Origin of the sequence: Lysobacter sp. CA199 (genome assembly GCF_052078715.1) — a bacterium.
In the GTDB taxonomy this organism is placed as follows: Bacteria; Pseudomonadota; Gammaproteobacteria; order Xanthomonadales; family Xanthomonadaceae; genus Lysobacter.
Map to the genome: position 1 here is coordinate 115,343 of NZ_JBQJIL010000003.1, position 408,038 is coordinate 523,380.

Annotated in this window: 370 protein-coding genes, 12 tRNA genes and 1 pseudogene (1 of these 383 cut by a window edge); 187 read left to right on the plus strand and 196 right to left on the minus strand. The window is 65.5% G+C overall.

The features are described from left to right. A protein-coding gene (locus ACTOWJ_RS05150) for an Ig-like domain-containing protein (RefSeq protein ID WP_441333530.1) crosses the window boundary here: on the minus strand, nucleotides 1-22,426 show its 5' portion. Its footprint begins 15,383 nt before the window's first position; only the first 22,426 of its 37,809 coding nucleotides appear in the window; the start codon lies at nucleotides 22,424-22,426; its stop codon lies beyond the left edge, outside the window. A 105-nt stretch (nucleotides 22,427-22,531) separates the two neighbouring features. Continuing rightward, nucleotides 22,532-23,422, minus strand: coding sequence for an efflux RND transporter periplasmic adaptor subunit (locus ACTOWJ_RS05155; RefSeq protein WP_441333531.1), 891 nt, complete (start codon nucleotides 23,420-23,422; stop codon nucleotides 22,532-22,534). Between the two features lie 497 nt (nucleotides 23,423-23,919). Between ACTOWJ_RS05155 and ACTOWJ_RS05160 the strand changes: the two genes are divergently transcribed. The 6 genes from ACTOWJ_RS05160 (at nucleotide 23,920) to ACTOWJ_RS05185 (ending at nucleotide 31,482) form a co-directional block, all read left to right on the plus strand. Continuing rightward, the gene (locus ACTOWJ_RS05160) at nucleotides 23,920-25,434 is read left to right on the plus strand and encodes a TlpA family protein disulfide reductase (RefSeq protein WP_441333532.1); all 1,515 of its coding nucleotides are present in this window, start codon (nucleotides 23,920-23,922) and stop codon (nucleotides 25,432-25,434) included. A gap of 438 nt (nucleotides 25,435-25,872) precedes the next feature. Continuing rightward, nucleotides 25,873-26,925 carry a dTDP-glucose 4,6-dehydratase gene (rfbB, locus tag ACTOWJ_RS05165; RefSeq protein ID WP_441333533.1) on the plus strand — a complete coding sequence of 351 codons (1,053 nt, stop codon included), beginning with the start codon at nucleotides 25,873-25,875 and terminating at the stop codon, nucleotides 26,923-26,925. A gap of 22 nt (nucleotides 26,926-26,947) precedes the next feature. Further along, nucleotides 26,948-27,832, plus strand: coding sequence for a glucose-1-phosphate thymidylyltransferase RfbA (gene rfbA / locus ACTOWJ_RS05170; protein WP_441333534.1), 885 nt, complete (start codon nucleotides 26,948-26,950; stop codon nucleotides 27,830-27,832). A gap of 10 nt (nucleotides 27,833-27,842) precedes the next feature. Then, nucleotides 27,843-28,400, plus strand: a complete 558-nt coding sequence (gene rfbC, locus ACTOWJ_RS05175) for a dTDP-4-dehydrorhamnose 3,5-epimerase (RefSeq protein WP_441333535.1) — start codon at nucleotides 27,843-27,845, stop codon at nucleotides 28,398-28,400. Further along, complete coding sequence (rfbD, locus tag ACTOWJ_RS05180; RefSeq protein ID WP_441333536.1) at nucleotides 28,397-29,290, plus strand: dTDP-4-dehydrorhamnose reductase; 894 nt, start codon at nucleotides 28,397-28,399, stop codon at nucleotides 29,288-29,290. Before rfbC ends, rfbD begins: the two co-directional genes overlap by 4 nt. Before the next feature lie 152 nt (nucleotides 29,291-29,442). Next, complete coding sequence (locus ACTOWJ_RS05185; protein ID WP_441333537.1) at nucleotides 29,443-31,482, plus strand: alpha/beta hydrolase family protein; 2,040 nt, start codon at nucleotides 29,443-29,445, stop codon at nucleotides 31,480-31,482. Nucleotides 31,483-31,667: 185 nt separating this feature from the next. On the opposite strand, the gene ACTOWJ_RS05190 is transcribed toward ACTOWJ_RS05185, so the two are convergent. Then, nucleotides 31,668-33,452: a peptide MFS transporter gene (locus ACTOWJ_RS05190; RefSeq protein WP_441333538.1), complete on the minus strand. Its 1,785-nt coding sequence runs from the start codon at nucleotides 33,450-33,452 to the stop codon at nucleotides 31,668-31,670. A gap of 461 nt (nucleotides 33,453-33,913) precedes the next feature. On the opposite strand from ACTOWJ_RS05190, the gene ACTOWJ_RS05195 reads away from it, so the two are divergent. The 4 genes from ACTOWJ_RS05195 to ACTOWJ_RS05210 all read left to right on the plus strand — a co-directional run bounded on the left by ACTOWJ_RS05195 (nucleotide 33,914) and on the right by ACTOWJ_RS05210 (nucleotide 40,397). Further along, nucleotides 33,914-35,860 (plus strand): OPT family oligopeptide transporter, encoded by a 1,947-nt coding sequence (locus tag ACTOWJ_RS05195; RefSeq protein WP_441333539.1) that lies wholly within the window; start codon nucleotides 33,914-33,916, stop codon nucleotides 35,858-35,860. A 107-nt stretch (nucleotides 35,861-35,967) separates the two neighbouring features. Next, the gene (locus ACTOWJ_RS05200) at nucleotides 35,968-38,049 is read left to right on the plus strand and encodes a prolyl oligopeptidase family serine peptidase (RefSeq protein ID WP_441333540.1); all 2,082 of its coding nucleotides are present in this window, start codon (nucleotides 35,968-35,970) and stop codon (nucleotides 38,047-38,049) included. A 285-nt stretch (nucleotides 38,050-38,334) separates the two neighbouring features. After that, nucleotides 38,335-39,594 (plus strand): DUF819 family protein, encoded by a 1,260-nt coding sequence (locus tag ACTOWJ_RS05205; protein WP_441333541.1) that lies wholly within the window; start codon nucleotides 38,335-38,337, stop codon nucleotides 39,592-39,594. Nucleotides 39,595-39,725: 131 nt separating this feature from the next. Continuing rightward, nucleotides 39,726-40,397: a hypothetical protein gene (locus tag ACTOWJ_RS05210; RefSeq protein WP_441333542.1), complete on the plus strand. Its 672-nt coding sequence runs from the start codon at nucleotides 39,726-39,728 to the stop codon at nucleotides 40,395-40,397. Nucleotides 40,398-40,547: 150 nt separating this feature from the next. Here ACTOWJ_RS05210 and ACTOWJ_RS05215 read toward each other — a convergent pair whose 3' ends face one another. The 6 genes from ACTOWJ_RS05215 to ACTOWJ_RS05240 all read right to left on the minus strand — a co-directional run bounded on the left by ACTOWJ_RS05215 (nucleotide 40,548) and on the right by ACTOWJ_RS05240 (nucleotide 47,204). Continuing rightward, on the minus strand, nucleotides 40,548-40,769 hold the full coding sequence (locus ACTOWJ_RS05215) for a YbdD/YjiX family protein (protein ID WP_056116819.1): 222 nt from the start codon (nucleotides 40,767-40,769) through the stop codon (nucleotides 40,548-40,550). Further along, a complete protein-coding gene (locus tag ACTOWJ_RS05220; RefSeq protein ID WP_441333543.1) occupies nucleotides 40,769-42,841 on the minus strand; it encodes a carbon starvation CstA family protein in 2,073 nt (690 codons plus the stop codon). Before ACTOWJ_RS05220 ends, ACTOWJ_RS05215 begins: the two co-directional genes overlap by 1 nt. A gap of 267 nt (nucleotides 42,842-43,108) precedes the next feature. Further along, complete coding sequence (corA, locus tag ACTOWJ_RS05225) at nucleotides 43,109-44,101, minus strand: magnesium/cobalt transporter CorA (RefSeq protein WP_441333544.1); 993 nt, start codon at nucleotides 44,099-44,101, stop codon at nucleotides 43,109-43,111. Between the two features lie 39 nt (nucleotides 44,102-44,140). After that, nucleotides 44,141-45,418: a lipoprotein N-acyltransferase Lnb domain-containing protein gene (locus tag ACTOWJ_RS05230; RefSeq protein ID WP_441333545.1), complete on the minus strand. Its 1,278-nt coding sequence runs from the start codon at nucleotides 45,416-45,418 to the stop codon at nucleotides 44,141-44,143. Between the two features lie 230 nt (nucleotides 45,419-45,648). After that, on the minus strand, nucleotides 45,649-46,515 hold the full coding sequence (locus tag ACTOWJ_RS05235; RefSeq protein ID WP_441333546.1) for an HlyC/CorC family transporter: 867 nt from the start codon (nucleotides 46,513-46,515) through the stop codon (nucleotides 45,649-45,651). Between the two features lie 155 nt (nucleotides 46,516-46,670). Continuing rightward, nucleotides 46,671-47,204 carry a GspH/FimT family protein gene (locus ACTOWJ_RS05240; RefSeq protein ID WP_441333547.1) on the minus strand — a complete coding sequence of 178 codons (534 nt, stop codon included), beginning with the start codon at nucleotides 47,202-47,204 and terminating at the stop codon, nucleotides 46,671-46,673. A gap of 370 nt (nucleotides 47,205-47,574) precedes the next feature. Here ACTOWJ_RS05240 and pilV (ACTOWJ_RS05245) point away from each other — a divergent pair, with 370 nt between their 5' ends. The 6 genes from pilV (ACTOWJ_RS05245) to ACTOWJ_RS05270 all read left to right on the plus strand — a co-directional run bounded on the left by pilV (ACTOWJ_RS05245) (nucleotide 47,575) and on the right by ACTOWJ_RS05270 (nucleotide 55,347). Beyond that, nucleotides 47,575-48,654 carry a type IV pilus modification protein PilV gene (pilV, locus tag ACTOWJ_RS05245; protein ID WP_441333548.1) on the plus strand — a complete coding sequence of 360 codons (1,080 nt, stop codon included), beginning with the start codon at nucleotides 47,575-47,577 and terminating at the stop codon, nucleotides 48,652-48,654. 8 nt (nucleotides 48,655-48,662) lie between these two features. Further along, on the plus strand, nucleotides 48,663-49,661 hold the full coding sequence (locus ACTOWJ_RS05250) for a PilW family protein (RefSeq protein ID WP_441333549.1): 999 nt from the start codon (nucleotides 48,663-48,665) through the stop codon (nucleotides 49,659-49,661). 28 nt (nucleotides 49,662-49,689) lie between these two features. After that, nucleotides 49,690-50,271, plus strand: a complete 582-nt coding sequence (locus ACTOWJ_RS05255) for a pilus assembly PilX family protein (protein ID WP_441333550.1) — start codon at nucleotides 49,690-49,692, stop codon at nucleotides 50,269-50,271. 80 nt (nucleotides 50,272-50,351) lie between these two features. After that, complete coding sequence (locus ACTOWJ_RS05260; RefSeq protein WP_441333551.1) at nucleotides 50,352-54,173, plus strand: pilus assembly protein; 3,822 nt, start codon at nucleotides 50,352-50,354, stop codon at nucleotides 54,171-54,173. A gap of 24 nt (nucleotides 54,174-54,197) precedes the next feature. Next, on the plus strand, nucleotides 54,198-54,635 hold the full coding sequence (locus tag ACTOWJ_RS05265) for a type IV pilin protein (RefSeq protein WP_441333552.1): 438 nt from the start codon (nucleotides 54,198-54,200) through the stop codon (nucleotides 54,633-54,635). Nucleotides 54,636-54,846: 211 nt separating this feature from the next. Further along, nucleotides 54,847-55,347, plus strand: a complete 501-nt coding sequence (locus tag ACTOWJ_RS05270) for a hypothetical protein (RefSeq protein ID WP_441333553.1) — start codon at nucleotides 54,847-54,849, stop codon at nucleotides 55,345-55,347. Between the two features lie 172 nt (nucleotides 55,348-55,519). Here ACTOWJ_RS05270 and ybeY read toward each other — a convergent pair whose 3' ends face one another. The 3 genes from ybeY to ACTOWJ_RS05285 all read right to left on the minus strand — a co-directional run bounded on the left by ybeY (nucleotide 55,520) and on the right by ACTOWJ_RS05285 (nucleotide 57,686). After that, nucleotides 55,520-56,002: an rRNA maturation RNase YbeY gene (gene ybeY, locus ACTOWJ_RS05275; protein WP_441333883.1), complete on the minus strand. Its 483-nt coding sequence runs from the start codon at nucleotides 56,000-56,002 to the stop codon at nucleotides 55,520-55,522. A 146-nt stretch (nucleotides 56,003-56,148) separates the two neighbouring features. Beyond that, on the minus strand, nucleotides 56,149-57,138 hold the full coding sequence (locus ACTOWJ_RS05280) for a PhoH family protein (RefSeq protein ID WP_441333554.1): 990 nt from the start codon (nucleotides 57,136-57,138) through the stop codon (nucleotides 56,149-56,151). Nucleotides 57,139-57,377: 239 nt separating this feature from the next. Beyond that, the gene (locus ACTOWJ_RS05285; protein ID WP_441333555.1) at nucleotides 57,378-57,686 is read right to left on the minus strand and encodes a hypothetical protein; all 309 of its coding nucleotides are present in this window, start codon (nucleotides 57,684-57,686) and stop codon (nucleotides 57,378-57,380) included. A 563-nt stretch (nucleotides 57,687-58,249) separates the two neighbouring features. Between ACTOWJ_RS05285 and ACTOWJ_RS05290 the strand changes: the two genes are divergently transcribed. The 12 genes from ACTOWJ_RS05290 (at nucleotide 58,250) to ACTOWJ_RS05345 (ending at nucleotide 71,651) form a co-directional block, all read left to right on the plus strand. After that, nucleotides 58,250-59,350, plus strand: coding sequence for a 3-oxoacyl-[acyl-carrier-protein] synthase III C-terminal domain-containing protein (locus ACTOWJ_RS05290; protein ID WP_441333556.1), 1,101 nt, complete (start codon nucleotides 58,250-58,252; stop codon nucleotides 59,348-59,350). Between the two features lie 13 nt (nucleotides 59,351-59,363). Continuing rightward, nucleotides 59,364-59,762, plus strand: coding sequence for a hypothetical protein (locus ACTOWJ_RS05295; RefSeq protein WP_441333557.1), 399 nt, complete (start codon nucleotides 59,364-59,366; stop codon nucleotides 59,760-59,762). Then, entirely contained in the window at nucleotides 59,759-60,775 is a 1,017-nt protein-coding gene (locus ACTOWJ_RS05300) for an NAD-dependent epimerase/dehydratase family protein (protein WP_441333558.1), read from the plus strand. The genes ACTOWJ_RS05295 and ACTOWJ_RS05300 overlap by 4 nt, the downstream gene beginning before the upstream one ends. Beyond that, a complete protein-coding gene (locus ACTOWJ_RS05305) occupies nucleotides 60,772-61,665 on the plus strand; it encodes an MBL fold metallo-hydrolase (protein WP_441333559.1) in 894 nt (297 codons plus the stop codon). Before ACTOWJ_RS05300 ends, ACTOWJ_RS05305 begins: the two co-directional genes overlap by 4 nt. A 337-nt stretch (nucleotides 61,666-62,002) precedes the next feature. Beyond that, nucleotides 62,003-62,686, plus strand: a complete 684-nt coding sequence (locus ACTOWJ_RS05310; protein WP_441333560.1) for a TetR/AcrR family transcriptional regulator — start codon at nucleotides 62,003-62,005, stop codon at nucleotides 62,684-62,686. Between the two features lie 185 nt (nucleotides 62,687-62,871). After that, nucleotides 62,872-63,894 (plus strand): HlyD family secretion protein, encoded by a 1,023-nt coding sequence (locus ACTOWJ_RS05315; RefSeq protein WP_441333561.1) that lies wholly within the window; start codon nucleotides 62,872-62,874, stop codon nucleotides 63,892-63,894. 92 nt (nucleotides 63,895-63,986) lie between these two features. Next, nucleotides 63,987-64,910, plus strand: a complete 924-nt coding sequence (locus ACTOWJ_RS05320) for an ABC transporter ATP-binding protein (protein WP_441333884.1) — start codon at nucleotides 63,987-63,989, stop codon at nucleotides 64,908-64,910. Beyond that, nucleotides 64,907-65,995: an ABC transporter permease gene (locus ACTOWJ_RS05325; protein WP_441333562.1), complete on the plus strand. Its 1,089-nt coding sequence runs from the start codon at nucleotides 64,907-64,909 to the stop codon at nucleotides 65,993-65,995. The genes ACTOWJ_RS05320 and ACTOWJ_RS05325 overlap by 4 nt, the downstream gene beginning before the upstream one ends. 124 nt (nucleotides 65,996-66,119) lie before the next feature. Beyond that, nucleotides 66,120-67,817, plus strand: a complete 1,698-nt coding sequence (locus tag ACTOWJ_RS05330) for an amidohydrolase (protein WP_441333563.1) — start codon at nucleotides 66,120-66,122, stop codon at nucleotides 67,815-67,817. 44 nt (nucleotides 67,818-67,861) lie between these two features. After that, nucleotides 67,862-68,242, plus strand: a complete 381-nt coding sequence (locus ACTOWJ_RS05335) for a hypothetical protein (protein ID WP_441333564.1) — start codon at nucleotides 67,862-67,864, stop codon at nucleotides 68,240-68,242. A gap of 164 nt (nucleotides 68,243-68,406) precedes the next feature. Then, nucleotides 68,407-70,230 carry a DUF1800 domain-containing protein gene (locus tag ACTOWJ_RS05340; protein WP_441333565.1) on the plus strand — a complete coding sequence of 608 codons (1,824 nt, stop codon included), beginning with the start codon at nucleotides 68,407-68,409 and terminating at the stop codon, nucleotides 70,228-70,230. Nucleotides 70,231-70,253: 23 nt separating this feature from the next. Next, complete coding sequence (locus ACTOWJ_RS05345; RefSeq protein WP_441333566.1) at nucleotides 70,254-71,651, plus strand: DUF1501 domain-containing protein; 1,398 nt, start codon at nucleotides 70,254-70,256, stop codon at nucleotides 71,649-71,651. Nucleotides 71,652-71,841: 190 nt separating this feature from the next. On the opposite strand, the gene ACTOWJ_RS05350 is transcribed toward ACTOWJ_RS05345, so the two are convergent. Both ACTOWJ_RS05350 and miaB read right to left on the minus strand, forming a co-directional pair. Next, nucleotides 71,842-72,339, minus strand: a complete 498-nt coding sequence (locus tag ACTOWJ_RS05350) for a GNAT family N-acetyltransferase (RefSeq protein WP_441333567.1) — start codon at nucleotides 72,337-72,339, stop codon at nucleotides 71,842-71,844. 22 nt (nucleotides 72,340-72,361) lie between these two features. Continuing rightward, nucleotides 72,362-73,819, minus strand: coding sequence for a tRNA (N6-isopentenyl adenosine(37)-C2)-methylthiotransferase MiaB (gene miaB, locus ACTOWJ_RS05355; RefSeq protein WP_441333568.1), 1,458 nt, complete (start codon nucleotides 73,817-73,819; stop codon nucleotides 72,362-72,364). Between the two features lie 187 nt (nucleotides 73,820-74,006). Here miaB and ACTOWJ_RS05360 point away from each other — a divergent pair, with 187 nt between their 5' ends. The 6 genes from ACTOWJ_RS05360 (at nucleotide 74,007) to ACTOWJ_RS05385 (ending at nucleotide 79,765) form a co-directional block, all read left to right on the plus strand. Beyond that, entirely contained in the window at nucleotides 74,007-75,011 is a 1,005-nt protein-coding gene (locus ACTOWJ_RS05360; RefSeq protein WP_441333569.1) for a lytic transglycosylase domain-containing protein, read from the plus strand. A gap of 377 nt (nucleotides 75,012-75,388) precedes the next feature. After that, nucleotides 75,389-76,000 carry a ubiquinol-cytochrome c reductase iron-sulfur subunit gene (petA, locus tag ACTOWJ_RS05365; protein ID WP_441333570.1) on the plus strand — a complete coding sequence of 204 codons (612 nt, stop codon included), beginning with the start codon at nucleotides 75,389-75,391 and terminating at the stop codon, nucleotides 75,998-76,000. A gap of 3 nt (nucleotides 76,001-76,003) precedes the next feature. Continuing rightward, the gene (locus ACTOWJ_RS05370) at nucleotides 76,004-77,263 is read left to right on the plus strand and encodes a cytochrome b (protein ID WP_441333571.1); all 1,260 of its coding nucleotides are present in this window, start codon (nucleotides 76,004-76,006) and stop codon (nucleotides 77,261-77,263) included. Then, complete coding sequence (locus ACTOWJ_RS05375) at nucleotides 77,256-78,029, plus strand: cytochrome c1 (RefSeq protein ID WP_441333572.1); 774 nt, start codon at nucleotides 77,256-77,258, stop codon at nucleotides 78,027-78,029. The genes ACTOWJ_RS05370 and ACTOWJ_RS05375 overlap by 8 nt, the downstream gene beginning before the upstream one ends. Before the next feature lie 178 nt (nucleotides 78,030-78,207). Next, nucleotides 78,208-78,843, plus strand: coding sequence for a glutathione S-transferase N-terminal domain-containing protein (locus tag ACTOWJ_RS05380; RefSeq protein WP_441333573.1), 636 nt, complete (start codon nucleotides 78,208-78,210; stop codon nucleotides 78,841-78,843). 424 nt (nucleotides 78,844-79,267) lie between these two features. Further along, nucleotides 79,268-79,765 carry a ClpXP protease specificity-enhancing factor gene (locus tag ACTOWJ_RS05385; protein ID WP_441333574.1) on the plus strand — a complete coding sequence of 166 codons (498 nt, stop codon included), beginning with the start codon at nucleotides 79,268-79,270 and terminating at the stop codon, nucleotides 79,763-79,765. A gap of 305 nt (nucleotides 79,766-80,070) precedes the next feature. Here the strand turns inward: ACTOWJ_RS05385 and ACTOWJ_RS05390 are convergent, their stop codons facing one another. The 3 genes from ACTOWJ_RS05390 to ACTOWJ_RS05400 are packed head-to-tail and all read right to left on the minus strand — an operon-like array spanning nucleotide 80,071 to nucleotide 81,593. Continuing rightward, nucleotides 80,071-80,394 carry a DUF3301 domain-containing protein gene (locus ACTOWJ_RS05390; RefSeq protein WP_441333575.1) on the minus strand — a complete coding sequence of 108 codons (324 nt, stop codon included), beginning with the start codon at nucleotides 80,392-80,394 and terminating at the stop codon, nucleotides 80,071-80,073. Nucleotides 80,395-80,433: 39 nt separating this feature from the next. Continuing rightward, a complete protein-coding gene (gene nadC / locus ACTOWJ_RS05395) occupies nucleotides 80,434-81,327 on the minus strand; it encodes a carboxylating nicotinate-nucleotide diphosphorylase (RefSeq protein ID WP_441333576.1) in 894 nt (297 codons plus the stop codon). After that, entirely contained in the window at nucleotides 81,324-81,593 is a 270-nt protein-coding gene (locus ACTOWJ_RS05400; RefSeq protein ID WP_441333577.1) for a Trm112 family protein, read from the minus strand. The genes nadC and ACTOWJ_RS05400 overlap by 4 nt, the downstream gene beginning before the upstream one ends. A 64-nt stretch (nucleotides 81,594-81,657) precedes the next feature. On the opposite strand from ACTOWJ_RS05400, the gene purE reads away from it, so the two are divergent. The 5 genes from purE to ACTOWJ_RS05425 are packed head-to-tail and all read left to right on the plus strand — an operon-like array spanning nucleotide 81,658 to nucleotide 84,626. After that, complete coding sequence (gene purE / locus ACTOWJ_RS05405; protein WP_441333578.1) at nucleotides 81,658-82,197, plus strand: 5-(carboxyamino)imidazole ribonucleotide mutase; 540 nt, start codon at nucleotides 81,658-81,660, stop codon at nucleotides 82,195-82,197. Then, nucleotides 82,194-83,363: a 5-(carboxyamino)imidazole ribonucleotide synthase gene (locus ACTOWJ_RS05410; protein ID WP_441333579.1), complete on the plus strand. Its 1,170-nt coding sequence runs from the start codon at nucleotides 82,194-82,196 to the stop codon at nucleotides 83,361-83,363. The genes purE and ACTOWJ_RS05410 overlap by 4 nt, the downstream gene beginning before the upstream one ends. Further along, nucleotides 83,344-83,946: a hypothetical protein gene (locus ACTOWJ_RS05415; RefSeq protein WP_441333580.1), complete on the plus strand. Its 603-nt coding sequence runs from the start codon at nucleotides 83,344-83,346 to the stop codon at nucleotides 83,944-83,946. The genes ACTOWJ_RS05410 and ACTOWJ_RS05415 overlap by 20 nt, the downstream gene beginning before the upstream one ends. Then, nucleotides 83,943-84,224, plus strand: coding sequence for a hypothetical protein (locus ACTOWJ_RS05420; protein WP_441333581.1), 282 nt, complete (start codon nucleotides 83,943-83,945; stop codon nucleotides 84,222-84,224). The genes ACTOWJ_RS05415 and ACTOWJ_RS05420 overlap by 4 nt, the downstream gene beginning before the upstream one ends. A 21-nt stretch (nucleotides 84,225-84,245) precedes the next feature. Continuing rightward, entirely contained in the window at nucleotides 84,246-84,626 is a 381-nt protein-coding gene (locus tag ACTOWJ_RS05425) for a hypothetical protein (RefSeq protein ID WP_441333582.1), read from the plus strand. A 71-nt stretch (nucleotides 84,627-84,697) separates the two neighbouring features. Here the strand turns inward: ACTOWJ_RS05425 and ACTOWJ_RS05430 are convergent, their stop codons facing one another. Beyond that, nucleotides 84,698-85,291, minus strand: a complete 594-nt coding sequence (locus ACTOWJ_RS05430; RefSeq protein ID WP_441333583.1) for a superoxide dismutase — start codon at nucleotides 85,289-85,291, stop codon at nucleotides 84,698-84,700. A 191-nt stretch (nucleotides 85,292-85,482) separates the two neighbouring features. Here ACTOWJ_RS05430 and grxD point away from each other — a divergent pair, with 191 nt between their 5' ends. From grxD to ACTOWJ_RS05460, 6 genes are all read left to right on the plus strand, one after another. Then, nucleotides 85,483-85,803 carry a Grx4 family monothiol glutaredoxin gene (gene grxD, locus ACTOWJ_RS05435; protein WP_441333584.1) on the plus strand — a complete coding sequence of 107 codons (321 nt, stop codon included), beginning with the start codon at nucleotides 85,483-85,485 and terminating at the stop codon, nucleotides 85,801-85,803. Nucleotides 85,804-85,850: 47 nt separating this feature from the next. Then, nucleotides 85,851-86,579: an SDR family NAD(P)-dependent oxidoreductase gene (locus tag ACTOWJ_RS05440; protein WP_441333585.1), complete on the plus strand. Its 729-nt coding sequence runs from the start codon at nucleotides 85,851-85,853 to the stop codon at nucleotides 86,577-86,579. A gap of 24 nt (nucleotides 86,580-86,603) precedes the next feature. Next, nucleotides 86,604-87,197 (plus strand): YhgN family NAAT transporter, encoded by a 594-nt coding sequence (locus tag ACTOWJ_RS05445; protein WP_096377262.1) that lies wholly within the window; start codon nucleotides 86,604-86,606, stop codon nucleotides 87,195-87,197. A gap of 409 nt (nucleotides 87,198-87,606) precedes the next feature. Beyond that, nucleotides 87,607-90,840: a TonB-dependent receptor gene (locus ACTOWJ_RS05450; RefSeq protein ID WP_441333586.1), complete on the plus strand. Its 3,234-nt coding sequence runs from the start codon at nucleotides 87,607-87,609 to the stop codon at nucleotides 90,838-90,840. A gap of 206 nt (nucleotides 90,841-91,046) precedes the next feature. After that, nucleotides 91,047-92,429, plus strand: coding sequence for a nucleotide 5'-monophosphate nucleosidase PpnN (gene ppnN / locus ACTOWJ_RS05455; protein WP_441333587.1), 1,383 nt, complete (start codon nucleotides 91,047-91,049; stop codon nucleotides 92,427-92,429). 99 nt (nucleotides 92,430-92,528) lie between these two features. Next, a tRNA-Asn gene (locus ACTOWJ_RS05460) sits at nucleotides 92,529-92,605 on the plus strand. Nucleotides 92,606-92,682: 77 nt separating this feature from the next. Here the strand turns inward: ACTOWJ_RS05460 and ACTOWJ_RS05465 are convergent. From ACTOWJ_RS05465 to ACTOWJ_RS05490, 6 genes are all read right to left on the minus strand, one after another. Then, nucleotides 92,683-93,906: an integrase gene (locus ACTOWJ_RS05465; RefSeq protein WP_441333588.1), complete on the minus strand. Its 1,224-nt coding sequence runs from the start codon at nucleotides 93,904-93,906 to the stop codon at nucleotides 92,683-92,685. After that, nucleotides 93,906-94,127, minus strand: coding sequence for a hypothetical protein (locus ACTOWJ_RS05470; protein ID WP_441333589.1), 222 nt, complete (start codon nucleotides 94,125-94,127; stop codon nucleotides 93,906-93,908). Before ACTOWJ_RS05470 ends, ACTOWJ_RS05465 begins: the two co-directional genes overlap by 1 nt. Before the next feature lie 705 nt (nucleotides 94,128-94,832). Next, nucleotides 94,833-95,456, minus strand: a complete 624-nt coding sequence (locus ACTOWJ_RS05475; RefSeq protein WP_441333590.1) for a hypothetical protein — start codon at nucleotides 95,454-95,456, stop codon at nucleotides 94,833-94,835. A gap of 67 nt (nucleotides 95,457-95,523) precedes the next feature. Continuing rightward, nucleotides 95,524-98,172, minus strand: a complete 2,649-nt coding sequence (locus ACTOWJ_RS05480; RefSeq protein WP_441333591.1) for a toprim domain-containing protein — start codon at nucleotides 98,170-98,172, stop codon at nucleotides 95,524-95,526. Nucleotides 98,173-98,279: 107 nt separating this feature from the next. Continuing rightward, the gene (locus tag ACTOWJ_RS05485; protein ID WP_441333592.1) at nucleotides 98,280-98,555 is read right to left on the minus strand and encodes an ogr/Delta-like zinc finger family protein; all 276 of its coding nucleotides are present in this window, start codon (nucleotides 98,553-98,555) and stop codon (nucleotides 98,280-98,282) included. A gap of 2 nt (nucleotides 98,556-98,557) precedes the next feature. Continuing rightward, a complete protein-coding gene (locus tag ACTOWJ_RS05490) occupies nucleotides 98,558-98,773 on the minus strand; it encodes a helix-turn-helix domain-containing protein (protein ID WP_441333593.1) in 216 nt (71 codons plus the stop codon). Nucleotides 98,774-98,853: 80 nt separating this feature from the next. Here ACTOWJ_RS05490 and ACTOWJ_RS05495 point away from each other — a divergent pair, with 80 nt between their 5' ends. Further along, nucleotides 98,854-99,300, plus strand: a complete 447-nt coding sequence (locus tag ACTOWJ_RS05495; protein WP_441333594.1) for a helix-turn-helix domain-containing protein — start codon at nucleotides 98,854-98,856, stop codon at nucleotides 99,298-99,300. A 588-nt stretch (nucleotides 99,301-99,888) separates the two neighbouring features. On the opposite strand, the gene ACTOWJ_RS05500 is transcribed toward ACTOWJ_RS05495, so the two are convergent. From ACTOWJ_RS05500 to ACTOWJ_RS05630, 27 genes are all read right to left on the minus strand, one after another. Continuing rightward, on the minus strand, nucleotides 99,889-100,881 hold the full coding sequence (locus ACTOWJ_RS05500; RefSeq protein WP_441333595.1) for a phage late control D family protein: 993 nt from the start codon (nucleotides 100,879-100,881) through the stop codon (nucleotides 99,889-99,891). Continuing rightward, the gene (locus ACTOWJ_RS05505; RefSeq protein ID WP_441333596.1) at nucleotides 100,878-101,285 is read right to left on the minus strand and encodes a phage tail protein; all 408 of its coding nucleotides are present in this window, start codon (nucleotides 101,283-101,285) and stop codon (nucleotides 100,878-100,880) included. The genes ACTOWJ_RS05500 and ACTOWJ_RS05505 overlap by 4 nt, the downstream gene beginning before the upstream one ends. A 3-nt stretch (nucleotides 101,286-101,288) precedes the next feature. Then, nucleotides 101,289-101,726, minus strand: coding sequence for a hypothetical protein (locus ACTOWJ_RS05510; RefSeq protein WP_441333597.1), 438 nt, complete (start codon nucleotides 101,724-101,726; stop codon nucleotides 101,289-101,291). Between the two features lie 5 nt (nucleotides 101,727-101,731). Then, the gene (locus tag ACTOWJ_RS05515; RefSeq protein ID WP_441333598.1) at nucleotides 101,732-104,698 is read right to left on the minus strand and encodes a phage tail tape measure protein; all 2,967 of its coding nucleotides are present in this window, start codon (nucleotides 104,696-104,698) and stop codon (nucleotides 101,732-101,734) included. Then, nucleotides 104,695-104,811 (minus strand): GpE family phage tail protein, encoded by a 117-nt coding sequence (locus tag ACTOWJ_RS05520; RefSeq protein ID WP_441333599.1) that lies wholly within the window; start codon nucleotides 104,809-104,811, stop codon nucleotides 104,695-104,697. The genes ACTOWJ_RS05515 and ACTOWJ_RS05520 overlap by 4 nt, the downstream gene beginning before the upstream one ends. Nucleotides 104,812-104,819: 8 nt before the next feature. Then, entirely contained in the window at nucleotides 104,820-105,155 is a 336-nt protein-coding gene (locus ACTOWJ_RS05525) for a phage tail assembly protein (protein ID WP_441333600.1), read from the minus strand. A gap of 53 nt (nucleotides 105,156-105,208) precedes the next feature. After that, on the minus strand, nucleotides 105,209-105,721 hold the full coding sequence (locus ACTOWJ_RS05530) for a phage major tail tube protein (protein ID WP_441333601.1): 513 nt from the start codon (nucleotides 105,719-105,721) through the stop codon (nucleotides 105,209-105,211). A 22-nt stretch (nucleotides 105,722-105,743) separates the two neighbouring features. Next, complete coding sequence (locus ACTOWJ_RS05535; protein WP_441333602.1) at nucleotides 105,744-106,910, minus strand: phage tail sheath protein; 1,167 nt, start codon at nucleotides 106,908-106,910, stop codon at nucleotides 105,744-105,746. A gap of 16 nt (nucleotides 106,911-106,926) precedes the next feature. Next, nucleotides 106,927-107,283: a GPW/gp25 family protein gene (locus ACTOWJ_RS05540; RefSeq protein WP_441333603.1), complete on the minus strand. Its 357-nt coding sequence runs from the start codon at nucleotides 107,281-107,283 to the stop codon at nucleotides 106,927-106,929. After that, nucleotides 107,280-107,852: a phage baseplate assembly protein V gene (locus tag ACTOWJ_RS05545; RefSeq protein ID WP_441333604.1), complete on the minus strand. Its 573-nt coding sequence runs from the start codon at nucleotides 107,850-107,852 to the stop codon at nucleotides 107,280-107,282. Before ACTOWJ_RS05545 ends, ACTOWJ_RS05540 begins: the two co-directional genes overlap by 4 nt. A 111-nt stretch (nucleotides 107,853-107,963) precedes the next feature. Then, nucleotides 107,964-108,584 (minus strand): hypothetical protein, encoded by a 621-nt coding sequence (locus ACTOWJ_RS05550; protein ID WP_441333605.1) that lies wholly within the window; start codon nucleotides 108,582-108,584, stop codon nucleotides 107,964-107,966. A 2-nt stretch (nucleotides 108,585-108,586) separates the two neighbouring features. Then, nucleotides 108,587-110,311, minus strand: a complete 1,725-nt coding sequence (locus tag ACTOWJ_RS05555) for a tail fiber domain-containing protein (RefSeq protein ID WP_441333606.1) — start codon at nucleotides 110,309-110,311, stop codon at nucleotides 108,587-108,589. Further along, on the minus strand, nucleotides 110,308-110,874 hold the full coding sequence (locus ACTOWJ_RS05560) for a phage tail protein I (protein WP_441333607.1): 567 nt from the start codon (nucleotides 110,872-110,874) through the stop codon (nucleotides 110,308-110,310). The genes ACTOWJ_RS05555 and ACTOWJ_RS05560 overlap by 4 nt, the downstream gene beginning before the upstream one ends. After that, a complete protein-coding gene (locus ACTOWJ_RS05565; RefSeq protein ID WP_441333608.1) occupies nucleotides 110,867-111,757 on the minus strand; it encodes a baseplate assembly protein in 891 nt (296 codons plus the stop codon). The genes ACTOWJ_RS05560 and ACTOWJ_RS05565 overlap by 8 nt, the downstream gene beginning before the upstream one ends. A gap of 204 nt (nucleotides 111,758-111,961) precedes the next feature. Beyond that, nucleotides 111,962-112,105 carry a hypothetical protein gene (locus tag ACTOWJ_RS05570; protein ID WP_441333609.1) on the minus strand — a complete coding sequence of 48 codons (144 nt, stop codon included), beginning with the start codon at nucleotides 112,103-112,105 and terminating at the stop codon, nucleotides 111,962-111,964. Nucleotides 112,106-112,183: 78 nt separating this feature from the next. Then, nucleotides 112,184-113,866 carry a diguanylate cyclase gene (locus ACTOWJ_RS05575; RefSeq protein WP_441333610.1) on the minus strand — a complete coding sequence of 561 codons (1,683 nt, stop codon included), beginning with the start codon at nucleotides 113,864-113,866 and terminating at the stop codon, nucleotides 112,184-112,186. A 104-nt stretch (nucleotides 113,867-113,970) separates the two neighbouring features. Then, nucleotides 113,971-114,426: a phage virion morphogenesis protein gene (locus tag ACTOWJ_RS05580; RefSeq protein WP_441333611.1), complete on the minus strand. Its 456-nt coding sequence runs from the start codon at nucleotides 114,424-114,426 to the stop codon at nucleotides 113,971-113,973. Next, entirely contained in the window at nucleotides 114,423-114,857 is a 435-nt protein-coding gene (locus ACTOWJ_RS05585) for a phage tail protein (protein WP_441333612.1), read from the minus strand. The genes ACTOWJ_RS05580 and ACTOWJ_RS05585 overlap by 4 nt, the downstream gene beginning before the upstream one ends. Beyond that, nucleotides 114,854-115,372: a hypothetical protein gene (locus tag ACTOWJ_RS05590; protein WP_441333613.1), complete on the minus strand. Its 519-nt coding sequence runs from the start codon at nucleotides 115,370-115,372 to the stop codon at nucleotides 114,854-114,856. Before ACTOWJ_RS05590 ends, ACTOWJ_RS05585 begins: the two co-directional genes overlap by 4 nt. Further along, nucleotides 115,369-116,007 carry a glycoside hydrolase family 19 protein gene (locus ACTOWJ_RS05595; protein ID WP_441333614.1) on the minus strand — a complete coding sequence of 213 codons (639 nt, stop codon included), beginning with the start codon at nucleotides 116,005-116,007 and terminating at the stop codon, nucleotides 115,369-115,371. Before ACTOWJ_RS05595 ends, ACTOWJ_RS05590 begins: the two co-directional genes overlap by 4 nt. Then, nucleotides 115,997-116,410, minus strand: coding sequence for a hypothetical protein (locus tag ACTOWJ_RS05600; protein ID WP_441333615.1), 414 nt, complete (start codon nucleotides 116,408-116,410; stop codon nucleotides 115,997-115,999). Before ACTOWJ_RS05600 ends, ACTOWJ_RS05595 begins: the two co-directional genes overlap by 11 nt. Beyond that, nucleotides 116,407-116,805 carry a hypothetical protein gene (locus ACTOWJ_RS05605; protein WP_057917029.1) on the minus strand — a complete coding sequence of 133 codons (399 nt, stop codon included), beginning with the start codon at nucleotides 116,803-116,805 and terminating at the stop codon, nucleotides 116,407-116,409. The genes ACTOWJ_RS05600 and ACTOWJ_RS05605 overlap by 4 nt, the downstream gene beginning before the upstream one ends. 8 nt (nucleotides 116,806-116,813) lie before the next feature. Then, a complete protein-coding gene (locus ACTOWJ_RS05610; protein ID WP_441333616.1) occupies nucleotides 116,814-117,023 on the minus strand; it encodes a tail protein X in 210 nt (69 codons plus the stop codon). Beyond that, a complete protein-coding gene (locus ACTOWJ_RS05615) occupies nucleotides 117,023-117,640 on the minus strand; it encodes a head completion/stabilization protein (protein WP_441333617.1) in 618 nt (205 codons plus the stop codon). Before ACTOWJ_RS05615 ends, ACTOWJ_RS05610 begins: the two co-directional genes overlap by 1 nt. A 25-nt stretch (nucleotides 117,641-117,665) precedes the next feature. After that, nucleotides 117,666-118,358, minus strand: a complete 693-nt coding sequence (gene gpM, locus ACTOWJ_RS05620; protein WP_441333618.1) for a phage terminase small subunit — start codon at nucleotides 118,356-118,358, stop codon at nucleotides 117,666-117,668. Between the two features lie 3 nt (nucleotides 118,359-118,361). Next, nucleotides 118,362-119,375, minus strand: a complete 1,014-nt coding sequence (locus ACTOWJ_RS05625; RefSeq protein ID WP_441333619.1) for a phage major capsid protein, P2 family — start codon at nucleotides 119,373-119,375, stop codon at nucleotides 118,362-118,364. Nucleotides 119,376-119,420: 45 nt separating this feature from the next. Next, complete coding sequence (locus tag ACTOWJ_RS05630; protein ID WP_441333620.1) at nucleotides 119,421-120,326, minus strand: GPO family capsid scaffolding protein; 906 nt, start codon at nucleotides 120,324-120,326, stop codon at nucleotides 119,421-119,423. A 77-nt stretch (nucleotides 120,327-120,403) separates the two neighbouring features. On the opposite strand from ACTOWJ_RS05630, the gene ACTOWJ_RS05635 reads away from it, so the two are divergent. Together ACTOWJ_RS05635 and ACTOWJ_RS05640 are read left to right on the plus strand one after the other, a co-directional pair. After that, complete coding sequence (locus ACTOWJ_RS05635; RefSeq protein ID WP_441333621.1) at nucleotides 120,404-122,164, plus strand: terminase ATPase subunit family protein; 1,761 nt, start codon at nucleotides 120,404-120,406, stop codon at nucleotides 122,162-122,164. Further along, a complete protein-coding gene (locus ACTOWJ_RS05640; protein ID WP_441333622.1) occupies nucleotides 122,161-123,171 on the plus strand; it encodes a phage portal protein in 1,011 nt (336 codons plus the stop codon). The genes ACTOWJ_RS05635 and ACTOWJ_RS05640 overlap by 4 nt, the downstream gene beginning before the upstream one ends. Nucleotides 123,172-123,588: 417 nt before the next feature. On the opposite strand, the gene ACTOWJ_RS05645 is transcribed toward ACTOWJ_RS05640, so the two are convergent. The 5 genes from ACTOWJ_RS05645 to ACTOWJ_RS05665 form a co-directional block, all read right to left on the minus strand. Next, nucleotides 123,589-124,551, minus strand: a complete 963-nt coding sequence (locus ACTOWJ_RS05645) for a hypothetical protein (RefSeq protein ID WP_441333623.1) — start codon at nucleotides 124,549-124,551, stop codon at nucleotides 123,589-123,591. A 31-nt stretch (nucleotides 124,552-124,582) separates the two neighbouring features. Beyond that, nucleotides 124,583-125,236 carry a hypothetical protein gene (locus tag ACTOWJ_RS05650; protein ID WP_441333624.1) on the minus strand — a complete coding sequence of 218 codons (654 nt, stop codon included), beginning with the start codon at nucleotides 125,234-125,236 and terminating at the stop codon, nucleotides 124,583-124,585. A 2,623-nt stretch (nucleotides 125,237-127,859) separates the two neighbouring features. Then, nucleotides 127,860-128,573 carry a DUF6988 family protein gene (locus ACTOWJ_RS05655; protein WP_441333625.1) on the minus strand — a complete coding sequence of 238 codons (714 nt, stop codon included), beginning with the start codon at nucleotides 128,571-128,573 and terminating at the stop codon, nucleotides 127,860-127,862. Further along, nucleotides 128,563-128,874 (minus strand): hypothetical protein, encoded by a 312-nt coding sequence (locus tag ACTOWJ_RS05660; protein ID WP_441333626.1) that lies wholly within the window; start codon nucleotides 128,872-128,874, stop codon nucleotides 128,563-128,565. The genes ACTOWJ_RS05655 and ACTOWJ_RS05660 overlap by 11 nt, the downstream gene beginning before the upstream one ends. A gap of 648 nt (nucleotides 128,875-129,522) precedes the next feature. Beyond that, nucleotides 129,523-130,053: a GspH/FimT family protein gene (locus ACTOWJ_RS05665; RefSeq protein WP_441333627.1), complete on the minus strand. Its 531-nt coding sequence runs from the start codon at nucleotides 130,051-130,053 to the stop codon at nucleotides 129,523-129,525. A gap of 226 nt (nucleotides 130,054-130,279) precedes the next feature. On the opposite strand from ACTOWJ_RS05665, the gene ACTOWJ_RS05670 reads away from it, so the two are divergent. The 8 genes from ACTOWJ_RS05670 to ACTOWJ_RS05705 all read left to right on the plus strand — a co-directional run bounded on the left by ACTOWJ_RS05670 (nucleotide 130,280) and on the right by ACTOWJ_RS05705 (nucleotide 139,916). Beyond that, the gene (locus tag ACTOWJ_RS05670; protein WP_441333628.1) at nucleotides 130,280-130,843 is read left to right on the plus strand and encodes a GspH/FimT family pseudopilin; all 564 of its coding nucleotides are present in this window, start codon (nucleotides 130,280-130,282) and stop codon (nucleotides 130,841-130,843) included. Next, a complete protein-coding gene (gene pilV, locus ACTOWJ_RS05675; protein WP_441333629.1) occupies nucleotides 130,840-131,337 on the plus strand; it encodes a type IV pilus modification protein PilV in 498 nt (165 codons plus the stop codon). Before ACTOWJ_RS05670 ends, pilV (ACTOWJ_RS05675) begins: the two co-directional genes overlap by 4 nt. Nucleotides 131,338-131,339: 2 nt before the next feature. Further along, nucleotides 131,340-132,596: a PilW family protein gene (locus ACTOWJ_RS05680; protein WP_441333630.1), complete on the plus strand. Its 1,257-nt coding sequence runs from the start codon at nucleotides 131,340-131,342 to the stop codon at nucleotides 132,594-132,596. Between the two features lie 10 nt (nucleotides 132,597-132,606). Then, complete coding sequence (locus ACTOWJ_RS05685) at nucleotides 132,607-133,134, plus strand: pilus assembly PilX family protein (protein WP_441333631.1); 528 nt, start codon at nucleotides 132,607-132,609, stop codon at nucleotides 133,132-133,134. A gap of 10 nt (nucleotides 133,135-133,144) precedes the next feature. Next, nucleotides 133,145-137,050, plus strand: a complete 3,906-nt coding sequence (locus tag ACTOWJ_RS05690; protein WP_441333632.1) for a pilus assembly protein — start codon at nucleotides 133,145-133,147, stop codon at nucleotides 137,048-137,050. Nucleotides 137,051-137,061: 11 nt separating this feature from the next. Further along, on the plus strand, nucleotides 137,062-137,505 hold the full coding sequence (locus ACTOWJ_RS05695) for a type IV pilin protein (RefSeq protein WP_441333633.1): 444 nt from the start codon (nucleotides 137,062-137,064) through the stop codon (nucleotides 137,503-137,505). Nucleotides 137,506-137,665: 160 nt separating this feature from the next. Further along, nucleotides 137,666-139,696 (plus strand): excinuclease ABC subunit UvrB, encoded by a 2,031-nt coding sequence (uvrB, locus tag ACTOWJ_RS05700; RefSeq protein WP_441333634.1) that lies wholly within the window; start codon nucleotides 137,666-137,668, stop codon nucleotides 139,694-139,696. Between the two features lie 145 nt (nucleotides 139,697-139,841). After that, a tRNA-Val gene (locus ACTOWJ_RS05705) sits at nucleotides 139,842-139,916 on the plus strand. Here the strand turns inward: ACTOWJ_RS05705 and ACTOWJ_RS05710 are convergent. Further along, entirely contained in the window at nucleotides 139,887-140,051 is a 165-nt protein-coding gene (locus tag ACTOWJ_RS05710; protein ID WP_441333635.1) for a hypothetical protein, read from the minus strand. The two genes, ACTOWJ_RS05705 and ACTOWJ_RS05710, sit on opposite strands and share 30 nt — an antisense overlap. A gap of 526 nt (nucleotides 140,052-140,577) precedes the next feature. Between ACTOWJ_RS05710 and ACTOWJ_RS05715 the strand changes: the two genes are divergently transcribed. Then, nucleotides 140,578-140,742 carry a hypothetical protein gene (locus ACTOWJ_RS05715; protein ID WP_441333636.1) on the plus strand — a complete coding sequence of 55 codons (165 nt, stop codon included), beginning with the start codon at nucleotides 140,578-140,580 and terminating at the stop codon, nucleotides 140,740-140,742. Nucleotides 140,743-140,917: 175 nt separating this feature from the next. Here the strand turns inward: ACTOWJ_RS05715 and ACTOWJ_RS05720 are convergent, their stop codons facing one another. Further along, a complete protein-coding gene (locus ACTOWJ_RS05720; protein WP_441333637.1) occupies nucleotides 140,918-142,057 on the minus strand; it encodes a hypothetical protein in 1,140 nt (379 codons plus the stop codon). Nucleotides 142,058-142,065: 8 nt separating this feature from the next. After that, nucleotides 142,066-143,949, minus strand: a complete 1,884-nt coding sequence (locus tag ACTOWJ_RS05725) for an ABCB family ABC transporter ATP-binding protein/permease (RefSeq protein WP_441333638.1) — start codon at nucleotides 143,947-143,949, stop codon at nucleotides 142,066-142,068. 571 nt (nucleotides 143,950-144,520) lie between these two features. Between ACTOWJ_RS05725 and thrS the strand changes: the two genes are divergently transcribed. The 10 genes from thrS to ACTOWJ_RS05775 all read left to right on the plus strand — a co-directional run bounded on the left by thrS (nucleotide 144,521) and on the right by ACTOWJ_RS05775 (nucleotide 152,953). Continuing rightward, the gene (thrS, locus tag ACTOWJ_RS05730) at nucleotides 144,521-146,422 is read left to right on the plus strand and encodes a threonine--tRNA ligase (protein ID WP_441333639.1); all 1,902 of its coding nucleotides are present in this window, start codon (nucleotides 144,521-144,523) and stop codon (nucleotides 146,420-146,422) included. Nucleotides 146,423-146,495: 73 nt separating this feature from the next. Next, nucleotides 146,496-147,020 (plus strand): translation initiation factor IF-3, encoded by a 525-nt coding sequence (infC, locus tag ACTOWJ_RS05735; protein WP_441333885.1) that lies wholly within the window; start codon nucleotides 146,496-146,498, stop codon nucleotides 147,018-147,020. 329 nt (nucleotides 147,021-147,349) lie between these two features. Beyond that, nucleotides 147,350-147,547, plus strand: coding sequence for a 50S ribosomal protein L35 (gene rpmI, locus ACTOWJ_RS05740; protein ID WP_027083463.1), 198 nt, complete (start codon nucleotides 147,350-147,352; stop codon nucleotides 147,545-147,547). A 12-nt stretch (nucleotides 147,548-147,559) separates the two neighbouring features. Further along, nucleotides 147,560-147,919: a 50S ribosomal protein L20 gene (gene rplT, locus ACTOWJ_RS05745; protein ID WP_441333640.1), complete on the plus strand. Its 360-nt coding sequence runs from the start codon at nucleotides 147,560-147,562 to the stop codon at nucleotides 147,917-147,919. 212 nt (nucleotides 147,920-148,131) lie between these two features. After that, entirely contained in the window at nucleotides 148,132-148,503 is a 372-nt protein-coding gene (locus tag ACTOWJ_RS05750) for a hypothetical protein (protein ID WP_441333641.1), read from the plus strand. 16 nt (nucleotides 148,504-148,519) lie between these two features. After that, nucleotides 148,520-149,530: a phenylalanine--tRNA ligase subunit alpha gene (gene pheS / locus ACTOWJ_RS05755; protein WP_441333642.1), complete on the plus strand. Its 1,011-nt coding sequence runs from the start codon at nucleotides 148,520-148,522 to the stop codon at nucleotides 149,528-149,530. Between the two features lie 112 nt (nucleotides 149,531-149,642). After that, entirely contained in the window at nucleotides 149,643-152,072 is a 2,430-nt protein-coding gene (gene pheT, locus ACTOWJ_RS05760) for a phenylalanine--tRNA ligase subunit beta (RefSeq protein WP_441333643.1), read from the plus strand. 44 nt (nucleotides 152,073-152,116) lie between these two features. Next, complete coding sequence (locus ACTOWJ_RS05765) at nucleotides 152,117-152,431, plus strand: integration host factor subunit alpha (RefSeq protein ID WP_036101930.1); 315 nt, start codon at nucleotides 152,117-152,119, stop codon at nucleotides 152,429-152,431. Then, nucleotides 152,412-152,768, plus strand: a complete 357-nt coding sequence (locus ACTOWJ_RS05770; RefSeq protein ID WP_057943702.1) for a MerR family transcriptional regulator — start codon at nucleotides 152,412-152,414, stop codon at nucleotides 152,766-152,768. Before ACTOWJ_RS05765 ends, ACTOWJ_RS05770 begins: the two co-directional genes overlap by 20 nt. Nucleotides 152,769-152,876: 108 nt before the next feature. Further along, nucleotides 152,877-152,953: transfer RNA gene (locus tag ACTOWJ_RS05775), tRNA-Pro, on the plus strand. Between the two features lie 73 nt (nucleotides 152,954-153,026). Here ACTOWJ_RS05775 and ACTOWJ_RS05780 read toward each other — a convergent pair. Further along, nucleotides 153,027-154,127 carry a tyrosine-type recombinase/integrase gene (locus ACTOWJ_RS05780; protein ID WP_441333644.1) on the minus strand — a complete coding sequence of 367 codons (1,101 nt, stop codon included), beginning with the start codon at nucleotides 154,125-154,127 and terminating at the stop codon, nucleotides 153,027-153,029. 6 nt (nucleotides 154,128-154,133) lie between these two features. Next, on the minus strand, nucleotides 154,134-154,331 hold the full coding sequence (locus ACTOWJ_RS05785) for an excisionase (RefSeq protein WP_441333645.1): 198 nt from the start codon (nucleotides 154,329-154,331) through the stop codon (nucleotides 154,134-154,136). Between the two features lie 60 nt (nucleotides 154,332-154,391). Between ACTOWJ_RS05785 and ACTOWJ_RS05790 the strand changes: the two genes are divergently transcribed. After that, entirely contained in the window at nucleotides 154,392-154,592 is a 201-nt protein-coding gene (locus ACTOWJ_RS05790; RefSeq protein WP_441333646.1) for a hypothetical protein, read from the plus strand. Nucleotides 154,593-154,614: 22 nt separating this feature from the next. On the opposite strand, the gene ACTOWJ_RS05795 is transcribed toward ACTOWJ_RS05790, so the two are convergent. From ACTOWJ_RS05795 to ACTOWJ_RS05865, 15 genes are all read right to left on the minus strand, one after another. Beyond that, nucleotides 154,615-154,890, minus strand: coding sequence for a hypothetical protein (locus ACTOWJ_RS05795; RefSeq protein WP_441333647.1), 276 nt, complete (start codon nucleotides 154,888-154,890; stop codon nucleotides 154,615-154,617). After that, complete coding sequence (locus ACTOWJ_RS05800) at nucleotides 154,887-155,819, minus strand: phage Gp37/Gp68 family protein (RefSeq protein ID WP_441333648.1); 933 nt, start codon at nucleotides 155,817-155,819, stop codon at nucleotides 154,887-154,889. Before ACTOWJ_RS05800 ends, ACTOWJ_RS05795 begins: the two co-directional genes overlap by 4 nt. Then, the gene (locus ACTOWJ_RS05805; RefSeq protein WP_441333649.1) at nucleotides 155,812-156,363 is read right to left on the minus strand and encodes a hypothetical protein; all 552 of its coding nucleotides are present in this window, start codon (nucleotides 156,361-156,363) and stop codon (nucleotides 155,812-155,814) included. Before ACTOWJ_RS05805 ends, ACTOWJ_RS05800 begins: the two co-directional genes overlap by 8 nt. Further along, nucleotides 156,356-156,631 carry a hypothetical protein gene (locus ACTOWJ_RS05810; RefSeq protein ID WP_441333650.1) on the minus strand — a complete coding sequence of 92 codons (276 nt, stop codon included), beginning with the start codon at nucleotides 156,629-156,631 and terminating at the stop codon, nucleotides 156,356-156,358. Before ACTOWJ_RS05810 ends, ACTOWJ_RS05805 begins: the two co-directional genes overlap by 8 nt. Next, nucleotides 156,628-157,611: a hypothetical protein gene (locus tag ACTOWJ_RS05815; protein ID WP_441333651.1), complete on the minus strand. Its 984-nt coding sequence runs from the start codon at nucleotides 157,609-157,611 to the stop codon at nucleotides 156,628-156,630. Before ACTOWJ_RS05815 ends, ACTOWJ_RS05810 begins: the two co-directional genes overlap by 4 nt. Nucleotides 157,612-157,768: 157 nt before the next feature. Beyond that, the gene (locus ACTOWJ_RS05820; protein WP_441333652.1) at nucleotides 157,769-158,380 is read right to left on the minus strand and encodes a 3'-5' exonuclease; all 612 of its coding nucleotides are present in this window, start codon (nucleotides 158,378-158,380) and stop codon (nucleotides 157,769-157,771) included. 111 nt (nucleotides 158,381-158,491) lie between these two features. Further along, nucleotides 158,492-159,022 carry a hypothetical protein gene (locus ACTOWJ_RS05825; protein ID WP_441333653.1) on the minus strand — a complete coding sequence of 177 codons (531 nt, stop codon included), beginning with the start codon at nucleotides 159,020-159,022 and terminating at the stop codon, nucleotides 158,492-158,494. 36 nt (nucleotides 159,023-159,058) lie between these two features. Then, nucleotides 159,059-160,048 carry a hypothetical protein gene (locus tag ACTOWJ_RS05830; RefSeq protein WP_441333654.1) on the minus strand — a complete coding sequence of 330 codons (990 nt, stop codon included), beginning with the start codon at nucleotides 160,046-160,048 and terminating at the stop codon, nucleotides 159,059-159,061. Between the two features lie 29 nt (nucleotides 160,049-160,077). Continuing rightward, nucleotides 160,078-161,028, minus strand: coding sequence for a PD-(D/E)XK nuclease-like domain-containing protein (locus ACTOWJ_RS05835; protein WP_441333655.1), 951 nt, complete (start codon nucleotides 161,026-161,028; stop codon nucleotides 160,078-160,080). After that, nucleotides 161,028-162,143, minus strand: coding sequence for a hypothetical protein (locus ACTOWJ_RS05840; RefSeq protein WP_441333656.1), 1,116 nt, complete (start codon nucleotides 162,141-162,143; stop codon nucleotides 161,028-161,030). Before ACTOWJ_RS05840 ends, ACTOWJ_RS05835 begins: the two co-directional genes overlap by 1 nt. After that, nucleotides 162,140-162,367 (minus strand): hypothetical protein, encoded by a 228-nt coding sequence (locus tag ACTOWJ_RS05845; protein ID WP_441333657.1) that lies wholly within the window; start codon nucleotides 162,365-162,367, stop codon nucleotides 162,140-162,142. Before ACTOWJ_RS05845 ends, ACTOWJ_RS05840 begins: the two co-directional genes overlap by 4 nt. Continuing rightward, the gene (locus tag ACTOWJ_RS05850) at nucleotides 162,354-162,530 is read right to left on the minus strand and encodes a hypothetical protein (RefSeq protein ID WP_441333658.1); all 177 of its coding nucleotides are present in this window, start codon (nucleotides 162,528-162,530) and stop codon (nucleotides 162,354-162,356) included. Before ACTOWJ_RS05850 ends, ACTOWJ_RS05845 begins: the two co-directional genes overlap by 14 nt. Beyond that, on the minus strand, nucleotides 162,530-162,799 hold the full coding sequence (locus ACTOWJ_RS05855; protein WP_441333659.1) for a hypothetical protein: 270 nt from the start codon (nucleotides 162,797-162,799) through the stop codon (nucleotides 162,530-162,532). Before ACTOWJ_RS05855 ends, ACTOWJ_RS05850 begins: the two co-directional genes overlap by 1 nt. Next, on the minus strand, nucleotides 162,799-163,095 hold the full coding sequence (locus ACTOWJ_RS05860; protein WP_441333660.1) for a hypothetical protein: 297 nt from the start codon (nucleotides 163,093-163,095) through the stop codon (nucleotides 162,799-162,801). The genes ACTOWJ_RS05855 and ACTOWJ_RS05860 overlap by 1 nt, the downstream gene beginning before the upstream one ends. Next, a complete protein-coding gene (locus tag ACTOWJ_RS05865; RefSeq protein WP_441333661.1) occupies nucleotides 163,092-163,451 on the minus strand; it encodes a hypothetical protein in 360 nt (119 codons plus the stop codon). Before ACTOWJ_RS05865 ends, ACTOWJ_RS05860 begins: the two co-directional genes overlap by 4 nt. Before the next feature lie 214 nt (nucleotides 163,452-163,665). On the opposite strand from ACTOWJ_RS05865, the gene ACTOWJ_RS05870 reads away from it, so the two are divergent. Then, complete coding sequence (locus ACTOWJ_RS05870) at nucleotides 163,666-164,088, plus strand: hypothetical protein (RefSeq protein WP_441333662.1); 423 nt, start codon at nucleotides 163,666-163,668, stop codon at nucleotides 164,086-164,088. Between the two features lie 43 nt (nucleotides 164,089-164,131). Here the strand turns inward: ACTOWJ_RS05870 and ACTOWJ_RS05875 are convergent, their stop codons facing one another. Both ACTOWJ_RS05875 and ACTOWJ_RS05880 read right to left on the minus strand, forming a co-directional pair. Next, complete coding sequence (locus ACTOWJ_RS05875) at nucleotides 164,132-165,658, minus strand: MASE1 domain-containing protein (RefSeq protein WP_441333663.1); 1,527 nt, start codon at nucleotides 165,656-165,658, stop codon at nucleotides 164,132-164,134. A 107-nt stretch (nucleotides 165,659-165,765) separates the two neighbouring features. Further along, nucleotides 165,766-166,254 carry a hypothetical protein gene (locus ACTOWJ_RS05880; protein ID WP_441333664.1) on the minus strand — a complete coding sequence of 163 codons (489 nt, stop codon included), beginning with the start codon at nucleotides 166,252-166,254 and terminating at the stop codon, nucleotides 165,766-165,768. Nucleotides 166,255-166,374: 120 nt separating this feature from the next. Between ACTOWJ_RS05880 and ACTOWJ_RS05885 the strand changes: the two genes are divergently transcribed. Next, nucleotides 166,375-166,581, plus strand: coding sequence for a hypothetical protein (locus ACTOWJ_RS05885; RefSeq protein WP_441333665.1), 207 nt, complete (start codon nucleotides 166,375-166,377; stop codon nucleotides 166,579-166,581). Nucleotides 166,582-166,693: 112 nt separating this feature from the next. Here the strand turns inward: ACTOWJ_RS05885 and ACTOWJ_RS05890 are convergent, their stop codons facing one another. Beyond that, a complete protein-coding gene (locus tag ACTOWJ_RS05890; RefSeq protein WP_441333666.1) occupies nucleotides 166,694-166,861 on the minus strand; it encodes a hypothetical protein in 168 nt (55 codons plus the stop codon). A gap of 119 nt (nucleotides 166,862-166,980) precedes the next feature. On the opposite strand from ACTOWJ_RS05890, the gene ACTOWJ_RS05895 reads away from it, so the two are divergent. The 30 genes from ACTOWJ_RS05895 to ACTOWJ_RS06040 all read left to right on the plus strand — a co-directional run bounded on the left by ACTOWJ_RS05895 (nucleotide 166,981) and on the right by ACTOWJ_RS06040 (nucleotide 195,748). Beyond that, nucleotides 166,981-167,379 (plus strand): hypothetical protein, encoded by a 399-nt coding sequence (locus tag ACTOWJ_RS05895; RefSeq protein WP_441333667.1) that lies wholly within the window; start codon nucleotides 166,981-166,983, stop codon nucleotides 167,377-167,379. Continuing rightward, complete coding sequence (locus ACTOWJ_RS05900) at nucleotides 167,376-168,065, plus strand: HNH endonuclease (protein WP_441333668.1); 690 nt, start codon at nucleotides 167,376-167,378, stop codon at nucleotides 168,063-168,065. Before ACTOWJ_RS05895 ends, ACTOWJ_RS05900 begins: the two co-directional genes overlap by 4 nt. After that, nucleotides 168,046-168,300: a hypothetical protein gene (locus tag ACTOWJ_RS05905; RefSeq protein WP_441333669.1), complete on the plus strand. Its 255-nt coding sequence runs from the start codon at nucleotides 168,046-168,048 to the stop codon at nucleotides 168,298-168,300. The genes ACTOWJ_RS05900 and ACTOWJ_RS05905 overlap by 20 nt, the downstream gene beginning before the upstream one ends. Before the next feature lie 53 nt (nucleotides 168,301-168,353). Beyond that, nucleotides 168,354-169,412 (plus strand): DUF1376 domain-containing protein, encoded by a 1,059-nt coding sequence (locus ACTOWJ_RS05910; protein ID WP_441333670.1) that lies wholly within the window; start codon nucleotides 168,354-168,356, stop codon nucleotides 169,410-169,412. A gap of 25 nt (nucleotides 169,413-169,437) precedes the next feature. Continuing rightward, entirely contained in the window at nucleotides 169,438-170,040 is a 603-nt protein-coding gene (locus tag ACTOWJ_RS05915; RefSeq protein ID WP_441333671.1) for a hypothetical protein, read from the plus strand. Nucleotides 170,041-170,239: 199 nt separating this feature from the next. Beyond that, a complete protein-coding gene (locus tag ACTOWJ_RS05920; RefSeq protein ID WP_441333672.1) occupies nucleotides 170,240-170,521 on the plus strand; it encodes a hypothetical protein in 282 nt (93 codons plus the stop codon). Then, a complete protein-coding gene (locus ACTOWJ_RS05925; RefSeq protein ID WP_441333673.1) occupies nucleotides 170,518-171,003 on the plus strand; it encodes a RusA family crossover junction endodeoxyribonuclease in 486 nt (161 codons plus the stop codon). The genes ACTOWJ_RS05920 and ACTOWJ_RS05925 overlap by 4 nt, the downstream gene beginning before the upstream one ends. Before the next feature lie 131 nt (nucleotides 171,004-171,134). Further along, complete coding sequence (locus ACTOWJ_RS05930; RefSeq protein WP_441333674.1) at nucleotides 171,135-171,410, plus strand: hypothetical protein; 276 nt, start codon at nucleotides 171,135-171,137, stop codon at nucleotides 171,408-171,410. Continuing rightward, nucleotides 171,403-171,954: a hypothetical protein gene (locus tag ACTOWJ_RS05935; RefSeq protein WP_441333675.1), complete on the plus strand. Its 552-nt coding sequence runs from the start codon at nucleotides 171,403-171,405 to the stop codon at nucleotides 171,952-171,954. Before ACTOWJ_RS05930 ends, ACTOWJ_RS05935 begins: the two co-directional genes overlap by 8 nt. Then, nucleotides 171,947-173,572 (plus strand): hypothetical protein, encoded by a 1,626-nt coding sequence (locus tag ACTOWJ_RS05940; protein ID WP_441333676.1) that lies wholly within the window; start codon nucleotides 171,947-171,949, stop codon nucleotides 173,570-173,572. Before ACTOWJ_RS05935 ends, ACTOWJ_RS05940 begins: the two co-directional genes overlap by 8 nt. Then, complete coding sequence (locus ACTOWJ_RS05945; protein ID WP_441333677.1) at nucleotides 173,559-175,529, plus strand: hypothetical protein; 1,971 nt, start codon at nucleotides 173,559-173,561, stop codon at nucleotides 175,527-175,529. The genes ACTOWJ_RS05940 and ACTOWJ_RS05945 overlap by 14 nt, the downstream gene beginning before the upstream one ends. A 24-nt stretch (nucleotides 175,530-175,553) precedes the next feature. Beyond that, nucleotides 175,554-176,699, plus strand: coding sequence for a hypothetical protein (locus ACTOWJ_RS05950; RefSeq protein WP_441333678.1), 1,146 nt, complete (start codon nucleotides 175,554-175,556; stop codon nucleotides 176,697-176,699). 165 nt (nucleotides 176,700-176,864) lie between these two features. Then, nucleotides 176,865-177,905 (plus strand): phage major capsid protein, encoded by a 1,041-nt coding sequence (locus ACTOWJ_RS05955; RefSeq protein ID WP_441333679.1) that lies wholly within the window; start codon nucleotides 176,865-176,867, stop codon nucleotides 177,903-177,905. A gap of 58 nt (nucleotides 177,906-177,963) precedes the next feature. Next, entirely contained in the window at nucleotides 177,964-178,308 is a 345-nt protein-coding gene (locus ACTOWJ_RS05960) for a hypothetical protein (protein ID WP_441333680.1), read from the plus strand. Between the two features lie 67 nt (nucleotides 178,309-178,375). Beyond that, the gene (locus ACTOWJ_RS05965; RefSeq protein ID WP_441333681.1) at nucleotides 178,376-178,765 is read left to right on the plus strand and encodes a hypothetical protein; all 390 of its coding nucleotides are present in this window, start codon (nucleotides 178,376-178,378) and stop codon (nucleotides 178,763-178,765) included. Between the two features lie 81 nt (nucleotides 178,766-178,846). After that, complete coding sequence (locus ACTOWJ_RS05970; RefSeq protein WP_441333682.1) at nucleotides 178,847-179,533, plus strand: phage adaptor protein; 687 nt, start codon at nucleotides 178,847-178,849, stop codon at nucleotides 179,531-179,533. Further along, nucleotides 179,530-180,318 (plus strand): hypothetical protein, encoded by a 789-nt coding sequence (locus ACTOWJ_RS05975; protein WP_441333683.1) that lies wholly within the window; start codon nucleotides 179,530-179,532, stop codon nucleotides 180,316-180,318. The genes ACTOWJ_RS05970 and ACTOWJ_RS05975 overlap by 4 nt, the downstream gene beginning before the upstream one ends. Before the next feature lie 9 nt (nucleotides 180,319-180,327). After that, nucleotides 180,328-182,151, plus strand: coding sequence for a hypothetical protein (locus tag ACTOWJ_RS05980; protein WP_441333684.1), 1,824 nt, complete (start codon nucleotides 180,328-180,330; stop codon nucleotides 182,149-182,151). Then, nucleotides 182,136-182,654: a hypothetical protein gene (locus ACTOWJ_RS05985; protein WP_441333685.1), complete on the plus strand. Its 519-nt coding sequence runs from the start codon at nucleotides 182,136-182,138 to the stop codon at nucleotides 182,652-182,654. The genes ACTOWJ_RS05980 and ACTOWJ_RS05985 overlap by 16 nt, the downstream gene beginning before the upstream one ends. Nucleotides 182,655-182,656: 2 nt before the next feature. Continuing rightward, nucleotides 182,657-183,271, plus strand: coding sequence for a hypothetical protein (locus ACTOWJ_RS05990; protein ID WP_441333686.1), 615 nt, complete (start codon nucleotides 182,657-182,659; stop codon nucleotides 183,269-183,271). Further along, nucleotides 183,271-183,921, plus strand: coding sequence for a hypothetical protein (locus tag ACTOWJ_RS05995; RefSeq protein WP_441333687.1), 651 nt, complete (start codon nucleotides 183,271-183,273; stop codon nucleotides 183,919-183,921). Before ACTOWJ_RS05990 ends, ACTOWJ_RS05995 begins: the two co-directional genes overlap by 1 nt. After that, complete coding sequence (locus ACTOWJ_RS06000) at nucleotides 183,921-184,814, plus strand: hypothetical protein (RefSeq protein WP_441333688.1); 894 nt, start codon at nucleotides 183,921-183,923, stop codon at nucleotides 184,812-184,814. Before ACTOWJ_RS05995 ends, ACTOWJ_RS06000 begins: the two co-directional genes overlap by 1 nt. Continuing rightward, complete coding sequence (locus ACTOWJ_RS06005; RefSeq protein ID WP_441333689.1) at nucleotides 184,814-191,116, plus strand: LPD38 domain-containing protein; 6,303 nt, start codon at nucleotides 184,814-184,816, stop codon at nucleotides 191,114-191,116. Before ACTOWJ_RS06000 ends, ACTOWJ_RS06005 begins: the two co-directional genes overlap by 1 nt. A gap of 204 nt (nucleotides 191,117-191,320) precedes the next feature. Beyond that, nucleotides 191,321-191,866, plus strand: coding sequence for a hypothetical protein (locus tag ACTOWJ_RS06010; RefSeq protein ID WP_441333690.1), 546 nt, complete (start codon nucleotides 191,321-191,323; stop codon nucleotides 191,864-191,866). Then, complete coding sequence (locus tag ACTOWJ_RS06015; protein ID WP_441333691.1) at nucleotides 191,863-192,369, plus strand: hypothetical protein; 507 nt, start codon at nucleotides 191,863-191,865, stop codon at nucleotides 192,367-192,369. Before ACTOWJ_RS06010 ends, ACTOWJ_RS06015 begins: the two co-directional genes overlap by 4 nt. Further along, nucleotides 192,366-192,848 carry a hypothetical protein gene (locus tag ACTOWJ_RS06020; RefSeq protein ID WP_441333692.1) on the plus strand — a complete coding sequence of 161 codons (483 nt, stop codon included), beginning with the start codon at nucleotides 192,366-192,368 and terminating at the stop codon, nucleotides 192,846-192,848. The genes ACTOWJ_RS06015 and ACTOWJ_RS06020 overlap by 4 nt, the downstream gene beginning before the upstream one ends. After that, the gene (locus tag ACTOWJ_RS06025; RefSeq protein ID WP_441333693.1) at nucleotides 192,848-193,126 is read left to right on the plus strand and encodes a hypothetical protein; all 279 of its coding nucleotides are present in this window, start codon (nucleotides 192,848-192,850) and stop codon (nucleotides 193,124-193,126) included. Before ACTOWJ_RS06020 ends, ACTOWJ_RS06025 begins: the two co-directional genes overlap by 1 nt. Nucleotides 193,127-193,129: 3 nt before the next feature. Continuing rightward, complete coding sequence (locus ACTOWJ_RS06030; RefSeq protein ID WP_441333694.1) at nucleotides 193,130-193,702, plus strand: hypothetical protein; 573 nt, start codon at nucleotides 193,130-193,132, stop codon at nucleotides 193,700-193,702. Continuing rightward, on the plus strand, nucleotides 193,699-195,237 hold the full coding sequence (locus tag ACTOWJ_RS06035) for a hypothetical protein (protein WP_441333695.1): 1,539 nt from the start codon (nucleotides 193,699-193,701) through the stop codon (nucleotides 195,235-195,237). Before ACTOWJ_RS06030 ends, ACTOWJ_RS06035 begins: the two co-directional genes overlap by 4 nt. A gap of 67 nt (nucleotides 195,238-195,304) precedes the next feature. Next, nucleotides 195,305-195,748, plus strand: coding sequence for a hypothetical protein (locus ACTOWJ_RS06040; RefSeq protein WP_441333696.1), 444 nt, complete (start codon nucleotides 195,305-195,307; stop codon nucleotides 195,746-195,748). A 487-nt stretch (nucleotides 195,749-196,235) separates the two neighbouring features. Here the strand turns inward: ACTOWJ_RS06040 and ACTOWJ_RS06045 are convergent, their stop codons facing one another. Continuing rightward, nucleotides 196,236-197,867: an FG-GAP repeat domain-containing protein gene (locus ACTOWJ_RS06045; RefSeq protein WP_441333697.1), complete on the minus strand. Its 1,632-nt coding sequence runs from the start codon at nucleotides 197,865-197,867 to the stop codon at nucleotides 196,236-196,238. Nucleotides 197,868-198,363: 496 nt separating this feature from the next. Here ACTOWJ_RS06045 and ACTOWJ_RS06050 point away from each other — a divergent pair, with 496 nt between their 5' ends. From ACTOWJ_RS06050 to ACTOWJ_RS06065, 4 genes are all read left to right on the plus strand, one after another. Beyond that, nucleotides 198,364-198,870: a hypothetical protein gene (locus tag ACTOWJ_RS06050; protein WP_441333698.1), complete on the plus strand. Its 507-nt coding sequence runs from the start codon at nucleotides 198,364-198,366 to the stop codon at nucleotides 198,868-198,870. Continuing rightward, entirely contained in the window at nucleotides 198,867-199,796 is a 930-nt protein-coding gene (locus ACTOWJ_RS06055) for a lysozyme inhibitor LprI family protein (RefSeq protein ID WP_441333699.1), read from the plus strand. The genes ACTOWJ_RS06050 and ACTOWJ_RS06055 overlap by 4 nt, the downstream gene beginning before the upstream one ends. Before the next feature lie 40 nt (nucleotides 199,797-199,836). Further along, a complete protein-coding gene (locus ACTOWJ_RS06060; RefSeq protein ID WP_441333700.1) occupies nucleotides 199,837-202,575 on the plus strand; it encodes a peptidoglycan-binding protein in 2,739 nt (912 codons plus the stop codon). A gap of 282 nt (nucleotides 202,576-202,857) precedes the next feature. Continuing rightward, complete coding sequence (locus ACTOWJ_RS06065; protein ID WP_441333701.1) at nucleotides 202,858-203,058, plus strand: hypothetical protein; 201 nt, start codon at nucleotides 202,858-202,860, stop codon at nucleotides 203,056-203,058. Between the two features lie 201 nt (nucleotides 203,059-203,259). Here the strand turns inward: ACTOWJ_RS06065 and ACTOWJ_RS06070 are convergent, their stop codons facing one another. Further along, on the minus strand, nucleotides 203,260-204,303 hold the full coding sequence (locus ACTOWJ_RS06070; protein ID WP_441333702.1) for a TraB/GumN family protein: 1,044 nt from the start codon (nucleotides 204,301-204,303) through the stop codon (nucleotides 203,260-203,262). Between the two features lie 283 nt (nucleotides 204,304-204,586). Between ACTOWJ_RS06070 and ACTOWJ_RS06075 the strand changes: the two genes are divergently transcribed. Genes ACTOWJ_RS06075 through ACTOWJ_RS06085 form a run of 3 tightly spaced genes read left to right on the plus strand, consistent with a single transcriptional unit; the run spans nucleotide 204,587 to nucleotide 206,913 of the window. Continuing rightward, nucleotides 204,587-204,991: a hypothetical protein gene (locus ACTOWJ_RS06075; RefSeq protein ID WP_441333703.1), complete on the plus strand. Its 405-nt coding sequence runs from the start codon at nucleotides 204,587-204,589 to the stop codon at nucleotides 204,989-204,991. A gap of 10 nt (nucleotides 204,992-205,001) precedes the next feature. Then, nucleotides 205,002-206,570, plus strand: a complete 1,569-nt coding sequence (locus ACTOWJ_RS06080) for a PepSY-associated TM helix domain-containing protein (RefSeq protein ID WP_441333704.1) — start codon at nucleotides 205,002-205,004, stop codon at nucleotides 206,568-206,570. A gap of 10 nt (nucleotides 206,571-206,580) precedes the next feature. Beyond that, nucleotides 206,581-206,913 (plus strand): DUF3325 domain-containing protein, encoded by a 333-nt coding sequence (locus ACTOWJ_RS06085; protein WP_441333705.1) that lies wholly within the window; start codon nucleotides 206,581-206,583, stop codon nucleotides 206,911-206,913. 241 nt (nucleotides 206,914-207,154) lie between these two features. Here ACTOWJ_RS06085 and dxs read toward each other — a convergent pair whose 3' ends face one another. The 11 genes from dxs to ACTOWJ_RS06140 all read right to left on the minus strand — a co-directional run bounded on the left by dxs (nucleotide 207,155) and on the right by ACTOWJ_RS06140 (nucleotide 221,442). Then, a complete protein-coding gene (gene dxs / locus ACTOWJ_RS06090) occupies nucleotides 207,155-209,062 on the minus strand; it encodes a 1-deoxy-D-xylulose-5-phosphate synthase (protein ID WP_441333706.1) in 1,908 nt (635 codons plus the stop codon). 237 nt (nucleotides 209,063-209,299) lie between these two features. Continuing rightward, entirely contained in the window at nucleotides 209,300-210,517 is a 1,218-nt protein-coding gene (locus ACTOWJ_RS06095) for a hypothetical protein (protein ID WP_441333707.1), read from the minus strand. Between the two features lie 140 nt (nucleotides 210,518-210,657). Then, entirely contained in the window at nucleotides 210,658-211,170 is a 513-nt protein-coding gene (locus tag ACTOWJ_RS06100) for an HNH endonuclease (protein ID WP_441333886.1), read from the minus strand. Nucleotides 211,171-211,357: 187 nt separating this feature from the next. Further along, entirely contained in the window at nucleotides 211,358-211,867 is a 510-nt protein-coding gene (locus ACTOWJ_RS06105; RefSeq protein ID WP_441333708.1) for a hypothetical protein, read from the minus strand. A 94-nt stretch (nucleotides 211,868-211,961) separates the two neighbouring features. Beyond that, nucleotides 211,962-213,752, minus strand: a complete 1,791-nt coding sequence (locus tag ACTOWJ_RS06110) for an acyl-CoA dehydrogenase C-terminal domain-containing protein (RefSeq protein ID WP_441333709.1) — start codon at nucleotides 213,750-213,752, stop codon at nucleotides 211,962-211,964. 118 nt (nucleotides 213,753-213,870) lie between these two features. Then, nucleotides 213,871-214,353: an LEA type 2 family protein gene (locus tag ACTOWJ_RS06115; RefSeq protein WP_441333710.1), complete on the minus strand. Its 483-nt coding sequence runs from the start codon at nucleotides 214,351-214,353 to the stop codon at nucleotides 213,871-213,873. Between the two features lie 284 nt (nucleotides 214,354-214,637). Further along, nucleotides 214,638-215,285, minus strand: coding sequence for a response regulator (locus ACTOWJ_RS06120; RefSeq protein ID WP_441333711.1), 648 nt, complete (start codon nucleotides 215,283-215,285; stop codon nucleotides 214,638-214,640). Between the two features lie 92 nt (nucleotides 215,286-215,377). Continuing rightward, nucleotides 215,378-216,100 (minus strand): sensor histidine kinase, encoded by a 723-nt coding sequence (locus tag ACTOWJ_RS06125; RefSeq protein WP_441333712.1) that lies wholly within the window; start codon nucleotides 216,098-216,100, stop codon nucleotides 215,378-215,380. Next, nucleotides 216,097-219,441 carry a protein kinase domain-containing protein gene (locus tag ACTOWJ_RS06130; protein ID WP_441333713.1) on the minus strand — a complete coding sequence of 1,115 codons (3,345 nt, stop codon included), beginning with the start codon at nucleotides 219,439-219,441 and terminating at the stop codon, nucleotides 216,097-216,099. The genes ACTOWJ_RS06125 and ACTOWJ_RS06130 overlap by 4 nt, the downstream gene beginning before the upstream one ends. Continuing rightward, nucleotides 219,438-220,439, minus strand: coding sequence for an FHA domain-containing protein (locus ACTOWJ_RS06135; RefSeq protein WP_441333714.1), 1,002 nt, complete (start codon nucleotides 220,437-220,439; stop codon nucleotides 219,438-219,440). Before ACTOWJ_RS06135 ends, ACTOWJ_RS06130 begins: the two co-directional genes overlap by 4 nt. 130 nt (nucleotides 220,440-220,569) lie before the next feature. Then, nucleotides 220,570-221,442, minus strand: coding sequence for a DUF6689 family protein (locus tag ACTOWJ_RS06140; RefSeq protein WP_441333715.1), 873 nt, complete (start codon nucleotides 221,440-221,442; stop codon nucleotides 220,570-220,572). Nucleotides 221,443-221,749: 307 nt separating this feature from the next. Here ACTOWJ_RS06140 and ACTOWJ_RS06145 point away from each other — a divergent pair, with 307 nt between their 5' ends. Beyond that, nucleotides 221,750-223,141 (plus strand): S8 family peptidase, encoded by a 1,392-nt coding sequence (locus ACTOWJ_RS06145; protein ID WP_441333716.1) that lies wholly within the window; start codon nucleotides 221,750-221,752, stop codon nucleotides 223,139-223,141. Nucleotides 223,142-224,455: 1,314 nt separating this feature from the next. Here the strand turns inward: ACTOWJ_RS06145 and ACTOWJ_RS06150 are convergent. Continuing rightward, nucleotides 224,456-224,914, minus strand: a complete 459-nt coding sequence (locus ACTOWJ_RS06150; RefSeq protein ID WP_441333717.1) for a DUF6491 family protein — start codon at nucleotides 224,912-224,914, stop codon at nucleotides 224,456-224,458. A gap of 171 nt (nucleotides 224,915-225,085) precedes the next feature. On the opposite strand from ACTOWJ_RS06150, the gene ACTOWJ_RS06155 reads away from it, so the two are divergent. Together ACTOWJ_RS06155 and ACTOWJ_RS06160 are read left to right on the plus strand one after the other, a co-directional pair. Next, a tRNA-Phe gene (locus ACTOWJ_RS06155) sits at nucleotides 225,086-225,161 on the plus strand. A gap of 197 nt (nucleotides 225,162-225,358) precedes the next feature. Then, nucleotides 225,359-225,691, plus strand: a complete 333-nt coding sequence (locus ACTOWJ_RS06160; protein WP_441333718.1) for a hypothetical protein — start codon at nucleotides 225,359-225,361, stop codon at nucleotides 225,689-225,691. A gap of 6 nt (nucleotides 225,692-225,697) precedes the next feature. Here the strand turns inward: ACTOWJ_RS06160 and ACTOWJ_RS06165 are convergent, their stop codons facing one another. Next, on the minus strand, nucleotides 225,698-225,940 hold the full coding sequence (locus ACTOWJ_RS06165; RefSeq protein WP_441333719.1) for a hypothetical protein: 243 nt from the start codon (nucleotides 225,938-225,940) through the stop codon (nucleotides 225,698-225,700). Between the two features lie 330 nt (nucleotides 225,941-226,270). Continuing rightward, complete coding sequence (locus tag ACTOWJ_RS06170) at nucleotides 226,271-227,860, minus strand: hypothetical protein (RefSeq protein WP_441333720.1); 1,590 nt, start codon at nucleotides 227,858-227,860, stop codon at nucleotides 226,271-226,273. A 729-nt stretch (nucleotides 227,861-228,589) separates the two neighbouring features. Here ACTOWJ_RS06170 and ACTOWJ_RS06175 point away from each other — a divergent pair. Both ACTOWJ_RS06175 and ACTOWJ_RS06180 read left to right on the plus strand, forming a co-directional pair. Next, nucleotides 228,590-228,850 (plus strand): YjhX family toxin, encoded by a 261-nt coding sequence (locus tag ACTOWJ_RS06175; protein WP_441333721.1) that lies wholly within the window; start codon nucleotides 228,590-228,592, stop codon nucleotides 228,848-228,850. Between the two features lie 71 nt (nucleotides 228,851-228,921). Beyond that, nucleotides 228,922-229,431: a GNAT family N-acetyltransferase gene (locus ACTOWJ_RS06180; protein ID WP_441333722.1), complete on the plus strand. Its 510-nt coding sequence runs from the start codon at nucleotides 228,922-228,924 to the stop codon at nucleotides 229,429-229,431. Between the two features lie 63 nt (nucleotides 229,432-229,494). Here ACTOWJ_RS06180 and ACTOWJ_RS06185 read toward each other — a convergent pair whose 3' ends face one another. The 6 genes from ACTOWJ_RS06185 to ftsY form a co-directional block, all read right to left on the minus strand. Beyond that, nucleotides 229,495-229,701, minus strand: coding sequence for a hypothetical protein (locus ACTOWJ_RS06185; RefSeq protein WP_441333723.1), 207 nt, complete (start codon nucleotides 229,699-229,701; stop codon nucleotides 229,495-229,497). Nucleotides 229,702-229,853: 152 nt separating this feature from the next. Continuing rightward, complete coding sequence (locus ACTOWJ_RS06190; RefSeq protein ID WP_441333724.1) at nucleotides 229,854-230,108, minus strand: hypothetical protein; 255 nt, start codon at nucleotides 230,106-230,108, stop codon at nucleotides 229,854-229,856. A 311-nt stretch (nucleotides 230,109-230,419) separates the two neighbouring features. After that, complete coding sequence (locus ACTOWJ_RS06195) at nucleotides 230,420-230,689, minus strand: oxidative damage protection protein (RefSeq protein ID WP_441333725.1); 270 nt, start codon at nucleotides 230,687-230,689, stop codon at nucleotides 230,420-230,422. A 77-nt stretch (nucleotides 230,690-230,766) separates the two neighbouring features. Then, nucleotides 230,767-231,906 (minus strand): A/G-specific adenine glycosylase, encoded by a 1,140-nt coding sequence (gene mutY, locus ACTOWJ_RS06200; RefSeq protein WP_441333726.1) that lies wholly within the window; start codon nucleotides 231,904-231,906, stop codon nucleotides 230,767-230,769. Nucleotides 231,907-231,912: 6 nt separating this feature from the next. Then, complete coding sequence (locus ACTOWJ_RS06205; protein ID WP_441333727.1) at nucleotides 231,913-233,241, minus strand: hypothetical protein; 1,329 nt, start codon at nucleotides 233,239-233,241, stop codon at nucleotides 231,913-231,915. 54 nt (nucleotides 233,242-233,295) lie between these two features. Beyond that, nucleotides 233,296-234,537 (minus strand): signal recognition particle-docking protein FtsY, encoded by a 1,242-nt coding sequence (ftsY, locus tag ACTOWJ_RS06210; protein ID WP_441333728.1) that lies wholly within the window; start codon nucleotides 234,535-234,537, stop codon nucleotides 233,296-233,298. 65 nt (nucleotides 234,538-234,602) lie between these two features. Between ftsY and rsmD the strand changes: the two genes are divergently transcribed. The 8 genes from rsmD to ACTOWJ_RS06250 all read left to right on the plus strand — a co-directional run bounded on the left by rsmD (nucleotide 234,603) and on the right by ACTOWJ_RS06250 (nucleotide 241,280). Then, the gene (gene rsmD / locus ACTOWJ_RS06215; protein ID WP_441333729.1) at nucleotides 234,603-235,271 is read left to right on the plus strand and encodes a 16S rRNA (guanine(966)-N(2))-methyltransferase RsmD; all 669 of its coding nucleotides are present in this window, start codon (nucleotides 234,603-234,605) and stop codon (nucleotides 235,269-235,271) included. 155 nt (nucleotides 235,272-235,426) lie between these two features. Next, on the plus strand, nucleotides 235,427-235,930 hold the full coding sequence (gene coaD / locus ACTOWJ_RS06220) for a pantetheine-phosphate adenylyltransferase (protein ID WP_441333730.1): 504 nt from the start codon (nucleotides 235,427-235,429) through the stop codon (nucleotides 235,928-235,930). Nucleotides 235,931-235,973: 43 nt separating this feature from the next. After that, the gene (locus ACTOWJ_RS06225; RefSeq protein WP_441333731.1) at nucleotides 235,974-236,468 is read left to right on the plus strand and encodes a hypothetical protein; all 495 of its coding nucleotides are present in this window, start codon (nucleotides 235,974-235,976) and stop codon (nucleotides 236,466-236,468) included. Between the two features lie 296 nt (nucleotides 236,469-236,764). Continuing rightward, a complete protein-coding gene (locus ACTOWJ_RS06230; protein ID WP_441333732.1) occupies nucleotides 236,765-237,013 on the plus strand; it encodes a YfhL family 4Fe-4S dicluster ferredoxin in 249 nt (82 codons plus the stop codon). A gap of 38 nt (nucleotides 237,014-237,051) precedes the next feature. Beyond that, nucleotides 237,052-238,767, plus strand: coding sequence for a gamma-glutamyltransferase (ggt, locus tag ACTOWJ_RS06235; protein WP_441333733.1), 1,716 nt, complete (start codon nucleotides 237,052-237,054; stop codon nucleotides 238,765-238,767). A 102-nt stretch (nucleotides 238,768-238,869) separates the two neighbouring features. Beyond that, nucleotides 238,870-239,457, plus strand: a complete 588-nt coding sequence (locus tag ACTOWJ_RS06240) for a hypothetical protein (RefSeq protein ID WP_441333734.1) — start codon at nucleotides 238,870-238,872, stop codon at nucleotides 239,455-239,457. Nucleotides 239,458-239,613: 156 nt separating this feature from the next. Further along, the gene (locus ACTOWJ_RS06245) at nucleotides 239,614-240,504 is read left to right on the plus strand and encodes an MBL fold metallo-hydrolase (protein ID WP_441333735.1); all 891 of its coding nucleotides are present in this window, start codon (nucleotides 239,614-239,616) and stop codon (nucleotides 240,502-240,504) included. Further along, the gene (locus ACTOWJ_RS06250; RefSeq protein ID WP_441333736.1) at nucleotides 240,501-241,280 is read left to right on the plus strand and encodes a TMEM43 family protein; all 780 of its coding nucleotides are present in this window, start codon (nucleotides 240,501-240,503) and stop codon (nucleotides 241,278-241,280) included. The genes ACTOWJ_RS06245 and ACTOWJ_RS06250 overlap by 4 nt, the downstream gene beginning before the upstream one ends. 199 nt (nucleotides 241,281-241,479) lie before the next feature. Here the strand turns inward: ACTOWJ_RS06250 and upp are convergent, their stop codons facing one another. The 4 genes from upp to ACTOWJ_RS06270 form a co-directional block, all read right to left on the minus strand. Continuing rightward, the gene (gene upp, locus ACTOWJ_RS06255; RefSeq protein WP_441333737.1) at nucleotides 241,480-242,115 is read right to left on the minus strand and encodes a uracil phosphoribosyltransferase; all 636 of its coding nucleotides are present in this window, start codon (nucleotides 242,113-242,115) and stop codon (nucleotides 241,480-241,482) included. Between the two features lie 318 nt (nucleotides 242,116-242,433). Next, entirely contained in the window at nucleotides 242,434-242,676 is a 243-nt protein-coding gene (locus tag ACTOWJ_RS06260; RefSeq protein ID WP_441333738.1) for a hypothetical protein, read from the minus strand. A gap of 92 nt (nucleotides 242,677-242,768) precedes the next feature. Next, nucleotides 242,769-244,268 carry an aminotransferase class III-fold pyridoxal phosphate-dependent enzyme gene (locus tag ACTOWJ_RS06265; protein ID WP_441333739.1) on the minus strand — a complete coding sequence of 500 codons (1,500 nt, stop codon included), beginning with the start codon at nucleotides 244,266-244,268 and terminating at the stop codon, nucleotides 242,769-242,771. 292 nt (nucleotides 244,269-244,560) lie between these two features. Beyond that, nucleotides 244,561-244,866, minus strand: coding sequence for a hypothetical protein (locus ACTOWJ_RS06270; protein WP_441333740.1), 306 nt, complete (start codon nucleotides 244,864-244,866; stop codon nucleotides 244,561-244,563). Nucleotides 244,867-244,943: 77 nt separating this feature from the next. Here ACTOWJ_RS06270 and ACTOWJ_RS06275 point away from each other — a divergent pair, with 77 nt between their 5' ends. The 10 genes from ACTOWJ_RS06275 to ACTOWJ_RS06320 all read left to right on the plus strand — a co-directional run bounded on the left by ACTOWJ_RS06275 (nucleotide 244,944) and on the right by ACTOWJ_RS06320 (nucleotide 255,433). Then, nucleotides 244,944-245,606 (plus strand): CIA30 family protein, encoded by a 663-nt coding sequence (locus ACTOWJ_RS06275; protein ID WP_441333741.1) that lies wholly within the window; start codon nucleotides 244,944-244,946, stop codon nucleotides 245,604-245,606. A 158-nt stretch (nucleotides 245,607-245,764) separates the two neighbouring features. Beyond that, nucleotides 245,765-246,949, plus strand: coding sequence for a sensor histidine kinase (locus tag ACTOWJ_RS06280; RefSeq protein ID WP_441333742.1), 1,185 nt, complete (start codon nucleotides 245,765-245,767; stop codon nucleotides 246,947-246,949). Further along, entirely contained in the window at nucleotides 246,946-247,548 is a 603-nt protein-coding gene (locus tag ACTOWJ_RS06285; RefSeq protein WP_336093968.1) for a response regulator transcription factor, read from the plus strand. Before ACTOWJ_RS06280 ends, ACTOWJ_RS06285 begins: the two co-directional genes overlap by 4 nt. 336 nt (nucleotides 247,549-247,884) lie before the next feature. After that, nucleotides 247,885-248,925, plus strand: coding sequence for a tRNA preQ1(34) S-adenosylmethionine ribosyltransferase-isomerase QueA (queA, locus tag ACTOWJ_RS06290; RefSeq protein ID WP_441333743.1), 1,041 nt, complete (start codon nucleotides 247,885-247,887; stop codon nucleotides 248,923-248,925). 160 nt (nucleotides 248,926-249,085) lie between these two features. Then, complete coding sequence (gene tgt / locus ACTOWJ_RS06295) at nucleotides 249,086-250,204, plus strand: tRNA guanosine(34) transglycosylase Tgt (protein ID WP_441333744.1); 1,119 nt, start codon at nucleotides 249,086-249,088, stop codon at nucleotides 250,202-250,204. A 249-nt stretch (nucleotides 250,205-250,453) separates the two neighbouring features. Beyond that, on the plus strand, nucleotides 250,454-250,810 hold the full coding sequence (gene yajC, locus ACTOWJ_RS06300) for a preprotein translocase subunit YajC (RefSeq protein WP_441333745.1): 357 nt from the start codon (nucleotides 250,454-250,456) through the stop codon (nucleotides 250,808-250,810). Nucleotides 250,811-250,868: 58 nt separating this feature from the next. Next, nucleotides 250,869-252,731 (plus strand): protein translocase subunit SecD, encoded by a 1,863-nt coding sequence (gene secD, locus ACTOWJ_RS06305; protein ID WP_441333746.1) that lies wholly within the window; start codon nucleotides 250,869-250,871, stop codon nucleotides 252,729-252,731. Between the two features lie 15 nt (nucleotides 252,732-252,746). Further along, on the plus strand, nucleotides 252,747-253,712 hold the full coding sequence (gene secF / locus ACTOWJ_RS06310; protein WP_441333747.1) for a protein translocase subunit SecF: 966 nt from the start codon (nucleotides 252,747-252,749) through the stop codon (nucleotides 253,710-253,712). A 352-nt stretch (nucleotides 253,713-254,064) separates the two neighbouring features. Further along, complete coding sequence (locus tag ACTOWJ_RS06315) at nucleotides 254,065-254,934, plus strand: class I SAM-dependent methyltransferase (protein ID WP_441333748.1); 870 nt, start codon at nucleotides 254,065-254,067, stop codon at nucleotides 254,932-254,934. A 70-nt stretch (nucleotides 254,935-255,004) separates the two neighbouring features. Then, on the plus strand, nucleotides 255,005-255,433 hold the full coding sequence (locus tag ACTOWJ_RS06320) for a hypothetical protein (protein ID WP_441333749.1): 429 nt from the start codon (nucleotides 255,005-255,007) through the stop codon (nucleotides 255,431-255,433). Between the two features lie 76 nt (nucleotides 255,434-255,509). On the opposite strand, the gene ACTOWJ_RS06325 is transcribed toward ACTOWJ_RS06320, so the two are convergent. After that, the gene (locus ACTOWJ_RS06325; protein ID WP_441333750.1) at nucleotides 255,510-255,701 is read right to left on the minus strand and encodes a hypothetical protein; all 192 of its coding nucleotides are present in this window, start codon (nucleotides 255,699-255,701) and stop codon (nucleotides 255,510-255,512) included. Nucleotides 255,702-255,816: 115 nt separating this feature from the next. Further along, nucleotides 255,817-257,562 carry an alpha/beta hydrolase gene (locus tag ACTOWJ_RS06330; protein WP_441333751.1) on the minus strand — a complete coding sequence of 582 codons (1,746 nt, stop codon included), beginning with the start codon at nucleotides 257,560-257,562 and terminating at the stop codon, nucleotides 255,817-255,819. 194 nt (nucleotides 257,563-257,756) lie between these two features. Between ACTOWJ_RS06330 and ACTOWJ_RS06335 the strand changes: the two genes are divergently transcribed. Together ACTOWJ_RS06335 and ACTOWJ_RS06340 are read left to right on the plus strand one after the other, a co-directional pair. Next, nucleotides 257,757-259,463 carry a histidine kinase gene (locus tag ACTOWJ_RS06335; protein WP_441333752.1) on the plus strand — a complete coding sequence of 569 codons (1,707 nt, stop codon included), beginning with the start codon at nucleotides 257,757-257,759 and terminating at the stop codon, nucleotides 259,461-259,463. Next, nucleotides 259,451-260,152 (plus strand): LytR/AlgR family response regulator transcription factor, encoded by a 702-nt coding sequence (locus tag ACTOWJ_RS06340; protein ID WP_441333753.1) that lies wholly within the window; start codon nucleotides 259,451-259,453, stop codon nucleotides 260,150-260,152. Before ACTOWJ_RS06335 ends, ACTOWJ_RS06340 begins: the two co-directional genes overlap by 13 nt. A 19-nt stretch (nucleotides 260,153-260,171) precedes the next feature. Here ACTOWJ_RS06340 and ACTOWJ_RS06345 read toward each other — a convergent pair whose 3' ends face one another. Further along, entirely contained in the window at nucleotides 260,172-261,080 is a 909-nt protein-coding gene (locus tag ACTOWJ_RS06345; RefSeq protein WP_441333754.1) for an alpha/beta fold hydrolase, read from the minus strand. A 345-nt stretch (nucleotides 261,081-261,425) separates the two neighbouring features. Next, nucleotides 261,426-262,244, minus strand: coding sequence for an inositol monophosphatase family protein (locus tag ACTOWJ_RS06350; protein WP_441333755.1), 819 nt, complete (start codon nucleotides 262,242-262,244; stop codon nucleotides 261,426-261,428). Between the two features lie 97 nt (nucleotides 262,245-262,341). Here ACTOWJ_RS06350 and ACTOWJ_RS06355 point away from each other — a divergent pair, with 97 nt between their 5' ends. The 3 genes from ACTOWJ_RS06355 (at nucleotide 262,342) to ACTOWJ_RS06365 (ending at nucleotide 266,412) form a co-directional block, all read left to right on the plus strand. After that, entirely contained in the window at nucleotides 262,342-263,193 is an 852-nt protein-coding gene (locus ACTOWJ_RS06355) for an RNA methyltransferase (protein ID WP_441333756.1), read from the plus strand. A gap of 196 nt (nucleotides 263,194-263,389) precedes the next feature. Continuing rightward, nucleotides 263,390-264,274 (plus strand): phosphate/phosphite/phosphonate ABC transporter substrate-binding protein, encoded by an 885-nt coding sequence (locus ACTOWJ_RS06360; RefSeq protein WP_441333757.1) that lies wholly within the window; start codon nucleotides 263,390-263,392, stop codon nucleotides 264,272-264,274. After that, entirely contained in the window at nucleotides 264,271-266,412 is a 2,142-nt protein-coding gene (locus tag ACTOWJ_RS06365) for a putative bifunctional diguanylate cyclase/phosphodiesterase (protein WP_441333758.1), read from the plus strand. The genes ACTOWJ_RS06360 and ACTOWJ_RS06365 overlap by 4 nt, the downstream gene beginning before the upstream one ends. 150 nt (nucleotides 266,413-266,562) lie before the next feature. Here ACTOWJ_RS06365 and ACTOWJ_RS06370 read toward each other — a convergent pair whose 3' ends face one another. Continuing rightward, nucleotides 266,563-267,252, minus strand: coding sequence for an exopolysaccharide biosynthesis protein (locus ACTOWJ_RS06370; RefSeq protein ID WP_441333759.1), 690 nt, complete (start codon nucleotides 267,250-267,252; stop codon nucleotides 266,563-266,565). Further along, the gene (locus tag ACTOWJ_RS06375; RefSeq protein WP_441333760.1) at nucleotides 267,236-268,582 is read right to left on the minus strand and encodes a hemolysin family protein; all 1,347 of its coding nucleotides are present in this window, start codon (nucleotides 268,580-268,582) and stop codon (nucleotides 267,236-267,238) included. The genes ACTOWJ_RS06370 and ACTOWJ_RS06375 overlap by 17 nt, the downstream gene beginning before the upstream one ends. A 439-nt stretch (nucleotides 268,583-269,021) precedes the next feature. Between ACTOWJ_RS06375 and ACTOWJ_RS06380 the strand changes: the two genes are divergently transcribed. After that, nucleotides 269,022-269,648, plus strand: a complete 627-nt coding sequence (locus ACTOWJ_RS06380) for a DUF47 domain-containing protein (RefSeq protein WP_441333761.1) — start codon at nucleotides 269,022-269,024, stop codon at nucleotides 269,646-269,648. A gap of 10 nt (nucleotides 269,649-269,658) precedes the next feature. Further along, entirely contained in the window at nucleotides 269,659-270,786 is a 1,128-nt protein-coding gene (locus ACTOWJ_RS06385) for an anion permease (RefSeq protein WP_441333762.1), read from the plus strand. A 148-nt stretch (nucleotides 270,787-270,934) separates the two neighbouring features. Here ACTOWJ_RS06385 and ACTOWJ_RS06390 read toward each other — a convergent pair whose 3' ends face one another. Continuing rightward, the gene (locus ACTOWJ_RS06390) at nucleotides 270,935-271,339 is read right to left on the minus strand and encodes a hypothetical protein (RefSeq protein WP_441333763.1); all 405 of its coding nucleotides are present in this window, start codon (nucleotides 271,337-271,339) and stop codon (nucleotides 270,935-270,937) included. A gap of 40 nt (nucleotides 271,340-271,379) precedes the next feature. Between ACTOWJ_RS06390 and ACTOWJ_RS06395 the strand changes: the two genes are divergently transcribed. Continuing rightward, nucleotides 271,380-271,718: an MGMT family protein gene (locus ACTOWJ_RS06395; RefSeq protein ID WP_441333764.1), complete on the plus strand. Its 339-nt coding sequence runs from the start codon at nucleotides 271,380-271,382 to the stop codon at nucleotides 271,716-271,718. Between the two features lie 92 nt (nucleotides 271,719-271,810). Then, nucleotides 271,811-272,536, plus strand: coding sequence for a rhomboid family intramembrane serine protease (locus tag ACTOWJ_RS06400; protein WP_441333765.1), 726 nt, complete (start codon nucleotides 271,811-271,813; stop codon nucleotides 272,534-272,536). A 185-nt stretch (nucleotides 272,537-272,721) separates the two neighbouring features. On the opposite strand, the gene ACTOWJ_RS06405 is transcribed toward ACTOWJ_RS06400, so the two are convergent. The 3 genes from ACTOWJ_RS06405 to ACTOWJ_RS06415 are packed head-to-tail and all read right to left on the minus strand — an operon-like array spanning nucleotide 272,722 to nucleotide 275,497. After that, nucleotides 272,722-273,654 carry a tetratricopeptide repeat protein gene (locus tag ACTOWJ_RS06405; protein ID WP_441333766.1) on the minus strand — a complete coding sequence of 311 codons (933 nt, stop codon included), beginning with the start codon at nucleotides 273,652-273,654 and terminating at the stop codon, nucleotides 272,722-272,724. Beyond that, complete coding sequence (locus ACTOWJ_RS06410; protein WP_441333767.1) at nucleotides 273,651-274,127, minus strand: hypothetical protein; 477 nt, start codon at nucleotides 274,125-274,127, stop codon at nucleotides 273,651-273,653. The genes ACTOWJ_RS06405 and ACTOWJ_RS06410 overlap by 4 nt, the downstream gene beginning before the upstream one ends. Next, entirely contained in the window at nucleotides 274,127-275,497 is a 1,371-nt protein-coding gene (locus tag ACTOWJ_RS06415; RefSeq protein WP_441333768.1) for an ATP-binding protein, read from the minus strand. Before ACTOWJ_RS06415 ends, ACTOWJ_RS06410 begins: the two co-directional genes overlap by 1 nt. A gap of 235 nt (nucleotides 275,498-275,732) precedes the next feature. On the opposite strand from ACTOWJ_RS06415, the gene ACTOWJ_RS06420 reads away from it, so the two are divergent. The 5 genes from ACTOWJ_RS06420 (at nucleotide 275,733) to ACTOWJ_RS06440 (ending at nucleotide 283,544) form a co-directional block, all read left to right on the plus strand. Next, complete coding sequence (locus ACTOWJ_RS06420) at nucleotides 275,733-276,869, plus strand: AAA family ATPase (RefSeq protein WP_441333769.1); 1,137 nt, start codon at nucleotides 275,733-275,735, stop codon at nucleotides 276,867-276,869. Between the two features lie 2 nt (nucleotides 276,870-276,871). Beyond that, on the plus strand, nucleotides 276,872-277,291 hold the full coding sequence (locus ACTOWJ_RS06425; protein ID WP_441333770.1) for a bpX5 domain-containing protein: 420 nt from the start codon (nucleotides 276,872-276,874) through the stop codon (nucleotides 277,289-277,291). A 3-nt stretch (nucleotides 277,292-277,294) separates the two neighbouring features. After that, a complete protein-coding gene (locus ACTOWJ_RS06430; protein WP_441333771.1) occupies nucleotides 277,295-279,142 on the plus strand; it encodes a hypothetical protein in 1,848 nt (615 codons plus the stop codon). A gap of 52 nt (nucleotides 279,143-279,194) precedes the next feature. Further along, the gene (locus ACTOWJ_RS06435; RefSeq protein WP_441333772.1) at nucleotides 279,195-281,909 is read left to right on the plus strand and encodes a bpX6 domain-containing protein; all 2,715 of its coding nucleotides are present in this window, start codon (nucleotides 279,195-279,197) and stop codon (nucleotides 281,907-281,909) included. Nucleotides 281,910-282,266: 357 nt separating this feature from the next. Next, the gene (locus tag ACTOWJ_RS06440) at nucleotides 282,267-283,544 is read left to right on the plus strand and encodes a DUF4189 domain-containing protein (protein WP_441333773.1); all 1,278 of its coding nucleotides are present in this window, start codon (nucleotides 282,267-282,269) and stop codon (nucleotides 283,542-283,544) included. A gap of 199 nt (nucleotides 283,545-283,743) precedes the next feature. Here the strand turns inward: ACTOWJ_RS06440 and ACTOWJ_RS06445 are convergent, their stop codons facing one another. Next, the gene (locus tag ACTOWJ_RS06445; protein ID WP_441333774.1) at nucleotides 283,744-285,759 is read right to left on the minus strand and encodes a M13 family metallopeptidase; all 2,016 of its coding nucleotides are present in this window, start codon (nucleotides 285,757-285,759) and stop codon (nucleotides 283,744-283,746) included. Between the two features lie 477 nt (nucleotides 285,760-286,236). On the opposite strand from ACTOWJ_RS06445, the gene ACTOWJ_RS06450 reads away from it, so the two are divergent. The 5 genes from ACTOWJ_RS06450 to ACTOWJ_RS06470 all read left to right on the plus strand — a co-directional run bounded on the left by ACTOWJ_RS06450 (nucleotide 286,237) and on the right by ACTOWJ_RS06470 (nucleotide 290,943). Continuing rightward, entirely contained in the window at nucleotides 286,237-286,827 is a 591-nt protein-coding gene (locus tag ACTOWJ_RS06450) for a hypothetical protein (RefSeq protein WP_441333775.1), read from the plus strand. Between the two features lie 83 nt (nucleotides 286,828-286,910). Further along, complete coding sequence (locus ACTOWJ_RS06455) at nucleotides 286,911-287,660, plus strand: iron-containing redox enzyme family protein (protein ID WP_441333776.1); 750 nt, start codon at nucleotides 286,911-286,913, stop codon at nucleotides 287,658-287,660. Nucleotides 287,661-287,702: 42 nt separating this feature from the next. Next, complete coding sequence (locus ACTOWJ_RS06460) at nucleotides 287,703-288,821, plus strand: DUF3419 family protein (RefSeq protein ID WP_441333777.1); 1,119 nt, start codon at nucleotides 287,703-287,705, stop codon at nucleotides 288,819-288,821. Further along, nucleotides 288,818-290,101, plus strand: a complete 1,284-nt coding sequence (locus tag ACTOWJ_RS06465; RefSeq protein WP_441333778.1) for a GNAT family N-acetyltransferase — start codon at nucleotides 288,818-288,820, stop codon at nucleotides 290,099-290,101. Before ACTOWJ_RS06460 ends, ACTOWJ_RS06465 begins: the two co-directional genes overlap by 4 nt. After that, on the plus strand, nucleotides 290,098-290,943 hold the full coding sequence (locus tag ACTOWJ_RS06470; RefSeq protein WP_441333779.1) for an FkbM family methyltransferase: 846 nt from the start codon (nucleotides 290,098-290,100) through the stop codon (nucleotides 290,941-290,943). Before ACTOWJ_RS06465 ends, ACTOWJ_RS06470 begins: the two co-directional genes overlap by 4 nt. Before the next feature lie 121 nt (nucleotides 290,944-291,064). On the opposite strand, the gene ACTOWJ_RS06475 is transcribed toward ACTOWJ_RS06470, so the two are convergent. Further along, complete coding sequence (locus ACTOWJ_RS06475) at nucleotides 291,065-291,955, minus strand: aspartyl/asparaginyl beta-hydroxylase domain-containing protein (RefSeq protein ID WP_441333780.1); 891 nt, start codon at nucleotides 291,953-291,955, stop codon at nucleotides 291,065-291,067. Nucleotides 291,956-292,012: 57 nt separating this feature from the next. Beyond that, nucleotides 292,013-293,251 (minus strand): ATP-grasp domain-containing protein, encoded by a 1,239-nt coding sequence (locus ACTOWJ_RS06480; protein WP_441333781.1) that lies wholly within the window; start codon nucleotides 293,249-293,251, stop codon nucleotides 292,013-292,015. A gap of 648 nt (nucleotides 293,252-293,899) precedes the next feature. Between ACTOWJ_RS06480 and ACTOWJ_RS06485 the strand changes: the two genes are divergently transcribed. Next, the gene (locus tag ACTOWJ_RS06485) at nucleotides 293,900-294,526 is read left to right on the plus strand and encodes an FMN-binding negative transcriptional regulator (RefSeq protein WP_441333782.1); all 627 of its coding nucleotides are present in this window, start codon (nucleotides 293,900-293,902) and stop codon (nucleotides 294,524-294,526) included. A gap of 237 nt (nucleotides 294,527-294,763) precedes the next feature. Here ACTOWJ_RS06485 and ACTOWJ_RS06490 read toward each other — a convergent pair. Both ACTOWJ_RS06490 and ACTOWJ_RS06495 read right to left on the minus strand, forming a co-directional pair. After that, a pseudogene (locus ACTOWJ_RS06490) lies at nucleotides 294,764-296,855 on the minus strand (M13 family metallopeptidase). Between the two features lie 374 nt (nucleotides 296,856-297,229). After that, on the minus strand, nucleotides 297,230-299,332 hold the full coding sequence (locus ACTOWJ_RS06495) for a M13 family metallopeptidase (RefSeq protein ID WP_441333783.1): 2,103 nt from the start codon (nucleotides 299,330-299,332) through the stop codon (nucleotides 297,230-297,232). Between the two features lie 443 nt (nucleotides 299,333-299,775). Here ACTOWJ_RS06495 and ACTOWJ_RS06500 point away from each other — a divergent pair, with 443 nt between their 5' ends. The 3 genes from ACTOWJ_RS06500 to ACTOWJ_RS06510 all read left to right on the plus strand — a co-directional run bounded on the left by ACTOWJ_RS06500 (nucleotide 299,776) and on the right by ACTOWJ_RS06510 (nucleotide 302,523). After that, nucleotides 299,776-301,149, plus strand: coding sequence for an MBL fold metallo-hydrolase (locus tag ACTOWJ_RS06500; protein ID WP_441333784.1), 1,374 nt, complete (start codon nucleotides 299,776-299,778; stop codon nucleotides 301,147-301,149). A gap of 9 nt (nucleotides 301,150-301,158) precedes the next feature. Next, the gene (locus ACTOWJ_RS06505) at nucleotides 301,159-301,617 is read left to right on the plus strand and encodes a type II secretion system protein GspG (RefSeq protein WP_441333785.1); all 459 of its coding nucleotides are present in this window, start codon (nucleotides 301,159-301,161) and stop codon (nucleotides 301,615-301,617) included. 87 nt (nucleotides 301,618-301,704) lie between these two features. Beyond that, nucleotides 301,705-302,523 (plus strand): helix-turn-helix domain-containing protein, encoded by an 819-nt coding sequence (locus tag ACTOWJ_RS06510; RefSeq protein ID WP_441333786.1) that lies wholly within the window; start codon nucleotides 301,705-301,707, stop codon nucleotides 302,521-302,523. Between the two features lie 4 nt (nucleotides 302,524-302,527). Here the strand turns inward: ACTOWJ_RS06510 and ACTOWJ_RS06515 are convergent, their stop codons facing one another. Continuing rightward, on the minus strand, nucleotides 302,528-303,121 hold the full coding sequence (locus ACTOWJ_RS06515) for a LysE family translocator (RefSeq protein ID WP_441333787.1): 594 nt from the start codon (nucleotides 303,119-303,121) through the stop codon (nucleotides 302,528-302,530). A gap of 490 nt (nucleotides 303,122-303,611) precedes the next feature. On the opposite strand from ACTOWJ_RS06515, the gene ACTOWJ_RS06520 reads away from it, so the two are divergent. Then, nucleotides 303,612-304,205 carry a hypothetical protein gene (locus ACTOWJ_RS06520; RefSeq protein WP_441333788.1) on the plus strand — a complete coding sequence of 198 codons (594 nt, stop codon included), beginning with the start codon at nucleotides 303,612-303,614 and terminating at the stop codon, nucleotides 304,203-304,205. Between the two features lie 37 nt (nucleotides 304,206-304,242). Here ACTOWJ_RS06520 and ACTOWJ_RS06525 read toward each other — a convergent pair whose 3' ends face one another. The 5 genes from ACTOWJ_RS06525 to ACTOWJ_RS06545 all read right to left on the minus strand — a co-directional run bounded on the left by ACTOWJ_RS06525 (nucleotide 304,243) and on the right by ACTOWJ_RS06545 (nucleotide 307,802). Continuing rightward, nucleotides 304,243-304,968 carry a class I SAM-dependent methyltransferase gene (locus ACTOWJ_RS06525; RefSeq protein WP_441333789.1) on the minus strand — a complete coding sequence of 242 codons (726 nt, stop codon included), beginning with the start codon at nucleotides 304,966-304,968 and terminating at the stop codon, nucleotides 304,243-304,245. A gap of 22 nt (nucleotides 304,969-304,990) precedes the next feature. Then, nucleotides 304,991-306,184: a low temperature requirement protein A gene (locus ACTOWJ_RS06530; protein ID WP_441333790.1), complete on the minus strand. Its 1,194-nt coding sequence runs from the start codon at nucleotides 306,182-306,184 to the stop codon at nucleotides 304,991-304,993. Between the two features lie 52 nt (nucleotides 306,185-306,236). After that, complete coding sequence (locus ACTOWJ_RS06535; protein ID WP_441333791.1) at nucleotides 306,237-306,509, minus strand: hypothetical protein; 273 nt, start codon at nucleotides 306,507-306,509, stop codon at nucleotides 306,237-306,239. A 126-nt stretch (nucleotides 306,510-306,635) separates the two neighbouring features. Then, nucleotides 306,636-306,911 (minus strand): aldehyde dehydrogenase family protein, encoded by a 276-nt coding sequence (locus ACTOWJ_RS06540; protein ID WP_441333887.1) that lies wholly within the window; start codon nucleotides 306,909-306,911, stop codon nucleotides 306,636-306,638. Between the two features lie 117 nt (nucleotides 306,912-307,028). Next, nucleotides 307,029-307,802 carry an SDR family oxidoreductase gene (locus tag ACTOWJ_RS06545; protein ID WP_441333792.1) on the minus strand — a complete coding sequence of 258 codons (774 nt, stop codon included), beginning with the start codon at nucleotides 307,800-307,802 and terminating at the stop codon, nucleotides 307,029-307,031. Nucleotides 307,803-308,084: 282 nt separating this feature from the next. On the opposite strand from ACTOWJ_RS06545, the gene ACTOWJ_RS06550 reads away from it, so the two are divergent. The 4 genes from ACTOWJ_RS06550 to ACTOWJ_RS06565 all read left to right on the plus strand — a co-directional run bounded on the left by ACTOWJ_RS06550 (nucleotide 308,085) and on the right by ACTOWJ_RS06565 (nucleotide 315,607). Beyond that, nucleotides 308,085-309,038 carry a helix-turn-helix domain-containing protein gene (locus ACTOWJ_RS06550; protein ID WP_441333793.1) on the plus strand — a complete coding sequence of 318 codons (954 nt, stop codon included), beginning with the start codon at nucleotides 308,085-308,087 and terminating at the stop codon, nucleotides 309,036-309,038. Between the two features lie 164 nt (nucleotides 309,039-309,202). After that, nucleotides 309,203-310,096: an ABC transporter ATP-binding protein gene (locus ACTOWJ_RS06555; protein WP_441333794.1), complete on the plus strand. Its 894-nt coding sequence runs from the start codon at nucleotides 309,203-309,205 to the stop codon at nucleotides 310,094-310,096. A 13-nt stretch (nucleotides 310,097-310,109) separates the two neighbouring features. Further along, a complete protein-coding gene (locus tag ACTOWJ_RS06560; RefSeq protein WP_441333795.1) occupies nucleotides 310,110-313,694 on the plus strand; it encodes an ABC transporter permease/M1 family aminopeptidase in 3,585 nt (1,194 codons plus the stop codon). A 563-nt stretch (nucleotides 313,695-314,257) separates the two neighbouring features. Continuing rightward, nucleotides 314,258-315,607 carry a DEAD/DEAH box helicase gene (locus ACTOWJ_RS06565; RefSeq protein ID WP_441333796.1) on the plus strand — a complete coding sequence of 450 codons (1,350 nt, stop codon included), beginning with the start codon at nucleotides 314,258-314,260 and terminating at the stop codon, nucleotides 315,605-315,607. A 509-nt stretch (nucleotides 315,608-316,116) separates the two neighbouring features. Here ACTOWJ_RS06565 and ACTOWJ_RS06570 read toward each other — a convergent pair. From ACTOWJ_RS06570 to trxA, 9 genes are all read right to left on the minus strand, one after another. Then, on the minus strand, nucleotides 316,117-317,775 hold the full coding sequence (locus ACTOWJ_RS06570) for a CHASE2 domain-containing protein (RefSeq protein WP_441333797.1): 1,659 nt from the start codon (nucleotides 317,773-317,775) through the stop codon (nucleotides 316,117-316,119). Beyond that, entirely contained in the window at nucleotides 317,772-319,418 is a 1,647-nt protein-coding gene (locus ACTOWJ_RS06575) for a FecR domain-containing protein (protein ID WP_441333798.1), read from the minus strand. The genes ACTOWJ_RS06570 and ACTOWJ_RS06575 overlap by 4 nt, the downstream gene beginning before the upstream one ends. 445 nt (nucleotides 319,419-319,863) lie before the next feature. Then, nucleotides 319,864-321,723: a DUF885 domain-containing protein gene (locus ACTOWJ_RS06580; protein ID WP_441333799.1), complete on the minus strand. Its 1,860-nt coding sequence runs from the start codon at nucleotides 321,721-321,723 to the stop codon at nucleotides 319,864-319,866. A 437-nt stretch (nucleotides 321,724-322,160) separates the two neighbouring features. Continuing rightward, nucleotides 322,161-322,973 (minus strand): queuosine precursor transporter, encoded by an 813-nt coding sequence (locus ACTOWJ_RS06585; RefSeq protein ID WP_441333800.1) that lies wholly within the window; start codon nucleotides 322,971-322,973, stop codon nucleotides 322,161-322,163. After that, nucleotides 322,970-324,154: a PQQ-dependent sugar dehydrogenase gene (locus ACTOWJ_RS06590; RefSeq protein WP_441333801.1), complete on the minus strand. Its 1,185-nt coding sequence runs from the start codon at nucleotides 324,152-324,154 to the stop codon at nucleotides 322,970-322,972. Before ACTOWJ_RS06590 ends, ACTOWJ_RS06585 begins: the two co-directional genes overlap by 4 nt. Beyond that, nucleotides 324,151-324,831 (minus strand): DUF502 domain-containing protein, encoded by a 681-nt coding sequence (locus tag ACTOWJ_RS06595; RefSeq protein WP_441333802.1) that lies wholly within the window; start codon nucleotides 324,829-324,831, stop codon nucleotides 324,151-324,153. The genes ACTOWJ_RS06590 and ACTOWJ_RS06595 overlap by 4 nt, the downstream gene beginning before the upstream one ends. A 223-nt stretch (nucleotides 324,832-325,054) precedes the next feature. Then, entirely contained in the window at nucleotides 325,055-327,070 is a 2,016-nt protein-coding gene (locus ACTOWJ_RS06600) for a bifunctional serine/threonine-protein kinase/formylglycine-generating enzyme family protein (RefSeq protein WP_441333803.1), read from the minus strand. Between the two features lie 205 nt (nucleotides 327,071-327,275). Continuing rightward, the gene (locus tag ACTOWJ_RS06605) at nucleotides 327,276-327,725 is read right to left on the minus strand and encodes a DUF4442 domain-containing protein (RefSeq protein WP_441333804.1); all 450 of its coding nucleotides are present in this window, start codon (nucleotides 327,723-327,725) and stop codon (nucleotides 327,276-327,278) included. A gap of 134 nt (nucleotides 327,726-327,859) precedes the next feature. After that, nucleotides 327,860-328,726 (minus strand): thioredoxin, encoded by an 867-nt coding sequence (trxA, locus tag ACTOWJ_RS06610; RefSeq protein WP_441333805.1) that lies wholly within the window; start codon nucleotides 328,724-328,726, stop codon nucleotides 327,860-327,862. A gap of 114 nt (nucleotides 328,727-328,840) precedes the next feature. Between trxA and ACTOWJ_RS06615 the strand changes: the two genes are divergently transcribed. After that, a complete protein-coding gene (locus ACTOWJ_RS06615) occupies nucleotides 328,841-329,506 on the plus strand; it encodes a DUF998 domain-containing protein (protein ID WP_441333806.1) in 666 nt (221 codons plus the stop codon). Between the two features lie 232 nt (nucleotides 329,507-329,738). Here ACTOWJ_RS06615 and ACTOWJ_RS06620 read toward each other — a convergent pair whose 3' ends face one another. Continuing rightward, on the minus strand, nucleotides 329,739-329,945 hold the full coding sequence (locus ACTOWJ_RS06620) for a hypothetical protein (protein WP_441333807.1): 207 nt from the start codon (nucleotides 329,943-329,945) through the stop codon (nucleotides 329,739-329,741). Between the two features lie 308 nt (nucleotides 329,946-330,253). After that, nucleotides 330,254-331,558 carry an amidohydrolase family protein gene (locus ACTOWJ_RS06625; protein WP_441333808.1) on the minus strand — a complete coding sequence of 435 codons (1,305 nt, stop codon included), beginning with the start codon at nucleotides 331,556-331,558 and terminating at the stop codon, nucleotides 330,254-330,256. 761 nt (nucleotides 331,559-332,319) lie between these two features. Between ACTOWJ_RS06625 and ACTOWJ_RS06630 the strand changes: the two genes are divergently transcribed. Continuing rightward, entirely contained in the window at nucleotides 332,320-332,526 is a 207-nt protein-coding gene (locus ACTOWJ_RS06630) for a hypothetical protein (protein WP_441333809.1), read from the plus strand. A gap of 222 nt (nucleotides 332,527-332,748) precedes the next feature. Here the strand turns inward: ACTOWJ_RS06630 and ACTOWJ_RS06635 are convergent, their stop codons facing one another. After that, on the minus strand, nucleotides 332,749-334,488 hold the full coding sequence (locus ACTOWJ_RS06635) for a diguanylate cyclase (RefSeq protein WP_441333810.1): 1,740 nt from the start codon (nucleotides 334,486-334,488) through the stop codon (nucleotides 332,749-332,751). Nucleotides 334,489-334,766: 278 nt separating this feature from the next. On the opposite strand from ACTOWJ_RS06635, the gene leuS reads away from it, so the two are divergent. From leuS to rsfS, 6 genes are all read left to right on the plus strand, one after another. Then, entirely contained in the window at nucleotides 334,767-337,490 is a 2,724-nt protein-coding gene (gene leuS / locus ACTOWJ_RS06640) for a leucine--tRNA ligase (protein ID WP_441333888.1), read from the plus strand. Nucleotides 337,491-337,713: 223 nt separating this feature from the next. Further along, nucleotides 337,714-338,385: a glutathione S-transferase family protein gene (locus ACTOWJ_RS06645; protein ID WP_441333811.1), complete on the plus strand. Its 672-nt coding sequence runs from the start codon at nucleotides 337,714-337,716 to the stop codon at nucleotides 338,383-338,385. A 75-nt stretch (nucleotides 338,386-338,460) separates the two neighbouring features. Further along, nucleotides 338,461-338,982, plus strand: a complete 522-nt coding sequence (locus ACTOWJ_RS06650) for an LPS-assembly lipoprotein LptE (RefSeq protein WP_441333812.1) — start codon at nucleotides 338,461-338,463, stop codon at nucleotides 338,980-338,982. Nucleotides 338,983-339,030: 48 nt separating this feature from the next. Next, nucleotides 339,031-340,077 (plus strand): DNA polymerase III subunit delta, encoded by a 1,047-nt coding sequence (holA, locus tag ACTOWJ_RS06655; protein WP_441333813.1) that lies wholly within the window; start codon nucleotides 339,031-339,033, stop codon nucleotides 340,075-340,077. A gap of 22 nt (nucleotides 340,078-340,099) precedes the next feature. Continuing rightward, a complete protein-coding gene (gene nadD, locus ACTOWJ_RS06660) occupies nucleotides 340,100-340,756 on the plus strand; it encodes a nicotinate-nucleotide adenylyltransferase (protein ID WP_441333814.1) in 657 nt (218 codons plus the stop codon). 110 nt (nucleotides 340,757-340,866) lie between these two features. Continuing rightward, nucleotides 340,867-341,301 (plus strand): ribosome silencing factor, encoded by a 435-nt coding sequence (gene rsfS, locus ACTOWJ_RS06665; RefSeq protein ID WP_441333815.1) that lies wholly within the window; start codon nucleotides 340,867-340,869, stop codon nucleotides 341,299-341,301. Nucleotides 341,302-341,515: 214 nt separating this feature from the next. On the opposite strand, the gene ACTOWJ_RS06670 is transcribed toward rsfS, so the two are convergent. Then, entirely contained in the window at nucleotides 341,516-342,274 is a 759-nt protein-coding gene (locus tag ACTOWJ_RS06670; protein ID WP_441333889.1) for a Bax inhibitor-1/YccA family protein, read from the minus strand. A 242-nt stretch (nucleotides 342,275-342,516) separates the two neighbouring features. Here ACTOWJ_RS06670 and ACTOWJ_RS06675 point away from each other — a divergent pair. From ACTOWJ_RS06675 to ACTOWJ_RS06695, 5 genes are all read left to right on the plus strand, one after another. Next, nucleotides 342,517-342,593: transfer RNA gene (locus ACTOWJ_RS06675), tRNA-Pro, on the plus strand. 41 nt (nucleotides 342,594-342,634) lie between these two features. Next, nucleotides 342,635-342,711, plus strand: a tRNA-Arg gene (locus tag ACTOWJ_RS06680). A 34-nt stretch (nucleotides 342,712-342,745) separates the two neighbouring features. After that, nucleotides 342,746-342,822: transfer RNA gene (locus tag ACTOWJ_RS06685), tRNA-His, on the plus strand. 55 nt (nucleotides 342,823-342,877) lie between these two features. Continuing rightward, nucleotides 342,878-342,953: transfer RNA gene (locus ACTOWJ_RS06690), tRNA-Lys, on the plus strand. A 188-nt stretch (nucleotides 342,954-343,141) separates the two neighbouring features. Beyond that, a complete protein-coding gene (locus ACTOWJ_RS06695) occupies nucleotides 343,142-343,783 on the plus strand; it encodes a cation transporter (protein ID WP_441333816.1) in 642 nt (213 codons plus the stop codon). Between the two features lie 146 nt (nucleotides 343,784-343,929). On the opposite strand, the gene ACTOWJ_RS06700 is transcribed toward ACTOWJ_RS06695, so the two are convergent. After that, complete coding sequence (locus ACTOWJ_RS06700) at nucleotides 343,930-344,703, minus strand: alpha/beta hydrolase (RefSeq protein ID WP_441333817.1); 774 nt, start codon at nucleotides 344,701-344,703, stop codon at nucleotides 343,930-343,932. 178 nt (nucleotides 344,704-344,881) lie between these two features. On the opposite strand from ACTOWJ_RS06700, the gene ACTOWJ_RS06705 reads away from it, so the two are divergent. Both ACTOWJ_RS06705 and ACTOWJ_RS06710 read left to right on the plus strand, forming a co-directional pair. Next, nucleotides 344,882-346,345, plus strand: coding sequence for an HD domain-containing phosphohydrolase (locus ACTOWJ_RS06705; RefSeq protein ID WP_441333818.1), 1,464 nt, complete (start codon nucleotides 344,882-344,884; stop codon nucleotides 346,343-346,345). A gap of 177 nt (nucleotides 346,346-346,522) precedes the next feature. Beyond that, nucleotides 346,523-347,374 (plus strand): DUF2268 domain-containing putative Zn-dependent protease, encoded by an 852-nt coding sequence (locus ACTOWJ_RS06710; RefSeq protein ID WP_441333819.1) that lies wholly within the window; start codon nucleotides 346,523-346,525, stop codon nucleotides 347,372-347,374. Between the two features lie 114 nt (nucleotides 347,375-347,488). Here the strand turns inward: ACTOWJ_RS06710 and ACTOWJ_RS06715 are convergent, their stop codons facing one another. Together ACTOWJ_RS06715 and ACTOWJ_RS06720 are read right to left on the minus strand one after the other, a co-directional pair. Further along, on the minus strand, nucleotides 347,489-348,217 hold the full coding sequence (locus ACTOWJ_RS06715; protein WP_441333820.1) for a GNAT family N-acetyltransferase: 729 nt from the start codon (nucleotides 348,215-348,217) through the stop codon (nucleotides 347,489-347,491). After that, nucleotides 348,210-348,893, minus strand: a complete 684-nt coding sequence (locus tag ACTOWJ_RS06720; protein ID WP_441333821.1) for a class I SAM-dependent methyltransferase — start codon at nucleotides 348,891-348,893, stop codon at nucleotides 348,210-348,212. The genes ACTOWJ_RS06715 and ACTOWJ_RS06720 overlap by 8 nt, the downstream gene beginning before the upstream one ends. A gap of 188 nt (nucleotides 348,894-349,081) precedes the next feature. Here ACTOWJ_RS06720 and ACTOWJ_RS06725 point away from each other — a divergent pair, with 188 nt between their 5' ends. Together ACTOWJ_RS06725 and ACTOWJ_RS06730 are read left to right on the plus strand one after the other, a co-directional pair. Next, complete coding sequence (locus ACTOWJ_RS06725) at nucleotides 349,082-349,357, plus strand: hypothetical protein (protein ID WP_441333822.1); 276 nt, start codon at nucleotides 349,082-349,084, stop codon at nucleotides 349,355-349,357. Nucleotides 349,358-349,838: 481 nt separating this feature from the next. Further along, nucleotides 349,839-350,066 (plus strand): hypothetical protein, encoded by a 228-nt coding sequence (locus ACTOWJ_RS06730; RefSeq protein WP_441333823.1) that lies wholly within the window; start codon nucleotides 349,839-349,841, stop codon nucleotides 350,064-350,066. Nucleotides 350,067-350,197: 131 nt separating this feature from the next. Here the strand turns inward: ACTOWJ_RS06730 and pip are convergent, their stop codons facing one another. Then, on the minus strand, nucleotides 350,198-351,157 hold the full coding sequence (pip, locus tag ACTOWJ_RS06735) for a prolyl aminopeptidase (RefSeq protein WP_441333824.1): 960 nt from the start codon (nucleotides 351,155-351,157) through the stop codon (nucleotides 350,198-350,200). A 235-nt stretch (nucleotides 351,158-351,392) separates the two neighbouring features. Between pip and ACTOWJ_RS06740 the strand changes: the two genes are divergently transcribed. Continuing rightward, nucleotides 351,393-351,478: transfer RNA gene (locus ACTOWJ_RS06740), tRNA-Leu, on the plus strand. Nucleotides 351,479-351,505: 27 nt separating this feature from the next. On the opposite strand, the gene ACTOWJ_RS06745 is transcribed toward ACTOWJ_RS06740, so the two are convergent. Together ACTOWJ_RS06745 and ACTOWJ_RS06750 are read right to left on the minus strand one after the other, a co-directional pair. Then, on the minus strand, nucleotides 351,506-352,795 hold the full coding sequence (locus tag ACTOWJ_RS06745; RefSeq protein ID WP_441333825.1) for a tyrosine-type recombinase/integrase: 1,290 nt from the start codon (nucleotides 352,793-352,795) through the stop codon (nucleotides 351,506-351,508). A gap of 18 nt (nucleotides 352,796-352,813) precedes the next feature. Next, a complete protein-coding gene (locus ACTOWJ_RS06750) occupies nucleotides 352,814-353,185 on the minus strand; it encodes a hypothetical protein (protein WP_441333826.1) in 372 nt (123 codons plus the stop codon). Nucleotides 353,186-353,950: 765 nt separating this feature from the next. Here ACTOWJ_RS06750 and ACTOWJ_RS06755 point away from each other — a divergent pair. Then, nucleotides 353,951-356,155, plus strand: coding sequence for an XVIPCD domain-containing protein (locus ACTOWJ_RS06755; protein ID WP_441333827.1), 2,205 nt, complete (start codon nucleotides 353,951-353,953; stop codon nucleotides 356,153-356,155). Then, nucleotides 356,155-357,075 (plus strand): hypothetical protein, encoded by a 921-nt coding sequence (locus ACTOWJ_RS06760; protein WP_441333828.1) that lies wholly within the window; start codon nucleotides 356,155-356,157, stop codon nucleotides 357,073-357,075. Before ACTOWJ_RS06755 ends, ACTOWJ_RS06760 begins: the two co-directional genes overlap by 1 nt. 217 nt (nucleotides 357,076-357,292) lie before the next feature. Here the strand turns inward: ACTOWJ_RS06760 and ACTOWJ_RS06765 are convergent, their stop codons facing one another. The 51 genes from ACTOWJ_RS06765 to ACTOWJ_RS07015 all read right to left on the minus strand — a co-directional run bounded on the left by ACTOWJ_RS06765 (nucleotide 357,293) and on the right by ACTOWJ_RS07015 (nucleotide 396,662). Then, complete coding sequence (locus ACTOWJ_RS06765) at nucleotides 357,293-357,784, minus strand: hypothetical protein (protein ID WP_441333829.1); 492 nt, start codon at nucleotides 357,782-357,784, stop codon at nucleotides 357,293-357,295. A gap of 9 nt (nucleotides 357,785-357,793) precedes the next feature. Next, nucleotides 357,794-357,991, minus strand: coding sequence for a hypothetical protein (locus ACTOWJ_RS06770; RefSeq protein ID WP_441333830.1), 198 nt, complete (start codon nucleotides 357,989-357,991; stop codon nucleotides 357,794-357,796). Next, nucleotides 357,988-358,236, minus strand: coding sequence for a hypothetical protein (locus tag ACTOWJ_RS06775; protein WP_441333831.1), 249 nt, complete (start codon nucleotides 358,234-358,236; stop codon nucleotides 357,988-357,990). The genes ACTOWJ_RS06770 and ACTOWJ_RS06775 overlap by 4 nt, the downstream gene beginning before the upstream one ends. Next, entirely contained in the window at nucleotides 358,233-358,766 is a 534-nt protein-coding gene (locus ACTOWJ_RS06780) for a hypothetical protein (protein ID WP_441333832.1), read from the minus strand. The genes ACTOWJ_RS06775 and ACTOWJ_RS06780 overlap by 4 nt, the downstream gene beginning before the upstream one ends. A 10-nt stretch (nucleotides 358,767-358,776) precedes the next feature. Then, nucleotides 358,777-359,394 (minus strand): antirestriction protein ArdA, encoded by a 618-nt coding sequence (locus tag ACTOWJ_RS06785; RefSeq protein WP_441333833.1) that lies wholly within the window; start codon nucleotides 359,392-359,394, stop codon nucleotides 358,777-358,779. After that, nucleotides 359,394-359,561 (minus strand): hypothetical protein, encoded by a 168-nt coding sequence (locus tag ACTOWJ_RS06790; protein ID WP_441333834.1) that lies wholly within the window; start codon nucleotides 359,559-359,561, stop codon nucleotides 359,394-359,396. Before ACTOWJ_RS06790 ends, ACTOWJ_RS06785 begins: the two co-directional genes overlap by 1 nt. A gap of 1,365 nt (nucleotides 359,562-360,926) precedes the next feature. Then, entirely contained in the window at nucleotides 360,927-361,172 is a 246-nt protein-coding gene (locus tag ACTOWJ_RS06795; protein WP_441333835.1) for a hypothetical protein, read from the minus strand. Nucleotides 361,173-361,369: 197 nt separating this feature from the next. Beyond that, entirely contained in the window at nucleotides 361,370-361,840 is a 471-nt protein-coding gene (locus ACTOWJ_RS06800; protein ID WP_441333836.1) for a hypothetical protein, read from the minus strand. 306 nt (nucleotides 361,841-362,146) lie between these two features. Then, nucleotides 362,147-362,590, minus strand: a complete 444-nt coding sequence (locus tag ACTOWJ_RS06805; RefSeq protein WP_441333837.1) for an N-acetylmuramoyl-L-alanine amidase — start codon at nucleotides 362,588-362,590, stop codon at nucleotides 362,147-362,149. Beyond that, complete coding sequence (locus ACTOWJ_RS06810) at nucleotides 362,587-362,709, minus strand: hypothetical protein (RefSeq protein ID WP_441333838.1); 123 nt, start codon at nucleotides 362,707-362,709, stop codon at nucleotides 362,587-362,589. The genes ACTOWJ_RS06805 and ACTOWJ_RS06810 overlap by 4 nt, the downstream gene beginning before the upstream one ends. Nucleotides 362,710-362,716: 7 nt before the next feature. After that, the gene (gene terL, locus ACTOWJ_RS06815) at nucleotides 362,717-364,459 is read right to left on the minus strand and encodes a phage terminase large subunit (RefSeq protein WP_441333839.1); all 1,743 of its coding nucleotides are present in this window, start codon (nucleotides 364,457-364,459) and stop codon (nucleotides 362,717-362,719) included. Then, entirely contained in the window at nucleotides 364,459-364,707 is a 249-nt protein-coding gene (locus ACTOWJ_RS06820) for a hypothetical protein (RefSeq protein ID WP_441333840.1), read from the minus strand. The genes terL and ACTOWJ_RS06820 overlap by 1 nt, the downstream gene beginning before the upstream one ends. Next, nucleotides 364,704-364,973: a hypothetical protein gene (locus ACTOWJ_RS06825; RefSeq protein WP_051547564.1), complete on the minus strand. Its 270-nt coding sequence runs from the start codon at nucleotides 364,971-364,973 to the stop codon at nucleotides 364,704-364,706. The genes ACTOWJ_RS06820 and ACTOWJ_RS06825 overlap by 4 nt, the downstream gene beginning before the upstream one ends. Continuing rightward, on the minus strand, nucleotides 364,974-365,435 hold the full coding sequence (locus ACTOWJ_RS06830; protein ID WP_441333841.1) for a hypothetical protein: 462 nt from the start codon (nucleotides 365,433-365,435) through the stop codon (nucleotides 364,974-364,976). It abuts the gene before it with no gap. Then, the gene (locus ACTOWJ_RS06835) at nucleotides 365,436-367,460 is read right to left on the minus strand and encodes a hypothetical protein (RefSeq protein WP_441333842.1); all 2,025 of its coding nucleotides are present in this window, start codon (nucleotides 367,458-367,460) and stop codon (nucleotides 365,436-365,438) included. It lies immediately after the preceding gene. Nucleotides 367,461-367,473: 13 nt separating this feature from the next. Beyond that, nucleotides 367,474-369,582: a phage tail fiber domain-containing protein gene (locus ACTOWJ_RS06840; protein ID WP_441333843.1), complete on the minus strand. Its 2,109-nt coding sequence runs from the start codon at nucleotides 369,580-369,582 to the stop codon at nucleotides 367,474-367,476. A gap of 9 nt (nucleotides 369,583-369,591) precedes the next feature. After that, entirely contained in the window at nucleotides 369,592-373,227 is a 3,636-nt protein-coding gene (locus ACTOWJ_RS06845; protein ID WP_441333844.1) for a hypothetical protein, read from the minus strand. Between the two features lie 5 nt (nucleotides 373,228-373,232). Then, nucleotides 373,233-375,419, minus strand: coding sequence for a hypothetical protein (locus ACTOWJ_RS06850; protein ID WP_441333845.1), 2,187 nt, complete (start codon nucleotides 375,417-375,419; stop codon nucleotides 373,233-373,235). 10 nt (nucleotides 375,420-375,429) lie between these two features. Further along, the gene (locus ACTOWJ_RS06855) at nucleotides 375,430-375,867 is read right to left on the minus strand and encodes a virion core protein, T7 gp14 family (RefSeq protein WP_441333846.1); all 438 of its coding nucleotides are present in this window, start codon (nucleotides 375,865-375,867) and stop codon (nucleotides 375,430-375,432) included. 28 nt (nucleotides 375,868-375,895) lie between these two features. Beyond that, nucleotides 375,896-376,360, minus strand: a complete 465-nt coding sequence (locus tag ACTOWJ_RS06860; protein ID WP_441333847.1) for a hypothetical protein — start codon at nucleotides 376,358-376,360, stop codon at nucleotides 375,896-375,898. Then, nucleotides 376,357-378,483, minus strand: a complete 2,127-nt coding sequence (locus ACTOWJ_RS06865) for a hypothetical protein (RefSeq protein ID WP_441333848.1) — start codon at nucleotides 378,481-378,483, stop codon at nucleotides 376,357-376,359. Before ACTOWJ_RS06865 ends, ACTOWJ_RS06860 begins: the two co-directional genes overlap by 4 nt. A 3-nt stretch (nucleotides 378,484-378,486) precedes the next feature. Further along, complete coding sequence (locus ACTOWJ_RS06870; RefSeq protein WP_441333849.1) at nucleotides 378,487-379,086, minus strand: hypothetical protein; 600 nt, start codon at nucleotides 379,084-379,086, stop codon at nucleotides 378,487-378,489. 80 nt (nucleotides 379,087-379,166) lie between these two features. Next, nucleotides 379,167-380,120, minus strand: a complete 954-nt coding sequence (locus ACTOWJ_RS06875; RefSeq protein WP_441333850.1) for a hypothetical protein — start codon at nucleotides 380,118-380,120, stop codon at nucleotides 379,167-379,169. A gap of 107 nt (nucleotides 380,121-380,227) precedes the next feature. Next, entirely contained in the window at nucleotides 380,228-380,938 is a 711-nt protein-coding gene (locus ACTOWJ_RS06880; protein ID WP_441333851.1) for a capsid assembly protein, read from the minus strand. Further along, complete coding sequence (locus ACTOWJ_RS06885; protein WP_441333852.1) at nucleotides 380,938-381,093, minus strand: hypothetical protein; 156 nt, start codon at nucleotides 381,091-381,093, stop codon at nucleotides 380,938-380,940. Before ACTOWJ_RS06885 ends, ACTOWJ_RS06880 begins: the two co-directional genes overlap by 1 nt. Next, complete coding sequence (locus ACTOWJ_RS06890; RefSeq protein ID WP_441333853.1) at nucleotides 381,090-382,658, minus strand: portal protein; 1,569 nt, start codon at nucleotides 382,656-382,658, stop codon at nucleotides 381,090-381,092. The genes ACTOWJ_RS06885 and ACTOWJ_RS06890 overlap by 4 nt, the downstream gene beginning before the upstream one ends. Beyond that, nucleotides 382,651-382,818 carry a hypothetical protein gene (locus ACTOWJ_RS06895; protein WP_408953183.1) on the minus strand — a complete coding sequence of 56 codons (168 nt, stop codon included), beginning with the start codon at nucleotides 382,816-382,818 and terminating at the stop codon, nucleotides 382,651-382,653. Before ACTOWJ_RS06895 ends, ACTOWJ_RS06890 begins: the two co-directional genes overlap by 8 nt. Beyond that, complete coding sequence (locus ACTOWJ_RS06900) at nucleotides 382,818-383,006, minus strand: hypothetical protein (RefSeq protein WP_441333854.1); 189 nt, start codon at nucleotides 383,004-383,006, stop codon at nucleotides 382,818-382,820. Before ACTOWJ_RS06900 ends, ACTOWJ_RS06895 begins: the two co-directional genes overlap by 1 nt. A gap of 172 nt (nucleotides 383,007-383,178) precedes the next feature. Then, nucleotides 383,179-383,712, minus strand: coding sequence for an adenylate kinase (locus ACTOWJ_RS06905; protein ID WP_441333890.1), 534 nt, complete (start codon nucleotides 383,710-383,712; stop codon nucleotides 383,179-383,181). A gap of 16 nt (nucleotides 383,713-383,728) precedes the next feature. Further along, complete coding sequence (locus ACTOWJ_RS06910; RefSeq protein ID WP_441333855.1) at nucleotides 383,729-383,920, minus strand: hypothetical protein; 192 nt, start codon at nucleotides 383,918-383,920, stop codon at nucleotides 383,729-383,731. Beyond that, on the minus strand, nucleotides 383,899-384,717 hold the full coding sequence (locus ACTOWJ_RS06915) for a phage exonuclease (RefSeq protein WP_441333856.1): 819 nt from the start codon (nucleotides 384,715-384,717) through the stop codon (nucleotides 383,899-383,901). Before ACTOWJ_RS06915 ends, ACTOWJ_RS06910 begins: the two co-directional genes overlap by 22 nt. After that, entirely contained in the window at nucleotides 384,714-384,929 is a 216-nt protein-coding gene (locus tag ACTOWJ_RS06920; protein WP_441333857.1) for a hypothetical protein, read from the minus strand. The genes ACTOWJ_RS06915 and ACTOWJ_RS06920 overlap by 4 nt, the downstream gene beginning before the upstream one ends. An 8-nt stretch (nucleotides 384,930-384,937) precedes the next feature. Continuing rightward, nucleotides 384,938-385,165 carry a hypothetical protein gene (locus ACTOWJ_RS06925; RefSeq protein WP_441333858.1) on the minus strand — a complete coding sequence of 76 codons (228 nt, stop codon included), beginning with the start codon at nucleotides 385,163-385,165 and terminating at the stop codon, nucleotides 384,938-384,940. Next, a complete protein-coding gene (locus ACTOWJ_RS06930) occupies nucleotides 385,162-385,413 on the minus strand; it encodes a hypothetical protein (protein ID WP_441333859.1) in 252 nt (83 codons plus the stop codon). Before ACTOWJ_RS06930 ends, ACTOWJ_RS06925 begins: the two co-directional genes overlap by 4 nt. Further along, a complete protein-coding gene (locus ACTOWJ_RS06935; protein ID WP_441333860.1) occupies nucleotides 385,340-385,672 on the minus strand; it encodes a hypothetical protein in 333 nt (110 codons plus the stop codon). Before ACTOWJ_RS06935 ends, ACTOWJ_RS06930 begins: the two co-directional genes overlap by 74 nt. After that, complete coding sequence (locus tag ACTOWJ_RS06940) at nucleotides 385,669-385,899, minus strand: hypothetical protein (RefSeq protein WP_441333861.1); 231 nt, start codon at nucleotides 385,897-385,899, stop codon at nucleotides 385,669-385,671. Before ACTOWJ_RS06940 ends, ACTOWJ_RS06935 begins: the two co-directional genes overlap by 4 nt. After that, nucleotides 385,896-386,588 (minus strand): hypothetical protein, encoded by a 693-nt coding sequence (locus tag ACTOWJ_RS06945; RefSeq protein WP_441333862.1) that lies wholly within the window; start codon nucleotides 386,586-386,588, stop codon nucleotides 385,896-385,898. The genes ACTOWJ_RS06940 and ACTOWJ_RS06945 overlap by 4 nt, the downstream gene beginning before the upstream one ends. Next, complete coding sequence (locus ACTOWJ_RS06950; protein WP_153018928.1) at nucleotides 386,585-386,872, minus strand: hypothetical protein; 288 nt, start codon at nucleotides 386,870-386,872, stop codon at nucleotides 386,585-386,587. The genes ACTOWJ_RS06945 and ACTOWJ_RS06950 overlap by 4 nt, the downstream gene beginning before the upstream one ends. A 35-nt stretch (nucleotides 386,873-386,907) precedes the next feature. Further along, the gene (locus tag ACTOWJ_RS06955; protein WP_441333863.1) at nucleotides 386,908-388,830 is read right to left on the minus strand and encodes a DNA polymerase; all 1,923 of its coding nucleotides are present in this window, start codon (nucleotides 388,828-388,830) and stop codon (nucleotides 386,908-386,910) included. Further along, complete coding sequence (locus ACTOWJ_RS06960) at nucleotides 388,831-389,424, minus strand: hypothetical protein (RefSeq protein WP_441333864.1); 594 nt, start codon at nucleotides 389,422-389,424, stop codon at nucleotides 388,831-388,833. Beyond that, a complete protein-coding gene (locus ACTOWJ_RS06965; protein WP_441333865.1) occupies nucleotides 389,421-389,687 on the minus strand; it encodes a hypothetical protein in 267 nt (88 codons plus the stop codon). The genes ACTOWJ_RS06960 and ACTOWJ_RS06965 overlap by 4 nt, the downstream gene beginning before the upstream one ends. Nucleotides 389,688-389,849: 162 nt before the next feature. Beyond that, nucleotides 389,850-391,313, minus strand: coding sequence for a toprim domain-containing protein (locus ACTOWJ_RS06970; protein ID WP_441333866.1), 1,464 nt, complete (start codon nucleotides 391,311-391,313; stop codon nucleotides 389,850-389,852). A gap of 154 nt (nucleotides 391,314-391,467) precedes the next feature. Beyond that, nucleotides 391,468-391,632: a hypothetical protein gene (locus tag ACTOWJ_RS06975; protein WP_441333867.1), complete on the minus strand. Its 165-nt coding sequence runs from the start codon at nucleotides 391,630-391,632 to the stop codon at nucleotides 391,468-391,470. Further along, the gene (locus ACTOWJ_RS06980) at nucleotides 391,629-392,012 is read right to left on the minus strand and encodes a helix-turn-helix domain-containing protein (RefSeq protein WP_441333868.1); all 384 of its coding nucleotides are present in this window, start codon (nucleotides 392,010-392,012) and stop codon (nucleotides 391,629-391,631) included. The genes ACTOWJ_RS06975 and ACTOWJ_RS06980 overlap by 4 nt, the downstream gene beginning before the upstream one ends. Further along, nucleotides 392,009-392,386, minus strand: a complete 378-nt coding sequence (locus ACTOWJ_RS06985) for a hypothetical protein (protein ID WP_441333869.1) — start codon at nucleotides 392,384-392,386, stop codon at nucleotides 392,009-392,011. Before ACTOWJ_RS06985 ends, ACTOWJ_RS06980 begins: the two co-directional genes overlap by 4 nt. Next, nucleotides 392,386-392,790 carry a RusA family crossover junction endodeoxyribonuclease gene (locus ACTOWJ_RS06990; RefSeq protein WP_441333870.1) on the minus strand — a complete coding sequence of 135 codons (405 nt, stop codon included), beginning with the start codon at nucleotides 392,788-392,790 and terminating at the stop codon, nucleotides 392,386-392,388. The genes ACTOWJ_RS06985 and ACTOWJ_RS06990 overlap by 1 nt, the downstream gene beginning before the upstream one ends. A 46-nt stretch (nucleotides 392,791-392,836) precedes the next feature. Then, entirely contained in the window at nucleotides 392,837-393,505 is a 669-nt protein-coding gene (locus ACTOWJ_RS06995) for an ssDNA-binding protein (protein WP_441333871.1), read from the minus strand. Beyond that, complete coding sequence (locus ACTOWJ_RS07000; RefSeq protein WP_441333872.1) at nucleotides 393,480-393,638, minus strand: hypothetical protein; 159 nt, start codon at nucleotides 393,636-393,638, stop codon at nucleotides 393,480-393,482. Before ACTOWJ_RS07000 ends, ACTOWJ_RS06995 begins: the two co-directional genes overlap by 26 nt. Continuing rightward, complete coding sequence (locus ACTOWJ_RS07005) at nucleotides 393,635-393,928, minus strand: hypothetical protein (RefSeq protein ID WP_441333873.1); 294 nt, start codon at nucleotides 393,926-393,928, stop codon at nucleotides 393,635-393,637. Before ACTOWJ_RS07005 ends, ACTOWJ_RS07000 begins: the two co-directional genes overlap by 4 nt. A gap of 84 nt (nucleotides 393,929-394,012) precedes the next feature. After that, entirely contained in the window at nucleotides 394,013-394,153 is a 141-nt protein-coding gene (locus tag ACTOWJ_RS07010; protein WP_441333874.1) for a hypothetical protein, read from the minus strand. Nucleotides 394,154-394,193: 40 nt separating this feature from the next. Then, on the minus strand, nucleotides 394,194-396,662 hold the full coding sequence (locus ACTOWJ_RS07015) for a DNA-directed RNA polymerase (RefSeq protein WP_441333875.1): 2,469 nt from the start codon (nucleotides 396,660-396,662) through the stop codon (nucleotides 394,194-394,196). Nucleotides 396,663-397,497: 835 nt separating this feature from the next. On the opposite strand from ACTOWJ_RS07015, the gene tig reads away from it, so the two are divergent. The 9 genes from tig to ACTOWJ_RS07060 all read left to right on the plus strand — a co-directional run bounded on the left by tig (nucleotide 397,498) and on the right by ACTOWJ_RS07060 (nucleotide 407,838). Continuing rightward, nucleotides 397,498-398,799, plus strand: a complete 1,302-nt coding sequence (gene tig / locus ACTOWJ_RS07020; protein WP_441333876.1) for a trigger factor — start codon at nucleotides 397,498-397,500, stop codon at nucleotides 398,797-398,799. 184 nt (nucleotides 398,800-398,983) lie between these two features. After that, nucleotides 398,984-399,610, plus strand: coding sequence for an ATP-dependent Clp endopeptidase proteolytic subunit ClpP (clpP, locus tag ACTOWJ_RS07025; protein WP_441333877.1), 627 nt, complete (start codon nucleotides 398,984-398,986; stop codon nucleotides 399,608-399,610). Between the two features lie 206 nt (nucleotides 399,611-399,816). Further along, nucleotides 399,817-401,106: an ATP-dependent Clp protease ATP-binding subunit ClpX gene (clpX, locus tag ACTOWJ_RS07030; RefSeq protein WP_441333878.1), complete on the plus strand. Its 1,290-nt coding sequence runs from the start codon at nucleotides 399,817-399,819 to the stop codon at nucleotides 401,104-401,106. A gap of 614 nt (nucleotides 401,107-401,720) precedes the next feature. Beyond that, nucleotides 401,721-403,919: an alpha-galactosidase D gene (locus ACTOWJ_RS07035; protein ID WP_441333879.1), complete on the plus strand. Its 2,199-nt coding sequence runs from the start codon at nucleotides 401,721-401,723 to the stop codon at nucleotides 403,917-403,919. Between the two features lie 440 nt (nucleotides 403,920-404,359). Next, nucleotides 404,360-406,792: an endopeptidase La gene (gene lon, locus ACTOWJ_RS07040; protein ID WP_441333880.1), complete on the plus strand. Its 2,433-nt coding sequence runs from the start codon at nucleotides 404,360-404,362 to the stop codon at nucleotides 406,790-406,792. 236 nt (nucleotides 406,793-407,028) lie between these two features. Continuing rightward, complete coding sequence (locus tag ACTOWJ_RS07045) at nucleotides 407,029-407,301, plus strand: HU family DNA-binding protein (RefSeq protein WP_064749769.1); 273 nt, start codon at nucleotides 407,029-407,031, stop codon at nucleotides 407,299-407,301. Nucleotides 407,302-407,363: 62 nt separating this feature from the next. Next, a tRNA-Val gene (locus ACTOWJ_RS07050) sits at nucleotides 407,364-407,438 on the plus strand. A 97-nt stretch (nucleotides 407,439-407,535) separates the two neighbouring features. Beyond that, nucleotides 407,536-407,612 (plus strand) — tRNA-Asp (locus tag ACTOWJ_RS07055). 149 nt (nucleotides 407,613-407,761) lie between these two features. Continuing rightward, a tRNA-Asp gene (locus ACTOWJ_RS07060) sits at nucleotides 407,762-407,838 on the plus strand. Nucleotides 407,839-408,038: the final 200 nt, after the last annotated feature.

Below are 408,038 nucleotides of genomic sequence, written 5' to 3' on the forward strand. Positions count from 1 at the left end.
GCGGTCCCTGCAGCACTTGCCAGAAGAACAGCGTGCCGTCGAAGTCGATCGCGTCGATCTGGCCGGTCCAGCTCTGGCCGATCGCGGCCGGATTGGCGAACGTGCCGGCGGCCTCGGCCACCGGGTCGGTCAGCTTGATCGCCGGCGGCAGATTGGCCTGCGGCGCGGCGTAGACATCGTGGCCGAGGTCGGCCTTGGCCAGGTCGAGCAGGCCGCCGGCGGTGGAGAAATGTCCGGCCGGAACGATGGTCACGGTCTGGTCGGCCAAGGTCGCGCCCGCGGCGAGTTTGCCGCCCAACGCCTGCAGCGCCGCGGTGAGGTTGAGCATCCACAGCTGCGCCTGATCGGCGCTGCCGGGATTGGCGCCGGCGATGGCGCCGCCGAAGTAACGGCCGGGGTCGAGCAACAGCACGATCGGCCCGCGCAGATCGTCGGTGCCGATATTGGTCACGCTGACGTCGTAGCTGATCGCGCCGGTGAGACGGTCGGCTCGGGTGTTGGTGAAGGTCAGCCGCACCTGTGTGCTCATGTTGAGCAGAGCGGTGAAGCTGGTCTGGGTGTCGTTGCCGATGCGCAGCTGCGAGGCGCTGCGCAGGTTGCCGCTGATGACCAGGCGATAGCTGCCCGGGCTCAGACCGCTGACATCCAGGTACGCGGTGTTGGTCTGCGCATCCCAGCGCACGGCCTTGGGCATGATCGCCGCGGCGCCGGGTTCGGACGGCACCAGCACATAGTTGCGCACGTCCAAGGCGCTGCCGACATCGACCGCGCCGCCGCCGTTGCCGAGCCACATGGCCTGATCGAACTGCACCGCGATCTGCGACATCGGCAGCGGCAGCAGCGAGCCGTCGGGCACGCTGGTGGCCAGTACCTTGGGCGCGCGCGCCGGAGCCAGTTCATCGATGTGATGGGTCTGCGCGATCAGGATGCGGCCGTCGGCGGTGGTCATCACCGCCTTGCCCTGAGTGCCGCCTTCGGCGACCTGCAGGACGCGGCGCGAGGCCAGCTCGATCATCCACACCGAGGAGCCGTGCGCGGTTTCGGTGTCGCTGGCGGCATGGATCTGCTGCGGCAGCGAACCCGATGCGATCAGCAGACCGGCCAGCAGCGAGCCCGGCGCGCCGAAGGCGATGCTGTCGACTACGCCGCGGACGCGGTATTCCAGTTCGGCGCGGCCCAGGGTGCGACCCGACATCGGGAAGCTGACGATGTCGGTAGTGCCGTTGGGATCGGCCGACGTGATCTCGCTGCCGGTCCAGCGCACCGCCCACAGGCGACCGTCCGGAGCGAAGGCGAGATCGCCGACGCGGGTATTGCTGAAGTGGCTCCAGGCCGGGACGCCGTTGGCCGGGTTGGGGCGATAGATGTTGATACCGTCGCCGGCGGAGACGTAGATCTCGCCGGTGAGCGGATGCACCGCCAAGGCATGCGTGAGCGGCTGCCCGCCGGGGCCCTGCACGCGGCGCACGATCGCGCCGCTGCCCGGATCGACCTGCAGCAGTTCGCTGCCGGTCATCACCCACAACTGGCCGAGGCGATCCACCGCCATGTCCAGGATCGGCTGATCCAGGCTGAACAACGGCGTGGTGCTGCGTCCGCCGTCCTTGCCGTAGCGATAAACCTCGTTACGCAGCGAACCGGCGCTGACCAGCACCGATTGATCGGCGAGTTGGACCATCGCCACAGCGCCCAGGTCGCCGGCGCTGCCGGAGAAACCGTCGGCGAAGCCGCGCGCGGCGAACGGCGCGAGCACGTTGCGAAGATCGCCGCCGCCGACGCTGGCGACATGGCCGGGCAATTGCTCGCGCGCCTGCGCGAACAGCGGATTGGACGGGTAGCTGCGGTCTTCCGGTGCTTGCGGGATTTCCGCGGTCTGCTCCAGGCCCGGGCGCACGCCCAGGCCGTCGGTGACTTCCTGTTGCGAACCGTCGTCGGGCAACACCGCGTTGGCGACCATGGCCGCCTCGCGATTGCCGGCGTTGTCGGTCGCCACCGCGAGGAACTCGTAGTGGGCGCCGGCTTCGCCGACGAAGATCGCCTCGGTCGTGCCCGGTCCGATCTGGCGCTGCCAGATGCGGAAGTCGCCGCCGTCGCGGGCGACGTAGACGGTGACGTAGCGGATGCCGCTGGCGTCGTCGCGCGCGGTCCAGCTCACCTTGACGACCGGTCTGCCTTGCGCGTCGTTGCCCAGCGGCACGGCCTGCACGGTGGTGACCGGCGCGCTGGCGTCGATGGTCACCGATTGCGCCTGGCTGTCCACCGGCGGGGTGTCGTCGAACAATATCCGCGCGACTGTGTCGATGGTGGCGCCCGATGCGACGCCGATCGCGGTGGACACGGTGAAGCTGACGAAACCGCTGGACAGCTGCGGGTTGGCGCCGTCGCCGTCGGTCGGCGCCAGCAGCACGCGGTTGGGATCGAGCATGACCTCGCCGGTGGCCGGATCGATGGCCTGGATCAGCCAGGTCGCGGTACGGGTGAGCGCATCGATGCCCGCGCTGACGCGCAGGATGAAACCCTTGCTGCCGCTGAAATCGAAATCGCCCTGGAAGTTGGCGCGATCGTCGGGGATGTGCAGGTTGATGTCGCCGATCTTCAGATCGCCCAGACGCAGCGAACGCGGATCGACGTCGCTGTCGAGCTGGGAAACGATGCGGATCTGATGGACGCCGCGACCGCTGAGGTTGTTGAAGCCGAAGGTGTAGGGCAGGGCGAGTCCGGCCGGCACGTAGACGCTGCCGTCGGCGGCCGAGACCCGGCCCTGCGGGCCTTGCACCTGGATGGTCGGATGCTCGGCGTCGGACTGACGCGCGATCAGCTGCAGGTACTGACTCAAGTTGAGGGGCTTGCCCGGAACCGGGACGAACTTGTCGTCCAGCAGGCCTTCATGGCGCAAGTACTCCAGTTCCGCCAATCCGCCGACGAAGATGCGGAAGTTCTGGAACTGCAGGACGCGGCCGGTACCGCGGTCGTAATCGGCCGGATTGGCCAGTCGCGGCACCGGGCTGAGCACCACGTCGCCTTCGTCGGTCTGACGCAGCTCGATATGATCGATGTCGCCGCGTCGGGCCGCTTCATCGCCCGCATGACGGGCGGTATCGCCGTACCACTGCTGCACCTTGGCGAAGAAGCCCAGGATGTCGGCCTGGCTGCGGTAGCTGTCGCCCGCGCGCGAGAACAGGATGCCCGCGGCCAGGGTCGCATTGAGGCTCACCACCAGGGTGTGCTCGCGGATCGGCGGCGCCTGATCGATCGGACGGATCAGGCCCGCGCCTTCCAGCGCGCCGAGCCAGCCGGCGACCCACTTGGCCGCATCCGCGGCAAGCACGCCCAGGTTTTCCGGCGTGCTCGGGTCGGCCAGCACCGCGGTGCGCAGGCGCAAGGCGTAGGCGGTCTGTTCGGCGATGAACTCATCGCGGGTCAGCGCGGTGGCGCCGGCGACGACGTTGAGCTGGAACGACTGCGACAGCGACTCGATCTTGGTGAGGATGTCTTCCGGTTCCTTGGACAGGAAGCGGCGGGTGAGACCTTCGGAGATGCTGTCCAGCGCGCTCACGCCGGCGTCGAGCTTGCCTGCGGCCTTCCAGTCCGGATGCACGGCGTAGAGCGCGTCGCGCAATGCGCCGAAATCGCGGTTGATCCATGCGGTCAGGCCCGGATAGGTCTGCAGTCGGAAGCTCATGCCGACGAAGCCGCGCGCGGCCACGTCGAAGGCGTAACCCGGGGTCAGGTTGAAACCGTTGGTGTTGACCGCGCCGTCCAGCGACGCCCACGGAATGTCGTTGCGCGGCGCGGTGCCGTTGGCCTGCAGGTTCAGCGGCCGGCCGCCGACGTTGGAGCCGAACAGAGCGAACGGCAGGTTGAGGCCTTCGATGAGGTACTCGTTGTAGCCCATCTCGACCGCGCCGATGTCGAAGCGTACGTACGGCGTGTCGACGTTGGTCAGGCTCTGCAGCGACACCGAGTAGGTGGCGCCGGCGCCCGGATCGAGCGTGCGCGGCCCGCCGATGCCGATGGTGACGTCGGCCTCGATGCCGCGTTCGACCAGGTAACGGGCGACCTCGATCACCCGTTGGCCGTTGGGATTGGTCACCACCACGTCGTACAGACCGTAGGGGAAGTTGCGGGTGTCGAAGATCGCGCGGATATGGGTGGCGTCGAGCACCTGCCAGCGTTCGGGCTCGGCCTCGAACACGCCCGGCCGCGACAACCGGACCAGTGCGCCCGGCTGGAAGCTGGAACCGTAGATGTCCAGGGTGACCCAGCGATGCTGTTCGTCGCCGACGCCGCCGGCATCGGGCGTGATCTTGGTGATCGACAGCGGCAGCACGTCCACGCGCAGCGTCGCAGCCGACGAGCCGGCGCGCGGACGCACCAGGATGTAGTAATCGCCGGCCTGGGTGCTCGGGATCAGCACGCGCTGATCGGCCGACGCCGCTTCGGTATAGGCCGCGTCGTAGGCGTAGCCGGTGGGGATGTCGCCGAAGCGCACGAACACTTCGTTATCGCCGGCGGCGGCGAGCGCGTCGAGCATCACCCGCAGGGTTTGCCCCGCGGCCACGCTGACTTTGTAGAGCTGGTCGCGGTTCTGGTTCAAGGAAATCTGGACCGGGCTGCCCACGTCGATGCGGGCGACCTCGGTGCGGATGGTCGCCGACGAGGCCGAGAGGTTGTTGGCCTCGCCCGGGGCCATCACCAGGCCGTTGGGGCCGTAGCTGATGCCGCCTTCGTGGACTTCGTTGTACAGATCCGGGCGCACCACGATCCGCCATTGGCCGTCCTTCAACGGCGGCAGATTGGCGATCAGGGTGCCGTCGTAGCGGCCTCCGGCGATCAGGCCGCCGGTGTGGTCGACCTTGCCGAGCAGGATGTCGCCGATGTCCCAGGTGTTGTCCAGCGACAGATACACCGCATCGGTCCAGCGGCCGAATGCGGGATTGGTCGAGTCGTTGATCACCGTGTAGGTGACCGTGACCGGCTCGCCGACCTTGGCCGTCGGCGGCACGCCGACGTCAAGGATCTTCAGATCGGCCGGCGGCGGGGTCTTGACGATGATCGGCTGCGCCGCGGCGAGCGCGTTGTTCTGATCCAGGCCGAACTCCAGCACCTGACCGTAAGGACCGGTGCCGAACGCGCGCGCCGGATCGGCGATGACGAATACGTAGTAGGTGCCGTCGACCAGATCGCGCGGCGCGGTCGCGGTGAAGCGGCCGTCGTAGCCGCCGCCCGCGGCCAGGCCGCCGCCGTGGCCGACATAGCCCAGGTAGCGGTCCTGATTGATGTCGAGGAAACGGTCGCGCGAAAGATAGATCAGGTCGTTCCAGTTGCCCTGATCGCTCGGCGTGGCGCCGCCCGCGTTGCGCACGCGATAGTCGACCACGAAGGTCTGGCCGGCGACCACGTCGGCCGGCGCGGTCACCACTTCGACCTGCAGATCCGGCGGCGTGGCTAGGGTGATCGGAAGCGCGATCGTGGCGATGTTGTTGCCTTCGTTCTGGAACTCGGGGATCGAATTGATGCCCGAGTCGATCAGCACGTCGAGGCCTTCGCGGATGGTGCTGATCTTTTCGTACGGGAACAGATCCTTGATGACGCCGGTATCGGTCTTGACGATGATGTGGAAGTCGCCGCTGATCGACTGCGGCAGATGGAACGTCGCCGACTGCGTGTACGACTCGCCCGGCAGCAGGAAGCGCGGCTTGCCGTCGGCGTCCTTGAGCGAGATCAGCTGCACGCGGCCGGGGTTCTTCTTCGGATCGCCTTCGATCAGCGGGTAATCCAGCGGATCCAGCGAGGCGTCGCGCGAGAGGTAGACGCCGTCGTACCACGAGCTCAGGCGGGTGGCGCGGTTGCCGTTGTTGGTCGTGGTCCAGGTGACGGTGACGACCTGGCCGGAGTACGGATTCGGATTGGATACCAGGATCGGGCCGATCTGCAGATCCGGCTCGCGATAGGTTATGTCGAGCGTGCCCGCGCCGACGTTGTTGTCGTTGCGCGCGTTCTCGTACACCGACTTGGCGTAGAGGTTCAGCGAGGTCTCGTTCTTGCCGCCGTTGCGGGCTTCTTCCTGAGCGCCGCCGCGTCCGTTGCTCGGCGGCCCGGGTTGTTCCAGCGTGCCGCTGAACGCGCTGTCGGTGAGCACGTGGATGTAGTAACGCCCATGCGTTCCGGGCGGCAGTTGTACGTTGGCGGTCGTGGTGTAACTCGCGCCCGCGGCCAGGCCCTGGGTATTGAAGTGGGTGAACGCGCCGAGCGCGGTCGCGCGCTCCAGAATGAAGGTCGGATCGGTGCTGATGTAGACCAGATCGACCCAGCCTCGGGTCGCGGGCCACACCGTTTCGCCGTGATTGGTCACCGTCCAGGTGATCGGAGTCGGTTCGCCGGAGAAGTTCTGCGGCTGGGTCTGCACCGTGGTCACCCGCAGGTCGGCCGGGTGCAGCACCACATCGGCGGCTTGCGCCAGCACGTTGTTGTTCTCGTTGACTTCGCGCACCAGCTTGAGCGCATCGGACTTGACGATCACGTAGCGGCCGTTGATCGACGGCGCCAGTTGCACGCTCTGGGTGACGACGTACTTCTCGCCGGCGTTGAGCGTGCGGTTCTGTCGATAGGTGACGATTTCCCAGATCTGCTTGGCCTGGGCCAGATCGGGGTGGTCGGCGACGTAGATCGTGTCCTCCCATTCGCCGGTGAACAGGTCGCCCTGGTTCTGCACTTCATAGGTGAAGTTCAACAGCGTGCCGGCATCGGTGCTCGGCGGAACCACGACGCGGGTCACCGCCAGATCGGGCGGCGTGATGCCCAGCACGCTGATCTTGCGCGCCTTGTAGTTGTTGTTGTCGATCTGGTTGGAGTCATCGGGGTTGGTGTAGAAGGCGGACGTGTTCTCCAGGATCACGTTGTACGCGTCGCTCCACACGGTGATGAAGTATTCGCCGCTGAGCGTGCCTTCCGGGATGGTGACCTGCAGCTGGCCCAGGTAGTCCTGGTTGATCGCCAGGTTGCCGTTGTGGACCACGCTGCCGAGCAGCATGTCGCCGCGGTTGGCGCCGGGGCGTTTCGGATCCTTGGCCAGCCACACGGTGTCGGTCCAGCTGCTGACGTCGGCGCTGGCGCCGCGGGTCGGGCCGCTGCCGCGGTTGGTGACGGTGTAACGCACCTCGATGCTGGCGCCGTGCACGGCCTGATCGGGCGCGATCACCCCGCTGGTGACCAGGTCGGCGAACGGCACCGCCTCGGCGTAGAAGTACTCCGCGTGCTGGTTGTTGTTCTCGTCGGGGTATTCGTCGATGGCGTAATCGCCGTCGGCCACCACGATCAGGTAACCGTCGCCGCTGAACTGCAGCGGGATGTCGATGGCCGCGGTGATGTTGGAGTAGCTCCTGGTCGGCTCCAACGCGCTGCCGTTGTCGTAGATGCCCACCAGCGTGTCGTCGCCGCTGAGGGTGCCGTCGTGCGAGAGATAGATCTTGTCGCGCCAGCGGCCGTTGGCCGGCATCGAACCCATGTTGGTCACGGTGTACTGCACCGCGATGCGAGTGCCCGCGGAGATGCGGCCCTCGGGCAGGCGGATGTTGCTGACTTGCAGGTCCGGACGCGGCTGCAGCCGGATGTTGGTGACGCTGTCGTGGATCTGCACGTTGTTGCTGCGTGCCGAACCGTGTTCGTAGACCTGCGCGCCGCTGGCGCCCAGATTGGCGTTGGTGATCACACGGATCCGGTACTGGCCCTCGATCTTCGACGGCATCCGCAGCTGTTCGCGGCGGGTGTATTCGCTCTGGGTCTGTTCGCCGGGCGCGCCGGAGATTTCAGGAATCAGCTTGCGGTCGAAGGTGAACGTGCCCAGGGTGATGACCGCGCCGAGCGGATCGGTCGGGACCAGTTGCACGATGTCGACCCACGGGCCGAGCGCATCGGCGTTGCCGCGGTTGGCCACGGTCCAGCTGATGTCGACCAGTGCGCCTTCGACCGCTTCGGCCGGCGCGCTGATGCTGTGGACCTGCAGGTCCGGCGTCGGCGCGAGCGTGACCGGGATGACCGCGCTATGGCCGGTGTTGTTGTTGGTGTAGAGGAACTCGTAAGGCCCGTGAGTGCGGACGTGGATGTAGTAATTGCCCTGGATACCGTTGGGCAGCAGCGCGGTGATGGCGCGCTCATAGTTGGCGCCGACACCGAGCTGGCCGATATGGGTGGCGGTGCCCAGGCGCACGACGACATCGCTGCCGTCCGCGCGGGTGCTCAGCCAGACCTCGTCGGTCCACTGGCTGTCGTCGGTGATGCCGATGCCGCGGTTGGTGATGCTCCAGTTGATCGTGAGCGGACGTCCGCTGACCGGGTCGCCTTCGATGAAGACGCGATCGACTTGCAGATCGGCGTAACGGATCGGCATCACGTCGATGTCGTGGTCGACCTGCGCGCGATCGTTGGCCGTGGCGCCGTTCTGGAACACCTGCTGGCCGTAGTCGGCGATCACGAACAGCTTGTAGCGGCCGCTGGTGCCCGGCGGCAGCAGAACGCTCAGTCGGCCTTCGTAGCTCTTGTTCAGCAGCAACTCGCCGTCGTGACGGACATCGCCGAGCACGCGGTCGTCGCTGTTGCCCAGGATGTCGTCGGTCGACAGGATCACCCGGTCGGTCCACTGGCTGCTGCGGCCCGCGCCGGTGCCGCGGTTGGTGACCGTCCAGACCACGTCCAGCGTGGCCGGATCGGCGATCAGCTGCGACGGCGCCTGCACCACGTCGACCGCGAGGTCGGCGTACTGCGCCAGTTCGATCGCGAGCGCATCGCGGCCGGTGTTGTCGTTGCGGTCGTGATCGTCGAGCCGGCGCGCGGCGTCGGCGATCACCACGATTTCGTATTCGCCGGAGGCGGCCAGCGGCAGCATGAACGAGGCGCTGCTTTGATAGCTCTGGTTGCTCGCCAGCGCGCCTTCGCGCGCGACCTCCGCGACCAGGGTCAGGACGCCGTTCTTGGACAGATAGACCCGATCCACCCAGCCGCCCTCGGCCAGATTGCCTCGATTGGAGACGGTCCAACGCACTTGCACTTCGTTGCCCGACACCGCCGTCGCCGGCCCTTCGACCAAGCCGACCTGCAAGTCGGCGCGGCGCACGCCGACGCTGCCGCCGAGATGGCTGTTGTCGTCCTCGGCGCCGCGTTCGTACACGGTGTCGTCGGCGTCGGTGACCACCACCCAGGTGTAATCGCCTTCCGGCAGATTGGATGCGATGGTGTATCCGATGGTGCGCGTCTGGCCGCCGCCGGCGACAATGCCGTCGCTGTGGAATCGGCTGCCTATTTCGATGCGATGGCCGCTGGCGTCCTGCAGGAACAGGCGGTCGCGCCAGGTGCCGGTGGCATCGGCGTTGCCGGTGTTGCGGGCCAGATACGTCACGCTGCCGCTGTCGCCGGGGCGCAACGCGGCCGGCGCCGACAGATCGCTCACGGTCAGATTGGCGACCGGCGCCAGTTCCACGCGAAGGGTCGACGCGCTGACGCCGAGGTTGTTGCCGGTGAGATTGCGTTCGTAAACGGCGTTATTGCTGTTGGTGGTGACCAGGATGTAGTACTCGCCGACCAGATCGCGCGGCAAGGTGATGGTGGCCACGCCGGTGTAGCTCTGGCCGACGCCGAGCACGCCGGCATGGGTCACTGAACCGGCCAGGACGATATCGTCGGGCGAGGGCACGCCGGTGCGCGAGAGCACCACGCGGTCGTTCCACAGGCTCAGATCGGTCGGCGCATTGCCGGTGTTGGTGACCTGCCAGGTCACCCGCACGTTTTCGCCGGAACGCGCCGACGGCGGCACGCTGACCGAGACCACGCCCAGATCGGCGTAGGCCGCGGCCACATCGACCGGACGGCCTGCGCTGACCGTATGCGGACGCGTATCGGGCTGGGCGATTTCCTGTTCGGCGTCGGTGCGCACGGCGATGTAATAGCGCCGGTCCGCCAGCGCCGGCAGGTCGACGGTCAGCGACTGGGTGTAGCGTCCGTTGACGGCGAGCGCGCCGTTGTGGCGGATGCGGCCGAGCACGATGTCGTCGGCGTTGCCGATCACCGAGTCGGTGCTGAGGATGACTTCGTCGGTCCAGGCCTCGCCGCTGCCGGTCTGGCCGTGGTTGGTGACCGTCCAGCTCACCGTGATCGGCGAGCGGCCGATCGCTGTGGGCGGAACGCTGACGTCGCTGACGGTCAGATCGGCATAGGGCGTGATCGCCGATACCGTGGCGATGTTGGCGCTGTTGTTGCTCTCGCCGGTGCCGTCCAGGTTGGTTTCGAACAACACGCCCAGGCCGGCGCGGTTCTGATCGGCGACGACGGTGATGCGCAGATTGCCGGTGGCCTTCAGGCCGTCGGGCAGGCGGAAGGTCAGTTCGCGCTGGCGGCTCTGTCCGGCTTCGATCGGACCCAGGGCGATGAAGTCGTAGTCGATCACGGTATCGACCAGGACCAGGCCGTTGTCGGCGCGGGTCACGATGATGCGATCGTTGAAACCGGCCGCGGTGGGGCTGCGGCCCAGGTTCCAGTCTTCCCAGGCGATCGTCACCAGACCGCCGGCGCGCACGTCCGGACTCAGCACTTGCACGTTGCGCACGCTCAGGTCCGGCCCGGAGACCAGGCGCAGACTGGTTTCGTTGTTGCTTTCGCCGCTGCCCGCGGCATTGGCCTCGGCGATTTCGCCGAGCGAGTCGGCGAGCACGCGGATCGAGAACTCGCCGGCCGCGTCCAGTCCGGCCGGCCAGACGAAGCCGGCCGTGCGCGAACGGCTGGCGCCGGCGGCGAATGCGCCGGCATCGGCCGGGTCGCGCAGTACGATCGTCGCGACCACCTTGCCGGTCGACAGATTGCGCACCTCCAAGGTCTCGCTCCACGGCGCCGACACCGGCACCGAACCGGCGTTGCGGGTGGTCCAGGTCACTTGCACCTGCTGGCCGGGACGGAAATCGCCGGACGGCTGCAGCAGCAGATCCTGCACGGTCAGATCGGCGTACGCGGCCAGGTCGACGTGCGCGTCGATCGCTCCGGCGTTGTTGCTTTCGCCGGTGCCGCTGCCGTTGCTTTCTCGCAATAGGTCGTCGGCATCGGCCAGCACGGTGAAGCTGAGCTCGCCCGCCGCCGACACGCCGTCGGGCAGGCGGAAGCTGGCCGAACGCTCGCGCGCCTGACCCACCTCGATGGCCGGTTCGCCCGCGCCGTAAGGAACGCGGATGTCGGCGACGATTTCGCCGGTGGCTTTATTGCGCACGATGATGCGGTCGTTCCAACCGCCTTCGGTGGCGCGAGTGCCGCGGTTCTCGACGATCCAGCGCAGTTGCACCGTTTGTCCGGTGGTCAGGCCGCTGGCGGGAGTGAGGTTGAGGCTGTTGACCACCAGGTCCGGGGCCGGCGTGCGGGTCAGCGCATCGAGAACCACCGGCGGGGTCTGCACCACCTTGACCAGCTTGAAGGCGACATCCAGCGGCGTCGCCGAAGCATTGTCGCGGCCTTCCAGCACCAGGGTGTAGCTGCCCAGTTCGCTCAGCACGCCCAGGTCGAGGCCATTGCCGTCGAAGCGGTAAGCCGAACCGCTTGCGGTCTGGCTGCCCATGCTGGTGCGCGAGAAGATGACGCGGCCGCGAGGGTCGAGCACCGACCAGTACGGAATCGAATTCGGCGACCAGGGGCCGGCGACGCTGCTGAGAATCGCGTCGACGAAATAACGGCCGGCGCTGGCAACCTCGAAGCTGTACAGCTTGGCGCTGTTGCCGGGAGTCAGCGCCAGGTGTTCGACAGTGTCGACCGCCAACACGGCGGCGTCGGCGCGATCGAGCACGCGGAAGCTGAAAGGACGTTGGCCGTTGCCCGACGTGTAGCGCCCGGTGGCGATGGTCAACACGTAGTCGCCAGCGCGCAGCGGGCCGGAATAGCCGTTGGACGATGTGATCGAGTTGTCGAACACGTAGCCGTCGGGCCCCTCCAGACGCCAATAGACCTGGTCGTCGAAGCTCAGGCTGTCGAAGGAGAGCAGCGCGTCGCGGTCCAGATGCAAGGAGTAATGCACCGGCACCCCGGCCGGCGGGACGTTGCCGGACACTACGGTGTTGAGCGGCAGCGCGGTGGTGAAGCTGTCCACCGCGAAGCGATAAGCGATGTCGTTGCGTACTTCGCCATCGCCGGTCAACAGCAGCAGATAGCGGCCCGGGTCCAGCGCCAGCGCCGGACCGTCGTTGCTGCTGCGGCCGTTGGCCACTTCGCGGCCATCCATCGACAGCAGGCGCCAGCGCAGGTAGTAGTGGTTGTCCGCGTAGGTCGAGTCGAACACGAACTTGCCGCCCGCGGCGACATCGACACGGTAAGCCTGCACGCCACGCGCGGCGGAGTATGTTCCGCTGGTGGCCTGGCCTGTCGTGAGTTCGGCCGGTTCGATCGAGGTCAGCAGCAGATCGAGCGACTGGCTGTATTCGCTGGTCAGGCGCACGACGTAGCGGCCATCGCGCGGCAGCACCAGCGCAGAGCGCGCTTTGTCCGAGTTTTCGATGTCGTCGGCGTACACGCGCACGCCGTTGTCGTCGTAGACCTCGACCTTCATTCTCAGCGACTGGTTCAACGCGGCCAGCCAGTACATCGAACCGGCGGTGGCTTCGAAGCGGAAACTGGAGGTGCGGTTGTCGATCAGGTCGATGCGGTTGCTCTGATTCGGCGACAGCAACGGCAGATCGGCGTTCGAACTCGACAGGCCCAGCTCGAACGAGAATTCGCTCGGCTGCTCTTGGGCGTACCCGGAAGTGTCGCGGATGAGGTAGTAGCGGCCGGTGCGCGCCAGGGTCTCGGCGAGCGGCGTATTGGCATCGGCGACATGGCCGCCGAATTCGTCTACCAGCAGCCAATGCCCGCCGTTGCGATCGCTGAGCGTAAGGCGCAGACCCTGATCGGCGTCGATGCGATAGAGGTTGGCCAGGCCGGGGATGTTGGCGCCGTTATGGCTGCCCGATTGCAATGCGATCGCCGCGCCCAGATCGAGCAGGCGCAACGCCGGCGAGTAACCGCCGTTGCTGTCGAACTGGTACTGACCGGCGGCCAACTCGACGATGCTGTAGCGATTCTGGCCGGGATTGCCGCTGGAGCCGCTCGCGATCACTTGTCCGTCGCGCAGGACGCTCCAGTTGCCGCCTTGATTGTCGCTGTCGATCAGGATGCGGGTCGCGACGGCCAGGGTGAAGCCCAACCGGCCATTGCCCAGCGTTTGTACCGGGATGCCCAGGTCCAGCACTTGCCGCGACAACATGAAGCGCAGCGCGAGCGGATCGGTGGAGCCCTGATCGTCGGCATCGACGGTCACCACCAGCAGGTGGCGGCCGATGTCCTGGGTCTGCAGGAACTGGGCGGACGAGAAGTCGCCCTGTCGCAGTACCTGCCCGTTCGGTGAGAGCAAAGTCCAGCGGGCGCGGTGCCCATCGACCATGTCGGGCAGCAGGCGCAAGGCGCTGGAACGAATGCCTTCGAACGAGAGCACGCGCGTGTGGCCCGGAGCGACCGATAGCTCCACGTTGCGCCCGTCGGCGATCGGTTGGGCCTGCGCCGCATCGAGCAGGTCCAGGCGCAGGCTGCTTGCGCCCTCGTAGTTTTCGATCAGCAGTTCATAGGAACCGGCATCGAGTTCGACGGCTTCGATGCTGGCGCCCTCGCCCCATCCACCGTTGCGGACCGGCTGTCCGTTACGCAGCAAGGTCCAATTGGCATAGCTGCCGCTGAAGCGGGCATCGAACAACACCGTCGTCGCCCGTTCCAGGTTCAGGCTGTAGAGCGCGCGTTCGCTGTCGGCCAGCGAAACTTGCAAGCTCTGGCCGATCTGCAGCGGCAGCGGTTCGCTGACCACGGTCGATACGGCGAAGCTCAGCTCCTGAGCCTGCTCGAACTGGCTCTGCCAGAGCAGGTAGCCCACGCCGCTCGCGCCCAGGCTCGGCAGGTTGGTGTAGCGGTTTCCGTAACCGGAGGCGATTTCATCGCCGCGGTCGTCGAACAGCGTCCAGCGGGCTTCGAGCGCCGCGCCCTGCGCCGGTTGCAGCGACAGGCGCTGGCCGGGTGCGCTCTGGATCCGTTGCAGCTTCGAATCGAAGGGTGCCAGAGTCAGCGATTGCACCGCATCCAGCGGCAGCGGCGAAGCTTGATCGCTGCGGTACGCAAACAGGGCGTAGGTCGTCTCGCCTTCGCCCTCGCCGGGTTCTTCGGCGAAGGCGGCGATCGACTCGCCGCCGCCGCCGCCGCCCGAACTGCGCGAGCGCAGTTCGACCTGGTATTGGCCGGCGCGCAGGAATCGCCAGCCGCGATTGAGTTCTGCGTCGACGCCGTCGCCGTACAGACGGGCGTTGAAGTCGTCGCCGGAGTAGTCGAGCGAGAAATACACCAGCTGATCGTGCTCGATCGTGAAGCTGCGCACGTGCATGCCGCCGTCCACGCCGAAGCTGCCTTGGTTGGTTTGTTCCAACACCAGCGGCTGCTGCCGGTCGAAGAACACCGTCGCGCCGTTGTAGTTGTCCAGGATCGCCACGTACCAGGTGCCGGCGATCGCGGACTCGAGCTGAACGCTGTTGTTGCCCTGGAAACGGCCGAATCGGCTGCCGTCGGGGCGGTAGATCGCATACGTAGCGCTGCCGCTGCCGGCGAAAACATAGTCCTGTCCCGCGCTCAGATCCAGCGCGTACAGACCCCGCGCGGAGGGCAACAGACCCGAGCCGATCGCGACCGGGGCCGCATGTTGCTCGGTGCCGACGCGCAGGTCCAGATCGCTCGGGTTGCCGTAGTCGCTGGCGACGACGAGCAGTTCGTAGTCGCCGGCGGCCAGGGACAGAACTTCCAGCGCGGTGTCGTAGTAGAACCGGCCGTTGTCGATCACCCCGGCGGTGTTGCGCAGTTGCCAGCTGAAGTTGTCGCCGTTGGAGATGCCGTGCAAGGACAGCAGCGAGGCTGCATCCAGGCGGAAGGTATAGCTGCGGCGCTCACCCGAGGCGAAGGTCTGCTGAACCGGGCTGCCCAGGTTCAGCGATGCGGTCACGACCGCGGTGGGCTCGGTGTGCGAGACCAGGCTGGAACTCAACCGCAGCGAGCCGGGTTGGTCGGTACCGATCAGGACCAGCACGTAGTTGCCGTCGCGATCGATCCGGAAGCTGGTCTCGCCGGTGCTGGAGTTCGTGCCGTATATCTGGTTGTTTTCGGGATCGTACAAGAACCACTGAGCGTTGCCGGAGATCGCTTGTCCGACGATGCGCAGCGTGTCGCCGCTGCGCGCTTGCACGCGCAGCGCCTGGACGTCGCCGCGCGAGGCCAGCGACACCACCGAGGCGCCGTCCAATGCGAGCAGCGGCGCGGTCTCGGCATTGACCAGACGGAAAGCGGTCTCGATCGCGTCCGGTCCGCCGTCCGAATCGGATACGTAGCCGTACACGCGAATCGTGTAGTTACCCGGCCTGGCCGCAAACGGGTACTGGCTGGGATAGCGGAACGAGCCCGAGCTGACCGACTGGCCGTTCTCGTCGTATATCTCGTAGCTCAGATTCGAAAGCGCTTGGACCGAGCTGACCAGCAGTCGTGCGTTGACCGCGACGGCGAAGGAGAATTCCTGCTGATAGCCGTTGGCCGGGATCAGTCGGAGCGATTGATCGGTGCCGAAGCTCAGCGCGGTGCGCGGCTGTTGGGTGGCGCCGATCTGGTAGGACAGCTCGGAGGCGAGGCCGCCGGTGCGCTTGACCAGCAGGCGATAGCGGCCGGCGTCGAGTCGCTGGCCGCCGATCGCATCGCCGGATCGGATTTCGTCGCCGCGCGAGTTGAACAAGGTCCACGACACGCCGCCCTCGACGGTCGCGGCCGCGCCGAAACTGTAGACGGACGCTTGCGCGACGTCGAACTCATACATGGCGTAGCCGGTTCCGGCCGCGAGCGATTGCGCGGTCGGGGAGGCCGGGGCGGGCGAGGCGGTCGCGGAGAGCGGCAACACCAGTTCGACGGCGAAGTCGGCGCCGGCTACGGCGAAGCTGTCGGCTTGGCCGAACACGCGCAGGTCGTAGTCGCCCGCTGGGACGCGGCTGGTCCAGTTGCTGGACATGATGTACTGGCCGTCGCGCCAAAGTTCGACGCGGCCGGCGGCGTAGTTCAGCAGCTTCACCGTGCTTTCGCTGTCCAAACGGACCCGATACGTGATGCTGTTGGAGTGGGAGTCCAATTGGCCGGTCAAGGGCTGGCCGGGGGTGTACATGGGCGGAACGTTGACGTCCGCCTTGGCCAGGACCTGGACCGATTGTCCGGTCTCGGCGCGGCCGCGCAGGATCAGGCGATACGTGCCCCAGCGGCTCAGCGTGCCGGTGTCGAACACGCCCGGACCGACGCCGCTGGCGACGTTGTTGCCTTGGTCGTCGATCAGCGTCCAACCGGGCGCTGCGTCGGCGAGATCGGCGCCGATCTCGATGTGCAAGCCTTCGCCGCGCTCGACTTCGACACGGTAAACCACCGCTTCGCGGCCGGGCAGCTGCAACGACGCTCCGGCCGTGAGCAGCGCCGGAGCGTGCTCCAGATCGAGCAACTGCACGGCGAAGTCCAGGCTGCCTTCGCCGCCGAGCAGATACAGCTCGTATTCGCCGGCGTTCAGTCGGCGGGTATAGGGCTCGTAGTTTTCCCAATCGCCGGAGGTACCGTCGGCGGCGCGCAACGGCGTCCACGAGGTTTCGCTGCCGGCCAGCGGCGCCAGCTTCCAGTACCCGGAGATGGTGCTGAGGTTGTGCAATTGCACGGTGGTGGCCGACGACAGGCTCAGCCGGTACACGGCAACACGGCCGGCCGCGGGAATGCTGCCGCTGACCGCGGTGCCAAAGCTCACGGCCGCCGGAGCGAGCTGACTGACCGTGAGCGAGTACGCCGCAACGCTGGCGGCGGGGTTGAGGCGCTGGAGCACCAGCGAGTATCGGCCGGCATCGAGTCCGTCGAGTGCATCGGTTGCGGTGTCGTCGCTGGAGCCGACGCGCAGGCCATTGCCGTCGTACAGGGTCCAGCTCAGGTCGGTGCCGCTCATGGCGATCCGCAGATCGCGCGGATGGCTAAGGTCGTATTGGTAGACCATCGCATCGGTGCCGGCGGCGAATTCGCCATCGACCGGGATCGCGCCCAGCGCGGGCGCGTTGGCCGTGTCCAGCAAGCGCAACCGGTAATGGGCGGCATCGCTCAGCGCTTCCACCAGCAGTTGGTAATCGCCGGTCTGCAGCGTGCGCTGCTGGTACCAGGACGGATCCTCATCCGACCAGGGCGCGGCCGACGAGCCGTCCGCGCCGACGATCTTCCAGCGGATGCCGCTGGAAGCCGTATCGCGGATCAGCGTGGCGATCGGCAGCGGCTGTCCGTGTGCGACGACGATTTTGTAGCTGACGATCTCGCCGGCCAGCGCGAGCGTGCCTTCCAGCGTGTCGCCGGGGCGGTACTGCACTTCGGGCCCGGAGGCCTGCTGGGTTACCGTCACGCGAGCGGTGCCGGCATCGTCGCCGTCGATGACCAGGATGAGCTCGCTTCCCGCGCGCAGACGCTGAGCGACGCTCAGCGACGACAGCGGCCCGCGACCGGAGTACAGCAGGGCGCCCGATGCGGTGAACACGCGCAGGCGCGCATTGCCTTCCAGGTTGACCCGCAGCTCGGCGCGATCGTCGGTGTTGACGATGCGGTAGGCGACCGCCGTGCCGGCGTTCAACGCGATCTCGGTCGCAGTGGCCAAGGGCAGCGTCTGCAGTTGCTCGATGCTGCCGACCTTGAAGCGATAGGCGCCCAAAGCCGTGGAGGCGTCGGCGGAGATTTCCAGGGTATAGACGCCCGCCTGCAACGCCAGCACGCCGGGTTCGGCGGCGTTGCCGTTGCCGATCGCGACGCCGTCGGGGCCGCGCAACAGCCATTTCTGGCCCTGCGTCAGGCCGTCGATCAGGATGCGAGTGGGGCGTTCGAGCGCGATCCGCCATTGGTCGGCGACGCCGACTACGCTCAGCGTGGCGCTGGCTTCGCCTTCCAATGCCAGCGCGCCGCGATGCGGCGTGGCCTGGACGACGGTGAGATCGAGCGAGATGTCGGCGGTGTTGTCCAACGCGCCATCGATCACCAGCCAATAACGGCCTTCGCGCGGCAGGACGATGGCGGACGTCGCGCCGGCTTCAAGCTTGAAGGTCGCGCCGATCTGCGCGCCGTTGGCATCGATCAGCCAGGCGTTGACGGTGCCGGTGCCGATCTGGCCCACGGTCCATCGCAGATGGTCGCCGGCCGCCGCGTCGATGCGGTAAACCGAGGACGCGGTACCGTCGCGCAGCAGCAGATTCTGCGCAGCGCCGTTGACGATCGCCGGTTGGGCTTGCAGATCCAGCAGATTGAAGGCGAACTTGCCCTGGGCCTGGCCGAGCGGGGTGATCTGCAGGCGATAGTGGCCGCGCGCGGTCAGTTGCAGTGCGGCGCGGCTGGATTCGTCGAAGTTACCTTCGCGGATGATTTCGCCGTTGGGGCCGAGCAGTTTCCAGGCGATGTCGCCGCGGCGGCTCAGATAATCGAACAGCACCGTTTTCGGCGCGTCCAGATCGAAGCCGTACTCGTAGCGCTGCGAGATCGCATCGATGTTGCGCTCGACCGCGGCGTCCAGCGGCAGCGACTGGACGATGAAATCCGCGCGCGAGAGGGCGAAACGGAACGGCATGGCTTCGGAGGTGTTCCAGGCCTGCCATTGCAGCACGTAACGTCCGGCCGCCAGATTCAGCGATGCGTTGCTTTGCCCCTGCACCGGGCGGCCCCGGGAGTCGACCAGCACCCAGTTGCGCGGGTATTCGCCCGGCGGCACGGTGAGCATGTAGTTTCCGGCCTGCGCCACGTCGAATGCGAAGCTCGCCTGGCGCCTGTCGTCGCCCAGCGGGACTTCGATGTTGACCCCGAGCGACGAAGCGCTCATGGCCGACACATCGTCCATGCGCAAAGAGAACGATCCGGTCGCCATCGCCGCCGAATGCACGATCAGCACATAGGTGCCCGGCGGCAGAGCGAAGGCGCCGGCGACACCATTGAAGCTGCGCTGATCGGCTTCGTAGCCGCGCGGACCCTGCAGGCTCCAGTACAGATTCAGCGACGACTGCTGCGTGCTCAAAGCCACCAGCGTGGCGGCATTCAAGGTGAAGCTGTAGCGGATATGCTGGCCGGCCGCCGACAAGTTGCCGGTGGTCGGGGTGTTCAAGTCCAGCGCCGCGGTGGTCACCGACTGTCGTCCCAGCGTGAACGAGACCGGTACTGGAACGGTCGAGCTGGAATCGTCGTTGCCGGAGAACACCAGCAGATACTCGCCGCTCAGCGGCACCAGTATCTCGGCGGTGTCGTCGCGGGTCTGGCCGTCGGCGATGCGCTTGCCCGACGGATCGACCAACTGCCAGTAATCGCTGCGCTCGCCATTGCCGTTGAAATACAGGCGTTCGCCGGCCTGTGCGGTGAAACGGAACGCGCGGCTTTGATCGATCGATCGGGTGGTGACGACCGGCGCGCCGAGTTCGAGTTCGGTGGCCGCATCGCGGGTCAGGGTGCGGAAACGGAAATCGACGGGGACGTTCTGGGTATTGCGCAACATCAGGGTGTAGCTGCCGGCCTCCAGGTCCAGCAAGCGGTCGCCGTTGCTGATCAGCGACGACCATCCCTCCGTGCCGTTACTGCCGCGCAGCGACCATTGCACGTTGTATCGGGAGGCGCCGGCGACATACAGCGCATCCAGAACCAGCCGGGTGGCCTGGTTGAGCTCGAAGCGGTACTCGATCAGGTCCGCACGCCCGTTCAACGTGCCCGAAACGCCGTCGTTGAAATTCAACGGCCCACTGACCAGGCGCCTGGGCGCGATGGTGATGGTGTCGGACACCGCGCTGGAACTTTCGGAGTAGCCGCCGACGTCCAGCAGCGTGTACGTGCCGGAGCTATCGATCCGATAGCTGCGCAGATTGGTATCGGAGTCGTAGCCCTGGAGGATTTCGCGGCCATGCGGGTCGATCAGCTTCCAGTTTCCTCCGCTGAATGTGGCCATCATCGTGCTGCCGGCTTCGGCCTGGAAACTGCGCGCCACGGTCGAGTTGGCGGGCGCGCGAACCAGCGTGTTGGGTTGTCCGATTTGCAGCGGCGGTGCCGCCGACAGATCGAGCAACCGCAGCGCGTAGTCGCCGTTGCCGTTGAAGTTCCCGGCGCTCGAGGCGCCCTGCAGAATCAGCGCGTAATTGCCGGACGGCAGCGTCAGAACGCTTTCGGTGCTCAGCGACTCCTGATTCACCTCCACGCCGCGCGGACCGATCAATTTCCATACCACATTGCTGCGATTCAGGGTGTCCAGAACCAGCGTTCTTCCCGTGTCCAGACTGAAGCGGTAGACCTGGACGGCGTCCCAGGCCGCCAAGGCGCCGGAAAAAGTGGTGCCGAAGGCGAGCGCGTCGCCGGCGGGCAAGGGCGCGGGCGGATTGGCGGCGAGCTTTTCCAACACCGCGGTGAATTCGACCGGTGCGGTGTTGCCGATGTCGCCTTCGATCAGAAGGGTGTAGCTGCCGCCGATGATCAACTGGGCAGTGGTGTTGCCGGTGGACAGCGTGTTGCCTGCGCCGACGTCGCGCCCGTAGGCGTCGATCACGCGCCAACGAGCGCCGCCGCCGCTGATCGCGGTGGCGTGCATCTGCAGCTTGTCGCCGGCATCGGCGCTGAAACGGTACGCCACGCTGCCGTTGCCCGGAGTCACCGTCGCGCTGATCGGCGCGCCCAGGGTGAGCGGCGCGGCGGTCGACAGATCGATCAGGGCGAACGCGTAGTCGCCGACGCGGTACGCGTTGCTGCGCACCACCACGGTGTAATCGCCGGCGATCAGGTTTCTGACGTTGGAGCGATCGTTCCCGGTCTGGGTGGAGGAGAAATCGCGCGAATCGACTTCGACGCCGCGCGGACCGATCAGGGTCCACTGGAAACCCGGGCTTGCGCTGAGCGCGTCGAGCGCCAACTGGGTGTCGCGATCGAGGTGGAAATTGTGGCGCACGCTCTGGCCGGCCACAGCGATAGAGCCGTTGACGGCCGCGCCGACTGCGACCTCGCGGGCCACCGCGGACGCGTCATTGAAGGTGAACAGGTAGGGCACGCCGACGTTGACGGGATTGCCGTCGTTGCCGGCGATCACCACCCAGTAGTCGCCGCTGGATTCGGCGGTGAAGGAACCGCGCGACCCGAACGAACCCGAGCTCATGATGCGGCCGTTCTTGTCCAGCACGCGCCACTTGGCCTGGCTGCTCTGGCTGTCGAGAAACAGCTCCTGACCCGCGCTGACGGCGTAGCGGAACGCCTGCGCGCCGTTGGCCAGATTCAGCGTGCCCGATACCGGCGCACTGAGCGCTTGAACTGGAGCATCCTCCAGCGACAGCAGGCGGAAACCGTAGTTGCTGCCGCCGTTGCGGATCGACAAGGTGTAGTCGCCCGCGATCAGGCTCAGCGCCGGATTGCCATCGACGTTACTGCTGGAAAAAATGGCGACTTCGCCGATCGGACCGGTCAGTATCCATTGGAAATCGCCTCCGGCCAGGCGGTCGAACACTACCGGGGTGGTCTGAGCGAGATTGAAACGGTAGTGAGCAGTCTGTCCGAGTGCGATGGGCGGCGCGGAGACCGCTTGATTCAACCCAATATCGCGATACGAATCTTCGATCCGCGACAGGGTGAACCCATAGTCCAGCGGCGCGGTGTTGGTCTGATCGCCTTCCACGACCAGCAGGTATTGGCCGCTGACCTTCGCGGTGAACGAATCCAGGGGTGTTTTCGCGTTGAACCGGCTGCCTTCCTCACGGCCGTAGGGGTCGACCAGGAACCAGTTGACCGCGCCGGCGCCGATGCTGCCAGGCGCGAAGGAGAACTTCTGCCCGGCCTGCACGTCGAAGCGGTAGACGTTGCTCTGGTTGCCTTTTTCCAGGCGCCCGCTGACCGCGGTTCCGGCAGTGAGGTCGGCCGCGGCCTGCGCATCGATGACGCGCAGATCGAACGCGCCCACCGCATCGCCGGTGCCGTCCACGGTGAGGGTGTAATCGCCGGCGCCCAGATCGAACGCGCGCGGATCGCGGTTGAAGCTGCTGCCGCGGGTCTCGCCGTTGGGGCCGTCGAGCTTCCAGGAAATATCGCCGCGGTTGGTCAGGCTGTCGAAGACCACGCGCTTGGTCTCTTCGACGGTGAACTGATAGACCTTCTGCTGGCCCGGCTGGTCCAGATCGCCGCTGATGGTGATGGCGGCCGGATTGACATCGCCCGACAGCAGTACGCGAGGCTCGATCGCCTCGAAGCGGATCGCCGGCGCGCTGGCGCCTTGGCTGCTGGTGTCGTGGTCGTTCTCATTGCGGGCGTTGCGGTCGTTGTGACCTTCGTGTTCCGTGGTCTGATTCGTCTTATCCATGTCCGTTGCCTGCAATAGTGCTTGCGTGCGTTTGGGAGAGCCTTGGCCGCCGCGCGCAATACGGCCGGGCTCGAGTCTGTAGTGCGGCGCTCTCAGCGCCTGCGATCAAAGCGGGGATGGCGCCTTGGAGGGCGCGAACGCTGCCTTGCACTTGACGCCCGAAGGGGTGTCGAGCTTGGGATTGGGCAGGTCCAGAAACACCACGAAAGTGCCGCTTGCGGCGTCGATGATCCGATCGACGCTGGCGACCTTGGCGCGGTATACGGTGCCGGGAAGAATCTCCGGCACGACCGTTGCGGTCATGCCGAGCGTGGGTTCGCCGAAGGCCCGCATCGGCAGCACGACGCGCACGCGCAAGGGATCGAGTTTGGCGATCTTGACGATGGCGTGCTTGCTGCTGCCGGGTTCGACTACCTCGCCGGGCCACATCATCTGGTCGACCACCACGCCGTCGAACGGGCTGTGGATGGTGCGCAGACTCATCTGGCTGGTCTGGTGCGCATGCTCGAGGCGGGCGAGCTTGCGCTCTTCCTCGGCGGACTTGAGTTCGGCCTGCGCCTGTTCGAGTTCGGCGCGGGCGTTGTCGGCCTCCTGCGAGGCCATCAGCCCCTCGGAGACCATGCCTTTACGACGGTCATACTTGAGCCTGGATGCGTCGATCTTGCTCTGCGCCAACTGGGCCGGCGCGGCCAACTGCGACTTGTACAGGGCCAGCTCGGCGGCAGCCCGCTCGGCGCGCGAGTCCAGGGAGGCGACCAACTGGCCGCGGCGGACGCGGTCGCCGCGGCGGACCTCGACCCGTTCCAATACACCGCCCACTGGAGTGCCGAGCTCGACGCTTTGCGCGGGCTCGATCAGACAGTTGTAGGCGGCTGCGGCATGCACCGGCTCGGCGCACAGCGCCGCGGCCGTTAGAGATAGTGACAATCCGCACACTTTCCATGCGATCAGGCACGGCTTGCGCGCTCCCAGAATCCTTCTGGGTGTGGAATCCATTGAATTGTCCCCTGTTAAGTACTGCTTTGCCGCACCAAGAAAGTGCGGCGACCATCCCAAGACAAACGATATCCTTTGCTCATTACGCTTACAAGATAGGCATCGCGCAGCGCTGAGCAATCCAAATTCGGTGCTTATCGCCAACCGTCATTGGATAATTCCTGTGCGGTGTGCGGTGTGCGGTGTGCGGTGTGCGGGTGCTGGAGCACATCTCGGCACGGCGCGTGGACTCTCGCCGCGACCGGTTGCAGGCCCATGACAAAGGTTGCGCCCATCTGTTGCCTTACTCGCAGACGCGGCCGAAACGGGATCACCCAAGGCTGGCCGGCCGCATCGCTGGTGTGACGGCCGCGCGGCCGCTGGCGGACGGCGTCGCCATGGCTTTGTGGCCCATGCAAGAGCCGGCCGAGCGGGGGCGATACCGGCGCCGCGGAATAAGTTATTCGGTTACCGTTGATCGGCAGCGGGCGCCGGCGCCGCGATGACCGCGGTCCAGGGTGACGATCGCGAACGACGCCGTCATCGCAAAGACGCCGTGCGCCGGCGGAGCCTCACAGCGGGCCGGACAGATGCACCGCGCGCCCGTAACCATCGCCCGGACGGCCGCCGAAGCGCGATCGCTCAAGTTCCGCGACGCAGCGACGAAGCGACGAAGCGCGATGCGATGCGTACGTCTCACCGCCGCGAACTGGACCCTTGAAAATCCGCGCAACTGGATCGTCGCCCGGCACCGCCGGCGGATAACGTGGGCTCGCGTCATGCGTCATGCGTCGTGCATTCGGGCGCGCGCGGTCGTCGTTTCGTGTCGTCGATCGGCCACCGTCGACGATCACGCTCCGCCGCTTCGCGCCGCCAGTCGCACGACAGTTTCTTTTCCTCTCCGGATACCCGCCACCATGTCTGCGTTCTCGCCCACCTCCTTCCGCAAGACCCCTTCCAGACAGGGCTGGCTGCCGCCGGTCACGGTGCTGGTATTGATCGCGATCTTGATGTGGCAGGCCGCGACGCCGGCCCGCGCCGAGACCGGCGAGGATTTCGCCCGCCAGGCCGGTGAGCGCGTGCTCGGCCAGAGCGTGCCGCCATTGATCTTGACCACCATCGACGGCGAACGCCTGGATCTGGGCGTATTGCGCGGGCGCAAAGCGGTGTACCTGAAATTCTGGGCGACCTGGTGCGGCCCGTGTCGCGAACAGATGCCGCACTTCGAGCGGACCTACCGTCGCGCCGGTTCGGACCTGCAGGTGGTGGCGATCAATATCGGTTTCGACGACACGGTCGAGCAGATCCGCGCGTTCCGGCGCGAACTCGGCCTGACCCTGCCGATGGTGCGCGACGACGGCCGCCTGGCCGAGCTGTTCGGCCTGCGGGTGACGCCGCAGCATGTGGTGATCGGCAAGGACGGGCGCATCGTGCATGTCGGTCATCAGGTCGATGCGCGCCTGGAAAAGGCCCTGGCCCAGGCCCGGAGCGCGCCCGCCTCGTCGGACAGCGGCGCCGCCGCAGTCGCGCAGGGCGGCGATCGCATTGTTCCGACGCTGCGGATCGGCGAGGCCGTGCCGGACTTCGTCCTGACCACTCTGGAAGCGCGGCCGGTGGCCTTGCGCGATCCGGCGCGGCGGCGCGCCAGCGTGCTGGTGTTTCTTTCTCCCTGGTGCGAGGGCTATTTCGCCAAGACCCGGCCGCAGTCCTCGCAGCAATGCCGCCTCGCGCGCGAGCAGTTGGTGGCACTGGGGCGCGATCGCCGCGTGCGCTGGGTCGGGGTGGCCTCGGGCCTGTGGGCCTCCGAGCAGGATCTGCGCGAGTATCGCGACCAGCATCGCATTCCGGTGCCCCTGGTCCTGGACCGCGACGGTGACGCGTTCCGGCGCTTCGGCGTGGAGCGGGTGCCGGCGCTGATCGTGGTCGATACGCAGGGGCGGGTGGCGCGGCGGATCGAGATCGGCGAGCTGGCCGGCTTGGATCTGGAGGCCCTCGGGGGCGCGCTGACACCCTCGGCGCGGGCGGAGCGCTGAGCAGGATTCCGGTTCGGCAGCTTATGGAGCCGGATTCCTGCCGTCCGGCGGCCGCTGTTGTGAGAACCAGGGGAGCGGCGCGGAGTCGATGCACATGATCCTTGCGCCGTGGCCATCGGGCGTGGCGGCGCTGGATCGGGGCCTGGATCGGGGCCTGGATCGGGCCGGATCGATGACGATATCGGGGCCGCTGCGGTGCGGACATCGATTCGATGCGCAGTGCGCTTTCCCTGTGGGAAGTGAGCTCGATCACGGCGTTTGTCAGGCGCACAAACTGTCGGCACCTAATCACCGTGACCGCTTCGATGCCAACCGAGGGCCGATAGGCTTTACAATCTGGCGCCCATTGGGCGGCCGGACGAAAGCTGAACAGGCGTTTTCAAGCAGCCTGAGCCGAATTCCGTCCGGCAGCCTAATCCCTCATCAGGAGTGTTCTGAGTGCCTACTTGGCTTGTGACCGGCGGTGCCGGCTTCATCGGTGGCAATTTCGTCCTCGACGCGGTCCGCAAAGGAGTGAAGGTCGTCAATCTCGATGTCCTGACCTATGCCGGCAACCTCGATACCCTCAGCACGCTCGACGGCGATCCCAATCACGTCTTCGTCCAGGGCGACATCGGCGATGCGGCCCTGCTCAAGCGCCTGCTCAGCGAACACCGCCCCGAGGCGGTGATCAATTTCGCCGCCGAGAGCCATGTCGACCGTTCCATCGACGGCCCGGCCGCATTCGTGCAGACCAACGTGGTCGGCACGTTGAGCCTGCTGGAGCAGGTGCGCGATTACTGGAAATCGCTCGATGCGAGCAAGCGCGATGCTTTCCGCTTCCTGCACGTGTCCACCGACGAGGTCTACGGCTCGCTCGGCGAGCAGGGCAAGTTCAGCGAAACCACGCAGTACGCGCCCAATTCGCCGTACTCGGCCTCGAAGGCGGCATCGGATCATCTGGTCCGCGCCTTCCATCACACCTATGGCCTGCCGGTACTGACCACCAACTGCTCGAACAACTACGGGCCGTTCCAGTTCCCGGAAAAACTCATTCCGCTGGTCATCGCCAAGGCTTTGGCCGGCGAGGCCTTGCCGGTCTACGGCGACGGCACGAACGTGCGCGACTGGCTGTTCGTCGGCGACCACTGCGCAGCGATCGCGCGCGTGCTCGAGGCCGGCCGCGTCGGTGAGACCTATAACGTCGGCGGCGAGGCCGAGCGCGAAAACCTCACCGTGGTCAAGACCATCTGCGCCTTGCTCGACCAGCGCCGTCCGCTCGCCGACGGCCGCGCGCGCGAATCGCTGATCACCTTCGTCGCCGATCGTCCCGGCCACGATCGCCGCTATGCCATCGACGCCTCCAAGCTCAGGGGCGAACTGGGCTGGGCGCCGACGCTGACCTTCGAACAGGGCATCGCCCGCACCGTCGACTGGTACCTGGAAAACCAGGGCTGGGTGCAGCGCGTGCTCGACGGCAGTTACCGGCTCGAACGCATCGGCCAAGCCTGATTCGCCACTAGGGGAACTACCCATGAACCGCAAGGGCATCATCCTCGCCGGCGGCTCCGGCACGCGGCTGTATCCGATCACCCAGGGCATCAGCAAGCAGCTGTTGCCGGTGTACGACAAGCCGATGATCTACTACCCGCTCAGCGTGCTGATGCTGGCGGGTATTCGCGAAGTGTTGATCATCAACACGCCGCACGAGCAGGCCTTGTTCAAGACCCTGCTCGGCGACGGCTCGCGATGGGGCATGCGCATCGAATACGCGCAGCAACCCAGTCCGGACGGTCTGGCCCAGGCCTATCTGATCGGCCGCGAATTCGTCGACGGCCAGCCGAGTTGCCTGGTGCTGGGCGACAACATCTTCCACGGTCCCGGCCTGACCGCGATCCTCAAGCGCGCCGATGCGCGCAGCGATGGCGCGACAGTGTTCGGCTACTGGGTCAGCGATCCGGAGCGCTACGGCGTGGCCGAGTTCGATGGCGAGGGCAAGGTCATCGGTCTGGAAGAAAAGCCGCTCAAGCCGCGTTCGCACTATGCCGTCACCGGCCTGTATTTCTACGACGGACGCGCCAGCGACCTGGCCGCCAGCCTGAAACCTTCCGCGCGCGGCGAGTTGGAGATCACCGATCTCAATCGTCTGTATCTGGAAGAAGGTTCGCTGCACCTGGAACAACTCGGCCGCGGCTACGCCTGGCTCGACACCGGCACCCACCAGTCGTTGCTGGAGGCGTCCAACTTCATCGAAACCATCGAAGCGCGTCAGGGGCTGCGTATCTGCTGTCCGGAAGAGATCGCCTGGACCAACGGCTGGATCGACAACGCCCAACTGGCCGAACTGGCCCGGCCGCTGGCCAAGAACGGCTACGGCCAATACCTGCTCGGCCTGGCCGAACGCGGCTTCGTGCCCTGAGGAAATACGCTTGAAGATCATCGAAACCGATCTGCCCGGCTGTGTCGTCATCGAACCGCAAGTGTTCGGCGATGCGCGCGGATTTTTCTACGAATCGTTCAACCAGGACAAGCTCGCCGCGGCCGGATTGAATCCGCGCTTCGTGCAGGGCAACGTGTCGTCCTCGGCGCGCGGCGTGCTGCGCGGTCTGCACTACCAGTGGCCCAATCCGCAGGGCAAGTACGTGTCGGTGATCGAAGGCGAAGTGTGGGACGTCGCGGTCGACATCCGTCGCGGCTCGCCGCACTTCGGTCGTTGGGCCGCGGTGCTGCTGAGCGAAGAGAACAAACGCCATTTCTGGATTCCCGAAGGCTTCGCCCACGGCTTCGCCGTGCTCAGCGAACGCGCGGTGTTCAGCTATCTGTGCACCAACACCTACGACGCCAAGGCCGACGCCGGCGTGCGTTGGGACGATCCGGATCTGGCGATCGACTGGCCGGTCAGCGAGCCTTCGCTGTCGGCCAAGGACACCACCGCGCCACTGCTCAAGGACATCGCCGAAGATCGTCTGCCGGTGTACCTGCCATGAAGCTGTTGCTGCTCGGCGGCGACGGCCAGGTCGGTTTCGAGCTGCGCCGTTCGCTGGCGTCGTTGGGCGAGGTCGTGACGACTACCCGCGGCGGGACGCTCGCCGACGGCGGAGAGTGCGAGGCGGTCGACCTGGCCCGGATCGACACGATCGAACCGCTGCTGCGCCGCGTGCGTCCCGATTACGTGGTCAACGCCACTGCATACACCGCGGTGGACCGCGCCGAAACCGAACGCGAGCTCGCTTTCCTGGTCAACGCGCAGGCGCCGGGGCGGTTGTCCGAGCTGTGCGCGGCCGATGGCATCGGGCTGGTCCATTACTCGACCGACTACGTGTTCGACGGCAACGGCACCCGTCCTTACCTCGATACCGATCCGACCGGACCGCTCGGCGCTTACGGCGAAAGCAAACTCGCCGGCGAACAGGCGATCGCCGCCGGCGGCGCGCGTCATCTGATCCTGCGCACCGCCTGGGTCTACGCCACCCGCGGCGGCAACTTCCTGCGCACGATGCTGCGCCTGGGCGCGCAGCGCGAGGAACTGGGCGTGGTCGCCGATCAGCACGGTTCGCCGACCCCGGCGTGGTTGCTGGCCGATGCGGCTGCGCGGGTGCTGAGCCAGGGCATCGCCGAATCGGGCGTGCGCCATCTGGTCGCCGCCGGGCAGACCAGCTGGCACGGTTTCGCCGAAGCGATCTTCGATGAGGCCCAGGCGCGCGGGCTGATCGAACGCAAACCGCGGGTGCTGCCGATCACCACCGCCGATTACCCGACCCCCGCGCGGCGCCCGGCGTATTCGGTGCTCGACAGCCGCCGGCTGCAGGCCGAGTACGGCCTGGATATTCCCGACTGGCGCCAAGCCCTGCGCACGACCTTCGACCGCGACGCCTGAATCCCCGCCGGCCCGAATCACACCCCGTCCGATTGTCTGACGCCGGTCGCGTTGCCTATGATCCGCGGGTCGCGGGCGGGAATGCCTGCGAACCGGCGCGGCGAAACAGCGGCGACCGGCCATGCATAGGCACAGGCACAGGGGCGGCATCGATGAAATATTGGACGAGCGTGTGGGCGCTGCTGGCGGCGTTGGTCGCGCCGAGGGCCCTGGCGGCCGAGGCCGCGACCGCGGTTCCGGCGGCGCCGGTCTCCGCGCAGCCGGGCGCGGCGTTGGAGATCGACGACTTCGCGCGGAACGACACCTTCCACGACATCAAGCTCTCGCCAACCGGCGAGTTCTATGCCGCGTCGGTGCCGATGGACGACGAAGCGGCGCTGGTGATATTCAGTCGCGAGAATATGAAGCCCACCGCGGTGTTCCGGATCGGCCGGCACAATCACGTCGAGGACTTCTGGTGGGTCAGCCCGACCCGCGTGCTGATCGGCATGGCGCAGAAACTGGGCTCGCTCGATCGGCCGCAACTCACCGGCGAGCTGTTCGCCATCAACGCCAACGGCAGCGGCGCGGATGTGCTGGTGGGCTATCGCGTGCAAAGCCGCGGCGCCGGCACGCGCATCCAGCCCAAGAAGGTGGAGAGCGTGGCCGCGTTTCTGGTCGACGATCTGCCTGCCGAGGAACGTTCGGTGTTGATCTCGGTGCAGCCGTTCACGGCCGACGCCTATTCGCGCGCCGAGCGCCTGGACACCTTCACTGGACAGCGCAACCTGGTTGCGATTTCACCGGTGCGCAATACCGGCTTCACCACCGACAATGCCGGCGTGGTGCGTTTCGCCGAAGGTTACGGCAAGGATCGGATACAGAAACTGTTCTATCGCCAGAGCAACGACGGCGAGTGGCAGTTGATCGACTCGGAAGATCGCGATGCGGACATGGACTCGCCGATCGGTTTCGCCGCCGCCGACAAGACCGCGTACTTCCGTACCAAGCACACGCAAGGGCCCGATTCCATCGTCGCCTTCGATGTCGCCACGCAGACCCGCAAGGAAATTCTGCGCGACAAGATCGCCGATCCGGCGGGGATCATCTATCGCAACAACACTCAGATACCGGTCGGGGTGTTTTTCAGGAACGGCAAGCCGCGTACGGTGTTCTTCGACAAGAACTCGCCCGAGGCGCGCCAATACAAGAGTCTGGAAGCCGCATTCGCGGGCGATGCGGTCCGCATCACCTCGCAGACCGCGGACGGACGCCTAGCGTTGGTGGAAGTGTGGAACGATCGCAGCCCGGGCGATGTGTTCTTGTTCGACAACCAGAGCAAACACGCCGCGCATGCGCTCAGCCGTCGCTCCTGGTTCAACCCGGCGTTGATGGCGCCGGTCCGCCCGATCGAATTGTCCGCGCGAGACGGTCTGGCGTTGCATGGGTTGTTGACCACGCCCAAGGACAGTTCGGGCAAATCGCTGCCGCTGGTGGTGATGCCGCACGGCGGCCCCTACGGCATCGAGGACCGTTGGCAGTTCGACGACGTCGCGCAACTGCTGGCCGCGGCCGGCTACGCGGTGCTGCAGGTGAACTTCCGCGGTTCCGGCGGGTACGGCGAAGCCTTCGAGCAGGCCGGCCGGCGCGAGTGGGGCGGAAAGATGCAGGACGACGTGACCGACGCCACGCGTTGGGCGGTCGAGCAGGGCATCGCCGATCCGTCGCGCATTTGCATTTATGGCGCTAGTTATGGCGCGTATGCCGCGTTGATGGGCGCGGCGCGGGAGCCCTCGCTGTACAAGTGCGCGGCCGGCTACGTCGGCGTTTACGACCTGCCGCTGATGCACACCACCGGCGATATCCAGCGGCGCGGGTCGGGTGAAACCTATCTGCGCGACTGGATCGGCACGCCGCAGGCGTTGGAGAACGTGTCGCCCGCGCGTCTGGCGAGCCGGATCAAGGCGCCGGTGTTCCTGGCCGCGGGCGGCGAGGACGAGCGCGCGCCGCAGGTCCACAGCGAACGCATGGAAAAGGCTTTGCGCGAGGCCGGCGTGCCGGTGGAAACGCTGTACTACAAGACCGAGGGCCATGGCTTCTACGAGGAAGCGCACAAGCGCGAGTTCTACTCGCGGCTGCTGGCGTTCCTGTCGCGTTCGTTGGGCGGCAAGGTCGCTACTGCGCCTAAGCCGGATGCGAAGGCGAAGAAGTAGGGGTTTCGCGTCGTAGCTGAAACCACGCGGTCGCGGCTTGCGCCGCTCCTACAGCTAGCCCATGTAGGAGCGGCGCGAGCCGCGACCACGGACTACCCAGATCGCGTCGCAATCGCTCTACCGGCATTCAATAAAGCAACGGCGCCATTTCGGCGCCGTCGTTCTTATCGGTCGAGCGAGCCGGCTCACTTCACCCCATGCATCCATCGCTTCAGCAGCGGCGACAGCAGCAGGAACAGCACGCCCGAACCGATGCCCAGCCACAACAGCATCGAGAACAGCTCGCCGTACTTGAGCGAGGCGGCGGCCATGTCGATCGCCGCGCCTTCGCCGGACAAGCCCTCGACCGACGCGATCTTGGCCAGTTGCGCTGCCAGCACTTCCGAGAACGCGGTCGCCAGCCAGAACGCGCCCATCATCAAGCCGACCACCCGCGCCACCGACAACTGAGTCACCGCCGACAAGCCGATCGGCGACAGGCACATCTCGCCGATTTCCAGGATGAAATACGCCGCGACCAGATACCACACGCTGGCCATTTCGCCGCCGCCGGACACCTTCGCCGCGGCGATCAGCGGCAGGAACGAAAGCCCGGCGAACACCAAGCCCAGCGACATGGTCACCGGCTTGCTCGGATTGCGCCCGCGGCGCGCCAGCCACGGCCACAGCCACGAGAACAGCGGCGCCAGCACGACGATGAAGAACGCGCCCAGATAAGTCAGCGACCCCGCGGTCTGCGGCACCAGCACCACGTCGTGCGCGGTCGCCACGGCCAACCCCAATGCCAGCAGGGCCACCAGCAGCTTGGCCAGGCCGTCGCGGCCGCGATCGCTGGCGATCAGCGCGGCGATCATCAGCGGCGGGCTCAGCGCCATCGAGAACAGCGACCACGGCAAGGTCGGCTTGTACTGGCCCAGGGCCATGCCGAACATGTCCTTGGTCATCAGGCGGTCGTTGAAGGTCACCCACGAGCCGTAGGTCTGCTCGTACAGGGTGAAGAAGATCAGCACCGCGAAGATCAGCACCACCAGCGCCAGCATCTGTTCGCGCTGCTCCTTGGTGCACTGGCGCGCGATGAAACCGAAGAACCAGATCAGGAACACCAGCAAGGTCGCCAGCATGATGCCCAGCGCCGCGGTGAAGCTGATGCCGCCCAGTTGCAGGGTGATGCGCGAAGCGAACTGGATCGTGCCCCACAGCACCAGCACGCCGAGCGCGCTGCCCAGATAGATCCAGACCTCGCGCGAGAGCCCGCCGACTTTCTCGCGCAGCTTGGCCGGATCGGCCGGTTCGGCGTGGCCGCGCAAATAGCGCTGGCCCCACAGGAACATCGCCAGGCCCGCGATCATGCCGATGCCGGCCGCGCCGAAGCCGTACTTCCAGCCGTAGGTTTCGCCGAGGAAGGCGCAGATCAGCGCCGAGAACAGCGCGCCGACGTTGATGCCGGCGTAGAACAAGGTGAAGCCCGAATCGCGGCGCGGATCGCCCTGTTCGTAGAGCTTGCCGACGATGGTGGAGATGTTCGGCTTGAGGAAGCCCACGCCGGCGATGATCAGCGCCATCGACAGATAGAACACCTGCAGCGCGGTTTCGTCGCGTACTGCCACGCCGTTGACCAGTTTGGCCGCATGGCCTTCGTACGCCATGCCCAGATGGCCGAGCACCAGCAGCACGCCGCCGAGCACCACCGCCTTGCGCATGCCCAGATAACGGTCGGCGAGCAGACCGCCGATCACCGGTACCGCATAGACCAGGCCGCCGTAGGCGCCGATCAGGTCGTAGCCGGCGTCGTCGCTGAACAGGTGGTACTTGAGCAAGTACAACAGCAGCAGCGCCTTCATTCCGTAGAACGAGAAGCGCTCCCACATCTCGGTGAAGAAGCACACGTACAGGCCCTTGGGGTGGCCCAGGAAGTCGTCGTTGCGCGGCGCGGCGGGCGCCTGGGGCGATGCGGTGCTGGCTGCTGGCACGTCGGGTTTCCTTCGCCGCTGGTGGGCCGGGAGGCGGAGTATAGGGCGATGGCGGCGGGCGGCCCTCACCCCAAGGGTGCTTCCTTCGGGCGTCCGGCCTTCGGCCACCTTCTCCCGCGAGCGGGAGAAGGCAGGGTGCCGCTGGGCTGCGCTTACACGATCCGCCCCGCGCACTGGCGAGAGTGCGCTCCCTTCGGGTTAGCGATCCTGCGCTCCCTCTCCCCGCTTGCGGGAGAGGGCTGGGGTGAGGGCCGCCCCGTCGCGTTACTCCCAAATCCCCGCGAATTCCCGATTCCCCCGCAGCCACGGGCTTTTTGCCCAATCCGCTTTTTGCCGCACTGCACTTTTACAGCGGCACGCGGCGGATGCCATCATCGGCGGATTGCGTGGCGTCCGGACCCTGGCGTCCGGCTCCGCCCATACACCGCCGCACTGCCCGATCACCCGCGATGGAGACGCCGATGGCCTCGTCCGAAAAACAGCCGCAATTGACCTTCCGAGCCGTCGTGCTCTCCGTGTTCCTGGCGGTGATCTTGGCGGCAGCCAACGCCTACCTGGGCCTGTTCGCCGGCCTGACCATCGCCACCGCGATTCCCGCCGCCGTGATCTCCATGGGGGTGCTGAGCGTGCTCGGTCGCGGGACGATCCTGGAGAACAACATCGTCCAGACCGGCGCCTCGGCCGGCTCCTCAATCGCCGCGGGCGTGATCTTCACGATTCCGGCGCTGGTGATCCTGGGCTACTGGGACACCTTCCGCTACTCGTGGGTGCTCGCCATCGCCGGCCTCGGCGGCCTGCTTGGCGTGCTGTTTTCGGTGCCGCTGCGCCGTTCGATGATCGTCGAAGACCCGCTGCCGTTCCCCGAGGGCAAGGCCGCGGCCGAAGTGCTCAAGGCCGGCGAGAATCCGGGGCCGGGCCTGAAGATACTGGCCGTCGCCGCCTCGGTCGGCGCCGTGATCAAGCTCGCCGCCGAAAGCGGCATGCGCATGATTCCGGACAACGCGGTGATCTCCGGCTTCATGGGCAAGTACCTGGGCTACATGGGCACCAACCTGTCGCCGGCGCTGATCGGCGTGGGTTACATCGTCGGTCTCAACGTCGGCATCGTGGTGTTGTCCGGTTCGGTGCTGTCGTGGCAGTTCGCGATTCCGATCTATCACGCATTCTTCCTCGACACCGATCCGGTGCTCGCGGCGAAGATCGCCGGCGGCAGCGCGGCCGACATCGGCGGCGCGATCTGGTCAGCGAAGGTCCGTTACCTGGGCGTGGGCACGATGCTGATCGGCGGCGTGTGGACGCTGTTCTCGCTGCGCAAGTCGTTGCTGTCGGGGGTCAAGAGCGGTCTGGCCGCGGCGCGCAAGAGCGCGTCGGCCGGCCCCGTGGCCGAGACCGACCGCGATCTGCCGATGAAGTGGATGCTGGTCGCGCTGGTCGCGTTCGTGCTGCCGCTGTTGCTGCTGTATCAGGCCATCGTCGGCAACTGGTTCGTCAGCGTGCCGATGACCATCATCATGATCGTCGCCGGCTTCCTGTTCGTGTCGGTGTCGGCGTATCTGGCCGGCCTGATCGGTTCGTCCAACAACCCGGTTTCGGGCATCACCATCTCCACCATCCTGTTCGCTTCGGCGGTGCTGGTGCTGATGCTGGGTCGCGACTCGCCGATCGGCGCGGTCGCTGCGATCATGATCGGCGCGGTGGTGTGCTGCGCCGCTGCGGTCGGCGGAGACAATCTGCAGGATCTCAAGGCCGGCTACATCGTCGGCGCGACGCCGTGGAAGCAGCAGCTGATGCTCGGCATCGGCGCGTTCTCGTGCGCCTTGATCATGGCGCCGATCCTCAACCTGCTCGCCGCCGCCTACGGCATCGGCGCGCCGACGCCGGAGCATCCGAACTCGCTGGCGGCGCCGCAGGCCACCTTGATGGCTTCGGTGGCCAAGGGCCTGTTCGGCGGCGAACTGCCGTGGACGATGATCGCCATCGGCGCCGGCATCGGCGCGGTAATCATCGCGTTCGACGAATGGCTGAAGTCGCGCAAGTCCAAGTTCCGCGTGCCGGTGTTGGCCGCGGCGATCGGCATCTACCTGCCGTTGGAACTGATGGTGCCGATCTTCCTCGGCGGCGTGCTCTCGCACATCGTCGGCCGCCGTCGCGGTTTGACCGCGAACAGCAGCGAAGAAGAAGTCGACCGCGTGCATCGCCCCGGCACCTTGTTCGCCGCCGGTCTGATCACTGGCGAGGCGCTGATGGGTATCGCGATCGCGTTCCCGATCGTCATCACTGCCAATCGCGACGTGCTGGCGCTGCCGAAAGCCTGGCACTTCGGGCCGCTGGTCGGCCTGGTCGTGTTGGCCTTGGTGGTCGCGCTGTTCTACCGCAGCACCAAGAGCGCGGCGCCAAGCCAGTCCTGAGTTTGCGCGAACGGCCCGGCAGCGATGCCGGGCCGTTCGCGTTTCATCCCTCCGAGCGCGCCGATGCGCGCCGGGCTCAACGCAACATCAATGCAAGAGGTTCGATCATGACGCCACGCCACGCACTTTTGCCGTTGGCTTTGACGCTGGCCTGCGTATCCGCGCCGGCTTTCTCGCTTACCCCGGCGCTCGCCCGCGGCCTGGAAGTGCGCGACATGGCGGCGATGGACCGCTTCTCCTCGCCGACGCTTTCGCCCGACGGCCGCCAACTGGTGTTCGCCAAGCGCGTGGTCGATTTCGCCGCCAACAAGTCCTCGACGTCGCTGTGGATCGAAGACCTGTTCGCGCGCGACGCGGCGCCGCCGAAGCGTTTGACTCCCGAAGGCTGGAACGTCAACTCGCCGGCGTTTTCGCCCGACGGCAAGACCGTGTACTTCCTCAGCAGCAAGGGCGGCAGCTCGCAGCTGTACGCACTGCCGCTGAGCGGCGGCACGCCCAAGCAGGTCACTGCGTTCGACGGCGACGTCGGCGGCTATCAGATCTCGCCCGACGGCAAGCGCATCGCGTTCAACGCCGAGGCCTATGTGGATTGCGCGGCGGACTTGGCCTGCAGCAAGAAGAAGCTCGGCGAGGCCGAGAAGAGCAAGGCCACCGGCAAGGTCTTCGACCGCATGTTCGTGCGGCATTGGGATGCGTGGAACGACGGTCGCCTGAACCGTCTGTTCGTGACCGATCTGCCGGCCGTGGGCAAGACCGCCTCGAGCGCCAAGCTCGTCAGCGCTGAAGTGATCGGCGACGTGCCCTCGCGTCCGTTCGGCGACAGCAGCGAATACACCTGGTCGCCCGACGGCCAGTCGCTGGTGTTCAGCGCGCGCAAGGCCGACGCCAAGGAACCGTGGTCGACCAATTTCGATCTGTACCTGGTCGGCGCCGACGGCGGCACGGCCAAGAATCTGACCGCGTCGAACCCGGCCTGGGACACCGGCGCGGTGTTCGCCAAGGACGGCAGGACCCTGTACTACCGCGCGATGAAGCGTCCGGGCTTCGAGGCCGACCGTTTCGCCCTGATCGAACTGGATCTGGCCAGCGGCAAATCGCGCGAGATCGCGCCGGAATGGGATCGCTCGGCCTCGGGCATCGCATTGTCCGACGACGGCAAGACCATCTACACCACCGCCGAGGATCTCGGCCAACAGCCGTTGTTCGGCGTCGACATCGCCAGCGGCAAGGCCGCGTTGTTGATCGGCGAGGGCACCGTGGGTACGGTGGCGCTCGCCGGCAAGACCGTGGCGTTCACCCGCAACAGCCTCAAGAGCGGCGACCAGATCTTCGTCGGCGGTCTGGACGGCGCACCGCAGCGCGCGATCACTCCGAGCGCGGGCGAACTGCTTCCGAACGTGCGCTTCGGCGAGTTCGAACAGTTCGACTTCAAGGGCTGGAACGGCGACACCGTGCACGGCTACGTGGTCAAGCCGTGGAACTACCAGGAGGGCCAGAAATACCCGGTCGCATTCCTGATCCACGGCGGCCCGCAGGGCAGCTTCGGCAATGGCTGGAGCTATCGCTGGAATCCGCAGACCTACGCCGGCCAGGGCTATGCGGTGGTGATGATCGACTTCCACGGCTCCACCGGTTACGGCCAGGCCTTCACTGATGCGATCAGCCAGCACTGGGGCGACCGTCCGCTGGAAGATCTGCAGAAAGGCTGGGCCGCGGCGCAGAAGAAGTATTCCTTCCTCAACGGCGATAAGGCCTGCGCGTTGGGTGCGTCGTACGGCGGCTTCATGGTCAACTGGATCGCCGGCAACTGGCAGCAGCCGTGGAAGTGTCTGGTCAGCCACGACGGCGTGTTCGACCAGCGCATGATGGGTTACGCGACCGAAGAACTATGGTTCACCGAGTGGGAGCAGGGCGGCACGCCTTACGACAAGCCGGCGAGCTACGAGAAATTCAACCCGGTCAATCACGTCAAGGACTGGAAGGTGCCGATGCTGGTGATCCACGGCCAGCAGGACTTCCGCATTCCGGTCGAGCAGGGCCTGGGCGTGTTCACCGCGCTGCAGCGTCAGGGCATCGAGTCCAAGTTCCTGTACTTCCCCGACGAGAACCACTGGGTGCTCAAGCCGCAGAACAGCGTGCTGTGGCACGACACGGTCAATGGCTGGTTGAAGCAGCATATCGGGCAGTAAGCGCCGCGTAGCTTGATCCAACGAAGGCCGCCCTCGGGTGGCCTTCGTCGTTTCGGAGGCGTCGCCTGCCCGTATCCGACTGTAGGAGCGGCGCGAGCCGCGACCGTGACATCGCACATACGACGTAAGCGCGGTTTCGCGGTCGCGGCTCGCGCCGCTCCTACAAGGGCAACCCGATGCAGCGACGGATTCGTCGGCTGAATCCGGATCCCCGCACCACCGGCCCTTGCCCAACGGCGCCGATCCGAAGTAAAAGCGGGGACACCAACGCAAGGTAACTCCGGCATGCCCGACACCGCCCGCACGGCGCTCATCAGCAACGACATCGTCGTCCTCGGCCTGATCGCCGCGACTTTGGGTCTGGTGTTCTGGACTTCGTCGAAGGAAAGCGGCGTGTGGAAGAAGTTCTACACCTTCGTGCCGGCCTTGCTGCTGTGCTATTTCATTCCCGGAATCTACAACACCGTCGGTCTCGTCGACGGCCAGAACACCAAGCTCTACAACCCGGTCGCCAGCCGGGTGCTGCTGCCGGCGGCGTTGGTGCTGCTGACCTTGACCATCGACCTGAAGGGCGTGCTCAAGCTCGGGCCCAAGCTGCTGGTGATGTATGCGGTGTCCTCTTTGAGCGTGATGTTCGGCGCGATCGTGGCGTTCGTGGCGATGCGCGCCTTCCATCCGGAAACCGTCGCTGGCGACACCTGGGGCGGCATGGCCGCGCTGGCCGGCAGCTGGATCGGCGGCGGTGCCAACATGCTGGCGATGAAGGAAATCTTCCAGGTCGATGCGACCACCTTCGGCCAATTCGCAGTGGTCGACGTCGGCGTGGGCTATGTGTGGATGGCGGTGCTGATCTTCCTGGCCAGCCGCGCCAAACAGATCGATGAGCGCAGCGGCGCCGACACCCGCGGCATCGAGGAGCTCAAGCAACGCATCGAAAGTTTCCAGGCCCAGCACCAGCGCGTGGCCAGCCTGACCGATCTGGCGATGATCGTCGGTATCGCGTTCGGCGTGGTCGGATTAGCGCACGCGATCGCCGGGCCGTTGTCGGCCTGGTTTGCCGCCAACGTGTCGTGGGCGCGCACGGTGAGCCTGCACGAGCCGTTCTTCTGGGTGGTGGCGGTGTCCACCTTCGCCGGCCTGGCGCTGAGCTTCACCCGCGCGCGCGAACTCGAAGGTGCGGGCGCGTCGAAGATCGGCAGCCTGCTGTTGTACTTCCTGATCGCCTGCATCGGTCTGCAGATGGACATCCTGGCATTGCTCGACAAGCCGTGGCTGTTCGCGCTGGGATTGATCTGGATCGTCGTGCACATCCTGATCCTGTGGGGCGTGGGGCGTTTGCTGCGCGTGCCGTTCTTCTATTTCGCGATCGGCTCGCAAAGCAATATCGGCGGCCCGGCCTCGGCGCCGGTGGTGGCCTCGGCGTTCCATCCGTCGCTGGCGCCGGTGGGCGCGCTGCTGGGCACGCTGGGCTATGCGACCGGTACCGGCTTGGCCTACGTGGTCGGTATCACCTTGCGCTCCCTGGCCGGCGCTTCGCCAGCCTGAAGCCCGACTGTAGGAGCGGCGCGAGCCGCGACTGCGACACCACGCCTGCGTCGTAAGCGCGATGTCGCAGTCGCGGCTCGCGCCGCTCCTACAGTCGCAAGTTCGCAACATCATTGCTCGACTGGCCCGCCATGACCTACGAGTCGTTAGCCGCAAGCAGCGGCATTCCTCTGCCGTCGATCCTCGTCCGCCTGCTGGCCGACGGAAAGACGCGTTACGGCGACGGCCCAGCCGACTGGAAAGCGAACTGGAGCGATTACACCCGTAAGGCACAGCCATTGCTTTCCTGCGCCTACGATCTGGAATGGATCGACGCCGAGCAGGCCGGCGAGATCGTCGAGAACTGGCTCAATCCGAATTTCCAGGACGCACGCGCGTTCGTGCCGTTCGCGATATCCGGCGCCGGAGACGCCTATTGCCTGATGGCGACGGCAACCGGCGAGGTAGGTGTCAGCTTGATCTGGCACGATCGCGACGACAGCGCGATACAGGCGGCGAGCTTCGAGCATTTCGTATTCGAACAACTGGTGGAGAGTGCCGCCGATTTCGAGCATCTGCTGGACGATTTTTCGCCGGAGCAGGCGCGAGAGTGCGTTCTCGCCAACGTGAGAGCCGCTGCGGTGTATTTGCCCGCGGACTTGAACCTTGCGCTGGAGGCGTTGATCTCGCCGCAGTCGCTGGACGAGGAAAGCGATTGCGGCATGATCTCGTCGGAAATAGCCAAGGCGGCCTTGAGCGTATTGCCGGCGTTCGAGCAGGAACGCGTCGCGGTGGTGCCGCGTTGGTTGTGCGACAAGCGATGATGCGGAGCGCGGGGACGATCGAAGACCGTCGTTGTTCGCCATAAGGTTAGTGATCTTCCCGTGCGGGGCGATGGCGCAATACAAGAAAAAGGCCGCCCCTGGGCGGCCTTTCGTCATTCGTGACCCGTCATGGGCGATATCGGTCCAGGTTCAACAACACCCAATCCGTCCGCCGCCGTAACGCGCTTCCTGCCGTTGGCGGAAGAAGGTCGCGTAGTCCGGAATCGGCCGCTCCGGATGCTTCTCCATCAGATGCCGGACGTAGTTGTCGTAGTCCGGCACCCCGCAACACAGCCGCGCGGTCTGTACCAGGCGGCGCCAGGTGCGCTTGTAGAGCTGATATTGGCTGGCGGGTACGAGTGCGGTGCCCATCACACGTCCGCCATCTGGGCGGGGGTCAGGGCCACGTACGGCGACTCGCGGTCGCTGCGTTGCGGGTTGGCCCGCGCCTTCACGATCGCCCCCACCGAATAAATCAGCACGCTGAACACCACGAACAGGAACAGCGCGGTCAGCCCGGTGTTGACGTAGCTGTTGACCATGATCTGCTGCATCTGATCGATGCTCTTGGCCGGCGCCACCACTTCGCCCTTGGCGATGGCCGCGCTGTACTTGTGCGCCTGCGCCAGGAAGCCGACCGCCGGATTGTTGTCGAAAATCTTGATGAAGCCGGCGGTGCTGGTGCAGATCAGCAGCCACGTGGCCGGCAGGATCGTCACCCAGGCGTAGCGATCGCGCTTGAGCTTGAACAACGCCACGGTGCACAGCATCAACGCGATACCGGCGAGCATCTGGTTGGCGATACCGAACAGCGGCCACAAGGTGTTGATGCCGCCCAGCGGATCGATCACGCCCTGGTACAGGAAGTAACCCCACAACGCCACGCAGCCTGCGGTGGCGATCAGGTTCGGCCCCCAGGCCTCGGTGCGGCGCAGCGACGGCACGAAGCTGCCGAGCAGGTCCTGCAGCATGAATCGGCCCGCGCGCGTGCCGGCGTCGACCGCGGTCAGGATGAACAGCGCCTCGAACAGGATCGCGAAGTGGTACCAGAACGCCATCGTGTTCTCGCCAGGCAACACGTTGTGCAGGATCTGGGCGATGCCGACCGCGAGCGTCGGCGCGCCGCCGGCGCGGGCCAGGATGGTGTGTTCGCCGATGTCCTTGGCCGTGGCTTCCAGCACCTCGGGCGTGACCGCGAAGCCCCAGCTCGAAATCGTCTGCGCGACCGCATGCACGTCGGTGCCGACCAGCGCGGCCGGACTGTTCATGGCGAAGTACACGCCCGGATCGATCACCGAGGCCGCCACCAGCGCCATGATCGCGACGAAGGATTCCATCAGCATGCCGCCGTAGCCGATGTAGCGCATATGCGATTCATTGGCGAGCAGCTTGGGCGTGGTGCCGGAGGAAATCAGCGCGTGGAAGCCCGAGACCGCGCCGCAGGCGATGGTGATGAACAAGAACGGGAACAGGCCGCCTTTCCACACCGGGCCGGTGCCGTCGGTGAACTGGGTCAGCGCCGGCATGCGCAGGTCGGGCATCACGATCACGATGCCGATCGCCAGCGCAATGATGGTGCCGATCTTGAGGAACGTCGAAAGATAGTCGCGCGGCGCCAGCAGCAGCCACACCGGCAGCACCGCGGCGACGAAGCCGTAACCGATCAGCATCCAGGTGATCTGGGTGCCGGTGAAGGTGAAGCGCGGGCCCCACACCGGATCGGCCGCGATCACGCCGCCGTACCAGATCGCTGCGAGCAGCAGAATCAGACCGACGATCGAGATCTCGCCGATCTTGCCTGGGCGGATGTAGCGCATGTACACGCCCATCATCACCGCGATCGGCAGGGTCGCGATCACCGTGAACATGCCCCACGGACTTTCCGCCAGCGCCTTGACCACGATCATCGCCAGCACCGCGAGGATGATGATCATGATCAGGAAGGCGCCGAACAGCGCGATGGTGCCGGGAATGCGGCCCATCTCCTCGCGCACCAGGTCGCCGAGCGAACGGCCGTTGCGGCGGCTGGAGACGAACAGGACCATGAAGTCCTGCACCGCGCCGGCCAGCACCACGCCGACGATCAGCCACAGCAAGCCGGGCAGGTAGCCCATCTGCGCGGCCAGCACTGGCCCGACCAGCGGTCCGGCGCCGGCGATCGCGGCGAAGTGATGGCCGAACAACACGTGTTTGTTGGTCGGAACGTAGTCCAGGCCGTCGTTGTTGATGACCGCGGGCGTGGCCCGGGTCGGATCGAGCTGCATCACCTTGTTGGCGATGAACAGGGAGTAGTAGCGGTAGGCGACCAGATAGATCGATACCGCCGCGACTACGATCCACAGCGCGTTGATGTGTTCGCCGCGCCGCAGCGCGATCGTGCCCAGGCAGAACGCCCCGAGAACCGCGAGGGCCGCCCAGCCCAGTTTGCCCAGACCACCTTTCATGACGACCCTCCCGTTTTGAACCCCCCGAAGCGTCGCCCCTGGCGCCGGGCGGGTCAATGCGCAGTGCGGCAAAGCGGCGCGAATCGGGCTGATACTTTGGTCTTAGGCGGGGCGACGGTGCGCGGTGGTTCTCGGCTGGCCCCTGTAGGAGCGGCGCAAGCCGCGACCGCGCACCTACGACGCATCCGCGGCTTCACGGTCGCGGCTTGCGCCGCTCCTACAGGAACAACTCCAATATCGCGATTGCCGGAGCGAACTAAGCGCGCCCTACAACCACTTCGCCCGCTTGAATCCGATGTACAACACCACGCAGGCGGTGATCACCACGCCGATCAGAATCCAGTAACTCCATTGCCCCGGCAGTTCCGGCATGTGCACGAAGTTCATGCCGTACCAGCTCGCGATCAAGGTCGGAGCCGCCAGCAGCGCCGCCCACGCGCCCAGGCGTTTGACCGTTTCGCCCTGGCGCACGGTCACCAGCGACAGGTTCACGCTGGCCGCGGTGGTCAGCATCTCGCGCAAGGTGTCTGTGATTTCGTTGATGCGCACGGCATGGTCGAGCACGTCGCGGAAATACAACTGGATCTCTTCGTCGATCAGGCCGCCGCGCGCGCGCGCGAGTTGGCCGAGGATGTCCTGCAGCGGCGAGACCGCCATGCGCAGACGGGTCAGTTCGCGCTTGAGGTCGTACAGCTCGCGCACGACCTCGGTGTGGAAGTCCTCGGCGAAGATATCCTTTTCCAGCTCGTTGAGTTCCTGGGTGAAGCCTTCGACGATCGGCATGAAATTGTCGACCACGCTGTCGAGCACAGCGTACAGGCCGGCGCCGGGACCGTGTTGGAGCAGATCCTTCTCGCGCTCCATGCGCGCGCGCGCGGCCTTGTAGCTGATCGATGCGCCGTGGCGCACGGTCACCAGGTAACGCGGGCCGACGAACAGATGGGTTTCGCCGAAGCGGATGCGGTTGTCGATCTTCTGCGCGGTGTGGATGGCGATGAACAGCGAGTTGCCGTAGGCCTCGATCTTCGGCCGCTGGTGGGCGTTGTGGGCGTCCTCGACCGCCAGATCGTGCAGGCAGAATTCTTCCTGCAGTTTTTCCAGGATGCCCTCATCGGGCTCGTACAGCCCGACCCAGACGAAACTGCCGTCGTCGACCGCGAGCACATCGCTGATCTGGTCCAGGGTGATGTCGCGGCGGGTGCCGTCGCGGCCGTAGGCCGCGCAATTGATGACGCATTGGGGGAGGGAAGGATCGCTCATGGCCGAATCCTGCCCCCACGCGCGCGCAGGGGCAAGCGGTCAGGCCAGACGCAGGCGCGCGGCCTTGCGGAAGCCGAACCACAGACCGACATGGATCGGCAGCCACAACGCGATCCAATGCGCATTGCGCTGCGGATACACCGGCAGCCAATACAGGAACAACGCGGCGACCGCGCACAACGCGACCAGCCTGGTCAGCCAGACGAACACCGGCCCGGTCTCGCGACCGCGCAGCGCGCGGAAGCCGCCGAACCACAACAGCAGGCACAGCGGGTTGAACAGCAGCAGATTGCGGTTCTCCCAACCGTAGGTGTGGCCGGTGCCGAACCAGGTGTACGCCAGCAGCGCGCCGATCAATCCGAGCAGGCCCCACAGCGGCAGCGCGGCGATGGCCAGCACGCGCGGGCTGCGGTCGCCGATCCAGGCCAAGGCCGCGCCGAGCGCCAGCCCGGCCAGGGCCCACGGCCACCACGGCAGCGGGGCGGCTTCCGGCTCCGGGCTGATCCGGTGCGGCAGCAGTTCGCGTTCGGCCTGCACCAGCGGCCGGCCCTGATCGTTCTTCACTTCGCGCAAGGCCGCGGCCAGGCGGCTGGGCACATAGGACTCGGCCCATACCGGCACCGGTTTGTCGCCTTCCGGGCCGATCAGGATGTCGAGCGAGGCCCACATCCACAGGTCAGGCTTGGACAGGCGCATGGCTTCGCTGCGCAGGGTATTGCCGTGCGAGCGGCCTTCGGTCTGGCGCCGCAGCGCGCCGCCGAGGGTGCGGTCGATCGCGTCGCGCACGCGGGTGGCGCAGTTGTCGTCGAAATACTGATACCGGTAATAAGCGTTCTCGGGCAGGGCATTGACCCGCAGCGCTTCGGCCAACTGCCGCGCTTGCACCGGAGTGAGGTCCAGCCATTGCACCGATACGCCGCGGCCTTCGTAACCGTACTGGGCCATGTCCTGGTCGAACGGCACGGCGAGCAGCCGGTAGCGCATGTCGTTGCGGATGAAGCGCTGGACGAAATCGGGCTCGCTGGGGTCGAAGTAGCCGAAGTTGTACGAAGTCGCCCGGCCGGTGTCCTGATCGAGCACGATCAGCGCATCGTGACCGAAGCGCGACCAGAACTCCTGGCCCGGCTGCATGGTGACCATGCCGATGCGCGGCGTCTTCGGCTCGCCGGACGCGGCCGGCGCCTGTACGGCGGCCGGGGGCGCAGGGGGGGTTGACGCCGGAGGCGGAGCCGCGTCCGGAGCCGCGTGGGCCACCGATTGGATCAACAGCAGGACAGCCAGGGCATGGAGCCGGACGAAGCGGGAAAGAGAGGTCACGGGTGGCCGGATCCGGCTGGGCGGGTGGCGGCCATTGTAAACAGCCACGGCGAACGTGCCGGGCTTGGCGTCGCCATCCGGATAACGCAGGCAGCTCGGGCCGGAGCGGGTGCGGAGACGTTGCGCCGCTGTTGCCTTCTCCCGCGAGCGGGAGAAGGCGCCCCGAAGGGGCGGATGAGGGCATCCACGGTCTCACGCGACCGAACCGTCGAACCGTCGAACCGTCGAAGTCAGCCGTTGCCCAGCACGCCGACATGGAAGGCATGCACCCGCCGCGCATCGGCGCTGGCGACCCGGAACACGAACCGGTCCAAGGTGAGTTCCTCGCCGGCTTCGGGCAGATGCCCGATCGCCGCGGTGACCAGGCCGCCGATGGTGTCGTACTCGTCGTCGTCGAAATCGGCGCCGAAACGTTCGTTGAAATCGTCGATCGGGGTCAGCGCGTCGACCACGTATTGGCCGTCGGCCTGCGCCGCGATCAACGCGTCGGTGTTCTCGGCTTCGTCGTGCTCGTCGTCGATCTCGCCGACGATCTGCTCCAGCACGTCCTCGATGGTGAGCAAGCCGGCGACGCCGCCGTGCTCGTCGATCACGATCGCCATATGGTTGCGCGACTGGCGGAATTCGCGCAGCAGCACGTCCAGGCGCTTGGATTCGGGAATCAGCACCGCCGGCCGCAACAATTCGTGGATGCTGCCCGGGCCGTTGTCGGCGACCACGCCGCGCAACAGATCCTTGGCCAGCAGGATGCCGAGAATCTCGTCCTTGTCGTCGCCGTGCACCGGGAAGCGCGAGTGCCCGGATTCGACCACCATTTTCATCAGGTCGAGAAACTTGGCGTCGGCCGGCAAGGCGACCATTTGCGAACGCGGGATCATCACATCGCCGACGGAGAGGTCGGAGACCGCGATCGCGCCTTCCATCATGTGCAAGGTATCGGCGGCGATCAGCCCGTCGGATTGCGCATCGCGCAGCAACTCGACCAAGTCTTCGCGGGAACTGGGCTCGCCCGACAGCGCCGAACTGATGCGGTCGAGCCAGGAACGCCGTTTCTCGGGGGGTTCCGGCGAATGGGTACTACTGTCGTCCTCGGACATTCGATTCTTGAGCAGCGCCCTTTGGGGGAAGAGCGAGAGAATCAGTCTAACCCGGAAGCCCGCTCATGCACTCCCCGAGCCGGCCGGGACGATGCGCGGGCCCCTCGCTCCGGCCGCGCGCTGAAATCGCTGTGTTGAAACATTTTCATTTAAAATCAATTGTCTATGCATGGGGCCGAGTGCTCCGGCCGTGTCCGCACCAGGTGAAACCGGCCGGCATTGGACAGCGCCAGCACTCCCACCTGCCGCCCGCCGCCGACACAGACGGTGAATGTGGCGTTGCTGCCGGCATTGCCGCCGTCTGGTTGAAACACCAGACGGGGACGCCCGGGCGAACTGTACAGGTGCAGTCCGCCGGCCATAGCGCCGGCCTGGTGTATCGCGACATCGCCGGCTCCGAATTTACGGTCGGCATCCAGATCGGCGAAGGCCAGCCAGCCGTGGCTCCAATCGTGCCCGTCGACGCAACTGGCCTGATCGCGGCTCGGGCACAACACCGTGGCCACTCCACCGGCGACCGCATGGCGCGACGACGCAAGGAAAGCTTCGCTCAAAGCGGTCTGGATGCGAACGATCTGCACGCGCTCGCTGACCGCGGCCACCGCCGGAATCGCGAACGCCAAGATAACCGCGACGACGGCCAGCGCGATCACCACTTCGAGTAACGACAGGCCACGATTGCGTTTCATTGTTCAGGCGCTCCTTCGCGCGGGTCCGACGGGAGCCGCAGTGTCGCCAAGTCGTCGCGGCGATGGGATCGGACTGTTCCGCGCTGGTGTATCGGATTTCGCGAAAGCGGGATTTCGCGATCGCTGAGCCGCAGAATGGCTGCAAAGAGATCACCATCGCTGTGCATCGAAGAAGAGGGCGCAAAAGAAGCGTGGAAGCAGAGTTTGCGCGGCAACCGAAAAAGGTGTGCCCGAATGCATTGCGCGAAAAGTACTTCGTGTGCAACTTGGGCCGTTCGCGCGAAAATTCGCGCCGTTCGTCCTCGACCGGCTCGCTTGCTTCGATAAGTCGGTCTTAGATTCGCTCCAGCTTCCACGGGTCGGATCGGCGATGAAATTCTTGCGGCGGGCGCAATCGGGATTCACGTTGCTGGAGCTGTTGGTCACCGTGACCGTGGCCGCCATCATTCTGGCGCTGGCGGTCCCCAACCTGATCGCCACGATCAACCGAAGCCGTCTGACCGGCGCGGCCACCGAACTGGTAGCGTCGTTGCAGACCGCGCGGATGGAAGCGATCAGGCGCAACGCGCGAATCACTGTCTGCCGCAGCGACAACCAGACCGTCTGCGCCACGGGCTCCGGGCGCTGGAACGGCTGGATCGTGGTGATGCCCGATGCCAACCGCGACGGCGTCGCCAACGATCCCGCCGTACTGCACGCGGTGCAACTCAAGTCATCAGTGCAGATGAGCAGTGCCTTGACTTGGGGGGCGTCTGTCCTATCGCCCCGACGGATTCGCACGCGACGGCGACGGTACCGACACCGCGTTTCTCAACACCCAATTCGACGTCTGCCTTCCGACCACGATGCCGGAGCAGAACGTGCATCGGGTGCGCCTGTCTTCGGGAGGGCGTTTGTCCACGGACTTGGTCGAAGCCAAAGGAGTGTGCGCGCAATGATCCGCCGGTCATTCATTCCCGTTGCCGCGCAACGATGCCGACGAGAGCCGCGCGGCCGAAAACGTCAGTCGGGCGTAGGGCTGATCGAGATTCTGGTGGCCGTGCTGGTGTTGGGGCTCGGCCTGCTCGGAGTCGCCGCCATGCAGAGCTTGGCGCTACGTAATAGCCAAAGTTCGATGCAGCGCAGCCAAGCGGTGGTCCAGGCCTATGCGATGGCCGATGCGATGCGGGCCAATCCCACGGCGGCGAGCGCGGGCGCCTACGATACCGGTGGCCTTCAATGCTTCGGTGAAGTCAAGCCCGAGGCCGGCAGCTTGGCGGCCGCAGATCGCGCGGCTTGGTTGCAATCCTTGGGAAAAAGCCTGGGCGAGAATGCCAAGACGTGCGGCCAGGTCGCATGCAAGGACTCGCTATGCACGATCGAGGTGCGCTGGGACGACAGCCGCGGCGCGAACGCGGGAGGCGAGAAGGATGCCGACAAACAAACGTTCAGTATGCAGGTGCGCCTATGAGCCGGGCGATGCGTAGCACGGACTTCCGCCGCAGCCGCGGCCTGAGTCTGATCGAGCTGATGGTCGCTCTGGTTCTGGGATTGCTGCTGACTATGGGCGCGCTGTCGATCTTCCTTGCTTCACGCGCCGCGTTTCGCACCACCGAAGATCTTTCGCGCGTGCAAGAGGCCGCGCGCGTGGCATTCGAGTTGATGGCGCGCGACGTGCGCGAGGCCGGCGGCAACCAATGCCCAAGTTCCATCCGCACCTCCAACATCGTCGCCGAACGCGAGGGCGCCTACTGGAAGAATTGGAACACCGTGTTTCGCGGATTCGGCGGCGAAACGGCATATTCCGCGCCAGTGCAGGGTTTCGGCGATGGCGAGGGGGCGCGAGCCGCGGGCACCGACGGCCTGGAAGTGCATTCGACCAAGGATCTGGGCGTTTACTTGACTGCGGCGATGACCGCCAAGGATTCCGCGCTGGCGATCAACGCGCTTCCGCCGTCGATTCGCGCCAACGACGTGTTGATGGTCTGCGATTTCCGCTTGGTCTCGCTGTTCAAGGCCACCGCCGTAGCGGCCGGGTCGGTTGAACATGGCCGCGGTGGCAATTGCAGTGCCGGGTTCACCCGCCAGGTCGCATTGGCCTGTGAGGACGAAAAGCTTCCGCCAGAAGCCTGGCACTTGTACGGCGTCAATTCGGTCGTGGCGCGCCCGCGTTCCGTGCGCTGGTTCGTCGGCAACAACGGCCGCGGCGGCAAGTCGCTCTACAGAACGGTCATGCACTCCGATGCCGCAACGCCTGGTGCCGATGAGGTGGCCGAGGGTGTCGAGCAAATGCGGATCCAGTATCTGGTCGATGGCGAAAGCGCCTATCAGGCGGCGGCCGCCGTCGCCGATTGGTCGAAGGTCAAGGCCGCGCGCGTGGAACTGTCCTTGCAAAGCGAGCGTAAAAGCGGGGACGACGGCAAGGCCATCGGGCGAACAGTCAGCGCCACGCTGAGTTTGCGCAACAGAAGCAACTGAGGAATAGGCGATGAAACGAACGACACGCATGGCCTCGTTCCGCGGGGCCTCGGGTCAACGCGGAGCGGCATTGGCGGTCATCATGATCATGTTGCTGGTCATGATGCTGTTGGGTGTGGCGATCCTGCGCAGCACCATGCTCGAAGAGCGCATGAGCGCCGGTATGTACGACCGCAGCCTCGCGTTCGAATCGGCCGAGCGCGCCTTGCGCGAAGGCGAGCGCATGGTCGACGCGGCAGTCAAGCAAAGCCGGACGATCGGCCAGGACTGCACCATATCCAACGCGACATGTCCTTCCGTACCCGCCGATACGTACGGCGGAGCGGTGATTGCCTGCGGCGGCGTCGAAGCGGCGTGCTGGACCAGCGCGAGTACCGCCAGCAGCGACCCCAAGGTCCCGATCGCCGGGACGCCGCAGTACTACGTCGAGTTCATGGGGCGACGGACGACCGCTGACGATCTCGGCGTCTCCGGAGGAAATCCCTATGAACCGGGCAGTGCCCCTGAGACCAACGTCGCCTATTACCGGGTGACCGCGCGCAGCCACGATCCGCGCCAGCACCAGGATCGTGCAGTGGTGGTGCTGCAATCGACCATGGCCAGCTTCTGATGAACGTTCGTAATTCCCGATTCGATCCTAGCGCTGCCATCTCAGCGGCCCGGCAGCTCGACTCCTTCAGGAGCAAAACCATGCGTGTCAACAGATCGCATCCTTACGGGCCGGTCGCTATGGCCAAGCGCCTGCAGGCCGTGCTGATCGGCCTAATCGCCGCCTTGAGCGCGACGCCGTCGATGTCCGTTGAAATCCAGAACAGACCGCTGGCGCTGGGCAACGACGTGCCCAACAACATGGTGCTGATTCCGTCGGTGGAGTTTCCAACCATCATCTCCCAGGCCAACTTCGATTTGATCAATGGCCAGGACACCTATAATCCGAGCCGGTCATATGTAGGTTATTTCGATTCCGAGAAGTGCTACGAATACGTATTCGATGCGCAAGAGCGCTTGCGTCATTTCAAGCCGGTATCGGCGGCAAGCAGCAGAACCTGTTTGGGCGCCAGCAAGCAATGGAGCGGAAACTTCCTCAATTGGGCCGCTACCCAGACCATCGACCCGTTCCGCAAGGCATTGACCGGCGGCTATCGGGTCAAGGACACGCCGCAAGAGACCTGGCTGGAGAAGGCGGTCAACGAAGACCATGGCATCGGTACGAGATTCTTCGATAACAAGCTGCTATCGAAGGGGCAGACCGGTTTGATGCCGATAAGCGAAGCCTTTCCCGTCCGCATGCGTGCGTACAAATTGCGCGCGCAGATATTCTTCACCAACGACTCCACATTGGACAAGAAGACCGGCAATGACCGGGTAGAGGCGGCTCAACTGGCCACCGCAGTTCCTTACAATCCTGGTGTGCATGGAAGTTTGACAGGCAAGACGTCCAAGGGAGCGGTCGACCCCACGGTCTATTCGGTCAGCATCCGCGTAGCTGTGTGCGTGGAATCCGGCAAGGTCAAGCCGGAGGCCAATTGCATCAAGTACGCCAAGGGCTGGAAACCCGAGGGGTTGCTTCAGAAGTACAACGACAAACTCAGGTTCAGCATCTTCGGCTATCTCAACGATTCATCGGTTGGCCGCGACGGCGGCGTGCTGCGTGCCCGGCAGAAGTACATCGGACCTTTCAGCTATGATCCGATCAAAGGGCAACAACCCAATGCGGCCAAGGAGTGGGATCCGGGAACGGGCGTGCAAGACGCCAATCCAGACTCCGCCGATGCCAGCGGAACCAACACGCGAGTTGGCGGAAACCACGTCACCAATAGCGGTGTCATCAACTATCTCAACAAGTTCGGGCAGACCACCGGCACGGACACCAGCAACAACGCCAAAGGCCTGGACAACGTCAGCGAGCTCTATTACGCGGCGACCCGCTATTTCAAGAATCAGGACAACGTTCCCGAGTACACGGATATAACGACGGCGAACGCAGAGTTGCAGACCGACCGCTTTCCGGTCATCACCGACTGGGTCAATCCTATTCAGTACCGATGCCAGCGCAATGTCGCGGTGGGGATCGGTGATGCCTACACCCATCGTGACCGTAATCTGCCGGGTTCGACCGTGCGCAACGGAGAGCCCGCGATGCCCGCCAAGGTAACGGCCGATACATCCGTCAACGTCGAAACCGAGCTGAATCGTGTTTTTCAGTTGGAAGGCCTGAACAAGAATGCGAAGACCATACCTTTCAACCCCGAGGGCAGTCTCAATTCTGCGTTTATCGCCGGCCTCGCCTATGCCGCGCATACCCAGGATTTGCAGCCCGATATGCCCGACAAACAGACGCTGTCGACTTACTGGGTCGATGTCCTGCCGGATAAGATCGTGGTGCCCAGCGCCAGGAATCAATACTACCTGGCGGCCAAGTACGGCGGCTTCGATGTTCCGGAAGGATTCGACCCCAACACGCGCACGGAGCAGCTGACCGATGCCTGGTGGACGGACGGCGACCTGATCGGTCTGGCCGATGCGGCGAACGAGAAGCGCCCGCGTAACTTCTTCGTCGCCTATCAAGCCGAGCAGATGATTCAGGGCTTGACCAAGGCCTTCGAAGCCTCACTCCGCGGCCGACGTGGTGCAGCCTCGGCAGTCGGCCTCAACGGTGCCTCCGCGCAGGAAGGCGCGGTGATCTATGCACCGACCTACTTTACCGACTGGCGCGGCGAACTGGCCGCGAAGCGTCTGGACCCGATCACCCGCACCTTTGTGCCGGTCTGGATCGCAGGAGAGAAGGTGCCGGTTCCTGCGGAGCGCAAGGTGTACGCCAACAGCGGCGGCTACAAGGAATTTACCTGGAGCGCTCTGGACCCCGGAGACCGCAGCAGCTTGTCCAGTGTCGCGTTCGCCGACACGACCGGCAAGGTTCTTGCGACCGGTGCAGACGTTCTGAATTACCTGCGCGGCGAGCGGAGCAAGGAGATTGCAAAGGGCGGCCCGCTGCGTGACCGCTCGGGCGTACTCGGCGATTTCGTCAACTCCACGCCGCTTTATGTCGGCAAACCCAACGCGGGGCATTACGCCAACGCCACGTTCAACGGCGGAGGCGAGGCCTATCGCAAGTTCGCCGCGGACAGCGCGAATCGCAAGGCCGTGGTCTATGTCGGCGGAAACGACGGCATGCTGCATGGTTTCGACGCAGAAACCGGCGCTGAAACGTACGCGTTCATCCCGCAAGCGGTGCTCAAGCGCACCGGCATGGATGGGCTGGCGGGCTACGCTTCGCCCAACTATGTGCATCGGTTTTTCGTCGACGGCGAGCTGACCGTCGCCGATGTTTACATCCAGGGCGCATGGAAAACCGTGCTGATCGGTACCCTGGGACGCGGTGGCCGTGGGGTATTCGCGCTCGACATCACCAATCCAGAGGACGTCAAGTTCATGTGGGAGTTGTCCGACTCGCAGATTCCCGCGCTGGGCAATAATCTCGGCAAACCTTGGATTTCACAGACCGCCAACGGAACCTGGACGGTACTGCTCGGCAATGGCCCCAATAGCGATGGCGGCAAGGCGCAGTTGGTGACGCTCGACGTGGCCACCGGTGCGGTGACTGCCATAGATACCGGTGTGGCGGGCGATAACGGTCTCTCGGCCGCGCGCGCTTGGGATTCGAACAACGACGGGTTCGTCGACACGGCCTATGCCGGCGACATGAAGGGAAATCTGTGGAAGTTCTCCGGCTTTGGCGGTTCTGTCAGCGCGACCAAGCTTTTCGAAGCCACCGGCGATGGCAAGGCGCAACCGATCACGGCCACACCTTTGGTGGGTCGCAAGCCCGACTCACTTGAAACCTGGGTGTTCTTCGGCACCGGCGCCTTTCTCGGCAGTGCCGACTTGGGCGACAAATCCAAGCAGTCTTGGTATGGGATCACGGACCTGGGTACTTTGGTTACACGCGGTGAATTGACCGCGCGCGTCATCGAATTCGAGGGGCCGATGATCCAGCAGGATAAATCGGAAGTCGATGTGCGGGTGATTTCAGCGGCCAAGGACGGCGACATGGTCGGCAAGAAAGGCTGGTATCTGGACTTGGTTTCGCCCGGGCCGACATTGCGTGGCGAGCGGATGGTGGTGCCTAACCTGTTCGACGGCAATCGCTTGCTCGGAATCAGTCGCATCCCCGACGTGAGCGATCCCTGTAGCCCGGGTGGCGAGGGTTTCATCATGGAAATCGATCCTTTCACGGGCGGGCGCGCCAATGGCCATGTGTTCGATGCCAATGGCGACGGAAAGATCGACAGCAACGATGGAGTGGTGATCGGCGGCGGTGGCGACCCGGGCACGCCCATCTCCGGCATAGGGACGAAGGGTGGTGCGCCGAATGGCGGCGTGATCATTCCGGGCAACAACGGCAACGTCATTCCCATCCAGAACGATTCGGGTGGGTTGGAGCATCCCAAAAGCGCGCCGGCCGGGTTGGGCGCCAAGCGAGTGGCGTGGCGTGAGATCCGCCGCGACTAGTCGGGGTTGCTACATCGAGCGACAGTGAACCGTACCGCATCAGGGGGAGGCATCGTGCGCAATCGCAAGAACGCGGGTTTTACTTTGATCGAGTTGATGATCGTGGTCGGCGTCGTCGCCATATTGGCTTCGCTCGCTTACGCTTCTTACGCCCAGCAGATCGTCAAGTCGCGGCGGGCCACGGCCACGGCCTGTCTGATGGGGCAGGTTCAGTACATGGAGCGCTACTACACCAGTCGATTCACCTATATCGGCGCCACGGTGCCCAGTAGCGGGTGTGTCACCGAATTGAACGATTTCTACACGTTTGGGAGCACGATCACCGCCTCCGTTTACACGCTCACCGCGACGCCGAGAGGAGCGCAGGCGGCTGGGGACGGTAGATGCATGACCTTGTCGATCACCGACAAGGGAATCAAGGGCAGAAGCGGGCCAGCGACGGATGTGCTCGATTGCTGGTGATTCGTCCAGGGCGATCTCGGTGTTTGGCGTCGCGCGCCTAAACGACCGGAATAGCCTGGCGATACGATCAGGGAAATCCTATAAGCGCGTGTCGCAGTCCCTGATTCCATCGGCATGCCGTTGACCGCATCCTGCATCGAGTCGCCGTCGCACGGGCTTCGGTCGATATTGGACTTTGACGCAATCGATACTCAAGGAAGAGGAGCTAAGCATGATCCGATACGCCCGCGCCGCCATTTTGGCTTGCGTCCTGCCGCTGTTGACGTTGTCGCTATCGGCAGCGGCTGCCACCGACTCGGCTGCCACTCGCAACTACGTCGATCTTTCCGATCGCCTGAACGACGATGCCGAAATCGAAGCGTGGTACACCGCCATGCATCGCCTTCGCCACGACTTCGATCAAATCTGCGGCGACACGTTCTGCGAAGGCGACTACAGCAATATCTACGCATTGCGCTTTCGCTGCTCGGTCGACGACACCAGCGGCGTGGTCGGTCAGTGCGTGTGGATTTTCGCGGCCAGCAACGAGGAAATCGCGGCCGACACAGGGCGTATCTCGGTGCAGCCCAAGGCCTGGCGCTGCCGCTTGCCGTTGGCGCCGCGGACCTCCGCTTCGGCCTTGCTCGGCGCGTTGGCGGTGGAGCGGCCGTTGTACGCGACCCTGCCGGGGACGAGCAAGTCGATCTACGATGGGCTGGCCGACTGTTTGTGATCGCATCGCGCGCCATGCGATGGTGAGGGCGACGGATATCGTGAAGCGGTGCACCGCCGTTCGAGCGGTCAAGGACGGCCGAAACAATTGCATCGTTCGCGCGGCCATCCGTCGCATTCTCGTGGGATCGCTTTAGCGAGCCTCGCGCGAGCAGGCGAAGTCAGGTTCCGGGTCAATCTTCCAGATAGGGATCGGCGATGCCGAGCCCGGCCAGAATCTCACGCTCGAGTTGCTCCATGCACTCGGCCTCGCGCTCGTCCTCGTGATCCCATCCGAGCAGGTGCAAGGTGCCGTGCACGGTCAGGTGCGCGTAGTGATCGTTGAGCACCTTCTTCTGTTCGCGCGCTTCGCGTGCGACGACCGGAGCGCAGATCACCAGGTCGCCGAGCAGCGGCATCTTCACCCCTTTCGGCAGGCCCTCGGGCAGGTCGGCGGGAAAGCTCAGGACGTTGGTGGCGTAGTCGCGATCGCGATAGTGGCGATTGAGCGATCGACCTTCCTTCGTGCCAACGATGCGGATTGCCAAGTCCGCTTCGCGGATACGGCCCTTGAGCGCGGCGGCGACCCACTTTCGGAAACTGGTCGCAGCTGGCAGGCCTTTGCGAGGCAGGGCGTAGTTGATGGTGACATCGAGTCGTACGGGACCTTGGGTCATCGCGGCGCTCACTCTTCGTTGCGTGCGCGCGGCCATTGGCAGCGCGGAAATCGGGACATCGCCGCCGACGGCGCGCGACCGGCGGCGATCGGCTGGCACCGGTTCCGTTCGCGACATCGGTCGCGAGCCGGGACCGGGGGCGTGGGTCAGGTGTTCGGGGGGCCGCTTTGCGCATCCTTCGCGTCGCGCGCCTCATAGGCGGTGACGATGCGCGAGACCAATGGATGACGGACCACATCCTTGGCCTCGAAAAACGTGAAGCTGATTCCGCTGACGTTGCGCAACACGTCGAGCGCGTCGCGCAGACCCGACTTGACGTGCTTAGGCAGATCGACCTGGGTGAGGTCGCCGGTCACCACCGCGGTGCTGCCGTAGCCGATGCGGGTCAGGAACATCTTCATCTGTTCGATGGTGGTGTTCTGCGCTTCATCGAGAATCACGTAGGCATCGTTGAGCGTGCGGCCGCGCATGTAGGCCAGCGGCGCGATCTCGATGACATTCTTCTCCAGCAGTTTGACGACTTTCTCCACGCCGAGCATTTCGTACAGCGCGTCGTACAGCGGCCGCAGGTAGGGATCGACTTTCTGGGTCAGATCGCCGGGCAGGAAGCCGAGCTTCTCGCCGGCCTCCACCGCCGGGCGCACCAGGATCAGGCGCTGCACGCGCGATTCGTTGAGCGCCTCGACCGCGCTGGCCACGGCCAGGAAGGTCTTGCCGGTACCGGCCGGGCCGATGCCGAAGTTGATGTCGTGGGTGGCGATCGCGTGCAGGTACTTGGCCTGGTTGGCGCCGCGGCCGCGGATGGTGCCGCGCTTGACCCGGATCGCGACTTCCTGCGGTTCGATCCCGTCCTGCACGACTTGGTCGACGCCGAACTCGGTCAGCGCCAGATGGATCGCGTTCTCGTCCAGGGTTTCCTCGCCCGCGTCCTTCCATAGCCGGCGCAACAGCTTCTCGGCCTGGCCGACCGCGCCGACCGACCCGTCGATGCGGAAGATGTTGCCGCGATTGGCGATCTCAACGCCCAGGCGCAGTTCGATCATGCGCAAATGGCCGTCGAAGGGGCCGCTGAGGTTGGCGAGACGTTCGCTGTCGGCGGGATCCAGGGTGAATTCGGATACGGTTCGGGCGGGCATGAGGGAAGCGTAAGCAGAATGCGCACACAATGCGCGCTGGGTGGTCACAGCTTGCGCCTGTTGCGGCTTTTTCGCAAAGCCACCCCCGAAGCATGGGCGGGATTTTCCGTCGCGGCCGTGCCCACGACGCAGAACCCCAAGCGCGCGCGGCGCATGCGAAAACCCGCTGCCGAATGCCTTCACGACGTGCCGACACCGCCCGCGCGCGCCGCGTTCTGTTTGCTCGATCGGCGGCTCGGTCATCGCCCTCCGGGCCGACCCTCGCGCGTGGTCCGCCAGACCCGTAACGCGCCCATCACGGTCAGCAGCGCCGAGCCGATCAGCCATAGCAGGGTGATCGCGTCTGGATCGAATGCACCGTGCCGGGTCGCGCGCATCCAAGAGCGCAGCAGGCCCAGCAGGCCCAGGCCGAGGAACCAGAAACCGACCGCGCCGCGAGACAGCAGGCCGCCACCCGGCGGCGGCGCTTGCGGCGGGTCAGGGGCGGGCGATCGCGAGGCCTGCGGCTCGTCGGTGGGTGGATCGGGGCGGGGCCGATCGTCGGACATGTTCTTTACTCCAGTGGCAACCGTAACCAGGTTCAGAACGCCATGGCGGCCGATCGCGGGCAAGAGGCCGATCGTCGCGGCGCCGACTCGATCTCGGGATTTTCGAGCCTCGCGTTGGTTCGAGTAGACGGTGTCGTGTGAAGTCCTGTGCTGGCCGATGCCGTCGACTGGGATAGTGCTCCGTGGAGGGCCGTGCAAGCCAGTATCGGCAGGCGCGGCGCGAAGCAGGATGTCCGCGGTCGGGGCGGGTACCGGCCAGCGACGGGTCGATGCAGACGGCGAGTCGGTGGGAGGGTGTGCGGCCGTGGCTGGTTGCAACGTCCGCGAAGGCGTTCGGCGCGATCGGCAGTGCGTGAACCTGCGGACGAGCGCGTGACCGGTCGGGCTGGCACGTGACGCCATCAGCGGGTCGATGCAGGCAGGTGTCGCACCAAGCCCGCGCTGACCGTCGCACCTCTTCCTCGCCGCCGATAACCATGCGCCGCCACGACGCCGCCGCCACCAGCGGCGAGCAACAGCCGCTATCGGCAAAGCCGCCGCGCTGGCTCATACTCAGCGCGCACATGGATACTCAATCGCAGGACATGGCGTCGCTGCAGACGCCGATGGGCGGCGCGGCCAGCCACAAACGCGGGCATCGCGCGCTGCCTGATCCGAACCGAAGCGACCTGGACTGGCGCGTGCGCATCGCCGGGCTCGGCCGCTATCTGCCGCAGCGTCGCGTCGCCAGCGCCGAGATCGAACGACGCATCGGCCTGCCCGAGGGCTGGGCGCTGCAAAACAGCGGCGTCGCCTTCCGTCACTGGGCCGAGCCCGAGCGCGAGCGTGCGAGCTGGATGGGCGCGCAAGCCGCGATGCAGGCCTGCGAATGCGCAGGCGTCGAACCGGCCGCGCTGGACCTGATCGTGAACGCTTCAGGCTCGGCCGAACGCGCGATTCCCGACGGCGGCCCGCTGTTGCAGCGCGAACTCGGCCTGGGTCGCTCGGGCATCCCGGCCTTGTCGGTGCATGCGACCTGTTTGAGCTTCGTCGCCGCGTTGGAACTGGCGGCCGAACGCATCCATCACGGCCGGATCGAGCGCGCCCTGATCGTCAGCAGCGAAATCGCCTCGGTCGGTCTGGATTTCGACAACGCCGAGATCTGCACCTTGTTCGGCGATGGCGCCGCCGCGGCGGTGCTCGAGCGCTCACCGGACGACAGCTCCAGCCGCATCCACCGTGTCGCCTGGCGCACGATGGGCGAGGGCGTGGAAATCACCACCTTGCGCGGCGGCGGCAGTTGGCGTCCGCCGCTGGGGCCGCTCACCACTGCCGCCGATGCGCTGTTTTCGATGCAGGGCCAGGCCGCGTTGCGCAGCGGCATCCGCCTGGTGCCGCATGTGATGCGCAGTCTCGGGCTCGACGATGCGGCCGCGCGCGATGCGCTGCGGTGGATCGCGCCGCATCAGGCCAGCCGCGCCGCGCTCGACGTGATCGAACAGATCGGCTTCGGCCGCGCGCGGATGGTGCGGACCCTGGAGCAGACCGGCAACTGCATCGCCGCGTCGATTCCGCTGGCGTTGGAGCAGGGCGTGCGCGACGGCACGATCCGTCGCGGCGAACCCGGCGTTGTGCTCGGCACCGGCGCCGGTTTGTCGGGCGTCGGTTTGACCATGACCTACTGAGCTGGACGATTCGATGATCGCAACGACATCAGCGAAATACCGAACCACGGCAGCCGATGCCATGGCGAAGTCTTTTGTGGGAGGGGCTTCAGCCCCGACAGGCGAAGCGATGCGACTGCATGCACCTGCGTTGCGACCGGATCGAGTCGGGGCTGAAGCCCCTCCCACAAAAGACTTCGCGACGCTCGTCGCGTCTGAAGCCTCTCCCGCAAAAGATTTCTCGGCGATCGTCGCGTCTGAAGCCCCTCCCACAAAAGACTTCGCGCCGATGGTCGAGTCTGCATCCTCTCTCATACAAGACTTCGCGGCGATCTTCGGTTTTGAAGCCTTGTCGATCGGCCAAGCCGTTCGCATCGCCGCGCGCATCGGAAAAATCGCACACCGAGTCGCAGCAACAGGTGCCGCGCGATGACCGCGCAACGCATCGTCATCACCGGCGCGACCGGTTTTCTCGGCGGCGCCTTGGCCCGGCATCTGCTCGCGGCTCGGCCGTGGACCCAGGTGGTCGGCTTGGGGCGCGATGCCGAACGCGGCCGCGCGCTGCAGGCGCAGGGCATCGAGTTCCAAGCGGTGGATCTGAGCGACGAAGGCGCCGTGCATCGCGCCGTGCGCGGGGCCGACATCGTCGTCCACTCGGCCGCGTTGTCCAGCCCCTGGGGCCGGCCCGAGGCGTTTTTCGACGCCAACGTCCGCGCCACCGATCACGTGATCGCGGCCTGCATCGCGCGACAGGTGCGGCGGCTGGTGCACATTTCCACGCCGGGGATCTATCACGACGGCGCGCCGCATCGCTGCATCGTCGAAGATCATCCGCTGCCGCTGCGTCCGGTCAACGACTACGCCGCGACCAAGCTGATCGCCGAGCGCCACGTGTTCGAACGTTGCGCCGCCGGCGGTGTCTCCGCCCTGGCGTTGCGCCCGCGCGCGATCTTCGGCCCCGGCGACAGCGCGATTCTGCCGCGTCTGGCCCAGGCCCTGCGCAGCGGCCGCCTGCGCCGCATCGGCGCGGAGGATTGCACGGTCGATCTGAGCTATATCGACAACGTGGTCGACGCGATCGTGCTGGCGATGGACGCCTCGTGGCGATTGAACGGCCGCGTCTACAACATCAGCAACGGCGAGCCGGTGGCGATCTGGAGCGTGATCGACCGCCTCGCCGACGCCTTGTCGTTGCCGCGTCCGCACAAACGCATGCCCAAACCGCTCGCGCTCGGCTTGGCAAGCGCGGTGGAGGCGTTCTATCGCCGCTTCAAACCCGACGCCGAGCCGCCGCTGCTGCGTTACGGCATCGAGCTGCTCAGCGTGGACATGACCTTGGACATCACCCGCGCGCGCGCGGAACTGGGGTATCGTCCGCGCGTGAGCATGGACGAAGCCCTGAATCGAACGTTGAGCGAACTGGCGCGCACGGAGGCGCGGCGGTGAGCGGCGAGGTCGCGCTGAGCCTGGCCGCGTCGGGCCACAGCTGCGCCGACCCGCGGCATCTGGGCTTGGCCGCCGGCCCGCGGATGCGGTTTCCCGCGGGTTGGGCGTTGATCGAACATCCGGTGCAGGGCGCGATCTTGTTCGATTGCGGTTACGGCCCGCGCGCGCGCGATGCGATGCGCGCCGGCGTGCGCTGGATTTATCGGCGGGCGATCCACGCGTGTTCCTCGCCGCATACCGATGCGGCGACCTTGCTCCACCAGCGCGGCCTCAGCAGCGACGATGTGCGGCTGGTGATCGTCAGCCATTTCCATCCCGATCACATCGGCGGGCTCGGTCAGTTCGCGCGGGCGCGCTTCGTCGCGCATGCGCAGGCCTGGCGGCAGGTGAGCGAGTCGGGCTGGTTCGGCCTGCTGCATGCGCAGATATGGAAGGAGCTGTTGCCGGAGGATTTCGCCGCGCGTCTGCAATTGCTCGACGACGACGGCCGGCGCGGGCTCGACGGCGATCTGGCGACCCTGGGCGAGGGCTGGGATCTGCTCGGCGACGGCAGCCTGCATGCGCTGCCGCTGCCGGGCCATGCGCGCGGTCAGATCGGGCTGGCGCTGCGCACACGCGAAGGCGAGCGCGTGGTGCTGGCGGCCGATGCGTTCTGGCGGCACGAACAGCTCGATCGCCAGCAGGCCTTGCCGTGGCTGACCCAGCAGGTGGCGATGGACGATGCCGGTGCCTACCGCGAAACCTTGCGGCGGCTCGCGCGTTTCCGCGACACCCACCCCGGCGCCTGGGTGATTCCTTCGCATTGCGCCGACACCTTGGCGTCGTGGCGGCGGCGGCACCCGCATTCGGTATTGGACGAGCTGCCGGAAGCGATCGCATCGGCGAGGTGAGGGGCGGGCGATGACGGGGTTGGGCACTGCGCGATCGATCGCGGGTCGCGCCGGGGCGTCGGTGAGCGGCTGCGGCGATCGATCGATATCGATTCTGTAAGACGCCTGCCGCGGGCTTCGGCGCAGGTTCGCTCGCTCGCGAGCGGCGTCACGGCGGCTTCGAACGCAAACGTATCGTTCCGATGGGTGGCGTGGTTCATGCGGGCCGAACAGGCCCTCAGTGGCATCGCCCGACCCGTGTATCCGCTGAGGCGGGTGGCTTCCGGCACCTTAACGAGGCTGACCGTTCATCGGCCCGCGCTTGCGATATAATTAATCATTGAATTAAATATGGTGTATGGACACGCCCAACCCCGCCAAGCGCGGCCGGCCGCGCAAGACCCAGGCGCCCAGGCGCGCCCCAGGCCGCCCGGCCGCCGCCGACAATCCGGATCTGCGCGAGCGCCTGCTCGACGCCGCCATCGCCTGCTACGCCCGCCAGGGCATCGCCGCGACCTCGCTGCGCGCGATCGCCGCCGAAGCCGGGGTCAATCCGGCGCTGCTGCATTACTACTTCGGCGATAAGCAGCAACTGCAGGATGCGGTCAGCAATGAGCGCCTGGTGCCGGTGTTCCTGAGCCTGCGCGACGGTCTGCTGGGGGCGAGCACGGATGTGTTCGATCTGATCGCGGGCTTCGTGTCCGGCGTCGGCGGAATCGTCGCCAAGCACCCGTGGCTGCCGTCGTTGTGGGTGCGCGAAGTGTTGTGTGAAGGCGGCGCGTTGCGCGAAAGCATTTTGTTCAAGAAGATCGGCCCGGTACTGCCGCAGGCCATGGCCAAGCGTTTCGCCCAGGCCCAGGCCGAAGGCCGGATCAATGCCGATCTGGACCCGCGCCTGCTGATGGTCAGCCTGATCGGCCTGACCCTGTTTCCGGCCGCCAGCGCGCCGATCTGGCGCTTCATGTTCGATGCGCAGGATCTGGACCTGGATGCCCAGCGCCGTCATGCGCTGGCCTTGCTCGATCGGGGGTTGATGCCATGAGACACGAGGACATCCGGAGGTCGGGCCTGCGTGAGTTCGTCGCCTGGTCTGGTCGCGGCCGCTTTTGCGGGAGGGGCATGAGCCCCGACTGTTTCCGGTTGCCGCACCATCGGGTAACAGCAGCCGCTTCGGCAGTCGGGGCTGAAGCGCCTCCCACAAAAGACTTCGGGGCTGGAGCGTCTTTCATGAAAGACCTCGGCGTTGCAAGGATTTCGACAAAAGGCTCGGGACGTCCGCTGCTTTCGGGCTTGCGCGCATCGGCCAAGGTCGCGGCGTCGGCGCTGCTCGGTGCGATGCTGCTCACCGCCTGCGCCGAGGAAAAACCGCAGGCGCTGGGCACGTTGGAATGGGACCGCGTCACCTTGCCCGCGCCGGTCGCGGAAAAAGTCGTGCGCATCGATGTGCGCGAAGGCCAGCGGGTCAAGGCCGGCACGCGCGTGTTGCAGCTCGAACTCGATCGCGGTCGTTCGCAACTGGACGCCGCGCAGGCGCAGGCGCGGCAATCGGCCGATGCCTTGGCCGAACTGCAGGCCGGTCCGCGCAGCGAAACCATCGCTCAGGCGCGCGCCAATCTCGCCGCCGCGCAGGCGCAAGAGCGCGATGCCGGCGCCTACTACGCGCGCGTGCAGCCGTTGGGGCAACGCCAGCTGATCGCCGCGGCCGAAGTCGATCGCGCGCGCGCCGCCGCCGGCAACGCCCAGGCGCAGGTGCGCGCCGCGCAGGCCGCGCTGCTGGAACTCGAACACGGCACCCGTCGCGAACAGATCGCCCAGGGCCAGGCGGCGCTCGCCGCCGCGCAAGCGCAGGCGCAGGTGCAACAGGTCAGCTTCGGCAAGCTCGACGTGATCGCGCCGCGCGACGGCGTGGTCGACAGCCTGCCGTACAAGCTCGGCGACCAGGCGCCGGTCGGCTCGCCGCTGGCGGTGATGCTGGTCGGCGCGCGGCCCTATGCGCGCGTCTACGTGCCCGAGCCGCTGCGCCAGGACGTGCGGGTCGGCGGTCAGGCGCGGGTGTATATCGAAGGCCGCGAACAAGCCTGGAGCGGACGCGTGCGTATGATTCGCAGCGAACCCAGCTTCACGCCGTACTACGCCTTGACCGGTGAGGACGCAGCGCGTTTGAGCTATCTGGCCGAAGTCGAGTTGACCGACGCCAAGGCCGCCGATTTGCCGGCCGGTTTGCCGGTGCGGGTCGAGTTCGCGCCATGAGCCGCGAATCGGCCGGGGCCGGATCCGCGCAGGTAGCCGCGGGCTCCGGCCAGGAACATACCGAACAACAGCCGGCGATCAAGGCGCGCGGCATGAGCAAACAGTTCGGCCAGTTGCGCGCGGTCGACCGGGTCGATCTGACCGTGCCGCGCGCCTGCGTGTACGGATTCCTGGGCCCGAACGGTTCGGGCAAATCCACCACCATCCGCATGCTGTGCGGTCTGCTCACGCCGACCGAGGGGCAGATCGAAGTGCTGGGTCTGAGGATTCCCGAACAGGCCGAGCAACTGCGCCGGCGGATCGGTTACATGACCCAGAAATTCTCGCTGTTCGAAGACCTCAGCGTGCGCGAGAACCTGGAATTCCTCGCCGCCGTGCAGGAGATTCCCAAGGCCAAGGCGCGCGAGCGCATCGATCAGCTGATCGAGCAGTACCACTTCGGCGACCGCCAGAAACAGCTCGCGGGCACCATGAGCGGTGGCCAGAAGCAGCGCCTGGCCTTGGCCGGCGCGGTGATCCACGGGCCGGAACTGTTGTTCCTGGATGAACCCACCAGCGCGGTCGATCCCGAATCGCGCCGCGATTTCTGGGAAAAATTGTTCGAACTCGCCGACGGCGGCACCACCTTGCTGGTCTCCACCCACTACATGGACGAGGCCGAGCGTTGCCATCGTCTGGCGATTCTCGACCGCGGCGTACTGGTCGCCGACGGCACCCCGGCCGAGCTCACCGATGCGTTGGCTGGGCGCGCGGTGGAAGTGCTGGCGACGCAACCGCGCAAGGCGCAGCGCGCGCTGGTGGCGCTCGATGGCGTGCTCAGCGTCGCTCAGATCGGCAACAGCCTGCGCGTGTTGCTGGCCGATGCCGACACTGCCGAGCGCAACATCGAAAGCGCCTTGAGCGCGGCCGGTCTGGACGCGCAGGTGCACAAGGCCAAGCCCAACCTGGAAGACGTGTTCGTATCGGCCACGCGCGGCCGCGAACGGCCCGCGCCCACTGCGGAGGCCACGGCATGAGATTGCAACGGCTGTGGGCCATCGTGCTCAAGGAAGTGCGGCAACTGCGCCGCGATCGCATCACCCTGGCGATGATCGTGATGATCCCGGTCGGCCAGTTGGTGTTGTTCGGCTATGCGATCAACCTCAATCCGCGCGGCCTCACAGCGGCGATCGCCGACCAGTCCGGCACCGCCGCATCGCGCGCGCTGGTCATGGACATGGTCGCCACCGGCGTGATCCGGCCGGTGGCCGAGGCCGATACGCCGCAACAACTGGTCGAAATGCTGCGCCGGGGCGAGATCAGCGTCGGCGTGAACCTGCCGCCGGATTTCGAGCGCCGCCGTATCGACGGACGCGAAGTCGCGCAAGTGATGGTCGACGGCAGCGACACGGTGGTGCAAAGCGCGGCCGCGCAATTGGCGCAATTGCCGATCGACAGTTCCGTGGCCGCGCCGCGCAAGACCGCGCCGATCAGCGTGGTCGCGTTCTACAACCCGCAGCGGCGTTCGCCGGTGAACATCGTGCCCGGGCTGATCGGGGTGATCCTGACCATGACCATGGTGATGTTCACTTCGGTCGCGATCGTGCGCGAGCGCGAACGCGGCAACATGGAATTGCTGATCACAACGCCGGTCAGCCGCTCCGAGCTGATGATCGGCAAGGTGCTGCCGTATGCGGTGATCGGCCTGATCCAGACCACCGTGGTCCTGTTGCTGGGCCTGTGGCTGTTCGATGTGCCGATCAAGGGCAGCGTGTTCGACGTTTACACCGCCGCGGTGTTGTTGATCCTGGCCAATCTGGCGCTGGGCCTGATGATCTCGACCAAGGCCGCCTCGCAGTTCCAGGCCATGCAGATGACCGTGTTCATTCTGTTGCCGTCGATCCTGCTGTCGGGCTTCATGTTTCCTTACGCCGGCATGCCGGTGGCCGCGCAATGGTTGGCCGAAGTCCTGCCGATGACCCATTTCCTGCGCCTGATCCGCGGGGTGATGCTGCGCGGCGCCAGCCTGTGGGAATTGTGGCAGGACGTGGCCTATCTGGTCAGTTTCATCGCGGTGATGATGAGTCTGGCGGTGGCGCGGTTCACCAAACGCCTGGATTGAGCCGCTTTCGGGACGAAGATGCGCCGGCCGCGCGGTCCGGCGCGGTCCGCACACTTGCGCCAGGCGCGCGCTTCTCGCACATTCGCCACTTTCGGACATCGCAGTCCGGCGAAGGAGAACGGGAATGCGCGCATCGCGACAATTGTCGATGTTGGCTCTGGTCTGGACTTTGGCGTGGTGCGGCGCGGCATCGGCGCAGCAGCTCACCGTCGTCACCGCCGCGCGCGTGCACACCCTGGATCCGGCCCAGCCGCGCGCGCAGGGACTGGTGTTCGACGAGGCAGGCACGATCCGCGCCGTCGGCGGTCGCGCCGATCTGCTGCACCTGTATCCGGGCGCCAGGCACATCGACCTGGGCGAGGCCGCCATCGTCCCGGGCTTGATCGACTCGCATGCGCATGTGTTCGAACTGGGCATCAACCAGCTTCAGGTCGACCTCACCGACACCCGCAGCAAGGCCGAGGCGCTGCAGCGCCTGCGCGAGTACGCGCGCACGCTGCCGGCGGGACAATGGCTGATCGGTTACGGTTGGGATCAGAACGATTGGATGGACCCGCGTTTTCCCGAGGCCGCCGACCTCGACGCCGAGTTTCCCGACCGCCCGGTCTGGCTGCAACGCATCGACGGCCACGCCGGTTGGGCCAACAGTGCGGCGATGCGCGCGGCCGGGCGCGAACTCGGCGGCGATTGGCAACCCGACGGCGGCCGCATCGTGCGCGACGACAAGGGCCGCGCGCTCGGGGTTCTCATCGACGACGCGATGGATCTGATCGAACATGCGCGTCCGCCGCTGGAACCGGCCGCGGTCGAACAGGCGTTGAGCCTGGGCATGCGCGCCGCCGTCAGCCACGGCCTCACCGGCGTGCACGATGCCGGCGTCGACTTGAACACGCTGCGCGCCTATCAACGTCTGGCCGACCGCGGCGAACTGCCGCTGCGCATCACCGCCTTCGCCGCCGGCGACGGCGACGCGCTGGAATCGCTGTGTCGCGACGGCCTGTATCAGCACCCGTCGGGTCGGCTGAGGATGCGCACGGTCAAGCTCTACGCCGATGGCGCGCTCGGCAGTCGCGGCGCCGCGCTGCTGAAGGACTACAGCGACGAGCGCGGCAATCGCGGTCTGATGCGCATGTCGCCGGAGGCGATGGCGAAAGCGATCGCCAAGGCCGAACGTTGCGGCGTGCAGGTCGCCACCCATGCCATCGGCGACCGCGGCAATCGCGAAGTGCTCGATCTCTACGCCAGGGCGCTCGGCGCGGACGCGGCCAAGCGCGACCACCGTTGGCGGATCGAGCACGCGCAGATCCTCGCGCCGGAGGATTTGCCGCGACTGGCGGCATTGCACATCATCGCCGCGATGCAACCGACCCACGCTACCAGCGATATGCCCTGGGCCGAACAGCGCCTGGGCCCAAGGCGCATCAACGGCGCCTACGCCTGGCGGCAACTGCGCGACAGCGGCGCGCGCTTGGCGCTGGGTTCGGATTTTCCTGTCGAATCGGTGGATCCGCGGCTGGGTCTGTACGCCGCGACCACGCGCAGCGATGCGGACGGAAAGCCCGCAGGCGGTTGGCACCCGGAAGAAAAGCTGACTGCGTTCGAAGCCTTGCGCGGTTTCACCGCGGACGCGGCGTATGCGGGATTCGCCGAAGCCGAAGTCGGCAGTCTCGTGCCCGGAAAACGTGCGGATTTCGTAGTGCTGGAACACGATCCGCTGGCGGTGGAGCCGCGGCGACTGCGCGACCTCCGGGTGCTGGGCACCTACGTCGACGGCGTGCCGGCCCGGATGCCGCAGGCGCGCAAGCAGCCGGATTCTCGCTGATGCACACGCGTCGGTAGCCGGTACTTCCGTTCTCAAGGACGACCATGAGAAACCAGATCCGCGGCGAGTACCTCAAGCCGCAACGCTTCAAAGCCTTGCCGGTGCTGCCGTGGCTGGCGATTCTGACGGCGGTGTTGTGGATGTTTCTGCGCGCCGACACGGTGACCGGCGACCAGTTGAAGCGCCTGATAGACGATTCGCTGTCGAGTGCGATAACAGGGGTGTGGTATCTCTACCGGGAAGACGAAGACCAGTATTGCTTCCGCACGCCGCGACCGCCGTGGCCGGACAAACGCTACTGCGTGCCCAAGACCGATCTTGAGGTGGTCAAGCGCAGTGGCAGGCCGGTGATCGGTTACGTGGCTTTGAACGAGCTCGTACTCAAGGCCGAACGTCGCCCGGGCGCCCAACGCGTGCAGTTCTGACTGGCGATCACCCGGCGCCGATGACGATTGTCACCGGCGTCGGATTCCGTGATTGTCAATCCGGAATTGGCCGCGGTTCGAATTGGAAGCGTGTCGGCAATCAAACTTCCCGACCTGTCGCGAACCTAGCATCGCTTCCGAACAGCCAGCCTCGGGGGCCTGCCATGAAATCGACACTTCTGCGCGCAGCGTGGATGGGCGCGTCGCCGCGCCTGTTGCTGGTGCTGGGAATCTTCATCGCCTTGCGCGGCGTCACGCCGACGCCGGACTACAGCGGACCGTATCCGGGCGCGCCCGACCCGCTGCAATTGCGCGCGCAACGCAGCATCGGCGCCGCGCCGGCGCCGAAGATCGCCGATATCCCGGCCACCGACGGCGAGGCCGCGCGTTTCCTCACTCAGGCCACGTTCGGCCCGACCCGCGAAGACATCGACCGGCTCAAGCAGATCGGCTACACCGCCTGGATCAACGAGCAGGTCGGTTTTCCGGTGTCCTCGCAGCTGACCTTCCTGAAGAACGCGACGGTGCGCAGGCCCGACGAGTTCAAGCGCGATTGGCGCCTGGATGCGTGGTTCGTCAACGCGATCGGCGGCAAGGATCCGATCAAGCCGACCCAGATCGTGCATCGCGACCAGTTGCGCCAGCGCGTGGCCTTCGCGCTCAGCGAGATCATGGTGGCTTCCGACGCAACTTCCGATCCGCTCGGCAACGCGCCGCACGGCATGACCCATTACTACGACACACTGGCGCGCGATGCATTGGGCAACTACCGCACCTTGCTGGAGGATGTGACCCTGCATCCGGTGATGGGCCTGTACCTGTCGATGTTGCAGAACCAAAAGCCCGATCCGGTCCACAACATCCGCCCCGACGAGAACTACGCGCGCGAAGTGATGCAGTTGTTCAGCGTCGGACTGGTCCAGCTCAATCAGGACGGAACGCCGCTGCTCGATGCCGCGCAGCAGACCATCCCGACCTACGATCAGGAGACGGTCAAGGGCTTCGCCCACGTGTTCACCGGCTGGACTTTCAAGGGTTGCCAGGCCGAGGGCGTGTTCGATTGCTATTTCTACGACACCACCGCGCCGGCCTGGGTGTCGCCGATGGAGAACCACGCGGCGTATCACGCCTCCGCGCAGGAGAAACAGCTGCTGGTGTATCCGGGCGTGAGCCTGCCGGGCGGCAAGCTGGGCGCCGGCGGCAGCGGCCCGGGCGATCTGAGCGCGGCGCTCGACAACATTTTCAATCATCCCAACGTCGGTCCGTTCATCGGCAAGCAGCTGATCCAGCGCCTGGTGACCAGCAATCCCAGTGCGGGCTATGTCGGCCGCGTGGCCGGGGCGTTCAACGACAACGGCCAGGGCGTGCGCGGGGATCTGCGCGCGGTGGTCGGCGCGATCCTGCTCGATCCCGAAGCGCGCGATCCCGCCGCGCAGCCGCCGCATTTCGGCAAGGTGCGCGAGCCGCTCCTGCGCCTGACCCATTTGTGGCGCGCGCTCAAGGGCAAGTCCAAGAGCGGGCATATGGAGGAGTTCTGGAACATGGAGGGCAACCTCGGTCAATCGCCGATGTACGCCGCCTCGGTGTTCAACTTCTTCAGTCCGCGCTACAGCCCCAACGGCGAGCCGCAGGAGCTGGGGCTGGTGGCGCCGGAACTGCAGTTGGCCACCGACTACATGCTGCCGGCCAACGAAAGCTATCTGATGACCAAGATCTTCGATGCCTACGTCGGCAATCCGGCCGGCATCGGCGACGACGAGGTGGCGATCAATCTCAGCGAGGACGTGGCCCTGGCCACCAACATCCCCGCGTTGATCGGCCGCTACGACGCGCTGTTCCTGTCCGGGCAGATGACCGATCAGATGAAGCAGGTGCTGACCGAACGGCTCAGCGGCATGCCGGCCAACAACACCGCGGCCAAGCGCCTGCGAGTGCAGGAGGCGCTGTACCTGATCATCAACTCGCCCGATTACATCGTGCAGAAGTAAGCAGGAATACGGAGAGAGCACCCATGAAACGTCGTCAATTCCTGCGTAACTCGATCTGCGCCGCGCTCGGCGGCGCCGGCCTGTATTCCGCGCTCGGCAATCTGCGCATGGTCCAGGCGGCCGCCAACGCCTACGGGCCGACGCGCTTCGACGATTACAAGGCGCTGGTATGCGTGTTCCTGTTCGGCGGCAACGATTCGTTGAACATGATCGTGCCGCGCGACGATGGCCACTACCAGCAGTACCGCAGCGCGCGCGCCACTCTGGCGGTGGAACACAGCCGGTTGTTGCCGCTGTCGCCGCAGGCCGGCGGCGGCGCGTCGGACGGGGCCGATTACGGTTTGCAGGCCTGCACCACCGATGAGGATCCGATCGGCATGGGCGGCCTGCAGGGCTTGTTCAACAACGGGCAGGCGGCGGTGCTGGGCAATGTCGGCACGCTGATCCGGCCGACCAGCAAGGCCGATTACCTCAATCACGCGGTGGAGCTGCCGCCGCAGTTGTTCTCGCACAACGATCAGCAGCAGTACTGGCAGGTTTCGCGTACCGGCGAGGGGCGCAACTTCGGTTGGGCCGGGCATATCGCCGATCTGCTGCGCGACGCCAATCCCGATGCGTTCATTCCGATGTCGGTGTCGCTGAACTTCGAAAGCATCCTGCAGCGCGCGCGCAACGCCGGCCAATACGTGATCGGCGGCGGTGGCCCGCGTCCGTTCAGCCGCTTCGAATGGGACGACGACAGCCGCCGCGCGTTCCTGGCGATGATGGCGCCCGGCGCGCAGCCGCACGTTTTCGGGCGCAGCTACGCCGCATCGTTCCGGCGCGCGCGCGAGAACGCCGCGGCGGTGGAGACGGCCTTGGAAGCGTCCACGCCGTTGCAGACCGCGTTCCCGAACAGCGATCTGGGCGAGCAGCTGCAGATGGTGGCGCGCCTGATCAAGGTGCGCGAAGTGTTGGGGCTCAAGCGGCAGGTGTATTTCGTGTCGATGGGCGGATTCGACCATCACGACCGATTGCTCAGCGAGCAGCCGGCTTTGCTGGCGCGCCTGTCGCAGGCGATGACCGCCTTCCACGCGGCCACCGGCGAACTCGGCGTGGCCGACAAGGTCACCGCGTTCACCGCATCGGATTTCGGCCGCACGCTGTCGTCCAACGGCGACGGCTCCGATCACGGCTGGGGCGGACATCACTTCATCGTCGGCGGTGCGGTGCGCGGCGGACGTTTCTTCGGCACGATGCCCACGCTGGTCAACGGCGGCGACGACGATGCGGGGTGGGGTCAGATCATTCCGACCACGCCGGTGGATCTGTATGCCTCGACCTTGGCCAAGTGGTTTGGGGTAGGCGATTCGGAGTTGGATTTGATCTTCCCGAACTTGCCGAACTTCAGTCCGCGGCGGGATCTCGGCTTCATGGGGTGAGGGCGCGGTGTTCCCTACGGTGGAGAGTGCGTCTTGCCTCATCGGCACGAAGTCTTTTGTGGGAGGGCCTTCAGGCCCGACACCCGAAGCCGCGCATCTGCATGTGGTGAGCTGCGACCTGAAAGAGTCGGGCCTGAAGGCCCTCCCACAAAAGACTTCGGAATGCCCGCGCGCTCTGTGAGAGCAAGCCTCAAAGCATCCGATGCATCACATACACATCCACCAGCCCCAGCGAGGCGTGGCGGAACGCGCCCGGCACGCGGCCGACGATGTCGAAGCCATGCTTGAGCCACAGGTGCACGGCCGCGGTATTGCTGCTGACCACGTAGTTGAACTGCATCGCCACGAAGCCGGCCTTGCGCGCCTGCACCAGCGAGTGCTCGCACAGCGCGCCGCCGACGCCCTTGCCCCAGGCGGCTTCGGCGACCATGTAGCTGGCGTTGGCGACGTGGTCGCCGCGGCCGGGTTGATTGGGACCCAGCTTGTAGCAGCCGACGGCTTCGCCGGCGTCCACCTCGGCGATGAAGGTCCGGTACGGCGAGGTGGTCCACATCGCCCGGGCCCGCGTCATCGACAGCTCGGCCGGGTAATTGTAGCTCTCGCCGCGGGCGAGAACCTCGCGGAAGATCGGCCACACGCGTTCGAATTCGTCGGGGCCGATTTCGCGGATGAGGAAGTCGCGTTCCATGCGGGGTCTCTTTAAGGAAAGATCAGGCGGCGGCTTGATCGTCGCCCAGTTGCACCCGGCCGCGCAAGGAATTGGGCAAGGCTTCGGTGATCAACACGTCGACGAACTGGCCGATCAGGCGCTTGGGCGCGGGAAAATTCACCGAACGCATGTTCTCGGTCTTGCCGGTGAGCTCGTTGGGATCCTTGCGCGAAGGCCCTTCGACCAGCACGCGCTGGACGCTGCCGACCATGCTCTTGGAGATCCGCAGCGAGTTGGCGTTGATCGTCGCCTGCAGGCGCGACAGGCGCGCGTGCTTCTCGGCGTCGCCGACGCTGTCTTCCAGGTCGGCGGCCGGGGTGCCGGGGCGGCGCGAATAGATGAAGGAGAACGACTGGTCGAAACCCACGTCCTCGATCAGCTTCATGGTCTTCTCGAAATCGGCCTCGGTCTCGCCGGGGAAGCCGACGATGAAATCCGAGGAGATCGAGATGTCCGGACGCACTGCGCGCAGCTTGCGGATCTTCTGCTTGAATTCCAGCGCGGTGTAGCCGCGCTTCATCGCCGCCAGGATGCGGTCGCTGCCGGCCTGTACCGGCAGGTGCAGGTAGTTGGCCAACTGCGGCACGTCGCGGTAGGCCTCGACCAGCGAGTCGCTGAACTCCAGCGGGTGCGAGGTGGTGAAGCGGATGCGGTCGACGCCGTCGATTTCGGCGATGGTGCGGATCAGCAGGCCCAGATCGGCGACTTCGCCTTCGGCCGCGCCGTCTTCGCCGGCCATCGGCCCGCGGTAGGCATTGACGTTCTGGCCGAGCAGATTGATCTCGCGCACGCCCTGGGCGGCGAGTTGCGCGACCTCGACCAGCACGTCCTCGAACGGACGGCTGACTTCCTCGCCGCGGGTGTAGGGCACCACGCAGAACGAGCAGTACTTGCTGCAGCCTTCCATGATCGAGACGAAGGCGCTCGGGCCTTCGGCGCGTGGCTCGGGCAGGCGGTCGAACTTTTCGATCTCGGGGAAGCTGATGTCGACCTGCGGCAGGCCGGTTTCGCGCTTGGCCCGGATCAGCTCGGGCAGGCGGTGCAGGGTCTGCGGGCCGAACACCAGGTCGACGTAGGGCGCGCGCTTGACGATCGCCGCGCCTTCCTGCGACGCGACGCAGCCGCCGACGCCGATGATGACCTGGCGCTCGCCCTGCTTGTGCCCCGCTTCCTTCAATTGACGCCAGCGGCCGAGCTGGCTGAACACCTTTTCCTGGGCCTTCTCGCGGATCGAGCAGGTGTTGATCAGGATGACGTCGGCTTCGGCGGCGTTGTCGGTGAGTTCCAGGCCGTCGCTGGCGGCGAGCACGTCGGCCATCTTGGCCGAGTCGTACTCGTTCATCTGGCAACCGTGGGTCTCGATAAAAAGCTTTTTAGAAGCAGGTTTTTTCGCGCCCGGCGTGGAAGGCCGCGCGGCGCCCGCGGCAGGCGCCGTGGGCAGGGGATGCAGGTCGGTCATGGCGATCCGGGTCCGGGGAGGGCGGCGGTTAATCCGCGCCGGAGTGGCTAGGGTCTGAAGTCCGGGGTGGAATCCAGGCCGGCTAGTGTAGCCGCTGCGCATGTCGCGCGGGTCCAGGCCGGGGTGGCGGTCACGTTTTGAGATCAAGGACTTGGCAGCACCGGCCGGGCAAGGGAAACTCCCGGCGATGAGGGGGACCGCGCTGATTCTGGGGACCGTCTGCCTGCTGGCGCTCGCGCCGGCGGTGGCGGGCACCGTTTGGAAGTGCGAGAGCGCCAACGGCGAGCGCAGCTACGTCAGCAAGAAGGTCAAGGGCGCCAAGTGCGTGGTCGCCAGCCAGTACACGGCGTTGGCCAAGCGCATGCGCAATCCGACCCCGGTTTCGTACGCCCCGCCGGCTCCGGCGGTGGGCGCGCTGACCGCGCGCACCGATACGGCCGGGGTGCCGGCCTCGATCCACAATAATCCGCCGGCCACGTTCAATGGCGCCGCCGCGGCGATGGCCGCGGGCGGGCTGAAGCCGGGCCTGCCGGGTGCGCCGGCCGGCACCGCCGCCGCGGCGCCCGTGCCGGCGGTGACGATCCCGGCCGTGCCGCAACCGCCGCCGACCCGTCTCGTACAGGGGCAGGTCTACTCCTATATCCAGGACGGCGTGCGCCACTACACCAGCAAGCGTCCCAAGGGGCTGGCCAGCGCCACCGCGGTGCGGACCATCCGCTACAGCTTCATCGAACGGTGTTTCGCCTGCCAGGCCCAGCCCGGGGTCAACTTCGGCACGCTGCGGCTGAACACGGCGGCGTATTCGGCCGAGATCGCCGCGGCGGCGCGCCAGCACGGGGTCGAAGAGGCCATCGTGCGCGCGATCATCCATGCCGAATCGGCCTACAACCCCAATGCGATGTCGCGGGTGGGCGCGCAGGGCCTGATGCAGCTGATGCCGGCCACCGCGCGCCGCTTCGGCGTCGGCAATGCCTTCGACGCCGGCCAGAACATTCAGGGCGGGGTGCAATACCTGGCCTGGCTGCTCAAGCGCTTCAACGGCGACCTGACCCTGGCCGCGGCCGGCTACAACGCCGGCGAGGGCGCGGTCGACAAGTACCGCGGCGTGCCGCCGTACGCCGAGACCCAGCGCTATGTGCAGCGCGTGGCGGTGCTGGCGCAGCGCTACCGCTCCGCGGTGGTGGCGCGCTGACGACGCGCGCTGTCGGTCGCGGGCCGCGCCCGCGACACCGCCGATGCGGCGTCGACGGGGCGAGGGCCGGCGCAAACTCCGGGGCCGGCCCGGCGATCGGGCGGCCGGCGACGCGCTCGTTTCCCACACCGACCCTGCGAAGCCGCCGACAACATCGCGCCAAAGCCTGCAAAACAAGGCTTCCGGTGGGCGAGCGGCGCGCCCGAGCGCACCGCGTCTGCAATTTGCAATGGCGCGGATTGTCGCGCCCTTAACGGTTCCGCTACACTTCCCCGTCTTTTGAGCCGCCAGCCTTTCGCCAGTGGTTGTGTTTGGTTAGCCAATGGTTCCGGGTAGTGCGGCGTTAACTTCGAATTGCAGCTTTCGCGGAGTGCCGGATGGCCAACCAAGGGGTCCACGATCCTATCAATACGGGCCGACGTCGGTTCCTGACGGCGACCACGGCAGTGGTCGGTGCGGTCGGGGCCGGCTTTGCAGCGGTGCCTTTCATCAAGTCCTGGAATCCCAGCGCGCGCGCCAAGCTCGCCGGTGCTCCGGTGACCGCCGACATCAGCGCTCTGGCCGAAGGCCAGCGTCTGGTTCTGGAGTGGCGCGGTCAGCCGATCTGGATCGTCAAACGCTCGCAGGCCATCCTCAAGGCGCTGCCGACGCTCGACGGCCATCTGCGCGATCCCAAGTCCGAGAACAAGGACCAGCAGCCCGAGTACGTCAAGGGCGAGCTGCGTTCGATCAAGCCGGAAATCTCCGTCCTGGTCGGCCTGTGCACCCATCTGGGCTGCTCGCCGGAAATGAAGGCCGAAATCCGGCCCGAGCCGTTCGATCCGGAGTGGAAGGGCGGTTACTTCTGCCCCTGCCACAAGTCGCGCTTCGACATGGCCGGCCGCGTGTTCCAGGGCGTGCCTGCGCCGATCAATCTGCTGGTGCCTCCGCACTATTACGAAGACGACAACACCATCATCATCGGTGTTGATCCGAAGGGAGCGGCGTAAGTCATGTCCAACATCCTTACTCGCACCGCCAACAACGTCTTCGATTGGGTCACCGCTCGCGCGCCCGGCATGATGCCGGTCTATCGCAAGCACATGACCGAGTACTACGCGCCGAAGAACTTCAACCTGTGGTACTACTTCGGTTCGCTCGCGCTGCTGGTGCTGGTCAACCAGATCGTCACCGGCATCTTCCTGACGATGCACTTCAAGCCGTCCGCGGCCGAAGCGTTCTCGTCGGTCGAATACATCATGCGCGACGTGGAGTGGGGCTGGCTGATCCGCTACATGCACTCCACCGGCGCATCGCTGTTCTTCATCGTCGTGTATCTGCACATGTTCCGCGGCCTGCTGTACGGCTCGTACCAGAAGCCGCGCGAGCTGGTGTGGATCCTGGGCATGCTGATCTATCTGGTGCTGATGGCCGAAGCCTTCATGGGCTACGTGCTGCCGTGGGGCCAGATGTCGTTCTGGGGCGCGAAGGTCATCATCTCGCTGTTCGGCGCCATTCCGGTGATCGGCAACGGCCTGACCGAGTGGATCATGGGCGATTACCTGCCCGGCGACGCGACGCTCAATCGCTTCTTCGCCCTGCACGTGATCGCGCTGCCGCTGGTGCTGTTGCTGCTGGTGGTGCTGCACCTGGGCGCGCTGCACGAGGTGGGTTCCAACAACCCCGACGGCGTGGACATCAAGTACGGGCCGAAGGGCAACCGTTGGGACGCCAGCAAGCCGCTCGACGGCATTCCGTTCCACCCGTATTACACGGTCAAGGACCTGGTCGGCGTCGGCTTCTTCCTGATCATCGCCGCCTTCATCATCTTCTTCGCCCCGGCGATGGGCGGCTGGTTCCTGGAACACGACAACTTCACCGAGGCCAATCGCCTGGTGACGCCCGAGCACATCAAGCCGGTCTGGTACTACACGCCTTACTACGCGATGTTGCGGGTAATCCCGCACAAGCTCTCCGGCGTGCTGGTGATGTTCGCGGCGATCGCGATCCTGTTCCTGGTGCCGTGGCTGGACCGCTGCAAGGTCAAGTCGGTGCGTTATCGCGGCTGGATCAGCAAGTTCATGCTGATGCTGCTGGCGGTGTGCTTCATCTGGTTGGGCAAGATCGGCGCCGGTCCGGGTACCGACCCGGTGGAAACCATCATCGGCCGCGTGCTGACTTTCCTGTACTTCGCTTTCTTCATCACCATGCCGCTGTGGACCAAGATCGACAAGACCAAGCCGGTGCCTGCCCGGGTGACGATGCATGACTAAGAACAGCCAGCCTCTCGGGAAAACCCGCATCGTGAAGAAGCTCGCCACTTTCGCCGCCGGCCTGCTCGTGTCGGTCACCGCCTATGCCTCCGGCGGCGGCGACCTGATGCAGTCGGGCACCGATCTCAACGATCGCGCCTCGCTGCAGCGCGGCGCCCAGCTGTACATGAACTACTGCTCGGGCTGCCACTCGTTGAAGTACCTGCGCTATTCGCGCATGGCCGAGGACCTGGGCCTGACCGAAGAAGAGGTGATGAACAACCTCAACTTCACCGGCGCCAAGTTCGGCGAACAGATCCAGGTCAGCCTGACCCCGGAACACGCCAACCAGTGGTTCGGCAAAATGCCGCCGGACCTGAGCCTGATCACCCGCGTGCGCGGCAGCGACTGGGTCTACACCTACCTCAACCAGTTCTATCTGGATGAGTCGCGTCCGCTGGGCTGGAACAACAAGCTGTTCCCGAACGCGTCCATGCCCAACCCGTTGTGGGAATTGCAGGGACTGCAGCACGCCGAGTACGGCGAGCCCGACAAGGCCACCGGCGACCGTCCGGTGCACGCGCTGGCGGTCACCCAGCCCGGCAAGCTCGACGCCGAAGGCTTCAAGACCGCCACGCGCGACATCACCACCTTCCTCGAGTACGCCGGCGAACCGGCCGCCCTCAAGCGCCAGAGTCTTGGCGTTTGGGTGATCCTGTTCCTGGCGTTGTTCACCTTCATCGCGTATCTGTTGAAGACCGAGTACTGGCGCGACGTGGAACATTGATGTCATCCGCCTGGAAAACCCGCGCCATAAGCGCGGGTTTTCCGCTAGGGTTGTCGGTCTAGCGAGACGGCAACTTCAGCAAAGCTGGACGGGTGCTGGCTCGGGGCCGTGACGACCTTCCACAGAGGGTGGAGGGCGTCTTGCGACTGGCGGATTCCGGTCGCTGGAGAGGTCGATGATGGCGGCGAGCCCCCGTATGCGTAATGCCCTGACTCTGTTTTCGTCCACCGATTGCGTGTTGTGCCACCGCGTCAGGCTGGTTCTGGCGGCCAAGGGCGTCACCTACGATCTGATCCCGGTCGATCCGCAGAATCCGCCCGAAGACCTCGTCGATCTCAATCCCTACCATTCGGTGCCGACCCTGGTCGAACGCGATCTGGTTCTGTACGCCGCAAGCGTGGTCAGCGAGTACCTGGATGAGCGCTACCCGCATCCGCCGCTGATGCCGGTCGATCCCTTGTCCCGAGCTCGCCTGCGCCTGGCGATGCTGCGCCTGGAGCACGACTGGGTGCCGCAGGTGCAGGCCATCCAGATGGGCAACAAGGTTCAGGCCGAGGCCGCGCGCAAGCGCCTCAAGGAACTGCTGACCGCATCGGTACCGCTGTTCAAGGCCAGCAAGTTCTTCCTCAATCCGGAAATGAGCCTGGCCGACTGTGCGATGGCCCCGATCATCTGGCGCCTTCCTTCGCTCGACGTGCCGTTGCCGAAGGACGGCAAGGCCATCGAGGACTACGGCAACCGGATCTTCCGCAATCCCGGCTTTACCCGCAGCCTGACCGACCAGGAGCGCAAGCTGCGCGACATGCCGAACTGACGGCGGGCGGTGGCGGCTTCGGGGCGTCACCGCCATCGCGGATTCCGGGCTGAACTCGACCGCGGACAATGCGGGGAGGGTCGGCCGGTAGCCGGCCCGTACTTGGCCCGTACCCGGCGCGGAAATGGCGAGGATCAGCGATGACCGCCAGTCCGGGAGGCGTGCGATGTCCGAAACCGGGCCGACGCCGGCGCGCTCGTGGGAGGGGCTTCAGCCCGACGCGGTTCGATCCGATCGCATCGTCGTGAGCCAACGGGTGGAGCCGCCGATGTCCCGGCGTCAGGGCCGACGACGGCTCGCCGTCGATGCCGTCGCCCGGCCGCGCATCGCCGCTTGGCCATGGCCGATTCGATTCCCTTCGTTACGGCGGTCCGATGCGCTGCCGCCCATCTGCCGGCACATGCTTTAGCGTTAAAATGTTCATATGACCGAAAGCAGCGTACCGATGACCAGCCACCGCCCCTATCTGCTGCGGGCGCTGTACGAGTGGATCGCCGACAACGGCATGACCCCGCACCTGCTGGTCGATGCCACGCGTCCGGCGGTGCAGGTGCCGGCGCATGCGGTCAAGGACGGCAAGATCGTGCTCAACGTCGCTGCGCGCGCGGTTTCGCACCTGGAAATGGGTAACGACTTCATCCGTTTCAGCGCGCGCTTCGGCGGCGTCAGCCACCCGGTGTCGGTGCCGGTCGGCGCGGTGCTGGCGATCTACGCGCGCGAAACCGGGCAGGGCATGGCCCTGCCGGAAGACGTGAACCTCGACGAAGGCGGACTGGACGAGGAGATCGACGACACCGAAGCGGCTTCGCCGCCGGTGCTCAGCGCCGTGCCCAGCGATCCCTCGCCGGAAGGCGACGACGACGGCCCGCAACCGCCGACCCCGACGCCGCGCCGCGGCGGGCATTTACGCATCGTCAAGTAATACCTTCGCCCGCTGGCGGGAGAGGGAGACGGCAGCGCGAAGGTCGCCGCCTGCGTAAACCTGCCAAGCCTCCTGTAGGAGCGGCGCAAGCCGCGACAGCGACCTCACGATTACGACGTGATCGGCCGCACCGCGGCCGCGGCTTGCGCCGCTCCTACAGGGCGGCTCGCAAGGCGCGGCGCTCAGTGCAACTGCGACGGCACGCGCGAGACCGGCCCGCTGAGCGTGGCCGGCCGCATCGTAATCGTGAGGGTAGCGGTCGCGGCTCGCGCCGCTCCTACAGGGCAGCTTGCAAGGCGCGGCGTTCAGTGCAACTGCGACGGCGCGCGCGAGACCGGGCCGCTGAAGGCGATCAGTTTCTCGCCGCGCAGAATCAGCCGGCCGACATGGCGGTCTTCGCCGTCGATCGAATAATCGAAGCGGAAGGTGCGTTCGAATCCGAGCCAGCCGCTTTCGTGGCGGATCACGCGCAGGCCGATCGCGTGCACGCTCTGATCCAGCCATTGCACGCCGGCTTTCTCGCAGGCGTTGCGGCCGACCACTTCGGCCCGTTCGGCGGCGGCGCGGCCGGCGCTCCAGAACGAGAACGCGGCGGCGCCGAAGATCATCAGCAGGATCAAGGTAGGCATGGCAGGGTTCTGGAGACGGCCGAGTGCGAACGCAAGGCTTCAGCCGCCCGCGGAGGCGGGAGGCGGGCCGAGCTTCAACGAAAGATCGATGGCGCGCACATGTTTGGTCAGTGCGCCGATCGAAATGCAATCCACGCCGTCCTCGGCGATGCCGCGCAGGGTGGTGAAGTCGACGCCGCCGGACACCTCCAGAGGGATCCGTCCGTCGAACGGCGCGGCGTGCGCGATGGCCACCGCGGCGCGACGGTCCTGCGCGGAAAAATCGTCGATCAGGATGCGGTCGCAGCCGTGGGTCAGCGCTTCGCGCAACTGTTCCAGGGTCTCGACCTCGACGATCAGCGGCAACCGCGGGTGCTGGGCGCGCGCCGCGCCGATCGCGCCGGCGATCGAACCGGCCGCGCGGATGTGGTTTTCCTTGAGCATCACCGCATCGAACAGGCCGATGCGGTGATTGACCCCGCCGCCGACCCGCACCGCGTATTTCTGCGCCAGACGCAGGCCGGGCAGGGTCTTGCGGGTGTCGAGGATCTTCGCGCCGGTGCCGGCGACTGCGGCCACGTATTGCGAGGTGACCGTGGCCACCGCCGACAGGGTCTGGATGAAGTTCAGCGAAGTGCGTTCGGCGCTGACCAAGGCGCGGGCGCGGCCTTGCAAGGTGGCCAGCACGGTGCCCTTGGCGACGCGGTCGCCCTCGGCCACGCGCCAATCGATCCGGACCTGCGGGTCCAGCGCGCGATGGCAGGCGTCGAACCACGGCCGCCCGCACACCACCGCGTCCTCCTTGCACAACAGGTAGGCGATGTCGGCGACGTCCGGCAGCAGGTCGGCGGTGACGTCCCCAGTGCCGAGGTCCTCGGCCAGGGCATCGGCGATGTCGGCCTCGATCTCGGCCGGAGGCGGCGGGGCGATCTCGGGCGTGGTGGCCGCGCTCATGCGCCCGGGAAACCGTCGACCTGGGCCGTGCCGATGGCGTTTTCCGAATCCAGCAGCGGAATGCCGTCGTCGACGATGTAGACGATCTTGCGGTCGCGGGTGATCAGGGCCTCGTGCAGCGCCTGGGACTGGGCGTCGCCGCTGCCGCGGACTACGCCGCCGGCGCCGATCGCCGTGTTCAGCGCCTGCAGGCCGCGGCCTTCCAGCGGCAGCAGCGGTTGGCGGGTGCTGGGGCAGACGAGCAGGTCGAGCAATTTGCGATCCATACGGTGCGGTGCCGGTACGACGGGACAGGGCGTTAGAATACGTCTTTGCGCCCAGGCTCGTCCCATGTCCCCAGCCAGCAGTTCCGCGTCCTCGTCCGGCTCCTCGTCAAGTGCACCCTCGCCGCTGGTCGGCATCGTCATGGGCTCGCGCTCGGACTGGGAGACCATGCAGCACGCCGCCGCCAAGCTCGAAGCGCTGGGCGTGCCGCACGAAGTCCGGGTGGTGTCGGCGCACCGCACCCCCGATGTGCTGTTCGATTACGCCGATGGCGCGGCCGCGCGCGGCTTGCGCGCGATCATCGCCGGCGCCGGCGGCGCCGCGCATTTGCCGGGCATGCTGGCGGCCAAGACCGCGGTGCCGGTGCTCGGCGTGCCGGTGCAGTCCAAGGCGCTCAACGGCATGGACTCGCTGCTGTCGATCGTGCAGATGCCGGCCGGCATTCCGGTCGCCACCTTCGCCATCGGCAACGCCGGCGCGGCCAACGCGGCGCTGTTCGCCGCGGCGCTGCTGGCGTCCGAATACCCCGCGATCGGCGCGGCGCTGAGCGCGTTCCGCGCCCGCCAGACCGACGACGTGCTGGCCAACGACGACCCGCGCCAATGACCACCGTCGGAATTCTCGGAGGCGGGCAGCTGGCCCGCATGCTCGCGCTTTCCGGCGCGCCGCTCGGTCTGCGTTTCCTGGTGCTGGACAGCGCCGAAGATGCCTGCGCCGGCCAGTTCGCACCGATGGTCGTCGGCGATTACACCGATCAGGCCGCGCTCGACGAATTCGCCTCGAACATTGACGTGGCCACGTTCGATTTCGAGAACGTGCCGGCCGAGTCCGCGCATTGGCTGGCCGAGCGCCGGCCGGTGTTCCCGAGCCCGCGCGCGCTGGCCGTGGCCCAGGACCGCCTGGCCGAGAAGACCTTGTTCGTCGATCTCGGCATCCCGGTGCCGGATTTCGTTGCGATCGGCACGCGTCAATCGCTGGACGCGGCGCTGGCCAAGATCGGTACGCCGTGCATCCTCAAGACCCGCCGCCTGGGTTACGACGGCAAGGGCCAGTTCCGCATCAAGACCCCGGCCGATGCCGACCCGGCCTGGGCCGCATTGGGCGCGCAAGCCGACAAGGTCGGGTTGATATTGGAAGGTTTCGTCGCCTTCGAGCGCGAGCTGTCGGTGGTCGCCGTGCGCGGCCGCGACGGCGAATTCCGCGCCTGGCCGATCACCGAGAATTGGCACGTCGACGGTGTGCTCTCGGCCAGTCTGGCGCCGGCGCGAACCGATGAGGCCCTGGCCGCGACCGCGATTTCGCACGCGCGCAAGCTGGCTGAGGCGCTTGACTATGTCGGCGTGTTCGCGCTGGAGCTGTTCTGCCGCGACGGCGTGCTGCTCGCCAACGAACTCGCCCCACGCGTGCACAACTCCGGCCACTGGACCATCGAAGGCAGCGAGACCTCGCAATTCCAGAACCATCTGCGCGCCGTACTCGGCCTGCCGCTGGGCGACACGCGCATGCTCGGCCAGGCCTGCATGCTCAACTGGATCGGCGCGATGCCCGATGCCAGCGCGGTGCTCAGCGAAGCCGGCGGACATTGGCACGACTACGGCAAGTCTTCGCGCGAAGGCCGCAAGGTCGGCCACGCGACCTTGCGTTCGGACTCGCCGGCGGAACTGGCGGCGATGCTGGAGCGGATCGGCGAAACCTTGCAACGGCAGGCGCAGGTCGCACCGGTAATCGCAGCCTTGGCGAAGGATCGCCCTGATGCCGCCCGCCCCGACTGAGGCGCCGCTCCCGCCGCCGCGCCTGCTGCGCCTTTCGCGCAAATACGGCAACGCTGCGCTGTTCGTGTTCCTGGTTGCGGGACAGTGTATGTTTCTGCCGTGGTGGATCGAGACGCCGCTCGAGTACGGCTTGGTGCGTACGGCGCGCATACTGGGCCTGCCGATCCTGCTGCTGGTGGTCGTCTACGTGGTGCGTTACCGCGCCTGGCTCGGCCCGGATGAGTTCGGCCGCAGCGCAGGGTCGAAAGCGTTCAGCGTGGTGGTGAGCTGCGGCCTGCTGCTGTGGTGCGCAACCCCGTATTTTCTGCTTGCCAACGCGTTGATGCCGCACGGCACCTATACGCATTTCGGCACGGCCAAACCGGTGGAATGCACCCGACGTTCGTGCTGGGCCCGTTTCGACCGCGACCCGAACGGGCAAGAGGTAGAGGTCAGAATCAGCGACGAACTGCATGCGCGCCTGCGACCTGGCGATGTCTTGCGCTGCAAGTACGCGATGGGCGCGCTTGGAGTCGCCTATCGCTGGCTGCGAACCGACGAGGGCGATGTCTGCGTCGTGATTGCCCCGACGTCCGCACCATGATCATCGCCCCGACCCGCCGCCGTCGCCGTTCGACGCACGCGCCGCCGTGGCCGTTGCGTCCGAATGCGCTGTGGATCGGCGCCACGCTGCTGTTCCTGGGCGCGCTGGCCTGGATGCTGCTGATCGAGCTGCCATGCGGCCGCGGCGCCTGCGGCGGGCTGGAGGTGTCGAACCAATGGACCGTCTTCTGGCGCATATGGTTGGCGCTGTCGGTGTTGGCCTTGGCCTATCTGTCGCGTTACTGGCGCTGGTTGCGCGCGCGCCGCAAGATTTCCTAGGTAATGACGGTCGTCGAAGCCTTGCTGGCGCCGCTGATCGGCGCGCTGCTGATCTGGGCGCACCTGATCGCGTTCGCCAATTTCACCGGTCCGCACAGCCCGGTGCATTTTGAGGGCGCGATCGTCGACAAACGAATCCATCGCAGCAAATCCACCACCTACGATGTGATCGTGCGCGACGTCGGCAGCGGTCGCGAGGTCGCGGTCTTCATACACGGCAGCGTTTACCGGACTGTACGCATCGGCGATGTGGCGAGCTGCGATTATCGGGTGGGCCGATGGGGCCTGGTTTACCGATGGCAGCACGGTGAGCCGCGGGGCTGCGTATTCCGGCGCTCGGCGTCGGCGGCGGCGGATGAACCGTCGCGATGCAGGCCGGCGGCCGGCTGCGGCGAACGCTAGCGCCCAGCCGTCGCCCGAACGAAAACGGCCGGGTGTTCCCCGGCCGTTTCGGTGTCGCGATGGGCTTGCGCTTACTTCAGGTTCGAAGCCACGAAGTCCCAATTGACCAGGTTCCAGAACGCCTCGACGTACTTCGGGCGGGCGTTGCGGTAGTCGATGTAGTAGGCGTGTTCCCACACGTCGCAGGTCAGCAGCGCGGTGTCTTCGCCGGTCAGCGGGGTCGCCGCGTTCGGCGTGCTGACCAGGGCGACCGAACCGTCCGGACGCTGCACCAGCCAGCCCCAGCCCGAGCCGAAGGTGCCGACGGCGGTCTTGGTGAACTCTTCCTTGAACTTGGCGAAGTCGCCGAAAGCCTTGTTGATGAGTTCGGCCAGCTTGCCGGTGGGTTCGCCGCCGCCGCGCCCTGCCGGAGCCGCCGGCGACAGGCAGTTCCAGTAGAAGGTGTGGTTCCAGATCTGAGCGGCGTTGTTGAACATGCCGCCCTGCGACTTCTTGATGATTTCTTCCAGCGACAGCGAGGCGAACTCGGTGCCTTCGATCATCTTGTTGAGATTGTCGACGTAGGCCTTGTGGTGCTTGCCGTAATGAAAGTCGATGGTCTCACCGGAGATGGTGGGTTCGAGCGCGGTGCGGTCGTAGGGCAGGGCAGGCAATTCGATGGCCATTGGCGGGCTCCTAAAGTGTCGAGGGGGCTGGCTAGCGGAGGGCGCCGCGGCCGGCGTTCCGTTCCCGGGACGATGGAGTTCCGGGCCGGACGCGTCGGCGACGCCGCGAAGGCTTACAATTCATATTCTATCCCCACGTTTCGTTGCCGAACCGTCAAAGTCGGCAACAAACCATCGCAGGAGCAGTACCCATGTCCGTTATGGAACGGATCCAGGCCGAAGTCGAAGCCCATCCGATCGTGCTTTTCATGAAGGGCACCGCGCAGTTCCCGATGTGCGGCTTCTCCAGCCGCGCCGTGCAGGCGCTCAAGGCCGCCGGCGCGACCGCGCTGCATACGGTCAATGTGCTCGAAGATCCGGAAATTCGCGCCAATCTGCCGCGTTATTCGAACTGGCCGACGTTTCCGCAGCTCTTCATCCATGGCGAATTGATCGGCGGTTGCGACATCACCTTGGAGTTGTATGAGTCCGGCGAACTGGCACGCATGATCAGCGAAACACAGCCGCAGTGAGTTCCGGCGCTACCAGCTCTAGTAGCACCGGCTCTAACACCGCAAACGTGGGCGATACGTTGCCGGCGTTGAGTGGACGGGTGGTTTTGGTCACCGGCGCCAACGGTGGGCTCGGCGCGGCCGCGGCCGCGGCCTGCGCGCGCGCGGGCGCCACGGTGGTGCTGCTGGGGCGCAAGCTGCCGAAGTTGAACCGCGTCTACGACGCGCTGATGCCGCTGGGGCCGGAGCCCTCGCTGTATCCGTTGGACTTGGAAGGCGCCCAGCCCGACGACTACGCTGAAATGGCCGCGCGCATCGAAGGCGAGCTCGGCCGACTGGACGGCGTGCTGCATTGCGCCGCCGATTTCCCCGGCCTGACCCCGCTGGCGCAGACCGATCCGGCCGCGTTCGCGCGCGCCGTGCACGTCAATCTGACCGCGCCGTGGTGGCTGTCGCAGGCCTGCCTGCCGCTGCTGGCCAAGTCCGCCGACGCCGCGCTGGTGTTCGCCCTCGACGACCCGCAGCGGGTCGGACAGGCCTATTGGGGCGGTTACGGCGCGGCCCAGCACGGCCTGGCCGCACTGGTCGGCATGCTGCACGCGGAACTGGCCAACAGCACGATCCGGGTCGCCGGCCTGCGTCCGGGGCCGATGCGCACGCCGCTGCGTTCGCGCGCCTACGTCGAAGAAAGCGACCGTTCCGCGCGCGAACCGGCCGCCTATGCGCCGGCCTGCGTGAGCCTGCTTTCGGCGCAGGGCGCGGCGCACCGCGGCAAGGTCTGGACCCCGAGCCTGTAAGGCCGCGACGCCATGACCGACACCATGACCATCGCTTCGGCCGCGCTGCTGTTGTTCATCATCCTGGACCCGCTGGGCAACATCCCGGTGTTCCTGAGCCTGTTGCGCGGCTTGCCGCCCAAGCGCCAGCGGATCGTGCTCGCGCGCGAGTTGCTGATCGCGCTGGGCGTGCTGATGCTGTTCCTGTGGGGCGGCAAGTACGCCCTGGAGCTGATGCATCTGCGCCAGGAATCGGTATCGATCGCCGGCGGCATCGTCCTGTTCCTGATCGGCATCCGCATGATCTTCCCGCCGCCGGAAGGGCTGATGGGCGAGATCCCCGACGGCGAGCCCTTCATCGTGCCCATGGCGATTCCGCTGGTCGCCGGACCCTCGGGCATGGCCGCGGTCATGCTGATGGGCAGCAACGACCCCGCGCGCCTGGGCGACTGGAGCCTGGCGCTGATGATCGCCTGGGGCGCCACCGCGGCGATCCTGTTCTCGGCGACCATCCTCTACAAATTGCTCGGCCGGCGCGCGCTGATCGCGATCGAGCGGCTGATGGGCATGCTGCTGGTGGCGATTTCGGTGCAGATGATCCTGGATGGGCTGGGGGCGTACCTGCCCGGGCCGCCTTAGTCGGCCCGGGAATGAAGGGAGGGGGAGTAGGGAATGGTTACAGCCGCCATAAGGCCCGCCAGCAGCGGGCCTTATTCGTTTCGCCCGTCCGCCCCGTACCTTCCTTCCTCATTCCGGCACCCCATCCATACGCCCACGCAGGCGTCCTGGCACATCCTGGGCGGCCGCTTATACAACTTTGCGCTGCGTGCCAGTTCATCCGTGGTGGCGGTCACCGTGTGACAAGGCTTGATGTCGGTCACGTCTCTGTCACACAGCCTGCCTAGCCTGTTAAACTGCTGTTAACCCGGCCGGCCATAGGTCGCGCGGGTCAGGGGCTAGCCAAATCTAAAAACCTCGTGCAAGGCCGCGGCGCGAAGCCGCGCCTGTCGACAACTCGCCACGCATTCCACCTCCTGAGGCCACTGTAATGACCCATTCGAACCGCGTCCGCATGTCCAAGCTCACGCTTGGTCTGCTCGCAGTACTCGCCACCGCTCCCGCGTTCGCGCAGAGCACGGCCGCCGGTATCGCCGGCCGCGTGCTCGGCGCCGACGGCCAGCCGGTGCCGAACGCCGAAGTGACGATCACCCACACCGAGTCGGGCACCGTCAGCCGCGCCACCACCGGCGCCGACGGCCGCTACAACGCGCGTGGTCTGCGCGTGGGTGGTCCGTACACCGTGGTCATCAACAAGGAAGGCGCCGGCACCGCGAGCCAGGACGGCGTCTACCTGAACCTGGACAAGGTCAACGAAGTCGACGTCGCGCTGAACAATTCGGTCACCACCCTGGATTCGGTGCAGGCCGTGGCGGGCGTGGGTTCGGAAGTGTTCTCCTCCAACAAGATGGGCGCCGGCTCGATCGTCACCCGCGAACAGCTGGAGTCGATGCCGACCATTAACCGCAACCTGCAGGACTTCGTCCGCCTCGACCCGCGCGTGGCGCAGACCGACAAGTCGCGCAACGAGATCTCGGTCGGCGGCCAGAACCCGCGCTACAACGTGATCCGCGTCGATGGTGTCAGCACCAACGATGCCTTCGGCCTGGGCGGCAACGGCCTGCCGACCCCGAAGCAGCCGTTCTCGATGGACGTGATCGACGAAATCTCGATCGACGTGGCCAACTACGACGTCACCATCGCCGGCGGCACGGGCGGCGTGATCAACGCCGTCACCAAGTCGGGCACCAACGAATTCCACGGTTCGGTCTACGGTATCTACCGCGACAACGACTGGTCGGGCAAGAACCAGAACGACGTGCGTCCGAAGCTGTTCGACAGCGAAAGCACCTACGGCGGCACCTTCGGCGGCCCGCTGGTCAAGGACAAGCTGTTCTTCTTCGCCAACTACGAAAAGTACACCGGCAAGGAAGTGTTCACCGGCAACTCCAGCTTCGGTCCTCCGGGCTCGGGCGCCAACAACATCGTCAACATCACCAACGAACAGATCGCCGAGATCATCGATATCTCCAAGACCAAATGGGGCTTCGATCCGGGTTCGTTGGCGCTGCCGTCGCTCGACACCAAGAGCGAGGAATACGGCATCAAGTTGGACTGGAACATCAGCGACAAGCACCGCGCCAACTTCCGTTACGCGCAGAGCAAGCAGAGCACCGCGTTCCTGCAGGGCTTCGCCACCAACTCGCTGGCGCTGAGCTCGTTCCACTATGTGCAGGACTTCGAGTTCAAGACCTACACCGCGCAGTTGTTCAGCGACTGGACCGACAACTTCTCCACCGAAGCCAAGGTCTCCTACCGTGACTACTCGGCGGTGCGCAACCCGCAGTTCGATCTGCCGCAGATCGGCGTGCGCGTGGGCAACAACACCTTGAACTTCGGCACCGAAGAAAACACCCACGCCAACGTCCTGGAAACCAAGACCTGGAACGGCTTCTTCGCCGGCAACCTGTTCCTGGGCGACCACACCGTCAAGTTCGGCGCCGACTACGAGTCCAACGAGGTCTACAACCTGTTCGGCCGTCGCGTCAACGGCGTGTACACCTTCGGTTCGATCGCCGACTACCGCAACGGTCGTTCCAGCCGTTACCAGCTGTTCGCGCCGCAAGGCGGCGACGTCGACAACATGGCCGCCGAATTCACCCAGAAGAACCTGGGTCTGTTCGTGCAGGACACCTGGGCCGCGACCGATAAGCTGAGCCTGACCTTCGGTGTGCGTTACGACCGTTCGATGGTCGACGACCGTCCGCTCTACAACCCGGCCGCGTCCAACTTGTTCGGCGTCAACAACAGCAACACCATCGACGGCAGCGATCTGTGGCAGCCGCGCTTCGGCTTCAACTACACCTTCGACGCCGAGCGTCCGACCCAACTGCGCGGCGGTATCGGCCTGTTCAAGGGCGGCTCGCCGACCGTGTGGTTGGCCAACCCGTATTCGAACAACGGCGTGTCGTACACCGACTACGTCTACACCACCGGCATCACCGGCTTCAGCCCGGATCCGGGCGCCCAGCAGGGTCTGGTCAATGCCGCGGGCGTTCGCGCCGGTGCGACCCAGTCGGTCGACTTTCTCGAGAAGGATCTGAGCCTGCCGTCGGTGTGGAAGGCCAACCTGGCGTTCGATACCGAGCTGCCGTGGTACGGCATCGTCGCGGCAGTCGAGGGTGTGGTGACTCAGGTCAACGACGGCCTGTACTACCAGCAGCTCAACCTCGGCGGCGTGACCCGGGTCGGCCAGGACGGCCGAAACATTTACTGGGATGACAGAGGCCGGAATCCGGCCAGCTGGAACCGGGACGGCAACGCCTGCTTGAACGAAACCGGCTTGTCCGGCGGCGCGGCTTGCGCCAACAGCAATACCAACGCGCGCGCTCTGCGTTCTACGACGTATAACGACGCCATCATCGCCCGTAACACCGGCAAGGGCGGCAGCGAACAGCTGACCGTGTCGTTGAACAAGCCGTTCAACAACAGCGACTGGGCCTGGAGCGTGGCGTACACCTACACCCACGCCACCGAAGTCAGCCCGCTGACCAGCTCGACCTCCAGCTCGAACCTCGGCAACGTCGGCGTGTTCCAGGCCAACGAAGAAGTCGCCGCGCGTTCCAGCTACGAGATCCGCGACCGCTTCACCGCGGTGCTGAACTGGAAGCACGCGTTCTTCGGCGACAACAACACCATCGTCTCGCTGGTGTACGAAGGCCGCTCGGGCCGTCCGTACAGCTACGCCTTCGACAACGACGCCAACGGCGACGGCCGCTTCAACGACCTGCTGTACATCCCGAAGGGCGTGGGCGACGTGATCTTTCGCAACCCTGGCGAAGAAGCCGCGTTCTGGAACTACGTCAACAGCAACGAGTACCTGCGCAGCCACCTGGGCCAGGTCGCCGAGCGCAACGCCGCGCGCGGCGGCTGGGTCAACCAGTTCGACCTGCACATCGCGCAGGAACTGCCCGGCTTCTGGGAAGGCCACAAGGCAGAGCTGTCGCTGGACATCATGAACATCGGCAACATGATCAATAAGGATTGGGGCCGCGTGGAAGAAGTGGCGTTCCCGGGTATGCGCGGCGTGGTGGATTACGGCGGCGTCGATCCGGCCACCGGCAAGTACGTCTACCGCTTCAGCACCCCGGACCCCGAGCAGATTTACGACGACAAGGGCATCTCGCGCTGGGCGGCTCAGGTGAACTTCCGTTACCGCTTCTGATCTTGCGGTATCGTTAAGCATGAACAACGGCCGGGGGAGACCCCGGCCGTTTTTCTTTTTATGGGGCCACAGGTTTGCGCGACCGGGCGGGGTGGGGCGGCACGGCCGTGGACACGTCGAGCGCAGGGCCGGCGGCCGCCGCAGCGCAGAGCAAGCTGCTAGAGTCCTTCCCCAACTAATCGATGAAAAACCCAGAGAAAAACGCAATGACCGCAACTCCCACTCCGGCCGTCCTGCCGACGGTCAACGCCCGCATCTATCCCAAGGGCGGGCTCGACGTCCTGTCCCGCGACGAGGTCGCGCGTCTGCGCGACGCCTCCACCGGCATGCACGATCTGCTGCGTCGCTGCGCCCTGGCGGTGCTCACCAGCGGAAGCGCCTCCGACGACCCGCGCGCGGCGCGCGAGCTGTATCCGGATTTCGATATCGAGGTCCATCAGCAGGACCGCGGCATGCGCATCGACCTGGTCAAGGCTCCGGCCATGGCCTTCGTCGACGGCGAGATCATCCGCGGCGTCGCCGAGCTGCTGTTCGCAGTGGTCCGCGACCTGGCCTATACCGCGATCGAGCTCGGCAAGGGCGGCGGCCGCGACCTGGATAGCACCGACGGCCTCACCGATTCGGTGTTCGGCCTGCTGCGCAACGCCCGCATCCTGCACCCGGCCGATCCGAACCTGGTGGTGTGCTGGGGCGGCCACTCGATCTCGCGCGACGAGTACATCTATACCAAGCAGGTCGGCTACGAGCTGGGCCTGCGCGGCCTGGACATCTGCACCGGCTGCGGCCCGGGCGCGATGAAGGGCCCGATGAAGGGCGCGACCATCGCTCACGCCAAGCAGCGCAAGCGCAACATGCGCTACATCGGCATCACCGAGCCGGGCATCATCGCGGCCGAATCGCCGAATCCGATCGTCAACCACCTGGTGATCATGCCGGACATCGAGAAGCGCCTGGAGGCCTTCGTCCGCATGGGCCACGGCATCATCGTGTTCCCGGGCGGCGTCGGCACCGCCGAGGAGATCCTATACCTGCTGGGCATCCTGCTGCGCGAGGAGAACGCCGGGCTGCCGTTCCCGCTGATCCTGACCGGCCCGACCGCGTCGGCGCCGTATTTCGAGCAGATCGACAAGTTCCTGCGCCTGACCCTGGGCGAGGTCGCCACCCAACGCTACGAGATCATCGTCGGCGATCCGGAGCAAGTGGCCAAGCGCATGGCCCACGGCATCCGCAAGGTGCGCGAGTACCGCATCGAGCAGAAGGATTCGTTCTTCTTCAACTGGTCGATCGATATCCCGCTGACGTTCCAGCAGCCCTTCGTCCCGACCCACGAGGCGATGGCCGCGCTGGACCTGCATCACGGCCGCAAGCCGCATGAGCTGGCGGCCGACCTGCGCCGCGCGTTCTCGGGCATCGTCGCCGGCAATGTGAAGGAAGACGGCATGCGCCGGATCGAGGAGTTCGGCCCGTTCGAAATCCACGGCGATCCCGACATGATGCAGTCGCTGGACCAACTGCTGCGGGCCTTCGTGGAGCAGCGCCGGATGAAGATCGCGGGCGAATACAGGCCCTGTTACCGCGTCGTGACCTGAGCGGGAAGCGGCCCAGAAGCCCGTTAAAACCGGCGTTATTCATTTCTTCACGCCGAAGTGTTGACGCCGGCCGGATCAGTGAGCATCATATGCAGCCCCGCCCGAATAGCTCAGCCGGTTAGAGCACTTGACTGTTAATCAGGGGGTCGTTGGTTCGAGTCCAACTTCGGGCGCCAAATAAAAGAAGGGCTTACGACTGAGTCGTAAGCCCTTTTTCTTTGCCCCGGCAAAATTAGCGGCAAAATTCGGCCGATCACCAAGTTTCCAGGGCGTCGCTGAAGGCCGATTCGTCGTCCTCGGGCGCCGCTGGCGGGTCCACCTCCATCACCTCATGGTCATACAGGTCCGTCATCTGAGGCGAGACGTGCCCGGCGGCGTCTTGCTTGACCGCACGGCCGCCGCGCGTGTCCGTGATCCCGCGATGCTTGAGGCCGTGCAGCGCGAACCGTTCGGCTTTCGTGATGGTGCCGGCCTCGATTGCGGCGGTAATCAACCGCTGCCAAGCCGTTTTGAGCGTTGATCGGGCCAGCGGCGTGCCCGTCTGGGTGACGAGCAAGGGGCGTTGGTCAGGGCGAAGAGGGACAGGCCGCTTATGCGCCTCCTGCCGCTTGGTCCTGTATTCGCGAAGCCACCGCCACGCCCAGCGCATATCCTCGTTCCAACGCGTCACGTTGTCGCGAGACCCCTTCAGTCGGTTGCACCGAACGCCGCGCTTTAACGCGTGAGCGTCGGTCAGTTCGGTTACCTCCATTCCGCGCAGACGAGCGTTGTAGGCGAGGATCATCACGGCGGGCATGTATGGGGGGCAGGAACCTTTGCTGTGCAGCGGCAACGCGGCGCGTTCCTTTGCGAAGGCCAGCACCAGGACGAACGGCTGTCGTTCGGGCATTTTCGCGTCGGCCTTTTCTTTCACCTGCCGCACGCCCTGCGCCGGGTTCTTGGTGCAGTACCCCATGCGAATGCCCCAATTGAAAAGCCGGCGCAAGAATCTAAGCACATGATTTGCGGTCGAAGGGCGGCCAACGATTTCTGTCTGTCCCGGCGATGTTTCCCGCCCCTTGGCTATGGCCTCGACCAATCGCTGTATGCCGGGCACCGACATACGGTCAACGGGCATCGCGGATAGCAAAGCGCCGTCTCGTAGCTTGTACTCGCAAGCTATGTCGGCGTGGTGGTCATAATCGTCCCGCGTACCTTGAGAAAGTTCTCTGTATTCGGTGGACTCGCGGAATTTACGGCAGACATAGCCCAAAGTGCCGATGGCTTCGGAACTGCGGCTCGCTTCAACGATGGCGTGAAGTTCAGATAAGACCGCATTCCCATAAGCGACTGTGCGCTTACGTGGCCGGCCGGTATCAGGGTGCGGCTCCACTAAAAACCATCGGTTCTCACCCCAATACAGGCCGCGCGGAAGCGCGGCCTGTTCGATGTGCGAAGGGATGCCGGGATTAACTCCCCTTTTTCTTCCGCGACCCATTAGATTAAATCCTCCATTTTTTGCGACTTGTCGGCCGCCACGCCCAAGCCGATTGCAGCGTTGAGCGCATCCAAGGTTGTCCAGATTCCGCCGCGTCCATCGTGGTTGTAGCGAATACCCAGGCGATCCGCCCAGCGGCGTACCGTCACAGTGCGCGGCAGAGGACCGACAGGCACGCACACGCGTTGAAGCGTCGTAAAGGGAATGATTCGTTCATTCATCACATTGCATCCATCAGGCGCGACACGCCGCGCATGTAAAGCGGTTGACCAATAACCCCGACACGCACACCACGCGAACGCGTCCACCCGCGATAGACCGTGCGACGTTGCACCGATGGCAGCGCCGCGCATAGATGGTCAAGGGGGAGCGGCAGACGGCGACGAACCGGGACGCGGCCGGCGCGCTCTCCAGGGGAGCGCGCCGGCCGCCGAAGCGATTGATTGTCCGTCCCATCGTTAACCCCCTCGCGCAAGCGCTAGGGGGAATTGCACAACGCCCGCCATGTCGTACTGCGGCGCCTGTGCGGCCAGCTCGACGCGAGGGGCGCGGGGGCGGCGCGTGCTGTTGATTCGCCGCCACTGCTGCAACGCATCGCCAACGCTCGCGTGTTTGGCAGTTTGCCGACACTCGCATTCCAGCACATGGCCACCACCCGCGCTCGCGGCGCGCTGGTCGTGCATATGGCGCGCCGTGTGCCCGTTGACGCACGCGGGCAACGTGACTTGGTGCGAAATCTGACGTTGTGTCATGCGGCCCCCACGAAACGCCGCACCGCCTGCGCGCCTTGCGGGCGACGCAGACCGGCCGCTGTGATGCTGCACGCCACTAGGGCGTGATGAAGCTCGCGGCGTTGTGCGCGTGCCCGTGTCGCGTTGCTGATCCAACCGATAAGCGCGGCCGGCACAATAGAGCGGAGTATCGCCTTAACCATGTGCGCCGCACCTGCCGGATGCACGGGCGGTAGCCAATGCCGCAATCGCTTTAGCTACGTCCTCGGGAAGCGGGATGTGATTGAGGTATTCGCACAGGTCTTCGCCCAGGACGTGTTCGAAGTCATCCCAACGGGGGTCACGGCATCGCCAAGTTCCGGTGCTGATACGCGCCCAGGTGCGGGCGACGGATGCACTAGAGCCCGAAACCTTAGCGGTTTGCTGGATGGTGTCGTGACCTATGGTCAGTACGATCTCAACCGCGACGGCTTCCGGCTGGCTCGGTAGGGTGGCGCGGTAGGTACGTGCGTGCTTCGCGTACTGAGCCGCGCTGCGTGTCGCTTCTTTGGCGAGGTAATCGGCAGTATCAGCCTTCAATGCCCGATCGCCCGGCGTGCAATGCGGGTCGCAACGGTGAATGGCGGCCATTGCGCGATGCTCCGCAGCTTCCGCGAGATATCGGCACTCGGCGGCGTCGAAATAGCCGATGGCAAGGCGCAAATGCTCCAGCATTCGCGATTCATCGCGGGCCAGCGTGCTAGCCTTTCCAGTGGTCCCGGTGCCGTGATCCGCGTGGGGTGCTGCCGTTCCCGGCTTCGTGTCGGTGCTGTGGTGCATGGTTCTCTCCATTCACTGCGTGGTGATGGCCTTGGGGAGAGCTGTCACTCTCCCGCCGGGGCCGCTGTTATGCCTCGCGCCGGAAGACCCAGCACTTTTTGGTGGCGTTGTTGATGCGGGAATTGACGGACGTGTTATCGACGAACTTGCGCACCTGCGACGTTCGCAATAGCCGCTTTAGCTCGGTCATGTCGCAGGGCAGTCGGCTGCCGGCTTTGTTCAATCGGGCCTCAAATTCAACAAGGCTGATTGCGATCAGGTTTTTGTCGCGATGATGGTTGAGCGTCGATCCATCGCTGTCACCGTTCACGTAGTCGAACAGTTCCCAGAACGTTTGCACATGCGGGTGATCGGCATTGATCGCCACTTGGCGTTCTAAGGCCATACCGATAAGTGCGCTATGCGTTTCGCGGTGCTGTTCGTCGGTCATCGGAACGACCAGTCGTAGCGCGTCTACCAGCGCCATGACTTGCGCGTGGTTGTGTGCGAGGCGACCGTTCTTCATGTCGGCCAGGGCCATCAACTGGTCTGAATAGTCGTTGGTGGCGTCGGTGACGATCTTCATCACGTCTTGTTCGCGCTGGGTAGCCATGAGGGCAAACCCGGACACCGACGACAGGTTGATAGATTTCAACTGCTGCGCAATAGCCTTGTTGGCGGCCGTGTGCAATTTCTTGTCGAACGTCATATGCACGATGCGTTCCATCACCGCAGCGCTAGCGTTCACCGCTGCGTTCTGTTCGATCAGGATCGAGCCGCGAAACGGCGGGTCGTAAGTGTCGGTGCCCGAGTTCTTCAGGCCGATGGCGCGGCCCACGTGACCGTTATACAACGGCTTAATTTCGTCCCAATCGAACCGCTTTTGCTTAATCTCGTCTTCCTTGCCACGATCCGACTCGATCAACACGACGGGAAGATTCGCGGACTGCGTAAAAGTACGCATCCGCCCGGCCAGGGTCGATTTCGTTGGGTCGGTGCCTTCGTGGCCGGTGCGACCGACCAACTTCCAAAGGAAGTCAATCAGCGTCGATTTGCCGGTGCCGGGTTCGCCCGACATTTCCAGAAACGGCAAGCTCTGCTGTTTGGCCCGGATTTGCTCGGCGAACAAGCTACCGAACCAAAATGCGAGCGACACCATGCCTTTGGCGCCGTAGCACGCCCAAATCATGTTTAGCCAATCGCTGCGGTAATCCTCGCGCTTGAGGTTGAGCGCCAGCCCTATGCTTTCGTTAAGGCTCTTGATCGACAGCTTGCCAATGTCGAAATAGTCTTCGTCGTTGCGCTTGTAGATCACGCCGTCTTTCACGGCCACGTCGCCAAACACATAGCATCCGTGTTCGCGGGTGTAGCCGATGAAAGGGATGGTCTCGACTTCCTTGATGTTGAACAGCATTTCTTTCATTACACGATCCAGTTGGGGGGTGGTGCCGCTGAACTGCGCGCCACGGGCAACGCCGTAGGCACGTTTTTTGAACTCGCTCGCCGTCGCAATCTGCGTTGCGGTGAACGTGTCTTTGACGGGTTGCCCGCCGTGCGGGAACAAAATTCGGAAGTAGTACCAACTTTCGTTGGTCAATCGGTTGGATTGGAAATACAGCGCGGTCGGATTGAAGTTCGCGAACTCCGCCACGGAGAACGAGCGCTTCAATGCTTCGTCCCGCAGTTCTTCGTCGGACAGGACGGCGTCGCCTTCTTTGAGCTTGTCTTTCGCTTCTTTGTAGGCGGCATCGTTGAAGGCGGCCCAATAGAGGCTGTTGCCGTGTTCGAAGTGGAACGAAGCACGCTCGCCGCGCTTGTAGATCAGTCGCGCTTTCTCGCTGGGCGTTTCCGCACAGAGCAATGCACCCTCGTACAAATACGATTCGCGATCCTTGGCGGTGAGCTTTCCGCGCAGATGAGCATCGTTCCAATCGACCTTGTTACGCCCTTCGCGGGGGATCAGGGCGGCGGTTGCCTGCCATCCCTCTTTGCGCGCTCGGCGCACCCAGCGAACGCTATAGCCGCGCCCTGCGTTGTCATCGTCCAGGGCGAATATCAGTTCGGGCAGCTTCGTGCCTGTCGCTTCGCATTCGGCGCGTAGGCGCTTGAGCGCGATGTCAGGATAGTTGTTGCAAGACATGAGCGCGCGGGCGGCGACGCCGTTCAGCTCAAGCGCGTAGGCGTCAAAGATGCCTTCCGGTAGCCACAACTGTTTAGGTGTCGGGGCGCTGTCAGGCAACTGCCACCATTCGCCGGCCCGGTCCTTGCCGGGCGCGAACTTCGCCTTTTGCTTTCCGAATCGCTCCGGGCGATCAATGAACCGCTCCCACCAGCTACCGCCCGGCAGCGCAAAGCGCACGGTCGCGGTGCCGATCCGGCGCTCTTGATCGTAGTGGCGTTCCTGCGTGTAGAGGCCGCGCAGGCGGGTCAAGGCGAAGCCGCGCGCTTCTCTCAGATATGCATCGGCGGCAGCGTGCGGTTCCGCATCGGTGGTCTTGATGCGGTCGGAGTAGCTTTCGAACAAGTCACGGTAGATATCGCGGATATAGAGGACCGCGCCGCAATTGTTCTCGCGCCCGCACTTGATCGCTACGGGGTCCGTTGCGTTGGCGTATAGCTCGCGCTCGCCACATTCCGGGCAGAACCCTTGTTGGAGCCAGCCTTTGTCACTGGTGCGCTTGAACTGGTAATCCCGTTGAAGACGCTTGGCGATTTGTTGTTGCAGTGTTTCGCTCATGGGGTTACTTCAGGCAATAAGAGGCCGTGCCCGGCCGGTCGGCCGTGCGGGATGGCATTAGGTGGCGAGGCGTCGCGAGCGACGCGGAGAGCTAGCGGGCGCTAGGCTCAGTCATTGGCTGCATCCATGAGCGCTAGTTCCATTTGGTGAACGATGGTTCGCATCAGCACATTGCGGGCAAACGGCAATTGCACGTCGGGGTTCGGGCAGGCCGATGGGGACGTGGTACGAACCGCGATCAAGTCGGCAACCCAGCTATGGCCGCAAAGGTCGTTGGTGCATCGAAACGTGACCTCGCGATAGGTCGCGGTCATTTCCCGACTTGATCGCACGTTGGCCACGTGGCGGCAGTGGCCGCATTGCATGGTGAGCTGCCGGCTCATGCTTACCGCTTCCCTGCCACCGCGCCCCGCTTGAGGCCCAGGGCGATAGCCGCTCGGTGCGACTCGCCACGGTTTCCTTTGGTCGTGCCGTACAGCGCGTGATAGACGGCAGCCGTCGTCAAACCGTGGTCGCGGGCGAACTGCGCCATGCTGATTCCCTGGCGGTGCAGCGCCGCTTTGGCCTGTGCCGGGGTCCTTATCCGTGATCGATTTGACATTGCGAAAGATGCCGATAGGTTCTTGTAGATGAGGCATCATCTTGTGGGAACTATGGTTCCCATGTCAAGCAATAAGGGGAATGATTTTGGATTTCGGTACACGACTCAGGGAAGAACGCGAGCGACTCGGCTTTTCGCAAGAGACGCTAGGCGACATGGCGGGCGTCGTCAGAAAGTCTCAGACGAATTACGAACTGGGAAAGACGGCACCATCCGCGAGTTATCTGGCTCGGCTTTCGCTGGCCGGCGTTGATGTTGCGTATGTACTGACCGGCCGGCGCGGCCCCATCCAGGGCATCACGGACGCTGATGAAATCGAGCTATTGAACCGCTTTCGTGCGGCACCGGCCGACTATCGAAGGATGGCGCTAGGGGTTCTCGGTGCGGCTCCGTCAACTGCGCTGCCCGCGTCCGGAGGCATGCAGTTTTTAGGTGATGTGGGTAACGTAAATCATGGTGCCATCAATGCCCCGCAGACTTTCCACATGAAAGTTGGAGGTCGGAAAAAAAGGGGGCCGACCGAGTGACGCCAGAGGTCAACATCGGTGCGGTTACGGTCATCGATTTACGTACGCAGTCAGTCATGATTTGTTCGGGTTTGACGAATCAGTGCGCTAACGCAGATTGGTTCATCAGCAATGACTTGTCGGGCGTTCCCGAATGGTCGCGATGGAGCGCGCAAGCGCAAAGCAACGAACAACGAGGCGGCGCGCGCGTACGCGAACACGACGCGCCCCCGCGTCGCGTCAACCTAATCAAGTGTCGCGGCGGAAAAGCCCGCTCGGCTCGCGCAGATCGCGGCACCGACCACGACCGGCACGGTAAAGATTGCCGCAACGATGCGTCGGGGATTGGCGCAATGCGGCGTAGGAAAAACCCTACCCCGAAAATCCGAGCGAACAGACACGGCAAAGCCGCCCCGGTTCAACACACGGGGCGTATGCGTAAGAGAAAGAGGACGCCGGCGCTTGAGGTCCGTGCGGTCGATGCGTCGCGATCCTTCGCAACACGAAATGGCCTAGGCGTCCGCGCGTAGTTTCTCGCGAAAGGACAGCGCCCCGCAATCGGACTTGTCCCGTGAGAGCGTGTAGGAATTTCCCTCGGACTGGATTGGTTCAGTCCGAGACCGCCTCAAGCTCAAGCGCGGTCGTAAATCCGTTGTCGCCGGTCATCGTGTGCGTGGTCTTGGCGATCAACCAGGGCGTGCCGTCGATCTCCGGTTTGAACCCGCGCACGCGCACGCGCTGTTCGGGGTGCAACTCCGGGCGGCCGAGTGCCAGCGTGTACGACAACATAGCGGCGCCGCGCTGCACGCGCGCCCATTCCGCATCCGCCTGTTCGCGGGCTTCGGCTTCGCTGGCGTAGGTCTCGCGCAAGCGCTTGGCGTCGCCGCTTTCGCCCACCAACACCGATTTGCGATTCGCTCCGGCATGATCGGACCAATAGGCGCGCACGCCGCTGTACTTGTCGCGGTCGGCGTAGGCGAAGCGGTGACTGTCGCCGCTTTCGCGCGCGATGGTCGCTTGTGGCAACGCCGCGCCGGTCGGTGTGGTGCCGCTTCCAATCGGAGCGAATAGCAAGCTGCCGCCCTTGATGGTGGCCACGGCGTCGTATCGCTGGCCCAGCCGCGCCAATAGCGCGAGGTCGCTTTCGGACTGGTCCAGATGCGCCAACCGCACCGCCGCCAGCGTGGGCGCAATGCGCGGCTGCAATTGATGCTCTCCGGCCAACTGACGCAACACCGCGCCGAGCGTGACGCCATGCCAGGATCGTTCCTGCCGGGTTCGCAGCGGGCGCGTCATATCGGCGCTGCGAGCGCGGATCGTAATCACGTCGGGCGAGCCGGCATGTTCCACCTCATCGACGGTGAACGTCCCTTTGTTCACCAGAGCGCGCCCGCGCCAGCCGAGCGCAATCGACAGCAGTACGCCACGACGCGGCAAGGCCATCGCGCCGTCGTGGTCCTGAATCCGTAGGTCGAGCTGGTCGGCCTCGCCGCCGCGCGCCTCGGTGAGCGACAGGTCGAGCAAGCGCGGCCGTACCCGGTCGGTCAGGTCTTTCCCGTCGAGCGTGACCCGCCAGTCAGGAATCGCGTGTGCGGGACTCATGCGCGGCCCCGCTGGTCGTGGTCGCTGTCGTCGTCGGCGCGAACCAAGGTCATATCGAATTCGATGCGACGGGCGGCGCCATCGGCAAACAGCAATGTGCGCGTCTCGTTCAGATCGCCGACCACGAAACCGCCGTAAACAATGCCCGTGCCTTCTACCAGGGCGAACACCTCGCCCGTGTTCGCCATATCGCGCAGCACGTCGAGCGATATCGGCGTGCCGGTCAGATCGGGCGCGATCAGCCCCGATAGCCGGATGGTGTCATCGCCCGGCCCGACGAACTGCCGCGCCGCGCGAGCGCCGACCCGATCCGAGCCCGGATGACGCCATGACGTGCTGCGCTGGAACTGGTCATACGCCAGCGTCGAAAGCGAGAACACGAACGTACCCAGCGCCATCATCATGCGTCAGGCGCCCAGCAACACGAACGTTTGATCGATGCTCGCATCGGCCAACAGCTCATAGAGCGATTCAGCGGGCAGGCGTTCGAACACATAGCGCGGCTCATCAATGAACACGCGTGCAGGCTTCGGACGGTCGCGCATCCAGCGGCGCAGATCGCCCGCCGCGACGGTCGGGTACTTACGGCCGGGGTGCAGCGCCGAAGCCATTGCGCGGTTCGGGACCACGACCAGCGACGAACGGTCGGCGCGTTCTTGGATGTATCGGGTTTTGCCGCAGCGGCGCCCGATATCGAGCTGCACGGTGCAGTGGTGCCGCGCCCAATCTTTGGGGTGGTAGAGGCCGCGCACGTGCGGCTGTAGCGAGGCGCGGAACGTTTCGTTGGCGACAGTGAGGAAGTCCAGAAAATCGGCGTAGCGGGTGAAATGGGTTTCGAAGGTCATGGGGCTTAGTCGTAGTCGGTGAAGGTGGAGCGTTGACGCGCGGATTTCTCGCGCTCGATCTTTGCCAGCTCGATGCGCACGGCCGCCGCAATGTCTTCGGCGCGGCTGCCGCTGTCGGCATGGATGTTGATGACGATGGGCGCGGGCGCAGCGGTTTGCTGCGTTGCTACGCGCGGGGACAGCGGCGGGCGTTGATCGATCGCCACGGCCGGCGCCGACGCGGCGCCTATGGCGAGCGCGGCGCCCGCGTTGCGCATTCCGTTGGTCAGGCGCGCCAACGCGTCGAGCGGCGCCGACCGGCTGCGATCCAGGCCGACCGCGAGGCCGGTCATGGTGTGATCGCCGAAGCTGGCGAACACGCGCGACGGGCTGCGTATATCGAGCCGCTTGGCGAACCATCCGGCGACGTTGCCGGCGACGCCGGTCACGGTCGATTTGAGCGCGTCGAGCTTTCCCAGCACGCCGTTAATCAATCCTTGCACCATGTCGCGGCCAAAGCCCAGGAATCGCGCCGGCCAGCCCATGAGCGCCGAATTGATGGACTCCCATAGCAACGCCAGCGCACCACGCAGGCGCGGGCCGTCGCCCGTGAAGATCGCGGCGACCGCATTCCAGCCGCCGCGCACGATCCCGAACACTGAATCGATGAGCGTCGCGAAATAGGCTTTGATCGCTCCCCAATTCGAAACGATCATCGCCAGCGGCGAATAGGCGATCACGGTTTTCAGCACGCCCGCGAGCATCGTCACCAGGGCAACGACGGCGCGAATCTGCCCGGCGACCACGCCGCCCAGGATTTGCCCGAACGAACGGCCGTTCTCGGTCGCGCCCGCCAGTTGCGCGGCCGTGGCTTCGAAGGGGGAAAACAGATCCCGCACCACGCCCCAGACGGCCGACAGCGCGGCCGTGATCCCGTCCCACAGCGGACGCAGCGGCGCCAGCGCATCGACCAATACCGCGCCCAGCGGCGCCAGTTCGGCCAGGGCGGGGTGAACCGCGGCGGCGAAGCCTTCCCATAGGCCGATGAAAAACGCCTTGATCGGCGCCCAATACTTCCACAGGACCAGGGCGGCCACGGCGACGACGGCGATAAGGGCCAGAACGGGCGCGGACAGGCCGCCCAGGATCGGGAGCAACATGCGGCCGGCGTTGGCGAGCATCGGCAACACGCGCGCGCCCAGGCCGCTTAACGCGGTCTGCGCTTGCGTCAATGCCGGCGCCATCGCCGTGAAGCCGTAGCGGATGACCGCCAGCGGCCCCAGGATGCCGGCCAGGACCAGGGCGAGCCCGGCCACGGCGGCGAGCAACGCGGCGCCGGCCGCAGCGGCTTTAACCAGGCCCCCGGCCAAGGCGGGGTTTTCCTTGATCCAAGCGCGAGCATTCTGGGTCAGGGTCTTGAAGCGGTCGCCCAGCTCGCGCAGATCGGGCGCCAGCAAGGCGCCGGCATCGGCGCCCAGGTTGCGGCCGGCATCCTTGGCGTTGGCCCAGATCGCCGAGACGTTACCGGCGCGGGCCTGGGCTTCGCGCTGCGCCGAACCCTTGGCCTCGGCGGCGTTGGTCAAATCGATTTGGCGGCGGTATTCCTTGAGGTTGTTGGCGAGCTTGGAAGCGTCATCGCCGAATTCCTTTCCGAACAACTGCGTCGTGACGGTCAGTTGATCCGCAGCCGGAAGCGCCTTCACGGCGTCCAGCACCGCCAGGATGGTGCCCTGTGCGTCGTTGACCATGCCTTGTTGCAGACGGGTCGCGTCGAGTCCCAGCGTTTGCAATCCGGTTTGAAAGCGCTTGCCCTGCATGGTCGCCACAGCCAACTCGCGCACCATCGCATTCGCGGCGCTGGCGGCCACCTCGGGCGCGCTGCCGAGCGACAGAAACGTACTTCCCAGCGCAGCGGCCTGCTTGTAGTTGAGTTTGTCCACCACGCCGCCCAGGCGCTGCATCACGTCGATGATGTCGCGGCCCTGCGAAAGCGCCTTGTCATCCAAATAGTTGATCGCATCGCCAAGGTCGCTGATGCTGTCCATTGGAACGCCATACAACTCGCGTAGCTTCCCCATGCTCATGCCGATTTCATCGGTCGGCATATCGAAGGCGTCGGCCATGACCGCAATGGTCTTGGTGAACGTGATGAGGTTTTCGGTTCCCTTGACGCCCATGCGGGCGGCGGCCTCGGTGATCGCGGCCAGTTCTTCGGCCGTACCGGGCAAGCGCTCGGACAAGGCTTGCAGCTCGCGCCCCATCTCGTAATAGAGCGGCGTCAGCTTGCCCGTGTCATCGCGCGCACCGTCCACCTGTTTCGCAACGCCGGTCATGGCGTCTTCGAACGAGGTATAGGACCTGATGGCGAACGCGAGCGGTGCGGCGACGGTGCCGGCCGCAACGCCCAGGCTTGCGCCGGCACCGGCCAGGGCGCCCGCCTGCTGCTGCGTCTTCGCCATGCGCTGCTGCGCGGCCTGCGCCTGCCGCGACTGCTGCGCGAGCCGCGCCAACTGCTGCCGCTGCTGCGCGATGCGCTGATTCGTCTGCGCCACGTCCGCCGCCAAGCGTCGTTCGTGGTCGCCAAGCCGCTTGGTTTCGATGCCCGCAGCGGCCAGCCCTTCCTTTGATGCCTTGAGGGCGCGCAGTTTGTTGATGTGCGCGAGTCGTAGCTTTTCGGTTTGCCGCTCGGCCCGCGCATAGTTCTGCGTTAGCGTCTTGGTCGCCACGCCGCAGCGTTCCATTTGCGCGCGCACGTCGGCTAGGCGCTGTTGCTGCGCCTTGAGGGCTTGGCCGCTCGCGTCGGCTTCGTTCTTGAGCCGGCGAAAGCCGGCAATCTGCTGCTGTGCGCGGTCCAGTTCCTTGAGCCGGCCTTGCGTCTCGCGCAGGGCGCGGGCGGTGGCCTCGCTGGCGGCGGCGATCCGCTTCATGGGCGCGCTGGCACGGTCGAGCGTGTCCAGTCGCACTTTCAAAGCCAGATCGCCGCCGTTGCTCATTCGTCCGCACCACTCCGCACGCGGGCGCGCTCGCGCCAACGGGCTAACTCAGAAAGGGAGAAAACCGCCATGTCGGCGGGGGTCCAACCGAAGATGACCGCTATATCGGCCATCGCGTCTTCTACGCAGGCAGGGAGCCCGACCGCTGCGCTTTCGTCACGAAAAAATCGCCAATCGCCAAGCCGAATTGCGCGGTGTCGGCCGGATCGAGCTTCGCAACTTCGAAGCTGTTCAACATCGGCTGCGTGATGCGCGGCAGTACCTTATGCACCGCATCGACTTCCATGCGCATGAGGTCGAGCATGGACAAGCCGCGTAGCTCGCCCGAGACGGGGCGGCGCACGGTCACGGTCGTGACTTGAGTTTCGCCGCGCGTGAACGGCTTTTCGAGCGTGATGTCTACGCTGGTGACAGGATCGGCTTGCGCGGCCTCGATTTCGGCCGGGGTGGTCTTCATGGGGAATCCTTGCGGTAGGGAGATGCGGCGCCCGGCCTTCGCCGGGCGCGGGTTTACAGGCCGAGCGCGGCGCGCTGCTGCGCGAGGCGATCCACGCCGCCGACGATCTCAATCATGCTCATGTAATCGAGTTCGATATCGGTCACGCCGTTGACGATAATTTTGTAATAGCTGCACGTGGTCTTGATCGTGGTCTCGGTGTCGTCGCCGGCCTTGACGGTGCCGAAGGAGATTTCCTTGTGCCGACCGCGCATGACGAATTCGACGGCCAACACCTCGGCGGTGTCGTCGCGTTGGTAGGCGCCGGCAATGCGCAGCTGCACCGCGTCGTGGCGGGTGGCGCCGTACTGGCGCAGGGCGTCGCGCACGAAGCCGCCGCACTTCCATTCGAATTCCAGCGGACCATCGGGACCGAGATCGATTTCCACCTCGCCGCTCATGCCGCCGCCGCGATACGGTTCCATCTTTCGATTCAGCGGCGGCGGCGTCAGTTCATTGACAATGCCGAGATAGCTTCTGCCGTCGATGAACGCATTGAAGTTTTTCAGTTTTGCGGGCAGTGCCATTAGGGCTCCAGGGCGAAGGAAATCAGGTGCTCAAGCGACTGGCGAAGTCGCTGATGTATTCGTCGGTGATCGTGGCCGACAACATCAGGTCTTCCATCGGCGGAACGGGCGTGTAGTCGTAGGCAAGGCGCAAGCGGCCCGCCGCGATGGATTCGTTCGGATTCGCATCCGGGTCGAACCAGCATTTGCCGCCGAGAATCTGGCCGCCGTTCTTCCATGCGCGGAACTGAGCATTCAACGACTCGATGATGTCTTTGACGCGCTGCGGCGTGAGCGGACTATCGACATCGGGAAAGCAATGCTCGGCGAACGTGTCGGCAATCACTTGGCTGGTGCGCACCGCCGACTCAAAGGCGAATCGCGGGTCGTCGCTGCACGTGCGCGAACCCCAGAATCGCGGACCCTTGTTGTTGATGAGCGTGGTCACATCCCCGGCATTGAGATAGCCCGCGTCCGTGTTCGGGTCTTGCAAGTCCCAATGCACGTCACGCGACAGGCCGGTGACGCCATTGACGGCGACGTTCGACAGGGTTTTGTGCCAGCCCTGTTCTTGATCGATGCGGGCACGCAGGCCGAGCGCGCGGGCGACGGCATACGCCGGCTTCGCAGTGCTGGTCACGGTATCGAACGCGACAAAGTCCGGCCACACGATCATCACTTCGCGCTGTGCGAACGATTTTCGGTACAACACTGCATCTTCCTTGTTCGCGCTGGTGCCTGCGCTTACGTAGGCCATGCCGCCCAACTTCTGCGCGATGGTCGCCAAGGCGACCGCGACCGGCTGGGTATCGACACCGGGCGCGCCGAGAATGCGCGGGCGCACGCCGAGTTGCACCTGCGCCGCAAGCAATGCGGACAGGCCGGTATAGCTGCCGGTCTCGGTGCCGCCGATGACGTTGCTGGTCGTGGTCGCGTCGTCTGTGCCGGTCGACACGCGCACGACAACGACCAGGGGGCTGCATTGGTCGGCGATGGCTTGCAGGGCCGGGCGCAAAGTGCCATTCACGCCGGCCTTGGCAATGCCCTTACGAACGTCGGTCAAAAGCACCGGGCGGTTGAGCGGAAACGCGGACGCGTCGGCATCGTTGGACGTGCAGACCATGCCGATAACGGACGTAGACACAGTGCGGACGAAGCGCGCGCCATCCTTTACTTCGGTAATGCGAACGCCGTGGTGATAGTCGGCCAAAGGGAACTCCGGGTGGTTACAGGCGAATGGGGAGAGGGAGCGAAAGAGAGGCAGGCACGCGGCGGCCGGCGCCGTCGATGCGTTGCCCCTGAAGTTCCAGGCGGGCGGAGCCCGGCACGTCGCCCGGCGACAGCCCGACGCGGGCCAATCGAAAGCGCGGCTCAAACCGTTGCAACGCGGTCGCGGTCGCGCCGAACAGGCGGACGCGCGTCGTTTCGTTCATCGGCTGGTCGATCAGTTCGAACAACAGCGAGCCGTAATCGCGACGCATGACGCGCGACCCGATGGGCGTGGTCAGAATGTCGGTGATGGACTGGCGCAGATGCGCCTCGCCGTCGATCCGCTTGCCGGTGTCGCGGTCGGTGCCGATCATGCGGGCGGCCCCGAGACAGCGCCGCCGCTTTGCACGCCCTTGTGGACGTGACTTTTCAGGCTTACGCCGCCGCCGATCACGTCCTCGGTTGCTTCGGCCTTGCCCTTGATCGATGCATTGCCGTTGATCGTGGTCGCGCCGTTGATCGTGACCGGCCCGTTTAGCGTGATGCCGCCATCGGCCGATAGCGTGGCCGTGCCGCCGCGTGGCAAGGTCGCGTGCAATGCGTGCGCATCTTCGTCGTAGCTGATAACGGCGCCGTCGCCGTAGCGGCTTACGTGGCGGTTCTCGCTGGTATCGGGCGGCGGATTCGTCTTGCTATAGAGCGCGCCGAGAATAAATGCGCGTGTCGTCTCGCCCTGCGGACAAACGAGGATGACTTGTTCGCCGATGCTGCGCGGCGACCACGTGGAGCGCTTGCCGGCGCGGCCGGCGCACCAGGGCAGGAAATCGGTTGTCAGGTCGCCCGACGACACGCGAGCGGTTTGGGTCGCGTGATCGACTTCGGCAATCGTGCCGATGCGAATCATGTTCGCGATCTTTCGCAGAATGTCGGCGTTGTTTTGCATGAGCCCAGGATCGACGCCGGGCGAATCGCGCGCACGACAACGCGCACGTGTAACGGCGTTACACGTGCGCGGTTCGGGTCTTCACTGAAGCGTGGAACGATGCGCGATCGATCAACCGTCCGACGCGACCGTGCAATAGAACTCCATCGTCTTATCCATCCAAATGCGGCCGTCCTGGCGGCGGCGTATCTGCGCGCGCACGGTGCGCGTTGCGGTGGCTTGCCGACCGCGCGAGGCACTGACCGTCAACGCGATCCATCGCGATTCGGTGAGAGGTAGCCAAGCGTTCAGCGTTCCCTGCAAAAAGCCTTCGACGTTCGCGGCGACTTGGGTAAAAAGAATGTCGTACTCGCCCGGCTGTGAGCGGGACCAAACGCCGCCGCCCTGGCCGCCGTTTGTTTCAGATGTCCATCGGGTCGTGCCATCCGCGTTGAAATAGAACGTGGCCGTGGCCTTAGCGGATGGATAGCCCACGTCGGATGCGCGTAGCCGGCCGCCGAATCCGCCATCGCTCACATACGAGGCGGTGCCTTTAGCCGCCCACAAATTGGACACGTCCTGATTGTTCACCCGAAAGTTCACGTCCGCACGCTTGGCGCCGTACTGGATGTGTGCGAACCGCAGCGGTTGCCCGTTGTGCGTGCAGCGGTGCGCGATGGGGCCATCGCCGATGATGTCCGGGTCGAACAGGTCTTCGAACGGAATGCCTTGGTGCTTGATGAGCGTCGCCACGGTTACGCGCTCCGTTCCAGTTTGCTGAGGCGGCGGTGTATGCCGTCCACGCGTCGCGTCAAGCGGCGAACCAGTGCGGACAACTGCTGTACGGCGCGAATCAAGACCGGGATCAACTGAATGTATTCGACGGCGGCATAGCGCTTGCCCTTGAACAGCACCGACTTTGTGCGGACCGCCTCGGGGATGATGGGCGCAAGTTGTTCAGCGATCACGAAGCAACGCCTGCGGCCGTCGTTCTGGAATTCGCTTTTGTACCGACCGACCTTCACCCGGATACGGTCCACCTCGGCCAAACCGTAAGGCAACGGGCGCAGATCGGTTTTCAGGTGACGCGATGAGCCGGTGTTCAGACCGCCGGGCATGTTCACCGGGCCTTCGTTCAAGACGTAGTTCTGCCCATCCCAGTACAGAAAGCGATTCCTGGCGCTGTTTAGGAAGATCACGCCGGTTCCGTCGCCGCGATCCGCATAGATATCGCGGAACCCGGCATCGGTCCCGCGAACGGCGTAGCGCCCGTCCAGGGTGCTCTCATGCAGGTGGCAGCGTTCCCAGCCGGTCCAGTTGCCGCCCACCTTCTGCCGACGCCACAGGTTGCGGAAGTTGGTCGAGAACGCCCAAACGGTCTGCGTCTGCCAATCGCCGTTGTGCTGTACCACCTCGCCGATCAGCCAATCTCCACTCGGTGCGTTCGCCGCGCCTGCGGCCATGTACCACCCGTTGTCCGTCGCCGTGTTCCAATCGCCGATGGACTTCGCCGTGCCGCCTAGGCGGCCGGAAATATCCGCCCCGTCGTGCTGATGCGATTTACTCGCGCGATTGTCGAGTGCGGTTTGCAGGCCGTTCACGTCGGCAATGGCGTGCATGTGCGGCGAAGGTTTGAAGGTTTCCGGTTTGCCGGTCACTTCTTCAAACGTCGGCGCCCGGCTAGCGGTGTCCGGTACGTCGTCCAGATCGGCCCAGCGGTGGCGATGGGCTTTGGGCGCAAACTCCTTCGGGACATTGGTCAAGTTGCCGTAATCGCGATAGAACGCGCCGTGTTCGCCGTCGAGCTTGTCGGCATCCAACCCGTTCCCGGCACCTTCGTTGCGTACCGATGCCGAGCCCAGGCCCAGCGACGAACGCAAGGCCAAGGCCGTGGCAGCCGACAGCAGCGATTTGACGAACGTCGTCGGTGCGTTCTCGCCCAAACGCGCATCCATCATCGCTCTACCGCCAAGCGGAGTTAGTGCGCGCGTGTGGTCGAGCCCGCCGACCGCTTCGGCGCGGTCGGCCAGCTCCACCACGCCTTGCACGGTTTCGGTCGCGGGCGGGTTCAGCCAGTACGTGTCACCAAACACTAGCGTGGTTGCGTCGATCCTTTGGAAACGCACGTCGGCGGTCAGTAGCATGGACGCCGCCGCGCTCTTATCGAGAATCACGTCGGGTTGGCTGTAGACAGCAAACAGCGTGCCGTCTCCCAGGTACAGGCCGAAGGCGCGGTAGGCGTATTGGCTCGGGCCGTCGTCGCGAATGGACAGGTGCAATGTGTCTTTCGCGACCGCCACGCCGCCGAAGCTGGTCAAGCGCAAGAACTCACCGGGAAGCGCGGTCAGGTCTTCGGTTGCGGTGAACGTGGCCGCGCTCAATCCGATATGGGTCACGGTGACCGCGTTGGTGCCCGTGTTGGTTCGGTTCACAAGCGCTCGATGGCCGGCGCTGGTGACGGTGATGAAAAGTCCGCTCACGGGGTTTCGGAATCCTTGGGTTCGATGGCTTGAAACTGCAAACGACGGTGGACCGCGACGCGAGCCGCAGCGGCGATGCCGACGCCGCCCACGGCGTAGGCGCCTTGGGTAAAGGTGAAGTGCGAGCGCACCGGCTTCGTGCGCGAAATCTCGGCGATCACGTCGGCGACAAACTCTTTCGTCGCGACCTGTCCGCCGTCGCCGGAAACGGTGAGCTGTACGTCGAAGGTGTGTGGCGGCCCTTTGGGCTCCATCTGCCACCACTCGCGCAGCACAACCGCGCCGCCGAACGCCGCCACCACGTCACGCACGCTTTGGGCGGTGCCCTTACGCCGTTGAATGTCGGTCGCGGTGCGCACGCGGGCGCGCTTGACGTGTTCGGACCAATACGGTTTCCAAGAATCGATAGAGCGATCCCAGGCCAGCCACGGCAGGAAGGCGAGCGGGCATCGGTCGGGGTCGCGCAGCTCGCGCAGGTGAATCGGAACCTCGGCGATGGCCGCGTTCGTCGCTTCCAGTGCGCGCTGCTGCGCCGTGGCATTCGGTGGCAGTAGGCTATTCATCGACGCCGCCGACGGCGACATCCACCACGGTGCAGTACGTCGCCTGTGTTCGATCAATCACGATATCCACGGCAGGCGAATGCAGCTCCACGCGCTGCACACCTTCGGAATGCAGGACCGAAAACAACCCCGAACGCGGAACGTCGCGGCCGAGTCGGTGGGATTCTTCGATGTAGCGCCGCAGGCGTTTGATGGATTCGCCAATGACCAGCGACGAATCGGGGCCAGCGTAGGTGTAGACCGTGGCGCGCACTTCGAACGGTACGATGCGCGCCGACTGCACTTTGACGAAATCGGTGAGCGGACGGATGCGGTCGTCGGTCAATACGCGTTCAACCGCGGCGACCAGGGCCGGCGATGCGGTGCCGTCGCCCTGTCGCGCCAGCACGGTCACCAACACCTCACCGGGCGCCGGGCTGGTGGCGCTGGCATCCAACACGTCAGGATCAGCGCTCAGCGTGTGGAAGATGTACGCGCCTTCGGGACCGGCGACAGAGAAACCCTCGGGCGCCAGTTGGATGCGGCGGCGAAAGTCCGCGTCGCTCTCATAGGTGGGCGGAATGCCGCGCGACGGGTCGCCCGGATCGAGCATGTAGCGCACGATATTGTCGCGAGCGCCGATATGGTCCAGATCGGTGCCGATGGCATAGGCGAGCATTCCGCCCTTGGCTGCATCGTTGACGCGCTGGCGGAACACCAATTCGCGATAGGCGCTTTCCTGCAAATGGATCATCGACGGATCGGATTCCGTCAGCGCGTCGAATTCCGGGAGCAGCTCGCGGAACTTCGCGATGCGCTTGGCCAGGATCGTTTCGAAGTCGAGCGGCTCCACCAGGGCGGGCGGTGGCAGGCGCGACAGATCGACGGCGGTAAAGGTGGACATGGCGGACCCGGTGGAAACTCGGGTCAGGTTCGCGCGCGCCCGTCGTTGGGCCTACGAAGTGCCTATGTGTATGCGCGTTTCACGATCTCATCGCAACCGAACGAGGCCGCAGGCAGCGGCAGATGATCGGCTCGGTTACAGGTAAGGCGGGCTAACTGTTCCCGGCGAATACGAGCCGGGAACAGTGATACGCCGACTCGATGGTTACGGCGCCAGCATCGTAGAACGGGCGTTCGCGCTGGCGTTGTGCGGCTGCACGAAGGCCGGGTCGGTCGGGGGGAAGCAGCCCGCGCACGTCAATAGAGCGGTCACTGTGAGCAGTACGGCGAGGCGTTTGGATATCTTCATGGCGGCTTCCCTAGTTGGTTCATTGAGACTAGCGGGAATTGGCGATGATAGTGGGAAGCGTGCCGCAATCCTAAGCGTTTATGACTGTGACGGAATCGCCGGAATTTCATCCGCGCTAACGCGGCCGCGTCCGCCGGTCTTGCTCGCATACAGCGCGAGGTCGGCGCGGCGGATGACGTCATCCGAGCTTTCCGTCTCGCGCAGTTGAGCCACGCCCAGGCTAAGGCTAATCGGGATCAACGCACCGCCGATAGACAATGGAGTATTCGCAACGGCTTCGCGTAAGTGTTCGGCGAGTTGCACGGCCTCGGCCAAGGGTGCGCCTACGAACGCCACAATCATCTCATCGCCGCCGTACCGGCCGCATAGGTCATCGGGCCGCAGGCGATTGCGCGTACGCAACGAGACGATGCGAAGCACTTCATCGCCGACTGCATGACCGTACGTGTCGTTGATGTGCTTGAACCGATCAATGTCTATAAACACGATGGACAGCGGCGTGCCGCTCCCGTGTGCGACGGCAACCGCAACCTGCATCGCATCGTCCAGCGCCGCGCGACTCAGCACGCCGGTTAGCCCATCGTAGGTTGCACGGTGTCGCGCTGCATCGCTGTCGCGGCTGAGCTGATACAGCTTGAGCGTCAAGCCCGACAGCAGCCCAAGCCCGCCCACCGTCAGCGAAGCCGGATAGGCGAATTGCAACCAATCGAAGTACGGCCACCACCGATACAAGGCGCCGACCCGAATCACGATCACGACTATCAGCGGCGACCACGCAGCCAGCAGAACGTAAGCCTCTCTTTGGCGCCGCCGAATGGCACGTGCGCCAGCCGCCACCACCGCGCCGATGACCACCAACAGCACAAAGTTTCCCACGATCGCGGTGGCGTACCAGACTTGCACCGTCGAAACGACAATGATCGCCCCGAGTATCACGCTGCACACATTGAGCAAGCGCGAGATGCGCGGTTGGTGCGTTGGCAAGCTCAGGAAAAATATCAAGAACCGCACGCTCGCCCATACCGCCGCTGTGTTGAGCAGGATGTTTGTTCGCCGGTCCATCGCGAATGTTGCCAGCCACTGTGTGCCGCGAAACTCGCCGCCTTCAATGGCGAGGGTTGCCATCTGTGCTAGTAGCGTGAGCGCGAGATAGGCATAGCCACGCTGCCGAAGGCACAACCAAAATGCGACCGCTAATATTGCAACGATGCCAAGCGAGGTTAAGACGAACATCCACATTCGGCCGAATGCCACGTCCTGTTCGTACACCTGTGCGAGCGGCGCAATGGTGATTCGCGATGCCAGATCGTTCGCCGAACTGACCCGGATATAGATCGATTCACCTGCGCGTAAACCGTTCGGCAATGGCACCACGTGGGCCAGCGATGAATGCGTCAGGTCGGTATCGGGCCCATACACGGATCGGCGAACCCCCTTAGCGTCGCCGGGGCGCCAAACCTCTAGCTGCTTCCAGTAAGGCGCGCTCATGACCAATTGAGGCGATTGCGAAGCGGAGACATCCCGGACGGCGGTCAGTCGCCACCATCGGGCTTGTTTAGTGCGCAGTTGAATTTCATCGCCGGGCACAGTGTGGAACTTGTCGCGATAGTGACCGGACAACACGGCTTCGGGTGATGGGTCGGCTACCTCGCGACTCAGTTCGGCGAGCGTAATCGGCGCGGACTCGGTGGCGCCGACCGTCAGGGCCGACGCCAGCACCAACACGGCAATTTGAAAAATGCGACGCCACAACGATTCCATGTTGTCCCGGACTCCCTGTCTCACTGCCGGAGAATACCTAGCCGGCTGGCTGAACGAAGGTGCAGCGGGTCACGGTTCCCGGCCCGGTTGGGCGTGGCAGACCGTCAAATCGGCTTGGTCAGGTGCGTGAGCAGCAGATCGCGGACGCGCTCGCGGTCGGCGTCGCTGAATCCCAGCAGTTGCCGGCGAGCGTACCGGACCAGGGCGCCGCCCCGCGTCGCATGGTCGATGCCCCCGTCTTGATGCACACGGGCGATGCGCGCGACGCGCCCGGCATACCCGACGCGCAACCCGTCCGCGTTGCTGGTCGCACGCAGGTGGCGGGCCATTCGAATGCGTCGAAACATGGCGCCGCGTCGTATGCGGCCGGTGCGATCCTCGCGCTGCGGCTTGCGCGGCGCGTAGGCGCTTCCGTCCGGGTTGCGTTGCTGTGCAATGCGGCGTTGTTGGGAGCGCCGCAGATCGATGGCTATCGCTTGCAGCAACACGCGCCGGGCGGCCGGGGTCAGCGCTGCAATCAACGGCGCCGCCCACGTTTCCAGTTGTTCTAGATCGTTCACGGCACCGGGCCGAACTGGTCCCACGATACTGCGAACGTAGGTTCAGGCCACGGGATGATGCGGTCGTCGCCGTTCGGCAAGGTAACAACGCCGATGCGCTCGGTCAGCGGTAGCCTAATTTCCACGTCGGCGCGGTCGTGGTCGATCACGTCCACCTCAAATGCGATATCGCTGCGCCGGTCAGGATTGGCGAGCAATTCGTTTTGATGCAACGCAGCCCAGCGCAACACCGCCAGAAATAGACGGTTGGCGTCGCCGACGAAATCCACCAGCACCAGCGACAACCGGTAACGCAGTTCGAAGGATTCGTTTTGCTGTGCCGTGCTGATTAAGCTGCCGTCCTCAACGAACACCAGCAGACTTTCGGGATTGCGTTGCAGTTCGGGAATCGCTTGCGCAAGGTGGGCGCGCAGACTGGCCGGTTTGTTCATCGGTGAATGCGTTGCAGTTCGCGCACGTAGTCTTGCAATCCGATCACTTGTTCGGCGTTGGCGTGACAGGCGGCGTAGTTGTCGGCGACGACGCCGGCAACGTCAGAGAGCGCAACGCCAGCGGAGGGCGCATCAGGATGTCCGGGGCTTGGGCCGGTGGGTTCGTTCGCGGCGGCGGCGTCATGCAGGCGCACAAACCCAACAGGCACAGTGCAAGCAGCGTCGGCAGTCGGAGTGACATAGATGGGAATCTCCTTGGTGATGATTTGGGCGTTGCCACGCACGACCTGCACACGGTCCACGTAGCGCGTTACAACGCGCTCAGAGGCCAACGCCAGATCGCGGGCGGCCTCGGCCTCGCGGCGGCCGTCCTCGGCGCGCTGTGCGCTTTCCTGCGCGGCCGTGGCGCGGTCGTTGGCCATGCGCAGGCGAACCGATTGCATGGTGATAAAGACGCTGGCGAGGCCGATCAGCAGCAACAGCCCGAGCAAGGCCAGCACGGTTGCGCGGCTCATGCGGCCAACCCGAACGCGGTCAGGGCGCGTTTGGTGCGCGCCGCACGGTCTACCCAACCGTTCGGCAGGCGCCGCGTGTCCGTGCGGCCCAGGTTGAGTTTGCGGCTCACCCCAAGCGTGTCGTTTTCGTCGGCCAGGGCATTGAGCCCCCGGCCGCGCCAGTAGGCCGCCGCAATGTCGGCGCCGACTTCCACGCCGGTCGCCAGATCGGGTTGCGCTTCCAGCGGCAGGCCCAGCAGGTCGCCGATCCAACGGTAATTGGCGCGGCCGGTGAGGTGGACCGGACTACGGCCCCGGAAGCGGTAGCCGTCGCCGCTGGCTTCGTTGCCATTGCCGTTGCTGGACGCATACACGCGGTTGCCGATGCGTTCGGGCTGGCCGGCGTACTGTGCGGCGCTGGTCGGGCTGAAATGGTCTTCGAAGACTTCCAGCAAGCGCGAGGCGGAGTAGTTGAGGTTTTCTTCCAGGCGCGACAGGCCAGCGCTTTCGTGCCCGAGCTGGGCCAGGAAGTGCGCGGCGCGGCGCGGGGTGGTGATGCCCTGGCGGTGCATGGCGCGCAGCAGCGGCGACAGCCATCGGACGGCGCGGGCGGGCGGGCATTGAACGGCGGCGGCGAGCTGAGTTTCAGTGAACATGACGGCGGGGGCTCCGAATGGACAGACGGGACGCGCGGGGGTGACCGTGGGCGATGTAGCGCCACCACGGGCACGGCGCTTGCAGCGCCAGGAAGACGCACAGGGCGCAGCGCAAGACGCGCTCAGAGGGGAAAGCAATCTCAAGCAGCGCGGGCCACATAACCGCGGTGCCCGCGCCCGCCACGACCGCGACTAGGGCGAATAGACGCAGCGCGAAGCGCAGCACCGCGCCCAGGTCCGCGCGATCGATCGCGCGCCAGCCGCCCGCGCCGTACGCAGCGAGGTTTTGCGCCAGGATCATGCGCAGTTCGTCGCGCAGATCGGCGCCGGTCGGGGTGTCCTTGAGCATCGCCAGCGCCGTGACCAGGGCGACCAGGGCGCACAGCCATTCGAACAGGATCATTGCGGCTTGCCCCCGATATCGCGCTTGAGCCGTTCGGCCAGCGCTTCGCCGATGACCGGGATCAGCGATTGGGCGAAGAACGCGACCAGCAGCGCCATTGCCGGCGCCACGGGTTGCAGGAAGCCCAGGCCGGGAAAGCTCGGCACGACGATGGCGATGCACGCCGACACGGCCGTATAGGCCAGTGCCAGGCCGTACAGGCGTTTGCGACTGCCGCCCGGCTTATTGACCAACAGGCCGCAGGCCACGCCGGTAAACGCCATGCACAGCACCGCAGCCGGCACGCCGACGTGGGCGAGCGGCGAAGTCCAGGCGATGACGCCCAGCGATGAGGACGCGGCGGCCGTGCCGGTCAGTGCGGGAATGGACAACAGGGGTTCGGTCGGTGGCGTCATGCGGTCGATCAGTCCCAAAGTTGGATGAGGGGTTGGTGGGCCGGCGCGGTGGCGACGGGCGGCAACAGATCCACGGCCGTGCCGTGCGGCAGGATCGGCCCCAGGTCGGCAAGGCCGGGATTGGCGATGAGCGCGGCCTCTACCACGCCCGCCGTGCGTCCCAGGACGCGCCAGCACAGCGCGTCCAGGGTTTCGCCTTGGGCGGCGTAGACGCGCATCAGATGAGTTCCACGACCGAACGCGTCGCGCCCGTGATATCGCTCACGGCCCAGGACGCATTGCGGCGCCATGTGCCCGCATGGTCGTGGGCTTCCTCGGCGCGGCGTTCGCCGCTGCCGGTGCTGTCGAAATCCGGGTAGCGCTCCATCACGTCCGCTTTGAGCAGGCACGCGACGGCGCGGCGGTACAGCACCAACAGCCGCGATTCGCCATTGATGCGCTTGGCTGGCACCGCAGCGAGCGAGGGGAAGCCCGCGCCTTCATTGCCGGCGCGAAACTCGCGCAGGCGCGCATTGATCGACAAGGCGGCGTAAAGCGCCAGCTCGCGCAGGCGTTCGCCGGTCACGGTGCCGTCAATGCGGCCAATCTCGCGCAGGTTCGACAGCGACAGGTCGGGAAACCAATCCTCGTTCGTAAGGGTGTCGCGCTCGGGCGGGGTGGTGTCCGGGGCGGCGGCGATAAAAGCGCTCATGCGGGGTCCAGGTAAAACGGCGGTGGGGGGCGAGCGATTGGGGAGAGAGGTCCGCACGCTCGCCCCGCCGCCGTGCGCGCGGGTGGGCGACTCGGTAAAGTCGGGGTGGGCCGAGACGGCGGGCGGATGACACGGGCGCGACATCCGGCCCGCCGCTCTCGGTCTGAAACTAGGCAGGCGCGCTCTTGTTCAAAGCGCGGTCGAGACGTTCAATTTCCTTTTTGACGCCTACGCGGTCGTGCAACTGCAAGGCGCGGCGCAGGTGGTCGCGGGCAATCTCGGCCCAGCCACGCGGGGCGCCGGAAAATGGCGCCTCGCCGGCCTTCGCCATGTAGCCGATACCCAGCGCCTTATGCAGCTTGGCGCGCACTTCGTCGGGCATGTCCTTATCGCGGGTCAGTTCCTCGGCCTGCGACAGCACCCCGAGCGAGAACGCATCGCCCGCCGTCTGCGCGATCAATGCCGCGTCGGCGATTTGCTCCGCGATGACGGTCGCGGGCGTGCGCTGGTACGTGTCGGGCATTGCCAGATCGAACCGCAACGCATAGTCGGCGATGCGCAGTGCGTCGGCGTAGTTGCCGGCGTCGATGTGCCATACCAACACGAACATCAACACCGCGTCTTGGCCGCCGCGCCCGCTACTGAGTACGCCATCGACCCACGGCGCGTACTCGGGCAACAGCTTGCGTTTAACTTCGATCTTGCGCTCTACGGACTGCACCAGTTTGAGGCGCCGCCGATCCTCGGCGAGCTTCATCAACATGAGGTCGTAGGCGCTGGCGTTGATCGGTTCGCCGTGGTCCGCCGCCGCCGAAGCCTCGGCGGCGGACACGCGTTCGAAATGATGGCGGGCAAGGGTCATCGCTTACTTGGCCGGAACAATCTGAATGTTCTCGATCAGGCAACCGGCCGCGTAGTCCTCGACCACATACGCATCGTTGGACGATTCGTAATTCTCGATGCGGTCGCGCTTGGCGTTGTCGGTGATCGTTCGGCGCCGCGAACCTTCCTGCCAGTAGATGGACAGGTTGTCCAAGCGGGTGATGAAGATCGAATTGGCCGGGAAGTACGGGACGCGCACGGCGCCGTGATCGCCGATGCGCTTCTGGCTCACGATCATGTCGGCCGCCGCCTTCTCGGTCGGCACGTTTTGGTTCAGCAGGGGAAACAACTTGTCGGCCAGCAGGCGACGGCCGCAGATCGCGACCAGTCCGGCATCTTCCTGCCACCATGGCGCAATCAGGTTGTTGACCGCATCGAATACCAACGCGTCGAGGTTGCCGTAATCGGCATTCTCGCCGCCGACCAGGATCGCGCCGCCGGCCTTGCCCTTGTTCAGCACGCGGGCCGAAGCGTTCTCGCGGTACTTCTGCAACCAACCCTTGTTCACGTCCTGCAACAGCGGGTTCTTGGTGCGATCCGAAGTCGCAGCGCGAGTCGTGCCGTTGAAGCCGACGATGATGCGATCCAATGCCTGCCGCTGGAGTAGGCTATTGCGCACGCGGGCTTGGAAGTCCTTGAACTTCGCCCAGGCGTCCAGCTTGGAATACTTGATGTGGGTGTCGCTGTTGGTCTGGGTGCATTCGTAGCCGGTCACGTCGATGCCGGTCGGGTCGGCGGTCTCGCGGTCCTTCTCGTCGGTGTTGGTCGTGCTCGCGACCGGCTCACCGATGCCAAGGCCGAGTTTTTCGCCCTTGATTTCATCGACCGGCTGAATGTTCACGGCCTTGAGGAATTCCGAACTTTCCTGCATTCGGTTTTCCATCGTCTGTTGCACGCTCGGCGCGACGGCGAACTGCGTGGTGGCGCTTTCCGCATCGTTGATGGTCGCCACCTGGGCGGTGTACTCGTTGAACTTCTTGCGGGTGTTCTTGCGCATGGGGTCTCGGCTCGGAAGGAAAGGGGCGGCGCGCAGCCGGGGCGATTAGCAGTCGGTGAAGGCGTCGGCGTCGGCACCGGTCGCGGTCGGCCGGTTCGGTTCGTCGTTGGGCGTCGCGTCGAGCAGTTCCCGAAATTCCTTGATGGCGCGGTCGTTGTCGGCGCGGTAGCGGTCGAATTCCTGCCGCAACGCCTGTGCATCGCGTTCGCGGTCACCGATGGCGCTCGATGTGTCGGCGGCAACCTTGGCGATTTGCTCCACGGCGCTATGCACGTCGGCGAATCGCGCATCGTCGGTGCGGCTCTTGACGCCGAGCAGCGAGCACACCCGCTTGAACAGCGAATCAGCCGGCGCGGGCGTTTCCTCGGCGTCGTCATCGAATGCAAATTCGATGGGCTCGGCGACGGTGAACACCGAATTGGCGCTGAACTTGCGCGAGGCGTAGGGATGGCCGCCCGGATTGGTGGCGGCGAACGTTAGCATTTCGGTTCCCAGGCTCGCGGGACTGTCGGTGACGGCAAGGCCGGTGAGGTAGGCGCGGCCGGTGCTGGCAAAATCCGGCTCGATCTCGATGGACGTAAACAGCTTCTGTTGCTTCTTGTTGAGCGCGACCAATGCGGACGTGGGCTGAATCTGGGCGAACAACGCCAGCTTGCGTTCGCCGCCGATTTCGACCATATCGGTCTTGAGCGCCAGCACGTCGCCATAGGCTCCGAATGCGGAGTCCGGGCTGGCAGCGCGGATGTGCTCCATCCAAACGCGTGCGTGGTAGGTCTCGCGGTTGTAGGTGGCCGCCGCGTCGAGCAGCCACGAACGCTCGATCACGCGTCGGTCGCACGTGTTGCCTTCGACGGCGACGCGGTAAAACTTCGCTTGCTTTGCCACCAGTAAACCCCGGACGAATGTTGTTTCGATGGGGTTATGGTCGATGCCGACAACACGTCGCAGCAACGCAACGCACGCGTGTAAAGCGCATACACGCGGCGTAACCGTGCGGGTGTCGCGCGCGTGCGAACTAGCCTGCGTGCATGCTTTCTTTCACGCCTGCGCCCAACATCGATCACCGCCGAAGCGCTCGCGCTCTGTACTGGCAGGGCTGGCGAATCACGGACATTGCGAAGTTCTACGCGCTCGCGCGTACGACGGTGGAGAGCTGGAAGCAGCGCGACAAGTGGGATGACGCCTCGCCGATCGAGCGATTGGAATCCTCGATTGAGGCGCGGGTGGTTCAGCTCGTCCACAAAGAGCCGAAGACCGGGAGCGACTACAAAGAAATAGACCTGTTGTGCCGACAGATCGAGCGCACGGCACGCGTGCGCCGCTACAGCGAGCCGGGCGGTCACGAAGGCGACTTGAATCCGAAGATCGCCAACCGCAACGCCAAGCCCAAGCGTAAGCCGGTGCGCAACGCGTTCAGCGAGGAACAGCAAGCCAAGCTCATCGCTTCGTTTGACGATCAGCTATTCGGCTATCAGCGCTATTGGCGCAAGAACGCGTTCGGCGAGCGCATCCGCAACATTCTCAAGTCGCGGCAGATCGGCGCGACGTTCTATTTCGCGCGTGAGGCGTTGGTCGATGCACTGGAAACCGGGCGCAATCAAATCTTCCTGTCGGCCAGCAAAGCGCAAGCGCACGTCTTCAAACAGTACATCGCCCAATTTGCGCAGACCGTCGATGTAGACCTCACCGGCGACCCGATCATTCTTCCGAACGGCGCGACGCTGTATTTCCTCGGCACCAACGTACGCACGGCGCAGAGCTATCACGGCAACCTGTACTTTGACGAATACTTCTGGACGCATCAATTCGAAGAACTGCGCAAGGTCGCGGCCGGCATGGCGCTGCACAAGCACTGGCGGCAAACGTACTTCTCCACGCCGTCCAGCGTCACGCACCAAGCCTATGCGTTCTGGACCGGCGCCAGCTTCAACAAGGGGCGCAGGAAAGAGGACCGCATTAAGGTTGATGTGTCGCACGAAGCCTTGCGCGACGGCCGCATGTGCGCGGATGGTCAGTGGCGGCAGATCGTCACCATTGAGGACGCGTTGCGGCAGGGCTGCAACCTGTTCGACCTCGATCAACTGCGGTTGGAGTACAGCCCGGCCGAGTGGGCGAACTTGCTTATGTGCGAGTTCGTCGACGACACCCTGTCGGTGTTCCCGCTCGCGGAGCTGCAACGGTGCTTTGTCGATTCGTGGAGCGTGTGGGAAGACTTCAAGCCGTTTGCGCTGCGACCGCTCGGCCACCGAGAGGTGTGGGTCGGCTATGACCCGGCCTTGACCGGCGACAGCGCCGGGCTGGTCGTGGTCGCGCCGCCGCTGGTGCCGGGCGGAAAATTCCGCGTACTGGAAAAACACCAGTGGCGCGGCATGGATTTCAAAGCGCAGGCAGAGCGCATTCGGAAGATCACGCAACAATACAACGTGACTTATATCGGCATCGACGCAACCGGCGTTGGCGCGGGTGTGTTTCCGCTGGTCCGCGATTTCTTCCCCAGCGCAAGAAACATTACGTATTCCGTCGAAGTCAAAACCCGAATGGTGTTGAAGGCGAAAGACGTGATCGCCAGCGGACGTTTGGAGTTCGATGCGGCGTGGACGGATATCGCGCAAGCGTTCATGTCGATTCGCAAGACCCTGACCGCGACCGGCCGACAAGCGACCTATGAAGCGAGCCGTAGCGACGACATCGGGCACGCCGATTTGGCCTGGGCCGTGATGCACGCGCTGGACAACGAACCCTTAGAGGGCATGACCGCCCGTCATCGTTCCATTGTGGAGATTATTTGATGAGTCCTGTTGTACCTGCGGAAGCAGCCACCCACACGAAGGCCAAGGCGCAAGCCTTCAGCTTCGGCGAGCCGGTGCCCGTGCTGGACAAGCGCGGCCTGCTGGAGCATCTGGAATGCGTGCGCGCTGGCAAGTGGTACGAACCCCCGGTGTCGCTGGATGGCCTCGCGCGGGCGTTTCGGTCGAGCCCGCATCACGCATCGGCGATGTATACGAAGTGCAATATCCTGGTGTCCACGTTCGTGCCACACCGATTGCTCAGCGGCGATCAGTTCGAAAAGCTGGCGCTGGATACGATTGCGCTCGGCAATGGCTACCTTGAGCGGCGAGACGCGCGAAGCCGCAAGCCGCTGGCGCTGAAACATGCGCTTGCGAAGTTCGTTCGGCGCGGCGTGGACGAGGGTCGATACTTCTTCGTGCGGGGCTGGGAAGATGAACACGAATTCGCGCCCGACAGCGTTTTTCACGTCATGGAACCGGATATCAATCAAGAGATTTACGGCGTGCCGCAGTACGTGAGCGCGTTGCAATCGGCGCTACTGAACGAATCGGCGACGTTGTTCCGGCGCAAGTATTACCTCAACGGCAGTCATGCCGGTTTCATCATGTACGTCAACGACGCCGCGCAGGATCAGGCCGACATTGACGCCATGCGCAATGCACTGCGCGATGCAAAGGGCGTCGGCAACTTCCGCAATCTGTTCCTGTACTCGCCCAACGGCAAGAAAGACGGCGTGCAGGTCATCCCGATTAGCGAAGTCGCGGCGAAGGATGAGTTTCTAGGCATCAAGGGTGCGACACGCGATGACGTGCTGGCCGCGCATCGCGTCCCGCCGCAGTTGCTGGGCATCGTGCCGAACAACACAGGCGGCTTTGGCGACGTGGAGAAAGCTGCCCGTGTATTCGCGCGCAATGAGCTGCTGCCGCTGCAAACGCGGTTCCAACGGATCAACAAGTGGATCGGTGAGGAAGTCGTGCGCTTCCTGCCATATGACCTTGTTTTTTGAGTCCGGGTTAAGCTCGGAAATTCGGCTGGCAAGCGGCGCGTTCAATTCAGGCGTTGAATCGTGGTTCGGTGTTCTTGGCCCTGGAAAAGAGCAAGGGTGTCGAGCGGCGCCCTTGCTCTTTGACCCCGGTACAGCTCGGATTCGATTGTAGAAAGAGCCCCAATCGCGGCCCTTTCTTTGGTTGATTTCCGATCATCTATGCCGAAGGGGGCTGGCGCTTCCTTACGACCCATACCAGGTCCAACATGCGCTTGCTGAATTCATACGCAATTCGTGACAGCCTCGATCTTATTGGCGTGTCATTACAGAAGAAGGGCGCCGTAAGACGCCCTTCTTATCTTCTCTGCACGACTTTGCTTACTTCGACGTTGGGGCCGACTCATGGCAACAATCCGGCCGGCCAACTCAGTTAGCGCATCAATTATTAATGACAACTCTATTGATGGTGCTTGGCGCGTAGCTGGAGTTTTTCCTCCGCGCTCCCTCGGGACTTATACACTTGGTTGTGTGTTCGATCGCATTGGTTACGAATCCATTGGCCTCGGTCAATGTTGTTCGCCAGCGAAATGTAGCCGTAGGCACTGTGTCCGAGGGGGTGCACTTCAAGCGAAATGTCAACGGGGACGGAGTGTTGCTGGAGTAAGCCCCAGTGGAAGTTGGGCATGACCATCCGTTTGGGCATTCAATAGATACTGTGTTCCTCTTTAAAGGGAATTTTGGATTGCCATCATAAATAATATTTACCGGCACATCGACATTCTGCGGCCCTTCGGCGTGCGGAATGCTTACAATGTTAAAGCGCATCTTGTAGCCGGCAATAAATGCCTGCTTCTCAACTTCGCACAAGTTGCGCCTATTCTCGCCGGGTTTGAGTTCGCCGTACATCGAACAGGTGGGTTCGTCGGGGGTATGTTCAAACCCCAATGCGTGCCCAAGCTCGTGAAGTATTGTACTCTGCCAGTCAATCTTATCCGCAGGCAGAGTGTCCAATGTGTAGCAGTTTAGCTTCGCTTTTCCTGGCGCGAAACCGCTTAAGCGATCGCGGTCCGCATAAATGTCCGCATTTATGAGTGCGCCAGATAATGTGCTTTCGTAACGAATCGTTTCCATGATTGCAGTTGCACTCGTCATGACGCCATCTTCGATGGTAACGTTCTTGCTATCGAAATCTCTGGTTTGTTCGGCGACCCGGGGATGGGCGCTGTTGTCAAACACAAAATAGAAATTTGCGCCGACTCCGTTCCAGGCGTTGCTCGCCGCAACGGTGGGAAATTCGCAGCTAATTGGAATAGATCTCCCCAGTCCAACCCTGATGGAATCTACCTTCCATTTCAGTAAAAAGGGCGGCGGCGTTGCATAAATTAGATTGGCCCAGGCCATTAATACAACTGCTAGCGTCATTCGGGCGGCATTAAATTTCACTAGCACGGCCCCCCGCGCTGCTCAATCCCGATAAACTTTGCAAATCAGCTTCAACTGATCGAATGTCCCTCGGGGTTTCGCCAGATAAAGTTGCGCGAGGGCCTGGGAGTAAAGCGCCGTTATCGGAAATCTCATAAACCAGTTGCGGAATGGCATTAAAGCTACTTTCCGCCTGCTTTGCGGTCTCGGCAACTCTTTGCTCATACCAATTCCTAGACAACACTAGTAAGTATTTCTTTCCTGGCGTTACCTCAATATCGGAAGATACACGCTTATAAATATGGTCCGGCAACGGGCCTGATTTGCGTGGAATAAATACAGTATCGCCAGCAGCGCGTGATCCTTTTAGCGACCTCACCACGGTGAATGGCGTTGCGGATAGGAAGCCATCGACTCGAGTCTTTTTCTCGTCAACTTCATGGGCCGTAGCTATGACAACGGTATCTGCAAGTAGCAGGTGCTCTGTTGGGGTTGAGTTGACGTCTTGAAACAACCTATAGGCCATATCAAACAAGTCAAGTTTGCGCTCACGATAAACCTTTACATCGGATGCCGAGAATCCCAAGCCAGCCAGATTAATCGCCGCTATACGAGAAGCTGCTTCCGCCTGCTCCGCATTTGACGGAGCGCTTTGTCCTTTCATGGTGGTGGGCACTTTGCCCGCCCCCAGCAACTGCCGATAGTTAGCCGAGAGCCCTCGTCGAGAAAGAGCTTGAATGCGACTTTGCTCTCGCACTCCGGCGTCCGCGCGCCTGATTTCTGACAAGGACCCTTTTTTGGGCTCAGCATCTTGAGCATGAGCGTTAGATCCCGCTAATATGCTAATTAAGACTAGGGTTCGCCACATTCCACTTTTCTCCTTGTGAGGGTCTTTATCTATAGGCTGATTGCCACACGCTCGGTGCCAGCAATCGGAGTCTAATGCCTGCACTGTCGACGCGCAAATGCTCGATTGGGTGTCTAGCCCCTATTCATTATCTTGGCGTTGAGTCCCAGGGGCAGCGATGATTTGCCCGGATCAACGCCTTCAACTTCACGAGTTCTTTGGATGGATTGTAATGCCGCCGTCATATCATCAGCATTTGGCTTGAGGCCGCGTGGACGCGCCGAATCCGACCGCTAAGCTGAGAATGATAAAGCTCGCAATATTTCACTTTCTCCTTGTGAGGGCTATTGCCCGATGCCCAGTGGCTCTGCATCCACATGTGGCTTGAATCTATGGTCGCTCAACATTGGCTTGCATTTCGCGATGTCGACGCTGTTATGCGCCCTCGGCTGTTATGCGCCCTCGCGCGAAACATCTCCATCATAATCGAACCTCATCGCAACAGGTGAGACAGGTCGCTTAGTTCACCCTAAATACTGCTAGGTGTCCGTCCTGGATTTTCGGCAAGTATCGCCCATGCGGTGCGCCGCGGGCATAGGACTTTCCTACGCGAGAGTGAGGGCTGCACTCAACGGACTGTTTATGTGCTGAAAGTCGCACCGACCCGTGCCGGCGCGCGGTCGAGACCCCGCCACGCCTTCCCGCTACTTGTGCCCCTTTCGACTCAAATCGTCGAGCCGGCCTGGAGCCCCGCCCGCAATGGCGCTAGCTGCGTTCGGCGGTGGCACTTTTTCGACGCGAATAGACGCACGCAAGGCGGTTTTTCGGGACTGCGGCGGGGCACGCTTGATCGGTCGATGGGATGAGCGGAAATCGCGGCGTTTCCCCAGGCAAGGGGGGGGCATCGGAAAACGGTAACCTCATCGAAAAGGGGCGTTTTTCGCTCATAAGCGTCTGATATAAAACAGGTTTTCAGGTTACCGCAGAGCGGTAATTTTCGGTAACCCGGCCGGTAATCAATGCGTAAGTGATTGATTTTTAAGGAGGCGCTAAGGCCAAGAGATTACCTATATATAGAGGTAACTAATTACCTTCTAGTTACCCTAATGGTTACCGCCGTCCATCCTTGTAAGCCTTTGTAAATGTTAGGAAAAGTATCGGTTCTGAGTCCGCGTTACCGATGTTACCGTTTTCCGATGGTGCCCCAAATATTCTAGACCCCTATAGCTCCGGCCAAAGTCTGCACAATCTCAAGCTGTAAGACGCGAGCGGCTACGATGGCGCCATGCCTTCCTGTCTTGTTCGATACCGGGTCGTGATCGCGCCACGCGGCCCCCGTGGCGCCGATCCTGCGCACGGCGTCGCCGGCACCGCCCTGGTCGATGAGGAGTGGGAGTCCGACGAATGGGGCGACCCAGGCCGCTGCGTGCGCCGCCGCGCCCTGGTGGAACTGCGAGGGGACGATGGCGGGTGCTACCTCGACCGCGTGCGGGGTCGCTCGGGCTTCTGGCGCATCACGGGGGCGAAGATTGACGGGCCTGTGTTGTGGGCGAACGCGGAATGCACCGCAGACTAGCCGCCGCTGCCGCGTACCTCGCCCCCTTCATCTGAAAGGGAGAACTCCGCCGTCACTCGGGTTCGTCAATTTGCTCAAGAACGAGCAGCCCGTCTTTGTCATGCCCAAGGCTGCGGAGTCGATTTCGTCGACCGCAATACGGGCACATGAAGTACAGACCGAAGCTATCGAGGTTCGGTTCGGCGTCGTCGGCCGCTAGTTGAGCTTGGCAGCGGATACAGAGCCACATAGCGCGATGGTAGCGCGGCAGGGTGGCGTCGCCGGCACTGCCCTGGTCGATGAGGAATGGAGCCCGACGAATGGGCGCCCTGGTCGCTGCCTACGGCGCCCCGCCCTGGTCGAGCTGCGGGGGCAGCAGGTGCTACCTCGACCGCGTGCGGGGCCGCTCGGGCCGGGTGCTGTGGGCAGTTCCAAGTGCGGCGGACGACACCTTATCTTTATCTATTGCGTAGCGTCAGGCTGCGCGTGATCGCCGGCCGGCGCCCCCCTTGGGGGCCTCTGAGGGCCGGCAAAATGACGCCGATAGCCCTGTAACGTCAGGTGTGTTCCAGTCACGAACCGGCAAATTCATGCCGCGCAACCTATTGATTTTTAAGCTTAGTAGCCGAGACTGTTAATCAGGGGGTCGTTGGTTCGAGTCCAACTTCGGGCGCCAAATACATCAAAGGCTTGCGGTTTCCGCAGGCCTTTTTTGTTGCTTGAAACCGGCAAAATTCCGGCAAAAATCGATTTGTCTCCGTGGTCTCATCACTAACAAGAGTGAGCCGTATCAAGGGTTCTTCTTGGTGATTGGACTTAGGCTCCTTGATTGAGTCGGATAGCTTGGCTCCGTTCTGCGGACGCACGCGCTATAGCTGGCGCTGCTCACGAAAATGCTGGGCCACACCCATCCCCAAGAAGTGGTGCGACAGGAAGGCTGTTCGGCTGTTGCGGGATAGGGTCTGTCGCGAATCTTGTCTGCAACTCAAATCCCAGTTCGTCTCTATAGCTAAACGCGTACTCCGAGAGAGCCGCATTGGGCGCTATCGCGGTTTCCAGGCACGCGGCCAAATCCGAGAACATGTCGCTCCGGATTAGAGTCAACATGACTTCGTCTTCCGTCCAGCCGGTAGCTCCTCGTCGGGTGAGCTGGGGAGTGCTGCCGTGTGTGTACTTGTGCAGCCATTTAGCAGTCCCGCCGGCCTTAAAGCCATCAGACATCTTCTGAATCTGCGGAAAGATCGGAATGAGGGATTTGATCATCTCGCCTAGTCCCGGAATGTCTGCCGAAGGGTTGTCTATAGATGTTGTCGGTAATGCTTGGATTTCAGTACAGGTGGCGACATAGATGAACCAATAGCCTGCTGTTGAAGCCTCGAGAATCGGCCGCAGCAGCGCTCCGCCAGTTCCGTATTCACCAGCCGCTACGACGCGAACGAGGGCAGAGTGGTGTTCAAGCGCAAGGTCTATCGCGCACCGAGCAAAATTTGTGCGTAAGGAGGGTGCTTTGTCCGATGGCATCAAAGACCTCATTCGATCGTTGTGTCCCCTGGACACTCGGCAACGATCCAAAATTGTTTGCAAGGAATCAGGATTCATCGCTTTTCCTTTCGTAGCGACTGGCCTGGATCGCTTGAATCACTGCGGTGATTGCCACGTCGTGGCCGGGAAATTTCAGCGTCAGCAGGTTCCGCAACTCGCCGAGATCCCTTTCTTTAAGCACGGCATCGAACTGCTGCGTGGTAAGTCCAAGCTGCCGCCCATACTTGTCAGCGACCGTTTCTCGCGCCACGCGATGATGTGCTGCAACACGGCGGGTTGCGTCCGAACGATCGGCGCCTTCACAGACCACCAGGGCAACAACATGGGCGATCTGTCTTAGGGCAGCGGGAGCGGCCATTGGCAGCTCCGGAACCTTTGTAGGTGAGTGACCAACTCGGGCTGACGGCCTGTCGACCTTATCCAGGCCAAGTTCCCTGCGAAGAACGTGGTTCGGGCTCTCATTGAAGTCGCGGACCCTCGAGCGCAGGAAGGCCCACACATCATCGTCAATTTTTATGTCTTGCATGGCAGGGCTCTTCTTGTAGTTCACTGCCAGTTAACTACGATTCGGGCCGGTGATCAAGTGGCGGCGTGGCGTAGCTCTCACGACCGGCAAAATGGCGCCAATGGCCCTAGAAGTGCAGGCGTTTCCCGAGCGCCAGTCGGCAAATTTTAGCTTGATAACTCATTGATTATTAAGCTTAGTAGCCGAGACTGTTAATCAGGGGGTCGTTGGTTCGAGTCCAACTTCGGGCGCCAAATACCGGAAGGCCTCGCAGAAATGCGAGGCCTTTCTTTTTGTCCGAAGTTTCTTTATTTGGCCCGCCCAGCGCGTCGGCGCACTGCAGTCCGAGTTTGATGAACGAGTGCGTGGCGCCGCTCCGGCTCATGTGTGAGCGCCGTTGAGCGCACCGACAGCGTCGTCTGCGTCTGTCCACTTCAGGTTTGACGCGTGCCGATTCGAATCCGGTGCTGACACGCCGTCGCCGACGTCCGCCGCGCGCGTTCATTCCAGCGGACATAGTCGCGCGGCGGTTGCAGTCGCCGCTTCCAGGCGCAGTCGGGCTTGGTTGGACGGTTTCAATGCGACCGCTTCATCGGGGCAGCGCAGGTCGCAGAGCACGAAGCTGCCGCCGACCATCTGGCCCGAGCGCGGCTCGAAGCGGATCTGGCTGCGGCCGGCGAGAGCGCACAGGCGCAGGCCATCGGGTAGGGGCAGGTCGCGGCGCAGAAGTTCATCGCTGTCGTCGTACTGGCGGTTGCCGTTGCGATCGGCGAAGCCGATCCAGCCGCGACTCCAGTCGTTGCCACCGGTGCAGCGGTAGCCGCCGCTGACCGGGCACAGTACCACCGGAATGCCGCTTGCGGCCGCATGGCGGCTGGCCTGGGCAAACAGACCGTCCAGGCCGATGCGCACCAGTTCGGCGTGGGCGCTGCGGGTAGTGGCACCCAGGGCGGCGCAGGCCAGCACGCTGAGCAAACTGGCCAGCAGCACCGCGATGATGAATTCGAACGGATCCAGACCTCTGACTCGCATACGCCATTCCTTGGCTGAGGGGCGGGCATAGCTTCCGCCGCGCGCGGCCGCGCGGGAAGCGGACGACACCGCGACCGCTGGTAGGACTAAGGCGTGACGCCTGTCGGACTATTCCGAGGCACAAAACCACTGGCCAACTCCGCCCGACCGCTCGTCGGTATGGCACCTTTTCTAGGTAATTCCGACTGTTAGCATCCTGATCGTCCTCTGGGGAAGAGAAACGCTCATGGCTTTGCGTCGGGCATTGGCCCCCACATCGAACCCGCGCTCCCTTGTAAAGCGCAGCGCGGGTTTCACGTTGATCGAACTCTTAGTCACGATCGGACTGGTCGGAATCCTGGCGGCCTTGGCGGTACCTTCCTTCAGTGAAGCGATGCGATCCAACCGGGTCAGCGCCGCGGCCAATCTGACGATGGCGACCTTCGCTTACGCCCGCACCGAAGCGATCCGCAGCAAAACGACCTCCAGCGTCTGTCCGCGCAGCAAGACCGACGACAAATGTGGCACCGCATGGGCCGACGGCTTGACGGTGTGGACCGACGACAACGGCAATCTGGCATGGGACGCGGGCGAAACGCGGCGCAAGGTGGAGCCGACCAAGGGCGTGGATTTCGCCCAGACCAGCGGAACGGCGGCGATCAAGTTCGACTCGCGCGGCCGGGTCGACGACCAGACAACGCGGACATTTACGGTGACCGCCCAGGCCTGCAAGGCCGGTAGCCCCAACAAGCGCGAATTGACCGTGAGCGTCGTGGGGCAGGTCACCATCGAGAAGGGAGTGTGTTCATGAAATCTCGCCCGTTCCGGCGTGGTCGCGGACCTGCGCGTGCATCCAAGGTGGCCGGCTTCTCGTTGATCGAGGTCTTGATCAGCCTGCTCGTGCTCGGGCTGGGGTTGCTGGGCTTGGCCATGTTGCAGACGACGAATTTGCGCCTGGCGCAGAGTGCGAACAGCCGCACCACCGCGACCAATCTCGCCTATGAGTTGATGGACAACATTCGCGCCAATCGCATGTTGGCCTCGAACTACGGTGGAGAGATCACGGCGGCGGCGCCTGCCGCCGGGACTGGATGCAGTACCAGTGATGCCTGGAATCCGGTCGCTCAGAAAGCCGAATTCGCTTGCAAGTTGCATCAACAATTGGGCACCGGCGCCAAGGCCAATGTGGTGGTGGGCGGCGACAAAGAGCTCAAGTCCGTGACGATCACCATCAACTGGGCCGACGACAAGCGTTGGCGCGTGGATGGCACCGGTACCGAATTCGTAGTGGAGAGCAAGCTGTGAGCATGCTTAAGCAGAAGGGCGTGTCATTGATCGAGTTGATGGTGGCGCTGGTGATCGGTGCGCTGCTGGTGCTCGGTCTGGTGGAGATATTCTCCGCCTCGAAAACTTCCTACCTGCTGGCGCAGGGACTCTCGCGCACCCAGGAGAACGGGCGCTTCGCGATGGAGTATCTGCAGCGCGATCTGCGCCTGGCCGGGCATTTCGGTTGCGTCAGCGATCAGGCTCATTTCCAGGCCAACGCCAACAATGCATTCGGCGAATTGTTTCTGAGCAATCGCGCCGACTACACCACGGTTTCAGGCGGCAACTATAAAGACGCGCTGCGTTTCGACTTCTCGATCCAAGGGTACGAGGCCGCCAATACCGCGCCCGGCAACACGGTGATCGTGGGCGAAACGCCTACGGCCGGCGCCGCCGGCGATTGGTCGCCGGCTTTGCCTTTGATGCTGCAGAGCAACGGTTCGGCAGGTAATCCGCCTGCCCCGGTGCGCGGCAGCGATATCGTCGTCCTGCGTTTCCTGACGCCGGATAGTGCGGAGGTCACCTCGTTCGCAATAGGCGGGCCGAGCGCGCCGGGCAGCATTACGGTCGATACCAAACAGCTGACGGCGATGAACAAAGGGATGAAGACAGCACCGACGCCCCCTCCGGGACTGTACGGCATCGCGGACTGTCGCTCGGTAACGATGTTTCACGTCTCCGAAAAAATTGATGGCCCTGTCACCACGAAGTTAAATGTCGTTGCCGCCGCCGGCGAGATCAACCAAAGTCCGTTCAATATCGCCGACAGCTACGATTCGGCCCAGGCGCGCCTGTACCGCGCCGAGTCTGTCGCCTACTACGTCGGTATCAATGCCAAAACAAACACGCCTTCCCTGTATCGGATGCGCTTCAATGTTGGACCGAAACAAACTGCGATCGTCCGGGATTTCGATGAGCTGGTTCCCGGCGTCGAGAACCTGCAGCTGCTCTACGGCCAGGACAGCGTGATGGCGGCAAGTTCGCGGCCTACCGGTTACATCAACAGCAGCGAAACCGCGTCGGACATCAAGCTGGTCGACGGCGCACAGAACAGCTGGCACCGGGTCGGCGCGGTCAAGGTCGGCGTGCTGGTGCGCAGCCCGGATCGAGCCGCTTCGCCCAAGCGCGAGACCGATACGTTCGTGCTGGGGACCAAGGTGACGCTGCCGGCCGACAGCCGTTATCGCAGCACCTATGAAACCAACATCGCATTGCGTAACCGCCTGTTCGGCAACTGAGGATGATCCGATGAATCGCCCGCGTCCTCGCACGAAGATTTCCGGCTTCCACTCCCCCGCCAAGCAGCGCGGCGCCGCGCTGTACGTGGCGTTGATGATGCTGATCCTGCTGTCGTTGATCGGTGTCGCCGCATTGCAGGTGACCGGTTTGCAGGAGCGTATGTCGTCCAACTACCGCTCCACCAACATGGCCTTGCAGAACGTCGAAGCGCTCACGCGCGAGCGCGAGCTGGACCTCGACCGGCAGGTTAACAGCGGCGGCAAGGAGAGTCTGGTCGTCGACGAGCCGTTCTGCACCAACGCCTTCGATCCGACCAACTGGGCGGCACAGATGAGCTTCGTCAAGCCCACGCCCAAGCCCAGCCATACCCGTCGCATCGACGAGTGCGTGGCCGGCAACAGCAGCACCGCGATGGGCACCGGACCGGTGACCGAGAACACCAACCTGATCTTCCAGATCACGGCCTACGCCACCGATCGTTCCAGCGCGAGCAATCCCAGCTCCGACGCCGTGATCGACACCATCTTCATTCCTTGAGGGAACCATCATGGCCTCCCAACGCGCTTATCTGCTATCCGCCACCGTTGCGCTCGCGCTGGGCGCGGGCGGCTACTGGCTGTATTCCAACGCCGTGCAAGGCGAGGGCACCTTGTCGCAGGTGCCGATGAACGTGCAGAACAAGGTCACGCCGGCTTTCATCATGGCGGTGGACGATTCCAACTCGATGACCTTCGAACGCCTGTTTCCGGGCGGCGACGGGCGCATGCAGTGGAATACCGATACCAACAGTTTCTTCAACGACGCCGGGCAGTTGGACAGGATCGGCGACAGCTGCAACAACGACAACAACGATTGCTATCTCTTTCTGTACCCGCATACGAGCTATAGACAGTACTACTCGGCTGGTCGAGCGATCCCTCCGATCGATACGTTAGGCTTCGCGCGCTCGCCCGATATCAATGGGAGTTATTTCAATCCCTCGATCACGTACAGCCCGTGGAAGAATTACGATGGCAGTCGCATGCCCGCGGCTGTCGCCAAAGACACGCGCGCCGATCCTCGGACCGGGGGGCTTTTCGATACTCCCAACGGGGTTAAGTACAACCTGGAGAGCGAGAATCCGCGTGCGGTGACGACCGAGCTCTATCGAGTGCGCAACGGCATGATCTTCCCGATCGGCACAACGTATCGGGCCGGCAACGGCTGCGGAACCGCCAATACGTTCGGCGAGTGGGTCACGGTAGCGGAGAACGATCTCGTCCTGGATATGGGGCAGACGTGGTGCGACATGAGTTTCAAGTACTTTCCGGCCGTTTTCTATCTCACCGGCAACGGTGTGAAATTGCCGGACGGCTATGGTTTCAAGTCCGATAAGATCGTCACGGTCGAGATTCCGTATCAGGTAGACGACACGGTTAAGAAAGTCGTGCTTTATAAGTACGAGATCAAGTCCGGGAATTTCGACTCGGGCTATCAGAATGCAGTAGACAATTTCGCTAACTGGTTCCAATACCATCGCAACCGCACGCTTGCGATGGTCGGCGCGATGACCGAGGCGATGGACAGCAGCGTCGGCAATCTGCGCGTCGGTTATTTCACGATCAACAAGCGCACCAACGTCACGATGCGCAAGACGGCCGAGGGCAACGACGCCGATCGCCAGGCGTTGTACGCCAGTCTCAAGAGCTTGAATCCGCCCGATCCAGACGAAAAAATCGGCGGCACGCCGAACCGCGATGCCGTTGCGCATCTTGGCGCTCAGTTCGTACGCACGGGCGGCAACGCGCCCGTCATCAAGGCCTGCCAGAAGAACGGCGGCATGCTGTTCACCGACGGTGCGACCAACTCCGATACGGGCCCGACCGATGTCGGCAACGCCGACAAAGATCTCGAGGCGCCTTTTGCGGATCAGTACAGCAATACGATCGCCGACATCGCGACCAAGTACTACAGCGGCGATGGTGTGCCGCTGCGTACTGGTGGCGGATTCCCGGCGAAGGGCGCGGGTCAGGTGCCGTTCCCGGAGGAAGCGTGCAAAGCGAAGCCGGCCGATAAGCGCGCCGACTGCGTCAGTGATCTGCACATGAATTTCTATGGCATCACTCTGGGCGCGAAAGGCAATATTTACAGCGTGAATGCCGCGATGACCCGCGATCCATACAAGGACGCGCCGAACTGGAACGACTACGCCGATCCGCGAACGGTGGACGACGGCACCACGGTCGACGAAATCTGGCACGCGACCATCAATACCCGCGGCGATTACATCAACGCCAAAACGCCCAACGACGTCACCGCGGCGATGCGGCGGGTGATCTCCTCCGTCGGCGGCGGCAATACCCCGTCCGGTTCGTTGGGTTTGACGGGTGCTCGCATCGGTAGCAATACGTTCAGTGTGGTGCCTAAGTACACCTCCGCCAACAACGGCACCGACTGGTACAGCAATCTCGTTGCCAGCAAGGTCGAGTACAACTTGCTGACCGGTAAGATCGCGTTGACCGAGAAGTGGGATGCGGCGACGCGATTGGAGAATCAGCACACCACGCGTTCGATCCGCTTCGCTACCTCAAACGGCACCGCCAAACCCACCGTCGCTCCACTCAATGCCACCGCGCTCGGCGACGATACGGCGACTTACAACCGTCTGTGCTCGGGGGCGCTGGCCACTTGCTCGGATCCCGACGGCACTCTGGACATTCGTGCGCGCTTGAAGAACGGCGCGGACGCGGTGGCTACCGGTGCGCAAATGATCGACTACTTGCGCGGCGACCGTTCGCAGGAAACCTCCGGCGATGTCGGCTTCTTCCGCAAGCGCACCACGTTGCTCGGCGATATCGTCAACTCCACGCCCGTGGTCTCGGCTCCGGGCGACGATTACGGCTATCGTTCGCTAGTCGTCGAAAGCAAGGCCGATAAGCTGGATTATGCGGCCTACCTGGAGAGCAAGCGCACAGGCAAGGCCGATATGGTCTACGTCGGCGCCAACGACGGTATGCTGCACGGCTTCCACGGCACCTCCGGCGATGAGACATTCGGTTACATTCCGGCGGCCTCTTTGGATCACATGGGCAATCTGTTGTTCCGCTACGACGTTGCCTACAAGAGTCAGGTCTTCGACCACCGTTATTATGTCGACGGACCGATCGCCGTGTCGGACATGCACGACGGCACCGCTTGGAAGACGGCCTTGGTCGCTACCGCGGGCGCCGGCGGCCGCAGCGCGTTCGCGCTCGACGTCACGGACCAGGGCGGTTCCCCAGCCCTGCTGTGGGAGGTCGACGACAAGGTCACCGCGACCGATGCCAGCGGCAAGAAGATCGGCGATCGCATCGGCAATGTGCTCGGCCGCCCGGTCATCGTTCCGGTGATGGATGGCACCACGGTCAAGTGGAAGGCGATCTTCGGCAACGGGTTCGGCAGCATTTCCGGTCAGGCGGCGCTGTTCGTGGTCGATATGAGCAGCGGCGCGGTCTCCACCATTCCCGCAGTGGAAGCGGCGGCTACGGCCCCGGCCGGCAAGAAGAACGGCCTGGCCAACCTGGTTGCCGTCGACAAGTGGCAGGGATCGGGAGTCGGAGCGAATGCCAAGCCCGGCCGCGATGGCCTGGCCGATACGGTGTACGCCGGGGACCAGACCGGCAACATCTGGCGCTTCGATCTGCGCGATATGAGCGTGGGCGCAGGCGGCAAGCCGTTGTTCACCGCCACAGACAAGAGCGGCAATCGTCAGCCCATCACCGGCGGATTGCAGGTCACCTCGGCGGGCGGCGGTTCGATGATCTACTTCGGCACCGGCAGCTTCTCCTTCACCACCGATCCGGAAGACAAGACGATGCAGTCGATTTACGGCATCGTCGATATCGACGGCACCCAGATCGGCAAACGCGAGGACACGCTGGAGCGGCAGTTCATTACCGGCGAGGCCAATGGGCTTCGCAGCGCGACCACCAAGAGCATCAACGCGCTCAAGCGCGGCTGGTATGTGGACTTGGTGGTGGACACGGCGATGAACGGTTCGAGCGCCTCGGTCGGCGAACGCTTCGTCGGCTATCCGCGCCTGCAGAACGGCACGTTGTACTTGGTGACCTACACGCCGACGGTGTCGAGCTCGACCTCGGTCAGCTGCGCCACGGACGGCAACAACATCGAGTACGGCTTGAATGCGCTCAGCGGCGGGGCCGAACTCGATCAGGTGCGGTTGGGCTCGGCCGACGGAACCAAGCTCAAGACCGGGACGGCCGGCATGCGCTTGAACACCGGCGGCACCGGCGTGGTCAACGAAATCGGATTGCTGACCACCGGACGTCCGCCACCGATGGCTGCTGGTGCGACCGAGGCGGAGTTGCAGAAAGTGCTGCAGAACCAGTGCTCGATCATCTTGCAAGTGCCCGGTGCTGATCCTCAGTACCTGCCACGCCCGTGCGGTCGCCAGTCGTGGCGTCAGCTTCGCTAACCGAGGGATCCATGAACATTCGTCGCGCCTCCAAGGCATCGCCCAGCGTCCAGTCGGGCTTCACATTGATCGAGTTGATGATCGCCGTGACGGTAGTCGGCATTCTTGCCGCCATCGCGATTCCCAGCTATCAGGACAGCGTTCGCAAGGGTCGTCGCGGTCAGGCCAAGGCCGATCTGGTCGAAGCCGTGCAGGCGATGGAGCGTCACTACACCGCCAACAACCAGTATTCCGGGAAAACCCTGAAAGAGATCTGGGGTTTCGATCGTTCCCCGAAGAAGGGCACCCAGTTCTACGCGTTGGCTTTCAAAAGCGACCCGACCACCCGGGAGTTCACCATCGAGGCCACGCCGCTGTCGTCCACCGATCAGGTCAAGGACAAATGCGGCACCTTGTCGATCGACCAATTGGGTAACAAGACGCCGGTAACCCCCGAGGAATGTTGGGGGAGATAATGCCGATCGAGTCGGGCGCCCAACGTGGCGCCCGATTCTTATGCGGACCGGCATGAACGGTCGGGACGGTACCTTCGGACTCGCGATGCGCTAGGGTAGCAATCGGCTGCCTCCGCCCATATTTCCATCGCTAGCCCCGTTTCAGCCAGGTCCCGTTTCCATGAACGAAACTTTGCCTTCCGGCGAATTCAAGCTGGTCTCGCCGTATTCGCCCGCCGGCGACCAGCCGCAGGCGATCACCAAGCTCATCGAGGGCTTCCAGAGCGGCCTGGCCCAGCAGACCCTGCTCGGCGTCACCGGCTCGGGCAAGACCTACACCATCGCCAACGTGGTTCAGGCGGTGCAGAAGCCGACCCTGGTCATGGCGCCGAACAAGACCCTGGCGGCGCAGCTGTACGGCGAGTTCAAGGCGTTCTTCCCGCATAACGCGGTCGAGTATTTCGTCAGCTATTATGACTACTACCAGCCCGAGGCCTACGTGCCTTCGAGCGACACCTTCATCGAGAAGGACAGCTCGGTCAACGAGCACATCGAGCAGATGCGGTTGTCGGCGACCAAGGCCCTGCTCGAGCGCCGCGACGCGCTGATCGTGTGCACGGTGTCGGCGATCTACGGCCTGGGCGATCCGAACGAATACTTCCGCATGGTCCTGCACATGGTCCGCGGCGAGCGGATCGACCAGCGCGAGTTGATCCGGCGCCTGACCGAGATGCAGTACGACCGCAACGACACCGAGCTGCGCCGCGCGACCTATCGGGTGCGCGGCGAGGTCATCGATGTGCATCCGGCCGAAAGCGACTCGCAGGCGCTACGCATCGAGCTGTTCGACGGCGAGATCGAGAACCTGACCCTGTTCGATCCGCTGACCGGCGAAACCCTGGAGAAGGTTCCGCGCTACACCATCTATCCGGGCTCGCATTACGTCACCACGCGCCGCACCGTGCTCGATGCGATCGAAACGATCAAACAAGAGCTGCGCGAGCGCCTGGAGCAGCTCTACGCCCAGAACAAGCTGGTCGAGGCGCAGCGCCTGGCGCAGCGCACCCAGTTCGATCTGGAGATGCTGGCCGAGGTCGGGTACTGCAACGGCATCGAGAACTACTCGCGGCATCTGAGCGGACACATGCCCGGCGAGCCGCCGCCGTGCCTGTTCGATTACCTGCCGCCCGATGCCTTGCTGGTGGTCGACGAATCCCACGTCACCATTCCGCAGATCGGCGCGATGTACAAAGGCGACCGCTCGCGTAAGGAAACCCTGGTCGAGTTCGGTTTCCGCATGCCGTCCGCGCTGGACAACCGGCCGTTGCGCTTCGAGGAATGGGAGGGTCGCTCGCCGCGCGCGATCTACGTCTCGGCCACGCCGGGGCCGTACGAGCTGCGCAAGTCGGAAGGACAAATCACCGAACTGGTGGTGCGCCCGACTGGCCTGATCGACCCGATGGTCGAGATCCGCCCGGTCGGGACCCAGGTCGACGACGTGCTCGGCGAGATCCACAAGCGCGTGGCGATGGGCGACCGCGTGCTGATCACCACCCTGACCAAGCGGATGTCCGAGAACCTCACCGAGTACCTCGGCGAGCACGGGGTCAAGGTGCGCTACCTGCATTCGGACATCGAGACGGTGGAGCGGGTGGAGATCATCCGCGACCTGCGCCTGGGCAAGTTCGACGTGCTGGTGGGCATCAATCTGCTGCGCGAAGGCCTGGATATGCCCGAGGTGTCGCTGGTGGCGATTCTCGACGCCGACAAGGAAGGCTTCCTGCGTTCGACTGGTTCGCTGATCCAGACCATCGGCCGCGCCGCGCGCAATCTGCGCGGCAGGGCGATCCTCTACGCCGATCGCATCACCAACTCGATGCAGCGCGCGATCGATGAGACCGACCGGCGCCGGCAGAAGCAGGTCGAGTACAACCTGGAGCACGGCATCACCCCGAAATCGGTGGCCAAGGCCGTGGTCGACATCATGGAAGGCGCGCGGGTCGATCCGGAGGCGCTCAAGGCCCGCGGCAAGGCGCGCAAGGTCGCCGAGGAGGCCGCCGAGTACGCTGCGCTCAGCCCGTCCCAGTTCGCCGCCAAGATCAAGCAACTCGAGCAGCAGATGTACCAGCACGCCCGCGACCTGGAGTTCGAGCAAGCCGCGTCGGCGCGCGACCAACTGCGCAAGCTCAAGGATGCCGGGTTCAGGACCTGAGCGGCCCGCGACGCGGATTCGAGCCGTTCTGCCGGCAAGGCCGCCACCACCGCGGCCCGTATGGATCGCCCCGAAAGGCTTGTCGCCCGCCGCCGGCTGGGCTACACTGCGCGCCCTTCGCCGGGAAGTTCAGCAAGACGGCGACGGGCGGTTAGCTCAGCGGTAGAGCACTACCTTGACATGGTAGGGGTCACAGGTTCGAACCCTGTACCGCCCACCAATTCGGTGAACAAAGGCCCGGCGAAAGCCGGGCCTTTCTGTTTTCGCCGCGCGGTTTCAGTTTCGGCGGCGTGCGATCGCGGCGCAGGCCGCGAGACAGTCGCCAGACCTTGCCGCCTGCGGCAACGACGTTCATGCCGGCGTGCACTGGCAGATGCGAACGCAGCGTCGGCGGGGAATCGCCGATTGCCCGAAGGCATGCGCGAATCTCATGTCCCAGCCGTCGTGGCGCGCCTGGGCTTGGATACGAATGCGGCGATGGCCGCTGCAGCGATCCAGATATCTTGCCGTGCAGGCACCGCAGTCGGTGAATCCCGGCGCCCCGGCCAGCGCGCGCGGCGGCATATGGCTGCGCAACGCGCAGGCCGGATCAAAGCGTCGCGAGCGCCTCGGAAAACAAAGCGGGCTATCGCATCGGACGGGTAACAGCGCCCCGAACCGCCTGCCACAAAGAAGCAGGCTGGACTAGCCGTATTTGCCGAATTTGATTTGCCTAATTTGGCGGTTCAGTTCTGATAAGTGCCGGATTGCTACCGGTTTTGTGGATTCGTCATGTGGAAAACGTATGCGCTTATTGCGTCTTCAAGCCTTGCTGAGCGCCTTCGCCGCTTCCTATGCTCGGGTTGCGGCGATCCCGCCGCCATTCGCTTAAGGAGTAGGCAATGCAGAACGAACAGACCCGTTTGATCGGCCGCATGGTCGCCATCGACGTTTCGATGTCCGACGATGCCGGCAACGAAGTATCTTTCGCGGCTGCGTCGACGTTTGTCCGCACCAAGCCGTTCAACGAGATCGACAGAGCCGACAACGGGGATCAGATCCCGTAATCCGTACGTCGCGGATTACCTTGGATAGAGCCGGGGGGTGCGCCTCCCGGCTCTATTTGCATCCGACGACCGCGCGTTCCACGCATGGATTCGCATTTGCCGCATTACTTGATCCTGGCAGCGAGCTGCGAGGACCCAGCGGCGGACCACACCGGAGCGCGGCCCGCCTGCGCGCTCATTCGCGCATTTCGAATGTGCGCGGCAGAGGCAGATGCAAATGCGCGGCCGGATCGACATCGCCGCGTTCTTTCATCGAATCCCAGTATTCGCGATAGCGGTAGAGCGGAGTGCGCCAGTCGTAGACGAAGTTCGGGTCGCGGCTTTGCGCGAACCGCACAAAACAGTCGAGCAAGGGCAGCTCGGGATTCACGCCCTCCAGCCACAGGAACTGGCCCATCTCGTTGACTTCCAGGAACATGTATTCGCCCTGGGGCGTGACCACGAAGTCGATGCAGCCGAACACCAGGCCCAGTCGTTCCAGCAACGCCAGGCAGCCGCGCTCGATCGCTTCGGGCAATGGGTAGCGCTCATAGCCCATGGCTTCGCTGAAGTCGTTGGCGCGCCAGTCGATCAGATAACCGCTGGAATTCTGCGACTTGATCTGCGCGGCGATGACCGTGCGGCCCATGACGGTGACTCGCAACTCGTAGCTCTTGTCGAGCAGGGGCTGGTAGATGCCCGGCGCGTTCGACAGCGAGGCGTCGTTGGCGAGCAGTTCTTCGCTGATCGCCGAGGTGTAGGTGGCCAGCGATTTTTCGTCCGAGACCCATGAAGCCCCGGTCATCGGCTTGTAGATCAGCTTGCCGTCGTGTTCGTGAAAGAACGCGCGGATCGCGGTCGGATCGTTGGAGATCAAGGTGCTCGGCGTCGTCAGGCCGACGTCGACCGCGATCTTCAGCTGCGCCGCCTTGCGATCGGCGCGCGCTTTGGCCGCGACCGGATTGATCCAGAAACGCGGGCTTTCATCGAGCAGGCCGACGGTGGCGCGGATGAACTCGTTGGCTTCGGTCTGGGCGAAACGCACATCGGCCGGATGCAAGTCGGGCGACGCTTGCGGCAGGTACCAGCGGCGCAGCCACACGGTGTCGATGTCGCGCACGGCGAAATCGCGATGATGCCGGGCGCAATGCATCGATACGTTCGCCGGATCGGCGCCCGCCTCGCCGCCGCGGCCGTCCACGCGCAGGCTGACGCCGTGTTTCTGCGGGAAATCGTGGGTGTACCAGAAGTGGACGGTCTCGCCCTCGCTTTCCAGGGCCCAGGCCACGGCGCGTGCGTGGATGTCCCAGGGGTCGCTGACTATCAATATCGTCATGACGGGTCCTATGTCGTAACGGTGGATGGTGTGGCGGTGTGTGGTTCGGATGGATCGTGGTCGCTTGCCGCGTCGGCGGGGGCCGGCGCGGTGGTGGCGTGCCCGCGTTGCTGCATCGACCACAGCTGTGCGTAACGGCCCGACGCGGCGAGTAGTGTCGCGTGGCTGCCGCGCTCGATGATGCGGCCGTGTTCGAGCACCAGGATTTCGTCGGCGCCGACCACGGTCGACAGCCGATGAGCGATCACCAGAGTGGTGCGGCCCCGCGCGGCCTGGTCGAGTTCGCGTTGGATGCCGTGCTCGGTCTGTGTATCCAGCGCCGAGGTCGCTTCGTCGAAGATCAGTATCGACGGCCGCTTGAGCAGGGTGCGCGCGATGGCGATGCGTTGTTTTTCGCCGCCCGACAGCTTGAGTCCGCGTTCGCCGACGTTGGTTTCGTAGCCTTGCGGCAGGGCTTGGATGAACTCATGAATGTGCGCGGCGCGCGCGGCTTCCAGCACGTCCTCGCGCGAGGCCTCGGGCCGGCCGTAGGCGATGTTGTAGTACAGCGAGTCGTTGAACAGCACCGTGTCCTGTGGCACCACGCCGATCCGCTGCCGCAGCGAGTCCTGGCCGACATCGCGCAGGTCCTGGCCGTCGATGGTGATGCGGCCGGCGGCGACGTCGTAAGAGCGGTACAACAACCGCGCCAGGGTCGATTTGCCCGCGCCGGTGCTGCCGACCACGGCCACGGTACGTCCGGCCGGGATGACGAAATCGATCGCCGCGAGCACTTCGCGTTCGCCGTAGCGGAACGACACGTTTTCGAAGCGCACTTCTCCGTCGCGTACCGTCAGTTCCGGCGCGCGCTCGCGGTCGCGCACTTCGATCGGCTCGTCGAGCAGGACGAACATGCGTTCCAGATTGGCGAGCGTCTGCTTGGTCTCGCGGTAGATCATGCCCAGGTAGCTCAGCGGCGCGGCCAACTGCAGCAGGAAGGCGTTGACCAGGACCAGGTCGCCCAGGCTCATGCGTCCTTCCACCACGCCCAGCGTCGCGCGCCATAGCAGCAGCGTCAGTCCGATCGCGATGATCGAAGCCTGGCCGATGCCGAGCAGCGACAGCGCCTTGAGGCTCTTGACCGCGGTTTCTTCCAGGCTGCGCAAACGTTGGTCGTAGCGCCGGGCCTCATAGCCTTCGTTGTTGAAGTACTTGACCGTTTCGTAGTTCAGCAGCGAGTCCACCGCGCTCGCATTGGCCTCGGTGTCGGCTTCGTTCATCGCCTTGTAGTAGCGCTGGCGCCACTCGGTCATGCGCACGGTGAAAAGCAGATAGGCCGCCAGCGTGCCGATGGTGATCGCGGCGAAGCTGAGGTCGTAGCGGCCGACCAGGATCGCGGTAACCAGGGCGATCTCGATCACCGTGGGCACCACGGTGTAGAGCGCGGTGTCGAGCAGTTCCGACACCGACGACATGCCGCGTTCGAGATCGCGGACGACCGCGCCGGTGCGGCGATCGAGGTGGAAGCGCAGGCTCAGCGCATGCAGGTGCGAGAACACGCGCAGGGCGATCTCGCGCGAGGTGCGCGCCAGCACGCGCGCGAATACGATGCCGCGCAGTTCCTGGAACACCGAGGACGACAGGCGCAGCGCGCCGTAGGTGCACAGCAGCGCGACCGGCACGGTCAGCGGCGTGGGCTTGTGGTCCAGCGCATCGATCAGTTGCTTGAGCAGCAGCGGTACGCCGGTGGTCGCCAGCTTGGTCGCCAGCACCAGCAGCAGGCCGAACACCACGCGGCCGCGGTAGTACCAGATGGTCGGCCACAGGCGGCGGACGATCGCCACCGCACCGATACTGGACGGCGCCGGCACGGGCTCGGGCGCGTCGTCGGCCTGATCGACGGGCGCGTTCATCCGCGCTTCGACCGCCGGTCTCGGTACGGCACGCGCTGCGGACGGCCGGACCGGCCGCGAATGATTTCCTTATGCCCCATCACGCCCCACGTAGATGGCTTTCCTGTGGAACTTACGGTACCGGAAGGTGCCTGGATTGCATATCCTGGCTGTGACGGCTGCCGCGCCCGCACAGCGGGTGTGCGGTTGACTTGGTGAGCGGCGTCCCCAACTATTACCGCCTGCGGCATCCGGCCGCGTCCCGAACCCGAGGTGGCCCGCGAGCGATCGCCGGCCGAGCGTGCGACATGGACACTACCCGCGCCCATCGCTGAACCACGCAGGCACCCGCAGACGCAGGCGCCTTTGAGGCGCTTTTTTCTTGTCCGTCCGCTCCCTCGCCCAGTAGGTTCGGCGCCCACGAGGTTTTCCTTCGGCCGCAAACCGGGGCTTACCGAAGCGGGCCCTCCGCCCGACAAGACGATCCGCCCAAGCGGCGGCTCCGCTGCCCGCGCGCTCAGGCGCCCGAGCACCGCGTCGCTCGCTCACCGCTCACGCCGCCCTTCACCTAAAGCACAAGATCCCCATCGCCATGATCGCCATTACGCTCCCCGACGGCAGCCGCCGCGAATTCGAACAGCCCGTATCCGTCATGGAAGTCGCCGCCTCGATCGGCGCCGGCCTGGCCAAGGCCACCGTCGCCGGCGAAGTCGACGGCAAGCTGGTCGACGCCAGCGACCGCATAGACCACGACGCCAAGCTGCGCATCATCACGCCCAAGGACCCCGAGGGCGTGGAGATCATCCGCCACTCCTGCGCCCACCTGGTCGGTCATGCGGTCAAGCAGCTGTATCCGACCGCCAAGATGGTGATCGGCCCGGTCATCGAGGAAGGCTTCTACTACGACATCTGGTACGAGCGCCCGTTCACTCCGGAAGACCTGGAGGCGATCGAAAAGCGCATGGTCGAGCTGATCGACAAGGACTACGACGTGATCAAGAAGGTCACGCCGCGCGCCGAGGTCATCGACGTGTTCACCTCGCGCGGCGAGGACTACAAGCTGCGCCTGGTCGAGGACATGCCGGAAGAAAAGGCCATGGGCCTGTACTACCACGAGGAATACGTGGACATGTGCCGCGGCCCGCACGTGCCCAACACGCGCTTCCTCAAAGCCTTCAAGCTGACTCGCATTTCCGGCGCGTACTGGCGCGGCGATTCCAAGAACGAGCAACTGCAGCGTATCTACGGCACCGCCTGGGCCGACAAGAAGCAGCTGTCCGCGTATATCCAGCGCATCGAGGAAGCCGAGAAGCGCGATCACCGCAAGATCGGCAAGCAGCAGAACTTGTTCCATCTGCAGGAAGAAGCCCCGGGCCTGGTGTTCTGGCATCCCAAGGGCTGGTCGATCTGGCAGGTCGTCGAGCAATACATGCGCCGCGTCTACCGCGACAGCGGCTACGGCGAAGTGCGCTGCCCGCAGATCCTGGACGTGTCGCTGTGGCAGAAATCCGGCCACTGGGACAACTATAAGGAGAACATGTTCTTCACCGAGTCGGAGAAGCGCACCTACGCGGTCAAGCCGATGAACTGCCCGGGCCATGTCCAGGTGTTCAACCAGGGCCTGCACAGCTATCGCGACCTGCCGATCCGCTACGGCGAGTTCGGTTCGTGCCACCGCAACGAGCCCTCCGGCGCGCTGCACGGCATCCTGCGCGTGCGCGGCTTCACCCAGGACGACGGCCACATCTTCTGCATGGAAGACCAGATCGAATCGGAAGTGACCGCGTTCCACCAGCAGGCGCTGGCGGTGTACCAGCACTTCGGCTTCGAGGAGATCCAGATCAAGATCGCCCTGCGCCCGGATTCGCGCCTGGGCGACGACGCCACCTGGGACAAGGCCGAAGCCGCCCTGCGCAGCGCGTTGTCGGCCTGCAACGTGGAATGGCAGGAACTGCCCGGCGAGGGCGCTTTTTACGGCCCGAAAATCGAATACCACCTCAAGGATGCGATCGGCCGCACCTGGCAGTTGGGTACGATGCAGGTCGATTTCATGATGCCGGGCCGTTTAGGCGCAGAATACGTCGATGAAAACAGCCAGCGCCGGACCCCGGTCATGCTGCACCGGGCTATCGTCGGCTCGATGGAGCGATTCATTGGGATCCTGATCGAGCACCACGCCGGCCAGTTCCCGGCCTGGCTGGCTCCAGTCCAGGCCGTGGTGATGAATATCACCGATTCCCAGGCCGATTATGTGGCCGATGTCCGGAAACTCCTTGCAAATCAAGGGTTCCGGGTCGAGGCCGATTTGCGCAACGAAAAGATCGGCCGTAAGATTCGCGAGCACACGCTCGATCGCGTGCCCTACCTGCTTGTGGCCGGCGACCGCGAGAAGGAGAATGGCATGATTGCGGTGCGCACGCGGGCAGGGGAAGACCTGGGGACGATGACCGTCGCCGAGTTCGCCTCGCGTTTGAACGGCGAAGCGGCCGGCTAACCGCGCGCAACCCGCAACAGATCCCGTCCCGGCCTCAGTCCGGGGCGGCCTGAATCACTTTGGAGACTCAACAATCAGTACCCCCGAGAAGCCGAATCGTAAGAACCAGGAAATCCGCGTACCGCGCGTGCGCGTGATCGGCAGCGATGGCGAAATGATCGGCGTGCTCACGCGCGACGAAGCGCTGCGCATGGCCGAAGAGGAAGGCCTGGATCTGGTCGAAATTCAGCCCAACGCCGATCCGCCGGTCTGCAAGATCATGGATTTCGGCAAATTCCGCTTCGAGCAGCAGAAGAAGGCCAACGAGGCCAAGAAGAAGCAGAAGCAGGTCGAGATCAAGGAACTCAAGTTCCGCCCGGTCACCGACGAAGGCGACTACCAGATCAAGCTGCGCAACATGCGCCGTTTTCTGGAAGAGGGCGACAAGGTCAAGGTCAACATCCGCTTCCGTGGCCGCGAGATGAGCCATCAGGAGCTCGGTCGCGAGATGGCGGCCCGGATCGAGGCCGACCTGGGCGAGGACATCGTGGTCGAATCGCGTCCGCGCCTGGAAGGGCGGCAGATGGTCATGATGATCGCGCCGAAGAAGAAGATCTGACCGCCACGGCCGCCTTGGGGCGGCCGGCGGAGATCGCGACAGCCCTCGGGAAACCGGGGGCTGTTCGCATTTGCGGCGCCCGGCGAGGCCCTTGGGGCGCGGCCGGGCGGCCCGATAAGCCGCTGATTTGCATCGGCTTCCCAAGCTGAGCATAATGTGCGGCCCGGTTCGCCGGGTTTGTTGTTTGCTGCATCACGGACCTGTCGTGGATTTCTTTTAAGATCAACGACTTACAAGCCGGCAAGGGCAGGACGGAAAGAGTGGCCGCGCGCAAGCGCACCGGTGCCACCGCCCAGGCCAGTGACATAAACCTCCGAAAGGACATCGCAATGCCCAAGATCAAGACCAATCGGGCGGCAGCCAAACGCTTCCGGAAGACCGCTTCCGGCAAGTACAAGTGCGGCCACGCCAACAAGAGCCACATCCTCACCAAGAAAGCGACCAAGCGGAAGCGCAACCTGCGGCAGACGAACCATGTTCGTGCCGAGGACGCTGGCCGTCTGGACCGCATGCTTCCGTATTTGTGAGGAGATTGAAAAATGGCACGAGTTAAACGTGGTGTAACGGCACGAGCCCGTCACAAGAAAATCCTGAAGCAGGCCAAGGGCTACTACAACGCCCGCCGCAAGGTCTTCCGCGTCGCCAAGCAGGCGGTCACGAAGGCTCTGCAGTACGCCTACATCGGCCGCAAGCAGAAGAAGCGTCAGTTCCGTTCGCTGTGGATCACCCGCATCAACGCGGCGGCCCGCATCAACGGCATGAGCTACAGCCGCTTTATCAACGGCCTGCTGAAGGCCGGCATCACCCTCGACCGTAAGGTGCTGGCGGACATCGCCGTGCACGACGCGAAGGGTTTTGCGGCGCTGGCTGAAAAGGCGAAGAGCGCGCTCGCGGCTTAATGCGGATCCCTCCGCGAGAGCCCGCACTTGCATGTGCGGACTTTTAAAGAGGAACCTCGGCATGGGGAAGGGCGCAAGTCCTTCCCCATTGTCGTTTCTGGGCCGAGCGAACGGCCGTTGGACTCACCAGGGAGGATGCAATGAAAGGAATTTCCAAGCACGGCCGGCGCAATCTTTGGGCGCTGGCGCTGTTGGGTTTCGCGGCGAGTTCCATGGCGGTATCGGCGCAGGAGCCTGATGCGCGTCAACAGCGCAACGTCGACACGCTCAAGCGCTTCTCCGAAGTGATGGTCGGCATGGGGCGCAACGAGCAGTGCAAGGTGTTGAACGAGTCGCGCAGCAAGCGCTATTCCGACGATGTCGCCAAGATCACCATGGCGCTGGAAAAGCAAAAAGAGATTCCAGGCCAGCAACTGCTCGGCGTGATCATCGATGCCACGGCCGCGACCGGCTCGCCCGAATCGGCGGCGGGCTGCGACGAGGCGACCAGGCAACTGGTCGAGGCGGGCAGCGAAAAGGCGAAGAACTGGGCGGACGAACTCCGCCGGGGTCGATCGCGGAGCAATTCAACGCAAGGCAAGTGAAAGGAAACCCGAGCACATGGCGCAGATCGAGCAACTGACCCAGCACGCGCTGGCCGACATCGCGGCGGCCGACTCTCCCGACGCCATCGAAGCGCTGCGCGTTTCGTTGCTCGGCAAGTCCGGCAGCGTCACCGCCCAGCTCAAGCAGCTCGGCGCGTTGCCGGCCGATGAGCGCAAGGGCGCGGGTGAGGCGATCAACAAGGCGCGCGACGCGCTGACCGCCGCGCTGGCCGAGCGCAAGAGCGCGCTCGACGATGCCGCGCTCGACGCGCGTCTGGCCTTCGAAACCATCGACGTGACCCTGCCCGGCATCGACGCCGTGCGCGGCGGCCTGCATCCGGTCAGCCGAACCATGGAACGCATGGCCGACATCTTCGGCCGGCTCGGCTTCGAGCTAGCCGACGGTCCGGAGATCGAGGACGACTGGCATAACTTCGAAGCGCTGAACTTCCCCCCGCACCATCCGGCGCGGGCGATGCACGACACCTTCTACTTCGCTCCCGACAGTGCCGGCGTCGCCCGTCTGTTGCGTACCCACACCTCGGGCATGCAAGTGCGCTACATGCTGGAGCACAAGCCGCCGCTGCGCATGATCGCGCTGGGCAAGGTGTACCGCAGCGACAGCGACCAGACCCACACGCCGATGTTCCACCAGTGCGAAGGCCTGCTGATCGACGAGCATTCCAGCTTCGCCGACCTCAAGGGCACGCTGGCCGAATTCGTGCGCGCGTTCTTCGAACGCGATTTCGAGATGCGCTTCCGCCCGAGCTATTTCCCCTTCACCGAGCCCTCGGCCGAAGTGGACATCGCCTGGCAGCAGCCCGACGGCAGCACCCGCTGGCTGGAAGTGCTGGGTTGCGGCATGGTCCATCCGAACGTGCTGCGCAACGTCGGCATCGATCCGGAGCGCTACACCGGCTATGCCTTCGGCATGGGCGTGGAGCGACTGACCATGCTGCGTTACGGCGTGGACGATCTGCGCAGTTTCTTCGAGAACGATGTGCGGTTCCTCAGGCAATTTGCCTGAGGAACGGGATTCGGGATCTGGGATTCGGGATTCGTAAAAGCGAATCCGGCCCTGCTCTGCGAATCCCGCGTTTGTCGAATCCCGAATCCCAATCCTCAATCCCGGTCTTTCCATGAAATTCTCCGAAAACTGGCTGCGCCAACACGTCCCGACCAGCGCCACGCGCGAGCAGCTCGCCGCGACTCTGACCGCGATCGGCCTGGAGGTCGAAGAGGTCGTCGCGCTCGGCGCGTCGCTGGACGGCGTGGTGGTCGCGCGCATCGTCAGCGCGGAAAAGCATCCCGAAGCCGATCGGCTGCAAGTCTGCCAGGTCGATACCGGCGCCGGCATGGTGCAGATCGTCTGCGGCGCGCCGAACGCGCGCGCCGGGCTGATCGCGCCGCTGGCCAAGGTCGGCGCCGATCTGCCGGGCGGCATCGCGATCAAGGCGGCCAAGCTGCGCGGCGTGGAGTCCTTCGGCATGCTGTGCTCGGCCAAGGAACTCGGCGTCGACCCGGACGCGTCGGGCTTGCTGGAACTGCCGGCCGATGCGCCGGTCGGCAGCCCGTTGGCCACGTATCTGGGCCTGCCCGACGCCAGCATCGAGATCAAACTGACCCCGAACCGCGCCGACTGCTTCAGCGTGCGCGGCATCGCCTTCGACGTCGCCGCCGCGACCGGCAGCGCGGTCGCCGCGCTCGACATCGCGCCGGTGCCGGCGGTCAGCGAGGCCGCCTTGCACGTCGAACTCGACGCCGGCGCCGATGTGCCGCGTTATTGCGGCCGGGTGATCGAAGGCGTCGACGCGACCGCGCCGACGCCGGTTTGGATGGCCGAGCGTCTGCGCCGCAGCGGCGTGCGTCCGGTCTCGCTGCTGGTCGATGTCACCCAGTACGTGATGCTCGATCTCGGCCAGCCCATGCACGCTTTCGACCGCGACACCTTGAGCGGGCCGGTCGGCGTGCGCCATGCGCGCGCGGGCGAGGTCACCAAGTTGCTCAACGGCCAGGACGTGAGCCTGGACGAACAATTTCTGGCGATCACCGACGGCAGCGGCGCGGCGCAGCGGGTGATCGCGCTCGGCGGCATCATGGGCGGCTTCGACAGCCGGGTGACCGACGCGACCCGCAACGTATTCCTGGAAGCGGCGCATTTCGCGCCGGCCGCGATCATCGGCCGCGGCCGCAAGCTCGGTCTGCACACCGACGCCGGCCATCGCTTCGAGCGCGGCGTCGATCCGGAACTGCCGCGCACCGCGATCGAATACGCGACCCGCCTGATCCTCGACATCGCCGGCGGCACGCCCGGTCCGGTGGTCGAATCGGCCTTGCCCGATCATCTGCCGCACCCCGACCCGGTCTCGCTGCGCCGCGCGCGTCTGGCGCGGGTGCTGGGCCTGAGCGTGGCCGATGCGCAGGTCGAGCGGATCCTGCAGGCGCTGGGCCTGAAGGTCGAGCGCAGCGACGACGGCTGGCGGGTCACGCCGCCGAGCCGTCGCTTCGATATCGCGATCGAAGAAGATCTGATCGAGGAAATCGCCCGTATCCACGGCTACGACGCCATTCCCACCACCTTGCCGGGCGGTGCGGCGCGTCTGATCGCGCCGAGCGAAACCCGCGTCGATGCCGCCACAGTGCGCCGCCAATTGGCCGCGCGCGACTGCCTGGAGGCGGTCAACTACGCCTTCGTCGACGCGGCCTGGCTGCAGCTGTGGCAGGCGGGCGAGGGTGCGGTGCCCTTGGCCAACCCGCTCAGCGCCGAACTCGGGGTCATGCGCACGATGCTGCTGCCGGGCCTGGTCGCCGCACTCGGCCGCAACGCTTCGCGCCAGCAGGACCGCGTGCGCCTGTTCGAGCTCGGCAACGTGTTCGGCAGTCGGGATTCGGGATTCGGGATTCGGGATTCGGAAAAGCAGGCCGGCGCGCCGATCGAAACCCAGCGCATCGCCGCCGCGGTCTGCGGCGCCGCCCATGCCGAGCAGTGGGGCGTGGCGGCCAAGCCGGTCGGCTTCCACGACCTGCGTGGCGACCTCGACAGCCTGGCCCTGGCCAGCGGCGCGCGTCTGGACTATCGCCCCTCGGCTCCGGCCTGGGCTCATCCAGGGCGTTCGGCGGATGTATTCCGCGTGGACGGCGGGCGCGAGCTGCGCTTGGGCTGGATCGGCCAGTTGCACCCGCGCCTGCAGCGCGCGCTCGACCTGGATCAGGATGTGATCGCCTTCGAACTGGACCTTGCCGGGCTGGTCGAACGGCCGATTCCGAAGGCCGGGGCACAATCCAAGTACCCGTCGGTACGCCGCGATCGCGCCTTTATCGTCGCCGATTCGGTGTCCTGGGCGGCTGTTCAGGCCACGGTTCATGCCGCCGCGGTTCCCAGCCTGAGGCAATTGGTGCTGTTCGACCGCTACCAGGGCAAGGGTGTGGAAACCGGATTCAAGAGTCTCGCTATGGGCTTGATTCTGCAGGATGAATCGCGCACCCTGACCGACCGGGATGTGGACGCGGTCGTGGCTGAAGTAACGGCCGCGGTGGAACGGGATCACGGTGCCAAGCTGCGCGCCTGAACCCGCGACGGCTTGCCCAACCCCGGTGCAGCGCAGAGGACACAATGGCACTTACCAAAGCGGAAATGGCGGAACGTCTGTTCGACGAAGTCGGGCTGAACAAGCGCGAAGCCAAAGAATTCGTCGATGCCTTCTTCGACGCGTTGCGCGAAGCGCTGGAGCAGGGCCGGCAGGTGAAGCTCTCGGGCTTCGGCAATTTCGATCTGCGCCGCAAGAACCAGCGGCCGGGCCGCAATCCGAAGACCGGCGAGGAGATCCCGATTTCGGCGCGCACGGTGGTGACCTTCCGTCCGGGCCAGAAACTGAAGGAACGCGTCGAGGCTTACAGCGGAGGCGAGCATGCTGGATCCGGGCAGTAACCGAGAACTACCGCCGATTCCGGCCAAGCGCTACTTCACCATCGGTGAGGTCAGCGAGCTGTGCGACGTCAAGCCGCACGTGCTGCGGTACTGGGAAACCGAATTTCCGACCCTCAATCCGGTCAAGCGTCGCGGCAACCGCCGTTACTACCAGCGCCACGAGGTGCTGATGGTCCGGCAGATCCGCGGCCTGCTGTACGAGCAGGGCTACACTATCGGCGGCGCGCGCCTGCGTCTGGAAGGCGAAGCGGGCAAGGACGAGTCGGCGCTGAGTTCGCAGATCGTCAAGCAAGTGCGGATGGAGTTGGAGGAAGTGCTGCATTTGTTGCGGAGGTAACCTGCGCAATAGCGATCGCCTGTCGATTCGCCCGGGTCCTTGCCCATTGGCAGCTTCAAGCGGCTATACTTGCCGCCCGCTCGCACGAGCGGACATCGCAATACACGTCGGGGCGTAGCGCAGCCTGGTAGCGCATCTGCCTGGGGGGCAGAGGGTCGTCGGTTCAAATCCGGCCGTCCCGACCATCATCGCGAGTTGGATCAAGGGTTTAGGTGTAAGCGATTTAGGCTTACACCCTATTTCCACCCTATTTCCACCCTATCTCTTGAGCAAAAGACCGACCGAAACCTCGGTCCACGGTCGCTCGTGATCCTTCAAATACTCCCGTGTCATCTGCACATCTGAGTGGGCCATAAGCTCCTGGACCTGCTCCTCTGTCCAGCCGCGTTGCTTCACCAGCAGCGCGCCGCCGAGGCTGCGGATCTCGTGGAAGCTGGGCGGGTTATCGCCGCCGACCTTGGCCTCGTCGCGATATGTCGCGAACTCGCGTGTGAGCTGATCCGGCATCACTTGCGTGTGGTGAGTGCGCTCTTTCGCACGCTGATCCTGTGGACGCAGTCGCTCGGGCAGGCGATGCACGATGTAAGGCGACACCACGTCGTCGCGCGCCCTGGCGATCAGTTGCTCGCCAGAATCCCCGAGTTTTATCTTGAGCCGAACGCCGGTGGTGCCTTCGGTCTTGCCGGGGACGATCCATAGGCAGCCGTCCCACCAGTCGGCGAACTTCGCGGTCGCCACGTCCTCGCGGCGCAGCAAGGTCAGCAGCGACAGATCCATCGCGTTGCGCAACCAGACCGGCGCGATGTTCCAAATCTTCGTGTAGTCGTCGTACGTCAGGCGCTCGCGCTGGCGCTCGTGCCGGAATTTGCGAGTGCTCAACGCAGGGTTGCTCTCGAGCCATCCCTCCTCGACGCCGCAGGCCAGGATCCAGCCCAGCACGAGGCGGAACTGCTGGCGCGACCGCGGCGACTCGGTGACGGTGCGAAAGAAGACGGCGCAATCGTTGACCGTCAGGGTTGCAAGCTCCCGCTCGCCGAGCCCCTTCTCGATCCGGTTAATGACGCTCTCGTAGTTCTCTGCCGTCTTTGGCGCCCACTTGCGATCGGGCATGTCTTCGGCGCGGAAGAACGCCACGGCGTCGGCGACCGTTTTCTCGGGGTTGAGCACGCGCGCGGCGAGATCGGCGTTCGGGGTGAGCAGCGCGTTGAGCTTCCGGGCGGCGGCGAAGGCCGCGGCCTTGTTGCTCCCCATCCAGGTTTCTTGTTTTGTGACCGGGTGCCGGTACTTAAACCCGGCCTTATTCGGGTAGAGGTTGTCCGGCCAGCCGGCGCGGCTCTTGGAGCGGGCACGTCCCATCATCTGAGCTTACCCCGCGTCCAAGACCCGGCGCACCAGGTCGTCGCCGTCCGCCTGCCAGGCGTGTTCGTCCACGAACCAAGAGCCCCCGACCTTGCGGCCTGGAACCTTGCCCTCGTTCAGCCAGCGCCGGAGCGTGACCTCGGACGGCCGGCTCCCCGCGTCGAAATACTTGTCGGCCCACTGCTGGGGCGTCATGAGGTGCATCGATTCTCCTCGCGCCACGCGCTGGTTGTAGGATCACCGCTCAATTCATGGAGCGGCCTGATGGAACTGAGAGACGAATTGCTTGACCTGCTGCGCTGGTTGGACACGGCCCCGGCGACGACCAAGTTCGTCGAGATCGTCGATCGCCGGCGCGAGCTGTGCGAGGAACTGGTGTCCTTGGGCCTGGCTCGGGAAACGACCGGCGGCGGGAAGTTCTCCCTTACCGAAGCCGGCACGACCGCAGCTAGGCGCCGGCCGTAATCGCCGAAGGGCGCGGCTTTCGTCATGGCGTCAGCCCCAGGTGCTTGAAGTCGAGCGCGTCCACGGCGTCGCGGAACTCGTTGCGTACCCGGCGCAGCTCTGCGGCGATGCGCTGGCGCGGCCAACCGTGGCCGATGAGGAGTTGGCAGTTGTGCAGCCGGCGGGTCACGTCGCGGCGGTAGAGCCGCCATGTCGTGAAGCGGGTGAACTCGCTATCGCCTGGGCCCGGCACCCGAGCCCAGGAAAAGCGCCGACTTTTCGCCGGGTGCCGCCGTCCGGTGATGTGCCCCGTTTTCATGCGCGCGGCTCCGGGTAGCCGTCGTGCTGCTCGCCGTCGAGCAGACGGCCGGCGAGCTTCTTACCCACACGCGCGGAGATGGCACCATCCGACCAAGCGGAAATAGGCCACTGGCCCCCGACGCAATAGAAGGCATCCGCCCACTCGCCCCACTGCTTGAACAGGAACGCGACGCCGGCATCGAAACACTGATCGCGTAACGATCGCGCCCATTCCGGGTGCATGGCTCGTGCGCCGGCGCCGCTCTCGCCGCCAACGACAACCCAATCGATACGGGCCAAGCCGTGCAGGACTTCGCCGTCGTCGTTCCGATGCTCGCGCAGAAATCCCCGATTCGTCAGGTCCAGATCGCCAAGCAAAGGCTCGGCGCTGAGCCAGCGCACGGCCGCCGGCGTTTGCAGGAGCAAGGGGATTCGTTGTTCCGCCACCGCCTGGTTCTCGACGCTCACACCGAGCCACACGTTCGGCAACGGCCATTCGAGCGTTTCGGCCAGCGCGTCGTATTTGACGCGGTCGCGCAGCTCCGATTCGGCCATGCCCGCGAAGTAGCGCGCCATGCGCTCGGGGCGCTTCGTCAGGACTTGGAACTGATGCTGCGGCGCCCGGGCCATGATCTCAAACACGTTGTCGATCCATTCGTCGGGCACGTTCTCGTGGAACAGATCGCCATGCGCGCAGACGAATATGCGGCGCGGCCGCTTCCACCGGATCGGCTGGTCGAGCCACTCCTCGTTGAACCGAACCTCGCCGGTCCAGACGGGGCCGGCCTGGGTCTCGACGGTCAGGCCGGCGCGGGAGCGGTGATGCTGTAGGCGCGTGCCAGCGAGCTTCATCGCGTAGCAGTGTTTGCAGCCGGCCGATACGACGCTGCACCCGGTGATGGGGTTCCACGTCGCATCGGTCCATTCGATGTGCGTGTGGTCAGCCATGAGCGTCTGCCTCCCTGGCCGCCAGCGCAGGCGAGGCGGTGAAAACTGGCACGTTGGCGCCGGGCAGACACTCTCCAAAGATCATGGCGCCCGCCTTCGGGTTATCACGCAAACGGGCCAGTTCTTCGGCGCGACCGTAGCCCACCGCCGGCGCGTGCGCGTCAGCCGCGGGTTTAGTCCAATACCCATCGCTGTAGCTGTAGCCCATTTCCCGGAGCGTCACGACCGCCCAATGTTCCGCGTTCGTCGGCGACGCGATGGGCTCGGCGGCTTTCATGCGCCGGATCTCGGCCTGCATTTTTTCGAACTGCGCGAGGCCGTTGCGCGGCTCGCCTAGGTCTCTGAACTGGCCTCGCACGTAAGGCTTTCCCTCGAGCGCGCCGTTCGCGCGCGCTTCGATCCATCGAATCCGGACCGTTTGCGAGCGGCTTTGGTGTGCGGTCCGCGCGATGTGGTCGAGCGCGTCGCGGAGCATGCTGATCTCGGCGTCGCGCGCATCCGTCGCTCCGGCTTCGCGGTAAAAACGATGCGCGGGGTTATTCATGGCGGTGATCCTTCTCGTACTGCGCCGCCAGGACTGCGGACGGGATGTCCACCGACAGCAGTTGCGGTTGCAGGCTGCGACCGAACGTCATCACCGAATGCCAGATCCGGCCGGTGAACAGGAGCGTGATGCGCTCGCGCCACGACAGCCGCCAGCAACACACGACCTCGGTTTCGCGGTTCTTCACCACGAGTGCCGGCATCGGCATGTATTCGGGCTGGTCCTTGGCGATGACCATGTTGTGACCTTCGAACTCGATCAGCTTCACGGCGTCACCGCCTGCGCCTGGTCGCAGCGCTTGACCATCCGTTCCAGCGCGGACGCGCTTTCGGCGTAACCGTTGGCGCGGAGCTTGGCGAGGGCCGCGTTCAGGGTGAGCGGCGCGGCCGTGGACGGAGCATCGCCGAGGAAAGACTCAACTTCATCGAGCGCGGCGCACAGCCCATCGTCCCGTCCAGCCGTGCCACCACTGATTCGACCTGCGAACACGAGGCGGCGAACGGCAGCAACGAACAGATCGTCGGCCTGCGGCTGGTGGGGGAACGATTGTTCCACCTGGTCCGAAACCTTGTCGCCCGGATCCAACTTGCGCACCCGGCGCAGCAGACGATCGACGATGCCGCGCAAGCCATTACCTCGACCGTGGGTCGCGCCGTCGCGGTAGCCGTCACGCGCCGCGTTCGTCATGTCGTGCATCGTCGGGCGACTGCTGAGTTCGTCGAGCGCATCGACGATTGATTCGAGGTTGCAGTTGCACTCGAGCCGCTGAGCTATCGCCACGAGCGCCTCACGCATCTCGACAGTGTCGGCCGGCACCATCTCGTCGGCCTCCTCGCTGAGGTCGGGCATGCGGATGCCTTCGATCCGCGGCGGGCCATCGAACCCTTGCTCCTGACGGTGCAGCGCGAGGAAGTATTCGAACAGGCGGACGGCATCGCGGTGCATTGCTGCGAACGCGAGGCGCCCGTCGATGGCGGCGGACTCCGCCGATCCCGCGTGCAGTTGCGTCAACACATCGACGGCCATTTCGACCTGGTCGGGCTGATCCTGGGTGAGCTGTAGCGCCTTCCAGAACTGAATGCCGGTGATCTTCTCCGGGTACAGCTCGACCAAGCCGACGACGAGCGAGCCTTCGAACGGCGAGATGCTTTGCTTCGCACAACGTGGCGCGGTGCAAGGGGTGTGGAGCACGAGCTTGCCGTCGTGGTCCAGCAGCATCGAGTAAAGAGTCGGGGTGGGTGCATTCATTTGCAGGGCTTCCGATAAGGGGTGGCGCGCAGACGTGCGTGCGAGGCGCGCGCTTTCGGGGTGTCGCAGTGGGGGTGATCCCGCCAGGGCGACGGCTTCCGCGTGGCGCGCTCCTGGGCGCGCACGCGGGCGATAGTGGTTTCGTGGCGCTGCCGGCTCACGCAGCCGCCTGCTGGCGGTCCTTGCACGCCCAATAGACCGTGAGGCAGCCGTCCACGTCGGCCATCGCGTCGTGGGCGTTCTCGAGTTCCTCGCCGGTGAAGTGCTTGTAAGCCTCGGAGAGCTTCGGCGTCTTCGCGTTGGTGCGGCCGTACCGGAGCATGCGTTCGGTTGGCGGCAGGTTGACGATCGGCGAGCACAGGCGCGCGGCACATTCGGAGGCGCCGGCCTGCCACAGATCCGCGACCGATTCCACGTTGTAGCGGAATAGGCCGATGCGGATAATCCTCGCGTCGAAACCTTCGTTGTAGCCGACGCGCAGCGAGCAGTTGGCCCAGGCATCGAGCAGCAGCCCGAGCGCCTGGCGCTCCGGGATGCCTTCGTCGAGCGCGCGCTCGGTCGTGATGCCGTGGATCGCCGCGGTGTCGTCGGGGATGATCCAGCCGTCCGGCTTAATCAGCACGTTGACGGCGTCCAGCGCTTCGCGCGTGACGGGGTTGATGATCTTGAACGCGAGCTGCGCCAGGTGCGGTTGGCGCGGATCGGCGCTGCGCTCTTTGAACAGCGGCAGGCCGGTCGTCTCGGTGTCGTAGCAGAGCATATTGTCCATGAGCCCTCCAGGGGCATTACACGAAGAGGTGGTGTGCCGGCGGCGGAACGCCGCGGGGGAGGTCGTTGACGGTGCTCAACACCGCCGGCGCACCGTGGGAGTGCGCCGCGTTCAGGCCGCGTTTGCGAGGTCTTTCTGCTTGCTGCTCTCGGTTTCCGCCTTCGGCGGAATGAGGGTGATATCCACCTCGTTCTGAATCAGCAGGTAGAGCCGACCGGCCTGCTTGTCGTCGGGGTGCGCCGATGCGCTGAACGACATCTTGACCGCGCCGCCGTTGATCGCTTCGAACGCGAAGTTGGAGAGCTTCACGCCCTTCAACGTGATGCGCTCGGAGGTCTCGAGGCCGGTCGTAACCTGCAACTCGTAGCCGGTGAAATCCTCGTCCAGGCGCAGCGGCTTGAGGCTCGGGATGTTGAGCGCGGTCAGGTCGTCGTTGTCCTTGAACGGCAAGCCGGGCTGATCTCCCACGCGCGGCTTGCAAAAAAGGAACTTGCGCAATCCTTTGTGGAAGTGGTCGAGGATCGAGCTGTGCGCATTGACTTCGAACTTGATGTCGCCAGCGGGAACGTTGTCGTCGCCGTGCTTTTCGGCGCGGGGATTGAAGCTCGACACCTTCGCGGGCATGTCTTCGAGGCTGAACACGTGTGGTTCTCCTATTGCGTGGGTGGGGTGCTGCGGTTACGCGAGCGCTTCGCGGCGGCTCACGTACAAAGCCGTAAGCGGTTGGCGCTCGGATTCGGGAAGCGCGCGGATCAGGTCCGCGGCGTCGTCGAGTTTCTCGACGGTTTCGGCGGCGACGATGGCGTCATGCACGCTCTGCGCGGTCGGGCTGTCATCGGCGGGCTTCTTCTTGCCGGCGTTGCGCTTGCTCAGCGCTTCGGCCATGCCGGCCACGGCGGATTTGTTGGTCGGCGCGGGAACCGTGCTGTCGGCTTCTTCCGGCGCGAAAGCTGCCTCGGGCGTGACGCTGCCCTCGCGGATCGCGGTACGCAGGCCGGTCAAAAGCTCGAGTTCCGGCAAACCGATGTCGTCGATACCTTCGATGCCGAGACGAATGCAGACCTGCGCCGGCGCGACGCCGACCGTCTGGAACCAGGCGAGGGCCTTTGCGCGGCGATCAACCAGCGTCGTTACATCGCCGATGGCTACCTGCCGGGCGGCCTCGTAAATCGGGAGCCAAAGCGCCTTGGGAATTCCCTTCAACACCGCGTTGCGGTGCGCGATCGACGCCGCGGCGTTGCCGGTAACGCCGACCATGTCGTCGCCGAAGCGCTTGCCGGCCTTGGTCGTGATCCGGCGCCGGACTTCCATCGTGGTCTTGGCGTTTTTCTCGAGGTCGTGATAGACGCCCTGGGCTACGATGAAATTGCCCTCCTCGGCCACCACGCGCGCACCGGCGATGTTGTTGCCGAAGCTATGGGCGACCACTTCGGCGAACCGGGCGGACGGGCCGGTCATCGTCTTGCCGTCGCGCGGCAGCGCGTAAATGCACGCTTCGGCCATGTCGGCGTTGAGCGTTACGAGTTCGGTCGCCTCACGCATGAAGGCGGTGACGCTTCGCGGGAAGGCGTGGGCGGTGGCGATCTGGCCGTCGATCTCAGCGCGATTGATCGCGACGAGCGTTGACGTGTCGGCGATCGGAATCTCGCGATCGAGTTCGCGGTCCATAAGTTCGGGTTCGGGTGCGCGACGAGCGTTCATGCGGCTTTGTCCTGGGAGTCGTAGTGGCCGTAGGCGGGGATAGAAATCGGCTTGACCGTGGTCGTGTGGCCCGGCCAGCGACCGGATTTCAGGCAGGCGTCGAGCTTCCGAATCGAGCGCTGCCGGATCGCCCATCCGCGCTCCTCTGACGGCGCGTCGGTGTGCCAGGACGCGGGCACGTGCGGCCGCCGCTTCTCGACCGGGAAGAAAACAAAGCTCTTGAGCGGGGTTCCGCAGACGCGGAAGCCTTCGCAGTAGTGCGTGCTCTGCACGTGGTAGCGGTGAGCGACGATCGCGCGAGAAAACGGCTCCTCGGCACCGGAAATGCAGGACTTAATGTCGCCGCCGAATTGGAGATCGGGCTCGTACAAGTCGGCGCGCGCTTTGCAAAGGACGCCGGTTTCCTCGTCGATCCACCTGACCGTCACTTCCTTCTGGCAGGCGTCGATCAGCTCGCCGACTTTCATCGTCGGTTGGCCGGGGAAGTCGGGGAACTCCATCTCGTAGGCGCGCAAGCTGTTCGCCATCGCCCGCGCCTGCTCATAGTCGGCACGGGTCAGCGTCTCGCGCGAAGCGGTCTCGCACTCCCACGTGCGCCACCAATCGATGGCGCGCAGGGTGTCCATGCTCGGGCGCTGCGCGGTGAGCTGGCGTTCGGAAGGCTTCCGCGGCGCGTCGTCAGGCAGCAGGACATAACGGTCACCGAACTGCTCGGGCTCGAGCGTGGCGCAGTGGAAGGCGCGACCGAAGCGCAGCGCCGCGGTCTCCTCCTCGTCCCCGTCCGGGTTGGTGATCCAGTAGTGGTATTGCATCGGGCAGTGGACATCGATGACTGCCAAGCCTGAATTGCTCGCTTCTTCGAGGCGCCGCCGGTAATAGGTCTCCGGCGGCTCATCGAAGAAGATGCCGAGGCGCGGCGCTTCGCCGCTGGCGATGACGGCGGACATCACGCGGCCTCCCGGTCCCGACGACGCGCGGGACGCTTCGCCGGCTTTTCCGGCTTCTCGTCGCGTTCGATCGCCGCGGCCAGGGCAAGCGTTACGACGTGGTCGCCCTTGCCGAGGTCGCGTAGGAGGTCTAGCGCGTCGCGCGCTGCGCCACTCAGCGTTGCGTTCGCGATGCGCTCCTCGTTGGCCCTGGCCGCCGCTTCCTCGCGCTGCCGCGCCAGCTCGGCGCGCTCGGCATCCAGGCGCTTACGCTCCGCTGCCTGCTCCTCGGCGATCCGGGCCTGCTCGGCGCGCGCTTCGGCTGCTTGACGCTCACGCTCCGCTGCGGCCGCTTCGTCCGCCGCTTGGCGTTCCGCGGCGGCGCGCTTCTCGGCAGCTTCGCGCTCGGCGCGCGCGTTGGCCTGGCGCGCTTCTTCCTCCTGGCGCAGACGATCCAGTTCGGCGCGCTCGTCGGCGAGCCGCTTGTCTTCTGCCTGGCGTCGCTGTTCCTGTTCCTCGCGCTGGGCGCGAAGCTCCGCGGCGATCCGCTCGTTCGTGCGCGCCGCATCCAGGATCTCGCGTAGTTTGGCGAGGCTCGAATTCCGGGCGGCGACCGCGTCCGGCAGATGCACGCCGAAGGCCTCGGCATCGAGCGGCTTCGATTCGAGTTCGGCGATCGCTTCGGCGACCACGCTCGACGGCGCGGACATGTACTCGAGCGCGCGGTCCCGCAGCGATTCGATGCGACGCTGCAACTCGGCCAAGCGCTCGCGCTCGCGGCGGGCGGCTTCCTCGCGCGCGGCATCGAGGATGCGCTCCTGCTCCTTGATCTTGTCGTCGATCGGCTGCTCGAGTTCGAGAACCGCCGCGGTGATCCGCTTCGCCTCGGCATCCAGGACGCGGCCGCGGTCCAGCAACGGCGCCTTGAGTTCCTTGCGCTTGTCCTCGAGCGCGCTGCGCAGCTTCACCAGCGCGAAACGCGAGTCGCGCGCCTCTTTCATGCCTGCGGGGGTGGTGACATCGAACGTCGCGTCGGCCAACTGCTGGCGCAGTTCGGCGAGCGCGGCCTCGGTCTGCGAATACTCGACGATGGCGGTCGTGGTCGGGTGGAGAACTTCGGCGGCTGCGGAACTCATGGCGTTTCGTCCTTGCAGAAGGGGGCGACGCGGCCGGCAACGGTCGCGGCGGATTGGCGGATGTAGGCGTCGCGCTGCGGGAGCAGACCCTTGTCGGGATCGCTCGCGGCGGCGTCGGTGGTGATGGGCGCGGTGATCGCTGGCGCGGGCGTGATGCCCGGGCGGCCGCGTTCGATCATCGAGCGCGCGAGCGCGCGCACGACGTGCGGGTTAGAGATGGTCATGCGGGGCGTCCTCGAGGAAGTGGACGACGCAAAAGCCGGTGGCGCCGAGCAAGATCGCGGCTTCCAACACGCCGGGCGTGCGGAATACCAGCCACCAACCGACGAGGCCGACAAGCACGTAGCAGGTCGTCATGGCGGCCCACTGCGCGGCGGTGTTCGGCATCACGGCGCACCAACCAAATCGGCGATCGCCGACAACACGCGGCCACGCACGTGCGGCGGGAGATCGCCGCGGTCGCGCACAAGCTCGAGCGTTTCCAGCGCGTCGCGCAGCGCGCCCTCGACGTAGCCCATTTCCTTAGCGGCCGCGCCGGCGCGCTGTCCGTCCGCGAGGCGGCCGTCGCGGTTGTGCTTGTACTCGTTCTTGCGCCGGCGGTTGATCTCGTTGAGGACGATCTTTCGCGGGTTGCGGGAGAAGGTGAGCGCGCCCATCACGCACCCCCAACGCGGATCAGCGCCGCGCGCAGGCCGGTGCGAAACACTGCGAGGGCCGCGGCGTCCCAGCCACGCAAGAACACGGTTCGTTCGCTTACGGGCAAGCCGCTCACGTCCGGCCGCGCGAGAACGGTTCCGCCTTCGCGGTTCGTGTCCTCGACCTTGGCAGCGGCGTCGATCAGCTGGGCCAGGGCGGCGCAGTGTTCGCGGATTTCTTCGGCGACACCGACGAACCCGGTATTGCCCAGACGGTCGGCAATGCCGGATAGCGCGTCCACAACGGCGGCGCTCACGCGGACACCCGGCGCGAGGCCAGCATGTCGGCGAAGCCATCGGCCGCCGCCGCCCACGAATCCCGCTGGCGCTTCTCGGCCTGGGCCTGCGCACGCGCAGCGAACGCCGCGGTGAGCGCCCGGGTCATCTCGGCCGTGTACGCGGCCCAATCGCCTGTGCGGAATGCGGCGACCGCCAATTCGTCCAGGCGGTCGTAATCCTCGGGTTCGAATTCGCCGAGCGCGGCTTTGATCTCGGTCGGGTCGTCCAACAGCTCCGCCGTGATGGCGGCGACATCCTCGGCGGCCGGGCCGAGGCGCAGGGCCTCGGCGGCAATGCGACGGACGTTCAGGGGGGTAACGGCTTCGGTCCTCATGGTCGGCTCCCAGGGCCCAAATGGGCTCGTTCAAAGCCGAGTCTAGAGAACTAGACTAACAAGTCAAGAGGGCTAGACAAGAATCCGGGCCGCTTGTCGCGAGATTGGGGGTCTTTGAGCTGACCGTGCTCGGGAGCAAGAAAGGGGGCCATGTCGCCGCTAAATTGTTCTGCTAGGCTCATTCCCTCATCGCGTTAAACGTAGGGGCGCCGTCATGCGTACATGGATTTGCGTGTTGTTGGCCGGGTCGTTATTGGCCTCTGGTGGGGCAGTGGGCCAAGCCTCGGGCGGTAACACCGGGCCGGCCGCAATGGCGAAAACCGGGTTAGGGCAGAGCGGCAACTCCAATGACCTCAGTGTCGATTCGCTTTGGAAGGTCTACGCCTTCGAGCGGAAGGGCATTCGCTATTTGCAAGTTGACGATCAAAGCGGAACGCCTCGTGCGGCGATCGCCTACATCGGAGATACGTTCTGGACTCTTCCGATCGGTCAGGACGTGGATCGTGTGTCCACGCCGCAAGAGCCGATTGCGATCCCCTCGGGAGCCGTGCAACGAGTGGTTTACCAATCCAAAGACGTTCAGCTGAGCGCCTTTGAATCAGCGTCGGGCGTTTTCTGGCGTATCTCTACGCCCTGAACGATCGGTGCAATAAAAAGCCCCGCTAAAAGCGGGGCTTTTTTTATCCTGGAACGGTCGCCGCTGCTGGCGCCGTTCCGTTCTGTTCAACCATGAACAAGAAGATTCGACGGTTGCGATGGCGGATTCGGCCGCCATAAGCCAGAACGCGACCAGATGCATCAAGGTCGCCGACTTCGAAAATCGCCCGCTGAAATTGCGCTGGCACGGTCAAACAGATTGCAACTCCGCTGCGCTCTCCGCGTCGTCCGCATCTGGCGCGCAGCTTGACCTGTTCGTGCTCGGTGATAGCTAGGAGCGCGATCAGATCATCTAGCACGCGGTACACCATGAGTTGCAACTGTGGGCTGATCGCGTTGTCGTCGCCGCGAAGATCGCTGTTGATCCGACAGTGTCCGCCCCATTTACCGGCGACCATGTCGGTCCGAAGCGCTGCGAACAATCCGCGCTCGGCGAGATCCGAGGGGTAGGTCAAGCGCAACTCGTCTTTGATTCGCTGCTCGTTGGCGACGCGGTAGTTTTGGATTTCGAGTGCCGCCTCTGCATGCCCTCGCTGGCGTAACCATTTGCCTGCGTCATGGAGTTTCGCGAACACTTCGTCCATCACAAACTGTAGGTCGGCAACCCTGCGCTCAAGCTCTTGCTCACTCGAAACAAAGCTCTTGCGTGCGATTTCGAGCGCTTTTGCCTCGGCTAGGCCGTAGGCATTAACGTTGCGGTAATACCGTGAAATCCGACTGCCGAGGGTGATTAAGACCGTCGCGGTAATCGCCAAAATAATCTGCACGCGTAACGCATCCGGATCGGTGTTTCCGTCGGTGTGCGTTCGGTGAATAGTCATGGCCAGGGCTGTGTTTGACATCACCACACCGACCGCTGCGCCGCGCCAGCCGTGCAACACGGTAAGCACGGCCGCGGGGACGATCATCAACATCCGCAGCATGTTTTTCTCTGCGGGGCCGGCGAGTTCAGCGATGATGAAGACGCCTAGAGTCGCGACAATACCTATAGCAGCATCCGCGCGAAGCCTTCGCGGGAATGGGTAGGAAGCCGCACGCTGTTTCCAAAGTAGGACGAGCGGGATCATGGTCAATATCCCGAGGTAAGCCCCGACCATGACCTGAAAGCTGTTGGTCCAATCCACTGGACCAGGCTCTTTGCGCATAAGGCCAAAAACCAGGCCTGTATTAGCGAGGGTTGTGCTTGCAGCCACGAGCGCAGCGAGCATGAGTATTCGCTGCGGCTCTACGATCAGGCCGTTTCGTTTTTCAAAAGATCGAACGATGACGGCAACCAAAGGCATGATCGTGATCGACGAAACAACGACGAAGGTCAAGCCGTATTCGTCAATTCGAGAGTATCGAGCGCAGAGAATTCCCGCCGCTTCGCCCGCGATCAGATAAAGCCAATAGGAGCGGGGGACAAGCAGAAGTGCGGCGACGCGTAGGCCGGCCGGCAAATACCATTGGTCAAGCGTAATGTTGCTTACGCGTAACGCCCAGAAACTGAGCGCGTATACAGTGCCGAGCACAACACCACGGGCAACACGCCCCAAAAGATGCTCCATCATCTCCACGTCCTTTAACGCCTTGTCCTAAGGCTATAGGGCTTTGCGATTTTTTAACGGGACGACCTACCTAAACTCCTCGTGACGGTTTTCGCACTTGGTCAGGAGCCTTAATCGCGCTGAGCCTTTGTGGCCGGGCGATTGGCTGGTGACTGAGCTTCCTGCGGCGCCGTCGCGGACGTTGCGTCATGGAGCACCCCCATAGCCTTAAGCCGCTCGCGATGCTTGGGGTTCACCCTGCGAATGAGGTCGGCCGCCGACTGCTTGGGTGGTGGGGCGAGCGAGGCTTGTGCGTTTGCGATCAGCGCAGCACGCATCTCCGGGGAGACCAGCCGGAAAAGCTCGAGCATTTGCAACTCCTCGGCTTCCAACGGTTCGAGACGTTCGCCGGCGGGGTCTGTGTAGCCGGACGCGGCTTCGCCTTCCACGTAGGCAGGGCCGCGGCCAGTCACGAGCCATTCGCGGCTCACGCCGAGGACCGATACCAGCCAGGTCATCGTCTTTTGGCGGATGTTTTCCGGCTTTGTGGTGCCGTCCAGCAGGAAGTACACCGCCGCTTTGCTCAACGTCCCCGGCCGAATTAGGTCGGTCGGCTTCATCTCCCTTGCGGTCAGCGCTCCCCTTATGCGGTCGGCCATAGTCTCCATATGTCTAGAAGAGTAGACATATGATTGGCTAGAGTGCTTGACAAGACCGTCTAGAAAACTAGACTCAGCGGCATGAACCTGACCAAATCCGCTGTTAAGTCTGCGCTTGGGATCGAGACGGACGCCGAGCTTGCGCGGTTTTTTGAGATCGGCAGATGGGCTGTGGGGCAGTGGCCGGACGACAAGCCGATCCCCGAGCGGCGCCAATGGGAGCTGCGTGCGCGCCGACCCGACCTGTTCACCAACGACTCCACCGATAGAGCGGCGGCTGTCTTCTGAGATGGCCGCGCAGCACTCCCCGAACATCCCCGCGAGCGGTAACTGCCGGCGGTCGGTCGCGGGCTCTTTGAGCCCCCGGCCGCCGGCGTCGGCGTTGGTGTTCGTCTTGGCCTTACTCCTCCGGCTCGACATCGCGCCCCTCCAGAACCTCGAGGTCGATGACCGTCGCTGTCGTCGGCGGCAGGTCTCGCGGGGCGGGGTACATGCGGCGGATGTGGACGCCGTCGTCGCGCCGCGTCACTGCGAACGTGTTGCCGCACATCCGGACCAATTGGGTCACGGGCGCGGGTTGCATCCCTGATTTCAACGGCTCGGCCTCGCGAGGGGGTGGGCCTTTTTTTTATCCCCACGAGCTTGTCCCACGCCGTCCCACGGTGGGGGACAGAAAGGGAAACCCCTATGCCCTCCGCACAAATCCCCTTGTTTTACGACTCATACGAGGATGCGATCCGCTCGACGGTGGTCGCGCTTGGTGGGTTGAAAAAAGTTGGCGCGCTGCTGTGGCCGGCGATGCCTGCCGACGACGCCGGTCGCAAGCTGGCCCACTGCCTCAACACCGAGAAGCGGGAAAAGATCGACCTCGGCGAGCTGGCTCTTTTGCGCAAAGCTGCGCGCCAGGCCGGCGTCCATATTCTCGCTGCGCACGAGATGCGCGAGGCCGGCTACGCCGAGCCGCAGCCGCTTGCGCCCGAGGACGAGGCCGCGCAGTTGCAGCGCGAGTTCATCACCGCGGTCAAGGCTCTCGAATTCATCCAGACCCGCATGGGCCGTAACAGCGTGTTGCAGGGCCCGTTGTGAACGCGCCGCGCCAGACGTGGACCGATGACCAGCTCGAGACGCTGCGCATCAACTACGCGAATTGGCCGACGTATCTAGTCGCCTTCGTGTGCGGCCATAGCGAAACGTCCACGTATCAAAAGGCGAAACAGCTCGGCTTGCGCAAATCCGCCGAGTTCCTGAGCAGCAGCGCGTCTGGACGACTACAAAAGGGCGACCTGCGCGGAACATCGGGTCGCTATCCAAAGGGACACGTGCCCGCCAACAAGGGGCTTCGTCGGCCTGGCTGGGCGCCGGGCCGCATGGCGGCTACGCAATTCAAAGCTGGGCGTCCGACTCACGAGGCGCGGAACTACCTTCCGATCGGCACGGAGCGCGTCAACGCGGACGGCTACCTCGAGCGCAAGGTCTCCGACGATCAAAGCGTCGTTCCCGCGCGTCGATGGGTGGGAGTGCATCGCCTTGTGTGGGAAGCGGCGAACGGCCCGGTCCCATCTGGACATGCGATCGCGTTCCGGCCTGGTAGGCGGTCCGTCGTCGCTGCCGAGATAACTCTCGACGCGCTCGAGCTGGTCTCGCGCGCACAGCTCGGCGCCCGAAACATTTTCCACAACCGATACCCCAAGGACGTCTGCCAGCTCATCCAGCTAAAGGGCGCTTTGAATCGGAAAATCAACCGGAGGAACCGTGAAAAACTCGATGGCTGATGTCCGTAACCACCTGGTTGCGATGCTCGAGGCGCTGGGAGATCCCGATGCCAAACCGGAGGTTGTTGAGCGCGCAAAGGCGACGAGCATGGTCGCCGGCACTTACATCAACGCGGTCAAGGTAGAGATCGACGCGATCCGTCTGCACGACGAAATCGGCCGCTCACCTTCTGCAATCGAGTCGCCGCAGAAGGCTGGCGACCTGGTGATGCTCAAGGACGGTCGTCGCGCGTGACAGTTCCCGCGCCACTGGTGCCCCCGAACGTCGCCTTGCGCGACTTCGCATATATGCCGCTCGACGTTGTGCGGCTGCGCGATAGCGACCTGATCGCGCACGCGACCGGCGAGGGTTTCCGGTGCGCCGTGCTTTTGTGGTGTGTGGCATGGCACCAAGTGCCCGCCGGCTCGCTCCCGAACGATGAGAAGTCGCTCGCGAACTTCGTCGGCTACGCGCGCACGCCGCGCGAGTGGAAGAAACACCGCGCTGACGCGCTGCGCGGCTGGATCGAATGTAGCGACGGCCGCCTGTATCACCCCGTTGTGGCCGAGAAGGCCAACGCCGCATGGACCGCGCGCCTGCGCGATCGCTGGAAATCGAACTGTGCGGCGATCAAGAAGGCGGCGCAGCGTCGCCAGGATCGCGCGGTCTATCCGACGTTCGAGCAGTGGCGCGAGCACTTCGAAGCGACCGGCTCGGAATCGTGGCGTCCCGACTTCGTCCACGGGGACAAGCCCGGTCGTGTCCCCGGGGACAACGGCGGCGGCGTCCCGGGAGACAGCGGCGAGCGTCCCCCAACTGTCCCCGGGGACACGGGCACCAACAGAAGCCAAGGGAAGCTAAGTGATCTACCAGACACCGAGGGTGTAACCACACCCCCGCCTGCGGCGGTTGGCTCCGATGACCGGCCCGCGGATCACTTCGGCCAGTTCGAAGGCCACGAGAACCCCGCGCGCCCGTTGCTCGACCCCGTTGTCGCCTGCGCCATCGAGCTTCGACGCGCCGGAATCCAGGTCACGAGGCTCGACAAGAACCTCGGCCCGTTCGTCGTCGAGGGCGGCAAGGCCGCCGACATCGTCGAGCTATCGAAGCTCGACGAATTCCAGGACAAGCCGTCCGCCTACATCACCGCGGCCGCGCTGCGAAAGCTCCGCGACGCCAAGAAGAACCCCACCGGAGGCACCAACGATGCAACGCGCAGCACAAGCGGCCGTGTCCGCGGCCAAAGCCTTGCGGACGAAGCCGCCGCAATCCACGACGCCGACGACGATTGCGCCGCCGGACGATCCGAACCCGCGGCCGGCGCCGTCGCAGTTATCGAAGGATCCGCAATCCGAGTCCGCGCTTAAGCGGCTTTGGGAGCGAATGCTCGGCATGTACGGCCACACCTGGGCCAGTCAGTACGGCACGGCCGCCGCCGGCGTCGCCGCGAAGACATGGGCCGCGTCGCTCGCCGGCGTCACCCCGGAGCAGCTCGCGGTCGGGTTGCGCGCATGCGTCGCCGAGGGAAACGAGTTCCCGCCGAACGCGCCGAGGTTCCGCGCGATGTGTTTCGGCATCCCGAGCCTCGACCGCGTGTCGTTCGAGCTGCGCAAGCCCGACACCGCGTCGCGCTTCTCCCGCGCCGTGTGGCAATTCATCAACGGCTATCGGTACGGCAAGGCGACAGAGGAAGACCGGCAGCGGATGATTAAATCCGCCTACGGCCTGGCCCGGGACGCCGTCATGCGCGGCGAACCGCTGCCCGAGGAGCCCGTCGCCAACCTGGCCGCGCCCGAGCCGCGCAAGCCCAACATCACGCCAGGCTTCGCCGAGAAGTCGCTTGAGACGATCGCGCGGATCCTCGAGCCGACGCCGGCGGAACGCCTCGAGACCGCCCGCAAGGAAGCGGAACAGCGCGAGGCGAAGCGGATCGCCGCCGAGCTTGCGCGACGCGGCAACGAGCCTGCGGTAGACGACCCTGCGAAGGGGTTATGACCGTCGAGCCTCGCCCGAACCTCGGCGATCGCGATGTGTTCAACCTCTTGCAGCAGGGTTGCAACACACACGAAATCGCCGCCTACGCCGGTGTGTCCACCGCGACAGCGTGGTCGATGGTTTCCCACGCTCACCACGCCTACGCGCGCGAACTTGCACCGCCGACACCGCGTGCGCGCCCGCTTGAGAGGCGGTGGCGATGAACTGGCGCTTCCCGCCCGACGCCCCGATCGAGCCAGGCCTCTACGGCGTCCAGACCTCGACCGTCGCCGGCGATATGCCGCGGTTCCTGCGCTGGCATTCGCCCGGTGCGGGCTGGCGCCTCGGCGCTCGACGCGAAGTCGTTACCGCGTTCTACGGCCCGATCCCCGAGTGCGTGTTCCCGCACGCCGACGTTGACCACCTGTTCGCGCCGCCCGTGCGCGACGTCCCCATTCGCCGCGCGCCGAAGCGCCGCACCAGCCAGGATCGCAACCGATGAAACCGATCACCCTCGTATTGCCTTACCCCGTCAGTGCCAACCGCTACTGGGCGACCCGAGTCGTCAAATCGAAGGTGCCGCCGCACAAGCCGATGGCGATCACCTATGTCACCCCCGAGGCCCAGGAGTACCGGAAGGAGGTCGCGAAGCTGGCGACGATGGCCGGCATCGGAAAGCTACAGGGCCGCGTTCGCGTGTCCATCCGCCTGTATCCGTCACGGCCGCAGGATTGGGCGCGGCGCGCGCGCAAGGATCCCGACTTTTGGGGCGATACGGTCCAGTGCATGGACTTGGGGAACTGCGAGAAGGTTCTCGACGACGCCCTGAACGGCATCGCCTGGACTGACGACAAGCAGCTCCACGAGATTCACAAATACCGCCGCGACCCGGACGAGTTGGGCGCGCGCGTCGAGATCACGATCGAGCCCATCGTCCGCGCCTTGATCGCGCCGACCTTGTTCGGCGAGGAGCGCGCGGCCTGACGCCGCCGGCCATGTCCGTTGAACGCTCCAGCCCGAGGGCTATACCTGCGCGTGTGCGCCGGAAGCTGGCAGCGCACAGCCAATTCAATCGCAAGCCGAAGCCCATCGGCTCTTACTCCTGCCCGGACGACATGACCGACCTCGCCGCCAAGATCGCAGACCGAATCCGCAACAACCGCCACGACGCACGGTGCGGTAGCTACCTGCTCGCGTCCGAAGCGGGCCAGGTCTACGTGCTGCGCGAGCAGGGTGTTTCGGTGACGCGGATGGTCCAGGAGCGCGCGGCGTGGCTGGTGGGCTTCTACGCCGGCGACACCGTCGAGCGCCGCGTCCGGTGCCCGAGTTCGGATGAGATCGCCGACGACCTGGCGCAGCACTTCGACGACCTGGCAGGGGCCCGTGGCTAAGACTGGCCGCCCGACCGCGTTCAAGTCCGAGTTCACCGCCCAGGCGACGAAGCTCGCGGCCATCGGCGCCACCGACGCGGAGATCGCCGACTTCTTCGAGGTGTCCGTCCGGACCCTGTACCGCTGGGCGCAGGGGGACGACGAGTTTCGTCACGCCCTAAAGCTTGGCAAGGAGCCAGCCGACGACCGGGTCGAGCGCGCTTTGTTCGAGCGTGCCCGCGGCTACGCCTACACCGAGCAGCAGGCGATCAAGGTCAAGCGCGTCAGGTACGGCAAGACCGGCAAGCGGACGAGCGAGATCGAGTCCGTCGAGGTGGTCGAGGTTCGCCGCCAGGCGCCGCCCGACACCGTGGCCTGCATCTTCTGGCTCAAGAATCGGCGCCGGAAGGATTGGCGCGACAAGTTCGATCACGCTGTCCGCGGCAGGCTCGAGGCGACCGGCAAGGTGTCCGTGGCCGACCTGACCGAGGCCGAACTGCTTGCGATCGCCGCCGGCATCGACGAAGCCCAGGCCGCGCAGGTCGAGGCAGGCACCGATGGCTGACGGCAGCATCACCAGGCAACAGGCCGCGGCGGAGCTGCTGCGCCGCCGGCGCGCGCGCGAGTCGCTGGTCGCGTACAGCCAGGCAATCACCATCCCCGGCGCCCCGATGGCGGACGACCCGGACGAGTGGCTGTTTAAGCCGATCGAGACGACGGTCGCCGCGCACCACCGGCTGACGATGGAAGCGGTCGAGCGCTGCATCCGCAAGAGCATGGGCCGGCTGATGATCTTCGAGCCGCCGGGCTCGGCGAAATCGACCTACGCGAGCGTCGTCGCTCCGAGCTGGGCGATGGGCGCGTTCCCGGGCCTACGCGTGCTGATGACCAGCTATGCCGGCAAGCCGATCATCCGGCACAGCAAGCGGGCGCGGCAGATTGTCGCGAGCCGGGAATATGCCGCCATCTGGCCGGACGGCAGCATGTCGCCGAACTCGCCGCCGCCGCCTTCCGCGCTGCTGTGCAACGGGAGCAACGCCTCGGACGAATGGGAACTCGGCAACGGCTCCGGCCTGTTCGCCGCCGGTATCCTGGGCGGCATCACCTCGTCACGCTGCGACCTCGGGATCATCGATGACCCGGTCGCCGGCCGACAGGAAGCCGAGTCGCCGACCACGCCGGAGACGACGCGTCGTGCCTACGACGACGATTTTCTAACCCGCCTCAAGCCGCACGCGAGCGTCATCCTCATTCAAACCCGATGGTCGGAGAACGATCTCGCCGGCGGGCTGCTGCCGAAGGATTACGACGGCCGCAGCGGAATCATTCGCTGCCGCGACGGCGTCGATTGGGAGGTTCTGTGCATCCCGGCCAAGGCGGAGCGCCTCGATGATCCGCTCGGCCGCAAGGTGGGCGAGTACCTGTGGCCGGAATACATGCCGCGCGAGCATTGGGCGCAGCACGAATCGAAGCCGCGGACCTGGTCGAGCCTGTACCAGCAGCGACCGGCGCCGGACTCCGGCATCTACTTCAAGCGCGATTGGTTCGAGCCCTATCGGTACACCCGGCACGAGCTGCCCAAGCGCCTGCGCTTCTACCTGATCTCGGACTTCGCCGTCACCGAGGAGGAGATCGACAACGATCCCGACTATTCCGAGCACGGCCTATGGGGCGTGGACGCCGCCGGCGAATGGTGGGCGGTGGGCTGGTGGAGCGGCCAGGTCGAGACCGACGAGAGCATCGACGCCGCGTTCGAGTTCATCGAGGACAAGAAGCGCAAGCCGCTGCGCTGGATCGGCGAGCAGGGCGTCATCGAGAAGGCGCTCGGGCCGCACATCCGGCGCGAGATGAAGAAGCGCCGCGCCTACGTCAACCGCACGCTGCTGCCGTCCCTCGAGGACAAGGTCGCCAAGAGCCGCGCCTTTGCCGCGCTGGCGCAGGCCGGCGTCGTGCATTTCCCCGTCGATTGTCCGTGGGCGGACGCGGTGATCGATCAGCTCTGCAAGTTCCCGGCCGGTCGCTACAAGGACAAGGTCGATGTGTGCGGCATGGCCGGCCGCGCTGCGGATTCGATCGTTAATGCAGACCCGGCGCCAAGCGCCAGCACCACACCCGAAGTCAACACGCTCGCGTGGTTCGAGCAGCAAGAGGAGGAAGAAAAACGTGAACGTGTCCGATACTGATTCGATCGTGCCGGTGTCCGGTGCGGCGCCCGATCCTGGCGCCGACGACGCGGCCAAGCTCAAGCAAAACCAGGACCGCGCGCAGTGCCGGAAGTGGCAGAAGAAGGTCAAGGCCGCGCTCGACGGCGAGAACGAGGAGCGCAAGCGGTGGCCGCGCTGGCGCAGCTACGCCAAAGGCAACATGAAAGACGCAGCCGGCGCCGAGTACGCCGTCGATGCTCCGATCCTCAAGTCCGTGCTCGAGACGCAGCTCGCGCAGTTGTATGCGAAGAACCCCGAGGTCGCATCCGATCCGGTGAAGTCGGTCGGCGCCGAACGCGACGAAAGCATCCGCGCGTTCGCCGAAACGATCGAGATCGCCGAGACCAAGTGGTTCAAGGATGCGAAGGTCAAGCCGGCCGTGCGCCGCGCGATCCGGGCCGCGCAGGTCGTGCCGGTGGGCGTGCTCAAGCTGTCGCTCCAGATCGATAAGCGCCGCGACCCGGTGATTCAGCGCCGGATGAACGACTTGCAGGACAACATCGCGCGCATCGAGACCTTGCAGCGGCAGCTCGACGACCCGAACAAGATCGCCGAGCACGAGGAGAAGGCCGCGGACTTGCGCCAGCAGTTGCGCGCCGTGAGCGAGCAGGCCGACCCGAAGGTCCGCAAGGGCTTCGTCCTCGATCCGATCACGCTCGAGACATGGGTCGTCGATCCGGGCTGCTCCGAGATCATCGATCACCTCAACGCCGGGTGGCAGGCCAATTTCACGTGGATGCAGCCGGACGACGTAATGGACTCGTTCGGCCTGACCTGCGAGCAGGTCGATAAGTTGACCAGGTACAACGACCGCAAGGCCGACTCGGGGCCGGCGGCGAAGGTCGAACACCAGCCAGGTTCGGGCGATCCGCAACCCGGGTGGATCCGCGTGTGGGAGCTGTGGTGCAAGACGGATACCACCGTCTACACCTTCGGCGATGGCTTCGACGAGTACCTGCGCGAGCCGTACACCCCCGATCACCTGTCGGCGCGCTTCTACCCGTACTTCGTCCTGGGCTTCAATTGGCTGGACGCGGAGCGCTGGCCGCAATCGACGGTCGAGGGCTGCCACAAGTTGCAGGATGAATACTCGACCACGCGGTCGCGCCAACGCCTGCACCGCAAGCGCGCCATTCCGAAGACCGCGTTCAACGCGGGCGCGGTGCCGCCGACCGAAGCGAAAAAGGTCGAGCAGGCCGAGACCGGCGAAATGGTGGGCGTGCATCTGACCGACCCCGACGCCGACCTGTCGAAGCTGCTCGTGCCGATCAGCTATCCCAACATCGACCCGGCGCTGTACGACGTGGGCCCGATCCTGCGCGATCTCGAGCAGTTGGTCGGCCTCCAGGACGCGGCGCGCTCGACGATGGTCAAGGCCAAGACCGCGACCGAAGCAACGATCATGGACAACAGCTCGACCGGCCGCGGCGACAGCCAACGCGAGAACGTCGAGGAGTTGGTCAACGACATCGCGTGCGCGATGCTCGAGATCGGACTCAGCGCGTACACCGCCGAGGAGATGGCGCGGATTGCCGGGCCCAAGTCCATCTGGCCCAAGTACACCCGCGACGAGATTTTCGACATCGTGGACGTGGCGGTGCGCGCCGGCACCAGCGGGCGACCGGACACCGCGGCGGAGCGCGAGGCCTGGGCAACGTTGCTGCCGCTGCTGATGCAGATGATCGAACGAATCGCGCTGGCGGCTTCCAACCCGATGCTCGCCGCGTCCGGTGTGATCGAGGCCTATACCGAGTTGTTGCGCGAGTCGTTCCGCCGACTCGACGAACGCATCGATGTCGATCGCTTCCTACCGAAGGCCGTCGCGTTGCCACCGCTGGCCGTGCCTGGCGCTGGTGCGCCTGGTGTTGTCGGCCCTGCGGGCGTGCCCGTCCCGAACCCCGCCGCCGTACCCGCTCTCGCCGCGGCCGCCGCGTAACCCCACCCCCTGGAGCACAGCACCATGAGCAAGATCACCACCAACACCAGCCAGCCGGCGGCGCAGATCGCCATCGACGGCGAGGCCGGCCCGGACGCAGCCACCGATCAGCAGCAGCCGATCCAGAAGACGCCCGAGGAAGCGCGCGAGGAGCTGCTCGCGGAGATCAAGCAGGCCGAGGACAAAGTCACCGGCGGCGAGTCTGCGGCGCCGGCTTCCGCGGCGGCCCAGCCCAACGCCGGCGACGCCGCCGCGAAGCCGAACGCCGACGCCGCTCCCGCGGCTGGCACGCCCGGCGCGGATCAGCAGCAATCGGCGAAAGACGGCAAGGACGACAAGGCCGGCGACGGGCAGGGCGACGCAGCCGCCGGCAAGACCGAGGCCGAACTCGCCGTCGAGAAAGAAATCAAGGAACTCGGCATCGACAAAGAGAAGACGGCCGAGCGATTCCGCGACTTGTCCAAGCGTGCCGCCGACGCCGAGGCGCTCCGGCCGGTGGCGCAGCGGGCGCAGGAATGGGAGAACCTGGTCGTCGGCACCGGAGCCAGCCCCGAGCAATTCAGCATGGCATTGGGCGTGCTCAGCGCCTTCAATTCGAGCGACCCGGTCAAGGGCGAACGCGCGCTCGCGGCGTTGCGTGGCATGACGAAGGAACTCGAGACCAAGCTCGGCAAGTCCACCGACGAGGCCGGCGCCGACGTGCTGGCCCAGCACCAGGACTTGGCGGCCGAGGTATCGTCCGGCGACCTGACGCGCAAGCGTGCCGTTGAGCTTGCGGAGGCGCGGAACCTCAAAGCCTTGGGCGAGAAGCATGCCGATGCGGTGGGTACGCAGGACAACACCAAGGCCGCGCTCGACCAGGCCATCGCGGACACGGCGGCGCTAAACGCCGAGCTGAAAGCGAAGGATCCGCAGTTCGCGCAAAAGCTGCCGTTCCTGCAACCCGCGTTGGATGCGATCACCGCGACAAAGCCGCCGAGCGTATGGGTCGCCGAGATTCGCAAGGCTTACGAGAAGCTGCCGGCGCTGCCTGTGCCGGCGGAGCCCACGCCCACCCCGACGCCGAATCCCTTGCGTCCTGGCGGTGGCGGCGGCCGCAACCTGGTCGCCGAGCCCAAGTCCGCGCTCGACGCCGTAACGCAGGCGCTCGAGGCCGCCGGCCTGGGCTGAGTTCGTCCGTTGACTTCGCGGTGCGGTGTGGCATGTTGGCGCCGCGGCACCACCCGCCGCACCGCGAAAGGCTGAAATAGCAGGCTCGCCACCTGTAGCGCAGTTAGGGGCGTCGCGCACCTCGAACGCGGATGGATTCCTTCCATCTCTTTCGAGGACATCGCTATGCCGTACAGCCCCCCCGCACTCGAGGTCGCCGCCAAGGCGAGCATCGACTACCACCTCAAGAACGAGCCGATCGATCAGATCGCGCAGGAAAAGCCCCTGCTCAAGAATCTGATGGACGGCCGCAAGTCGTTCGCCGGCGGTTTGCAGTACGTCACCGAGCAGGTCATCACCAACTACGGCGAGAACGGCCAGTGGGTGAGCCACAACGACACGCTCGACTTCAACAACCGCAACCCGAACGACCAGGCCAAGTACATCTGGAGCACGTACCGCGACGGTATGGGTATCTCCGAGGACGAGGCCACGCAGAACGGTTTTATCCTGACCGACGATCAGAGCGCCAAGGCGACCGATGCCGAGCGCGTCGCGCTGGTGGACCTGGTCGATACCAAGATGTACGCCCTCAAGGAGGGCATGCAGAAGGGCCTCGACTTCCAACTGCACCAGGACGGCACGCAGTCGGCGAAGGCGATCCCGGGTCTCGACCTGTTGGTCGCACTCGATCCCACGACCGGCATCGTCGGCGGCTTCAACCGCGCGACCGCGGTGTTCTTCCGCAACTACGCCAAGACCGGCATCGTCGCCGCGAACATCCTGGACGAGTTGGAGGTCGGCGATCGCGCGACCAAGAAGAACGGCGGCGCCGGCAACCGCTACATCCTCGCCGGCGAGGCGTGGATCGACAATTACCGCAAGTACGCCAAGGAAGAAATCCAGCGGCACGTTGTCGTGTCCGGCAAGGGCGGCACCAGCCTCGACGGCGGCATCACCGAGCTTTACTACAAGGGCATCCCGATCATTTGGGATCCGACGTTCGAAGACCTCGACGCCGCCCTCGCGCCGCTCATCCCGTGGACCAAGCGTGCGTATCTGCTCAACAAAAAGCACATGAAGATGCGCCCGGTCCAGGGCCACGACTTCAAGCTCACCAAGCCGCAGAAGCCGCACAACCAGTACGTGCATTACTGGGATTACAAGCTCAAGCACGCCCTGTCGATGGACCGCGCGAACGCGCACGGCGTGTTCGCTATCGCCTGACCGCGGTTGAGCCGGCGCAAGCCGGCTCTCCCGTTTTCCCAATCCATCGGAGTTCGTTATGAAGCTAGTCACCGTTTTGGTTCAGCGCGACACCGTCGCGCAGATCCCGCTCACCGTCCGCGCCTACGAGGTGCCGATCCTCAAGCTCATTCACGGCAAGGCGATGGTCAACGCGACATCGGAGGCGGAGATCGAGACGCCCGAGGGCCTGAACGCCGAGGACGAGTTCGATCGTCTGTGCCTGCGCTACGGCTACAACGCCAAGCGCGAGACGCATTGGGCCGAGATGGCCTACGGCGACGGCGGCGCCGAATTCGAGGCCGCGTTCAAGAAGGCGACCGCCGTCGAGAAGAAGGCCGCCGCAGGCAATGGCGCGGGCGCCGCGACCGAACCGCCGAAGTAACCGCGTCAGCGGTGCAGCAATCACGGCGGCTCGGCTTTGGCCGGGCCGTTTTTACATCGGAGGCAGCATGCCGAACATTCTCGACCGCTATCCAAATGCGCGAATCCGCGTGAAGTTCGCCAACGCTTTCATCGATCCGGCGGATTACGAGAGCGAGGGAATCACCGTCACCGTCACGAACGGGGTGATCGAGCTGTCCGCGCCCGAAATGGGCGGCGGCGGCGGCGTCTACGACGTCGTGATCGAACCGCAGGGGCCGACGATTGCCGAGCCCGTGCGAGTGGTGGTGCTGGAATTTCCGGGCGAGTTGCCGGGCGAGTCGGGCATTAGCCTCGATGGAGTTCGCACACAGACGAGCAGTAATCCGCCCGATCCGCCGGTTCCGTTCCCATACCTCATCACCGATCAAGCCGGCTGGTTTTCCGTGGGCGTTTACGGCTCGATCCAGGGGGTCTAAATGGCATTCATCCTTCGAGTTCGAATCGACGTCGGCGAGGACTGCAATTTCAATTGCGCCTGCGACGACGAGTTCCCGCGTGTGACCCTGGCCGCGATGCGCAAGCGTCTGCTGCGCCGCCTCGGCTACTCCGCGCAGGCCAACAACCCGCCGCCCGGCATGGCGGATCTGCTCGACGACTTCATCCGTGAAGCGCAAACGTTGCTGTTCCAGCGGCCGACCGGCGAGTTCAACCTCGAGCGTTTTTTCACCTGGGATTTGCAGGAGGGCGTGCGCTTCTACGACCTCAACGCCAACGGCGACACGTGCCCGAAGATCCTCGCGCCGTACAAGGTGACGTGGGTCGGCATCTCGAACGGCTGCGACGACTGGCGGCGCCTGCGCGCCGGCATCAATCCCGAGCTGTACGGCGCCAGCTATGCCGGCCCGCCGGAGCGCTACGAGATCCGGCAATGCGTCGAGGTGTGGCCAGTGCCGGCCGATTCCGATTGGAAGCTGCGCATCAAGGGGCATTTCGCACCGCTGCCGCTCGAGGCAGACGAGGACATGACCTCGATCGATCCCGAGGCAATTTTCATGCTCGCCCTGGCGAACGCGAAAGCGCACTACAAGCACGCGGACGCCGGCAACTACATGAGCCAGCTCCGGACCTACCTGATGGACCGCATCGCCGGTTCGCACCACACGCGGCGCTATCGGCCGGGCGAACCCGATTTCATCGAAGACGACCGCCCGATCGTGGTCGCACCTGGCAGGGCACGGCAATGAGCGGACCGTGGGGCAGTCCGAGCGAAACCCTCACCTCGGCGAAGGCCGGCATCACGCGCCTGCGCGAGAAGGGCGGCGCTTCGCCCGAGACCCTGTACGAGCTGACGAACGGGTATGTCGATCAGGCGCGGTCCGTCGTGCAGCGGCCGGGCACCGTCCACGAGCGAGCGTTCGCCGGCACCAAGGGCTTTTGCACCTTCGCCGGCAAGTTCCACGTCTTCGCCTCGAGCGTGGTTGATCCCGGCGATCCGCGGTTCGTGGTCAACGTCGTTAAGCACCCGAACTTGAACGATGCGACGCTGCGCGAGATACATTTTGCCGAACCGTTCCTCGGCTATCTGTACGTCTCGGCCGAGTTCGACAACGGCGACACCTATCACTTTTGGCTCCAGGCCACGCAGACCTGGCAGCCGAATGCGGTCTATCGCGTGGGCGACGTGGTTCGGCCGAGCGTGCCGAACGGCTACGTGTACCGCGCGCAGCGCATCGGCCTGCCGTTCCCGGTGTGGGCGGCGAACGTCAAGCGTGCGATCGGCGATAAGGTCGAGCCGACCGCGGCCAACGTCAACGGTTTCTATTACGAAGTGATCGACGTGATCGGCTCGGATCCGCGGTCCGGCGCCAACGAACCGACCTGGCCCGCGGCGGACGGCGCGACCGTGTTCGAAGACTCGGGCAACCCGACGCCGACGCCACCGCCGACCAACGGCGGCGGCGCCCCTCCGCTACCGCCCGATGTCGCCGAGCGCTACGCGCGCGACGCCATCCGCCGCGGCTTCTCGTAAGGAGCAGAGATGGCCGTCCCTATTTGGCAGCCTGGACACCTGTACCAACCCGGCGACCTGGTGCGCCGCGCCACGGGTGGCGCGCGCGTGCCGATCCCGATCGCAAACGCCGACTTCGAGGACGGCGCCACGAAGTGGACCGTTGGCGTGTTCGTGGTCTCCTCGACCGACAAGTTCCAGGGCGCGAAGTCGCTCGAGTTCCCGGCCGGACCATTCGGAACCCACGTGTTCGAGCACGAGGACTATGTCCCGTGTGCGCCTGGGACCAGCGTCACCGCGTCGTGCATGGTCCAGCAAGGCGCGTCGAGTAACGGAAAGGTCGGCGGTAACGTGGACATCTGGTTCTACGACGCCGCGCACAACCGTATCGGAGGAGCCAACGGGAACAACGTCAACAGCGGGAGCGGCGGCTCGTGGCAGCGTTCGTCCGTCACGACCAATGCGCCGGCCGGCACTGCCTTTGTTCGCATCGCCGGCCACGCCACCCGCGCCGGCGAAAACAAGCCGCTTTGGATCGACTCGTTCGCGTGGAACTTGACGGACTCCGACCCGAACAACGCGCTGATTTACCGCGCGGTGCAGCCGCGTTCGGGGTTCAGCGGGTCGAGCGAACCGAACTGGCCGAACGTCCTCGGCGTGCGCGTGGACGACAACGAGGTCATTTGGGAGGCGATCGGTACGTCGCGCATCACCTGGCGTGCAAACCCCATCCTCAAGAGCGGCGGCGTCGAGCCGGTGTGGTCGTTGGTGATCGGCGGCGAGGTGGTGGACGGCACGGTGTCTTGGAAGGCCACGAGCCAACGGGTCGAGGATCCAAAGTGCCCGAACTCGAAAATCTTGCAGATCGCTGCGAGCAAGATCTTTGCGGCGGACGGCGACATCATCAAGCACTCCGCGACGGTCAACCCGCTCGATTGGTCGAGTGAGCGAGATGCCGGCTATCTCGCCTTCGGGTTGCAGACATACGGCGCCGGCAACCCCGCTCAGGCCCTCGGCCTCTACCGTTCAAACCTGGTCGCGTTCAATGCGATTTCGTTTCAGATGTGGCAGGTCGATGAAGACCCATCGAACAACACGCTGCTCGACGCGCTGCCGATCGGATCGACCGAGCACAAGGCGCTGGCGCCGGCGGCGAACGATCTATTTTTCCTGTCGTCCAAGGGCGTTCGCACGGTCGGCAATTCGGGCAACGCGCAAAGCCTGGCGACCGCCGACGCCGGCATGCCGATCGACGACCTCACCAAGCCGGCGATCGCCGCGGCCAGGGCGAGCGGCAAGCGGCCGATCTCGACCTATTTCCCGGCCGCCGGCCAGTATTGGTTGGCTTTCCCGGGCTACGTCGAGGGCGGCGGCAACGGCACGACGGTGTTCGTCTACACGATCACCCGCGTGGGCGCGGTCGGCGCGTGGAGCCGCTACGTCTTCCCGTTCCTGGTCGATCGCTTCGCGACGATGGGGGACTTTCTCTATATCCGCAGCGGCGACGACTTCCTGCGCGTGGATGAGGACGCGATCGACGATTTCGCCGGCGACCCGCGGCAGGCCTCGTTCGACTGCATCGTCCAATGGCCTTGGCTGGACTTCGGTTCGCCGGGCGTCACCAAAACGTTTTACGGCTTCGACCACGTGGGCGTGGGGTCGCCGTTCGTATCGATCGGTTACGACCAATCGAACAAGACCCGATTCACCGACCCGTATCAGGTGCCGGCCGACACCGTGCCCGGCGAGCCGATCGCGCTCCCGGTGTCCGGCCCGTCGTTCTCGGTGCGCCTGACCTACAACAGCCACGAACGATTCAAGTTCCAGGCATTCAACGTTTGGCTGACCACCTGAAAGATATGCACATGCTCAAGCCCCCCTCAAACCTTGTCGAATGCACGCTGCGGCACCTGATCTACATCTGCGATCGGGTGCGTCCGAACGAGCGCGATCAATTCGTCGCGCTCGGCTGGGCCGACGACTTCGTCCCGGACATCGTCGCGCACGGTCTGTTCGGCAAGGGCGGCCCGCGCTTCACCTGTCTGGCCGAAGACAACACGCCCGCGATCGCCGGCGGCTACGAGGAGATCGCCCCGGATGTGTGGCAGTCCTGGATGATCGGCACCCCCGAGGGCTGGGTCGAGCAGTGGCGCAACGTCACGCGCGCGAGCAAGTGGGTCATGGCCGGGTTGTTCCGGCAGGGCGCGCGGCGCCTGCAAACCTCGTGCATCGCCGATCGGGCGGACGCGATCCGCTGGTATGAAAAATCGCTGGGTCTGCGCCGCGAGGGCGTGTGGCGCCAGTTTGGAAAAAACGGCGAGGACGTGGCGCACTTCGCCCGCGTTCGGGAGGACTGACGATGTGCGGAGGCAGTAACAACGCATCCCAGCAGGCCGAGCGCAACGAGCGCGAGCGGCAGGCCAAGATCGCGGCGGGCACGGCGCAGGTTAATGCGCTGTTCGGTGACCCGAATCGCGCGGCGCAATATGACCAGCTCGGCAAGGACACGACCGAGTTCTATACCCAAGACCTCAATCGCCAGAAAAAGGAGAACGATTTACAAACCAAGTTCGCGCTCGCCCGCAATCACCAGGTCGGCAGCAGCGTGCAGACCGACACTGCCAAGCAGCAGGGCGAGGAATATCTGCGCGGCGTCATCGAGGCCCAGCGGCGCGGCGCGCAGGCCGGTGCGGATCTCCGCGCGTCGGACGAGGGTGCTCGCTCCAACCTGCTCGCGATGGTTCAAAGCGGGCTGGACGCCAACACCGCGGCAAGCCAGTCGGCTTCGATGCTCCGCTCGAACCTCGAGAGCAACAAAGCCGCATCGACGGCACAAGGGCTTGGCGACATCTTCGCCACGGGCGCCGATCTTTTCCGGCGCAGCCGCGAGGCGAAGCAAAACCGGCAGAACGTCAATGATTTCTACGGCGGCTACTTGCGCGGCGGGTTTGGCTACGGTGGAGGACAGCAATAATGTGTACTGGCTTCGAAATCGCAGCGCTCGCCGCGGCCGCTGTCGGCACCGGCGCGACGGTCTACAACACGAACAAGACGGCGGAGCGGCAGGACAACGCCCTAGCATCGCAGCTCCGCGGCCAGGCCGAGCGCCAGCGCGAGGCGGATGCGAAAACTTCCGACCTGATTCAGAAAACGGCGCAGTCGTCGGGCGAGGATGAGCGAGCGAACTCGCTCGATGGCTTCCTGCGCCAGATCAAGGCACAGCAGGGGGCGGCCAATTCCGGCACGTACCAAGAGGGTGCAGTGAGCGAGTCGTTCAAAAAGTCCGGCGCGGACGCTGCGCTCGGCATCGCCGACTACGGGAACAAGGTCGCCGACCTGATGAGCCGCATCGATGCGCCGCGGCAGCAGCGCGTGAACGAGGCTGTCGATTCGGTGCGCTTCGGCAACGAGATCGACCAGATCAAGCGCGTCGGCGCCGGCGAGGACTTTCTCGCGCAGTTGCGGCTGCGCGGGGTCAAGCGCGACCCGTGGATCGACTTGGCCGCCGGTGTCGCGCAAGGCGCCGGCAGCGCCTACGCCGGCCGGGGCGCTTCGACTGGCGGCAGCGCTGGCAGCAAAACCGCCTTTGGCAACAACTTCGACAACTTCCGCTGGAGTCAGTGATGGACCTGGTCTCGATGTTGACGGGCGCGTCTGGCGGTGCTGGCCTGAACGCGCAGGGACGGGCTATTGGCACCGCATTGTTCGGCGGCACACCTCCAGACGTAGCGCGTGCGCGGACTTTCAGCGCGCTTGCTGAGTCCGAGCGGAAGATGGAGGACGCGGTCAAAGAGCGCGATGCACGGCTTGCGCGGGAGTCGCTCGCGCGCGCTCAGCGCGAGGCCGGTAATGCCGACATGGCCGACTACATCATCGCGGGTATCAACCCGCAGCAGTTCAGCGGCGCGGCCAAGGATCGTCAGGCGATCGGCTGGGGCGATGAGGCGTGGAAGACGGCAACCAGCGACCCAGCGTTGCAAGGCGTTGAGCTGCTCAACCGCATGAACATGGTCCGCGAGGGCAAGCCGATCGACCTGACGAAGATCGAAGATCACACGGTGTACGACCCGACTCGATCGCCGGCGAATCAGCAGCTTATTACCAACGATATTGGGCAGGCGCTCATTCAAAGCCTGGGTGCGCGAGCAACCGCCAGCCTGTCGCAGGCCGGCGCCAGCGACTCCCGCGGCGAACTCTACCACCGCACGGATCCCAATCGTTTGACGGGTGGCGCGGCGGAACTCGAGTGGCATAACCGGAACTTGCAGCAAGCACTCGGTCGAGAGCTGACGCCGCAAGAGTTGGGCCATTTGCGCGCGGGAAAGCTCGAAATCAAAGAGCCGGCGCCTGCGCAAAAAGCTGCGGCACCATCCCCCGATGTCGATCCCGCTCTCAGGTCAAAAGCGTTGGACGCCTTGCAACGTGCGCGCGCGGCGGTCGCCTCCGGGGCCGATGTGGAAGCGGTACGGCAGCGCCTCATTCAAGCCGGCTACGTCAATATCGCCAAGGTGCTCTGATGGACGATGTCTCGTTCGATGATTTGGTGCCGACCGCGCCGGCCGGCAAACGGCCCGCGGCCGCTATGCAGGGCATTTCATTCGACGACCTGGTGCCACCGCCGCAGACGCCGGGACTCGACGCGCTGGTCGCGAGCGGCCAGCTCACGCCAGAGTATGCGCAGAGCGTCCGCGAAACGATCGGGACGCGACCGATCCAGGCCGCGCCGGTGACGCATGCACAGCGCAACGCAACGCGCGCGCAGATCGGCCTCGATCCGGTCGAGGGGATCGAGAAGGGCGACATCTCCGACATGGTGTTGCGCGCCGTTGCGCGTGTGCCCGAGATCGCCGGCAACCTGCTCGACCTCGGCCGCAACACCGCCGGCGCGATCGGCAACGCCGCCGGCGTGCCGAAAGAAGCTGTCGCCGCTGCAACGCCGCTGCTCGGGGCGCCGCAACAGCGCGGCGTGCTCGACAGCCTGATCGATAACGCCGAGTACCTGGGCCGCGAGCTGGACAAGGCCGGCATCGGTGCGCCGAGCGTGAGCGGCGGTAACGCGCTCGATGCCGTCACCGGCGCCGGCGAGGACGGCATTGTTCAGCGGCTCGGCACGGTCGGCCGATTCGTTGGCGAGCAAACCCTCGCATCGGCCCCGGACATGGCCGCGGCGGTCGCCGCTCTGCCGGCGTACCTCGGCAGCCGTACCAACGAGATCGCCGAGGACCGCGTCGCCAACGACAAGCGCAAGGACGTGACCCTGACCGATCTCGGCATTTCGTTGCCGGCGGCGGCGGTGGAGTCGTTGCTCGAGCGCTTCACTACAAGGCGGCTTTTGCCCGGCGGAAACGCTGCGGCCGGCGCCGGCGCGACGATCCTCGAGCGCATCGGTAACGCGATCAAGGAGACGGCGCTGCAAGCCGGCCTCGGCGGTGCCGAGGAGGTGGCGTCCTATCTCGGCACCAACGCTGGCACCGATGCGGGCGTCACCGAGCGCGGCCTCGCCGAGGTGTTCACCGGCGGCGCGCTTGCCGAGGGCGCACTTGGCGGTGCCGCGCAGGGAACGAAGGAGGTCGCGGCGGCGATCGCCCCTCGGCCGCGCATGCCCCAGGCCGCGCCGACCGCAGAATCGCCCAATCCGTCCACGCAAACGCCGCTTGCGTCCACGCCGGCGGCGCCAACGTCCACGGATTCGGCAGGCCGACCCACGCCCCGCGCTGGCGCGTCTGGCGACGTGGTGGCGGCCGAGGACACGACCGACATCGATCGGCTCCTCGGCGATAGGGCGCCGGCCGCGGCCAAACCCGCCGCAATCGACTCGGCGAAAACGGAAGTGCGCCAGGTGGTCGAGCAGCTCCCGGCCGAAGCCAGCGCCGAGGAACGCGCCGCGGCCGCCGCTGCCGTCGCCGAAAAACACGGCCTGACGGTTGCGGACCTGCTGCTTGCCGACGCCTCGCCGACCGCCTCAAATGAAGTCGGAAAAATGGACATCGCGCCCGCGGAGGCCGTGGCGCCGGCGGGGGACCAAGCGCCGAAGCTGTCGCCGACCGCGGCATCGGCCGCGATCGACCAGCGTCTCGCCAGCCTCGAGGAAGCCGCGCAGGGTGCGCTTCCGCAGGAACAGGTGTCCGAGCTGTCCCGGGAGCGTGACGAAATCGAGACCATGCTCCGCGAGCACGATCAGGCGATCGCCGCGGGCGTGAACCTGTCGCCGGCCAAGCGGTTGACCCCGGCCGAGCGCCAGGTCGCCGACACCCGTCGCATCGAGATCCGCGATCAGCTCGAGCGCCATCGCACCGCGGCCGGTGCCGCCGACCAGCGCATCCGCTTACAGGACCGGCTCGGGAAGATCGATCGCGACGCCGATCTCGTGGCCCTGGCCGAGGGGCTCGGCGCGCAGCCCGCCGCCGCTTCCAGGCCTGCCGCGGCGGCCGTTGCGCGGCCCCCGGTCGCGGCGCAGGATACGCGCCATGAGCAGCCAACCGCCCAGCAGCCCACCCCACGACCCGCGCCCGTATTGGGAGAAGCGGGGATTCAAGACGAAGGCGGAAGCCGACGCGATGGGGCTGGACGATTGGACGGAGCGCCTCGGGTGGGTTCGGAGCGACCTGCTGGCGATGACGCCGGACGGGCTGCCGTTGCATCCGCTCGTGCCGGATCCGGATCAACCGGGAGTGGAACCGCTAGCGGTGTCCCCGCTGGACTTGATGTTCGACAGACCGACGCGACTCGCCGGCTCGCCTCTGCCGTCAACGGACTGCGACCTCGCCGAGGAAGCGAAGCCCGATTCCGCGAAGTCGAAAAGGGCCTTTTGCCTGACCGGCTTGCTGGCGCCATTGCCGCCCTTGAGCGAGCCACCGGAACCGAAGTAGTCATCGTCCGGAACCTCAATCCGGACGCGATCAACTTCAACGGCATCACCACGCGGCGCGGTGTCCTGTACGTCGATGAAACCGCCGATCACCCGGCGACCACGGTCGCATCCCACGAGTTCGTGCATCAACTGCGCGTGGACGCGCCGGATCTCTATCGCGAACTCGAGACCGAGGTCCGGCGACAGGGCAACTTGCCCGCGTGGCTGCAAGAGTTGCGTCGTCAGATCGGTGACCAGCCCGGCGCCGACGAGCTGGCTCGCCGCGATCATGTCGAGGAGCTGACGGCGAATGCGGTCGGTGACGCGCTGACCGACCGTAAGTTCCTTGAGCGGATGGCCCGAGAGAGCCCGGCGCCGTTCCGGCGTATGGCCGATGCCTTCATGCGCTTTCTCGACGACCTGGTCGGGCGCGTGCGCGGGCTCGGGAGCGAACGCTACCTTTCCGACGTTGAGACCTTCCGCGACCTTCTGGCCGATGTGTTGGCGCAGTTCTCGGAACGTGGGGACGGCGGCCGGCCTGTGGATGCTCGCAGCGGGGAAGGCGAATTGATGATGTCCCGCCGCGACGAAGCCCGCGACCGACCGGCGCCAGCCGACGCGGAGCCCCGCCGCGACACCGGCGTGCGCGAATTCCCGAAGACCGCGACCGGGCCGTTCCGCCGCTGGTTCGGGGATTCCAAGGTGACCGACTCCAACGGCGCCCCGCTGGTGGTTTACCACGGCACCGCGTCGGACTTCTGGACCTTCGAAGACAAGGCCGGCGACGCGACGGGGCATTCGACGGCGCCGTTCGGGCATTTCTTCACCAGCGATCGCACGCTTGCAGAGCGCTACGCCGAGAACGCGAGCGACGGCGTTCCGGCGGATGAGCGCACCGTCGATGCGTATCTGTCGATTCAAAAGCCCTACGAGATGGCGCTCGACGAAGCGCAGGCCATCGACACCCCCGAGGAAGCGCGGTCTGTGCGCGACTGGCTCGAGGGCCGCGGCTACGACGGGATCCACATTCCCGAGGCCGACAACTGGATCGCGTTTAAGGCGGAGCAGATCAAGTCCGCGAGCGAGAACACCGGCGCGTTCGATCCGGCAAACCCCGACATCCGATTCCTGCGCCGCACGCCGCGCGACGCCGAGCGCGACGCCGAGCAGCGGCGCAATCAGATCGCCGGGCAACTCCCCGTGTCGCGCGGCGCGGCCGGTTGGAACTACGACGCCGGCGTGTGGGAGGGCCGCAAGGGCACGCTCAAGCGTTTGCGCGCGAGTTTGCAGGACAAGATGACCGCCTGGCAGGACGTGCAGGGGCAGATCGAAAGCCAAGTCGGTCAGGTGATCGACGACGCGCAAAACGTGTACCGCATCGAAAACCTGATGCACGGCCGCGTCGGCGAAGGTATCGAGCGGATAGAGCGCGGCCAGGTCGAGCCGCTGGTCGAGGAGATGCGCGCGGCCAGCGTGACGCCGGCGCAGTTGGACGAGTACCTCTACGCGCGCCACGCCAAGGAACGGAACGCCGAAATCGCGAAGATCAATCCGAAGATGCCGGACGGCGGCAGCGGCATGACCAATGACGAGGCCGATCAGATCCTCGCCGGCGCCGACCGGGCCAAGCTCGACCCGCTGGCGAAGCGCGTCGATGCAATCACTGCGGCGACCCGCAAGCGACTGCTCGACCACGGGCTCATCACGCAGGACGCATTCGATGCGATGACGCAGCAATACAGCGCCTATGTTCCGCTCCGCGGCAAGGCGACGACCGACATCGATTTCCAGGGCGGCGGCCCAGCCGGTCGGGGTGTCGATGGCCGCTCCGCGCCGGTCAAGGCCGCACTCGGCCGCGGCGCCGGCAACCGCGCGGTGCATATCCTCGGCGAGGTGATCGGCGACGCGCAGCGAAGCGTGATCGCAGCGGAAAAAGCCCGTGTCGGCCGCGCCGTCATGCGCCTGGTACTCGCGAATCCGAACCCGAAGCTGTGGCAAGTCGAGCCGGTGCAGACCGAGCGCAAGGTCGATGCGACCGGCGAGGTCTACGACGCCGTCGTCCAGGACTGGAGCGATCCGTCGATCGTCGGTGTTCGCCATCGCGGCAAGCTCTACAAGGTTCAGATCAACGCGCAGCCGCTCGCTCAGGCGTTGAATAACGTCGGCGTAGATAACCTAGGATCGGTGACCCGCGCGGCCGGTGCGCTCAATCGGTATTTCGCCGCGGTACTGACCAAGTACAACCCGGCGTTCCTCCCGGTGAACGCGAGCCGCGACGCGCTGTTCGGTCTGACCGGGCTCGCGGCCGAGCATGGCGAGGAGGCGGCGCTCGACGCCGCTCTGCACTATCCGCAGGCGGCCCGCGCGGCGTTCCGTCAAGCGCGCGGCAAGAGCGGCAACGGGCAATGGGATGCGTGGGCAGTGGAGTTCGCTGAGCACGGCGGCAAAACAGGATACGTCGCGACCCCGTCCGCCGAAGACCTGGCGCGAAAAATCGGTAGTGGCAAGCTGACTAGCTATTCGCCCACCGGCCTCGCGAGCGCTGCGCGAACTGTGGCCGACACGATCGGCGTATTGAACGATGCGGTCGAGAACGCGCTCCGGCTGTCGGCGTATGTGACCATGCGTAATCGCGGCATGTCGCCGGACGCCGCAGCCGAGTACGCGAAGAACCTCACAGTGAACTTCAACCGCAAAGGGTTCGACGGTTCGGCGCTCAATTCCTGGTTCCTGTTCTACAACGCCGCGCTACAGGGCGCGCACCGTACCAGCACCTTGATGCGACGGCCGAAGACGCTCGCATATCTCGGCGCGCTCGCCGGCGCGCAGATCGTGGCGACGCTGGCCGCGATGGGGATGGAAGACGACAACGGCGAGCCGCTGTGGAACAAGGTTCCCGATCACGTGAAGCGCCGCAACCTGGTCATCGTCACGCCGGACGGCGGTGTCGTTACGGTGCCGATGCCCTACGGGTTCAACCTGTTTCCGTATCTCGCCGGCCGCATCACTGGCGCGTTGCTGTCGGACGAATCGAAGCCGACCGATCGCGCCGCATCGATGACCGCCGATGTGCTCGGCGCCGCCACCGAATCGTTTAGTCCGGTGCCGCTGGGTGAGGGGCCGGCCGGCCTGGTGCCCGAGGCGCTCGGCATCGGGCTCGGCATTCAGACCAACCGCAACGACTTCGGTCGGCCGATTCGCAAGGAGAGCGGGTTCGGCCCGGACATCCCGCTCGCGAGTGTTGGCCGGCCGGACACGCTCGAGGTGTTCAAGCTGGTTTCGAAGGGACTGAACCGGATCGGGGGCGGGGACGACTTCACGCCGCCGCCAATGTCGGCGTTTGATCTGGCGCCGGAGGACATCCAATACCTGTTGCAGAAGCTTACCGGCGGCACCGGCAAGTTCGTCGTGGACATGCTGACCGTGGGCCAGAAGGCGACCGGCGGCAACATGACGCCAGCGCTCAAGCCGCGCGACGTTCCGATCACGAGCCGGTTCGTCACCAACATCGACGAGCAGGCCGCGCAGTCGTCGATGTTCTACGAGCGGCGCGAAACGATCGAACGCAGCCTCAAGCGCGTGCGCGCCGAGTTCAGCGCGGCCGGGCCCGAGGCCGCGGAGAAGATGCTCAAGGCAACGCCGGAGCTGACCGGCGCGGCGTTCAAGCGGCGCAAGCGCGACAGCAAGACGGGTGCCGCGGGTGAAATCGTCCTATCGAACGGATTGCCGCAATTCGAAGTCGCGAACGAAGATTCGGTGTTCGGCAAGTACAAGGCCGCGATCAAAGCGGGTGAGTCGCGGAACGACGCCGTCGAACAGGCTTACAAGCGATCGCCTGGGTCCATTATCCCGACCGAAGCGACTCGGATGCGTGATGCGAACGTGCGGACACAGAACACGATCCGCCAGGCCGCGCAACACGATTTCAACGGCGCTTGGGTGCGAGATGTAGTAGGAGCCGCCGAGTAGCGTCCCAAAGCCAAGCAAACGGCATCAGTACCAACAAAAAAATGTGATAGACGGCCATCAATAGCCCGAAGCCGATCGCACATGGGATGCCGACTATCAGGGCGAGGAGGAGGCGCATGCGCGGAGTTTAACCCCGGTCGGGTTCGTCCGTTCAACGCTCCGGGCGCCGGCGCATCCTCGCGTCAATTCATCGAGGCCGCGCCCATGCTCGAGCTACCCGCAACCCCTTCCGAAGCCCTGCGCGAGGCCGTGATTCCGGGCCTCGCGCTGCTCCCCGCCAAGCTCGACAGCCCAGCCGCCCGCCTGCTGGTGCTGGGAATCTGCATGCAGGAATCGAACCTGACCGACCGCGCCCAGGTGCTCAACGGCGGAGGCAAGGGCCCGGCCCGGGGACTGCCGCAGTTCGAGCGCGGAACCGAGGCGAGCAAGGGTGGCGTGTGGGGAATCTATCTGCATCCCGCGTCCCGCGAGCTGCTGCGTGGCGTATGTGCCGCGCGCAAGGTGCCGTTCCATCCCAACGCGATATGGAAGGCGATAGAGGTCGATGACCTGCTCGCGGTCGCCTGCGCGCGTCTGCTGCTGCTGACCGACGCCGAGCCTCTGCCCGCGGTGGGCGATCTCGACGGCGCGTTCGTCTACTACCTGCGCACCTGGCGCCCGGGTGCTGCACGCACGCCGGAAGGGAAAGCGAAATGTCTCGTGCGGTGGAGGACGCACTATCCACGCGCGCTCGCGGCGGTGTCCGCATGAACCGCGTGCGCCGGCAAGGCGGATACATCGCCGCCGACGTGCTGCCCCTGGCGATCAAGGCTTTCGCCGGCGTGCTGGCCGTTGCTTCGGCCGCGGTCGCCGCGGCTCATTCCCCAGCAGCTCCCGAGGTAGTCGAGCGCATCATCCTCGGCGTGCGTGAATCCGCGATCCTCGCGTCCGTCGCCGGAACCTTCATCGGCGTTTTGGTGCTGCCGAACAAGGACACTCGCCGCGTGTCGCCGCCGCAGTCGGGGCCGTGGTGGCGCCGCGGCGCGTTGTTCGCGCTGCGCCTGGCCGTGCTCGCCGTTGTGCTGCTCGGCTTTGCCTGGGTGGCTGCAACTTCGGCCGCGGTGCTCGGCCAGATCGTCCCATCGCTCGGCGGCCCCGCTGCCGTTCCCGTCGCCGGCCTCGCCGGTGTCTTCGTTCGGCCGCTGCTCCCGAAAATCTTACGCGCACTCGAGCGGCGCACGGATAGCTTCGTTGGAGGGCAGAAAGAGCCATGAACGGGATTTTGAGAATCGCCAAGGCCATTTGGTCCACCGTCACCGGCGCAATCGCAGACGCGATCGAATGGGTCGGCCGACCCGGAAACAAGCTCAAGCTCGTGTGCGCGGTATTCGCATTTGCCGCAGCCGTGCAGTCGATGGCGGCCTATCGCGCCGAGCAAGAAACGCGAGTCGTAATCGCCGAACGGAATGCCGACAAGGCGACGTGCGCCGCGGACAAGGCCGATCTATCCGCCGCGATCGCCGGCCGCGACTCCGCGCTCACGCTGGCCGCCGAGAAGCTCAAAGCCGAGGCCGACAAGGCCGCGCTTCTGGCGCAGCTCAATGTCGGGTTGCAGGCGGAAGTCGAGCGCCGCGCCAAGGAGGCCGAGCGTAGCGCCGCAGCGTTCGAGCGCGAATACAAGCGCAAGCCGCCGGAGTGTTCCGCGGCGCTTGCGGCGATGGCCGCCGCCTGTCCGACGCTGGAGGGTTACTGATGCGCCACACCATGACGATCGCCGCCGCAATGCTGCTCGCGGCCTGCGGCAAGGAGAACACCAGGCCGACGCCGCCCGCGCCGCCGGCCGTGATCTCCATCCCCGAAAAGCACTACGTGCCGATCGAGGCCGAATACACGAAGCGCTGCGCATGGGTGCGCGACGGCAAGCTCGAGGAGATGCCGACCGTTTCCCGCGGCCGCAAGACCTGCCTCGAAAAGTACGAGAGCCAGTTCGACGCGATCGAGCGCAAGCAAGGTTCGTTGGTCGGGGACTGACCGATGGGGTCTAAGTTCAAGGTTCCGGTCTACGGCACACCGCACAAGGCGGTGACCGTGGACACGAGGGCCACCGAGGGCGCCGTGTTCGGCGTCTCGTTGGTCTGGCCGGACGGGAGGGTCGTGACTGTCGCCGATCTTCGCGGAGACGACCCGGATACGCCGAACGCCACACCGACGCTGTGGCGTTTGGTGCGCGAGATTCCGCGCAACGTCGAAGAAGTCGAGAACCTCGAAAGCGCCGGCCTGGTCGTTCGCCAGCCTTCGCAGGACTGGATCACGCGCGTTGTGCTGCCGACGATCGGGCGCACCACTGTTGCCAACGGCGACGGCATCGCCGGCGACATCGTCATCGACCTGGCCGTCGTGCCGAACACCGATGGCGGCGCGATCCTGTTGACTGAGTTCGACGCCTACGGCCGCGCGTTCAAACGCAACCCCGCGACCTCGGACAACTTGGACGAGGGGGACGAGCACCTCTATTTCACAAACGCTCGCGCCGTCGATGCGCTCGAGACATGGGACGGCGGCCCTGATTACCTGCAATTGCTGCTCGACGAGTACGACCCGCCATGAATCTTTCCGCGGCGATCACTCGCATCGGCCAATTCCTCGCGGCGCACGCGCTGCGCCTGCTGCCTCCTGGCGGCACCGCCGGGCAGTCGATCCGCAAGATCGACGGCACCGACTACAACGTCGAGTGGGCCACGCCCGACGCCGGCGGCGCACAGACGATCGAGGCGAAGGCCCTCACAGACATTCCCGCCGGAACGTTGGTGCGCCTGACGGTAGAACTCGGCGATTCCGCGACGTGCGCGCGCACGAACGCACCGGATCCCGGCGGGCGAACGATCGGCGTCGGCGTATTGGCGACTGCGGCAACTGCCGGCAACCCGGTGACGGTCAAGCTCGGCGTGGTGTACGAGGACGCCGGCAACCTGTTCTATCCCGGCTATCCCGTTTACATGCGCGTGGACAACACGCTCACGGTCAACCCGGTCGGCACTACGCCCGGTGTCGGCATGGCCTTGACCGAGACTCGCGTCATCCTGACGAACGACGTACAGCGTCCGGGGACGATCGATTTCAACGCCTTTAATTCGGACGGCTCGCTCACCCCCGTACCTGAGTCGGCGATCTACCTGGTCTATGCCGATTCGTCGAATGCTTTGCGCCGCATCGGCGCCGGCATCTACCAACTCACCAGGCCGACCGAGCTTGTGCTCACCGCCGGCGGCGCGGCGGGCGGCTTTGGTCTGCCGATGTTCTCCGATGTCGCCGTCATCCTTTACGACTCGGCGGAATCGACGATGATCGACGGGTCGGCTTTCGCTGCAAACAAGCCGGTCAAGATCGTCCAGCTCGGCGCCGGTCAGGTGAAGATCGACGGGTTCAACGTTCGCTGCAAAGGCAACGCGATCACCGAGGCGGCGAACGCGGCCATCGACGTGACACCGACTCAGTACGGCGCAACGGTGGTGACGGGTGATCTTGCCGCGGCGGACACGGGCCCGTATTACACCGGCTTGCACGAAAACAGCGCGTCGGCGTTTCCGTTCTATGGCGGCACGGTGGACAGCGGCGGCATCACCGCAGCCGGCACGACGATCTTGTCGGCGCGCACGCGCGACACGATCCCGGTCGTCCGGGCTTACGTCGAGTTTTCGGGCGTGCTCAACGGCGGCGGATCGATCGGCTTTGCGAAAGGGGCGTACTTCGGCGGCGAACTTGCGGTTGATGCCGACAGCATGGCGCTGCGCGTCTCCGCAGATCTTGCCGACCTCGAGGTTCGCCACAACGGCGCGGTGATCGCCACCATCCCCGGCGCCGGCGGCCTGGGTTCGAGCGTGACCCGATACGGCGTCCTGATCGACCGGGTTGCCGGTGAGTTCTGGCTCATTTCCGGCGGCGCCTGGCTGGGCCCCGATCCGGCCACCGATCCCGGTCTGCCGTATTTTCCGGGCGGCGACGGTGGCGGTTCCGCCTGGCTCGCCCTCGAGGCGCGACCGGGTGGCGGGGAAAACCGGCTGTTCTTCCTTCCTTCCTCGCTGTCCTGGGCAACCGAGGCGACGGCGGCCGGCGCGGTGCAATTGGGCTGGCGCGCGCCCTGACGTGCCTGCATCTATTCACGGACCGATGAAGGTCGCGGGCGAAACGCCAATTGCGTAAGGGTTTGGCGTGGCTGAAATCTATTCAGCCTGGGAGCATCTCACCGCCTGGGATCGGCGCGATTACCATCCTGAGATGGACGCCCCGCAGCCCGGTTTGATCCCTCCCGATGTGGCCGACCTGCCGGCGCTCCCGCCGCGGTTCTCTTGGCATTTGCCGCACGTCAAGCAGCACCGCCGGCCGACACCGGAATCGAGGCAGGTTGTGCTCGATCACGAGGGCCCCGCCTTGGCGTCAATGCAGCCAGGCGTGCGCCAAGCCTCGGCCATGATCGGCGTCCACCGCTACATGGAGGCCGAGCGCTACAAGCGCGAGTTCCACGGGGATGACGCGCGCGCTCGCGCCCTTGAGTTCATCGCAAGGTGGGTTGCGAAATACCACGCGGAATTGGCCGCCGAACGCGAGGCGCAGATCGAGCGATCCCAGCAGAATTTACACCCTATCGGCTCGTAAGCCATTGATCGGTAATGATCGAATTGAGGTATTTGCGCGCCACCAAAAACACGGTGAATCCTTTGCGGATCATGCGCTTAGCACCGTTGCGAAAACTGCCTGGGGGGCAGAGGGTCGTCGGTTCAAATCCGGCCGTCCCGACCACTATTGCACAATGAATCAGCGGCTTACGGACTCAGTTCGTGGCCGCTTTTTTGTTTGCACCCTATTCGCACCCTATCGCTTGAGACTGAGGCCATGCCGGCGACGACCTGCGCCAGCGCTTGCGCGAACGGTTATGCCGGGGTCAACGGGCCGGCGACCAACGGTTGAAGCCGTAAACGCAAACAATCGATCTCAGCTCGCCGTGACTGCGCCATTTGTCCGCGCCGGCAGCGGAAGCCGCGATCGCGACTGCGGTGCAGGCACGGCGCTATCGCGATCGCGGCTAGTCCGGTCGCTATCGACTCCGGCGGTTATCGAGTCCGGCCGTTATCGAGTCCCGCCGTTATCGAGTCATGTACTCCGCCGCTGCACGCCATGACATCCGCGCGCCCGGTGCGATGCCAGCGCGCGGCGGTGCACTGCTCGAAGCCGCGCTCTGCGAAATTGGGGTGACGGCCACCGGATTCGCGGGCGCACTGCGCATCGACGCCGCGCCGACCGACGCCGGCATCGACGACGCCAGCGGCAGGATCTGTTCAGTCCGGCAATCGCCCGAACTCATCACCGCCTGGCTGCAATTCTGACCGTAGTACAGCAATACGCCGGTATAGTCGCCCGCGATCGCGACATCGCGGCAACCATCGCCATTGAAATCGCCGTGGGTCATCGCCTGCAAGCCACTACTCATCTGGCTCAGCCCATGCGACGCGCCGTTCCATCGCGGCGCGGTCAGCATCCCATCGCCTTGCAAATAGTAAGCGAGCACGCGATCGCCTTCCGGATAACCCGGCGGCGCGATCACCGAAACCAGATCGGTGCGGCCGTCGCCGTCGAAATCGGCGGCAAGCATCGCTTCGCTGGTCTGAATGTGCGAGGCGATCGATGGCTGCGAGGTGAAACTGCCATCGGCCCATTGCGCACGCACGAACAACTGGTCGATGTAAGGCCCGCCGCCGGCGGTATCCAGACGGCCATCGCCGGTGAAATCGCCGACCGCGTGCCACAGCCAGTTCGTCGACGCATGCAGTTCGATCGCATCGGACAAGCCTCCGCCCGGCAGTTGTTTGCGCGCCACGATCCGGTTGGCGCCGAACGGCGTGGTCGAGTCCGCATAGATCAGGTCGCGGCGGCCGTCGCCGTCGTAATCGCGTAGCGCGATCAACCTGACATAGGGCCGACCCAACGCAATGCTGCCGCTCTCGCGGATGCCGCCCGAACCATTGCCGTATTGGGTCAGCAGTTTCAAGCACGGCTCTCCGACCGGCCTGCCGCAATCGCTGGTGCTGGTCGCCGGGTATTGGCCGGTGGATACGATGTCGGCATGACCGTCCTGATCGAGGTCCATCGTGCCGTACGGATACCCCGTGTAGGGCGGCCCGGCCAGCGTACTCAAGTTCAGGCCGCCCTGGCCGTCGGAGAGCAGCAAGTCGTAACCACCGGGAAGACCCGGCCGCGGTCGACCGGAGGAGACTGCGATGTCGAGTACGTGGTCGCCGTTGAAATCGAGCAAAATCGGATACTGCGGCCGCAGCATGCCGTCGAAAGGAAGATGCCATACCTGCGACGGGACGCTGAGCCCGCCTTGCGGCGACTGCAGCAAGACATGGATGTTCCCATCCAGAGTCGTAGCGACCAGATCGTCGCGGCCGTCGCCGTTGACGTCGCCAGCCACCACTGCATTGAAGATCTGATACCCCTCATGGCCCATGCCGCCCGGCTCGAGCAGCGGCCGGTAAGCCGTGCCCTCGACCAGACCATAGACCGCGCTGTCCGCCGTTGCTGCAGCGCGCGACGAAACCGGCGCCGTAGCGGCGGTCGCAACCGGTGCGCCGCCGACCATTGGGGATTCAGTGTTGCGGCTCAGCGCCGAGGCAGGCGCCGCAAGCCCCAGCGACGGCACGCGTCCCCACACCACGACGGCGAACACGCCGGCCGCACCCAGACTCAACCAGACCTGCCAATTCGCGAAACGCATCCTTGTCTCCCCGTGTTTATTTCAGTTGTTCATATCGAATCGCATCGGACTCAACTGAGCACCGGCTTATCGACGGATTCGCGCCGCCGATGTCCGGCATGAACGGCACCGGTGCGACTGCATTCTTATCGCGCCGGATGATAGCAAGCGGCCTCGCCGGCACAGCGGTCGTGCGCAATTTCAGTCCGGCGCGACCTTGCCACAGCACGCGCATGCCGTTACGGACAGGCTTGACAGCGCCGGCGCCGCCGCATTTTTCATGACGAGCGACGAGCCATAGGCCGATTGCGCGACCGGCCCACTTTGTCGAGGACTGAGCGTGGCGACGCCGAAGCGTTTCCATCGGCCTGTGTTGGCGCGCAAGCCTGAAATCAGATCCGGTGTAGTGGCGTTACATCAGGGCTTGAGCTTGCGGGTCTCTACGACCGGGATAGGCGACACCTGGGCAGGTCAGCACCGGTCGCGGGAGTCGAGCCGATCTGCTCGAACCGATCCAATGGAGCCGACCAAGCCGCTCCTTCTGCATCCCTTTATTTACCCGTCAGGCCGCTTGAGCTTGGGGCAAGGCGTGTTCGTGGCTGGTTCGTTTCGCATCGCGGTGCGCGCCCGGCATCCGAAGAAGACCCCGCCGCCGGCGAGTCGGACCAAGTCCCTCGCGGCGAACATCATCGGGTCTTTGGGGGGGCCGGAATCCAGGCCCCAGGTTCGCGTGCCCCACGGAGGCGGACGACGGGGTATCGGTTCGGCGCCGGATAGTTCAGGCGTCGCGGACCGCGGCTATCGCAATCCGCAGTTGCTATTCGGGTACTGCATCCAGGGGGCGAACTCGCTCGTAAAGGTCGGATGTGACCGTGCGTCGATTGAAGGCCGGGATTCGCCGGCCGCGATTGCAAACGGCGCAAAAAACCAGGATATTTTGATCGTTCGCGATTCGGTACAGGACGCTCCGGTCGAGTATCCGCCGCCGCGTCGATTCCTACCCTCCGGTGACCACTCGACATGACGCCCCATCGCCGTTTCCGCGTTTCCCAGCCCCTCCTGCTCGGCCTCGTCGCGGCCGGGGTATTCGCCCTGGCTGCTTGCGACAGTTCCAAGTCCGCAACCGCGGCCGCCGCTCCGGCAACGGGCGCAGCGGCGACGGTCGCCTGCCCGTCGCAGGACCTGAAGGCTTTCGTCGCCGCCTTCGCCGAGGATCCGGCGCTGCAAAAGGCCTTTACCGCCGAGACCGTCGAGACCGCGTTCGACGACCTTGCCGCGCTCCCCGAGCCGAAAGAATCGGTCGAGTCGTTGCCGCGCTCGAGCCTGCAGTTCCCGGTCATGCCCAATCGCGCGCAGCAGGCCAAGGAAGGGTTGCAGTATCGGGAGCTTTCCGCCGACAAGGCTGGCGCCGTGGTCATCCTGGAAGTGCCCGATACCGATGCGAACCTTCGCTACACCTTCCGCCGCGATCGTTGCTGGACCCTGGTCAAGATCGTCGACCCGGCGTTCGGCAAGGCCTTTCCGGGGCAGGCGCCGGCCAAGCCGGCGGCGAACACCAGCGGCGACGCCAGTGCGTCCTCGTCCGCTGCGGACGACGACTACCGAGCGCCCAAGGGTCTGACTGCGGAGTTCGCGGCGTGCATGCGGCGCGCCGGAACGCAGCAGATTCCCGGCGCCGAATGCCTCACCGCCGAACGCCGCCGCCAGGATGCGCGGTTGAACAGGGTCTACAAGGAACTTATCGGAACTCTCAAGGGCGAGCGCCGCGACCAGGTCGTGGACGCGCAGCGCACCTGGGTGCAACTGCAACAGAAGGATGGCGCGTTCGAGGATTCGATCTTCGAGGAACTCGGATCGATGGGAAATCTGCAATCGGTCGAGTACGAAGCGCTCAGCATCAGCGAAAGAGCCGATCGCCTGGAAAAGTACCTGCGCCTGGCGAAGCTCTGATCCCCGTTACTTTCTGTCGAACGACCTCAAGGATTGAATCATGGCCAACATCGATACCCGGAATCTCAATGCCGTCGCTGGCGCGGTGTATTTCACCGTCGGCCGCGGCACGGAAGGCGGTCCTGCGTCGTACCGGTTGTCGGTTGCCGGCGTCGACAGAAGCGAGTGGGGGCAGGTCAGCGCGGTAGCCGCCAACAGCGGCTACAGCATCGGTACCATCCAGGTCGATTTGGGACAGCGCGGTACCTGGCCCTTGGGTGAGACCAGCGGTCGCCCGCTCCGTGCCGGCGAAACCACCTACGTCGACGGCATCATCTCGCAGGCGTCGGACTACGCCAGACGTAACAGCTTGCCGTTTCCCAGCGATACGACTCAGCTGCGCGCCGATCTGCTCACCCATGGCGACGGCGGGGAACTGCGCAACGGCAGGCACCGCTCCTCGATCAGCTTCATCGATGCCGGCACCCGCGAGAGCATTAATGCCTGGGCGAGTTCGGATGAGGGCCGGAGCTGGATCCACGAGAAAGTCGACTATCCCCAGGTCCGGAGCGCCACCCAGACCGCGATGACGATCCTCGACCAGCACGGCAGGAACATCCCGGAAGATCGCCGCTTCGAGGCGATCAACATCCTGGCCAAGACCGCCAATCAGTATCCCAATGGTCTGGACAAACTGCAGACCGTGCTGCGCAACGGCGGCGATTACGATGCCTTGCTCAATGAGGCCAAGGCGATCAAGGCCGACGTCCCGTACTACGCCGGTCCCAAGGCCGCGTCGGTCGCCGAGACCTACGAGAACAATTACAACGACCCCAACCGCCAGCCGGCGATGGATCGCGCCCACGGAAAGGTCAGCCGCGCCGATTACAGCCCAGCCAGCGAGCGCAACGACCCCGACGTCCAGCAGGCCTTGGCGTCGCTTCCCACCGGCCAGCAGCGCAGGGCCGCGACCAACACGGTGCTGGAACTGGGCGAAAGCGGCCGGGAGGTTCGCAAGCTCGAATCCAATCTCGCCGGCCTGGGCTATGCCGACGCGCAGGGCAGGCGCTTGGCGGTGGACGGCAACTTCAGCGGCGAAACCAAGCAGGCCGTGGAAACCTATCAGCGCACGGCGCGGCTTGAGCCTGTGGACGGCAGGGCCGGGCCGCAGACGCTGGGCGTGATCGACCGCGACGTCCGCGGGCTGCAGGAGAATCTCAAGACGCTCGGCGCGGTTCGCGCCAATGGACAGATAGTCGGTGTCGACGGCTACTACGGCGAGGACACGCGCCTGGCAGTCACGACCTTCCAGCAGACGCATGGGCTCGATCCCAGCGGCATCGCCGATCCGGCGACCCGCGCGGCCATCGAGACCGCAGCGCGCGAGCGCACCCAAGGCGGCCAGACGCAGCCTCAGCCGGGCACGCAGACCGCGCCGGCCAATCCAGCCAATCCGGCGCAGCCTGCGCAGACCGCCCCCGCGAATCCCGCGCAACCGGCCGCGCCAGGAACGACGGCGCCGCCCGTCCAAGCCAACGGCCCGCGTTCGTTCAACGACGTGATGCGAGTGGTGCTGCCGCCGCAGAACGGCGTCAACCCGCACATGACCAGCGATTTCGGCCCGCGCACGCTCAACGGCAAGGCCGACGACCACGGCGGCGTCGATTTCAATTACGTCGGCGGGCAGAGCGGCATCAACCTGCGCCATCCGACCGTGCATTCGCCGGTCAGCGGCACCGTGGTGCGGTCCGGCGGCGGCTACAACATGGTGGGCATTCGCGACGATCAGGGTAACGTGCACCAGATCCTGCATCTGGATTCGCGCTCGGTGCAGGTCACCAATCCGCCAACCCGCGTACAGGCCGGCGACCCGATCGGCACCATGGGCGGAGAGGTACCGGGCGCACGCGATATCGCCCAGCACGTCCATTACCAGTTGCGCGATCCCAATGACCGGATCATCGATCCGGAAGCCTATTGGAACAATCCGCAACGCGCCCAGGGAGCCGCGCCCGCGGCCGATGCCCTGGCCGACGGCCGCTTGCAGCGCAACGAACGCGGCGAGCCGGTGAAGGCGTTGCAACAGAATCTGGAAACGCTCGGCGTGCAGTTCCAGGACGCGCAGGGGCGGCGGATCGCCGCGACCGGTTTCTACGGCGCGCAGACCGAAACCGCGGTGCGCGACTTCCAACGCACGCATCAGCTCGATCCCACCGGCGTCGCCGACCCGGCCACGCGCCAGGCGATCGAAACCGCGGCGCGCGAACGTACCCAGGGCGAGCCCTCGCGCAATACGCCGACCGCGCCGCAGCCATCGTCGCAAGCGCCTTCGGCGACGCCGTCGCAGCCCGAAGCCACGCGGCCGGCCGCGGCCCCGGCCAACGCGGCGGGCAACCTGGATTTGCTGACCCATCCGGCCAATCCCCACAACCCCTTGTATAACCAGATCCTCGGCAAGGTGCACGAGGAGGAACGTAAGCGCGGCATTCCGTCCGGGGAGTACAGCCAGAACCTCGCCGCTGCGCTCACCGTGGAAGCGGTGCGCGAGCGCATCACCCAGGTCGATCGCATCGAGTTCAGCCGCGACAGTTCGCTCGCTCGCGTGGTGCAGATAAGCGCGATGGGAGACCGCCCGGAGATCAACCGCAACACCGACGGCGTCGCCACCCAGCAGGCGGTGCGTCAATCGGTGCAGGAAAGCAGCGAGCAGACCGCGCAGGTCGCCAACAACGTCCTTACCCAGGACGCCAACGAGCAGCGTCAGCGGCAGGAGCGTTCCGAAAAAGCGCTGTCGCAGTAGTCGGCTCGCGTCGGCGGCCGTCGCACGGTCGCCGAAGTCGAAGCGCAGCGTCGGCAAAAGCCCCGCACTGGCGGGGCTTTTGTTTGTCGGCCGCTACAGCCGGCTCGTCGACGAGCCAAGACGCCGCCGCCCGGATACGGCCGTTTCGAAGATTCCGCGGCCGCGCAGCGCTGCGGCATCTTCGAAATCGCAGGCTGTGCGAACGCTGCCGACGACAATGGCACAGGCCATCGGGCCCGACCCGGACCGGCAGGGCAGGATGCCGGCATTGCGAGCAAGCCCATGACTCCGACCCCTTTGGAAAAGACCGGCGAGTTCGAGCGCACCGACAACGGTTGGGTGCTCAAGTTCTGGACGCGCGAGGACGCCGGACTGCGTCTGCGCCACGAAGTGTTCGACGACACGCCGGCGTTGTTGCGGCGGATCTATGAAGTGTTCGGCCGCGACGCCAAGCCGATCGCGCCGCCGCGTATCGCCGCCTGAGCCGCGGATCGGTGGGCGCCCGGGCAGCGACGATGCGCTGTGGGAGGGATTTCAGCCCGACGCTTTCCGATCCGGTGAGCTCTACGGACTGACGGAAAAGCGTCGGGGCTGGGGCCTCTCCCACAAGGCGTATGCCCCTGAGCGGAAGCGACAAGCGATTCGAGGCCGCGCTTCAGTTCCCAGCGCAGCCGCTGGCAATGCCTAGGGATCCTCGACCGTATAGCCCGCATCGCGCAGCTGATCGAGCAAGCCGCCGCTTTCCAGCAGATCCGACACCGGCAAAGTAGCGAAGGTGCTGTTGTTCTTGGCGATCGCGACCTGCGCGCGCTGCAACCATTGCGCGGTCACCCGCTGGCGCAGATCGCCGATGTTCAGGCGTTGGGCTACGCCGGTCGCGGCCAGCGCTTCCAGGCAGGTGCGGTATTGGTCGCCCTGCGGCAGCGAGCGCAAGGTGGCGATGTCGCCGATCGCCCAGGCGTTGCCGCGTGCGCGCATCGATTCCAGATCGCCCTCGATGCGCGCGAGCGTCTTGGAAAAACATTCGCGGTCGTCCAGCGCGCTGGCGGAGAATTCCTTGAGCGTGGCCTTGGGGTCGTCGATCTTCAGCGTCACCCGCGCTTCGACGACCGGCACGTCGTATCGCTTGACGGTTTTCTCCACCACCGGTTGGACCACGCCCTTGAGCGACAGGCCCGACTGACGGATCGCCGCTTCGTACAGCTCCTGCGCGGCGAAGATCGGCCGCCACTTCTCCACGCCGCCGTCGCGGCCGATGTAGCGCGCCTTCAACGCCGACCAGCGCGCGTACAGATCCGCAGGCACCACTTCCTGCAAGGTCTTGCCGTCGGGATTCTTGCGCGCCTTCAGCGCGGTCGGAATCAGCATCATGGTGCGAAATACGCCCAGTTCGGTACCGAAGCTGACCGAGGGCGGAGCGATGACTTCCTGCGACTCAGCGATGGTCGCCTCGACGTTGCGCGACAACCAGGTCATGTCCTTCGGCAGCGGGCTCAAGGTGCCCAGGATCCACAGCACGTGACCGCCGCGCATGACCTTCCACATGCCGGGGCCGGGCTGCTCGCCGGTGACCACCAGGGTCTCCATGTCGCGGATGCCGCCGGGCGGCGTCGCCGGCGCGGCGGCGGCACTCGGGGCGGGTGCGCTCTGAGCGGGCACGCTCTGCGCGACCGCGGCGCCGGACAGGGCCGCGGTCAGGAGGAGGGCGGTAACGATGGCTCGACGCATCCGTGGCGCTCCTGGGGGCGGGCAGGCCGGGGTTGGACGGAAGCCGGATCGTAGCCGGTCCGCGACGGCGACTGTGTACTGGTCTGTAACCTGGCCGGTTGCGCAATGCGATTTTGCGCCGCCGTTATCCGTCCGCGGCGGCGCGGCGTTGTGGATACGGCGTGACGAAGTTTGCAAATGAGAACTATTGCCAACTAGACTGAGCGTCGGCCCGCCTGCGCGGGAGCCCGCCAGCCAGGCAGGATGCCGCCCCGGCTCGGCCGCCCTTCGCTACCGATATCGCATGACCGAGACCCTCGCCAATCCGGCCGCCGTGCCCGCGCCCCAGGGCGTGCGCGCCTCGCAACGTTCGCCCGCGGGCGGCGGCGCCGCGCCGCATGCGCGCAAGCCGCGCGCGAAGCTTTCGTGGCGCTACCGCGGCGCGGTCGCCGTGCGGGCGCTCGCCGCCACCGTGATCGGCTATCTGGTCGCGTACGGCTTTACCGCGCTGGGTACGTTGGTTTTGCCGTTTTCTCGCAACGATCGGGTCATAGCGGCCAGCCTGCTGTGCTTCTTCGTTTGGTGCGCGGCGGCGATGTACGCCTTCGCCGCGCGCAGCGCATGGCGCGCGTGCTGGGTGCTGGCGCTGTGGGCGGGTGCGATGTACGGCATCGCGCTGTTGTTCCCCGAAGCCGCGGCACGGCCGTAAGGAGACGCGCATGAAGAATACGTTCTCGCAAGCGATGGCCTGGCTGCACACCTGGGCGGGTTTGGTGATCGGCTGGCTGCTGTTCGTGATCTTCGTCGGCGGCACCATCGCCTGCTTCGACAAGGAGCTCACGCACTGGATGCAACCGGCGTTGCACGGCCACGAGCGCAGCGCGGAAAGCGTCAATCTCGCCAAGGCGGTCGAGCAGTTGCAGCAGGTGTCCAAGCCGCATCCGCACGCGTACTACGTCACCTTGCCCAGCGAGCGCAGCAAGTCGCTGGACGGCGGTGTCTACTACGACGCCGGCACTCCGGATCTGGTTTCGCTCGATCCGGCCACCGGCCGCAAGATACCCGACACCGCGGGCGGCGAATTCTTCTTCACCCTGCACTACAACCTGCACGCGGAAACCTGGGGCATGTACGTGGTCGGCGTCGCCGGCATGTTCATGCTGATCGCGATTTTCAGCGGCATCGTGATCCACAAGCGCATCTTCAAGGACTTCTTCACCTTCCGGCCGAAGAACGGCGGCCAGCGCGCCTGGCTGGACGGACACAACCTCACCGGCGTGCTCGGATTGCCGTTTCATTTGATGATCGCCTACACGGGTGTTGCGATTTTCGTCGCCAACTACATGCCGGCGGGTTTGAATGCGGCCTATAACGGCGATATCGAGAAGTTCTTCGTCGAGGCCGCCGACAGCTACGAACGGCCGGAGACGCATCAGCCGCTCAATACCATCTATCCGATCGACAAGCTGGTCGCCGACGCGCGCGCGCGCCTGGGCCAGCCGATCACCTGGGTCAGCGTGCACCATCCCGACGACACCAGCGCGACGATTTCCTTCGGCGGCGATCACAGCCGCGATGTGGCGTGGAACTTCAACACCGTGTTCTACGACGCGGCCGACGGTAAGTTCCTGCACCAGTCCGGGCCGATGGGCGGCGGTTACAAGACCTATACCTTCATCGGCGGCATGCACATGGCCCAGTGGGGCGGCAGCGCCTTGCGCTGGCTGTACTTCGTGATGGGCATCGGCGGCTGCGTGATGATCGCCAGCGGCATGCAGGTGTGGGTGAACAAGCGCGCCAAGAAGATCGCCGAGGCCGGCAGCGCGTCGGGCTACGGCCTGGTGCAGGCGCTCAATCTCGGCGTGGTCGGCGGCATGCCACTGGCGAGCGCCGCGATGGTGATCGCCAACCGGCTGATCCCGGCCGACGTCGCCGCGCGCGCCAGCGCCGAGATCACGGTGTTCTGCGCGGTGTGGATCGCGGCGAGTCTGTACGCGGCGGTTCCGGCCGTGCACAAGCGCGGCTGGGGCCCGTTCTTCGCGCTCAACGCGGCGGCGTTCGCGCTGATTCCGCTGGTCAATCTGGCGACCGCGCCGAACAGTCATCTGATCGCGACCATCGGTCGCGGCGACTGGTCGCTGGCCGCTGTGGATCTGACCGCGCTGGCGCTGGCGACGGGGTTCGCGCTGCTCGCGCGGCGCTCGTTCGCCAAAGCGCGCAAGCCTGTCGCCGAGCGCAAGCCGCGCCGGCAAGAACGCGCGGGCCAGCCCGCGCTGGCCGATCGCTGAGGGCGCGCGCATGCTTTGGTTCGGTTTGTGTCTGGGTGTCGCGGCGTGGTGCCTGTTGAGCCTGGGGCTGGAAAAGCACCATCAACAGGTGTTCGCCTGGCCGTTCAACCCATCGCGCGCGCGTTGGCTGCGCGCGGCCGGCTGGCTGTTGCTGGCGGTGGATTTCGCCTTGTTCGTGAGCGGTTGGGGATGGGCGCAAGGCCCGATCTTCTGGTTCGCCACGCTGATCGTTTCGGCGCTGGCGTGGACGTTGCTGATGACGATGGCGCCGAAGGCGAGCACCAAGGTCGCCGCGCTGGTGGTGCTCAGCGCGCTGGTGTCGATTCCGGTGTGGGCGGGCTGAGACCGAGCGTCGCGCCGCGTGCCAGCGCATGCGAACCGCAGGCTGCGCATCGCGCTTAGCCGCGAAGTCTTTTGTGGGAGGGGCTGAAGCCCCTCCCACAATAATTCTGATAGGTCGTCCCTGGTGTTGCAGGGGCACAGCTTCGCTGCGGTCGCGTCGCTGCAGCCGAAAACACTACGCCGCAAACGCAACGCGCCCGGCAAGGCCGGGCGCGAGATTTGATCCGAATCGAGTGCGATGCTCAGCCGATAGCGCTTTGCACCGGCGCCGTGGCGATCTGCGGCCAACGCTTGAGCACGCTCGCGCGGATCGAAGCCGAATCCAAACCGGCCTCGGCCAACAATTGTTCGCGGCTGGCGTGGTGTTGGAATTCGTCGGGCAGACCCAGGTGCAGCATCGGCAACACGATGCCTTCGGCGGCCAACAGTTCGGCCACGCCGCTGCCGGCGCCGCCGGCGACGACGTTGTCTTCGAGCGTGACGAAGCCCTCGTGGGTGCGCGCCAGCTCCAGGATCAGCGCGCGATCGAGCGGTTTGACGAAACGCATGTTGACCACGGTGAGGCCGAGTTCGGCGGCGACCGCTTCGGCCGCCGGCACGATCGCGCCGAACGCGAGCAGGGCGATACGCGAACCCTGACGGCGCAGCTCGGCCTTGCCGATCGGCAGCACGTCGAGAGTGGGCTGGATCGCCGCGCCCGGACCGGTGCCGCGCGGGTAACGCACCGCGGCCGGGCCTTCGTAGCGATGGCCCGTGCTGAGCATCTTGCGGCATTCGTCTTCGTCGGCCGGCGCCATCACCACCATGTTCGGCACGCAGCGCAGATACGACAGGTCGAGGTTGCCGGCGTGCGTCGCGCCGTCCGGACCGACCACGCCGCCGCGATCGATCGCGAACAGCACGTCGAGGTGCTGGATGGCGACGTCGTGCACCAACTGGTCGTAGCCGCGCTGCAGGAAGGTGGAGTAGATCGCGACGACCGGTTTCGCGCCTTCGCAGGCCATGCCGGCCGCCAGCGTCACGGCGTGCTGCTCGGCGATGGCGACGTCGAAATAACGCTGCGGGTATTCCTTGCTGAAACGCACCAGGCCCGAGCCTTCGCGCATCGCCGGGGTGATGCCCATCAGGCGCTCGTCGGCGGCGGCCATGTCGCACAGCCATTCGCTGAAGATGTCGGTGTAACTGGGCTTCTTCGCGCCGGGCTTGCTGATCAGGCCTTTTTCGGGATCGAACGGGCCGACCGCGTGATAGCCGATCTGGTCGTCTTCGGCCAACTCGTAGCCTTTGCCCTTGGTAGTGATGATGTGCAGCAGCTGCGGACCCTTGAGGCCCTTGAGCGTCTTCATCGCGCTGAGCAAGGCGGGCAGGTCGTGGCCGTCGATCGGGCCGGTGTAGTGGAAGCCGACTTCTTCGAAGAAGGTCGACGGCACGAACATGCCCTTCCAATGTTCTTCCCAGCGGCGCATGAACTTGGCCGCCGGCTTGCGCTTGTCGCCGAGCAGTTTCTTGCCACCTTCGCGGATCGCGTTGAGCGTGCGGCTGCCGGTGAGGCGGCCGAGCATCTTGGTCACGCCGCCGACGTTCTCGGAAATCGACATCTGGTTGTCGTTGAGGATCACCAGCAGGTTCGGTTCCGGATCGGTCATGCCGCCGGCGTGGGCCAGCGCTTCGAAGGCCATGCCCGCGGTCATCGCGCCGTCGCCGATCACCGCCACGATCTTGCGATCGTCGTTCTTGCGCTGCGCGGCGATGGCCATGCCGAGCGCGGCCGAGATCGAAGTCGAGCTGTGGCCGACGCCGAAGGTGTCGTATTCGGATTCGTCGCGCTTGGGGAACGGGGCGACGCCGTCCTTCTGTTTGACGGTGTGGATCTCGTCGCGGCGGCCGGTCAGGATCTTGTGCGGATAGCACTGATGGCCGACGTCCCAGACCAGGCGGTCGACCGGCGTTTCGTACAGCCAGTGCAGCGCGACGGTGAGTTCGATCACGCCCAGGCCCGCGCCGAAATGTCCGCCGACCAAGGCGACTTGTTCGATCAGATAGGCACGCAGTTCCTCGGCGATCGCCGGCAGTTCCTCTTCGGGAAAGCCGCGCAGGTCGGCCGGGGCCTGGATACGGGAAAGACGCGGGTAGCGCTGTGAATCGATCATCACGACCATCTGGCATTCAGCTAGTCGAGCATTGTCCTGCCCCAAGGTGAGGCGGGCAAGAAGTGTGACGGTTTGAGGTTCAGCTCGAACCGTCATAAAACCAGGCCGCAGTCCCGATCCGAGCCTGATTTGCACCGATTCGCGCCGATCTGCACCGAACCGTGCCGAATGCCGCCATTGGCCGGTTTTCGGCACACCGTCGCAGCTCGGCGGCTGCGACGATCCGACGCGGGCGGCTCAGCGGCCGCGCAGGCGTCCGAACAGGCCGCCGGACTTGGCCGGTTCGGCCGGGGTCGGGTCGCCCTCGGGCTCGGCGAAGCCGGTGGCCAGGTTGGCGTTGATGAAATCGGCGACCTCGCTCTCGGTGACGCCGCTGGCTTCGGCGATTTCGGCGAGGGTGGCCGGCGCCTTCATCATCACCGTGGCGATGCGGAAGTGCTTGGGATATTCGCGTTCGGTCTGCGGCCACTTGGTCATGCGGTAGCGGCGGTGCGGGTCGTGGCCCGGGGCCAGGCGGCCGCGGCCGGCGAGCAGATTGCCGAACCACACCAGCCGCGTCAGGGGCATCGGCGCACCGAGTTGCACGGCGGCGCTGTCCCATTGCGCGGCCGGCAGCAGCTCGAATTCGGCCGGGGCGAAGCCGCGATCGAACAGGCCCGACAGCGGCTTGAGCGCGGCCGGGCCGTGGTATTTGCGGTGGTCGGCGTCGATCAGGATGCGCTCATTGCCGCTGCCCACGCGCAGCAGTCCGCGCAGACGGCCGGGGACCAGCCAGTCGAGCATGCCGTCGCCGCTTACGGTGATGGTGGGTACCGAAGGGGAAACCGACACGGCGGCGGTTGCCGGCGCTACGACCGCAGGTGCGACCGGAAACGCGGGCGCGGAAGCCGCCGCCGGGGGCGGTGTTGCGGGAACGGCAGGAGCGGCAGGAGCGGCAATCGGAGCGGCCGCCACGGGCGCGCGAGTCGCGGGAATTGCGGCCGTCGCCGCTTGCTGCGCGACTGCCGCCTTGGCCCGAGCCAGGTCGGTCTGCAGCAGTTCGACCACCACGTCGGGCAGTGCCGCGGTCGGATCGGTGCGCGGTTGCTGCGGAATCTGCACCGTGGCCGGCGCCACCGGCGCGGGAGCCGGCGTGGGCAACGACTGGCCGCTGTGGGTCGCGATCTCGCCGAGCAGGCGCACCAGCGAGTCGGCACTGAAGGGGTGGGTCAGCAGATAGTCGGCCTGGGTGCGCTGGGCCGCGGTCAGTGCGACCACCGCCTTGCCCGAGGCATGCAGGCGCAGCCAGCTCATCGGGCCGTACATGCTGTCCATGTCGACGACGACGAAGTCGGCTTGTTGTTCCTGCACCAGAGTCCAGTGTCCGCCGAGTTGCGCATTGGCCACCTTGAAGGCAGTCTGCAAAGCAGACTCCGTCGCCGGGTCCATGCCGGTCAGACCGAGGGTCAAAGGCATCTTGGTTACATCCGAAAGTCGATGATGATCAGTGTCCGGGAGGACAGGATGGTCGTCAACGAGCGTTATGCGTCGCATTTGCGCGCAGATCGGCATGCCCGGTGTGGACACAGGTCCGATACTGCGACGGATTTCACGACTTAACCGCTCAGTCGTGCGTTCTTCGGCAACTGGTTTTTCAAGAACGCCATCTGGTCGGCCAGGATGTTCCTGTTCGACAGGATCAGGTGCTCGACCCAGCTCGGCCGGTACGGTACCGCGAGCAGCGGCATGCTCGCCTGCTGCGGGGTGCGATTGCCCTTGCGCGAGTTGCAGGCGAAGCAGGCGGCGACCACATTCTCCCAGATGTCGCGGCCGCCCTTGGACACCGGCACGACGTGGTCGCGGGTCAGGTGCGGGCGGTGGAAGTCGTGGCCGCAATACATGCACAGATGGCCGTCGCGGGCGAACAAGGCGGCGTTGGTCAGCGCGGGCGTGGGATCGAGCGCGCCGGGCCGTGCGTGGCCGCGCGCTGCGACGATGGGGTGCAGCTCCAGGATGCTGCGCTCGCCGGTGAAGCGGTTGATGCCGCCGTGCACTTGCAGGCACGGATCGCCCAGGGTCCAGGCGACCGCGCCGCGCGCGTAGAGGCAACTGGCCTCTTGCCAGTTCATCCAGTCGAGCACGCGCCCATGCGCATCGAGCGACAACAGCCGCACCGAGTTCAATCGTTCCAGGGCATTGCGAGGGACGGCGCGCGGGCCGGTCCAAGGCGAATAAGGATCGCCGACACCGGATGCATCCGGCTCACGCTGAAGCATTTCAGCGTGGGTTCCGGTTCGGACCAGGCGGATCTTCGCTCTATCGGTCTCCATCGGGAACCCAGCTTATACGCTCTTGGTTACATTTTGTGTAGATGGGCGTCCATGCGGGTGGGGCGAAGAGGGGCGTTCGTGGTGGTCGCGGGTTGCGGATGCGGGTGCGAAGCAGCTCGGTCGCGACATCGTTCGGTCGCAGCCGGATATGGTTTTTCGTCGTGACCGAAGGAAAAGCATCGGGGCTGAAGCCCCTCCCACAAAAGACTTCGTGAGCTTCGAGGTTGCCGAAGGCTTCGTGAGCTTCGAGGTTTCCTGTGGGAAAGCCGGAGGCTTCTTGAGCTTCGAGGTTCCCTGTGGAGGAGCCGAAGGTTTCATGAGCTTCGAGGCTTCTTGTGAGGCAGCAGAAGATTTCGTGAACTTCGAGGCTTCTTGTGGTGCAGTCGAAGACTTGGCGAGCTTCAAGGCTTTTTGTGGTGCAGCCGAAGACTTCGCGAGCTTCGAGGCTTTTTGTGGGAGGGGCTTCAGCCCCGACGCTCTTCGTTCCGATCGCCATGCGCTTCGCCGCAGCGAGGCCAGGCAAGAGTGTCGGCCCGCCGCGAAGCCCTCCGGACAGGAAGACTTCGCGGCGCGCCGATCGCGGCCTGGGCTCAGTTGCCGAAAGCTTCCGCGGCGAGGTTCATCAACGGCGCAGTGCCGCTGTCGATCGCCGCCTTGTGCGCCAGGGTGCGCGGCAGGATCCGGCTGAAGTAGAAACGCGCGGTTTCGCGCTTGCCGTCCTTGAAGTTTTGCGACTGTGTCGAAGCCTCGGCCGCGGCGACGCTGCGCGCCCACCAGTAGGCCAGCGAGACGTAGCCGGAATAGAACAGGTAGTCGTACGACGCCGCGCCGACTTCGTCGGCATCGGCGGCCGCGCGCTTGCCGATGGTCATGGTCAGTTGCAGCCACTCGGCGGCGATCTTGCGCAGCGGCGCGATGAACTCGGCGACTGCGGCATTGCCTTCGTTCTGCGCGCAGAACGCCTCGATCTTGGCCAGCATCACCTGCAGGCCCGCGCCCTGCAATTGCATGACCTTGCGACCGAGCAGATCCAGCGCCTGGATGCCGGTGGTGCCTTCGTACAAGGTGGTGATGCGTGCGTCGCGTGCGAGCTGCTCCATGCCGTGCTCGGCGATGTAGCCGTGGCCGCCGAAGCATTGCAGCGCGTGGTAGGTGCATTCCACGCCCCATTCGGTCAGGCAGGCCTTGACGATCGGGGTCATGAAACCGATCAGCGCATCGGCCTCGTTGCGTTCCTTTTCGTCCGGCGCGGCGTGAGCGATATCCACCTGCAGCGCGGCGTCGTAACCCATCGCCCGGCCGCCTTCGACCAGCGCCTTGCAGGTCAGCAGCATGCGCCGCACGTCGGGGTGGACGATGATCGGATCGGCCGGCAGTTCCGGAAACTTGGTGCCCGACAGCGAACGCATCTGCAGACGATCGCGCGAGTAGCGCAGCGCGTTCTGCAGCGCGCGGTCCGACAACCCCAGACCTTGCAGGCCGACTGCGAGGCGCGCGGTGTTCATCATCGTAAACATCGCCATCAGGCCCTTGTTCGGCTGGCCGATCAGATAGCCCTGCGCGCCGTCGAAGTTCATCACGCAGGTGGCCGAACCGTGGATGCCCATCTTGTGTTCCAGGCTGCCGCACCGCACCGCATTGGCCTCGCCGATGGCGCCGTCGCGCGCGACCTTGACCTTCGGCACGATGAACAAGGAAATGCCCTTGCTGCCGGCCGGTGCGTCGGGCAGGCGCGCGAGGACCAGATGGATGATGTTGTCGGTGAGGTCGTGCTCGCCGGCGGTGATGAAGATCTTGGTGCCGCTGATCGAATATGAGCCGTCGGCCTGCGGCTCGGCCTTGGTTTTCAGCAGGCCCAGGTCGGTGCCGCAATGCGGTTCGGTCAGGCACATGGTGCCGGTCCAGCGGCCTTCGACCAGCGGCTTGAGGAACACGTCTTGCTGCCACTCCTCGCCATGGTGCAACAGCGCTTCGGTGGCGCCGTGCGAGAGCAGCGGGAAGTTGCCCCAGGCCAGATTGGCCGCGTCGATCATTTCCTTGAGCGGCACGCCGGCCGCGTGCGGCAAACCTTGGCCGCCGAACTTCACTTCAGCGGTGAGACCCGACCAGCCGCCTTCGACGAACTGGGTGTAGGCCTGCTTGAAGCCCGGCGGCGTGGTGACCGCGCCGGTGGCCTTGTCGTGGCTGCAGCCGATCTGGTCGCCGATGCTGTTGAGCGGTGCGAGCACGGTCTCGTTGAACCGCGCGCCTTCCTCGAGCACCGCATCGAGCGTGTCGCGGGTCGCGTCGGCGTAGCCCAGGCGCTGGAACTGGGCTTCGGCGCCGAGCAAGTCGAACAGGACGAAGCGCATGTCGGTGAGGGGGGCTTGGTAGGTGCTCATGGGTATCCAGGATTCGAGATTGGGGATTCGGGATTGGCAATGGCAGCGGACGCGGGAGGTGGCTGGAGGGTCGGCCCTGGGTTTACGAATCCCCAATCCCGAATCCCCGATCCCGGCTTTACCGCATCACCCCGGGCAAGCCCGGCGCCGGGCTCAGCGCGCTGCTGCGTTCGATGTTGAAGATGCGTTGCTTGGCCTGATCGGGCGTGGCGGCGATGTCGCCCTTGAGGCTGTAGTTGAGGCTGCGGCCGCCGGCCAGGGCGTCGGCGATGGCGAGCTTGGCGCCGCCGGAGGGCTTGAGCGCGACGGTGACCACATCGGCCGATTCCGGGCCGATCGACAGGGCCGGCTGGGACTGCAGTTGGCCGGCGCTGTCCTCGCCGAGCTTGAGCTGCAGGTCGATGCGGTCGAACTGCATCGGGATGCTGCTGAAGTTCTCGATCCGCACGTCCACCGACCAACTGCCGTCGGCGCGCACGGTCAGCTGTTGGATGCGCGCGGCCGGCTCGGAGACGCGGCGCACCGACCCGGACTTGCAAGCGGCCAATAGCGCGAACACCAGCGCCAGACCGAAGACCCGCACCCAGACCCCTGCTTTCATGCCGCCGCTCCGTATCGTTCGATGCCTTGGGATGGCGAGGATACTACGGCGAATGGTGGGGCCGGCAGGGCCGGATCGGCGGTTTCGGGAGGTGGGCCGAGGCCGTTGGGGGTGTGAGGGGCGAAGGAGGGAGGGGGCGTCGGGGCCTGGTTTTCTTGGTCGCGGCTTGCGCCGCTCCTACATGAGCTGCCTGTAGGAGCGGCGCAAGCCGCGACCACGCCAACTCAACCGCTACGCATCCCACGCCCACTACAGTTCCCGGGCCACCGCCGAGCCGGCCTGCCTCAATCCACCAGGCCCTTGCGCAAGGCGTAACGCACCAATTCGGCGGTATTGCGCACCCCGAGCTTCTCCAGCACCCGGCCGCGATGGTTCTCCGCGGTCTTCACGCTGATCGCCAACTGGCGCGCGATTTCCTTGGTGGTCAGGCCTTCGGCGATCAGGTGGAACACCTCGCGCTCGCGCGCGGTCAGGCGTCCGTACGGATCGCCGAGATCGCGTTCGGGATGGCGCAGTTGCTCGGCCAGCGCGCGCGCGGCCTGCGGGCCGAAATAGCCTTTGCCGGCATGCACGCTGCGCACCGCCGCGATCAGCTCGGCGGCGGGGCTGTCCTTGACCATGTAGCCGGTGGCGCCAGCGCGCACGGCTTGCAGCACGTACTCGTCTTCCTGGTGCATGGTCAGCACCAGCACGCGTGCCTCGGGCTGACTTTCGAACAAGCGCCGGATCACTTCCAGGCCACTCAGCCGCGGCATCGACAGGTCGGTGACGACCACATCCGGGCGCAGCGCTTGCGCCAGCCTGAGCGTTTCCACGCCATCGGCGGCTTCGGCGACCACATCGATGCCGCCGCCGCGCAGAAGATTCACCAGGCTCTCGCGAACCATGGTGTGGTCGTCGGCGATGAGCACGCGAACGGGCGGAGAGGTCATGTCCGCAGCCTGCGCAGGGCTTCGCCGCGCGTCAAGCCAAGCTTGCGGTGATGGCTTCCCGTGAATGCCCGCCGCGTGGCATTCAGGCGTATTCAGGCGTATTCAAGCGGTATTCGCGCGCTCACGAGCATGCCTTTGCCGATCGCGCTGCGCAGCCGCAGCTGGCCGCCGTACAACTGCAGACGTTCGCGCATGCCGCCCAGGCCGTTGCCGCCGCTGGCCAGGGCCTGTTCCGGATCGCAGCCGCGGCCGTCGTCGTGGATCTCCAGCAGCACGCCGGCGGCTTGCCGGCGCAGGCCGACCTGGATCTGAGTGGCCGCGGCGTGCTTGGCGGCGTTGGTCAGCGCTTCCTGGGTGACCCGGAACAACAGCGTCTGCAGTTCGCCGTCCAGGGGCGGCAGCGGGTCGATCTCCAGCACGATCCGCGCGCCGCTGAGCTCGGCCTGGCTGCGCACCAGCCAGCGCAGCGCGGCTTCCAGGCCGAGGTCGTCGAGGATCGGCGGGCGCAGCATGCGCGACAGCTCGCGCGTGTCCTCCAAGGTATCGCCGCACAGGGCCAGCGCCGCGGCGACGGTGTCGCGCAATCGGGCCTGTTGCGGCGTCAGCGCGGCGTCGAGTTCGTGCAGCCGGTGCTTGAGCACGGTGAGATTCTGGCCGACCCCGTCGTGCAGTTCGCGGGCGATGCGGCGGCGTTCGTCTTCCTGCACTTTCCATACCGCGCGGCCGAGGCGGCGGAACTCGCGTTCGTTGCGTTCGAGCCGTTCCAGCAATTGCTGGTAGAGCTCGCGCAGGTCGGCGTTGGCGTGTTCGCTCATGGGCGCGGCGTCGGTACGGGCCGGGCCGGGACGTTGACGGCTTGCGCGCGCGCCGGGTCGTAGCCGGCGCGCAGGCCCGGCGGCAGTTGCCCGCGCACGCGCTGCTGCGCGGCGAGGGCTTCCTGGTCGGCGTTGCCGGCTGCGGTGTCGTCGCCGACCGCGCGTTGGGCTTGCGCGGCCAAGGCGTGCAGATCGGCGGCGAACAGATTGTCGCCGCGGCGCAGCAGCGGTTGCGCGTCGCGGTAGACGCGCAAGGCACCGGCCGGATCGTTGCGCGCCAAGGCTGCGCGCATCCGCGCCTGAGTCCATTGCAGGCGCAGGCCGGCGTGACCGAGCGCGGCGACTCGCGCATCGAGGGCGGGATCAGCCACGGCGCTGTGCAAGCCGGCGCCGTGCAAGGCGGTCTGCAGTTGCAGCAGGCGCACGCCGGATCGTTCCGCGTCGCGTTGAGCGTCGGCGAGCGCGCGGCGTTCGCTGTCGCGATCGCCGGCGCGCCGCGCCAGCTGCGCGCGCAGCAGGGCGGCGATGCCGCGTTGTTCGGACGAGGCGGCGGCAATCTGCGCGGTCAACGCGTCCAGCGCCTTGCGCGCCTCGCCATCGGCCTGCGCGTAGACCAGCGCCTGCGTCCGCAGCAGGCCGACATCGACCTGGCCGCGCGCATCGCCGCGTTGCTTGAACAACGCATCGGCCTGGTCGATTTGCCGCAGAGCGTCGCCGATGCGGCCCTGCATCAAGTCCAGTTCGGCCAGGTTGCGTCGGCCGACCGCGGCTTCTTCCATCATCTGCCGGGACAGCGCATCGTCGAGCGAGGATTGCAGCCGCTCGCGTGCCTGCGTCCATTGCCCGCGCGCGGCGGCCAGTTGGCCGAGGTTCTGCAGGGTGCGGATGCGGCCGGTTTCGTCGCCGAGCTTGGAATAGGCCTCGCGCGATTGCACCAGATACGCCTCGGCATCGTCGTAGGCGCCGAGTTGGTACTGGGCGAAGCCGATGTCGTTGAGCGCCTGCGCGGTACCGCCGGCATCGCCGGCCTGTTGCCAGGCCGACAAGGCGCGCCGGAACGCGGTCAATGCGCCGGGGTAATCGCCGCGCTCTTCGGCGAGCAGGCCCAGTTCGTTTTCCACCGCGGCCAGACCGTGGCGGTCGTCGAGCGCAGCGTGCAATTCGCGCGCCTGACGCAGATGCCGCTCGGCTTCGTCGAATTGCCCGGTCAGCACCAGCACATTGCCCAGATTGCGCAGACTGGTCGCCAGCCCGCGCCGGTTGCCGACCGCGCGGCGCAGCTCGACCGCGGCTCGGTACTGAGCCTGGGCGTGATCGTTCTGCCCCAGCCGGGCATAACCGATCCCGAGCGCGTTCTCGGTTTCGCCTTCGCCGTAGCGATTGCCGCTGCGCTTGAACAACACCAGCGCGCGGACCAGATAATCGTCAACCGCTTGCCGCGCCTGGCCGTGCAGGATCGAGTATTTGCCGAGTTCGAACCAAGCGCGCGGATCGTCGGGATCGCGCGCGGTGAGTTCGCGCAGTCGCGCGATCGCGCCCGCGGCGTCGCCGCCGGCGCCGAGCGCGCGAGCCAGCGACAGCTGCGCATAAGTGTCGTCGGGCGTGGCCGCGATGCGCGCGCGCCAATAGTCGGCGCTGGCCTTGGCGTCGCCGTCGAGCGCGGCGCGCTCGGCGAGCACCCGCGCGCGCAGCGGTTCGGTGCCGTTGCGCGAACGTTCGCTGCTTTCCAAAGCTGCGTAAGCGGCGTCGAGGTCGCCCGCGGCTTGCTCGGTGTCGGCCAGGCTGAGCCAGCCCGAGACGAAGTCGGGCGACAGTTCGGTGGTGCGCGTCAGATGGGCGAGGGCGGGTTCGATGTCGCTGTTCTGACGCGCGATCAGGCCCGCACCATAGCTTTGCAGTGCGGCGTCGGACGACGGCAAGGGCAACGGCGGCGGCGAGGCCATGGCGCCCGGCGTGTGGGCCAGGCCTTGCGAATGAATCAACATCGAAAATGCCTGGCGCGGATCCGCTCCGTCGCCGACCGCCAGATCACGCGCGGCGGCGGCGCCGTCGAGCAGACGCGCCCGCATCCGCCAACGCCCTGCGTACCGGCTCAGTTCGAGCGCGACCGCGCGGTCGGCGCGCGCCAGCCGATTCACGTCCTTGGTGCTGGGGGGCGCGGCGCCGCTGGGATCGAGTTGGCGCAGCGCCTGTTGGCTGCGTTCGTCGTCGACCACGGCCAAGCCGGGCAGGGTGGTGAGCGATTCGCGCAGCAGCGCGACGAAAGCGCGCGCTTGTTCGGGCGTGATCGAATCGGGCGGCGCCTGCAGCGGCAACACGAACACCCGGTGCAAGGGTGCGGCCGCGGGCGCAACCGCGCCGATCGGCGGGCTCGCTTGCGGCGCCTGCGGACGCGCGATCCAAAGCCCCGCGCCCAACACCGCGACCGTGGCGACGCCGGCCGCGATCAGCCACGACGTCCGCGCTGGCCGCCAGTCGCGCGGCACGTGGCGGGTGTCGATCGCGCGGATCACCTCGTCCGCGGTGGCGATGCGGTGTGCCGGTTGCGAACGCAGCAGCCGATCGACCAGACGCACCAGCCACACCGGCGTATCGGCGCGCAGGCGGCTGACCGGCGGCGGCGAGCGCAGCATGCGCTGGGCGAGAATCTCGCTGATCGTGCCGCCGTCGAACGGCATCTTGCCGGTCAGCATCTCGTGCAGGATCAGGCCCAGCGCGTACAGATCGCTGCGCGCGTCGGCGCCTTCGCCGCGGGCTTGTTCGGGCGACAGATAGTCGGGCGTGCCGACGATCGCGCCGGTCTGGGTCAGGCCGCTGCCGGCCAGCGAGCGGGCGACGCCGAAATCGCTGATATAGGCATCGCCGTTGCGATCGATCAGCACGTTGGCGGGCTTGAGGTCGCGATGGATCACCCCGCGCGCGTGCGCCGCCGCCAGGCCCTCGGCGATCTGCCGGGCGATTCGAACGGCATCGTCGAACGGCAGCGCGCCGTCGCGGTCCAGCCGCTTGTCCAGCGGCTCGCCGTCGATCAGGTCCATGCCGATCAGCCATTGCGCCTCGTGGCGGATCAGATCGTGGATGCGCACCACGCGCGGGCTGGAAACTTGCCGCGCGGTCAGCAGCTCCTGACGGAAACGTTCGAATGCGTCGCCGCGCGCGGCCAATTCCGGGCGCAACAGTTTCAAGGCGATGTCGATGCCCAACGCGGTGTCGTGAACGCGGTAGACCACGCCCATGCCGCCGATGCCGAGCATGGATTCGATGCGGAAACGCCCGGCCAGCACGCTGCCGGGCGCCATGGGCTGGGCTTGGTAGAGTCCGGTCGAGGTGGCGTCGGTCACGGCGCGGTGACCTGCGCGCCGACGATGCGGGTCCAGCGCGAGGCTTGCGCGGCTTCGGCGGCCGGACCGAGCGAGTCGAACGCGCGCTGCGCCAACAGCCACAGCGCCGCGCTGTCGGCGAACGCGCACAGCAGTTCCAGGTCGAATTCGCTGATCGCCTCGCCGGGGCCGCGACGGTCGGCGTAGACCGCGCCGAGCACGCGTCCGGCGTGCAGCAACGGCAGACACACCAGGCTCTTGAGCCCGCCGGCCAGCACCGAGGCGCGGCGCGCCAGCCACAGTTCGTCGGCGATCCAATTGACCACGATCGGGCGCCGCTCGGACAGGCAGCGCTGCACTGCGCCGACGCTGCCGGAAAAGGCGCGCTCCTGCAGCGCTTGCCGATCCAGCATCAGGCTGGCGCGCACGCTGAAGTCGCCGTCGTGCGCCAGCAGCAGGAATCCGCGGCTGCAGCCGGCCAGTTCGACCACGCCGCGCAGAATGTCGTCGGCCAGTCCGGCGCCGGTTGCGGTTTCGCCTGCGCTATCGCCTGCGGTATGGGGATCGGTCGCGTCGGACGATGCCGCGTCGGCAGGTCGCGGTCCATTCGCATCGCGGCCCGCGCCGATGCCGAGCCGGTCGACCTCGATCCTGCGGGTCCACGCCGCCGACAGTTCGCGCCGCTCGCGTTGGCGCCGCTGTTGGTCCAGAGCGCTGTCGTCTTCATGCACCGAGAACTCGCACAACACATCGCCGAAGCGCAGCCAGCAGTCGCTGCGATCGAGTTGGGTGCGGCTGATTTCGATGCCGTCCACGTGCGTGCCGTTCTTGCTGCCCAGGTCGAGCAGGTGCCAACCGTCCGCGTCGTGACTCAACTCGGCGTGATTGCGCGAAACGGTGGGATGCTCGATGCGCACGTCGCAGTCGGCTTCGCGGCCGATGCGCAGGCGCGCGCCCGCGGGTATCCATCGGCTGATGGCTGCGGCTTCGGGCGGGTAAGCGATCAATCGCGCCGGCATGTCCGCATCTTACGCGGGGCGAAGCGGCGAAGGCAGCCGGGCCGCCGGCGCTGCCGCGCGCGAAAACGCACGGGCGGCGGTTGGCGAGCGGCGGCGCTCAGCGGTCGGTGTGTGCGTCGGCTCGCGCGCTTCAGGGGCCGTGATCGCGCAGGAACGCGATGCTGAAGCGCAAGGTCGCCGCACCGGCGATCAATTCGCCGGCGTGGTTGCGGTGGCTGCGGGTGGCGCGCCACTGATCGGCCAGATAAACGCCGGCGCGAGTTTGCGCTCGCTCGCGCAGACCGTCGGTGGCGTTCAGCGCGGCGGCGTAATCGTCGATCGCCAAGGCGTCCTCGATATCGTCGAGCAGCGCGTCGAACCCGGCGCGTTCGCTCCATGGCAACAGATCGACCCGATCGCGCAGCCGCTGCACCTTGGCGGCGATCACCAGACCGGTCGGGCGCACGTCGGCCAGGATCAGGAACTGCGAGAAGCCGCCGTAGGTGCCGCGTGCACGCACGCTGCCCGGGGCGATTTCGTCGGTGATGTCGTAGAACGCGCCGCCCAGCGGCGCCTTGAACAGGCGCAGGCGGCTGCCGGCCGCATAGGGCAGGGCGTGGGTGTGGATCTCGGCGCGGCCGGTGCCGTGGAAACTCAGGCCGCCGTAGCGCGGCGGCTGGATGGTGATCAGCACCGGCAATGCCGTTTGCAGTCGGGTCAGGTCCAGATCGGGCAGGCGCGCAAGCAGGTCGGCATCGCTCAGGCTGACCAGTTTGGCGCTGACCCCGAGGCTGGACGGACTCAGCCCGGAGGCGTCCTGGAAATCCAGCAACACCTCGGCCAGCGGGGTTCCCGGCAGGCCGGGCAGGGTGATCGCGGCTTCGGCATGGTTGCCCGAGGCGCTGACGCTGACCGGCAGGCTCTGCGCCTGCGCGGCACCGGCGAGCAGCCACAGGCCCAGGGCGCAGCCGCCCAGCCAGCCGGTGATCCGGCGCGCAGTCCGCGGCGTGTTCGTATGCCTCATGTCCTTCCCCCTGTGCGGCGCTGTGTGGTCCGCAGCGCCAGTGACTGAAACTGAATTCGTCGAACCCGCCGCCCGCGGCCGTCGTGCGCCAGGCGGGCTAGGCCGGTGGGCCTTTGCGAATCGGTACCGCGTCGCAACGATCTTGCGGCGCCGGTCCGGGTTTGACCAGCCTACTGCGGCTCGCCCGGCCGGTCTGTAGGGGTTTTTCCCTATGCCGGCTGAGCGATCTCCCGGATGTTTCCGGGCCCCCGATGCGCGCCAAGGTGGGCACCCAGCCGCCATGGCTAATCAGGGAGTCCGGTCCGACATGCAATCCAGCCGCCGCAACCTTCTCAAATTCTCCGCGCTCGCCGTCGGCATGATGGCCAGCGGCCTGAGCTTCGCCGAAGCCCGTCTGGGCGCCGCGCTGGAACAGGCGCTGAGCAGCGCCGACGCGGCCAGGCCGCTGGAAGTGATCGTGTCCTACAACCAGCCCGGCCCGCTGCGCGCGACCCAGTTGCAGGCGCTGAAGCTGTTGGGCATCGACCGGGGCGTGAGCATGCGCGCGTTGCCGATCGCCGGCGCCCTCGCCACGCCCGCGCAGATCCGCGCATTGGCCCAGCGCGGCGACGTGCTGTCGATCCACCTCAACAAGCCGCTGACCTACTACAACCAGGAAGCGCGCGAACTGTCGGGCGTGAACCGCGTCCAGGCCAACCCCGGCGATTTCGGCCGCACCGTGCCGTTCACCGGCAAGGGCGTGTCGGTGATGATCAACGACTCGGGCATCGACGCCACCCACGCCGACCTCAAGTACGGCCAGCGCGTGGTGCAGAACGTGCAAGCGCTGACCAACCTGCATTCGGTCCTGGATTTCCTGCCGGTGACGGTGCTGGAGAACCAGCTCAACACAGACATCAGCTCCGGCCACGGCACCCATTGCGCCGGCACGGTCGGTGGCAGCGGCGCGCAATCCGGCGGTTCGTATCGCGGTGTGGCCACCGGCGCGGATCTGATCGGTTACGGCTCCGGCGCGGTGATCTCGATCCTCGATGCGGTCGGCGGTTACGACTACGCGATCTCGCACCAGAACAGCTTCGCCGCGCCGATCAAGGTGATCTCCAATTCCTGGGGCAGCTCGGGCAGCTTCGATCCGACCGATCCAGTCAGCCTGGCCAGTTACGCGGCCTACAAGAACGGCATCGTCAGCGTATTCGCCGCCGGCAACGACGGCCCGGGCGCTAACACCCACAATCCTTATGCGCAGGCACCGTGGGTGATCTCGGTCGGCGCCGGCAATAAGGACGGCACGCTGGCCGATTTCTCCTCGCGCGGCAATCCGGGCGAGACCAGCCAGTTCACCATGCCCGACGGGCAGCGCTGGACTCACGTCAACGAGCCGACCCTGGTCGCCACCGGCGTGGACATCGTTTCCACCCGCGCCCTGACCGGCGCGTTGCCGCTGCTGGCGGCGCAACAGGACGCATCCCTGGGCGCGCTGCTACCGTTCTACACCCACATGAGCGGCACCTCGATGGCGACCCCGCACGTGGCCGGCATCGTCGCGCTGCTGTTCGAGGCCAAGCCTTCGCTCAAGCCGCTGGAGATCAAGCAGATCCTCAGCCAGACCGCCAATCCGATGGCGGGCCGGCAGCGTTTCGAAGTCGGCAGCGGCCATGTCGATGCCTATGAGGCGGTCGGCGTCGCCAACGCGTACTGACGACGTTCCAGGCGGAAGCGCGAACCCTTCCGCCCGCTGCACGTCCGCGCTGTCGCGTCCCCGACGCCGCGGACGGTTTCTCTCCGTGGTCCTGATGTATCGATTGTCATGACGGGTACCCGGTTGAGTGCGGGTATCCGTTTTTTTGTCCGCGAAGGGGCGTGACGGGCGTCGGGCAGGTCCAGCGGTGGAGTGCGGTTGGCGGCGGCCGAGGGCGGCCACGAATCGGGTTCGAGCTGGAAACCGTGGTGTGGCGGTCGATGTCGTGCGGATGCACGCGCCAGATGTATGGGTTCGTCGCGGTCGGTACGCCCGCCGGCGTTCGCGATCGCGGTCGGTAACGCGAAGCGTCTTGAGTGCGATTGGAGCTTATCGATCGCGGGTGGATCAATCGGTACGCCCACCCTGGGCACCCGACAGGCGCGGGTCCTGCGCTTCGATGCACGGGGTCTGCGCGATGCGAGCTCAGGGACACGGGAGTGCGGACCCGCGGCGGCCGATAGGTTGGCCGCCCGCGCGATGGTTCAGCGGTAGATCCGTCAGGCCGAGTGACCGAGTTATCGCATCGATGCCGAGGCCGACCCGTTCGCGCCAGGCCTGGGACGCTGGTGCACGACCGTGCTCGCCGCAGTGGCGGCCGGGCGGGGGGATGGGGTCGATGGGGGTACCGTCGGGCCGGGGGCTCGGACGATATCGCCGATCCGCGCGCCCGAGGGCGGGAGAGAAAAAGAAGGAACCGCCGCTCGGGCCAACAGCGCCAGCGCCGAGACGACGGTCAGTACGAGGAGATAGCGGGGCAGCGCGCGGAACCAGTCCTGAACCCAAATCGCAGCCTTCACGCACGCACCCCGCGCAATCCACGCAGGGCAGACCGAGCGGCCATCCGGGCCGTCGGCGCAAATTCCATTTTGCCGTGCATCCACTTCCCCAACCGCTGTAATCAGTAGCCCCGGCTCCGCTGGTTCGCTTGCTCAAGGCGACGGTCTTTTTCCCTTGCTGAGCGGCATCCGTGTCAATCGCAGACCGTGCTGCCGGGGCGTGCACAGATTGGCGCGAGGCTTAGACCAAAGCAGTAGGCCGACAGCGCGACCGCGTGTAGGATTTTTCTGACCCCCGTCACGCCGGCGGAGGCGGGCTTGGGCTAGGCCGGCCGGCGAGCTGCCGTCGATGGGCCCGGATTCGGCCGGCGGCGCCGACCTCGCAGCCATGGACGCGCAGGTCGCCGCGGGCGGATGTCGGGGGCGCGCGACTGGGCAGGTCGCGCGACGGATGCTCAACCTCGTGTCGGCGCGACGCGGACGGTCGCGTGCGTGCTCAGGATTTCGCCGGTTCCGGCATCGTTCCGGCCGAGCGGATGTCCTGCTGCGCCTGTTTGATCGCCTTGACGTCCAGCGGCAGGATCCGGCCGATGAAGCACGGCATCTGGATCGCCTGCTGGCCGAGCACGGTGACTTTGTCGAATCGTTGATGCACGCGCCCCATCTGATTGCTCACCGAAATCGCCTGAGCGAAGTCCAGATCCGGGCAGCGGCCTTGCAGCTCGAGCAGATAGGCCTGATTAGGTTTGGTCCACACCGCCAGTGCGCTGTCGCCGAGCGGCGTCCAGCCGTCGATGCGGCCGAAGTACTGGAAACTGTCGACCGGCGCGCCAGCGTGTTCGCGGTACAACGCCAGGCGTTGAGCGTCGTCCATCTTCGGTCCGCTGCTCGCGCAGCCGCTCAGTGCGAGCGTGGCCGCGAGCAACGCTAAAATCGCCAGACAATTGCGTTTCATCTCGATGTCCTCCGGCGGTCGGGGGCCGCCGCAACAGGTGTTCGCCGACATGATGCGCCCGCCCGATTCGCCCGCCGCCGTGAGCGCGCGCATCATTCAGCGGCCGGGAGGCTTGCCATCCCCGCCGCGCCTCCGTATCATGCCGCCTCTCTCACGGGTTGCCCGTGAAATGGCCGGGTAGCTCAGTTGGTAGAGCAGGGGATTGAAAATCCCCGTGTCGGGGGTTCGATTCCCTCCCCGGCCACCATTTACGACAAGGGCTTAGCAGCGATGCTAGGCCCTTTGTTTTGGCGTTGCAGGCAAGCCGCACGGACCTCGGCCGGTGTTGGTTCGCGCGCCGCGTGAATCGATCGACGACGGTGCCTCAGGCAGCGAAGCCGCCAGGACGATCACCATGGAACGCGATTACTCGATCTTGCCGCGCGATCAAGACGGCGACGCGCTGTGGCATCTGCAGCAACGTGGCGTGGATCTGTCCAGTCCCTGCGAAGTCGATTTTTCCGTGTTGCTGCCGACGAAGAATCGGCCATCGACTTCGCGGTGCAGATTCTGCGTTGCGAAGAGAAGGTGAGTTGTCACTACGATCCGGAAAACGCCGCCTTCCCGATGGACGTCCAGGTTCATCCGCATCGTGCCCTGCTACGCCAATATTTCGCGGCGGCTGAGCGAACTGCGCTCGCGTGTGGCGCCATTGGGCGGCAAGTGCGGCGATTGGGGTTTTGTCGCCTGAAGTTTCGTTCGAGCCGGACCGGCGCGTCGATCGCCTGCGCGCCCTGATCGCGATCATGGCGCCAGCGTATCCATCGACCAGTAAGTCACCGCGTCGAAGTCGTTGACGTACACGCCCGGCGATTGCGGACGCAGCACGACGCCGCGCGGATCGCGAATCTGCAGCGATAGCTGTCGGACCTGCTCGGCGCCGTCGTCAAGGGCGATGACCTCGACCTGGCGGATGCAGGTCAACTGACAAGGCCATCCGTCGCCGTTCACCGCCGAGATCGTCCAGCCCGAATTCCTGATGGCCATGCGGCCTCCAGATGCAGGTGTCCCTACGCTGTCGACGCAGGGTCCGTTCGGGCGAACGGCCGCGTCCCCTGCGCGGACTATCGTCCCGGCGGCGCCGGGCTGTCGAGATCGCGCGCGCGGATATGTGATTTGCGAGCGACCACGGAATTCGGCGCCGGCGCCGGCCAAGATCCGGGAGCGCCGAATGGACGGCTCGCGACCGGTGCTGTACGCCCGCGATACCGCCGAAAGCGAACGCGTCATCGACAACCTCGCGCATGGATCGGGTCGCGTGCGAGAGGTTGCGCGAGACAGCCGCCGCCGACCCGTGGCGGCTGGCGGCGGCTGGCGTCAGGGGCAGCTATAGGTATCGCTGGCCTGCGCGCGATACGCGGTCCACATCGCGTCGGCGAAGTCGCTGCCGTAATAGCCGTCGTCGCGCGCGGCGCCGTGTTGGCGCGGCCACCGGCCGATGCCGTCGGCCGGATTGTTGTCGCGCGCGCCGTTGCCGCGGGGCTGGTAGGGGTCGGGCTGGGTCCACGCGCCGTGCTGCACCCAGCGATCGGCGTAGCGCAGGATCCGGTCGTCGGTCCAGATGCAACGCAGTTGCGGCATCAGCCGCAGTGCCAGCGCAGCGGCCTTGTAGCCCTTGGCGGTGCAGCACAGCTGGTAGTAGTCGCCGGGTATCTGACCGCCGTCGATGTAGCCGTAGGGGTCGCGGCAATCGCGCGAGCCGTTGCCGGTGTTCTGATTCTCCCAGTACTCGGCGGCCGAGCACTGGCTGCCGAACAGGACGGTGCCGGAGCCGGCGCCGACGTACAACTGATCGTCTTCCTGGAAAGTGCCTTGCTGGAAATCGCGTACCCGCGCGGCCATCGCCGGATCGTCGAGCAGCAAGGCCGACAGGGCCAGTATCAGTTTGCGGCCGTGGCGATGGCCGCCGTCGGCGTGGAAGTGCAGGCCGCCCTGCATCGCCGCGTCGAGGTCGATGCCGTACTGCACCAGATGAATCGCCAACTGTCGGCGCTCGGCGGCGTCGCCTTGCACCATCAGACGCAACGAGGCCGCGGCGGCGTCGATCGCGATCTGCGCGCCGTAGTCCGGCATGTTCTGTTTGGGGTGAATCTGATCGGCCATCCAGCCGAGTTGGTGGTCCAGTTGCACGCGAGCGTAATCCTCGGACAGCGCACTCAGGCTCGGCATGTCGGGCAGCGCCGCGTATGCGGGCAACCGGTCCAGCCGCAGGCGGTCGACCGAGTACAGCGGTTTGTTGCGGCCGAAGTAGGGCGGACGGAACGAGTTGCTTCCGTCATCGGGCGGCGCGGCCGCCAGCACGGTCAGCACTGCCGCGGTATCGAGTGCGGTTTTATCGTCGTCGGCCAGCGATATCGCCTTGACGATGGATTGGTTGGCCGCTGCCGAGTAAGGCAGCGTCGGTACCAAGGTCGCGTCGTAGCCCACGGCATTGTCGTCGAAGCCATGGCGGTCGACGCGGGAAGGATTCACCTCGAAGCCGTTGTGGTCGCCGGAAAAGTCCGGGCTGATCGAAACGATCTTGACCTTGCCCAGACTGCCCTGGGCCGGCGCGACCCAGTAGTCGCCGTTGGCGAAACGGCCGCAGGGATACTGACGGTCGAAGGCGAAGGTGATGCCGTATTGCTGCACGCTGGAGCACTGCGACGATTGCGCGCGACCGGACGCCGCGGACTGACCCGCATCGTGCGAATCGGTATCCGCCGGGGCGCGATCGTCGTTGCCCGCTGTTGTCGAAGTCGCCGTCGCGACGGTGCCCGAGTTCGCCGATGCCGCGACCGAGCCCGGCAGCGCCAACGGCGATCCGCAGCCTGCCGCGACCGTCAATGCCGACAGCAAGGCCGCGCGTGCGATCCAGGCTCGCGCGGACGATCCGGGCGGGTTCGAAGGTGATGAGTGTTGCGTCATGGTCTGCCTCTGGTGGCCGGTCGTTTCCGCGGTGTACGTGCGCCATGCACGACGCGCGTCCTATGGGAAAGACCGGCGCCCCATTCGGAGAACGCCAGTTTCGGCAAAACCCGTCGGTGCAATAGGCGGCGTTTGTAATTCTGTGTCGGCGTTGCAGGTCCGCGATTTCAACGGCGGGCGAACGGCGGCACGCTGTGCGCATCGTCGCTATCGATGGATCGGGCATGGGCGCGTGCAAGCGGCGTCATGTCGACAAGCCGATCGCCGGCAACGGCTGGCGGGTCCGGGACACCACGATTCAACGCTGGTGGGGGAAACGTCTTCGCCGACTATCCGGCGGCGGTGCTCGACGAGCTCGACGGCGACGAATCGCCGCGGCGCTTGACCGAGTTGGACAAGCCGTCGCGTGCGCCCGGAATGAAACCGACCGGAAGAAAACGCTGAGACGCGCGGGACGGCACGGCGAGGCAGCCGCCTCGCGCGCTTCGCGACGGTGAACGGATCCGCGCCTTAGTCGCACGGCCGGCTTGACACCGGCCCAGGCGCGTTTTACGGTCCGCATCCCCAATCACCGCCGATCGGCGGGTCCAGAGGGATACCATGTCTGAGAGTGTAGCCACCCGCTAATCCTTCGCTTCGCGAAGGTGGGTAACGCGTCGAATCTGTTCGCCATCCGCGCAACGCGGGTGCGCGTCGTCGCGTTCGTTCCGGCTACAACCGACATGCGACATGAATATTTCCAAGTTGGAGCAACGCGTCCTGCACGCGTTGGCTCAGGGTGGCGCGATCCACCATCGCCGCGCCGCCGATAGGGCGGCCATCATCGAAGTCGACTGCTACAACCGCGACGGGTTCCGGCTCGCGGATTGTTCGTTGACGGTGTTCAAGAAACTCAAGCGGCGCCAGCTCATCGCTTCCAGCCAGGGCGGGCCGTACCGCATCACTCATCTGGGACGGCAGGTCGTGCGTCCCCAATACGACAATAGGTGACCGGCATGCTGAGTCTGCTGATGTTCAGTGCTGTCCGCGATCGGGCGCCCGCATGCGGGCAGGAGGACGATATGCGAATCGAGATCGAACAAGCCGCGCACCGCGCGCAAATCCATGCGATCACCCGCGCCGCGTTCGGCGGCGACGACGAGGCCGATCTGGTCGAGCGCTTGCGCGAGGAAGGATGGGTGCGTCTGTCGCTGGTGGCGGTGGAGGACGAAGAAGTCGTCGGCCACGTGTTGTTCACCGCGTTGCCGGTCATCGTCGACGGCCGAACCGTCGACGCCTTGTGTCTGGCGCCGGTATCGGTGAGGCCGGACTACCAACGCTCCGGCGTGGGGTCGATGCTGATCCGCGATGCGCTGGCGCGCTTGGCGGACAGCGGTTTCGAAGCGGTGATCGTGCTCGGGCATCCGGCCTACTACCCGCGCTTCGGTTTCAGCGCGGCGCTGGCGGCCAAGCTGGCCGCGCCGTTTTCGGGCGAGGCGTTCATGGCGCTGGAACTGGTCGAGGGCGCGTTGCGCGGGCAATCCGGACGGGTGCGTTATCCGGCGGCGTTCGGAGTCGAAGCGGCCGAGTGATTGGGTCGCAGCGGAAACCTCGCACCGGGCCCGGCCTATAGCCGGGCTCGGTGCGGGCGCGCATCAGGGGTGCGGGCCTCCGTCGCCGCAGACGATCTTGCTGAGGCTGAAATAGCGGGTGCGATCGCCCCAATCGAACCGCTCGCCGCAATTGCCGTAGGAACGCTCGCCGACGATGGTGGTCCGGGTGGCGTCGGAATAGCAGGTCTGTACATAACCTTCGTCCGGCCCGGGGTAGGGCAGCGCGCTGGCGGTCATGGACAGCGCCATGCCGGCGCCGAACACGATCAGGCCGAGTTTGCTCTTGAACGACTTGCGTATTTCGAACTCTCCTTGTTGTTGGACACGACGGGGTTGTTGGACACGACGGGTGCGGCGCGCTTGCGCTGCGTGCGAAGACCGGCCGCGGGAAACCTGTGGACTCAGGGAGGCGTGCAGGTGGTCTTGTAGAAGGTCGACCAGGAGGTCATGCGGCCGGTCGAATACGAGTCGCCGCAGTTGCCGTAAGTACGGCTGCCGACGACCACCGTGCGGCTGGCGTCGGAGTAGAAGGTGAAGGTGTAGCTCTCGTCGTCGTTCGGTACCGGCAGCGCGAGCGCGGCGGCCGACACGGCCAGGCCGGCGGCCAGCAGCGGCAGCGACCATTTGCGCATGCGCGCCTTGTTCGTCTTGAACATCGGGACTCTCCTTACGCTGGTGAATTCGTGCATGGTTTCCGGCCGAGACCGGAGTCCTGGTTCTACACGAAAGTGCGCGAAGGCTGAGGTGCCGTGGCGCGGAACTGGGTCGCAGATTCGAGCGGTATCGATGCCGATCGCGCCATGACCGCTGTTCAGGCCGGAGCGACGTCGCAGCCAGGTCGAATCACCGGGCTTTGTTTTGCTGCGCCGCATGCGCGCGCAACGATCGGTGGCTTACGGACGCGAGGTCGGGTGGCAGGCGACGTTGCCGATGGCGAAGCGACGGCTGTCGGGCGGGACCAGCAGAATCAGGCTTCGGGCACGTAACCGGCCGGCTTGTCGGCGCCGCCGCCGAACAGGAATTTCTCCATCTCCGCTTCCAGGAAAGCGCGGTGCTTGGGATCCAGCGGCGAGAGCCGGTTTTCGTTGATGAGCATGGTCTGGTGGGCCAGCCACGCCGCCCAGGCGGCCTTGCCGATATCGGCGAACACGCGCTTGCCCAATGCGCCGGGCCAAGGAACGAAATCCAGGCCTTCGGTTTCGCGCTGTTGGTACTGGCAGAAAACGCTGCGGCTCATCGGGGCATCCTATCGAAGTGGGGCGGTTGCTGGGGGCGGATCGGAGGGCGTGGATCGCGCCGAGGACGCGGGTTCGATCAATGCAAGGATTCGATCAATTTACGGATCGGCGCGGGAATGCCGAGCGCGGCCAGTTCTTCACGCGCGAACCAGCGCAGGTCGTCATTGTCGCCGACCGCGTCGCGCAAGGCGACCTCGCGCCAGCGCCGCGGCTGCAGTTGCAGTTTGTAGTGGCTGAAGGCGTGCGCGATCGGCGGCAGTACCGCGCCGTCGGCGAAATCCCCGCGCGCGTGCGCGGCGAACCATTGCGCGGCCTGGGTTTCGTCGTCGGTTTGCGGCAGCGTCCACAGCGACGCCCAGATGCCGGCGGGCGGGCGCCGTTGCAACAGCACGCGGCCGTCGCGATCGAGCAGCCACAGCACCTGCGCGTGGCGCTGTGGCGCGACCTTGCCGGGTTTGGGGACCGGCAATTCGGCCACGCGGCCCTGCAGTCGCGCGATGCAGTCGGGTTGCAGCGGGCACAGGATGCAGGCGGGATCGGCGCGGGTGCACAAGGTCGCGCCCAGGTCCATCTGCGCCTGGGTGTAGTCGGTCATGCGCGCGTGCGGCAGATGCGATTCGGCCAAGGCCCACAGTTGCCGCTCCACCGCGGGCAGGCCGGGAAATCCGTCGATGCCGTGATAGCGGCTGAGCACGCGTTTGACGTTGCCGTCGAGGATGGCGTGGCGGTCGCCCCAGACCTGCGACAAGATCGCGGCGGCGGTGCTGCGGCCGATGCCTGGCAAGGCGGTAAGCGCGTCGATGTCGCGCGGAAGATCGTCGTCGTGGCGTTGCACGCACAGCTTGGCCGCGGCGTGCAGATTGCGCGCGCGGGCGTAGTAGCCCAGGCCCGACCACAGCCCGAGCACCTGATCCTGCGAGGCGGCCGCGAGCGCGGGCAGGCTCGGCAATGCGGCGACGAAACGTTCGAAGTAGGGCGCCGCGGTCTTGACCTGGGTCTGCTGCAGCATGATTTCCGACAGCCACACTCGGTACGGCGAGCGCGGATGCTGCCAGGGCAGATCGTGGCGGCCGCTGACGTCGAACCAGGCGAGCAGGCGGCGGGCGAAGGCGTCGTCGGTGCTTGCGGTGTCGTGCGCGCCGGATTTCTTCGCGCGGCCGGTCTTGCCGGCGCGGGTCGGGGCGGAGTCGTTGGCGCTTTGGCTACGGGAGGTCATCGGTTTTCAGCGCGCCGCAGGCGGCGCCGTGGGTTCTTGCGGATCGTCTTCGATTTCGATCTCGACGCCTTCCAAGGTGGCGCCGGAGATTTCGATCTTCGGTGTGCTCATGCGTCCGTTCAAGGGCGGCAGCGGCGAGCCTTCGCTCACGTCGAGCCATTGCAACACCGCCGGCAGGCGGAAGCCGGCGTCGAAGCGGGTTTGATCGCGTTGCAGTTGCAGCGCGGTTGGACCGGAGAAATCGGCCTTGCCTTGGTAATCGAGTCGGAACGGCAGCGGCGAATCGGATTGTCCAAGCGGCGGCGGCAGAGCGGGCCAGCCGGCGGGCCAGGTCGCGAGCGTTCCCTGCCAATGCAGTTGCAAGGCCTGGCCGAACGCGAAGCTGCCATGGGCGTCGAGGTTGGGGATCAGGCTTGCGGTTGTTGCGGTGTTCGCCGCGGCGTTGTTCGGCGTTGGCGCGTTGACCGCCGATGCATTCGAAGCCGCGCTACCGGATGCTGTGTCATCGCCGCGCAATATCGCGCCCATCGGCGCCAGGCTCAGCTTGCCGTCGCGATAGCGCAACGGACCGGCCACGCCGTAGACGAACGGCAGATCGGTGTCGCCCGCGCGGTAACGCGCATTGGCGCCCAGACGCAACCGGTCCAGGCCCAGGCCATCGTCGCCGGAATACAGCAAGGCGCCGAGCCGCACGCGCATCGGCAATGTCCAGTCCCGGGCTTCGACCGCGACTTGTCCCGCCATGCCCACGCCGCGCGCGAGCGACGCGCGTTGCAAGGTTGCGGCCACATCGAACGGGATCGCGACGCCGTCGCTGAGCACGTGTCCCTTCAAACGCCCGCGCACCGGCTTTTCCGGGCCGAGCTCGGCGAAATCCACGCCGAAGTTTTCGACCGACCAGCCTTCGCCGATCAATCGTCCGCCGATCACGCGGGCGCCGCGACTCAAGGATGGAATCGTGATCGGTTCGGTCGAAGGCGGGCGCGTGGCCAGCCAATGGTTCAGCGCGGCGATGTCGAGCTGCGGTGCGTCCAGTTCGACCCGTTCGATATCGAGCGAATCGCCGGCGGCGCGGATCGTCGCCCACGGCAGCGACAAGTAAACGCGCTGCGCGCGCAGCAGAGGTCGGCCCGCACCGGGTTCGCGCACCACCAGATCGCGCACCACGATCATCGGCGTGCCGCGCAGCCGATATTCGCTGGCGCCGCCGGCGCTGATTTCCAAACCCAGCGCGCGGCCGGCCTGGGCCAGCACGATCCAGCTGACCTGGCTGGGCCGCGAGACCCAGCGCAATCCGATCAGCGCCGCCAACAGCAGCGCGATCGCGAGATACATCCGCTTGCGCGAGCGGCGTGCCGGTGGCGCCGTCGTCTGCGCGGGCATCGCGCCTCAGCCGCCGCCGAGCGCGTCGGGCAGCAGGGCGTCGACGAAGGCTTCCGCGTCGAACACGCGCAGGTCTTCCGGGCGCTCGCCGATGCCGGCGAAGCGGATCGGAATGCCGAACTCACGCGCCAGGGCGAACACCACGCCGCCCTTGGCGGTGCCGTCGAGCTTGGTCACCACCAATCCCGTTACGCCTACAACAGCATGGAACTGCCGCAGCTGCGATAAAGCGTTTTGTCCGGTGGTGCCGTCGATCACCATCAGCACCTCGTGCGGCGCGGTCGGATCGACCTTGCCGAGCACGCGGCGGATCTTGCCCAGTTCGGCCATCAGGCCCTGCTGGGTGTGCAGGCGCCCGGCGGTGTCGGCGATCAGCACCTGGGTGCCGCGCGCTTTCGCCGCCTGCAAGGCGTCGAACGCGACCGAAGCCGCGTCGGCGTTCTGGCCCTGAGCGACCACCGGCACGCCATTGCGTTCGCCCCAGGCCTGCAACTGCGCCACCGCGGCGGCGCGGAAGGTGTCGCCGGCGGCGAGCATCAGCGGCCGGCCTTCGTCGCGGAAACGCTTGGCCAGCTTGCCGATGGTGGTGGTCTTGCCGACGCCGTTGACGCCGACGGTGAGCAGCACGAAAGGCTTGGCGTCGACGTCGATCACCAGCGGTTTGGCCACCGGCTGCAGCATCGCGATCAGGTCCGCGCGCAACGCGGCCAGCAGCGCGTTGGCGTCGGCGAATTCGCGCGCCTTCATGCGTTTGCGCAGGTTCTCCACCAACGCGGTGGTCGCGGTGACGCCGACATCGGCGGTGATCAGCGCGGTTTCGATCTCGTCGAGCAGATCGTCGTCCAGGCGCGGATTGCGCGAGAACAGGCCGCCGAAGCTGCGCGCGAACACGCTGCCGCGCAGGCGTTCGCGCCAGCCCTGCTTGCCGGCCGGGGCGGCGGGCTTGTCGATGTAGTCGGTCGGGGCGATCGGCGCCAGTTCGTCCGTCGCGGCCGGCTCGGCGGCGACCTGAGGAACCTGCGCGGGCACGGGGGCCGACGGTTGCGGCAGCGGCGGTTCGATCTCGTGCAGCGCGGCCACGACTTCCGGCGGTACCGGCGGCTCGGCGACAGGCGCGGGTTCGGACACGGCGGCCGGTTCGGGCTGCGAGTTCGGGAACGCGGCGGCCAGCTCTTCGGTGCTGTAGTCGCGCTCGGACGGTTTCCCGCCAGCGGTTTCGTTCTTTTTACGGCGGAAAAAACTGAGCATGAGACGGGAGGTGGGGGCATGCGCGAGAATCTCCACATGCTAGCACCGGCTCCCGGACTCACCCGATGAAGACTTCCCGACGCGACGCGCGCGCAGGCGCCGGTTCCGGCCCTGGTTCCGGCCGTGATCCCGGCGCCGCCGGGCCGGCCGCCGCCCGCTCCGGCGGGGCCGGCAAGGTGCGGATCATCGGCGGGCGTTGGCGCGGCACGCGTCTGGACGTGGCCGATGCGCCGGGCCTGCGCCCGACCTCCGACCGGGTCCGCGAGACGCTGTTCAACTGGCTGTCGCCGGCGCTGCCGGGCGCGCGCGTGCTGGATCTGTTCGCCGGCAGCGGCGCGCTGGGTCTGGAGGCGCTCTCGCGCGGCGCGGCCAGCGCGGTGCTGGTCGAGCGCGAACCGGGCCTGGCCGCGCAACTGCGCGCGCTGACCGCGCGGCTGCAGGGCGGCGAGGCCGCGCAGGTGGTCCAGACCGACGCGCTGAGCTGGTTGGCGGCTCAGCCGCAGGCGGGCGAGGGCGTGCCCGGCTTCGATCTGGCCTTCGTCGATCCGCCGTTCGCGGCCGGATTGTGGGACACGGTGTGGCCGGCGCTGTTGCCGAGGTTGGCGCCTTCGGCCTGGCTGTACGTCGAGGCGCCGATTGCGACCCCGATCGCAATGCCGTTGCCATGGTCGCCGCACCGCGAGGGCGCCACCCGCGAGGTGCGCTACGCGCTGTACCGCCGCGCGCAGCCCTGATCGCCGCTCCCGGCCGGCTTATCGCCCGATCCGGCGCCCGTCCAGGCCGGCCGCCGCGGCCTGACCGGCCCGCGCGAGCGGCTGCTACACTTCGCCGCATCCGGCGGGGGCGGCTTTCCCGCTCCCCGTCATTCCAGCAGCGAACGACACATCGAATGAGCTCGGCCCGCAACCGCATCGCCGTCTATCCCGGCACGTTCGACCCCATCACCAACGGTCACATCGATCTGGTCGATCGCGCCGCGCCGTTGTTCGAACGCATGATCATCGGCGTCGCCGAGAGCCCTGGCAAAAGCCCGGCGCTTCCGCTGGACATCCGGGTGGAACTGGCGCGCAAGGCGGTGGCTCACCACGATCACGTCGAAGTGCGCGGCTTCAACTCGCTGCTGGCGCATTTTGTCGCGCAAGTCGGCGGCGGCGTGCTGCTGCGCGGGCTGCGCGCGGTGTCGGACTTCGAGTACGAATTCCAGCTGGCCAGCATGAACCGCCATCTGATTCCCGAGGTCGAAACGTTGTTTCTGACCCCGGCCGAACAATACGGCTTTATTTCGTCCTCGCTGGTGCGCGAAATCGCGCGCCTGGGCGGCGATGTGTCCGGCTTCGTGCCGCCGGCGGTAGCGCAAGCGCTGCAGGCCGAATGGCAACGCAAGAAAAACTGATCACCCAACGTCACACCCGAACCGAACCTCAAGGGGCCTACCGATGAAAACTTCCTCCCGTCTGCTGTTGATCGCCTGCCTGGCGCTGCCGTTCGTGGCCGGCTGCCAGAAAGAGGAGAAGAAGGAGGCCGCGGCCGAAGCCGCGCCGTTGTCGGCGCCCAAGACCGGCGACGAAACCGCCTGGAGCGCTTATCTGACCGACGTGGTCAAGCGCAATCTGGACGGCGTCAACGGCAGCACCTATGTCTACGTGCTGCCGGCGCCCGAGTCGCCCACCTTCCAGCGCGATTACGACCTGATGCTGGAAAAGTCCGTCGGCGACATGTCGCGCGGCATCCTGGAAGGCAACCTGGTCGCGTTCGGCTCACCCAACTCGGCCAAGACCGCCGATCTGGCCGTGGCGTCCTTCGCCAATGTCCAGCCGGCGACGATGAAGGGCGTGAAGTTCATCTTCATCGGCGACGCGGCCGACAGCGAGCGAGTCAAGGCGGCGGTCACCGCGGCCGGCGTGAACTACGTGTTCGTCGAAGCGAAGTAAGCCGCGCTCGCCGTCCTGGCGACGGCGCCCCTTTGCCAGAGCGGAGCGGCGCCCTGGCGAACGCACGACGCTAGGCAAGGTTAGCGGCGCGGGGGATTTGCCGAGAGCGCAAGCAATCCCCCTAGCCCCCTTTTCAAAGGGGGGAACAGCAACGGCGGGGTTACGTGGGCGCGCGGCCACGGCCACGGCACGCAGCATCCCGGTCCTCAGCTATGCCCCGGGGGCATAGGGGCCTAAACTGGGCGCCTTGGCCGGTATAGCGAATCGCGCGACAGCGCCGGCACCTTCGAGCGCTCATGTCGCTGAAAATCAACGAACTCTGCGTGAACTGCGACGTCTGCGAGCCGGCCTGTCCCAATCAGGCCATCGCCCAGGGCGAAACGATCTATGTGATCGATCCGGCGCGCTGCACCGAATGCGTCGGCCACTACGACGAACCGCAATGCGTGGTGGTCTGCCCGGTCGAATGCATCGACAAAGACCCCGAACACGTCGAATCCGAACCGCAGTTGCTCGAAAAGCTGCTGCGTCTACAACAGGAGTGAACCCGATGCGCAAGGCGTGGCGGCCGCGAGCCGGTCTGATGTCTCCCTGGTTATTGGCCGCATCGCTGCTGATCGCCGCGCCTGCGTTCTGCGAGGCGCCTGCTTCCAAACCCACGGCCGCCAAACACGCGGCAGCGCATCCGCCCGGAACCGTGATCGCCGGCGCCCACGCCCTGTCGACCCAGGCGGGCCTGGAGATCATTCGCAAGGGCGGCAATGCCTTCGATGCGGCGGTCGCGGTGTCCTCGACCTTGTCGGTGGTCGAACCGGTCAGCTCCGGCATCGGCGGCGGCGGCTTCTTTCTGCTGCACGAGGCCAAAACCAATCGCGACATCTTCGTCGATGCGCGCGAAACCTCGCCGGCCGCGGCGACGCCGGCCGCGTTCCTGGACGAGAAGGGCGAGCTCAATCGCGATCGCTCGGTCAACGGGCCGTGGTCGGCCGGCATTCCCGGCTTGCCGGCGGCGCTGGTCCACCTCGCCCAGAAGTACGGCAAGCTGCCGCTGAAAACCTCGTTGGCTCCGTCGATCCGGATCGCCCGCGAAGGCTTCCCGGTCTATCCGCGCCTGGAAAAAAGCTACGGCAGCCGGCGCGAAGTGATGGAGCGCTATCGCGGCACGCGCGAGGTCTATCTGGCCGACGGCAATCCGCCCAAGGTCGGCGAAATCTTCAAGCAGCCCGACCTGGCACGTACGCTGGAGCTGTTGGGCGAGAAGGGCTTCGACGGTTTCTATCGCGGCGAAGTCGCCGACAAGCTGCTGGCCTCGGTCAAGGAAGAAGGCGGCCAATGGCGCGCCGATGAACTGTCCGGCTACAAGGTGCGCGAACGCGAACCGCTGCGTTTGAAGTATCGCGGCTGGGACATCGTCACTGCGCCGCCGCCGTCCTCGGGTGGCGTGGCGTTCGCCGAGATCCTGCAGATACTGGAAGGCTGGGACCTGAGCAAGCTCGATCCCGCGCATCGCACCCACATCATCGTCGAGGCCATGCGCCGCGCGTACCGCGACCGCACCATCTACCTGGGCGATCCGGACTTCGTGAAGATGCCGCTGCGGCGCTTGACCAGCGCCGATTACGCCGCCGGCCTGCGCGCCACCATTCATCCGGACAAAGCCACGCCCAGCGATCTGCTGTCGGGCCAGCCGGCGCCGCTGGAAGACGACGAAACCACCCATTTCTCGATCATCGACCGCGAAGGCAATCGCGTCTCGGCCACCCAGACGGTGAACCTGCTGTACGGCTCGGGCCTGGTCGCGCCGGGCACCGGCGTGCTGCTCAACAACGAAATGGACGATTTCGCCCTGCGTCCGGGCACGCCCAACGCTTTCGGCGTGATGGGTTTCGCCGCCAATGCGCCCGAGCCGGGCAAGCGCATGCTCAGCTCGATGACGCCGAGCTTCCTGGAATCCAAGGACAAGGTCATCGCGGTCGGCGCGCCCGGCGGCAGCCGCATCATCACCCAGGTGCTGCTGGCGGTGCTGGCCTACGACGCCGGCCTGACGCCACAACAGGTCGCCGCGCAACCGCGCATCCATCATCAATGGATGCCCGACGTGATCTCCGCCGAAGCCGGCGCGCTCGACGCCGACACCGTGGCCAAGCTGCAGGCGATGGGGCACAAGGTCAACGCCGGCGAATCGACCTGGGGCAATCTGCAGACAGTGATGTGGGACAAGCGCACCAACACGCTGTCCGGCGGCACCGATCCGCGCAATCCGGTCGGCGAGGCCGACGTGCTGCCGGATAAGCCCTGAATTGCCGCGCGACGGCCGCGATGGCGCGGCGGCCGCGCGTTGCAGTAGATTGCGCCGGATGAACAGTACGCAAGCCGCGTCGGGACAGGGGAGCGGGCAGTAGTGAGCGACGACGAAAACAAACGCTGGTATACCCGCGTGCCCGCGATTTCGATCGCGCTGGTGGCGTTTCTGGTCGCATTGACCACCTTGGTCAACAACGTGCGCGAAATCGGCGGACTCAAGGACAAGGACAAACCCAGCGCGGCGGCCTCGCCGACGCCGGCCGCGCCCGCGGTCAAGCCGGCCGAGCCCAAGGCGCCGTCGCGCTACTCGGTGCTGCTGACCCTGGACAAGATCGAGGTTCTCAACGACGGCTCCAACGGCAGCACGACGTGGTCCTTCGACATCAGCGCCGGCGGCCAGGACCTGTTCCAACTGCCCTCGCGCGATTACCTCGACAATGAAGAAGGCCGCGAGGTCAAACCGCGCACCAGCGACCCTTCGATCGGGCGGGTGGTGCTGGTGCCGGGACAGGAAATGCTGATCAAGATCAGCGGGCGTTCGGCCGGCCTGATCAGCAAGCTGTCGGCCAGCGGCACCGCGACCTTGGTCGCCGACCGCCCGTTGGCGCCGGTGCGGGTGCTCGGCGGCGATGGGCGCGACGGCGAGTTCATTTTCCATTTCTCGACGGTAGCGACGCCGCAGTAAAGCCGGGAATTGGGGAATAGGACGGGCGAGAGCGGTACAGGACGCTGCGTGAACGTTTGAGCGATTCCCGATTCTCCATTCCCTGACCCCGCCAATCCGTTGTCCCGGCTAGAATCGAGCTTCCCCCGCCAGTGCCCGCAATCGGGCGGTGCCGTCATGAAACTCTGGTCGATCCTCGGCAACTCGCAGAAACTCGATGGCGGCGCCATGTTCGGCAACGCGCCGCGGGCGATGTGGGCCAAATGGTCGCCGCCGGACGAGCAAAACCGCATCGCGCTGGCCTGCCGCGCGTTGTTGGCCAGCCCGCTGGCCGGCAAGACGGTGTTGTTCGAAGCCGGCATCGGCGCGTTCTTCGAACCCAAGCTGCGCGAACGCTACGGTGTGGTCGAAGAACGCCATGTGCTGATCGACTCGCTGGCCAAGGCCGGTTTCGCGCCCGACGACATCGACGTGGTGGTGCTCTCGCACCTGCATTTCGACCATGCCGGCGGATTGCTCTCGCCCTGGGCCGAAGGGCAGGCGCCGCGGCTGCTGTTTCCGAATGCGTCGTATGTGGTCGGACGCGAACACTACGAACGCGCGCTGCATCCGCACCCGCGCGACCGCGCCAGCTTCATCCCGGAATTGCCGGGCCTGTTGGAAGCGACCGGCCGGCTGGAACTGGTCGAAGGCGAACACTCCAAACTGCTCGGCGACAGCGTGCGTTTCCACTACAGCCACGGCCACACGCCGGGCCTGATGCTCGCCGAGATCGTCGGACCCGACACGATCGAAGGCCGGCCGCACGGCGGCGTGGTGTTCTGCGCCGATCTGATTCCAGGACGGCCGTGGGTGCACGTGCCCATCACCATGGGCTACGACCGCAACGCCGAGCTGCTGATCGACGAGAAGAAAGATTTCCTCAGCGACAAGCTCGAACGCAACGTGCATCTGTTCTTCACCCACGATCCCGGATGTGCGCTGGCCCAGGTGGTGCGCGACGACAAGGGCAAGTTCGGCACCGCGCACGAAGTCGCCGAGCTGCAGGCCAGGGCCTTGGCTGCATGAACTTGGCCGCCGCGTCGCGCGCGCTGTTCGCCTTCGCGCTGGCGGTGGCGTTGTGCGGCGTCGCGCCGGTGCGCGCGCAGGACGAAGACAGCGGCGAGCCGGTCGGCGAACCGTTGCCCGGCAAGGCCTTGTCGGATCGCGATTTCGGCGTGCTCACGCGTCAGTTCGGTCTGGACCGGCGGGTCGAGATGTATCAGTGGCAGCGCTCGACCGGCCCGGTGTCGAGCGAGTTGGGTTACCAGCGGATCTGGAACTCCGCGCCGATCGATTCGAGCGGCTTCGCGCCCGGCCATGCCAATCCGGCGCGCATGCCGCTGGAAAACAAGCGCTGGTGGTCGGAGTCGGCGATCTTGGACGGCAAGCCGATCGACAGTTCGGTGTTGCGCGCGCTGGGCGAGTGGAAACTGTTCCGGCCGAACTTCAGCCGTCTGCCGGCCAATCTGGCGGCGACCTTCCAGCCCGAGGGCGATGGCCTGGGCAGTTCGGAAAATCCGCTGGCGCCGCAGATCGGCGATCTGCGCGTGACCTGGCGCGAATTGCGCCTGCCGCCGCTGGAGGGCCGATTGGAACTGCGCGAGGGCCATTGGCGCGCGCGTCCGGAAGCGATCGCGGAAGCCTTGCGCGCCGCGCCGGCACGGGTTCGTCCGCCGCCGGCCGATCCGGTCGACGCCGCCGAACACGGCGGCTGGTCGCCGGGTTGGTTCGCGGTGGCCGTGGTGTTGGCGCTGATCGTGTTGTATCGCTTGCGCAAGCGGCGGCAGCGTTTGCGGCAATAGTCGGTTGCGCGGGGGAAGAGCGTCGGGGCTGAAGCCCCTCCCACAAAAGACCTCGTAACTACAGCCCTTCCTACAAGAACGCCGCAGCTGCGAAGTCTTTTGTGGGAGGGGCTTCAGCCCCGACGCGTTTGCGGAAGTCTTTTGTGGGAGGGGCTTTCAGCCCCGACGCTTTTCGATCAGATCGCGCAGGGCCAACGCATCAGGCGTAATGCTTGGTTCCGAAAATCTTGTCGCCCGCATCGCCCAGGCCCGGCAGGATGTAGCCGACCTCGTTGAGCCGCTCGTCCACCGAGGCGGTGAACACTTCGACATCCGGATGCTTGGCTTCCAGAGCCTTCAAGCCTTCCGGCGCGGCGACCAGGAACAAGCCCTTGATGCGCTTGCAGCCGGCGTTCTTGAGCAGATCGACGGTGGCGATGAGGCTGCCGCCGGTGGCGAGCATCGGGTCGAGGATCAGCGCGGTGCGCTCGTCCATGCGGCCGGTGAGTTTTTCGTAGTAGCCGACCGGCTGCAGGGTTTCTTCGTCGCGTTGCAGGCCGACCACGCCGACCTTGGCCGCCGGAATCAGCTCCAGCACGCCCGGCAGCATGCCAAGTCCCGCGCGCAGGATCGGCACCAGGGTGACCTTGGCGCCCTTGATCCGACGCGTGGTCACCGGCCCGGCCCAGCCTTCGACGACCGCTTCCTCGGTCTCCAGATCGGCGGTCGCTTCGTAGGTCAGCAGGGTCGCGACTTCCGAGGCCAGCTCGCGGAACGACTTGGTGCTGTTGTCGGCGCGACGCATCAAGCCGAGCTTGTGTTGGACGAGCGGGTGGCGGACTTCGACGATTTTCATGAGCGGCCTATGTGCGCAGCGGCGATCGGTGGCGCAAAGGATTGATGGTTATGGGGCGGGGCGCAAGCGCGATGCTGCGAAGTGCGAGATCTTGTTGCGGCGCTGTTGCCGTTGCCCCCTTTGAAAAAGGGGGCGGCGACGCGAAGCGGCGCGGGGGATTCGCTTTTGCTGTTGCTTTTAGGTGGAGCAGGAGCAAATCCACCTACCCCCTTTTTCAAGGGGAACAGCATGCGGGGCGGGGGAGTGGCGTGGCTTTTTGCCACAGACAGCAAAAAGGCCGGTTGCCCGGCCTCTCGCTGCGTTTCCGTGAGCCATGGCTCAGGCAGTGCGGACGTACTTGATCTCGACCCCGTCGCTGCCGCCGATCGCCGCGCGCAGCACGGTGATCAGCGAGCCGGCGTTGAGATGATCGATCTCGATCATGTCCACCACCGCGTGGTCGATCCAGTAATCCTGGTCCCGGCTGTTTTCTTCTTCCAGCGCCGCGACCAGGATCTGCAGTTCTTCTTCGCTGATCTCGCCGATGTCGGCGCCGGTTTCCTTGTTCGACAAACGGATCATTCCGTGACTCCAGTAAGGTCAGCGCTGAGTGTAGACAAGCCGGCCCGGGGCGAGAAGCGCCGTTCGCGCTTCCCGCCCGGGGTCGCCCGGATTCAGGCCGCCGCGGCCTGCTGGGCGCGCGGGCCTTCGCGCAGGGCGCGGCCGACCATCGATGTCAGCAGTTCCAGCTCGTCGCTGCCGATGGTGAAGTTCGGAGTGAAACGCAGCGAGTTGACGCCGCCGTGGATCACGCCGATGCCGCGCTCGCGCAGCCATTCCTCGGTGGAACCCGCGCCGAAGCACTTGAACTGCGGGGCCAGCTCGCACGAGAACAGCAGGCCGGTGCCCTGGACCTTGGTGATCAGGCCGCCGAGTTCGCTCTTGAGCTTTTCCAGTTTGGCGATCGCCTCGGCGCCGCGCGCGCGGATGTTGGCGCGCAGCTCCGGGGTGACCTGCTGGAGCACGGCGACGGCGACGTCGAGCGCGCGCGGGTTGCTGGTCATGGTGTTGCCGTACAGGCCCTTGCGGTACAGCGAGGCCGCGCGTTCGCCGACCGCGAGCACCGACAGCGGGTACTGACCGGCGTTGAGCGCCTTGGAGTAGGTCTCCATGTCCGGCGCGTCGAGGCCTTCGAAACCGGGGTAATCGATGATCGACAGCACGCCGTGGGCGCGCAGGCCGGCCTGGATCGAATCGACCAGCAGCAGCGAGCCGTGGTTGCGGGTGAGTTCGCGCGCGGCGGCGTAGAACGCCGGCGGCACGCCGCGGCCCGGGTCGCCTTCGCCCATCACCGGTTCCAGGAACATCGCCTCGATGAACCAGCGGTTGGCTTCGGCATCGGCGAAGATTTTCTTCAGCGCGTCGATGTCGTACGGCTCGACCGTGAGCACCGAGTCCTCGCCGCGGTAGCTGGCCAGGTGCTGGTTGTAGGCCTTGCGCGAGGAATCCGAATACAGCGCCGGACGCTCGGTGCGGCCGTGGAAGCTGCCTTTGACCACCACGCGCTTGATCGCGCGGCCGGCGTGCTTGGCGCCCGGGTCGGTCATCAGCTTGCTGTTGACGTCGGCGATGCGGGCGGCCAGCGAGACCGATTCGGAACCCGAGTTCAGGCAGAAGAAGCGCTCGTACGGGCAACCGCCGCGTTCCACGCCGATGGCCCCGCGCAGGGCGCGCTCGAAGCGCAACTGCGACAGCGACGGGGTCATGATGTTGGCCATCACCTGCGGCTTGGCCATCGCGGCGATCACCGCCGAGGGGGTGTGGCCGAAACCGAGCATGCCGTAGCCGCCGGAGTCGTGCAGCACCGCGCCCTTCAGGGTGATCACCCAGGGGCCGCGCGCGGACAGGGCGATGTACGGATTGACGCCGTCGTCGGGATAGAAATTGACGTAGCCGTCCTGTACGGCATGGATCTGCGCGTCCTCGTCCAGGTCGAGCAGATCGGCGTGCAGATCGCGGATCAGCGCGTACTCGGCGGCCGCCGCGGCGATGGCTTCGCCGAGCTCGGGATGGGTGACGGCGAAACGCGCGACAGTGTCGTCGTCCAGGCCGACGGTGCGGCGTTTGCCGGCGTGCGCGCGCAGCGGCGCGAGTGGGCTGAGCAGGTTGGTCATGTCGATCTCCAAAAAAGTCGTCGGCGTCCTGCCGTGTATTCCGTGGGAGACCGGTCCGCCTTCATGGCAGGACGCTCGCAGTTGCAGCAGCCCCCGGCTGCCAAGCGCCATCTCTCACACTAAACGAAGGGGACTGAAACCAAGCCCCCACGTAACCCCTTGAAACCACGAATCCTTACGCAAAATTTTTGCGTAAGCCTGTCGTCTTTCGACGTTTTTTCTTTTCATTTCAATGATTTAAGCGAGTCTATCACGTCCGCTGTTCCCCGATAACCCCCTGGCCCGAGCCGGTTCATCCGCCGCCCGGAGCCCGCGTTTCGTACCGCTGGTGACGCTTGTCACCGGCGATGAATGTCTTCGTGCACTGCCGCGGAACGATCGCAAAACCGACAGTGCCCACACCTTCCGGAACCGCATGGGGCTCGGCGATGACCGCGATCCATCCCTTCCACAACGTCGTCGCCGCGACCTTGCGGCAGCGCTCGCCGATGCCGGCCGCGATCGCGCTGGCGGCCGGCCGGGCCGGGCAGGGCGCCAGCGCCGTGTCCGGTTCGCGCGCTCGCCTGGCGATCGCCCGCCCGCACCCCTTCGCGACCATCGGCGCAAGCCGTCCGGTTTCCCCCTGATCGACGGCTGCCTCGTCGGCCGCCGTCCCCCTCGCTACATGGATGCCCGATGAACCATCCGAGTCCAAACCGCCGGCCGTCGAGCTCGCCGCCGGTCCCGCCCGTAACGTCGCGCGCCACCTTGCTGAGCGTGGCCGTGCTGCTGGCCACGCTGTGCGTCGCCGCCGCGCTCGCCGCGGCCGTGGCCGCGCCCGCGCCGGCGGCAACCGCCGCGGCGCGCGCGCCCGACGCGAACCTGGCGGTGGTTCGGCCCGGCGCGATCGCGCTGGATCCGGGCGCGCGCTGGTCGGCCACCAGCGACGGCGTCGTCGGCGGTAAGTCGACCGCGCGCCTGGAACCGGGCAAGTCCGCCACGCCCTCGCTCGCGGCCAAGGGCGAGATCGTCGCCGGCCTTGGCCAGACCTGGGGCGGCCTGATGTTCGACCCAGGGTCCCTGCCGATGAGCGCGGCCGACGCGAGCGCTGTGCGCGAAATGCGGTTTCGCGTGCGCGGCGACGGCCGCAGCCTGATGGTGCTGGCGTTCTCCGGCGCCGGCACCGGCGACAAGCCGGCCATCCAGATGGTCCAGAGCACGGCGCAATCGCAGCAGGTCAGCATGCCGTTGGCCGGTCGCGCCGACATCGATCTCAAGCGCTTGCGCACGATCGCGGTGAGCGCGATCGGCGCGCCGGGACCGTTCGAGTTTGAGATCGAATCCTTCGAACTCCGCTAAAGTCCGCATCGATCGTGGTCTGTGAGTGCCTGAACAGTCAGAGGTCTGCAGTGGTCATGCATTCGCTTCCCACCTTCGAGCAACGCGTAGCTGGCGCAGTACGTGCCGTGATCGGGGCCCGGTTCGCCGGGCCGCGAACGAACTTCAGGATTCCGACCATGCGCATGCCCGGACCGCCGCTGGACACCCACGACAACCTGCTGGGTTGGCATCTGGCGTCGCTGCTGTATTTGAGCTTCGTCTTCATTCCGGTGTTCCAGTGGCCGGCGCCGTGGTGGATCTTCGCCATGGCGATCGGCTCGGTGATCGTGTTTCTGCCGCTGTATTGGGCGTTCTACCGCGGCGGCGCCAAGCTGCGGCTGTGGCTGGTGCTGGCGGTGGCGGCGATCGGACTGGTCACGGTGCCGTTCGGCATCGGCGGCGGTACGTATCTGATCTTCGCCGCCGGCATGATCGCCAGCTTCCTGCCGCTGTGGCGCGGGATATTGCTGACGACGGCGTTGTTCACCGTGTTCGGCGTCGAATCGATCGCGACCCTGCCGCCGGAGGGATCGCCGTTGTTCAGCGTGCTGATCCAGGTGCTGGTCGGCGCGATCGTGTTCACCGGTGTGCTTGCGGCGCGTTCGCGCGAGCGCCGCAACGCCGAACTGCGTCTGACCCAGGAAGAAGTGCGGCGTCTAGCCAGCCTGGCCGAACGCGAACGCATCGGCCGCGATCTGCACGATCTGCTCGGCCACACCTTGTCGGTGGTGGTGCTCAAATCGCAGCTCGCCGCGCGGCTGTTGGAACACGACAAGAAGGCCGCGCAGGATCAGATCTGCGAGGTCGAGCGGGTCGCGCGCGAGGCGCTGACCCAGGTCCGCGAGGCGGTCGCCGGCATCCGCGCCAACGGCCTGCAGGCCGAACTGGCGGCCGCGCGTCTGGCGCTGCTGGGCGGCGAGATCAGCCTGGATCACAAGCTGGCCCCGGTCGACATTCCGCTCAACGTCGAGGCGGTGCTGGCGCTGGCGTTGCGCGAGTCGGTGACCAACGTGCTGCGGCATGCGCGCGCGCGCCGGGTCGAGGTGGAACTGACCCAGGACGCCCGCGGCGGCATCGTGCTGACGATCGCCGACGACGGCCGCGGCGGCGTGTCCGGCGAAGGCCACGGCCTGACCGGCATGCGCGAGCGCTTGCGCTCGGTCGGCGGGGTGCTGGAAATCGAAAGTCCCAACGGCGCGGGCACGCGCCTGAGTCTGCTGGTGTCGCGCGAGGCGCTCGCCGCCGCGCGCCGGCTGCCGGCGCCCACCGCCGCTACCGGGACCGGGCGCGAGCCGGCCCTGCTCGAACGAGGTACCGCATGATCCGTCTGTTGCTCGCTGAAGATCAGGCCCTGGTGCGCGGCGCACTGGCCGCGCTGTTGAACCTGGAACCCGACATCGAAGTCGTCGCCGAGGCCGGCGACGGCGCCCAGGCCTGGGAGGCGGTCAAACGCGTCCAGCCGGACATGGTGGTGACCGACATCGAGATGCCGGGCATGACCGGGATCGATCTGGCGATGCGGGTACGCGATTCGGGCATGCCCACGCGGGTGGTCATCGTCACCACCTTCGGCCGCGCGGGCTATCTGCGCCGGGCGATGGACGCCGGCGTGCGCGGTTATTTGCTCAAGGACGCGCCGGCCGGGCAGTTGGCCGAAGCCCTGCGCCAGGTGCACCGCGGCGGTCGCGCGATCGACCCACAGCTCGCGGTGGCGGCCTGGAGCGACGAAGACCCGCTGACCGAGCGCGAGCGCCAGGTCCTGCGCCTGGCCGGCGAGGGCCTGTCCACCGCCGAGATCGGCGAGCGCCTGCACCTGAGCCAGGGCACGGTGCGCAACTACCTGTCCGAGGCGATCGGCAAGCTCGACAGCAGCAACCGCATCGAGGCGTATCGGCGCGCCCGCCAGAACGGGTGGCTCTGAAGCCCCAGTCACCGCGCCAGCTCCGGCTTACCCCGTGTAGGAGCGGCGCAAGCCGCGGCCGCACCGTATCGGTTCGCGCCGTAACCCCCGCCATAGTCGCGTTTTCGCGGTCGCAGCTCGCGCAGCTCCTACCTCCAAACTTTGGGGTTTATCGCGGCTCGGCCCCGCGCCACAGGCCGGCTTTTGGCTATCCGGCCCGACACCCGGGATAATGGCGGCCTTCCCAAGACCGCCCCGGCGTCCCGCCGCAGCTGGTTTTGCCCGCGTCCCTCAGGTCGAGCCCGGTTTTCATCGGCTTGCGCCGCTGTGGCGCTCCGCGCTGAACGGCTCCGTTTCTTGAAAAAGTCCGACTTCCACTACGAACTCCCGCCCGAGCTGATCGCCCAGGCGCCCCTGGCCGAGCGTTCGGCGAGCCGCCTGCTGGTGGTGCCGCCGGCTCCCGCCACGCGCGAGGACCGCGTGTTCCGCGATCTGCCGCAGTTGCTGCAGCCCGGCGACCTGCTGGTGTTCAACGACACCCGGGTGATCCCGGCGCGCCTGTTCGGCCAGAAAAGCACCGGCGGGCGGGTCGAGATCCTGATCGAGCGCCTGCTCGGCGGCAGCGAGGCGCGCGCGCAACTGGGCGTGAGCAAATCGCCGAAAGAAGGCGCGCGCATCGCCCTGGACGCCGGCGGCGAGGCCGAAGTGCTGGGCCGCGAGGGCGAGTTTTACCGCCTGCGTTTCCACGTCTCCGAATCGCTGGAACAATGGCTGCTGCACGCCGGCCGCCTGCCGCTGCCGCCCTACATCCAGCGCGAGCCGGGGCAGGACGATATCGAGCGCTACCAGACCGTGTTCGCGCGCGAAGTCGGCGCGGTCGCCGCGCCCACCGCCGGTCTGCATTTCGACGAAGGCCTGTTGGCGAAGTTGCGCGAAGGCGGAATCCAGTTCGGCCAAGTGACCCTGCATGTGGGCGCCGGCACCTTCCAGCCGGTGCGCGCGGACAATCTCGACCAGCACGTGATGCACAGCGAGTGGCTCAACGTCGGCGCCGGCCTGATCGAACAGATCCGTCGCACCCGCGCCGCCGGCGGCCGGGTGATCGCGGTCGGCACGACCGTGGTGCGCGCGCTGGAAAGCGCCACCCGCCAGGGCGGCGGTGAGTTGCAGCCGTTCGCCGGCGAGACCCGCTTGTTCATCCTGCCGGGCTACAAGATCCGCTCGGTCGATGCGCTCATCACCAACTTCCATTTGCCCGAAAGCACGCTGCTGATGCTGGTGTCGGCGTTCGCCGGCAAGCAGCAGGTGTTCGACGCCTACGCGCATGCCATCGCCGAGCGCTACCGCTTCTTCTCCTACGGCGATGCGATGCTGTTGTGGTCAACCGAAGCGACGTAGCCCCGCCGCCGCACCCCGAAGTCAAGAACCCCCAAGCCATACTTCCGATCCCCACCGGAACGGCGAACAACGCGAACCCCCTCGCATCGTGTTGCCGATGAACTCCGATCACCTCCCGCGCGTCGCCCCTGCGCCCGCTGCCCAACCCAGGAACCCGCGCATGAGCCGCATGTCCTTCCAACTGCTAGGCAACGACGGCGCCGCGCGCCGCGGCCGGCTGACCTTTCCGCGCGGCACGGTCGAAACCCCGGCGTTCATGCCGGTGGGCACCTACGGCTCGGTCAAGGGGATCATGCCCGAGCATGTCAGCGCGCTGGGCGCGCAGATCATTCTCGGCAACACCTTCCATCTGTATCTGCGTCCGGGCCTGGAAGTGATCGGCGATCACGGCGGCCTGCACGGCTTCGCCCGCTGGAACGGGCCGATCCTGACCGATTCGGGCGGTTTCCAGGTGTTCTCGCTGGCGCACCGGCGCAAGATCACCGAGCAGGGCGTGACCTTCGCCTCGCCGGTCGACGGCAGCAAGGTGTTCCTGGGGCCGGAGGAGAGCATGCACATCCAGCGCGTGCTCGATTCGGACATCGTGATGATCTTCGACGAGTGCACGCCGTATCCGGCCACCGAAGAGGTCGCGCGCAAATCGATGGAACTGAGCCTGCGTTGGGCCGAGCGCTCCAAGAAAGCCCACGAAGGCAACGACGCGGCGCTGTTCGGCATCGTGCAGGGCGGCGTCCACCATGATCTGCGCTCGCGTTCGGCGCAGGGCCTGAAGGCGTTGGACTTCGACGGCTACGCGGTCGGCGGCCTGGCCGTGGGCGAGCCCGAGGAAGAGCGCAACGCCATGCTCGAACACACCTGCCCGCAATTGCCGGAAGACCGGCCGCGCTATCTGATGGGCGTGGGCCGGCCGGAGGACCTGGTCGAATCGGTGGCGCGCGGGGTCGACATGTTCGACTGCGTGATGCCGACCCGCAACGCCCGCAACGGCCATTACTTCACCGCCCAGGGCACGGTGCGCGTGCGCAACGCCAAGTACGAGCGCGATCTGCGCCCGATCGAGGAAGGCTGCGACTGCTACGCCTGCGCCAACGGCTTCAGCCGCGCCTACCTGCGCCATCTGGACCGCTGCAACGAGATGCTCGGGCCGATGCTGGGCACCTTGCACAACCTGCGCTACTACCAGCGCTTGATGGCGCAAATGCGCGATGCGATCGAGCAGGGAACCTTTGCCGCCTTCCGCGAGTCTTTCTACGCCTTGAGGAATGACGCTCGGCCGTAAAACGGCCGAACTCCCTTTCCCCCTCTCCCGCTAGCGGGAGAGGGCAGGGGTGAGGGCCCGCCCCCGACCACACGCCCCGTTCACGGGCTCGTGGACCGGACGGCACCCTCGGCACCGCTGCGATCAAACTTGTCCAAGTCTCGCAGCAGCCCCTTCAAACCGTGCGCTGAGCCCCAATTCGGGCCCAGCCGTGCCCCTCATCCAGCCGTGGCATAATCCCCGGCTATTTTGAGTTCCAGGACAAATCCGATGAATCTGCTCGACATCCTGATCGCCCCCGCCTACGCCCAAGGCGCCGCTCCCGCCGCCGCGCCGGGCGGCCTGTTCGGCGGCGGCCTCGGCGGCCTCGTTCTGCCGCTGGTGCTGATCGCCGTCATGTACTTCCTGATCTTCCGCCCGCAGATGAAGCGCGCCAAGGAACACCGCGGCATGCTGGAAAAGCTGTCCAAGGGCGACGAAGTGCTGACCAACGGCGGCATCGCCGGCACCGTCACCGACATCGGCGAGAACTTCATCACCGTGGAAATCGCCGTCAACGTGCGCATCCGCGTGCAGAAGGGCGCGATCGCCAACGTTCTGCCCAAGGGCACCTTGAAGTCGGCCTGAGCCGACGCCACGCCATCTTCACAAGCGGCGGCCGGGGAGGTCGCCGCAGGGGTTCTCGATGCTGACCTTTCCGCGCTGGAAATACTTCGCCACTTTGATCGTGCTGCTCGTCAGCGTGATCTACGCGCTGCCTAACGCTTATCCGCAGGACCCGTCGGTCCAGATCACCGCGGCGCGCGCCGGCAGCACCGCGATCGACGCGGCGTTGGCCAAGAAGGTCGACGGCATCCTGGCCGGAGCCAAGGTCCCCTCCAAGTCGATCAAGATCGAAGACGGCAATCTGTTGGTGCGGCTCAACGACACCGATCAGCAGACGCGGGCCTCCGACTTGCTGCGGCCCCAGTTGGGCAGCGACTACGTGGTCGCGCTGAGCCTGGCGCCGACCGTGCCGGCATGGCTGCAGAACCTGGGCGCCAAGCCGATGCCGCGCGGCCTGGACTTGCAGGGCGGCGTGCACTTCGTGATGCAGGTCGACCAGAACGCCGCGCTGGACAAGCGCCTGGAAGCCTACGTCGAGGACGTGCGCGCGACCTTGCGCGACAACGCGGTGTCCTACACCTCGGTGGTGCGCCGCGGCAACGAAGCCATCGTCTCCACCCTGGCCGCCAACGCCGACGCCGACAAGGCGCAGAAGCAGTTGCGCATCGCCTTCCCGACCCTGACCCAGAACCTCGACGGCCGCACCCTGACCCTGGAAGTGCCGCAATCGGAACTGCAGCGCATTTCGTTGGAAGCCATCGAGCAGAACCTGACCACCCTGCGCAACCGCATCAACGCCTTCGGCGTCGCCGAGCCGGTGATCCAGCGCCAGGGCACCGACCGCGTGGTGATCCAGTTGCCGGGCCTGCAGGACACCGCCGAGGCCAAGCGCCAGATCGGCGCCACCGCGACCCTGGAATTCCGCGCCGGCGTGGGCGACCGCGCCACCGCCGCGGCGGCCGTGCGCGACCGCAACGTGCCGCCGGAAGCGCGGGTTTACTACGATCAGAACAAACAACCGGTGTTGCTGTCGAAGCGACTCTTGGTGTCCGGCGATCAGCTCATCAACGCCGTGCCGACCAACGATTCGCGCACCGGCCAGCCCAGCGTCAGCATCACGCTCAATGCCATCGGCGGCCAGCGCATGCTCAACCACACCCTGGAAAACGTCGGCAAGCCGCTGGGCATCGTCTACGTCGAACAGGTGCCGGTCACCCAGATCGTCGACGGCAAGGAAGTGCGCACCACCCGCACCGAAGAGCGCGTGATCAGCAACTCCACCATCCAGGGCGTGTTTGGCAAGGAATTCCAGACCACCGGCCTGACCCACGAAGAAGCCACCAGCCTGGCCAAGCAGCTCAAGTCGGGCGCGCTGGCCGCGCCGATGACCTTCGTCGAAGAGCGCGTGGTCGGCCCCAGCCTGGGCGCGGAAAACGTCAAGCGCGGCACCACCGCGGTGATGTACTCCTTCATCTTCGCGCTGGCGTTCTTCCTGCTCTATTACCGCGTCTTCGGCCTGATCACCTGTCTGGCCCTGCTGCTCAACCTGCTGATGGTGGTCGCGGTGATGTCGCTGCCCTTCGTCGGCGCGACCATGAGCTTGCCCGGCTTCGCCGGTCTGGCGCTGTCGGTCGGCATGTCGGTCGACGCCAACGTGCTCATCAACGAACGAATAAGAGAAGAGTTGCGCGCCGGGGTACCGCCGCAGGCGGCGATCGCCAGCGGCTACGACAAGGCCTCGGGCACCATCTTCGACTCCAACATGACTGCGTTGTTGGCCGGCTTGGCGCTGCTGATGTTCGGCACCGGACCGCTCAAGGGCTTCGCGGTGACCATGATCGTCGGCATCCTGACCTCGGTGTTCACCGCCGTGACCGTATCGCGCGGCATCGCCACGCTGATCTACGGCAAGCGTCGCAAGCTCAAGTCCATCGCGATCTGACGGGAGAACCCAGATATGAAGATTTTCCCGCTGACCCTGCTGCCCAACGACGCCAACATCAACTTCATGAAGTTGCGTTGGGTGTCGATCGCCGTCGCCGCCGTGATCATGTTCGTGGCGATCGGCGCGATGGTGACCCGCAATTTCAACTACGCCCTGGACTTCACCGGCGGCAACTTGGTCGAAGTGCATCTGGAGAAACCCGCCAACCTCGACGACGTGCGCAACCGCCTGGCCGCCGAGGGTTTCGACAGCGCCCAGGTCCAGACCTACGGCTCGGGCAACGAGCTGCTGATCCGCCTGCAGCCGCGCGAAGGCGACAACAGCGCCGACGCCACCAACCATGCCGCCTCGGCGGTGATGAAGGCGGTGTCGGTCGGCGGCAACACCGGCAAGGTGCTGCGCAACGAGTTCGTCGGCCCGCAGGTCGGCAAGGAGCTCGCGCTCAACGGCCTGTACGCGCTGATCTTCGTGGTGGTGGGCTTCTTGATCTACATCGCCTTCCGCTTCGAGTGGAAGTTCGCGGTGGCGGCGATCATCACCACCTTGCACGACGTGATCGTGGTCGCCGGCTGGTTCGCCATCAGCGGCCACGAGTTCGACCTGACCGTGCTGGCCGGCATCCTGTCGGTGATGGGCTACTCGATCAACGACACCATCGTGGTGTTCGACCGCGTGCGCGAGAACTTCCGCTCGATGCGCGCCGATCCGGAGACCGTGCTGAACAAGTCGATCAACCAGACCCTGTCGCGTACGGTGATCACCTCGTTCGTCGCGTTCCTGACCGTGGTCGCCCTGTACATCTACGGCGGCGGTTCGCTGCGCGGCATGGCCGAATCGCAGATGCTCGGCATCATCATCGGCACCTTGTCCTCGATCTTCGTCGCCTGCCCGCTGCTGACCCTGGGCATCCTGAAGGTCACCAAGCAGGACTTGCTGCCCAAGGCCAAGGACGACGCGGCGCTGGCTCGCCGGCCGTAAGCGGTTTGGGTTGTCTGGATCCAGCGAAAAGGCCGCGCTCGTCGCGGCTTTTTTGTTTTTGGCCGGCGCCTACGGAATCGTGGTTTGCGTTGCGATCTTGAGCCATCGCGGTCGCGGCTCGCGCCGCTCCTACAGGGCTCGATCGCGGCTTCGATTCGAACTGTAGGAGCAGCGCGAGCCGCGACCGCGAAACTCAAGCGCGCCGAAAATTTGATCGCAGCGGTTTCAACCGCACACCATTGGTAAATCGCCCAGCGCCCCCATCTACAACCTACCCATCGCCAGCCGACGCACCGTCCCGGCAAGCCCTTCGCAACCCACCGTGCCCGCCGCAGGGCGGAGGAGAAGACCGATGTCGGAACCGAACACCACGCAAGCCAACACCCAGCAAATCAACGACTGGAACGGCCCCGTCGGCGCGCGCTGGCTGACCTATAACGATTGGCTGGACGAACGCACCGCTTCGTACGGGCAGGCGGCGCTAGAAGCCGCGGCGCCGCAACCGGGCGAGGCCGTGCTCGACATTGGCTGCGGTGCGGGCGCGACTTCGTTCGAACTGGCGCGCGCGGTCGGCGCGGGCGGCTCGGCGGTCGGCGCCGATGTGTCCGAACCCTTGATCGGCCGCGCCCGCGAGCGCGCGCAGGCGCTCGGGTTGCCGGTCGACTTCCGCCTCGCCGACGCCAGCCAGCCGCTGTTTGCGCCGCGAGGTTTCGACCTGCTGTTTTCGCGCTTCGGCGTGATGTTCTTCGACGACCCGGTGGCGGCCTTCGCCGAACTGCGCAAGACGCTCAAGCCCGGCGGCCGGCTCGCCTTCGCCTGTTGGCAAGAACCGGCCAAGAACGATTGGTACGTGCTGCCGTTGAACGCCATCGACGGCATCGTCGAGCGCGAGGCCATCGACACCCATGCGCCGGGTCCGTTCGCCTTCAGCGATCCGCAGCGGGTGCAGAGGATTCTGAGCGAGGCCGGTTTCGCCCAGATCGAGCTGAAACCGTTCGAGGCGCCGTTCTACCACGGCCGCGGCGCAAACCGCGAAGCCATGGTCGCCGATGCGTTGGAGCAAGTGTTCCGGGTTGGGCCGATCCAGCGTCTGTTGGCGTCGCAGAGCGATGAAGTGCGCGAGCGCGCGGCGGCGGCGATTCGCGCCGCGCTGGCGGACATCGCGACCGAGCGGGAGATCGAAGTCGGCGGGTCGACCTGGATCGTCACCGCTCGTTCGTAGTTGGGACGTTTCCGGCTTTTAGTCGATCGGTACCGTCTGGGCTTCGGTCGGCCGTCCCTGGGAGTAGAAGATGCAAGGCATCGCGATCCACGATTCAGCTACGCAGGGAGTCCTTGCGCTCGATCTGAGGGACTTGCTGGCCTGTTTGGACGATCAGATCGGCGCGCGCGAATGGAGCTGTCATCACACGGATGTGCGCGGCCCGTCCTTCGAACAGTGCAATCAGTGGAGCGCATCGGGCGAATGGCTCCCGGCGTCGCGGTTGATCGAAGCGGCGCAGCGGGCCGATCAGGTTGTGGGTGGTGACTTTTATGGCCGCAGAGCAGGGGAGGTCGGCCCCAGCCTGATCATCAAGGCTGTCGACAGCAGTTATTGGGAAGTGTTCGGCGATGCGGTTTGTTTGAATCGGCTGCGGGCGCGCTTCGACGATGTTCGCGCGGCTCGCTACGCCTGGGATCATGATGTGCCGGAGCGATTTCGAGCCAAGGCAGATCGTTGAGTCACCGTCCAACGAAAAACACCGCGATAACCGCGGCGTTTTTGTGTGAACTGGCTTGAACCCCGTCAGCCGAGAATCAATCGAACGTCGCCGCATACCCGGTCTTGGCGATGCGGTTTTGCAACGCATCGGCAATCTTCAGATTGCCGGCGACGATCTGGCGCGGCGCCAGACCGCGGTTGTCCATCGGTCCGGTCGAGCGGCCCTTGAAGTCGGTGACCTTGTCGCTGGCTTTGCGCACCATCAGCACGCCGGCGGCGACGTCCATGAGTTCATGCGGTCTCGACGAACTGCCTGGTGCAGGCGTAGCCACAAGGACGGCTTTGACTCTCTCCAGGGACGACAGCCGAGCGTTTCATGCTCGCTCCGCAAGCATGGGCAGCTCAAGCCGCCGAACTGCACTGCTCACCACTCCGAAACCGTGACTTGCGCCGCCGCCGCCAAATCGCCAGTGCAACCAGTGGCAGTCCCACCACGATCGCGAGTGCGGCCAACGCATCCCCCCGGCCGATACCGAGTGCGAGCAACAGCACATCGAACTTGCTGGTGGCGAACGCGGGTGGCGGCACCGCCACCGCGGCATCGTTCACCGGACGGCCGGCGAGAAAGTCGGCTATGTGCGCGGCAATGTCCGGATGACCCAGCCACAGTTCATCGTCATGGCTGGCGCCGCGCACGAGCAGCTGTCTGCTGTCGCTGAAACCAGGACGCAGCGCCTGGGCGTTTGCCGGCGGCGTGCGGCCGTCGAGCGTGCCGCTCACCCATAGCGCCGGCACGGCGCTGCGCAACGGCGCACGGAATGCTTCGCCCAGGTCGACGAGCCCGAGGCCGTCGCCGAGCATCGGGAATGGGAAGTTCATCGCGTCGCCTAACATGCTGTCGCGCGCCTGCGCCTCCACCAAGGCCCGGCGGTGCGGGCTCTGGCCGGATGCGACGTCCATCGCCAGCGGCATGGCGCCGAACTCGCCGAGCTGTTCACGCGTTGCCAGCACGATATCCGCCATCAGGCCATAGTCACCGCGCTCGGCGTCGCGCAGCGCCAACGGCAACAGCTGTTGAGTAGAGCGCCGCCCGAGCGAGGCCGCGATCGCGATCTGCGCGTCGTACTCTGCGATGGTCACTTTTCTGCCGCCATGCATGAGGCTGCGGCCTTGGCCTGGCCGGTGGCGCAACGCCTCAAGTACGCGCCGGGCCGATCCAGTCAGATCATCGAACCCGGCGCCTTTGGCGACGACCGCCAACTCCGCCAGCAGGGCATCCGCTGCCAGCGGCAACTTGAGCGTATGGTCGGGCCCCTCGGCGCCGATCAATACCACGCGGTCGATGCCCGCACCGTGCAGGCGGACACTCGCCAGGGCCAGGTGGGTGCCGTAACTCATCCCCCATAGGCTGATCCGCGGCAGACCGAGTGCGCGCCGCAAGGATTCGATGTCGTCCGCGCTCTCGGCGGTGGTGTACGCAGCCAGATCGATGCCCTCGCGTCGCCAATAAGCGATGCAGCGCTTGGCCGTGGCGCGCAACGCGGCCAGCGCGGCTTCCCGCTGCAACGGCTGAGCGTCGTCGAAACGATGCACATGCGGACAGGGCGGCGGCGGTTCCGAGAGGCCCGTGCCACGCTGATCGAGCAGTAGTACGTCGGTCTCGCGCCGGACCCGGTCGAACACGGGCCAGCGCGGCCCGCGTGCGGTCCCGACACCGGAACCCCCGGGGCCGCCGGCCAAGTACACCACCGGTGGCGCGCGGCCATCGCCGCCGGTGGCCGGCAAGCGCATCACCCGCAAGCGCATGCGCGGCCCCTCGGGCTCGCTATGCCGACGCGGCACTTCCAGGAAGGCGACCTCGGCTGCGATGGTGCCGTGCCGCTCGGTTTCGAACGCATAGGGCGCGAACGCCAGCGGTGCGTGTGCATCGCTCGCCAATACGGGCGCCGCGCCGGCGAGCGCCACGCACATCACCGCCAACCGCGCGGCCGCTGAAAAAGTCCGGAGAGGCAGGTTCCCTTTGCCTGGAGAAAGGGTGAGCGCGTCGCCGCACTGCCAGGGAACACGGTGCGGCGTGTTCGGAGCCGCTGCCCGATCGTGCAGGCATAGACGACGAAGACAGGAAACGACAATCGATACGCTGGACATGACGGACTCCGCTTGGGAGGAAATGCGAGCGTCGTTCCTGCCCTGGCGACCGACGAGGAGACGGGTCGCGGCAGCGGAATGACCCGCGCAACAACCGCCAGCATCTCCTCCGACGCTGTGAGTCAGGCGGGCCGGTCCGCCGAACAGCTCCAGCCGGAGGTCCAGCGTCTCCGCGCAGCGGATACGATGGAGGCATGCAACTCCTGCGAACCTTGACCGCACTGGCCGTATTGCTGGCCGCACTCGCCGCCTGGCTGGCAGTTTCCGCGCGCCACCCGGGGACGTTGCAGGTGCTGGCCGCGGAGATGGCTCCCGCCCTTTTTGTTTCCTCGACCATCCCGCAGCGGCCGCCGGACGGATTGAACTGGCGCCCGCTCGACCAGCGCGAACTGGCTGGCTGGCGCGATCCCTATTGGCTGCGCTGGCGATTGCCTGCGCCCACGACGCAGAACGATACCGGCCGAGCGTTGCGTCTGTCGCTACGCGCCGCCAGCCAGCCCTTCTGGAACGGACAGCCACTGGCAGGCAATGGCACGGTGGGCCGCACAGCACAACAGGAGCGGCCCGGCCTGCTTGAAATCGTCCGCGTGCTGCCGCCATCGTCTTCCACCGGCACGGACGAGTTGGTCGTGCTCGCTTCCAGTCACCATCAGTGGTTTCGCCCATATAGTGCGGACGCCGCCATTGAGGTGGGGCCGGTCGAAGCGATCTACGGCCATCGCCTCCGGCCTTGGCTGATCGCGGCGTTCGCCACGGGTGCGCTGGCGGCGGCATTCCTGTATTTCCTGGCAGTGCAACGTGGTCGGCCGCGCGTGCCCGGTGCTCGCCTGTTGCTCGCGCTCAGCGCTGTCGGCCTTGCGTTGCCGGTGATCGAGGCATGGCGCCCCTTGCTGGGCTATACCTATCCTTGGCACGGCCCACGTCTGCTCGCACTGCAGGCGCTGCACCTGGCGGCCGCGGTGCTGCTGCCGGCTTACATCGCGCGTCGCTTCGACGTTGCGGTGCCCCTTGGCGCCCGCATTGCCTACTTGGTGGCGCTCGCGGCGGCGACGGCATTCGTACCCAGCTTCGATGGTCGCGGCGCGGCCGTACTGCTGCTGAGCCTGTTCGCCTCGGCGTGGTTGTTGCTGCGTGCCCGTCGTGAGCAAGAGGAACGCTGGCCCATCTTGACGCTGGTACTGGCTGGCGCGCTGGCAATGCCATTGGCTGGCAACGCCTTTCTCGACGGCCCGTATTTCCTGTTGCTGGCGGTACTGATGGGCTTCCTGCTTCTGCGCCACGCGGCGCAGCTGCGTGCCCTGGACCGACATAACGCGTTGTTGCGCGAAGAGCGCGCCCGCCTCTCGCTGCAGTTGCTGCAGCGGGGCATCCAGCCGCACTGGCTCATGAATACGTTGACCTGTTTGCAGGAACTGATCGAGCAGGCCCCGCCGCGCGCCAGCCGTCTGGTCGAGTCGCTGGCCGAGCAGTTCGATCGTCTGCGCGAGAGCAGCACCCGCCAGAGCGTTGCGCTGGAGGACGAGGTGGCCCTGTGCCGCAACCACCTGGACATCGTCGGTCTGGCCCAGGATCGCCCCATCGGCTTCGAGGTCGACGCCGACGACACTCGATTGTCGCTGCCGCCGGGCGTTCTCCACGCCCAGGTCGAAAACGCGCTGACCCATGCCGGCGCCGTCGCCTGCGCGCAGCGTCCGTTCCGCCTGCGCGTACGTCGCGAGAACGGCAACTGGGTCCTGGAGCTGCGTAGCGCACGCGGGTCGGCGCCACATCGCGGTCATGGGACCGGCACGCGCTACATCGAGGCCAGCTTGGCTGCCACGTGTCCTGCTGGCTGGCGCTTCGTCCAGGGTGTCGATGGCGCGGACTGGTGCGGCCGGATCGAGCTGGCATGCGCATCCTGATCGTCGAGGATGAGCCGCTGGTACGCCAGCGTCTCTTGCGTCTATGCACCGAGTTGGCCGGCGCGCGTGCACGCTTCGACGCCGTCGCCGACCTGGAATCGGCCGGCGACCGGCTCCAGCGCAGCGTCTACGATGGGCTGCTGCTAGATCTGAACCTGGGGGGCGAGGACGGTTTCGAACTGCTCCGCAGCGCGGTGGCCGGACGCTACCACTGCGTCGTGGTCTCGGCCCATCGCGAGCGTGCGCTGCAGGCCTTCGAGCATGGCGTACTGGATTTCGTCCCCAAGCCCTTCACGCGCGAGCGCCTAGGCCAGGCACTCGAGCGCCTGCTCGATGTCGGCCGCTACCGCTCCGGCCGCGCCCGCTATCTCGGCATATGGCGTGCGCAAGGTACCGCACTCGTCGAGCTGGCCGATGTGCTGTGGATCCGCGCCGACGGCGACTACAGCCAGTTGCGCATGCTCGATGGCCGCAGCGAACTGCACGATAAATCCCTGGCCAGCCTGACCGCCGTGTTGCCGCCCGATTTCGTGCGCTGCCACCGATCCTACTTGGTCAACTTGCGCCATATCCGTACCCTGCATGCCGGTTCTGGCAGTCGTTACTGGCTGATACTGACCAACGGTGCGGAACTGCCCGTGGGCCGCGCCCACGTCGCGGCGCTGCGCCGCGAACTCGCTCTCGAGTAAGGAACTGCCTGCGATCGGGCTACAGCGCGCTGTACTCCAGGAATCTTCCGCCGCCCACATCGCGGATAAAACGCGCAATCAGCGCCGCGCACTCGCGATGATGCGTTTCCAACAGAAAGTGGCCGCCGTCGAAGACGTGGATTTCCAGCGCGTCGAGGACGCGGCTGTAGGCCATGATTTCGTCCAGCTCGAAGAACGGATCGTGCCGCCCCCAAAGCAACAGGCACGGCGGCTGGTGTTCGCGGTGGTAGGACGCAATGGCCGGAAAACGCGCGACGTGCGCGGCGTAATCGTTGAAGATCTGGAAATGCAGATCGATGTGGCCCGGCCGCGACAGCCGTTCCCAATCCAGATGCCAGCACTCCGGCGGATGCAGCGCCTTCAAGCGTTCGGGCAAGCCGCCCAGGTAGGTGTTGCGGGTGCCATCGAAATCCAGCCACTGCGGCAGCTTGGTCTTGTTCGCCGCAGTGGGCTCGGCCCAGTACGCTTTCGGCGCATCCCAATCCGGCCCCAGGCCGGCCTCGTGGGCGTTACCGTTCTGCACGATCAAACCCAGGATGCGTTCGGGTCGCCGCGTCGCCAGGTGATAACCGACCGGCGTACCGAAGTCCTGCACCATCAGGAAGAAGCGTTCCACGCCCAGCGCATCGAGGAAGGCTTCGATCGTGTCGGCCATGTGCGCGAACGTATACGCATAGTCGTCGGGCAGCGGCGCCGAAGATAAACCGTAACCGGGCAAGTCCGGCGCGATCACATACGCCGACTCGGCCAAGGGCTCGATGATGTCGCGATACATATGCGAGGAACTGGGCGAGCCGTGCAGCAACAACAGCGCCGGTTGGTCGCGGTCGCCGGCCTGTCGGTAGAAGATCTCCAGGCCGTCGATGTCGATGGTTCGATGGTGGGTGTTGTGCCGAAGGGGTTGCATCGTTTTCTCCTGTCGAGGCCCGTTGCGCCGCGTTTCGTGCGATGCCGAAACGCAGTGCCACGAGAGGCGGAGTTTTTTGAACTGCAAGGGTTCTGGCGTGAATCGAGCCTAGCTCGCTAAAGATTCGGCGGAAGTGAGGACGGCTGAGGCTGCGTAGCGCACTTGTTCAAGTTTCTGGCGATATCGTTAAGGCAGGTGTCGCGACATCTTCGGCGCGTGGGCACATTAAAACGCCGCAGCGCAACGAATTCGGTGCTGCCCGTGGCCTAGTCGTCGCCCATAAAAAACGCCGCGATCGACGCGGCGTTTTTTATCGTGTCGCGACAGCGCGCGGCGAGATCAAGATCAATCGAACGCCGCCGCATATCCGGTATTGACGATCCGATTCTGCAACGCATCGGCGATCTTCAAGTTGCCGGCGATGATCTGGCGCGGCGCCAGGCCGCGATTGTCCATCGGCCCGGTCGAGCGGCCCTTGAAGTCGGTGACCTTGCCGCCGGCTTCGCGCACCATCAGCACGCCGGCCGCGACGTCCCAGGGCTTGAGTCCGGCTTCGAAGTAGGCGTCGGCGCGGCCGCAGGCGACATAGGCCAGATCCAGCGCGGCCGAGCCGGTGCGGCGCACGTCTTCGGCGTCGACCAGCAGATTGTCCAGGCACTTGAGGTGGGCGCTGGCGCGGGCGCGTTCGCGCGGCGGGAAGCCGGTGATCAACATCGCGCCGGTGAGGTCCTTGCGCTCGGCGATGCGCACGCGCTTTTCGTTGAGCTGGGTGCCGCTGCCGCGGCTGGTGGTGAACAGGTCGTTGCGCAGCGGGTCGAAGATCACGCCGTGGGTCGGTTCGCCGTTCTCGCACAGCGCGATCGAGACGCAGTAGTGCGGGATGCCGTGCAGGTAGTTGCTGGTGCCGTCGAGCGGGTCGATCACCCAGGTGAAACGGGCCTGGCCGAGCGGGCCGCTTTCTTCGCCGAGGATGGCGTAGTCGGGCGTGGCGCGGCGGAATTCCTTGATGATCTCGGCTTCGGCCAGTCGGTCGACTTCGCTGGCGTAGTCCATGCGGTCCTTCTCGACGACGTTGAGCGCGTCCACGCGGTGCATGTGGCGCAACAGGACGTTGCCGGCGGCTCGGGCGGCCTTGACCATGAGGGTGACGGCGGGTTTCTGCATGGTTTACGGCCTCGAACGGATGAGGTGGGGAAGGACTCGACGGGGGTAAAGAGCGGGCCGGCGCCTGTGGCCGGGGCGGGGAGTTTACCATTTGCGCATGAACCACGATCCCCGCAACGAACCGCCGGGCGCGCAGGCGCCCGATAATGCCAATCCCGAGGCCGACCCGATCGGGGCCGGCCCCGCCATTCCAACGCCCGATCCGGCCGTCGCGCATCTGCGCATCGTCCTGGTCGGTACCCAGCACCCCGGCAATATCGGCTCGGCGGCGCGGGCGATGAAGACCATGGGCCTGTCGCGGCTGGTCCTGGTCGCCCCGGAAAAGCCGCTGGACCGCGATGCGTATGCCATGGCCGCCGGCGCCGACGACGTGCTCGAGGCCGCGGTGGTCCTGCCCGACCTGGCCGCGGCGGTCGCCGACTGCCACCTGGTCCTGGGCTGCACCGCGCGTAGCCGCCGGATCGCGCTGGAGGAACTGGTCCCGCGCGACGCCGCGGTCCTCGCCGACGCCCGCGCCCGCGGCGGCAGCGAGGTCGCGCTGGTGTTCGGCCGCGAGCGCACCGGTCTGGACAACGAGGAATTGCAACTGTGCCATGCGGCGGTGCACATCCCGGCCAATCCCGAGTACAGCTCGCTGAACCTCGGGGCCGCGGTCCAGGTGCTGAGTTACGAGCTGCGCATGGCCGCGCTGGCGGCGAACACCGCCGGCGGCGCCTTCGAGCGCCGCGATCCGCCGGCCTCGCACGCCCAGTTGGAAGGCTTCTTCAGCCAGCTCGGCGAGGCCTTGCACGCGATCGACTTCCACAAGGGCCGAGCGCCGGAGTCGGCCATGCGCAAGCTGCGCCGGCTGTTCCTGCGCGCGGATCTGGACGAACGCGAGGTGCGCCTGCTGCGCGGCGTGCTGGCCGACGTGGAGCGGATGGCGATGCTGGCCGGACAACGGCGCTGAAGACGTCTGCGTTGAATGATGCCGATCGCAGGGAACGGCGGGCGAGGGATTGAGTGGGAAGGTATCGGCAAGACCGCGGTTTCGATTACGCTGCCCTGGCAATCCGAACAGGTGACCACGGTTGATCGCTAGCGCGCGGTGTTTCGGTTGGCTGTTCGGGCTTGTCCTGATAGGGGCAGCGAACCCTGCGTCGGCCTTGCACGACGGCTACGACGATCGCCCGCACCCCGAAGGCAGCGACGCCCAAGTGTTGGTGCTCGGCCGGATCAGCGACGACCCCAAGGCCCATTACGAGCAGCTCAAGCCGCTGCTGGATTACGTGGTGCCGCGCATGGCCGATGTCGGCATCCGCGAAGGCCGGATCCTGATGGCCAAGGACGCGCAGCAGATGGGCAGCTACCTGCGCCGCGGCCGGGTCGACTGGGTCAGCGAGACCGCCGGCATGGCGATGCTGCTGCAACAGCGCGCCGACGCCAGGCCGCTGCTGCTGACCGAACGCGACGGGGCCAGCCACTACCACAGCATATTCTTCGCCCGACGCGACAGCGGCCTGCGCTCGCTGGACGATCTGAGCGGGCACAACGTCGCCTTCCAACGGCCGTCTTCAACCAGCGCCTACTTCGTTCCGGCCGCGACCCTGCTCGAACGCGGCTTGAGCCTGGAGATCCTGCTGTCGCCCACCGACCGCATCAACCGCGGCGCGGTGGGTTACTTGTTCGCGCGTTCGGAACTCAACATCTCCACCTGGGTGCACAAGCGGCTGGTCGATGCCGGGGTGATGAGCAACCTGGACTGGCAGAACCCGCGGCGCGTGCCCGATGCGTTCCGCCGCGATCTGGTCGAGATCGGCCGCAGCGCCGAATACCCGCGCGCGGTGGAAGTCGTGCGCAGCGATCTGGACCCCAAGGTCGCCGCGCGCCTGCGCGAGGTGCTGATCGACGCGGCCGGCGATCCCGACGCCGGCGAGGCCTTGCTGCGCTTCTTCAAGACCACCCGCTTCATGCCGATCGATCCGGCCTCGCGGCGCTCCCTGGACCGGCTCGGTTCGGGCGTGGCGCGGGTGCGGGCGGAGGTCGAATGAGACTGCGCGCCGGCCTGCAGGCCAAGTTCCTGTCGATCATGGGCGTGGCTTTTCTGGTCGTGGCGGTGCTGATCTTATTGCTGTTGCAGCGGCAGGAACGGATACAGAGCGAGGTGGTGGGGGTCAGCCGCGACGCGATGCGCGACAGCTTCGTGGAAAGCCTGCGCCGCCACGGCGAAGGCGAGGTCGCGCAATTGGCCGGATCGCTGACCAACCCGGTCTATTACTTCGACCTGGATGCGATCGGCGAACTCAGCCGCGCGGCGATGGCCAATCCCGGCGTGCGCTACGTCATCGTCTTCGACGTGGACGGCAACATCGTCCACGACGGCAGCGAGGAGATTCCCAGCTACGGCAAGCGCATGGACGATCCGATGGCCGCGCAGATCGTCGCCGCGCCGGCCATGCACACGCAGTGGGGCGAGAACACCTTCGACGTGTCGGCGCCGATCAAGATCGGCCAGCAGCGCCTGGGCGGTGTGCGCGTGGGTTACGACCTCAAGGCCATGCGCGCTTATCAGGACAGCGCGTTGGACAAGCTGCGGCAACGGCTGGAAGCGCTGGGCCGGCTGCAGCTGCTGTGGGTCGGCTTGCTCAGCCTCGGCCTGCTCGCGCTCGGCGCATTGATGGTCTGGCTGATCCAGAGTTGGCTGGTCAAGCCGATCCGCGAACTGGCCGACGCCGCGCGCGCGATCGAGGACGGCCAGTTCGGCCAGTTCGATCACGTTCCCGCGGCCGGACGCCACAACGACGAAGTCGGCGATCTGATGCGCGCCTTCGGCCGGATGAGCCAGAGCCTGGCGCGGCACGACCGCGACATCCGCCGCATGGCCTATACCGATGCGCTGACCGGCCTGGCCAACCGGCTCGCGTTTCGCGAATCGCTGGATCAGCGCCTGCTGCATTTGCGCGGCGACGGCGGCCAGTTGGCGCTGCTGTTCGCCGACATCGACGATTTCAAGCGGGTCAACGACACCCTGGGCCACGATGCCGGCGATGAGGTGTTGCTGCAGTTCGCCCAGCGCATCGAGGAAACCGTGCGGCGCATCGGCGGCGAACGCGCCTTGCTCGCACGCTTCGGCGGCGACGAGTTCGTGATCCTGGTCGAGGGCAGCCGCGAGCGCAACGGCGAGGCGCGCACCGTGGCTTCGCACCTGGCCGAGGTGTTGGTGGCCGAACTCGGTCAGCCGATCGTGGTGCACGAGCGGCAAGTGTTTCTGGGCACCTCGATCGGCGTGACCCTGTATCCGGAAGACGCGTCGGGCGCGACGGCGCTGATGAAGAACGGCGACATCGCCATGTATCAGGCCAAGGTCGCCGGCAAGAACTGCTATCGCTTCTACAGCCGTGCGATGGATCAGGCGGTCGAGCGCCGCGTACATCTGGAGCACGAGTTGCGCGGGGCCTGGGATCGCGGCGAGTTGAGTATGGTCTATCAGCCGGTGTTCCGGCTGGGCGACGGCGCGATGGTCGGCGCCGAGGCCTTGCTGCGCTGGAAGCATCCGGAGCAGGGCTTGATCGCGCCGTCGGTGTTCATCGACGTGGCCGAGCAGAGCGGGCTGATCGAAACCCTGGGCCCGCAGGTGTTGCGCGCGGCCTGCGAGGACGCGGTGAGCTGGCACGAGGCGCGGCCCGGCGCCGATCCGCTGTTCGTATCGGTCAACGTGTCGCCGCGCCAATTGCGCAGCGGCGATCTGCCCAACGTGGTGGCCGCCTGCCTGCACGAGACCCGCTTGCCCGCCCAGCGTCTGCATCTGGAGCTGACCGAGACGGCGGTGATCGGCGACGAAACCCACGCCAGCAACCTGCTTTCGCGCCTGCGCGCCAGTGGGGTGAAGGTGTGGTTGGACGATTTCGGCACTGGGTTTTCCGGGCTGAGCCATTTGCGCCGGGTGCCGGTGGACGGGGTCAAGATCGACCGCAGTTTCATCGCCGACGTGTTGCGCGATCCGGACGATCTGGCGCTGACCACGGCGATCATCGCGATGGCGCATTCGCTGGGCATCACCGTGGTCGCCGAGGGCGTGGAGAAGGAAGGCCAATACGCGGTGTTGCGCGAGCGCGGCTGCGATCTGGCGCAGGGCTATTGGCTCGGGCATCCGGTCAATGCGCAGGAGTTTTTGGCGCTATTGGGTTAGGGCTGTGGCTTGCGTCGTAGTTGCGGCTTCGCGGTCGCGGCTTGCGCCGCTCCTACAGGGAGCGGCCGGAATTGCGATGCAACCTGTAGGAGCGGCGCAAGCCGCGACCGCGCTAGCCAATCGCCGGCGCACCCGGCACGACGGCCGTCGTTATCCCAACTTCGACTGCGCCAACGCGATCCACTCCGCCAGCGCCTGCGCCAAGCTGCCGGACAAAATCCCGAACACCGCCACCGCGACGACACCGGCGACCCAGGCGATGGCCATCAGCTTGCCGTCGCGTTCGAGCAGGGCGAAGGCGAACAACAGCAGTTGCGCGCCGAACAGGAAGTTGGTCAGCGGAATCGGCAACGACAACAAGATGCCCAGCAGCACCAGCAACAGACCGGTGAACGCGCCAGCCGCGCGGTGATCGAGCAGGCCGGTCGCGCGCGGGCGCACGAAGCGCTCCAGCCGGGTCAGCCACGGCGCCAGCAGATTGCGGAACTTGGCCATCGCGCTGCGATGCGGCCCGCGCCGGGCGATGAAGCCCGGCAGCCACGGCTTGCGCAGACCGATCAGCAATTGCAGGCCGACCAGGATCACCAGCGGTCCGCTGATCGCGCCGCCCACGCCCGGAATCGGGATGAAGGCGGGCAGGGTGGAGACGAACAGCAGCATGCCGAAGGAACGGTTGCCCAGACCGTTGAACACGTCGCCGAACTTGATGACCTCGTCCGGATCGCCGGCGACGATCGCATCGAGCAGGGCACGGGTGCCGGCCTCGTGCAGCGGCGGGTCACCGCGGCTCCCGCGCTTGGGCGCGCCCTCGGGCCCGCCGCGATCAGCCGCCGACGTCATCGTCGCCCGCTTCCGCCGCGGGTTTGGGGTGTTGGCGTTGCAGCAGCAGCTTGTCGATGCGCGGGCCGTCCAGATCGATCACCTCGATCCGCCAGCCGGCCCAGGTGAAGTGCTCGCCCACGTGCGGAATGCGGCCGAAGTGGGCGATCACCATGCCGGCCACCGTATGGAAGTCGTGCTCGTCCTCGTTCGGCAGGCGGCCGCCGCCGGTGACTTCGCGCAGTTCTTCCAGCGGCAGCGCGCCGTCGACCAGGTAAGAGCCGTCCTCGCGCTGCACCATGGGGCCGGGCTGATCGTCCGATTCGGTGGTCTGGACCCGGCCGATCACCGCGCCCATCAGATCGTTGACCGTGATCAGGCCGGTGACGTCGCCGTATTCGTCGACCACCAGGGCCAGCGATTGCTGCTCCTCGCGGAAGATTTCCAGCAGCTTCAGCGCGTGGGTGGATTCGGACACGAACAAGGCTTCGCTGAGCTGGGCGAACAGGTCGGGCAGGCGGTCTTCGCCGAGGCTGGCGAGCAGCGTCTTGGCTTCGAGGATGCCCAGCACGTCCCGGTCGCTGCCGCGATACACCGGAAAACGCGAGGACGGCGATTCGCGCATCGTCGCCAGGTTTTCCTCGATGCTGGCCTCGGCGTCGAGCCAGGTGATGCGGGTGCGCGGGGTCATCAGGCTGTCGGTGGTGCGGTCGCCCAGGCTGAGCACGCGATTCATCATCTTGCGCTCGTCGGCGTCGATCACGCCTTGCTCGTGGCTTTCGGACACCAACAGGCGGATCTCTTCTTCACTGATCTCGCTGCGCGCGTCGTCCTTGATGCCGAGCAGGCGGAGCACCAGCCGGTTGATCGCGCCGAGCGTGGCGACCACGGGCTTGGCGAAGCGGGCCAGGCCGGCCAGCACGATCGACACGGAACTGGCGATCTTCTCCGGATTGGTCAGCGCCAGACGCTTGGGAATCAGCTCGCCGAAGATCACGCTGGCGGCGGTGATCAGGGTCACCGCGGTGCCGATGCCGAGCGGTCGCGCGTATTCGATGGCATTGCCGGGCAGCAGGTGGCCGAGCCAGCCGGCGATGGCCACGCCGATCGACTCGCCGCCGAAGGTGCCGGTGAGCACGCCGATCGCGGTGATGCCGACCTGCACGGTCGAGAGCAGGTTGTCGGGGTGCTCGGCCAGTTGCAGCGCCATGCGGGCGCCGCGGCTGGGGTGAGTGGGGTGCTCGGCCATCTGCTTCAGGCGCAGCTTGCGCGAGGTCATCAGCGCCATCTCCGACAACGCGAAGAAAGCGTTGAGCACGATCAAGGCCATGACGATCAATAGTTCCAACATCAGCAGCGCCTCCAGTGGCCTGTGGGTTCACGGAAGCAGCGGGCACGGAAGCAGCGGGGGCTGTGTTGGCAAGGGGCCGGCCGGGCGTTGCCGGGCGGCGGTTTTGGGTCGTCGTCCATTGTGTGTTGCGGGAAAGGAAGGGGTGGCCGGGCCGGAGCCGGGCCGGCGCCGATCTTAACAGGCCCGTGCGATGGCCTTTCGTGAAAGGCCCACGGCGGCGGAACTGCGAAGCCGGTAGGCCCGATCACCGTTCTGGGGCCGCCGGAACCGGCCGTCAAGGTGGGCGCAGCGTCTTCAAACCGTCATAATCGCGCCCCGAACCCCCGTGCCGGCCCCGCCGGCGCGTCAGTCCCCGGTCCGGCTCCGCCGTTCCGACCTCACTACGAACCCGAACCCGCCGAGGCCGGCATCCACGGTCCCTGGCCCAGAGGCTCCCCGCATGTTCTCCCTGCAGACGATTTTCGGCCAAGGCAACCAGTTCTATACCCTGCTTGAAGAGGCGGCCGTGGCCGCCCACGACGCTACCCGGGCCCTGCACCAGATGCTCAAGGCGGCCGACCGCCAGCCGGCCCTGGATGCGTTCAAGCTGGCCCGCCAGCGCGAGCGCGAGACCTCCGACAAGATCAGCCAGGAGTTGGTCGACAGCTTCATCACTCCGATCGAGCGCGAAGACATCGAGTCGCTGTCCTCGGCGCTGTACAAGATACCCAAGCAGGTCGAGAAGTTCGCCGACCGCTACTCGCTGGCCACCCGGCATCTGGAGCAGATCGACTTCGCGCCGCGCGCGGCGATGCTGGAGCAGGCCGCAGGCGTGGTGGTGACGATGGTCCACCAGCTGCGCCATCTGAAGTTGGAGCCGATGAAGGCGCTCAACGACCAGTTGCGCGCGCTGGAGAACGAAGCCGACCGGCTGATGCTGGAGCTGTACCGCGACATCTATTCCGGCCAGCTCGACAACCTGCAGATGTTCCTGCTCAAGGAGTTCTTCGAGATCCTGGAAAAGGCGATCGACCGCTGCCGCGAGGCCGGCGTGGTCGCCTACCAGATCGTCCTGAAAAACTCCTGAGGCGCGCGCGATGCTTACGCTCGTCCTGGTGGTGATTCTCGCGGCGTTGATCTTCGAATACGTCAACGGCTTCCACGACACCGCCAACTCCATCGCCACCGTGGTCGCGACCAAGGTGCTCTCGCCGATGCAGGCGGTGGTGCTGGCGGCCTCGACCAATCTGATCGGCGCGTTGTGGGGCACCGCGGTGGCCAAGACCATCGCCTCGGGCCTGATCGACGCCGGCGTGGTCGAGGTCGGCTCGCAGCTGATCCTGTGCGCGCTGCTCGGCGGCATCATCTGGAACCTGATCACCTGGTGGCTGGGCCTGCCGTCTTCGTCTTCGCACGCGCTGATCGGCGGCTTGTGCGGTGCGGCCATCGCGGCGGCCTCCAACAACTGGCACGCGGTGGTCTGGTCGCATCCGGCCGAGCCGATCTGGAAGAGCGCGGGCGTGCTGTGGAAGGTGATCGTGCCGATGTTCACCTCGCCGGTGCTGGGATTCGCCGCCGGCTTCCTGGTGATGGGCGTGTTGTTCGCGATCATCTCGTTCATGGCGCGCAGCGGCGGCGTGCTGGCGCGGATCGCGCGGCCGCGCTGGGTCAACGGTTTCTTCGGCAAGGCGCAGCTGGTCAGCGCCGCCGGCATGGGCTTCGCCCACGGCATGAACGATGCGCAGAAGACCATGGGCATCATCGCTCTGGCGCTGTTGAGCGCGCAGCAGGCCGGCACCCTGGACGACCTGCCCGGCTGGCTGGCGTTCCTGCATCCATCAAAGGGCGCGATGGCCAATAACGACATCGACACCTGGATCAAGCTGACCTGCGCGGTGGTGATGGCCGCCGGCACCGCCGCCGGCGGCTGGCGCATCATCAAGACCCTGGGCCACAAGCTGGTCAAGCTGCACCCGATTCACGGCTTCGCCGCCGAGACCAGCGCCGCCTCGGTGATCATGGCCGCGTCCTCGCTGGGCATTCCGGTGTCCACCACCCACAACATCTCCGCCGCGATCATGGGCGTGGGCACGGCCAAGCGCTTCAACTCGATCAAGTGGACCGTGGTCGAGAAGATGATCTGGGCGTGGATCCTGACCATTCCGGCCGCTGGCGGCATCGCTTACGTATTGTTCGAGGCGATGCGGTTCTTCGGTTGGATCTGAGTCTGCGCGGGCCAACCTTCGGATGAACAAAAGGCCCGCGGATGCGGGCCTTTTGTTTGGCGTGGACGGCTTGCGCGGGCGTTCGATATTGCGTTGCCGCGACCGCGAAACCACGACAACGACGAAACCCAAGATCAGCCGCGAGCGCTCACAACAAATCCCCATCCGCCGACAGCACCCGCTCCATCCGATCGCCGACTCCGCCGATCTCCAATACCAGCCGTTGCACCTCGGCCGCGTCCAGGGTTTCCAGCGGGCGGTTCTCGCACAACTGCAGGTAGGGCACGCCGTCGAGGTTGCCGATGGCCAGGTAGCCGACGTGGCTTTCCCAGTTGAAGATCAGCGCGCGGCGCGCGTCCAGGCCGGTGGTCGGCGCGATCGCGGTGCTCACGCGCAGGAAGGCGCGGCCGTCGTCGTCCTCTTGTTCGGACAGGAAGATCGACTGATGCCGGGTGCCCTGTTCGAGCGAGAGCTCGACGCAGATCACGCTGTCGTGGAGCGACAGGCGGAATCCGGCTTGGGTGAGGTGCTTGTGGATACGGTCGAATTGCATAGGGGCGACTCCGGCGCGTTGCAGCGCATATGCTACCGCGATGGACAGCGAAACTGCCGCCAAACGCATCCGCGCCGCGATCGGCGCCATTCCCAAGGGCGAAGTCGCCGGTTACGGCGAGGTCGCCCGCCGCGCCGGCCTGCCCGGCCGCGCCCGCCTGGTCGCGCGCCTGCTCAGCGAAAACGACGATCCCAAGTTGCCCTGGCACCGGGTGCTGCGCTCGGACGGACGCATCGCCCTGCCGGAAGGCTCCAAGGGCTATCGCGAGCAATGCCAGCGCCTGCGCGCGGAAGGCGTGCAGGTCGAAAACGGCCGGGTGCGCGGTCAGCGCGCCGCGCCGACCCTGGACGCGCAGATCTGGGGACCGCCGGAGGACTGAACCGGAACGATGCGCGGGCGCGATCTGCACGCAGCGCTCACGTCATCGCGGCTTCGCCGCGGCTACCATAGCGGCCGATTCGAGGAGTCGCGATGTTTTCCAGTATTCCGTCGGTCACGCGCAAGCTGCTGATCGCCAATATCGTTGTTTTCATCCTGCAATCCCTGCTGGACCTGAGCCAGAACCCGGCCTTGCCCGCCGCGATGTCGTGGTTCGAGCTGTGGCCGTGGTTCTCCGGTGACTACGCGCCCCCGCCGGGACCGGGCTTCATGCCCTGGCAGTTGCTGACCTCCGGCTTCATGCACGGCGGCATCGGCCACCTGGTATTCAACATGATGGCGCTGGTGATGTTCGGCGCGTCGCTGGAATATCAGTGGGGCGCCAAGCGCTACGCGACCTACTATTTCGTCTGCCTGATCGGATCGTCGCTGCTGCAGCTGCTCGTCGCTTCGTTGGCCTTCCGCGAGGGCGAGTTCTACCGTTCCCTCGGCGCGTCTGGTGCGATCTACGGCCTGTTGCTGGCCTACGGCATGCTGTTCCCGAACCGCAAGGTGACCTTGCTGCCGTTCCCGATCGTGCTCAAGGCGCGCACGCTGGTGATCATCTACGCGGTCGCCGCGGTGTTCTACGGCGTATTCACCACCGGCACCGGCGTGGCGCACTTCGCCCATTTGGGCGGGATGGTGGTGGGCTGGTTGGTGATCCGTTATTGGCGTGCGCGGCCGCCGAACAGCGGCGGTGGCGGCCCCCGCCGGGATCCGCGAGTGGAGGCGCTGCGCGAGCGGCGCCGGGCGTCGAAGTTGCGGGTGGTGAAGTAGGTCGATCGGCTGCGTTCGGCCGGATGGTGTTTTGATCTCACGCTGCAATCGAGCCAACGTCGCAGCAGTTGATTCGCGGTCGCGGCTCGCGCCGCTCCTACAGGAAGCCCATGTAGGAGCGGCGCGAGCCGCGACCGCGTTGGTTCGGCGATTGCGGAAGCTTCGATTCTCGGGTAAGCGGAGTCTCAAAACCCCGGTCGCAACTTCACCTGATCCAATTCCTTCTTCAGCGACCGCCAGAACAACCCCGGCGCGATCCAGGTGTAGGCGCAGAACGCCAGCCACGCGTACGACAGCGGGCCGGTCCATTGGCTCAGGCCGTTCTGCGGCAGCGCGATCAGGGCCACCCGATAGAGCAGGAAGATGCCCAGCAGCAGGGTCACCGCGCGGGTGCGCGAGCCGGCGCTGACGAAACTCTGCAAACGCCACCACAGGCCCAACAGCCAGCTGCGGCGCGCCTTGACCGCGGCCATCAGGGTCAGCGCGTCGCCGTCGGTGGGGTCGATCTGCAGCGCCCAGGCGGCGTGGTCGCGGGCGCTGTCGGTGCGGCCGGCGGCGAGTTCGCAATGGCCGAGCACGCACAGCGCTTCGAGGTGTTCGGGATGCGCGCGCAGTACGTCGCGGGCCAGGGCTTCGGCGCGCGCGCGGTCGCCGCGGCGCAGTTCCAGCGAGGCGAGCAGGGCGGGGTAATCGGGATCGTCCGGGTCGAGTTCGCACGCCCGCCGCGCGTGCTCCAGCGCCTGCGCGTCGCGGCCCCAGGCCAGGTACAGACGCGCGAAGGCGTCGGCGATCGCGGCCGAGTCGGGATCGGATTCGCGCGCGGTCAGCAGATGCGATTGCGCCGATTCGAATTCGCGTCGGGCGATCGCCACGATCGCTGCGGCCAAGTGCGCGAATCCCGACTCCGGCGCCAGTTCCAGCGCGCGTTGCGCTTCCAGATTCGCCGCGTGCAGGCGCTTGCGCTTGACCAGGCACAGGGCCAGGAACGCGTGCGCATCGGCCTGCTCGGCGTCTTCGCCGAGCAGGCGCAGCAGCGCGTCGATGGCCGCGTCGACTCGGCCGTGCGCGTAGTAGCGCTCGGCCATGCGATAGAGATGATCGGTGCCGTGCGCGCTCATTGCAGGGTCAGCCTCAGCAGCGTCGGCCAGCCGGACATGTCGAGCGCGCCGCGTCCGACCACCGCCAGCAGAATCATCAACGGCAGGCCGTTGCGCGCCTCGCCGCCGTAGTACTCCCAGATATCGAAGCAACGCTGTTGCATCAGGTACAGCGCATAGGCCAGGCCGAGTTTGAGCAGCAGGATCGACAACATCGCGTACGGCGCCTGCTCGGCGTCGAGCAAGCCGTTGTGCTGCGCGGCGAAGATCGCCAGCGCCAGCGCGGGCGCGCCGATCACGCTGAGCGCCACGCAAGCCCATTCGCGCCAACGCGTGGGGCTGCCCAGCGCGGCGGCGTTGAAGGCGAACCACGCCAGGCCGAAGCCGCCGCCAGCGAGCATCAAAGTCAGCAGCGGCCACAGCGGATCGACCGCATAGCGCGACAGCCCCGACGGCAGCGGCTCGTCGGGCAGGCGATAAACGTTCGCGGCCATCAACCGGCTCCGTGTTGCTTGAGGAACTCCAATACCTCGTCGTACTGGCCACCCTGATTGGCGTAGCGCGCGTGGTTGCGCGCGGTGGTCAGCCATTCCAGCGTGGTCGAGCGGGTGTCCTTGAGCGCGGCGCGCAGGTGATTCATGGTCAGCGGCGATTCGCGGCCGCGTTCGATCGAATCCTCGATCGCCTCGTCGATCCCGGTCTCCACCAGGTTGCGCAGGTCCGCGCCGGAATAACCGGAAGTCAACCGCGCCAGTTCGCCCGCGTCGACGCCATCGGCCAGCGGACGATCGCGCAGCAGCAATTCCAGGATCGCGCGGCGCGCGGCTTCGTCCGGCGGCGGCACGAACAGCACCCGATCGAAACGGCCGGGGCGGCGGAACGCGGCATCGACTGCCCACGGCACGTTGGTCGCGCCGAGGATCAGCACGCCGTGGTTGTTCTGGGCGAAACCGTCGAGTTCGGTGAGGAACTGGCTGACCAGCTTGGCCGAGGTGGCCTCGCGCGAGAACTGGCGCTTGCCGCCGATCGCCTCGACCTCGTCGAAGAACACCACCGCCGGCGCGGTGCGCCGCGCGGTTTCGAAGATCGCGTGCAGCTTGCGCTCGGACTCGCCGATGTACATGTCCAGCACATCGGTGATGGTGACGTTATAGAAACGCGCGCGGCATTCGCCGGCGGTCGCGCGCGCCAGCAGGGTCTTGCCGCAGCCGGGCGGACCGTACAGCAGGATGCCGCCGCCGGAGCGGCGCTTGAAGCGCTCGAACAGCGAGGGCTTGAGGAAGGGCGTGATGATGCGGCGGCGGATCTGGTGCTTGACCTGATCCAGCCCGCCGACGTCCTCGAAGCCGATCCGCGGCTCCGGCGCCCGCAGCAGGCGGGCGACATCGTCGGCGTCGGTGTCGTCGTTGGCCAGACTGGTCTGCGCGTTGCCGGCGCGCAGGCCTTCGGCGTGCTGGCGGCGGGCGTTGGCGAAGGAGATCACCTTGCCGGCCAGTTCGCTGGCCAGCGAGGCGTCCTCCAGCGCGGGATTGAGCGCGACGGCCTGTTGGTACAGCCCGCGCGCTTCGTCGCGGTCGCCTTCGGCCAGCAGCAGGCGCGCGCGCGCGAACAAGGCAGCGGCGGAGTCGGGCGGGGCCACTTGCAGCACCCGTTCATCGTCGCGGTGCTCCAGCAGCAGCCGCAGCGCTGCGTCGCGCTGGGTGGCGTCGCCGAGCAGCGCGATGCCCGACAGGTCCAGTGCGCGGCCCAGCGCATCGGCGTCGGCCTCGGCCAGGCAGGCGTTGACCACCAGCATGCCCAGCGCGGGATTGCTCGGGCTGGCCGCGAGCGCGGTCAGCAGATCGTCTAGCGAGGTGTCGGGCATGCTGGCGTCCTGGCCGGACCATAGGTCGCGGTAGCGTACTGAAAAAACCGGGCGAACCGGGCGGCGTTCACAATCGTATCGCGACCGCAGTTGCGATTCGGCGAAGCCCGCGCCTACAGTTCGCATAGCGGCCGTATTCCAGGGGGATGGCGCCTCCGGGAACGCGTGTCGTCCCTTCAGCCCGCTGTCGCCCGCTTGCGCCGCTCGCGCGCCGCCAAGGATCCAGGCCGCTTTCATGAGTCTTCCCAATCAATCCACCGCCGCGCAGCAAGCCGCGGCCCGCGTCCGCGATGCCGTGCACGCGGCCACCACCGGTCTGGTCGAACGCGAGCAACTGGCCGAATTGATCGTGCTGGCCGCGGTGGCGCAAGAACATCTGCTGATCCTCGGCCCGCCCGGCACTGCCAAGAGCGCGGTGGTTCGGCGGGTCGCGGCCGCGCTGGGCGGCCGCTATTTCGAATACCTGCTGGGCCGCTTCACCGAGCCTTCGGAGCTGTTCGGCCCGGTCGATCTGCGCCGGCTGCGTGAAGGCGTGGTGGAGACCGACGTCACCGGCATGCTGCCCGAGGCCGAGGTCGCGTTCCTGGACGAGGTGTTCCTGGGGTCGACCGCGATCCTGAACACCTTGCTCGGAGTGCTGAACGAGCGCCGCTTCCGCCGCGGCCACACCCAGGTGGCCTGTCCGCTGCGGGTGTGCGTGGGCGCCTCGAACGCCTTGCCCGACGACGAGTCGCTGGCCGCGTTCGGCGACCGTTTTTTGTTGCACCTGTTCGTCGAACCGGTGCCGGACCATCAGCTCGAAGCGCTGCTCGCCGGCGGCTGGCAGGCCGAGCGAGCGCCGCTGTCGCACCACACCGAACTGGGCGATATCGACGAGCTGAGCCGCCGCGTGCCCGGCGTGGGCATGGAGCGCGCGCGCGGCCTGTTGGCCGATGCGATCCGCAAACTGCGCGGCGCCGGCCTGAGCCTGTCGGACCGGCGCATCGTCAAGGTGCAGCGGTTGATCGCCGCGGCCAGCGTGCTGGCCGGCCGCGAGGTCGCCAGCGAAGCCGACCTGTGGCCGCTGTTCTACGTCATGCCGACCCGCGAGGCGCAGACCGCCGCGCAGGACGTGTTGCGCGAGTCGCTGAGCGCGGCGGCCAATCCGACCCTGCGCGCGGCGGTGGAACACGCGGTGCTGCAACCGGTCTCGCGCACCGCGCGCCTGGTCGAGGCTGCGCGCAACTGCCTGCAGGGCGAGGCCGACGCGCCGGGCGCGGCGGTCATCGCCGAAGCGCTGCTGCGCGAGATCGACGCCAACTTCAACGCCGACTCGATCCCGTCCGAACTGGCGGCCGAGCGCGCGCGCTTGGTCGAGCGGGTGTCGGCCTGAGCATGAAGTGGAGTTGGCGCGCGCAGGATCCGTCGCCGTCGCCGCAGGGCGCGGTGGGGATCGGCGCGGCCGCGTCGCGCGCCTTGCTGCGCGCGGTCGAGCGCCTGGACGAGAACGTGCGCGACACGCTGATGCTCACCGCCAACGCCGATGTCGCGGTGGTCACCGGCGCGGCCGCGCAACTGCCTTGGTTCGAAGGCGTGGCCTATGCGGCGCCGTGCGAGCAGGCGCCGGCCTTGTGGCTGCTCACCACCGAGTGCCCGGACGTGCCGCTGGATCTGCTGCAGCGCGCGATCGCGCGTCAGCATCCGCAGGCGCCGGTGCTGTTGCTGCGCGAACCGGCGCAGATCGTTCCCCTGCATCGCGCGCTGCCGGCCAGCGCCGCGCTGATCGCGCAGATCCGCGCGCACTGGCAGGACTGAACGATGCGTCTGCCGGACACCTTGAAACCGTGGCGCGCGTGGCTGGATTGGTTCGATCCGGAACTGGCCGGCGCGGTCGGCGATCTGCTGCTGCGCCTGCATCCGATGCTCGGCGCGTTCCGGATGCGCGCGCAGAGCGGGCAGGTCGAACCGGAAGGCATCGACGATCTGCGCCGGCGCGGCAGTTACGACCGCTTGTTGCTCAGCGAATGGGCGCTGGCCGACGCCGCGCCGGACGAATTCGACCGGCGCGCGGCCGGCGGCGAGCATCTGTTCCTCAATCCCAAGCTGGTCGCGCGCGAAGTCGATGCGCTGACCGTGGCGGTGTTCGACAGCGGCCCCGCGCAGTTGGGCGCGGCGCGCCTGGCGCACGTGGCGTTGTGGATTCTGCTGGCGCAGCGCGCGCAGGCGGCCAAGGCGCGGTTCGCCTGGGGCGTGCTGGGCCGGCCTGGCGAAGTGCACGACGCCGATTCGCCGCAGATGCTCAAGCGCTTGTTGAGCGCGCGCACCTTGACCCCGGGCGGCGCGCTGGCCGCCAAGGACGCCGCGGACGATGCGCAGGAGCTGCCGCGCAAACGCTTCGAGCGCGAATGGGCCGAACACCTGGACGCGTTGGCGCCTGTTTGCGGCGAACGTTGGTCGATCGGCGCGGCCGAGCCGGGACTGGGCCTGGGGCACCGGGTCTCGATCCGGCGTGACGATCCCGGCGCGCTCGACATCGCGATCGCCGCGCGTCAGGCGCGGCGCGACATCCGTTTGGCCTTGCCCGAGCCGTCGCTGTCGGCGCGATTGCTGGGCGGCCATTTCGAAGCGCTCGAACGCGTGCAGGGCGCGCCGGTCGGCGGCGGCAAGTTGTCGTTGAAGCAGCCGCCGCTGATTTCCTTCGATGGCCGCAGTGTCGCGGTGCCCTTGCTCGGCGACACGGCGGTCATCGTCTATCGCTTGCCGCGCGACGGCCAGGCGCCGTGTGCGCCCAAGGTATCGCGCTGGAGCAAGAGCAAATGGATGTTGGCGGCGACCCTGATCGACCGGCACTTCTGCGGGGTCATGCCGGGCGAATCCTCGCTGGAGCTGTGGCAGATGAGCGATTTCAATCCGCGCTCCACGCGGGCGGGAACGCCGCCGCTGCCGCCGCCCGAGGAACTCGATACGGTGCCCGGCCGTGCGCGTTGGTTGCCGTGCGCGCTGATCCGCGGCGGGCACTCCGGATCGCGGCTGTTCGTATTGTCCGGTAGCGGCCATCTGCTGAGTTGGACGCGGATGGCGCAGGGGATCGATTACTCGGTCGTGGCCCGTGGGGTGTCGGCGATCGGATACCACGATCAGGGCGGCATCGTGTATCTGGCTTATAGCGAGCACAACCTGAGCGTCGTCGAATACCGCGGCGGGGTGTTCAAGCAGGTCGATCGGGAGGCGGTCGCGGAACCGCCACGCAAGGCCCTGTTGTGCGGACGCAGGCGCAATGGCCTGTTGCGCCTGGGCTACGCGTTGGAACAGCCAGTGGGCGGACAAGGCGGCGAGCGCAGCAGCGTATGGCGGGTGTTCTCGCGCGAGCGGGACCGCTCCAGCGACTACGAGACGATGCTGCCGGCGGATTGGAAGGTGGAAGGCTTGGCGTTGGCGCCGACCACCGGCGTCCATCTGATCGCGCTGCGGCCCGATCGCAGGGCACTGGTGAGCATCGGCGCGGCCGGGCGCACGACGCTGTACGAGTCGGCGTATGCGATCACCGCGGTCACCGTCGCCGCCGATTGCGACGTCGTCGCGCTGATCGATCAGCAAGGCCGGTTGGTGGTGCTGCGCGACCAGGGCAGAAGCGTGCTGGTGTACACAGGGGGCGGCGATGGATGAAACAAGGCCGCATTCGCGGCAGGGGGCGGAGGCGGTCGCATCCGGCGCGAGCGTGCGCCACCCGGTCTGGCGCGGTTGGCAGCCGGTCGCCGGACTGTGGCTGGCCGCCGATCTGCTGCCGGCGCAGCGCCGGCTCGAGCGCATCGTGCGCGCGTGGGCGCCGGGTTGCCGCGCCTGGCGTTTCGACGAGGGCGACGTGCTGTGCTTCGAAGCGCCGCGACCGATGCATTGCGAACACGCCGGCGGCGCGCCGTTGTGCCGGATCGGCGCGCACGGCTTGTACGGCGGGCCGCTGACCGCGCCCGAGTTGAGCGCGCTGGAACCGGCGGACGTGCAACTGGTCGTCGGGGCGGCGTTGCGGCCGCTGAACTTCTCCCGGGCGGCGCCATTGGATCCCTCGTTCGCGCTCGACATCGGCGACTACGCGCTGCACGACACTTACGACTGCCGTGGCGCGTTGCGCGCGCCGCGGCAGGAGCGATTGGCGCGCAAGGCCGTGCGCGACGTACTCGGCGGGCGGATTCCGCCGCCGAGCGAAGAGCGTGAGTCGTTCCTGCGTTCGGCATCGGCGCGCGGCGCGCGCGGCGACGCGGACAATGGCAGTTTGCGCGAACGCGTCGGCGGCGCCCGCGACGGTATCGCCCACTGGTTGTTGAGCCGGTTTCCGTCGTTGGCCGGCGGCCGCGCCGCGCAGGGCCATGGTTCAGGCACCGGCGCTGGCCAGGCCGCGGTGGCCTCGCGCGCGACGGGCGCGCGTCCGCAACGCTGGCGCGAATGGCTGGTCAAGGCCGCGCTCGCCAGTCGCGCGGCGAAACTGATGGGGATGCAGCACGGCCGCTATCTGCGCCAACTCATGCAGCGTTTCGACGACGGCGATCTGATCGAAGCGCTGCGTCACGCCCTGCCGATCGACGGCGACGGCCGCGATTGCCTGGGCCAGGCGTTCTCGTTGCCGGGGCGTCGCGATCACCTGGGCCTGAGCGGCGCGCGCGGCGCCCACGCCAGTTTCGATTTCGGCGATTACACGCGCGAGTTGTTGCGCAAGCGCTACCGCGCCGCGTTCGAACTGCTCGACCGGCAGGACAAGGTCGACGAAGCGGTGTTCGTGCTCGCCGAACTGCTCAGCGCGCGCCAGGAAGCGCTGGACTATCTGGTCCGGCACGAACGCTTCGGGCAGGCGGCCGAACTGGCGTTGGGCTGGGACATGCCGGCCGATACCATCATCCGTCTGCTGATGCTGGCCGGCGACAGCGAGCGCGCGATCCTAGTCGCGCGCCGCGACAACGCCTTCGGCCCGGCGGTGGCGATGCTGGAAACGGAGCATCGGCAACATGCGCTGCGCCTGCGCCGCGAATGGGGTCTGGCGCTGGTCGAACAAGGCCAATGGCTGGCGGCGGTGGATGCGGTCTGGCCCGATTCGGAGTCGCGCGAGCAGGCCGCGCGCTGGTTGTTGGCGGCCGAATCGGCGGGCGCGGAACTGTCGGCGCGCGCGCTGGTGCAACGCGCCTGCCTGTTGCCCGACACGCTGCAGCACTACGCCGAACGCATCGGCGAATGGTCCGATCCCTTGGCCCCGGCCGCGCCGCGCGTCGCGCTCGGCGTGGCCTTGGCCGAATGCAAACACAGCAACGCGGCGCTGAGTCTGTTGTCCACGCGGATGCTGCCGGCGCTGGCGGCCGACCGCGCGGTCGGAGCCAACGATCTCGATCGCGGCCAACTCGCGCGGATCCTGGCGCTGTCGGCCGACCCGTGGTTGCGCGCGGACCTGCCGCCATGGAGCTTGCCGGCGGCGGTACAGGGCCGGCGCTTGTGGGACGCGCCGCAAGCGCTAGACCTGCGCATGCCCGACGGCATCGGCCTGCACAGTCCCTGCGACGTCGCCGCGTTGGGCGAGGGGCGTTATCTGGTCGCGTTGGGCGAGGCGGGCGCAGCGGTGTTCGACAGCGGCGGTCGCTGCCTGCGCCGTTATGCGGTGCCGGCGTTCAAGCTGGTGATCGCCGACAGTGGCCAGGTCGCTCTGGCCTTGGCCAAGCGCGATTCGGTGTGGCGGATCGCGCGTCTGGATCTGGTCGGTCATCAGATCCTCGACCTGGGCGCGATGCCGCTGCAATTCTTCGCCGACCGCTTTGACGGCATCGCCTGGTCGGTGGTGTCGGGCGAGCGCATCAGCGTGATCGACGCCGCACGCCCGTCGTTGGATACGCTGTGGAGCGTCGGCGATCTGGGCGGGCCCGTCGCGCAGGCGCGGTTCTTGCAGAACGACGAATTGTTCCTGGTGCCGGGCCGCTCGGAGATGGTGGTCTGGCATTACCGCACCGCGCCCCGACGCGTGTTGGTCTCGCGCGATCCGATCCGGATCGACGGCGGCGAATCGGTGTTGCTCGATCCGCACATGATTGTCGCGAAGCTGAGCATGGCCACCAACGAAGACGGCAACGTGCGCTTCAGCTGCACCTCCGGGGCTTACGACGGCCATATCGACCTGGCGTCGCCGGAGCCGGTGGACGGCGATCACGACGCCGGGTTGATTCCGCTTGCGTCGGGTTTCCTGGCGATCGTGCACGGCGCTGATCGCATGCGGCTGTATCTGGTGCGGCGTGGTCGCGGCACGGGCATCGGCGCGCGCAGCATGGCGCAGATCGATTGGCCGCGGGCGCAATTGCAGGTGCGTGAGCAACCGGGCCGGCTGGTGTTGTTCGACCAGGAAGGGCGGGTGATGGAGATCGAGACCGAGACCTCGCGGGCGCGTTCGATGGTGCTTTTGTAGCGCTGTTCGGGATGCGGCGCGCGATTGCGGGTACGCGGTCGGAGGGCGGTTTGGTCGTGGTTGCGGGGTCGCGGTCGCGGCTTGCGCCGCTCCTACCCCTTCCGACACCGGGGCAACACTTCAATGTAGGAGCGGCGCAAGCCGCGACCGCGAATACGCGACGACAGTGAGACCCTCGCTACGAGCCGCAACGCCGATCCACGGCGATTGATCCGCCATCGGGCCCGTTCATGACCCTCCCACCGCAGATGCGAGGTGTGCCCAGCCCCGGTTTTCGACGAGAATGGTCGGCAACCCGGTACCCTATCGGTACCGCGCATCGGGTCGCGTCACGACTCGCACATCGAAGGAGCGAACATGAATCGCAAGGAATCGCGGCGCGGCAACGCGGCGCTGAGGCAGGGCAGGCGCTGGCTGCTGTTGCCGGCGTTGTTGTTGATCGGCTGGAGCGTTCAGGTGCAGGCACAGTGCGCGGGCAACATGAATGCCCAGCAGTACAGCAACTGCTTCACCCAGGCCGTCATCATTCCCCAGCAACTGCGCGAGCGCGAGGAAGCCGAGCGCAATCGCCAGCCGCCACCGCCGCCGACGCCGGAGCAGATCGCGGCCGCGCGCGCCGCCGAGATCGCCCGCTACGGCTGGGGCGCGTATGCCGCTTCGCCGGGACTGGCGCAGATCGGCGAGGCCACCGACCAGACCAGCCAGAAGAAGGCCGAGAAGGGCGCGCTGAAGGATTGCGAGAAGCGCGGCGGCAAGGACTGCGCCGTGCTCGGCGTAGTCGACAACGAATGTCTGGTGTTGGCCCGCAACGGCAGCGGCGCGTATGCGCTGACCGCGGCCCGCGTGGACCTCGATGCGGCCAAACAGGCGTTGCAGCAATGCAATCAGAAAAGCCCGGATCAGATTTGCCGCCTGCACAGCAACATGCTGTGTCCGGGGTTCGGCTCTTCGCAGCTCGGCGATCCCTCCCACGCCGACGAATTCGCGCGCAATCTGGAAGTGGAGTTCGACGAGCGACCGCTGTGGGGCGCGGTCGCCAGCGACGGGCGCAATCTGCATTTCGTCGCCAACGCCACCAGCGCTCGACTTGCGTCCGAGCGCGCCGTGGCCGACTGCGGCGCGGACTGCAAGCTGCTGGCGGCGAACAAGGGCGAGAACCAGTGCCTGGTCGCGGCCTGGGTGCCCGGTGCGTCTGCGGTACCGATGGTGATCGAGAGCGGTTCGGTCGGCGCGGCGCGGGTCGAGGCACTGCGCAAGTGCGCCGGCGCCACCGGCCAGGTCTGCGCGGCTTCGCCCGCGAGTTGTTCCAGCCGCGAGCGCGTGGCCAAGGACGGCGATGGCCTGACGCGCATCGGCATGCCGTTGCAGAACGTGCGCGCCGAAGACCTGCGCGAAACGCTGCAGCCTTGGGTCGGCATGCGCACCTACACCTACCAGATCGTATGGACCTCGCCGGACAAGTTCGACGACGGCGGCAATCTGCTGGCCACGCGCCGCACCTTGACCTACGACTACACCGTCCCCGCCGGTCGCGGCCGGCCGGCGCGCCCGTGCTTCGTCACCTGGAACGAAGTGGACGACAAAATGGAGTCCTACAGCCTCAAGGGCGACGGCTGCCGGTTCCTGTTCAAGTAAGCGCGTAGCTGCGTTTCGAAAAATGCAGGAGCGGCGCGAGCCGCGACTGCGAGTTCGCAACCACTTCGCAAGTATCGACGTTAGCCGCGAATTCGCAGTCGCGGCTCGCGCCGCTCCTACAGGGCGCAATGCGGCATCGATAAAGAAAAAGCCCGGTGATGCCGGGCTTTTTCTTTGCCGCGATTATCGAGCAAGCCGATCAGGGAAAGACCTTGACCTGCTGATCGGCCTTGCGGGTCATCGCCGTGCCGGCCTTGCAGCCGTAGGCTTCGCCGAACGCGGACAGGTTGGACAGCGGGATGTTGGTGCGCCACTGGCCCGGGGCGTGGATGCCGGCGGCCGAACGCTGCGCGGCGACTTCCGGGCTCAGCTGCTGCGCCCACAGGCCGGCCCAACCCTTGAAGAACGCCTGGTTGGCGTCCTTGGTGCCGGCCGGTTGCGCGGCGCGGAACGCGGCCCAGGAGAGTTCGACGCCGGCTTGGTCGGCGATGGCGACATCGCGCACCTGGTTGCCGTTGACCTTGGTCGCGGTCAGGCCCGGGTAGGGCTCGGCGCTGTACTGCGCGGCCACGCGGCTGCCCAGCGCGTCCCAGGCCGAGACTTCGGCCGGGGTCCACCAGTCGCGCACTTCCTGCTTGGCGTTGACGTAGCGGCCGCGGTTGTCGAAGCCATGGGTGAGTTCGGCGCCGACCAGCGCGCCGTACGCGCCGTATTGCGCGGCCTCGGGCTTGCTCAGGTCGAGCACCGGAGCCTGCAGCATCGCCGCGGTGACGATCAGGCGGTTCTGGGCGATGTCGTAGGCCAGCGCCGGGTCCTGCGGCAGCACGTCCCAGCGGCGGTCGGCGTTGCCGCGGCCGATGCGCTTCATTTCTTCGCGATGGCGCCAGGTCGAGGCGATCAGCATGTTGCTGCCGAAGCTGCCGCGGCCCATCGGCTGCACGGTGTAGTCCAGATCGCGCTTGGGCGTGCCGACTTCGATCTTGAGCTTGCCCAGCTTGGCGCGCGCTTCGTTCTTGGCGCTTTCGCTGAAGCGGGTGTCGGCGTCGATGGCCTTGCCGAGCGCTTCGCGCACCTGCGTTGCGATCTGCTCGGCGCGTGCGTCGGTGGCGGGGGGCAGGTAACGCGCGGCGTATTCGTGGCCGACCATCGGGCCGGCGGCCAGGGTGATCGCATCGAGCACCGCCTGCTGGCGCACGGGCTGTTCGCGCGCGCCGCGCAGCACCTTGCCGCGGAAATCGAACTCGGCGTCGCGGAAGGACTTGGCCAGGTACGGCGCCATCGAATCGCCGACGCGCCAGCGCAGGTAGACCTTCCACTGGTCGGGCTTGATGCTGCCGATCAGCTTGTCGAGTTCGGCGAACAACTGCGGGTTGGCCAGCGAGACGCTGTCGTCGCTGACGCCCTGGGCCTTGAGGAAATCGCCCAGTTGCAGGCCCTTGTAGGTCTTGGCCAGGGCGGCGACCTGCACCGGTGCGTAGTTGGCGCGCGGATCGCGCAGGTCCGGCAGCGGCTTGGACGCGCGGGCGATGCGGGTTTCCAGATCGATGACCCACTGCGCCTCGGCGGCGAGCTTTTCCTTCGGCGTGCCGGTCAGGGTCAGGATCTTCTGCACGTAGTTGTTGTAATGGCCCAGCAACTGGCGCGTGTCGGCGTCGGTGCGGGTGTAGTAGGCCGGGTCGGGCAGGCCCAGGCCGCCCTGGCTGAAGTAGCCGATGTGGCGCTCCAGGTCCTGCAGGTCGATGTCGGCGCCGAAGTTGAACAGCACCGGGATGCCGACCTGATGCAGCGCGGCGATCGAGGCGGGGACTTCCTTGCTCTTCTTGATCGCGTTGATGCGGCCCAGCAGCGGGGCGATCGGCTGCGAGCCGTCGCGTTCGACCGCCGCTTCGTCCAGGCCGCTGGCCCAGAAGTCGCCGAGCAGCTTCTGCACGTTGCCCTGCGGCGAGGTCATCGCGGTGTTGAGCAGTTCCAACTGCTGGCGGCGCGCGTTGGCGGCCAGGGTTTCCAGCGAGGACACCGAGGCGGCGCCCGACAGCGGGTTGGCGCGCAGCCAGTCGGCATTGGCGTTGGCGTAGAAGTCGCTGCAGGCGTTCGCGGCGGCCGGGGCCTTGGGCTTGGCGGCGGCCTTCTTCTTGGCGGCATCGGCGGTGGGCGAGGCCAGTCCGGCGATCAGGCTGAGGGCAAGGGCGCAGGTAAGCGGGCGTAAGGTCGACATCGCGTATTCCATCCTGGGGACGCGGGAGTTTAACAACTGGGGCGGCGATGGCGGTGAACGGGTTTGGGAACCGAGGCCCAGGCCGGCCGGCGCGGCCGTCGGGCACATGGGCTCGCCGCCGGATCGGCCGATCCGGCGGACCGATGCATCTGGTGGACGGCTGTGGAACGCCCTGTTATCGATGTTCAGCGTTCGGCTGAGCGAACGTGGCCGCCGCCGACGGTCCGGTGCGTATTCTCTCCTGGTACCAGACGGACCAGGCGCGGCGCGAGGTCGGATTGCGCAATCGGTGCGACATTTTTGGGTTTCCTCATGGCGCGTAGCATCGCAACTGTGATCGTGCGCCACAACGCGTACCTATATGACTAATGAGACTAAGGGTTTAGCGACCGAAGTCCGGATATCGTCGCGGCGCTCGGATATTTTGCCGCCGCGAGTTTTATCGATAGCCGATCAGCGTATCCATGGAGTGGACGCATGCAGGACAGTCTTAGTTTCAGGAAGGTTACCGACGATCGAGAACTCGAAAGCGTCGCGCAGTTCTGGGGTGAACAATTCCGCGACACCGCGCCGTACCTGAGTCAGCGCGAAAGCGAACGCACCTGGCTTGCGTTCTCGCACGTTTTCGCCGGGTTTTCCGGCGATCGGGTGGTCGCGGCGTGCCGGCTGTCGCCGTTCCATCCCGAACTGGGTTGGGAGGCCAGCATGGATATGGACGCTGCCATGCTCGAGCGCTTCGACCGCTCCAACTGCGCCCAGCTCAACCGGGTCGCGGTGGTGCGCGAGGCGCGCAACTGGCGCCTGCACGAGCGGCTGTTCTACGAATTGGCCGAGACGGTGATGCGCGAATCGCTGTTCGATTCGTTCTTCTCGATCGTGCGCGAAACCTATGTGCGCCTGTACAAGCCCTGGGGCATCGATGCCGCGATCGATTCGCCGGTCGTGCTGCCGTCGCGCAGCGAGCAGGGCTACATGATCGTCCAGGGCGAAATCGCCCGCACCCACCGCCTGCTCAGCACAGCGTTGGGGCGCCGTCGCGACGAAGCCGAGGCTCTCGTGCCCGCCTGACCGATCCCACGCGCATCCGGCGGCGTCGCGAGCGTCGCCCCCTGCATTGCATCCCCCTCCACTCCAGCAAGGAAAGGCAAGAGATGAGCGACATCGATTTCAACGCGCGGATCGGCCGATTGAACGAACGGGTCACGGCCATCTGGGGCGAGATCCTCGACACCAGCGAGCTGGTGCGCGCGATCCGCGGGGGCAGCGTGGACAAGGCGCTGTACGCCATCTACATGCTCGAGACCTATCACTACACCGCCCATAACGCGCGCAACCAGGCGCTGGTCGGCGTGCGTCACGCCGAGCTCGCGCCGTACGCGAAGTTCTGCTTCGAGCACGCGGCCGAGGAAGTCGGGCACGAGAAAATGGCGCTGCACGACGTGATGAGCATCGGCCTGAAGGATCACAAGTTCGACATCCCGCAGCCGCTGCCGTCGACCGAGATCCTGATCGCCTATCTGTACTGGGTGTCGTTCACCGGCAACCCCCTGCAGCGGTTGGGATACAGCTATTGGGCCGAGAACGCCTACGAGTACATCAACCCGCTGATCGATCGCCTACGCACCACCCTGGAACTGCAGGAATCGCAGCTGACCTTCTTCATCGCCCACTCCGACATCGACGCCGATCATTTCGAGGAGATCAAGACCATCATGCGCCGTACCTGCAAGAGCGAGCAGGACTGGGTCGACGTAGAACGGGTCATGGAAACCAGCCTGCGCCTGACCGGCGCGATGCTCGAGGAAGTTCATCGCGAGTACGAGCTGTACCGCTCCGGCAAGTCGCGGCGCTACGCCTTCCTCGACGTGCTGCGCGAAGCGCCGGCACTGGCCGAGGCCTGAGCACCGGCGCGGACGGTTTCCGACACTCTTTGCGACGGGACGATGGGCAAGTATTTCCATACGCTGAACTATTCGATGGGCGATGAAGACAGCTCGCTGGAACTGGAGCTGTTGCCGCAAGGCGCGAGCCAGGTGGTCGCGGTCGCCGGCTGCGGCGGCCGCGTGCTGCCGCTGCTGGCCAAGCGGCCGCGGCGGCTGGTCTGCGTCGATATCCTGCCGGAGCAGCTGGCGTTCACCCGCTTGCGCTTGGCCTTGCTGGCGCGCTGCGAGCGCGAGGAGTTCCTGCAGTTCCTCGGTTATCGCGACGGAATGTCGGCGCTGCAGCGCGCGCGGCGGCTGGATTCGCTCGGTCTGCCGGACGCGGATCACGCGCTGGTCTCCGGCCTGTTCGGCGCCGCCGACGGCCGCGATCCGATCTATCTCGGCCGCTTCGAACGCATGCTGCAGACCTTGCATCGCATCACCCGTCTGATGACCGGCGAGGCCGGGCGGGGGATCTTCGCCACCGAAGGCCTGGAGGCGCAGCGCGAGTACTACCTCACCCGATTCCCGCGCCGGCGCTGGAATCTCGTGGTCGCCCTGCTCGGCAACTCCGCGGTGTTGAACTCGTTGCTCTATCGCGGCGATTTCCCGCGCAACAATCTTGGCATCAGCTCGTTCCAGCGTTATCAGGATATCTTCGAGGCCTTGTTCACCCAGGCGCCGGCGAGGGACAGTTTCTTCCTGCAGATGGTGTTCTTCGGCAAGCTGGTGGATGAGTCCGGGTTTCCGGTCGAATGCCGCGCGGACGTGTTCGCCGAGGCCAAGCGGGCGTTGCTCGATTGCGAAACCCAGATCGTGCAGGCGGACGCGATCGAAACGGTCGCGGCGCGTTCTGGCGTCGATTTCGTTTCGATCTCCGATGTGCCTTCGTTCCTGCCGGACGACATCGCGCAGGGATTGCTGCAACGCATGCGTCCTGCGTTGGCGGACGATGCGCTGGTGGTGACGCGCGGCCATATGCGGGTGGTCCGCCCCGACTCCGAAGGATTCGCCGAGGTCAGCGACCGTTATCTGCCGTTGATCGCGCGCGAACGTACCCAGCTGTGGCACGTGCACGTGTATCGGAAGCATGCATCGGAATCACGCCTGGCGAGCGCGGGCCGGACGAGCACGCGATGAGCCTGTTCGCCGCCGCCGGGAGCGATATCGTCGCCGGTCGCCCGACTGCCGGGGCGACTACCGGCGCGATCGCCGGTGTGAGCGAAATCGCCGACCGCGATTGGGCCGGCGCCGCGGTCGAATGGGACCGCTGGGCGCCGCCGGGGCATCTGTGCCTGAGTCATCGCTTTCTCGACTGCGCGCGCCACGTGCAGATGGACGGCTATCGGATGATCCCGCTGACGCTCGCCGGCGCCGACGGCAAGACCCTAGGCGTCGCGGTCGGTTATCGCAGTTCGGTGGATGTGGCCGAACTCGGCGACCGGCGGGTTCAGGACGGCGCGCGCTTCGTGCGCAGGCTGGTCCCCGGTTTTCTCAAGTATCAGGTGATCGAGCTCGGTTTGCCGGTCGGCGTGGGCTATCCGGCGCATGCGGATGCCTCGTCGGTCGACACCGTCAAGGCGCTGGCGAACTGGGCCATGAGTTATTCCAGGCGCAACGACAACGCGCTGGTGGTCGTGCGCGATATCGATACCGCCTCGGCGCCGTCGAGCGAATCGGTCCTGCGCGAGCTGGGATTCATGCCGGTGCCGCTGCCGTCGAACTATGTCATCGCGCTGCCGGATCGCAGCTTCGAGGACTACAAGGCGCGCATGCGCAGTCCGTATCGGCGCCGGCTCGAACAACACATGAAGGCGACCGCCGGGCTGTGTTGCGAGGTGGTGGAGGACTTCGCCGCGCTGGCCCCGGAACTGGCCGCGCTGTGGCGCGGCTTGTACGACCGCGTCGGTCGTTATCACCGCGTGGTCATCACCGAGCGCTTCCTGCAACAGGCCAGCGGCCTTGAAGAATCGCGCGCGGTGCTGCTGCGCCGCTCCGACGGCAGCGTCGCCGGATTCGGCCTGGTGTATCTCGACGGCGAGGTGCTGCGTTATTCGAGTACCGGCTTCACCCGCGAGGCGGCGCGCGAGGAGGGCGTGTACTTCCGCCTGCTGTACGAAGTGGTGCGACTGGCGATCGAGCGCGGCTGCACGGCCGCGAGCCTGGGGCAATCGACGGCCGAGCCGAAGCTGCGCGTCGGAGGGCTTCCGGTGGCGGTGCAGGCGTGGGTCTGGCACCGCTCCGGAATCAAGCGGCGGATGCTGAGCCGGCTGACCAACGCGCTGATGAAACCGCCGGCGACGGCGGAGGCGCGCAACGTATTTCGCGAACCGGCCCCGCCGGTCCTGGACCCGGCGTTGATCGAGGTCGAACGCAGGCGGCCGGCCGAAAACATCGCAACATGGAATTCGAACGCATGAGCACACCGATGGACATCGACTACAAACCGGTTCCCGCGCCGTTGCTGGCCGGGATGGTGCAGGCCGCTTCGACCCGGGTCGATCCGCTGTTGTGCGGCTATCGGCAATTGTTGGACAAGCTCGGCGTGCCGCGCACCGGCGTGCTGCACCTGGGCGGGCACATCGGCCAGGAACTGCCGATGTACGCCGCGCTCGGATTCCGCAACGTGATCATGGTCGAACCCTTGCCCGAGGAATACGCCGAATTGAGCACGCGCGTGGATGCGTTCAACGAAACCTGCGGTCTGGTCGCCGAGTTCCTCGGCGAGCCGCCCGCGCGCGCGCATGCGGTGCGCTGCGCCGTAACCGACCGTTCGGGGCCGTGCACGTTCTACCGCACCGGCATGACCTCGCTGTCGTCGCTGGCCAAGCCTCGGCGCGAGAATTTTTCCGAGCTGGATCTGTGGGACGACTTCGGCGTATCGCTGCCCTGGTACAAGCGTCCGTTCAAGCGCTGGATGAGCCGCGCCGCGGTGGCCTACAGCGAGATTTCGGTGCCGGGCACGACCCTGGACGAAATGGTCGACGACCTTCCGCATGGCTGGCGAGCCCGCGATTTCAGTTATCTGCGCCTGAACATCCAGGGTGCGGAACTGAAAGCCCTGCAGGGCGGGGCGGACGTATTGCGGCATATCTCGCTGATCGATCTGGAAACCAATATCGAGGAGCGCTACGAGGATGCGCCGATCAAGCGCCAGTTCGACGAGTTGCTGAGCGCGAGCGGTTTCGTCGCGGTGTTCGGTTATCGCATCGGGCCGGTCGGCAATCTGATTTATTTCAGGCCGCCGACGGCCGCAGGCTGAGTCGACCGGATCACGAGCTCGCGTTCGAACTTGTGCATCGTGCGCGACCGCGCGTTACGCGCGCGGGCGAACCCGAGCGGGCGAATCAACACCGCAGAATCAGAACGGCAGAATCTTCCGCTCAGGCTTCGACCGCGTCCAGTCGCGGTGCGCGCAGATCGAAGGTGTAGACCACATGCGGGCCGAGCGCGAGCGAGACGCTGCGGATACGCTCGCCATCGAAGGCGTAGCGCAGTTGCGCCTCGGCGCCGAGCCCGAGCAGGTCCAGGGTTTCCTCCGACACCGGCACCGCCTTGAGCAAGGGTTGCTCGTTCACGAACACGCACAACTCGCTGTCGACCAGGCCGAGGCTGCCTTCGGCCGCCGCGGGTAGCCGCTCCAGGCCGGTGCCCGGCAATTCGAATCCGGCCGGCAAGGTGAAACGGAATGCGAAGCGGTTCAGCACGCGTGGATCGAGTTCGTGATCGAGATCTTCGTCGTCCAGCGCCGACAGGCTCGCCGGTATCCGGTCCGGCGGGAACAAGCTCAGCAGGTGTTCGTCGGCGGTCACATCCATGACCAGATGCACGCGGGTCAGCACGCTGCCGTTCACGCCGTGATGCGGCTTGGAGAAATCGCCGTACCACAGTTCGCCGGCGCGCCACGGACAAGCGTCGCCGCCGACCTGCATCCTCACGTCCGGATGGGTGACGACCGGCAGATGCAGGCGCACGATGCGCTTGGACAGGAACGAATCGCTGTGCTCGCGGATCACCCCGCCCGGTTCCAGCGCCAGCAGGCGCGCCAGGCGCAGGCGCAGGCGCAGCGTGTTCAGCACTTCGCGGATGTAGGGCGCGCGCTCCAGCACGGTGGATTCGCCCGACGACAACGAGAACACGCAGATCGAGGTCCAACCGACATGGCCTTCGCCCGGGTAACCGGCCGGCAAGCTTTCGATGGCCTGGCAGATCGCCAGATAATCCGCGTGCAGGGGGGCGGGGTCGAAGGTCGGGGTCAGCTGGACGGTGTTCATGGCGGTGGGATCGTTCCTTGATTGAGATGCGCAGCGTGTCCGCTGCGAGCGCGGCGGTCAGTCGATGTCGAGCCGGAATTCGCCGATGGCGCTGCGCGCATGCTTGAGCGATTCGTTCGGGTTTGCCGCGACCGCCAGCACATATCCGAGAAAATCGTAGTTGGTGAGGATCGGCGCGACCTCGCGCGGAAGATCGGCGGTGATGTCGGCGGCCATCACCGAAGGCATGCTTCGCACCGTATCCAATCCGTGGACCGCACGCAGCGTGCCCTGGCGCTCGGAATGCAGGAATTCCAGGGTCGCCGCGCGCGCTGGCGCGAGCGGGCAGGCCGGCAGCGGATACGCATCGCCCACGGCCTGGGCGATCACGTAGGCGACTGGGTCGAAATCGCTGGCGATGCGCACCAGTTCGGTCAGGCCGGAACCTGCGAGGCGCGGATTGATTTCCAGCAACTGCGGGCCATGCGCGCCGAGCCGGAATTCGACATGGGCGCCGCCCACGTTCAAGCCCGAGGCGTCTAGCCACGCGTGCACCGCGCGATGGATCTCGGCGCTCGCGTCGGCCGACACGTCGGCGGGGAAGGTCAGCGAGATTTCGGTTGCGCCGATCGGACCGGCGTTGCGCCGCGCCGACAACCCGAGGATCGCCCAGCCGTCCGGCGTCCACACCGCTTCGGCGCTCATTTCCACGCCGAGCAGGAATTCCTCGACCAGCGCCTTGCCGGCCAGGCGGAAGCCGCGCTTGCTCATGCCGGTGGCCAGCACCGCAGCGACCGCGCGGCGGAAGCCGGCATCGTCGTCGGCGCGGTGGATGCCGACGCTGCCGTTGTCGTCGGCAGGCTTGACGATGCACGGATAACCGATCGGCGAGGTCGGCGCCGCGTCGGCATCGTCGACGACGGCGAAGCGCGGCATCGGCACGCCGGCCTCGCGCAGCCAGGCGCGCATCAGGTCCTTGCGGCGGCCGCGTTCGAGCGCGGCAATGTCGCAGTGGGGCAGGCCGCGCGAACGCGCGTACTCGGCGGCGGGAATCAGGTGGTAGTCGCCGAACGCGATCACGCCGTCGAGCGCTCGCTCGCCGATGGCCTCGGCGATGGATTGCGCCGAGAACGTGCTGGAGGCGATCACGATCTCATCGGCCTGCGCCAGCGGATCGTCACCGCCGGCCGAGGGCGACGGGCGGTATTGCCCCGGGTTTTCGCTGACGAAGATCGTCCGGTAACCCAGCGCGCGGGCGGTGGCGAGGTTCCGCAGTCCCTGAGCCGAGGCGGTTTCGATGAAGGCGATGGTTTTCACTGGATTCCCTGTGAGACTGCGCGCGATGGTCGGGTCCGGGAGCGGCCGGCAGGAAACATACGCGATGTTTCGTGGCGTTTCCCTGTATCACGTCGTGGCGGAAACGGCGCGAGGTCCTGACGTCCATGTTTTCAGTTTTCGGGCGGATTGGCCAGATTCGCCGCGTGGTTGCAACACCCTGGATTTGCGACGCCCAACGCGAAAATCGCGATTGCGATGGGAACGATGTCGATTCGGTGGTGGGGTGGCATCGTCATATCCGGCATCGTGGCGTCGGCGCATGGCGCGGTTCAGTTGATGGCGGCGTCAATCGATGACGGCTGATCGGATAAACGCGATGAGGCGCCATATCCGGCCGGCATGCGATGGCGCGGATCGCCGGCCGGCCGGCCGGCGCGGAGGCACGGGAGCGACTGGCTCCGGCGTGAACGTCAAGGCGCGTGCGGCCGGTGATGGGCGATCGGCGTAGTGGGTCGCCGCGATCCAAAATCCGGGTCGGAAATGCACGCGCAACGTGAGGTAATCGGCTTGAAGTCGGAGCAGGTGCGGCGCGCCGGCCGGCCGCGCCGAATCTGCCGTTGAAGTCCGGCTGGCGCGGCGTGGGCTGGGATAGTATCGGCGTCTACCACGACACCGTATGGAACGCGCATGTACCTGCCGAAAGCTTTCGCCGAAGCCGATCTCGCCGCGCTGGATGCGCTGGTAGCGCGGGACGATTTCGCCACCCTGATCACCGTGCGCGACGGCGCGCCGACAGTGTCGCATCTTCCGGTGCTGTACCGGCGCGACGGCAACCGGATCGAGATCCGCGGCCATTGGGCGCGACCGAACAAACAGGCCAAGCATGCAGGTTCGGCCTTGATGATTTTCCACGGCCCGCACGCCTACGTGTCGCCGTCGTGGTATCTGGACAAGGAAGAAGAATCGCGCGTGCCGACCTGGAACTATGCAGTGGCGCATCTGCAAGGCGAGCTGGAGACCTTCGAGGACACCGACTTCCTCGCCGGCGTGGTGGCCGATCTGAGCGACCGACACGAGGCTTCGGTCGGACGCGACTGGCGGTTCGAGCGCGAGCGCGAGGATCACGTCAGCCAGTTGCGCGGCATCATTGGTTTTCGTTTTCTCGCCGAAGGCGCGGTGATGAAGTGGAAGCTCAGCCAGAACCATCCCGAAGCGAATCGCCTCTCGGTCGCCCGGGAACTGGCCGCGCAGCCGCGCGAAGCGAGCCGCGAAATCGCGGCGATGATGAGCGCGCTGGAACCCGTCGGCGACTGATCCCCAGCGTGGGATGTGGCACGAAAGTCGTTCGCGCTCTGAGTCATCGGTCGCGATCGCTGCTGTCGTCGTATCGGATTTGTTGCGTGGATGCCTGCGCTCCCGCATCCGGGCATCAGCCTTCGAACCTTCGACCAATCCGTCGTCCGATAAACCACCGCACAAAAAAGCCCGGGAATCCCGGGCCTTTTCGCTGTCCTGATCGAACGGCGCGCAGTCACCGCCGCGCCCGCGCGATCACCAGATCACCACCTGCTTGTCGCCTTCGCGCACCATCGGCTGGCCGGGCTTGCACGAGAACGCCGCGGCGAAGCTCGGGAGGTTCGACGGCGCGCCGATCGCGCGGAAGTTGGCCAGGGCGTGCTCGTCGGTCTGCAGACGCACCTTGCGCTCTTCGTCGGTGAAGTTGCGGCGCCACACGGTGCCCCAGTTGAGGAAGAAGCGCTGGTCGCGGGTCAGGCCGTCGGTCTTCGGGTCCGGCGTCTCGCCCGCGGCCTTCTTCATCGCATCGAACGCGGTGGCCAGGCCGCCGAGGTCGGCGATGTTCTCGCCCAGGGTGTGGGTGCCGTTGACGTGCTGGCCGTTGCCGGCGTCGTAACCGTCGAACTGCTTGATCAGCTTGGCGGTCAGCCCCGAGAACGCCTTGGCGTCGGAAGGCGCCCACCACACTTCCATGTTGCCGGTCGGCCCGAAGCGCGAACCCTGGTCGTCGTAACCGTGGGTCATTTCATGGCCGATCACCGCGCCGATGCCGCCGTAGTTGGTGGCGTCGTCGGCCTTGGGATCGAAGAACGGCGGCTGCAGGATCGCGGCCGGGAACACGATCTCGTTCTGCAGCGGGTTGTAGTAGGCGTTGACCATCTGCGGCGGCATGCCCCATTCGGTCTTGTCGACCGGCTTGCCGATCTTGCTCAGGTTCCACTTGTAGTTGAACTGGTTGGCCGCCTTGACGTTGGCGTAGTAGCTGTCGCGGCCGGTGCTCAGGCCCGACCAGTCGCGCCACTTGTCCGGGTAGCCGATCTTGGGCGTGAAGCTGGCCCACTTCTCCAGCGCCTTCTTCTTGGTGTCGGCGCTCATCCAGGCCAGATTCTCGATGCGGGCCTTGAGCGACTCGCTGAGGTTCTTGACCAGGGTCTGCATGCGCTCCTTGGATTCGGGCGAGAAGGCGACCTTGACGTACAAACTGGCCCATCGCTTCGCCGGCCTGGCTCTCGATCGTGTCGAGCACGCGCTTGCCGCGCTCCTTGAGTTCCTTCTGGCCGCGCAAGGTCTTGTTGTAGAAGTTGAAGTTCTCCTGCACGAACGCTTCGGACAGATACGGCGAGGAGCTGTCGATGGCGTGGAAGCGCAGGTACGCCTGCCAGGTGGCGGCCGGCGTGTCGCCGATCATCTTGCTGACTTCTTCGTGGAAGCCGGGCACCGCCAGCGAGAAGAGCTTCGGCACGGCCACGCCCTGCGATTGGAAGAACTTGGTCCAGGAGAAGTTGGGGGTCAGCTCGTCGGCCTTGGCCGGAGCGATCGGGTTGTAGTACAGCGAGACGTCGCGCGAGAGCTGCTCGCGGGTCTTGGAGGCCGTGGCCAGGCGGGTTTCGAACGCGATCACGTCGCGGGCCTGCTTGGCCGCGTCCTCGGGCTTGGCGCCGCCGAGTTCGAGCACCTTGGCGATGTGCTGCTCGTAGGCGGCCAGCTTGTCCTTGAACTTGGCGTCGGTGTAGTACGGCGCGTCCGGCAGGCCCAGGCCGCCCTGCGAGGCGTAGGCGATGTTGTTGGCCGAATCCTTGAAATCGGCTTCGGCGCCGAAGCCGAACAGCGCGTTGTCGCCGGTGACGGCGGCGTCGCGCAGATAGGCGGCGATCTTCTCCGGGCTGTCGATCGCGTCGATCTTGGCCAGATCGCCCTTCAGCGGATCGATGCCCTGGGCGTTGACCTTGGCTTCGTCCATGCCGGTGGCCCACAGGTCGCCGACGATCTTCTCCACGCCGGTGCCCTTGGTGTCGGCGCCGGCCTGTTCGGCCAACTGGCGCTGCACGCCGGTGGAGCGCTCATCGAGCATCTCGAACGCGCCCCAGGAGGTGCGGTCGCCCGGGATGGCGTTGGCGGCCAGCCACTTGCCGTTGACGTAACCGCCGAAGTCGGTGCAGGCGTCCTTGGTCTTGTCCAGGTCGTCGAGGGTGAAGCGGTTGACCGGCGGCAGCTTGCTTTCGTCGATCTTGAACTCGACGCTTTCGGCCGGCTTGGCGGCGATGTCGCCGGTTGAGGCGGCCGGAGCGGGGGTTTCGGACTTGCCGCAGGCGGCCACGACGGTGGCGATGGCGAGGGATAGCAGCAGGACTTGCGGTTTCTTGAAGGTCACTAGAGAGCTCCAGCCGGAGAGGCGGTGGCGAGAAACGGACACGGATTGTCGCGGATTTCGGGCCGGCCTGGCGCGGCCAGGGCCGGGACACGGGCGGACGATAGTCCCGATCAGACCGTGGGAAGGGTGTCGAAGGTCATGCGTGACGGCGTTGTAATGTTCAGTTTTGCCGGGTTTGCGCATCCGCTGCACGGCGGGCGGCGGTTGGCGATGGATTGCCCAATCCTTCTCCCGGTTGCGGGAGCAGGTGGCCGATAGACCGGATGAGGGCGTGTCAGGCGCATGCCCTCAGCCTGCCCTCTGCCGCAAGCGGGAGAGGAGACTGGGAGTTCATCTCAGGTTGGTCCCGCTTACCAGATCACCACCTGCTTATCGGCCGCGCGCACCATCGCCTGGCCGGGCTTGCACGAGAACGCGGCGGCGAAGGCGGGCAGGTTGGATGGCGCGCCGATCGCGCGGAAATCGCTGGGCGCGTGCGGATCGGAGGCGAGCAGCACCTTGAGCAGGTCCGGTGTGTAGTTGTCGCGCCAGCTCGCCGCAAAATTCAGAAAGAAACGCTGGTCGCGACTGAAGCCATCGATCTTGGGATCAGGCGTATCGCCGACCGCCAGATGCATGGCGTCGTAGGCCGTCGACAGACCGCCCAGGTCGGCGATGTTCTCGCCCAGGCTCAGTTTGCCGTTGACGTGGGCGCCGGACGCGGTCCGGTAGCCGTCGAACTGCTCGATCAGTTTCTGGCCGCGCGCGGCGAAGCCCTTGGCGTCGGCCGGTGTCCACCAGTTGACCATGTTGCCGGCCTGATCGAAGCGGCTGCCTTGATCGTCGTAACCGTGGATCATCTCGTGGCCGATCACCGCGCCGATGCCGCCGTAGTTCAGCGGCGCATCGGCCTTGGGGTCGAAGAACGGTGGTTGCAGGATTGCGGCCGGGAACACGATCTCGTTCTGCAGCGAGTTGTAATAGGCGTTGACCTCCTGCGGGCTCATCTGCCATTCGGTCCGGTCCACCGGCTTGCCGATCTTGCTCAGGTTCCATCGGTGGTTGAACTCATCGGCCGCACGCACGTTGGCGTAATAACTGTCGCGTCCGGTGGTCAGGCCGTTCCAATCGCGCCATTTGTCCGGATAGCCGATCTTGGGCATGAAGCTGGCCCACTTTTCCAGGGCCTTTTGCTTGGTCGGTGCGCTCATCCACGACAGGTTTTCGATGCGCGCCTTGAGCGCGATGCGCAATTGCTCCACCAGCGCCCGTGTCTGCGCCTTGGCCTCGGGCGGAAAGGCGACTTTGACGTAGAGCTGGCCCATCGCTTCGCCGGCGTGGTCGCCGATGCGGCCGAGCACGCGCTTCCAGCGCGCCTTGGCTTCTTTTTGCCCGAGCATGGTTTTGAAGTGGAACTGGAAGTTCTCATCGACGAAGGCCTGGCTCAGATACGGCGAAGCGTTGTCGACGGCGTGATAGCGCAGGTAGGCGCGCCAAGTCGCGAGCGGCGTGTCGGCGATCATCCGGCTGACTTGCTTGTGGAACTCCGGCATCGCCAACGAGAATTTCTGCGGAACCGCCACGCCTTGCGACTGGAAGAACGCGGTCCAGGAGAAATTCGGGGTGAGCTCGTCGGCGGCGGCCGGGCTGATCGGGTTGTAGTACAAGGCGACATCGCGCGAGAGTTGTTCGTTCGACAGCGAGGCCCGCGCCAGTCGGGTTTCGAACTCGATCACGGCCTTGGCCTGGGCAGCGGCGTCGGCGGCGCTGGCGCCGGCCAGCTCCAGCACTTTGCCGATGTGCTGCTGATACGCGGCGAGTTTGTCGCGCTTGTCGGCGTCGAAGTAGTAGCCGCGATCGGGCAGGCCCAGGCCGTTCTGGATGGCGTACGCCAGATTGACCGACGAATTCTTGAAATCGGCATCGGCATCGAAATAGAACAGCACGCCCCGGCCCTTGGCCGCGCTTTCGCGCAGATAGACGACCAGCCGTTCGGGCGATTGCACCGCATCGATCTGCGCCAGTTCGGGGCGCAGCGGCTCGATGCCTTGGGCGTTGATCTTGGCCTCGTCCATGCCGGTGGCCCACAGATCGCCCACGATCTTTTCCACGCCGCCGGCCTTGGCGTCGCTCGCGGCTTGCTCGGCGAGTTGGCGTTGCACCGCCAGCGCGCGTTCGGACAGTGCGGCGGACACGCCCCAGGACGAGCGATCGGCGGGGATCGGGTTGGCGGTGAACCAGCGGCTGTTGACGTACTCGCCGAGGTTGTCGCAAACGTTCTTGCCTGCATCCAGATCGGCCGCGGCCAAACGCACCGGTTGCGGCAATTTGGATTCGTCGAGCTGGAGTCCGGTGGCGGGCCTGGCCGCAGGCGCGTTCGCGACCGGAGCCGGCGTTTCGGGTTTGGCGCAGGCGCTCAGTGCGGCGGCGATAGCCAGCGGCAGCAGCAGCGGCGAGGATTTGGATCGGGACATTGGCAACTCCGGCCAGACGGACAGGGATGAGGCAGGACACGGCGGCTCTCGGGGGCGGCCTGTCGTCGTAGGTCCTCAGCGACAGGGCGACGATAGACCCGTTCGGCGGCGGGGAAGGGTGTCGTCAGTCATGTGGGGTGGTGAGCGGGGACGATGCGGGAGTTCGGGGTTTGCGCGGTAAGTGCGTTTCGCGGTCGCGGCTCGCGCCGCTCCTACAGGGACCAAGCCGCTTCGCAAGCCCTTGTAGGAGCGGCGCGAGCCGCGACCGCGACAACCGCCCTGCGGCGAAACCGCGAGGCCTGGGCCACCGCGCGGAAGCTCCGATCTCGCCCGCACGAATGCCAGTGCCCGCCCGCGCAAAGCCTTCCCTGCCCGCATGCTAAGTTCGGCGCCTGGATCACGACCCAGGCCGGGTCGATGCCGCATCAGGAGCAGATCGAATCATGCGCGTTCATTTCCACGGCGCCGCCGGCGAGGTCACCGGTTCGTTGCACGAAGTCGAGGCCGCCGGCCATCGCATCCTGCTCGATTGCGGCATGATCCAGGGCAGTGCCGAAGCCGAGCGGCGCAATGCCGATCCGTTCGGCTTCGACGCGACCACGCTCGATGCGCTGGTCATCAGCCACGCCCACATCGATCACATCGGCCGGGTACCGCTGCTGATCAAGCGCGGTTTTCGCGGTGCCATCCACGCTCAGCAAGCTACCGCCGACTTGATGCGGATCATGCTGCTCGATTCGGCCTCCATCGCCGAAAGCGAGGCTGAGCGCGGCAACCGCAAGCGCCCGCACGGCGAAGCCGAACTGATCCCGCTGTACACCCGCGAGGACGTCGACGCGACGATGCAGCGCGTACAGGCGCTGCCCTACGACACCCGCCGCGAGATCCTGCCCGGCGTGGAGATCGCCTTCCGCGAGGCCGGCCATATCCTGGGATCGTCGGCGGTGGAGGTGTACGCCGAGCAGCGCAAGCTGGTGTTCTCCGGCGATCTCGGGCCCAAGGGCACGCCGATCCTGCGCGACCCCGCGCCGATCGACCGCGCCGATCTGGTGCTGATGGAATCCACCTACGGCGACCGTCTGCACAAGGATCGCGCCGAGACCATTCTCGAACTGGGCCGTATTCTGGAAACTGCCTGGAACGACGGCGGCAACGTGCTGATTCCGGCCTTCGCGGTCGGCCGCAGCCAAGAGTTGCTGTATTGGTTGGCCAAGTACTGGGACGAGTGGCAAGTTGGCCGCTGGAAGATTTTCCTCGACAGTCCGATGGCGGCCAAGGTGGTCGCGGTCTACGACCGCCACACCGATTTGTTCGACGAAGACGCGGCGCGGGTGTGGAAGGAAAAACCCAATCCGTTCAACCTGCCCAACCTGCATCTGACCGAATCGGCGCAGGACTCGATGGCGATCAACCAGATCGAGCGCGGGGCCATCGTCATCGCCGGTTCGGGCATGGCCAACGCCGGCCGCATCCTGCACCACTTCAAGCACAACCTGGGCAAGCCGCAGACCCATGTGGTGTTCGTCGGTTATCAGGCCGAAGGCACCATCGGCCGGCGCCTGGTCGAAGGCGCGCAGTGGGTGCGCATCCACGGCCGCGACGTGCGCGCGCAAGCGCAGCGCCACACCATCGGCGGTTTGTCGGCGCATACCGATCAGCGCGGCCTGATCGAATGGTACGGCCAGATCGCCGGCCACCCGCCGCTGGCACTGGTGCACGGCGAGGACAAGGCGCGCGAGGCGCTGGCCGGAGAGATCGGCGAGCGTTTCGGGGTGAAGGTGGCGTTGGCGCGGCCTGGGATGACGTTGGAAGTGTAGGTGGCAACCATGAACGCACAGACCGGCGGGACGGTCTTATCGGCTCGGGCGCGATGGGGCGGGTACGCCAGAGGCGGCTTGCGCGCCATGTGTTGGATCGGGATCGTTCTGGCCGGATCGGTCGCCGCGTGGGTGGCGTATCGAATCGTTGTGCCGACCTACTGCACCGATCACATGCGGGTACGCGCTCAGATCGCCACGCTCGGTGGGAAAGCAGAAGCTTTCCGGAAAGATGTCGGTCGGTTTCCTCGATCCTTGAACGAGCTGACCATCAGTCGGGGGCTAGGCCCCTATGCGCGCACGCCGGAACTCATCGATCCTTGGCAGCGGCCGCTGTACTACCGGATCGAGGCCGCCGGCGAGGGTTTCGTGCTGTTTTCGCTCGGACACGATGGACGTATCGGCGGCGAAGACGAATCGCGCGATGTCGGGTATGTTCCATACGTCCCGTCCGAGGACGGCGCTTAGGCGCGGATCCGATCGGACCGCCCGCACTTGATTCGCCTGTCGGTACACCACAGATCGTACCGGTACGCCCGCCCGCACGAGGCCGTCATGCCGAGCCGAATCACCGCACCCGTCTCCACCTTCTGGCGCGATGCCCGCCTGCCGTTCGTGGAGGCCCGCGAGGTCCGCGACGGCCGCCGGGTTTGCTACGACAAGCACACCCACGAAACCTATTCGATCGGTGCGATCACCGGCGGCCGCAGTCAGTATCTCAACGGCGCGCGGCGCTGGACGGTGCAGCGCGGCACGGTGGTGGCGATGAATCCTGGCGAGGTGCATGCCTGCAATCCGCTGGCCGATGAGCCGTGGTCGTACCGCATGCTCTACGTCGATGCGGCGTGGTTGGCCGATCTGCAGCGCCCGCACGGCCGCGATCGCGGTCTGCAACCGCTGCCGATGGCGATCAGCGACGATCCGGCCTTGTACGCCGGCTTGAACCGGCTCTACGACGGCCTAGTCGATCCGCGGGCCGATCTGTTGGCCAAACAGATCGGCGCCATCGAGTTCTTCGCCGATCTGCTGCGGCGCATGCCGGCCGCGCGCGACACGAGCGACGACGAAGACCCGCGCCTGCAGCGCGTAGTCGAGTACATCGACGCGCACTATCGCCAAGCGGTGCGCATCGAGGAACTGTGCGCCGCCTCGGGCTTGTCGCCGTCGTATCTGATCCGCGCGTTCCGTTCGCGCTACGGCATGACGCCGCATCGCTATCTGGTCGACCGGCGCGTGCGCGCGGGTCGCGAGTTGCTGCGTCACAGGGAAAGCATCGCCGCGGTCGCGGTCGCCACCGGTTTCGCCGATCAGGCGCATTTCCAGCGCGAGTTCAAGCGTCGGGTCGCGGCGACGCCGGGGCAGTATCGGATCTGAGCGATCAGGCGATCAGCAACCACGCCGCGCTCGCCGCCAGCAGCGCCGCCATCGAACGATTGAACCAGCGCATCCGCCGCGCATCGCGCAGATGCCCGCGCAGGGCGGCGCCGGCATAGGCCCAGGCCCCCACCGAGAGATAGCAGATCGCGAAATAGATCGCGGCGAACCACCAAACCCGGGCGACGTCGCCGTCGGCGGCGTAGACGCCGGTGCCGGCGACGGCGGCCATCCACGCTTTCGGGTTGAGCCATTGCATGATCGCGCCGCTCAGCAGGGTCGGCGCGCGCGATGCGCCTTCGGTGTCGATGCGGCCGTCGTCGCGGGCCAGTTTCCAGGCCATGAACAACAAGAACGCCACGCCGCTCCACTGGATCGCGCGCGCGATCCACGGCGCCCGATGCAGCAATTCGTGCAGACCCAGCCCGACCAACAGCAGCAACAGGCAGAAACCGGCGGTGGCGCCGGTGACGTGGGCCGCGCTCGCGCGCAGGCCATGGCGCGCGCCGGCGCTCAAGGCGACCACGTTGACCGGGCCGGGGGTGATCGAGGCGGCCAGGGCGAAGGCCGCCATCGACAGGATAAGACTGAGGGGCATCGCGGGCGCTCGCAGGGACTGCGGCGATGCTCGCCGGGTATGCGGGCGGTGTATTGAAGAAAATTGACGTGGGGGGTGGCTGGGAAGGTGCGGGTGACAGTTGTGGGAATGGCGTTATGCCGGTGCTTGCGCGGTGATTGAGGGGGCGCGGTCGCAGCTTGCGCAGCTCCTACACTGGGGCTGCGGGAGTAGTTCGTTTTTCATCCGGGGGCTCCAGTGGGCGACGAAAGCGACGGCCGAAATCGGTGCGTCGCGGTCATGCTGTCGACGCGGCATATCGCAGCGTGACTCGGCCATGACGGCCGCGCCCGGTTCGAGTCAAGCCCGCGCAAGGAATCGGCGCGCTTCGGCGATCCGGCGATCGAGATGAACGCGAAGTGCGCGTGGCGCGAAGCTATTCGAAGAATTTACGCCACGGCTTGCGGCGCCGATAGCGCGTTTACGCCCGGCGATCGCAAGCTGCCGGCCAATCCATCCCAAGGCTATCGTTTTGAGCATCGTCATCGTCCAAGGCGCACACCCCGACTCGGCGCCGTTGGGCGCTGAGTTCTACGCCGGCTTGCGCCGGCTCGCCGCGCAGATGGGGCGGCGCCTGGAAGTGCGGCCGTGCGCGAGCCTGCGCGAGTTCGTCGCGCAACTGCGCGCAGCGCGGACGCGTCGGGCCGAGTTCGTGCTGATCGATCCAGGCGAGCTCGCGCCGCAGACCTTGGCCGAGCCCGATGCGGTGCGCCAGGCGCTGGACGATTTGCCCAGTGCCTACATCGAGGTTCACGATCGCAGTGCCACCACCTTGGACGAACGCCTGCGCGCGCACGCCTTGCCGATGGCGACCATCGTGATCAACGGCGATCTGGCAGCCAGTTACCGCATCGCGCTGGGCATTGCGTTGCGCCGATTGGGACGCGGCCGATCCGTGCTCACGACGATTCCGGGGATTGGCCTTCGCGCGGCAACCAGTGTTGCACCGCATGGTGGAACCGCGCCGCCTGAACTCGCTTGTCCAGGTACTCCCGATCCGGTGCGCGATACGGCGACCCCGCGATCGACACCCGCGACAGCGCGAACGGCAACGCGGCGACGATGATCAGGTCAAGACGAATGCCGTCGCGTGCGCTCGCGCTTCAGCGATGCGCGGCCACCAGCAACAGCATGGGCCGATCGGTTTCTTCCGCCAGCGCGGGCTGATCCTGCAATTGCTGCGGGCTCGGCCCCCATTCGATTACCCGATCGAGCATCAGGCCGGTGTCGATCAGCAGATTCAACAAAGTTCCGAGTGTGCGGTGTTGTTTTCGCACGCCCGGCGCCAGCCAGTCGGTGATTCGTTCGCCTTCGCGCTGGTAGTCGTTGAGCGGCCAGCAACGACGGCCGTCGGCGCCGTCGATCCATGCCGGACGCGAAGGCGCCATGTAGATGGGATGCTCGATCGAGAACACCAGGCGGCCGCCCGGGACCAGCGCGCCGCGTGCATTGCGCAGCAGGCCGGCGAGGTTCTCGATGTAATGCAGGGTCAGCGAGCTGTAGATCAGTTCGAACGACACGCTCGGCAGACTCACCGCTTCCAGATCGGCGCGCGCGTAGCTGACGCCGGAGCGCGGTTGCGACTGCGCGCGTTCGAGCATCTTCGCCGACACGTCCAGGCCCAGCACGCGCGCGGCGCCTTGTTCGCTGGCCAAGCGGCAGAACCAGCCGTAGCCGCAGCCAAGATCGGCCACGCGCAAGCCGGTCATCGATGGCAGCAGCGCCTGCAGCGTCGGCCATTCCGGCGCGCCGTCCAGGCCGCGCCGCGAGCGCGGCAGCTGGCTATAGCCTTCGAAGAAGGCATCGTCGTCGTAGATGTTCTGGGTCATGGCTCAATGCAGGGGTGAGGATTCAATGCGCCGGTGCGTTGGCGTTGGCGCGACGCACTGCGACGGTTTCCCAACCGGCGACGATCACGAACACCAGCGTGGTCGCCGCGCCCAGCATCAGCGCGGACAGATGCAGCGGCGCGCTGGCGAACCACAACGCCGCCAGCAACAGTAAGCCGCCGCAATGCGAGGCCGGCGGAAACCGGCGCGTGTTGGTGACCCATTTGAACAGCGCGCAACCCGACAGGTACAAGGCCGGCCCGCCGACGATCGCGGCGACGCCGGCCGGTTCGGCGTGATCGGGATGCACCAGCACCAACTCGTCGGCGACTGCGCAGACGATGATGCCGCCGACGATCAGCAGGTGCAGATAGGTATAGGCCAGGCGCGCCTGACGCGCGGTGTCGCCGCCGTGGGTGAGCCGATGTTCGCCGCGCGAGGCGCCGCTGTCGAAATAGATCCACCACATCGCCACGCTGCCGAGGAAGGCGATGCAGAACGCGGCGATGGTGGCCGGGTTCCATTCCAGCTTGGCGAAAGTGGCGCCAGTGATCAGGATCGATTCGCCCAACGCGATGATGATGAACAAGCCGCAGCGCTCGGACAGATGGCCGCCTTCGATGTCCCAGTCCGACAGCGACGACCGGCCCAGGCCGGGCACGCGGAAGTACGCCACCGGTCCGAGGTACTCGACCGCCACCGCTCCCAGCCACCACCACGCCCGCGCGTCGGGTTCGGCGAGCCCGCCGCCGATCCACAACAGGCCCGACACCGAGAACCATAGCGTGATGCGGATGAAATTGCGGAAATTACTAGGGCTGCGTCCGCCGCGCAGCGCCCACAGCATGAACGCGCTGCGCCCGACCTGCATGGCGGCGAACACCGCGGCGAACGCCAGTCCGCGTTCGGCGAAGGCTTCCGGCAGCGAAGACGACAGCAGCAGGCCGCCGAGCATCAGGCCGAAGATCATCAGCCGCACCGGGATTTTTTCCGGATCGAGCCAGTTGGTGACCCACGAGGTGTAGATCCACAGCCACCACACGCCCAGGAACAGCAGCCCGGTGCGCAGCGCGCCGGCCAGACTGAGATGTTCGAGCAGGGTGTGCGAGAGCTGGGTGATCGCGAACACGAACACCAGGTCGAAGAACAGTTCGGCGTAGCCGACCTTGGCGTGGCCTTCGCGGATGCGCAGCAGGGTGGTGCGTGGCTGGGTCATGGTCGCAGGGGATCGAGAGGAAACAGGCGGACGAGACGGACCCGCGACAGATTCAAGCGCGCGCCAGCCGCCACCAAAGCAATCCGGCGACCGCGGCGGGGACGGCATAGATCAACACGAAGATCGGCAATTCCTCTGCCACCGAATAACCGGCCTGGACCACGCCGATGTACATGTTGATCCCCGCGCCGATCAGCCACAGCGGCAAGAACGCTTTCGCGCCGCGGATCAGCGAGGCCGCGCCGGGCCCGCCGAACAGGCGCCCGCCCAGCAGACACAGCGCCAGCAGGGCGAAGCCGCCGAGCATGACCATGATCGTGTGCATTACGATGGTTCCCCTTCGGTCAAAGATGCGGTCGACGGCGGCGCTCCCCTCGGCGACCGGCCGCCCCGCACGGCCTTCATGGTTGGCGCCGTGGCGTGCAGGCCGTGTGCAGAACGCGCCCGGCGCTCAGAACGGATAGCGGCGGCGCTGGTCCCGCGCGCTGATCCAGTGCGGGCGGGTGAATTCCTCGGCGATCCATTCGCCGTTGAAACGGCCCAGCCCGGAGTTCTTCTCGCGCCGAACGGCCCGTAGATGTCGGTCTGCACCGTCTGATCGTTGATGCAGGTCATGCCGGCGCGGATGCCGGTGGCGAAGCGGCGCGCGCTCCGGATCGCCGCTGAACACCGCGCTGGCCAGGCCGTACTCGGTGTCGTTGGCGATCCGCAGCCTGCAATTGGCGATGCGGCATGGCCGCTTCGGCGCGGACGGGAATCAGGGATCGCCTCGATCGCGCGCGACCGCGGCGAACCGCTTCGATGCGACGCCCGCGCTCGGCGGGCGTCGCGATGCACGCGGAACTCAGCGGGTGGTGTAGCCGCCGTTGGCGAAGATGGTCTGGCCGGTGATCCACCAGCCGTCGGTGACCAGGAATTTCACCAGCGGGGCGATGTCGCCGATTTCGGTCAGGCCGCTCTTGGTGCGGTTGCTCAGTGCCGCGGCGGTGGCGTGGTAGGCCGCCGATTCGGCGGACTCGGCCGGATAGAAGAACGGCGTGTCCATCGGCCCGGGACCCACTGCGTTGACGGAGATGCCGCGTTCGCCGAACTCTTTCGACGCGGCGCGGGTGAAGTGTTCGATCGGCGCCTTGCTGCCCGGGTACACCGCGTAGAACGGCGTGTAGGCGGCCAGCAGCGAGCTGACGATGGTGCAGATGTTGCCGTCGTCGGCGAGCTGTTTGCCGGCCTGCTGGATGAAGAAGAACGCGGCCTTGGAGTTCACCGCGAACATCGTGTCGTACTCGGCTTCGGTGACTTCCACCAGCGGCTTTTTGATGACCATGCCGGTGGTGTTGATGGCGATGTCGATCTTGCCGAACTTCGCCTTGGCCGCGTCGAACAGCTTGGCCACTTCCGCCGGTCGGGTCAGATCGCCTTGATGGGCGAAAGCGTCGGCGCCGGCGGCCTTGACCGCGGCTACGGTTTCTTCCGCGGCGGCTCGGGTGGCGTCGCTGTTGTAGTGCACGGCGATGCCGGCGGCGCCGCCGGCGGCGAGTTCGCGCGAGATCAGGCCGCCAAGATTCTTGGCGCCGCCGCCGATGACGACGGCTTTGCCTTTGAGGGAACGGTCGGGCATGGAGGACTCCGGATTGAGGGTGGGGCGGGTCGGACTCAGCGACCGACACCGGGATGGGAGGAGGGACGGGCGGAGCGGGGGACGTGGCCGGCGCGAGACCGGCGAGGTTCGACAGCGCGGGCACGGCGGTCGGCCGCCGTGGAAGCAGAATGACGCTCAGGCGGTGCTGCGAGGTCATACAGCCTCCTGAACGGACAGATATAGGCACCGAAAACACACCGCGTTGACACTTCTGTGAACCCGGTCATGTTTACATCGGCGCACGCCCCATCCGCTTTCACGATGTCCGACGCCCTGTCAATTTCTCCGCCCGCCGCCGATGCCGAACAGGCCGCGCTCGACGGCGCCGCGGCGTTGGCGCAGGCGGCGGCGAAGGGATGGTCGGGCGCGCGGCGGATCGAACGGCGTCAGCAGATCGCGCTCGGCCCCGGCGTGGAGTTCGCGTTCGCCACAGAGAACATCGCCGTGCCGACGCAGTGGACCCTGCAGCACGCGCGCCACACGCTGATCGTCCATCTCGATGGCCCCATGCGCCGTCTGGAAACACGTATCGACGGCGTGGGTCGCTTGCGCGCGACGCCCGCGGTCGGCGATCTGTGGTTGATTCCGGCCGGGCGCCATTACCTGGGTCGCGCACTCGGCGGCGAGATCGCGTATGCCGAACTCACCATCGATCCGGCGCATTTCGTTGCGTGCGCGCCGCACCTGGGCGAAGGCGCGAACCTGGCCGCGCGGATGAAGCATCGCGACCCGTTCGTGCACGGCATCGCCGCGCGTCTGGCACATTTGAGCCAGGCCACCGACGATCTGGCCGCGATGCTGCGCGAATCGCTGGGCCAGTCGCTGTGTCTGCACCTGCTGCGCGAACACGGTGTCGGCGCGGACGCCGCCGCGTCGCAGCCGCCGGTGCCGAGCCTGAGCCTGGCGCAGCGGCGGCGGATCGAGGACTACATCCAGGCCCACCTGGACGAACGCATCACCCTGGACGCGCTGACGCGGTTGACCGCGTTGAGCACGCACCGATTGCTGATCGCGTTCCGCGATGCCTTCGGCGTCACCCCGATCCAGTACGTGCTCGGCGAACGCCTGCGCCGGGCCTGTCTGCGTTTGCGCGCCGGCGACGACGACATCGCCACCATCGCGGTGGAATGCGGGTTTTCCAGTCACAGCCATCTGTCGGCGGTGTTCAAGAAACGCTACGGCATCACTCCCAAGCAATATCGCCAGCGCGGCTGAGGCCGCGTCGCGGGCTTGCTCGCGCCGACCGCGACGCGCGCGCGGCGCTCCCCCTGCCATCGGTCATGCCCACCAACTGCCCATGGGTGGGGCGCGTTTGCTGGTTAGCATCGCTGTCGAGCGTATCGGTCGCCAATCGCCGCACCGCCTTCATGGAGCCCTGCATGCTGACCATCCGCGACCTGACCAAGACCTACGCCAACGGCGTGCGAGCACTCGACGGCATCAACCTGGACATTCCGCGCGGAATGTTCGGCCTGCTCGGCCCCAACGGCGCGGGCAAATCCTCGTTGATGCGCACGCTGGCGACCTTGCAGGAAGCCGATGCCGGCAGCGTCAGCCTGGAAGGCGCCGATGGGCGCGCGATCGACGTGCTGCGCGAGAAGGATGCGGTGCGCCGGCAACTGGGCTATCTGCCGCAGGACTTCGGCGTGTATCCCAAGGTCAGCGCCGAGGACCTGCTCGAACACTTCGCCGTGCTCAAGGGATTGTCCGACCGCAAGCGGCGGCGCGAGGTGGTCGACGGGCTGCTTCACCAGGTCAATCTGTGGAACGCGCGCAAGCAGAAGCTGGGCACTTACTCCGGCGGCATGCGCCAGCGCTTCGGCATCGCCCAGGCACTGCTCGGCGATCCGCGCCTGGTGATCGTCGATGAGCCCACCGCCGGACTGGATCCGGAGGAGCGCAACCGCTTCCTCAATCTGCTTGCAGAGATCGGCGAGAACGTGGCGGTGATCCTGTCCACCCACATCGTCGAGGACGTCACCGATCTGTGTCCGACCATGGCCATCGTCAGCAAGGGCAAGGTGCTGCTGACCGGCCGGCCGAACCAGGCGATCGACGCTTTGAGCCAGCAGGTCTGGCGCAAGCAGGTGAGCAAGGATGCGCTGGACATCTACGAGACCCGCTTCACCGTGCTGTCCACGCGCCTAGTCGGCGGCCAGCCGGTGATCCACGTGTTCAGCGAAAACTTGCCGGAAGAAGGCTTCGAACCGGTCGAGCCCGATCTGGAAGACGTTTATTTCCAGCGCTTGCGAATGCACGCGAGAGTGGCTTGAGCGGAGCGCCGGCATGATCTTCGAATTCTTCCGTTTCGAATTGCGCGAGCAGTTGCGCTCGCCGCTGCTGTGGCTGCTGACCGCGCTGTTTGCTCTGATGGCTTTCGGCGCGGGGTCCACCGATGCGGTCCAGATCGGCGGCGCCATCGGCAACGTGCACCGCAACGCGCCGACCGTCATCGCCAGTTGGCTGGCTGTGTTCACGCTGCTGGGCATGCTGATCATCACGATCTTCATTTCCGGCGCGCTGTTGCGCGACTTCGATCAGGGCACCGCGGAGCTGTTCTTCGCCAGTCCGATCCGCAAACGCGACTACCTGCTCGGCCGCCTCGGCGCGGCGCTGGCGGCCTGCGTGCTGGTGTATCTGATGATCGGCGTGGGCATGTTCGTCGCCCAGTTCATGCCGTGGATCGATCCGCAGCGGCTGGGGGCGGTGTCGTTGACGCCCTACTTATGGACGTTCGCGGTCTTCGTCGTGCCGAACCTGCTGTTCACCGGCGCGCTGCTGGCGCTGCTGGCGGTAGTCACCCGCGACATCCTGTGGGTGTACATCGGCGTAATCGCCTTCTTCGTGCTGTACTTCACCAGCGCATTGTTGATGAAGGATCTGGACAATGTCTGGTTGGCCGTTCTGGCCGAACCGCTGGGCGTGCGCGCATTGGCGCGCTCCATCCGCTATTGGGCCGCCGAGCAGCGCAATACCGATCTGCCCGCGGTGGCCGGCTACATCCTCGCCAACCGCGCATTGTGGACGGCGGTGGCGCTGGCTTTGTTCGTTGCGACCTTCGTCTTGTTCAAGACTGAACGTGTCAACAGCGGCGGCCGCCGTTGGCGGCGTAAGCGGGCCGCCGCGACCGCCCTCGTGCCGATGGCTACGCTGCGGGCCAAAGCTGGGCCGAAGTACGCACCGAGTTTCGGCGCCGCCACGACACGGGCGCAGCTGAGCGCGCAACTGCGCCTCGATTTGACCGGGGTGTTCAAGAGCGTGCCGTTTCTGGTCATGCTCGCGTTCGGCATCGTCAACTTCATTTTTTCCGCGTTATTCCAGGAAACGCTCTACGAGACCGGAATCTACCCGGTGACGTCTCAGATGCTGAGCGCCTTGCAAGGAAGCTATAGCGGCTTGCTGGTCATCATCGTGCTGTTTTACTCAGGCGAGTTGGTCTGGAAGGAGCGCGGCGCCCGCATCGGCGAGGTCACCGATGCGATGCCGGTGCCGAACTGGGTGCCGCTGCTGGCCAAGTTCCTGACCCTGGTGGCGGTGATCGCGACCTTCCAGGCGATCGGCGCGGTCGTCTCGGTGCTGATCCAGTTGAGCAAGGGTTTCACCCAGATCGAACCGCTGACCTATCTCAAGATCCTGGCCGTCGACTCGGTGATCTACATCCTGATGGGCGGCCTGGCGCTGGCCCTGCAGGTGCTGTGCAACAACAAGTTCGTCGGCTACGCGCTGCTGGTGCTGGTGATGATCGGCCAGAGCGTGCTGGGCCTGTTGGACTACAGCCACTATCTCTACAACTTCGGCAACTGGCCGATCGCGCCGTATTCGGACATGAACGGCTATGGCCATTTCCTGCCGGCGCAACTGTGGTTCCAGGCCTATTGGGGATTGTTGCTGCTCGCCTTGCTGCTGTTGTCCTCGGCGATGTGGGTGCGCGGCGTCGCGCAGGGCGGCAAGCAGCGTCTCAAGCTGGCCGGACAACGCTTGCGCGGCGGTCTGGGCGTGGCGTTGGCGCTGAGCCTGCTGGGGTTCGTCGCGGTCGGCGGTTTCCTGTTCTGGAACACCAACATCCGCAACGACTACCTGTCGCCCGAGCAGCGCCTCGATCTGCGGGCGCGGTACGAGCGCGACTACGGCAAGTACCGCGATCTTCCGCAGCCGCGCATCCTGGCCTCCAGCAGCGAAATCGACTTGCGCCCGGAAACCCAGAGCGTGCGCATCAAGGGGCGCTATCGGGTGAGCAATCCGCACGCGCAACCGATTCCCGAGTTGCACATCCGTCTGGACGACGATCGCGCGTTGACGTCGCTCGACCTGGGCGGCGCCAAGCTGGTGCGCAACGACGTGGCGCTGGGCTATCGCATCTACCGGCTCGACCGGCCGATGCGGCCCGGCGAGCAGCGCGAGATCGGCTTCGACCTGGATTACCACCCCCGCGGCATCGCCAACGGCGCGCAGGAAACGAGGATCGTCGAGAACGGAAGCTTCTTCAACAGCCGCTTGCTGCCGCAGTTCGGCTACGACGAGCGGGGCCAGATCACCGACCGCAACGACCGCCGCAAGCGCGGCCTGGGCGAGCCCACGCGCATGCACAAGCTCGAAGACCAGGCCGCGCGCGCCAACAACTACATCAGCGACGACGCCGACTGGCTGGATTTCTCGACCACCGTCTGCACCGCGCCGGACCAGATCGCGCTGGCGCCGGGCTATCTGCAAAAAGAGTTCGTCCGCGATGGCCGGCGCTGCTTCAGCTACGCCATGGACCGGCCGATGCTGGACTTCTACGCCTTCCTGTCGGCGCGTTGGGCGGTGAAGAAGGGCAGTTACAAGGACATTCCGATCGAGATCTACTACGACCCCAAGCATCCCTACAACGTCGATCGCATGATCGAGGCGGTGCGCAAGTCGCTGAGCTACTTCGAGGCCAACTTCACCCCGTATCAGCACCGGCAGGTGCGGATCATCGAGTTTCCCGGCTACGAGCAATTCGCCCAGAGTTTCGCCAACACCATTCCGTACTCCGAGTCGATCGGCTTCATCGCCGACCTGCGCGACCGGGACTCGGTCGACTACGTGTTCTACGTGACCGCGCACGAAGTCGCGCACCAGTGGTGGGCGCATCAGGTGATCGGCGCGAACGTGCAGGGCGCGACCATACTGTCGGAATCGCTGTCGCAGTACTCGGCGCTGATGGTGATGGAACGCGAGTACGGCCGGGCCAAGATGCGCCGCTTCCTCAAGACCGAGCTGGACCGCTACCTGGCCGGCCGCGGCGGCGAGACCATCGACGAGTTGCCGCTGTATCGGGTCGAGAATCAGCAGTACATCCACTACCAGAAGGGTTCGCTGGTGTTCTATCGGCTGCGCGAGGAACTGGGCGAGGACAAGCTCAATCGCGCGCTCAAGCGCTTTTTGCAGGACAAGGGCTACCAGATGCCGCCGTACACCACCTCGGCCGAGCTGTTGACCTATCTGCGCGCGCAGGCGACTCCGGAGCAGCAGGGGCTGATCACCGACTTGTTCGAGAAGATCAGCTTCTACGACAACCGCGTGGAGGAGGCGAGCGTGAAGAAGCGGCCCGACGGCAAGTACGAGGTGACCATGCGATTGCACGCGGCCAAGCGCTACGCCGACGGTCAGGGCCGCGAGACCGCCGGAAAGCTCGACGACTGGATCGAGATCGGCGTGTTCGCGCGCGGCCCGTCGGGCAAGGAAGCCGACGAGAAAGTGTTGCTGCTCCAGCGGCGCCACATCACCGACGGCGCGCCCAGCATCACTGTGGTGGTCGATCGACTGCCGTACGAGGTTGGTTTCGATCCCTACAACAAGCTGATCGACCGCGTTTCCAGCGACAACCGCAAGCGCGTTTCGCTGTGAGCGCTGCGGTGGCGCCGTCGCCGGCCCCCGGCCGGGTCCTTACCAGGCCGGCTGGGATCGGTTCGCCCCAGCCGTCATCGTTCAGCCTGGCGGGACGGGGCATCCAGACGGGCTACGGCCCGCCTGCCACGGGTTCGTTCAGGTTAGCGGCGCCGGTCCGCCGCGGCGAAAACCGTGGCCCGGCCGCAGCGCCCTAGCGCCGGCAAGCCCTTGCGGCCCACTCCAGGACTGACCGCCGGCTCACCCGAAACAGCGAGCCTGCTGGCGATTGGCGGCCTTTTCGCGTACAGTTCGGCCCGTTCAGCGCACGGCTGCCTCCCGCAAGGGTACGTTTCCCAGGTTGCCTGTCGTCCCGCACCGAGTTCTCGGATTCGCCGGCGCGACTTTTTATCCCGCACGTCTTTCGTAGCGCAGACACGGCCCGGAGCTTCCGGCGTCGTCAAATCAGATACTCGCAGCGCGGTTCAAGGGAACGCTGGGGTCATCACGCGATCGTTTTCGTTCGCGCGTCCGTTGAATCGGGCGCGTCGCGTTTGCGCACCGCGAACCACTGGAGTTCCAACATGACGTTTGAATCGCTTGGGCTTGCGCCCGCGCTGCTGCGCGCGCTGTCCGAACAGAACTACATCAACCCGACCCCGATCCAGGCCGAAGCGATCCCGCTGGCCCTGGCCGGGCACGACCTGCTGGGCGGCGCCCAGACCGGTACCGGCAAGACCGCCGCGTTCGGCCTGCCGCTGTTGCATCGCCTGGCCACCGCGCAGCCGATCAACGGCCCGCGCAAGCCGCGCGTGCTGATCCTGGCGCCGACCCGCGAACTGGCGCTGCAGGTCAGCGACAGCCTGCGCGGTTACGCCAAGTACCTGCGCATCAACGTGCAGGCCATCTTCGGCGGCGCCGGCATGGGCCCGCAGCTCGACGCGCTGCGTCGCGGCGTCGACGTGCTGGTCGCAACCCCGGGCCGCCTGATCGATCACCTCGAGCGCGGCAGCGCCAAGCTCGACGCGGTCGAAGTGCTGGTCATGGACGAAGCCGACCGCATGCTCGACATGGGCTTCCTGCCCGCGATCAAGCGCATCCTCGGCCGCCTGCCGCAGTCGCGCCAGACCCTGCTGTTCTCGGCCACGTTCGAAGCGCAGATCAAGCAGTTGGCGCTGGAGTTCATGCGCAATCCGCAGCAGGTGCAGATCGCGTCCAACAGTATCGTCGCCGACGCCATCACCCACCGCGTGCATCCGGTTGACGGCGGCCGCAAGCGCGACCTGCTGATCCAGATACTGGCTTCGCGCCCGAACGATCAGGTGATCGTGTTCGGTCGCACCAAGCACGGCTGCAACCGTTTGTCGGAGCAGCTCGAAGAAGCCGGCCTGAAGTCGGTCGCGATCCACGGCAACAAGAGCCAGGCGCAGCGCCAGAAAGCCCTGCGCGATTTCAAGGCCAACAAGGCCCGCGTGCTGGTCGCCACCGATGTGGCCGCGCGTGGTCTGGACATTCCGAGCCTGCCGCTGGTTATCAATTTCGATCTGCCGATGGTCGCCGAGGACTACGTCCACCGTATCGGTCGCACCGGCCGCAACGGTTTGACCGGCGAAGCCTTGTCGCTGGTGTCGCCGGACGAGGGCGGTCTGCTGCGCCAGATCCAGCGCATCCTCAAGGACGACATCGAAATGGTTTCGGTCGCCGGCTTCGAGCCGTCGCGTCCGATCCGCATGGGTTCCGACGCGCCGGGCGCGCGCCGTCCCGGCGGTCCGGGCGGCAACAACCGCGGCAACAACGCGCCGCGCAAGCCGGGCCACCGTCCGCACGGCAAGCCGGCACCGCGTCATGCGCATGCTGGTCCCAAGCAGCATCGTGGTGGCGGGGCTGGCCCGGGCGCTCAGCAGGGTCAGCGGCGGGATCGCAACGCGGGCTGATGCTCGGGCGCGATTGGCCGTAAACGAAAAAGGGTCGGCTTAGCCGGCCCTTTTTTATGCGCGATCGTTGATGGCGGACGATTCGATCGTGGCCGTGGCGGTGGTTGTGGAACGCTTCGGTCACGTTGGGCTATGGCGTTCGGCATCGTGCTGCGGGCCATCATTCCGGCAAACGCCGAAATCCGTTTTAACGGTGTCATTTGCTGTTGTTGCCGTTGTCGTTGCCGGAAAGATTTCGGTGTGGCTCTGACCCGGCGGCGCATCTGACTCGCGATAGCAAAAGGACACCCGGAGGGCGGCGCCTGGCAAGAGCGAGACGCAGAGCGAAAGACAAAGCGAAAGCGAAATCTTCACGGCAACGGCAACGGCAACCGCAAGCCACGCAAGGTAATGACGAATCGAGCGAGTTAAGAACGGCCGAGCCGATCAAAGAGACTTACGAAACTGATCGACGGACGATCCGATAAGGCCGAGCCGCGATCGGCCAGCTATCGACGCTCAGCCCACCCTCACACCTCACCCAACCGCGCCGCCTCACGCCGATCACGCCCGCTCTCCTTGGCGCGATACAACGCCGCATCGGCGCCGTCGAACAGAGTGCGCACATGCGTATGCACGCCGGGCACGCAGGTGTACAGGCCGATGCTCAGGCTCACGCGCTGATCGTCCTGGCCCTGGCCGTAGCGGGCGTCGAGCTTGCGCATGTCGTCGAGGATGCCGTCGGCCACGCGCGCGGCGCCTTCGACGTGAGTGTCGGGCAGGATCACCGCGAATTCGTCGCCGCCGAAACGCGCGGCCAGATCGCGCGGGCGGCGCGCGTGCGAGGCGATGATCTCGGCGATCTTCTGCAGCAGCTTGTCGCCGGCGCGATGGCCGACCGAATCGTTGTAGGCCTTGAAGTAGTCCACGTCGATCAAGGCCAGCGACAACGGTGCCCGGGCGCGGCGCGCGGCGGCCAACTCGTTGAGCAGCACGTGATCGAAACGGCGGCGGTTGCCGAGCCGGGTCAGGGTGTCCAGGTTGGCTTCGCGGCGCCAATGGCGCAGATGGCCGATCATCCAGGCCAGATAGGCGACGCAGATCATCAGGATGGTGGTCGCTGGCGGGAACCACAGGTTGCCCATGCGCAGCAGCGTGACGCTGCCGGCCGCGGTCAGCAGCGCGGCCACGCTGGCGATCAGCAGCGGCCGCTGATAGCGCGATTGCAGCATCAGCAGCACCACCGCGACCAGCATCGCGGCGGCCAGCAACGCCTGCCACAAGGTGGACATCGGCACGATCGCGCGATCGTGCAGCAGCATCTCGACCACGTTGGCCTGGTATTCGGCGCCGTGCATGCGCGCTTCTTCGGACATCGGGGTGAGGTAGCTCGGCACCAGGCCGGTCGCGGTCACGCCGATCACCACCCAGCGGCCGCGCAGCAGATCGGCCGGCACCTGGCCGCTGAGCACGTCGGAGTAGGAAACCTGGCCGAAGGTGCCGGGCGGGCCGGCGAAGCGGATGCGCACGTAGTGATCGCGCGTCCATTGATACGGCGAGCCTTGCGCCGAGGCCGGTCGGCGCAGGCCGGGCAGCGGATTGGGCGCGGTGCCCGGTTCCATGCCGATCAGCGCCAGTCCCAGCGCCGGCCAGCGCGAATCGCCCAGGCCGGCCTTGAGGTACATGCCGCGGGTGGTGCCTTCGGCGTCGAGTTCGATGTCGGTATGGCCCAGGGTGGTCGCGGCGGTGGCGATCACCGGCGTGGGCAGCACTTCCACCGGCGGGCCGTTCTGGCGCAGCGGCGCGGTGGTCACCGGCAACGCGACCCGGCCGAGCCGGCGCATCGCGGTGGCCAGCGCGCGGTCGTGCTCGTCGCCGTTGCGATCGGCTTCGGTCAGCACCAGGTCCAGGGCGACGCCGCGCACGCCGGCATAACCCAGGCGGTCGAGCATCTGCGCATGGATGTCGCGCGGCCACGGCCATTGGCCCAGTTCGTTGAGACTGCGGTCGTCGATGGCGACGATCACCACATCGTCGTCGGGCGGGTAGGCCCAATGCGAGAGGTGCAGGTCGTAGAGAAAATCGTCGAACCGCCAGGTCGCGCCGCTGACGGTCAACAGCGCGGCCAGGCCGGCCGCGAGCAGGACCGCACCGCCACGCATCAGCCTGGACAGTGCGTTGGGCGTCATAAGGCCAGCAGCAACAACACCGCGCCCGCCGCGCCGGCGCCGTAGCACAGACGACAGGGCAGGCGGATTTCCTGGGTCGGGCCGTACGGCGCGTCGTAGCCATCGTCTTCGATGGTCTGCACGCGCACATGCCAGGTTCCGCCGCCGGGGCGTTTGAGTTCGATCTGCGGCACGTCCACCACCTGTTCCAGCAGCAGTTGCGAGAAATCGGGCTTGCGCGCGATCTGCACACGATAGCGCTGACCGGGTTCGCCCTTCTGCCAGCGCAGGGTCAGTTGGCCCTTGGCCGCTTGCGGCGGCTCCAGGCCGGGATCGACGGGCGCGTCGCTGACCTGGAACGGCAAGGCGTTGCCGAAGCGACCGATGCGGCCGTTGCCGTCGCGCGAGGCCACGCGCCAGTAGTAGCTGCCCGGCGCCAGCGCCTGCTCGTGACGGTAGCGCAAGCCTTTGACTTCGGCATCGGCGACGGGCTGTTGGAAATCGGCATCGCGCGCGATCTGCAGGCGGGTGCGCTCGGCGTCCTGTGCGCGTGCCCATTCGAAGCGCGGCTTGGGCAGGTGCAGGGTCTGGCCGTCGGTGGGACTCAGGGTCAGCGGCGGCAGCGGTTGGTCGTTGACGGTGAAGACCTGGACGCTGTCGTGGCCGCCCAGTCCGTTGTCGGCGATCGCGCGTACCAGCAGGCGCTGGCGGCCGGCGGGCAGATCGTCGATGCGCAACTGGGTGTCGGCGACGCGGCTTTCGAACAGCAGCACCTCCGGGGCGTCGTCGCGAACCACCTCGACCCGGTACGCGCTCGCGCCCGGAACCGCCGCCCAGGCGACGGTGGCGGGCAGTTGTTCGAGTTGGGTGCGGTCGCGCGCCGGCGACGGTGCGGGCAGCAATTCGATCGGTTGCGACGGCGCGCCGCCGGCGCCGGCGACGGTGCCGAAGCCGGGCTTGACCAAGACCAGGCCGCGTTGCGCGCCGACCTGGACCTTGCCTTCGAGCACTTCGGTCGCATCCATCGCCCCGGTGTCGCCAGTGTCGCCAGCGCTGACGCGGAAGCGGGTGCCGCGCACGCTGGAGGTCGCCGACGGGGTTTCGATGATGTAGCGCGAGGCCGGACCCTTGGCCGGAATCACCCGATTGCTGGTGCGGCCGCGCTGCAGGCGCATGCGCGTATCGACCATGCCGGTGCTGCCGTAGCTGCTGAGCTCGTCGAATACGATGCGGCTGTTGTCTTGCACCATCAGCCGCGAGCCGTCGGCGAATTCCAGCGTGGCGCTGGCGCCGGGGCCGGTTTCCAGGCGGTTGCCGATGCCGATGCGCATGCCTTCGCTGACCAGCACGGCCGGGGTTTTGTCCGAGGCGAGTACGTTGACCGCGCCGCGCACCGCCACCACCCGCGCCTTGGCTGGCTCGATCCGCAGCCAGCCGATCGGGAAACGCATGCTGGTGCCGGGCGGCAGGTGGTAGGGGTCGACGATGCGGTTGTGTTCCTGCAATCGGCGCCAGTTGATGCCGGTTTTCAGATGGCGCGCGCCCAGATCCCACAAGGTGTCGCCGGGACGTACGCGATAACTCCAATCCTGCGCCTGAGAGACGCCGCAAACGCCCAAAAGCAACGCTGAGATGGCGAGGAAACGGCAGATTTTCTCCAGCATCGGTCTCGGCCGCGAGCGGCCGGCGCGGAGCGGGGAGACAAACGGGTTCGCTGCAATCGAGGGCATCCGGAATCCGTGGCTGAGTGGGATGGCGGGCACCGGCCAGGCCGGCGACTGGGGACACAGCAACCCCCAATTATGCGGCTTCAGTCACATTTTTTCTGCTTCAAGTCCCCCAGAGCGGCCGTTGCAGCGGACAGGCGGCCCGCCACCCGCCAGGTTCACAGCCCGATGAGACGCCGCTCAAGCGGATTCGGCGTGCCCGTCGGCGGATCGTAACGCTGATGGCGCCTGCGTGGGGATAGGCGCGAAGTCATCCGGTGGTCGGCTTCGCGGTGGGGCGAAGCTCGTTCTTTGCGCAGGCCCGGCCGGGCCGCGGGCGCCCCCGCCGACGCGAGCCGGATCGAACGCCGGTCCGGTTCGACCCGACCCCGCCCCGCCGGACTCAGGCGCGCTTCGCTTCGATCCAGCGATCGATCTTCTTGTCGAGCAGGTCCAGCGGCACCGATCCGTCCTTGAGCACCTCGGCGTGGAACTCGCGGATGTCGAAGCGCGCGCCCAACGCCTGCCGCGCGCGCTTGCGCAGTTCCATGATCTTGAGTTCGCCGATCTTGTACGCCAGCGCTTGCCCCGGAATGGCCATGTAGCGCTCGGCTTCGGCGGTGGACTGGGTTTCGCTTTCGGCCGAGTTGGCCAGCATGTAGTCGATCACCTGCTGGCGGGTCCATCCCTTGCTGTGCAGGCCGGTGTCGACGACCAGACGGATCGCGCGCCACAACTCGTTCTGCAGATAGCCGAAGTAGTCGTAGGGGTTCTGGTACACGCCCAGATCCTTGCCCAGCGATTCGGCGTACAGCCCCCAGCCTTCGGAGAACGCGGTTTCGCCGCCGAAACGGCGGAACTTGGGCAGGTCGGTGAGTTCCTGCTGCAGCGCGAGCTGGAAGTGATGGCCCGGAATGGCTTCGTGCAGGAACAGATCCTCCGCGTCCCAGGTCTTGCGCGTGGGCAGGTCGTAGGTGTTGACGTAGAAGATGCCCGGACGGCCGCCGTCCTGGCTCGGGCGCATGTACGAGCCGCCCGCGGCCGACTGCGCGCGGAAGGCTTCCACCGGCCGGATCTCGAACGGCGCCTTCGGGGTCAGCGAGAACAACTCGGGAATCTTCTTGTTGACCTTGGCTTCCAGCCCGCGGTAATGGGTCAACAGCGCCGGCTCGTCGTTGAAGATGAAGCGCGGGTCGTTCTGCAGGAACGCGAAGAACTGCTTCAGCGAACCTTTGAATTTGAGCTCGGCGATGACTTTGTCCATCTCGCCGTGGATGCGCGCGACCTCGTCCAGGCCGATCTGATGGATCTGCGCCGGCGTCATCGAGGTGGTGGTAGAGCGGCGCGCGTTGAATGCGTACCAGGCTTCGCCGTCGGGCAAGGCGCTCAAGCCGGCGCTGTCGCGCGCATGCGGCAGGTAATCGTCGCGGATGTAATCGCGCAGGCGGCGATAGGCCGGCATCAGCGCGGTATCGATCGTGCGCCGGTAGTCTTCGGCGATCCGCGTCTTGTCGGCGTCGGAGAACGAGGCCGGCAATTGCGCGACCGGCGTCCAGAACAACGTGTCTTCGGCGCGTTCCTTGATCAGCGCGTCGAGTTGCGACTGCACCTTGACCATCAGCGCCTTGGGCTGGACCACACCGCGCTTGACCCCTTCGCGGCTGTTGGCGATGAGCTGATCGAACACCGCGGGCACCCGATCGGCGCGGGCCAGCCAGTCGCGATAGTCCTGCGCGGTCTTGAACGGCTGCGAGCCCGCGCCGGACCCCAACTGGGCCACGGTGGAGGCGAAGTTGTTGAACTGGTGGACCGGTTGCAGCCAGGTCGGGAAGCGCTCGGATTCCAATTCGATGCGGGCGTTGCGCACGAAGATCTCGTAGCTCAGCAGATCCTGCGCCGACAACCCCTGCGCGCCGACTTGCTCGACCGCCTTGAGCCAGCGCTCGACGAACTCGCGCTGTTGCTTGCGGAATGCGGCGCTGGCGAAGTTCTGCAATTGATCGTTGTAGCGATGATCGCCCTGGGCGGTGGCGAGCAGCGGGTAGAGCTTGAGCTTCTCTTCCCAATACTGGTCGTACAAGCGCGTGAGTTTCTCGCCCTTGGTCTGCAAGGTCACGGCCGGCTTGGCGCCGACGTTGGGATCGGCCTTGGATGGAGCGGCGAACGCGGTCGAGGCCAGGCACAGCGTGGCGGCGACGGCGGTGCTGAGCAGCGACGCGGCCAGGCGCGCGGTCGCGCTCGGGCGGGGCGGGGAGACGGTCATGTCGCAGGCGATCCGGACGGATGAGCCGGCAGGCTCGCCCGCGCGCCGCGCGCGGGCATGAGCCGAAGGTCATGCGGGGATGGGGCGACTGCGCGTTTGGGTGGATTGGCGGCTATGAAGCCTCTGGATTACCGCCTTCGCGAGAATACGAGCGACATCAGTCGTCGCGCAGTTCCATGCTCGGATACAGCTCGTTGCTGGCGCTGTTGACCGCGTCGCCCAGATGGCGCGGTTCGCTCCAGCCGCGCAAGCTGCGTTTGGCGATCCATACCTTCGGGGCCGACGCTGTGCGATCAGAACTGAAACAAAAGCGTCGGGGCTAAAGCCCCTCCCACAAAAGCCACCAGCACCAGAACCCTTGTGGGAGGGCCTTCAGGCCCGACGCTTTCCGATCAGATCGGCGGAACATCAGAGCCGGCGGCCCTGTCGGGAATCGCTCAATCCGCCGCCGCCTCGTCGCGCAACTGTTTGGCCCGCGCATGGCCCAGGTAGCCGTGAATCCAGATCCGCAACAGATAGATCAGCGGAATCATCGCGAACGCCGCCAGCATCTTGTAGCCGTAGTTGACCGTGCCGATCGCCAGGAACTGCGGAATCGGCCAATGCTGCGGGCCCAGCACGAAGGCGATATAGAGCACGACGAAGCTGTCGACCAGTTGCGAGACCGCGGTCGAACCGGTCGCGCGCAGCCAGATGTGTTTGTCGCCGGTAACGCTGCGGATACGGTGGAACACGCCCACGTCGATCAACTGCCCGACCATGAAGGCCACCAGCGAGCCGCCGATGCTCCACATGCCCTGGCCGAAGATTGCCGCGAACGCAGCCTGATAATCCGGCACGCCCTGCGCCTGCGCGGCCTTGACCCACCAGCCGGCCGGCGCCAGCGCGATCGCGGCGAAGGCGAACACGAAGCCGTAGGCGATCAGCATCGCGGCGAGCCAGGAAATCAGGCGCACGCCGCGGCGGCCGAAGAACTCGTTGATGACGTCGGTCATCAGGAACACCACCGGCCACAGCAAAGTGCCTGCGGTAAAGTTCAACGAGCCCGTTTGGCCGAACAGATTCCATTGCAGCGGGGCGATGCCCAGGGTGTCTTCCAGGGCGAAGATCTTGACCCCGATGAACTCGGCCAGCGCCGCGTTGACGCAGAAGAACGAGGACAACACGATGAACAGACGCAGCGAACGGTCCTGCAACGTGCGCGTGCCTTCGCCGGTGGCGAAGGGGATGCTGGATTCTCCGGCGCTCATCGTTTCGGCCTCACCCGGTAGATCACGCCGCTTTTGTCGTCGGTGAACAAGAAGCTGTCCGCGCCGGTGCGCAACACGTCGCAGGGACGGCCGAGCACCTTGCCGCCGGCCAGGAAGCCGTTGACCAGATCGCCGCCGCTGCGGCCGTCGGCCTTGACCCGGACGATGCGGTAACCGTGGTTGAGACTGAGCTTGCTGGCGCCGTGCAGGGCGACCAGGAACTCATCGCGCAGTTGGCCCTTGTCGGCCGCGGGAAACCACGCCAGCCCCAGCGCGGAGGCGTGCGACGGGAAGAACGAGAAGGTCTTGGGCGAACCCGCGCAGCCTGCCTTGCGCGGGAATTTCGGGTCGGCCAGGGGCTTGCCGTTGCTGTAGTAGCAGTAAGGCCAGCCGTAATCGGCGCCGTCCTGGACCACGTACATGGTCTCGTCGGGTTTGAGATCGCCGAGGTGATCGGAGCCTTGGTTGGTCGCGAACAACTTGCCGTCGCGGTACAGCAGCCCGACCGCGTTGCGCAGGCCGCTGGCGTAGATGCGCCGGCCGCTGCCGTCGGGATTCATCTGCAGGATCGCCGCGCGTACGTCTTCCTTTTCGACGCAGGCGTTGCAACTGCTGCCGACGGAGACGTAGAGCTTGCCGCCGCCGAAGGCCAGGGTGCGGGTCAGATGCCAGCCGCCGTATTTGTAGCTCAGCCCGTAGTCGGGAAAGCTGGCCAACACTTCCGGCACGGCGGCGGGCTTGAGGTCGCCGTTGCGATAGCGATAACGCAGCAGCTTGTCGGTGTTGGCCAGATACAGCCACGATTGCCCGGCCGCATCGGTATGGAAGGCGATGCTGTTGGGATTGCGCTGCTTGTCCAGATACACCGAGACCTTGGTGTAGCGCTCGCTCTTTTCGTCCCAGCCGTCCAGCGCGTAGACCCGGCCGAGCTTGTTGTCGCTCAGGTCGCGCATGTCGGTAACGAATACCCGGCCATCGGGACTGCGGGCGAAGAAACGCACGCGCTTGAGGCCTTGCACCACCGGCACGATGTCCAGATCGGCGGGCAGATTGAGGTTGAAGCTGCGGCCGTCGTCGAGCTTGACCGGATGCGGGGTCAACGGCGCGGCGAAGGCTGCGCCGCACAACAGCAGGGTCGCCGCGACGGCGGCGCGCGATACCAAGAGCAGGGAAGGGATCATCGCGGGGCGTCCGTGTCGTTCGCCGGCTGCGCGGCGGGGGCCGAGAAAGGAATCGTGGCGGGCGAGACTGCGCCGCCGGAGATGATGAAGCTCATCGCCTGATCGACGGTCCAGTCGGTCGGAGTGATCTTTTCCACCGGCACGATCTCCAGATAGCCCGAGGTCGGGTTCGGCGTGGTCGGCACGTACACCGCCGCCAGTTCGCGGCCGGTGCCGGCTTCGCGCATGACCTTGGTGACGAAGCCGATCGACTTCATCTCGTTATGCGGGAAGTCCACCAGCACCACGCGCTGGGTGCCGTCGGGTTTGGTCTGCAGGATATCGAGCAGTTGCCGCGCGCTGCCGTAGATGGTGCTGGCCAGCGGGATGCGCTTGATCATCGATTCGAACCAGCGCAGCACGGTCTGGCCGACCACGCGCCGCGCCATCGCGCCGGACAGCAGGATCACGCCGACCGTTGCGGCCAGAGCCAGGGCGGTCTGCACCCACTGATCGTTCAACCAGCCCAGGGCTTGCGGCGAACTCGTCGCCAGGTTGTCGAGCAGCGGCCCGATCAACGGCCGGCTGATGTCGGACAACAGCACGAACACGAATTTGACCACCACCCAGGTCAGCCAGATCGGCAGCAGGGTCAGCAGGCCAGTGAGGAACAGGCGTTGCAGGTTGGAAGAGCGCATGGCGCGGATTGTAGGGGAGCCGCTGGCGCGTGGGGGCGGCTTCGCGCTTGCGAGGTTTACTGCGTGAGCTGCTTTTGCGGGAGGGCCTTCAGGCCCGACGCTTTTCGCCCGGTTCGCCGTACCCTGACAGAGTCGGGCCTGAAGGCCCTCCCACAAACGCAATGCGGCCGACAAAAAAGCCCTCGCTCAGGAGGGCTTGCGGGATCGTTCCGGCTGCCGCCGCTCAGCGCTCGCGCACCAAGCGGAAACCGACGTCGTCGTAGCCGCGCGACGCGCTCAGCGGACGCTGCGCCGAACCGCTGCGCCAGGAATTGCCGCCGACTTGGCGCTGCTGGCAGTTGCGGCCGCAATCGGCCGACCACATCGACAGCGCGCGGCCGCTGCTGCCGGGCATGCGCTGGGCCTCCTCGGCGGTGGGCAGGCGGTAACGGCGGCCGGTCTGCTGGCTGTACCACTGCGCATAGGCTTCCGCGTCGGTGGTGGACACGCACACCACCGGTTCGGAATCGGTCTGGTCGAAGCCCGGCGCGCGCCAGTCCTTGGGCGCGATCATCCGCAGCAGCGACACGCGTTCGCGGCACAGCGCGGGCGAGCGCTGATGCGCGCTGGCGAAGCGCGCGTACTCGCCGCGGCTGACCGGGCGCGGATTGAAGCTCACCGCGACGCTGGCGGTAGGCGCGACCGTGCTGGCGGCGACGCCGCGGGCGACGCTGCCGTCGCCGGCGATGCCGCGCGCCTGCGCGACCAGTCGGGTGGACACCGCGCGCGGCAGCGAGAATTCCTCGGCCAGCGCGATCACCTTGCCGGCATCGCTTCCGTCGCCGCGCCGCGCAGCCTGATCCAGGCGCGTCTGCAAGGCCTGGGCGGCTTTCTCGCGCAGGCCGTGTTGCGCGCTCGAATCGGCGGTGCCGGTCTGCTGGCCCAGCGCGGTGGCGTTGACCAGATGTTCGCGCGCGCGCTGGTCGCGGCCTTCGCGCAGATCGCGCGCGAGTTCGTCGCCGAACGCCTGGGTGAGTTCGGTGACCACCACCGCCACTTCCGGATTGGTGCTGTCCAGGTGCCAGGCGGTGAGCAGGCTGTTGTAGGCGTTGGCGTCGGCCGGCGAAGCGAGCCGTCCTTGCGAAATATACGTGCGCGCGGTCTGCAGCGAATCCTGCAGCGGCGCCTGCGGCAGCGGCGCCATCATCGCCTGGGTCGGATCGTTGGCCGGTATCGCGGTGGTCTTGTTGAGATCGGGGTCGACCTTGAAGAACCCGTCCTTCTCGACCCGGTTCAAGGCGAAGGCGACGGTGACCACGGCGATGGCGACCACCGCCAGACCGGCCCAGGCCGGCGTGGCCCAGCGCCTGAGCGAACGCAGTGGGCTGAGCATCTTGCCCAGGCCGGTCAGCTGGCCGCGATGCTTGATCTCGGCCACCGCCTCGGCCATTTCGGCGGCGTCGTCGAAACGGTGGTCGGGCTGCTTGGCCAGCGCGCGGTTCATGAAACGCTGCCAGTGCTTGAACGGCGGCGGCAGCTTGGGAATCGGATTTTGCGCGTGCATCACCGCCATCGACAGCGCATCGGGCGCTTCGAACGGCAGCCGGCCGGTCAGCATTTCCCAGCACAGCACGCCCAGGCTGTAGAGGTCGGCGCGGCCGTCGACGTCTTCGCCGCGCGCCTGTTCCGGCGCCATGTACGCAGTGCTGCCCACGGCCAGGCCGGTCGCGGTCATGCGCGCGCCGAAACCGCGGCGCAGGGCGATGCCGAAATCGGCGAGCAGCGGGCGTTCGGTGACGTCGAACAACACGTTCTCGGCCTTGACGTCACGATGCACCACGCCGCGTGCGTGGGCGTATTCCAGCGCCGACAACAGCGGTTCCATGATCGCGATGACGTCCGCTTCGCCGCGCGCGAAGCCCTGCTCGATGCGCTTGCCCAGATGGCCGCGCGGCAGGAAGGGCATGGCGTAGTAGGGCAGGCCGTCGCGGGTGCGGCCGACTTCGTGGATGCCCACGACGTTGGGATGCTCCAGCCGCGCGATGGTGCGCACTTCGTTCTCGAAGCGGCGGCGGCTGACCTCGTCGGCCAGCGCGTGCGGCAGCATGATCTTGATCGCCACTTCGCGCCCAAGCGCGCTCTGCTCGCCCAGGTAGACCGTGGACAAGCCGCCGTGGTTGATGAGCTGGCGCAACCGGTAACCGGGTATCTCCGGCATCGGTGCGCTGACAGCATCGTTTTGCGGTGTGACGTTCGACATTCGCGGCCCCGTGTCGCGACTGCGCAGCATAGCGCCGCTGCAGTGCCCGCGCGCTGGATAGTGTGGCTTTTCCGTGGCTTCGTTTACAAGTCTGTATGCGGGGACGCGAGCCGCGTACGCAGCATGGCCGTACCTTTCGTCCGGTCAACGAATGTTGTCGAATGTCTCAGTAAGCGGCGGTGAAGGCGCTTGCGCTCGCCGCGGCTCAGCGATCGCGCTTGCGCCGCACGTACAGCTGTTTGCGGACCTTGGCGACCACCTCGCCGCTGGCGTCGACCACATCGGTGTCGAACCAGCGCAGGTATTTGTCGCCGCCGGCCGTGGCCTGGCGCAGCTCTTGCAGCACATCGTCGTTCAGGTCGAACTGCGCGCGCACCGTGCCGCGGCCGGGTTTGACGAATTCGATGCCGCCGGCGCGGTCCCAGACGATGTAGTCGCGGCCCAGCGCGTTCATCGCCAACAGCATCCAGAACGGGTCGGTCATCGAGAACAGGCTGCCGCCGAAGTGGGTGCCGACGTAGTTGCGGTTCCACGGCCGCATCCGCAGTTCCACCGTGGCGTGGCGGTAGTCCGCGGCGATTTGGGCGACGTGGATGCCGGAGAACAGGAACGGCGGCCACAGGTTCAGGCCATGTCGCAGGGTCGAGGCTTTCATGCGCGCAAGGATGGGGAGGGCGCGCCTAGACTGCCATACGGTGCCGTATAGTCAAGCCGCCCAGGGTCGGTGGCGGGTCGGCCCCGCCGGATAGGGGCGACGCGGGGGCCGGGTTTACAGGCCCCCGGCGCGCATCAGAACAGTAGCGAGGACATCTTGCGGCGGTATTTACCGACCAGATCTTCGTCGGCGACCACCCGGAACGCGTCGATCAGCGCCTTGCGTGGCAGGCCGTCCTGGAAGGCACGATCCAGACGCAGCATTTCGATGAACTGATCCAGGCCGGCCTGCTCCTGGCCGGCGGCGATCAGGCGCGCGCCGAGCAGGTAGCGCGCCTGCAGATCGCCAGGTTGCGCGGCGATCGCCGCTTCCAGGGTCTGCACCGGCGGCGCGTCCTGGGCGGCGGCGATGAAGCCGAGCTTGGCGCGCGCGCGCAGGCTGCGATCGTCGGTGGCCAGGTTGGCCGGCAGCGCGTCGAGCAGTTGTTCGGATTCGCGCGCCGCGCCGGTGGCGAGCAGGGCCAGGGCCAGATCCAGCTTGAGTTCGGGCTTGTCGGAGTGTTCGGTCGCTTCGTGGCGCAGACGCACCACTTCGGCATGCGGGTCCACCGGCGGCGCTTCGGCCTCGACTTCCGGCTCCGGCGCGGCGGCCGGTTCGATCGCGTGGTGCTTGAGGAATTCGCGCACCGCGCTTTCCGGCAGCGCTTCGGCGAAGCCGTCGACCAGTTGTCCGTCCTTGACCAGGAACACGGCCGGGATCGAGCGGATCTGGAACGCGGCGGCGATCTGCTGTTCGGCCTCGACGTCGACCTTGGCCAGTTCGAAGGCGCCGTTGAACTCGGCGGCCAGCTTTTCCAGGATCGGGCCCAGGGTCTTGCACGGCTGGCACCACTCGGCCCAGAAATCGATCAATACCGGCACCTGCAAGGACTTTTGCAGGACCTCCTCCTGGAAGCGCTCGGTGGTGGCGTCGAAGACGTGGGGTTTGGCGGTGGCGGTCATCGGCAGGCTCGTGGGGCTGTTCGGGGTCGGAACCCGAGGTGGGGACGATGCGGGCATCAGGCAAGCGCCGGCATGCGCGCCGCGCGCCGCGGCAGCGCACGCTAGCATGTCGCGATGAAACGCTCATCGAATTCGGGCCGTGCGCAAGGCCCGTCCGCCGCGGCGGCATCGGAACCGGCACGCGCCGGCGGCGTCTTCGCGCTCGCGCTGGCCGCGGCGCTGTGTTGCGTGGGCGCGCTGCTCGGATTCGGCGCGGCGCTCGACGGTTATTCGCATTGGCGCCATCCGCCTGGATTGCTCGGTGCGCGCGGCATCGAGCACGCGCTGGCGTTCAACCTGTCGGGCTACATCGTTCCGGGTCTGGCCTTGGCCTGGGTGGCGTGGCGACTACGCGATGCCTTGCAGGCGCAAGGCGCGCTGGCGCGGATCGGCGCGTGGCTGTGGTTGTGGTCGGCGCTGGCCTGGGCCGCGCAAGGCGTGGCGGTGCTCGATCCGCAGGATCTGGACGCGCAGGCCAGCCGCCTGCATGCGCTGGCCTGGCTGTTGTGGTGGCTGGCGTTCGCGCCCGGCGCGGTGTTGCTGGGCTGGGCGGCGTTGCGCGCGCCGCAGTGGCGGAGTTTCGGCGCGATCGCATGGATCGCGGCGGCGCTGTTGGCCTTGGCGATCGTCGCCGCCGATCTGCGGCTGGCGCCGTCGGCGCCGGCGCAACGGCTGGCGCTGTTGGCGTGGCTGGCGGCCTATGTCGCCGCGGCGTGGCCGCGCGTGGGATCGGATCGCTGAGCGGACGCTTCGATCCAGGCTGCGTCGATGCGATTGGCGCTGGCCATTAGCGCCACGAGCGCTGTGCGCACGGATTGCTCTTGGTTTTTTAGAGCGGCCGGATGGACATCGCATCTTTGGAGGAGATGCCGATGCCGCAACAAGGCCAGTCGTGACCGGCGCCCATCGCGGAACGAATTCCGCGGAGACCCTGTTGCGGCAACGGCGAAACGCTAGTCCTCAGACACAGTGTTCACGGGCAGGCGTCGAGCCGGCACTGACGGAACTGGGTGAAACACGCCGCTTCCTGCGCAGGCGTGGCGGCCTGAGCGAGGCAGGCGTCGAGCCGGTCCAGGCAGTACTGACAAGGCGGACCGGCCTGCAGCGGGGTGGCGGTGAAAGCGGCGGCGAAACCGAAACAAGCGACAGCCAAGGCGCCGAGCCGGGTCCAGGATTTCATGGCGAAACTCCCTTTCGCGGGACGCGTACGCCCCGAAACGACGAGGTGGGGAAGATCGGATCGAGCCGCAGCCCGATTCCATGACTTATGTCATGCCGGCGGTGCAGTCGCCGTGATCGCGCTCACTTTGCGGCGATGCTGCGCTGCCGTGCACGGCATGCGGTGGCGAAACTGAGGACTGCGACGGTCGCGGTTGCGACACAGGCACGCCATCGAGGCGACAGTCCGCGCCTGTCGCGCGGAACGCTCGCGCCAAAACGAACGCCCCGATCGCGCGGGCGGCCGGGGCGTCGCGCGGACGGGACCGATTACAGCGTCTGCTTGTAGACCTGTCCGTCCTTCATCACGAAGTCCACGTTCATCACCATGTTGATGTCCTCGACCGGGTTGCCCTTGACCGCGACGATGTCGGCGCGCTTGCCGGTTTCGATCACGCCCTGGTCGTCCACGCCCAGCACTTCGGCCGCGCGGATGGTCGCCGCCTGCAGCGCCACCGATGCGGGAATGCCGGCTTCGACCATGTAGAGGAACTCGCGCGCGTTGTCGCCGTGCGGGCCCACGCCCATGTCGGTGCCGAAGGCGATCTTGACCCCGTTCTTGTACGCGCGCGCGGCGGTGTCCTGGATCTGCGCGCCGATCCGTGCCGCCTTGGGCCGCACCACCTCGGGGAAATAGCCCTCGACCTTGGCTTTGTCGGCGACGAAGCGGCCGGCGTAGATGGTCGGGACGTACCAGGTGCCTTTCTGCTTCATCAGCGACATGACCTCGGCGTCCATGTAGGTGCCGTGCTCGATCGAAGTGACGCCGCCGAGCACTGCGCGCTTCATGCCTTCGGTGCCGTGCGCATGCGCGGCGACCCGGTATCCGTAGTCCTTCGCGGTATCGACGATCGCCTTGACCTCCTCGACGGTGAACTGCGGCGCGTCGCCGGACTTGGCGTACGACAGCACGCCGCCGGTCGCGGTGATCTTGATGACGTCGCTGCCTTCCTTGTAGCGCTGGCGCACGGCCTGGCGGGCGTCGTCGATCGAGTTGATAACGCCTTCGGTCGGACCCGGCGGGCCGATCAAATGCGAGAGCGCATCGTTGTAGCCGTTGGTGGGATCGGCGTGGCCGCCGGTGGTGGCGATGGATTTGCCGGCCGCCCAGATGCGCGGCCCTTCGACCAGACCGGAATTGACCGCGTCGCGCAGATGCGGCGTCACTTCGCCGCCGAGGTCGCGCACGCTGGTGAAGCCGGCCTGCAGGGTTTTCTTGGCGTAGCCGACCGCGCGAAAGGCGTAATCGACTTCGTCGAGGCGGAAGCCTTCCGAATAGCTCTGCGGGCTCGATTGCGAACCCAGATGCACGTGCAGATCGGTCCAGCCGGGCGAGCAGGTGTGTTGCGACAGATCGATCGTGCGCGCGCCCGGCGCCTCGCTGCGGCCTTCGAGCACGCTCTCGATCTTGCCGTCGCGCACGATCACGGTGCGCGCGGACAGAATCTTGCCGCTGCGCGCATCGAACAACCGTCCGCATTGCAGGGCCAGCGGTTCGGCGGCGGTCGCGGCGAGAGCGGGCGCGGCGAATGTTGCGGCGAGGGCGATCGATACGGCGGTGGCTAAGCGGGTCATGAGCGATTCCGGCTGCGGTGCGGGCGCGAACGCGCGAAGAGATTCGCCGGCGCGCACGGTCGACGAATCGCGGTTTGCATCGACCGGGAGAGCCGCGCGAACGATCCCCTGCGCGACAGCCGAAGCTGTCGCAGCATGCAATCGACCGCGGCGACGGGTCAACGTGACTTACGCACTAGGCGCTCGCGGCGGCCGGTCGATCGCGGTTGGCGTGGGCGCCGGCGGAGCGAGCGGTTGCCGCCGCTTCGTCTTCGACAGCGGCGAAAACGCAGCGCCGGTCCAGGGCGCCGACGACAAGATCGTGTGGAACCGGTCGGGCGATGCCCTTTCATGCGATTTTCGTTCGTACGATTCTGGTTCGCACGATTCTGGTTCGCACGATACCGAGCCGGCCGCGTCGTACCTGCCGTCCAGTTGCCGCGGCGCCCGGAGCGTCGGCTGGACTTGCCGCGGCGGCACCCCCGAGCCCGCGGACGCAGCAGCCCGCGGACGCGGCGCCGGGCAGGGCGCCGCATTCGGGGTCGAGACGCGGAACGTGAACACGCCGGCGTATGGTCGGCGGGCCGGGCCCGATGCTTGCGCCGCGCAATACCGATTCTTTAACCGGGTTGGCCAAAAACGCACCATCCTGGCCGCAGCGGGCGGTTGCCAGGACCGGTCGATTTGCGCAAGGTGGGCCCCGGCACGGAGCCAATACGGACCGGGGGTTCCAGGCCATCGCCGCCACGTCAGTCCGGTTCGCATCTGCGAGTCGATTTTTTATGAGCAAGTTGAGCTTTGCGGCCCTGATCGCGGCCGTGTGTGTCCTGTCGTTCTCCGCGAACGCTGTCGAGCGTCCCTCCGCACCCGCGCAGGTGACGGGTCTTTCCGACATCTTCAATCCGTTGCCGAAGCCTTGCCCGATCGGCAAGACCGAGACGGTGATCTACGACAAGCAGGGACGGCCGGTCGGACGCGTGTGCGTGTGACGGCTTGACCTGGCGCCCTCGGGCGCATCGCGAACCGGGCCGGCGAGTGCGGCCCGGTTCGCATCCACTCGTGTTTGATCTTGCCGGGTCGGATTGCGCTGTTCGCGGTGCGGCCATCCTGCTTGCGGGGCTTCAGTCCGGGCCTCGCCGACTCATGCGCAGCCGCTCACGCGCGGTCCGTGGCTTGCTCTCCCCGCCTCCCGCTACCGCTGGGGTGTTCGGCTAGGCGGCCACGTTGCCGTCGACCACTTGGTCCCGGCCCGCGGCCTTGGCGCGATACAAGGCCGCATCGGCGACCTGCAACAACTGCTGCGGTGTTTCGCGCTCATCGCGCGAGGTCGCCAGGCCGATCGAACAGGTCGCCGGGCCGAAGCTCTGGCGCAGATGCAGGATCGTGGCCGACCCGATCGCCGCGCGGATCTGTTCGGCGCGCTGCAATGCGGTGGCGGCGTCGGCCTCGGGCAAGACCACGGTGAACTCTTCGCCGCCGTAGCGGCAGGCGATGTCTTCGTTGCGCACCAGGTCCTGCAGCAACTGGCCGATGCGCGCGAGCAGCGCATCGCCGGCGGCATGGCCGTGCTGGTCGTTGAAGCGCTTGAAGTGATCCACATCGAGCATCAGCACCGACAAGGGCTGCTTGCGGCGCTGGCAGCGCAACAGCTCGCGCTGCAGGTTCTCTTCCAGATAGCGGCGATTGAACAGGCCGGTCAGCGGATCGCGCAGCGACTGCACGCGCAGGGTTTCGCGCAACTGCAGGTTGACGATGGTCAGGCCGAGGTGTTCGGCGACCGCGTCGATCAGCATCAGCTCCGAATCCTGCGGCTTGCGGTGCCCGCTGAAACTGAGCAGGCCCAGCGAGGTGTTCTGCGCCATCAGCGGCACGCACAGGCTCCAGCGCGTATCGCCGGCCTGGGCCGCGGCCGGCTCCAGGTGGGCGCAGCGCACGCCGCCGTGATGGGCGTGGGCGCGGTGCGATTGGCCGCGGCGCAGCGCCCAGCAGTCGTTGGGATGCAGCAGGTCGGCGCTGGCGACCGCCTCAAGGCCGAAGCGTGCCGTAGTCTCGGCCAGGTTTTGCGAGGCGCGCAGCACATAACAGCGGCCGCCGATGTCGGGGAGCAGATCGGCGATGACGTACGCGGTCATGTCCATCGCTTCCTGCAGGCTCTGGCAGCTCTGCAGCAGCCCGGCATAGCGGCTGAGACTGCGGTGGCGTTCGGTCAGGCGGTCGCGTTCGGCCGATGAGGCTTCCAGGTCCAGCAGCGCCTGGCGGCTGTCGCGTTCGAGCCGGAGGCTGCGGCGGTTTTCGCGCCACAGGCTGAGCATCAGCAAGGCCAGCAGCGCCATCGCCATGACCATCGCCAGCACCACCAGCCCGGTCAGCACCGAGGCGTTGTGGTCGGTGCGGATCTGCCGCGCGGCCAGCAGGTCACGTTCGCGCTCGCGCATGGTCCGGGCGATCGCGGTCAGCGCGCGCATCTGCTCGGAGCCGTTGCTGGTCTGAGCGCTGATGCGGGTCTGGGTCGGGTCGCGGGCGTGCAGTTCCATCAATCGGTCGATTTCGGCCAGCCGCGCGCGCACGCGCCGCTCGATGTCCATCGCCAGCGCATGCTGGCCGGGGTTGTCGCGGGTCAGCGCGATCAATTCGTTGCTGCTGTTGATCGCGTCGGGAATGCTCGCCAGGTACTCGGCGTGCAGCGCCGGACGGTCGCTCAGGCGGTAGCCGCGCGCGCTGGACTCCACGGTGCGGGTGTTGGCCAGGGTTGATTCGATCTGGGCGATGACCTGATAGGAATGCTCGACCCACTGCGAACTGCTGGAGAAGCTGCGCAGGCCCGCCACGGTGGCCACGCCGACCGCCGCCAGCAGCGCCGCCGCCAACACGAAGGCGGGCAGGCGGTATGCACGAAAGCGCTGCCCCGGCGGTCGCGCGGACGGAATGGCGGAAGGGCGGGGCTGGGCCAAAGGGGGCTCGCGGGCGGTGGGCCGGGTGTTCGGCCTACGGTATCGGGTTTGCCGTGGATGCGTTGTGGCCGGGCCGGCGCATTGCCGAGCCGGCGTCCGGGCCGGTCCGTCGCGAGGCCAGGCGGGATTGCGGACGCGGCCGGGAAATCCGCCGCCCCTCAGCGGCGCGCGCATGGCGGGCTTTTGTGCGCTGCGGTAGGCTTGCCGGTCCTGTCCCATCGCCATTGCCCGCCGTGTCCGACGCAGCCCCCGCCCCGAACGACCCCCAGAACGATCCCCTGGCCTTCGAACCCGCCCAGGTCGAAGCCGCCGCCCAACGTTTCTGGGACGGCACGCGCGCGTTCGAGGTCGACGAGCACTCGGCCAAGCCCAAGTATTACTGCCTGTCGATGCTGCCGTACCCGTCCGGCGCGTTGCACATGGGCCATGTGCGCAACTACACCATCGGCGACGTGATCAGCCGCTACAAGCGCATGACCGGGCACAACGTGTTGCAGCCGATGGGCTGGGACGCGTTCGGTCTGCCGGCCGAGAACGCCGCGATCAAGAACAACACCGCGCCGGCCAAATGGACCTACGCCAACATCGCCCACATGAAGGCGCAGCTCAAGACCATGGGCTACGCCATCGACTGGTCGCGCGAATTCGCCACCTGCACGCCGGATTACTACGTGCACGAGCAGCGCATGTTCGTGCGGCTGATGAAGCAGGGCCTGGCCTACCGCAAGAACTCGGTGGTGAACTGGGATCCGGTCGATCAGACCGTGCTGGCCAACGAGCAGGTCATCGACGGCCGCGGCTGGCGTACCGGCGCGCTGGTGGAAAAGCGCGAAATCCCGCAGTGGTTCCTCAAGATCACCGACTACGCCCAGGAACTGCTCGACGGCCTGGACTCGCTGCCGGGCTGGCCCGACGCGGTCAAGACCATGCAGCGCAACTGGATCGGCCGCAGCGAAGGCCTGGAGATCCGCTTCGACGTGCGCGATGAAGCCGGCAACCCGGTCGAGCCGATGACCGTGTTCACCACGCGTCCGGACACGCTGATGGGCGTGACCTACGTGTCGATCGCCGCCGAGCACCCGCTGGCCGCACACGCCGCCAAGACCGACGCCGATCTGGCCGCCTTCATCGCCGAACTGCGCAAGGGCGGCGTGTCCGAAGCCGAACTGGAAACCCAGGAGAAGCGGGGTCGTGACACGGGCTTGCGCGCGGTTCATCCGATATCGGGCGAGTTGGTACCGGTGTTCGTCGCCAACTTCGTGCTGATGAACTACGGCACCGGCGCGGTGATGGCCGTGCCCGGCCACGATCAGCGCGACTGGGAATTCGCCAAGCGTTATCACCTGCCGATCAAGACCGTGATCGTGCCCGACGCGGTGCGCGACGCGCTGACGGAAATCAGCGGCGACATGACCACGCACAAAGATCCGATGAGCAGCGCGCTGGGCAGCGCGCCGTCGGTGGATCTGTACGAAACCAGCGCCGCGGTGCAGGTGGTCGAGGAATTCCAGAATTCGATCCAGGAACAAGGTCCGTGGACCGAGCGCGGCTGGCTGGTCAACTCGGGTGAATACGACGGCATGGATTTCCAGCAGTCGCTGGACGCGCTGGCGGCTCGTTTCGAAGCCGAAAGCCGCGGCAATCGCCGGGTCAACTATCGCCTGCGCGACTGGGGCGTGAGCCGCCAGCGCTATTGGGGCTGCCCGATCCCGGTGATTCTGTGCGCCAAGTGCGGCGACGTGCCGGTGCCGGAAAACCAGTTGCCGGTGGTGCTGCCGGAGGACGTGGAATTCAGAGGCGTGGCTTCGCCGATCAAATCCGATCCGCAGTGGCGCAAGACCACCTGTCCGACCTGCGGCGGCGCGGCCGAGCGCGAGACCGACACCTTCGACACCTTCATGGAGTCGAGCTGGTACTACGCGCGCTACACCTCGCCGGGCGCGGCCCAGCAGGTCGACGAGCGCGCCAAGTACTGGACCCCGGTGGATCAGTACATCGGCGGCATCGAGCACGCGATCCTGCATCTGATGTATTTCCGCTTCTATCACAAGCTCATGCGCGACCAAGGCCTTGTCGACAGCGACGAGCCGGCCACCAACCTGATGACCCAGGGCATGGTGATCGCGGAGACTTTCTATCGCACGCTGCCCAACGGCGGTTTCGATTGGATCAATCCGGCCGACGTGGAGATCAAGCGCGACGATCGCGGCCGCATCACCGGTGCGGTGCTCAAGGCCGATGGCGAGCCGGTGCAGATCGGCGGCATCGAGAAGATGTCCAAGTCCAAGAACAATGGCGTCGATCCGCAGTTGATGGTCGGCAAGTTCGGCGCCGACACCGTGCGCCTGTTCTCGATGTTCGCCGCGCCGCCGGACCAGTCGCTGGAATGGAACGAAGCGGGCGTGGAAGGCATGGCGCGCTTCCTGCGACGTCTGTGGGTGGCGGTGCACAAGCATGCCGCCGACGGCGCCGCCCCGGCGTTGGATCTGGCGTCGCTAGATGCCGCGCAGAAGACGCTGCGCCGGCAAACCCACGAAGCGATCCAGAAGGTCGGCGACGACTACGGCCGCCGCCACAGCTTCAACACCGCGATCGCCGCGGTGATGGAATTGCTGAACCATCTGTCCAAGTTCGATGATTCCAGCGCCAACGGCCGCGCCCTGCGGCAGGAAGCGCTGGCGGCGATCGTGCTGCTGCTCAATCCGATCACTCCGCACACCAGCCACGCGCTGTGGCAGGTGCTGGGCCATGGCGAAACGCTGCTGGAAGACGTGAGCTTCCCGCAGGCCGATCTGTCGGCGCTGAGCCGCGACACGGTGACCCTGGCGGTGCAGGTCAACGGCAAGCTGCGCGGCACGATCGAAGTTCCGGTCAACGTGTCCAAGGAAGACGCCGAACGCCTGGCCCTGGCCGAGCCGAACGTGGTCAAGTACATGGAAGGCCTGAGTGTGCGCAAAGTGATCGTGGTGCCGGGCAAGATCGTCAACATCGTGGCGGGTTGATGGTCTGGGTGGTGATGTAAAGAGCGAAAAGCAAATCCCCCCTGGCCCCCTTTTTCAAAGGGGGGAATCCGCTAGGCGGGTTTTGTGGCGATCTTCAGCAATACGAGATTCCGTCGCCGTCGCCGTCGCCGTCGCCGTCGCCATTGCTGTTGCCGCTGCCGTTGCTGTTCCCCCCTTTGAAAAAGGGGGGTAGGGGGGATTCGCTTTTTCAGCCCAGCCATCTATGACCCCCATCCTCTACTGCCATCCCGATTCCGGCTTCAGCTACAAAGCCGCCTTGGCCCTGAGCCTGCTCGGCATCGAGTTCGAACAGCGCCAGGTCAACATCCGCATCGCGCGCGATCAGCGTTCGCAGGAATTTCGCGAGATCGCCGCGCACGGCGAAGTCCCGGTGTTGCTGATCGATGGCCTGGTGTTGTGCCAGTCCAACGTGATCCTGGATTACCTGGCCAGCCGCCAGGACGCCGACGGCGGCGCGCGCCGCCTCGACGGCGCCGATCTCCAGCAGCGCCTGCACGTGCGCGAATGGCTGTCGTGGGAAGCCAACCGGATCAGCCTCAACATCGCCCACTCGCGCTACGGCCGCCAGTTCGGCCACTACGATCCGGCGGTGCTGGCGTGGTACGACCGCCGCTGCCTCGCCGATCTCGACCGCCTGCAGGCGCAGCTCGATCACACCCCGTGGCTGGCCGGCGACGCGCCGACCATCGCCGACGTCGCCTGCATGGGCTATCTGTGCTTCACGGTCGAACCCTGGGCGCAGGCCGCGGGTTTTCCGATGCATCTGTGGGCGCAGCGTTGGCCGGCGTTGAAGGCCTGGTACGACCGCTTGCTGGCCTTGCCGGGCGCGCAAAGCGCACAGGGCCTGTTCGCTGGGCACGAGATCCGCTACTGACGGCGATGCGGCCGTTCGCGACCGCGGTTCAGTCTTCCTATTGATGCCCGCAGCCGCCTCGTCCAGACTTCGCCCATGACGCCTGCCTCCCTCTTCATCCGCGCGACCGCGCGCACCACGCTCGCGGTCCTCGTGCTGGCTTTGTCGGCCTGCGGATTCCAACTGCGCCAGGCCCTGGTCCTGCCGCCCGATCTGGGTCCGGTGCGGGTGGTGTCGGTCGATCGCTACAGCCCGCTGGCCGAATCGCTGGCCCAGTCCCTCACCCGCGCCGGCGCGGTACCGGCCCAGGCCGATTCGCCCGAGGTCGCGGTGCTGGATCTGCTGTCCGAGCGTTGGGGCGACACCCCGGCCGCGCTCGACGAACTCGGCCGCGTGCAGGAATACAGCCTGCGCTACGCGGTCTCGTTCGAATTGCGCAAGGCCGACGGCAGCGCGCTGGTGCCACGCCAGAGCATCGAGCTGTCGCGCGACTACGTGTCCAACCCGACCAATGCCATCGGTACTGAGGGCGAGCGCGAAATCCTGATGCGCGAAATGCGCCGCGAGATGAGTTCGGCAGTGTTGCGCCGGATCGGCGCGGTCAGCGAGCGGCGTTGAGCCGCCCGCGCCGCCCGTCCGCATCTCACCGGCGCTGAGGCGTTCGCCATGGAACTCACGCCCGAGCGTCTGCTCGCCCAACTCGACCAGGAAGCGCTGCGTCCGGTCTATCTGATCGCCGGGCCCGAGCCGCTGCGCGTGCTCGAAGCCGCCGACGCGGTGCGCGCGGCCGCGCGCAAGCAAGGCATCGGCGAACGCGAAATCTTCGAAGCCGAAGGCAATCAGCGCGAACCCGACTGGAACGGGCTGTCGGCCTCGTTCCGCGCGCCCAGCCTGTTCGCCAGCCGGCGCCTGCTGGAACTGCGCCTGCCCAGCGGCAAACCGGGCAAGGAGGGCGCCGAGGTCATCAGCGATTTCTGCGCCGATCCGCCGCACGACGTCAGCCTGCTGATCACCGCCGGCGAATGGAGCAAACAGCACGGCGGCAAATGGAGCGAGGCGGTCGGCAAGCTCGGCCATATAGCCGTGGCCTGGGCGGTCAAGCCGCACGAACTGCCCGAATGGATCGAACGCCGCCTGCGCGCGCGCGGCCTGCGCGCCGATCGCGATGCGGTGCAGAGCCTGGCCGATCGGGTCGAAGGCAATCTGCTCGCCGCCGCGCAAGAGATCGACAAGCTGGCGCTGCTGTCCGATGGCGAGACCCTGACCTTGGAACGCATGCAGGAACTGGTCGCCGACGCCGCGCGCTTCGACGTGTTCCGGGTCCTGGATGCGGCGATGAACGGCCACGGCGCGCAAGTCTCGCGCATGCTCGCCGGCCTGCGCGCCGAAGGCGAAGCGGTGCCGGCGCTGTTGGGCATGGTGGTGATGGAATTGCAGCGCACCGCCGCGCTGGCGCGGGTCAATGCGCGCGGCGGCAACATCGCCGCCGAGTTCAAGGCGCAGCGGATCTGGGATTCCAAACAGCCCATGTACCGCCGCGCCTTGCAGCGTCACGACGCGCGCCGCTGGGAAATCCTGCTGGCCCAGGCCGGGCGCGTGGACCGCATGGCCAAGGGCCGCGAGGCCGGCGACGCCTGGGTGGCGCTGGAACGCCTGCTGCTCGCCGTGGCCGAGCCGCGCGCGCTGCGCCTGCTCGCGGTTACGGCCGGCTGAGCGGCGGCGGCTGGAGCTCCGCATGAGTCTGCTCGTCTTCTACGGCGGCACCTTCGATCCCATCCACGACGGCCATCTGGCCATCGCCCGCGCCGCCCGCGATGCCTTGTCGGCGCGAGTGCGGCTGATGCCGGCCGCCGATCCACCGCATCGCGCGCCGCCCGGCGCGAGCGCCGAGCATCGCGCGCGCATGCTCGACCTGGCCGTGGCCGGCGAGCCGGACCTGGTCGTCGACCGGCGCGAGCTGCGCCGCGAAGGGCGTTCCTACACGGTCGAGACCCTGCGCGAGGTCCGCGCCGAGGTCGGCCCGGACCAACCGCTGGCGTTGCTGGTCGGGGCCGACAGTTTTATCGATCTGCCCCAGTGGCGCGAATGGCAGGCGCTGTTCGAGCTGGCCCATTTCGTGGTGGCCGAACGCCCCGGCAGCCCGCTCGATGGCGAGCGCGTCGAGGCAATCGCACCGGGCCGCGAGACGGCCGAAGTCGCCGCGCTGCGCGATAGTCCGGCCGGGCGGGTATACCGTCTCAAGCAGCCGCTGCACGCCGAATCGGCCAGCCAGGTGCGCCAGCTGATCGCCGCCGGCGAAGCCTGGCGGGCCTTCGTGCCGCCGCCGGTGGCCGCCTACATCGACCGCCACGGGCTGTACGGCGTACCGGTCCAGCGCGGCGCGGCGGTTTGAATCAGGGGTGTCTTGCGAGGCCCGTATTCTGGGTTGGCCGATCCACACGCCGCCGCGGGGCCCTTGGGTATAATCCCGGCACATCTCCCGCAATAACGAGCCGCCTTCTCTTGACCAGTCAAGCCCAAGTCATCAAGACCCAGTTGCCGAACCCGCCGCCGCCGACCGAATTGCTGCTCAAGACGGTCCACGCCGCGGTCGAAGAACTCAAGGCCAAGGATGTCGTCGAAATCGACGTGCGCGGCAAGAGCAGCGTCACCGATTACATGATCGTCGCTTCCGGCACCTCGACCCGTCACGTCAAGTCGATCGCCGATGAAGTGGTGAAGTTCGCGAAGAATCTCGACGTCATGCCGTTGGGCGTGGAAGGCGAGCGCGAAGCCGAATGGGTGCTGGTCGACCTTGGCGACGTGGTCGTGCACGTCATGCTGCCGCGCGTGCGCGAGTTCTACGCGCTCGAACGCCTGTGGACCGTCGGCGATCAACCGCCGCCGCCGGAAGGCTACGAAGGCAAGTTCGAGACCGACGACGAAGACCGCTTCTGATCGAAGCCGGCTTCGGTAACGCAATGCCACGACGGCGCCTTCGGGCGCCGTCGTCGTTTGGCTCCGCGCCGCGCCCAGAACCCCTCTCCCGCGTGCGGGAGAGGGGCTGGAGTGAGGGCCGCGAAGCGGCGAATCGTCCGGTTGCCACCGCGCCGACGCGAAACGAAAAAGGGCGCCCAAGGCGCCCTTTTTCTCGTGCCGCGAATCGCCCGACTCAGTTGCGCGACTGCAACTTCGACAGCAACCGCAGGAACTCGATATACAGCCACACCAGCGTGACCATCAGGCCGAACGCGCCGTACCACTCCATGTACTTCGGCGCGCCTTGCTCGACGCCGGTTTCGATGAAGTCGAAGTCCAGCACCAGATTGAGCGCGGCGATCACCACCACGAACAGGCTGAAGCCGATGCCGATGATGCCCGACTCGTGGATGTAGGGAATGTTGATGTTGAACATCCGCAGCACGATCGAGGCCAGATAGATCAGAGCGATGCCGCCGGTGGCCGCGACCACGCCGAGCTTGAAGTTCTCGGTCGCCTTGATCAGGCCCGAACGGTAGGCGAACAGCAGCGCGAACAAGGTGCCGAAGGTCAGCATCACCGCCTGGATCACGATGCCCGGGAACCGGGCTTCGAAGATCGAGGAGATCGCGCCGAGGAAGAAGCCTTCGACCAGCGCGTACAGCGGCGCGGTGACCGGCGCCCAGGTCTTCTTGAAGGTGGTGACCAGGGCCAGGATCAGGCCGCCGATCGCGCCGCCCCACAGATACGGCGCGCCGCCGACCACGCCTTGCGGGGTGATCTGCACCTGGCTCCAGGCGAACGAAGCGGTGATCACCGTCAGCAGTAGCAACACGCCGGTCTTGTTGACCGTACCGTTCAGGGTCATCGCCTGATCGCCGCCGCGCACCACCGCGCCGCTGCCCAGGTCGAGGAAGGTCGATTCCTTCAGTGCGGGATTTCCGCTGCGCATCATGGTCGTGCTCCTTTTCGAAACGCACCGCCGCGTCCGGGCGATGCCTGAGAATGAATACCAACTGGGCCGAAGCATACACGGCGCGAGCGCGCTCCATGCCGCGACTGGCGTTTCTATCTGTGTCCGGGATGGAACTGTCCGGGATGGAAATGGATCGCCCGAACAGGATTGACAGTGTCCGAGCCGCCGCCCACACTATGCGACCTTTCGCGGCATTGGCGTGCAACGAAAGTCCCGGCCGGGGTATAGCTCAGCCTGGTAGAGCGCCAGCTTTGGGAGCTGGATGTCGTGGGTTCGAATCCCTCTGCCCCGACCATCCATCGAACCAGGCCGGACGTCAGTTAAGATTCAACTCTGGCGCCCGTAGCTCAACCGGATAGAGCACCGGCCTTCTAAGCCGGTGGTTGTGGGTTCGAGTCCCGCCGGGCGCGCCACGTTGTATCATGCGCCACGCTGTAGATGTCTCTGGTGGATGTAGCTCAGTTGGTTAGAGCACCGGATTGTGATTCCGGGGGTCGCGGGTTCAAATCCCGTCTTCCACCCCAAATTTTTGTTGTGCGGCACTGAGTATTTCAGTTATAGTGTCGCTCCGGTTTTACCGGGCCGTTAGCTCAGTTGGTAGAGCAGTTGACTCTTAATCAATAGGTCCAAGGTTCGAATCCTTGACGGCCCACCAGTTCAAAAAGCACCCAGGGAAACCTGGGTGTTTTTTTGCGTGCGTTCCGCGGCAGGGGGAACGACCCGGCTGGCAGCGGAAAGTTTTGCGGTGCGCAGCCGGCCGATGGCGGCCAACTTCGGTTGGGCGTCTTAGGTATTCTCGGCCGAGCCCGTATACCGATTCGAGGCGACCGATTCGAGGCGACGATGAGCGAGTGCTGCGGGTGCGGCAAAGTGGTCGACGTGGCGGCGATGCAGGCCGAACAGCGGCGTGTGTTGCGGATCGTGCTTGCGATCAATCTGGCCACCTTCGTGATGATGGTATTCGCGGCGTGGTACAGCCGATCCTCATCGGTGCTGTCGGGAGGGCTCGATAATCTCGGCGACGCGCTGACCTACGCCTTGAGCCTGGCGGTAGTGGGTGCGAGCCGCCAAGCCAAGGCGCGGGTGTCGTTGCTCAAGGGGCTGTTGATCCTTGGCGCCGCGATCGCCGTGGGCGTCCAGATATGCTGGCGTTTGTGGAATCCCACGGTGCCCCTGTTCGAGGGCATGGGCATCGCCGCGGTGTTGAACCTCGGCGCAAACTACCTCTGTCTGCGCTTGTTGTCCCCCTACCGGCAAGGCGATGTGAATCTCGCCTCGGCCTGGGAGTGCGCAAGAAACGACATCTACGAAGGCTTCGCCTTGATCGGCGCGACCGCTCTGGTCTGGATGTTCGGCGCGGGCTGGCCCGATTTGTTGATCGCGATCGCGCTGCTGATTTTGTTCCTGCGGTCGGCGTCGCGGGTGCTCGGCGCGTCCTTGCGCGAGCTTCGGACCGCGGTCGGAACGAGTCGTCCGGCAGCGTAATCTCGGCGGCCGATGGGGCGCCACTGCGCTGTCGATGAAGTAAGTCGGCGCGTCCCTTGCGGCGGCCGGGACTCAAGCAAGCGCGCCCCGCGAGTGCGGGGCGCCGGGTTGCGGCGCGGCCAGTGAGCCTGGACGCCCGTGATGGACTACTTCTTGCCTTCGGCCGCTCGCTTGATGAGTTCGGCGACCGCTTCGGGCTTGGATACATACACCGCATGGCTGGCCGCGGTTTCGGCCACGGTCGCGCCCGCGCGCTTTGCCATCGTCTGCTGCGCCGGCGGCGGGATCATGTGGTCGTCGGTGGCGACCAGGTACCAGCTCGGCTTCGACTTCCATGCCGGCACGGTTACTTTGCCGGTCAGCGCTTCCACGCCCCACGGCACCTGCGACGCGGCCATGAATTCGGCGTCCGCGGCGGGAACGTCGGCGGCGAAGGCCGCGGCGAATTTGCTCCGGTCCAGGAACAGGAAACCGTTCTGCGGCGGCAGGATCGGCGGCGCCGACGCGCCTTTCGGCGGATTGGCGATCAGCGACTGGACCGACTCGCCGGCGTCGGGCGCGAAAGCGGCGATATAGACCAGGCGTTCCACTTTGGGGTCGTTGCCGGCTTCGGAAATCACCACGCCGCCATACGAGTGGCCGACCAGCACGACCGGGCCGTGTTGCTGCGCGATCGTGCGTTGGGTGACGGCGACGTCGTCGGCGAGCGAGAGGGTCGGATTCTGGACGATGCTGACGTTGTAGCCGTCCTTCGTGAGCAGGTTGTACACCTTCTGCCAGCCCGAGCCGTCGACGAAGCCGCCGTGGACGAGCACGATGTTCTTGACGCCCTTCGGGGTCGGGTCGGGTTGGGCCGCATGTGCGGTGGAGGCCACGGACAAGGCGGCGGCTGCGGCGAGGGCGAGAGTCTTGAGTTTCATGGGAATCTCCTGGGCAGGTAGTGCGGGTGGGATTAGGGGGGCGGTTCGGGCTGGTGGACCAACCTGGGACATAGCTTGCGATCCGCGCCATCGCGCGCACCATCGGTTGAATGACCGAGGACCGGGCGGGAGGCGGGGCGATAGACTTCCCGCCCTTGCCATGACGAAAACGACTTCCGTGGACGATTCCGCCGTCGCCTTGTTGGATGTGATCCGCTCGCTGGCGTTCGTGGGCGACCTCGCGATGGGCCAGCCGACCGATCATTCGCCGCGCGCGGCGTGGATGGCAGGGCGGCTGGCGAGCGAAGTCGGCATGGATGCCGAGGCGGTCGCCGGCGCCACTACCGTCTCGCTGCTGCGCTGGTCGGGCTGCACCGCCAACGCGCCGGAGTTCTCTCAGTTGTTCGGCGACGACGTGAGCGGGCGCAAGGCCTTGCTCGCCAGCCCATCCACGATCGGCGGTTTTCGTTCCGGCGTGCGCAACAAGAGTTCGGCGTTCTTCTCGCTGTCGCAGATCCATTGCGAAGTGTCCGGGGATGTCGCGGCGCAATTGGGCCTGGACGAACAAACCCAGTTCGCCTGCCGGCATCTGTTCGAAAGCCACGACGGCAGCGGCGCGCCGGACGGATTGAGCGGCGAACGGGTTCCGGCGGCCGTCTATCTGGCCTCGCTCGCGGGCGATCTGGACATCTTCAGCCGGCTGTACGGCCAAGAGCAGGCGCGCAAGCTGATCGATGCGCGCGCGGGCGGCTTGTATCCGAAAGAATTCGCGGCCGTGGCGGTGGCGCGCGCCGACGAATGGCTCGCCGCTCTCGACGAGGATCCGATGCTGTCGGGCGTGTGTTCGATCGATACGGCGTTCGCGGGTCGCACCACGTCGCTGGATATCCTGGCCCACGTGATCGATCTGAAACTGCCCTGGATGACCGGGCATTCGTTGCACGTGGCCGAGCTTGCGCGCGATGCGGCGAGCCGGCTCGGCTTGGACGCGGACAGCCAGCGCAGGCTGTATCGCGCCGCGCTCATTCACGGCATGGGCCGGGCCGCGGTACCGAACATGATCTGGGACACGCCCGGACGGCTCGCGCAGTCGGCCTGGGAGCGGGTTCGGTTGGTGCCTTATTGGACCGGCCGCGCCGCGCGACAGATCGGTTCGCTCGCCGCCGAGGCCGAGCTTGCCTCGTACGCGTACGAACGAGCGGACGGATCCGGCTATTTCCGCGAGCTCAAGCACAGCGGCACCTCGCTCCAGGCGCGCATCCTCGCCGCCGCCAACGCGCTGGCGGCCTTGCGCGCGGCGCGTCCCTGGCGTGAGGCGTACTCGCACAGCGCCGCCAACGAGGTGTTGTTGAGCGAGGCGAGCGCGGGCCGATTCGATGCCGAGGCTGTCCATGCGCTGATCGACAAGCGGCGACGGGCCGCGGTCGGAGTGCCCGCAGCATCCTCAACCGGACTCCTGACCGAACGCGAGAAGGAAATCCTGCGTTGGATCAGTCTGGGTGCGAGCAACAAGACCGTGGCGCAGAAGCTTTCGATCAGTCCCAGCACGGTGCGTACGCATGTGGAGAGCGTGTTTCGCAAGCTCGAGAGCTCCACGCGCGCGGCGGCCACGTTGAAGGCGGCTCAACTGGGTTTGCTCTAGTTCGCGACGCCGATCGGGATCCGAACTGGAGAGTCGGTCGCGCGAGGACTCACGCGAAGGGCAGGGTGACTAATGCCACGTTCTCGACCCGGTCGGGCGTGTGCTGTGATGTGAGCGCCGACTCATGCGGACTCAGCCCGCCGCGCAGTGCGCGGGCGCCATTCCAGGACTGACGCCATGTCGAAACTTCTGCGTTCGATGATTTTTCTCGCCGCGCTTGCCGCGCCGGTCCTCGCGCAAGCGGAAACGGAACGGGGGCCGGACATCCGCATCGACGATGTCGCCCGCTTCTATGCGCTCTACGACGCCACCGGCGGCCATCCGAGCGTGGAGCAGATCGAGAACGATTACCTCGACAAGGGCACCCGGAGCCTGAGCGAGTTCGCCAAACTCAGGCGGGTCACCGCGCAACGCATCGCCGATCAATTGGCCGGCGACCCGGCGATGTACGAAAAGGCCAAGCAATGTCTGGCCGCGCTGCCCGCGGTCAGGCGCAGGCTCGTCGCCACGTTCCGGAAACTCTCGTCCCTGTATCCCCAGGCCCGGTTTCCGCCGGTGGCCATCGTGGTCGGCCGCGGTCGGCCGGTGGGAATCACCAACCCGGCCGGCGTCACCATCGGCCTGGAAGCGCTGTGCTCGGCGGATTTCATGAATCCGAATCTGGAAGACCGTTTCGTCCACGTGATCGCTCACGAGTACGCCCACATCCAGCAGACCGCGTCGACCGATTTCGAGAAGGACGATCCGAACGCCACCGTGCTGCGGCTGGCGATGGCCGAAGGCGTCGCCGAACTCGTCGCCGAACTGACCTCCGGCAATGTCGGCAACACGCGGCATGCCGAGTGGACGCGCGGCAAGGAGGCGCGGATCGAGGCCGCGTTCGTGCGCGAGATGGACGGCACCGACCTGTCGAACTGGTTTTCAACTACCGCAAAGGTTCCGACGACCCCTACGACCTGGGTTACTGGGTCGGTTACCGGATCGCGAAGGCGTATTACCTTCGCGCCGGCGATCGCAGGGCGGTGGTGAAGAACCTGATCGAATTCGACGATCACAAGGCTTTCCTGGCGCAGAGCGGCTGGATGCCCGGCATGCAGTTGCCGGCCTCGCTCGCCGGCGAGGATTGAGCGGACTTCGAGCCGCTCAAGCCGGGCTGTCGGGAGAGACCGTCTGCCAGGTTCCGAACAGCGCCAAGCCCGCGGCCTTGGCCAGCGCTACCGACGATGGATTGTCGAGCTGGCATCGGTACTGCGGTTCGTACTGCAGTTCGCAGGCGTGACGGCACATCGCCCGCACCAGCTTGCGGGCATGGCCCCGTCCTCGGAACGGCGGCAGCGTCAGCACGCCCAGATCGGCGATGCGGGCCGATTGCCAGGGATACATGCTGGCGGCGCCGACCAGGCGGCCGCGTTCGAAGGCGCCGAACACGCGCCAGTGATCCAAAGCCACGTAGGCATCGTCGAGATCCTGTTCCGATGCGTCCGATTCGAACTCGGAGAACAGCGCGGCGTCGTCCAGGGTCAGCCGGCGCACGTCGTCGCCGGGACTTTGTTCCAGCAGGCCCGGCCGTGCGGTTTGCGGGAGATAGAACAGATAGTCGGCGCCGTGCAGCATCACATCGGCGTTCCGCAGCGCGCAGCGAAACGCCGCCACAGACGACGGCGGGCGGCGGTGCAGATCCAGACGGTCGGCCAGGGCCGGTGTCAGCGTCGCCATGGCCGGGCCTTCGCTGAGTTCCAGGATCATGACGCGACGGTCTTCGCTGAGCTCAGGTGCGATGGCGATGGTGAACCCATCGTCGCCCGCGAACGTCTGCCGGCCGGCAAACGCGGCGTGCCAGAACTCGGCGACTGTCGCCGAGAAGTCAGACATGCGCCACCCAGCCGCGGAAGGCGAATCCCGCATAGAACAGGGCGACATCGGAGAATCCGGCCTCGCGCAGCAGCGCTTCGTCCTGCGCCGGCGTGAGGATGCTCAGTCGCGCATCGATCGCCACGCGCGCGTTTTCGGCTTTGTCGGCGTCCACGCCGGACGCGACGGCGAAGGCGGCGTAGCGCGACAGCCACAATGCGCGTTCGCCATCGTCCTGCGGGATGCTGAAATGGGCGACCACGAACGCCGCGCCGGGTTTGAGCCGGCGGCGGACTTCGCTCAGCGTGCGCAGCCGTTGTTCGGGCGCGACGAAGTGCAGGGTCAGCAGGCAGGCCGCGGCATCGAACGGGCCTTCGGGCGCGTCGTCGATGTAGCCGGCATGCAAACGCGCGCGAGCGGCCAGCGGGCCCAGGGTGCGCTCGGCCAGCTTCAGCATCTCCAGCGAGGGGTCGACGCCGTCGAAACTCCATTGTGGATAGGCCTGGGCGAAGGCTTTCAACTCCAAGCCGCCGCCCGCGCCGAGCACGAGCACGCGGGCGTCGGCCGGCGCGCGCTCGGCCAGCAGCAGGGCGGTCATGCGCTGCAGATCGGCGAAGCCGGGCACGAGCCGGGGCGGGCCTTCGGCGTAGTGGGCGATGGCCTGAGGGTCGGAGAAAGGCTCGGTGCGTTCGGTCATGGGGAACTCGCGGTTGCGCGTCGGCCGTCGTGCCGATGGGCGTCGTCGTGCCCGGCGGTCGGCTTCATATAACAATAAATGTTACATGATAATTCCGGGGGTGGGAGCAAGGCGCTAAGCGCGCCGTTGCGTGGCTGTCGCGCGCAGGGCGGTTAAACTTTCGATTCCTTTCGCGGAGTGCCGCCCGCATGCTCGGCCAGTTCGTCGAAATGACTCAGCAGATCATCCGCGACGATGGTTTCGCCGATTACCTGCCGACCCTGGTGCTGCCGGGCCGGCAGGAGATCTACGTGCTGGAGGCCGATCTGCCAGGCGACGATCACGAGCAACCCGCACGCGAGTTCGCGCTGAGCCATTTGTCCGGCGACGAGGACTATCTGCTGGCGTTCAAGAAAGACCGCTGGCATTTCAAGGTGGTCGGACGCATCGACGGACGACTGCAAGAGCGCGTTTGCAAGGTCTGACGCGAACCCAGTGCTCGCGTTGCGCGAGCGGGCCAAGACACGGACGCGATCGCCGTAACCCGGTCGCAACCGGATGGCCGGATGGCCGATCTCGTCGCGCCTGCTCTCATCACATCTGCGTGGGCGCCGCTTCAGTCGAAGCGCTCGGCCAGACCGTATTCAACCGACTGCGAGCGGTTACGGCCGTGGCAGCTCCGTAGACGGCGAAAAACCGCCGGATATCACGTTTCCGGCATGACCTATGCACTCGAAGGTCGGACAGAGGGCGAAAAGTCCGGTATCCATATTTACCGAGCCTCCGGCCTGGACGCTTCGGCCTCCCATTCGCGGTTGCGCGTCCATCAAGGCACCGATACCCCACGGCGGACAGAATCGCTGGCTGTCCGTGTTGCCATGCGCGGTCGCGAGTTTCACGTTGCATGTCTCCGCGAATGCCTGAAAACCAACCCAGCGACATCATGCTATGGATAGGGAGAGATTCATGAAGCGGACAATGATGAAAACCGTGGCGGCCGCGGTCTTCGCGGCGGGGCTGATGGTCGGCGTGTGCGGCACCGCAAGCGCGCAGATAGGCGGCCAGTACTGCAATCCCAATGGCGCGACGACGACCATCGTGCAGGGCGGGTGGCGGAACTACTACACCTGCAGCAACCACAAATGGGTGTTCGTCAAGGCATGCCCGGTGGCTGGCGGGCCTTGCAGGCTGTAATCGTATGAGCGGGCGGACCGTGGCGATCATCACTTAGCCGCCCGCTGATCGCGGTGTGTCCGACTGCGCTTCGAAGAAAAAAGCCCGGTGCAGATGCCGGGCCTTTTCTTTTTGCGCCGAACCCGGGCGATTCACGCCGGGGCGAAACGCTCGGCCAGCGCTTCGGTCGCGGTCACCAGCGCATCGACGATCGCCGGATCCGCCGCGCTGTGTCCGGCCAGCACGATCTTCAACTCCGCCTGCGGCCACGCCGCGGCCAGATCGACCGCGCTCTTGACCGGGCAGATGATGTCGTAGCGGCCATGCACGATGGTCGTGGGGATATGGCGGATGCGCTCGATATCGCGCAGCAGCTGATCAGGCTCCAGGAACACGTCGTGACGGAAGTAGTGCGCTTCGGCGCGGGCGAGGTTGATGGCGACCTGCGGATCTTCGAACGCGCCCGCTTCGTCGGGATCGTGGATCAGCGTGGTGCTGCCGCCCTCCCAGTGACCCCAGGCGCGCGCCGCGGCCAGACGCACCGCCGGATCGTCGCTATCGAGACGGCGCCAATAGGCCTCGGTGAGGTTGTCGTGTTCTTCCTCGGGAATGTGCGCGAGGTAGTGCGCCCAGCGCTCGGGGAAAATCCAGCGCGCGCCGCCGTCGAGTTCGTTGAACCAGCGCAGCTCGCCCGGACGGCCGAGGAAAATGCCGCGCAGCACCAGCCCCAGCGCGCGTTCGGGATGCGCCTGCGCGTAGGCCAGCGCCAGGGTCGAGCCCCACGAACCGCCGAACACGACCCAACGCTCGATGCCGAAGTGCTCGCGGATGGTTTCGATGTCGGCGACCAGATGCTGCGTGGTGTTGTCGCGCAACTCGGCCGGCGGGGTGGAGCGTCCCGCGCCGCGCTGATCGAACAGCACGATGCGGTAGCGCTTGGGGTCGAAGAAGCGGCGGTGATAGGGCGACACGCCCGCGCCGGGACCGCCGTGCAGGAACACGATCGGCAGACCGTCGGGATTGCCGCATTCTTCGACATGCAGCTCATGGGTCGCATCCACGCGCAGGCGGTGGCTGCGGTAAGGCTCGATCTCGGGGAACAGCTCGCGCACGGGACTCTCGCTGCAAAGATGGGGTTGCAGCATAGCCTCGGCGCACGCGTGCACGATTGCTGTTCGCGAACGGTGCTTGCGGCTGGCCGCGTGTGGCCGCTCGTGGGTGGCCGCTCGTGGGTGGACGAGGCGCGGACTTCGACGCGCTGCCGTCCTCTTTCGGGCGCCGCGCCCGGCGATTTTTTGCCGGCGCGCGGCTAGAATGCCCCGGCCGCATCCTTGAATGCCGGCCCATGCGAAAGTGGCGGAATTGGTAGACGCACTGGATTTAGGTTCCAGCGGGTAACCCCCGTGCGGGTTCGAGTCCCGCCTTTCGCACCACGCAAATCATTGAAAACCTTTACGGAATCAATGAGTTGTTTTCGAAATGTCCCGAATATGGGATGGGTTGTGGTCTTGGATTGATTGCGTTTCTGCAATCGGTGACGTTCCGGGCGTGTACCCCTGGAGCGCGCTGAGGGCTTCGACCTTGGTCGAGATCAATGCCTTCGCGTAGATGTTGCCGGTAGTCTCGATCTTGGTATGGCCGAGCCACTCCTGGACCAACTTGAGGTTCCCGGTCTTGTTGAGCAGGCGGGTTGCGCAGGTGTGACGTAGGCAGTGGATGACACACTCGGGCTCGGCTGCGAGGGAGGTTTTCTCCTTCGCCAGACTCCACAACGCCTGAGCGCGCCGTTTGTTCAATCCCATAAATGGGCCACGTCCCCCGAGCGCACGCCTGCGCTCCAGCATGCGGCGTACCCGGTCTGTGGCCGGAGTAGTCCGCGTCTTGCCGCCTTTCTGCTCACCGGCACGCCAGAAACGAATGCCGACCATGTTGGGCGCTCCGGCAACGCCCGCCTCAATCTCAACTACGTCGCGCCAGGTCACTTTGTATGCCTGGGCATGGCGACAGCCGATGTCCGCCAGAAAGACCAGGACATCGTGGTAGTCCACCGCATCGCGCACGATTGGGTGCCCGCCAGCCGGACCTTCGGGGCGTTCGTCCAGCTTAAGGAACTCGCTGAACAATTCGGTTTCCTCAGTTGCCGTGAGCGTAAACGCGCGCGCGCTGTCTGCTTCCGATGTCTGCCGATAGTGCGGAATATCTCGGTGGTACTGACCTGCGCGCTTGGCGAACCGGAGGACTGACAGGAGGCAAAAGAGCTTGCGATTGATGGTTGCGGGACTGTTCTCGTCACCCGCGAGGGTCTCAACCAGGTCGTCTACAGTTTCTTGATCGATCGAGGCGACCGGCTTGGTATGGCCAAGCTTCTTCTGGAGCATTCGGCAATTGGTAGCGTAGGTATCGCGGGAGGCCGCCAGTGCCCAACCTTTCGATTTTCCATGACCCTTTCGATCGGCGAGGGTCAGGTCGCAGGCCTGTTTGAAGTTCCAGGCGGTTTCATTTGCGCGTCGGAGCGCCGAAAGGGTTGTATATGCGCTACCGCGGATCAGCGCCTTTAGTTCATCTTTGGTGACCGACGGATCGGCTTGGATCGCGTCGAGAACTGTTTGTTCTCGACGAAGTGCCAGAGCCTTATCTCGGGTGCCGGATGAGAGGCGCTCGCGGCGGTGTCCTGATTGCACGTCGATCATATAGACGCGACGGTCAGCTTCGCCCACAGCAGGGCGCTCGCCCTTGAGGCGTAGAGGCATAGTGGATTCCTTCGGGGCTTATCGGCCCTTCGGTTCCAGGGCCTTATTGACGTTGGTGGTGAGGCGCTCTATGAACTGCGCGCCCTTTGGAGTTATGTAAAGCAGATTTCGACGGCGGTATTCCGGATCGGGCCGCTGCTGTATGAAGTCTTTCCCGGGTTTTCGGTTCTTATCCAACTCGCTCCAGTCCATCACGTTGCGCGAGATGCTCGATGTCGTGAGGCCCTTTACATGTTGGGCGACATCGATCTGCTGGAGGCCGGGGTTACGCGCTGTAGCAACGAGGGTAAGAATCTTGTGGGCGATGATGTCGCCATCTACTTCTTCCCGAAACGTCTCTAAAGCGATGTTCAGCACTCGCAGCAGTTCATCGGAAGTGAGCTGGGTCATGGCAGCGGAATCCGTAAATGTGGGGCAGCCGAACCCACCTTGGATTCAGCCAACTTATGAAATATGTCCCTCAATTGAGACAATTGCAATACCGAGACCAAAGACAACTTGTCTGTGACTAATTTGGTCTCGCCAGAAGCCGCGCTGCCAGGGTGTAGGGCGGCAAAAGTGAAGGCTAATTCTGAGAAATGGAATACGAAACACTGCCAATTCCTACGTTCCTGATTCGGGCCATGTTGCATGGCGGGCTAGATTTTTCATTGGCGAGATACAGGCTCGGCGATCCTGCCGGCCACACTTATCTTTCATCGTTCATAGAACGATCTACGTAGCTGGCGTACCGCGATCGATATCGCGTCAGGCGCCAACCAACCGACTGTATTCCGTCACCTGAGCAGTAGTAGCCAACCAGCAACCAGGAGCAGTACGCCCCCGACCAAGAACGATAGAAAGATGAGCTGTCCAACGCAGATGGCGAAGGTCAGCAGCAGTGATTTCATAGGCAAACTTTCCAGAAGTAGAGGTGGTCATCGACGGCAACCAAGAGTGGCGCGCCGTAGTGATCGCTGAGGATAGGAGTCATGTCTCTCGCTCGTTGAGACGGGCCGAATGGCACCGAAATTGAGACGCTGCTGTGTCGTGTCGCGACCCATGCGACGGACTGTGCTCTACGACACAAAGCAGGGGTGGGACGCGTGGCGACCGGGCCAATGCTCGGCTGATAAGCTGGAGAAGCTTCCCTCGTACCTGAATAAGGACATTCCGATGGCAACTTCACCTCAGCGGGTGGACACCCGCGACATCGCCGCACTGCTGGCCGCAGAAGATGAGCAGGGTCGTATTGACCAAATGGCCTTCGAGGCTGAACGTCTGGTCCTGAGAAACCAGCGGGTCGGCGGGGTCGATGCTTCGGCTCTGGTCAATGAGCTACAGCGCTCCGGAGGCCTGGACCGCTACAACCGCGACAGCTTCTTGAGCGCGATCGATCAGCGGTTGGAGACCCCGGCGGAAAAACGGCGGTTCGCTGGTGCGCTCGACGCGGCGAACATCACCGACAGCTATCTGGAGCGCCAAGGAGAACGGTTGGCCGAAGCCGCCGTAGCGATCCGTGACGAAGCGGCCAAGCGGTTCAAGGAAGCGGACGAAGCCCTGGAAAACCTGCGAGGTGCCGGCCAGCAACGCCTACGCGGTATTGCTTCCGATCCGGACTCCAGCAGCAGCGACCGCGCGGCGGCCGGAGCAGCGTCCGTCATGCTTGGCTTCCATCAGTATCAGATAGGGGCGGCGCGAGGTGCCTTGAGCCATGCCGCCCGCACGGTCGGAGATTTTGTTGATCTGGCACAGATGGCCGACCGGCTGTCCAAAGACCCGAACTACCGCGACATGATCGTCGGTATGGCGCGGATGTACGCCGCCGAGGTCATGGATGACCCTAAGAAGCCGCTGACTGACGCCCAGGCAGCCGCCAGCGACGCGATGGAGAAGTGGGACAAAGGATTCCGGGAGGCGCAGGCCAGGGGCACCGAATCCGAATACTTAGGTGGCACGGCCGGAGCGGTGGGCGTAGAAATCGTTGCCAACTTCGTACCGGCCGGCGCGCTGGGCAAGTTCGGTAAGGCCGCCAAGGCAATCGACGTGCTGGTGCCCGCCGAGCATGCTGTTGAACTGACCAGACTGGGTGAGGTGGCGCGTGTCGGTGGCCCGGACATGCACGTGCTGGGCAAGGCCGGAGAACTGGGGCGGAGTGCGCGGGAAGTCGCAGGTGACACGGCTCGTGCTGCCGAGTCGGCGGAAGCACTTAAAGACATCGGCGATGCGCTAGGCAACATGAGCCGGGGCATAGGCCGGGGCGGTAGCGCAGCTGCCGGCGCTGAGGATTTCGCGAGGGGCCTGACGCGGGGTGCTCGCGACAACGGCGACCTTGAAGCGATTGTGAAAGCCGCGCACATGACGGACAACGTTGAAGGCTTGTTGCGCAGCGGCCAACTGACACCGAAGGAACTGGGTGAGGTCGCCAAGCTCGACAAGACGATCTTCGAGGGACCGGTCAAATTTAAAGAAGCATTAGGGCACAGCCTCAATGGTGTGGATCTCACCAAGATCAGCAAGAAGCAACTCGGTGACATCGGCGAAGCCATTCAGACCTACGACATGGTCGAAAAGGGTTACACCGACATTGTCTCGATTAAGAACAAATCGGGACATGGAATCGACGTGGTTGGGCGTAACCCGGATAGTCAAAAGCTTGAGTTCTTTGAGGTCAAAACCTCTGCTCAAGGCAAGGCCGTCGTTCAGCACGGTGGAGACCCCGAGGAATTCATCGCTAAGAGACTTGAGAAAGCTATCAACGGTATCGGGCAGTGGGCCGAACACCGAACGATTCCAGAGCTGAAGAAAATCGCTGAAGCTATTCGAGACGAAGTCATTGATCCCGCGACTAACACGTTTAAGGGGGAGGCGACCTGGGTACGCATCAATGTGAGTAATGAGCCTGGCTCACATAAGCTTCGTATCGACAGCAAAGAATCCGACCCTTGGGTGAAGCCCGAAGATCGGAAAGCAGAGCTATCGCCTGGGATTGATGCGGTGCGGAACAGTGTTGATTTTCAAACGCTTCACAAGGGAGTCGCGGGTAGCGGCAATTTTAATGAGCAGCAAAGCGCAAATGTTGCTGCGGCTCTACTTCGGGAATGTGCAGCCGATCCGTTAATTCAAAGGATTGACCGCGCAGGAACGTTTACATCGCAGACTACTGGGGAACAGATGGCGTATGCGCTGTACTCTCCACACGGCGATCGCGGTCCGCACTTTGATGTACGCGTCAATGCTACGCAGGCAGCACAAGAGCCCGTTGAACAGAATTTGGCGAAGGTAGAACAGATCAACCAGCAGCAAGCTTTGGCTCAGCAAGAAGAGATGCAGCGCGGGCCGGATGATCCCGGACGCGGCGGCCCGAGGATGAGTATCTAATGGCGACGAAAAAAGCGCAGCCCAGCGCCGTGGATGGCTGGCACCCCTCCTTAAAAAAGTCTTTTAAGGATGCCGAGCTGTGGTGGCAGACCAACATGGTCAGTCGGGATACCTTGGAGCCCAGGCTTGCGATCCTTCGGCAGGAACTCGATCAGCCGGGGCCGCTGCGTACATCGATAAATACTGTTTACCTGATCGCGCACACCTATGCCATTCGGTGCTGTACGCCAGCGGCGATAAAAGACTCAGCAGTATTCGCCGAGGCATTCGAGCGCGCAGTGACCTTTCGTGCGCTCGATTTTCGCAAAGGGGCGGGTCTGTCGCTCCCGCACGAGACACAGCCTGTACTCGCCTTTTCTGCAAGCATGAAAGCGGTTGGCCCAGCAATATTGTCCCGCTGGGAGCAATCCGAAATCTGCGCGAGGGTGCTGATCGATGTCGCCGAGAAGGACTTGCGGATCAAACCGCTGAAATTTTATTCCGATGGTTGGAGGCGAGGCACCAACGATGCGTTCTTGATCTATCTACTATCGGAAGCGTTCGGCATCCAGACAGACTATAAGCCTACGGATTCGTTGATCCCGGAGTACCAGGGGCTACTTGACGTATGGCGAACAAAAGACGCATCGACCTTTCAGCAGGCGATGCAGGCTGCTGCGGAGTTTCATGTCAGTCGCAGCCGTGAATCCACGAACAAGACGACATATGAATTCGACTATACCTTCGACCGAGTCTTCCCTGCGGAACTTCTGGCAGTGCAGGCGTTGCGTCGTCGTTTCGAGTTGCCCGAGTTCAAAGCTGAGCACCTGCTGGTAGACACGCCGTGGTCACTGATCCGTGACCTGCCGGCGGTCGATCCTCATCCTCTTGCGGTTGAAGCCGAAGCGCGCCTGCGCGCCGACTTCCCCAGCTTCCGCTGAAACCTTGAGAGCGCTACCATCGCGCCATGTGGGTCTGCATCCGCTGCCGCGCTGAACTGACGCCCGACAGGGCCGAGCCTAATCTCGATAGCTTTGGGCTGCACTTCATGTGCCCGGAGTGCGGCCGGCGTAACCGATTGCGCAGCCTGGGTGAGGACGAAGAGGGGTTTCTGCGGCTGGAGCAGATTGACGACCCCGAGTGATGCCGTGGGTCAGCTCATGCGACTCCAAGGATGCTCAGGATTTCGTTGTAATCGTCGGCGGTTGGGACTCGCTCTGCCGCGTTTATGGCGTCGTCGTAGGCGCGCACCGCCGCAACCGCATTCCAGCCGTCAACAAGCCGTTGCGCGTTGGCGTGATCTTGGGCGGTCCAGACGACAGACTCGAAGTCCGGATCGTCAACAGTTTGAATGTCGGGGTCGTGCTGGATGATCGCGATCACCCCCTCGGACGTGCAGAGAGCCATGTCGGCACCTTGGGTGGACTGCAACGGCTCGATGTGCAATTCGTCGGGCCTGAGAGTTTCAACCTGTTCCGCGCATTTGGCGATACGACCGCTAACATCCCTTTGGTACTCCGCGAGCGCTTCGCGCGCAGCGGCGCTGGCGTCGGGAAACCGGGTGCCGGTGCGCGGTGAGGTGTCGCACATGTGATAGGTCGCGTCGTGGAGTTCGCGAAGCGCAACCGCAAGTTTGTTGATGGTGTTCATTGGTGGGCCTCAGTTGTGGGTCGCGAGTTTCGCGGCGTGTTCGATGGCGCGCTCCAGGGCGTACCCCGGGCGAGCCGAGAAGTGGAAGGTTCCGCATCGCGTGCTGTGCGTGATCCCGGTGGTATAGACCTCGAACCAACCTGGACCTTTTCGCAGCACCCAGGAGCGGCCGTTCTCATGCACGACGTCTTCGATGCGGTAGCTCACAGGCACCACTCCAGCCGTTCCAGGCAGGAGCCGCAAAACTCGTCATGCGCCCCTTCGTCAGTCGAGAAGACAGGCCGCAGGGGGTTGCCGTGGTGGTCCTCCAGGTTGTCGAGCAGCCCGTGTTCGTCGTGCTCGAATCGGATGCGTCCGTCAGGGATGATTCGGCCCTCTTCGGCGTCCGCGAGAGCACAGGCGGGGCACACGATGGTGGCTTCGTAGGAGTAGCCGAGAATTCGCATGGTCATGCGGCCACCTTCGGAGCGCGCAGCACGACGCTGCGCGCCGGCATCTCAATCACGTCATCCCAGTTGACCAGGGCACCAATGGTGTCCGCTAGGTCAGAGGCAACCGTCGTGGCGTAGTCGCCGTCATTCTCGACACCCCACAGTGCGTCGGTGTATTCAGTCGGGTTGCCTTCGGCGTCCAGCAGCGTCACTTCGACGCCGATGTACGACCACTGGTCGTCGCACCATGCGCGGAGCCATTGGAACTCCCGCTCTGCGCTTTCGGCCGCTTGAGGCCCCGAGAGACCCTCCGCGCGCGCCTTGGCGACCGCGCCGGCAAAGTCATAGAACCGATAGTAGCCGTCGCGGTTGCAACGCTCCGACTTGTTGAGGATGCGTTCGCCGGGGCGCTTCCCGCCCCGATAGTGGTTGCGGCATTCCCAACTGGTGACGGCTCCCAGCAAGTCGCAGGTTTCCCACGGGGCATCGGCGTCGTGGTCAGGGTGATGTTCGATCTTGAAGATCAATCCGTGACGTTCCAGGGTGTCCATGTGCGTGTCCTTAGTGGTTGCAGAAGGCGTACACGCCGCCGTGGCCGGTTTCGACGAACGTCATGTCGCCCCCGAGGCGCGCATCGCGGGCATACGCCTCAAAGTCGAAGTAGTTGCGGAGCGTGTCGGACACGCCTTCAAACGCTCCGGTGTCCTCTAGGAAGCTCTCGGCCCACTCTTCGGCATTGCGGAACTCGCCGCCGTAGGCGTCGCTGAATCCTTCGACGGCGCTCGCCACGTCGTCATGCGATTCGTTGTCGAAATACGCCACGAACGCATCGCCGTGCTCTTCGACCGCTTCGGCGTAGGCAACGAGTTCGTCCAGGTCGGGATGCTCGCCGAAGCTCGACGGGAAACCGTCGTAATCGTGGGCGGCCCACTCTTCGGCGCTGGAAACCCTGCCCGTGCCCTTGCAGGTCTCGCACCGCGCGGCATCGGAATACGGATGTGCGCCTTCACCATCGCAGTCGGGACACCGCACTTTGACGTTTGGACGGGGCGACTCGCGCAGGATTCGGGCGATCTCTTCCCGCGCCTCTTCGGCGTCCAGAATTTCGAGGTCGATCCAATCGCCGTGGAGGATGCCCGCGTTGTAGCTCGCGAGGCAGGCAACGTAGATGCTTGCCATCACTCACCGTCCTTTGCGTTGGATGCGTTCCACAGGTCAGCGGCTTTCGCCATGCGTTCGAGTTCTACGCGCGCCTCTCGCTTGCCCTCTGCGGTGCCCTCTATGAGCACCGTGAGCAGGATCGGGAGCACGTCGCGCCACGTTGGGGTCAGGGCGATGGTCTGCACTTCGTCAGCTCCCGTAGCAGTAGGCGAATGAAACGGCGGCGCCAAAGCCGACCAGTGCCACAAGGCGCCAGCCGGCCAAGTCGAGGATTTGTCCCAATGCTGCATTGATCCCGAATTTGGGATGCAATAGGCAAAGCTTGGGTGATCTTCTTCTTCTGGTGATGTCGTGTTTGATGAGAGGTCGAGCTTCCATGTGGGCCTCGCTTGTCGTGGTTGTTACAGCGTGAAAGGAATCAAGCCAGTGAAGCGGCCCCGAGAGTTGGGGGAGGTCGGGTAACCCTCAGAGCCGCTTCACTGGCTAGACTCTCCCCGTGTGATCGTCAGTTATCTCGATGCTGTGTCCGAGACTGGTGCGGGGCGTCTAGCCATGCCGGTTGTTTCATCGGTCGGGCCGTTCGTCACGGTCCTTTCCGACGCGCTTGGCACCTTCACAGTGCCTTGTGGCGGTCATGGGACCGTCCACCCTGTTACGCAGGTTCCGCCGTCTCGTTAGCAGGCGGTCAATCATTGGCGTTGCATTTGCTACGTGTTGCAAGTGTGGGACGATGTAGCTACGGCAACCCAGGAGCGCCCACGTATCGCCGGGAGTTCATCCCACTAGGCTCCCTTCGGTTCCCCAACGATTGCCGTTTGGCGTAGTCGCTGGCCCTTTGGGCGCCGCTCCGGTAGCGCTATGCACGGGCCGGAGTCGATTGGTTCGTATCGCTTCCCCTAGCGCCTCGCTGGGAGGTTCGGGTGGGTCGGTGTCTGACCGTGGACATAGATTGCCACGATACCGAGTTTGCGTCAAGTCCCAAATATGGGAAATGTTGAGAATGGCATTCGGTGTGCCTCAGGTAGGCGGCCAGGGCGAGGCCGGCAGGTGCGCGGGCTGTGCGCGGCAGGTGGACGGCAGGTGTTCGCAGGTGGACCGTGGGTATGTGTGCCCAGGCCAAAACTACAGATAGGGACAGACAGACGTGCATGCACACGAACGCATGCAGGCATGCATCGGTGCGCTTGCGGTGCGCATGGTGCGGGCGTGCAGACCGCACGTAGGGCACCACTGGATAAGCAATCCAGCGATAGGGCCTGCTACGACAACGACTTAGCACATCAGGTGACGCCGCAGGTGACGCGGAAAGGAACCGCAGGCGCGCGCGGGGCGATTTGGGCGGGCTGTGCGTGAGGCGCGAGGGGTGGGAGGGGGACACGCGCTGACCTTTCTTGGTCAAATACCCCCACGGAAATTTGGGGTGAAATATTCGAGGTCCGTCAGGACACTCGAAGACACCTCAGGATCGCAGCAGGAGCGCGTACAGCGGGCATACTCGCCGCGGACTTATGCGAGTAGCGGGCGAGCCTCGGTGGCGCACGCAGCGCCTCTCAGTGCGCCTCAGCTTTGGCCTTCTCGCGCTTCTTTCGCTCGGCGTTATATCGAGCAGCGGAACCGCCTTCGTTGTTCTTCTCAGCGATCGCGACCTGCTCGGTGATCGACAGCGGCGGCCGGGTGTCCTCAGGCAGATCGAGGACGGTCGTCTTGCCCGGGATCGCCGCGGTCGTGGGCGTCTGTTGAGTGCAGGCGGTCAGGATCAGCAGGGTGGAGGCGAGAGCGACGATGCGGGTCAGCACAAGAGAACCTCAGGAGAACCGGTGGAGTACCTCAGGTGTTACCTAAGTGATCCACATACGGTAGAACCTAAATATAAGACCTAAAGTAGGAACCTAAGATAGACCTTTAAGTACACCTAAGGTTTCTATATATGATACTACGGCTGTCAATACCCTCTCGGGTGGTCATCGCTTCTTCCATGCACCGAAAACGACGCTCAGGAACCCCCTGAGCGTCGTCGTATCCGGGCCTTGATGAACTTCCGCACCTTTGTGTCGAACACGATGACTGGCCCGCCCGTCGAGACGTCGATTTCCGACGCAACTTCCACAGCCCGAGCCGCGGAAGCGCCCATCTTGAGCGCTCCCAGGGCTGCCTGCGCGCCGCTTCCGTTGGCGTAGTGCTCCAGGTCCACACGCGACGCCTTGGACGGCCCGCAGAACTCGCTCACGCCGTCTCCGTCGGCCCACAAGAGCAGCGAATAGTCGCCCTTGGGAAGCAGAAGGCCCCCTTCGAGAGCCCTCACTGCGTCCTGCACGTCCGCCCAGGTGCCACAGCCCATCACCACGGTCCGAACGCCCTCAGGCGTCTCGAACTCGAAGGCTTTGCGGGTCGTGTACTTGGTGTCGCCTTGGGTCAGCTGCGAGTCCACGGCCATGTACCGGCCGTCGAACGCGATGGTGGTCACTTCGTGGTTCCTTCCTCGCGCGGCTTGAAGTACCCGCCGCGGGGACCGCAGGAGAAACCGAAGTTCGCGGACGAGCGCTCGCTGGTCGGCATTAAAACGCCACGTATGCGCGGCTCACCATCGACGGGACTGATCTCGATGGTGGCCTTGCGGCGGCACTCGTAGCGCGTGCTGTCGAAGTGCGCACAGTCGATGCACAGAGGCGCAATACGGCTCACAGGACGCGCCACAGGGCGAGCGCAGCCAAGAGCGCTGCGGTGGTCTCCACTGCGAACAGCAGGCCCTGGAAGGCCGCCTGCTTGCGCCTCACAGCCCTTCCGCCCTGAGCCATGCGGACACGTCGAAAGACGGGCAATCCTTGCGGACGCCGGGCCACTCTCGGTGACCGCGGATGACCAGGCCGGGGTACTTGCGCTTGTAGGCGATCACCAGGTCACGCAGGGCGGTCTTTTGGGCCGGCGTGCGGGTGTCCTTCGGCGCCTTCAAGTCCTTCGTCAGGCCACCGACGTAGCAGATGCCGATGTTGCCGGTGTTCTTGCCGCCGACGTGGGCGCCGATCTGGTCGTCATCCAGCGTGCGGATGGCGCGGCCGAATAGATCGACGACCCAGTGATAGGACGGTTGACCGAAACGGTCGATGTCCCACTGGGTTACCTCGGCGGCGGTATTGGCGCGACCTTCCGGCGTCGCCGCGCAGTGGATCGTGAGGAACTTGATGGGCGCCTTGGAGCGTTTGATGCTGCCCATCATTCCGGCTCCGGGCTGGAAGGAGGGCCGTTGAAGGGCTTGCGACGGCGCAGCTTGCTGCCGACATACAGGATGACGATGGCGGCGATCACGAAGATCACCGCTGCGGTGGTGTTGTCCATGTAGACCTCAGAAATTGTCGTAGTAGTTGGGGTCGTTCGCGACGCCCTGAGTGAACGATTGGATGAACTCCAGGTAGTCCTTCTCTTGCAGTTCTTCCTCGCGACGCTGCTCTTCCTGCGTCACGTCGCGCGACAGCTGGTCGGACCAATAGGTCACGGCCATCGCGAGCGTCTCGATGCGGTCGTCGTGCTTGACGGCGCCGCGCTCCCGCGTCATGCGGGTCAGCTGGTAGAACAACTGGTGGTACAGCTTCTCGGTCTTCGTGTCGTTCTCGACGACCGAGCGGTCCACGACCAGGCGGTGCTGATTCATCACCGGCTCCAGCGTGTCCACGATCCGCCGCTCTTTCTGCGTGTTGTGGCGGACCTCTTCGACGGTGCAGGGGTAGATGCGCTGGAGCACCGGCGCGAGCAGCTTGGCGAACATGCCGTCGCCGAAGTTCGACTCGATCAGGATCAGCTGCACCTTCTCGGCCCGCGCGATGTGCGCGATGGACTCCAGCACGGTGTCGTCGTAGCCGCCTTTGAGGCCGCCGTTACGCCGCAGGTAGATCATGCCGCGCAGCATCTTGGTCACCGAGTAACCGGTTTCGTCGTCGCCGCGGCCGGACGGGTCGATCGTCATCAGGGAGCCGGTGTAAGGCTCCAGCTCGGGCGAGACGTACATCGGGGAATACCAGCGGTCGCCGGTGAAACCCACGGATTGCAGCTCGTTGATGACGTTGCCCAGCACGCGAGCCCACACGGTGCGCACTGGGGCGACCTCGCGGTCCACATCCATGACGATCAGGTCGGAGAGCTTGAGCGGGTAGCGCTCGCTGTCGGCCATCGAAGCGTCAAGCATGAACTGGAGCATGAAGCCCGTGCGCCCGTATGACCCCTCGCGTTCTGCCAGGTCTTCGTCGGTGAACCGGATGCGTTCTACGTTGGTCCAGGCGACGGAAGGATCGGCGTCGTAAACCGCGGCCACGATCGGTGCCAAATGATCGCCGTAGGTTTGGCGCTGCTTGGCGTCGCGGGGGTAGCGGGCGGGCCAAATGCGAATCGCGTAGCCGCGCTCAGGGAGCTTGTAGTAGAGCGACTCTTCCGTCTGCGGAGTGCCGAGGTAAGTCACCACCCCGCCGGGCTTAAGCACTGCGTCGAACTCTTTGATGAGTTCGGACAGCTTCTCGCGCTGCACGACGGTGCCGGAGTTCTTCGGGATTTCGATGTCGTCGGCAACGATGTCATCGGCACGCGAACCGGTGAGCTGGCCGGTGATGCCGACCGACTTCACAGACGGGGACTGATCGGGCGTCGCGGGGCCTACGTCGAACGCTAGGTTCGAGTCACGCTGGCCGGGCCGTGCTTTGAGGTGCGCCAGCTCAGGAATCGTCTCGATCAAGCGCTTGACGAATATGGAGAACGCATCGGCGCGCTCTTTGTTCGCGGAGACCACCATGATCTTCCGCTGCGGGTCTTTCCAGAGTCTCCAGCAGACGAAGGCGGCGGTGAGCCAGCTCTTGCCGACGCCGCGGTACGCCATGATGATGCGGCGCCGTGGCCCGTGCTGTAGGTAGTCGCAGATGTCGTACTGGAGCGGTGTCGGCGCTGGCAGTTCCAGCTCTTTCCAGATGTGCCAAGCGAAGTTCTTGAACACGTCGAACGGGTGACGAGCGTGGAGACTCGTCACTGGCCCGGCTGGGGCGCCCTGGAGCGACGCGTCCGCATCCAACGCGAACGCGATAGCGCCTTCGAGTTCCTCAGACATCAGTGCGCCCGCGTGTCCTCAGCGGGATCGAAGGGGAACTGGGCAACCTTCTCGGCGAGAGCGCCGAGTGGCTGGCCTTCGCGAGGCGCAGCTTCGACGTTGTTGTCCTTGAGGAACTGGCGGGCGACGTTGAGGATCGCCGCCGTTCCCTTTTCGGTCGGATCGAGGTCTTCCAGTGCGGAGGCTAGGGTGGTCGCGAGCTTGTTGTGGAGGTCTTCGAGTGCGCCTTTCGACGCAGCCTTACTCACTTATTGAGGAACCGGTTGAACAGCAGCTCTAGCGCGGAGACGCCGAGGCTGGCGAGGATGCAGGCGACGGCGATCTGCGGCACGAAGCCGATGCCCGGAAACAGCAACACGATCGCGCCCGCGGCGACGCCGAGAGCGCCGCTGAGGATGGCCCGGCCGACGATCTGGCGGGGCTTGAGTTTTTCGTTCGAGGACAGCATTTTGGCAATGCCGATGAGACCGCCGGCCGCGCCGAGCGCAGCCAGCAGCTTGAAGTCTTCGTTCATTCAGAGGTCCGTGAAATAGTCGAGGTAGACGGTGACATCGTGGAATGCACTCTGTCCTGCCGTATCGGAGACGGTGCATCGATAGGTTGCGGATTTGGAGCTGTTCTTCGGGACCGAGGAAGACCACGAGACGGTCTGCGTGGTCGTGCTGGAGATGTTGATCGCATCACCGCTGATTCGCGCCCAGGTGTAGCTGAGAGCGCCAGTGCCGCCGGAGCCGGACACGGTGTAGTTGCCGGCTGATACCGTCGTCGATCCCGGCGCTGGCTCATTGCGGAATGCTGAGCCGTAGCTGTTTCCCGAGGCTGTAAGCGAGATGGGAACAACCGGCGTCCAAGCCTGGTGCCACGTACCGCCAATGCGGACGTACATGGCGCGCTTATGCCACGCACCACCTGAGCGCACCCAAACAGCAGTCGGGGTGCGCATGGCACCACCGACTTTTACGCGAAGCGTTGCCATTCAGAACTGAATCCAGATGTCGCCGTCTTGTGCTTGCCCGCCGGGATCGCCGGACGACACGAAAGTGCGCGCCTGGTCAATCCATGCTGCACCGTTCGCTGCGAGCGTCTGCCAGCGGTTGTACGCGCGGGCTTGACCCTCGATGCGAAACACGCCGCCTTCGTTTGTCAGCGTCGGGCCGCCATTGATTCGCAGGCCGGCGCCGGGCATCTCGTAGTACGAACCGGTGTAGTAGAGGTAGCGGCCGCCGGACGGCGGGCCGAACCAAATGACACCGGTCAGGCCGTCGCGGTTGGCGATCACATCACGGAAGGTCACATCCACGCCTTCCTCGGCGATCAGGCGGTCAACGTTGGAGTTGTTGCGCGTGCGATATCGAGTGCCGTTCCAGTAGATAACGGAAGCGTCCGCGCCGGAGCGGTGGAAGCCGATCGACGGGAGTGACTGATCGTCGGTGCGAAGTTCCAGGTGGCCGTTGCCGAACGAGTTGTTAGCGATCGCAGCGTTGTTCTTGATGATGCGGATGTGCCCATCGGCGGCGATCCGCATGCGTTCGGCGCTGTTGGTGTAGAACACGAGGTCGTGATTGGTCGTGACCATCAAGCGGCCTTCGGAGTTAGCGTTGGCCCCCAGCTGAACTTCGACACCATTGACGTTCTTGCAGAGCATTGCGGTGTAGTTCGTGGCCGACTGTTGATTCGTGACGTTGGAGTTGAACCGGAAGCCGCTCGGCTCGACTACGAACTCTTGGGCCGCATCGTCGCCCGCAGCGTTGTACCGCCGCAGCCGGATCGAGTCATCTGATCGGTTCCAGAACACTGCGCCTTTATTCAAGCCGGCCTGATCGGCCAGTTGTACCAGCGAGTTCTGTCCCGCCGGCGCAGTCAGTAGAACGCGTCCACCGGCTGCGGTCACAAGCCCTGTCAACGTCGGGCTTACAAGTGGAGCCTTTGCGTCCAGTGCGGTCGTAAGTCCAGTCACCTCGCTGATCGGGTGGTTGTGCTGCGACGGCGCCATCGTGTCGGGCTTGTTGGTCACATCGGTCAGCCAGCTGACAGTGCTGCGCGTGGCGAGCGAGCCGAGGCCGCCAATATCTGCGGCGACTAGCACGACGGCGCCGGACTTACCGTTCACCGACGCGACCCTTTCGGTGTTGTCGATGACATCCCAGCTCGAACCGTTGTGGACGATCTGATCGCCGACGTTGAACTCGTAGCCGCCGTGAGTGCCGCCGGTCGTGACCTTGTAGAAGTAGCCCTTCTGCGCGGGGGTCGGGTAGGCACCCGAGGACGCGTCCCAGCCGCCCATGTAGACCAGCGTGCCGGTTACGGCTGCTGCGGCCTGCGATGCCCAGTGCTTAGCGCTGTACTCGCCCGGTTCAACGGGAGTGCCGTTAGGGGCAGACGACCACAGACGGGCCTTGTCTCGTGCGGCCTCGGCGACGTCTTTGGCCGCGCTGGCGATGCCTGCCTGCGTATCGGCCGCGCTCGCCGATGCACCGGCAGCGGACTGGCTGTCTGCCGCCGCGTTCGCACTGAGGGCAGCTGCGGCGCGGTGCGTGTTCGCCGTAGCGGCGCTACTGGCGGCCTCTTGGGCGCTTCCGGCCGCCGAGGTTGCACTGCCGGCCGCCGCGGTGGCGCTACCTGCGGCTGCGTCGCGCGCAGCGTTGACGGTGACGATCGCCGCCGCAGCGTCCTCAGCAGCTTGCAGTGCGGTCTGCTCGGCCGCGCTTGCGGATGCAGCGGCTGCATCTGCGGCTTGCCCTGCGGCGTTCCGATGCTGAAGCGCGGTGTTCGCGTGGGCGTATGCCTCGGCGACGCCGCCGCCGGCTTCGGCGACCAAGCGAGTCACATCGAGCTGCAACTGCGGGAACGACGGAAGAACATGGTTCTGCTCCAGCCCGTCGGTGACGATGACAGTCCCGGTGGGCTGGGTCAGCATCAAGCGCAGCTGGTTCTCTCGGGTGTTCCAACGATCGACCAGCGCCGCAATTCGCAGCGCCAGGTCGGAGTTCGTGATTGCCATTGATTCCTTGGGTTTACCGGATGCCGAAGACGGAGCCGGAGATGGCCGTGATGTTGGTCGCTCCCGTGTAGAGAGCGCTGGTGTCGCCGCCGCCTGCGTGCGTGTAGACCACTTGGCGCCATCGCGCGATCACCCGAAAGGTGCGCGGAGAGGCGGTGGGCTGTCCGACGCCGTTGACGGTGACGTTGGTGTTGCGGAGCGCAGAGCGGTAGCGATAGAACACGTTGCCTTCGCCGCCTTGCACTTGGTAAGAGCTTTCGTAGAACGGAACGTCGGTCCGGCCAATCTCGACCCAAACGGACGAGCGGAACTCTTGCAGGATCACATCAGGCCCAGGCATGCCCGGCGTGCAGCTCACGGTCAGGCTGAGCACAGGCGTGTGCGCTTCGCCGACGAGCACCGGGGCGCCGAGAGTGAACTGGAGCACTTCGGTGTAGTCCGTGCCGACCGTCGTCGCGCCCGTCCAGTTGACCGCGGTGGCGGATTGAAACTGGCCCACGATGTTCGGCGCCGAGACCTTGCCGCGGAACGCGGCGTTGCCCCAGCGGTCGAGCCAGAAGACGGCGTTGTTCTCGTTCTTGACGCCGGAACCGACCCACAGGGGCCAGTTGCCGACATTGGACACTTCCACGCGGAACTCGGCTGGGTCGAGCACGTTGCCGTTGGCGTCCAGCGAGTGAGTCTTGAAGGTGCCGCCGTTGATCGTGCCGGCGTTGGCGGTGATCGCAGACAGCGAGGTCGCGGTGATCTTCCCGGCGGTGACCGATCCGTCCACCAGCAGTGCGCCGGTGATGCCGACGGTGCTCACGCCGCCGACGTTACCGACGACGAAGGGGACGCGACGGACGCCGTAGTTGGTCGGCGAGACGACAGCGAATCGATCCGCCTGAACCACGAAGTCGGAGCCGTTGGGATTGGCGCTCAGCGCGATGCCGGCGATGATCGGGTTAGCCGGGTCGCCGCCGTTGATGCGCAGAGACCAGGTGCCGGACCACTTGGCGTCGTTGGAGTTGACGTAAGCGTTGTAGGACTGCTGGAGCGCCGCGAACGTACCGTTTGCGAACGCGGTGACGCTGGTGTTGGCGATGGACTGCGCTTCGGTCGGAGTCACCTTCGTGTCGATCTGCTGCTTCACGGCCGCGGCCACAGACGTACCACTTGCGCCGTTACCGCCGAACTGCGCCGAGAACAGCTGGCGCCAGGTGGTGTTAGCGCCGCCGGCATTGGCGACAGTGGTAAGGGCCTCGTTGGTCGCTGCGATGGAAGTGCCGTGCGTAGCGACGGTGCCTTCCACGGAATCCACGCGGGATTCCACAGCGTCCACCAAGGCGGTCACGTTGGACACCGCCTGTGCGACGTAGGTGTCCCGCTCGTTCGTGATCTGCGCGTGCAAGTCGGTCATGGACGACACGCGAGCGTTGCGCTCGGTGACGACCGCCTGGTTCACTTGAAGGAACTGGGCGGCGATGCTTGATTCGCTGGTGACGATCCGGGTGAACAGCTCGGTGTACTGCTCGGCGAGAACCTGCGTGGCATCCTCGGTGAGTGAGATGCGCGTATAGGCGGTGTTGATCTTGTCGCCGTGGTCGCGGTGCAGGTCGAAGAAGGTGTTCGACCGCAGCAGCTCTTCGATAATGAGTTCGGCGTTGGCGTCAACGTCGGGAATCTTCTCTTGGAGAATCAGGAAGGCCGGCGACTGCGTGACGAGATCGATGAGGGTCTGAATGTCGATCAGCGAGTTGTCGCCACCGCCGGGACTGCCGGCGCCGCCGCCGGGGAACTCGCGGTTCTCCTGCTGGGCGAAGAGCAACTGCTTGAGCGACGTGTTGAGGTGGCTCTCGGGTAGCATCGCGCCACCCTGGTACTCGATTGCGAGGCCAGCGATGGGTGTGACCCGACGCAGCGCCACGGCGTAAGGCGCGGTGAGGTGCGGCGTCTGATCGGGAATTTCTACGGTGGTGGCGTTGAGCCACTTGCCGAGGACGAAACGCGGCGAGGCGGGATCGCCTACGAGCACGCGGACGTGTTCTTGCTTGAGGTACGGGAATGTAACGGTGAAACGCAGCGGCCCGCCTTCGTACTTGTAACGCACGAAGGACAGGCCGCGGGCCAATTCAATCATTGGGTCTCGTTAGTTGAAGATGGGATTGTCCAGCCAGGTCTTCTTTTTATTCTCCGCGTTGCGCTCCTTGCGAGCCTCGGATTCGACTTCACTCTTCTTCTCGATGATCCCCTCTTGCTCCAGCCAATCGAATCCTTCGCGCTGGATGTTCTGCCAGCCGGTCATGTTCTGGAACCAAAAGAGCTTCGAGAAGTTCTCCAGCTCTTTGCGAGTGATCTCCTGGTCGTCTCGGAGCATCTGCACCGGCAGCTTCGCGGCTTCCGCGGCGCGGGTCACGAAGTCCACCGCGGGAATGCCGCCGAGCAGGTTGTTGGACAGGCCCGTCGATCGCGTGTTAGCGAACACCGCCTCTTCACCGGCGACACCCAAGAGCGTGTCCGTGAGTGCCGGAATGACCGAACCCCACGACGACTGCGCCACGGCGGCCTTGAGGAAGTTGGCCCGCGTGAGCGTCTCCTTTCGCTTCTCTTCGTTACCGTTGGTGTTGATGTAGCTGCGGGCGGCCCATTGCAGGCCGGCGAGGCTCGACGACAGCGTGACCATCTGCCACGTGTGCCAGTCCTTCCAGTGATACGCCGAGTTGAGTAGGTGGCGCTCGTAGCTGTACGCCATGAAGCTGCGGAACTGGGTCACGAGCTTTCCGCCCGAGCTGTGCATGAGCATGATCGAGTCGGACGCATCACCTTCGAGCACCTGCTGGCGCGTCACGCGGTACATGAAGGCAGCGACGCGCTCACGATCGGCCAGCGACAGCTTGGCTTCGGTGATGTCGTCCACCTTCTTGATCCCGCGCAGCGAGTCGAACAGTGCCTTCTGTGCGTCTTCGTCGAGCCCGTAGGAGCGCAGGCGTTGCAGCATCGGGCCGGCGAGGGCGCGCTGGTCGTTCGCCAGCTGTAGCAGCTTCATGAGCGTGGCTCGGCCGGCGATGCGTTGCAGCATGGTGTTCATCGGGGCCATGCCCGACATCACGCTGGTGACGCGCTGCGCCTGGCCTTGCAGGTTCTCGTAGGCGCGGCCGACCTTGCTATTGCCATATGTCGGCGAGGCGAACGCATCGTCTTCCAGGCGCAGATACACCGGATTGCGCAGGTGTTCCGTGCCGGTCGCGATCAGTTCGTCGAGGTAGCGCGCGGTGCCGCTTTTGAGCGTGCCGTCCGCCGCGGTGCGCATGAAGTCGCCGATGAAGCTGATAGACGACAGCGTATTGCGCAGCCCGGCATGGGCCACCACCGGGCCGAGTTCGGTGAACAGCGTGAAGCCGACCTGGTTCATCACCCGCAGGAACTGGGTGTCGCGCAGGGCGCGAGCGATGCGAGCACCGCCCGAGTTCGGGTTGACCTCGGTGGATCGGCCCATGATGCTGCGGACGCCGATGTCGAACATGCGCAGTGCCGTGTCCGTGTCGTCGCCAGCGATGTCGGCTTCCCGTTTGGTCAGCTGCCGGAGCGCTTCGAGTTCCCGTTGGTTCTTGACGCCAAGCTTCTGCGACAGCGCGGACCACCCGGAGATGTCGCGGGTGTACGCCGTGACCACTCGGGAGACATCGCTGTCCATGAAGTCGGTCACGCCGATTTCCACGTCAGCGCCGTTGCGGTTCTTGACGACCGTGCGGAAGGACGGGTCGAGCGAGATGCGACGCTTGGCGGGGCTGATCTTGGCGTCTTCGGCTGCCTTGCGGGTGTACTTGTGCAGGATCGAGGTGGCCTTCTCCACGGAGACACCGGCGTCGTCGAGCGCGAGCTTGAGCTGCTCCAGGTCGTCGAGGTCCAGCGATCGGACCATGTTCTCGGTTTCACCGTGGACCTGGTTCTTGCCGCGATTGATGATCGCCCTGGCGTAAACCTCGGCCAGGTCTTCGTCGATACCGCCGTCGTCGGCGATTTGCTTGGCCTGCGTGCGGGCGTAGTCAGAGTCTGCCTCGCGCTTGAGGGCGTCCGCGAGTTTCCCCTTGGCGCCCTTGAGGCGTTCTTCCTGGCGCATGAGGCGGCGCCGGCTGTCTTCGAGCTTGCGTTGGCGGGAGCGCCGGGAGATGTCGGCGCGCTTGCCGGTGCCGAGGTCTTCGGCGACGGCGGCTTCGGCGTCGCGCACTGCCTGCTGGCGGAGTGCGAAGTCGGCGTTGATCTCGTCGGCGCGCTCCCGGGCACGCTTGGCGGCCTCTGAGGTGCCGCGATAGTTCTCTTCCAGCTCGTTGAACTTGGCGACGTTATCCGCAGACGCGGGGTTCGCCGTGGCACGCTTGCGCATGTCGGACAGGATCGCCTGCTTGTAGATGTCGATGCCCTGGTCCTCGGACAGACCCATCTCGCCGAAGATGCGCTGGTAGGCGGCCTTCGATTGAATCTGCGGGAAATAGCTTTCGTTCTTCGAGCCAGGATCGAGGACACCATTGCGGACGCCCGTGTCGAACGCCTCGTCAAGCACCTTCCGCACCCTGGCTGCAGCAGCCTTGGCCGCCGGGGATTCGACCTCGACGCCGCGGAGAGCTTGGGCGACTTGGCCGCTCCATTCCAGCTCGGCCGCGCGGTCCCACATGCTGAGGCCGCGGGCTGCTCGCTCGTCGCGCCAGGCGGCGTTGTAGCCGCGCTGGAGAGCCGTCTCGAAGCGCGCCCGGTGCATCCCTGCGAACTCGCCTGCGGACTGCTCCACGGCCTGATTGCGGTCGTTGTAGCCCACGCCGTCGCGGAACAGCTTGCGGCTGATCTCGCGCACCGTCGGGGACTTCATGTTGCCCATGCGCGCTGCGAGCGAGCGGCGGATATTGGCGAAGGCCGGACGCAGCTCGATGTTCTCGACGCCAGCATCTTTGATGTCTTCCATCGTGTCGCTCAGGGGCTTCCGGGAGAGGCCAGGGGTCGGCTCGTCGGGGATGCCGTGGACCTTGGCGGCACCGATGCTCTCGTAGGAGCCAGAGATGTCGCGCTTCACGATGCTCTCCACCGCCTTCGCGTTGACGAACTCGTCACCGTTGCGCAGGTTGAGCGCGCCGCCGAGGACAAAGCCGGCGCCGGCAGCGAGCACGACATCGCCTTCGCCGATCTCCGGGTTGAAGCCGGATGCACCGTAGGTCAATGCCGCGTTAGTGGCGCCTGCGGCGATGCCGGCGCGGACGCCGTTGACCAAGCGGCCAGCACGAGCGGCCCGAGCGAGACCGCCGGTCGCGGCGTCGGCGGCGAAGGCCACAGGGTCGGTGAGGCCGACCGCGATGTTCGCGGCCAGTCCGAACTGAGCCTGTGTCTCCGAGGCCGCCTGGTTCTGCAACGCAAACGACTGGAGCAGCTCGAAGTGCTCGTCGCTGGTGGCGCGATCGAACAGGAGCCATTGCTCCTGCCCGATGCCAGCTTCCTGCATGCGCTCGGCGAAGTCTTCCGGGAGCCGGTAGTCTTCCTTCGCGTGCTCCATCACGGAGCCTTCCTGCCACAGACGGTGCAGCGTGCCGATGCCGCCTTGTACCTGCGCGGCGCCGATCAGATCACCGACGGTCGTGTTCTCGCGCACACGCTCTGCTTCCGCCTTATGTGCTCGTGACGCCTGCGCGCGGGCCGTGGAGCCGCCCTCGTTGCGCTGAGTCGCGATCGCGACTTGCTGGTTGATGTCCGGCGCCTGCGCGGGCGAGTCGTCGGCCAGGTCGAGGATGCTAATAGGCATTGCTGTTACTGTCCTTTTGATTTCCGCGCAGTGCGGTGCTCTTGTAGGAATTCCATGAAGGATGGAAACGGCTTTGTAGGAGCGGAGGCGGCGGCCTTACCCATTGCTGCTGCTTGGTCGTCGGCCATCTGCTCCATGACGCCGGGGGTATCGACAGCGCCGTATGCAACAGGCACCGGTGCGGTGCGGAGCGCCTGCTTGATTTCGGAGCTGCGTCGTGTTTCGGCTTCTTTGCGCTGGATGTCGTATTCGGCGCGCACTTGGGCCACTTCCAGCGGATCGAAGGTTACCGGGCGGCCGGTCTTCGGGTTCACCACGGGGTAGCCGTTGGGCAGCATAAAAGCAAATCGGTCTGGAGCGTTGGGTAGGGGCGAGGCATAGACGCCAGCCTGGAGTTCTTGTGGAATCACCCCCTCCGTAGCCAAGCTCTTCGCACCCTCTCGAACAAAGGCGTCGATTGCAGGTTGAGCCGTCGTCCGTGTGGCGCCGCGAGGGACCATGCGGCCATTTACTTCGATGAGGTCGCCAAGCGCCAGGCGTTCCGCTACAGCGAGGTTGTCTTGTGCCGACGCATTGGGATTCGCAAGTGCCAGGCGGATTGCGCGTTGTTCGATCTGAGTCTTCACTTCGCGCGTTCTGGCTGCGCCGCCGGGCAGAGTGGGTCGGTCCTTGTAGAACTGCGTCGTGGCTTGTCCGATCTCGCGCGCAACGTCCACGCGGCGGCCTTTCGTTGCACCGGTGGGCAGAGCTTGGATGCTCTCTTCCGGCGTCATGCCGAACTTCGACACGTTGTCGTGGTGCTGAGCGAACAGAGTTGCATTGCTCTCCGACAGGTAGCGGTCAGCAGCAATCGGGTCGATCTTCACCAGCTCGGCGTACAGGTTGTAATTCGCGGTCAGGTTGCGCGAGGTCGTGCGACCAAGCATGTCCTTGAGCTGCGGGATGACGATGCCGGCGCGGGTGTAGCGCTCGATGACGGCCTGCTGCACCTTGCGATCACCGCCAGTCACCGCCGCGGCCCATTCCTTCTCGGCCGATTTGTTGAGTTGGGAATCGGTCAACGACAGGGCATTGCCGGCGTTGATCGCCGCGATCACCTGCTTGTGCTCCTTGGCGCGATTTGCTTCGCTTTGCATGTGCTTGAGGCCGGCGTCGTTCTGATCGATCCAGCGGCGCACGAAGGAGAGGCGATCCTTGCCCTGCATGCCGACCTTATCGGCCAGCGCGTTGATGTCGCCGATCGCGAGTTGGCCCTTCGAGGCCCGACCCTGGAGCTGGTACTCCATGCCGGACAACATCTCGGCCTGCGCCTCTTCGAACTTGCGGGCACGAACGGTGGAACCAGCGGACACCGCGGTCTCGAACTTCTCGCCCCAGCCGGCGCGATCCCACAAGGCGGCCTTAGCGGAACCGATGGGTTTCTGGAGTGCAGCCCTGGCGTTCTCCGGGTCGATCTGGCCGGTCTCGATCAGGTCGATGTAGGCGTTCGACAGGATGTCGTCGGCGTCGTCATCGTCGAGGTAGGCGAACGCTTCGGTGTTGAGCGCGGCGCGGAAGTTGTTGACGCCCTCGGCGGTGAGCAGCGAGCCGTCCTGCACACCATCGCGCGCGATCTGGCGCAGGTTCTCGGCCTGGCTGTCGAAGATTTCGGCCAGCTCGGTCTTTTGGCGGAACTCGACCACGCCTTCCTGCATTTTCTGGATGGCCGGCTGCATCTCTTTGAGGATCGCCGCGTCCTGGAACTCGGGCGACTTGAGCATCTCAGCCATGCGTTCCTGCATGATCGGCGCGATGTCCTCGCCGGGACGCAGACCCGCCGTTGCCTTGGCGAGTTCGAGCTTGGTGGTGTGGATGCGGTTCGCGGCTTCCGTCAGGTAGTAGCCGCGACGGTAGCCTGCGGTCTTGTCCGCGAGCGTCTCGGCCGGCTGCGCCGCGGTGCCACCGAGGGATTCGACGGTGCGATCCGTCTGACCCTGCGTCTGATCCTCGGCGTCCTTGCGGACCGCTCGATCGGTCTGTAGACGCGATGCGGCGGCGCCAAGGCGACCGAAGACATCCACCGCGGTAGAGCCGAGTGCGGAGTAGCCGCGCGACGAATCGAGGTCGGCCTGCACGCGCAGGTTGGGCGCGTCCGAGGCGCGCTGCGCGGTTACGGTGCGCCGCGTGATCTCTTGCTTCTTGAAGCGCGCCATGCGCGGTCTCCTAGTAGGTTGGGGAAGGAGCGACCGGGGTTTTACCTTCGGTAGCTCCTTTGCGTCGGATCATGTAGTTCTGATAGCCGCTCATGCCGGTCGCGGCGGCACTGCCGATGCTCTGGACCATCTCAGCGTTGGCGCTGCGGATGCGGGCGTTGGCTTCTGCCGAACTGGCGAGCGTGCCGTTGCGGCGATTGGTCTCGATCAGCGCAACGTCGCGACCGGCTTGGCCCATCACGTCGATGCTAATCGCATCCACGGAGTTGCCGCCGATGGCGGCTTCCGCTGCTGCGGCGCGGGCAGTGGCACGAAGAGCGCGAGCCTCTTCCATGCGTTCGTTCTTCTGAGTCGCTGCGGACGCGTCGATCTCGGACTGCTGGACCTTGAGCGCTTCTTTCGTTGCCTTCTTCTGCTCGCCGTTGGCGTAGACGGCACCGGCAATCATGACCGCCGCCGTGGCGATCGTTACCGGCTCACACACCCGTGCCCACCCGATAGAAGTAGCGGAACGGCAGCTGCGACACGCCGTAGGGGACAGGTTCGCCGAGCGTGAAGCCGGACTTCACGAGCCAGGCTTTCGACACCTCGTTCTCGTCGTCAACGAAGTTGTGCAGGATGGCGAACTGCTCAAGCCAACCGTCCATGATCCGCGAGGTCTCCGCGAAGAACACCTTCGGGTCTTTCGTCAGCCCGTCGGTTCCAAGCATCCACACCTCGGCGGACATGCCGCCGTGATGCGAGACGCCGAAGATGCCTTCGGGCACGCCGTCGATGACAGCGGTGAACGAGATAGTGGATGCGGCCACTGCGGCGCACAGCGCGTTGTACGGGGTGTGCCCGTGAGAGGCGGCGACTTCGAGCACATCGGACAGCCGCATGCGATCCGCGACCGACTGGATGTCTTCGACCGTCGGAGAGCGGTAGGTTACTTCGGTCACACTTGGCTCCGGGAAGAGAACAGGGCGCGGTACTGCGCGGACTGCCACCAGCATTGGTACGGCAGGCGATTGACGAGGGAGATACGCACCTGATCCGATCGGGACTGCACGGGGAACCGCTGCTCGCCCGAGTGGAATAGCGGGGCGTTGAGGCGGAACGTGGAGTCGTTGAGGGTGCGTGCGGTGAACAGGCCGGCGTGGCTTGCGAGGTAGGTCTGCGGATCGGTGGCGCGTCCGCGGGTGGCGACCTCGACCTCGAAGTAGGCGGCATCCTTGTAGGCGACGGTGATGTCCCGCACCTGGAGCCGGCCGACCGTGATGGCTTCGTTGTTTCGATCGCGCAGGTACGGCCTCGTAAGGTCCGCACGCGTGACGTAGTTCAGGCCCACAGCGAGCTTGCCCGCGGCCAGGTTGCCCGGGAATCGCAAGGTCATGCCGCCGTCTGCCAGCGTGGCGCCTTGTAGATCCACTAACGTTCCGGCGTCCGCCCAGTCGTCCGTCTTCGCGACCACGACGTTCGTCATGGAGCCGAAGGCGTAGGGCAGGTTCACGTCGGTGTAGTTGCCGAACGGGTAGTGCGTCGGCTGGAGCACGGCGAGGCGGTCGAGCATGAAGCTATAGTCTTCGGTGAAGTCGCTGTCCTCAGTGGCGAGGCTGAGCGACATGCGCAGCATCTCGACGCCGGTGGCCGCCCCGAGCTTCCGTGCGAGCACGTAGAGGTAACCGTCGATCACCTTGAGGTGGACGACTTTTCCGACGCCTGCGATGTCCCACTTGCACCACGCGGACTGCACCTTGTCGGTGCCAGCCCAGCGCACGAAGTAAGCGTAGAGCTGGTGCGGCGCGCTTTCCTGCGCCAGTACAACCACATCCGCCTCGGGCGCACCGGCCATTGCGCGGACGCGGCCCGGGATGTAGCGGGGGACATGACTCGTCACGTCGGCGGCGTCGCCGGTGATGCTCACGTCGTCCATGAAGTATTCGCGCAGGATCGTAAACGCGGCGGCGTCGGTGACCGAGTAGAGCGTGTCGCCGAGCTTCTCCGGCTTCACGTACCGCGAGCACTCGTAGTTCACCAGCGGATCGACCTTCGGCGTCTTCGGCGTCAGGAACGGGTCTGCGGTCATCTGGAAGTTGGCGCGGTCGCCGAAGAGGATCAGCGAGGACTCGTAAGAGATCGCATGGCGCAGCGAGGCGACGCCATCGGTGTTGACGGCGAAGTCCACCGGATCGGAGTCGAGCAGCTGCGTAACCGAGGTGCGCCAGAAGTTGAACGGCCGGTCCACCTCGGACATCGCGCAGTTCTCCGTCGAGAGGAAGCCGACTCGGCTGCGGTGGTGGAACACGTCTACGATCTTCTCGCCGACGAATGACGCGGAGATGTTCGTCGATGCGTCGCCAGCGAGCCGGCCTTCCCACTCAGGGGCGCCGAAGGAGAAGTAGAAGCCGTCACCGTGTATCGGATCGGGGATGCGCTTGAGCAGGTGCGGCATCGTGTTACGGTCGAACTTGTGCTGGATGCCCGGACGGGCCACTTCCAGCCACACGCCAGCACCGGCACGTTGCACGTAGTAGTTGTCGAACTCGTTACCGGCTGCGCCGACGATCTCGTAGATCACGCCCATCGGCACGGGGACGCTACCGGTAGGCTTCGGCAGATCAGTGAAGGTCTGGACGGAACCCGTGAGTGCGCCGGGGGAGAGTTCGGCGTCCATCTTGACCACGCGCTCGGTGTTGACGATGAACGTCGTGTCCGCGAGCGTCATCGTCTTGAAGACGGACCAGGGCTGTAGCGTGGTCGCGAGATACTGGAGCGCGTTACCGGTCGGCACTACGTCGTACTCGTAGCCGGTCATGTGGTTGAACACGCGGATCGTGCCGTTGCCGATGACCACCACGTAGCGCTCGAAGGCGTCACGCACGATGGAGTGGTAGTGCGCCATCGGGTCGAGGTTGTCGGCGAGCACCTTCACGAACTCGGCCGGCGGGCGTTTGCCGGTGCCGAGAGCGGTGTGCAGCCAGGTGTTGATTGCTTCGCTGAGTTGGTTCGGACTGCGGACGGAATCGTCCTGTTGCGATGCGCCACCCAGGAACGACGGGTAGCGGCCGGTGGTCAATGCCATTGCTTAGCTGCGATTCCCGATTGCGGAAGTGTCCGCGTCGTCATTGATGAAGTTGCGGCCGAGGGCGAACTCGAAGTCGTCCTGTTCGGATACAAGGAGCGCGTAAGTGGTGCTCTCGTGCTCTTCGGTGAAGTGGTCCTGCGCCTCGCTACCGAGCACGTTCTTCTGGAAGATGCGTGCCGCGCGAATGGCGATGTACCGCCGCGCCGTTTCCGGCAGCAGTTCGTACTCGTAGAACCAAGTCACCTTCGCAACCGGCGGCGACTCAGGGTCGAACACGTCGGTCCGATTGCTGAGGTCGTAGAGGAAGTTGTTGCGATGCGTGATGCGCACCGCGCCGCGCCCGAGGGGCGTGACCTTGATGATCTGTGCGACCAGCGGCACCTTGTTGTCCACGTTGAGCGTGAAGGTGAAGCTGTCGTCTTCGTTGAACCACCAGCCCTTCGACTGCACTTCGCGGGAGATTCCGTGCAGAGTCTTGATGGCGATGGCCGCGTCGGTGTTGCCGACGGTATCCAGGCTGCTCACGGGCATTTCGCCGATTGCGCCCAGCATCTCGTTTACCGCATCGAGTTCCGTGGTGAGAACGATCGGGAGTGCCATGAGTGTCCGTAGGTGAGTGGAGAAAAAAAAGGGTGTCCCCGATAGATTGGGGACACCCTTGAGGTGAAACTGGCTGAGCGTTACGCGGCCTTGGACAGCTCGATGGCGCCGTCGGCGCGGAGTTCGCCATGTCCCAGCGCGTACTTGGACAGCATCAGGGTGCCCTGCTTGTTGCCCTGGTACACGTCCTCGACCGACAGGCCGAGCAACTGGAGGGTGCCGACCGAAGCGCGATGAAAGATCGTGCCGACGGTGTCCGCGTAGTTGCCGCGGTACTTCGACAGGACGCTGGTGTCGGCCGACTCATTGGTGTTCGGCACGCAGTTGATCTTCACGATCGGCAGACGCGCGATCGACGCGATCACCGCCTCGTTGTAGCTGCCCTTCGAGTCGGTGTTGATGTCCTTGTCGATCAAGTCCTTGTTCTCGGTCAGCAGGTAATACTGAGCCGGCCGCAGCGCGGCGGTGTAGTCGGACGGGTTGTCGGACAGGTTCTTTTCGTCGAACACCTGGCGGGCGGTACGGAACGCCGCAGCGAGCACCGTGGCGCTGGAAGCCATTGCGGCGTTCTTGATGACGGCACCGCCCGGCTGGCCTTCGACGACGGCGGTGGTGATGCGGGCCGCACGGATCGCGCAGCGCAGCTCGTTCATCATGCGCTTGCGGGCCAGCTCGTAGCCCTGCTGGCGGGTGTACTCGCCGCGCACGTCGAAGTGATTCATGGCCTCGTCGATGTTCGCAATGAACGCGTCCGAGATCAGCATCGGGTCGAGCGTCAGGATGCGCTCGTTGTGATCGACGGTCTGACCCAGAATGTCGGTGCCCGGCACGTGGTAACGCGAGCCGATGGTGCCGATGGCCGGGAAGGAGGCCGACTTACCCTGCTCGATGGTGCGGACCATGATCCGACCGTCCAGCTTGTACGCTTCCACGAAGGCCGCATCGACCTCCGCAGTGTAATTCTTGATGAACAACGCCCAATCGTCGCCCGCTTTGTTGATCTGGCCGGGACGCGACGGGATGGAATCTGCCATTTAGTTCTCTTGAAGTAGAAGGGATGTTTGACGCGGATGCCCGCGGTCTCGCGGGTCTAGGATTTGGGTCGGAGCGCCGCTGTGGCAGCCGGCGCTCCAGTTGTGGTTTAGAACGTGGACGCCATCAGGCGCGCTTCGTGCGACCTGCGGTACGCCGGATCGGTGCGGTAGCGCGGATCGTTCACTGCGGTGCGCACTTCGGCGCGCGAGGCGTAGGGCGTGACGCCGCCTGCGGAGTTGGTCTTGCCGTTGAGCAACGTGGCCTTGCCGGCGTTCATGCGGGCAACCAGGCCGGAGATCGCAAGCTTCGCCTGCGCGGCGTTGCCGGAGCTGATCGTCGCGTTGAAGGCGTCGATATCGGCGTCGCTGAGGTTCTGGCTGGCCCAGATGGTCATCGCGGCATAGCCGTCCTTGCCCTTCGTGCCCTCGTACAACTGGGCTTCGTAGGAGCTGCGGCGGGCCTTGAGACCGTCGAGGTAGACGTCCACCGTGGCGCGGTCGAAACCGGCCTTCTCCAGCTTGGCCCGCGACTCCACACTCAGGTCGCTGGTCTCAGCGAACTCCTTGGTGAAGTCGTCCTGGCTCAGGCCGGCGGCGGCGAGGACGCTCTTGACGCCCGCGTCGCCTTCCTCGCCCTTGGCTTTGATCGCCAAGTCGGCGTTCTTGGCGGGCTCGGCGGGCTGCTTGAGCGCCTTATGCGCGGCGACCAGCTCTTCGACGCTGGCGAAGCCGGCGTAGTCGGGAGTGGTGTTGCCGCCGTCGGCCGGGGTCGTGGTGCCGTCGTTCGGCGGGGTGGTTCCGGGGTCGGCGGTGGACATCAGTTACGCTCGACCGCGGTGGCGTTGAGCAGCACGGTGCCATGCGCCAGCTCGGTCTTGACGACGTTGGCCGGCAGTTCCGCCTTCGCGGTCTTGGTCGGCTTCACCAGTGCTTCGAGCTTGGCGTCGGTGGTGCTTTCGGTCTTGTCGGTCATGCGGGGGCCTGTGGTGTGGGTAGTTGGTTTGCCATCGCGTTCGCCATGTTCGGCGCGGCGCGGACGGCTGCTTCTTGCATTGCGGCGTTCTGATCGTTGGCTTGCACGGCCTCGGGTTCGAGGACCAGGCCCTTCGTCGAGATGTCGGATGCAGCGCCCAGGCGCGAGAGCCACTCACCGGCGTCGATACGCCGCTTGAACTCTTGTTCGCCCAGCACTTCCTTTGCCGTGCCGCCGAAACGGACCAGCTTGTCGAAGTCGTGACCGCGGCCGAGTGCAGCGGTGCCCACGGTGATCCGAGGCTTGATGAGCCCCTTCGGGATTTCCGGCAATGAACCGTCGGCCTGCTTGCGGGCCAGGATGCGGCGCACGATGGGCGCGAGAATCTCCGGGCCGAGGATCGAGTAGGTGCCCGCGCGGTTGTCTTCGAGGACACGAGCGAGGTACTGAATCTCTTCCTTGGTCACGCGGTCGCCGTTGCGCTGGATGGCCGTGCCGACGCCGAAGACCAGTTCCAGCGCCTTCGCGGTGTCCGCAGCTTCCTGTCGGACGAACTGGAGGTCTTGGAACTTGTCGAGCGTGAGTGCTTCGATGTCCTTCCGATTGCCTCGGATGACCGCGCCGGATTCCGCCTTCGTGAACTGCTCGGTCTTGAGCGTGGAGTTCGGATTGAGCATCCAGAGGATCTTCGCGCACGCGGCAGCGCCCTTGCGGAGAGCCTTGCGGAGCGCTTCGAGCGTTTCGAACTCGCCGCGGAAGTCCTCGATCAAGCCGCGACCATAGTCGTCGCCGGGGGACCGCGGGAGCGCTGCGGTGATCCACGGGCACGCGTCGATGGGATACTGGCCTTCCGAGTCGGGGATCATCACGCCTTCGACTTCTTGGTACACCAGCCAGTTCGCGTTCTGCTCGTCGCGGTAGATGCGGGTATACAGCTCTACGTCTTCGGAGAGCTTCTTGATGCGTTCGGTTTCCGATACGCCTTGCAAAATTTGATTGCGCACCGGCTCGGGAAGAACCTGCGGAGCGATCATGTCGAGCGTGACCATCTCAAGGATGGTGCCGAGGCCGTCACGATCGACGACGTAGGAGGTCAGGGGATAGAGCTTCGACGGCCCAGCGTCAGGAATGTAGAGGATGAAGTTGCCGCAGTAGACCGCGTGCTTGAGACCCTCGGAGAGGGTGGTGCGCACCGCGGCTTCGGTTTCGATCTCGTCCATCGTGGCGCGTTCGACCTCAGACAGCGCCGTCTCCAGTTCGCCCTTCTGAATGCCGGCCTCGTCCATCATGTCCTGCGCGACCGCGAGGTCGGGTGCCAGCTTGAACGGGGTGATGGCGACGGGCAGCATCGCCAGCAGGAGCTGCGACGCTTGAGCGTTGACGCAGCGAGCGCCGGTGCCTTGGACGGGCGTGACGAAGCTGGACTTCTTCTGCTGCGGGTCGGTGTAGAGCGAGGGGATGGTGATCGCCGCGCAGCGCTTGGCGCGCGTCTCGGCGTCTTGACGTTTGGGCTTGAGGTCGGCGTAGCGTTCTTTCGCGGAAACGGTGTTCTGCGAATCAGCCACGCGGAATCGTCAGTCCTGCGTACTGCTGCGGTGAATTGAGGTCCAGCCGCAGGTCGCCTTTCTTGCGCTTGGCGGCAGCCTGGTTGGACGCCTCGCCGTCGCGGCGGGTAATGAGCAGGTCAGGCGTTGGGGTCGCCTTGGCCTTCGGGGTGCTGCACATCAGCTGCGACCTTCGCGGGATTCTTCGAGGTCGAGCCGACGCCGAGTGAGTAGGAGCAGGACCAAGCGCCGTTCCCCCGATTTCAGCAGGAACTCGTCGCGATCCTGGCCGGGGTCGTAGATGACCTCGGGGTACTGCTCGGCCAATTGGTCGATCAGCTCATCGGCGGTGAGGGGAATGGATTCCAAGGTTCTCCTTAGGTGTAACTAGAATGGGGAACCCTTCGGGTTCCCCTCTAGAGCCACTGTTTTATTCGGCCCGTCAGGACGGACGGCGGGTGGGGTCTGAATCCTGAGGTTCTCTTTAGGTGTAACTAAAAGGGGGAACCCTTTGGGTTCCCCTCTAGAACCACCGATTTATTCAGGCCGCCAGGAGCGAGGCAAAGTAGGCCAAGCGGTGCCGCGGTCCGTCGTTGCGGAGGGAACCGTTAAGCAGATGCCGGCTTACGCCGGCTTCGCTGACATGCTCGCTGACCGCAGTGGCTTCATCGCGAACCAGCTCAATCACACGGCCCCCGAGGTTCTGGACGAACTCGGCCTCGTTGTCGAAACGTACGTCCGAGACAACTACGCCGGTCTTTCCGTCCCGCTTAGCCCGTTCGATGGTGCGCTGGGCAACAATCAACCACAGCTCGTTCGCGATCATCTCGCGGCCCCATTCGGTGCCGAGGGTCTGCATCATGCGGCGCGGGGTGATACCGCCGAGCCAGGTCAGCGGCTCTTCCTTGAGCGGGCCGTCGGTGAGCTGCTCGACGGTGAGGCCGGTGAGCTGCGAGACGAAGCCACGAATGGGACCGGCCAGCGTGATCTTGGCGAACCCGTGGTGCTCCACGAGGTAGTCGGCGAGGGTGTCCTTGCCCGATCGCGCACGGCCGGTGATTCCGATGATGTTCAGAGGTTGTTCTCCTTGGTCACTTACCGGCCGCTTGCAGCAACCGGCGGGCCAGCTGGGCTTCGCCGTCGCGGACGCCGGTCGCGTAGGCCAGGCCGCCGTCGGTGGGGATGGCGGGATTCTTGGAATCGATCAGCGTCGGCTGATCGGCGATGCCGCGGAGCAGGAGGGCTTGCTGCGGGGACAGGGTCAGGGCCTTGATGGTTGCCACAGGAGAACCTCGTTGGTTTTGTAGTTGAGATCGCCGTGCCGCAGGATGCGAGCGAGGCGTGCTTGAGTCAGTGCGTCGGCGGCTGTGAGCTTCTTGGCTTCGTAGGTCTTCACCACGGCGGCCCACAGGGCGCCCAGGTGTTCCTCGACGGGTGCTTCGCGGAACTGCTCGTGGACCGGCATCAGCGCCGCATCGGCGTTTACAGGGCCGCAGCGGGGCAGGCCGGTGTAGCCATCGATGCTGTCGCCGGTGAGCGTCTGCTTCATCCAGAACAGGTTTGCGTCGTGCTCGGAGATCGTGAGAGTTCCGAGGTCTGGCTTCTGCGGATTGAACAGTCGGCACGGGATGGTGCGAAGGTCTTTGTCGATCGAGACCACGATGCGAGCGTGCGGTGCGCGGCGAGGTGCCGGATGTGTCGCGAGTGTGCCGAGGATGTCGTCGCCTTCGAGCGAGTGGCGCATAACCACCTTGTCCTGATACTTCTCGCGGATGCATTCATCCACGAAGTGCCACAAGGTCGGCCGCGGCTTCTCGTGCCGGGACTGCTTGTACGAGCTGAGCACGTCCTTTCGGAAGTTGTGCTCCGGGCAGGACAGGGCGAGCACGAAGTCGGTGGCCTTGAACTTGCGTACCAGGTTGTCGATCTCGCCGTCCAGGTCGTCGCGCGCTCGGTCGTAGTCGAGGATTTCCGTCACATCGCCGTCGTCGTCCCAGTCGATCGACTTGGTGTTGCCGTAGGCGAGCTGGTGGCGGAATACGTCGGCGTCGATCAGGAGCGTGAGAGGCTTACGCTTCAACGTTCGTCCACGAAAACGCCGATCCACACATGGCGATCGACCCGCTCCACACGATAGAGCGCCGTGCGGCACCGCAATTCGAGGGGCGCTGCTAGGCGCTTCGGCGTTGCGAAGTCGTGGCCCTCAGGCATAACGGCAACGCGGTAGTACGGGAGTTCCTCGACGGTGTGCCGTTGGAGATCGGCGGGGCCGCCGAGCAGCGTGACGACCACGCGACGACTCACAGTTTCACCTGCTGATCGTGCATGTACGTAATGACCCTCTGTTCCAGGTGGGAGAAGTCGGCGTTGATGACGTACCGGCGGTAGGGCTTGAAGGATTCCAGCCGGACCAATGCACGTATCAGCGGGGCGCAGAGCTGCTGGTATTCGCGATGCATTCGTGCCAGCTCTTCGCGGATGTGTTGTTCCGGGTAATCGTTGAAGTAGCGGTCATGCGGATCGCTCACGGCTTGACGCCTTCGAGCTTACGAGCGGTCTCCAGCTGGCCGTTGCAGCGGGTAACCGCGTCCTCGGCCTGGCCGGCGAAGTTGATGATGGATTTCGTGGTGGACGTGGGATCGAGCATGACCTCGACGAGCGACGCGTGGTCGCCCTCGATCACGCAAGGTTGCAGGAACGGGTTACTGGCGGTATGCCTCACGCACGCCGTCAGGAATGCGCTCGCGCAGATAGTCGCCAGCAGGCGATGCTTCATTGGAGACCTCGTTGATTCGGGATTGGGTTTGCGCTCGGCGCTTGCGGACACCGGCGTCGAACTCGGCGCGGGTCACCATCTCTTCGGAGACGGTTTCCAGGCGGCGGGACACATCGGTGAGCTGGTCTTTGGTCTCGCGGTTCTCTTCGGCGAGCTTGTCGTTCCGACTGCTGAGCGTGGTGTAGTCGTAGACCAGGTACGCGAGGACCGTGAGCAGCACGGCGCAGGCGACGAGCTTGAGTTGCGCGAGCGGGGTCATATGCCCCGCACCACGGCTCGGCCGATGTCCCGCTCCAGGATGCACAACACACGTTCGCCGTACCGCGGGTCGTCAAGCATTTCCGTGTTCATGGTCTGGACAGCGCAGAACGTCCGGCCATTGACCTTGGCGGAGACCTTCATGGCGATTTCGTAACCGTTAAAGCGGTCGCGAGGGCCGGGCAGAATCTCGATCTCGACACCAGGGGAAACCTGGGGAATCTTCATGCGCTCCACTCCTTCGCGTCGGTCTCGATGGCAATGAACTTGCCGGGGATGATGAATTTCTTACCGTCCGCGGTTTCGAGGCGGTGACCCGACGGGCGCACGCAGAGGCGCACGACGCGTTCAACGGTGATCCGCTGGTTATCCGGGAAGTGGTAGGTGCGGGATGCTTCGCTGCGCAGCTCGGTCCAATTGAGGTCCGGCGGCGGAGCCAAGGTCTGCATACGCGGTGCGGCCACCGACAGCCGGCCGGTTGGCGTGACGCCGTGGCTTTCGGGTGCGCGCATATACAGAGCGGTGAAGCAGCCGGCCCAGCCTTCCGTCAATCCGCCACGCCCGTCTTCACAGCCCTTACAGCCCTCGTAGGTGACGTACACAAAGCCGCCGATCGTGTGGGAAACGGTCGCAATCTGGCCCACCTTCGCGGCATTACCATTGTTGTGCTTGATACGGATCACACGATCACCGGGCTTGAACTTCCCCGCCTGGTTGGATTCGACCCACAGGCGCGTGTTCGTGTTCATCCAGGTTTGCTCGGCGGGCTTACCTTCGAAGTCGAAAGTGACCCGCACTCCGGCGTTGTCGGTGTCGATGACTGTGGCTCGTTGTCCGACTGCGGCAATGGCACAACCGCCATAGAAACTGGAATTGATGCGAACGACTTGATCGCCGGCCTTGAAGTTCTTGCTCATGAGTTCTCCTGGTAATAGCAGGCGACTTGCAGAAGTTCCGCAGGGGTCGCATCGGATTTGATTTGGTTCGCGCGTGAAGAGATGACGCGCACGTTGCCGCGCACGTAGCCCAGTTCGGGCTTGATTCGATCCAGCGTCGGAGAATTCGGCCCCTGCGCAGCGGCGCCCGCCGCTCGGTAGAGGGGGATACCTAGCGCAGGGCAGAAACGCGGCACTTCCACGTCCTCAGTGGTGAGGTCGAATGGAAGCCCGCGTTTCAATGCCCGACGTTTTGCAGAGCGCACGAGGACGCCTGCGGGATTCGTGTTGCGTTGTTTACTCAGTGGGTTTCAGCCCAGTTGTTGCCGATCTTGTATTCGCCGGCCAAAGGACAGCGGAAGCCGAAGTAATCGCCGGCCTCGGTGATGGATTCCACTGCGGTTCGACCAACCAGTTCGGCGTACTCTTCATCGACCTCGATCTGCCACTCGTCGTGGACGTTCGCCACGAACTCGTAGTTCACGCCCGGGACAAGCCCGAGTTCCTGCAAGCGCGTGTCGAGGATGTGCAACGCCTTCTTCATCACGAGGGCGCCTGCGGATTGCAGCAGCGTGTTGAGCGCGGCGTGGTCGGAGCGGATGTGCAGTCGGCGCCCGTCGAGGCCCTTGATCCAGCCTTTCTTCGCAGCCTTCTTGACACCGGCAACGAGCTTGCGGAGCGCAGGCAGTCCCGCGAGGAACTGCTTGCGGAGAATGCCGCCGGCCTTGCGGCCCTTGCCGATGATCGAGCCGATCTTTCCGTCACCCGCGCCGTACAGGAAGGCGTAGATGAAGGTCTTGGCTGCGTCGCGGTTCGGGAGACCCGCCGCTTCCATGTTGACGGTGTGGATGTCGCCTTCGAGCAGGATGCGTGCGTAAGCGCCGCCGTCGTGGAGCGCCATGAAGTGAGCGAGGCATCGCAGCTCTAGGCCGGACGCGTCGGCGCCGACCAGCTTCTTGCCCTTGGGCACGGTGAAGAGCTGGCGGCATTCGTAGCCCCAGCCGCCTTCCAGACCCATGAGCACACCGCGCTTCTTGCAGTGCTGAACCTTCGGCACCTGTGCCATGTTCGGACCGCTGTGGGTCATACGCCCGGTGACGGCGGCGTTCTGATTCACGCGGCCGTGTATGCGCCCGTCCTTCTTGCTGACCGCATCGATCCACGCTTCGGACTTCTTGGCCTTCGCCTTGCTGGCCTGGCCGCTCTTGAGCATCTTCGGTGCCGGCGTGGCGCACTGGCTCAACCGCTTGGCGACCGTGAGGTACTCCAGCAGCAGCGCGATCTCAGGGAACTTGAGTTCGCTGAGCACCTCTTCGTCGATCTTCGGCTTGCCTTCCGGCGTGAACACCGTGGGCTTCCAGCCGTAGAGCGTCTTGAGTCGGTTAGCGATGTGGTCGCGCGAGCCGGGGTTGAAGACGTACTTCTTGACGACCCGATACGGCTCGCCCTTGACGCGTCCGCGCACCTTGTCGTTGCGCTTGGCGATCTTTTCGGCGCCGAGTTCTTCCCACGGCACGAACACCTTGGATAGGGCGCTTGCGATCTCGGCGCGCTTCTCCAGTAGCTCGCGTTCCAGCTTGTTCGCACGTGCTGCGTCGAACAGGAACCCATACCGCGTTTGCCTGGTTAGGATCGGAGCGATGGAGTGTTCGAGGTGGATAGCCTCGTCCGACAGTCCCTTCGACATGAGCAGCGCGTAGAGCAGCAGGGTGACCACCACGTCTTGAGCGCAGTAGTCGTCCATCTCCTGGTTCCACGCAGCCCAAGGATCGAGCCCCTTGGCCTTCATCATTTCGGAGTAGTCGCCCTTCCACTCACCGAGGCGGTAGCCCCAGGCTTCGAGCGAATGGCGTCCTACCATCTGGCCCGGCAGGCGACCGGGTTTCTTCTTGAGGGTTTTGAAGTCCCGGTCGCGCAGGTCGGGGTAGATCAGCGTTGACAGGAGCAGGGTGTCGATGGCGCGCTTGACGCGGAAGCCGGGAAACACCTTCGCGATTGCGGGGATGTCGAACCCGACGATGTTGTGACCTGTGACGAACTCCGCGTTGCGAAGCAGCTCCACGGCCTCGGCGATCGTGATGTCGCCGTTGACGTTGTTCGCCTTGATCGGCGGCCCGGTCGGTGTTCCGTCCAGGGCCACCCTACGAAGATGGATGCAGTGGATCTTCGTCAGTTCGTCGAGCAGGCCATCGGTCTCACAATCGAAGCCGTAGCCTTCGATCACTTACGACTCGTGCCCGGTGCCGGAGATCGGGCGCCGTGCGACGTATTGCCGGATGCGCCGCGGCCGTGCGTTGGGCGATAACTTGATGCCCATGAGGCTGTAGCCGTAGTCGTTCTCGTAGTGCTCGATGCGCTTGGCGGTCCTCTCGGTGCCGTTGTTGTTCTGCAACTTGATGCGCTTCTTGCGGCAATCGACGCGCGCTTGGTTCACCTTGAGAGTGCGCAAGGCCGTCGCGCCGCGAACCCCGCCCGCGTTCACCACGTAGTACGCCGCGAACTGACAGCAGCGGAAGTCGAAACGACCAACGTGGTCTTCCGGCTCGCCGAACACCAGCGAGACGAGGTTGAACTCTCGGCCGCACGGGGAGAGCCAGACGGCCGAGCCACCCACCGCGCGGATGAACTGGAAGCCGTTCTCCGCAAGCGCCAGCGCGGCGCGACGGAGATGCTCGGGGTTGCGGTAGAACAGGTCATAGTCTTTGACCGTTGTGCCGTCGTAGTAGGCACGAAGGGCACCACCCGCGAGGATCGAGACCTCGCGAGCACCCTTGGGAAGCACCGCCAGGATCGCCGCGGCGTAGGCCCGGAAGGTCACGACAGCAGGTCGTTCAGACGGGAAGCGACGCGGTGGGCGCGGCCGGCAGCGCAGCGCATCGAGACCGCCTTGCGGATCATCACGGCGGCCTTCTCTTCGGCGGCCTTGGCTTCGGCGTTGTGGCGCTCGCGGGCGTCCAGCAAGCGGCCGTGGGTGGCGTGCAGCTGCGCGGCGATCTTCTCGACGCTCTCGGCCGGACGGATGTAGAGCAGGATCGCGCGCAGGCCGGCGGTGAAAGCGGTGGCGATTTTGGAGTTGCTCATTCGGGTAATTCCTCGGGTGTGATGTGGATGACCACGCGGCGGCCTGGCTTCCCGAATCGGGAAACGCAAGCCGCTTGTGTCTTCGGGAGTTCGTAGGGCAACGCCAAGCTCGCCGCGAAGGCGAGGGGAGCGTCGATGGGGATGTAGCCGACGTGACTGCGGTTAGTAATCGGTGCCGCCGGATTCATCGGCGAAGCCGTTGTCGTCGTGCTGGGGTTCTGCGCCTTGCACGAGCCGCCCGGTTTCTGCGACGTAGCAGAGATACAGGCAGTGGCCGGTAGCTTGGCCGGTGAAGCGATCCTTGAGGATGCGGAACGTGGTCGTGCTGCGGACCGTGAGGTCTTCGGCCTGCTGGTCCCGCTCCATGCCGAACATGAAGTGGCTCCAGAAGCCAATCGCTCGGGAGCCTTTGAAGTGACGAATCATGACGCGACCGCCTTCTTCGTGGGGCTTGCCCTCGGGCGTCGCCAAGTGGGAGATGAAGTAGAAGCAGACGTTGTACTGCTGGGCGAACTTCGCGATCTGAGCGGTGATCGACTCCAGCGTCTTCTTCTCGTCGTCGGCCTCTGCGGCGAACGCGGTCAGGTGGTCGAGGAAGATGTGCTTGACACCCTCAACGAGCACCATGTGCTTCATCTTGGCCTTGACCACTTCCCAGTCGGACGAACCGAAGTGGTCGTACAGGAACACGTTGCCGGTGGCCTCGATCTTGTCGAAGGTCTCCGCGAGTTCTTCCTGCGTCCACCCGGCGCCCGGCACGTGGAACCTGCGGTTCGCATGCTTGCCCGCGAGACGCTTGCCGGTCTCCGTCGGCGGCTGCTCCAGGTAGAACAAGCCGCACTTCTCGTTGAGATCGATCGCCGTGAACTCTACGATCTCCATGAAGCAGTCGGTTTTGCCTACGCCGGTGCCGGCCCCGAGTGCGTACACCTCGCCGTAGCGTCGGCCATGCGTGAGCCGTGTTAGCTCCGGCCACGGCCAGGGCAGGCCGACCTGCACGGGAGCGAGTACGCGGTCCTTGAGCGAACCGAAGGTGACCACGCCGTCCGGGCGCACGGTCTGCGCCTCGTAGATGCAGCTCACGATCGCGCTTTCCTTGCCCGCCACGAGCATCTCGTTCGGGTCTTTCAGCGGGAGCTGTGCGATGCGGGCCTTGCCCGGCGTGAGTATCTCGGCGACAGCTCCCGCGGCTTCACGGCCGGGGTCGTCCATGTCGAACATGAGGATGACTTCATCGAAGCCCTCGACCCATTCGATCTCACGCTTGATCGCCTGCACTGCGCCTTGCGCGCCGTTCGGCAGTGACACCACGGGCCACTTGAGGCCGAGCGCCTGTGCAACCGAAAGGCAGTCGATCTCGCCTTCGGTAATGACGAGGCGGCGCCCGGGTTGCCACAGGTGTTGACCGAAGAGGCCGGATTGCTTCGAGTCGCCGAGGAAAGCGAACTTCTTGTCCTTGAAGCGGAGCTTCTGTCCTACGATCTGCCCGTCACGGCGGTAGTTCGCGATCTGGCAGGTCTTGTCATCTTTGTTCTTGCCGACCCAATAGCCGTATTTGCGGCAGGTCTCTTCGGTGAGAGCACGTGCGCCGAGCGCCTGTGCTTCACCACTTGCGAAGTCAGTCATGCGCCTCTTGGTGGTTGATGGAGAGGGCGAGTAAGTTCCGTCGCCCTTCTCGTGGTGCCCGCAGCCGAAGCAGTGGCCGTGCCCGTCGTCGTAGCGCGCGAGGTTGTCTCGCGATCCACACTTGGGGCACGGCTCCTTGGCTACGAACTGAGACTCACCGTTTTCCACGCAGCACGGACCACGCCGAGCGGTGGAAGGTCAGGCCGATCTTCCGGTTGAGCGCACTGCGCACCATGGCGTACAGGCGGGTGCGCTGGGCCTTCGGGGTGTTGGTCGATGCTGCGTCGAATGCGAGACGCATCGTGTTGGCAGTGTTCATGCGTGGGTCTCCATGTAACGGGCGAAGTCCCTGGCGTCGATCTCAGCCTCGAAGTGAAGATCGAAATAGTCCTGCTTCATCGCGTAGCCGGCGTAGCCGGCTTGCAGCTCGGCAACCGTGTAGCGCCGTTGCGACTGCACCGGCTCGTTTCGCGGCGCACGGGTGCGCTTCTGCGCCTTCGAGAACGAGTAGCGCGTGTACGGCTGGCCGGTGGCATCCGTGCAACGGCTCTTCTCGATCTCATAGCCGGCATTCTTAAGTTCGCTGATCCGCGAAGCCAGGCGGCGGATGCGGTAGACGCCCTCGGCCTGCCAGCTCGTGAGATGAGCTTCGGTGAACAGGTGGTTGCGCACGAGCGCGGCTTGCTTGGAAACTTTCATGTGAATTCCTGGAGGCAGATGCAGGCGCGGTCGAACACGACGGGGAGCTGGAGTGATTTCTCCAGTGCCCGGAGCGCGGATCGCTGCTGCGGAGTGAATGTGTCGGCGGGAACGAGGGCTTCGCTGAGACCCCCGATCAGACACACCTGCAATGCGCGGTGGTTTGAGCCAGGAGCCAAGCAGCCGGGTTCGTCCGAGGCGCGTCCCGTATGTACGGAACCGTCGCGCTCGATGACGTAGTGGACTGCGATCTTCGAAAAGCCTTGCGTGCGGTGGATGCGTGCCAGCTCGGCCGCGTTGACCTCGTGGGTCGGACGCGTCATGGATGCCAGCACGTACAGCAGCTCAGCCGATGCCATCTTCTTGAGGCGCATCAGCGAAACAGCGACCCGATGAACTCGCAGACGCGAGCGAATACGGTTTTCTGGACCGTTGCGTAGATACGAACGGAAGTGTGTGCAGCCTCGCCGGTGGCGGCGAAGCGCTTGCTGGCGATCACCGTGGTGACCCACTTGTCGTCTTCCCACAGCTTCGCGTGGGTGATGGCGTCGAGTGGAGCCTTGAGGTAGTTGTCGATGTCGCCCTTCGGCGTCACGAGCTTCGAGGTCCGCGCTTTCGTGCAGACAACTTCGACCGCAACGACGAGTGGACCTTCGGGAACCACGGCGTTGACGGTCTTGAGGTACTTGGCCGCTTCCGCGAGCCAGCCCTTGTACGGCTTAGCGATGTAGGTTCCCCACTTGGTCACTCGCGGACGCGAGGCAGGCAGGGGCTCCATCGGAAAAACCAGGAAGGCGCAAAGTTGCGCCTTCCCGGCCGGCGAATCAGTAGTCGCCGCTGCTGTCGTCGGCGTCACCGCTATCGCTGTCGTCGTCGCTGTCGTCGCTGGATTCTTCGGCGCCGTCGGCACCGTCGAAGCCGTCTTCGTCGTCGAAGTCGTTGGCCGCGGCCGAACCGCCGCCGAATTCCACCAGATCGATGATCTGCACCCCGACGAGGCGGAGTGACAGGCCGAATTCCTTGTCCTTCGCATTGAAGTACGGCGCGACTTCGAAGGAGACCTTGAGCTGACTGCCGCCGCCGATGTTGGGCGGATTCTTGAGGATGACCTTCTTGGCGTTGACGATCACCGGCTTCATGAAGTAGACCTTGCCGGTCTTCTTGGCGGTGATCTTGGCCTTCATCTTGAAGTTCATGAGGGTGCGACCCGTCTCTTCGCCCTCGTCGTCCAGCTCGGCGGAGAAGAAGTCCACCTGCTTGGCGACTTTCTTGAATTTCGGGTTTTCCGAGATGTACTGCTTGAACGCCGCCTCGCGGACGGCGGTCAGGTCGGCGATCAGCTTGTTGGCTGCGTCGTCATCCGCTTCGAACGCCAGCTTGGCGTTGTAAACGCCGTCGGCGTCGTACTTGGTATCGGGCTGATTCAAGCGCGGCCAAATGGCCGTGCCCTTGGGCGACACGTAACGCTTACGCGCCGGTTTCTTCTGCGTCATCGTTGAACTCGTAGAGGGGATTGATGATGTGGCCCGCCTCGATCAGGCGTGCCTCGATTGCGGCGTCCGCGCGGCCAGTGGTTTCGAGTTGGAACTCGCGGAGCGCGTGCAGGGTGTCGAGGTAGCCGCTCATTGCAGCTTCCCCGCGATCTCGATGTCGGCGTACTTCGCGACAGCCGACAGGGTGTTGACTTCGCGGAACCGGCAGTCGGCTTCCATGCGTTCGACGAGTTCGATCAGGTCGAGCGGGGCGTGCCCGCAGGCATCCGCGGTGTACTTGAGTGCGCACGCCAGACCGATCAGCTGATCGGCCGGGTGTTCGATGCCCTGCATCCCGTTGATGACCGCGAACGCCCCTTGCGAGGCGGCCTCGGCGCTGCGGGAGTACAGGACGTGGCGGCGAAGGCGCGGCTCAGCGTGCATAGAGCGGAGCCGGCGTGCGCTGCGGGGGAAGCCACAGCCGCGGCACCGGCCACGGCGGAGTGGGCTTGCGGTTGGGCTGCGCGCTCATTCGTCGTTGAGCCGCGCCATCGCGTTGCGGAAGCCGGCGATGTCGCCGTGTTCCTGCGGGCTGTAGATGCCGACGACTTGGCCCACGCTGTCCTGCGCGACGTAAGTTCCGAGCTGGTGATTGAAGTTGATGCTCATGCGATTCCTTTTGTGGTTTATGTTGCAAATGTGGGATGAATTAGGCAAAGAAGTACCTGGAGTCGTTGACTGCGGTCAGGTCCAGGTTGCCGGTGGGCGGGAGTGGGGGGATTTTTTCGCCGAGCGTTGGCGGGAGCTGCGCGACGAGTTCATCGCGGAACGCTCCCAGTACATCTCCTTCGTACTGCTGCACGAACGCGTGCCTCAGCGCTGCGGCAATGATCCCCGTATGTGCGGCGTGTGTGCCGTAGGAGTCGTGGATCATCGCGAAGCTGTCTAGTCCGTTGTCCGCCGCCACGTTCACCGTGAGCATCATGTGGGATGCGTCGCAGCTGTGAACGAAGTTCGGACTGATACCGAGAGCCTGGCGACGGCGATCAAGGGTTGTACCGTCTATAGCCACTGTTATATCCATCACCCGCCCGCCAACGTGCATTTGCAAGCGCTTGCCCTTGTCCTCGCGGTACTCCTGGAGCACCGGAAAGCCGGCCGGTGTGGTCCAGCTGATCGGCAAGTCGCCCGCCGATGCAACCTTAGATGCAGCTTTGAGCCAGTCCATCGCGTGTCGTGCAGCGATCACGACTTCACCAATGCACTTCCACAGCAGTTCCGCCAGGTATTCGGCGGCGTCCCAATCCAACTTGATTCCTTCCTTCGACGCAGCGTCGAGCACCTGAGCACGCATGCCGGACTTTGTTACGCCGTAGGGCAGCGTCATAACTGGTGTCTTCACGATCTTGCGCGACAGCCGGCCGTCGAGCACCAGGGCGGCGGGAACTCCCGCTTCGGCGTCTGCCTGAACTCGGGCGGCGACCAGGGTTAACACCTCTGTATAGATGTCGGCCGGCTTCGGATGAGCGATCAGGTTCGTCGCCGCTCCGCCAATCTCGTCGCGCAACATCGCGGAGAAGTTCTGTAGACCGTTGCAGGAGCCGTCGAGCGCGACCGGCAGATGCGACACGTGATCTTCGCCGTTGATGCGGTAGCCGAGCCACTCAAAACACGCGGCGAGTGCGCAATAGGGTGAGTCGGCTTTGCACCACAGGCGCTCACCGTCGAGCGGATTGAGGGCCGAGTCGAGAATGGCGTCCTCGTTTGCCATGACCCACGCCACGCGATCCTCGAAGCTGACCTTATCGACTCCGAAGCAGTTCGCGAGGTGGATGCTGAGCCAGAACACCCCATCGGCGCCGAGGCGCGCGCCCTTGGCGAACGTGAGTAGGGATTTCGCTTGGTCATCGCCTTGCGGAGTGAGGATCGACGGGATGGGGTAGCACCGACCGCGGAAGTCCAGGTTGTGCGGGAAGTAGATCGCCGCCTCGTCTCTGAACTTGAGGGCGAGGTCGATCTTCTGTGCTGCGGCAACACGCTGAGAAACACTGCGAGCGTTTTGCTCGTATACCGCGGCGCGGCTGCGCTTCCACGCCTTGAAGTCGTCCGCGTAATGCTCGCGGTAGAACTCGGGGTTCTCAGTCAGCAGCGCAGGTTGAGCGGGTAGGGCAGTCAGCTCTCGGTCGGGCAGGCCGCCGATGAGACCGCCTGCTTCCCACGCCTGCTGCATGACTTCGAGGACGGCCCTATTGATCTTCCACGCAGTCCGCTGGATCAGGTTGAGGGCGCGGTAGACCTCGGGCATGTCGGCATTCGCCAGCTCGGCCTTGTACGCACGGTTGCGGGTGCGCACCAGGTCGGCCCGACCACCGATGTCGGTGAGATAGCCGCCGTCGGTAGGGGTCGTCCAGGGCTGCGGCGGAACCAGCATCGGCAACCACACGGGCAAGAACATGGACGCGCTGTCATGCGCCTTCTCAAGCCACTCCATGATCTTCGGAGTGCCGCGGAGCACGGTCAGCGACGAGCGCGCGGCAGATCGATACTCATAAAGCTCGGCAAGCCCGGTCGCTTGGATGAAGAGTTCGATTAGCTTCATACCGATCGTAACCTCGGTGCGCGCATCGAACGCGAGGATGGGCATCTCGCCCTTCGCATCCGGCTTACCTGCCGCGCGATCGGCGGCGGCCTTCTCGTTGGCCTTCACGAGGGTGTGGTTCATCACGCCGGTCGCGTGATGTGCCGAGGTGGACTTCTTGAGCTGTTCCTGGACCACCCGGTAGAGACCCTTATGGGAGTCGCGCAGCAGCTTGTAGTTGATGTCTTGGGCCAGCGCCGAGGCTACCGACCGGGCGACGCCGGTGACGTGGGCCTTCTTACCGGTCAGGGCGTTCACGCAGATGGTGGCGGTGAGGTAGGCGCAAGCGTCGGCGTCCATCTCCTTGAGCCACTTCACGGCCGCATGCCGTTTCCCGGGGCGGCCGGTGTCGGCATCAGCCACGAAGGCTCTGATCGCGGCTCCGGTGTCGGCCACGGCGGCGAGCACGAGTCTGCGGCCAGGGCCGGTGTCGGCCTCGTCAGCTCGGGCCTGAGCCTTCGCGTAGCGGACGATGCCTAAAGAGGTGGATTCACGTTCGAGTTCGATCTGGCGTTCAAAGAGCTGGGAGGAAGATTGCATAATAGAAATGCGTCCCGGATGTGGAATGGAGTAGGCGAAGCAAAGCCACCCCGCCGAAGCGGGGTGTTCATGGATGCAACCGAAGAGGGCGACTTCGCGAAGGTGGTACTGCGAGCGTCGCCGGTGGTGTTCACCGGGGCCGCAGTGGGCGCGGCCCGCTGAGCTGCGGCTGTGGGAGCAGGGTGTGGCTTCGGGTTCTCTTTAAGTGAGACCGCGCCGCACGCCGGGTCGTCTGTCTATAGCCACTGTTTTATTCGCCGTCACCAGGCGCGGCACCGTGTCACCTAATACGTCACCGAGGGCGTCACCAATTCGCGGAGAGCTAATGGTGACGTGGCCGGAACCTGGATTTAGGTTCCAGCGGGTAACCCCCGTGCGGGTTCGAGTCCCGCCTTTCGCACCAAGGCGTCTGGCCTGAAGGCCAGGCGCCTTGCAAGCATCAATGGCCGGTCAACCCGGCCGCGCTTATGACGCCAGCTACTCCGCAGCCCGCGATCGAATTTCCGCACAAGCTGCCCGCCTTGAGTCGGCACCCCCCCCCCGATCCGTCTCACCAAGCCAGGATTCGGCTCCTCGGACACCTGTGCAATACCGTCCCGGCACCTCCGACCGAGCCGGTTCGACCGCCTGACCCCCGAGAACAGCGCCAAAACCGCCGAATCGCCCCCAAAACCCCGCCCCAGGCGGATTTCCCGCCCGCCAGCGCTGGCAGCGGCGGCCTTTATCGGCCAAACTAGCAAGTTCCGCTGGCCGGGACTGCTGCCGCCCAGGCCGGCGGCCGGACAGGATCATCAACATCGTCGCCGCGGCAGATGCCGCGGTCGCAGGAGTGGATATGCAAGTTTCGCTCGAATCGCTGGGCTCGCTGGAACGCCGTCTGACCTTCAGCCTCCCGGCCGAGAATCTGGAAAACCAGGTCGGCGGTCGCCTGCGCGAAATCGCGCGCGGCGCCAAGATCAAGGGCTTCCGCCCGGGCAAGGTGCCGGCCAAGGTCATCGAGCAGCGCTTCGGCGCTCAGGTCCGCGCCGAAATCCTCGACGGCATGCTGCGCGAGAGCTTCAGCAACGCCGTGCGTGAGGAAAAGCTGCAGATCGCGGGCAATCCGCGCATCGAGCCGACCGCCGAAGGCGGCGAGACGCTGTCGTACACCGCCACCTTTGAAGTCGTGCCCGATTTCGGCGACATCGACGTGAGCAAGCTCGAGATCACCCGCCATACCGCGGACGTCAGCGATGCCGACATCGACGCGATGATCGAAAACCTGCGCCTGCAGCGCCGCACCCTGACCACGGTCGAGCGCGGCGCCCAGGAAGGCGATGTGGTCGAAGTCGAGACCTGGACCGAGGTCGACGGCGTTCGCCTGCCGGCCGAAGGCGCCGAGTACGGCAGCACCCAGATCGGCTCGGGCGCGATGTTCGCGCCGCTGGAAGAGGCGATGGTCGGGGTCAAGGCCGGTGAGGAAAAGGTCGCCGAAGTCGAGTTCCCGGCCGACTGGCGTGCCGCCGAGGTCGCCGGCAAGAAGGCCAACGTGCACCTCAAGCTCAACCACGTCTCCGAGCCGGTGCTGCCGGAAGTCGACGTGGCGTTCATCAAGAGCTTCGGCGTCAAGAGCGGCGATGCCGAGCAGTTCCGCGGCGACATCCGCACCAACCTGGAGCGCGAGCTCAAGGGCGCGCTGATGAACCGCCTGCGCCGCGAAGTCGGCGAGCAGCTGGTCAAGGCCTACGAGTCGGTGGAAATGCCGCCCAAGCTGGTCGAAAGCGAAGCCCGCGACATGGTCTGGCAGACCGTCGAGCAGGCCCGCCGCCAGGGCCGTCAGATCGAAGCCCCGGCCGATGCCCACCTGAACTACATGGACGCGGCCCGCAAGCGCGTGCTGGTCGGCCTGCTGGTCGGCGAAATCGCCCGCCGCAACGATCTGCGCCTGGAACCCAAGCGCGTCAACGAGACCCTGCGCCTGATCGCCTCGACCTATGAGGAGCCGCAGCAGGTGATCGACCTGTATCGCAACGACCAGCAGCTGATGGCCGGCCTGCAGAACCGAGTGATGGAAGAGCAGGTGATCGACTGGATCGCCGAGCGCGCCCAGCACACCGAGCAGCCGCTGTCGTTCAGCGAAGCGATCCGCCCGAGCTGATCTCGCACGGCCCGCGGCCTTGCCGTCGCGGGCCGGTGGCGCATGTCCGAATCGGGTATGCGACACGGCTTGGCCACATTTAGCAATCGCGCCTCTTGCGCTGCGGTCCGGCCGGCCCCAAGTTGGCCGGACCGCGCTGCGTTAACAAGCGCACTTCTACGTCAGCCAATAGGTGCCGTTGAACATGGATAACCGAACCAAAGCCCTGAATCTGGTGCCGATGGTGGTCGAGCAGACCAGCCGCGGCGAGCGCGCCTACGACATCTATTCGCGCCTGCTCAAAGAGCGCGTGATCTTCCTGGTCGGCGGCGTGGACGACCACGTGGCCAACGTGATCGTCGCCCAGATGCTGTTCCTGGAAGCCGAAAATCCCGAAAAGGACATCAGCTTCTACATCAACTCGCCCGGTGGCGTGGTCACCGCCGGCATGGCGATCTACGACACCATGCAGTACATCAAGCCCGACGTGAGCACCATCTGCGTCGGTCAGGCCGCCAGCATGGGCGCGCTGCTGCTCGCCGCCGGCGCCAAGGGCAAGCGTTATGCGCTGCCGAACTCGCGGGTCATGATCCACCAGCCGCTGGGCGGCTTCCAGGGTCAGGCCACCGATATCGACATCCATGCGCGCGAGATCCTGACCCTGCGTCAGCGCCTCAACGAGATCCTGTCCAAGCACACCGGCCAGGCCCTGGAGACGATCGCGCGCGACACCGAGCGCGACAACTTCAAGAGCGCGCAGGCAGCGGTGGAATACGGTCTGGTCGATCAGGTGCTCGAACGCCGTCCGGACGATTCGGTCCAGGCCTCCTGAGCGCTACCGTCGGCGGCTGAGCGACACGCAAGCCCTTGATCGCGCTGGAGAACTCCGGCGCGGTCCCATCCGCCGGGTGGCTCGGGGACGCTGTGTTATTCTCGGCTTGCCAAACCTGAATGAGTGCCGCCGGCGCTTGCCGTCAAGGCCGTTTGGGCATATTAAGAACAAGCTTCACGACTGAGCAGCAACGGACCCGACCAAGCATGAAAGAAGATGGACAAGGACGCAGCACGGGCGACAGCAACAAGATCCTGTATTGCTCGTTCTGCGGTAAAAGCCAGCACGAAGTCCGCAAGCTGATTGCGGGTCCGAGCGTCTTCATCTGCGATGAGTGCGTCGAGCTTTGCAACGACATCATCCGTGAAGAACTCGAGGAAAAGGCGCAGTCGGCACGCAGTCATCTGCCGAAGCCGCGTGAGATCCTCGAGGTGCTCGACCAGTACGTGATCGGCCAGCTGCGCGCTAAGCGCACGCTTGCTGTGGCCGTGTACAACCATTACAAGCGCATCGAAAGCCGCCAGAAGAACGACGACGTCGAATTGTCGAAGTCGAACATTCTGCTGGTCGGCCCGACCGGTTCGGGCAAGACCCTGCTGGCCGAAACGCTGGCGCGGCTGCTCAACGTGCCGTTCACGATCGCCGACGCGACCACGCTGACCGAAGCCGGTTACGTGGGCGAAGACGTCGAGAACATCATCCAGAAGCTGTTGCAGAAGTGCGATTACGACGTAGAGAAGGCCCAGCAGGGCATCGTCTACATCGATGAAATCGACAAGATTTCGCGCAAGAGCGATAACCCCTCGATCACCCGCGACGTGTCCGGCGAAGGCGTGCAGCAGGCGCTGCTGAAGCTCATCGAAGGCACCATCGCCAGCGTGCCGCCGCAGGGCGGGCGCAAGCATCCGCAGCAGGAATTCCTGCAGGTCGATACGCGCAACATCCTGTTCGTGGTCGGCGGCGCGTTCGCCGGTCTGGACAAGATCATTCAGCAGCGCAGCACCGAAGCCGGCGGCATCGGTTTCGGCGCCAAGGTCAAGAGTAGCGAGCGCAAGATCGACATCGGCAAGATCCTGGCCGAGGTCGAGCCGGAAGATCTGATCAAGTTCGGCTTGATCCCCGAGTTCGTCGGCCGCCTGCCGGTGGTCGCGACGCTTGAGGAACTCGACGAAGGCGCGTTGATCTCGATCCTGACCGAGCCGAAGAACGCGATCACCAAGCAGTTCCGTAAGCTGTTCGAGATGGAGAACGTCGAGCTCGAATTCCGTCCCGACGCGCTCGCGGCGATCGCGCGCAAGGCGCTCAAGCGCAAGACCGGCGCGCGCGGCTTGCGCACCATCGTCGAGTCGGTGTTGCTGGACACGATGTACGAGCTGCCGTCGCTGGAAAACGTCAGCAAGGTCGTCGTGGACGAGTCGGTGATCGAGCACAAATCCGAGCCGTATCTGATCTATCAGACGCCGCCGGCGCAGCCGAAGGTCGCTTCAGCCGAGTAAGCGCGCGGCTACGCACGAAACACAACGACGACGCCCCGGACCTCCGGGGCGTTTTCGTATGCGCGTTCATCGCGCTTGCGCCAAGCCGATAAAGACCTCCGAAGTCCGACGGTAGGAGCTGCGCAAGCTGCGACTGCGCTGTCCGCGAGCGCCTCGCAATCTGCGTCGTAGCCGTGTTGTCGCAGTCGCAGCTTGCGCAGCTCCTACCGTCGGACTTCGGGCTCGCTAATGGGCTGGCTACCAGGACATCACTCAATCCGTGCCGTCCGGCGCGCTTATTGCTGCGCTGCAGCTTGTATCGCCTTTGATCTCATAAATATGATTGATCTTATAAATATAAATGGCACTTCACAGCGCTACACGCGCGACTTCCAGGTTCCAGAGCGCAACGCAGCCGTGCGCGGCAGACAAGGTCGGCGTGCGACGCACGGCTTGTAGCGGTACGCAACTCAAGCGGTAACCGGTTTTTCAGTCGGGCTGTCGTGCCCTCGGCATGCAGCGCTCGCAGATGGGCTCCGGAGAGATGGCGTCGGTCCATCTGCGGGCGGCCCACTGTGGCGTGGACGGCCTGTTTCTCGGATCGAGTCTTGACCGACTCTCTAAAGGGCGACCCCATGGCAACCGATCACATCGACGCGCTGCGCGCAGTGTTCGCGTACCGCGCTTCAACACCGGCCGCTTCGGCGCGAACTCCTCGCTGGACGACTCGACTGGCCGCGATCGCTCTATGTAGCGCGATGCTGCCGGCCTATGCGCAGACCAACGGTGTCGGTCAACGGCCGTATCTGGGCTGGAGCACTTTCAGCCAACAGACCATCGTCGACGGGTTCCTCACCCAGGACAACATGATCGCGCAATCCGACGCCCTGGCCCGATCCGGGCTGACCGCGCACGGGTATCGTTATCTCAACCTGGATTCGGGCTGGACCGGGCCGTACGACGGCTACGGACGAGTGACCAGCGGTTTGCGCGACATCAACGCCCTGGTCGCGCACGTCCATCGCAACGGCCAGAAACTCGGCGTTTACTGGGTGCCGGGCGTGCAGCTGCCCGCGGTCGAGGCCAACTATCCGATCTTCGGCACGCCGTACCGCATCCGCGACATCCTGGCCGAGCCGCATCGGGCCGGCAATGCGTTCGGCGACAGGAACACGACCTCGCCGTATCACTACAAGATCGATTTCTCCAAGCCCGGCGCGCAGGAGTACGTGGACTCGGTCGTCGCGCAAATCGCATCGTATGGCGTGGATTTCATCAAGCTCGACGGAGTCACGCCGGGTTCCTACAACAACGATCTGGGGATCGACAATCGCGCCGACGTGGAAGCCTGGTCGAAGGCGATCGCGAAGACCGGCAAGCCGATCTGGCTGACCGTATCGTGGGGCTTGCAGCAGGACTATCTGAGCACCTGGCAAGATTTCTCCAACGCGCGGCGCATCCAGGGCGACGTCGAATGCGAAGGGCGCTGCGCGACCATCACCAACTGGGCGATGGTGGCCCAGCGTTTCTACGATCTGGTCGCCTGGCAGAACGACGCCGGACCGACTGCGGGCTGGAACGACCTGGATTCGCTGGTGGTGCTCAACGGCGTCAACTCCGGCTTGAATCCGGAAGAGCGCAAGACCGCGATTTCGTTCTGGGCCTTGGCCAATTCGCCGATGTACCTGGGCGGCGACATGACCAAGCTGGACGAAACCGGCCGCCGCTTGTTGAGCAACGACGAAGTCATCGCGGTCAATCAATCCGGCCGGCCGGCGAAGCAGGCGGTCGGCGGCAAGGGCCAAGTCTGGGTGTCGGATCAGGGCAACGGCGTTTACTACGTGGGCCTGTTCAATTTGAACGCGTTCGCTTCGCCGATGCGCGTGCGCTGGAGCGAGTTGGGCTTCAAGAGCGCGTCGCGGGTGCGCGATCTGTGGAGCGCAAGCGAACTCGGCGGCCATCGCGAGGGCTTCGACGCGGTGGTTCCCGCCCATGGCGTGCGTTTGTTGAAAGTGGTCGGCCGCGAGCGTTCGGCGCCGGCGCCGCGGCAATTCTACGAAGCCGAAACCGCGGTGCTGGGCGGAACGGCGCGGATCGGCGACTGCGTCGCGTGCTCCGGTGGGCGCAAGGTCGGCTATCTCGGTCTGGGCGCCGCCAATACGGTGACCTTCGATCAGGTTCGCGTGCCGCGCGCCGGCATCTATCTCATGCAGGTCGATTCGCTGACCTTGGGCCCGCGCGCTTTGTCTTTCAGCGTCAACGGCGGACCGTCGACGTCGATGAATCTCGGCGGCAGCAGTTTCGCGCTGCCGTCGTCGACGGCGGTGCCGGTGCGGCTGCGCGCCGGTCTGAACCGCATCGAGTTCGACAATGCGACCAGTTATGCCTCCGATCTGGACCGGATCGCGATCGGCGGCGATGGCGGGTCCACGCCGGCCAATTCGATCACTTACGAGGCGGAGAATGCGCTGGTCGGCGGGGTGCGCAGCAAGAATGCCGCGTTCTGCGAAGCCTGTTCGGGGCTGGCGAAGGCCGGCAATCTCAGTGGGCAGGACGATGTGCTGTTCGACCAGGTCGTCATGCCCGAGTCCAGGACGTACCGGATGGAAATCGACTTCCTGACCAAGGAGCCGCGCTCGTTCTTGCTCAGCGTGAACGGCGGTGCCGATCGGCGGCTGGATTTGAGCGGCAGCAGCTGGGACCTGCCGTACAGCGCGGTGATCGAGGTGCCGTTGAAGGCGGGCACGAACACGATCCGGCTGCGCGGCGCGAACGGCGGGTTCGCCCCGGACCTGGACGGCATCGTGATCGATACCGGCCGGGCAGGTTACTGATCCCGGTTGTCGCCCTGTAGGGGCGGCGCAAGGCGCGACCGCGACCTCAGCTTGCGCCGTTTGCCGATGTCGCGGTCGCGGCTTGCGCCGCTCCTACAGGGGCCTTGAGCGGGCTCGGTGTGGCAGGAGCGGCCCGCGGCGCTCCACGCCCGCGAGACCGCGCAAAAACCTGTCCGATCCGGGCGGTTATCGGCGTGTGTTCAGACAATATCGGCGTAATGTCGAAGGCGCCGGTTCAGCCCTGCCGCCAGGGCGTCCGCGGTCACTAGTGCCGCGGACAGAACTTTGCGTGCCGAATAAAGTTAAATAACTGATAGAAAAGGTTTTTTTAGCGAATTTGCTGCCCCGGACCATCGTCGCGCTTGCATCGCCCAGGCCTCAGCCCCATAACTCGGTCGTGGCGGCCGAGGTGGTCGCCAATCGCACATTCTGGAGTCCGCATGTCCGACCGTACCGAACACGAAATCCTGCAACTGCCGGTGCTGCCGCTGCGCGACGTGGTCGTGTTCCCGCACATGGTGATCCCGCTGTTCGTGGGCCGCGACAAATCCATCCGCGCCCTCGATCTGGCGATGGAATCCGACAAGCGCATCCTGCTGGTCGCGCAGAAGTCCGCCGAGACCGACGATCCCGGCGCCGAAGATCTGTACGACATCGGCACGCTCGCGCAGGTGCTGCAGTTGCTCAAGCTGCCCGATGGCACGATCAAGGTCCTGGTCGAAGGCGTTTCGCGCGTCGGCGTCAGCGAAGTGGTCGAACGCGACGGCGCCTTGTCGGGTCAGGCCGTGGTGGTGGAGCCGATCGTCGATCGCGAGGAGCGCGAGATCGAAGCGATCGCGCGTTCGCTGATGGGCCTGTTCGAGCAGTACGTCAAGACCAATCGCAAGCTGCCGCCGGAGCTGATGCAGACCCTGACCGGCATCGACGAGCCCGGCCGCCTGGCCGACACCGTCGCCGCCCACCTGGGCGTGCGCATCGGCGACAAGCAGAAGCTGCTCGAAACCCATGAGATCGGCGCGCGCCTGGAACAGCTGGTCGGCCTGGTCGACGGCGAGATCGACGTGCAGCAGTTGGAAAAGCGCATCCGCGGCCGGGTCAAGTCGCAGATGGAGAAGAGCCAGCGCGAGTACTACCTCAACGAGCAGATGAAGGCGATCCAGAAGGAGCTCGGCGAGATCGACGATGCGCCCAACGACATCGACGAGCTCGCGCGCAAGATCGCCGAAGCCGGCATGCCCAAGCCGGTGGAGACCAAGGCCAAGGCCGAACTCAACAAGCTCAAGCAGATGTCGCCGATGTCGGCCGAGGCCGCGGTCGTGCGCAATTATCTGGATTGGCTGCTCGGCGTGCCGTGGAAGAAGCGCAGCAAGATCCGCAAGGACCTCAAGGCCGCGCAGGACGTGCTCGACGCGGACCACTTCGGCCTGGAGAAGGTCAAGGAACGCATCCTTGAGTATCTCGCCGTGCAGACGCGCGTGAAAAACATGAAGGGCGCGATCCTGTGCCTGGTCGGTCCGCCCGGCGTGGGCAAGACCTCGCTGGGTCAATCGATCGCCAAGGCCACCAACCGCAAGTTCGTGCGCATGTCGCTCGGCGGCGTGCGCGACGAGGCCGAGATCCGCGGCCATCGTCGTACCTATGTGGGTTCGATGCCGGGCCGCATCGTGCAGAACCTCAACAAGATCGGTACCAAGAACCCGCTGTTCGTACTCGACGAAATCGACAAGATGTCGATGGACTTCCGTGGCGACCCGTCGTCGGCGCTGCTGGAAGTGCTTGATCCGGAGCAGAACCATTCGTTCAACGATCACTACCTCGAAGTCGATATGGACTTGAGCGAAGTGATGTTCGTGGCGACCTCCAATTCGCTCAACATTCCCGGTCCGCTGCTCGACCGCATGGAAGTGATCCGCATCCCGGGTTACACCGAGGAAGAGAAGCTCAGCATCGCCATGCGCTATCTGCTGCCCAAGCAGATCAAGGCCAACGGTCTGAAGGTCGAGGAGATCAAGATCGTCGAATCGGCGGTGCGCGACATCGTGCGCTACTACACCCGCGAATCGGGCGTGCGTAATCTGGAACGCGAGATTTCCAAGATCTGCCGTAAGGTGGTCAAGGAAATTGCGCTGGCCGGTCCCAAGACCAAGAAGAGCAAGGACGGCGCGCACAGCATCAGCTCGAAGAACCTCGAGAAGTATTTGGGCGTGCGCCGTTTCGATTTCGGTCGCGCCGAAGAGCAGAACGAAATCGGCCTGGTGACCGGTCTGGCCTGGACCGAAGTCGGCGGCGACCTGTTGCAGGTCGAAGCCACGCTGGTGCCGGGCAAGGGCCAGTTGATCCTGACCGGCCAGCTCGGCGACGTGATGAAGGAATCGGCGTCGGCGGCTTTGTCGGTGGTGCGTTCGCGCGCTCAGACCCTGGGCATCGACGTCGAGTTCCTGCAGAAGCACGACGTGCACGTGCATGTGCCCGAGGGCGCCACGCCGAAGGACGGCCCGAGCGCGGGTATCGGCATGGCGACCGCGCTGGTGTCGATGCTGACCAAGAATCCGGTCAAGGCCGATGTGGCGATGACCGGCGAGATCACCTTGCGCGGCCGGGTGCTGCCGATCGGCGGGTTGAAGGAGAAGTTGCTCGCGGCGCTGCGCGGCGGCATCCGCACGGTCATCATTCCGGAAGAAAACCGCAAGGATCTGGCCGATCTGCCCAAGAGCGTGACGCAAGGTTTGAAGATCGTGCCGGCGCGTTGGATCGACGAGGTGCTCGATCTTGCGCTTGAACGTCCTATCGCGCCGACTCCGGCCGCCGGCGGCGGCGAACTTCCGGTGCGCGAAAGCGGCAAGACCAATTCGCAGCCCGACGTCAAGCACTGACTCGGGCCGCTGGTCGGATAGCTTGAAATCGATGCCGAAAAACCGCTGAAAGCCGCGCCACTGTTGGGTTTCAAGCTTGCGCCCCTAAAATGCCGCTGGTATAACGACCGCTACCGCATGGCTGGATGCACAACGAAACTGTCGCGCGGCACACTTGATCGGAACGCACGCCTCCTGCGGCGAACGTTCCGATTCTCAGAACACGCGGTCACACCGCACAGGGAGTTAAAAAAATAATGAACAAGGCCGAACTCGTAGCCGCCGTCGCCGAAACCGCCGAGCTGTCGAAGACCGACGCTACTGCCGCCGTCGATGCGCTGATCGACGTCGTCACCAAGGCGCTCAAGAAGGGCGACACCGTAACGCTCGTTGGCTTCGGCACCTTCCAGGTACGCAAGCGCGCCGCCCGCCAGGGCCGCAATCCGAAGACGGGCGAAACGATCAAGATCGCCGCTTCGAAGAATCCCTCCTTCAAGGCTGGCAAGGCGCTGAAGGATGCTGTAAACTGAGCAACTCGACGGCGGTGCAGGTCATCGCCGCGCGGAACCCAAGCAGTAAGCCCAAGATATTCGGGTGCTTAGCTCAGCGGTAGAGCGTCTCCTTTACACGGAGAGGGTCGGGGGTTCGAAACCCTCAGCACCCACCAGGCTGGCTGGTCTTTCTGCCGAAGCGCCCATCCAGACGGTGCGCGATACGAGTCGGGTTCCCGGTTGTAAGTTTCAGCGGTACGGTTTTAAAGCAGCGGAGTGGTAGTTCAGTCGGTTAGAATGCTGGCCTGTCACGCCGGAGGTCGCGGGTTCGAGTCCCGTCCACTCCGCCAGTTTTGCCAAAGGCGCCGTTCGCGGCGCCTTTGTTTTTATATAAGTGAGGGCTTTCGATTTTGCCGCGATGCGGCAAGCCGATATCGAAAGCCGGGCTTCGGATCTGCGGGGTGATAACCGGAGTTTCGAGGCGGAAGTTTCAAAGCGCGGAGTGGTAGTTCAGTCGGTTAGAATGCTGGCCTGTCACGCCGGAGGTCGCGGGTTCGAGTCCCGTCCACTCCGCCAGTTTTACCGAAGGCATCGGAAACGGTGCCTTCGTTTTTTCAGGGGCGTCCCAGATGGGGCGCCCTTTTTCTTTGGTTCATCTCCCATCTGAGGGGAAAGGCGCACGGCCGACCGGCAGAATTGTTGTTGTCTAGGCAGCAAAACGGGGTCGGCCGTGGCCAATGGAGATTGTATTACCGCGCTCGGGGGCTGGAAGGGTT

What these genes read in the sequence shown, in the direction of transcription:
- ACTOWJ_RS05155 (WP_441333531.1), bottom strand. Translation starts at nt 23,422, where the DNA reads ATGGATTCCACACCCAGAAGGATTCTGGGAGCGCGCAAGCCGTGCCTG.
- rfbA (WP_441333534.1), top strand. Translation starts at nt 26,948, where the DNA reads ATGAACCGCAAGGGCATCATCCTCGCCGGCGGCTCCGGCACGCGGCTG.
- rfbD (WP_441333536.1), top strand. Translation starts at nt 28,397, where the DNA reads ATGAAGCTGTTGCTGCTCGGCGGCGACGGCCAGGTCGGTTTCGAGCTG.
- ACTOWJ_RS05185 (WP_441333537.1), top strand. Translation starts at nt 29,443, where the DNA reads ATGAAATATTGGACGAGCGTGTGGGCGCTGCTGGCGGCGTTGGTCGCG.
- ACTOWJ_RS05195 (WP_441333539.1), top strand. Translation starts at nt 33,914, where the DNA reads ATGGCCTCGTCCGAAAAACAGCCGCAATTGACCTTCCGAGCCGTCGTG.
- ACTOWJ_RS05200 (WP_441333540.1), top strand. Translation starts at nt 35,968, where the DNA reads ATGACGCCACGCCACGCACTTTTGCCGTTGGCTTTGACGCTGGCCTGC.
- ACTOWJ_RS05205 (WP_441333541.1), top strand. Translation starts at nt 38,335, where the DNA reads ATGCCCGACACCGCCCGCACGGCGCTCATCAGCAACGACATCGTCGTC.
- ACTOWJ_RS05210 (WP_441333542.1), top strand. Translation starts at nt 39,726, where the DNA reads ATGACCTACGAGTCGTTAGCCGCAAGCAGCGGCATTCCTCTGCCGTCG.
- ACTOWJ_RS05215 (WP_056116819.1), bottom strand. Translation starts at nt 40,769, where the DNA reads ATGGGCACCGCACTCGTACCCGCCAGCCAATATCAGCTCTACAAGCGC.
- ACTOWJ_RS05220 (WP_441333543.1), bottom strand. Translation starts at nt 42,841, where the DNA reads ATGAAAGGTGGTCTGGGCAAACTGGGCTGGGCGGCCCTCGCGGTTCTC.
- corA (WP_441333544.1), bottom strand. Translation starts at nt 44,101, where the DNA reads ATGAGCGATCCTTCCCTCCCCCAATGCGTCATCAATTGCGCGGCCTAC.
- ACTOWJ_RS05235 (WP_441333546.1), bottom strand. Translation starts at nt 46,515, where the DNA reads ATGTCCGAGGACGACAGTAGTACCCATTCGCCGGAACCCCCCGAGAAA.
- ACTOWJ_RS05240 (WP_441333547.1), bottom strand. Translation starts at nt 47,204, where the DNA reads ATGAAACGCAATCGTGGCCTGTCGTTACTCGAAGTGGTGATCGCGCTG.
- pilV (WP_441333548.1), top strand. Translation starts at nt 47,575, where the DNA reads ATGAAATTCTTGCGGCGGGCGCAATCGGGATTCACGTTGCTGGAGCTG.
- ACTOWJ_RS05250 (WP_441333549.1), top strand. Translation starts at nt 48,663, where the DNA reads ATGCGTAGCACGGACTTCCGCCGCAGCCGCGGCCTGAGTCTGATCGAG.
- ACTOWJ_RS05255 (WP_441333550.1), top strand. Translation starts at nt 49,690, where the DNA reads ATGGCCTCGTTCCGCGGGGCCTCGGGTCAACGCGGAGCGGCATTGGCG.
- ACTOWJ_RS05260 (WP_441333551.1), top strand. Translation starts at nt 50,352, where the DNA reads ATGCGTGTCAACAGATCGCATCCTTACGGGCCGGTCGCTATGGCCAAG.
- ACTOWJ_RS05270 (WP_441333553.1), top strand. Translation starts at nt 54,847, where the DNA reads ATGATCCGATACGCCCGCGCCGCCATTTTGGCTTGCGTCCTGCCGCTG.
- ybeY (WP_441333883.1), bottom strand. Translation starts at nt 56,002, where the DNA reads ATGACCCAAGGTCCCGTACGACTCGATGTCACCATCAACTACGCCCTG.
- ACTOWJ_RS05280 (WP_441333554.1), bottom strand. Translation starts at nt 57,138, where the DNA reads ATGCCCGCCCGAACCGTATCCGAATTCACCCTGGATCCCGCCGACAGC.
- ACTOWJ_RS05285 (WP_441333555.1), bottom strand. Translation starts at nt 57,686, where the DNA reads ATGTCCGACGATCGGCCCCGCCCCGATCCACCCACCGACGAGCCGCAG.
- ACTOWJ_RS05290 (WP_441333556.1), top strand. Translation starts at nt 58,250, where the DNA reads ATGGATACTCAATCGCAGGACATGGCGTCGCTGCAGACGCCGATGGGC.
- ACTOWJ_RS05295 (WP_441333557.1), top strand. Translation starts at nt 59,364, where the DNA reads ATGATCGCAACGACATCAGCGAAATACCGAACCACGGCAGCCGATGCC.
- ACTOWJ_RS05300 (WP_441333558.1), top strand. Translation starts at nt 59,759, where the DNA reads ATGACCGCGCAACGCATCGTCATCACCGGCGCGACCGGTTTTCTCGGC.
- ACTOWJ_RS05310 (WP_441333560.1), top strand. Translation starts at nt 62,003, where the DNA reads ATGGACACGCCCAACCCCGCCAAGCGCGGCCGGCCGCGCAAGACCCAG.
- ACTOWJ_RS05315 (WP_441333561.1), top strand. Translation starts at nt 62,872, where the DNA reads ATGAAAGACCTCGGCGTTGCAAGGATTTCGACAAAAGGCTCGGGACGT.
- ACTOWJ_RS05320 (WP_441333884.1), top strand. Translation starts at nt 63,987, where the DNA reads ATGAGCAAACAGTTCGGCCAGTTGCGCGCGGTCGACCGGGTCGATCTG.
- ACTOWJ_RS05325 (WP_441333562.1), top strand. Translation starts at nt 64,907, where the DNA reads ATGAGATTGCAACGGCTGTGGGCCATCGTGCTCAAGGAAGTGCGGCAA.
- ACTOWJ_RS05330 (WP_441333563.1), top strand. Translation starts at nt 66,120, where the DNA reads ATGCGCGCATCGCGACAATTGTCGATGTTGGCTCTGGTCTGGACTTTG.
- ACTOWJ_RS05335 (WP_441333564.1), top strand. Translation starts at nt 67,862, where the DNA reads ATGAGAAACCAGATCCGCGGCGAGTACCTCAAGCCGCAACGCTTCAAA.
- ACTOWJ_RS05340 (WP_441333565.1), top strand. Translation starts at nt 68,407, where the DNA reads ATGAAATCGACACTTCTGCGCGCAGCGTGGATGGGCGCGTCGCCGCGC.
- ACTOWJ_RS05345 (WP_441333566.1), top strand. Translation starts at nt 70,254, where the DNA reads ATGAAACGTCGTCAATTCCTGCGTAACTCGATCTGCGCCGCGCTCGGC.
- ACTOWJ_RS05350 (WP_441333567.1), bottom strand. Translation starts at nt 72,339, where the DNA reads ATGGAACGCGACTTCCTCATCCGCGAAATCGGCCCCGACGAATTCGAA.
- miaB (WP_441333568.1), bottom strand. Translation starts at nt 73,819, where the DNA reads ATGACCGACCTGCATCCCCTGCCCACGGCGCCTGCCGCGGGCGCCGCG.
- ACTOWJ_RS05360 (WP_441333569.1), top strand. Translation starts at nt 74,007, where the DNA reads ATGAGGGGGACCGCGCTGATTCTGGGGACCGTCTGCCTGCTGGCGCTC.
- petA (WP_441333570.1), top strand. Translation starts at nt 75,389, where the DNA reads ATGGCCAACCAAGGGGTCCACGATCCTATCAATACGGGCCGACGTCGG.
- ACTOWJ_RS05370 (WP_441333571.1), top strand. Translation starts at nt 76,004, where the DNA reads ATGTCCAACATCCTTACTCGCACCGCCAACAACGTCTTCGATTGGGTC.
- ACTOWJ_RS05375 (WP_441333572.1), top strand. Translation starts at nt 77,256, where the DNA reads ATGACTAAGAACAGCCAGCCTCTCGGGAAAACCCGCATCGTGAAGAAG.
- ACTOWJ_RS05380 (WP_441333573.1), top strand. Translation starts at nt 78,208, where the DNA reads ATGGCGGCGAGCCCCCGTATGCGTAATGCCCTGACTCTGTTTTCGTCC.
- ACTOWJ_RS05385 (WP_441333574.1), top strand. Translation starts at nt 79,268, where the DNA reads ATGACCGAAAGCAGCGTACCGATGACCAGCCACCGCCCCTATCTGCTG.
- ACTOWJ_RS05390 (WP_441333575.1), bottom strand. Translation starts at nt 80,394, where the DNA reads ATGCCTACCTTGATCCTGCTGATGATCTTCGGCGCCGCCGCGTTCTCG.
- nadC (WP_441333576.1), bottom strand. Translation starts at nt 81,327, where the DNA reads ATGAGCGCGGCCACCACGCCCGAGATCGCCCCGCCGCCTCCGGCCGAG.
- ACTOWJ_RS05400 (WP_441333577.1), bottom strand. Translation starts at nt 81,593, where the DNA reads ATGGATCGCAAATTGCTCGACCTGCTCGTCTGCCCCAGCACCCGCCAA.
- purE (WP_441333578.1), top strand. Translation starts at nt 81,658, where the DNA reads ATGTCCCCAGCCAGCAGTTCCGCGTCCTCGTCCGGCTCCTCGTCAAGT.
- ACTOWJ_RS05410 (WP_441333579.1), top strand. Translation starts at nt 82,194, where the DNA reads ATGACCACCGTCGGAATTCTCGGAGGCGGGCAGCTGGCCCGCATGCTC.
- ACTOWJ_RS05415 (WP_441333580.1), top strand. Translation starts at nt 83,344, where the DNA reads ATGCCGCCCGCCCCGACTGAGGCGCCGCTCCCGCCGCCGCGCCTGCTG.
- ACTOWJ_RS05420 (WP_441333581.1), top strand. Translation starts at nt 83,943, where the DNA reads ATGATCATCGCCCCGACCCGCCGCCGTCGCCGTTCGACGCACGCGCCG.
- ACTOWJ_RS05430 (WP_441333583.1), bottom strand. Translation starts at nt 85,291, where the DNA reads ATGGCCATCGAATTGCCTGCCCTGCCCTACGACCGCACCGCGCTCGAA.
- grxD (WP_441333584.1), top strand. Translation starts at nt 85,483, where the DNA reads ATGTCCGTTATGGAACGGATCCAGGCCGAAGTCGAAGCCCATCCGATC.
- ACTOWJ_RS05445 (WP_096377262.1), top strand. Translation starts at nt 86,604, where the DNA reads ATGACCATCGCTTCGGCCGCGCTGCTGTTGTTCATCATCCTGGACCCG.
- ACTOWJ_RS05450 (WP_441333586.1), top strand. Translation starts at nt 87,607, where the DNA reads ATGACCCATTCGAACCGCGTCCGCATGTCCAAGCTCACGCTTGGTCTG.
- ppnN (WP_441333587.1), top strand. Translation starts at nt 91,047, where the DNA reads ATGACCGCAACTCCCACTCCGGCCGTCCTGCCGACGGTCAACGCCCGC.
- ACTOWJ_RS05465 (WP_441333588.1), bottom strand. Translation starts at nt 93,906, where the DNA reads ATGGGTCGCGGAAGAAAAAGGGGAGTTAATCCCGGCATCCCTTCGCAC.
- ACTOWJ_RS05470 (WP_441333589.1), bottom strand. Translation starts at nt 94,127, where the DNA reads ATGAATGAACGAATCATTCCCTTTACGACGCTTCAACGCGTGTGCGTG.
- ACTOWJ_RS05475 (WP_441333590.1), bottom strand. Translation starts at nt 95,456, where the DNA reads ATGCACCACAGCACCGACACGAAGCCGGGAACGGCAGCACCCCACGCG.
- ACTOWJ_RS05480 (WP_441333591.1), bottom strand. Translation starts at nt 98,172, where the DNA reads ATGAGCGAAACACTGCAACAACAAATCGCCAAGCGTCTTCAACGGGAT.
- ACTOWJ_RS05485 (WP_441333592.1), bottom strand. Translation starts at nt 98,555, where the DNA reads ATGAGCCGGCAGCTCACCATGCAATGCGGCCACTGCCGCCACGTGGCC.
- ACTOWJ_RS05490 (WP_441333593.1), bottom strand. Translation starts at nt 98,773, where the DNA reads ATGTCAAATCGATCACGGATAAGGACCCCGGCACAGGCCAAAGCGGCG.
- ACTOWJ_RS05495 (WP_441333594.1), top strand. Translation starts at nt 98,854, where the DNA reads ATGATTTTGGATTTCGGTACACGACTCAGGGAAGAACGCGAGCGACTC.
- ACTOWJ_RS05500 (WP_441333595.1), bottom strand. Translation starts at nt 100,881, where the DNA reads ATGAGTCCCGCACACGCGATTCCTGACTGGCGGGTCACGCTCGACGGG.
- ACTOWJ_RS05505 (WP_441333596.1), bottom strand. Translation starts at nt 101,285, where the DNA reads ATGATGATGGCGCTGGGTACGTTCGTGTTCTCGCTTTCGACGCTGGCG.
- ACTOWJ_RS05510 (WP_441333597.1), bottom strand. Translation starts at nt 101,726, where the DNA reads ATGACCTTCGAAACCCATTTCACCCGCTACGCCGATTTTCTGGACTTC.
- ACTOWJ_RS05515 (WP_441333598.1), bottom strand. Translation starts at nt 104,698, where the DNA reads ATGAGCAACGGCGGCGATCTGGCTTTGAAAGTGCGACTGGACACGCTC.
- ACTOWJ_RS05520 (WP_441333599.1), bottom strand. Translation starts at nt 104,811, where the DNA reads ATGGCCGATATAGCGGTCATCTTCGGTTGGACCCCCGCCGACATGGCG.
- ACTOWJ_RS05525 (WP_441333600.1), bottom strand. Translation starts at nt 105,155, where the DNA reads ATGAAGACCACCCCGGCCGAAATCGAGGCCGCGCAAGCCGATCCTGTC.
- ACTOWJ_RS05530 (WP_441333601.1), bottom strand. Translation starts at nt 105,721, where the DNA reads ATGGCACTGCCCGCAAAACTGAAAAACTTCAATGCGTTCATCGACGGC.
- ACTOWJ_RS05540 (WP_441333603.1), bottom strand. Translation starts at nt 107,283, where the DNA reads ATGATCGGCACCGACCGCGACACCGGCAAGCGGATCGACGGCGAGGCG.
- ACTOWJ_RS05545 (WP_441333604.1), bottom strand. Translation starts at nt 107,852, where the DNA reads ATGCAAAACAACGCCGACATTCTGCGAAAGATCGCGAACATGATTCGC.
- ACTOWJ_RS05560 (WP_441333607.1), bottom strand. Translation starts at nt 110,874, where the DNA reads ATGAATAGCCTACTGCCACCGAATGCCACGGCGCAGCAGCGCGCACTG.
- ACTOWJ_RS05565 (WP_441333608.1), bottom strand. Translation starts at nt 111,757, where the DNA reads ATGTCCACCTTTACCGCCGTCGATCTGTCGCGCCTGCCACCGCCCGCC.
- ACTOWJ_RS05570 (WP_441333609.1), bottom strand. Translation starts at nt 112,105, where the DNA reads ATGAAGATATCCAAACGCCTCGCCGTACTGCTCACAGTGACCGCTCTA.
- ACTOWJ_RS05575 (WP_441333610.1), bottom strand. Translation starts at nt 113,866, where the DNA reads ATGGAATCGTTGTGGCGTCGCATTTTTCAAATTGCCGTGTTGGTGCTG.
- ACTOWJ_RS05585 (WP_441333612.1), bottom strand. Translation starts at nt 114,857, where the DNA reads ATGAACAAACCGGCCAGTCTGCGCGCCCACCTTGCGCAAGCGATTCCC.
- ACTOWJ_RS05590 (WP_441333613.1), bottom strand. Translation starts at nt 115,372, where the DNA reads ATGAGCCGCGCAACCGTGCTGGCCTTGCTCGGGCTGTTGCTGCTGATC.
- ACTOWJ_RS05595 (WP_441333614.1), bottom strand. Translation starts at nt 116,007, where the DNA reads ATGTTCACTGAAACTCAGCTCGCCGCCGCCGTTCAATGCCCGCCCGCC.
- ACTOWJ_RS05600 (WP_441333615.1), bottom strand. Translation starts at nt 116,410, where the DNA reads ATGATCCTGTTCGAATGGCTGTGCGCCCTGGTCGCCCTGGTCACGGCG.
- ACTOWJ_RS05605 (WP_057917029.1), bottom strand. Translation starts at nt 116,805, where the DNA reads ATGACGCCACCGACCGAACCCCTGTTGTCCATTCCCGCACTGACCGGC.
- ACTOWJ_RS05610 (WP_441333616.1), bottom strand. Translation starts at nt 117,023, where the DNA reads ATGCGCGTCTACGCCGCCCAAGGCGAAACCCTGGACGCGCTGTGCTGG.
- ACTOWJ_RS05615 (WP_441333617.1), bottom strand. Translation starts at nt 117,640, where the DNA reads ATGTCGCGCCCGTGTCATCCGCCCGCCGTCTCGGCCCACCCCGACTTT.
- gpM (WP_441333618.1), bottom strand. Translation starts at nt 118,358, where the DNA reads ATGACCCTTGCCCGCCATCATTTCGAACGCGTGTCCGCCGCCGAGGCT.
- ACTOWJ_RS05625 (WP_441333619.1), bottom strand. Translation starts at nt 119,375, where the DNA reads ATGCGCAAGAACACCCGCAAGAAGTTCAACGAGTACACCGCCCAGGTG.
- ACTOWJ_RS05635 (WP_441333621.1), top strand. Translation starts at nt 120,404, where the DNA reads ATGCTTTCTTTCACGCCTGCGCCCAACATCGATCACCGCCGAAGCGCT.
- ACTOWJ_RS05645 (WP_441333623.1), bottom strand. Translation starts at nt 124,551, where the DNA reads ATGGCCTGGGCCAATCTAATTTATGCAACGCCGCCGCCCTTTTTACTG.
- ACTOWJ_RS05650 (WP_441333624.1), bottom strand. Translation starts at nt 125,236, where the DNA reads ATGAAAGGACAAAGCGCTCCGTCAAATGCGGAGCAGGCGGAAGCAGCT.
- ACTOWJ_RS05655 (WP_441333625.1), bottom strand. Translation starts at nt 128,573, where the DNA reads ATGAATCCTGATTCCTTGCAAACAATTTTGGATCGTTGCCGAGTGTCC.
- ACTOWJ_RS05660 (WP_441333626.1), bottom strand. Translation starts at nt 128,874, where the DNA reads ATGGCCGCTCCCGCTGCCCTAAGACAGATCGCCCATGTTGTTGCCCTG.
- ACTOWJ_RS05665 (WP_441333627.1), bottom strand. Translation starts at nt 130,053, where the DNA reads ATGCGAGTCAGAGGTCTGGATCCGTTCGAATTCATCATCGCGGTGCTG.
- ACTOWJ_RS05670 (WP_441333628.1), top strand. Translation starts at nt 130,280, where the DNA reads ATGGCTTTGCGTCGGGCATTGGCCCCCACATCGAACCCGCGCTCCCTT.
- pilV (WP_441333629.1), top strand. Translation starts at nt 130,840, where the DNA reads ATGAAATCTCGCCCGTTCCGGCGTGGTCGCGGACCTGCGCGTGCATCC.
- ACTOWJ_RS05680 (WP_441333630.1), top strand. Translation starts at nt 131,340, where the DNA reads ATGCTTAAGCAGAAGGGCGTGTCATTGATCGAGTTGATGGTGGCGCTG.
- ACTOWJ_RS05685 (WP_441333631.1), top strand. Translation starts at nt 132,607, where the DNA reads ATGAATCGCCCGCGTCCTCGCACGAAGATTTCCGGCTTCCACTCCCCC.
- ACTOWJ_RS05690 (WP_441333632.1), top strand. Translation starts at nt 133,145, where the DNA reads ATGGCCTCCCAACGCGCTTATCTGCTATCCGCCACCGTTGCGCTCGCG.
- ACTOWJ_RS05695 (WP_441333633.1), top strand. Translation starts at nt 137,062, where the DNA reads ATGAACATTCGTCGCGCCTCCAAGGCATCGCCCAGCGTCCAGTCGGGC.
- uvrB (WP_441333634.1), top strand. Translation starts at nt 137,666, where the DNA reads ATGAACGAAACTTTGCCTTCCGGCGAATTCAAGCTGGTCTCGCCGTAT.
- ACTOWJ_RS05710 (WP_441333635.1), bottom strand. Translation starts at nt 140,051, where the DNA reads ATGAACGTCGTTGCCGCAGGCGGCAAGGTCTGGCGACTGTCTCGCGGC.
- ACTOWJ_RS05715 (WP_441333636.1), top strand. Translation starts at nt 140,578, where the DNA reads ATGCAGAACGAACAGACCCGTTTGATCGGCCGCATGGTCGCCATCGAC.
- ACTOWJ_RS05720 (WP_441333637.1), bottom strand. Translation starts at nt 142,057, where the DNA reads ATGACGATATTGATAGTCAGCGACCCCTGGGACATCCACGCACGCGCC.
- ACTOWJ_RS05725 (WP_441333638.1), bottom strand. Translation starts at nt 143,949, where the DNA reads ATGAACGCGCCCGTCGATCAGGCCGACGACGCGCCCGAGCCCGTGCCG.
- thrS (WP_441333639.1), top strand. Translation starts at nt 144,521, where the DNA reads ATGATCGCCATTACGCTCCCCGACGGCAGCCGCCGCGAATTCGAACAG.
- rpmI (WP_027083463.1), top strand. Translation starts at nt 147,350, where the DNA reads ATGCCCAAGATCAAGACCAATCGGGCGGCAGCCAAACGCTTCCGGAAG.
- rplT (WP_441333640.1), top strand. Translation starts at nt 147,560, where the DNA reads ATGGCACGAGTTAAACGTGGTGTAACGGCACGAGCCCGTCACAAGAAA.
- ACTOWJ_RS05750 (WP_441333641.1), top strand. Translation starts at nt 148,132, where the DNA reads ATGGCGGTATCGGCGCAGGAGCCTGATGCGCGTCAACAGCGCAACGTC.
- pheS (WP_441333642.1), top strand. Translation starts at nt 148,520, where the DNA reads ATGGCGCAGATCGAGCAACTGACCCAGCACGCGCTGGCCGACATCGCG.
- pheT (WP_441333643.1), top strand. Translation starts at nt 149,643, where the DNA reads ATGAAATTCTCCGAAAACTGGCTGCGCCAACACGTCCCGACCAGCGCC.
- ACTOWJ_RS05765 (WP_036101930.1), top strand. Translation starts at nt 152,117, where the DNA reads ATGGCACTTACCAAAGCGGAAATGGCGGAACGTCTGTTCGACGAAGTC.
- ACTOWJ_RS05770 (WP_057943702.1), top strand. Translation starts at nt 152,412, where the DNA reads ATGCTGGATCCGGGCAGTAACCGAGAACTACCGCCGATTCCGGCCAAG.
- ACTOWJ_RS05780 (WP_441333644.1), bottom strand. Translation starts at nt 154,127, where the DNA reads ATGATGGGACGTGCCCGCTCCAAGAGCCGCGCCGGCTGGCCGGACAAC.
- ACTOWJ_RS05785 (WP_441333645.1), bottom strand. Translation starts at nt 154,331, where the DNA reads ATGCACCTCATGACGCCCCAGCAGTGGGCCGACAAGTATTTCGACGCG.
- ACTOWJ_RS05790 (WP_441333646.1), top strand. Translation starts at nt 154,392, where the DNA reads ATGGAACTGAGAGACGAATTGCTTGACCTGCTGCGCTGGTTGGACACG.
- ACTOWJ_RS05795 (WP_441333647.1), bottom strand. Translation starts at nt 154,890, where the DNA reads ATGAAAACGGGGCACATCACCGGACGGCGGCACCCGGCGAAAAGTCGG.
- ACTOWJ_RS05800 (WP_441333648.1), bottom strand. Translation starts at nt 155,819, where the DNA reads ATGGCTGACCACACGCACATCGAATGGACCGATGCGACGTGGAACCCC.
- ACTOWJ_RS05805 (WP_441333649.1), bottom strand. Translation starts at nt 156,363, where the DNA reads ATGAATAACCCCGCGCATCGTTTTTACCGCGAAGCCGGAGCGACGGAT.
- ACTOWJ_RS05815 (WP_441333651.1), bottom strand. Translation starts at nt 157,611, where the DNA reads ATGAATGCACCCACCCCGACTCTTTACTCGATGCTGCTGGACCACGAC.
- ACTOWJ_RS05820 (WP_441333652.1), bottom strand. Translation starts at nt 158,380, where the DNA reads ATGGACAATATGCTCTGCTACGACACCGAGACGACCGGCCTGCCGCTG.
- ACTOWJ_RS05830 (WP_441333654.1), bottom strand. Translation starts at nt 160,048, where the DNA reads ATGGACCGCGAACTCGATCGCGAGATTCCGATCGCCGACACGTCAACG.
- ACTOWJ_RS05835 (WP_441333655.1), bottom strand. Translation starts at nt 161,028, where the DNA reads ATGTCCGCCGTCATCGCCAGCGGCGAAGCGCCGCGCCTCGGCATCTTC.
- ACTOWJ_RS05840 (WP_441333656.1), bottom strand. Translation starts at nt 162,143, where the DNA reads ATGAGTTCCGCAGCCGCCGAAGTTCTCCACCCGACCACGACCGCCATC.
- ACTOWJ_RS05845 (WP_441333657.1), bottom strand. Translation starts at nt 162,367, where the DNA reads ATGACCATCTCTAACCCGCACGTCGTGCGCGCGCTCGCGCGCTCGATG.
- ACTOWJ_RS05850 (WP_441333658.1), bottom strand. Translation starts at nt 162,530, where the DNA reads ATGCCGAACACCGCCGCGCAGTGGGCCGCCATGACGACCTGCTACGTG.
- ACTOWJ_RS05855 (WP_441333659.1), bottom strand. Translation starts at nt 162,799, where the DNA reads ATGGGCGCGCTCACCTTCTCCCGCAACCCGCGAAAGATCGTCCTCAAC.
- ACTOWJ_RS05865 (WP_441333661.1), bottom strand. Translation starts at nt 163,451, where the DNA reads ATGAGGACCGAAGCCGTTACCCCCCTGAACGTCCGTCGCATTGCCGCC.
- ACTOWJ_RS05870 (WP_441333662.1), top strand. Translation starts at nt 163,666, where the DNA reads ATGCGTACATGGATTTGCGTGTTGTTGGCCGGGTCGTTATTGGCCTCT.
- ACTOWJ_RS05875 (WP_441333663.1), bottom strand. Translation starts at nt 165,658, where the DNA reads ATGATGGAGCATCTTTTGGGGCGTGTTGCCCGTGGTGTTGTGCTCGGC.
- ACTOWJ_RS05880 (WP_441333664.1), bottom strand. Translation starts at nt 166,254, where the DNA reads ATGAAGCCGACCGACCTAATTCGGCCGGGGACGTTGAGCAAAGCGGCG.
- ACTOWJ_RS05885 (WP_441333665.1), top strand. Translation starts at nt 166,375, where the DNA reads ATGAACCTGACCAAATCCGCTGTTAAGTCTGCGCTTGGGATCGAGACG.
- ACTOWJ_RS05895 (WP_441333667.1), top strand. Translation starts at nt 166,981, where the DNA reads ATGCCCTCCGCACAAATCCCCTTGTTTTACGACTCATACGAGGATGCG.
- ACTOWJ_RS05910 (WP_441333670.1), top strand. Translation starts at nt 168,354, where the DNA reads ATGCCGCTCGACGTTGTGCGGCTGCGCGATAGCGACCTGATCGCGCAC.
- ACTOWJ_RS05915 (WP_441333671.1), top strand. Translation starts at nt 169,438, where the DNA reads ATGTACGGCCACACCTGGGCCAGTCAGTACGGCACGGCCGCCGCCGGC.
- ACTOWJ_RS05920 (WP_441333672.1), top strand. Translation starts at nt 170,240, where the DNA reads ATGAACTGGCGCTTCCCGCCCGACGCCCCGATCGAGCCAGGCCTCTAC.
- ACTOWJ_RS05925 (WP_441333673.1), top strand. Translation starts at nt 170,518, where the DNA reads ATGAAACCGATCACCCTCGTATTGCCTTACCCCGTCAGTGCCAACCGC.
- ACTOWJ_RS05930 (WP_441333674.1), top strand. Translation starts at nt 171,135, where the DNA reads ATGACCGACCTCGCCGCCAAGATCGCAGACCGAATCCGCAACAACCGC.
- ACTOWJ_RS05940 (WP_441333676.1), top strand. Translation starts at nt 171,947, where the DNA reads ATGGCTGACGGCAGCATCACCAGGCAACAGGCCGCGGCGGAGCTGCTG.
- ACTOWJ_RS05950 (WP_441333678.1), top strand. Translation starts at nt 175,554, where the DNA reads ATGAGCAAGATCACCACCAACACCAGCCAGCCGGCGGCGCAGATCGCC.
- ACTOWJ_RS05955 (WP_441333679.1), top strand. Translation starts at nt 176,865, where the DNA reads ATGCCGTACAGCCCCCCCGCACTCGAGGTCGCCGCCAAGGCGAGCATC.
- ACTOWJ_RS05960 (WP_441333680.1), top strand. Translation starts at nt 177,964, where the DNA reads ATGAAGCTAGTCACCGTTTTGGTTCAGCGCGACACCGTCGCGCAGATC.
- ACTOWJ_RS05965 (WP_441333681.1), top strand. Translation starts at nt 178,376, where the DNA reads ATGCCGAACATTCTCGACCGCTATCCAAATGCGCGAATCCGCGTGAAG.
- ACTOWJ_RS05975 (WP_441333683.1), top strand. Translation starts at nt 179,530, where the DNA reads ATGAGCGGACCGTGGGGCAGTCCGAGCGAAACCCTCACCTCGGCGAAG.
- ACTOWJ_RS05980 (WP_441333684.1), top strand. Translation starts at nt 180,328, where the DNA reads ATGGCCGTCCCTATTTGGCAGCCTGGACACCTGTACCAACCCGGCGAC.
- ACTOWJ_RS05990 (WP_441333686.1), top strand. Translation starts at nt 182,657, where the DNA reads ATGTGCGGAGGCAGTAACAACGCATCCCAGCAGGCCGAGCGCAACGAG.
- ACTOWJ_RS05995 (WP_441333687.1), top strand. Translation starts at nt 183,271, where the DNA reads ATGTGTACTGGCTTCGAAATCGCAGCGCTCGCCGCGGCCGCTGTCGGC.
- ACTOWJ_RS06000 (WP_441333688.1), top strand. Translation starts at nt 183,921, where the DNA reads ATGGACCTGGTCTCGATGTTGACGGGCGCGTCTGGCGGTGCTGGCCTG.
- ACTOWJ_RS06005 (WP_441333689.1), top strand. Translation starts at nt 184,814, where the DNA reads ATGGACGATGTCTCGTTCGATGATTTGGTGCCGACCGCGCCGGCCGGC.
- ACTOWJ_RS06010 (WP_441333690.1), top strand. Translation starts at nt 191,321, where the DNA reads ATGCTCGAGCTACCCGCAACCCCTTCCGAAGCCCTGCGCGAGGCCGTG.
- ACTOWJ_RS06015 (WP_441333691.1), top strand. Translation starts at nt 191,863, where the DNA reads ATGAACCGCGTGCGCCGGCAAGGCGGATACATCGCCGCCGACGTGCTG.
- ACTOWJ_RS06020 (WP_441333692.1), top strand. Translation starts at nt 192,366, where the DNA reads ATGAACGGGATTTTGAGAATCGCCAAGGCCATTTGGTCCACCGTCACC.
- ACTOWJ_RS06025 (WP_441333693.1), top strand. Translation starts at nt 192,848, where the DNA reads ATGCGCCACACCATGACGATCGCCGCCGCAATGCTGCTCGCGGCCTGC.
- ACTOWJ_RS06030 (WP_441333694.1), top strand. Translation starts at nt 193,130, where the DNA reads ATGGGGTCTAAGTTCAAGGTTCCGGTCTACGGCACACCGCACAAGGCG.
- ACTOWJ_RS06035 (WP_441333695.1), top strand. Translation starts at nt 193,699, where the DNA reads ATGAATCTTTCCGCGGCGATCACTCGCATCGGCCAATTCCTCGCGGCG.
- ACTOWJ_RS06045 (WP_441333697.1), bottom strand. Translation starts at nt 197,867, where the DNA reads ATGCGTTTCGCGAATTGGCAGGTCTGGTTGAGTCTGGGTGCGGCCGGC.
- ACTOWJ_RS06050 (WP_441333698.1), top strand. Translation starts at nt 198,364, where the DNA reads ATGGAGCCGACCAAGCCGCTCCTTCTGCATCCCTTTATTTACCCGTCA.
- ACTOWJ_RS06055 (WP_441333699.1), top strand. Translation starts at nt 198,867, where the DNA reads ATGACGCCCCATCGCCGTTTCCGCGTTTCCCAGCCCCTCCTGCTCGGC.
- ACTOWJ_RS06060 (WP_441333700.1), top strand. Translation starts at nt 199,837, where the DNA reads ATGGCCAACATCGATACCCGGAATCTCAATGCCGTCGCTGGCGCGGTG.
- ACTOWJ_RS06065 (WP_441333701.1), top strand. Translation starts at nt 202,858, where the DNA reads ATGACTCCGACCCCTTTGGAAAAGACCGGCGAGTTCGAGCGCACCGAC.
- ACTOWJ_RS06070 (WP_441333702.1), bottom strand. Translation starts at nt 204,303, where the DNA reads ATGCGTCGAGCCATCGTTACCGCCCTCCTCCTGACCGCGGCCCTGTCC.
- ACTOWJ_RS06075 (WP_441333703.1), top strand. Translation starts at nt 204,587, where the DNA reads ATGACCGAGACCCTCGCCAATCCGGCCGCCGTGCCCGCGCCCCAGGGC.
- ACTOWJ_RS06080 (WP_441333704.1), top strand. Translation starts at nt 205,002, where the DNA reads ATGAAGAATACGTTCTCGCAAGCGATGGCCTGGCTGCACACCTGGGCG.
- ACTOWJ_RS06085 (WP_441333705.1), top strand. Translation starts at nt 206,581, where the DNA reads ATGCTTTGGTTCGGTTTGTGTCTGGGTGTCGCGGCGTGGTGCCTGTTG.
- dxs (WP_441333706.1), bottom strand. Translation starts at nt 209,062, where the DNA reads ATGATCGATTCACAGCGCTACCCGCGTCTTTCCCGTATCCAGGCCCCG.
- ACTOWJ_RS06095 (WP_441333707.1), bottom strand. Translation starts at nt 210,517, where the DNA reads ATGCCTTTGACCCTCGGTCTGACCGGCATGGACCCGGCGACGGAGTCT.
- ACTOWJ_RS06100 (WP_441333886.1), bottom strand. Translation starts at nt 211,170, where the DNA reads ATGAACTGGCAAGAGGCCAGTTGCCTCTACGCGCGCGGCGCGGTCGCC.
- ACTOWJ_RS06105 (WP_441333708.1), bottom strand. Translation starts at nt 211,867, where the DNA reads ATGGCGATCGGAACGAAGAGCGTCGGGGCTGAAGCCCCTCCCACAAAA.
- ACTOWJ_RS06110 (WP_441333709.1), bottom strand. Translation starts at nt 213,752, where the DNA reads ATGAGCACCTACCAAGCCCCCCTCACCGACATGCGCTTCGTCCTGTTC.
- ACTOWJ_RS06115 (WP_441333710.1), bottom strand. Translation starts at nt 214,353, where the DNA reads ATGAAAGCAGGGGTCTGGGTGCGGGTCTTCGGTCTGGCGCTGGTGTTC.
- ACTOWJ_RS06120 (WP_441333711.1), bottom strand. Translation starts at nt 215,285, where the DNA reads ATGACCTCTCCGCCCGTTCGCGTGCTCATCGCCGACGACCACACCATG.
- ACTOWJ_RS06125 (WP_441333712.1), bottom strand. Translation starts at nt 216,100, where the DNA reads ATGAGCGAACACGCCAACGCCGACCTGCGCGAGCTCTACCAGCAATTG.
- ACTOWJ_RS06135 (WP_441333714.1), bottom strand. Translation starts at nt 220,439, where the DNA reads ATGCCGGCGCGATTGATCGCTTACCCGCCCGAAGCCGCAGCCATCAGC.
- ACTOWJ_RS06140 (WP_441333715.1), bottom strand. Translation starts at nt 221,442, where the DNA reads ATGAGGCATACGAACACGCCGCGGACTGCGCGCCGGATCACCGGCTGG.
- ACTOWJ_RS06145 (WP_441333716.1), top strand. Translation starts at nt 221,750, where the DNA reads ATGCAATCCAGCCGCCGCAACCTTCTCAAATTCTCCGCGCTCGCCGTC.
- ACTOWJ_RS06150 (WP_441333717.1), bottom strand. Translation starts at nt 224,914, where the DNA reads ATGAAACGCAATTGTCTGGCGATTTTAGCGTTGCTCGCGGCCACGCTC.
- ACTOWJ_RS06165 (WP_441333719.1), bottom strand. Translation starts at nt 225,940, where the DNA reads ATGGCCATCAGGAATTCGGGCTGGACGATCTCGGCGGTGAACGGCGAC.
- ACTOWJ_RS06170 (WP_441333720.1), bottom strand. Translation starts at nt 227,860, where the DNA reads ATGACGCAACACTCATCACCTTCGAACCCGCCCGGATCGTCCGCGCGA.
- ACTOWJ_RS06175 (WP_441333721.1), top strand. Translation starts at nt 228,590, where the DNA reads ATGAATATTTCCAAGTTGGAGCAACGCGTCCTGCACGCGTTGGCTCAG.
- ACTOWJ_RS06180 (WP_441333722.1), top strand. Translation starts at nt 228,922, where the DNA reads ATGCGAATCGAGATCGAACAAGCCGCGCACCGCGCGCAAATCCATGCG.
- ACTOWJ_RS06185 (WP_441333723.1), bottom strand. Translation starts at nt 229,701, where the DNA reads ATGGCGCTGTCCATGACCGCCAGCGCGCTGCCCTACCCCGGGCCGGAC.
- ACTOWJ_RS06190 (WP_441333724.1), bottom strand. Translation starts at nt 230,108, where the DNA reads ATGTTCAAGACGAACAAGGCGCGCATGCGCAAATGGTCGCTGCCGCTG.
- ACTOWJ_RS06195 (WP_441333725.1), bottom strand. Translation starts at nt 230,689, where the DNA reads ATGAGCCGCAGCGTTTTCTGCCAGTACCAACAGCGCGAAACCGAAGGC.
- mutY (WP_441333726.1), bottom strand. Translation starts at nt 231,906, where the DNA reads ATGACCTCCCGTAGCCAAAGCGCCAACGACTCCGCCCCGACCCGCGCC.
- ACTOWJ_RS06205 (WP_441333727.1), bottom strand. Translation starts at nt 233,241, where the DNA reads ATGTATCTCGCGATCGCGCTGCTGTTGGCGGCGCTGATCGGATTGCGC.
- ftsY (WP_441333728.1), bottom strand. Translation starts at nt 234,537, where the DNA reads ATGCTCAGTTTTTTCCGCCGTAAAAAGAACGAAACCGCTGGCGGGAAA.
- rsmD (WP_441333729.1), top strand. Translation starts at nt 234,603, where the DNA reads ATGAAGACTTCCCGACGCGACGCGCGCGCAGGCGCCGGTTCCGGCCCT.
- coaD (WP_441333730.1), top strand. Translation starts at nt 235,427, where the DNA reads ATGAGCTCGGCCCGCAACCGCATCGCCGTCTATCCCGGCACGTTCGAC.
- ACTOWJ_RS06225 (WP_441333731.1), top strand. Translation starts at nt 235,974, where the DNA reads ATGAAAACTTCCTCCCGTCTGCTGTTGATCGCCTGCCTGGCGCTGCCG.
- ACTOWJ_RS06230 (WP_441333732.1), top strand. Translation starts at nt 236,765, where the DNA reads ATGTCGCTGAAAATCAACGAACTCTGCGTGAACTGCGACGTCTGCGAG.
- ggt (WP_441333733.1), top strand. Translation starts at nt 237,052, where the DNA reads ATGTCTCCCTGGTTATTGGCCGCATCGCTGCTGATCGCCGCGCCTGCG.
- ACTOWJ_RS06245 (WP_441333735.1), top strand. Translation starts at nt 239,614, where the DNA reads ATGAAACTCTGGTCGATCCTCGGCAACTCGCAGAAACTCGATGGCGGC.
- ACTOWJ_RS06250 (WP_441333736.1), top strand. Translation starts at nt 240,501, where the DNA reads ATGAACTTGGCCGCCGCGTCGCGCGCGCTGTTCGCCTTCGCGCTGGCG.
- upp (WP_441333737.1), bottom strand. Translation starts at nt 242,115, where the DNA reads ATGAAAATCGTCGAAGTCCGCCACCCGCTCGTCCAACACAAGCTCGGC.
- ACTOWJ_RS06260 (WP_441333738.1), bottom strand. Translation starts at nt 242,676, where the DNA reads ATGATCCGTTTGTCGAACAAGGAAACCGGCGCCGACATCGGCGAGATC.
- ACTOWJ_RS06265 (WP_441333739.1), bottom strand. Translation starts at nt 244,268, where the DNA reads ATGACCAACCTGCTCAGCCCACTCGCGCCGCTGCGCGCGCACGCCGGC.
- ACTOWJ_RS06270 (WP_441333740.1), bottom strand. Translation starts at nt 244,866, where the DNA reads ATGGTCGCGAAGGGGTGCGGGCGGGCGATCGCCAGGCGAGCGCGCGAA.
- ACTOWJ_RS06275 (WP_441333741.1), top strand. Translation starts at nt 244,944, where the DNA reads ATGAACCATCCGAGTCCAAACCGCCGGCCGTCGAGCTCGCCGCCGGTC.
- ACTOWJ_RS06280 (WP_441333742.1), top strand. Translation starts at nt 245,765, where the DNA reads ATGCGCATGCCCGGACCGCCGCTGGACACCCACGACAACCTGCTGGGT.
- ACTOWJ_RS06285 (WP_336093968.1), top strand. Translation starts at nt 246,946, where the DNA reads ATGATCCGTCTGTTGCTCGCTGAAGATCAGGCCCTGGTGCGCGGCGCA.
- tgt (WP_441333744.1), top strand. Translation starts at nt 249,086, where the DNA reads ATGAGCCGCATGTCCTTCCAACTGCTAGGCAACGACGGCGCCGCGCGC.
- yajC (WP_441333745.1), top strand. Translation starts at nt 250,454, where the DNA reads ATGAATCTGCTCGACATCCTGATCGCCCCCGCCTACGCCCAAGGCGCC.
- secD (WP_441333746.1), top strand. Translation starts at nt 250,869, where the DNA reads ATGCTGACCTTTCCGCGCTGGAAATACTTCGCCACTTTGATCGTGCTG.
- secF (WP_441333747.1), top strand. Translation starts at nt 252,747, where the DNA reads ATGAAGATTTTCCCGCTGACCCTGCTGCCCAACGACGCCAACATCAAC.
- ACTOWJ_RS06315 (WP_441333748.1), top strand. Translation starts at nt 254,065, where the DNA reads ATGTCGGAACCGAACACCACGCAAGCCAACACCCAGCAAATCAACGAC.
- ACTOWJ_RS06320 (WP_441333749.1), top strand. Translation starts at nt 255,005, where the DNA reads ATGCAAGGCATCGCGATCCACGATTCAGCTACGCAGGGAGTCCTTGCG.
- ACTOWJ_RS06325 (WP_441333750.1), bottom strand. Translation starts at nt 255,701, where the DNA reads ATGGACGTCGCCGCCGGCGTGCTGATGGTGCGCAAAGCCAGCGACAAG.
- ACTOWJ_RS06330 (WP_441333751.1), bottom strand. Translation starts at nt 257,562, where the DNA reads ATGTCCAGCGTATCGATTGTCGTTTCCTGTCTTCGTCGTCTATGCCTG.
- ACTOWJ_RS06335 (WP_441333752.1), top strand. Translation starts at nt 257,757, where the DNA reads ATGCAACTCCTGCGAACCTTGACCGCACTGGCCGTATTGCTGGCCGCA.
- ACTOWJ_RS06340 (WP_441333753.1), top strand. Translation starts at nt 259,451, where the DNA reads ATGCGCATCCTGATCGTCGAGGATGAGCCGCTGGTACGCCAGCGTCTC.
- ACTOWJ_RS06345 (WP_441333754.1), bottom strand. Translation starts at nt 261,080, where the DNA reads ATGCAACCCCTTCGGCACAACACCCACCATCGAACCATCGACATCGAC.
- ACTOWJ_RS06350 (WP_441333755.1), bottom strand. Translation starts at nt 262,244, where the DNA reads ATGCAGAAACCCGCCGTCACCCTCATGGTCAAGGCCGCCCGAGCCGCC.
- ACTOWJ_RS06355 (WP_441333756.1), top strand. Translation starts at nt 262,342, where the DNA reads ATGAACCACGATCCCCGCAACGAACCGCCGGGCGCGCAGGCGCCCGAT.
- ACTOWJ_RS06365 (WP_441333758.1), top strand. Translation starts at nt 264,271, where the DNA reads ATGAGACTGCGCGCCGGCCTGCAGGCCAAGTTCCTGTCGATCATGGGC.
- ACTOWJ_RS06370 (WP_441333759.1), bottom strand. Translation starts at nt 267,252, where the DNA reads ATGACGTCGGCGGCTGATCGCGGCGGGCCCGAGGGCGCGCCCAAGCGC.
- ACTOWJ_RS06375 (WP_441333760.1), bottom strand. Translation starts at nt 268,582, where the DNA reads ATGTTGGAACTATTGATCGTCATGGCCTTGATCGTGCTCAACGCTTTC.
- ACTOWJ_RS06380 (WP_441333761.1), top strand. Translation starts at nt 269,022, where the DNA reads ATGTTCTCCCTGCAGACGATTTTCGGCCAAGGCAACCAGTTCTATACC.
- ACTOWJ_RS06385 (WP_441333762.1), top strand. Translation starts at nt 269,659, where the DNA reads ATGCTTACGCTCGTCCTGGTGGTGATTCTCGCGGCGTTGATCTTCGAA.
- ACTOWJ_RS06390 (WP_441333763.1), bottom strand. Translation starts at nt 271,339, where the DNA reads ATGCAATTCGACCGTATCCACAAGCACCTCACCCAAGCCGGATTCCGC.
- ACTOWJ_RS06395 (WP_441333764.1), top strand. Translation starts at nt 271,380, where the DNA reads ATGGACAGCGAAACTGCCGCCAAACGCATCCGCGCCGCGATCGGCGCC.
- ACTOWJ_RS06400 (WP_441333765.1), top strand. Translation starts at nt 271,811, where the DNA reads ATGTTTTCCAGTATTCCGTCGGTCACGCGCAAGCTGCTGATCGCCAAT.
- ACTOWJ_RS06405 (WP_441333766.1), bottom strand. Translation starts at nt 273,654, where the DNA reads ATGAGCGCGCACGGCACCGATCATCTCTATCGCATGGCCGAGCGCTAC.
- ACTOWJ_RS06410 (WP_441333767.1), bottom strand. Translation starts at nt 274,127, where the DNA reads ATGGCCGCGAACGTTTATCGCCTGCCCGACGAGCCGCTGCCGTCGGGG.
- ACTOWJ_RS06415 (WP_441333768.1), bottom strand. Translation starts at nt 275,497, where the DNA reads ATGCCCGACACCTCGCTAGACGATCTGCTGACCGCGCTCGCGGCCAGC.
- ACTOWJ_RS06420 (WP_441333769.1), top strand. Translation starts at nt 275,733, where the DNA reads ATGAGTCTTCCCAATCAATCCACCGCCGCGCAGCAAGCCGCGGCCCGC.
- ACTOWJ_RS06425 (WP_441333770.1), top strand. Translation starts at nt 276,872, where the DNA reads ATGAAGTGGAGTTGGCGCGCGCAGGATCCGTCGCCGTCGCCGCAGGGC.
- ACTOWJ_RS06430 (WP_441333771.1), top strand. Translation starts at nt 277,295, where the DNA reads ATGCGTCTGCCGGACACCTTGAAACCGTGGCGCGCGTGGCTGGATTGG.
- ACTOWJ_RS06440 (WP_441333773.1), top strand. Translation starts at nt 282,267, where the DNA reads ATGAATCGCAAGGAATCGCGGCGCGGCAACGCGGCGCTGAGGCAGGGC.
- ACTOWJ_RS06445 (WP_441333774.1), bottom strand. Translation starts at nt 285,759, where the DNA reads ATGTCGACCTTACGCCCGCTTACCTGCGCCCTTGCCCTCAGCCTGATC.
- ACTOWJ_RS06450 (WP_441333775.1), top strand. Translation starts at nt 286,237, where the DNA reads ATGCAGGACAGTCTTAGTTTCAGGAAGGTTACCGACGATCGAGAACTC.
- ACTOWJ_RS06455 (WP_441333776.1), top strand. Translation starts at nt 286,911, where the DNA reads ATGAGCGACATCGATTTCAACGCGCGGATCGGCCGATTGAACGAACGG.
- ACTOWJ_RS06460 (WP_441333777.1), top strand. Translation starts at nt 287,703, where the DNA reads ATGGGCAAGTATTTCCATACGCTGAACTATTCGATGGGCGATGAAGAC.
- ACTOWJ_RS06465 (WP_441333778.1), top strand. Translation starts at nt 288,818, where the DNA reads ATGAGCCTGTTCGCCGCCGCCGGGAGCGATATCGTCGCCGGTCGCCCG.
- ACTOWJ_RS06470 (WP_441333779.1), top strand. Translation starts at nt 290,098, where the DNA reads ATGAGCACACCGATGGACATCGACTACAAACCGGTTCCCGCGCCGTTG.
- ACTOWJ_RS06475 (WP_441333780.1), bottom strand. Translation starts at nt 291,955, where the DNA reads ATGAACACCGTCCAGCTGACCCCGACCTTCGACCCCGCCCCCCTGCAC.
- ACTOWJ_RS06485 (WP_441333782.1), top strand. Translation starts at nt 293,900, where the DNA reads ATGTACCTGCCGAAAGCTTTCGCCGAAGCCGATCTCGCCGCGCTGGAT.
- ACTOWJ_RS06495 (WP_441333783.1), bottom strand. Translation starts at nt 299,332, where the DNA reads ATGTCCCGATCCAAATCCTCGCCGCTGCTGCTGCCGCTGGCTATCGCC.
- ACTOWJ_RS06500 (WP_441333784.1), top strand. Translation starts at nt 299,776, where the DNA reads ATGCGCGTTCATTTCCACGGCGCCGCCGGCGAGGTCACCGGTTCGTTG.
- ACTOWJ_RS06505 (WP_441333785.1), top strand. Translation starts at nt 301,159, where the DNA reads ATGAACGCACAGACCGGCGGGACGGTCTTATCGGCTCGGGCGCGATGG.
- ACTOWJ_RS06510 (WP_441333786.1), top strand. Translation starts at nt 301,705, where the DNA reads ATGCCGAGCCGAATCACCGCACCCGTCTCCACCTTCTGGCGCGATGCC.
- ACTOWJ_RS06515 (WP_441333787.1), bottom strand. Translation starts at nt 303,121, where the DNA reads ATGCCCCTCAGTCTTATCCTGTCGATGGCGGCCTTCGCCCTGGCCGCC.
- ACTOWJ_RS06525 (WP_441333789.1), bottom strand. Translation starts at nt 304,968, where the DNA reads ATGACCCAGAACATCTACGACGACGATGCCTTCTTCGAAGGCTATAGC.
- ACTOWJ_RS06530 (WP_441333790.1), bottom strand. Translation starts at nt 306,184, where the DNA reads ATGACCCAGCCACGCACCACCCTGCTGCGCATCCGCGAAGGCCACGCC.
- ACTOWJ_RS06535 (WP_441333791.1), bottom strand. Translation starts at nt 306,509, where the DNA reads ATGCACACGATCATGGTCATGCTCGGCGGCTTCGCCCTGCTGGCGCTG.
- ACTOWJ_RS06545 (WP_441333792.1), bottom strand. Translation starts at nt 307,802, where the DNA reads ATGCCCGACCGTTCCCTCAAAGGCAAAGCCGTCGTCATCGGCGGCGGC.
- ACTOWJ_RS06550 (WP_441333793.1), top strand. Translation starts at nt 308,085, where the DNA reads ATGTCCGACGCCCTGTCAATTTCTCCGCCCGCCGCCGATGCCGAACAG.
- ACTOWJ_RS06555 (WP_441333794.1), top strand. Translation starts at nt 309,203, where the DNA reads ATGCTGACCATCCGCGACCTGACCAAGACCTACGCCAACGGCGTGCGA.
- ACTOWJ_RS06560 (WP_441333795.1), top strand. Translation starts at nt 310,110, where the DNA reads ATGATCTTCGAATTCTTCCGTTTCGAATTGCGCGAGCAGTTGCGCTCG.
- ACTOWJ_RS06565 (WP_441333796.1), top strand. Translation starts at nt 314,258, where the DNA reads ATGACGTTTGAATCGCTTGGGCTTGCGCCCGCGCTGCTGCGCGCGCTG.
- ACTOWJ_RS06570 (WP_441333797.1), bottom strand. Translation starts at nt 317,775, where the DNA reads ATGACGCCCAACGCACTGTCCAGGCTGATGCGTGGCGGTGCGGTCCTG.
- ACTOWJ_RS06575 (WP_441333798.1), bottom strand. Translation starts at nt 319,418, where the DNA reads ATGCTGGAGAAAATCTGCCGTTTCCTCGCCATCTCAGCGTTGCTTTTG.
- ACTOWJ_RS06580 (WP_441333799.1), bottom strand. Translation starts at nt 321,723, where the DNA reads ATGACCGTCTCCCCGCCCCGCCCGAGCGCGACCGCGCGCCTGGCCGCG.
- ACTOWJ_RS06585 (WP_441333800.1), bottom strand. Translation starts at nt 322,973, where the DNA reads ATGAGCGCCGGAGAATCCAGCATCCCCTTCGCCACCGGCGAAGGCACG.
- ACTOWJ_RS06590 (WP_441333801.1), bottom strand. Translation starts at nt 324,154, where the DNA reads ATGATCCCTTCCCTGCTCTTGGTATCGCGCGCCGCCGTCGCGGCGACC.
- ACTOWJ_RS06595 (WP_441333802.1), bottom strand. Translation starts at nt 324,831, where the DNA reads ATGCGCTCTTCCAACCTGCAACGCCTGTTCCTCACTGGCCTGCTGACC.
- ACTOWJ_RS06600 (WP_441333803.1), bottom strand. Translation starts at nt 327,070, where the DNA reads ATGTCGAACGTCACACCGCAAAACGATGCTGTCAGCGCACCGATGCCG.
- ACTOWJ_RS06605 (WP_441333804.1), bottom strand. Translation starts at nt 327,725, where the DNA reads ATGAAAGCCTCGACCCTGCGACATGGCCTGAACCTGTGGCCGCCGTTC.
- trxA (WP_441333805.1), bottom strand. Translation starts at nt 328,726, where the DNA reads ATGACCGCCACCGCCAAACCCCACGTCTTCGACGCCACCACCGAGCGC.
- ACTOWJ_RS06615 (WP_441333806.1), top strand. Translation starts at nt 328,841, where the DNA reads ATGAAACGCTCATCGAATTCGGGCCGTGCGCAAGGCCCGTCCGCCGCG.
- ACTOWJ_RS06620 (WP_441333807.1), bottom strand. Translation starts at nt 329,945, where the DNA reads ATGAAATCCTGGACCCGGCTCGGCGCCTTGGCTGTCGCTTGTTTCGGT.
- ACTOWJ_RS06625 (WP_441333808.1), bottom strand. Translation starts at nt 331,558, where the DNA reads ATGACCCGCTTAGCCACCGCCGTATCGATCGCCCTCGCCGCAACATTC.
- ACTOWJ_RS06630 (WP_441333809.1), top strand. Translation starts at nt 332,320, where the DNA reads ATGAGCAAGTTGAGCTTTGCGGCCCTGATCGCGGCCGTGTGTGTCCTG.
- ACTOWJ_RS06645 (WP_441333811.1), top strand. Translation starts at nt 337,714, where the DNA reads ATGACCCCCATCCTCTACTGCCATCCCGATTCCGGCTTCAGCTACAAA.
- ACTOWJ_RS06650 (WP_441333812.1), top strand. Translation starts at nt 338,461, where the DNA reads ATGACGCCTGCCTCCCTCTTCATCCGCGCGACCGCGCGCACCACGCTC.
- holA (WP_441333813.1), top strand. Translation starts at nt 339,031, where the DNA reads ATGGAACTCACGCCCGAGCGTCTGCTCGCCCAACTCGACCAGGAAGCG.
- nadD (WP_441333814.1), top strand. Translation starts at nt 340,100, where the DNA reads ATGAGTCTGCTCGTCTTCTACGGCGGCACCTTCGATCCCATCCACGAC.
- ACTOWJ_RS06670 (WP_441333889.1), bottom strand. Translation starts at nt 342,274, where the DNA reads ATGCGCAGCGGAAATCCCGCACTGAAGGAATCGACCTTCCTCGACCTG.
- ACTOWJ_RS06695 (WP_441333816.1), top strand. Translation starts at nt 343,142, where the DNA reads ATGAGCGAGTGCTGCGGGTGCGGCAAAGTGGTCGACGTGGCGGCGATG.
- ACTOWJ_RS06700 (WP_441333817.1), bottom strand. Translation starts at nt 344,703, where the DNA reads ATGAAACTCAAGACTCTCGCCCTCGCCGCAGCCGCCGCCTTGTCCGTG.
- ACTOWJ_RS06710 (WP_441333819.1), top strand. Translation starts at nt 346,523, where the DNA reads ATGTCGAAACTTCTGCGTTCGATGATTTTTCTCGCCGCGCTTGCCGCG.
- ACTOWJ_RS06715 (WP_441333820.1), bottom strand. Translation starts at nt 348,217, where the DNA reads ATGTCTGACTTCTCGGCGACAGTCGCCGAGTTCTGGCACGCCGCGTTT.
- ACTOWJ_RS06720 (WP_441333821.1), bottom strand. Translation starts at nt 348,893, where the DNA reads ATGACCGAACGCACCGAGCCTTTCTCCGACCCTCAGGCCATCGCCCAC.
- ACTOWJ_RS06725 (WP_441333822.1), top strand. Translation starts at nt 349,082, where the DNA reads ATGCTCGGCCAGTTCGTCGAAATGACTCAGCAGATCATCCGCGACGAT.
- ACTOWJ_RS06730 (WP_441333823.1), top strand. Translation starts at nt 349,839, where the DNA reads ATGAAGCGGACAATGATGAAAACCGTGGCGGCCGCGGTCTTCGCGGCG.
- ACTOWJ_RS06745 (WP_441333825.1), bottom strand. Translation starts at nt 352,795, where the DNA reads ATGCCTCTACGCCTCAAGGGCGAGCGCCCTGCTGTGGGCGAAGCTGAC.
- ACTOWJ_RS06750 (WP_441333826.1), bottom strand. Translation starts at nt 353,185, where the DNA reads ATGACCCAGCTCACTTCCGATGAACTGCTGCGAGTGCTGAACATCGCT.
- ACTOWJ_RS06755 (WP_441333827.1), top strand. Translation starts at nt 353,951, where the DNA reads ATGGCAACTTCACCTCAGCGGGTGGACACCCGCGACATCGCCGCACTG.
- ACTOWJ_RS06760 (WP_441333828.1), top strand. Translation starts at nt 356,155, where the DNA reads ATGGCGACGAAAAAAGCGCAGCCCAGCGCCGTGGATGGCTGGCACCCC.
- ACTOWJ_RS06765 (WP_441333829.1), bottom strand. Translation starts at nt 357,784, where the DNA reads ATGAACACCATCAACAAACTTGCGGTTGCGCTTCGCGAACTCCACGAC.
- ACTOWJ_RS06775 (WP_441333831.1), bottom strand. Translation starts at nt 358,236, where the DNA reads ATGACCATGCGAATTCTCGGCTACTCCTACGAAGCCACCATCGTGTGC.
- ACTOWJ_RS06780 (WP_441333832.1), bottom strand. Translation starts at nt 358,766, where the DNA reads ATGGACACCCTGGAACGTCACGGATTGATCTTCAAGATCGAACATCAC.
- ACTOWJ_RS06785 (WP_441333833.1), bottom strand. Translation starts at nt 359,394, where the DNA reads ATGGCAAGCATCTACGTTGCCTGCCTCGCGAGCTACAACGCGGGCATC.
- ACTOWJ_RS06805 (WP_441333837.1), bottom strand. Translation starts at nt 362,590, where the DNA reads ATGATGGGCAGCATCAAACGCTCCAAGGCGCCCATCAAGTTCCTCACG.
- ACTOWJ_RS06810 (WP_441333838.1), bottom strand. Translation starts at nt 362,709, where the DNA reads ATGGACAACACCACCGCAGCGGTGATCTTCGTGATCGCCGCCATCGTC.
- terL (WP_441333839.1), bottom strand. Translation starts at nt 364,459, where the DNA reads ATGTCTGAGGAACTCGAAGGCGCTATCGCGTTCGCGTTGGATGCGGAC.
- ACTOWJ_RS06825 (WP_051547564.1), bottom strand. Translation starts at nt 364,973, where the DNA reads ATGAACGAAGACTTCAAGCTGCTGGCTGCGCTCGGCGCGGCCGGCGGT.
- ACTOWJ_RS06830 (WP_441333841.1), bottom strand. Translation starts at nt 365,435, where the DNA reads ATGGCAACGCTTCGCGTAAAAGTCGGTGGTGCCATGCGCACCCCGACT.
- ACTOWJ_RS06835 (WP_441333842.1), bottom strand. Translation starts at nt 367,460, where the DNA reads ATGGCAATCACGAACTCCGACCTGGCGCTGCGAATTGCGGCGCTGGTC.
- ACTOWJ_RS06840 (WP_441333843.1), bottom strand. Translation starts at nt 369,582, where the DNA reads ATGATTGAATTGGCCCGCGGCCTGTCCTTCGTGCGTTACAAGTACGAA.
- ACTOWJ_RS06845 (WP_441333844.1), bottom strand. Translation starts at nt 373,227, where the DNA reads ATGCCTATTAGCATCCTCGACCTGGCCGACGACTCGCCCGCGCAGGCG.
- ACTOWJ_RS06850 (WP_441333845.1), bottom strand. Translation starts at nt 375,419, where the DNA reads ATGGCGCGCTTCAAGAAGCAAGAGATCACGCGGCGCACCGTAACCGCG.
- ACTOWJ_RS06855 (WP_441333846.1), bottom strand. Translation starts at nt 375,867, where the DNA reads ATGATTGCCGGTGCCGTCTACGCCAACGGCGAGCAGAAGAAGGCAACG.
- ACTOWJ_RS06865 (WP_441333848.1), bottom strand. Translation starts at nt 378,483, where the DNA reads ATGGCATTGACCACCGGCCGCTACCCGTCGTTCCTGGGTGGCGCATCG.
- ACTOWJ_RS06870 (WP_441333849.1), bottom strand. Translation starts at nt 379,086, where the DNA reads ATGGCACTCCCGATCGTTCTCACCACGGAACTCGATGCGGTAAACGAG.
- ACTOWJ_RS06875 (WP_441333850.1), bottom strand. Translation starts at nt 380,120, where the DNA reads ATGGCAGATTCCATCCCGTCGCGTCCCGGCCAGATCAACAAAGCGGGC.
- ACTOWJ_RS06880 (WP_441333851.1), bottom strand. Translation starts at nt 380,938, where the DNA reads ATGTCCACCGCCGACCCCGGAACCACCCCGCCGAACGACGGCACCACG.
- ACTOWJ_RS06885 (WP_441333852.1), bottom strand. Translation starts at nt 381,093, where the DNA reads ATGACCGACAAGACCGAAAGCACCACCGACGCCAAGCTCGAAGCACTG.
- ACTOWJ_RS06895 (WP_408953183.1), bottom strand. Translation starts at nt 382,818, where the DNA reads ATGTGCAGCACCCCGAAGGCCAAGGCGACCCCAACGCCTGACCTGCTC.
- ACTOWJ_RS06930 (WP_441333859.1), bottom strand. Translation starts at nt 385,413, where the DNA reads ATGAAGCATCGCCTGCTGGCGACTATCTGCGCGAGCGCATTCCTGACG.
- ACTOWJ_RS06935 (WP_441333860.1), bottom strand. Translation starts at nt 385,672, where the DNA reads ATGACCCCGCTCGCGCAACTCAAGCTCGTCGCCTGCGCCGTGCTGCTC.
- ACTOWJ_RS06940 (WP_441333861.1), bottom strand. Translation starts at nt 385,899, where the DNA reads ATGAAGATTCCCCAGGTTTCCCCTGGTGTCGAGATCGAGATTCTGCCC.
- ACTOWJ_RS06945 (WP_441333862.1), bottom strand. Translation starts at nt 386,588, where the DNA reads ATGAGCAAGAACTTCAAGGCCGGCGATCAAGTCGTTCGCATCAATTCC.
- ACTOWJ_RS06965 (WP_441333865.1), bottom strand. Translation starts at nt 389,687, where the DNA reads ATGAGCAACTCCAAAATCGCCACCGCTTTCACCGCCGGCCTGCGCGCG.
- ACTOWJ_RS06970 (WP_441333866.1), bottom strand. Translation starts at nt 391,313, where the DNA reads ATGACTGACTTCGCAAGTGGTGAAGCACAGGCGCTCGGCGCACGTGCT.
- ACTOWJ_RS06975 (WP_441333867.1), bottom strand. Translation starts at nt 391,632, where the DNA reads ATGAACACTGCCAACACGATGCGTCTCGCATTCGACGCAGCATCGACC.
- ACTOWJ_RS06980 (WP_441333868.1), bottom strand. Translation starts at nt 392,012, where the DNA reads ATGAAAGTTTCCAAGCAAGCCGCGCTCGTGCGCAACCACCTGTTCACC.
- ACTOWJ_RS06985 (WP_441333869.1), bottom strand. Translation starts at nt 392,386, where the DNA reads ATGCGCCTCAAGAAGATGGCATCGGCTGAGCTGCTGTACGTGCTGGCA.
- ACTOWJ_RS06990 (WP_441333870.1), bottom strand. Translation starts at nt 392,790, where the DNA reads ATGGAGCCCCTGCCTGCCTCGCGTCCGCGAGTGACCAAGTGGGGAACC.
- ACTOWJ_RS06995 (WP_441333871.1), bottom strand. Translation starts at nt 393,505, where the DNA reads ATGACGCAGAAGAAACCGGCGCGTAAGCGTTACGTGTCGCCCAAGGGC.
- ACTOWJ_RS07000 (WP_441333872.1), bottom strand. Translation starts at nt 393,638, where the DNA reads ATGAGCGGCTACCTCGACACCCTGCACGCGCTCCGCGAGTTCCAACTC.
- ACTOWJ_RS07005 (WP_441333873.1), bottom strand. Translation starts at nt 393,928, where the DNA reads ATGCACGCTGAGCCGCGCCTTCGCCGCCACGTCCTGTACTCCCGCAGC.
- ACTOWJ_RS07010 (WP_441333874.1), bottom strand. Translation starts at nt 394,153, where the DNA reads ATGAGCATCAACTTCAATCACCAGCTCGGAACTTACGTCGCGCAGGAC.
- ACTOWJ_RS07015 (WP_441333875.1), bottom strand. Translation starts at nt 396,662, where the DNA reads ATGCAATCTTCCTCCCAGCTCTTTGAACGCCAGATCGAACTCGAACGT.
- tig (WP_441333876.1), top strand. Translation starts at nt 397,498, where the DNA reads ATGCAAGTTTCGCTCGAATCGCTGGGCTCGCTGGAACGCCGTCTGACC.
- clpP (WP_441333877.1), top strand. Translation starts at nt 398,984, where the DNA reads ATGGATAACCGAACCAAAGCCCTGAATCTGGTGCCGATGGTGGTCGAG.
- clpX (WP_441333878.1), top strand. Translation starts at nt 399,817, where the DNA reads ATGAAAGAAGATGGACAAGGACGCAGCACGGGCGACAGCAACAAGATC.
- ACTOWJ_RS07035 (WP_441333879.1), top strand. Translation starts at nt 401,721, where the DNA reads ATGGCAACCGATCACATCGACGCGCTGCGCGCAGTGTTCGCGTACCGC.
- lon (WP_441333880.1), top strand. Translation starts at nt 404,360, where the DNA reads ATGTCCGACCGTACCGAACACGAAATCCTGCAACTGCCGGTGCTGCCG.
- ACTOWJ_RS07045 (WP_064749769.1), top strand. Translation starts at nt 407,029, where the DNA reads ATGAACAAGGCCGAACTCGTAGCCGCCGTCGCCGAAACCGCCGAGCTG.